This window comes from Bacillus sp. D386, from assembly GCF_006346415.1.
Genome location: NZ_VEMV01000003.1, coordinates 288,356 through 708,228, shown reverse-complemented (window position 1 = coordinate 708,228; position 419,873 = coordinate 288,356). Strand labels below are relative to the sequence as shown.

The 419,873-nt window shown below is 36.9% G+C and carries 363 protein-coding genes, 1 tRNA gene, 8 pseudogenes, 2 riboswitches and 2 other annotated features (1 of these 376 cut by a window edge); of the genes and pseudogenes, 130 read left to right on the top strand and 242 right to left on the bottom strand.

Annotation, left to right across the window (positions count from 1 at the left end):
• The 3 genes from FHY45_RS12095 to FHY45_RS12085 form a co-directional block, all read left to right on the top strand.
• On the top strand, positions 1 to 482 hold a 482-nt coding region (locus FHY45_RS12095), incomplete at its 5' end, for a transposase (protein ID WP_139891995.1).
• Positions 483 to 726: 244 nt separating this feature from the next.
• On the top strand, positions 727 to 1,494 hold the full coding sequence (locus FHY45_RS12090; RefSeq protein WP_139891994.1) for a MerR family transcriptional regulator: 768 nt from the start codon (positions 727 to 729) through the stop codon (positions 1,492 to 1,494).
• Between the two features lie 142 nt (positions 1,495 to 1,636).
• Positions 1,637 to 2,170 (top strand): nucleoside/nucleotide kinase family protein, encoded by a 534-nt coding sequence (locus FHY45_RS12085; RefSeq protein WP_139891993.1) that lies wholly within the window; start codon positions 1,637 to 1,639, stop codon positions 2,168 to 2,170.
• A 394-nt stretch (positions 2,171 to 2,564) separates the two neighbouring features.
• Here the strand turns inward: FHY45_RS12085 and FHY45_RS12080 are convergent, their stop codons facing one another.
• The gene (locus FHY45_RS12080; RefSeq protein WP_139063817.1) at positions 2,565 to 2,735 is read right to left on the bottom strand and encodes a type II toxin-antitoxin system antitoxin; all 171 of its coding nucleotides are present in this window, start codon (positions 2,733 to 2,735) and stop codon (positions 2,565 to 2,567) included.
• A 9-nt stretch (positions 2,736 to 2,744) separates the two neighbouring features.
• Positions 2,745 to 3,590: an SPFH domain-containing protein gene (locus FHY45_RS12075; RefSeq protein ID WP_139891992.1), complete on the bottom strand. Its 846-nt coding sequence runs from the start codon at positions 3,588 to 3,590 to the stop codon at positions 2,745 to 2,747.
• A 222-nt stretch (positions 3,591 to 3,812) separates the two neighbouring features.
• Between FHY45_RS12075 and FHY45_RS12070 the strand changes: the two genes are divergently transcribed.
• Together FHY45_RS12070 and FHY45_RS12065 are read left to right on the top strand one after the other, a co-directional pair.
• Positions 3,813 to 5,558: an ABC transporter ATP-binding protein gene (locus FHY45_RS12070; RefSeq protein ID WP_139891991.1), complete on the top strand. Its 1,746-nt coding sequence runs from the start codon at positions 3,813 to 3,815 to the stop codon at positions 5,556 to 5,558.
• Positions 5,559 to 5,561: 3 nt separating this feature from the next.
• Positions 5,562 to 7,355, top strand: coding sequence for an ABC transporter ATP-binding protein (locus FHY45_RS12065; protein WP_139891990.1), 1,794 nt, complete (start codon positions 5,562 to 5,564; stop codon positions 7,353 to 7,355).
• A 174-nt stretch (positions 7,356 to 7,529) separates the two neighbouring features.
• Here FHY45_RS12065 and FHY45_RS12060 read toward each other — a convergent pair whose 3' ends face one another.
• Complete coding sequence (locus FHY45_RS12060; protein WP_139891989.1) at positions 7,530 to 7,706, bottom strand: aspartyl-phosphate phosphatase Spo0E family protein; 177 nt, start codon at positions 7,704 to 7,706, stop codon at positions 7,530 to 7,532.
• Between the two features lie 233 nt (positions 7,707 to 7,939).
• On the opposite strand from FHY45_RS12060, the gene FHY45_RS12055 reads away from it, so the two are divergent.
• The 7 genes from FHY45_RS12055 to rsgA all read left to right on the top strand — a co-directional run bounded on the left by FHY45_RS12055 (position 7,940) and on the right by rsgA (position 12,906).
• Positions 7,940 to 8,647: a cytochrome c biogenesis CcdA family protein gene (locus FHY45_RS12055; protein ID WP_066103982.1), complete on the top strand. Its 708-nt coding sequence runs from the start codon at positions 7,940 to 7,942 to the stop codon at positions 8,645 to 8,647.
• Positions 8,648 to 8,708: 61 nt separating this feature from the next.
• On the top strand, positions 8,709 to 9,068 hold the full coding sequence (locus FHY45_RS12050; RefSeq protein WP_139891988.1) for a response regulator: 360 nt from the start codon (positions 8,709 to 8,711) through the stop codon (positions 9,066 to 9,068).
• A 54-nt stretch (positions 9,069 to 9,122) separates the two neighbouring features.
• Positions 9,123 to 9,620, top strand: coding sequence for a CcdC family protein (locus FHY45_RS12045; RefSeq protein WP_139891987.1), 498 nt, complete (start codon positions 9,123 to 9,125; stop codon positions 9,618 to 9,620).
• Between the two features lie 541 nt (positions 9,621 to 10,161).
• On the top strand, positions 10,162 to 10,509 hold the full coding sequence (locus tag FHY45_RS12040) for a hypothetical protein (RefSeq protein WP_139891986.1): 348 nt from the start codon (positions 10,162 to 10,164) through the stop codon (positions 10,507 to 10,509).
• A gap of 100 nt (positions 10,510 to 10,609) precedes the next feature.
• Complete coding sequence (locus FHY45_RS12035; protein WP_066103966.1) at positions 10,610 to 11,146, top strand: ATP-binding protein; 537 nt, start codon at positions 10,610 to 10,612, stop codon at positions 11,144 to 11,146.
• Between the two features lie 168 nt (positions 11,147 to 11,314).
• Positions 11,315 to 11,551, top strand: a complete 237-nt coding sequence (locus FHY45_RS12030; RefSeq protein WP_139891985.1) for a DUF3953 domain-containing protein — start codon at positions 11,315 to 11,317, stop codon at positions 11,549 to 11,551.
• 272 nt (positions 11,552 to 11,823) lie between these two features.
• Complete coding sequence (rsgA, locus tag FHY45_RS12025; protein WP_066103963.1) at positions 11,824 to 12,906, top strand: ribosome small subunit-dependent GTPase A; 1,083 nt, start codon at positions 11,824 to 11,826, stop codon at positions 12,904 to 12,906.
• 349 nt (positions 12,907 to 13,255) lie between these two features.
• On the opposite strand, the gene FHY45_RS12020 is transcribed toward rsgA, so the two are convergent.
• The 3 genes from FHY45_RS12020 to FHY45_RS20960 all read right to left on the bottom strand — a co-directional run bounded on the left by FHY45_RS12020 (position 13,256) and on the right by FHY45_RS20960 (position 17,667).
• On the bottom strand, positions 13,256 to 15,868 hold the full coding sequence (locus FHY45_RS12020) for a calcium-translocating P-type ATPase, PMCA-type (protein ID WP_218975785.1): 2,613 nt from the start codon (positions 15,866 to 15,868) through the stop codon (positions 13,256 to 13,258).
• A 526-nt stretch (positions 15,869 to 16,394) separates the two neighbouring features.
• On the bottom strand, positions 16,395 to 17,237 hold the full coding sequence (locus tag FHY45_RS12015) for a manganese catalase (protein ID WP_139891984.1): 843 nt from the start codon (positions 17,235 to 17,237) through the stop codon (positions 16,395 to 16,397).
• A gap of 301 nt (positions 17,238 to 17,538) precedes the next feature.
• Positions 17,539 to 17,667, bottom strand: a complete 129-nt coding sequence (locus FHY45_RS20960; protein WP_257469051.1) for a hypothetical protein — start codon at positions 17,665 to 17,667, stop codon at positions 17,539 to 17,541.
• 468 nt (positions 17,668 to 18,135) lie between these two features.
• Here FHY45_RS20960 and FHY45_RS12010 point away from each other — a divergent pair, with 468 nt between their 5' ends.
• Positions 18,136 to 18,567: a DUF2621 domain-containing protein gene (locus tag FHY45_RS12010; RefSeq protein ID WP_066103960.1), complete on the top strand. Its 432-nt coding sequence runs from the start codon at positions 18,136 to 18,138 to the stop codon at positions 18,565 to 18,567.
• 100 nt (positions 18,568 to 18,667) lie between these two features.
• Here FHY45_RS12010 and FHY45_RS12005 read toward each other — a convergent pair whose 3' ends face one another.
• On the bottom strand, positions 18,668 to 19,237 hold the full coding sequence (locus tag FHY45_RS12005; protein ID WP_066103958.1) for an HD domain-containing protein: 570 nt from the start codon (positions 19,235 to 19,237) through the stop codon (positions 18,668 to 18,670).
• Between the two features lie 241 nt (positions 19,238 to 19,478).
• Between FHY45_RS12005 and FHY45_RS12000 the strand changes: the two genes are divergently transcribed.
• Positions 19,479 to 19,979: an NUDIX domain-containing protein gene (locus tag FHY45_RS12000; protein ID WP_139891983.1), complete on the top strand. Its 501-nt coding sequence runs from the start codon at positions 19,479 to 19,481 to the stop codon at positions 19,977 to 19,979.
• A gap of 76 nt (positions 19,980 to 20,055) precedes the next feature.
• On the opposite strand, the gene FHY45_RS11995 is transcribed toward FHY45_RS12000, so the two are convergent.
• Positions 20,056 to 20,667 carry a hypothetical protein gene (locus FHY45_RS11995; protein WP_066103954.1) on the bottom strand — a complete coding sequence of 204 codons (612 nt, stop codon included), beginning with the start codon at positions 20,665 to 20,667 and terminating at the stop codon, positions 20,056 to 20,058.
• A gap of 420 nt (positions 20,668 to 21,087) precedes the next feature.
• Entirely contained in the window at positions 21,088 to 21,228 is a 141-nt protein-coding gene (locus tag FHY45_RS11990; RefSeq protein WP_139891982.1) for a small acid-soluble spore protein P, read from the bottom strand.
• Between the two features lie 146 nt (positions 21,229 to 21,374).
• On the opposite strand from FHY45_RS11990, the gene FHY45_RS11985 reads away from it, so the two are divergent.
• The 7 genes from FHY45_RS11985 to FHY45_RS11955 all read left to right on the top strand — a co-directional run bounded on the left by FHY45_RS11985 (position 21,375) and on the right by FHY45_RS11955 (position 28,860).
• Positions 21,375 to 21,650, top strand: a complete 276-nt coding sequence (locus FHY45_RS11985; RefSeq protein ID WP_066103951.1) for a hypothetical protein — start codon at positions 21,375 to 21,377, stop codon at positions 21,648 to 21,650.
• A 229-nt stretch (positions 21,651 to 21,879) separates the two neighbouring features.
• Positions 21,880 to 24,609: an aconitate hydratase AcnA gene (gene acnA, locus FHY45_RS11980; protein WP_066103949.1), complete on the top strand. Its 2,730-nt coding sequence runs from the start codon at positions 21,880 to 21,882 to the stop codon at positions 24,607 to 24,609.
• A gap of 177 nt (positions 24,610 to 24,786) precedes the next feature.
• Positions 24,787 to 25,281, top strand: a complete 495-nt coding sequence (locus FHY45_RS11975; RefSeq protein WP_066103947.1) for a TlpA family protein disulfide reductase — start codon at positions 24,787 to 24,789, stop codon at positions 25,279 to 25,281.
• A gap of 126 nt (positions 25,282 to 25,407) precedes the next feature.
• On the top strand, positions 25,408 to 25,539 hold the full coding sequence (locus FHY45_RS11970; RefSeq protein ID WP_077248025.1) for an FbpB family small basic protein: 132 nt from the start codon (positions 25,408 to 25,410) through the stop codon (positions 25,537 to 25,539).
• Between the two features lie 68 nt (positions 25,540 to 25,607).
• Complete coding sequence (locus FHY45_RS11965) at positions 25,608 to 25,751, top strand: acid-soluble spore protein N (protein WP_066103946.1); 144 nt, start codon at positions 25,608 to 25,610, stop codon at positions 25,749 to 25,751.
• A gap of 347 nt (positions 25,752 to 26,098) precedes the next feature.
• Positions 26,099 to 28,405, top strand: a complete 2,307-nt coding sequence (locus tag FHY45_RS11960; RefSeq protein ID WP_139891981.1) for an AAA family ATPase — start codon at positions 26,099 to 26,101, stop codon at positions 28,403 to 28,405.
• A 35-nt stretch (positions 28,406 to 28,440) separates the two neighbouring features.
• Complete coding sequence (locus FHY45_RS11955) at positions 28,441 to 28,860, top strand: acyl-CoA thioesterase (protein ID WP_139891980.1); 420 nt, start codon at positions 28,441 to 28,443, stop codon at positions 28,858 to 28,860.
• A 46-nt stretch (positions 28,861 to 28,906) separates the two neighbouring features.
• On the opposite strand, the gene FHY45_RS11950 is transcribed toward FHY45_RS11955, so the two are convergent.
• The 3 genes from FHY45_RS11950 to plsY all read right to left on the bottom strand — a co-directional run bounded on the left by FHY45_RS11950 (position 28,907) and on the right by plsY (position 31,588).
• Positions 28,907 to 29,197 carry a HesB/YadR/YfhF family protein gene (locus FHY45_RS11950; RefSeq protein WP_139891979.1) on the bottom strand — a complete coding sequence of 97 codons (291 nt, stop codon included), beginning with the start codon at positions 29,195 to 29,197 and terminating at the stop codon, positions 28,907 to 28,909.
• A 334-nt stretch (positions 29,198 to 29,531) separates the two neighbouring features.
• Positions 29,532 to 30,671, bottom strand: a complete 1,140-nt coding sequence (locus tag FHY45_RS11945) for a CapA family protein (RefSeq protein ID WP_066103938.1) — start codon at positions 30,669 to 30,671, stop codon at positions 29,532 to 29,534.
• Positions 30,672 to 30,979: 308 nt separating this feature from the next.
• Positions 30,980 to 31,588 (bottom strand): glycerol-3-phosphate 1-O-acyltransferase PlsY, encoded by a 609-nt coding sequence (gene plsY, locus FHY45_RS11940; RefSeq protein WP_066103936.1) that lies wholly within the window; start codon positions 31,586 to 31,588, stop codon positions 30,980 to 30,982.
• A 171-nt stretch (positions 31,589 to 31,759) separates the two neighbouring features.
• On the opposite strand from plsY, the gene FHY45_RS11935 reads away from it, so the two are divergent.
• The 4 genes from FHY45_RS11935 to FHY45_RS11920 all read left to right on the top strand — a co-directional run bounded on the left by FHY45_RS11935 (position 31,760) and on the right by FHY45_RS11920 (position 37,806).
• Entirely contained in the window at positions 31,760 to 32,170 is a 411-nt protein-coding gene (locus tag FHY45_RS11935) for a CoA-binding protein (protein WP_139891978.1), read from the top strand.
• A 337-nt stretch (positions 32,171 to 32,507) separates the two neighbouring features.
• A complete protein-coding gene (parE, locus tag FHY45_RS11930; RefSeq protein WP_373925479.1) occupies positions 32,508 to 34,475 on the top strand; it encodes a DNA topoisomerase IV subunit B in 1,968 nt (655 codons plus the stop codon).
• On the top strand, positions 34,469 to 36,904 hold the full coding sequence (gene parC / locus FHY45_RS11925; RefSeq protein ID WP_139891977.1) for a DNA topoisomerase IV subunit A: 2,436 nt from the start codon (positions 34,469 to 34,471) through the stop codon (positions 36,902 to 36,904). The genes parE and parC overlap by 7 nt, the downstream gene beginning before the upstream one ends.
• Before the next feature lie 146 nt (positions 36,905 to 37,050).
• Entirely contained in the window at positions 37,051 to 37,806 is a 756-nt protein-coding gene (locus FHY45_RS11920) for a hypothetical protein (RefSeq protein ID WP_139891976.1), read from the top strand.
• 227 nt (positions 37,807 to 38,033) lie between these two features.
• On the opposite strand, the gene FHY45_RS11915 is transcribed toward FHY45_RS11920, so the two are convergent.
• Positions 38,034 to 38,453 (bottom strand): F0F1 ATP synthase subunit C, encoded by a 420-nt coding sequence (locus FHY45_RS11915; RefSeq protein ID WP_139891975.1) that lies wholly within the window; start codon positions 38,451 to 38,453, stop codon positions 38,034 to 38,036.
• A gap of 460 nt (positions 38,454 to 38,913) precedes the next feature.
• Here FHY45_RS11915 and FHY45_RS11910 point away from each other — a divergent pair, with 460 nt between their 5' ends.
• From FHY45_RS11910 to FHY45_RS11895, 4 genes are all read left to right on the top strand, one after another.
• Positions 38,914 to 39,831, top strand: coding sequence for a nucleoside hydrolase (locus FHY45_RS11910; protein WP_139891974.1), 918 nt, complete (start codon positions 38,914 to 38,916; stop codon positions 39,829 to 39,831).
• A gap of 170 nt (positions 39,832 to 40,001) precedes the next feature.
• Positions 40,002 to 40,451 (top strand): staygreen family protein, encoded by a 450-nt coding sequence (locus tag FHY45_RS11905; RefSeq protein ID WP_139891973.1) that lies wholly within the window; start codon positions 40,002 to 40,004, stop codon positions 40,449 to 40,451.
• An 81-nt stretch (positions 40,452 to 40,532) separates the two neighbouring features.
• Positions 40,533 to 41,093, top strand: coding sequence for a YcxB family protein (locus FHY45_RS11900; RefSeq protein WP_139891972.1), 561 nt, complete (start codon positions 40,533 to 40,535; stop codon positions 41,091 to 41,093).
• The gene (locus tag FHY45_RS11895) at positions 41,090 to 41,587 is read left to right on the top strand and encodes a metallophosphoesterase family protein (RefSeq protein ID WP_139891971.1); all 498 of its coding nucleotides are present in this window, start codon (positions 41,090 to 41,092) and stop codon (positions 41,585 to 41,587) included. The genes FHY45_RS11900 and FHY45_RS11895 overlap by 4 nt, the downstream gene beginning before the upstream one ends.
• A gap of 48 nt (positions 41,588 to 41,635) precedes the next feature.
• Here the strand turns inward: FHY45_RS11895 and FHY45_RS11890 are convergent, their stop codons facing one another.
• Positions 41,636 to 42,658, bottom strand: a complete 1,023-nt coding sequence (locus FHY45_RS11890; RefSeq protein WP_066103916.1) for an HAAS signaling domain-containing protein — start codon at positions 42,656 to 42,658, stop codon at positions 41,636 to 41,638.
• A complete protein-coding gene (locus FHY45_RS11885; protein ID WP_139891970.1) occupies positions 42,645 to 42,992 on the bottom strand; it encodes a PadR family transcriptional regulator in 348 nt (115 codons plus the stop codon). Before FHY45_RS11885 ends, FHY45_RS11890 begins: the two co-directional genes overlap by 14 nt.
• A gap of 406 nt (positions 42,993 to 43,398) precedes the next feature.
• On the opposite strand from FHY45_RS11885, the gene FHY45_RS11880 reads away from it, so the two are divergent.
• From FHY45_RS11880 to FHY45_RS11855, 7 genes are all read left to right on the top strand, one after another.
• Complete coding sequence (locus FHY45_RS11880; protein ID WP_066104338.1) at positions 43,399 to 43,950, top strand: site-specific integrase; 552 nt, start codon at positions 43,399 to 43,401, stop codon at positions 43,948 to 43,950.
• 131 nt (positions 43,951 to 44,081) lie between these two features.
• Positions 44,082 to 44,582, top strand: coding sequence for a hypothetical protein (locus FHY45_RS11875; RefSeq protein ID WP_066103913.1), 501 nt, complete (start codon positions 44,082 to 44,084; stop codon positions 44,580 to 44,582).
• A gap of 299 nt (positions 44,583 to 44,881) precedes the next feature.
• A complete protein-coding gene (locus FHY45_RS20580) occupies positions 44,882 to 45,046 on the top strand; it encodes a hypothetical protein (protein ID WP_180349965.1) in 165 nt (54 codons plus the stop codon).
• Between the two features lie 146 nt (positions 45,047 to 45,192).
• Positions 45,193 to 45,471, top strand: coding sequence for an alpha-amylase family glycosyl hydrolase (locus FHY45_RS11870; protein ID WP_148629692.1), 279 nt, complete (start codon positions 45,193 to 45,195; stop codon positions 45,469 to 45,471).
• 442 nt (positions 45,472 to 45,913) lie between these two features.
• A complete protein-coding gene (locus tag FHY45_RS11865) occupies positions 45,914 to 47,227 on the top strand; it encodes a sugar ABC transporter substrate-binding protein (protein WP_139891969.1) in 1,314 nt (437 codons plus the stop codon).
• 265 nt (positions 47,228 to 47,492) lie between these two features.
• Complete coding sequence (locus FHY45_RS11860; RefSeq protein WP_306821552.1) at positions 47,493 to 48,614, top strand: carbohydrate ABC transporter permease; 1,122 nt, start codon at positions 47,493 to 47,495, stop codon at positions 48,612 to 48,614.
• Positions 48,611 to 49,519 carry a sugar ABC transporter permease gene (locus tag FHY45_RS11855; protein ID WP_066103904.1) on the top strand — a complete coding sequence of 303 codons (909 nt, stop codon included), beginning with the start codon at positions 48,611 to 48,613 and terminating at the stop codon, positions 49,517 to 49,519. The genes FHY45_RS11860 and FHY45_RS11855 overlap by 4 nt, the downstream gene beginning before the upstream one ends.
• A 158-nt stretch (positions 49,520 to 49,677) precedes the next feature.
• Here the strand turns inward: FHY45_RS11855 and FHY45_RS11850 are convergent, their stop codons facing one another.
• Positions 49,678 to 50,670 carry an aldo/keto reductase gene (locus FHY45_RS11850; RefSeq protein ID WP_139891967.1) on the bottom strand — a complete coding sequence of 331 codons (993 nt, stop codon included), beginning with the start codon at positions 50,668 to 50,670 and terminating at the stop codon, positions 49,678 to 49,680.
• Between the two features lie 617 nt (positions 50,671 to 51,287).
• Between FHY45_RS11850 and FHY45_RS11845 the strand changes: the two genes are divergently transcribed.
• The 13 genes from FHY45_RS11845 (at position 51,288) to FHY45_RS11795 (ending at position 63,047) form a co-directional block, all read left to right on the top strand.
• Positions 51,288 to 52,148 (top strand): HAD family hydrolase, encoded by an 861-nt coding sequence (locus FHY45_RS11845; RefSeq protein WP_180349964.1) that lies wholly within the window; start codon positions 51,288 to 51,290, stop codon positions 52,146 to 52,148.
• 188 nt (positions 52,149 to 52,336) lie between these two features.
• Positions 52,337 to 53,248 (top strand): N-acetylmuramic acid 6-phosphate etherase, encoded by a 912-nt coding sequence (gene murQ, locus FHY45_RS11840; protein ID WP_139891965.1) that lies wholly within the window; start codon positions 52,337 to 52,339, stop codon positions 53,246 to 53,248.
• Between the two features lie 25 nt (positions 53,249 to 53,273).
• Positions 53,274 to 54,134, top strand: a complete 861-nt coding sequence (locus FHY45_RS11835; protein ID WP_139891964.1) for a MurR/RpiR family transcriptional regulator — start codon at positions 53,274 to 53,276, stop codon at positions 54,132 to 54,134.
• A gap of 22 nt (positions 54,135 to 54,156) precedes the next feature.
• Positions 54,157 to 55,521 (top strand): PTS transporter subunit EIIC, encoded by a 1,365-nt coding sequence (locus FHY45_RS11830; protein ID WP_066103894.1) that lies wholly within the window; start codon positions 54,157 to 54,159, stop codon positions 55,519 to 55,521.
• Entirely contained in the window at positions 55,518 to 56,519 is a 1,002-nt protein-coding gene (locus tag FHY45_RS11825; protein WP_139891963.1) for a MupG family TIM beta-alpha barrel fold protein, read from the top strand. The genes FHY45_RS11830 and FHY45_RS11825 overlap by 4 nt, the downstream gene beginning before the upstream one ends.
• A gap of 181 nt (positions 56,520 to 56,700) precedes the next feature.
• A complete protein-coding gene (locus FHY45_RS11820) occupies positions 56,701 to 56,952 on the top strand; it encodes a GlsB/YeaQ/YmgE family stress response membrane protein (protein WP_139891962.1) in 252 nt (83 codons plus the stop codon).
• Between the two features lie 209 nt (positions 56,953 to 57,161).
• Positions 57,162 to 57,434, top strand: a complete 273-nt coding sequence (locus tag FHY45_RS11815; RefSeq protein WP_139891961.1) for a YhdT family protein — start codon at positions 57,162 to 57,164, stop codon at positions 57,432 to 57,434.
• Complete coding sequence (panF, locus tag FHY45_RS11810) at positions 57,431 to 58,870, top strand: sodium/pantothenate symporter (protein ID WP_139891960.1); 1,440 nt, start codon at positions 57,431 to 57,433, stop codon at positions 58,868 to 58,870. The genes FHY45_RS11815 and panF overlap by 4 nt, the downstream gene beginning before the upstream one ends.
• Positions 58,871 to 59,107: 237 nt before the next feature.
• Positions 59,108 to 59,254, top strand: coding sequence for a hypothetical protein (locus FHY45_RS20575; RefSeq protein WP_175354260.1), 147 nt, complete (start codon positions 59,108 to 59,110; stop codon positions 59,252 to 59,254).
• A 70-nt stretch (positions 59,255 to 59,324) separates the two neighbouring features.
• Positions 59,325 to 59,459, top strand: coding sequence for a DUF6254 family protein (locus FHY45_RS20955; RefSeq protein WP_219847586.1), 135 nt, complete (start codon positions 59,325 to 59,327; stop codon positions 59,457 to 59,459).
• Between the two features lie 109 nt (positions 59,460 to 59,568).
• Positions 59,569 to 60,183 carry a PH domain-containing protein gene (locus FHY45_RS11805; protein WP_066103882.1) on the top strand — a complete coding sequence of 205 codons (615 nt, stop codon included), beginning with the start codon at positions 59,569 to 59,571 and terminating at the stop codon, positions 60,181 to 60,183.
• Positions 60,184 to 60,795: 612 nt separating this feature from the next.
• Entirely contained in the window at positions 60,796 to 61,203 is a 408-nt protein-coding gene (locus FHY45_RS11800; protein ID WP_066103880.1) for a hypothetical protein, read from the top strand.
• A gap of 179 nt (positions 61,204 to 61,382) precedes the next feature.
• Entirely contained in the window at positions 61,383 to 63,047 is a 1,665-nt protein-coding gene (locus FHY45_RS11795) for an FAD-binding dehydrogenase (RefSeq protein WP_139891959.1), read from the top strand.
• A gap of 38 nt (positions 63,048 to 63,085) precedes the next feature.
• Here the strand turns inward: FHY45_RS11795 and FHY45_RS11790 are convergent, their stop codons facing one another.
• Positions 63,086 to 64,852, bottom strand: coding sequence for a glycoside hydrolase family 3 protein (locus FHY45_RS11790; RefSeq protein ID WP_066103876.1), 1,767 nt, complete (start codon positions 64,850 to 64,852; stop codon positions 63,086 to 63,088).
• Between the two features lie 350 nt (positions 64,853 to 65,202).
• Here FHY45_RS11790 and FHY45_RS20570 point away from each other — a divergent pair, with 350 nt between their 5' ends.
• Entirely contained in the window at positions 65,203 to 65,376 is a 174-nt protein-coding gene (locus FHY45_RS20570) for a hypothetical protein (protein ID WP_180349962.1), read from the top strand.
• A 188-nt stretch (positions 65,377 to 65,564) separates the two neighbouring features.
• Here the strand turns inward: FHY45_RS20570 and FHY45_RS11785 are convergent, their stop codons facing one another.
• The gene (locus FHY45_RS11785) at positions 65,565 to 66,062 is read right to left on the bottom strand and encodes a phosphatidylglycerophosphatase A family protein (RefSeq protein ID WP_180349961.1); all 498 of its coding nucleotides are present in this window, start codon (positions 66,060 to 66,062) and stop codon (positions 65,565 to 65,567) included.
• A gap of 109 nt (positions 66,063 to 66,171) precedes the next feature.
• Here FHY45_RS11785 and yutH point away from each other — a divergent pair, with 109 nt between their 5' ends.
• A complete protein-coding gene (gene yutH, locus FHY45_RS11780) occupies positions 66,172 to 67,200 on the top strand; it encodes a spore coat putative kinase YutH (RefSeq protein ID WP_180349960.1) in 1,029 nt (342 codons plus the stop codon).
• 80 nt (positions 67,201 to 67,280) lie between these two features.
• On the opposite strand, the gene FHY45_RS11775 is transcribed toward yutH, so the two are convergent.
• The gene (locus FHY45_RS11775; RefSeq protein ID WP_139891957.1) at positions 67,281 to 68,105 is read right to left on the bottom strand and encodes an STAS domain-containing protein; all 825 of its coding nucleotides are present in this window, start codon (positions 68,103 to 68,105) and stop codon (positions 67,281 to 67,283) included.
• Positions 68,106 to 68,654: 549 nt separating this feature from the next.
• Here FHY45_RS11775 and FHY45_RS11770 point away from each other — a divergent pair.
• Positions 68,655 to 69,362, top strand: coding sequence for an ion channel (locus FHY45_RS11770; RefSeq protein ID WP_257469044.1), 708 nt, complete (start codon positions 68,655 to 68,657; stop codon positions 69,360 to 69,362).
• Positions 69,363 to 69,492: 130 nt separating this feature from the next.
• Here the strand turns inward: FHY45_RS11770 and FHY45_RS11765 are convergent, their stop codons facing one another.
• Together FHY45_RS11765 and FHY45_RS11760 are read right to left on the bottom strand one after the other, a co-directional pair.
• A complete protein-coding gene (locus tag FHY45_RS11765) occupies positions 69,493 to 70,242 on the bottom strand; it encodes an SDR family NAD(P)-dependent oxidoreductase (protein ID WP_139891955.1) in 750 nt (249 codons plus the stop codon).
• Positions 70,243 to 70,603: 361 nt separating this feature from the next.
• Positions 70,604 to 71,158 (bottom strand): hypothetical protein, encoded by a 555-nt coding sequence (locus FHY45_RS11760; protein WP_139891954.1) that lies wholly within the window; start codon positions 71,156 to 71,158, stop codon positions 70,604 to 70,606.
• Positions 71,159 to 71,387: 229 nt separating this feature from the next.
• On the opposite strand from FHY45_RS11760, the gene FHY45_RS11755 reads away from it, so the two are divergent.
• The 11 genes and pseudogenes from FHY45_RS11755 to FHY45_RS11705 all read left to right on the top strand — a co-directional run bounded on the left by FHY45_RS11755 (position 71,388) and on the right by FHY45_RS11705 (position 85,447).
• Positions 71,388 to 71,819: a helix-turn-helix transcriptional regulator gene (locus FHY45_RS11755; protein ID WP_139891953.1), complete on the top strand. Its 432-nt coding sequence runs from the start codon at positions 71,388 to 71,390 to the stop codon at positions 71,817 to 71,819.
• Positions 71,819 to 72,554: pseudogene (locus FHY45_RS11750) on the top strand (ABC transporter ATP-binding protein). The gene FHY45_RS11755 and the pseudogene FHY45_RS11750 overlap by 1 nt, the downstream one beginning before the upstream one ends.
• Positions 72,551 to 73,282 (top strand): ABC transporter permease, encoded by a 732-nt coding sequence (locus FHY45_RS11745; protein WP_139891952.1) that lies wholly within the window; start codon positions 72,551 to 72,553, stop codon positions 73,280 to 73,282. Before FHY45_RS11750 ends, FHY45_RS11745 begins: the two are co-directional and overlap by 4 nt.
• Before the next feature lie 203 nt (positions 73,283 to 73,485).
• Positions 73,486 to 73,734, top strand: a complete 249-nt coding sequence (locus tag FHY45_RS11740) for a hypothetical protein (RefSeq protein ID WP_139891951.1) — start codon at positions 73,486 to 73,488, stop codon at positions 73,732 to 73,734.
• Between the two features lie 412 nt (positions 73,735 to 74,146).
• Positions 74,147 to 75,541: a sensor histidine kinase gene (locus FHY45_RS11735; RefSeq protein ID WP_180349959.1), complete on the top strand. Its 1,395-nt coding sequence runs from the start codon at positions 74,147 to 74,149 to the stop codon at positions 75,539 to 75,541.
• A gap of 176 nt (positions 75,542 to 75,717) precedes the next feature.
• A complete protein-coding gene (locus FHY45_RS11730) occupies positions 75,718 to 76,479 on the top strand; it encodes a sporulation protein (protein WP_066103859.1) in 762 nt (253 codons plus the stop codon).
• A 448-nt stretch (positions 76,480 to 76,927) separates the two neighbouring features.
• Positions 76,928 to 78,580 (top strand): serine hydrolase domain-containing protein, encoded by a 1,653-nt coding sequence (locus FHY45_RS11725; RefSeq protein WP_139891949.1) that lies wholly within the window; start codon positions 76,928 to 76,930, stop codon positions 78,578 to 78,580.
• Between the two features lie 14 nt (positions 78,581 to 78,594).
• Positions 78,595 to 80,679, top strand: coding sequence for a glycoside hydrolase family 3 protein (locus FHY45_RS11720; protein WP_373925478.1), 2,085 nt, complete (start codon positions 78,595 to 78,597; stop codon positions 80,677 to 80,679).
• Positions 80,680 to 80,701: 22 nt separating this feature from the next.
• Positions 80,702 to 81,961: an exo-beta-N-acetylmuramidase NamZ family protein gene (locus FHY45_RS11715; RefSeq protein ID WP_139891948.1), complete on the top strand. Its 1,260-nt coding sequence runs from the start codon at positions 80,702 to 80,704 to the stop codon at positions 81,959 to 81,961.
• Between the two features lie 268 nt (positions 81,962 to 82,229).
• Positions 82,230 to 84,296 (top strand): thioredoxin domain-containing protein, encoded by a 2,067-nt coding sequence (locus tag FHY45_RS11710; protein ID WP_139891947.1) that lies wholly within the window; start codon positions 82,230 to 82,232, stop codon positions 84,294 to 84,296.
• 176 nt (positions 84,297 to 84,472) lie between these two features.
• Positions 84,473 to 85,447, top strand: coding sequence for a Gfo/Idh/MocA family protein (locus tag FHY45_RS11705; RefSeq protein ID WP_139891946.1), 975 nt, complete (start codon positions 84,473 to 84,475; stop codon positions 85,445 to 85,447).
• Between the two features lie 69 nt (positions 85,448 to 85,516).
• Here FHY45_RS11705 and FHY45_RS11700 read toward each other — a convergent pair whose 3' ends face one another.
• Positions 85,517 to 85,720: a hypothetical protein gene (locus tag FHY45_RS11700; RefSeq protein ID WP_139891945.1), complete on the bottom strand. Its 204-nt coding sequence runs from the start codon at positions 85,718 to 85,720 to the stop codon at positions 85,517 to 85,519.
• Positions 85,721 to 86,022: 302 nt separating this feature from the next.
• Between FHY45_RS11700 and FHY45_RS11695 the strand changes: the two genes are divergently transcribed.
• On the top strand, positions 86,023 to 86,982 hold the full coding sequence (locus FHY45_RS11695) for a YsnF/AvaK domain-containing protein (protein WP_139891944.1): 960 nt from the start codon (positions 86,023 to 86,025) through the stop codon (positions 86,980 to 86,982).
• Positions 86,983 to 87,027: 45 nt separating this feature from the next.
• Here FHY45_RS11695 and FHY45_RS11690 read toward each other — a convergent pair whose 3' ends face one another.
• Both FHY45_RS11690 and FHY45_RS11685 read right to left on the bottom strand, forming a co-directional pair.
• Positions 87,028 to 87,459, bottom strand: a complete 432-nt coding sequence (locus FHY45_RS11690) for a MarR family winged helix-turn-helix transcriptional regulator (protein ID WP_139891943.1) — start codon at positions 87,457 to 87,459, stop codon at positions 87,028 to 87,030.
• Between the two features lie 6 nt (positions 87,460 to 87,465).
• Entirely contained in the window at positions 87,466 to 87,948 is a 483-nt protein-coding gene (locus FHY45_RS11685; protein WP_139891942.1) for a glutathione peroxidase, read from the bottom strand.
• A 154-nt stretch (positions 87,949 to 88,102) separates the two neighbouring features.
• Between FHY45_RS11685 and FHY45_RS11680 the strand changes: the two genes are divergently transcribed.
• From FHY45_RS11680 to FHY45_RS11670, 3 genes are all read left to right on the top strand, one after another.
• Positions 88,103 to 88,759: a hypothetical protein gene (locus tag FHY45_RS11680; RefSeq protein WP_139891941.1), complete on the top strand. Its 657-nt coding sequence runs from the start codon at positions 88,103 to 88,105 to the stop codon at positions 88,757 to 88,759.
• Positions 88,760 to 88,780: 21 nt separating this feature from the next.
• The gene (locus FHY45_RS11675; protein WP_066103840.1) at positions 88,781 to 88,972 is read left to right on the top strand and encodes a YkvA family protein; all 192 of its coding nucleotides are present in this window, start codon (positions 88,781 to 88,783) and stop codon (positions 88,970 to 88,972) included.
• 266 nt (positions 88,973 to 89,238) lie between these two features.
• Complete coding sequence (locus tag FHY45_RS11670; RefSeq protein WP_066103838.1) at positions 89,239 to 89,463, top strand: NINE protein; 225 nt, start codon at positions 89,239 to 89,241, stop codon at positions 89,461 to 89,463.
• Between the two features lie 113 nt (positions 89,464 to 89,576).
• Here the strand turns inward: FHY45_RS11670 and FHY45_RS11665 are convergent, their stop codons facing one another.
• From FHY45_RS11665 to FHY45_RS11650, 4 genes are all read right to left on the bottom strand, one after another.
• A complete protein-coding gene (locus FHY45_RS11665; protein WP_066103835.1) occupies positions 89,577 to 90,311 on the bottom strand; it encodes an exonuclease domain-containing protein in 735 nt (244 codons plus the stop codon).
• A complete protein-coding gene (locus FHY45_RS11660) occupies positions 90,298 to 91,290 on the bottom strand; it encodes a DUF294 nucleotidyltransferase-like domain-containing protein (RefSeq protein ID WP_139891940.1) in 993 nt (330 codons plus the stop codon). Before FHY45_RS11660 ends, FHY45_RS11665 begins: the two co-directional genes overlap by 14 nt.
• Positions 91,291 to 91,348: 58 nt before the next feature.
• A complete protein-coding gene (locus FHY45_RS11655; RefSeq protein WP_066103830.1) occupies positions 91,349 to 92,623 on the bottom strand; it encodes an ammonium transporter in 1,275 nt (424 codons plus the stop codon).
• Between the two features lie 146 nt (positions 92,624 to 92,769).
• Positions 92,770 to 93,099, bottom strand: coding sequence for a MerR family transcriptional regulator (locus FHY45_RS11650; RefSeq protein ID WP_066103828.1), 330 nt, complete (start codon positions 93,097 to 93,099; stop codon positions 92,770 to 92,772).
• Positions 93,100 to 93,325: 226 nt separating this feature from the next.
• On the opposite strand from FHY45_RS11650, the gene FHY45_RS11645 reads away from it, so the two are divergent.
• From FHY45_RS11645 to FHY45_RS11625, 6 genes are all read left to right on the top strand, one after another.
• On the top strand, positions 93,326 to 93,628 hold the full coding sequence (locus FHY45_RS11645; protein ID WP_139891939.1) for a MerR family transcriptional regulator: 303 nt from the start codon (positions 93,326 to 93,328) through the stop codon (positions 93,626 to 93,628).
• A gap of 223 nt (positions 93,629 to 93,851) precedes the next feature.
• The gene (locus tag FHY45_RS20950; protein WP_257469042.1) at positions 93,852 to 93,980 is read left to right on the top strand and encodes a hypothetical protein; all 129 of its coding nucleotides are present in this window, start codon (positions 93,852 to 93,854) and stop codon (positions 93,978 to 93,980) included.
• Positions 93,981 to 93,989: 9 nt separating this feature from the next.
• The gene (locus FHY45_RS11640; RefSeq protein ID WP_066103824.1) at positions 93,990 to 94,187 is read left to right on the top strand and encodes a hypothetical protein; all 198 of its coding nucleotides are present in this window, start codon (positions 93,990 to 93,992) and stop codon (positions 94,185 to 94,187) included.
• A gap of 380 nt (positions 94,188 to 94,567) precedes the next feature.
• Positions 94,568 to 95,533 (top strand): hypothetical protein, encoded by a 966-nt coding sequence (locus FHY45_RS11635; RefSeq protein ID WP_139891938.1) that lies wholly within the window; start codon positions 94,568 to 94,570, stop codon positions 95,531 to 95,533.
• The gene (locus tag FHY45_RS11630) at positions 95,511 to 97,469 is read left to right on the top strand and encodes an McrB family protein (protein ID WP_139891937.1); all 1,959 of its coding nucleotides are present in this window, start codon (positions 95,511 to 95,513) and stop codon (positions 97,467 to 97,469) included. Before FHY45_RS11635 ends, FHY45_RS11630 begins: the two co-directional genes overlap by 23 nt.
• Complete coding sequence (locus FHY45_RS11625; RefSeq protein WP_180349958.1) at positions 97,453 to 99,261, top strand: nuclease domain-containing protein; 1,809 nt, start codon at positions 97,453 to 97,455, stop codon at positions 99,259 to 99,261. The genes FHY45_RS11630 and FHY45_RS11625 overlap by 17 nt, the downstream gene beginning before the upstream one ends.
• 223 nt (positions 99,262 to 99,484) lie before the next feature.
• Here the strand turns inward: FHY45_RS11625 and FHY45_RS11620 are convergent, their stop codons facing one another.
• The 3 genes from FHY45_RS11620 to FHY45_RS11610 form a co-directional block, all read right to left on the bottom strand.
• The gene (locus FHY45_RS11620) at positions 99,485 to 99,667 is read right to left on the bottom strand and encodes a hypothetical protein (protein WP_066103818.1); all 183 of its coding nucleotides are present in this window, start codon (positions 99,665 to 99,667) and stop codon (positions 99,485 to 99,487) included.
• Between the two features lie 359 nt (positions 99,668 to 100,026).
• Positions 100,027 to 100,275: a hypothetical protein gene (locus FHY45_RS11615; RefSeq protein ID WP_066103816.1), complete on the bottom strand. Its 249-nt coding sequence runs from the start codon at positions 100,273 to 100,275 to the stop codon at positions 100,027 to 100,029.
• A gap of 116 nt (positions 100,276 to 100,391) precedes the next feature.
• Complete coding sequence (locus tag FHY45_RS11610) at positions 100,392 to 100,778, bottom strand: hypothetical protein (RefSeq protein WP_139891935.1); 387 nt, start codon at positions 100,776 to 100,778, stop codon at positions 100,392 to 100,394.
• Between the two features lie 250 nt (positions 100,779 to 101,028).
• Here FHY45_RS11610 and FHY45_RS20565 point away from each other — a divergent pair, with 250 nt between their 5' ends.
• Together FHY45_RS20565 and FHY45_RS11605 are read left to right on the top strand one after the other, a co-directional pair.
• Positions 101,029 to 101,193 (top strand): hypothetical protein, encoded by a 165-nt coding sequence (locus FHY45_RS20565; protein ID WP_175354257.1) that lies wholly within the window; start codon positions 101,029 to 101,031, stop codon positions 101,191 to 101,193.
• 351 nt (positions 101,194 to 101,544) lie between these two features.
• Entirely contained in the window at positions 101,545 to 102,075 is a 531-nt protein-coding gene (locus FHY45_RS11605) for a hypothetical protein (protein ID WP_139891934.1), read from the top strand.
• Positions 102,076 to 102,775: 700 nt separating this feature from the next.
• On the opposite strand, the gene FHY45_RS11600 is transcribed toward FHY45_RS11605, so the two are convergent.
• The 3 genes from FHY45_RS11600 to FHY45_RS11590 all read right to left on the bottom strand — a co-directional run bounded on the left by FHY45_RS11600 (position 102,776) and on the right by FHY45_RS11590 (position 105,836).
• The gene (locus tag FHY45_RS11600) at positions 102,776 to 103,153 is read right to left on the bottom strand and encodes an rRNA methyltransferase (protein ID WP_139891933.1); all 378 of its coding nucleotides are present in this window, start codon (positions 103,151 to 103,153) and stop codon (positions 102,776 to 102,778) included.
• Between the two features lie 395 nt (positions 103,154 to 103,548).
• A complete protein-coding gene (locus FHY45_RS11595; protein ID WP_139891932.1) occupies positions 103,549 to 104,868 on the bottom strand; it encodes an MFS transporter in 1,320 nt (439 codons plus the stop codon).
• Between the two features lie 284 nt (positions 104,869 to 105,152).
• On the bottom strand, positions 105,153 to 105,836 hold the full coding sequence (locus FHY45_RS11590) for a GntR family transcriptional regulator (protein ID WP_180349957.1): 684 nt from the start codon (positions 105,834 to 105,836) through the stop codon (positions 105,153 to 105,155).
• 325 nt (positions 105,837 to 106,161) lie between these two features.
• On the opposite strand from FHY45_RS11590, the gene mbcS reads away from it, so the two are divergent.
• Positions 106,162 to 107,742 carry an acyl-CoA synthetase MbcS gene (gene mbcS / locus FHY45_RS11585; protein ID WP_139891930.1) on the top strand — a complete coding sequence of 527 codons (1,581 nt, stop codon included), beginning with the start codon at positions 106,162 to 106,164 and terminating at the stop codon, positions 107,740 to 107,742.
• 88 nt (positions 107,743 to 107,830) lie between these two features.
• On the opposite strand, the gene FHY45_RS11580 is transcribed toward mbcS, so the two are convergent.
• The 14 genes and pseudogenes from FHY45_RS11580 to FHY45_RS11520 form a co-directional block, all read right to left on the bottom strand.
• The gene (locus FHY45_RS11580) at positions 107,831 to 108,280 is read right to left on the bottom strand and encodes an OsmC family protein (RefSeq protein ID WP_066103785.1); all 450 of its coding nucleotides are present in this window, start codon (positions 108,278 to 108,280) and stop codon (positions 107,831 to 107,833) included.
• A 95-nt stretch (positions 108,281 to 108,375) separates the two neighbouring features.
• Positions 108,376 to 108,534: a hypothetical protein gene (locus tag FHY45_RS20560; protein WP_175354256.1), complete on the bottom strand. Its 159-nt coding sequence runs from the start codon at positions 108,532 to 108,534 to the stop codon at positions 108,376 to 108,378.
• A gap of 369 nt (positions 108,535 to 108,903) precedes the next feature.
• Positions 108,904 to 109,571, bottom strand: a pseudogene (locus tag FHY45_RS11575) (vWA domain-containing protein).
• Between the two features lie 50 nt (positions 109,572 to 109,621).
• Positions 109,622 to 110,251 (bottom strand): annotated as a pseudogene (locus FHY45_RS11570) (TerD family protein); the annotation flags it as partial.
• A gap of 199 nt (positions 110,252 to 110,450) precedes the next feature.
• The gene (locus tag FHY45_RS11565; RefSeq protein WP_139891928.1) at positions 110,451 to 111,533 is read right to left on the bottom strand and encodes a toxic anion resistance protein; all 1,083 of its coding nucleotides are present in this window, start codon (positions 111,531 to 111,533) and stop codon (positions 110,451 to 110,453) included.
• Positions 111,534 to 111,587: 54 nt separating this feature from the next.
• Entirely contained in the window at positions 111,588 to 113,213 is a 1,626-nt protein-coding gene (locus FHY45_RS11560; RefSeq protein ID WP_066103779.1) for a YceG family protein, read from the bottom strand.
• Between the two features lie 313 nt (positions 113,214 to 113,526).
• Complete coding sequence (locus FHY45_RS11555) at positions 113,527 to 114,315, bottom strand: HAD family hydrolase (protein WP_225983722.1); 789 nt, start codon at positions 114,313 to 114,315, stop codon at positions 113,527 to 113,529.
• A gap of 16 nt (positions 114,316 to 114,331) precedes the next feature.
• Positions 114,332 to 115,441 carry a cysteine protease StiP family protein gene (locus tag FHY45_RS11550; RefSeq protein ID WP_139891926.1) on the bottom strand — a complete coding sequence of 370 codons (1,110 nt, stop codon included), beginning with the start codon at positions 115,439 to 115,441 and terminating at the stop codon, positions 114,332 to 114,334.
• 113 nt (positions 115,442 to 115,554) lie between these two features.
• On the bottom strand, positions 115,555 to 116,943 hold the full coding sequence (locus tag FHY45_RS11545) for a phosphoribosyltransferase family protein (protein WP_139891925.1): 1,389 nt from the start codon (positions 116,941 to 116,943) through the stop codon (positions 115,555 to 115,557).
• Position 116,944: 1 nt separating this feature from the next.
• A complete protein-coding gene (locus FHY45_RS11540; RefSeq protein ID WP_139891924.1) occupies positions 116,945 to 118,153 on the bottom strand; it encodes an HpcH/HpaI aldolase/citrate lyase family protein in 1,209 nt (402 codons plus the stop codon).
• 78 nt (positions 118,154 to 118,231) lie between these two features.
• Entirely contained in the window at positions 118,232 to 118,963 is a 732-nt protein-coding gene (locus tag FHY45_RS11535) for a TerC family protein (protein WP_373925477.1), read from the bottom strand.
• 128 nt (positions 118,964 to 119,091) lie between these two features.
• Positions 119,092 to 119,670: a TerD family protein gene (locus FHY45_RS11530; RefSeq protein WP_066103766.1), complete on the bottom strand. Its 579-nt coding sequence runs from the start codon at positions 119,668 to 119,670 to the stop codon at positions 119,092 to 119,094.
• A 54-nt stretch (positions 119,671 to 119,724) separates the two neighbouring features.
• A complete protein-coding gene (locus FHY45_RS11525; RefSeq protein WP_066103765.1) occupies positions 119,725 to 120,306 on the bottom strand; it encodes a TerD family protein in 582 nt (193 codons plus the stop codon).
• A gap of 33 nt (positions 120,307 to 120,339) precedes the next feature.
• On the bottom strand, positions 120,340 to 120,924 hold the full coding sequence (locus FHY45_RS11520) for a TerD family protein (RefSeq protein ID WP_066103763.1): 585 nt from the start codon (positions 120,922 to 120,924) through the stop codon (positions 120,340 to 120,342).
• A 553-nt stretch (positions 120,925 to 121,477) separates the two neighbouring features.
• Between FHY45_RS11520 and FHY45_RS11515 the strand changes: the two genes are divergently transcribed.
• Positions 121,478 to 121,972 carry a hypothetical protein gene (locus tag FHY45_RS11515; protein WP_139891923.1) on the top strand — a complete coding sequence of 165 codons (495 nt, stop codon included), beginning with the start codon at positions 121,478 to 121,480 and terminating at the stop codon, positions 121,970 to 121,972.
• Positions 121,973 to 122,116: 144 nt separating this feature from the next.
• Here the strand turns inward: FHY45_RS11515 and FHY45_RS11510 are convergent, their stop codons facing one another.
• Positions 122,117 to 123,451: a multi antimicrobial extrusion protein MatE gene (locus tag FHY45_RS11510; protein ID WP_139891922.1), complete on the bottom strand. Its 1,335-nt coding sequence runs from the start codon at positions 123,449 to 123,451 to the stop codon at positions 122,117 to 122,119.
• Positions 123,452 to 123,701: 250 nt separating this feature from the next.
• Here FHY45_RS11510 and FHY45_RS11505 point away from each other — a divergent pair, with 250 nt between their 5' ends.
• The gene (locus tag FHY45_RS11505) at positions 123,702 to 124,835 is read left to right on the top strand and encodes a DUF2515 family protein (RefSeq protein WP_139891921.1); all 1,134 of its coding nucleotides are present in this window, start codon (positions 123,702 to 123,704) and stop codon (positions 124,833 to 124,835) included.
• Positions 124,836 to 124,941: 106 nt separating this feature from the next.
• Here FHY45_RS11505 and FHY45_RS11500 read toward each other — a convergent pair whose 3' ends face one another.
• Complete coding sequence (locus FHY45_RS11500) at positions 124,942 to 126,132, bottom strand: mechanosensitive ion channel family protein (RefSeq protein ID WP_254654698.1); 1,191 nt, start codon at positions 126,130 to 126,132, stop codon at positions 124,942 to 124,944.
• A 210-nt stretch (positions 126,133 to 126,342) separates the two neighbouring features.
• On the opposite strand from FHY45_RS11500, the gene ilvD reads away from it, so the two are divergent.
• Positions 126,343 to 128,022: a dihydroxy-acid dehydratase gene (ilvD, locus tag FHY45_RS11495; RefSeq protein ID WP_180349956.1), complete on the top strand. Its 1,680-nt coding sequence runs from the start codon at positions 126,343 to 126,345 to the stop codon at positions 128,020 to 128,022.
• Positions 128,023 to 128,501: 479 nt separating this feature from the next.
• Here ilvD and FHY45_RS11490 read toward each other — a convergent pair whose 3' ends face one another.
• Positions 128,502 to 129,374 (bottom strand): glycoside hydrolase family 73 protein, encoded by an 873-nt coding sequence (locus FHY45_RS11490; RefSeq protein WP_139891920.1) that lies wholly within the window; start codon positions 129,372 to 129,374, stop codon positions 128,502 to 128,504.
• A gap of 585 nt (positions 129,375 to 129,959) precedes the next feature.
• Here FHY45_RS11490 and FHY45_RS11485 point away from each other — a divergent pair.
• The 4 genes from FHY45_RS11485 to FHY45_RS11470 are packed head-to-tail and all read left to right on the top strand — an operon-like array spanning position 129,960 to position 134,860.
• Complete coding sequence (locus FHY45_RS11485) at positions 129,960 to 131,162, top strand: iron-containing alcohol dehydrogenase (protein ID WP_483861445.1); 1,203 nt, start codon at positions 129,960 to 129,962, stop codon at positions 131,160 to 131,162.
• 11 nt (positions 131,163 to 131,173) lie between these two features.
• On the top strand, positions 131,174 to 132,922 hold the full coding sequence (locus FHY45_RS11480) for a thiamine pyrophosphate-binding protein (RefSeq protein ID WP_139891918.1): 1,749 nt from the start codon (positions 131,174 to 131,176) through the stop codon (positions 132,920 to 132,922).
• A gap of 1 nt (position 132,923) precedes the next feature.
• Positions 132,924 to 133,859, top strand: coding sequence for a bile acid:sodium symporter family protein (locus tag FHY45_RS11475; protein WP_139891917.1), 936 nt, complete (start codon positions 132,924 to 132,926; stop codon positions 133,857 to 133,859).
• Positions 133,856 to 134,860, top strand: a complete 1,005-nt coding sequence (locus tag FHY45_RS11470; protein ID WP_139891916.1) for an SDR family oxidoreductase — start codon at positions 133,856 to 133,858, stop codon at positions 134,858 to 134,860. Before FHY45_RS11475 ends, FHY45_RS11470 begins: the two co-directional genes overlap by 4 nt.
• Positions 134,861 to 135,167: 307 nt before the next feature.
• On the opposite strand, the gene FHY45_RS11465 is transcribed toward FHY45_RS11470, so the two are convergent.
• From FHY45_RS11465 to FHY45_RS11455, 3 genes are all read right to left on the bottom strand, one after another.
• Positions 135,168 to 135,995 (bottom strand): hypothetical protein, encoded by an 828-nt coding sequence (locus tag FHY45_RS11465; RefSeq protein WP_139891915.1) that lies wholly within the window; start codon positions 135,993 to 135,995, stop codon positions 135,168 to 135,170.
• A 184-nt stretch (positions 135,996 to 136,179) separates the two neighbouring features.
• A complete protein-coding gene (locus FHY45_RS11460) occupies positions 136,180 to 136,464 on the bottom strand; it encodes a hypothetical protein (RefSeq protein WP_139891914.1) in 285 nt (94 codons plus the stop codon).
• A 318-nt stretch (positions 136,465 to 136,782) separates the two neighbouring features.
• Positions 136,783 to 137,160, bottom strand: coding sequence for a PH domain-containing protein (locus FHY45_RS11455; RefSeq protein WP_139891913.1), 378 nt, complete (start codon positions 137,158 to 137,160; stop codon positions 136,783 to 136,785).
• Between the two features lie 248 nt (positions 137,161 to 137,408).
• Between FHY45_RS11455 and FHY45_RS11450 the strand changes: the two genes are divergently transcribed.
• The gene (locus FHY45_RS11450) at positions 137,409 to 137,708 is read left to right on the top strand and encodes a TIGR04104 family putative zinc finger protein (protein WP_139891912.1); all 300 of its coding nucleotides are present in this window, start codon (positions 137,409 to 137,411) and stop codon (positions 137,706 to 137,708) included.
• Positions 137,709 to 137,752: 44 nt separating this feature from the next.
• On the opposite strand, the gene FHY45_RS11445 is transcribed toward FHY45_RS11450, so the two are convergent.
• From FHY45_RS11445 to htpG, 17 genes are all read right to left on the bottom strand, one after another.
• Complete coding sequence (locus FHY45_RS11445; protein WP_139891911.1) at positions 137,753 to 142,216, bottom strand: coiled-coil domain-containing protein; 4,464 nt, start codon at positions 142,214 to 142,216, stop codon at positions 137,753 to 137,755.
• A complete protein-coding gene (locus FHY45_RS11440; RefSeq protein WP_139891910.1) occupies positions 142,194 to 142,940 on the bottom strand; it encodes a DUF6063 family protein in 747 nt (248 codons plus the stop codon). Before FHY45_RS11440 ends, FHY45_RS11445 begins: the two co-directional genes overlap by 23 nt.
• Positions 142,933 to 144,453: a hypothetical protein gene (locus FHY45_RS11435; RefSeq protein ID WP_257469040.1), complete on the bottom strand. Its 1,521-nt coding sequence runs from the start codon at positions 144,451 to 144,453 to the stop codon at positions 142,933 to 142,935. Before FHY45_RS11435 ends, FHY45_RS11440 begins: the two co-directional genes overlap by 8 nt.
• Positions 144,444 to 145,517, bottom strand: coding sequence for a Wadjet anti-phage system protein JetD domain-containing protein (locus tag FHY45_RS11430; RefSeq protein ID WP_139891908.1), 1,074 nt, complete (start codon positions 145,515 to 145,517; stop codon positions 144,444 to 144,446). The genes FHY45_RS11435 and FHY45_RS11430 overlap by 10 nt, the downstream gene beginning before the upstream one ends.
• 726 nt (positions 145,518 to 146,243) lie before the next feature.
• Complete coding sequence (locus FHY45_RS11425; protein ID WP_139891907.1) at positions 146,244 to 148,535, bottom strand: glycoside hydrolase family 3 N-terminal domain-containing protein; 2,292 nt, start codon at positions 148,533 to 148,535, stop codon at positions 146,244 to 146,246.
• A 94-nt stretch (positions 148,536 to 148,629) separates the two neighbouring features.
• A complete protein-coding gene (locus FHY45_RS11420) occupies positions 148,630 to 151,749 on the bottom strand; it encodes an alpha-mannosidase (RefSeq protein ID WP_139891906.1) in 3,120 nt (1,039 codons plus the stop codon).
• A gap of 488 nt (positions 151,750 to 152,237) precedes the next feature.
• On the bottom strand, positions 152,238 to 153,743 hold the full coding sequence (locus FHY45_RS11415) for a response regulator transcription factor (RefSeq protein WP_139891905.1): 1,506 nt from the start codon (positions 153,741 to 153,743) through the stop codon (positions 152,238 to 152,240).
• Positions 153,736 to 155,526: a sensor histidine kinase gene (locus tag FHY45_RS11410; RefSeq protein ID WP_139891904.1), complete on the bottom strand. Its 1,791-nt coding sequence runs from the start codon at positions 155,524 to 155,526 to the stop codon at positions 153,736 to 153,738. The genes FHY45_RS11415 and FHY45_RS11410 overlap by 8 nt, the downstream gene beginning before the upstream one ends.
• A 138-nt stretch (positions 155,527 to 155,664) precedes the next feature.
• The gene (locus FHY45_RS11405; protein ID WP_139891903.1) at positions 155,665 to 157,116 is read right to left on the bottom strand and encodes an ABC transporter substrate-binding protein; all 1,452 of its coding nucleotides are present in this window, start codon (positions 157,114 to 157,116) and stop codon (positions 155,665 to 155,667) included.
• 20 nt (positions 157,117 to 157,136) lie between these two features.
• Positions 157,137 to 158,069 (bottom strand): carbohydrate ABC transporter permease, encoded by a 933-nt coding sequence (locus FHY45_RS11400; protein WP_139892019.1) that lies wholly within the window; start codon positions 158,067 to 158,069, stop codon positions 157,137 to 157,139.
• Between the two features lie 94 nt (positions 158,070 to 158,163).
• On the bottom strand, positions 158,164 to 159,093 hold the full coding sequence (locus FHY45_RS11395) for an ABC transporter permease (RefSeq protein WP_066103708.1): 930 nt from the start codon (positions 159,091 to 159,093) through the stop codon (positions 158,164 to 158,166).
• Positions 159,094 to 159,545: 452 nt separating this feature from the next.
• Positions 159,546 to 162,653: an alpha-mannosidase gene (locus FHY45_RS11390; RefSeq protein WP_139891902.1), complete on the bottom strand. Its 3,108-nt coding sequence runs from the start codon at positions 162,651 to 162,653 to the stop codon at positions 159,546 to 159,548.
• 17 nt (positions 162,654 to 162,670) lie between these two features.
• Positions 162,671 to 164,551 carry a family 20 glycosylhydrolase gene (locus FHY45_RS11385; RefSeq protein WP_066103704.1) on the bottom strand — a complete coding sequence of 627 codons (1,881 nt, stop codon included), beginning with the start codon at positions 164,549 to 164,551 and terminating at the stop codon, positions 162,671 to 162,673.
• A gap of 26 nt (positions 164,552 to 164,577) precedes the next feature.
• Positions 164,578 to 165,207, bottom strand: coding sequence for a YesL family protein (locus FHY45_RS11380; protein ID WP_139891901.1), 630 nt, complete (start codon positions 165,205 to 165,207; stop codon positions 164,578 to 164,580).
• 39 nt (positions 165,208 to 165,246) lie between these two features.
• Positions 165,247 to 166,563: a glycoside hydrolase family 125 protein gene (locus tag FHY45_RS11375; RefSeq protein WP_066103700.1), complete on the bottom strand. Its 1,317-nt coding sequence runs from the start codon at positions 166,561 to 166,563 to the stop codon at positions 165,247 to 165,249.
• Positions 166,564 to 166,574: 11 nt separating this feature from the next.
• The gene (locus FHY45_RS11370; RefSeq protein ID WP_139891900.1) at positions 166,575 to 169,274 is read right to left on the bottom strand and encodes an alpha-mannosidase; all 2,700 of its coding nucleotides are present in this window, start codon (positions 169,272 to 169,274) and stop codon (positions 166,575 to 166,577) included.
• Positions 169,275 to 169,797: 523 nt separating this feature from the next.
• Positions 169,798 to 171,678 carry a molecular chaperone HtpG gene (gene htpG, locus FHY45_RS11365; protein WP_066103698.1) on the bottom strand — a complete coding sequence of 627 codons (1,881 nt, stop codon included), beginning with the start codon at positions 171,676 to 171,678 and terminating at the stop codon, positions 169,798 to 169,800.
• Positions 171,679 to 171,933: 255 nt separating this feature from the next.
• Here htpG and FHY45_RS11360 point away from each other — a divergent pair, with 255 nt between their 5' ends.
• Together FHY45_RS11360 and FHY45_RS11355 are read left to right on the top strand one after the other, a co-directional pair.
• Positions 171,934 to 172,116, top strand: a complete 183-nt coding sequence (locus FHY45_RS11360; protein WP_066103696.1) for a hypothetical protein — start codon at positions 171,934 to 171,936, stop codon at positions 172,114 to 172,116.
• A 14-nt stretch (positions 172,117 to 172,130) separates the two neighbouring features.
• Positions 172,131 to 172,379: a spore coat protein gene (locus FHY45_RS11355; protein ID WP_066103694.1), complete on the top strand. Its 249-nt coding sequence runs from the start codon at positions 172,131 to 172,133 to the stop codon at positions 172,377 to 172,379.
• A gap of 225 nt (positions 172,380 to 172,604) precedes the next feature.
• Here the strand turns inward: FHY45_RS11355 and FHY45_RS11350 are convergent, their stop codons facing one another.
• The 4 genes from FHY45_RS11350 to FHY45_RS11335 form a co-directional block, all read right to left on the bottom strand.
• On the bottom strand, positions 172,605 to 172,703 hold the full coding sequence (locus FHY45_RS11350) for an Arm DNA-binding domain-containing protein (protein ID WP_139891899.1): 99 nt from the start codon (positions 172,701 to 172,703) through the stop codon (positions 172,605 to 172,607).
• A gap of 409 nt (positions 172,704 to 173,112) precedes the next feature.
• On the bottom strand, positions 173,113 to 173,601 hold the full coding sequence (locus FHY45_RS11345; RefSeq protein ID WP_139891898.1) for a prolyl-tRNA synthetase associated domain-containing protein: 489 nt from the start codon (positions 173,599 to 173,601) through the stop codon (positions 173,113 to 173,115).
• 311 nt (positions 173,602 to 173,912) lie between these two features.
• Entirely contained in the window at positions 173,913 to 174,332 is a 420-nt protein-coding gene (locus tag FHY45_RS20555; RefSeq protein ID WP_180349955.1) for a hypothetical protein, read from the bottom strand.
• A gap of 208 nt (positions 174,333 to 174,540) precedes the next feature.
• Complete coding sequence (locus tag FHY45_RS11335) at positions 174,541 to 174,987, bottom strand: DUF6376 family protein (RefSeq protein ID WP_139891897.1); 447 nt, start codon at positions 174,985 to 174,987, stop codon at positions 174,541 to 174,543.
• A 1,362-nt stretch (positions 174,988 to 176,349) separates the two neighbouring features.
• Between FHY45_RS11335 and FHY45_RS11330 the strand changes: the two genes are divergently transcribed.
• The gene (locus FHY45_RS11330; protein ID WP_066103684.1) at positions 176,350 to 177,255 is read left to right on the top strand and encodes a sulfurtransferase; all 906 of its coding nucleotides are present in this window, start codon (positions 176,350 to 176,352) and stop codon (positions 177,253 to 177,255) included.
• A 215-nt stretch (positions 177,256 to 177,470) separates the two neighbouring features.
• Positions 177,471 to 178,520 carry an aldo/keto reductase gene (locus tag FHY45_RS11325; protein ID WP_066103682.1) on the top strand — a complete coding sequence of 350 codons (1,050 nt, stop codon included), beginning with the start codon at positions 177,471 to 177,473 and terminating at the stop codon, positions 178,518 to 178,520.
• A gap of 74 nt (positions 178,521 to 178,594) precedes the next feature.
• Here the strand turns inward: FHY45_RS11325 and FHY45_RS11320 are convergent, their stop codons facing one another.
• The 11 genes from FHY45_RS11320 to FHY45_RS11270 all read right to left on the bottom strand — a co-directional run bounded on the left by FHY45_RS11320 (position 178,595) and on the right by FHY45_RS11270 (position 191,374).
• The gene (locus FHY45_RS11320) at positions 178,595 to 179,749 is read right to left on the bottom strand and encodes a thiolase family protein (protein ID WP_066103680.1); all 1,155 of its coding nucleotides are present in this window, start codon (positions 179,747 to 179,749) and stop codon (positions 178,595 to 178,597) included.
• Between the two features lie 54 nt (positions 179,750 to 179,803).
• Complete coding sequence (locus tag FHY45_RS11315; RefSeq protein ID WP_066103678.1) at positions 179,804 to 180,781, bottom strand: NAD(P)H-dependent flavin oxidoreductase; 978 nt, start codon at positions 180,779 to 180,781, stop codon at positions 179,804 to 179,806.
• Positions 180,782 to 181,318: 537 nt separating this feature from the next.
• The gene (locus FHY45_RS11310) at positions 181,319 to 181,774 is read right to left on the bottom strand and encodes a HutP family protein (protein ID WP_066103676.1); all 456 of its coding nucleotides are present in this window, start codon (positions 181,772 to 181,774) and stop codon (positions 181,319 to 181,321) included.
• Between the two features lie 376 nt (positions 181,775 to 182,150).
• Positions 182,151 to 182,531, bottom strand: coding sequence for a helix-turn-helix domain-containing protein (locus tag FHY45_RS11305; protein ID WP_066103674.1), 381 nt, complete (start codon positions 182,529 to 182,531; stop codon positions 182,151 to 182,153).
• Between the two features lie 350 nt (positions 182,532 to 182,881).
• The gene (locus FHY45_RS11300; RefSeq protein WP_225983567.1) at positions 182,882 to 184,630 is read right to left on the bottom strand and encodes a glycoside hydrolase family 3 protein; all 1,749 of its coding nucleotides are present in this window, start codon (positions 184,628 to 184,630) and stop codon (positions 182,882 to 182,884) included.
• 18 nt (positions 184,631 to 184,648) lie between these two features.
• On the bottom strand, positions 184,649 to 185,491 hold the full coding sequence (locus tag FHY45_RS11295; RefSeq protein ID WP_066103672.1) for an HAD family hydrolase: 843 nt from the start codon (positions 185,489 to 185,491) through the stop codon (positions 184,649 to 184,651).
• 76 nt (positions 185,492 to 185,567) lie between these two features.
• Positions 185,568 to 186,614, bottom strand: coding sequence for a mannonate dehydratase (gene uxuA / locus FHY45_RS11290; protein WP_066103670.1), 1,047 nt, complete (start codon positions 186,612 to 186,614; stop codon positions 185,568 to 185,570).
• A gap of 20 nt (positions 186,615 to 186,634) precedes the next feature.
• Positions 186,635 to 188,053, bottom strand: coding sequence for a glucuronate isomerase (uxaC, locus tag FHY45_RS11285; RefSeq protein WP_066103668.1), 1,419 nt, complete (start codon positions 188,051 to 188,053; stop codon positions 186,635 to 186,637).
• A 33-nt stretch (positions 188,054 to 188,086) separates the two neighbouring features.
• The gene (locus FHY45_RS11280; RefSeq protein ID WP_066103666.1) at positions 188,087 to 188,731 is read right to left on the bottom strand and encodes a bifunctional 2-keto-4-hydroxyglutarate aldolase/2-keto-3-deoxy-6-phosphogluconate aldolase; all 645 of its coding nucleotides are present in this window, start codon (positions 188,729 to 188,731) and stop codon (positions 188,087 to 188,089) included.
• An 88-nt stretch (positions 188,732 to 188,819) separates the two neighbouring features.
• Positions 188,820 to 189,680, bottom strand: a complete 861-nt coding sequence (locus FHY45_RS11275; protein ID WP_066103664.1) for an SDR family oxidoreductase — start codon at positions 189,678 to 189,680, stop codon at positions 188,820 to 188,822.
• 284 nt (positions 189,681 to 189,964) lie between these two features.
• Positions 189,965 to 191,374: an MFS transporter gene (locus FHY45_RS11270; protein ID WP_066103662.1), complete on the bottom strand. Its 1,410-nt coding sequence runs from the start codon at positions 191,372 to 191,374 to the stop codon at positions 189,965 to 189,967.
• A gap of 798 nt (positions 191,375 to 192,172) precedes the next feature.
• Between FHY45_RS11270 and FHY45_RS11265 the strand changes: the two genes are divergently transcribed.
• Both FHY45_RS11265 and FHY45_RS11260 read left to right on the top strand, forming a co-directional pair.
• Positions 192,173 to 192,562 (top strand): CidA/LrgA family protein, encoded by a 390-nt coding sequence (locus FHY45_RS11265; protein ID WP_139891896.1) that lies wholly within the window; start codon positions 192,173 to 192,175, stop codon positions 192,560 to 192,562.
• Positions 192,547 to 193,239, top strand: coding sequence for an LrgB family protein (locus FHY45_RS11260; RefSeq protein WP_139891895.1), 693 nt, complete (start codon positions 192,547 to 192,549; stop codon positions 193,237 to 193,239). Before FHY45_RS11265 ends, FHY45_RS11260 begins: the two co-directional genes overlap by 16 nt.
• A gap of 36 nt (positions 193,240 to 193,275) precedes the next feature.
• Here the strand turns inward: FHY45_RS11260 and FHY45_RS11255 are convergent, their stop codons facing one another.
• From FHY45_RS11255 to FHY45_RS11240, 4 genes are all read right to left on the bottom strand, one after another.
• Positions 193,276 to 194,826 carry a hypothetical protein gene (locus FHY45_RS11255; protein WP_139891894.1) on the bottom strand — a complete coding sequence of 517 codons (1,551 nt, stop codon included), beginning with the start codon at positions 194,824 to 194,826 and terminating at the stop codon, positions 193,276 to 193,278.
• Positions 194,827 to 195,050: 224 nt separating this feature from the next.
• Positions 195,051 to 195,866, bottom strand: a complete 816-nt coding sequence (gene proC, locus FHY45_RS11250; RefSeq protein WP_139891893.1) for a pyrroline-5-carboxylate reductase — start codon at positions 195,864 to 195,866, stop codon at positions 195,051 to 195,053.
• Between the two features lie 93 nt (positions 195,867 to 195,959).
• Entirely contained in the window at positions 195,960 to 197,834 is a 1,875-nt protein-coding gene (gene shc / locus FHY45_RS11245) for a squalene--hopene cyclase (RefSeq protein ID WP_139891892.1), read from the bottom strand.
• A 23-nt stretch (positions 197,835 to 197,857) separates the two neighbouring features.
• Complete coding sequence (locus tag FHY45_RS11240) at positions 197,858 to 198,895, bottom strand: threonine synthase (protein WP_139891891.1); 1,038 nt, start codon at positions 198,893 to 198,895, stop codon at positions 197,858 to 197,860.
• A 101-nt stretch (positions 198,896 to 198,996) separates the two neighbouring features.
• Between FHY45_RS11240 and FHY45_RS11235 the strand changes: the two genes are divergently transcribed.
• Together FHY45_RS11235 and FHY45_RS11230 are read left to right on the top strand one after the other, a co-directional pair.
• Positions 198,997 to 199,491 (top strand): hypothetical protein, encoded by a 495-nt coding sequence (locus FHY45_RS11235; protein WP_139891890.1) that lies wholly within the window; start codon positions 198,997 to 198,999, stop codon positions 199,489 to 199,491.
• Between the two features lie 205 nt (positions 199,492 to 199,696).
• Entirely contained in the window at positions 199,697 to 199,933 is a 237-nt protein-coding gene (locus tag FHY45_RS11230) for a hypothetical protein (protein ID WP_139891889.1), read from the top strand.
• A 126-nt stretch (positions 199,934 to 200,059) separates the two neighbouring features.
• On the opposite strand, the gene FHY45_RS11225 is transcribed toward FHY45_RS11230, so the two are convergent.
• On the bottom strand, positions 200,060 to 200,938 hold the full coding sequence (locus FHY45_RS11225) for a GNAT family N-acetyltransferase (RefSeq protein ID WP_139892018.1): 879 nt from the start codon (positions 200,936 to 200,938) through the stop codon (positions 200,060 to 200,062).
• 274 nt (positions 200,939 to 201,212) lie between these two features.
• On the opposite strand from FHY45_RS11225, the gene FHY45_RS11220 reads away from it, so the two are divergent.
• A complete protein-coding gene (locus FHY45_RS11220) occupies positions 201,213 to 201,587 on the top strand; it encodes a hypothetical protein (protein ID WP_139891888.1) in 375 nt (124 codons plus the stop codon).
• A 15-nt stretch (positions 201,588 to 201,602) separates the two neighbouring features.
• Here FHY45_RS11220 and FHY45_RS11215 read toward each other — a convergent pair whose 3' ends face one another.
• The 15 genes from FHY45_RS11215 to FHY45_RS11145 form a co-directional block, all read right to left on the bottom strand.
• Complete coding sequence (locus FHY45_RS11215; protein WP_139891887.1) at positions 201,603 to 203,270, bottom strand: FAD-dependent oxidoreductase; 1,668 nt, start codon at positions 203,268 to 203,270, stop codon at positions 201,603 to 201,605.
• Positions 203,271 to 203,444: 174 nt separating this feature from the next.
• Positions 203,445 to 204,008, bottom strand: a complete 564-nt coding sequence (ahpC, locus tag FHY45_RS11210) for an alkyl hydroperoxide reductase subunit C (protein WP_066103636.1) — start codon at positions 204,006 to 204,008, stop codon at positions 203,445 to 203,447.
• A gap of 498 nt (positions 204,009 to 204,506) precedes the next feature.
• On the bottom strand, positions 204,507 to 204,983 hold the full coding sequence (locus FHY45_RS11205) for a GNAT family N-acetyltransferase (protein ID WP_066103634.1): 477 nt from the start codon (positions 204,981 to 204,983) through the stop codon (positions 204,507 to 204,509).
• A complete protein-coding gene (locus tag FHY45_RS11200) occupies positions 204,980 to 206,482 on the bottom strand; it encodes a M81 family metallopeptidase (protein WP_066104305.1) in 1,503 nt (500 codons plus the stop codon). Before FHY45_RS11200 ends, FHY45_RS11205 begins: the two co-directional genes overlap by 4 nt.
• A gap of 22 nt (positions 206,483 to 206,504) precedes the next feature.
• Positions 206,505 to 207,956, bottom strand: a complete 1,452-nt coding sequence (locus tag FHY45_RS11195) for an aldehyde dehydrogenase family protein (protein WP_066103631.1) — start codon at positions 207,954 to 207,956, stop codon at positions 206,505 to 206,507.
• A gap of 3 nt (positions 207,957 to 207,959) precedes the next feature.
• Positions 207,960 to 209,258, bottom strand: coding sequence for an aminotransferase class III-fold pyridoxal phosphate-dependent enzyme (locus FHY45_RS11190; RefSeq protein WP_066103629.1), 1,299 nt, complete (start codon positions 209,256 to 209,258; stop codon positions 207,960 to 207,962).
• A 3-nt stretch (positions 209,259 to 209,261) separates the two neighbouring features.
• Positions 209,262 to 210,608, bottom strand: coding sequence for an aminotransferase family protein (locus FHY45_RS11185; RefSeq protein WP_066103627.1), 1,347 nt, complete (start codon positions 210,606 to 210,608; stop codon positions 209,262 to 209,264).
• Between the two features lie 85 nt (positions 210,609 to 210,693).
• Positions 210,694 to 211,350, bottom strand: a complete 657-nt coding sequence (locus tag FHY45_RS11180; RefSeq protein ID WP_066103624.1) for a 3-oxoacid CoA-transferase subunit B — start codon at positions 211,348 to 211,350, stop codon at positions 210,694 to 210,696.
• On the bottom strand, positions 211,347 to 212,006 hold the full coding sequence (locus FHY45_RS11175) for a CoA transferase subunit A (RefSeq protein WP_225983570.1): 660 nt from the start codon (positions 212,004 to 212,006) through the stop codon (positions 211,347 to 211,349). Before FHY45_RS11175 ends, FHY45_RS11180 begins: the two co-directional genes overlap by 4 nt.
• 96 nt (positions 212,007 to 212,102) lie before the next feature.
• The gene (locus FHY45_RS11170; RefSeq protein ID WP_066103622.1) at positions 212,103 to 212,372 is read right to left on the bottom strand and encodes a YokU family protein; all 270 of its coding nucleotides are present in this window, start codon (positions 212,370 to 212,372) and stop codon (positions 212,103 to 212,105) included.
• Positions 212,369 to 213,784: a lysine 2,3-aminomutase gene (gene kamA / locus FHY45_RS11165; RefSeq protein ID WP_066103620.1), complete on the bottom strand. Its 1,416-nt coding sequence runs from the start codon at positions 213,782 to 213,784 to the stop codon at positions 212,369 to 212,371. Before kamA ends, FHY45_RS11170 begins: the two co-directional genes overlap by 4 nt.
• A 408-nt stretch (positions 213,785 to 214,192) precedes the next feature.
• Complete coding sequence (locus FHY45_RS11160) at positions 214,193 to 214,837, bottom strand: SDR family oxidoreductase (RefSeq protein ID WP_066104299.1); 645 nt, start codon at positions 214,835 to 214,837, stop codon at positions 214,193 to 214,195.
• A gap of 28 nt (positions 214,838 to 214,865) precedes the next feature.
• A complete protein-coding gene (locus FHY45_RS11155; RefSeq protein ID WP_066103618.1) occupies positions 214,866 to 215,450 on the bottom strand; it encodes an RBBP9/YdeN family alpha/beta hydrolase in 585 nt (194 codons plus the stop codon).
• 144 nt (positions 215,451 to 215,594) lie between these two features.
• Positions 215,595 to 216,167, bottom strand: a complete 573-nt coding sequence (locus FHY45_RS11150) for a nitroreductase family protein (RefSeq protein WP_066103616.1) — start codon at positions 216,165 to 216,167, stop codon at positions 215,595 to 215,597.
• Positions 216,168 to 216,320: 153 nt separating this feature from the next.
• Entirely contained in the window at positions 216,321 to 217,271 is a 951-nt protein-coding gene (locus FHY45_RS11145) for a peptidylprolyl isomerase (protein ID WP_077248015.1), read from the bottom strand.
• A 430-nt stretch (positions 217,272 to 217,701) separates the two neighbouring features.
• Here FHY45_RS11145 and FHY45_RS11140 point away from each other — a divergent pair, with 430 nt between their 5' ends.
• Complete coding sequence (locus FHY45_RS11140) at positions 217,702 to 218,154, top strand: OsmC family protein (protein ID WP_066103613.1); 453 nt, start codon at positions 217,702 to 217,704, stop codon at positions 218,152 to 218,154.
• Positions 218,155 to 218,250: 96 nt separating this feature from the next.
• Here the strand turns inward: FHY45_RS11140 and FHY45_RS11135 are convergent, their stop codons facing one another.
• Genes FHY45_RS11135 through FHY45_RS11125 form a run of 3 tightly spaced genes read right to left on the bottom strand, consistent with a single transcriptional unit; the run spans position 218,251 to position 221,045 of the window.
• Positions 218,251 to 219,801 (bottom strand): flotillin lipid rafts scaffold protein FloT, encoded by a 1,551-nt coding sequence (locus FHY45_RS11135; RefSeq protein ID WP_066103610.1) that lies wholly within the window; start codon positions 219,799 to 219,801, stop codon positions 218,251 to 218,253.
• Between the two features lie 15 nt (positions 219,802 to 219,816).
• Positions 219,817 to 220,350, bottom strand: a complete 534-nt coding sequence (locus FHY45_RS11130; protein ID WP_066103608.1) for an NfeD family protein — start codon at positions 220,348 to 220,350, stop codon at positions 219,817 to 219,819.
• 20 nt (positions 220,351 to 220,370) lie between these two features.
• Positions 220,371 to 221,045, bottom strand: a complete 675-nt coding sequence (locus FHY45_RS11125) for a PspA/IM30 family protein (RefSeq protein ID WP_066103606.1) — start codon at positions 221,043 to 221,045, stop codon at positions 220,371 to 220,373.
• A 230-nt stretch (positions 221,046 to 221,275) separates the two neighbouring features.
• On the opposite strand from FHY45_RS11125, the gene FHY45_RS11120 reads away from it, so the two are divergent.
• Both FHY45_RS11120 and FHY45_RS20550 read left to right on the top strand, forming a co-directional pair.
• Positions 221,276 to 221,605, top strand: coding sequence for a hypothetical protein (locus tag FHY45_RS11120; protein ID WP_066103604.1), 330 nt, complete (start codon positions 221,276 to 221,278; stop codon positions 221,603 to 221,605).
• A complete protein-coding gene (locus FHY45_RS20550; protein WP_175354253.1) occupies positions 221,592 to 221,747 on the top strand; it encodes a hypothetical protein in 156 nt (51 codons plus the stop codon). Before FHY45_RS11120 ends, FHY45_RS20550 begins: the two co-directional genes overlap by 14 nt.
• Before the next feature lie 37 nt (positions 221,748 to 221,784).
• Here the strand turns inward: FHY45_RS20550 and FHY45_RS11115 are convergent, their stop codons facing one another.
• From FHY45_RS11115 to FHY45_RS11105, 3 genes are all read right to left on the bottom strand, one after another.
• Positions 221,785 to 225,282 carry a S8 family peptidase gene (locus FHY45_RS11115; RefSeq protein WP_139891886.1) on the bottom strand — a complete coding sequence of 1,166 codons (3,498 nt, stop codon included), beginning with the start codon at positions 225,280 to 225,282 and terminating at the stop codon, positions 221,785 to 221,787.
• A gap of 296 nt (positions 225,283 to 225,578) precedes the next feature.
• Positions 225,579 to 226,250: a DUF3885 domain-containing protein gene (locus tag FHY45_RS11110; RefSeq protein WP_139891885.1), complete on the bottom strand. Its 672-nt coding sequence runs from the start codon at positions 226,248 to 226,250 to the stop codon at positions 225,579 to 225,581.
• 94 nt (positions 226,251 to 226,344) lie between these two features.
• Entirely contained in the window at positions 226,345 to 227,580 is a 1,236-nt protein-coding gene (locus tag FHY45_RS11105) for a helix-turn-helix domain-containing protein (RefSeq protein ID WP_066103598.1), read from the bottom strand.
• 217 nt (positions 227,581 to 227,797) lie between these two features.
• Between FHY45_RS11105 and FHY45_RS11100 the strand changes: the two genes are divergently transcribed.
• The 3 genes from FHY45_RS11100 (at position 227,798) to FHY45_RS11090 (ending at position 232,849) form a co-directional block, all read left to right on the top strand.
• A complete protein-coding gene (locus tag FHY45_RS11100) occupies positions 227,798 to 230,104 on the top strand; it encodes a glycoside hydrolase family 2 protein (protein ID WP_139891884.1) in 2,307 nt (768 codons plus the stop codon).
• 84 nt (positions 230,105 to 230,188) lie between these two features.
• On the top strand, positions 230,189 to 231,190 hold the full coding sequence (locus FHY45_RS11095; RefSeq protein ID WP_066103594.1) for a sugar kinase: 1,002 nt from the start codon (positions 230,189 to 230,191) through the stop codon (positions 231,188 to 231,190).
• 171 nt (positions 231,191 to 231,361) lie between these two features.
• Complete coding sequence (locus tag FHY45_RS11090; protein WP_139892017.1) at positions 231,362 to 232,849, top strand: potassium/proton antiporter; 1,488 nt, start codon at positions 231,362 to 231,364, stop codon at positions 232,847 to 232,849.
• A 103-nt stretch (positions 232,850 to 232,952) separates the two neighbouring features.
• Here the strand turns inward: FHY45_RS11090 and FHY45_RS11085 are convergent, their stop codons facing one another.
• The 3 genes from FHY45_RS11085 to FHY45_RS11075 form a co-directional block, all read right to left on the bottom strand.
• Entirely contained in the window at positions 232,953 to 235,127 is a 2,175-nt protein-coding gene (locus FHY45_RS11085) for an ATP-dependent Clp protease ATP-binding subunit (protein WP_066103592.1), read from the bottom strand.
• A gap of 214 nt (positions 235,128 to 235,341) precedes the next feature.
• Complete coding sequence (gene ppdK / locus FHY45_RS11080) at positions 235,342 to 238,005, bottom strand: pyruvate, phosphate dikinase (protein ID WP_066103591.1); 2,664 nt, start codon at positions 238,003 to 238,005, stop codon at positions 235,342 to 235,344.
• Complete coding sequence (locus FHY45_RS11075; RefSeq protein ID WP_066103589.1) at positions 238,005 to 238,823, bottom strand: pyruvate, water dikinase regulatory protein; 819 nt, start codon at positions 238,821 to 238,823, stop codon at positions 238,005 to 238,007. The genes ppdK and FHY45_RS11075 overlap by 1 nt, the downstream gene beginning before the upstream one ends.
• A gap of 312 nt (positions 238,824 to 239,135) precedes the next feature.
• Here FHY45_RS11075 and FHY45_RS11070 point away from each other — a divergent pair, with 312 nt between their 5' ends.
• From FHY45_RS11070 to FHY45_RS11060, 3 genes are read left to right on the top strand one after another with little or no spacing between them, the layout of a single operon-like run.
• On the top strand, positions 239,136 to 240,452 hold the full coding sequence (locus FHY45_RS11070) for an alkaline phosphatase family protein (protein WP_066103587.1): 1,317 nt from the start codon (positions 239,136 to 239,138) through the stop codon (positions 240,450 to 240,452).
• A gap of 12 nt (positions 240,453 to 240,464) precedes the next feature.
• A complete protein-coding gene (locus FHY45_RS11065; protein ID WP_066103586.1) occupies positions 240,465 to 241,739 on the top strand; it encodes an MFS transporter in 1,275 nt (424 codons plus the stop codon).
• A 57-nt stretch (positions 241,740 to 241,796) separates the two neighbouring features.
• Entirely contained in the window at positions 241,797 to 242,186 is a 390-nt protein-coding gene (locus tag FHY45_RS11060; RefSeq protein WP_218975784.1) for a DUF3021 family protein, read from the top strand.
• A 153-nt stretch (positions 242,187 to 242,339) separates the two neighbouring features.
• On the opposite strand, the gene FHY45_RS11055 is transcribed toward FHY45_RS11060, so the two are convergent.
• The gene (locus FHY45_RS11055; protein ID WP_139891883.1) at positions 242,340 to 243,095 is read right to left on the bottom strand and encodes an exodeoxyribonuclease III; all 756 of its coding nucleotides are present in this window, start codon (positions 243,093 to 243,095) and stop codon (positions 242,340 to 242,342) included.
• Between the two features lie 118 nt (positions 243,096 to 243,213).
• Between FHY45_RS11055 and FHY45_RS11050 the strand changes: the two genes are divergently transcribed.
• The gene (locus tag FHY45_RS11050) at positions 243,214 to 243,465 is read left to right on the top strand and encodes an alpha/beta-type small acid-soluble spore protein (RefSeq protein ID WP_066103579.1); all 252 of its coding nucleotides are present in this window, start codon (positions 243,214 to 243,216) and stop codon (positions 243,463 to 243,465) included.
• A 461-nt stretch (positions 243,466 to 243,926) separates the two neighbouring features.
• Here FHY45_RS11050 and FHY45_RS11045 read toward each other — a convergent pair whose 3' ends face one another.
• The 7 genes from FHY45_RS11045 to FHY45_RS11015 form a co-directional block, all read right to left on the bottom strand.
• Positions 243,927 to 244,265 carry a PTS sugar transporter subunit IIA gene (locus tag FHY45_RS11045; RefSeq protein ID WP_139892015.1) on the bottom strand — a complete coding sequence of 113 codons (339 nt, stop codon included), beginning with the start codon at positions 244,263 to 244,265 and terminating at the stop codon, positions 243,927 to 243,929.
• A gap of 737 nt (positions 244,266 to 245,002) precedes the next feature.
• A complete protein-coding gene (locus tag FHY45_RS11040; RefSeq protein WP_066103576.1) occupies positions 245,003 to 245,482 on the bottom strand; it encodes an acyl-CoA thioesterase in 480 nt (159 codons plus the stop codon).
• A 101-nt stretch (positions 245,483 to 245,583) separates the two neighbouring features.
• Positions 245,584 to 246,318 (bottom strand): gamma-glutamyl-gamma-aminobutyrate hydrolase family protein, encoded by a 735-nt coding sequence (locus FHY45_RS11035; RefSeq protein ID WP_066103574.1) that lies wholly within the window; start codon positions 246,316 to 246,318, stop codon positions 245,584 to 245,586.
• Between the two features lie 127 nt (positions 246,319 to 246,445).
• Positions 246,446 to 247,312 carry a YitT family protein gene (locus FHY45_RS11030; RefSeq protein WP_066103573.1) on the bottom strand — a complete coding sequence of 289 codons (867 nt, stop codon included), beginning with the start codon at positions 247,310 to 247,312 and terminating at the stop codon, positions 246,446 to 246,448.
• Between the two features lie 30 nt (positions 247,313 to 247,342).
• Positions 247,343 to 247,774: a MarR family winged helix-turn-helix transcriptional regulator gene (locus FHY45_RS11025; protein ID WP_139891882.1), complete on the bottom strand. Its 432-nt coding sequence runs from the start codon at positions 247,772 to 247,774 to the stop codon at positions 247,343 to 247,345.
• Between the two features lie 174 nt (positions 247,775 to 247,948).
• On the bottom strand, positions 247,949 to 249,052 hold the full coding sequence (locus tag FHY45_RS11020) for a branched-chain amino acid aminotransferase (RefSeq protein ID WP_066103569.1): 1,104 nt from the start codon (positions 249,050 to 249,052) through the stop codon (positions 247,949 to 247,951).
• A 133-nt stretch (positions 249,053 to 249,185) separates the two neighbouring features.
• Positions 249,186 to 249,788, bottom strand: coding sequence for a DUF6438 domain-containing protein (locus tag FHY45_RS11015; RefSeq protein ID WP_139891881.1), 603 nt, complete (start codon positions 249,786 to 249,788; stop codon positions 249,186 to 249,188).
• 1,089 nt (positions 249,789 to 250,877) lie between these two features.
• Between FHY45_RS11015 and FHY45_RS11010 the strand changes: the two genes are divergently transcribed.
• Positions 250,878 to 251,030 (top strand): YpzG family protein, encoded by a 153-nt coding sequence (locus FHY45_RS11010; protein ID WP_077248014.1) that lies wholly within the window; start codon positions 250,878 to 250,880, stop codon positions 251,028 to 251,030.
• Between the two features lie 45 nt (positions 251,031 to 251,075).
• On the opposite strand, the gene FHY45_RS11005 is transcribed toward FHY45_RS11010, so the two are convergent.
• The 6 genes from FHY45_RS11005 to FHY45_RS10980 all read right to left on the bottom strand — a co-directional run bounded on the left by FHY45_RS11005 (position 251,076) and on the right by FHY45_RS10980 (position 261,265).
• The gene (locus tag FHY45_RS11005) at positions 251,076 to 252,128 is read right to left on the bottom strand and encodes a ribonucleotide-diphosphate reductase subunit beta (RefSeq protein WP_139891880.1); all 1,053 of its coding nucleotides are present in this window, start codon (positions 252,126 to 252,128) and stop codon (positions 251,076 to 251,078) included.
• 16 nt (positions 252,129 to 252,144) lie between these two features.
• Positions 252,145 to 254,409, bottom strand: coding sequence for a ribonucleoside-diphosphate reductase subunit alpha (locus FHY45_RS11000; protein ID WP_139891879.1), 2,265 nt, complete (start codon positions 254,407 to 254,409; stop codon positions 252,145 to 252,147).
• A gap of 167 nt (positions 254,410 to 254,576) precedes the next feature.
• Positions 254,577 to 254,758, bottom strand: a riboswitch (cobalamin riboswitch).
• 86 nt (positions 254,759 to 254,844) lie between these two features.
• The gene (locus FHY45_RS10995; RefSeq protein WP_066103563.1) at positions 254,845 to 257,085 is read right to left on the bottom strand and encodes a DEAD/DEAH box helicase; all 2,241 of its coding nucleotides are present in this window, start codon (positions 257,083 to 257,085) and stop codon (positions 254,845 to 254,847) included.
• 165 nt (positions 257,086 to 257,250) lie between these two features.
• On the bottom strand, positions 257,251 to 257,706 hold the full coding sequence (locus tag FHY45_RS10990) for a YueI family protein (RefSeq protein ID WP_066103561.1): 456 nt from the start codon (positions 257,704 to 257,706) through the stop codon (positions 257,251 to 257,253).
• Between the two features lie 379 nt (positions 257,707 to 258,085).
• Positions 258,086 to 259,012, bottom strand: a complete 927-nt coding sequence (locus FHY45_RS10985; RefSeq protein WP_066103560.1) for a manganese-dependent inorganic pyrophosphatase — start codon at positions 259,010 to 259,012, stop codon at positions 258,086 to 258,088.
• 90 nt (positions 259,013 to 259,102) lie between these two features.
• Complete coding sequence (locus tag FHY45_RS10980) at positions 259,103 to 261,265, bottom strand: DNA topoisomerase III (protein WP_139892014.1); 2,163 nt, start codon at positions 261,263 to 261,265, stop codon at positions 259,103 to 259,105.
• Between the two features lie 315 nt (positions 261,266 to 261,580).
• Here FHY45_RS10980 and FHY45_RS20545 point away from each other — a divergent pair, with 315 nt between their 5' ends.
• Positions 261,581 to 261,724: a hypothetical protein gene (locus FHY45_RS20545; protein ID WP_175354252.1), complete on the top strand. Its 144-nt coding sequence runs from the start codon at positions 261,581 to 261,583 to the stop codon at positions 261,722 to 261,724.
• Positions 261,725 to 261,802: 78 nt separating this feature from the next.
• On the opposite strand, the gene FHY45_RS10975 is transcribed toward FHY45_RS20545, so the two are convergent.
• Together FHY45_RS10975 and FHY45_RS10970 are read right to left on the bottom strand one after the other, a co-directional pair.
• Positions 261,803 to 262,864 (bottom strand): hemolysin family protein, encoded by a 1,062-nt coding sequence (locus FHY45_RS10975; RefSeq protein WP_066103558.1) that lies wholly within the window; start codon positions 262,862 to 262,864, stop codon positions 261,803 to 261,805.
• A gap of 73 nt (positions 262,865 to 262,937) precedes the next feature.
• Positions 262,938 to 264,245, bottom strand: coding sequence for a hemolysin family protein (locus tag FHY45_RS10970; protein WP_066103556.1), 1,308 nt, complete (start codon positions 264,243 to 264,245; stop codon positions 262,938 to 262,940).
• An 818-nt stretch (positions 264,246 to 265,063) separates the two neighbouring features.
• Between FHY45_RS10970 and FHY45_RS10965 the strand changes: the two genes are divergently transcribed.
• The 5 genes from FHY45_RS10965 to FHY45_RS10945 all read left to right on the top strand — a co-directional run bounded on the left by FHY45_RS10965 (position 265,064) and on the right by FHY45_RS10945 (position 267,883).
• Positions 265,064 to 265,552 (top strand): STAS domain-containing protein, encoded by a 489-nt coding sequence (locus FHY45_RS10965; protein WP_066103554.1) that lies wholly within the window; start codon positions 265,064 to 265,066, stop codon positions 265,550 to 265,552.
• Positions 265,553 to 265,698: 146 nt separating this feature from the next.
• Positions 265,699 to 265,772: transfer RNA gene (locus tag FHY45_RS10960), tRNA-Arg, on the top strand.
• A 374-nt stretch (positions 265,773 to 266,146) separates the two neighbouring features.
• Complete coding sequence (locus FHY45_RS10955; RefSeq protein ID WP_066103552.1) at positions 266,147 to 266,746, top strand: DUF6944 family repetitive protein; 600 nt, start codon at positions 266,147 to 266,149, stop codon at positions 266,744 to 266,746.
• 222 nt (positions 266,747 to 266,968) lie between these two features.
• Positions 266,969 to 267,385, top strand: a complete 417-nt coding sequence (locus tag FHY45_RS10950) for a hypothetical protein (protein ID WP_066103550.1) — start codon at positions 266,969 to 266,971, stop codon at positions 267,383 to 267,385.
• A 6-nt stretch (positions 267,386 to 267,391) separates the two neighbouring features.
• On the top strand, positions 267,392 to 267,883 hold the full coding sequence (locus FHY45_RS10945; RefSeq protein ID WP_066103548.1) for a hypothetical protein: 492 nt from the start codon (positions 267,392 to 267,394) through the stop codon (positions 267,881 to 267,883).
• 539 nt (positions 267,884 to 268,422) lie between these two features.
• Here FHY45_RS10945 and FHY45_RS10940 read toward each other — a convergent pair.
• Together FHY45_RS10940 and FHY45_RS10935 are read right to left on the bottom strand one after the other, a co-directional pair.
• Positions 268,423 to 269,511 (bottom strand): copper resistance D family protein, encoded by a 1,089-nt coding sequence (locus FHY45_RS10940; RefSeq protein WP_139891878.1) that lies wholly within the window; start codon positions 269,509 to 269,511, stop codon positions 268,423 to 268,425.
• 3 nt (positions 269,512 to 269,514) lie between these two features.
• Positions 269,515 to 270,093, bottom strand: a complete 579-nt coding sequence (locus FHY45_RS10935) for a copper resistance CopC family protein (RefSeq protein ID WP_139891877.1) — start codon at positions 270,091 to 270,093, stop codon at positions 269,515 to 269,517.
• 226 nt (positions 270,094 to 270,319) lie between these two features.
• Here FHY45_RS10935 and FHY45_RS10930 point away from each other — a divergent pair, with 226 nt between their 5' ends.
• Positions 270,320 to 270,661 carry a hypothetical protein gene (locus FHY45_RS10930; RefSeq protein WP_066103545.1) on the top strand — a complete coding sequence of 114 codons (342 nt, stop codon included), beginning with the start codon at positions 270,320 to 270,322 and terminating at the stop codon, positions 270,659 to 270,661.
• Positions 270,662 to 270,733: 72 nt separating this feature from the next.
• On the opposite strand, the gene fbp is transcribed toward FHY45_RS10930, so the two are convergent.
• The gene (gene fbp, locus FHY45_RS10925; RefSeq protein WP_066103543.1) at positions 270,734 to 272,662 is read right to left on the bottom strand and encodes a fructose-1,6-bisphosphatase; all 1,929 of its coding nucleotides are present in this window, start codon (positions 272,660 to 272,662) and stop codon (positions 270,734 to 270,736) included.
• 424 nt (positions 272,663 to 273,086) lie between these two features.
• Here fbp and FHY45_RS10920 point away from each other — a divergent pair, with 424 nt between their 5' ends.
• A complete protein-coding gene (locus FHY45_RS10920) occupies positions 273,087 to 273,824 on the top strand; it encodes a cyclase family protein (protein WP_139891876.1) in 738 nt (245 codons plus the stop codon).
• 177 nt (positions 273,825 to 274,001) lie between these two features.
• Here the strand turns inward: FHY45_RS10920 and FHY45_RS10915 are convergent, their stop codons facing one another.
• The 5 genes and pseudogenes from FHY45_RS10915 to FHY45_RS10895 form a co-directional block, all read right to left on the bottom strand.
• Entirely contained in the window at positions 274,002 to 274,256 is a 255-nt protein-coding gene (locus tag FHY45_RS10915; protein ID WP_066103540.1) for a sigma-G-dependent sporulation-specific acid-soluble spore protein CsgA, read from the bottom strand.
• A gap of 163 nt (positions 274,257 to 274,419) precedes the next feature.
• Entirely contained in the window at positions 274,420 to 276,039 is a 1,620-nt protein-coding gene (locus FHY45_RS10910) for a long-chain fatty acid--CoA ligase (RefSeq protein WP_139891875.1), read from the bottom strand.
• An 84-nt stretch (positions 276,040 to 276,123) separates the two neighbouring features.
• Positions 276,124 to 277,265: pseudogene (locus FHY45_RS10905) on the bottom strand (acyl-CoA dehydrogenase family protein).
• A 201-nt stretch (positions 277,266 to 277,466) separates the two neighbouring features.
• Positions 277,467 to 277,757 carry a YxcD family protein gene (locus FHY45_RS10900; protein ID WP_066103535.1) on the bottom strand — a complete coding sequence of 97 codons (291 nt, stop codon included), beginning with the start codon at positions 277,755 to 277,757 and terminating at the stop codon, positions 277,467 to 277,469.
• Positions 277,745 to 278,188, bottom strand: coding sequence for a hypothetical protein (locus FHY45_RS10895; RefSeq protein WP_225983572.1), 444 nt, complete (start codon positions 278,186 to 278,188; stop codon positions 277,745 to 277,747). Before FHY45_RS10895 ends, FHY45_RS10900 begins: the two co-directional genes overlap by 13 nt.
• A gap of 250 nt (positions 278,189 to 278,438) precedes the next feature.
• Between FHY45_RS10895 and FHY45_RS10890 the strand changes: the two genes are divergently transcribed.
• Positions 278,439 to 279,314, top strand: coding sequence for a phosphatase PAP2 family protein (locus FHY45_RS10890; RefSeq protein ID WP_139891874.1), 876 nt, complete (start codon positions 278,439 to 278,441; stop codon positions 279,312 to 279,314).
• A 329-nt stretch (positions 279,315 to 279,643) separates the two neighbouring features.
• On the opposite strand, the gene FHY45_RS10885 is transcribed toward FHY45_RS10890, so the two are convergent.
• Positions 279,644 to 280,432, bottom strand: a complete 789-nt coding sequence (locus tag FHY45_RS10885; RefSeq protein ID WP_066103531.1) for an SDR family oxidoreductase — start codon at positions 280,430 to 280,432, stop codon at positions 279,644 to 279,646.
• 152 nt (positions 280,433 to 280,584) lie between these two features.
• On the opposite strand from FHY45_RS10885, the gene FHY45_RS10880 reads away from it, so the two are divergent.
• Together FHY45_RS10880 and FHY45_RS10875 are read left to right on the top strand one after the other, a co-directional pair.
• Positions 280,585 to 281,508, top strand: coding sequence for an NAD(P)/FAD-dependent oxidoreductase (locus FHY45_RS10880; protein ID WP_139891873.1), 924 nt, complete (start codon positions 280,585 to 280,587; stop codon positions 281,506 to 281,508).
• A gap of 184 nt (positions 281,509 to 281,692) precedes the next feature.
• Complete coding sequence (locus FHY45_RS10875) at positions 281,693 to 282,085, top strand: DUF1648 domain-containing protein (protein WP_066103528.1); 393 nt, start codon at positions 281,693 to 281,695, stop codon at positions 282,083 to 282,085.
• An 82-nt stretch (positions 282,086 to 282,167) separates the two neighbouring features.
• Here FHY45_RS10875 and FHY45_RS10870 read toward each other — a convergent pair whose 3' ends face one another.
• The 36 genes and pseudogenes from FHY45_RS10870 to FHY45_RS21140 all read right to left on the bottom strand — a co-directional run bounded on the left by FHY45_RS10870 (position 282,168) and on the right by FHY45_RS21140 (position 324,733).
• On the bottom strand, positions 282,168 to 283,208 hold the full coding sequence (locus tag FHY45_RS10870) for an aldose epimerase family protein (RefSeq protein WP_139891872.1): 1,041 nt from the start codon (positions 283,206 to 283,208) through the stop codon (positions 282,168 to 282,170).
• A 215-nt stretch (positions 283,209 to 283,423) separates the two neighbouring features.
• On the bottom strand, positions 283,424 to 284,407 hold the full coding sequence (locus tag FHY45_RS10865; protein ID WP_066103523.1) for an aldo/keto reductase: 984 nt from the start codon (positions 284,405 to 284,407) through the stop codon (positions 283,424 to 283,426).
• A gap of 31 nt (positions 284,408 to 284,438) precedes the next feature.
• The gene (gene mmsB / locus FHY45_RS10860) at positions 284,439 to 285,602 is read right to left on the bottom strand and encodes a multiple monosaccharide ABC transporter permease (RefSeq protein WP_066103520.1); all 1,164 of its coding nucleotides are present in this window, start codon (positions 285,600 to 285,602) and stop codon (positions 284,439 to 284,441) included.
• The gene (mmsA, locus tag FHY45_RS10855; RefSeq protein ID WP_066103518.1) at positions 285,599 to 287,134 is read right to left on the bottom strand and encodes a multiple monosaccharide ABC transporter ATP-binding protein; all 1,536 of its coding nucleotides are present in this window, start codon (positions 287,132 to 287,134) and stop codon (positions 285,599 to 285,601) included. Before mmsA ends, mmsB begins: the two co-directional genes overlap by 4 nt.
• Positions 287,135 to 287,214: 80 nt before the next feature.
• Entirely contained in the window at positions 287,215 to 288,294 is a 1,080-nt protein-coding gene (chvE, locus tag FHY45_RS10850; RefSeq protein ID WP_066103515.1) for a multiple monosaccharide ABC transporter substrate-binding protein, read from the bottom strand.
• A 107-nt stretch (positions 288,295 to 288,401) separates the two neighbouring features.
• Entirely contained in the window at positions 288,402 to 289,481 is a 1,080-nt protein-coding gene (gene chvE / locus FHY45_RS10845; protein ID WP_066103512.1) for a multiple monosaccharide ABC transporter substrate-binding protein, read from the bottom strand.
• Between the two features lie 221 nt (positions 289,482 to 289,702).
• Entirely contained in the window at positions 289,703 to 290,770 is a 1,068-nt protein-coding gene (locus FHY45_RS10840; RefSeq protein WP_373925472.1) for a GntR family transcriptional regulator, read from the bottom strand.
• 408 nt (positions 290,771 to 291,178) lie between these two features.
• A pseudogene (locus FHY45_RS10835) lies at positions 291,179 to 291,750 on the bottom strand (nucleotidyltransferase family protein).
• 184 nt (positions 291,751 to 291,934) lie between these two features.
• A complete protein-coding gene (locus FHY45_RS10830; RefSeq protein ID WP_139891871.1) occupies positions 291,935 to 293,107 on the bottom strand; it encodes an acyl-CoA dehydrogenase family protein in 1,173 nt (390 codons plus the stop codon).
• A gap of 46 nt (positions 293,108 to 293,153) precedes the next feature.
• The gene (locus FHY45_RS10825; RefSeq protein ID WP_373925476.1) at positions 293,154 to 294,332 is read right to left on the bottom strand and encodes an acyl-CoA dehydrogenase family protein; all 1,179 of its coding nucleotides are present in this window, start codon (positions 294,330 to 294,332) and stop codon (positions 293,154 to 293,156) included.
• A 36-nt stretch (positions 294,333 to 294,368) separates the two neighbouring features.
• Positions 294,369 to 295,658 (bottom strand): acetyl-CoA hydrolase/transferase family protein, encoded by a 1,290-nt coding sequence (locus tag FHY45_RS10820; protein ID WP_139891870.1) that lies wholly within the window; start codon positions 295,656 to 295,658, stop codon positions 294,369 to 294,371.
• A gap of 3 nt (positions 295,659 to 295,661) precedes the next feature.
• Entirely contained in the window at positions 295,662 to 296,855 is a 1,194-nt protein-coding gene (locus FHY45_RS10815) for a thiolase family protein (RefSeq protein ID WP_139891869.1), read from the bottom strand.
• Positions 296,856 to 296,887: 32 nt separating this feature from the next.
• A complete protein-coding gene (locus tag FHY45_RS10810) occupies positions 296,888 to 298,063 on the bottom strand; it encodes an acyl-CoA dehydrogenase family protein (protein ID WP_139891868.1) in 1,176 nt (391 codons plus the stop codon).
• A gap of 149 nt (positions 298,064 to 298,212) precedes the next feature.
• Positions 298,213 to 298,995 (bottom strand): enoyl-CoA hydratase/isomerase family protein, encoded by a 783-nt coding sequence (locus tag FHY45_RS10805; protein ID WP_139891867.1) that lies wholly within the window; start codon positions 298,993 to 298,995, stop codon positions 298,213 to 298,215.
• Positions 298,996 to 299,042: 47 nt separating this feature from the next.
• Positions 299,043 to 299,825 (bottom strand): enoyl-CoA hydratase/isomerase family protein, encoded by a 783-nt coding sequence (locus FHY45_RS10800; RefSeq protein ID WP_139891866.1) that lies wholly within the window; start codon positions 299,823 to 299,825, stop codon positions 299,043 to 299,045.
• A gap of 22 nt (positions 299,826 to 299,847) precedes the next feature.
• Entirely contained in the window at positions 299,848 to 300,618 is a 771-nt protein-coding gene (locus FHY45_RS10795; RefSeq protein WP_139891865.1) for a 3-hydroxyacyl-CoA dehydrogenase, read from the bottom strand.
• Positions 300,619 to 300,666: 48 nt separating this feature from the next.
• A complete protein-coding gene (locus tag FHY45_RS10790; protein WP_139891864.1) occupies positions 300,667 to 301,818 on the bottom strand; it encodes a thiolase family protein in 1,152 nt (383 codons plus the stop codon).
• 13 nt (positions 301,819 to 301,831) lie between these two features.
• Entirely contained in the window at positions 301,832 to 302,968 is a 1,137-nt protein-coding gene (locus FHY45_RS10785; RefSeq protein ID WP_066103491.1) for an acyl-CoA dehydrogenase family protein, read from the bottom strand.
• A gap of 264 nt (positions 302,969 to 303,232) precedes the next feature.
• Complete coding sequence (locus FHY45_RS10780) at positions 303,233 to 304,321, bottom strand: CaiB/BaiF CoA transferase family protein (protein ID WP_066103489.1); 1,089 nt, start codon at positions 304,319 to 304,321, stop codon at positions 303,233 to 303,235.
• Positions 304,322 to 304,412: 91 nt separating this feature from the next.
• Complete coding sequence (locus FHY45_RS10775; protein ID WP_257469026.1) at positions 304,413 to 306,554, bottom strand: sigma 54-interacting transcriptional regulator; 2,142 nt, start codon at positions 306,552 to 306,554, stop codon at positions 304,413 to 304,415.
• Positions 306,555 to 306,652: 98 nt separating this feature from the next.
• A complete protein-coding gene (locus tag FHY45_RS10770) occupies positions 306,653 to 308,170 on the bottom strand; it encodes a class I adenylate-forming enzyme family protein (protein WP_139891863.1) in 1,518 nt (505 codons plus the stop codon).
• Positions 308,171 to 308,214: 44 nt separating this feature from the next.
• Positions 308,215 to 309,417, bottom strand: a complete 1,203-nt coding sequence (locus FHY45_RS10765) for an iron-containing alcohol dehydrogenase (protein WP_139891862.1) — start codon at positions 309,415 to 309,417, stop codon at positions 308,215 to 308,217.
• Between the two features lie 35 nt (positions 309,418 to 309,452).
• Positions 309,453 to 310,970, bottom strand: coding sequence for an aldehyde dehydrogenase family protein (locus tag FHY45_RS10760; RefSeq protein ID WP_139891861.1), 1,518 nt, complete (start codon positions 310,968 to 310,970; stop codon positions 309,453 to 309,455).
• Between the two features lie 29 nt (positions 310,971 to 310,999).
• Entirely contained in the window at positions 311,000 to 311,872 is an 873-nt protein-coding gene (locus FHY45_RS10755) for a R2-like ligand-binding oxidase (RefSeq protein ID WP_139891860.1), read from the bottom strand.
• 869 nt (positions 311,873 to 312,741) lie between these two features.
• Entirely contained in the window at positions 312,742 to 314,295 is a 1,554-nt protein-coding gene (locus tag FHY45_RS10750; RefSeq protein ID WP_139891859.1) for an acyl-CoA synthetase, read from the bottom strand.
• 642 nt (positions 314,296 to 314,937) lie between these two features.
• The gene (locus FHY45_RS10745; protein WP_066103480.1) at positions 314,938 to 316,083 is read right to left on the bottom strand and encodes a histidine kinase N-terminal domain-containing protein; all 1,146 of its coding nucleotides are present in this window, start codon (positions 316,081 to 316,083) and stop codon (positions 314,938 to 314,940) included.
• Between the two features lie 367 nt (positions 316,084 to 316,450).
• Entirely contained in the window at positions 316,451 to 316,600 is a 150-nt protein-coding gene (locus tag FHY45_RS10740) for a lmo0937 family membrane protein (protein WP_139063809.1), read from the bottom strand.
• Between the two features lie 104 nt (positions 316,601 to 316,704).
• Positions 316,705 to 317,181 carry a dCTP deaminase/dUTPase family protein gene (locus tag FHY45_RS10735; RefSeq protein WP_066103479.1) on the bottom strand — a complete coding sequence of 159 codons (477 nt, stop codon included), beginning with the start codon at positions 317,179 to 317,181 and terminating at the stop codon, positions 316,705 to 316,707.
• A gap of 12 nt (positions 317,182 to 317,193) precedes the next feature.
• Positions 317,194 to 319,503, bottom strand: a complete 2,310-nt coding sequence (locus tag FHY45_RS10730; RefSeq protein WP_139891858.1) for an ATP-dependent DNA helicase — start codon at positions 319,501 to 319,503, stop codon at positions 317,194 to 317,196.
• Positions 319,504 to 319,768: 265 nt separating this feature from the next.
• The gene (locus FHY45_RS10725) at positions 319,769 to 320,185 is read right to left on the bottom strand and encodes a CBS domain-containing protein (protein ID WP_066103476.1); all 417 of its coding nucleotides are present in this window, start codon (positions 320,183 to 320,185) and stop codon (positions 319,769 to 319,771) included.
• 83 nt (positions 320,186 to 320,268) lie between these two features.
• Entirely contained in the window at positions 320,269 to 320,925 is a 657-nt protein-coding gene (locus FHY45_RS10720) for a GTP pyrophosphokinase (protein WP_225983575.1), read from the bottom strand.
• A 172-nt stretch (positions 320,926 to 321,097) separates the two neighbouring features.
• Positions 321,098 to 321,295, bottom strand: a complete 198-nt coding sequence (locus FHY45_RS10715) for a cold-shock protein (protein WP_066103474.1) — start codon at positions 321,293 to 321,295, stop codon at positions 321,098 to 321,100.
• Between the two features lie 81 nt (positions 321,296 to 321,376).
• Positions 321,377 to 321,577 carry a cold-shock protein gene (locus FHY45_RS10710; protein ID WP_066103471.1) on the bottom strand — a complete coding sequence of 67 codons (201 nt, stop codon included), beginning with the start codon at positions 321,575 to 321,577 and terminating at the stop codon, positions 321,377 to 321,379.
• Between the two features lie 220 nt (positions 321,578 to 321,797).
• Positions 321,798 to 322,349 (bottom strand): mismatch-specific DNA-glycosylase, encoded by a 552-nt coding sequence (locus FHY45_RS10705; protein WP_066103469.1) that lies wholly within the window; start codon positions 322,347 to 322,349, stop codon positions 321,798 to 321,800.
• A 175-nt stretch (positions 322,350 to 322,524) separates the two neighbouring features.
• A complete protein-coding gene (locus tag FHY45_RS10700; RefSeq protein ID WP_139891857.1) occupies positions 322,525 to 323,619 on the bottom strand; it encodes an SEC-C metal-binding domain-containing protein in 1,095 nt (364 codons plus the stop codon).
• A 244-nt stretch (positions 323,620 to 323,863) separates the two neighbouring features.
• Positions 323,864 to 324,733: a 3D domain-containing protein gene (locus tag FHY45_RS21140; RefSeq protein WP_306821551.1), complete on the bottom strand. Its 870-nt coding sequence runs from the start codon at positions 324,731 to 324,733 to the stop codon at positions 323,864 to 323,866.
• Positions 324,734 to 325,084: 351 nt separating this feature from the next.
• On the opposite strand from FHY45_RS21140, the gene FHY45_RS10690 reads away from it, so the two are divergent.
• Positions 325,085 to 326,677 carry an ABC-F family ATP-binding cassette domain-containing protein gene (locus FHY45_RS10690; RefSeq protein ID WP_066103460.1) on the top strand — a complete coding sequence of 531 codons (1,593 nt, stop codon included), beginning with the start codon at positions 325,085 to 325,087 and terminating at the stop codon, positions 326,675 to 326,677.
• Between the two features lie 174 nt (positions 326,678 to 326,851).
• On the opposite strand, the gene FHY45_RS10685 is transcribed toward FHY45_RS10690, so the two are convergent.
• The 8 genes from FHY45_RS10685 to helD all read right to left on the bottom strand — a co-directional run bounded on the left by FHY45_RS10685 (position 326,852) and on the right by helD (position 335,548).
• Positions 326,852 to 327,565 (bottom strand): AAA family ATPase, encoded by a 714-nt coding sequence (locus FHY45_RS10685; RefSeq protein ID WP_066103458.1) that lies wholly within the window; start codon positions 327,563 to 327,565, stop codon positions 326,852 to 326,854.
• 395 nt (positions 327,566 to 327,960) lie between these two features.
• On the bottom strand, positions 327,961 to 328,584 hold the full coding sequence (locus tag FHY45_RS10680) for an ECF transporter S component (RefSeq protein WP_066103455.1): 624 nt from the start codon (positions 328,582 to 328,584) through the stop codon (positions 327,961 to 327,963).
• Between the two features lie 524 nt (positions 328,585 to 329,108).
• Complete coding sequence (locus FHY45_RS10675) at positions 329,109 to 329,672, bottom strand: HAD-IA family hydrolase (protein ID WP_066103452.1); 564 nt, start codon at positions 329,670 to 329,672, stop codon at positions 329,109 to 329,111.
• 11 nt (positions 329,673 to 329,683) lie between these two features.
• Positions 329,684 to 330,544, bottom strand: a complete 861-nt coding sequence (locus FHY45_RS10670; RefSeq protein WP_139891856.1) for a CvfB family protein — start codon at positions 330,542 to 330,544, stop codon at positions 329,684 to 329,686.
• Positions 330,545 to 330,591: 47 nt separating this feature from the next.
• Positions 330,592 to 331,497: a DUF1848 domain-containing protein gene (locus FHY45_RS10665; protein WP_139891855.1), complete on the bottom strand. Its 906-nt coding sequence runs from the start codon at positions 331,495 to 331,497 to the stop codon at positions 330,592 to 330,594.
• A gap of 23 nt (positions 331,498 to 331,520) precedes the next feature.
• Positions 331,521 to 332,276 (bottom strand): ABC transporter permease, encoded by a 756-nt coding sequence (locus FHY45_RS10660; protein WP_066103446.1) that lies wholly within the window; start codon positions 332,274 to 332,276, stop codon positions 331,521 to 331,523.
• Positions 332,273 to 333,181 carry an ABC transporter ATP-binding protein gene (locus FHY45_RS10655; RefSeq protein WP_066103443.1) on the bottom strand — a complete coding sequence of 303 codons (909 nt, stop codon included), beginning with the start codon at positions 333,179 to 333,181 and terminating at the stop codon, positions 332,273 to 332,275. Before FHY45_RS10655 ends, FHY45_RS10660 begins: the two co-directional genes overlap by 4 nt.
• Positions 333,182 to 333,307: 126 nt before the next feature.
• Positions 333,308 to 335,548: an RNA polymerase recycling motor HelD gene (gene helD, locus FHY45_RS10650; protein ID WP_257469025.1), complete on the bottom strand. Its 2,241-nt coding sequence runs from the start codon at positions 335,546 to 335,548 to the stop codon at positions 333,308 to 333,310.
• Positions 335,549 to 335,636: 88 nt separating this feature from the next.
• Here helD and FHY45_RS10645 point away from each other — a divergent pair, with 88 nt between their 5' ends.
• On the top strand, positions 335,637 to 335,921 hold the full coding sequence (locus tag FHY45_RS10645) for a hypothetical protein (protein ID WP_139891853.1): 285 nt from the start codon (positions 335,637 to 335,639) through the stop codon (positions 335,919 to 335,921).
• 103 nt (positions 335,922 to 336,024) lie between these two features.
• On the opposite strand, the gene FHY45_RS10640 is transcribed toward FHY45_RS10645, so the two are convergent.
• Positions 336,025 to 337,557, bottom strand: a complete 1,533-nt coding sequence (locus FHY45_RS10640) for a hypothetical protein (protein ID WP_139891852.1) — start codon at positions 337,555 to 337,557, stop codon at positions 336,025 to 336,027.
• A gap of 200 nt (positions 337,558 to 337,757) precedes the next feature.
• On the opposite strand from FHY45_RS10640, the gene FHY45_RS10635 reads away from it, so the two are divergent.
• The 5 genes from FHY45_RS10635 (at position 337,758) to FHY45_RS10615 (ending at position 343,029) form a co-directional block, all read left to right on the top strand.
• Positions 337,758 to 338,327: a biotin transporter BioY gene (locus FHY45_RS10635; RefSeq protein ID WP_139891851.1), complete on the top strand. Its 570-nt coding sequence runs from the start codon at positions 337,758 to 337,760 to the stop codon at positions 338,325 to 338,327.
• A 362-nt stretch (positions 338,328 to 338,689) separates the two neighbouring features.
• Complete coding sequence (locus tag FHY45_RS10630) at positions 338,690 to 339,145, top strand: SMI1/KNR4 family protein (protein WP_180349954.1); 456 nt, start codon at positions 338,690 to 338,692, stop codon at positions 339,143 to 339,145.
• A gap of 29 nt (positions 339,146 to 339,174) precedes the next feature.
• Positions 339,175 to 339,720 (top strand): serpin family protein, encoded by a 546-nt coding sequence (locus tag FHY45_RS10625; protein ID WP_139891849.1) that lies wholly within the window; start codon positions 339,175 to 339,177, stop codon positions 339,718 to 339,720.
• A 544-nt stretch (positions 339,721 to 340,264) separates the two neighbouring features.
• A complete protein-coding gene (locus FHY45_RS10620) occupies positions 340,265 to 341,926 on the top strand; it encodes an FAD-dependent oxidoreductase (protein WP_139891848.1) in 1,662 nt (553 codons plus the stop codon).
• Between the two features lie 392 nt (positions 341,927 to 342,318).
• A complete protein-coding gene (locus FHY45_RS10615) occupies positions 342,319 to 343,029 on the top strand; it encodes a hypothetical protein (protein WP_066103422.1) in 711 nt (236 codons plus the stop codon).
• Positions 343,030 to 343,093: 64 nt separating this feature from the next.
• Here FHY45_RS10615 and FHY45_RS20935 read toward each other — a convergent pair.
• The 4 genes and pseudogenes from FHY45_RS20935 to queF all read right to left on the bottom strand — a co-directional run.
• A pseudogene (locus FHY45_RS20935) lies at positions 343,094 to 343,254 on the bottom strand (IS3 family transposase); the annotation flags it as partial.
• Positions 343,255 to 343,304: 50 nt separating this feature from the next.
• Complete coding sequence (locus FHY45_RS10605; RefSeq protein WP_066104272.1) at positions 343,305 to 343,844, bottom strand: VUT family protein; 540 nt, start codon at positions 343,842 to 343,844, stop codon at positions 343,305 to 343,307.
• Positions 343,844 to 344,515, bottom strand: a complete 672-nt coding sequence (gene queC / locus FHY45_RS10600; RefSeq protein ID WP_066103419.1) for a 7-cyano-7-deazaguanine synthase QueC — start codon at positions 344,513 to 344,515, stop codon at positions 343,844 to 343,846. Before queC ends, FHY45_RS10605 begins: the two co-directional genes overlap by 1 nt.
• 54 nt (positions 344,516 to 344,569) lie before the next feature.
• Complete coding sequence (queF, locus tag FHY45_RS10595) at positions 344,570 to 345,070, bottom strand: preQ(1) synthase (protein WP_066103416.1); 501 nt, start codon at positions 345,068 to 345,070, stop codon at positions 344,570 to 344,572.
• A gap of 125 nt (positions 345,071 to 345,195) precedes the next feature.
• Positions 345,196 to 345,242: riboswitch (PreQ1 riboswitch) on the bottom strand.
• A 354-nt stretch (positions 345,243 to 345,596) separates the two neighbouring features.
• Between queF and FHY45_RS10590 the strand changes: the two genes are divergently transcribed.
• Positions 345,597 to 346,046: a NanQ anomerase/TabA/YiaL family protein gene (locus tag FHY45_RS10590; protein ID WP_066103412.1), complete on the top strand. Its 450-nt coding sequence runs from the start codon at positions 345,597 to 345,599 to the stop codon at positions 346,044 to 346,046.
• A gap of 41 nt (positions 346,047 to 346,087) precedes the next feature.
• Positions 346,088 to 346,402: pseudogene (locus tag FHY45_RS10585) on the top strand (transposase); the annotation flags it as partial.
• Between the two features lie 389 nt (positions 346,403 to 346,791).
• On the opposite strand, the gene FHY45_RS10580 reads toward FHY45_RS10585, so the two are convergent.
• The 3 genes from FHY45_RS10580 to FHY45_RS10570 form a co-directional block, all read right to left on the bottom strand.
• Positions 346,792 to 347,034: a hypothetical protein gene (locus tag FHY45_RS10580; protein WP_066103409.1), complete on the bottom strand. Its 243-nt coding sequence runs from the start codon at positions 347,032 to 347,034 to the stop codon at positions 346,792 to 346,794.
• A gap of 436 nt (positions 347,035 to 347,470) precedes the next feature.
• A complete protein-coding gene (locus FHY45_RS10575; protein WP_180349953.1) occupies positions 347,471 to 347,950 on the bottom strand; it encodes a metal-binding protein in 480 nt (159 codons plus the stop codon).
• A gap of 216 nt (positions 347,951 to 348,166) precedes the next feature.
• Positions 348,167 to 348,751, bottom strand: coding sequence for a TetR/AcrR family transcriptional regulator (locus tag FHY45_RS10570; RefSeq protein WP_139891846.1), 585 nt, complete (start codon positions 348,749 to 348,751; stop codon positions 348,167 to 348,169).
• Positions 348,752 to 348,880: 129 nt separating this feature from the next.
• Between FHY45_RS10570 and FHY45_RS10565 the strand changes: the two genes are divergently transcribed.
• Entirely contained in the window at positions 348,881 to 350,032 is a 1,152-nt protein-coding gene (locus FHY45_RS10565; RefSeq protein WP_139891845.1) for a YhgE/Pip domain-containing protein, read from the top strand.
• A 207-nt stretch (positions 350,033 to 350,239) separates the two neighbouring features.
• Here FHY45_RS10565 and FHY45_RS10560 read toward each other — a convergent pair whose 3' ends face one another.
• The 16 genes and pseudogenes from FHY45_RS10560 to FHY45_RS10480 form a co-directional block, all read right to left on the bottom strand.
• Positions 350,240 to 352,153, bottom strand: coding sequence for an NAD(P)/FAD-dependent oxidoreductase (locus tag FHY45_RS10560; protein WP_139891844.1), 1,914 nt, complete (start codon positions 352,151 to 352,153; stop codon positions 350,240 to 350,242).
• 339 nt (positions 352,154 to 352,492) lie between these two features.
• Positions 352,493 to 354,136: pseudogene (locus FHY45_RS21230) on the bottom strand (family 20 glycosylhydrolase).
• Positions 354,108 to 354,362 carry a hypothetical protein gene (locus tag FHY45_RS10545; RefSeq protein ID WP_139891841.1) on the bottom strand — a complete coding sequence of 85 codons (255 nt, stop codon included), beginning with the start codon at positions 354,360 to 354,362 and terminating at the stop codon, positions 354,108 to 354,110. The pseudogene FHY45_RS21230 and the gene FHY45_RS10545 overlap by 29 nt, the downstream one beginning before the upstream one ends.
• Before the next feature lie 76 nt (positions 354,363 to 354,438).
• Positions 354,439 to 357,603 carry a beta-galactosidase subunit alpha gene (gene ebgA, locus FHY45_RS10540; RefSeq protein ID WP_139891840.1) on the bottom strand — a complete coding sequence of 1,055 codons (3,165 nt, stop codon included), beginning with the start codon at positions 357,601 to 357,603 and terminating at the stop codon, positions 354,439 to 354,441.
• A gap of 269 nt (positions 357,604 to 357,872) precedes the next feature.
• Positions 357,873 to 358,697: a carbohydrate ABC transporter permease gene (locus FHY45_RS10535; RefSeq protein ID WP_066103387.1), complete on the bottom strand. Its 825-nt coding sequence runs from the start codon at positions 358,695 to 358,697 to the stop codon at positions 357,873 to 357,875.
• Positions 358,690 to 359,505, bottom strand: coding sequence for a carbohydrate ABC transporter permease (locus tag FHY45_RS10530; protein WP_077248036.1), 816 nt, complete (start codon positions 359,503 to 359,505; stop codon positions 358,690 to 358,692). The genes FHY45_RS10535 and FHY45_RS10530 overlap by 8 nt, the downstream gene beginning before the upstream one ends.
• A 275-nt stretch (positions 359,506 to 359,780) precedes the next feature.
• Positions 359,781 to 361,073, bottom strand: a complete 1,293-nt coding sequence (locus FHY45_RS10525; protein WP_139891839.1) for an ABC transporter substrate-binding protein — start codon at positions 361,071 to 361,073, stop codon at positions 359,781 to 359,783.
• Between the two features lie 164 nt (positions 361,074 to 361,237).
• Complete coding sequence (locus FHY45_RS10520; protein WP_066103380.1) at positions 361,238 to 363,019, bottom strand: sensor histidine kinase; 1,782 nt, start codon at positions 363,017 to 363,019, stop codon at positions 361,238 to 361,240.
• A 15-nt stretch (positions 363,020 to 363,034) separates the two neighbouring features.
• Positions 363,035 to 364,528, bottom strand: coding sequence for a response regulator (locus FHY45_RS10515; RefSeq protein ID WP_483861446.1), 1,494 nt, complete (start codon positions 364,526 to 364,528; stop codon positions 363,035 to 363,037).
• 836 nt (positions 364,529 to 365,364) lie between these two features.
• Positions 365,365 to 366,672 (bottom strand): D-arabinono-1,4-lactone oxidase, encoded by a 1,308-nt coding sequence (locus FHY45_RS10510; RefSeq protein WP_180349966.1) that lies wholly within the window; start codon positions 366,670 to 366,672, stop codon positions 365,365 to 365,367.
• Positions 366,672 to 367,844: an amino acid deaminase/aldolase gene (locus FHY45_RS10505; RefSeq protein ID WP_066103368.1), complete on the bottom strand. Its 1,173-nt coding sequence runs from the start codon at positions 367,842 to 367,844 to the stop codon at positions 366,672 to 366,674. The genes FHY45_RS10510 and FHY45_RS10505 overlap by 1 nt, the downstream gene beginning before the upstream one ends.
• Positions 367,845 to 368,296: 452 nt before the next feature.
• On the bottom strand, positions 368,297 to 368,914 hold the full coding sequence (locus FHY45_RS10500; protein ID WP_066104266.1) for an NAD(P)-dependent oxidoreductase: 618 nt from the start codon (positions 368,912 to 368,914) through the stop codon (positions 368,297 to 368,299).
• Positions 368,915 to 369,463: 549 nt separating this feature from the next.
• A complete protein-coding gene (locus FHY45_RS10495; RefSeq protein WP_066103365.1) occupies positions 369,464 to 369,784 on the bottom strand; it encodes a PTS sugar transporter subunit IIA in 321 nt (106 codons plus the stop codon).
• A 41-nt stretch (positions 369,785 to 369,825) separates the two neighbouring features.
• A complete protein-coding gene (locus FHY45_RS10490) occupies positions 369,826 to 370,143 on the bottom strand; it encodes a PTS sugar transporter subunit IIB (RefSeq protein ID WP_306821550.1) in 318 nt (105 codons plus the stop codon).
• Between the two features lie 164 nt (positions 370,144 to 370,307).
• On the bottom strand, positions 370,308 to 371,207 hold the full coding sequence (locus tag FHY45_RS10485) for a DUF7916 family protein (protein WP_139891835.1): 900 nt from the start codon (positions 371,205 to 371,207) through the stop codon (positions 370,308 to 370,310).
• Positions 371,208 to 371,437: 230 nt separating this feature from the next.
• Positions 371,438 to 372,697, bottom strand: coding sequence for a PTS sugar transporter subunit IIC (locus tag FHY45_RS10480; RefSeq protein WP_139892009.1), 1,260 nt, complete (start codon positions 372,695 to 372,697; stop codon positions 371,438 to 371,440).
• Positions 372,698 to 373,095: 398 nt separating this feature from the next.
• Here FHY45_RS10480 and FHY45_RS10475 point away from each other — a divergent pair, with 398 nt between their 5' ends.
• Complete coding sequence (locus FHY45_RS10475) at positions 373,096 to 374,298, top strand: ROK family transcriptional regulator (protein WP_139891834.1); 1,203 nt, start codon at positions 373,096 to 373,098, stop codon at positions 374,296 to 374,298.
• Between the two features lie 302 nt (positions 374,299 to 374,600).
• Here FHY45_RS10475 and FHY45_RS10470 read toward each other — a convergent pair whose 3' ends face one another.
• From FHY45_RS10470 to FHY45_RS10415, 12 genes are all read right to left on the bottom strand, one after another.
• Entirely contained in the window at positions 374,601 to 376,031 is a 1,431-nt protein-coding gene (locus FHY45_RS10470) for a glycoside hydrolase family 1 protein (RefSeq protein ID WP_373925471.1), read from the bottom strand.
• A gap of 77 nt (positions 376,032 to 376,108) precedes the next feature.
• Positions 376,109 to 377,020 carry an ROK family protein gene (locus tag FHY45_RS10465; RefSeq protein WP_139891832.1) on the bottom strand — a complete coding sequence of 304 codons (912 nt, stop codon included), beginning with the start codon at positions 377,018 to 377,020 and terminating at the stop codon, positions 376,109 to 376,111.
• A 144-nt stretch (positions 377,021 to 377,164) separates the two neighbouring features.
• Positions 377,165 to 378,169 carry a LacI family DNA-binding transcriptional regulator gene (locus tag FHY45_RS10460; RefSeq protein WP_139891831.1) on the bottom strand — a complete coding sequence of 335 codons (1,005 nt, stop codon included), beginning with the start codon at positions 378,167 to 378,169 and terminating at the stop codon, positions 377,165 to 377,167.
• Positions 378,170 to 378,258: 89 nt separating this feature from the next.
• Positions 378,259 to 379,101: a carbohydrate ABC transporter permease gene (locus FHY45_RS10455; protein WP_139891830.1), complete on the bottom strand. Its 843-nt coding sequence runs from the start codon at positions 379,099 to 379,101 to the stop codon at positions 378,259 to 378,261.
• On the bottom strand, positions 379,098 to 380,057 hold the full coding sequence (locus FHY45_RS10450) for a carbohydrate ABC transporter permease (RefSeq protein WP_257469024.1): 960 nt from the start codon (positions 380,055 to 380,057) through the stop codon (positions 379,098 to 379,100). The genes FHY45_RS10455 and FHY45_RS10450 overlap by 4 nt, the downstream gene beginning before the upstream one ends.
• Before the next feature lie 86 nt (positions 380,058 to 380,143).
• Positions 380,144 to 381,436 carry an ABC transporter substrate-binding protein gene (locus FHY45_RS10445; RefSeq protein WP_139891829.1) on the bottom strand — a complete coding sequence of 431 codons (1,293 nt, stop codon included), beginning with the start codon at positions 381,434 to 381,436 and terminating at the stop codon, positions 380,144 to 380,146.
• A 683-nt stretch (positions 381,437 to 382,119) separates the two neighbouring features.
• Positions 382,120 to 382,539, bottom strand: a complete 420-nt coding sequence (locus FHY45_RS10440) for a hypothetical protein (RefSeq protein WP_180349952.1) — start codon at positions 382,537 to 382,539, stop codon at positions 382,120 to 382,122.
• 17 nt (positions 382,540 to 382,556) lie between these two features.
• The gene (locus FHY45_RS10435; protein WP_066106962.1) at positions 382,557 to 383,393 is read right to left on the bottom strand and encodes a carbohydrate ABC transporter permease; all 837 of its coding nucleotides are present in this window, start codon (positions 383,391 to 383,393) and stop codon (positions 382,557 to 382,559) included.
• Between the two features lie 12 nt (positions 383,394 to 383,405).
• The gene (locus FHY45_RS10430) at positions 383,406 to 384,338 is read right to left on the bottom strand and encodes a carbohydrate ABC transporter permease (RefSeq protein ID WP_077248134.1); all 933 of its coding nucleotides are present in this window, start codon (positions 384,336 to 384,338) and stop codon (positions 383,406 to 383,408) included.
• Between the two features lie 115 nt (positions 384,339 to 384,453).
• Positions 384,454 to 385,713 carry an extracellular solute-binding protein gene (locus FHY45_RS10425; RefSeq protein ID WP_066106965.1) on the bottom strand — a complete coding sequence of 420 codons (1,260 nt, stop codon included), beginning with the start codon at positions 385,711 to 385,713 and terminating at the stop codon, positions 384,454 to 384,456.
• Positions 385,714 to 385,907: 194 nt separating this feature from the next.
• Complete coding sequence (locus FHY45_RS10420; protein ID WP_066106968.1) at positions 385,908 to 387,665, bottom strand: glycoside hydrolase family 2 protein; 1,758 nt, start codon at positions 387,663 to 387,665, stop codon at positions 385,908 to 385,910.
• 228 nt (positions 387,666 to 387,893) lie between these two features.
• Positions 387,894 to 388,955 carry a GntR family transcriptional regulator gene (locus FHY45_RS10415; RefSeq protein ID WP_257469060.1) on the bottom strand — a complete coding sequence of 354 codons (1,062 nt, stop codon included), beginning with the start codon at positions 388,953 to 388,955 and terminating at the stop codon, positions 387,894 to 387,896.
• A gap of 535 nt (positions 388,956 to 389,490) precedes the next feature.
• On the opposite strand from FHY45_RS10415, the gene FHY45_RS10410 reads away from it, so the two are divergent.
• On the top strand, positions 389,491 to 390,195 hold the full coding sequence (locus tag FHY45_RS10410) for a type 1 glutamine amidotransferase domain-containing protein (RefSeq protein WP_066106974.1): 705 nt from the start codon (positions 389,491 to 389,493) through the stop codon (positions 390,193 to 390,195).
• 58 nt (positions 390,196 to 390,253) lie between these two features.
• Here FHY45_RS10410 and trhA read toward each other — a convergent pair whose 3' ends face one another.
• From trhA to sdaAB, 20 genes are all read right to left on the bottom strand, one after another.
• Positions 390,254 to 390,898, bottom strand: a complete 645-nt coding sequence (trhA, locus tag FHY45_RS10405) for a PAQR family membrane homeostasis protein TrhA (RefSeq protein ID WP_066106977.1) — start codon at positions 390,896 to 390,898, stop codon at positions 390,254 to 390,256.
• Positions 390,899 to 390,965: 67 nt separating this feature from the next.
• A complete protein-coding gene (locus FHY45_RS10400) occupies positions 390,966 to 392,426 on the bottom strand; it encodes an NAD(P)H-hydrate dehydratase (protein ID WP_180349951.1) in 1,461 nt (486 codons plus the stop codon).
• Between the two features lie 445 nt (positions 392,427 to 392,871).
• On the bottom strand, positions 392,872 to 393,489 hold the full coding sequence (locus FHY45_RS10395) for a 5'-nucleotidase, lipoprotein e(P4) family (protein WP_066106983.1): 618 nt from the start codon (positions 393,487 to 393,489) through the stop codon (positions 392,872 to 392,874).
• Between the two features lie 564 nt (positions 393,490 to 394,053).
• On the bottom strand, positions 394,054 to 394,539 hold the full coding sequence (locus FHY45_RS10390; RefSeq protein ID WP_066106986.1) for a DinB family protein: 486 nt from the start codon (positions 394,537 to 394,539) through the stop codon (positions 394,054 to 394,056).
• Between the two features lie 122 nt (positions 394,540 to 394,661).
• Complete coding sequence (trpA, locus tag FHY45_RS10385) at positions 394,662 to 395,462, bottom strand: tryptophan synthase subunit alpha (protein ID WP_139891826.1); 801 nt, start codon at positions 395,460 to 395,462, stop codon at positions 394,662 to 394,664.
• Positions 395,455 to 396,654: a tryptophan synthase subunit beta gene (trpB, locus tag FHY45_RS10380; protein WP_066107807.1), complete on the bottom strand. Its 1,200-nt coding sequence runs from the start codon at positions 396,652 to 396,654 to the stop codon at positions 395,455 to 395,457. Before trpB ends, trpA begins: the two co-directional genes overlap by 8 nt.
• Positions 396,655 to 396,659: 5 nt before the next feature.
• A complete protein-coding gene (locus FHY45_RS10375) occupies positions 396,660 to 397,277 on the bottom strand; it encodes a phosphoribosylanthranilate isomerase (RefSeq protein ID WP_066106992.1) in 618 nt (205 codons plus the stop codon).
• Positions 397,274 to 398,065, bottom strand: coding sequence for an indole-3-glycerol phosphate synthase TrpC (trpC, locus tag FHY45_RS10370; RefSeq protein ID WP_066106995.1), 792 nt, complete (start codon positions 398,063 to 398,065; stop codon positions 397,274 to 397,276). Before trpC ends, FHY45_RS10375 begins: the two co-directional genes overlap by 4 nt.
• Positions 398,050 to 399,087: an anthranilate phosphoribosyltransferase gene (trpD, locus tag FHY45_RS10365; RefSeq protein ID WP_066106999.1), complete on the bottom strand. Its 1,038-nt coding sequence runs from the start codon at positions 399,085 to 399,087 to the stop codon at positions 398,050 to 398,052. Before trpD ends, trpC begins: the two co-directional genes overlap by 16 nt.
• A complete protein-coding gene (locus tag FHY45_RS10360; RefSeq protein ID WP_066107002.1) occupies positions 399,080 to 399,673 on the bottom strand; it encodes an anthranilate synthase component II in 594 nt (197 codons plus the stop codon). Before FHY45_RS10360 ends, trpD begins: the two co-directional genes overlap by 8 nt.
• Entirely contained in the window at positions 399,654 to 401,045 is a 1,392-nt protein-coding gene (locus FHY45_RS10355; protein ID WP_175354298.1) for an anthranilate synthase component I family protein, read from the bottom strand. The genes FHY45_RS10360 and FHY45_RS10355 overlap by 20 nt, the downstream gene beginning before the upstream one ends.
• Before the next feature lie 51 nt (positions 401,046 to 401,096).
• Positions 401,097 to 401,332: a binding site (T-box leader), on the bottom strand.
• Positions 401,333 to 401,374: 42 nt separating this feature from the next.
• Positions 401,375 to 401,624 (bottom strand) — a binding site (T-box leader).
• 353 nt (positions 401,625 to 401,977) lie between these two features.
• Positions 401,978 to 403,231, bottom strand: coding sequence for a 2-oxoglutarate dehydrogenase complex dihydrolipoyllysine-residue succinyltransferase (gene odhB, locus FHY45_RS10350; RefSeq protein ID WP_066107005.1), 1,254 nt, complete (start codon positions 403,229 to 403,231; stop codon positions 401,978 to 401,980).
• Positions 403,232 to 403,247: 16 nt separating this feature from the next.
• Positions 403,248 to 406,088: a 2-oxoglutarate dehydrogenase E1 component gene (gene sucA / locus FHY45_RS10345; protein ID WP_066107008.1), complete on the bottom strand. Its 2,841-nt coding sequence runs from the start codon at positions 406,086 to 406,088 to the stop codon at positions 403,248 to 403,250.
• 215 nt (positions 406,089 to 406,303) lie between these two features.
• Entirely contained in the window at positions 406,304 to 407,170 is an 867-nt protein-coding gene (locus FHY45_RS10340; RefSeq protein ID WP_139891825.1) for a GNAT family N-acetyltransferase, read from the bottom strand.
• Positions 407,171 to 407,345: 175 nt separating this feature from the next.
• Complete coding sequence (locus FHY45_RS20925; protein WP_306821553.1) at positions 407,346 to 407,663, bottom strand: ATP-binding protein; 318 nt, start codon at positions 407,661 to 407,663, stop codon at positions 407,346 to 407,348.
• A 6-nt stretch (positions 407,664 to 407,669) separates the two neighbouring features.
• A complete protein-coding gene (locus FHY45_RS10335; protein WP_257469023.1) occupies positions 407,670 to 408,776 on the bottom strand; it encodes a sensor histidine kinase in 1,107 nt (368 codons plus the stop codon).
• Positions 408,773 to 409,996, bottom strand: coding sequence for a beta-ketoacyl-[acyl-carrier-protein] synthase family protein (locus tag FHY45_RS10330; RefSeq protein ID WP_139891824.1), 1,224 nt, complete (start codon positions 409,994 to 409,996; stop codon positions 408,773 to 408,775). Before FHY45_RS10330 ends, FHY45_RS10335 begins: the two co-directional genes overlap by 4 nt.
• Positions 409,997 to 410,574: 578 nt before the next feature.
• Positions 410,575 to 411,894 carry an amino acid permease gene (locus tag FHY45_RS10325; RefSeq protein ID WP_066107018.1) on the bottom strand — a complete coding sequence of 440 codons (1,320 nt, stop codon included), beginning with the start codon at positions 411,892 to 411,894 and terminating at the stop codon, positions 410,575 to 410,577.
• A gap of 228 nt (positions 411,895 to 412,122) precedes the next feature.
• Positions 412,123 to 413,001, bottom strand: coding sequence for an L-serine ammonia-lyase, iron-sulfur-dependent, subunit alpha (gene sdaAA, locus FHY45_RS10320; RefSeq protein WP_139891823.1), 879 nt, complete (start codon positions 412,999 to 413,001; stop codon positions 412,123 to 412,125).
• Between the two features lie 23 nt (positions 413,002 to 413,024).
• The gene (gene sdaAB / locus FHY45_RS10315) at positions 413,025 to 413,723 is read right to left on the bottom strand and encodes an L-serine ammonia-lyase, iron-sulfur-dependent subunit beta (RefSeq protein WP_139891822.1); all 699 of its coding nucleotides are present in this window, start codon (positions 413,721 to 413,723) and stop codon (positions 413,025 to 413,027) included.
• 741 nt (positions 413,724 to 414,464) lie between these two features.
• On the opposite strand from sdaAB, the gene FHY45_RS10310 reads away from it, so the two are divergent.
• From FHY45_RS10310 to FHY45_RS10300, 3 genes are all read left to right on the top strand, one after another.
• Entirely contained in the window at positions 414,465 to 415,142 is a 678-nt protein-coding gene (locus tag FHY45_RS10310; protein ID WP_139891821.1) for a helix-turn-helix transcriptional regulator, read from the top strand.
• A gap of 328 nt (positions 415,143 to 415,470) precedes the next feature.
• Positions 415,471 to 416,241, top strand: a complete 771-nt coding sequence (locus FHY45_RS10305) for an NADPH-dependent oxidoreductase (protein ID WP_139891820.1) — start codon at positions 415,471 to 415,473, stop codon at positions 416,239 to 416,241.
• 289 nt (positions 416,242 to 416,530) lie between these two features.
• Positions 416,531 to 417,751, top strand: coding sequence for a dicarboxylate/amino acid:cation symporter (locus FHY45_RS10300; protein ID WP_139891819.1), 1,221 nt, complete (start codon positions 416,531 to 416,533; stop codon positions 417,749 to 417,751).
• Between the two features lie 410 nt (positions 417,752 to 418,161).
• On the opposite strand, the gene FHY45_RS10295 is transcribed toward FHY45_RS10300, so the two are convergent.
• Both FHY45_RS10295 and FHY45_RS10290 read right to left on the bottom strand, forming a co-directional pair.
• Complete coding sequence (locus tag FHY45_RS10295; protein WP_139891818.1) at positions 418,162 to 419,157, bottom strand: hypothetical protein; 996 nt, start codon at positions 419,155 to 419,157, stop codon at positions 418,162 to 418,164.
• A gap of 188 nt (positions 419,158 to 419,345) precedes the next feature.
• On the bottom strand, positions 419,346 to 419,873 hold the 3' portion of the coding sequence (locus tag FHY45_RS10290; protein WP_066107046.1) for an SDR family NAD(P)-dependent oxidoreductase. 219 nt of this gene lie beyond the right edge of the window; 528 of the gene's 747 nt are visible here — the last part of the coding sequence; its start codon lies beyond the right edge, outside the window; the stop codon is at positions 419,346 to 419,348.

Genomic DNA, 419,873 nt, shown 5'->3' with positions numbered 1-419,873 from the left:
ATCTTAGTATGTATATCGATATTTTATTTCACTACCAAGGACACCTTACGGATTTAGAGAGCCAAATGGTATCCCTGGCAAATGAAATAGAAGAATATAAGATTATCCAATCGATTCCTAGTATCGGTGAAAAGATTGCGGCAACAATCATTTCGGAGATAGGAGAAATTGATCGGTTTAATCACCCTAAAAAGTTAGTGGCCTTCGCTGGAGTAGATCCCAGTGTCTATTCATCTGGTAAGTTTACTGCGAACATAAATCGTATAACCAAACGAGGATCCAGTAGGCTAAGGCATAGTTTGTATTTAGCTGTTTTATGTGGGATAAGAGGCTCTAGAAATAAAAAGCTCAAAGAGTTCTATGATAGAAAACGTTCAGAAGGAAAACCTTCAAAAGTTGCCATTGTAGCTTGTATCAACAAGCTGCTTCACTGGATTTATGCTTTATTGAAAAAGAACGAGAATTTCCTAGATTTAGCTTAGGAAATGATATTTATCCAACATAAGAAAAACCTTCCAAAAAGAAACTGGAGGGTTATTTGGCATACCCAAAAACAGTATAGCATATAAAAAAATGAAATATACAGAGAGATATTGACAACCTATTAGCTGGTTTAGCTGAATAAGAATGTTTTAGGATTTGCATTATAATTATCAAAATTCCTCTTGAACCTCTAGTTACGTGAGGTTTTATCATGAGCTTAAATATTTATGGGGAGGGATGTTGATGAAAGGGAATATAGAATATTCCATTGGTGAATTTTCGGAAAAGACAGGAATACCTATTCGAGCTCTACATTATTATGATGAAATTGGTCTTTTACAGCCAAAGAAGAATCCAACATCAGGTCATCGTATTTACAGACATCAAGATACTTTAACGTTACAAAAACTCTTAAGTTTAAAGTTTCTTGGATATAACTTGGTTAAGATTGCTGGATTATTAGGTGAATCAAGTTTTTCAGATGATTTAAATAAGACTTTAAACCTCCACTTTCGAGCACTAGAAAAAGAAAAAGAACGAATTGAGCGTTCAATGACTGCTGTTAAGAGAGTGATTATGATACTTGAGAAAGAGGGAGAAGTTGATAGTACAGTGTTATTCAGCCTTATCCATAGTACAGAGATGGACAATATGCAATACAAATGGATGGAACGGCATAACTTATCTGATGTAGCGGAAGGAATAGCAAAGAAATCTGAAGAAGAAAAACTAGCCCTAGATCAAACCTTCATTGAGTTAAATAAGCAAGTGAAACAATTATACGGTAAACCTATCGACCATCCTGAAGTGCAAGAAGTGATTAAAATGTATCTTGAAGAGTCTTTTGCGTTTCTTGGTGAAGATTTGGTGCAAAATCTAGCTGATGCTGACGTAGAAGAACTCGATATTCAAGAGTTTGAACAACTCGCACCTTCACCATTCACAGAAAATGAGCAAAAATGGCTTAACCAAGCAATAGAATTTTATATGAAACATGTAGAAATGGAATGAAAATAGGTTTTTACCTGACTACAGTATAATTTCATTAAAGGGTGTTAAACCAAGAAGAATTAATGCCCTTTTCTATTGAATTTCTTATTTTAGAAATGGGCCAGATTAGCGGACGAAGACATTCGAAAAGTCGGAGGATTTTATGAAAAGGAAATTTCCGTTTGTGATTTCAATTGCTGCGGTTTCGGGTGGGGGCAAAACAACAATAACTTCTTACCTAAAAGGACAGTTGCAAAATAGTAAAACAATATCTTTTGATGATTATGATTTTGATGGTCCCGATAACTTTATTGAATGGGTTGATAATGGTTCTAATCCTGATGATTGGGACTTATCACCACTCATTAGAGATATAAAGAAGTTAGTTACTGAACCACTAGATTACATCATTTTAGATTTTCCATTTGCTTATTTACATACTAAAACAAGAGAATTAATTGATTTTGCAGTGTTTATTGATACCCCGCTGGACATTGCAATGGCACGGAGAATAATTCGTGACTTTAAAGATGGTTCTACCGAGGATATTATGCTGGATCTAGATAACTACATTCTTAGAGGAAGGCAGGGGTATCTGGATATGATAAATACAACAAAGCCGAATTCTGACCTAATTGTAGATGGGACATTATCTAAATCTGAGATTGTAAGTATTATCGTTCAAAATATAATGTGAATAGAGTAATTCACAGGACAAAGCAAGAATGAAAATATAATATCTTATTCAAGTAACAGGGATGTTGATTTAAGCAGGATTAATGTCCCTTTATGTTGAACTCATATGGTTGAAATGGGGCAGGTTAGTTCATTAAGAAAGTAAAAATATAGGGGGAGTATTTATTTAAATGAGGTGCAGCACCATTAATGCTCTTTTTAGTTGAATTCCTTAATGTAGAAACGGGGATTTTGACATTGAGCAAACATAGACTGGTGGTTTTTATGTGTGCTCAAAAAGCGTCAATAGGAATGGTATAAGAGTGTTTATTAAATCACCACAATAAAAATAGAACGTTTGTATTATTTTAAACAAACGTTCTAACTATGCTTCTGGCTATCTAATAGTCTCGAATTTATTCTTGTTGTTCTTGATCATCCTTCAATCGGCCTGCTTTTTTTACGGCTTCTTTTAAGAGGATTTCTATTTGAGCATTTACACTGCGAAGTTCATCATCTGCCCATTTTTCAAGTGCGTCATAAAGTTTAGGATCAATTCTTAGCGGATATGCTTTTCTTTTGGCCATCTTAAAAACCTAATGAATGCTTCCTGTATTAATAATTGGCTGCGTTCCCTTTTCTGAAACAATTGCAACCATTAAGTTGTTGACCATTTGTGCTTTCTTGTCTTCATCAAGTTCAACAATATCTTCATCCGCCAATTGGTCGATCGCACTTTTCACCATTCCAATGGCACCATCAACAATTACCTTACGGGCAGCCAGCACAGCCTGGGCCTGTTGTCTTTGTAACATAGCGGAAGCAATCTCAGAAGAATAGGCTAGATGCATGATTCGTGCTTCAAGCACATCCACACCAGCTACCTCTAAACGTTTTTGTAAATCCTCTGCTAAAAAAACAGCAATTTCATCACTATTTCTCCGTAGTGACAGATCGGTTTCTTTGTCAAAGTGATCATAGGCGTATTGGCTTGCGATATGACGAATTCCCGTTTCACTTTGGATTTGTACAAACTCTTTGTAATCCTTCACATCAAAAGTTGCCTTCGCACTATCATTGACACGGTATACCACCACGGCAGCTATTTCAATCGGATTACCTTCTAAATCATTTACCTTTAGGGTATCGCTATTGAAATTGATGACGCGCAGTGAAACGCTGGATTTGATGGTAAAAGGTATTGCCAACCATAGACCTTGCTCGCGTATGACTCCTACATATGTTCCGAAAAATGTTAATACTTTTGCTTCGTTTGGTTGGACAATGGTGATGCCAGACAATAATACGGCAACAGCTATTAATAATACGATTGGAAGTACAGTTGATCCATTTATCAACATATAAGCACTAATGCTGATAATGACCAACCCTGCAAGGACGCCTAAATAACCATTCATTTTAACTGCCTTCTTTTCAACCATCTTAATGCCTCCTATATATCAAAGTGATATCACAATTATATCACTTATTTAGTTAGATAGTTAGCTTTTTATAACAAAATATACCAAATATTCTAATTAAGTTTGTAAAGCAATCCTAAAATACACCTGTATAATTATTCGGAAAGTTTAAAATAATCTTCCTTTGGTTTATTTGATTTGCTAAAATAAGAAGGCCTTATAAAAGAGAAAAGGAGGGCATTTGTGAAGATCTTTGTAAAGCTAAAATGGTTTTTTAAGAAAGAAAAAAAAGCATACATAATTGGCATCATTATGTTATTATTCGTAGCTATTTTGCAGCTGATTCCACCTAGAATTATAGGAATTGTAGTTGATCAGATTAATAATGATTCTCTGACAGGTGCAGGTCTTTCGAAATTGACTGTTATTTTAATTGCTTCGGGCGTTGGTATGTACATATTAAGATATTTTTGGCGAATCAAGATCTTTGGTTCAGCCGTGAAGTTAGCAAGAGAACTTCGTTATCGATTATTTGATCATTTCACGAATATGCCGTCATCCTTTTACCAGCGTAAGCGCACCGGAGATTTGATGGCACATGCGACCAATGACTTAAATGCAATCCAGCAAACCGCAGGAAGCGGTGTCCTATCCTTGGTTGATTCGCTAACGACCGGTGGGTTTGTTGTTCTGGCCATGGCCTTTATTGATTGGCGTTTAACGTTGTTTGCATTGCTTCCTATGCCCGTTATTGCCATCTCAACAAGCTATTATGGGAAGCTATTACATAAAAGATTTAGGGCTGCTCAGGCTGCCTTTTCTGAATTGAATGACAAGACCCAGGAAAGCATAAATGGGATTAAAGTGATCAAGACCTTTGGCCAGGAAAGAGAGGATATTGAATCCTTTCGGTCTTCCTCTAATGATGTAGTGGATAAAAACATATCGGTGGCGCGTATAGATGCCTTGTTTGATCCAACTATCAGTGTAATGGCGGGACTTTCTTATTTTATTTCAATCGCTGTTGGCGCGAAATATGTGATGGAGGGCAGTTTGACGATTGGTGAACTTGTATCTTTTTCGACCTATCTAGGATTATTGATTTGGCCGATGCTCGCTTTTGGATTCTTATTTAATATCGTGCAACGGGGGAACGCATCTTATGATCGAATTACTGAACTCCTAGCTGAAAAAACCGATATTTTTGATAAAACTGGCGCTCTTAACGAACAAGCCAGTGGTGATATAGAATTTGAGATTTCATCCTTTACTTATCCTGATGAAAAGGAACCTGTACTGGAGGATCTCTCATTTACGATAAAAAAAGGGGAAACTCTCGGAATAGTTGGGAAAACTGGTGCAGGTAAAACGACTTTATTAAAATTACTGATTAGGGAATTTGAGACAACAGAAGGGTGCATAAGCATTAAAGGACACGAAGTCCAAAATTATACGTTGAAATCCTTACGAGAAGCAATTGGGTATGTACCACAGGATCCTTTTTTATTTTCAGCAACAGTTGGTGAGAATATCGCCTTTGCTAAACCGAATGCTACCCAAGAAGAAATTAAGGAGGCGGCAATTCTTTCATATATTCATTCTGATATTGAAGGCTTTACGGAAGGATATAATACGGTTGTAGGTGAACGTGGAGTCTCGCTTTCTGGTGGTCAAAAGCAAAGAATCAGTATAGCAAGGGCATTGATGCTTGATCCTGAAATCTTAATTCTGGATGACTCACTATCGGCAGTCGATGCCAAAACAGAGGCAACAATCCTCCAGAATTTAAAGGAAAACAGAGTACACAAAACAACGATTATCACATCCCATCGGTTAAGTGCTATCCAGCATGCCAATCTAATCATTGTTCTGAAGGACGGTAAAATCGTTCAAAAAGGTACGCATAGGGAGTTAATGGACTTGGAAGGCTGGTATAAAGAAATGTACCAACAGCAACAATTAGAAGAATTAGTGGAGCAGGGGGGGTAAGAGATGGATGAACTTAAATCAATAACAGGAAAAGAACAGCGAGCAATTCTCTTCCGTCTCTTGTCCTATGCGAAACCATATAAAAAGAGATTAATAGGAGCATTTTTCTTATTATTTCTTGCGACAGTGGCTGACATCACAGGACCTATTTTAGTGAAGATATTCATTGATGATTATTTAACGCCAATGAATATGCAGTATAAGCCAATAGCTATTTTGGCAATCGGGTATTTGATACTCCTGTTTGCTAAAATGTTTATTACTTATTTTCAAGAGTTTTCGTTCCAGCTTGTCGCTTTAAAAATTATTCAGCAGCTTAGGGTTGATGTTTTCAGTAAAGTACAAAGCCTTGGATTGAGATATTTTGATAAAACACCAGCAGGAGCAATTGTATCCAGGATTACTAATGATACAGAAGCAATTAAGGATATGTTTGTGACTGTGATTGCAGCTTTTATATCCAGTGGATTTTTCGTGATAGGGACGATTATTGCGATGTTTATTTTGAACGTTAGGCTTGCTGTGTTTTGTTTATTCATCCTGCCCATTTTATATTTGCTTATGAGATTTTATCGTAAATTCAGCAGTGTTTATTATCAAGAACTCAGGGAAAGGCTAAGCCAGTTGAACGCCAATTTAAATGAATCTCTCCAGGGGATGTCTATAATTCAGGTGTTTCGCCAGCAGAAACGCTTAAAGGATGAGTTTGAGGAGATTAATCAAAAACATTATGAAGCAGGAATGAGGAATATTAAGATAGATGGGTTATTGCTAAGGCCAGCGATAGATCTAGTATATATATTTGCGATTGTTCTTGTGCTCAGTTACTTTGGGATCAACTCGATGAATTCAGTAGTTGAAATAGGTGTTTTGTATGCGTTTGTAAACTATATTGATCGTTTTTTTGAACCAGTTAACCAAGTGATGCAAAGATTATCCTTATATCAGCAGGCAATTGTGGCTGGATCAAGAGTATTTGCTGTTTTGGATGAAAAAGAGTTAGCCCCCGGGGCAGAGAGCATTCAAACGTATAAAATCGAGCTGGGTGTCGTTGAATTTAAAAATGTTAGTTTTTCTTATGATGGAAAGAGAGATGTACTAAAAAACATCTCCTTTAAAGTCAATGAGGGCGAAACAGTTGCACTTGTTGGACATACGGGTAGTGGAAAAAGTTCTATCATAAATTTGATCATGCGTTTCTATGAATTTAATAGAGGAGATATATTAATTGATGGGAAATCCATCAAAAGTTATTCAAATGAAGAACTGCGGGGGAAGATGGGGCTTGTATTACAGGATGCTTTCTTATTCTATGGGTCTGTTAGAGATAATATCAGTTTGCATGATCAAACAATAACGGACAATGAAATAGAAGAGGCAGCTAAATTTGTTCAGGCGCAATCCTTCATTGAAAAGCTACCTGATAAATATAATCATTTAGTAGTGGAGCGGGGAGCAACATTTTCGAGCGGTCAAAGGCAGTTGATTGGCTTCGCGCGAACAATCGTGAGAGATCCTAAAATTCTTATTCTTGATGAAGCGACTGCCAATATTGATACAGAAACTGAAGAGGCTATTCAAAAAAGCCTGGAAAAAATGAGAAAGGGCAGAACGACAATTGCAATTGCCCACCGTCTTTCCACAATCCAAGATGCTAACCTTATACTTGTTTTGCATCAAGGCCAAATTGTTGAACAGGGAACACATCAGGAACTGCTGGCTAAGCAAGGGCTTTATTATAAAATGTATTTACTTCAAAATGGTATCCGTTCAAGTTTCAACAAAGATGTAAGCTGAAAAAAGACTCTAACTAAATAAATCGCATCCGATTCATCGGATGCGATTTATTGTTCTTCTGAAATATACTTTTGGGTGACTCCTGAAACTGTTTGAACAGTGTTTTAATGGAAAAAGAATGAGTTCTTCTAACTCTATTCTATCCTTATGTGTTTGGGTTTTTCTTACTTTAGCTTAACATGATATTTTTGATCTATTGTATGTTTTTTCAGGTTGATAGTTGTTTAACAGATGATCGAGTTCCTGGCTATATTGAATGGTTGTTTGAGATGATAATCCATTCTGAGAGACGATAGTAACTAGTTCTGCACGCTTGATTTCTATTTTATCTAACAACTCTTGATTATCCATGGTTGCAGATCCTTCCTCGTTTAGTGGATTATGTTTAAATTTACAAGGTTATAACATATTCTTACAGAAAAGAATTGCGGTAAAACTATTATACATAAATTTTACTAAAAATGTAAAATATATTGAAAAATTAAAACTATACTCTTTATCATCTGCTCAGACAGTTACTTTATATGGAGTAATTTGGTACAATGTAAGGTGGAATGAATTAGAAACAGTGGGGGTAATTTCATTTGGGTGATATTAATATATTTTTGGCATTCGGAGCAGGTTTCCTCAGCTTTATATCTCCATGCTGTCTTCCGCTTTATCCGGCCTTTCTTTCTTATATAACAGGAATGTCGGTTGGAGAATTAAAAAATGATAACGCGATGATGCATAAAAGGAGCCTATTACATACTTTCTTTTTCTTAATTGGATTTTCCATTATTTTTATAGCACTGGGATTCAGTGCATCTTATATTGGAACCTTCTTTGAAAACTATGGAGATATTATCCGGCAATTAGGTGCTATTCTTATAGTCTTTTTTGGCTTAATTATAATTGGCTTCTTTCAGCCGAAGTTTCTTATGAAAGAACACCGTTTTGAATTTAAAAATCGTCCGGGTGGTTATATCGGATCAATTTTAATAGGAATTGCCTTTGCAGCAGGATGGACTCCATGTACTGGACCTATTTTAATGGTTGTCATTGGGATGACCGGAACCAACCCGGAATCTGGTATGTTCTACATGTTAGCTTATATTTTAGGATTTGCTATTCCGTTTTTTATTATGTCTTTTTTTATTGGGAAATTAAGCTGGATCAAACGTAACTCGGATAAAGTTATGAAGGCAGGCGGAATGTTAATGATTCTGATGGGAATCGTTTTGTTTTTTGATTGGATGACCAAAATAAGCTCATATTTTATCGCTTTATTCGGAGGATGGAGTGGTTTTTAACTAGTTTTAATCATATTCAGCACAGAGTTATACTTTTATTTTGTAACAGGGGGAACTAAAGATGGCTAATATTCTAATAGTGGATGATGCAAAGTTTATGCGGTTGACGTTGGCAGCTATCCTTAAAAAAGGAAATCATCACATTGTTGGAGAAGCAGAATCAGGTATAGAGGCAATTGATCTATATGAAAAGTATAAGCCTGATTTGGTTACTATGGATGTAACGATGCCATTAATGAGTGGATTAGAGGCGACCAAAGTAATTAAGGGTAAATACCCGGATGCCAAAATTATTATGTGTTCGGCAATGGGTCAGCAAAAGATTGTCAGAGAATCTATAGAAGCGGGTGCAAAAGACTTTATTATAAAACCATTTGAAGAGATAAGGGTAATAGATGCGGTCAAGCGTGTCTTGGATTAACATAAATCGTATTAAACGTTTGAAATTAATGTATGCTAAAAGGAATGATGATATATGATGTTTGCAGTATCTACAATACTTGCAGTGATAATGGGACTTTTTGTTTTTGCAGTAAGGATGAAGGCATCTCAAAAACCGGCTTCTATCAAAAAGATTATATTGCCGCCGTTTTTTATGAGTACCGGTGCACTTATGTATGTATTCCCATATTTTCGGTTAACTGGAATGGAAATACTCGAGGCAATCATACTGGGCATGTTTTTTTCTATATTTTTAATAAAGACATCCAAATTTGAAATTAAAGATAAACAAATATATATGAAACGGTCGAAAGCTTTTGGAATTGTCCTTATAGGACTCATTTTAATCAGAACCATCCTTAAGGTATTTTTAAGTTCATCAATTGATTTAGGTGAAACAGGAGGAATGTTCTGGCTATTGGCTTTTTCAATGATTGTGCCATGGAGAATAGCGATGTATATGCAATATAAGAAGTTTGAGAACATCTTAAATGATACACAGGCAGGTAATAATCCGGTTACTTCCGTATAAATGATAAAAAACGACCTTTGGTCGTTTTTTTAATTTTGGCTGTTTTAACCCGAATCATGTTAATCGGGTTGAATTTGTTTCACAAAATACAACCGTATTTTAAATTGAAGATATTTTTGAGGAAGATCATAAAAATAAAAGGCTGTTTTCGCATAGATTGTTGCTCTTGAATAAAAGGATATAAATATCCAATTTGTGGTACAGTTGAATTAAGGTGGCTTGTTCAACAAACGGGGCAGGTTAGCGGAAGAAGGACTTGAACAAAATATGGCGAATAATTGATATTAGAACATACCAACGACTAAAAGACGATCAACGAATTAGGGATAAAACCAGTAAATAAATTTCAGGGAGAGTAACATGAATTTTAATGAGTCGGTTTTGGATGAACAGCTTGAAATACTAAAAAGCTTTTTATGCCATTTATTCTAGTTTTAGATATTTAAATGAGAAATTTGATAACCTATGTAGATTTGGTTCTCAGGAATTTTGGAAGTATACAATAGATGCACATTACTTTCAGTCAATTAATCTCTGGTGTATGATTTTTGGTACTGACGAAAATGAAATACACTGGAAGAAGCTTGGATTAGATGGTGATTTAAAGCCAATTACTTTGTCTAACATAGAGTTAAGTGAGAAAGATTATAATTTGTACTGGAAGAGTTTGAAGGATTGGCGAAATATGTATTCAGCACATAGAGTACCAGGATTTAAAGAAAAGACACCAGACTTGAAAATAGCCCGAATGGTAGTATTTATAATGAAGACTGGGTTGAAAGGAATATTGATGCAATCAGTTAGCTATTCCTCATTGAAACTATATGAGGAAAACTTTAAAGAAGAATTAAATTTATCAATTAGCACTTTGCTAACAGCGTCAAAATAATACATAGTCTTTAAGCAGGGATAAATATTTTTGGCTATTATAGTTTATTGAACTAAAGGGGCAGAAGAGTTGAAGAAGCCTATGATTAAGGATGGGGAAAATGAAAGAAAAAATACACATATTGGGAGCCTCTGGTTCTGGTACTTCAACGCTAGGTTCTTCATTATCAAAGGTCTTACCTCATACACATCTTGATACTGATGACTACTTTTGGACAACTAAATTTACTAAACAAAGAGAAGTACCTAAAAGAAGAGAAATGCTTGAAAAAGATTTATTACTTAATGAAAACTGGATTCTTTCTGGTGCAGTGTGTGGTTGGGGTGATAACTTTAAAAGTTATTTTGACCTTGTTATATTCTTATGGGTTCCGCAAGATATAAGGCTTGAAAGGTTAAAGCAGAGGGAATATGAGCGTTATGGAAGTCAAATATTAACTGGCGGAAGCAAATATGAACAATCGAAAACTTTTTTAGAGTGGGCTTCTCTTTATGATAGTGCGGGAATGAAAGTTAGAAGTAAAAAATTGCACGAGCATTGGATGGCAGACTTATCTTGTCCAGTATTAAAAATTGAAGGGGATTATTCAGTCAATGAAAGAGTTGATATTGTCTTAGATTATCTAAATACTAATTGAACTAACAGGGGCGTTGATCCAAGAAGGATTAATGTCCTTTTCTGTTGAACTCCTTATGGAAGTAAAGGGACAGGTTAGCTCAAGAAGGAATTGAATAGAATAATAATGTAAATGTGATATGATTAGACAAAAACTTGGGGAAATGACTTGTTGTAAGGGGAGAGAAATATGCTAAAAACATTAAGAATTATTTTATCGATAGGTGTTCTTGCATTAGCGTTTTTTGGTCTAATAACTAAGAACTTTGAGTATATGCCTTATTTAATGATGGTACTAAGTTTTTTAATATTGACTACGGGACTAATTGAGCTTCAAAAAGATAAAAAAGCATTTTGGGGTTATATGTCTATTGGTGTTTCTGGTTTTGTTTTTTATGTTTCAATTCAGGGATTCTTATTGAGTTAACAGGGATATTAGCATAAGAAAAGGCTGTCAAATTGACGGCCTTTTCTTATGCTGCTAACGGGGCAGTTTAGTGGAAGAACATTGTTTAATTTGTGTTGAACATTAGAGTTGGATTGTACTAATATAAAACTTATAAGTAATGAAAGGAGCTGCTGTGTTTATGTATAGCAAGCGAAATGTGGAGATTGTAACAAATAGGGAGGTATGCACAAAATAAACTAATGCATAAAACCTCCCAAAAGTTATTATCTAAACTTTAGGAGGAAATGAAATTGAATAATATTGATATGAAAAATTTAGGACTTACTGAAGAATTCATACAGGAGTCTACAATATATAAAGACCTTTTTATTGGGCGAGTTTCATCACAATCTAAAAATTTATATAAGGTGATTACAGAAAGTGGTGAGGTTGTTGCTGAGATATCCGGTAAGTATCGCTATAATGTAACAGGAATTTCTGAATATCCTGCTGTTGGAGATTTTGTTATGATCGACAGAACAAATAATTCAAAGGGGAACGGAATTATTCATCATATACTTTCACGAAAAAGCGTATTTGGACGTAAAATGGTAGGAACCAAAAAAGATATTCAGATTGTCGCTACAAATATTGATACGGTTTTTATTTGTATGTCACTGAACAATGATTATAATCTGCGTAGACTAGAGCGTTATCTTTCTATCGCTTGGGACAGTGGTGCAAACCCAGTTGTTGTACTTACAAAGTCAGATTTATGTGATGATATAGCATCAAGACTTGATGAAATATATTCTATTGCAATTGGTATAGATGTGATTGTTACAACAAATACTTCTGATGAAGGATGCCAATCTTTAAAAAAGTATCTTTCAAATGGGAAGTCAGTAGCGTTTATAGGTTCATCTGGAGTTGGGAAATCAACCTTAATTAATTGCCTTATCGGCCAAAACTTATTAGATACAAATGAAATAAGGAATGATGATAAAGGCAAACATACTACTACAAGCCGTGAATTAATTATGTTGCAAAATTTAGGTGTTGTTATAGACACTCCTGGTATGAGAGAGCTTGGAATTATAAGTGCAGATTTAACCAAGTCTTTTTCTGATATTGAAGACCTTGCTAATGATTGTAAATTTAATGATTGTACACACCAACATGAGCCAAACTGTGCAGTACAAAAAGCAATGAAAGATGGATTTTTGTCAATTGAAAGGCTAGAAAGCTACTGGAAACTAAAAAAAGAGACTAAGTATCAAGGTTTGAATTCTAAAATGATTGAAAAAGAAAAGGCAAATGAAATGTTTAGTAGCATAGGCGGCATGAAAAATTTCAAGAAATTTAAAGAACAAAATAGAAAGAAAAGAAGATGAAGTTTTATAGCTCTTTGAAGTGAAAAATAGGTAACAGCTCGATGTTGAGCTGTTACCTTATTTTTTGGTAGATAGTATAGTTAAATGAGATTTTATTTATAATATTTGTGAAGGAATGTACTTAAACAAACAGGAGAGTTAGTCCAATAACAAGTACAACCACTTCCTTTTTGGAGGTGGCTATTTTCATAAAAACAAGCGTTAATCAATAGCAACAATACTTACGAAAACAGCCAAGTAAAAATAGCTAGAGGCTATTCTAGTAACACCAAGGGGAAAAGAATCAGAAAAACCGAATGGATTAGCCGAATAAAAAGCACCCAATCGGGTGCTTTTTAACTGCTGGAAATTAGGTTGTCTTAGTTCTTCTGATCAGTTTTTCAATCTCAATTACAATGATTGGAACAAATCCAAGTCCAAGCGCGATCAGATAGTATTCAGAAGGAAGAGGAGTTACCTCGAAAATATAAGCAAGCGGTGGTATAAATACAATCGCAACTATAAGTAAAAGTGAAGCAAGCAGGGCAAGAATCATATATTTATTTTCACGAATATCGGATTGGAAAATAGATTTGGTTGTTCTTACATTTAGAACATGAAAGAGCTGCGAAAGTGATAAAACTAGAAAAGCCATTGTTTGGGCAGCGCCTAATGAGTTCAGATTGACTCCTGCCAGATAAAAGCCGATTAAGGAAAGTACAGCAAACATCAACCCCTGAAGGACAATCCGGTAAAGGAGCCCACCTGCAAAAATTCCTTCTGCTTTTGGCTTCGGTCTCCTCTTCATAATATCTTCTTCAACAGGTTCCATTCCAAGAGCGAGTGCAGGAAGTCCGTCTGTCACTAAGTTCAGCCACAAAAGATGGATGGCAAGGAGCGGTGTTTGTTGCCAAATAATCATGGCAATGAAAACAATAAATATCTCACCCATATTAGTGCCAAGCAGGAATTGAATGGCTTTGCGAATATTATCATAGGTACCGCGACCTTCTTTTACTGCATCGACAATTGTCGCAAAATTATCATCCGTCAAGATCATATCAGATGCTCCTTTCGCGACATCCGTCCCCGTTATACCCATCGCGCAACCGATATCAGCTGCCTTCAAGGCAGGAGCATCATTAACCCCGTCACCTGTCATTGATACGATTGCACCTTTTTGCTGCCAGGCGCGGACAATCCGTATTTTATCTTCCGGTGACACACGTGCATAAACAGAGTACTCATCGATTGAGTCATTTAATGCTTGATCGCTCATTTTTTCAAGTTCTGCACCACTAAGAGACTTTTGTCCGGCATTTAATATACCGAGTTCTTTGGCAATGGCATTTGCTGTTCCAATATGGTCACCTGTGATCATAACCGGGCGGATACCAGCTCTTTTACAAACCTGTACAGCATCCTTAGCTTCTGCACGTGGAGGATCAATCATTCCAAGCAAGCCGACAAAGTGCAAATCATGCTCAATCTCATCGCTATTAGGGTGATCAGGAACACTGTCAAGTTCCTTATAAGCAACAGCGATAACACGCATAGCTTCATCCGTCATTTGGTTGTTAATTCTCTTGGCAGCTTCAAAATCACCAGTTTTACAACGGTTCATCAATACATCAAAAGCACCTTTTGTTAATGCATAAGGTTTTCCTTCTATTACATGGATGGTTGTCATTAGCTTTCTGTCAGAATCAAAAGGAATCTCACCAACACGGGGTGCTGCTTCATGAAGGCTTTCTTTTGTCATTTGATTCTTAAGCGCTGCTGAAAGGATAGCAGTCTCTGTTGGATCGCCTATGTGCTTTTCTTCTCCATCTACGATTTCAACGGTCCCATTTGATGCAAGTGAACCAAGGCGAAGCAAGGATTTAATTGGACCGGAAACATGGTCAGTTATATCTTCTGGTTCACCTTTAACCCAGGCTTTGATGACTGTCATTTTATTCTGTGTAAGTGTACCTGTTTTATCAGAGCAAATAACAGAGGCACTTCCTAAAGTTTCAACTGCTGGAAGCCTGCGTATAATAGCATTTCTTTTGACCATTCGCTGGACGCCGAGTGCTAAAACGACTGTGACAATTGCTGGCAAACCTTCTGGAATAGCAGCGACTGCTAAGGATACTGCAGTCATAAATATCTCTAGTATCGGCATCCCTGAGAAGAATCCGATAGCAAAGATTACAATACTGATGGCAAGCGCCAGCAAGCCGAGGTACTTTCCTAGCTTGCCTAGTTTTTGTTGCAGAGGTGTCTGACCTTGGTCAGCTGATTCAAGCAATTCGGCAATCTTGCCCATTTGTGTATCCATTCCGGTTCCAATTATAATTGCTTTTCCGCGACCATAGGAAACACTGCTGCCTGAAAAAACCATATTCACTCGATCTCCAAGGGGTGCATCCTCATTAACTGTTGCATTCTGATCCTTTTCAACTGGAACGGACTCTCCAGTTAAAGCTGACTCCTCAATTTTCAAGGAAGCTGCATCAACTAATCTTCCATCAGCCGGAATGAAATCACCAGCTTCAAATTCGATTAGATCACCAGGCACAATCTGGCTTGCTTCAATCTCGGTTAATTTTCCATTACGGATGACTTTTGCCCGTGGAGAGGAAAGGTTCTGTAGTGCCTCGAGTGATCTTTCCGCCTTATTCTCCTGAACAACTCCAAGTACAGCATTCAATATAACAATACTTAAAATAACAACTGGTTCAATATATTCCTTTGTATCATGGCCTTTAAGGGCGACGAAAAAGGAAACCGCAGCCGCGATGATTAGAATCAAGACCATGATATCCTTAAATTGTTCAAAAAAACGTTGGACGAGCGACTTCTGTTTCTTTCCTTTTAATTGATTAAGTCCGTATTTCGCTTGGTGTTCCGCTACTTGTGCGTCGCTTAAGCCAAGCTTACTATTTGTCCGATATTCCTTTTCGATATCATCGAGTTTTTTCATATGTGGATTATTCATGAAGAAACCTCCATTCTTTTTCACTAAATATGCCTTTAGCATATCCAAAAGAGAGCGAAGGATTCTTTTAAGATAATAAATTAATAAAGAAAGGTAGACTTACTCAATATCTTCTTTTGATATCATAAAGAATTAATGAAATACAACTATTCACTCGAATTGGACTTGCCGATAGAAGTGAGATAGTTAATGAATAAGCATTGTTTTATTACTTAGATACGATAGGTAAATATTATCGATTAATGGGGGAGGGGGGATGTTTTTTATAGAACATGGAATGAGTGGCTAATGTTCCCCGGAATTTAGATTACTTTACAGTACAGAAATAAAATGCGATTCGATATTCTTTTTAAATGACACATAGAAATGAAAGAATTTTTACGATATTCACCAATAGGGGATGCAATAGTAAAATAAGGACAAGAAGAGCAGGGGAATCAATGGAAAATATCTATGAAAAAAGGACTTCAGAATAACACTTATTCTGAAGTCCTTTTGTATGCTAATCAAAAATATACATTAGCGTTTATAAGATTGATTTATCTGTGTCCATTGGCAATGTGTTATGTGTTTCAAGTGGAGCTGGTTTTAACATTGGTTTTGCGCCTTCTGCAGGTGGAACGACAGCTTCATAGCGGAATTCACCTTGTCCATCCGGAGCTTCACCGCTTGCCCACGTTCCAGTACTGCTTTCTTCGCCTTCAGAGAAATTATATAAAGAGTATGCGATATCTAAGCGTTCTTTTTCACGAGGGAATGTGCTTGGAACAAGTAATCCTTCTTGTTCTTCTAATTCAGCGATTGCTTTTGCCCATAGATTTTGGTGATAAGAATCACGTGCAATAAGAACGGAAAGCAAATCTTTAATTCCTGGATCATCTGTCATTTCATAAATACGGACTGCAGCTAATCGACCTTGTGATTCAGCGTTTAGGTTAGAGCGGAAGTCAGCCAATAAGTTGCCGCTTGCTGTTACATAGCTTCCCATCCAAGGGTTACCAACACTGTCCTGTGGACGAGGATTTAATCCAGAAACAATAGCATGTTGTGGATTCATACCGCTTAGTACAGCAGCGACTGCTGGGTCAGCCATTGCTTTTTCTTGATCTTTAAGTGGTGCGTCATCAAGAAGACGTGCGACCATAGTCGCTAACATTTCAACGTGGCCGATTTCTTCTGTACCGATATCAAGTAAAAGGTCTTTATATTTTTCATTGCCGCGTACGCTCCAGCCTTGGAACAAATATTGCATCATAACGGACATTTCACCATATTGTCCACCAATCAGTTCTTGAATTTTCTTTGCCATCAATGGATCTGGTCTAGTTGGTTTAGCTTCGAATTGAAGTTCTTTTTTATGAAAAAACATATTCATACCTCCGTATATAATAGTATTTTGTGAGCGATTGCTCGTACAATCTATTACATACCCAGCGTTTTTAGGAAGAAACATAGAAATTTTGTAAAATCAGGTAATAGAGGTGTGAAATGCTATGGTAATATTGACATAGAGAATAAGAAATAAATTTTATTTTCAAGTGTATTTTTACATATTTTTTTCTTGGTTGTTGAAAATTTATGGTCTATACATAAAAAATGTCATAATAAGAAAAGAGCACCCAGAATACATGTATTCTGGGTGCTTTAGTTCGATAGGCGATAGCGCCAGATTAATTTTTCATTGCACCGATTGGCGTTAATTGTTCATTAGGCTGTTGCTTGGTTATTGATTCCATCTTCTTTAATTCTTCTCGAAGTAATCGTCTGACTTCCCTGCGTCTGTGTACTTTTTTTCCCATTAAGTAAAGACCTCCTTAAAGTAGTGGAAATGCAACAAACCAATCTGACCCTTAACAAAAATAACCACAATCCCTGATTAGATTAAAGAAATATCTAGATTGAATGATATGAGGAAACTATACAGTATATTCATTACTTCTTTAATACAGTCAGATTGTTATCTTTAGTTATATCAGAGATTGATAATTCTGACAATTAAAAACAATCTCAATTAACAAGGGAAAACAATAGAGAAAAGCCCAAAATCTTTGATATATTTACGTAATACACCCTTTTCCTGCAATTCTTTTTATTTTTCTCCAAAATCCATGTTAGGAATGGAGGTTCCCTTATACGAATTTTGTACAAACAATTTAGTAATTATTAGTCAATTTAGTTGAAGGTTTCCAACTCTTTGTTATAATAATACATGGAAAATGATTGTTAAATTAGGGGATTGTGTATTACTTAACTGGGGTGAATGATTTATGTTAGAAGGATGGTTTTTATGGTTCATCCTGTTTTGGGTTGTCTTTATGATTGGTTTTATGGCCATCGGTGGATTTTTTATGTTTCGAAAGTTCTTAAAAAAACTGCCCAAAGAAGATGGAAAATCAGATATGGACTGGGAAGTTGAATTTGTTAATCAGACAAGGCATCTATGGAATCAGGAAGAAAAAGATTTTCTAGAAGAATTAGTAAGCCCGGTTCCTGAATTATTTCGAGATGTAGCAAGGCATAAAATCGCAGGGAGAATCGGTGAACTTGCACTTAAAGAAAAGGCTAATAAGATAACGATGGATCTTATTATTAAAGGGTATATTCTAGCAACACCAAAACGTGATCACAAATTTCTTCGAAAAAAATTAGAAATTGAAAAAATAGACGTCAGTCCATTTGAAAAATACTTCTCTATTTGACCTCTTCTTTTTATGAAGAGGTTTTCTTTTACGGAAATAGCGTTTGATTGAAAATAGGACCTTAATAGGTCCCCGGGTTATTATGGCTGTGTTTGACAAATTATTTGTTGTTACTATCTTTTATAGAATCAAAAAAGCTATTTACGTCTTTAACGTATTGATGGAAAAACTCCGGAATCTCTTTGTCGTCCAAACCATAAAAGCTATTCATTGCAACCCCTCTGATATACCATTCCTGAGAATCCAGTCCTCTTTTAAAGCAGTTCCAAATTTCACTCCCCAATAATTCATGTCCGGCAGTCATGGATTTTAGGTTATCCCATTTATCAGCAACAATAAGAGCCTTTACTTCAAGAGGCGCTTCTTTAACAAGCTCAAGTGTATGCTGCTTACGTTCTTCCCAGGTTTTTGTTTTGTCCTCTGTATGAGCAGAAACATAATGCGCGATTTTAGGTCCAAACTCCTTTTCAATCTGTTCAATCGTTGTATCTGTGTCCTCCACAGTATCGTGCAGGAATGCTGCAATCACCAATTCTTCACAAAAACCAGCCTCTTCAAGAGTTTTAGCCACCTGCAAAGGGTGTATAATATAGGGTTCATTTGACAGCTTACGTACTTGTCCGGCATGTGCCTCCGTTGCAAATTGTACTGCTTTTTCCTTTAATGTCATTCATTCAGCCACCTTATCTATATATACTGAAATTTCACTATCTTATTATAAATAAATAATTCTGTGCAGCTAGAATATATAAAATATACATATGATTATGGGTATTATATCATATTTAGCTTTGAGGCAGGTCTTATGCGTTTTATTTATGAATATGTATAATAATATATTACACAGAAAGCTAAAATTATATATAATCATACTGTGGATTATTAGAAAGATTTAAAAGGGGTCATAAACCATGGAACTTATCAAGGAAATTTATGATGATGCGTCAGAACAGTATACGGATCATGCATACCGTATTAGAAAGGCATCCAGAGCTGTAGTCATTAACGACCGTGATGAGATTGCTCTTTTATTCGTTACAAATGGAAACTATCATAAATTGCCTGGTGGAGGCATTAAAAGCAATGAAACTATTTATGATGCATTAAAAAGAGAGGTAGAAGAAGAAGTAGGAACCTTAATAGAAGATATTAAGGAACTGGGACTTACTATTGAATACCGTAATAATGAAGAGCTGCTTCAGATATCTTATGGATATATTGCTAAAACTATTGGTGAACTTAAAGACCCGATGTATACCGACGATGAGATTAACGACGGATTTGTATTAAGATGGGTGCCAATCAAAATAGCGATTGAAATATTAAAACAAGACATGCCTTCTAATTATGCAGGACAATTTATTCAGCAAAGAGATCTGGAATTTTTATTAAAAGCTGACGAACTGATTTAAAATAATGTCAGTCACTACTCTAAAAGCTGCACTCCAATTGTTAGAGATTTAATTGCAATTGGAGTGCTTTTTTAGTTTAGTTAAAATAGTTTTCTAAGTCAGCTAAAGAATAGGCATCAGAAACACCTTTTTTGGAATATAAATATTGAATTAGATTTTTATCATCTTCATACAGATCAGCTAGTCCATAATAAATATTCTTTAAATAGGGAAGAGAAGGTGGAGTGATGTTCTTTTCAGCAATAGTTCGATTATCTGTAAAGGTGAAAATCGGATATCCATCCGTCTCACCCAAGTAGAGAATATTACCATACCAAGAATCGTTAAAGGAATAGGTATGAACATTTTTGGCTAATTCAAGATCTATCTCCATTTTATAATTGTCATTCTCCTGCTGTACAATTTGTTTAAACTGTTCGCTAGTAATTAGGTATTTCTTACCGTATGTCCTTGTATTCGTATCTCTATCAGTATTGATAAAAGCGACACCGCCATCCCAACGACCTGAGTATTCAGCGAAGTACATCTCATAAGGAAGAGAAATCGGAGCAATTTTTTCTGGATAAGCAGGATTCGTACACCCACGTTCATTTTTTGTAGAACCCTCTGGTGTCCCTCCGCTTATATAACAACGAAAGCGGCTCTCTAATAAATTGGATCCATAACTTGCGTACCATACATAATCCATTGTCGTATAATACCTCCTCAATAAAATTCTATATAGATATACGTACCACAAAAGGGATTGATTACACATGAACATGCGGGAGGCAGGTTAATTCCTTAGAAAAATCAAACGTATCGTGAGCACGAACAAAAACGGTAAGCTGTGTAACCTTCAGAAAAAGAATTTTAAACAATCAGGGAGAGAAAAGGGAAAGTTAATAATAATATTTTTAGTTAAAAGGCGAAAATTTAAAAATATAGAGGATATTAGTAGTTGTATTAGGTCTGCCAGTAGGAAAGGCCATTAAAGATAATACAAAACCTTATAATCAATGTTTCTGTTGAAAGTCTGAGGATCTTTTCCTGAATACTATCTATGAGCGGAATTAAAATGCGAGAGAAAAAAATTCCTCCCGCAGTCTTTTAAGAAAAGATAATGCTGTTACATATCGTGATGAGAATGATGTTTTTGACGTGTATGCTGCCTGTTTTTCACTTTATGAGAACCGCTTAAGGGTGCCGGTTGGCCAGAATGATTTTTATCTTTAGGGCCTTTTTGGTGATTAGCGTTTTTATTCGACATATTCATCCCTCCTACCTATAGTATGAGAACCTATTAAATGATTATACAGGTATATAATAACGGGTATTTAGAAGCTGATTCACATCATGAATAAGGCAATAAACTTCCGTACATCATAAAAGATATATTGTTAAGGAGGGGTGTACGTGCCTTATCACAAAAATAAAGTTCAAGCGTTTCAATCCGCTCAAAATGGCGTCAGAAGAGCGGTGGATGCACATGAAAATCTTGAATCTATGCAGCATGATCCTCAATTTGGCCATGAAGTGGGACATTTGTGGGAAGAAATTAATGAGGCGTATCAGCAGGTTGAAAATGCTTATGAAGTGGCAAGTGAACATCAAAAGGACCAACTGGATGATTATAGAAATACATTAGACAAAATGGTTTCAGATTTAGACAAATTTGAAAAATATCGATAAGGTACCGGCCAGCTAATATTACTTTGCTGGCCGGCTTTTATTTTATCAGGAAAATAATTACCAATAAGCAGAACTTATGACAGGTAATAAATTACTTATATTTTACTTTATGGAAAGGTTATATTAATATTAAATTGTTAGAATATTAGGATTGAATGAAAAGTGTTTTACTTTTCTACAATTTATTACTATATTCTGTAATATCTTTTACCTAGAGGGGGTAATTTGATTGGGGAAAAATGATGTGTTCGATTCACGGAGATTTTTTGAAATCGACGGTAAACGCTATCATTACTACAATTTGAATGTATTGGAAGAAGCAGGAGTTGGAGAAGTTTCCAAATTGCCTTATTCCATTAAAGTTTTACTGGAGAGCGTTTTGCGTCAACAGGATGGGAGAGCTATTAAAAAGGAACATGTGGAAAACCTTGCTAAATGGGGAACAGAGGAAATGTCAATCGATATTGATGTACCTTTTAAACCTTCCCGTGTAATATTGCAGGATTTCACAGGTGTACCGACTGTAGTCGATTTGGCTTCATTACGTAAAGCCATGGCTGATATCGGAGGAGATCCGGGTAAAATTAACCCTGAAATCCCGGTTGATCTTGTTATCGACCATTCAGTTCAGGTTGATAAATATGGAACTGCAGATGCGTTGCAGATTAATATGGATTTAGAATTTGAAAGAAATGCGGAACGTTACCAATTCCTAAGCTGGGCACAAAAAGCATTTGATAATTACCGTGCGGTTCCACCAGATACAGGGATTGTTCACCAAGTGAACCTTGAGTATTTGGCTAATGTTGTACATTCAGTAGAAATGCCGGATGGCGATTATATGACATTCCCAGATTCTTTAGTGGGAACTGATTCACATACTACCATGATAAATGGTCTGGGTGTATTAGGATGGGGTGTAGGCGGAATTGAAGCGGAAGCTGGAATGCTTGGCCAACCTTCTTATTTCCCAGTACCTGAAGTTATCGGTGTACGGTTTATTAATTCCTTGCCAAACGGAACAATGGCTACAGATTTGGCGTTAAAAGTTACTGAAATACTGCGTAAAAGTGGTGTGGTTAATAAATTTGTAGAATTTTTCGGCCCTGGGATGAGCGCTCTTTCACTTTCAGATCGTGCGACCATCGCAAATATGGCACCGGAATATGGCGCTACTTGCGGTTTCTTCCCAATTGACGAAGAATCTCTTACTTATATGCGTTTGACTGGACGTACAGAAGAGCATATCGCAATTGTTGAGCAATATTGTAAAGAAAACGGTTTGTTCTACTATAAAAACAGTGATGAACCAAGATATACAAAAATTATTGAGATTGACCTTTCAGAAATTGAGGCTAATCTATCCGGTCCAAAACGTCCGCAGGATTTGATTCCTTTATCTAATATGAAATCTGCCTTCAATCAAGCTTTAACAGCTCCGGTTGGAAATGCAGGATTCGGTCTTAGTCAAGATGAAATTAATAAAAAAATCACTGTTCAGCTGAATGATGGCCGTCAGGCGCCGATGAAAACAGGTGATATTGCCATTGCTGCCATTACAAGCTGTACGAATACCTCTAACCCATATGTTATGCTGGGTGCTGGACTAGTTGCTAAGAAGGCTGTGGAATTAGGATTACAGGTTCCACATCACGTAAAAACATCATTAGCTCCGGGATCAAAAGTCGTTACAGGCTATTTGCGTGATTCTGGTCTGGGAACATACCTTGATAAACTTGGTTTCAATGTTGTTGGGTATGGCTGTGCTACATGTATCGGGAACTCCGGTCCATTAATGGAAGAGATTGAAGCAGCTGTTTCTGAATCAGATTTACTTGTTACTTCTGTCTTATCCGGTAACCGTAACTTTGAAGGACGTATTCATCCGTTAGTAAAAGCAAACTATTTGGCATCACCGCCATTGGTTGTCGCATATGCCTTAGCAGGTACAGTGGATATCGATCTTGAGAATGATCCAATTGGAAAAGGTAAAGATGGAAAAGATATTTATTTCAAAGATATCTGGCCATCCAGTGAAGAGGTTAATAAACTTGTACAGGATACCGTAACATCTAATCTCTTCCTTAAAGAGTATGAGCATGTATTCGATGACAATGCAAGATGGAATGAAATCCAAACCAGCAACGAACCTTTATATAATTGGGATTTTGATTCAACTTATATTCAAAACCCACCTTATTTTGTAAATATGGATCCTAACCCAACAGAAGTAAAACCGCTTGACGGACTGCGCGTTGTCGGATTATTTGGAGATTCAGTTACAACAGACCATATATCTCCGGCTGGATCTATCGGCAAAGATACACCAGCAGGTAAATACTTGCGTGAAAAAGGAGTTGCTATCCGTGACTTTAACTCATACGGTTCTCGTCGTGGAAACCATGAAGTTATGATGCGCGGTACTTTCGCTAATATCCGAATCCGTAATCAGATTGCTCCAGGCACTGAAGGTGGATATACAACGTATTGGCCAACTGGTGAAGTGATGTCTATCTATGATGCATGTATGGAATATAAAAAAGATGATACTGGCTTGATCGTATTGGCTGGGAAAGATTACGGAATGGGAAGCTCCCGTGACTGGGCTGCCAAAGGTACCAACCTACTTGGAATTAAAACGGTCATTGCGGAAAGCTTTGAAAGAATTCACCGTTCCAACCTTGTATTAATGGGTGTACTTCCGCTTCAATTCAAAGAAGGCGAAAGCGCTAAAACACTTGGTTTAACTGGAAAAGAGAGAATCTTTGTTCCAGTTAATGAAAATGTTAAACCACGTGACATCATCGAGGTAACTGCAGTTGGAGAGGACGGAACAGAGAAGAAATTTGATGTTTTAGTTCGTTTTGATTCTGATGTGGAAATCGATTATTATCGTCATGGCGGTATCTTACCAATGGTTTTACGAGGAAAATTACAAGAAGCATCATCTACTAAGTAACGATAAAAAACTGACTTCGGTCAGTTTTTTATTTTTGTTTAGAATAACTAATTGTAAATATGAAGATCAGAATTCTGTAAATCTTATCAGGATGAGATTTTCACGCTTTCGTAAAATTGGAAATACTGATACAATTTCAGGTGGGGAATATACTATTTGTGGCTGGGGGAGTTTAGTGTGAAAAAAATCATCGGGTCACTTTTATTGCTGATACTGATTGGAGTAGCATTTTATCAAGTGTTGAATCAGCCTGATACACCTGTCAAGGCTGATGAGGGCAAAGAAGCAGTCGACTTTACATTAAAAGATCCAGATGGAAAGGAAATTACACTATCTGATTATAAGGGGAAAAAGGTGTTGTTAAACTTTTGGGCAACCTGGTGCAATCCGTGTAAAAAAGAGATGCCTGATATGGAAAAAATTAAACAATCTCATCCTGATGTAGTTGTTTTAGCCGTAAATATAGATTCTGATCAGGATATAAAAGGATTTATGAGTGATTTAAAACTTACGTTTCGGACTGTATTGGATGTAGATGGTGAAGTGAACAAAAAATATAAGGTTGTGTCCATTCCAACTTCATTCTTCATTAATGAAGAGGGAGTTATTGATAAAAAGGTTGTAGGGTTAATGGAATATAAACAAATGGAAGAGCATATCGCAAACATGTAAGCAGCCTTGAAGGCTGTTTTTTCATATTTTAAAGACTAATTAGTTATCGTTATTTTCTAAAAATGTTATAAATACAGAAAAAGTAGGCAATGATATTATAAAATAAAGTATGGATGGTGGTTGACGATGAAAAAGCGTAAGCGGATGTCTTTAGCAGATTTAATACTGGAAAATAAAAAACAAATTATAATGGATAAACATGCAATGGAAGTTCTAGAAGATCGAATCGATAAAAGAATGATGGAACGAGCGGAGTAATATCCAATATCTACACCTTATAAGTCATGCGTAAGTAAGCATGATAAGAAAGAAGGGGTGAAGATAAAATGGGAAATCCGAAGAAAAATTCCAAGTCATTTGTACCAAATCACATTGGAACTCAACCTAGAGCTGCCGGTGGAAATAAAGGCAAACAGATGCAAGATACATCTGGAAAGCATCCAGACGTGATTCAAACAAAAGGTGAATAGCTGAATAATTTAATCTCAAATCTGCCTGAATCCTAATGGAGACAGGCAGATTTTTTAGTTGGTTTGCGTCCAGGATATTTCCTTCGCGTTCATTAATGAACTAAAAAAACCATGTTCCAAATCTTCATCGTGAATTTTAAAACCAAACCCAAGTAGTCAAGAAAAATAATCCGTAAAAAGAGGGACAAATGAAGCGGCCATTACGACTAAAAGACAGAACTTCTGAATAAGAGAATGTTTAATTTCAATAGTTGACTGGTAAATCATACATTAAGCTAAAATGATTAATCTGGAACGTGTTGTATGATAGGATGGAGACATCGACTGAAAAAAGGATGAAGCAGTAAATGGAATTATCAATAACCAATTATAAAAATATGATTGATGAGTGGGAGAGAACGTTGACTAAAGAAGGTTCACTCCCCATAAAAACAGAATTACTTGGTGTGCTTCAATTTATATGTAAAAACCAGGGTGAGTGGGGAATATCAGCAGATTTAGAAGGAAAGCTGTTATATTTATTAGCCCTGGAAAGAAGTAAGCAAGAGGAACAAGATGATTTATATTATCTATTATTAGATGAAGCAAACCGATTATTGAATAATCGCTCTGAAATACAACGATTGCTGGAAACTAAGCAGCTCAGTCGGTTTAATGACTTATATACCGGCTTTTCTACTCCTACTTTACGTGAAACGGATAATAGAACGGCAAAACGTAACACGGTAGGGCAGATTATGAATGAAACAAGCAATTACATAAACCGAACAACTGAAGCATTAAAGCAAATCAATCAACTGGCAGAAACCGACTTAATCTTTACTGCTAAAAAATACTTAAATGAAATATTTGACGGTATGCAAAAGGTACTCTCTACGGCAAAAGAGTATGAAGAAACATTAAGTGGGAATTTTCATACCGCAATTGTTTATCAGGAGTTAAAATCCTCGTTAAATCTGCTGAATAGCCATATTCATCAATTTAACGAGTTTATATCACAGCATGAAATTGTTGATGCAAAGGATCATGCCAGTGCCTTAGCAGAGTTGAACGAAATGGTTGGGCTGATTGAAATAAAAAAACGGGTTAACCAGCTTTATCAATTTTTAAAGTATCAAAAACACCGTGAATTAATGGGATTTAATAATACAGGTGATATTAGCCTAAACATGATTTTAACGGGTAATCCGGGAACTGGTAAGACTACCTTGGCCAGATTATTAGGGAAAATCTATTATGAATTAGGGATATTGCCAAAAGAAAAAATTGTAGAGGTTGATCGTTCTAAATTGGTTGGAGCTTATGTTGGACAAACAGAAGAAAACGTTCGTAAAGCTGTGGAAGAGGCAGTAGGAGGCGTCCTTTTTATTGACGAGGCATACAGCTTAAAAAGAGAGGGCCAACAAGGAACAGATTACGGGCAGACAGTGATAGATACGCTTATATCTCTTATGGATAGTGCAGAGTATTCTGGAAGGTTCGCTGTTATTTTAGCAGGATATCCTGAGGAAATGAGACAGTTTCTGGATAGCAATCCTGGTTTGCGCAGTCGTTTCCCGAATTTTAATTATATGGAGTTACCAGACTATTCATTGGATGAAATGATTGAAATTGCGATTCAAACGGCAGAAAAAAATCATTATTTTATCGCTCCTGATGCGATTCCTTCTTTAAAAAAACGAATTGAATATGAGATGGTTGATCAAACTTTCGGTAATGCCAGAACAGTTAAATCAATTGTTATGGATGCAATCTTCCATAAAGGTTCTACAGGTGAACAGCAAGCCAATGAAAGCTTTTTAAATTATCTTCTTCTGCAAGAAGAGGACTTTTCTTCTCAGTTTCCTGTATTCACTGGAAATCCCCAGGCAGAACTAAAGAATCTTGTTGGTTTGGATATGATTAAAGAGGAAATTCATAAACTTTCAGCATTTGTAAAGATACAGCAATCCAGGAGACAGGCTGGAGTAAAAACGGTACCTGTCCAGCTTCATGCGGTTTTTACCGGGAATCCTGGAACTGGTAAAACAACGGTTGCAAAGCTGTACTCGGAAATACTGCGAGATTGTGGACTGTTGAAGAGAGGTCATCTTGTTGTAGCTAGCCGTGCTGATTTTGTAGCTGGCTATGTCGGGCAGACAGCCATTAAAACGAAAAAGAAGGTTCAGGATGCATTGGGCGGTGTATTATTTATTGACGAGGCTTACTCCTTACTAAGCTCTTCCAATTCAGATTATGGAAAAGAAGTTGTGAATACTTTAGTGGATGAGATGACCAAACATAATGAAAACCTTGTCATCATCTTGGCAGGATATCCTGATGAGATGAAGGCGTTGCTGTCCAGTAATCCGGGATTTTCATCCAGGTTCAAAAAGTTCATGCATTTTCCGGATTATAGCACAGAGGAATTGATGCAAATTATTGAAAATTATGCTCGTAAATATCAGTATATACTGGACCAGGCGGCAAAAGATTACTTGGTTGAAAAGTTGAACCTAATTGAGATTGATGGGAACGGACGATTTGCTATTAATTTGGTTGACAATGCGATACAGGTACAGGCGGTTCGATTAATCGAGCAGACGGGAGAGGATCTGGCTGCGGTTGATTACTCTACTCTGACAAAGGCTGATTTTCAAGATGTGTTAGAATAGAAAAAGGACTATTGTAGAATAGGAGTGTAGAAGGAATGTTTGTTTCAAAAAAAGAAATCCAATTATTTTACGCAGATACTGATATGATGGGTGTTATGTATCATGCAAACTATCTTAAATGGTTTGAGCTGGGCAGAGCAGCCCTTATTGAGGAGTTGGGCTATAAATATACTGATATGGAGGAAGCAGGCTATTATGCACCTGTTTACGATATTCATGTAACCTATAAAACACCATTACGATATGGTGATCAGGCCTATGTACATACTTGGGTAGAAGAAAATAATGGAATAAAAACACTGTATGGATATGAAATCCGGAATCAGCATGATCAAATTTGCGCAACTGGAACAACTACGCATATTGTAGTAAAAAAAGATAATTTCAGACCGATTCAGTTTAAAAAAGCATTTCCGGAATGGAATGCAAAATACGAAGAAATCAAACGAAAATAGATAAAGAGAATCCCCTGTGTCAGTGGTACACAGGGGATTTCTGTTCTTATTTGCTATAGGAGAACGTGGGCTCAGCCTTCTGTTCGTCAAAGGTTATATTGAGGTTATTTCCGTCAAAATACCATATATCATCCTCATTAATAAAATAGGTGATTCCATTCTTTAATAAGGTAACAGTGGCTTGTTTTCCTTCCTCTTTGCTGATTCCCAAAGAAAAGCCTGATTGTATAGGGCTATAGCCTCCATAACGGGGAAAGAACCGAAGGCAGTCGCCTTTTTCAAGTTCCAATTCTGCTTTATACCATGCAGCTGATTGCTCATCGATTGTAATTTCCATGTTTGAATCCTCCTGATATGTTTATTGGCAGATAAAGGTGAGCTATCTAACTACTGAATACTACCATTATGACATAATTTTAATAAGATAACGATTGGTAACACTCAGTAAACAAAAGGATGTATCACTAGAGTGGTTTAAACTGTTTCAATTCCCACTTTTTATTCGGTGGAAAATTCATCTCTGATAAAGACTCAGTTGCTGTTAGATTATTATTATAATACTCTATAGCCCTTATCCATCTCTTTTAATCTTTTTCTCTCCTAAACTTGAAAAAGAAAAACTGTCCCAATGCAAATTAAGCAAATTTGGAACAGCTCGTTAGTTTAAATTCTTATTTTATGGATGGATGGCTAAGCATAAAATCAGTCAATTTTTCTTTATCGATCTTTTCCTGTCCAAATACATCTTCACTTCCAAACGTATTTATTCTGTAGTCACGGTCGTTTTGATTAGTTACATAGGTTGGAGAGAAGTTTACGTTAGTTACTTCGGTCTCAGTTCCCTTAGCTGACCATTCTTTACGAACGCTAATGGTAACCATACCGCCAATATCTTTATAGTTATTTTTTTGGGCGGAGATGAAGTTTCCTAATGAATAGACAACTAATGTTTTTTTCTGATTGGATTCTATCCATTCAATTGGTTGGAGGACATGCGGATGATGCCCAATAATAATATCTGCACCTGCATTAGACATTAATTTTGCCATTTTTCTTTGTTCATCAGATGGGTTTCTTTGATATTCCAGTCCCCAATGAGCATTAATGAGTATAAGATCCACTTTATCACGTAAATCCTTGATATCTTGTGAGACTTTTTTACCATCTAAGTAATTGACTAAATAATCTTTTCCATCCGGAATAGGAATCCCATTCGTTCCATATGTGTAAGAGAGAAAGCCGATGTTAATACCATTTACGTTCATGATGCGGTCTTGTTTGGCATCCTCTTCATTCTTATGAATTCCTACGTAAGGCATATCAATTTTATTGTAATACTCGATTGCACGCAGAATACCTTTTTCACCTTTATCGAGGGAATGGTTATTTGCTAAGGTTACGAGGTCTATTCCAACGTCTTTTAAGGTGTCCGATATTTCATAAGGTGAATTAAATGTCGGATACCCCGATAACCCCAAGTCACTTCCGGCTGCAATAGATTCCTGGTTGGCAATCGTAAAATCTGGGTTGCTTAGCATGTCTTTTACAGGTGCGAACATATCTGAGAAATCATAACCAGAACCAGTATCTGCATCTTCATATACCTTATCATGCAAAAGTATATCTCCGATGGCTCCAATTTCAGCAGTAGAATGGTAGTTACGTTCAGATAAGAAAACTTCCCTGTTATGGGTTAAAGCTACGTTTTTTTCTTCATAATTATTGAAAATCTCCTGAGTGTTTAGATATATAAGTATACCTATAGCTGCGGTAATGATTAAAAATGATAGGAGGGCTATTTTTTTCTTCATTCTTCACCTGCTTAGTAAATTTTTCTAAATATGAGTACATATTTTTAATATATTCCTACATGTATATTGACACTTTTTAGATTAAAATGCAAAATAAGGTATTTTTCTGGTTTCATATGACTGATAATTTTATACTAAATTATCCGATCGTTTAATCCTATTAGGTAATCAGTCGATAGAGGTCGAGCTTTGTTGTTTGAATATGAGATGAGGTTTTCGGAGGAGAATATTGCTTTTGTATTCTGTTTAGCAAAAATAAAAAAGACTGTTTTTGGACCACTAATCGTGATTCCAAAAACAGTCTTATATCATCGTTTAAACAAATTAACCTTAGGTTCTGTTTTATTAATAATACGTTTGATATTAGCGCGATGGCGATAGAAGATAAATCCTGCCAGGAAGATAATTAGGATTAACATGGAAGGATCTCCGCTAAACATGGCATAAATAAGTGCCACAACTGCAATCAACATAGAAGATAAGGACACGATTTTAGTTAGGTATAAGAATACAAAAAAGCATGCAACTAGAATCACAAATAAAAGTGGATCGTATCCGAGCAAAATACCTCCGGATGTAGCTACAGCTTTACCGCCTCTGAATCCGGCAAATATAGGGTACATATGGCCGATAACTGCCAATAAGCCGCATATCAACGGAATAGCAATCCAACTTGGCCATTGATCAGCTTGTATATTAAATATGTATGGCAATAAGGTGGCCAAAGTACCTTTTAAGATATCTATAGTTGTAACGATAATTCCGGCTTTTTTCCCAAGTGTCCGGAATGTATTGGTTCCTCCTAAGTTTCCACTGCCATGCTCACGTATATCAGTGTTATAAAAAACTTTTCCTATAATTAAGCCTGAAGGTATTGAACCTAGCAGATAGGCCAATATAAACAAAAAATATAACATATAAACAGTTCCTTTCTTACACTACTGGTTAATATATTTTAACATGTACCTGCAAAAAGAAAATAAAAAAATTATTTTTATTAACTTCCCTATTCTGCGCTGACCGTTTATTCTATAATAGCCTATGGGTATACATAAGGATAAATTTTATTATTGAAAGGGGCTATATTCATGATAGAAAATCCAAGCAGAGATGAAATTGGTCTCCTCTTAAAAAAAGCGAAACGAATAGCTGTCGTCGGTCTTTCTGATAATCCGGAACGGACATCTTACATGGTATCTAAGGCCATGCAGGATAATGGATATGAAATTATCCCGGTCAATCCTACAGTGGATAGTGTTTTGGGTGTAAAGGCGGTTGCGACATTGAAGGATATTGAGGGGCATGTGGATATTGTCAATGTTTTTCGCCGATCTGAATATGTGATGGATCTGGCTAAGGAATTTTTGGAAATCGACGCCGATATATTTTGGACACAGCTGGGAGTTATTGATGAAGAGGCCTTCCAAATACTAAAGGACAAGGATTACACCGTCATTATGGACCGTTGCATAAAAGTGGAGCATGCATTAACTAAATAATAAAAAATGGCCACCAATTGCTCGTAAATAGCTCATTGGTGGTTTTATAATGTTGTAGGTAATAAAAACTAATAGTTGTAAAAACACCGAAGATGATACCATAATTAAGATACAGGGACTTATTTTATTTGTTTTTTACAGGGACTGGAAGCTGGGATGTCTCGTATACATAACCTTTATCTAAACTTTATTTGCGAAACGAAAAATAATCTGTAAAAATAGAGCAATAGAGCTTTAGTGTGCTGTTTATACTATCAAGAACATTTGTTCTTGTTTAAGAATATGTATATAATAGAAGTTGTAACGTAAAGAGAGGGGTACATAAGTGGCAAAAAATATAAAACCTATTGACTATAACGAAGATGCCATCCAGGTACTTGAAGGATTAGAAGCTGTCCGAAAACGACCGGGAATGTATATCGGAAGCACAGACACACGAGGCCTGCATCATCTCGTTTATGAAATCGTTGATAACTCCGTGGACGAAGTATTGGCCGGACATGGGGACGAAATTATTGTAAAAATTCATAAAGATAATAGCATCAGTGTAATGGATAAAGGTAGAGGGATGCCTACTGGAATGCATAAAATGGGTAAACCGACTCCGGAGGTTATTCTAACCATCCTTCATGCAGGAGGAAAATTTGGTCAGGGTGGCTATAAGACGAGCGGTGGTTTACATGGGGTTGGTGCATCGGTCGTAAATGCTTTATCAGAATGGCTTGTTGTTACCATTAAGCGTGATGGTTTTATTTATGAACAGCGTTTTGAAAATGGCGGAAAACCTGTAACGACTTTAGAGAAAATTGGTAAAACCAACCAAACTGGAACAACCATTCATTTTAAACCGGATGAGAGTATTTTCTCTACCATTGTTTACAATCGTGAAACCTTAAGTGAACGCTTACGCGAATCTGCCTTTTTATTAAAAGGTTTAAAAATTGAATTACATGACTTACGTACGGATGAAAAAGATGTTTATTATTATGAGAATGGGATTGAGGCATTTGTTTCTTACCTAAATGAAGAAAAAGATACATTGCATCCTGTTGTAAGCTTTGAGGGGACTCATTCTGATATTGAGGTTGATTTTGCTTTTCAATTTAATGATGGATATTCGGAAAATATTTTATCATTCGTCAATAATGTCAGAACAAAAGATGGCGGAACTCATGAAGTAGGAATGAAAACTGCTGTTACACGTGCCTTTAATGAGTATGCACGTAAATCCGGTTTGCTGAAAGAAAAGGACAAAAACCTGGATGGTTCAGATATCCGCGAAGGATTGGCTGCTATCATTTCTGTAAGAATTCCAGAAGAATTATTACAATTTGAAGGACAGACAAAAAGTAAACTTGGTACCAGTGATGCCCGTTCTGCGGTAGATTCTGTTATATCTGAAAAATTATCTTATTATTTAATGGAAAATGCCGATATTGCGACATCCTTGGTCCGTAAGTCGATTAAAGCGGCTCAGGCCAGAGAAGCAGCCCGAAAAGCAAGAGAAGATGCACGCAGCGGTAAAAAACGCAAGAAATCGGAAGCGTTGCTTTCAGGAAAACTTACACCGGCGCAGTCCCGCAATCCATTGAAGAATGAACTATACCTCGTCGAAGGAGATTCTGCCGGAGGGTCTGCCAAACAAGGGCGTGATCGAAGGTTCCAGGCTGTTTTGCCTTTACGCGGTAAAGTTATTAATACAGAAAAAGCTAAGCTTGAAGATATTTTTAAAAATGAAGAAATAAACACAATTATTCATGCTGTCGGTGGTGGAGTAGGATCCGATTTCTCCATCGAGGATATCAATTATGATAAAGTCGTCATTATGACCGATGCTGATACGGATGGCGCCCATATCCAAGTATTATTGCTTACCTTCTTTTATCGTTATATGAAACCATTAATTGAACATGGTAAAGTATTCATCGCCTTACCTCCTTTATATAAAGTTAGTAAAGGAAGCGGTAAAAGAGAAGTTATAGAATATGCTTGGGATGATGATGAATTAGAAGGTACCATTAAAAAGGTTGGAAAAGGATACATGCTTCAGCGATACAAAGGTCTTGGAGAGATGAACGCAGACCAGCTATGGGAGACGACTATGGATCCAGAACAACGTACCTTGATCCGTGTATGCATTGATGATGCGGCACGGGCAGAGAGACGGATTACCACATTAATGGGTGATAAAGTAGAACCAAGGCGTAAGTGGATTGAAGCCAATGTTGCTTTTGGTTTAGAAGAAGATGGAAATATTTTAGAAAATGAGAACTTAACGGTTGCTGGTGAGGAGGAAGTATTATGACAGCAGAGAAATACCGCGATCTCCCTCTTGAGGATGTGATTGGCGACCGCTTCGGCCGATACAGTAAATATATTATTCAAGACAGGGCATTACCGGACGCACGAGATGGATTAAAGCCGGTTCAACGAAGAATCCTTTATGCCATGCATTCGGATGGTAATACCAATGACAAACCGTATAGAAAGTCAGCCAAGACAGTCGGTCTGGTCATCGGTAACTTCCATCCTCACGGTGACTCATCTGTTTATGAAGCCATGGTCAGAATGAGCCAGGACTGGAAGCTTCGCCGTGAATTAATTCAGATGCATGGGAATAACGGAAGTATTGATGGGGATCCTCCGGCAGCCATGCGTTATACGGAGGCACGTTTATCCTCTATTGCAGGCCAGCTTTTACGAGATATCGAGAAGAAAACAGTCGATTTTGTACCAAACTTTGATGATACAGCTGAAGAGCCGATTGTGCTGCCGGCTAAATTTCCAAATTTGCTTGTAAATGGTTCAACTGGAATCTCAGCTGGTTACGCCACTGAGATTCCGCCACATAATCTTGGAGAGATTGTTGATGCTACCATCATGAGAATCGATAATCCGGATTGTACAGTTGATGAGCTAATGACTGCTGTAAAAGGACCTGATTTCCCTACAGGTGGAATCATTCAAGGGGCAGATGGAATTAAAAAGGCGTACGAAACAGGTAAAGGCAAAATTGTCATTCGAAGTAAAACGGCGATTGAAACTTTACGCGGTGGCAGACAGCAAATTACGATAACTGAGCTTCCCTTTGATGTAAACAAAGCTAATCTTGTTAAAAAAATTGATGAATTGCGCCTTGATCGTAAACTTGAGGGTATCTCTGAAGTAAGAGATGAGACCGACCGTACAGGTTTACGGATTGTCATTGAGTTAAAAAAAGAAGTAGACTCTAATGTTATTCTTCAATATTTATTTAAAAATACAGATTTGCAAATTACATATAATTTCAATATGGTTGCCATTCATAAGAAACGTCCGCAGCTTATGGGCATAAAAGCAATGCTGGATGCCTATATTGATCATCGCCGTGAAGTGATAACAAGGCGCTCTGAATTTGATTTGGCAAAAGCTCGTGATCGTCAGCATATTGTTGAGGGACTTATCAAAATGATTTCCATTCTTGATAAAGTAATCGCAACAATCCGTGCGTCTCTCGATAAAAAAGATGCAAAAGAAAACCTAATAAAGGAATATACATTTACAGAGGCACAAGCAGAAGCGATTGTTTCCCTTCAGCTCTACCGATTAACGAATACGGATATTACGGCATTGGAAAACGAAGCTGAAGAACTACGTAAAAAAATTGAAGAGCTGACAACTATCCTTGGCAGTGACAAGAAGTTAATGTCAGTTATTAAAAAAGAACTAAAAGAAGTTAAAAAGGATTTTTCAGATTCACGTAGATCTCTAATAGAAGCTGAAATTCAAGACATTAAGATTAATCTTGAAGTTCTGATTCCAAGCGAAGATGTTATTGTTACGGTCACAAAAGAAGGGTATATAAAACGGACAAGCTTACGATCTTATACTGCTTCAGGCGGCCAGGATTATGGAATGAAGGAAGGAGATAGGCTCCTTCATAAGCTGGATATGAATACAACCGATACCTTGTTGTTATTTACAGATAAAGGTAGTTATATTTACTGTCCGGTTCACTTACTTCCTGATATCAGATGGAAGGATACTGGTCAGCATATCAGTAATATCGTACCGCTTGATAAGAATCAGAATCTATTAAAGGCTATTCCAGTTTCTGATTTTGAAAAAGGATCGTTTTTATTATTTGTTACGAAAAATGGATTAGTTAAGAAGTCTGAACTTGCACTATATAAGGCAACGAGATACTCAAAACCATTAACAGCTATTAATCTTAAAGGAGATGATCAGGTTGTGGATATCCATCAAACAGATGGAAATCAAAACATCTTCCTGGCTACTTCTATTGGGTATGGATTGATGTTCCCTGAAAGTGAAATTCCAACTGTGGGAGCACGTGCTGCCGGTGTTAAAGGCATAAATCTCAAGGACGATGATTATATAGTTGCAGGTAAAGTTTTTGCTGAAACTGATTCATCTATGATAGCGTTGATCACACAGAGGGGCGCTATTAAGAAAATGAAACGAAGCGAGTTTGAAATGACTTCCCGTGCAAAACGAGGAGTTGTTATGTTGAGAGAGTTGAAGAAAAACCCACATCGAGTAGCAGGAATAGAATTTGTAAACGATGTTGATACTATTGTGATTTTGTCGGAAAAAGGCATGATAGAAGAAGTTGCATCCTTCCAATTACGACCTAGTGATCGCTATTCAAATGGTTCGTTCTTTATGGATGAAGGAGAAAATGGACCAATCGTTGAAACATGGGTTAAGACTCCCGAAATTTCAAATTCATAGCTATAATGAATTTCTATCCAAAAAGCTGTAAACAGGATCATCTGTTTACGGCTTTTTTCTTTGATTTTCATCAGTTATATGCATAATTAAGTTAAATTCCAGGCAATCTATAATGAATAATCCTATACCTGGGAGTTGATGAGTATATGATGAAATGGATTAATCATTTTATAATTTTTTCGATAGTTGGGTGTTTGCTTCTGCCAGTATCCATAGATGCTGCAAAAAAAGATGCAAAGAGCCAGGAAGTTGAACTTGGATCTTATAAAGTGGATGTGACAGGAGACGGGAAGAAGGATCAAGTATATTTATATGGTAATCCTTTTGATCAGGAGACAAAGTATTACAAGGAATTCAAGTTGGTAGTAAAAACAAAAAAGGAAACAAAAAAGGAAACGATTCAAGGAGGGTTTAAGCCTGCCGTTAAGTTTCTCGATCTTAATGACGACAGTACATTGGAAGTTCTGATGGAGATTCCAACAGGGGGTAGCGGAGGAGTTAATGATTATTATGCCTTTTGCATCTATAATAATAAAATTGAACTGATTGAGCTCCCCGAAACATTAAATATCAACGGAGCATTCAAAAATAATTATCAAGCCACTGTAATGGTACCAGAAATGAATAAATCCTACTTAATTGATTTAAAAGATCATAAAAAGAAGTATGATAAACTCGGGGTTTATCGAAAAGGGAAATTAAGTGAACCATCTGAAACATTAGTAAGTGAATACAAATCCTTAAAGGTAAAAGACATTGATAAAGATGGTCATAAGGAATTGATAGGCATTCAGCAAATTTCCGGCGCATCCGTGGTTGATCGAATCGCTGAGGTTCGATCAAGCTGGGTATATAAAGAAGAACAATGGGTGCTAAAGGATGTTCAAGTGGTGCCAAATTAAAACCTTATCCCACGATCTACGATTTCCTTTTGAATTTAATGAGTGAGCGTGTTTAACAGGATTTATGTTTAAATGAAAAAAGTCTCCTAGTCGGTAGGATTACGTATCCTTTTCGACTAAGGAGGCTCTTTTTATTGCGGAAATTGCTGATATACATTAAATTGCCTTTTTATACCGCTGACAACCAGTTTTAGGATATCTTCTGAGAACATCTCCAGCTTGCATATTTATGAATTCATGACAGTAAAACAAGCTACAACAGCTATGGTAGGTATGGCTAATACTAAAGTGACACCCATCATGGTGAGAGTCTTTATTGCTAATTTCAAGTCCCCTGGGGTATTCAAATCATTCGTTATTTCAGAGGATGTACCATAGATGAAGATAATATTAAGAATTGTAACTGCACCTACTATGATAAGGGGTAAAATAACATCAGAAGTTGAAGAGGATAGGTTAATAAAGCCAAAAATGATTAAAATAATGGGAATTGCCTCTACAACAGCTACTTTGATGAACATCTTAGTTTGAATGTTTTCTTTTCTTTCTGGCTCATTGACCAATTCCTTGATTGCTGTTCGAACAGCCCAGCTAATGCCAAATGTTGCGATAACAGCAGCTAAAACAAAATAATAAAGAGCTTCCATCAGTAGTACCACCTCAATCAATTATTTTTAAAATAGTCCTATATTAAAAAATCATTCTATTAATAGAATATCACTATTGGATATATTTGTAATGCGATAATCGTTATAGCGAAACAAAATTATTACCTAGCTATTATTTTATATAATGTATTACAATCTAGATCAAAAGTAATTAAAATAGTATATAGATGTAAATCTAAGTAAAAATAGTCAATGATATCACAGTATATGATTAGAATGAGGGGATTTATTAACTGGAAGATTAACTATTTATTAATGATACATATTCAACTCTACGATAAAAATAGTATGATAAACCACTTTCTCGTTTAATTTCGTGTGATATTTTGAAAAAGAGATTTTTTCGTTTAATAAATATCAGATGGTCAACTCATGGCATTACATGCAGCTATCATCATATTGGGAAAAAGTATACTTCAGGAGCAGAGGAGAGAACATAATGAAATCGGTTATCTTAGACGTAGATACAGGAATAGATGACGCATTGGCTATAGCTTATGCCGTTCATTCACCGGAATTAGATATAATAGGTATCACTGCGTGTTTCGGCAATATTCCTGTTGAAGAAGCAGTAAGAAACTCGCAAATCGTTCTAGAAAAATTGGGTCGTTTTGATATCCCGGTGTATGCCGGTGCGTATGAATCTCTTAGGCGTGGACCGCGAAAAGTATATGCTCGTCATGTACATGGTGAGGATGGTCTTGGAAATGTACTTAATGGAGAGAAGCCCAGTGAAATACCAGAGGTCCATGCAGTTGATTATCTGATTGAGCAGGTGAAAAACAACCCTGGTAAAATTACTTATATCTGTGTAGGACCGCTGACAAATCTTGCGCTTGCCCTCCAAAAAGCGCCTGAGATAACTGCTATGTTTGATGAAATCATCATCATGGGAGGAGCGGTTTTCTGTAAAGGAAATGTAACGCCGCATGCAGAAGCAAATATTCATTGTGATCCTGAAGCAGCTGACCTTGTTTTCCGCTCTAATCTACCGCTTTTCCTTGTAGGACTTGATGTAACCATGCAAACCCTGCTTAAGAAGGAGGAACTAGCAAACTGGCGGAAGAAGGAAGATGAACTCGGTTCCTTTTTGGCAGACATGACAGAGTTTTATATGGACTTTTATAAGAAGGCCACTCCTGGCATCAAAGGTTGTGCCCTGCACGATCCACTGGCTGTTGGAGTAGCAATTGACAAGAGCTTCGTCACACTGAAGACAGAACCCATCTCGGTGGAGCTCGAAGGAGAAAGGGTAGGGGAAACCTGTCCCAGTGGAAACGAAAGGCCGCTTGTTCATGTATGTGTAGAAGTGGACGAAAAACGTTTTGTAGAACATTTTTTAAATAGAATTATTTGATGTTATATAAGTGGGTAAAGAGCTATATGACTGTGAAGGTAAACATCTGGTTTTAACATACCAGTTTACGAGTAAGGAGAAAAATAGCGATCTATTTCATTTGCACCATTTTTAGGCTGATGTCATAGAATAGTAAAAAAAATCTTCTTATTTAAAGGAGTGTTTCAGATATGTCCTTCCAGACAGAACAATTGAGTGTGACCTATATTCCGCCGATAACCCCTTCAGGACCTTTAGAGGGTAGAAAATATACATTGACACATTCTGACTTAACCGGACAGTTGTTTTTAAGCATTGGCTGTGAGATTGATGCACTGAACATCAACTGGGAGATGCGGGATGAAGTTGTAGCTGATTGGCGTATGTTAAACGGACAATTTGTCCTAACAGTTTACATTCATATTAGTAAAGGTGAATTTGATGAACAAAAGGCCCAATCACGTTATGATCATTTTGTAAAGATGATGCCTGTAGCCTTACATGCAATTGTACATGGTGATCAAACGTTATTTGCTTACTATCCATGGTTGCTCGATAGCCCCATTTATGTTCAGTTTTCTTCTATTTATCCGGAATACAATAAGATTGAGTATTATGGGACGGTCCGACATTATCAATGATAATGTCGGCTGTCCTTTTTGTTTGCTGTAATTACCTGTTACAATAAAGTTGAAATGAAATAGAAAATGTGAGGAAGTACAATGCAACTAACATATGATCTTAAACTGACTGATGTAACCAATTTTTATCTCCACATGAACAAACAATCTGAAATAAGCAATCGGAGAATGAGAAATAGACAACTAAGATTATTTTTGATTACTTTATGTATTTCACTAATCCTGCAATGGCTATATTTTCGACCTACTACACCTATTTACTATTTGATCAGCTTATTCATTGCACTCTTACCGGTACTTTTTTATTCATTCTATTTAGAGAGAATAATCAGAAGGAAGTTTAGAAAATTTCATAAAAATAGCAGGGAGCCTAATCTATTTGGTACATACCGCTTATCCATCGGAAAAGGCGGATTAACAGAGATGATTGATGGTGGGTATGAGGTACTCTATGAATGGAAAGATATTAAACAAATTGAAATGCTGAAAAATTATATTTATATTTATACGAATGCCATTCATGCTGTTATTATTCCGGTAAGGGTGTTCGGTACATTAGACGACTGTACCTTTTTTCTGAATGAATTGAAGAGATATATAAAGGAATCAACAAAGCAAAATATCGAGGTGAATCATCGATGAAAATCATTGTGATATCAGATACCCATATGCCCAGAATGGCAAAAGGACTTCCACCGCGTTTAAAGGAAGAATTGAAAACAGCTGATCTTATTTTACATGCTGGTGATTGGCAAACGAAGGATGTATACGATGAACTGCTATCCTATGCACCCGTTGATGGTGTTTGTGGCAATGTCGATGGAAAGGATCTGATTGACCAACTTGGATATCAAAAAATTCTCACATTAGATGGATATCGAATTGGTTTGGTACATGGGCACGGTAAGAAAGGAACTACAGAGGGAAGAGCAATTGAAGCATTTAGCGGAGAGGAACTGGATCTAATTATTTTTGGACATTCTCATATCCCTGTTAATAAAGACATAAATGGGACAATTCTATTTAACCCGGGTTCTCCGACAGATAAAAGACGCCAAACTGAATACTCATTTGGGATTATTCGGATTGAAAAGAGTTTATCGGTTGAGCATGTGTTTTATAAAAATAAGAGATAAGTGTAAAACAAGAAGGATACAGCTTTATCAAGCCTGCATCCCTCTTGTTTACTTTTTCTTTTTTTGCTGATTTTTAGTAGTCTTATAGGCTTTATAAAATGCAAAGCTGCAATCATACACAGATATTAAAATAACAACTGCTAATGTGATGGCTATAATACCTGATGGTAATGTTCCATTTGTAGATTTTTCAAATAATAAATTGAAGCGTTCGATAAAATCGCTATTGTATAAAGTAGTGTCATACAGCATTTTATAAAGGATTGCTATAACAAATGCGCTTTGGACTGTATAAAATATAGCGATATGGTAGGTCCATTTACCCATCATGTATTTCAATCCCGCTAAACTTATTTCTAACACTGCCAAGGCAATTAAAAGGGGGATATACGTTTTCAGAACTTCTTGGTTAAACAAGGAGGCTTGCAAAACAAGCTCGCCATTAACGGTCTCATACCAGCCTAATAGATATTCAGAAAATAATAGAATTAGGATCCATATAATTGTCCAAATGAGTCCAAAGATTGCTTCCCCTTTGGATATTTGATACTTATGCTTTTGAACAGTCCGCCTCTGCAATTGGTCAGTGTTCCATTTTGGCTTTACAAGGGGGATGCTATTTGTTTTATTTGCAATTTTATCTATAAATATAAATGTAATGGTGACCCAGGTAAATACCTGAAATGCTGCCTGGAGGATTCCTATGATAGAATCTGTAAACATGTCAATTAGAAATGATACAACGGAGGAATAACTGGTATAATCCGTAATCCCGCTGACTATATGACCCAATAAAACCAAGCCCGCCATCAAACCAAAAGCTATTAGTAAGACCCGAATATAACTATCATAAAAAATCGGCCCTATAATATATCGGTTATTTCCGCTATAATCGGCAGCAAGAATTCTGGGGTCACCCAAGCTATTCAAAACGTTCTTTACATCATTTTCAGTATAGTTATGTGGCAGCATATCCTCAATATTCCCTTTGAGTTCCAGCGCAATCTCCTCTTTTGACTCTTCTGGTAGCCACTTTGTAACTTCATAAATATATATATCAATTAAACTCATCACATTCATCCTCTCTTAACAATTGTACCATCTGATTAGACGTTTCAGACCATGCTTCCTTTAATTTTTCATAAATCTGTTTGCCATTGTGGCTCAATTGGTAGTATTTTCTCTGTCGATTTCCATTTAACTTCCAATCGCTAACCAGTAAACCTTGCTTTTCTAATCTTCTCAATAAAGGATAAAGTGTGCTGGGATCAATAGTAACATTTTTTTCTTCAAGGGATTGAACGAGTGAGTATCCATATTCGGGTTTTTGTAATTGACTTAAAACTGCCAGAGTAAGTGTACCTCTTCGCAATTCGATAATGAGAGATTGTATGAGTTCATCCAAAACACCTTCACCTCCTAATTCTATAATAGTGTATGGCATACAGTATTGTTAAGCAAATAATATCCAAAAATTGTTACAAGAAGAGTCAAAAAACGACCTTCATAATTGGGTTTTAAGGTCCTCTTTTTTAATTCCTAAGGTGTTTGTATTCTAAACGTTTTTTGTCGAATGTAGGCGATTTATAGCCTTTTTGGGAAATGTGTAGAATTATGATGGATTTTACCATTAATAATTAAAAAATTCCGAATGTAACAAAGGACTTGAATTGATACATTCGAAAACTGATTAAATCAAGGTTTACAGAAGGTGTGGAATTGAAAAAATCTTGTGTTTGAATGGCCTCTTCACGTACAATAAGAGATGGGAAGAAGGGGGACTGGCAAAAGTGGTTACAGCAACAAAACGAATTAAAAATGTACAGCCTATTCGCCGGCTTGATCAAATAGAGGCCATGAAAAAAGCATTATTACGCTATTGCAGTTATCGGGATTATATAATGTTTACAATTGGGATCAATATTGGGCTGAGGATAGGGGACTTATTGCAGCTACGGGTAAAGGATGTATTGGATGGAACGCATATTGTCATTATTGAACAGAAGACGGAAAAAACGAAAAGGTTTCTGATTAATCCGCACTTGCGAAAAGAAATTAAAAAATACGTCAAGAAAGAAAAACTTTCAAAGGACGATTATTTATTTCCAAGCCGTAAAGGAAATGGACCGATTACAAGGGTTCAGGCTTACCGTGTGTTAAATAAAGCAGCCGAAATGGCAGATATTCAGGATGTAGGGACACATACTTTACGTAAGACATTTGGTTATTTACACTACCAAAAATTCAAAGACATTGCATTGCTGCAGCAAATTTTAAACCATTCCAACCAAAAAGATACGATGATTTACATAGGATTGACACAGGATTTAATGGATGAAACTTTAATGGATTTCTACTTTTAACCAATTATTTACGAACCAACCACCTCTAGAATGGTTGGTTTATTTGTACAGTTAAGCCAAACCTGTCATAATTAAAAGGCATAAAATCCCAATAATAGGATGACAAATACTTTTGATAGGCGGGAGAACGAATGACTAAAAAACAAGATAAGAAAAAATCAAAGTGGCTATCTCTTTTAATATTAATAGTAGGTATATTAGCAGCTGGAGTGATTGGTCTTACTGTCTATTATCATTTGAATGATCCATCTAAAGAAGCAATGGATCAATTAAAGAAAAACCCTCCGAAAAATATATCGAATCAAGAAAGTGTGTTAATTGCTGAATATCACGCTAAATACAATGATTTAACAGGCTATGGTAGTATTGAAGAATTAGATATGTCAGAGGCCAAGAGTTTATCAGCCATACTTGAAAAAGATACGAATGAGATCATTAGCCAGGGAATAGAAAATAAAAAGGTATCGGAAGATTTTAAACAAATCCACGCAATTGCCAAGGCGACCAAAAATAAAGCAGACAAAGAACAGATTCGATTAATACATCGTTATTTTCATGATCTAGATATTGCGATTAATCAGTATAATGATACGAAGGATGTATTTGGGGTGACTAAGACTCTCGGTAAGTAAGTCTCGTGATTTAATGTAGATATTGTAATAGACAGAGAAGAAAAGTTTTAATTAAACGCTTAACTTATACAGTAGACATATTAAAGATAATAAGGATAGACAGGCATAGATAATTGCTTGTCTATCCTTTTGTTTACTGACTTCTAACTGCATAAATAAAGTTCCTGATACTCACGCGATGAAAATTTCGTCAAAAAACGTTGTAAATTCTCAACATTCTTAAACTATGGATATACGATATGGTAAAATGAAAAATTGTTAAAAAAATAGTTTTCTGATATCCATGTTTCCTTCATATAATGAATGTGAGCGGGGTTTCTTGGGTATTACGGGAAGAGATGTTTGCCCGCTGTGCCATCATGACGGTTGGGGGAAGACAATGGGGGTGTTTGGCGGAAGTAGACAAATGGGTAGGAGAAAAAGATATCATTTTTCTGCTCGAACGCATGGGGTTATGGAATTGAGGGGATGGGGGGAGGACTGAATATACCGCTTTTGAAGCAGACTCTGCAAATGGTAAAAGGGACTGTAGGATTACCGGGTCGAATGCTTTGCTTTCGAAAAATCATGACCAGCCGAGAAGCTTCAGCACCTGGGTAAATGACGAGTCATGGCGCAGAGAAAGTGCCCAAGCACTCAGCACCTTGTTTTTGGAACCACGTTTATTTATGACGGGCAGGAAATCAGCATGACAAATATCCACTTCGCGACCATTGAGCAGTACAACGGTGTGGGCATGAAAAATTTACACAATATTGAAATATGGCAAGGGCGATTTATACGAGGAGATCATGCAGATCATTGGAAAAATGGAAGAGACAATTCTCGAACATTAGTACAATGGGATGATACTCATCAAGCGGGAATTACAACGAATAAATCTGCTTAGTTTGACATCAATCCCAACTACTCTCATGCTAATGTGTTCAATCAGAAAAAGGATACGCAAAGTATTTTCTCGTACTACAAACAGATGATTCAACTCCGAAAAACCAACCTCTTATTTGTGTTTAGAACTATGACATATTCACCACGTACCACAACTGTGAATTTATACCTATGCCGAACCTTCGGGGACGAGCAGGCGGCGAGTCTGGTCTAATTGGCTCTCCAAGAATGTACCATTGTGATACAGGAAGAACTGAATGTACCCGTTAATGGTTATTTTTGAAAGCGTTTTCTAAAGGTGCCGCTGGATTAACTTTTGTTCGTATGAGGAAATGGTCTATCAGAAACGAAAGTTAAAAAAAGTGTGTATCGCAAAAGCACTTACAGCTTCTGTTTCATTAATTTTATACATGGTACAAAAATTCCCACATAGGAGGTTTCACATGATCAAGAAAAGAATAGTTGGTATATTGGCATCCGCCACCCTATTGGCAGGACTATTGGCAGGATGTTCGGAAGATGAAACGAAAAAAGCAACCACGGAAACAAAACCCAAGGAAACCACAAAAGAAACACTCAAACCTGAAGATGGAGCAACCCTGATTATTTGGGACAACGGAGCGGACGAGGGCGCGTGGGCGACCTATGTCGCAGAGCAATTCACGAAAAAATACAATGTGCCTGTTGAAGTACAAGAAGTGGGACACACAGACGCAGCAGGAAAATTGGAAACTGATGGGCCAGCTGGCTTAGGTGCCGATGTTTTCAACTCCGCCCATGATCATTTAGGAAAATTGGTGAAAGCAGGTTTGGTATATGACAACTATTATGCCGATGACTATCAAGACATGTTCTTGGAAGCAGCGGTAAACGGGACAAGTTTTGTGGATAAAGATGGAAAAAAGAAAATGTTCGGCTATCCCATCTCCATTGAAACATATGCCTTGTACTACAATAAAGACATCGTAAAAGAGGCACCAAAAACATGGGATGACTTGTTCAAAACAGCTAAAGGATTCCAAGCAACGAGCAAAGGAAAAAATCAGAAATATGGTTTTATGATGGAACCAGGTAACTTTTATTACACACATGCTTTCCTATCTGGTTATGGCGGTTATGTATTTGGAAAAGAAGACACCGATCCAACGGATCTTGGTGTCAACAATGAAGGAGCCATCAAATCGGCGGAATTTATGAAAAAAATCAACAAAGAATTGTTACCGATGAAAAAAGAAGACATTACAGGTGATGTGATTTCCTCTTTCTTCAATGAAAGTAAATTAGCCTACCGAATTTCAGGTCCATGGGATGTTAAAAACCATCAAGATGCTGGTGTGAACTTTGGAATCGCTCCACTTCCAACATTGGATAACGGCGAAACGCCAAAATCCTATTCAGGCATCAAAGCGTACTATGTAAACAGTTATTCCAAATATCCCAAAGCAGCAACTCTTTTAGCTCAAATGGCTTCCAGTGAAGAAATGCTCTTAAAAAGATACGAAATGACAGGCCAATTGCCACCAGCGACTTCGCTCCTTGAAAACGAAACCATCAAAAAAGATGAAGTGTCCATGGCTTTCTTGGAACAGGCGAAAAATGCTGTGCCGATGCCAAATATCCCTGAAATGCAAGCTGTATGGGGACCAATGGAAACGGCTTACACATCCATCTGGAATGATGGAACCGACTCGAAAAAAACGTTTGACGCAGCCAAAGAACAAATTGAAGATGCAGTGGCCACTCAGAATAAAAAATAAAGAGTTCATCTATCAAAAGAGCCGATATCCAGGTAGTGAGATATTGGTTCTTTTTTCTAAGAAGTGAAAAGGAGGTTAAAAACAAATGAAAACACATGCCAAGAAAAGCTTGATCTTTTCTTTGCTGTTTATGGGACTTGGGCAATTGTACAATCGACAGTACATCAAAGGGATCTTATTTATCTGTATGGAGCTATACCTTGTAGTGTTTTGGACATTACCGTTTCGAAATGCTATGTGGGGGTTGGCCACATTAGGGGAAACGGTGCAGACCCGTGTGGGATTTGAAATTCAGCAAGGGGATCACAGCATCTTCTTGTTAATCGAAGGTATCATCTTTTTAATTTGTGGCTTGTTCTTTGTATGGATGTATTATTTGAATGTGAAGGATGCTTGGAAAGTCGGACAATGGCGAGATCAAGGGGGAAAAACAAACTCATTCAAAGAAACCCTCCGTGTCTTAATAGATAAAGGATTTCCTTACTTTTTGCTCACACCATCCATTGTATTCACGGCCTTTTTAACCATCTTGCCTTTGATTTTTGGAATTACAATCGCTTTCACAAACTATTCAGGACCGAACCACTTGCCGCCTGCTTCTCTAGTGGACTGGGTGGGATTTCAAACCTTTGTGGACTTATTTAACTTGAAAACCTGGAACCGAACGTTCATCGGCGTCTTCGGATGGACGATTCTTTGGGCAATTTCAGCCACGGTTACCACGTTCTTTGTCGGAATCTTATTTGCAGTTCTCTTGAATTCAAAGGGAATCAAATTTCGGAAATTTTGGAGAAGCATTTATATCTTGCCATGGGCGATTCCTTCGTTCGTCAGCATTTTGATCATGAGGAACCTATTCAACGGGGAATTTGGACCTATTAACCAATATTTAGAAGTCATTGGACTATCCAGTATCCCATGGCTTAGCGACCCGATGTGGGCGAAATTCGCGCTTATCATGGTGAATGTCTGGTTTGGATTTCCGTTCTGGATGGTCTTGATGAGCGGCGTCATGACGAGCATAGATCGTGAATTATATGAGGCGGCGCAGGTGGATGGGGCAAACGGGAAGCAACAGTTCTGGAAAATCACCATGCCGATTGTCATGTTCTCTACCGCCCCCTTACTTATCATGCAGTTTGCTGGGAATTTTAATAACTTTAACCTGATTTATCTCATGACGAATGGAGGACCTGTGAATGTGGATTACAGTTATGCAGGCTCCACAGATATTTTAATCAGCTGGATTTACAAACTGACCCTCGACCAAAGCCAATTTAATATGGCAAGCGTTGTGAGCATCCTGATCTTCATTGTTATTGCCATCATTTCGGTTTGGAACTTCAGACGAACGAAAGCATTCAACGAGGAGGACATGATGTCATGAAACAAAAAACACGTGAACGAATTTCATTCGTGTGGAAACATTTTCTGCTTCTCGTGGTGGCCATCTTCGTGCTTTATCCAGTTGTATGGATTCTCATGGGAAGTTTGAATCCTGGGGATTCCCTATTCAGTGCACAGCTTCTTCCTGGGATGGAATGGGGTCTCTTTTGGGAAGGGGTTCGGAGTTTTGATTTCGCTCAAATTGCCCAGTCCGTAAAAGGAATCCGTTTATCCTTAGATCATTTTGTCTATTTGATTCAGAAAACCGAGTATGTGACATGGTATAAAAACACTTTAAAAATAGCACTATGGAACATGGTCATTTCGACCTTTTTAGTGGTCACAGCTGCCTATGCGTTTAGTCGATTCCGCTTTCCAGGCCGGAAAGAAGGATTGATGGCTATGTTGATTCTGCAAATGTTTCCCGGATTTATGGGTATGATTGCTATTTATATCCTGCTTTTACAAATGGGATTATTGGACAATCACTGGGGACTCATATTGGTTTATGCAGGCGGATCGATTCCGTTTAACGCCTGGCTTGTGAAAGGATACTTCGATTCCATGCCTCGCAGTTTGGAGGAAGCTGCGAAAATTGACGGAGCAGGTCATTTCACTATTTTCTTTAAAGTGATGATGCCATTGAGCGTTCCAATTCTCGTCTTCGTAGCGGTTTCGAACTTCATCGGTCCGTGGATGGACTTTATCTTTGCTCGACTGGTTTTACGATCCAATGAAAATAAAACCTTAGCGATTGGGTTGTTTGAGATGGTGACGGGACGAGGAAACACCGAATTTACGACATTCGCGGCTGGAGCAGTGCTTGTTGCACTGCCTATCACGATTCTCTTTATGGCGTTCCAAAAATACATGGTAGAAGGGTTGAAGGCTGGGGCGAATAAATAAGCCCCAAGCCCCCTTACGATGGCAGGTATTTAGAGAGCAAAAATTGTTCGGCATTTAGTAGAATCACGAAAGAACATGATGCCGTAATATTGGTTGGCCATTGATTATTCAATAAGTTTATTCCGAATTGAATTCAGAAACTAAACGGGTTTGTTCAGTTATGCTAAAGAAATGTTATCAATCTGCTGTAACTCTTCTTCTGTGAATGTGATATTTTTTAAAGCTCCAATGTTATCAAGAATCTGGCTAGGTTTGGAAGCTCCTATGAGAACACTGGTCACAATTCCATCTCGCAAAATCCAGCTTATCGCCATCTCTGCAAGTGTCTGCCCTCGCTCCTCAGCTATCTCATTGAGTTTTTTAATTTGAGTTAATCGGTCTTCGGATAAGGCAGAAGCATTTAAAAATCGTCCATCCGTCTTTATTCTACTGTCGTCCGGAATTCCATGTAAATATCGATTGGTTAACATTCCCTGTTCCAAAGGACTAAACGCAATAATACCTTTTTTTAACTTTTTAGATGTATCTTTCAAATCATTTTGTTCAATTGTTCGATCAAAAATTGAATACCTATTCTGATTTATAATAAATGGGCAATGTAATTCTTGTAAAATTTCAGTCGCCTTTTCTAACGTTTTTCCATCGTAGTTTGAGAGACCTACATATAATGCCTTGCCACTTCTAACGATTTGGGCTAGCGCATTCATCGTTTCTTCCAATGGTGTGTGGGGATCCATTCGATGATGGTAAAAAATATCAACATATTCTAATCCCATTCTCTTTAAGCTTTGGTCGAGGCTTGCAATAAGATATTTTCGGCTTCCCCAGTTTCCATATGGACCATCCCACATATCATATCCTGCTTTAGTACTGATGATAAGTTCATCACGATATGCTGCAAAGTTTTCTTTCATAATAAGTCCTAGATTTTTTTCAGCACTCCCAGGTTCTGGTCCATAGTTATTTGCTAAATCAAAGTGAGTAATTCCATTATCAAAAGCGGTAAAACAGAGTTGTTTCATATTTTCATATGAAGCTGTATCGCCGAAATTGTGCCAGAATCCTAATGAAATAGCTGGTAATTGAAGTCCACTGTCACCACAGTGGAAATATGTCATAGATTTATAACGTTGTCTTGATGCCTGATACATGTTTTCCCTCCTATATTAAATACTCTTACTTTACTCAGCGTAGCCTTCAAGTAGACTTGAAGTCAAGCGTAGTATTTTGTTTTTTAAGAGTAATTTAAATATTCTAAATTTATATGGAGGAAGGGGAGTCTATCCCAGAATGGAAGAATGATCGGGATAAACTATTTGATGTGTAGATGGTATTTTTACTATCTTCTCTATAAATGAATCTCACTGTTTTAGAGGTATTAAAAATCTCCTAATATACTCCTTTGTAAGATAGATTAACATTGTCTGTTCTATGTTACGATTCTGCATTTACCTTTTCTGCTGCTTGATTTTCAGTTTGGATTTTTGCCCAGCCAGTTCCTTTATTAACACAGGAACCTTTTTATTTTGCTATTGTCGGGAATATTCTAATTGTCCTCTGTGATTAGCCATATTTATAATCGGTAATCCAACTATCTAAAAGAGATACAATATGCATTGTTATCTTTGGGAAGAGTTTAACTAGTAGTAATAAACCGGTACATTGGAGTTATCTCCTATTATTAGTGATTGGAAATGCGAATCTTTTGTGTGGTTGCCGGTAAAATATGATAATCTGCAAGTATATAGGGACCTGGGAGGGATACTGGATGGAGTATAAATTATTGGCGGTTGATTTGGATGGAACTTTGTTGAATGCGAAGATGGATATTGACAAAGAAACGATAGAGGCCCTGCATGACTTTAAATCAAGGGGAGGAAAGATAATCATCTGCAGCGGAAGAACGCCTTTAGCGACTAGGTGGATTGCGGAGACTATCCGTATATCAGATCCAATCATTGCCTACAATGGAGCTGTTATACAAGGGCCGGACGGGAAGATTATTCAGCAATCTACCTTTAAAAAAGAAAGTCTGTTGGCCTTTATAGATGCGTGCCAAAGCTATGGGGTATATGGGCATTTGTATGAGGGTGACTGTTTACTAGTTCCAGAGAAAAATAAGTGGAATGAAAAATGGATTGAGAATAATATCCTGCCTTTACAAGGAACCGGTGCAGAAATGGTAGGATGTGAACGATTCCGGGCTCAATGCGAAATCAGGCTGTTTCATTCTTTCGATGAATATGTGAAAGAAAACGAACCTGCCATTCAAAAGCTGGCTGCTTTTCGGAAGGAACAAGGAGACTATGAAGGATTTATGGATCGGCTATTCAACATGGAAAATCATTTTGAAGTGAGCAGCAGCTTCGGTTTCACAAGCCTTGAAATTACTCCACCAAAGACTACTAAGGCTTCTGCTTTGGAATATTTGGCAAAAAGGCTTGGCTTGGATATGTCTGAGGTGGCTGCGATCGGTGACAACTTAAACGATAGACAAATGCTGCTTTCAGCGGGACTTGGCATAGCTATGGGAAATGCGCCGGAGGAAGTTAAGGAAGCAGCTGATGCTGTGACCGAGCCTAATGACCGAATGGGAGTAGCGCATGCAATCAAAAAATATATAATGTAAAAAGGTTTTTTTAGCATATCCTATGTAGTTCTGCATATGAGAATATGCTTCTTTTTTTGGATTAGAATGAAATAAAATTTTAAATATTCAATAAAATTATTGAATATCAATTTCAGTTGGAGTATATTGGAAGTGTTGAGTTACTAGTAAATGGTAATCGCAAAAGGAGCTACCTGGAGGTCTTACTAATGAAAGAAAATCTTAATCTATTAACCACGGAATCACGCAATGATCGAAGTATGCAGATAGACACTTCCAGTCCGATGGAAATTCTGCGAATTATGAATGAGGAAGACCAAAAAGTAGCCGCTGCAGTTCAAGAGGTTTTACCAGATGTTGAAATAGCCGTTCACTTTGCTGTTTCATCTTTCCAAAATGGAGGGCGCCTTATCTATATGGGAGCCGGGACTAGCGGAAGGCTTGGTGTACTCGATGCTGTTGAATGCCCGCCAACATTCAGTACCAAGCCAGAGATGGTACTGGGTATTATCGCCGGCGGAGAAAGCGCATTCATAAAGGCGGTTGAAGGAGCGGAGGATAGGCCGGAGGATGGCGAGAAGGATTTAAAAGACATCACCCTTACTGAGAATGATGCGGTTATCGGTATTGCTGCAAGCGGCCGGACACCATATGTTATTGGTGCACTTCGTTACGCACGGTCGGTAGGAGCCAAAACAGTGGCACTGTCGTGTAATAAACAGGCTAGAATCAGTGAAGAAGCAGATCATGCCATCGAGGTGGTCGTAGGTCCGGAAGTGCTTACGGGATCTACTAGACTGAAATCTGCAACCGCTCACAAAATGATTCTAAACATGATTTCAACCTCTTCAATGGTTTTGCTCGGCAAAGCGTATGAAAACTTAATGATTGATGTCCATGTCAGCAACGAGAAGCTCAAAGAAAGAGCTATCGGCATTATTAGCAAAATCACAGGAGTAAGCTATGAAACAGCGAGACAAACATTAGAGGATGCTGATCATCAAGTAAAGGTCGCCTTAGTCATGCTTAAAAAGGATATTAAGAAAGAAGAAGCGGCTCTGATTCTGGAGCAATCTGGAGGGTATGTCCGAAAAGCCATTGAAGCCGAGCTCTCAGATTGATTTAAACACAAGTAGGTGATGATAAGTGGTTTCCGGAGTATTGAAAATGGTAGTAAACAGGGTAGAACACTTGCCTGCATCTGAACGGAAAATTGCTGAATATATACTGGAAAATCCGTATGAGGTTGTCAATTGTAAAGTCAATGAATTGGCAGAAAAGACGAGTTCAAGCGGGGCAGCGGTCATCAGGCTATGCAAGTCACTGGGGCTGAATGGCTTCCAGGATTTGAAGGTCCGTATTGCAGGTGATCTCGGCAGACCGGAGGAACCGGGATACAGAGACATTGAACGGGATGAAACCGCCGAGATGATCGTCCAAAAGACTTTGAATAATAGTATACAAAGTTTGCGTGATTCCTCTGAAGTAATCAACTACGAAGAACTAAAAAAAGCGGTCGATGTGCTGTTGAAAGCGAAAAATGTCCATTTCTTTGGAATCGGGGCATCATCAATCATCGCCGTGGATGCGCAGCAAAAACTGCTTCGGATCAATAAAAGCGCAACAGCATTTTCGGATGCGCATCTTGTAGCAACATTGATTGCTAACGCCGAGCCGGATGACGTGGTATTCACCATTTCGTTTTCTGGTGAAACAATCGAGGTCATCGAAGTTACAAGACTCGCAAAGGAACAAGGTATCCAAACAATCAGTTTGACTAAATATGGGCCCTCATCGGTTGCAGCATTAGCCGATATTAATTTATATACATCCTATTCGAAGGAAGCTCCGTTCCGGAGTGCGGCCACTTCTTCAAGGTTAGCTCAGCTGTTCATGATTGATATTTTGTTTTTGAGCATGGCGACAGAGCAATATGAAGAAACGGTCAGAGCCATCGATAAGACGAGAGAGGCTATAAGATTTATGAAAGGCAAAACATACAAATAATCAGTTTTTGGGGGGAAAGAAAATGGCTGGTCAAGATTACAAAACTCTGGCTAAAAAAATCTTGGAGCAGTTGGGCGGGGCAAAGAATATTAAAGCCTTTACGAACTGTATGACACGTCTTAGAGTCACACCTTATGATGAATCACTCGTTAACAAAGAAGCCATAAAAAAAATCGATGGAGTTCTCGGCTTTGTTGAAGAAGAAACGCTGCAAATCATTCTGGGTCCTGGACATGTCAATAAGGTCACGGACGAATTCGAGAAGCTGGTCAAGGAATCAGGAGACATCAATCTTAATGAGCGGGCTTCCAGCCTGAAAGGTGAACTTAAAAAGAAAAACAGCACGCCGTTTAAGCTCTTTTTGAGGAAAATTGCCAGTATATTTATTCCTTTGATTCCTGCGTTAGTTGCTTCCGGTTTGGTCAATGGTATTTCTAAGGCTGTCATTCAAGCAGGATGGTTATCGGCTGAATCACAACTTGCAATTATTTTAACAGTTATCGGTGGAGGTTTATTCACCTATTTAGGAATCTTTGTAGGGATCAATACAGCGAAAGAGTTCGGTGGGTCCCCTGCACTTGGCGGGTTAGCCGCTATATTGATTATTAACCCTGCTGCTGCCCAGATTGTCTTGTTCGGGGAAGAATTACTGCCTGGACGCGGTGGTTTAATCGGGGTCATGTTTGCTGCGATATTTATGGCTTTTATTGAGAAGAATGTCCGTAAGTTTGTTCCAGCGTCGCTTGATATTATCGTGACACCGACTATTGCCCTTTTGCTTACAGGTATTATGACGTATCTGGTATTTATGCCTGTCGGGGGATTTGTCTCTGATGTGATTACAGATGGATTGACCGCAGTGCTTGATTTTGGAGGAGCCATTGCAGGATTTGTTCTTGGAGCGACATTCTTGCCGTTGGTCGTGACAGGCCTGCATCAAGGTCTCACACCTATCCATTTGGAATTACTCAATACAATCGGTGACGACCCATTATTACCTATTCTTGCAATGGGTGGCGCAGGTCAGGTTGGCGCTGCGTTCGCTATCTATATGAAAACAAAGAAAACACGCTTGAAAAGAGCGATTGGCGGGGGACTTCCTGCTGGTATTCTTGGAATCGGCGAGCCATTGATCTTCGGAGTTACATTGCCGCTCGGCCGTCCGTTCTTGACCGCATGTTTGGGGGCAGGCGTTGGTGCAGCCTTCCAAGCACATTTCAATATCGCAACGACAGCAATTGGGGTATCCGGTTTGCCGCTTGCATTCCTTGTGAATAACGGTGAGGTACTGCTTTACTTAGTCGGGGTATTAATTGCTTATGTTGCTGGCTTCATCTTTACATACCTGTTTGGGTTTAAAGATGAAATGGCTGGTGAATTTGATTGATCGGAATTTCCTTTTATTTGAATGATCCTCTGGCTGAGGAACGTATTATCCAAGCAGGCCAAATGGGGGTGAAGCGGGGATTTACCTCGCTTCATATCCCGGAGGAAGCAGGTGAGCTTGCAGTACGTGCCAAAAAGCTGCTACATCTGGCTAAAGGACAGGGAATCGATGTATATGCGGATGTTTCATTAAAAACCCCGGGCCATTTGGGAATCGACAGTTTGTATCAATTGAAGGAATTGGGTGTCACCGGGCTAAGACTGGACGATTTCTTTGACCATGGTTTTATTGCTAGTCTGGCAAGGGAATTTAAAATTGCGGTTAATTCAAGTATACTGTTCGAACGTGATATACAGCTGCTGCTGAATAACGGACTCAAAACTGAACAGATAATCGGTTGGCATAACTTTTACCCGCGGAGGGAAACAGGACTAAGTGAATCGTTTTTCCGGGAGCAAAATGCATTGTACAAGCGATATGACATTCCGATCTTTGCTTTTGTACCGGGAGGAGGCGAGAAACGCGGCCCTTTATTTGAAGGACTGCCGACTCTGGAGAAGCATCGATATATATCCCCTTTTATTGCCGCGCTTGAACTATATAAAGATGGAACGGAAGTATTTGTTGGTGATCCGGAGCCTGGAGAAGACTTACTCAAAAGGATGGATGGCTTTGAAAACGGAAAGATTAGCATCCAAACAGAGCAAGGATTCGAAAAATATGGTGAATACCGTTTGCGCCCGGATGCTTCCAGGGACGTTCTTCGTTTTATGGATACAAGGGTTGCGGAATCTGTACCGCCACTGCAAAATGATCTCCGTCCGAAAGGGAGCATAACCATTGATAATGACCTTTACGGACGCTATCGCGGTGAAATGCAGATTACGCTGACAGATTTGCCTGCTGATGAACGGGTCAATGTCGTTGGAAGTGTGGCAGAAAGTGATTTGCTGATTTTGGATCATGTGAAGCCTGGGATGGTCATTGAACTAGTATAGGAATAATGTAAACTCCACCCAATCAATGGGTTGGAGTTTTTTTGTAGGGAGACATGACTCATGAGAATTGCTTTTCCCTTCGACGTATTTATATCGACTAAAAAAGTAGCCTTCTTTCCTGCTAAATAAAGCCATTTAGACCTTACCAGCATATACTGTCCATGAAGGAGGGAGCTAAAAAATGTCCTTTATTGGCATCCTGTTTGTTGGTGGCTTTATTGGTTGGATTGCGGGATTACTTATTCATGAAAACGTTCACAACGGGATGGTGGGGAATTTCCTGGCTGGCATAATTGGTGCGTGGATTGGTACAGGAATTCTCGGTGAAATGGGTCCTGAAACTGGAGGGTTTTATCTATTTCCAGCATTCACAGGTGCTCTTGTCCTTACCCTAATTGTGAGTTTTATTTTAATAAAGACAAGTAAATGGTGAAATTATATAATGTGCCTCCTCAAAATCTGATTTTGAGGCTTCTTTGCGTTATACAGTTTTTTATTAAGCTATCCATTATAAGTTATTCTACCAAATTTTGTACCTTCATTTTAAGAGTATGGCTTGGTTTAATGGTAATGTTGTTTGTTTACGTATTATACAAAAAATAATGGCGGGCAAACTAATGGTGCTATTGCAAGGAGGAAGATATGAAAGATAGACGTTTTAAAGTAGCCCATAGGGAAGCAATCATAGGTGTCGTACTTGTCATTATAAATTTTATCTGGTGGTTTGGATTTGCGTATGGGTTAGGATCAGGTAATCCGAAGGAATATACATACATTTTAGGATTGCCAGCTTGGTTTTTTCTAAGCTGTGTAGTCGGCTTTCTTGTTATGGTGGTCCTTGTTACTCTTATTGTCAAATTTTTATTTGAAGAAGTATCTTTTGATGTGGATGACGAAGAGGAGGAGCAATCATGAAGTGGGAGGTCATTGTTCCTTTATTGATCTTTTTAGTTATTATTTTTTATATAGGATTCTGGGCAAATGGAAAATTAAAATCCTCTGATTCCTTCCTGCAGGAATATTTTCTTGGCGGGAGACAATTAGGCGGTTTTGTGCTTGCAATGACTATGATGGCAACATACGGAAGTGCTTCAAGCTTTATTGGCGGGCCGGGTGTTGCCTATACACGTGGGCTCGGTTGGGTTTTACTATCTATGGCTCAACTGGCAACCGGGTATTTTGTATTAATGGTTTTAGGGAAAAAATTTGCGATTATGGCTCGTAAGTATAAAGCAATCACGATCATTGATTTTCTAAAAGGCAGATATAAAAGTAATACGGTTGTCATTATATCGGCCATTAGCATCATTATATTCCTATTTGCGTCGATGACTGCCCAATGGGTTGGGGGAGCGCGATTGATTGAATCCTTAACAGGGCTTCCATATAAGACAGCACTTTTCATATTCGCCGTTTCAGTTTTAATGTATGTTATTATTGGTGGATTTAGAGCAGTCGCTTTAACAGATACCGTCCAAGGAGTAGTCATGTTAGCCGGAACCGTCATCCTTTTAATCGCCACCATTATTGCTGGCGGAGGAATATCGAACATTATGTCAGACTTAATGGCTGAAAATCCCAACCTAATTACTCCTTTTGGTGCAGAACGAGATTTAACGCCTTTGTATGTCTCATCTTTTTGGATTTTAGTTGGTGTGGGCGTCGTGGGTTTACCGCAAATCAGCATGCGAGCGATGTCCTATAAAAATTCGAAGGGAATGCACATCGCGATTATCACAGGAACAATTGTGGTAGGTGCTGTGATGCTGGGAATGCATTTAATCGGAGTTTTCGCGCGTCCATTGATACCTGGGATAGAAATTGGTGATATGGTCATGCCTGCATTAACTATGGAGGTCTTGCCACCATTTATTGCGGGTATTGTCTTAGCCGCTCCCATGGCTGCTATCATGTCCACAGTTGATTCTCTTTTAATATTAGTAAGCGCAACTATAGTAAAGGATGTATATATCAATTACATAAAAAAGGATGCTACCGAGAAGCAGATTAAAAGAATCAGCTTTTGGATTACAGCGGCAATTGGAATCGCTGTTGTATTGTTTGCGTTAAGTCCACCTGATTTAATTGTATGGTTAAACTTGTTTGCATTTGGAGGCTTGGAGTCGGTGTTTATATGGCCAGTTATTATGGGATTATATTGGTCTGGCGGGAATAAATACGGCGCGGTTTCATCCATGATTGTAGGAATGGGCAGCTTTATGATTATAGATCGATTTTATCCAAATCCTTTCGGGATGCATACGGTCGTACTGCCGATTGTTTTATCGTTTTTTACCTATGTTTTAATGAGTAAACTGACGAATGCAAAACAACAGTTATCTATTCAATAACAAGTAAGATAATCGCACAGTCAAGGGCGGTCTCAATATTTAGATCAATCAAGCAAAGAATGCATAGCTTTATCAGCATTCTTTGCTTTTTCTTTTATCCACGATCAGCTAATTCAAATAACATTGGAAAAGAAAAAGGAGTAGTCGTCCTTGAAAGAAGATAAAACAATAATTCATAGCTGACAGTGCATATTTACTCTTTACTTTCTAATACTAAATGAGAGAAGGAGGGATCGTATGCCGAAAAGAAAGCATGATGCAGCTCAAAAAAGTAAACAGGGGTTTGATTCTAGTAAAACGGATGCTGAATTCTCAAAGGAATTAGGAAGCGCCAGCGCAAATCAAGCTTATAAGAATAAATCTAAAAAGGCAAAGAAAATATAAAATAAAGGAAAATAGGGCGATATGCTTCAATCTTTTGCAATGAGTCCTATTTTAATTTGGAGGTATATATATGTCACATTCAAAAAAAGAAGAAGAAAGACACTGGAAGCAAAGAAAAAATTCACAGCATCCTCATGACGAAGTAAAAAGTTATAAGAAGCTTGGTGAAGAAATAGCAAAAATAACAAAAAAATATGATGAATAATGACATAAAACACATGGACCATCCATGTGTTTTCTTGAGCATTAAATGAATTTTATACTAGTCACTTTTCTGATATAGTAAAAGTATAAACTACAATGGGGTGATATACATGTTAAAGAAAATGGCTTCTGATGCATTGGGTTTGTCTGACGTAGGTGTTATTATTCCGCCGGAAGATTATGACAAAACGGATGCAGACGACTATGTTATGCACGAGGATAATGAGAAGATTTATTTCATTATCAAAACGAAGGCAGACGAATATTGCTTTACAAATCTAGCATTAATTCATGTAGATGGCGAAAATGCTGTCTCATCTAAACGTTTATTAAAACGATACCCATATTCTCAGTATAAGATTTCAAATGTCATGCTTGAAACTGCAGGGCGATTAGATTTGGATACAGAAATAAAGTTTGATGTAGGAAATGTTCATTTTGATATTGACGTCAAGAAAAATCAAATTGAACAATTAAAGGATTTGTATAAAGCATTACTGCGAATTGAGGAAATCACGTATGAAAACTCCATTCAAATGAATTATGCCAAAGAAGGACTCGATCGAGCGGTTCAAACACTCCAACACTCAAGATCTGAGGAAGCATCATTAACAGGCACATATAAAGGGATAACTGAATTTACATTTGAATGGTTAAAATCCTCCTATAATGAATATCATATGAAAGATTTTGGTGCAGTTTTTGAAAAATACATTAATAATTAATTTTGCCTGGATAGAGTGCCAATTTATGAATAAATAACTAAAAAGGGAGTTCTAAAGTCTATTTATTTTAGAGCTCCTTCCTCTTTTACTAATTCTTCTGATACCCTCAATAACTTACTCCAATAGTAGGCTCATAAATAAATGTAAGTTAACATACTAGGGATGATGAATCCTTGAGCCAATGCACTCGCATCTGCTGTCTTCCCATTTTCGCCTCATAAATAGTTTAGTCCACTTACTTATCGAACTTATCGACTTTCGCTTCGATTTGCGGAAGTATACACTGACGTATTTTAATTTCTTCTGCAACCCAGAGGAAAATTCCAATTCCAAATTAACTAATTTCCTCATAAATACACCATAGAATACATAATCGGGTCTATTGGAAATAGAGGTGGTTGTCCTCTTATTTTTCATAAAATCTGAAACTCTTGGGACAATTCAATAATAAGCGAAATAAAATCTTGTTGAGAGCCATATAATCGTATGAACGGCAGGGGGATGAATACTAATTTTATAAGAATGAAGTAAATTGGTACTATGTCGGCAACTATCAGGAGAAACGACGGTGTGGAAGAATACTACTATAACACATAAAGGGGGAGGAAGAGGGTGGCTAAGAAATATAAAGTGATGGTTATCATAGCAGCTGCAGTATTGATATTAGGGATAGCGGCCTTTGCAGGTTATAAATATTACTCAGACGCGGAAAACAAAATAGCTAGGGTTGCCAAGAATAAAGTGGAAGATGCTTCATCAAAGGATGAAACTTTTGAATTTATTGGGCATAGCAAAGTTGAGTACAACAAGGATGAAGATTATTATGTCGTGAGCGGATTCATGGAAGTCAATGATGAATATGAGGCTGGACGCAGAGTGATGTATATAGCAATAGTGGAAGAGAACATGGGGGAATATCAAGCTACAGAAGTGGAACGAACAGATGATGAAGTAAAATATGAATTCGTGGATTATTTCTCCGATTATGAGGAAGAGGATGATGAGGAAGATGATTATTGAACCAGTCTGGTACTAGGCTGGTTTTTTATTTATAAAAAGGGAGGAATATAAAACTGTTGATTTAGGCTCATAATTTTAAGCAAAGTAAATTCTTCTTTTTATATCAGTATACATACCTAAATTATGGAACTATAGATTAATATAAGAGTATAAACGTTTATCAAAAAGGGGGAAATGCATTGGAGTTCGATGCGATCGTTATTGGGGCTGGTTTGGCCGGTTTGGTGGCTACAGCAGAAATTGCAGATGCAGGGAAAAAGGTATTATTGCTAGATCAAGAACCTGAAGCTTCATTAGGCGGACAAGCTTGGTGGTCATTCGGTGGTTTATTTTTAGTGGATTCCCCTGAACAACGTCGTATGGGTATTAAAGATTCTAAGGAATTGGCTTGGCAGGATTGGATGGGTACTGCAGGGTTTGATCGAGATGAGGAGGATTATTGGGGCAAAAAATGGGCAGAAGCGTATATTGACTTTGCTGCTGGAGAAAAACGTGCTTGGCTTCATAAACAAGGAGTTCGTTTTTTTCCTGTAGTTGGTTGGGCTGAAAGAGGAGGTTATTTGGCTGAAGGACATGGTAACTCAGTACCAAGATTTCATATTGTTTGGGGAACAGGTCCAGGTATTGTATCGCCTTTTGAAAAAAGGGTAAGAGAGCATATTAAAAATGGATTAGTTGATTATCGTCCTCGTCACCGTGTAGATGAACTGATGAGCAGTAATGGGATAATTCAGGGGGTGAAGGGTTCCATATTGGCAGCCAGTTCGGCTTTAAGAGGTGAGAAAAGTAACAGGGACGTTATTACTCATTTTGAGTTTTCTGGTAAAGCAGTTCTTGTTTCGAGCGGGGGTATCGGAGCCAACCATGATTTAATTCGCACAAATTGGCCAGAAAGACTGGGGCCGCCTCCAAAGAACATGATTTCAGGGGTCCCGGCACATGTGGATGGCAGAATGCTGGGGATATCAGAAGAGGCAGGTGGGCGTATTGTAAATCGAGATCGTATGTGGCATTACACAGAGGGAATCAAAAACTGGAACTCGGTATGGGAAAACCATGGAATTAGAATTTTGCCAGGTCCGTCCTCTATTTGGCTGAATGCAACAGGCCAGCGCTTCCCGGCCCCCAACTTTCCTGGGTATGATACACTTGGCACCCTGGAGGCTATCCAAAAAACAGGATTTGATTACTCATGGTTTATTTTGACACAAAAAATGATTGAGAAAGAATTTGCGCTATCCGGTTCTGAGCAAAATCCGGATTTAACGAATAAAAGTATCCGCAAGGTCTTAAGCAGAGTACTCCCTGGTCCTCCTGGTCCGGTAAAGGCATTTATGGATCATGGCGAGGATTTTGTCATTGCAGATAACTTAGTGGAACTGGTTAAAGGAATGAATGAATTAACAAAAGATAATCTATTAAATTACGAAGAAATTGAAAGACAAATAAAAGCGAGAGATCGTGAAATGGATCATACATTCACAAAGGATTTGCAAATTACGGCATTAAGGGGAGCGAGAAATTACATAGGTGACAAATTAATCCGAGTCGCCAAACCGCATAAAATACTTGATCCTCAAAATGGACCATTGATTGCTGTTCGTTTAAACATTGTAAGTCGCAAAACTCTAGGCGGGCTACAAACAGATTTATCAGCACGAGTCCTCAATTCTAAGGGTGAGGCAATACCTGGCTTTTATGCAGCTGGTGAGGTTTCTGGATTTGGAGGGGGAGGAGTTCACGGATATCGTTCGCTAGAGGGGACATTTCTTGGAGGCTGTTTATTTACAGGCAGGGTAGCAGGCAGGGCAATCGCTTCCTACTTAAAAGAGAAAAAGGATTAAACCGAGGAAGGTTTAATCCTTTTTTTGCTTTTGACAGATTAAATGTATGTGTCTTTTAATCCGCAGTATGCATCAACTGGGCTGTCACCCTTGAATGGTGATTTACCCATCATTTTTTCTACTAGTACTTCAATTGTTTCTTTATTACCGTCATACGTGTTGATGTATGTTTTCACTTGTGGAACATCCGCTAAGTGGAATGGGTAGTTTACAGAAACAAAGATTGTTGGTACTTCGTGTACATAGAACGGAATATCAGGTGTTCCTTTTAACGCATTCCATGTCATACGTTGAACAACTTCACCCATTTTGATATTAGCGATATTAATGATTAAATCATATTTATCTGTTAATTCTTTAATAGGGCGTTTTGCTGCATATGCGTTCATGATGCTCTTCATTTGTTCTTCTGGTGGCAGGTCCGCGATTTTATCCATTGGAGATTCGTGAATTTCCACTTCAAAGCCTTGCGCTTCAAGCTCTGCTTTCAGAAGATCAATTGGCTTAGGTTTGTTACCGCTAATTAATTTACTGAATGCACCTTCAGCAGTTTTAACATTAACTAGTAATACTCGTTTGTATTTTTCAGGAGTAACAGGCCAAATATCTTGTTTGTCTTTTACCAATGTGATTGCACGATCAGTAACTTCTTTAAATAGCTTAACGTTTTCAGGAAGACCGATTTGTTTAAGCGCTTCTTCTTTCGGCATCATGATTTCCGTTTTTGCTTTTTTGTGAAGACCTAAAGATGCTTTAAGACCAAGGATACGAGTAAGAGCTGCTTCTAAACGCTCTTCTGTAATAATACCGTTTTTGTATCCGTCCATCATGTAGCCGAAATCTTCATCTGGATCGTTGAAGAATAAGAATAAGTCACAACCAGCAGCAATAGCAGTAGGAAGCATTTCGCTGCGTTTCATTGCAGAAGTCATCGCAACCATGTGGCTCGCATCTGTAACAACAACGCCATTGAATTCTAATTTACCACGTAATAAATCTGTGATTAGCTCTTTAGAAAGAGTTGCTGGCAGCAAATCTTCATCTGTAAGGCTAGGGTTGAAGTGCTTGGAATAAGCAGGCATATGGATGTGACCAGCCATGATAGAAGGTAGGCCAGCATCGATTAAGCCTTTGTAAACTTTTCCGAAAGTTTCATCCCACTCATCACAAGATAGGCTGTTAGGCGCGAAGGATAAATGCTGGTCACGCTCATCTACGCCGTCACCAGGGAAGTGTTTAGCAGCAGGTGCAATTCCGCTTTCCTGGATACCTTTCATGTAAGCCAAGCTCATTTCTAAAACTTGATCAGGGTCAGAACCAAAAGTACGGCTAGAGATGATTGGGTTACGCCAGTTCATGTGAATATCTACGATTGGCGCAAAGCTCCAGTTACATCCGATTGCAGACGCTTCTACACCAGAAACTCGGCCCATTTCATATGCCCATTTCGCATCTTTTGTTGCACCGATTTTAACTTCAAGACCAACTTCAGTACCGTCTGTACAAGCTCCATTACCGCCTGCTTCTGTGTTTGCAGCAATTAGCAATGGAATTTTGCTGTTTTCTTGAAGAATTTTATTTTGATCGTAAACTTCTTCAGCTTTACCAGGATTGTAACGTACAGCACCGATATGGTAGTTGTTTAGCATACCTGTTAAATATTCTTCAGTACGGCTAGCTCCCATATTAACGAATAATTGGCCAATCTTTTCTTCAATTGTCATAGAATTAATTGTGTCTGTTACCCATTTAATATCTTCATCAGATAAATGGTATGGTTTTGCTTTTAAATCCACTTTAGTCATCCTATGTAATACTCCCTTACTAAATATTTGAGAAAAATTTCTATCATCATGTAGTATGTACGTTTTTTCCTTTATTTATGTTTAGGCTTTCATAATTAAAGACGAAGGCATCAACCTTCAAATAAATTAGCCATACATTTAAACTACAAAAAAGTAATTTAACTCAACCACTAGTATTCTAGCATACTAGTTTAAGGATTTCTATAGAAAGTTCAATATTTCACAAACTTATTCAGGATTTAAATAATAAAGATTAATATTTAGAAAAGCCATACAATTGTCAAGATACCTATAGGTACAGTGTTTGATAACGGGAATAATGATAATAGAAGAAAAAGGGGGGATAGACGATGATTCTAAGATTTTCAATACTAATCTTACTCGATATCATTTTTGCAATTACCCTTATTGATCAGCAGCTCATATTGGCAGCCCTGATTGCTCTTGCCTTTGTTTATTATACAATAGAGCTTGCAGCTGAAATGGAGTTTGACAATGTGGAATTTGAGTTAGTTCACTTATGATTACCAAAGCGATTAAATGAATTCACAAAGATGTGTATTACACATAATTCATATAAATATCTAAACAGTAGAACGAAAGGGCAGGTATGCTCTTTCGTTCTTACTTGTTAGACTGTTAGGAAATTAACCGACTCGGTTTAATTATCTTATAAAAGAAAAACTCAAAGTATAAATTCAGGATTTTATATTTATTCTACATTCTCTACTCGGTGAGCTAAACGGCTGGAAGCGGCAGCAGCAATCGCCCCAACAATATCATCCAGGAAGGTATGGCATTCACCGGAGGATTTATCATTCAATTTTGCCAGTATGCCTGGTTTCTTTTTATCAATATATCCATAATTGGTAAAACCAATAGAACCATATACATTCACGATGCTAAATGCTAAAATCTCATCAACCCCATATAATCCTTCATCAGTCCGGATTATGGATTGTAAAGGTTCTTCAAGCATCCCTTTTTCGGAAAGCATATCTAGTTGTATGCCAGTTAAAATGGCATTTTGGACTTCGCGTTTTGAGAGTACGCGCTCCACATTTTTAATACACTCATCCAATAGCAGATTATCATGATATTGATGCTGAAGGTATAAAACTAATTCACCAATATCTGTAACTGTCACCCCTCGATCATGCAACCATTTTCTTGCTGTTTGTTCAGTCATATCTACAGGTTTCCCTTTCATACGAAGACACCAACTCCCATGCATATAGTAAGTATAAATCTTGATGTTAACCACATATAACAGTTATCTTGCCCATATACTTATCATAGTAAGCAAGGAATTAGAGGTGATGAACAATATTGTGATGAACAAACAATTATTACACGAACAATATGGAATTACAGTTGATCAAGAAATAAGCAGTGGGGCAATAAACATATATAACGGTGGAGGCAGAGTATTCATGAGCTTTGCCATAAACATGGAAGAGCAAGAGCTCCAGGAACGAAGCAGTTTGGCGTACCATATGCATAACAAAGGGGAGAAGGGAGTATGGCTTCCCCTGTTAAACAAGGAACAAAAGCTATTAACAAAACTGGAAAGTAACGATTATGTGGTTTGTATAAATGAAATGGAAATTCCTCAATCATATGAAGTGGGCAGAGAGCTGGCAATATTTCATTATCGTGGCAGGTCTATTCCGCAACGAATCGTTTTTTGCAGCAGAATCGGAAAATGGAAGGAAATGTGGGAGCAGCGGGTCGATCAGCTTGAACGAGTTTGGAGAGATAAATTGGCAGCAAAGCCACAAAACGATTTTGAAAAACTGTTTATTGACAGCTATCCTTATTACGCAGGCCTTTCGGAAAACGCAATCCAATATTTAGTTGATACTGAAATAGATGAAAACCCGGAGATGGTTGATGCTGGGACCGTTTGTTATGATCGCTTTACTTCAGAAACCTGGGGACCCGGCTCAAATGGCAAATTATTTAGTGAATGGGTTTTTGACCATAGTGCGAGGGATATTGCGGAGTGGATACGCGCTTATTATTTTAAACAGCCAAATACATACCATCAGGGTGTCGAGTCATTTTTGCGCCAATATCAATCAATCACCCCTTTATCAACATTTTCTGCACGGATGTTATTCTCAAGGTTGCTCTTACCGGTTCATTATTTTGAAATTATTGAGCAGTATTATGTAACAAAATCAGAAGGAGAAAAGACTCGTTTGGAGGAAAGATTAGAAAATTTCGTGAAGCACTCTACTATGTATGAAAGAATGCTAAGTGAAATATATGAACTGGCTGGTATACTAAAGGGGAATATCAAAATGGTTGTTCCTGAATGGATCATGAACGGGAGAACTATTTAGTCTATTTTAAGACATTCTTTGAGTGTCTTTTTTGTTTTAAATAAAAATACTCCCGACTGTATGTCCGGGAGAGAAATTTATCATAGGATATCTTTAACAGCCAAATGTAAGCTAGAGTAGCTTTTAGCTGTAAATTTAATTCCGAGGTTTACCATTGTTTGTGCAATTTCTATTCGGATACCGGATAAGCGCGTCTCGATACCGATGAGTCGCAATGCATCAATAACTTTAAATATCTGATGAGCCACCATTGTGTCCGTAATCGGAACTCCTGATAGATCAATAATAATATAACTTAGATCATATTCACTTCCAGCCTGTAATGCTTTTTCCATCAAGTGGCTTGCACGTTGAGTGTCTAATACTCCAATGATTGGAATAATCCCGATATTGGATGTAATCCTAACAACAGGAATAGACAGTTCAAAAGCAGTCCTCTCCGCTAATACGATTCTATTGGAGTATTGTGAAGAATAAGAAATACTAAGCCAGTGTATCGCTTTATCAACAACTGAATCGAATTTAGAAATGATTTCATAGAAAACGTCCAGACTTACTGAATATTTTTTAGCTTGGTCCTTGATGATACCGCCAATTTTATCACGATAAAATCTAACTTCTTCTATTGCATCAGCAAGTGATAAATTTAAGTTTATGAGTAAATCAACGGTTTCCTTTCCCCATTCTTTTAAAACTGCAAAGGTTTCGTTTTGCTCTTGGGCAATTGAAAATCCATATATCTCTATAAGGGTTTTTCGCCAAGTTTTAACCATACTATTGATTTCCTCAGAATATGTATTCGTATCGTCTTTAAATCGTAAATCTGCAAGAGTATCTTCTGAAGAGATTATGTGAGTTGAAACACCTTCTAAAAACACATGTATGCTACTATCAATGCTATGCATATCAACAGCTCCTAATTACTGCGATTTATGACCCATTGTTTTTTTGCAAAGAAAAAAACCCTTTAGAAGGATTAATTTTGAAAATATTTAAGTGCATATCCAATAAGCTAATAACCCTTATACAAAGAATGTATATTATTTTCTCTAACATAACAGTTGGAGAAAAAACTGTAAAGAAATACCTATTTACAAAATGCTTCACATTTAACCAAATTATCTTAAGATTTGCGTAGTTAGAGATAGAGTAACCAGGTATATGGGTAGTAAATAATTGAAATATGTAGGCAAATATTTTAATTGGAATTGCAGAAGCATACGAGAGGAAAGAGGGACACACTAAATAACTTAACTTTGGACAGCATTATATTTAATAATAAAAGGAACAAAATGGAACTGAGTATATGTTAAATAGATGGTTCAATATTATAATAGAGAAAATGGACTATGCATGCATTAACCGAAAAAATCCTGTTCAGAGTAAGAAGAGGTGTTTGAATGATTATCTTACGTAATTTATATTTTAAACTAACACATATGTCTTGATTATTATTGACCACATCAACCATATTTTTAATCGTATTCTGTACAATTATGCTCAGGTTGATTGAACCAGATACGTTTACTACCTATATGGACTCGTTATGGTTCACAATGACGACCATGTTGACGGTTGGATATGGAGACATGTCACCGACTACTATAGAAGGAAGAATATTTACAATCCTATTTTTGTATGTGGTTGGTATTGGTTTATTCGCCACTTTTATCGGAAAAGTTATGGAAAGTTTTACGGTTTACAGAAGACGTAAAGAGGGTGGAGAGCTTATGTATGAAGGAAAGAATCATATTGTTATCATAGATTGGTCACATAAGGCGCAAAACGCAGTTAAGGAAATTTTAGACAAGAATAAAAAGGCGGAAATAGTGGTTATAGATATGCTTGAAAAGCTATCTTATGTAAATGGAAATATCCATTATATAAGAGGAGAGGCCTCGAATGTTGAGGTATTAAAGAAAGCCAATATCCAAAATGCAAAATCTATCTTGATTTTCTCTGATGATCGGATTCAGAATCAAACCTTAACTGACGGAAAGTCATTAATGATTGCATGTGCGGTTGAAAGAATCGCCTCTCATGTCCATACAGTTGTCGAAATTGAAAGAGAAGAGCATGTTGAAAATTTCTCACATATTAATATTGATAAATTTATATTATCCAATGGAACGATTGCCAAGATGGTAGTAGATGCCATGTAAGTGAGATTACAGGCAAGGCATAATGCAGGGATTCATACTCCAGAAACTAGAGCTAGATGTCCGTAAGTCTCACTCCAATAACAAAGAAGCACAGAGTATGATTCTGAGCTTCTTTTATCATTCACCAAGCTTATTTTGTATTTGTAAATCCACCATCTATACGAATAACTTCTCCGTTATTATATTGTGCTTCAGAAGTTAATAAGAATGTAACCAGTTCTGCTACTTCTTCAGGTGTTCCCAATCGTTTTTGCGGAATTCCTTTTGTAGCATTTTCTTTCATAGCTGGATTAGCTTCATAGAAAGCTTTTACCATTGGTGTTTCAGTAGGTCCCGGAGCAATCGCATTTACACGCAATCCATCTTTCGCATATTCTGCAACCAAGCTTTTTGTTAAACCTACAATTCCATGTTTTGTGGCAGAATAGGCGACAACGGAATCTTGACCAATCACACCCGCACTTGAAGCTGTATTCACGATTGAACCTCCACCGTTTTTCAGCATAACCTCAGCAACATAATAAACGCCGTATAAAGCTCCCATTAGGTTAATGCCAACAATTTGATTGATTTCTTCGACCTTAGAATCCAAGAAAAATGAACCGCTTCCTGAAATCCCGGCATTATTAAAAAAGTAATCAATTGTCCCAAAGCGTTCAACCGTTTGAGCCACATAATTCTTCACATCTTCTGCTTTAGAAACATCAGCTTTAATGAATATACAATCTGTCCCTATTTCTTTCACGAGTTTGATTGTTTCATTTCCGCCTTTTTCGTTAATATCAACCGCTACAATGTTAACCCCATCTTTTGCTAGACGAAGTGCAGCTGCTTGTCCTAATCCGCTGCCTGCACCTGTAATAATCGAAACTTTATTCATGTGAAAAACCTTCCGATTTATGTATTAACCTCTTCTTGTCAAAGATAAACAGTAAAAATGTGTAAGCTACATATATTGATAGAATATCAGGAATTGATCTAAAGGTTTTATAAGAAATATTAGGAGGGAACAGGCATTGATACAAAAGTACCTATTGGATTTTAACAATGATTATATGTATTCAACGAATTATCGTTTGATTAATGTCCAATAACACAGGAAAGCTTATATATTTATAATAGACATGTAAAGGTTCAAAAAGAAACGTCAATAAGTTAAATCCAGAACGACCAATGAGCTGCTTTTTTATAGTGAGAATTTTTTAAGAGGATGCCTATCTATTCAATGAATGCAATAAAAACTAGCATTGAAAAATCAATGCTAGTTTTTTGAAATGTAAAATGAGGATAGGTTTCGTATTTGAACTGCTATATTTAAAAGATTCAGCTACTTCCACCATTTCTTCTTTTGTTAGCTTCGCGGCATCTTTGCCGGATTCAGCAACTTGATACTCAAAAATATAATGATAATCGCCATCTGTCCAATGAACTGATGATGCTAAATCATCCTCTATATAAAACACCTCCTGATTATTAATCTTTAACTCCTCATACCCTTGTGGTTTACCATCATATGTTACTTCTTTTGTATGGATCATAAGAATGAATTTTTCTTCATTTGTCCCTGTAAACTGCACATCATGAACAGAAGATTCGGTATGAGTCTGTGGACTTATCTCATAATCTTTGATTTCAACAGGAAATGCAGTTGGTAATTTTGAATCAATCTTTTGTTCCTCTTTTAGTTGTTTTTGAATTTTTGACGGATCATAGGATAAACCAGCAGATGCTTCATTATCGTTGCAGCCAATAAGTAAAAGGCAGATTCCTACTATTACAATTTGAATTTTTTTCATGATTATCCCCACCACCATAAAATATTTTATTGCGATATAAAGACATATATACGACAAGGAATACAAATGTCCTTTTAAAGGGATATTTTAATGAAAACAACGGTGATTGTTTTATTTGGTAAAAGCAATGTTAAATCAGAAATGCTACGAATTCTAACATAGCTGTTACGGATTGTTGGTGGAGGGCATTATAGAAATAATTCATAATAAATATGGAGGTAGGAAAAGTATGATAAGTATGAATCTAAAAAACCTGCGCCTGCATCATAAATTGACACAGGAAGAGGTAGCTTATGAAATCAATGTTTCAAGACAGGTAATCGCAAAGTGGGAAAAGGGCGAATCAACTCCTGACCTTGGACATTGGCAAGCATTAGCCAAATTGTATAAAGTGACGCTGGATGATTTGGTAAATTTTGATGGAGAAGATACGAATTTGATTGTACCACCAAAGGGTAAGTACTTTTTTGGTGTAGCCAAAATAGGTGAGCGTGGTCAAATTGTTATACCCAAAAAGGCGCGTGATGTATTTTATATAAAACCTGGGGACTCTCTTATTATCACGGGTGATGAAGAGAGAGGGCTTGCTATTGTACCCGAGAATATGATGAATGAATTTTTAAATCTGGTAAAGTCTCCGCTTCATAAGGAGGATGAATGATGAGTTATGCAATCTCTATTGATCAATTAACTAAAAAGTATGATGATAAAATTGTAGTTAATCAAGTATCATTTTCAATTAAGCAGGGAGAATTGTTTGGTTTATTAGGTGTGAATGGGGCAGGAAAAACAACGTTGATTAAAATGTTATGCTGCTTAACAAAGCCTACAAGCGGCCATGCGTCTATATTTGGACATGATATTGTAAAAAATCAAGAGCTAGTGAAGAAGATCATAGCGGTATCGCCACAAGAAACTGCCATTGCTCCAAATTTAACAGTTCGAGAAAATTTAGAATTAATGGCGGCTATTCATGGTTATTCTAAATCTGAAGTATATGAAAAAACAGCTAATATGATGAATCATTTCTCTTTAGAACCATATGAAAAGCAAAAAAAGTAAAACCTTATCCGGTGGCTGGCAACGTAAGCTTAGTATTGCGCTTGCACTTATTTCTGATCCAGACATTTTATTTTTAGATGAACCGACATTAGGTTTAGACATATTAGGACGCCGAGAATTATGGTCTATAATTGAAAAATTAAAAGATAGAACAACCATTGTGTTAACAACACATTATTTAGAGGAAGCTGAAGCATTATGTGACCGAATCTGTGTCATGAAAGATGGCCAAGTAAAAGCAATCGGAACAGTCGAAGAACTCACAGGCATGACAAAGACCGATAGATTCGAGGATGCCTTCGTAGAAATTGTTACGAAGGAGGATAAACGATGAAAGCAATCATTTTTGCCAATCGAGTGATGAAGGAAATTGTCAGAGATCCTATTTCATTATTCCTTGGTCTTGCTTTTTCGCTCATTTTACTTGCACTTTTATCAGCGATTAATAGCAGTATCCCTGTGGATTTATTTAATATATCTTCATTAGCACCAGGCATTGCTGTATTCGGCCTTTCCTTTATGGCATTGTTTGCAGCACAAGTATTATCGAAAGATCGTGCAAGCTCTTTTTTGACTAGATTATTTACAACTCCGATGACATCTCGAGACTTTATTTTGGGTTATTCACTGCCATTGTTAGTTATGTCCGTTATACAAATATCCGTTTGCTTTATAGCTGCATTATGTATGGGACTAGATTTTACAGCAACGATTTTTATGGTTATTCTGATATTGGTTCCCATGGAATCAATCTTTATTGGAATTGGGTTAATTAGCGGAGCTCTATTTAGTGAAAAAGCAGCGGTAGGAATATGTGGTGCGCTCCTTACAAATGTATCAGCATGGCTATCGGGCATATGGTTTAATTTAGAGCTAGTAGGTGGATTATTTAAGGATATCGCTTATCTACTGCCGTTTGTTCATGCTGTTGAAGCTGGAAAAGCTGCATTAAGCGGAGTTTATAGAAATATGTTTCCGCATCTATGGTGGGTACTTGGGTATGCTGTTATTATTCTATTTATTTCAATATTTGTTTTTAAAAAGAGAACTCAGGAAGTCTAATTATTAACTTAAAATTATAGATGATTAATCATCTGAAATTGGTGCATGGTCATTAGGCCATGCTTATTTTAGTGAAGTCAGAATTTACCAATCCATCAGATAAGAGGATCATTATTCTTCTAGAATTTAAAGCAGCTTTTTCGCATTATTAATGAAGTATTTTTCCATATATCAATAGAATTAAATTGGAAAGGAGGATATCTATGAACACATACGGCAGATTATCTTTATTAACAGTAGGCATCTGTATAGTCTTATCCTATTTTATAACGGATAATATGGCATATCCTAGATTGTTCTTGTTAATGGCTACCATCTTATCTATAGCAGGAATCGTCTTTGCTATTTTATCTAAAAAAATGGTAAGCATGATTTTTGGTATCCTCCTAAATGCCCTTATCTGGGTTGGCTTTTTCATATTAATATTAGTTGTAGGTATAGGTATAAACTAAAGGACCCTCCTTATTGATAGTGTATCAAATTAATAATTTTTAATAGCAGACCGCTCTATCTATTTATAAAATGATTCTATAGGTAGATATCCTTTTTTTTTTACGTCTTTCCAATCGGAGCGGCGTTTTATTTTTGCTTTCATAATCACATTTTCAACTAATTTTCTAATGAATGATGGTGCTTATACATAACGAAAGGACTGGAATTAAATACATATAAAAAGGCATTATTATTTTGATATAATGAAATCCTCTGTTAATTTAATTGAATAGGCGAAAGGAACACTTAAGATATAAAATGATTAGTTTTAAAAAGAATTTGATAAATAATCAGCGAGTGTTTAAGCAAGTTGCATACTTTTCAATCATATCGCTGGTGTTTATTACCACTATTTTATTTGGTTATAACAGGATGTCGACTCTCTTTAGGAAAGAGGCATCTGAATTATTCCCAACTCATATTTGGCTAGAACATGCTCTATATGAAGATCAGCTTGATACCGAAGAATTAACTGACTTTTTGCAAACTATTCCAAAAGATAACGAGTATATCTATGTTTATAATCAAGATACTCAGTCAAAGGCATTATATTATAAGGACACAACAGTACTTGCCGATGACGTTGAAGGCTTCGATGGTCTTTTATTATTTTTGTTAAACAAACTGTTAATGCATGTCGATTTAGGGGATGTCTATAATGTGTTTATTAAACAAAATTTGGATCTGAAATTACTTAATGAAAGTAATTCTATTTTAATCAACATCGGCCATGAGGTTAATACAGATGCTTTTAAGGGTGAGATCGTTACTTACCGTAATGTTAGTAAAGCTCTCTTGCAGGAGTTCAAAATAGTGACTATTCAATGCTTGCTATTCATCAGTCTATCAGTGCTTTTAATTTTCATTAACTATAAAATTATGAGAAATCTTTACTATACCCCTCTAATAAAAATGAGAGAACATTTTATGAAAATGTCACGATTTCATTTAGAGAGTTTCGTATACAAAAAGCCTGTTATACCAGAAATAGAAAAGACGATTGACGCAGTCAATACGACGATGTTGGAACTGCAGGATGGGATTAAAGAGACCAAATCCTTCCTTGATGAAATGGTTCATGAAATTAAAAATCCAGCCCATAATATTAAGAATGAACTTGAATTGATAGAGGATATGCTACCTGAAGCAGATGAGGAAATGAAACAGAAACTTCAATCCGTTATAAATGAAACGGAAAATATCACTTCCTTATTATCTAGCATAAAAATCATTTATGATATGTATTATTTAGGGGGTTCCCCTCCAGATAGTTGGCTGAATCCAATCGAGAAAATCAAACCTATTTTTGAGGAATATAAGAAAAAATACCCTAATCGAGAATTTCATTTCAAGTATAGTATTAACCCCAATATTCATATATGGATTGACCAAGGTTCAATCGAATTGATGATCAGAAACTTGCTTGATAATGCCATAAAATATTCAAAAGAAGACTCCTCCATCTTTATTGGTATCCGTGAGTATAATCAGACCAAAAAGATCGTTATTGAAGTCATAAATTCTGGTTCGAGTATAGATTATAATAATCTTGGAAAGATTTTTGGAAAGTATTATCGTACAAATTCGGCTAAAGCGCAAACGAGTGGAGCAGGTATTGGACTTTGGCTGATTAATAGTATTGCAGACATCTATAATGCCAACGTACATGTGCAAAGTTCAACAAATACCACAGGATTTGCGATTGCTTTTCAGCATTATAAAATTGTAGAACAAAATAGGGTTGAGGATGAAGCGATCTCTTCGTAGGAGGTCGCTTTTTTTGTTTCTAAATCTTTTATTTTTAAATGGGATGATCAGTAAGTCTATTTATAATTAGATTGCTGTAAAACTCAGGAGTTTTATTCGATATATTAATTACAGAGTGTTATTTTCCGCTTGAAGTATAGTAAAATAGACTTATAAAAAGGAAATGAGGGATTATCATGTTTGATAAACTGCTGTCATCCATAGGTATTGGTGCTGCTAAAGTTGATACGAGGCTTGCGAAAAAAAGTTATATTGTCGGTGAGTCAATCGAAGGTGAGGTTTTTATCAAGGGAGGAAAAAACGAGCAGGATATTGATAACATCTATTTAACATTAATGACTGACTATGTGGTGGAAGTTGATGATAAAAAGGTAAGACGTTCTGTTGCCTTGGACAAAATCTTATTGACTGAGCGCTTCACAATCGCTCCAAATGAAGAAAAAGTGGTGCCCTTTCAGTTGAATGTTCCTTATGAATCACCAGTTACAATGGGAAGTACCCGTGTTTGGATTCAAACCGGCTTGGATATTAAAATGGCAATCGACCCTCAAGATAAAGACTTTTTGGAAATAAAGCCACATCAGCTTGTAAGAGAATTCATTGATGCTGCAGGAAGATTAGGATTCCGCTTACGTCAGGTAGATTGTGAAAAAACTCCTTCGTATTTTAGAAACGGCTTACCGTTTGTTCAGGAATTTGAATTCAAAGCTACATCCGGTGAATTTGCGAGAAAGCTAGATGAACTAGAAGCTGTATTCCAGCTGACAGAAAACGAAGCAAGAGTTTTGCTTCAAATAGACCGAAGAGCAAGAGGTTTTTCAAGCTTCTTAGCTGAATCATTAAATATGGATGAATCGTTTGTTAAATTCACTTTTGATAAGTCGGACATTGGCACGCTAGACCGTACATTGGGAGATTTAATTAGAAAATATTGCTGATCTATGGTTTCGACCAGTCAGATTCAATAAAATTTTACATGTTTTTTACATTGTGATGAAAGAAACTGCTCACTGGCAGTTTCTTTTTTTATATAGAAATCTATTTTTTTATAAAAATAGTTAGCTGAGAAATTAGATATAAGTAAATGAAACTAATGATCTCTTAGTTATGAATATATCCATATAGGTAAACTAAGCAATAAGAATGAGGTGAATATGCAGAAACTTGTCATTTTTTCATGAAATAATTGTTGTTACATTAAGATAGACCTAAGGTTAATAATGGAAGTAAGTACTTATGCCGGATAGAAAAATAAGAAAGATGGATGTATTCTCGAGTGAGAGGAATCTATCTAGATACATCCCCAAAGATCCATCTCCGTAGCCTTCATCAACCTTTCTTTCGTTTTGTTCACTCGCTTTGTGATAAAAAAAGAGGAGGAACGATATGAAAAAAATCACCTCAATTGCATTCAGCACGATGATTACTGTGTCTGCATTTAACACATCCGATGGTCTAATGATGACAAGTGCTAAGGGACATTCCGACAATGCCTCATATTGGGACGAACCAGGTCGAATGCTACCGATACTCCTACCTTCAAATGCCAGAATGACAGGTATGAAGCAGTCTGCACTTGATGACATAGATGTGACAATCGGCCAATACATCGAAAGCGGCTTAATTCCAGGGGCGGTCACCTTTGTGGCACGAAGCGGTCATATTGTTCAAAAAGCTGCATATGGGTATGCGGCTCTCTATCAGGATGATGGCTTCACGGAAATTGAAACACCTCTTAAAATGAAAGCGGATACAATATTTGATATTGCTTCTATAAGTAAGCTTTTTACAACTACTGCGGTCATGATGCTTTATGAGCAAGGAATTTTCCAACTCGATGACCCTGTTGCGTTGCATCTGTCACAATTCGCTGCAAACGCCAAAGAAGACATAACAATCAGACAACTTTTAACCCATACTTCAGGTTTTGCAGCTGGGATGCCTCTTTATATGCAAGAGGGCACTCGAGAAAGCCGCATCCAGTCCGTACTGCAACATGGTTTGATTAACGAGCCTGGGACCACCTATTTATACAGTGATTTGAACATGATAACGCTTGGGGCGCTAGTCGAGAAATGGAGTGGTCTCCGGCAGGACGAGTTTGTTAAGAAAGCCATCACAGAGCCGCTTGGTATGAAGGATACGATGTATAATCCTCCGGCAAAATTAAAGAAACGTATAGCTGCAACCGAATATCAGCCAAAGATAGGGAGAGGGCTTGTCTGGGGCGAGGTTCATGATGAAAATGCGTGGTCGCTTGAAGGTGTGGCTGGTCATGCAGGCGTCTTCTCCACAGCCAAGGATTTAGGGATTCTCGCCCATGCATATTTAAATGATGGTAAATACGGTAAGATACGCATTCTAAAGAAGAAAACGATTGACTTAATTATGAAGAACTATAACACTGCGTTTCCAGGAAATGACCATGGATTAGGCTTTGAGCTTAATCAGGGCTGGTACATGGATTCACTTTCTGACACATTCACCGCCGGCCATACGGGCTACACCGGTACAGCTCTTGTGATGAGTCCATCTAATCAGACTGTTGCTATTGTACTTACAAACCGGGTACATCCATCCCGAAATACACCGTCCATTAATCCAATCAGACGAACATTCGCTAGAGATGTGGGAGACAGCATACCTATAAATGTGAAAAAGGGACAAATGGCTTGGTTCGCGGGCTATGGAGATCAATTAGATAACACACTTTCAGCTCAAGTGAATCTAAAAAGAGATGCTTATTTGAGTTTCGATACCTGGTTCCGGATTGAAGAGGAGAGTGATTATGGATATTTGGAAACGTCGACTGACGGAAAAGCATTTACAAGTATTCAAAGCTTCACAGGAAAAAGCAATGGATGGGAGAAGGAGAATGTCCTCATTCCTGCCGGCACGAAATTTATTCGTTTTTCCTATAAAACGGATGAAAGCGTGAACGGGCGCGGCTGGTATGTTCAAGACGCAAGCATAAAAACAAATGGAAAGAAGGAACGACTGAGATTCGAGAGCAATGGATTTGAACGTAGAACAGATTAAATGGGGAGGTGCTAATATTGAAAAATAGGAAATGGTTCTTGATTATACTTGTGATGAGTGTATTCCTGACGGCCGGATTCAGCAGCCAAACTAAGAAACCAGCTAATCCAAATGATGGTGTGCGAGATATTGTAATCTATCAAAATCTGCATGAGGTTGATAAAACGATTAGTGGCAACAGTGTCAAAATGAAGGCAGTGAACGTCTACCATGATGGTCATTTTACAAAGACAAATAAGGTAAAATGGTCGGTTGCAAATAAACGTATCGCGAAAATCAGTTCTAATGGAACCTTGACGATTACAGGGAAATCAGGAGTGGCAGTCATTCTTGCAACATCGGGAAAAAAGATAGACACAGCCTTTTTGGTGGTGGATAAAAAGGGAAATGCAACATTCCGCTCCATCAAGGATAAACGATATCGGCTTGCTGATTATGCCGTTAGCAAGATGAAGATAGAAGAGAAAATCGGACAAATGCTCATGCCTGATTACCGGAACTGGGATGGCAAGAATGTGACAGAAATGCTGCCGGAGATAGAACAGCAAATTAAGGATTATGACTTAGGTGGAGTTATTCTATTCCGCGAAAATGTCGTAACGACTGAGCAAACCGCCCATCTCGTGGATGCGTATCAGCTCGCCTCCGAGAAATATGGGATGCTCATCTCAATTGATCAAGAGGGTGGAATTGTAACCAGGCTGCAATCTGGAACTGATATGCCCGGCAATATGGCCTTAGGAGCTACACGGTCTGTGACAATCACGAAAGATGTTGCGCGTGCCATTGGCGAGGAGCTCGGTTCGCTTGGCATAAATACAAACTTTGCCCCATCGCTTGATGTCAACAATAATAGTAACAATCCTGTCATTGGTGTCCGTTCCTTCAGTGAAGACCCAAAACTAACCGCTGAACTAGGAACTGCTTATATTGATGGCATGCAGGAAACAGGCACGATTGCAACGGCCAAGCATTTTCCAGGTCATGGCGATACGGCAGTTGATTCCCATGTTGGACTTCCAGAAGTTCCATATGAGATGGAGAGATTAAAGGAAGTGGAACTATACCCGTTTCAGCAAGCGATGAATGCTGGTGTTGATGCCATCATGACCGCGCATATTACCTTTCCGAAGGTAGATGACACGAAAGTGATTTCCAAAAAGACCGGTGAGGAAGTCTCTATACCAGCAACTCTCTCCCACCGCTTTCTGACAGAATTGGTTAGGGAGGAAATGGACTATGATGGATTGATCGTTACAGACGCCATGAACATGGGTGCTATCACCGAGCATTATGGAACTGTCGATGCGGCCATCATGTCTGTTAAGGCAGGTACGGACATTGTACTTATGCCCGTTGGACTAGAGGATGTTCGTAATGGGCTCCTTGATGCAGTAAGAAATCGCGATATTAAAGAAAAGCGAATTGATGCATCCGTAAAACGGATCCTGTCACTGAAAATCAAAAGGGGCATCTTTAAGGAGGAATCACCGGAGCCACTTGACGAAAGAATCGAAAAAGCGCTTGAGACCGTTGGTTCACCAGAGCATAAGGCGATTGAGAAAACAGCTGCAGAGAAATCTATTACCCTCGTCAAAAATAACAATCAGCTCCTGCCTTTAAATGACTTGCAGGAATCCGGAAAGATTGTCGTTATCGGTATGACCTACAACCAAGAATTATATTACGCTATTAAAGAAAAGCATGCCAACACTGAGGAAATTACCCTTCCTTCTAGCTATCAACTGACCGATGCACAGAAGGAGCAGCTTCGTCAGGCGGATTATATTATTATTGGTAGCCATACTTCAAATGTAGCAATGAGGTTACCTGCCCATCCTCAAATGCTGAGAATTAATGATATTATCGACAACTATGATGCACCTTCTATAGCTGTTGCGATTCGTAATCCATATGACATTATGTCCTATCCCCAGGTTGATACTTATATCACTCAATATGGGTTTCGTACCGCAAGCTTTAAAGCAACCGCAGCAGCCATTTTCGGTGAAATAAATCCATCTGGTAAACTCCCTGTCACGATCCCGAACGGGCAAGGGGAAACTTTATATCCATTTGGCCATGGTTTATCCTACTAATTGATAACTAAGGAGGCTTTATATGCAGAAGAGAGGTTTCGCTGTCCTATTCACACTGATTCTGATTTTATCAACGATTTCTTTCGCCCAAGCAGGTCAAAAGGACAAGCATAAAAAGAAGGATTTAGAACTAGGCGTCGACGTTATTCTAAGTGATAAAAAAGAATTGCTGGAAGGTAAAAGGGTCGGTCTCATCACAAATCCGACCGGTGTAGATCAAGAGCTTAACAGCATTGTTGACCGTTTCTATGAGGATGAGGACATCAATCTCACCGCTTTATATGGCCCGGAACATGGAGTTAGAGGAGACGCGCAGGCCGGCAGCTATGTTGATTTCTACATTGATGAAACTACTGGTCTTCCTGTATACAGCCTTTACGGCAAAACCCGTAAACCAACACCGGAAATGTTAAAAGATATTGATGTACTTGTATTTGATATTCAGGATGTAGGCGCACGCTTCTATACGTATATTTACACAATGGCATTAGCGATGGAAGCAGCAAAGGAACAAGGAATCCCATTCATCGTACTTGATCGCCCGAATCCCCTAGGAGGACTGAAGGTGGAAGGACCGATTCTTGAAGCACCCGAATATGCTTCGTTTATCGGGCAATACGAAATCCCACTCAGACATGGGATGACTGTTGGAGAACTCGCGAAACTATTTAACAAGGAATTTGGCATTGGGGCGGATTTAACCGTTGTAAAAATGAAAAATTGGAAGCGTCATATGAATTATGAAGATACAGGACTAGAATGGGTCCTTCCATCCCCAAACATGCCGACACTCGACACAGCTTATGTATACCCGGGTACAGGATTAATTGAAGGCACGAATTTATCCGAAGGGCGCGGAACAACGAAACCTTTTGAATTGCTCGGAGCCCCATTCATAAATGGAACAGAGCTAGCAAAGGAGCTAAACAAGCTAAACTTAAAAGGTGTTCAATTCCGAGCAGCTTCGTTCACGCCGACATTCTCGAAGCATAGTGGAATCCTATCCCATGGTGTTCAGGTTCATATAACAGACTATAATGATTTCGTGCCTCTTGAGGCAGGTCTTCATATCGTTAAGACCATTCATGACATGTATCCGGATGATTTCGAATTCCGCGCAGAGGATAGCAAGGGAATATCTTATTTCGACTTACTTATCGGCAACGGCTGGATTCGCGATGATATCGAAGCAGGTAAATCCGTAAAACAAATCAAGCAGAAATGGGAAAAGGATTTGAAAGACTTCATGAAACTAAGATCTAAATATTTGCTGTATAGATAAAGGAGGGAAGCTTGAAGGCTGAGATGTAGGAGCTTTTGAGCTTCTTTATAAAAGAAGATTAAAGACTATAGAAGAAAACAAGAGGTATCCAAAAAGGATACCTCTTTCATTTATGAAACAATAAAAATCAATAAATAATCCAATTAAGTTTATACTAATAAATGATGTGTATTGTATAAAGAGGATATATTTATATCCATAACGTGTGAAGGTGAAAGATAAAAGTTTCTAAATGAAAAAATCCTGATTTGTAAAGGAGTAATTTTAAATGGGTGCAAAATCTAATCCCAATAGACTAATAAATGAGAAATCACCGTACCTTTTACAGCATGCTTATAATCCTGTTGATTGGTATCCATGGGGACCGGAGGCATTTGAAAAAGCGAAACAGGAGAATAAGCCTGTGTTTGTGAGTATTGGGTACTCTACCTGTCATTGGTGTCATGTGATGGAGAGGGAAAGCTTTGAAGATGAAGAAGTGGCGTCGGTTATAAATGAGCGGTTTATTTCCATAAAGGTAGACCGGGAAGAACGACCTGATTTGGATTCGATTTATATGTCTGTGTGCCAGGTGATGACGGGACAAGGTGGTTGGCCGCTTAATGTGTTTTTAACTCCTGATCAGGTCCCCTTTTATGCAGGAACCTATTTTCCTAAGCATAGCCGGTATGGCCGTCCTGGAATAATAGATGTGATTACTCAGCTATACGATACGTATACCAATGAGCCACATAAAATCGAAATGACAGGTGAGCGGATTAAAGATGCCATTATGCCAACGAAACAGGAGACATCTAGTGAGAAATTAACGATGGCTGCGATCAATGCAGCCGTTCAACAATTTAAGCGGGTATTTGATGAACAGTATGGCGGGTTTGGCTCGGCTCCGAAATTTCCTACACCACATAATTTAATGTTCCTGCTGCGTTACTTCCATATGACGAAGGATCAGGAAGCATTGAATATGGTGCTAAAGACATTAGAAGGGCTATCAAGAGGTGGAATCTATGATCATATCGGATACGGGTTTTCTCGCTATTCCACTGATGAATTATACTTAGTCCCACATTTTGAAAAGATGCTATATGATAATGCCATGCTGTTAATGGCGTATACAGAAGCCTATCAGGTTACCGGAGAAAATAGCCATCAAGTGATATCTGAACAAATCATTGAATATGTTTTACGGGACATGCGACATCCTGATGGCGGATTTTACTCAGCGGAGGATGCAGATTCAGAGGGTGTGGAAGGGAAATTCTATATATGGGACTACTTTGAAATCTTTGATCACCTTGATGAAGACGTAGCAGAATTATATTGCGCTGTTTATGATATAACCCCTGAAGGAAACTTTGAAGGCGAAAATATTCCTAATCTAATTCGTGAACCAATTGACTCATTTGCTGCTCATAATGATTTAGACGCAGGAGAAGTTCGTAAACAATTGGAGGAAGCAAGGAAAGTCTTATTTAATGTTCGCGAGGAGCGGGTTCATCCGCATAAGGATGACAAAATATTGACTGCCTGGAACGGATTAATGATTGCCGCTCTAGCCAAAGCTGGTAGAGTTTACAATCATCAGGAAGAACTGGTTGCAGCAAAAAGTGCTATCCAATTTATTGAACAGAATTTAATCGTGGATGGAAGAGTCATGGTCCGATACAGAGATGGTGAGGTTAAGCAGGAAGGATTTATTGATGACTATGCGTATCTTCTTTGGGCTTACATTGAACTCTATGAAACGACATTTGATTTATCCTATCTCAAAAAAGCAAAAACACTTACGCATCAAATGATTGAATTATTTTGGGACGGGGAAAATGGCGGATTCTATTTCTATGGAGAAGATAATGAGGAATTGCTGATCCGTCCAAAAGACGTATATGATGGAGCGTTGCCATCCGGGAATAGCGTCGCAACCTTGCAAATGCTTAGGCTGGCTCGTTTAACCGGTGAGTTTTCATTGGAGGATAAGGTACAGAAGGTTTTTGACGCATTCGGCGATGATGTGATTCACTATCCAATGGGCCATACCTATATGTTAATGGCGTATATGACAACTCAGATGAAAATGAAGGAAGTCGTTGTATTGGGGAGTAAGGATTCAGAAAATAAAGTTATTTCACATTTACAAAAGGAGTTTCATCCACACTTAACCTATCTGGCAAACGAGGATTCCTCTTTATTTACCGGCGTTTCTGATTTTGCGGCAGGTTATTCCAAGGTCAATGATCAGGCAACCTATTATATATGTGAAAATTTTGTTTGCTACAGACCACTGACCAGTGAAAATGAAGCAATCGAGCTTATAAATGGCGACAAAGAGTCATAAATTTAATAAATAACAGCTGCGTTGGCTATATAAAATATAGGATAAAATAGTACATCATGATTGGTGTGCTATTTTATTTTGGGTCTTTCCACTACTAATTATCTCATCTATGATTCATTTATATTATAATGAATGTAAATATTCTATAAATTAAATAAACGAAATTGAGGGATTCTATGAAAACAATTCAGTGGGGTATTATTGGACTTGGTAACATAGCAGAACGTTTTGCGAAAACGGTGAAAGCAATGGATGGCGTTACTTTAAAAGCAGTCGCCTCCAGGACGAAGGATCACGCGCTCGAATTTGGCCGAAAATACGGGGTTGAAGAAAAATTTTGTTATGGTACATATGATGAGCTAATACAGGATGAACAAATTGATGCTATTTATATCGCTGTTCCACACCCATTTCATAAAGAAAATGCGATTCGTTGTTTAAACCATGGAAAAGCCGTGCTTTGTGAAAAGCCTGTTACAATGAATAAAGAAGAAGTTCAAGAAGTCATCCATGCTGCTAAAGAGAATAAGGTCTTCTTTATGGAAGCGATGAAATCACGCTTTATGCCAATTAATAAAGAAATAAGAAACCTCGTCAAGGAAGGTGTCATTGGAGAGCCTACTTTCATGAGAGCGGAACTCGGTTTTAAAGGGGAATTTGATCCGAAGGGGCGCATATTTAACCGAGAACTTGGCGGAGGAGCATTATTAGATATCGGGATTTATCCTATCTCATATTGCGCTTATTTACTTGGAAATAAACCAAAATCGATTCAAAGCTCATTACAATATGGAGTAACAGATGTAGATGAAAATGGGACTATACAATTAAGCTATGACAATGGATCGTTTGCTCAAATTTACTGTACGATAAGGGCAAATACACGAAAAGATGCAAGTCTATTAGGCACAGACGGCAGTATTTATATACCGTATTTTTCAAATGCCCAGTCCGCAACAATCACCACCCCAAATAAAGAATGGACGATTGAAGAACCTTTCGAATTAACTGGATTTGAATATCAAATCCGTGAAGTAGGCCGATGCCTTCAAGAAGGTGTGCTTGAGAGTCCACAAATGACTTGGAATGATTCTATTGAAGTCATGGATATCGTTGATCAAATATTTGCTAATAATGTTTTAAAAGGATGAGAGGAGAGCCAATTAGGCTCTCTTTTTTTAGAAGATTTATTGGTTACGAGGTGTATGAAAATGAGTAATTTAAGACAAGAAAATGGGTAGAAGGCTCACGATTAAGCCAACCACTAATAAAATTGTCCCAAAAATACGAGATAACAATTCTTCGTCACCTGAAACACCGTTCCACAAAACAAGATTCACTAAGAAGAGGGCTTTATTCCTTAATACTAAAAAACCAATAAACATAATAAAAATACCAATGATTAAGACTGCTAAAGTCTCCACATTCATTCACCTCCGAAATATTCTTCACACTCTTCTTTGTTTATTTTAACATAAATATCCAGTTTACTTTATGAGAATTAAGGATTGAGAACGGGTGTTTATTTGCCCGATTCCCCTAAAAAGACAAAGATAATAAAAAAATTTTAAAAAAATAAAAACGAGAACCTACCATATATGCAAAAAAACACTTGACATAATCAGGGTGTTGATTCTCACTTTATTGTTTATTGATTTCCAGTGTGGGTATATTTTAACTGTGAAGCAAATATTATCCGAACAAAAATTGCTAGGAGGAATATAACATGAATAAAACAGTTTATGGAGTTTACACACAAAGTGCAGAAGTCGTACAGGCTATTAATAGTTTGAAAGCAAAAGGGTATGATAGTTCTGATATTACTGTAGTCGCAGATAATGCAGATAAATTAGATTTGATGGGAAATTACACGATAGATAAAGATGTTAAAACAGTATCAAATGATGAAGATTCCTTTATGGATAAAGTAGCAAAATTCTTTACATTGGATACTAATAATCCAGTTGAAGAGAAAATGAGAACGGACTATGGTTTTACTTCTGAAGAAAGTGCACGCTATGCAGAAGAAGTGAACAACGGAAAAGTTTTAGTTCTTGTTGATCAAGATGCACAGCTTGGAGATACAATTGGCATGGATCGTACTGAAGATGTGAATTCAGGAGCAAATGCTTCTGCCGCTCTTAATACAACTGATCGTTTGGCAAATGATGATACACTAACTGACGAAGAAAGAAGAATTAAACTTCGCGAAGAACGATTAAACGTTGATAAAAATGAAGTGAAAACTGGAGAAGTAATTGTTAATAAAAAAGTAACGGAATCACAAAAAGAAGTTGAAGTACCAGTGGACCATGAAGAAGTTTATATTGAGCGACGTAAAGTAACAGATCGTGATACGACAGATCAATTGGGTGCTATCACTGACAATGAAGAAATTCGTATCCCTGTAACAGAGGAAAAAATAGAAGTGACCAAAAAGCCAGTTGTAACTGATGAGATTGTGATCGGTAAAGAAAAAGTTACAGATACCAAAACCGTTCAAGATACCGTTAAAAAAGAAGATGTTCAGGTTGACAAGGATGGTAATCCATTTGTAAATGATCATAATACAACTACTCGTATGGAGGGTACCTCTGTACAGGATTCTTCGTTAACAGACGAAGATACAGACCGTTTAACTGCAAAGCCATATCAAAAAAATAAGATTGATACTGATAATCTTTAAGAGTAATATAAAAAAAGCTGTCTCATTGAGACAGCTTTTTTTAGCTTAAAGACTTTTTAACTTTGCATTGAGTTTATTTACGTATTCCATCAATGCTTGATACTCCTCGATTTCTAATCCACATTCCTCAATTTTCGACTTAATGGAATCAATGATATTATTTTTTTGCTTATATGCTTTTTCTTGCAGAGAGATCAGCATCATGCGTTCGTCCGTCTTAGACCGTTCTTTTATTAGCCATCCGCTTTGCTGCATCCTTGAAATAATGGGATTTAACGTCCCAGTTCCCATATTCAGCTTTTGCCCAAGCTCTTTCATTGGAACTTGATCTTGCTCCCATAAGCTCAATAAAACTAAGTATTGCGGATACGTTAAGCCAAATGGCTTTAAAACATTAGAATATAGCCTCGTAAATTCATTGGTAGTTTCGTATAAAACAAAGCATAACTGTTTGTTTAATGCAACATCCTTCTCCATAACCTATCACTTTTCCAATTCTTCTTCTATATCTTTTTTAATTTTTTCGGGAGCGGTGGTTGGAGCATAACGCTCGACAACTTGACCTTTTTTATCAATTAAAAATTTAGTGAAATTCCATTTGATTTTTTTGCTAAGGAGACCTTTCTGTTCAGTCGTTAAATACTGAAAAAGCGGGTCAGCATGATCACCATTTACATCGATTTTCGCAAAAATCGGGAATGTAACTCCATAGTTTATTTGGCAAAACTCGGTGGTTTTATTAATATCATCATATTCCTGACTATTAAATTGGTCGCATGGGAATCCTAATACCTCAAAGCCTTGGCTGTTAAATTTTTTATATAACTCCTGAAGTCCTTTAAATTGAGGCGCCAGCCCACATTTACTGGCTGTATTAACGATAAGGAGAGGCTTGCCTTCATATTCTTTTAAAGATTGCAATTTGCCGTTTGTCTTTTTTACTTCAAAATCGTAAACACTTTTCATCGTATTCCTCCCTTTATATCGTGTACGATATAACTATACAATATATGGTAGGGTGAAACAAAATTTAAAGCTATACGTATAAGGTAATAGAAGGAAATAGACAGTGAAAAGTATAGCTGGTAAACTATTATAAACTTAATAGAGGTGAATTATTTTGGGAAAACGATTGGCGTGTATGCATGCACATCATTCAAATATTCATTATATTGACGAGGCATTCTCACCCTATGAGGTAGACCTTATACACTTTGTGGATCCAGGTTTAATGAGTCGTTTAACTCATGATTTATCTTTTCAAAAAGAACAAGCTGGTATGAAAATTGCAGAACAAATAAACTGGATGGAGAGCTGTCAGGTAGATGGAATTCTTCTGACATGTACAAATTATATTGCTCTGTTACAGGAAGAACATGTAACATCCAAACTACCAATATTTAAAATAGACGAGCCTTTTTTCGAAGCAATCTGCGGGGTTACTGAACCACAGACTATATTCTTTTCGAATCCAGGAACTGTAAAGGGAACGATGGACCGACTTCATCAATATGCTGCTATAAAGGGAAAGACATTACCTATTAATGTTCATGTTATAGAAGGTACATTCGATTTAATGATGAAGGGGATGACTGAACAATATAACGAAAAAATAGCGGAATATATTACGTTATATCGTCAAAAATCTCAAGATATCCTATCAGTTGGTCAACTATCTATGTATGATGGTGCTAAACAAACAGGTCTTGAGATTATTAATCCGTTGGATACGCTGGTAAAACCGATCGTCCGTGGACTAGGTTTAAATAAAAGCTAAAATAAAAATGGAGGTAATCCTATGCTGAAAAAATTATCGAAGAAATCAAAATTTGCTATCGCTGCTGCCGGATTATATTTAGTATTACCTACAGACGTGATACCTGACTTTATTATCGGTTTCGGCCAAGTGGATGATTTAGCCGTAGCGGGCTATGTTTTTAAGACAATCTATGAAGATCTTAAAAAATCAAAAAAAGCTATTAATCAGTAACTAAGTTGAGAATATCTGATAAGGAATGTCCCGCAATTCAGTGTTCGTACGAATCAGATGAGGTTTATGAAAACTTACTGATAAGCTAATTAGCATTGAGAACTGGTTGTTTTCAGATGCGTACTGTAAAAGTGGTTACTCCTTCTAGTATTATGTATAATTGTTAAATTTAGCAGGTAGACATAGCTGTTTGCTTCTTTCATAATGATGGGCGAAGGCTATGAATACTTGATATTATACATAATATAGAGAAAGAAGGACTTATTTTGAGAGCACAAAGAAAATCATTTGGAATCGCGTTACTACTATGGTTTCTTCTCGGAAGCATTGGAGCTCATAGAATGTATATACATGAACGTATCCATTATATCTTTTGGTATTGGTTAGCGGTTATGTGTACATTTTCTATCATTCTATGGATTGATCTGTTTAGATTGAAAGGTATGATTGATAGACAGTATTACTACGACCGCGGTAAATATGGGGTTTAAATTTATGTAGTATTTAATGCTAGAGGGGGTTAAGAACCCCCTCTTTGTAGTTTTATTACACTCAATTTATTTTACTTAATAGTCTAAATGGATTATTAAAAGATATATGGCCCTTACCTATATCTGGCTATGTGATTATATATTTCACTAAGGTTTTTAAAACCTGCTTCCTGGGCTTTTGATAGATAATAGCCCCATAAGCGGGCCGTCATGAAGGCATCTCCCAATGCGTGATGTCTATTTTTGATTTCTATCCCGCATCCAGCACATAAGTCTTCTAAGGCATTTGAGCTGCTGACGGGATTAAATAGTTGTGTTAAGAAAGAAGTATCAAGGATTCTATGCTGGAATTTTGTTCGAGTCACGTCCCAAGTGAACTTGTGCATAAAGCTTTGCTCATGCTGAGAATGATGGGCAACCAGACTTTTAGTCGAGACAAATTTAAAGAAATTCATCAGGACATCTGAACTCTCCGGAGCGGCTTGAAGTTCTTTACCTGTAATATTCGTTAGAGAAGTAATTTCAGGAGATAAAGGGATGTCCGTCTTAATCAGTGAATAGAAGCTTTCTTCAGTTAATATCTCACATCCATGCATTTTCACAGCACCTATAGAGATCATCTGATCACCTTTGTCAGGGAAAAATCCTGTTGTTTCGATGTCAAACACAACCACATCAAGCTGATCAAGAGGACAATTTAGATCGTCCTTTTTACGCGCTTCCTTTTCTAGCTGTCGCATAAAAGAGATATTTTGCGGAGTTGCTTGCCCCTGTACACCGGCGAGTACGTTCGAACTGATCTTACCGCTCATTCCTCTGAAAAATTCGATAAAATCATTCATTCCCATTCTGATCACCCTTTGCCGCAAGCATTTTCACATATTCAGTCAGTTGAATCCCATCCTTGATTATGTCCTTAACATTTTTCTTTTCTACTTTCGATAGCTTATTCACAGCCAAGTAATGTCCGGATTCATAGTCTGTATGAATTCCATAGACCAGCCGATATGTTTGTAGTTTGGCAAACTGATTAGCATATTTTTCTCGATTTTGTTTTGGTAGAACAGAATCCGGTACACCTTTAAGCCTATCGATAGTGGTGGTTGCATTTAATTTTTCATTGATTGCGAGAATTCTTCCGGCATTCACATATGGGTATATAGCAGATTCCTTTATATTTAAACAGCCAGAATATGGGCCGTGAGTTTCTAAAAGTAACTGTCCGAATACACCAATCGTTTTTTTTATATGCATTGTATTATCCAGGATACGGATTAATAAATGTTTTTCATCAATTAGTTGATAAGAATACTGTTTTAATTGCCGTATAAACCTTTCCTCGCCCAGAAATGCTCGACTATCCATAAAAGTAAGCAAATAACGGATAGATTCCCATGAAGCATCATCTATCCAATCATTTAATTGTTGCATCCACTGATTGTATGATCTGCACCAGAAAGGATTACTTGCCATCACTTTACCTTCACAAAGGCTATATCCAACTTGCATTAACCCCTCGGATATTTCTTTCCCCAGCGATAAGAAATAATTTCGCACTTCTGGATGATTGTGTTCAAAAATGATCCCATGGTCCTGATCGCTCCAGATACCTTGTTCTTTTCGACCGGCACTTCCCATAACAAAAAAGCAAAAAGGGGAGGGAGGAGACCCAAATATTTGGGTTGTCTTATTAAAAGCTATCGTGATGGTCTGCCTTATAATCTCGTCATGAAGCAAATTCAGTTCATCAGGGCTTAAGGTTATTGAATTAAATTGCTGTTTTCGATAAGCCCATATTTTTGAATAGTCCTGATTTTCGGTTTCCATTCAGACGCTCCTTAATGGAAATGATCCCCTGAACTAAGCACAGTTCAGGGGATACCATTTACATGATAGATTTATCAGTTGTTTCATTTTTAAGTAATTCAGGGTAACCATATGCGCCATGTTCACTCATATCCAATCCCATTATTTCTTCTTCCTCCGTAACACGAAGGCCGCGCATCACTTTTTTCATACCTAATAAAAGAATATAGGATACCAGAAAAGCAAATGCTCCGCATACAACGACACCCAAAGCTTGAACACCTAATTGGCTAAAGCCGCCGCCGTAAAATAAACCAGCTTTTCCGACAGTGGCCAGCTCTTTTGTAGCAAAAAAGCCAGTGGATAAGGTGCCCCATATCCCAGCAGCTCCATGAACGGAAAGAGCATAGATTGGATCATCAATTTTTCGAGCTTCAAAGAAACGGATGCTATAAAATACTAGAATTCCAGCAACAAATCCAATAACTACGGATGCCCAAGCTTCAACGAATGCACAGGATGCCGTAATGGCAACCAGACCGGCTAATGCTCCATTTAACATCATGGACACATCTGCTTTCCCCATGACAATCCAAGAAATAATCATGGCAGCTATCGTTCCAGCAGCCGCGGCAAGATTCGTATTAACTGCAACAAATCCAAAGAATCCTGCATCCACTGCTACCGTACTGCCGGCATTGAAACCGAACCATCCAACCCAAAGCAATAAAACACTTAATGCTGTGTATACTTGGTTATGTCCATATAAGTTATTAGCTGAGCCATCTTTATTAAATTTACCGATACGCGGTTTCAAATGGATCGTAGCTGCCAAAGCTGCCATGGCACCAGTTAAGTGAACAACAGTGGAACCGGCAAAATCTTGTTTACCATGATCAGCTAACCAGCCACCGCCCCAAATCCAGTGAGCGATAGGAGGGTAAACAAGGGCAGAGAATAAAACGGCGAAGAGTACATATACACCCATTTTCGCTCGTTCTGCAAATCCCCCAAAAGCAATAGTTATCGATATTCCGGCAAAGGCTGTTTGGAATAAAAAGAATACGGCTCCAGATAAACCAACACCATCGAGATCATACCCAGAGTAAAAGAAGTCAGATAAACCAATGAATTTACTTAAACCAGCTCCATCCCCAAATATGAATCCAAAGCCTATTGCCCAAAAGACAATAGAAGAAATTCCGAATGTAAGAATCGTTTTACCTGCGATATGTCCAGCATTTTTCATTCGAGTGGATCCAGTCTCTAGCAGGATAAAGCCACCAATCATCAAGATGACTAACACTGCTCCCACCATCACCCAAAGGCTATTCATTAAAAAAATCGTATCCATAATTCCACACCTTCCTAAGTAAGTTTTCCTTTACTGTCTGTATTGTCGCATCATCAGGGATTGGAATTCTACAACCATGTAAGGAAACCTAACGTGGTTTTTATGGAAAGGAGTGGAAGTGTATGTGCAGAAGGAGATAAACCGGTCTAGTTGTATTTTTGAACACCAAATTGAGCATTTAATTGCCCTTGAATCATTTTTTTGTGCGTTTTAGCTGCATCTTCTTTTTTCTTTTCTCTAAGCATTTCTTGCCTGATCTCATAGGTCTGTATGCCGTCTTCAATTTTTTCAGCTATATCCATTAATAATTCTATATCTGTAAAAGAATATTTCCGACTTCCGCCATTGTTTCTAGCAGGAAAAATGAGTTTACGTTCTTCGTAATAACGGATTTGCCTTTCCGATAACCCAGTTAATTCTTTGACAACACCGATTGTTATGACTTTTTTATCTTTATATGAAGTCTCCTGGCTCACCTGCAATCCCCCTAAATATAGTAAAATGTACCTTGATATTATCTCACATAGATAGAATTAAAAATACTGAAAATTCAAAAATCAACATCAAAAAATTCTTGATAATCTATGCAGTTGTAAAAAATATATGTCAGAACATCTCCCAAACACCTTGAGATTAACTGTAAACAAGTAATAATCAACTATATAGCAATTCATATAGCCTTATTTAGGGGGGGAGGGAGCTATGTCATCATATAAGGATAAGAAGGTTATATCTATAGGCATTGTCAGCGAACTAACAGGGATCTCCCAACGGAAAATTCGTTATTACGAGGAACGCGGATTGATTTTTTCCGAAAGATCAATTAAAGGAATTCGCAAATACTCATTTCAAGATGTAGAGACCTTAATGAAGATTGCAGAAAAAATGGAAGAAGGTGTACAAACAGCAGAAATTAGAAACGATATGCAACGCAGAAAAATTCGGGATGAAATGATTAAGGGTCAATTAAATGCTCATTTTCGTTTTAGGAACTCAGATAAATAAATGGTATTCCATATAAACAAAATTCGGGAGTATTTGTCATCATTTTTAAATCAAAGACTACTAGGTATTTGTATATGAAGTGAGAGACTACTCTTAGAACAAACCTTTTTATGCGTGTTTTGTTAATCGCAAACATAAGAATATATTCAGCTATACGAAGTATATAACCGCTGAACTTTGGACACTCTGTTAATATTAGAATATGAATTAACAGAAGAGAGAAATGAAGCGAGTATATCAAATTTCTTTAGGCGACCCAATTGGCAACAGTATGATTATAAACGGCAAATGGTACAAAGACGCAAGGGACGCATTGATAGCGCGGATCTCGTTAATTGCTGCTTATGAATAAGTATATGGTGTGAAAATTGCTTGTGATGATTCAGGAGAACTTCATAGAAGGGTAGATAATGAAAACTCTATATGTATCAACGAAGGTCGAGTTACCGGAGCAAGCATCCCTGTAATGAACGAAGCATATGTTCAGGTAGAGTGGCAAGATGTAACAGATGATTTTCCTACATCTGAACCAAAGTTGCCTGAAAAACCAATAACTTAAGAAGAAAAGTTCATTATTGAAAATCTTAATGACTTTTTCATTCAAATAGATAACGGTGAAATCATCATCAACAGCCACAACTGAAACAAGACAGTAATTAAGTTGACTATTGCTCAATATCCAAGTTAAATCTCATTTTAAAAACCTTCATTACTAAGATGATGGTTTTTTTGTTTTTACACTCCTGATAAACTATAACACTTTTGCAAGGCAGCTCGGTGTTCTTCTATATGTCTTTGCAACTACTCTATATATTTATGAAACCACTTTCTCTGAATTTGAAACCTCCGCATAATAAGGTATCTGAATAGTTTGTTAATATCGAATTTATTAAAAATAACTTTTCTAGTATAATTTAAGTAAGCGGCAGAGTTAGGAGGATGGCGATGTATGAGCTTTTTTTAAAGATAATAGATAAGCTTGATAGCAAACAACTAGAAGACATATTCAGAATTAACAAATTGCGCGTTAAGGGCTTTCGTATTAACGGCCCATCAAGCCCTACCAAGACAAAGACAATGAAAAGGATACTTACTGAAGTATCTGAAGAAAAATTGATAACTTTATTAAAAAAAGCCGCTGAGACATATACAAAAGAAAAAAATAGAGATTATTCTTGGGCTTTAACATCTACCATTGATGAAAAAATGTTAACAGAAAAGATCGAGAATACTAGTATCGGAGAAGTTGCTTTCGCGTTGATTTTCGGGGATAAGGTTAGCTTATTAGAAAAGTATCTAGGAGATTCACAAAATGACAACATAGCATTCAAAAAAACAGAAGAGAAGACTAACGAAGAAGAATCACTAGTCAAAAATCTTCGATCCATTATCACCAAACTAGAAGAAGAGAATAAAAGATTACAAGATATAGCGATGAAGAGAAGAAAAGCTGTTTTAACACAAGAACACGAAAACAAAGGTTTAAAAAAAGATTTAAAATTAGCCAAAAAAGAAAACCAAAGATTAGAGAATGTACTTACGAAATTAAGAGAGGAATTGAGGCAGTTCGAGATAGAAAACGAAGAACTAGGCAAACTGAAGCTCTTGTTTTACGGAAATGACTCTTATAGAAAATGTATAGATTCTAAAGTGACGACTTTAGATTTTTTAAATTATGAATATGCGAGTGGAGGCATCGATGAGATAGAGGACTATAAAAATTATCATAAGTTAGTCGTGCTTTCTTTTACCCTAAACAAAAAAGAAGAAGCGAAATTAATTGCTTCAAAAATCTTTAAATACTTTGGAGAAATAGGAAATGCACTGTTTATTGACTCTCTAGAGAATTTTGACCAGTACATTGGAAGAATGGAGGGTTATTATGACCGAAACCAAATGGTTTGAAACAAAATTCCTTGGCAAACTACAGGACACGGACCATTTCTTATTAACGAAAGAGAATTCAATCATACGCTTTCCAATCAAAGTGATTTCTAATCCACCAGAAAATATAACAGATGATATAACTAAGCGAGTAACCAGTTTTTCAGGGGAGTTAGAAAACTTAGGGTTTACCGACGATAAGGACTTAACACCTGAAGAAAGATATAAGGAATTGACCGATTTTTTAAATGTACATTATCTAATGTTCAAAATTAAGGCTAAGTATAAAGAAAATGACCAAACCTTTTATAACGCATACGACTTAGAGGTTGTTAGAAGGGAATCAAACAACGATCATACGTATTTTCCAATCCCTTTTATTCGAACTAATTCAGGTAAAAAAACAGTAGATGTTATCCAAAAGTTAACGAACAACGAATACGTCCAATCGTACTTTTCACTATCTAAAGAATCCGAGGACTACCCTTCGTTTGTTTTGATAGGTGAGTACAAATCTAGCCTTGTTAAGGAACCATTTTCGGAGCCAAAACTTGATAGGTTATATGCGTTCGGTCCTATTGAAGGGATTGAGTATTCGGAGGAATATCAATTTAAATTTATCACGAATAAAGAGAATACATATTATAGAGAAATCAGTTTAAAGGAACTAGGAGAGTATTACTTATCTAAAGGCAAAGTAATGTTTGTTACAGGCGAAAAGGATAATGAGATTAGAGAATCCTTGATATCAAAAGGACGCAAAGTAAGTCCTCAAAAAGCCAAATCAAAAATCGAGGATATTAATGAACTAGAATTTTTGAAAGTGTTCGAAGAGGTTGCATTGTCAAAAAACCAACTTTATACACCTTTAGATTTGTATAACTTCCATACGGCTATGAAGAACAAAAGCCTTGTGATCTTAGCTGGGTTGAGCGGAACAGGGAAATCACGTATCGTACAGTGCTATCACGAAGCTCTTAATAAATTTGCCAGCAAGGGCAGCGATTATTCAAACGTCAATAAAAGTAAGTTGCTATTCGTTCCTGTAAGACCATTTTGGCAGGACGATACGGATTTATTAGGATACCTAGACAGCTCTCAAGGCATATATAGACCTGGGGAGTCAGGGTTAGTTGATTTCATCATCGAGGCAAACAACAACCCTGATGAATGTTACATCGTTTGTTTAGATGAAATGAACTTAGCAAAGGTGGAGCATTATTTTTCCCAGTTCCTATCCGTATTAGAGAGAGAGCCTGATGATAGACACATTAATTTATATAGCAGTAACTTAAACGGGCGTGTTTATAACCAAAACGTATATCCGTCTGAAATTAAACTTAGTGAAAATCTTTTGTTTGCGGGTACGGTTAACATCGACGAATCTTCATTCCAATTTTCAGATAAGGTGCTTGATAGAGCCAATACGATTTCACTTGGACTATGCCCATACAAAGATGTACGGGAAAAACTTGCAACTGCCCTTAACGAAAAGAAAGAGTCACCTAAAGGGGAAGTTGAGACTGTGGAACCTTTAAGAACCTTCATTAAGCTAAAAAGTATGCAGAAAAACCATAAATACAGTGTATTGACTGCAGAAGAGATTGATATCTTGTGGGAAATCAACCGCTTAATGCAGGAAGCAACAGACCAAATTGGCGTAGGATATAGGATTGTTAACCAAATTGAAGAGTATATAGCGAATATCCCTAACTCTCCGCAATTTCCTAGAAGCAAAGCATTCGATTTGCAACTAACACAAAGGATTTTGCCGAAATTAAGGGGTTCCCAAAAGCAACTCGGAGCGCTGATTGGTAAAATTCAAAACGAAAAATACGAAGAAGGGCATCTTTATAAATTGTTAAACAACAACCGAAGTATTTCTGATTTTGATTCAGCAAAAAGAAAACTAGTCAATTTAGCTAAGGAGCTAGATGAGTATGGGCATACCATTTAACTTGCTCTTTTTTTCGGATAAGAACACTGTAGGAGACTTGGTTATTAGTTTTTCAACTGATTTAGAAGAAGCTTTAAAAAATCTTGAAGAGTATAGTTACTCCTGCACCGAACTGTGCGATTTAAGGGTTAAATTTGAATGCAACCAACCGGACGCTAAGTTATGGATCGAAATAATGGATATGTTGCCCGAAAAGTCATTTAGAGATTCTGAAACCGTGTTTTTTCATCCTTCGCAAGAAATCAGAGGTCTCTACTTAAATTTTGAATCTGATTTCAATACGGATAACCTTAATTTCAGCTGTCTTTTACCTGGTGTGTACAGAATGGTAGTCACTGTTCACGATGAAGAGTATTATGCTTTCTTGAAAGTGACCCCTTCAAGAATCCACGTAGAACAACTAAATTTAATGAGGGGAGAAATCGAAGGAACCTTAGTGGACCTCGCTAAGGAAACAGCAGTTAGAAGAAATTTTGCTGGGTTTGAAAATGATTCAACCAATGAATCTATAACCCGCAAATACGACTTCTTAATTTCAAACTCAGTGGCTTTGATTAACAACATCAATTTAATATTACGAGAGCCTAGATTTAAAATAACCAAAAAATATATGTATAAATCGTTAGGACAGCCAACGCGGAGCGACCTGAAAACGACCCAATTAAAGCAGAGCAGACACACTTCCACCCACAAGGTTCCTAGCTACGATTATATAATTGACTACAATCTTTCGATAAACAGCAATTTAAAGAAGATGTTAGAAGAATTTTTAGACAGCATTTTCTTGGTAGAAAAATATGTGAAGAAGAAAATTGTGTCTTTAAAAAATGACTTGGCATTGCAAAAAAGATATAAATCTCCAACAGATATAATCGATAAAAAATTAGTGATTGAAAAGGAACGATTGGAACAATTTAAGAAGCTAAAAGCCAATGTTATTTTGGCTTTGGATGAAAATTGGTTTGAAAATGTCGATGCACATATGAATAATCAAGAGAAATTAACGCGATTTCCCTATTATCGAACCATATATTCTTTGTATTTGCAATTAAACAAAGGGAGTACGTTTACGATCAACCCTTTCAAACACTACATTTACTATTGGAAAGAAACATCAAAGTTATATGAAATTTGGGGATTTATTAAACTGTTATTAATGCTTAAGAACAACAAATATTTAAATTTCAATGAAATCTCGGGTTGGATATTTGATCATAATGACGATTCGATTTATCCATTCTTAGACCCAAACACGAAAATAACTCTCAGAAATTCTGAGGGCCTCGTATTGAATGTTTGGTACGATTCGTTTATTTCTAAACCACCCGAAAAAGCCGATACATTCGATAACCCACTAATCACTGTGGAAAAGAGCAACAGACCGGACTTTAGGATGGATATTTATGACCAAGGAGTGTTTAAAGGGAGCGTCTTAGCGGATTTCAAATATAGATCTTATGACAAACTGGGCACTCTAGGCGTTTACACTCGTAATCGCGATAATAACCAAGGCTATAAGGTGTATTCTCAACTCGTCAATTATTCAAATGTGAGGTCGTTTTACTACAACACCACCCGTAAAACGAAGTATGCGAATCCAGCCATTAAGAGAGTGTTTGGCATATTTCCACAGAAAGAGAACAAATCTAATTTTTTTGAATCTGATGACGCAACCACAATCATCAGATGTTCTCTTTCACCAGGAGTAGAATTCAAGGATATCGAAAATGAATTTTTGGACATTATTGAAGAAGCTACAGGACGCGAATTGGAGAGAGGAAAGGGAATATAATCACGAAGTATACTATTAAAAAACCACATCTCAGATGGTGTGGTTTTATTCTTTTACTTTTATAAATTAACGCATTTTTGTAAAGCTGCTCGGTGTTCTTCCATATGTCTTTGCAACTTCTCCAATTCCCCTTGGTGCTGCCCCAATTCAACCTCGTGATAGAGTTTTTCTATTCTTGATACATCTTTGGGTAAATTTTAAATCGTTGATGACTTAATGACCCCTACATTGTTTTGGATATCGGGAAACGCACACCCTCACAAACAAAAGCGTGCTCTGTTTCTTCCAGGACTTTATGTATTGTTGTTTTTAATGAACAAATGGTGATTGTTACTTTAACAATTTCTTTGACCCCGTTTAATTGTTCTCTCTTGTATTGAATTAATGTGTGTACGGTTCCCCTCATAGAAATTCCACTTCATTCCTTTAATTTTCATCAGTATACTGCCTCTTTTGGAACTTCCTGATGATTAATCAAAAAACGATACTTAATAAATCGTTTGTAGATTAATTAAAGTAAGAAAGACAAACCTAGCTTCTATTGCGATATAACTAAAATACTGCGAAATTTACTCATAGCTTAAACATTTATCACATGTAAAACCTTTATTTGAACGAATTGAACTAGTTAAAATCGAGGAAGAATTGGAGCGGCTGCAACAGCAAATTTTATCATAAACAAAAAGGGCATAGCGGATTTTCTATGCCCTTATCATATGAATACATCTATGATCTATAACGGATTGTCTTAGTAATAATTATGTTTTATCCTATCTGCTTTTTTTGTTTCGCAGTAATGAACATAATCTCCAATAAAGCAAGGGAGATACCGCGTCTATCCTCAACTGTATAATGCATGGATATATCATGCTGTAATGGGCTATTTTGCACAGTACGTAGAAACTCCTGGCCTCTTGATCCAAAATTATTCTGTAACTCTTCATAGAGCTGATCACGCAATAAATCCAGTTGGATAATCATTTCAGCCAGTTGCCTTTCATTCTCTATTCTCATACTGTATCATCCTTCCACCTTATTAACATAGTTTATTATAAGTGTAGAGGATTCATATAGATCTGTCTTTAATCTTGTTAACCTTTCTAACGCACATTTTTCTTAATATCTGACCGTTATACTTCTTTCACTGAAATAGCCTTGGAGTAAGTGATTAGCTTGCAGCTTTCAAAATCCTCTTCCTTAAGGAAGCCAAGCTTAATAGCAGCATTCATCTTTTCTTCATCTGGGATTTTCACTGTTTTAATTAATTCATTCATATTTAGTTCTTCTAATTTATATACAGTTGGTACAGTACTGTATTTTTCATATTTGCGTATCTGCCTTTGAAGCTTTATACCATTGTCGATTAATTCACCTTTATTATTTGCACCTACATGATGATCAAAATACGTATGAAAAACCTCTTTCAGTTTTTCCATTTCCATTTCAATCTCTTTTTTCTTCTTGTTGAGCTCATTAAATCTCGTAATCATATCAGCAGTGATAAGAGTATTATTCATATGATCCCTCCAAATTAACCTGTTTACTATAGGTTATTTTGGTAGAGAAGAGAATATGTCCTTTGAATAAGAGAGAACTAAAATAAAAAGCTACATCGAAGATAGATCCGAATACTGCAAATTTTTAACTTATTTAATTATAAGTGATTATGTAAAGAGAAGCGGGAGATTAAAGGACATGCTATAAACAAGCATACATAAAGGGTTACCTGGTAAACCTATATGTACATAATATATAGGAGGTACATATATGAATAAGAAAAATAGTAAAGCAGAAATAGTAGGAAAAGAAAAGGAAGAAGTGAATTCAATAGACCCCACGTTACAGGATTCCTCATTTGATATTGAATTAGAATATGAAGTACCACCAGAACAGCCTTATGAAAAGAATCGGATTAATACAGAGCATTTGTGAATGGCCGTCTTTTATTGTTAAGAGACATAGAAAGAGATCACCGGGTTCGGTGAACGGGTAGAAAAAAATAAATAACGGATTAATTAGGGAAACTTCATCTATCATTAATGTTTTATTGAATTTACACATCAACATCAAAAATACGCATACAACTTAACAACACCCCATAGATTTTTACGGTGTTGTTAAAACACGTGCCGATACCTTTCTGCATAAAGCAGTTCCTCTTACACTGATTTGATGCTTGATCAAACCTGGCAGAAAACAGGAAACACCCATATTAAAATGGTAAATAAATACATTTAAAGATATAATCAGATATAGGAAGTTTGCCAAAAGGGAGAGGTTTATGTGAAAAAACGACTGAGTGATGTTTTTGCAACTGTTTTATTTACTTTACTTCTATTAATGTTAGTGGGTTGTACCGAAGAAAAGGAAGCGAAAACACAAGATGAAAATATTCAGACCGTTGAAGCTGTATTACAGAATAGTCTTACAGGTCCAAGTGATGAATTAAAACAAATAGTGGATCAAGAAAGCGAAGAGAAAATTGCAGCTTTACGGCAATATGAAGAAAAGCTATTTAAAGATTATTTTGCAAATGAAACATCATATACGGAATTCGTTAATCGCTACGGTTCAACAGTCATGATAGAACCAATAAAAAATGATTACCAATTGCAAATTAAAAAGATTGACTACGAAAAGGTAGATGAAAAAGATAGCGTGTATGATTTCTCAGTAGAAATACAGCTCCAAAAAGAAGGTTCTGAAAGTTCAAAAGATCAAATCGTGACTGGGCAAGCCAATTTAAATGATGAACATAAAATTGAAGTGATGTTAATCCGTTTAGATGGTTTATATAAATCTATGATGAATTGACCACATGTTATTTGTATTTATAATTTAAGAAAATATAGTTTTATAACACTAGATTAATCTGTCTTTTAAAGTTGTGAATCATACTTTATGGGCAGTTTTTTTATTGTGAAATAGAGAAGATGAATGGGGATTGACACTGCAGATTCCATAAAAACATGAATCTTTTTTTTATCAGCATTGTTATAAACGATACAATTGAATGAAGCGACGAATCCGTACCTGGAATAAGTCTTAACAAAATTATTTTTATCGATCGCTACTAATTTATAGAGTTAATAAATAAATGAGAAGTAAAGTTGCCATAATAACATTATGTAAACTAAAGTAGAAAGCCAGAAGTAAATTTGGCAGCAAGACTATAAAAACCAATCAATTAATTTAACCCTAAATCTACGTACAAGTTAAACATTTATAAGCTTCATAATTCATTTACAAAAGTAAAAATAAAATTCTATAGAGAATCTGTTCAAGATCAAATTATTAAAACAACCAGGGATTATACAGATTAACTTAATGAAAAAATAAAACTATATAATTAAATTAAATAAATGACCGAAATCCATAGTTGAAAATTTTTCTATTTTGTCTCAATTGCTAAAGTAATCTTGATTAATGAGACGCTTGTTTAATTAGTTTTCACAACTTCCTATAATATATATTATGTTCGGGGCGTTGTATTAGAAAGTTAAAAAGAATCCAATCACCCCTTTTCTATCCTGTTTTTATAGTCTTTATCTTTACTCTTATCAATGTCTATTAGATTGACACTATATTCAATCACATCATTAATAAATAGCTTATGCTGCTTAGCAAATTCTTTAACAGCCTCGAGTAATTCCTTGTCATATGTAGTTTTATACTGGACACGATCCTTAGGGCGAGTATCTTTATTAAATGTAATAACACCTTCGGATAACAATTTTTCTAATCCGGTTTCCAATAAATAATTTACATGAGTATCATATTTCTCAGCTAAATCACTTAATTGATCCAGAATTGCTTTACTAATATTAGTTCTAAATTTTACCCGTGAAGTATCAGTAAGCTGTATCAACTTTCCATCGACGTTTTTCCACATAAATATCATTCCTTAAGTAGTCTTTGAGACATTAATTCACGTTTATAAGTCACACAATTTCCATTGCAATTATTATATATAATTTTAGCTAGCTTTGGTATATCATCTTTTCCTTTTACCCATATACGATAGATCTTGGTGCCTTTTGTAGTTGATTGTATAGTAATCTCTGATCTTAAATTCCACTTTTTAAAGACAGACAACAATCCTTCTGCAAAATAAGGAATTGCTTATAGTATAGCTAGATGAATATACTTCTAATTTTTGTAGACATTCAGATAATTTATATTGGTTTTGGATATCATGTATGAAAAAAGATAGCTTCGGTTTTGCTCAGAAGCTATCTTTTAATTTGTTTTGTCTATTTTAATAAATGCTTTTGTTGAACATTTATATTAGAGTATATTACTTTCTTCCTTGACTCCAATGGTTCCATGTTTACTCGGACCGTGGTTTAACGTAATAAGCGTCAGCAAACTAATAATCATAAATCCTGCTATCATCAGCATTCCTTGTTGTAAATTTAAAATCCCCAATATCATTGGACCGATAAAACCACCTAAAGATGATAGGGTGCTTACTAGAGCAATCCCTGCTGGGGCAGTAGATTCGCTGAAAAAATAGGTTAAATAAGCGTAAAATGAACCTGATATGCCATACAAACCTGCTGATGTAACGGAAAGCGTTAAAATCATTAATGGTACGCTAGTTACAAAAGCGCATCCTATCAATCCGATCATGGCAATTGATACACAAGCAGCTAAGTGGTGTTTATATTTGTTGGTCCTATCTGCATTCCATCCGACAAATAAAATTGACGGAATGGCGATTAATGAAGGTATCATTGCTAACCAACCAACTTCCATGTTAGAAGTACCTGCTACTGAAAGATTTTTAATTATGGTTGGTATCCAAAAATTTAAGCCATTTACAGCAACAAATCCTGCTATATTAAAGACTGCTAATTTCCAAACCTTCGAATCCTTTAGCATACCCAAATGTGAGGTTTTATTGTGCGTTGCAGCTACCTTTCTTTCTTTTTCTAACTCATCTTCAAGCCATGTCTTTTCTTCATTTGTCAGCCATTTTGCATCGGTTGGACGATTAGTCAAATAAAACAATACCACTATGCCTAAAACGATTGCAGGCAGTCCTTCGAGAATAAACATCCATCTCCAGCCAGATAATCCTGCCCATGCAATATGATCGATGATCCAAGTAGATAATGGTGCCCCAATTAATGCAGCTAACGGGAGTGCAACAAAAAAAGCAGCTGTTGCTTTTCCACGTTCGCGAACTCGAAACCAATATGTTAAATATAGAATGATCCCCGGAGTAAAACCTGCTTCGGCAACACCGAGTAAAAATCGTAATATATATAGATGTGTAGCGGATTGAACGAAACCGGTTAATACAACGATGATTCCCCAAGTAATCATAATTCGTGAAATCCATAACTTAGCTCCAACCTTATGTAAAATCATATTGCTAGGTACTTCAAACAAGCAGTAACTGATATAAAATATTCCTGATAGAAATCCAAATACTTCTGCTGATAAAGCAAGTTCAGCATTCATTTCTAATGCAGCATACCCCATGTTCACCCTGTCCAGAAAAGCAACAACATATAAAATTAAAATAAATGGTAGTATCCTTCGCATTGTTTTCTTTAACGTGGATTTTTTAATATCTTGTATATTTACACTCTCATCCATGTTTATCTCCTCCTGTTTAATTATAAAGCGCTTTCATTTTATGCGATTAATTTAAATTACTAACATATATGTCTTATCGCATTTGTAATATCCCTCCTTTTATGGTTCATGAAATAGATAACTAGTGTATTAAAGAATAATTGTATACAATTATTGGTAAGCTAATTCTATGCAAATTTTCCTTATGTGTCAACACCGAAGACAGAATTATCAAATAAATATAACTATTAATTCAAAGACTAAAAAATAACCACTATATTTAATATCTATAGTGGTGTGCTTATCTATTCATATTCATTAATATGACTTGTAATCGATTTTAGTGCTGCGGCTAAACTATTATGTATATGTTGCTTCATTAAGCTCTCTGCTTTTGTTGGATTCCGTTCTGCGATTGCTTCAGTTAATCTCTTATGTTCAAAGGCAGCTTCCATACTTCTAGTCATGCTATCCTTCGGCCCAAGTCTACGATAACGCGAGATTTTATCATTCATATTCCTTAATATTTTTACAGCAGTATGATTTCCGCTGATTTTGTATAGCAAGGAATGAATTTCGCTTCCGTAATTAACTACATACTCCCTACGATCGGTTAAAGCTGCTTCGTTCAGCAAATTTGTATATAATTGCAGTTTCTGAATTTCATCCTCATTTACCTTAATCGCTGCCTCTTTTGCTATTAACCCTTCCAGTAATCCTCTGATATTATAAATTTCTTTTGCCTCTTGTATAGAAATCGGTGCTACTTTAAGTCTACCATTAGGCTGTCGAATGATAAGTTCTTCTATCTCTAATCTTTGTAATGCTTCGCGTAATGGTGTTCTGCTAATCCCTAAATCCGAAGCAGTTTTTATTTCATTTATTGGTTGAAGAGGTTTCAATTCACTTAAAATAATTTGTTTTTTAATTTCTTGATAAACAAAATCTTTTGTAGATAATCTGCGATTATCCATTAGAGGTGAGTCCATTATTTCTCCTCCCTTCTGAAAATGCACGACAAAGTATATCTCTACTTTTATACTAAACATATTTATCTGATTGCGCAAAATATAATAGGTATAATTGTATACGATAAAATTTTTATAAATTGAATTAATTCCCTCAATAAAACTTATTATCTTTAATCAAATTGTATTGGTGACCTCTGCTTAATCTCTCCATAAACAAACTCTTATCCACTTTCCTTTACATGTCTAGAAAAAATAGCTAAAATTGTTTTTAATACCTGATACTAAAAGTTGCATATGACAACAGGTATCATATACTTGATTCGTATTTTAGGAGGATTTTTTTATGAAAAGAGAAGAATTAATAGCTCCTCATGTCTATAATTTAACAACTGAAATTGAGCGTTATACCAATGATCCAGAGAAATTGGCTCTAAAGTGGGAGAATCAGGATGGTCTGACTAGATCAATTACATATAAACAATTAGTCGAAGAAGCTAATAAAATAGGAAATGTATTTGCTGAAGCGGGATTACAAATGGGAGATAAAATACTGGTGATTGTTCCCCGTATAATCGAGGCTTATGCCATCTATATGGCAGCATTGAAATCCGGTATTGTACTTATTCCATGTTCAGAAATGCTCCGTGCAAAAGATTTGGCTTTTAGAATCCAGCATGCTGAAGCCCGAGCGGTTGTCTGTTATGAAAAATTCACAGCTGAAATTGATGCGGTGCCTGACTCTGATAAGCTGATTAAATTCAGTGTTGGCGATGTTAAAGATCAATGGATTTCACTAGATGAAAAAGTGAAAACAGCTTCCTCTCAATTTAAAGCTGCCAACACCACCAGGGATGATATTGCTTTGTTATCCTATACTTCCGGCACAACAGGCAATCCAAAGGCAGTTGTACATACTCACGCCTGGGGCTATGCTCATTTGAAAACAGCTGCAAAGAATTGGATGTCTATCAATGAAAATGACCTAGTGTGGGCAACAGCCGCTCCTGGATGGCAAAAATGGGTGTGGAGTCCCTTCCTATCGGTACTTGGAACAGGAGCAACGGGCTTCGTGTATAATGGAAAATTCAATGCTGATACCTTTTTAGCTTTGCTAGATAAATATCGAATTAATGTTTTCTGCTGTACACCTACTGAATATCGGTTAATTGTAAAAAGTGAAAATCTACATAAGTACAAATTACCTTATCTCCATAGCGCAATTTCCGCTGGTGAAGCACTAAATACAGAGGTAATAAATGCTTTTTACAATCAGTTTAATGTAACGATTCGCAATGGTTATGGACAAACCGAGAGTACATTATTAATCGGCCAATTAAAAGATATCCCAAATAAGCCTGGTTCCATGGGTAAAGCTACACCGGGAAATATAGTAGAAATTGTCGATGAAAATGGGCAGCTGTGCCAAGCAGGTGAAGTTGGTAATATAGGTGTTCATCTTAGTACACCTGCTCTGTTTAAAGAATATTATAAAGATCCGGAACGTACACTTTCGCAAAGAAAAGGTGAATACTTTATTACAGGTGACCGAGCTTTAAAAGATGAAGAAGGTTTCTTTTGGTTTGAGGGTAGAAGCGACGATATTATTATTAGCTCTGGATATACAATCGGGCCGTTCGAGGTGGAAGATGCTTTAATTAAGCATCCTGCCGTGAAGGAATGTGCAGTCGTAGGAAGTCCTGATGCGATTAGAGGAAATATTGTTAAAGCCTTTATCGTCCTAACAGACTCTTATAAACACCATTCAGAAAAAGAACTGATTGCAGATCTTCAGAGTTTTGTAAAAACGTTAACCGCTCCATATAAATATCCGAGGAGCATTGAATTTACCGAGGCGCTACCAAAAACGACTTCAGGAAAGATTCGTCATGTACAATTAAGAGAAATGGAACTAAGTAAAGACTAAATATCAAACGACCCGACTTCTAAGTAAGTTGGGTTTTTTGTCTCTATATAAATAAAAACCGTCACTAATACCGCGACGGTGTAAAATTTTATTTTGTTTGTGTGACCTTAACGCCTTTTGATACAACTTTTGTTGGATTGATTAAGGTATCAAGTGCTGGGCAATGTGCTTCTATATAACGGATAAATTCCTCGATTTTTTCTTGAGGCGCATTAGACTCCATATGGACGAAATAACGAATTTCCTCTAAACCAACTTTTGCACCTGGTTTTCCCTTGTAACCGCCCGTATCTAAATCACCTTCAAGCTCGATCACTAAACGATCGTATTGAATTCCCATTTTATCCGCATAACTTTGAGCCATAATGGTTTGACAAGCACCGAGTGATGAAAGAAGGAGTTCTAATGGGTTCATGCCAAGATCTGTTCCTCCTGCTCTTTCCGGTTCATCAATTGTCACCTTATGTCCCCTTGCTTCGACCTCGACCTGTACATTATTAATTAAAGTTGCTTTTGATTTCAGTGTCGTTTTTGCCATCATCAAGCTCCTTTTACACGTAGTATATGAAAATGAATAGCTCTCTCACGTTACTGATCCGTTAAAACGATATGTTTGTAGATTGTGATTTTCTTTTATTTCTTTTTGTGGTGATCCGATTCTTTTCGTATCGTCCCGATTTTCTTATCACTGCGTGTATCCCTGCCATTACGATTTCGAATGGTCCCGGGTGTGAGCTCATATTCTTTTTCAAAATTGCCTAATCTGCAATCGTCACTTGTCTGTTTTGTCAATATAGTTCACCCCTATATAATTGATATCTGATTATATAGGTTAATACCACGAAATATACGATTCTATTCATAGGATCGAATAGACTGCAAAACAAGGTGCGAACATATATTCTTTTTATTAAAAATAGCATTTTGTAAAAATTACAGTCATAATCTCTAATTTTTCGAACTTTTATAAAGAAAATAGCCAATGTTCGTGTTTTTCGCCAACTCGTTGGTGTCCGGTCGGTGGAGCAACCGCACTTAGCTTCTCTAAATACGAATGAAACCATTTCATAAACATATAACGTTTGTGTTTTTGTGTGGTATCATTCAAAAATTATTATAGAGATTAATCCTTGTTAAGGAAATATAGAGCTTTTGAGTATATTATCTCAAGATCCCCTTTTGCTTTGCTTCCTCTAACCATTGTGGAAATTCGTTTAATAATTGATCGAACAATTCTTCATCGGACACATCTTCCAAATTATATAGATGAAAGAAATTTGCATTAACCACAAGTCGGCCTTCCATTGTATCCAGCTTTCTTAACACATCAAAATTAGAATCACCTATACCTACAAACTGCCAGAAAATCGGCATTTTTGAAGAATTTGCAATAATCTTTTTAATACCTGATTTACATCCGCCATCATTAATAAATACTAAAAAGACTGGCTCATCTGCTGGTTCTTCTTTCATATATTTATGTATAACATCTTTCATAACTTGTGGTTCGTCATTTCTTCCAAACTTATGTATGGACTGATTATTTACTATCTTATCATTGACATAATTGACAAAATCCTTTTCTGTAACAACAGGCAGCCTGGAAAATTCATTGTCATAGACCCATACATCCAATGAACCGTTATCATTAAATTGGCTTGCTACAGCCAGGATTCTCTCTACTGTTCCTGGACAACCCCGTCACGGTATAAAGCTCGCATAGAACCTGATATGTCTAACACAACTCCTACTCTGGCTACAACGCCTTGTAATTTCTTCTTCTCTAAAACAACTTTAGCAATATTCTTTTTTAATAAGATCGGCTGCATCCGTAACTCTCCCTTGTTATTTTTTAAATTGCTATCTGTGGTACAATCTTTTATTTTGAACCACTTACCCAGTTCATACCCCAATTAAAAGCACGATCCATATCCTGATGACCCTTAAAGTACTCTACTAGTCTTTCCACCTTGAATGTTTCGTTGTTAACATTTTCTATCATTGCTATTGCACACATATTTTTCCCGTTCAGATGTTCATCTAGTTTTACTTCTACATCGGAACCTCCAGGATACTTAAGAGTTGCGACACCGTCTGCCTGAGACCAATTAGCTACTCCTTGATATATAAATGCATATACTAAAATTCGCTTGATTTCGGTGACTTTATCTCCGTTAATCCGAAGATTTTCTCCGCCTATGGCACTTCCCGTACGGTCATCAGCATCCAATTTTATAAAAGGTCTTGCGTTATAATTGCCAAAAGCATTGCCAAGAGCTTGGACACAGCCTTTTTCTCCATTTTTCATTTCAAATAAACAACCAAGATCAAGGTCGACATTATTAGACTTACCGAATAAAGCAGACATGAATCCACCGGATTTAGGAGCACTTTTTTGATTCCAATTTAGGTTTACGAGCAGTTCTCCGAGTGATTGATTCGTACTTTTTGTTAGATTGATATTTTGTCCTTTTTTCTTTAATTCAATTTTATTTAAGTTAACCATTATATTACACCTTCCTTATTTGTATTTTATTTACATAAATTAATTATATTTTAATTTACAAATTTTAGATAGAAAAAGAATCATATTAAGTCGATATTTCAAATGAATCGATAAAAAAGCTAATATTCACTCGAATTACCAGCCAATTGGTGATATAGAATATAAAAAAAACCCTATCTTCACTATAGATAGGGGTAATCGGTTAGGATTGGGATAGGACGCGTTTCGCATCCTCTCTAATCGTTTCCAAACGTTTTTTATCTTCAATCCGTTGCATGGACTGTTCTTCTTTAACCTTTTTATATTCATCTATTCCTTTAACAATCGTATCCCACATATTTTCAATGGTATCCATTTTAATACTAGAGCTACCGGAACGCTGAGCAATCTCAATGCTTTGATTCATAATATCGCTAGTGACATCCTTTAACATTTGATTCGTGCGATCTTCAAATGCATTCAATGAATCTGAATGTACTTTTTGACGTTTTGCACTGACCGTATTAATAATGCCCATTTTAAAAATCGGAATGGTTGTCACAAAGGCGCTATTTATTTTTGCAACTAAATCATTATTACCGCGTTGCATTGTTTTAATTTGTGGAGCGGCAATAACAGCTACCATACGGGCTTTTTCTAAATCATCAATTTTTCTTTCTAATAATTCTTTGACTGTACGAAGATTTTCCAGCTCCATCCGAGCCATTTGATTGCCTGAATTAACTCGTTGTTCGCACTCGGGGATTAACGTCTGATTTACTTCCTCTAATTTCATTTCAGCAGCTACTACATATTTTTCTAATTCGAAATAATATTCAATATCTTCTTCATATAAGCCTTCGAGGTTTTGATTTGTCCGCTTTAATTCATCCTCAATCATCGCAAATTCTCTATGAATTTTATCAAGCTCTCCACCTAATGTTTGATATTTTTTAAAGAGAGCTTCCGTGGTCACCTTCGCTTTTTTAAATAGTTTTGCGATGAAATTAGGTTCTTTCATGATTTCGTTTTTATCAAATCGTTTCATTAATTTCTCTAATTGAATTAATAATTCACCGGATTCATCAATTTTTGAAAGTGCCATGGTGTTTAATATTCTGTCTGAAAACTGAGAAAGTCGTTCTGCGGGTGCTCTCCCAAGTGATAATAATTCATTTTGATTTCGAAGATCCATATTTTCTACAATTTGAAGAACCTGTGCTTCATTGCGCAGCTGCATTCTAACTTCATTAGCAGACTGTTCTGTCAGATCTGTATTTTGTTTTATCTGTAATTCATTTACCATTAGTAATTTCCCCAATCATTGGAATATTTGTTGATTCAGCCTTATAGATATCAGTCAAAATATTCTTTTAATAATCTTTTTAATGAATGATTTTTCTTCTTGCTGAAAGTCTGGAATTTCTTGTTCAAAAACAATATCTTCTAGCCAATGGGTATCGTAATGAGATGGGTCTACAAAATTTTCTATATCGGTTTGTCCTGCTGGATGGTATAACACAATATCTACGCCAAATTCATTTAAAAACAGCAGCAGTGCTGCATCCTCACGGGTAAATGTACTGTTAGTTCCCATATTGTATAGAACGATTCTGGGCACATCTTGAGAATAATCGAATTGTTGTAATTGTTTCAGAAAATCTTCAGGAATCAAACTCGCTTGTTTAAATAAAAATAATTGCAAATCATATTCTGTTTCATGATTCAGCTTTAGTAATTTAGGATGTTCACAGTACTCTTTAATCGTCCAGGCGATGGCCCTTTGCAGCTCAATCGGCAAATTTCCATATCTCCACCAATTTCCTGCGAGCATTTTTTCGGGTGACAGTGCGCCATCTTTATCTAAGGAATGCTGAAAGTGAAAATGATAATTGGCTTTTGTCTTTGTCGTGAAAGGAAATTCGCGAATGTTTTTCGAGAGTGAAGAATCCTTGAGACCCTTCATTTTAGACCAATAATCCGCTCGATCTCGTGAAACTCCATTGATTTTTGTGAATATGACAGGAATGATTACTCGATCCTTATCAATTTTAAATTGAGGCCTAATCATTGCTTTTTCTTTTGCATATATAAATACATCATCATAGGTCATTCTTAATGTTGTAGATGAAGGCTTGAAATTTCTAAATTGCCAAGGTTTATAAATACCAGACTCATGATCATTTAACATGATTTCAAGCTGTTTGTTGGCTCGATACGCTACAGTTGTTTGCCGCTCTCTTTCTTTCGTAGGGAATGGTTCTAGCTTCCCTTTATTCGTATACACATAGGGTAGTGAAAATTCATTTTCTCGATCAAGATCGCTAAAAAAGTCTGTGCCGGCAGGATGCAAAATTAAAACATCACAACCAAATTCCATGAGCAGTAATAAAAAATATTGCTGACTTAAGGATAGATCTCCATACCAAACGACTTTCGGAAAATCTGAACCTATTTGGAGGTCTTTAGACCATTTTTCCCAATGATTTTTAAGCCACTTAATCATATCGATGATAAATCTGCGGAATTCAGGTGAGAGCAACCCGCTCTTCTGTTTATCTTTAAAATGTTCAACCACTTTAATGATTGATATTTGTACATGCCTGTTAATGGTAGAATCCGTATGCTTAGGTATTAAGTTTTTACCATAAAAAATGGCTATCAATCGTTTAATTGATAATCCTTTATTTTCTGTCCGATGTAAGTTTAAAACATCCTGTATAGTTTGGAAGACCTGATTATCGATTGTTTTATCCAATTCTTCACTTAACACATGTATAAAAGGTTTTTGGTGCATGTCGTATAAGGAGTTATAGTATTCATCTTCGTCGAGCGGAATACCTAATACTCGGAGACTGATTCTTTGAAAACGAAAAGTTGATTCATCTAAATGATAGGATGGTCTTGTACGAATAGAAGAAAGAAATAACTCTAACCATTCTGCTGTAGATTTGTTTAATAAAGGTTCTATTTTTATGTAATTCAATATTTAAACTCCTTTCTCTAAGATGATTCGTACATTAATATTATATATCTATTTTTTTACAGTTGCGCTAAGAGTTTCGGGAAATCTGCTCTTTTTTTACAAAAAATATAACTTTTGCAGATTATTATACACTCGTAATTAGTCCATTTTTCTATAAACTAAAAAATCTATGATATTTTTAGTCAATTACATAGATGTTTTTTAGGAATCGCTATTCAGTTAGAAATAAACTTACTAAAACAATTGAAAGAATGAGCTGGTAACCCAGTGGGATTGTACTTTATACTCTTACTCCCACCGGGTTACAGCTTTTTTACAGGCTCAGGAGATTTTTAATTAAATCCTCTGTGGAAGCTGCTCCTTTACCTTTTAACCAGTTTATTTTTGGATCGTTGGGTTTGACATCGTAAAGCTCTCCGTGCTTTAGACTATATCCTTTATCGGCAATCGCGATCATATCATAATCCATAAGGGAATCCCCGGCAGCAGTGTGAATATCATAGTCCAGCCGCTTTTTTAAATGCTCCACTGCAAAAACTTTATTTAAATTACTTGGCAGTATATAGAGTTTTCTTCCGTGCAAAAATGTTCTCCATCCGATTTTGTTTAATTCATCTTCAAAGGACAGCAGTTCTTGATGTGGTAAGGTATCTTTATTTACATGGTACATATAGAACAAGGAATCGATATAAAACTCACGCTCAACCCAGGAATCATGACGGATCTTTGCGAACGTATTTAGCATGTCATGATGTGGAAGTGAAGTAACAGAGAGATGGTTTTTAATAAAATCGTCCCACTCTGAGTCAGGCTTTCCATCTACTAAAATCGTTCCGCCATTGCTCACAATCGCATATTTAGGTTTTATTTTCTGTTGAAATACTTCAATTCTCTCATATTGATATAGTGCTCTTGTCGTTACTGGTACAAATAGATGTTGTTGATTAAATTGTTGTAAAAGGTCAATAGAAGTTTGAGACATATAGGTAATAACCTGATCATCTTTAAATTCGACTGGTGTTATTTGATTATCGATGGGGTACTTGTCCATCATATTTTTTGAATAAATTAAAGTTCTGTCTAAATCGGATGTAAATAAAATAATAGTAATCCCTTCCTTATACCTCTTTTATAATTCCGCAGCATGTATAGGACATATCCCTGAATTCCTCAACCGGTACATTTCGCTCTTTAGCCAAAAACAAAATATGTGATAAATCATTTGAATGATTAGGATTGATTAGGATTTTCCAGGGTATTCTTCGCAATAAAACACGTGTTGTTTCTCCAACACCTGGTTTGATAAAATGTGTATTGCTAATATTGTAGATGTTTTGAATTCTTTCAATAGAATCCATCCCGAGCCACGTAGGTGTTTTATCTTCTTGACGTAATTGTTCCAAGGATTGTTTCACTTGCTCTTCTACTTTCCCAAAATCCTCGCTAATCGTATCCACATAAAAATTCGATAAATCTGCATCCGCTAATTCTTTATAAAACTTTGCACCATGAAAGTCATCCTTGCTCATGAATTCATAGTTTAATACAGTACGACTTACTAATCCTGATACCGTAGAGTTTAAACAAGCGGATGGGATTAAAAAGTCATCTCTTGTTCCATATATATCTACACAATGCCCTGGATCGGCTAACACGGCTAATGAAGGATCAATATAATTCGAGTGAGTTGAATTATATTTCTCGCATGCTTCAGCTAATTCAAACGTAATAGCTCCTTTTCCTGTCCAGCCGTCTATTACCTGAATGTTCGCATGAGAATGCTGCTCAAAAATATAATCAATAGCTGCCTCATCAATGCCTCTGCCGCGAATGATAGATATAGAATAGTGAGGAACATTGATTTGATATTTATAGGCGTAATAACGTTTAATCAACACTCCAATTGGTGTTCCAGCTCTTGCTAAGCTGACTAAAACTAAGTTATCCATTCCTTTACGTTCAATAATCTGTTCGGCCACTGTTCCAATAGCCACAGCTAGACGCTCTGAATATTTTTTTAATGTATCATGAAATAAATTTATATATTCTTTTGGAGGATGATATTCGACAGGGAGCATTTCCGAATAGTGTATACCGGATTGGATCAAACTTTCTCTTTCTTCCGTTTTGGTTTCAAAAACGTAATCACTAATATCTCTTAATAAAAATATGGCATCATCTTCGTTGTAGCTTCCCATTTGATCCGGTATTAGTTTTCGTTTAAGCATAAAATCCCTCCTGGTTGTATAGTGGAGCAGTATATAACTATAAAAGTATGAAACTATATATGATATCTAACAGTTCTAGTCCAATTAGAAAGAAAATGGTTGATATGAATTCCTTACTGATTCATTTCCGTTAGAGTGATGACAGTAATGAAATTAATTCCGGTTTGTTTTAATGCGGATAGTATGGAATTTAATGACTCATGAGATGAGTTTCTTTCAATAAAAATAAATATCTCGTCATAGCGATTGATTTCAATATTATATAAGTAATTTACGACCCCTTTATTTTCAGGACTATCGAAAGTGAATTTATTATGAATTAGGTAATCACTCTTTTCTAAAGAGTATATTGGACTTCGAGTAGTAGATTGAAAGTAAACATCACTCCCCATGGACGAAGCAATCATCATAGGTATATACATAAATTCCCCGGTACCTATAGCCAAGGTTCTCTTACCTTTGCGATGCTGTTTCAAAATACCGCCTATCTCTTCAAAAATAGGAGAAAAACTTCTTTCTTCTTCTATATCCAGACCAAATCTCCCTGTAGCCTGTGAATAAGGGGAAGCATTTAGAGACTCATCTGTATTGATAGAAGTAAATTGATTAAAGTGATGGTCTTTAAAATAATGATGGATAGGTATATATGAAACGTGTTGCTCAGAAGTTTGATTAGGAGCAGCAAGTTGGTCCTCCAGCTTTAAATCAGGTTGACCATTAATCGAGATTGTTCCATCCATTAAAGACACTGGATGTACGGTAATCCCTAATTCTTTTTCTATTTGTTGATATTGTGCACGATGCTCAGCTGTGCGCCAATCCAAAATCGATATCAATGTAAATACCTTTTTAGATGGATAAACAGAATTGATTTTTCGGATAATATTGATTGCTGTTTTACCCGTTGTTATTTCATCATCCACTAATACAATTTCTTGGTCGTTATCAAAAAAAGCAGGATCGCTTGAATAGACATAATGGCTGCTGGCATGGGAATGTTCTTCTTCAAAATTAATGATTGAAGGGATTTCAGCTATTTTTTCTCTTGTTGTGTGTATGTATTTTGCATGTTTATCAAAGGAACTAAATACCGCATGGCCCAATGCTGTAGCCGTCTCAGCAAAACCAATAATGGTTAGTGGCTTTGGCAGTTTGATCGGATCTTCTTCAACTAAAAGCAAGGCTTCCTCAATGTTTCCACCAGTTTTTATAGCCTCAGCGATTGCCTCTGCACGCATATCTTTCTTGCCGTAGACGACTTCTAAATATCGCAGGGATAATAAATGACCAACCAGTAGAGGTATTTTAGGGTTAACAGCCAGATGTTTGCCTAAAACCGTACTTACAAATAAAAAATTACGCTTTTTATTGATGCGAGTCGCCATTTTAAATAACTGATTTGTTTCGAAATCATATGGATTATGAAAAACTTCGATCCCAACTGTTAAATCATCCAGTATTTGGTGCGTTACTTCTCTTATATTCACTCTGGTTGCTGTCATTTCATTTCACCTCTAGAATTTGTTCATCATGTCCTTGATTTAAAAGTAAACTAGTAAAATCTTGATCAACATTATATACACCGAATACCTTGGCTCGGAGTAGAATTTTTTTCGCCCAATAATAATGAGGTTTCATTTCATTCATTTTGTTTTCATACATGCTTTTTAATACCCCTGCATCCCCTTCGCGGTTCGCTATGATGCTTATGGCATCTAAATATTCTTCATGTGTAATGGTATATAAAGAATGCACTGCTTTAATATGAGTAGGGTGTATAATGGTTTTTCCGTTAATTCCATTTAATTTATCCAGGAGGACTTCGTTAATTAAACCATCTAAATATTCATTGATTAATTCAGTCCGCTTTACTAGACCGGAGCTACCATATCTTCTTTGAAAAGGAGATACACGCAGTGTTGGTTTTAAGATACGGTTATCTTTTGAGAAGAACTCCCAAACTGGCCCGGAAACTACATATTCATCACCCTGTCTGGTAAAGAGATTGATAATATCCGTGATACAATCTCTTATCACCGACACATCATAAATAGTTGTGTCTACTTTTCTTCGTATACCAAATAAACCGGAAAAATCAGTAGCTCCTATCCGGATGTTTAATATATAGCTCTTATATGAGTCCAATAATTCTTTTATTTTTAATAGAGCATCCATTCGGGTTTCTTTATAAATAATTTCAGCTGACTCCAATATAGGCATACCATATAGTAAGCTATTATTTTTATTGATTTCATCCAGGATTGCTAAAAATTCTTTCCCATTTTCATAATTGAATTTTGGAAAAACAAACCCTGTCAGTATGTACAAATAATCGTTAATGAGCTTAGTTATTCGTCTCATTTGGATTGGGTCCCTTACTCTTATAAAAATAAGCGGCAGTTCATCCATGCTTATTTTGTTTTCCTCAAGATGCTCAGATAGTATAGATAGATGTTCCAGCAATTTGTTTTCAGCATCCACAACTATACAATCAGCAACTGAGTCTTCCAAATCAATCACTAATGAAGTAAGCTCTTGATACTTTTTGTTAATGATATCCTTTGCGATATTCGCTTTTATAGCAGGCATATAAAGAGTGGCACCAAGGGCATAAGCAAGTACCTCTTTATCTGTATATTTCGTAAAAGGCTCCGGTTCCATATAAAAAATCTCTTTCATTTTTATGGATGATTCATAGCTGAAATGTTGCATTCTTATGCTCCTTTCATATAAAAATAAAGACTACTGTTTACGAACACAGTAGCCGTCTTTAATTCAAGCCAGATCTTTTTATTTATCTTTAGATGCAGCCATTTCCGTGTTTTTATCAATATTTTTACCTTTATTGATATAATGAATGATAAAAGTTGCGAGAAAAGCGACAATGATAATCGCAAAAAACACATAATGAGATACATGGAAGCCAAAAACACTTGCAAACATTTTTGCTGAGATAATCCCAATAAGTATAAATGCAGTAGTTTCGAGTTCAGGTACGCGTTCAATTAATGTTAAAAATACACCGGCAACTGTACGCATCATTAGGATTCCTAACATACCGCCAACCAAAAGTACCCATACTTGATCAGATATTGCAAATGCAGCTAATATAGAATCCACTGAGAACGCAATATCCATTAATTCTACTGAAACAACCGTGCTCCAGAATATTCCGATTGTACGTGTAAGCCATGAATTTTTATTAAATTGTTTTACGCCGTCTTCGCCATCTCCGGCTTTTGACCGAAAATGCTGGATTACGATCCATGCTAAGTACGCAGCACCTAAAACTTTAATGAACCAAAATTTAACGAGGTATACGCCTATTCCAATAAATAAGAAACGGAAGAAGTAGGCACCGAACATCCCATACATAAGTGCTCTTTTTCGTTGTTTTTCAGGAAGATGCTTTACTAAAACAGCCAGAACAAGGGCATTATCAGCGGACAATAATCCTTCTATGATTACTAAGGACCCAATTAGTCCCCATGCTACAGGATCAGTTAATACTTCCGCCCACATGTCCAAGTCAAAAAATAAAGCATACGTACTTAAGATTTGTTCTAAAATTTCCAAAGTGTTAACCCTCCGTTGTATATCTTAAAAATAATAGGGGAAAGAAATAATTCCCCCTAACTAATCATTTATGCTTAAACGCTTAAGCCATATGCTTTAACCAATGAATGTAACCCGCCTTGATAACCGGAACCAACCGCATTGAATTTCCAATCAAGGTTATGTCTATAAACCTCACAAAATACGACAGCTGTTTCAATACTGAAATCTTCTCCAAGGTCATAACGTAAAACCTCAACGCCCGTATCTTCATTTACTAGACGTACAAAAGCGTTGGTAACTTGTCCAAAATTTTGACGGCGAACTTCCGCATCATGAATCGTTACTGTAATAGCAATTTTGTTCACATCATCGGGGATTTTAGAAAGATCGATTTTGATTTGTTCATCATCGCCTTCCCCTTCTCCCGTTCTGTTATCTCCGGTATGGGTAACGGAACCATCCGTACTTTGAAGATTATTATAAAAAATGAAATCGAAATCGTTACGGCATTTTCCGTGGGCATTTAAGATGAACGCAGAGGCATCCAAGTCAAAATCTTGACCTCCATCAAAGTTTTTTACATCCCATCCTAAACCGATAACAATTTTTTGCAATGTTGGATCGTTTTTAGTCAGGTCAATACGTTGACCTTTACTGAGTTGAATAGCCATGTGCAAAATCACACCTCTCAAATTCGTATATTACTATTTAATAAACGAATAGTATTATCCTATTTGTAATCCATAGTCATTGCAAAGAGCAGCTAAACCGCCTTGGTAACCGGAACCAATCGCACTAAATTTCCATTCTCCTTGATGGCGGTATAATTCGCCTACAACAACGGCAGTTTCAATGCTAAAATCTTCTCCCAAATCATATCTGATCAGTTCTTCATTCGTTTCTTCGTTCACAATTCGAATGAAAGCGTTTGAAACCATACCAAAGTTTTGACTTCTGGAATCAGCATCATGGATGGTTACAGCAAAAGCAACTTTTTGTATACTTTGTGGAATACTTTGGATTGAGATTTTAACCTGTTCATCATCGCCGTCACCTTCTCCAGTTAAGTTATCACCAGAGTGAGTTACGGAACCAGCACCACCTGTTGTATTATTATAGAAAACAAAATCTTCTCCGCCGGATACTTTTCCGCTTTCATTTAAAAGAAATACGGATGCATCAAGGTCAAAATCATGTCCGCCATCATATTTGTTTACGTCCCATCCTAAACCTACTATTACTTTTGTTAAACCAGGATTTGTTTTTGTAAGATCTACTTTTTGTCCTTTTGATAATGAAATTGCCATTTTATTTCCCTCCAGTATTTTAATTAATATTTATTATTGGTATTTGCTGCATATCTCCGATAGACTGCTATCTTTCGTTCCATCACCAATAGCAGCAAATTTCCATTCTGAATTGTGACGATAAATTTCACCTGTAATCAATGTTGTTAAGCCAGCATAATTATCCGACAAATTAAATCGAACTAATTCTTCGCCTGTATCGTGATTCACAACACGTATATAAGCATTCTCAATCATGCCAAAGTCTTGTTTTCTTTGAACACAGTTATAAATGTTTACGACAAAAACTAATTTGTTGTATGTATTTGGAACAGATTTCAAGTTGATTTTAATGGATTCATCATCACCATCGCCATCCCCAGTTAAGTTGTCTCCTGAATGAATAACAGAACTACAAGCACTTTTTTTATTCCCAAAATAAACAAGATCTTTATTACTCTGCAATTTATCTGCAGTCAGCATAATAACTGATGCATCACAGTCTACATCTGCACTTCTGCTAAAAAAGCCGCCTTTTTTCTTTACTGGATCCCAACCTAAACCAACCATAATCGTATTTAGATTTGCATTACCTTTTGTCAGGTCAATTCGTTGTCCTTTTTGTAAGCTTATAGCCATTAACGTTCTCTCCTTCTTTCATTTTGGATTTTCTGTATAGTAGCCATGGGTGAAACAACGAACATTTACATAGTTCAATAAATTTCGTTAGTTAATATTTACTAGTTTATGAATTTATTAACTAGTAAAGCGCTATATATTTACTATAATAACTAAAATTGCCTTACATTTACAACTTTTTATATTAATTTCCATAAGATAGTTTATATTTGTAGAATTTTCAGACGTTTTGTATTATTGCCTATTCCAGTTATAACTCTTTATTCTTCTTTTCCCTGGATATATTTCACTCCCTTTATATTTTTCGTTCACTTGAAATAAAGATTACTAAATGATAAGTACTGTATATCGTCATACAGGCAGTAATATACATTCTCTAAAGGAATAAATGAATATATAGAGAAAAACTACATGATGGGATATTGCCGGTATGATAGACATTAATAACAGGCCATTGAGGGGTCTAAATTAGACAAGAATTACTCATCAACTGAATAATAGTAGTTTATTGATGGTGGAAACAAACAATCTTTCTGAAATGAATAGAGGTTGAATGAAGAGTGTTATAATTGCTTTAGTGATTGTATTAGCTGCAGGATGCAGTAACTCTGCAAATAATAAACAGCCTGAGGTAGGAAGATTACCTTTACATAACATTGAAGAAAGCAACTTCATTAGTATCTGTACCGATACAGCGGCAGATATTGAATCCTCCTCACATGAATCGGAAATGTTGTTAAATCAAATAGACTTCAAAGATACGCAGTGGAAAAATGAACTGCAATCAATAGTGGCTGATCTGTCCTTTGCCACAAACTATTATGCACTCGAAACCACTAAAATGAGTGATGAATTAATCAGCAATTATACAAAAACGATAACCACCTACGAAGAAGGAATTACAACCATCAGAGTAGTCATTGATTTGATTAAACATTGTTTGGAGTCGTTTAATAAGGAAGAGCTATTAAAAACTACCCCTCTGTTGGAGGCAGGCAATGTACAAATTAAACTGGCATTAGAGAAATTAGAACAGGAAGAAAAGTGATAAAAGTACTAATGATTTAGGGGAAATATGTATAACAGATAGGGTGGATACAAAGAATATTTACTCTCCTCACTCTTTCTCATGCTATGAGTCTTTTAGCTGCAAAAAAAAAGAGATTATTCATCTGAATAACCTCCCTTTTACTTACATGGATTCCATTTGAGTAGCTTGCTTATCTATGTCCTTATTATATTTTTGCACCACCATAAAAACGAATACTAAGCCAACCAATTCCCCAAGAGAAGCAGCTATGGCACCCGCTCTTCCATTTAATGAAGGGAACAGGACAACAAATGTCACTAAAATAATTACAACCGTAATCAGATTATAAAGCTGTGGCTTTAACATCGCTCCTGTTTTCTTGTTTAGCATTAAAATGCCCCCTAAGTAATCCACCCAAGGAAAAACAAAGGTTTTTATAATAAAGAATTGCAGCACCTGCAATGTCTCTTTAGCCAATGTACCGGTTGTGCCAAAGATCGTATCCATAAACCAGAAGCCTGCAGGTGTATAGCATAATATAAGCAATAATGTTGTAGGAACTATACTAAAAATCACAATACACTGAAAGACCGCTTTTTTGTTTGTATCATAAAATTGAAGAACGACCTGATGGGTGTACATAAAAAAGCTGATGATCAAATTCGTTACACTGAAGGCAAGAGCAAAAGAAGCGATCCCGAGATTTACATTGTCAATGAAGCTTAAACAAGCATAAATGATAGGTGTTACAAGCGTTTGAAAAGATAAGTAAAAGACCAATGGCGTATAAAACTTTCCAATCTCTCTTTGGGTCAATGGCTGTTCATCATCTTCATCCAGGTTCTCTGTCTTTATTAAACGATGGCCTCTCCAGATACTGATTACACATTCGATTAACATACCGGTTAAGAAAATGATGGCTCCGGCTATACTTGACAGTAAATCCGCATAATGGATGAAATAAAATGCAATTGCAATCATACCAATCAAGCGAATAATCACACCATAGGTCACCCATTTTGTTTCAAGATGATTAATCATAATTCCCTGATATAACGTACGGATGCCTGATAGTAAAATCACAACAGCTAAAACCTTAAAGGTGTTCATTAAAGCTGACATATTCTCAGGTTCAGCATTAAATAAATAAGTGAATATCCATTCTCCAAGCGGTGAAAACGCGACTAACATACAAATAAGCATTAAAGTAACGATGATTTTTATGAAAAAAGAGCAAATAGCCTGGAAGGTCGACTTCCCTTTTGCTAAGGCTGAGCTTGTTTGTCTGAATACTAAAGCCGGTCTTTCCATAATACTAAACAGTGAAAAAGCAATTGCATAGTTGGATATAATGACCTCCGCTGCTTCAGCCCGACTAAGTGTCCCGTTAATAATAACGTGAGATACCGAAGTCAAACTAGCTGACAGAGCCAATGGGATAAAGAATAGCAATATTTTTCCTAATGTATATTCCTCTGATGTCTTTGGTTGTTTCATGTCGTAACCTCACTTCTTTTCAATCAAACATTTTTTCACAAAACTACAGACTGAAATATCTAATATGTTCACTTTCATACGGAAACTGAACAAATTATTGACAAAGTAAAAGCTATTCATGCTGCTTATTAGATTACTCCTCCCAAGCGGCAATCGTCTATCTTAACGCTTTATGCATGTGTATAAACCGAATTTTTAAAGAATAAAATAGAGCACCTTTAATTATTTTTTATTAGAAGGAGATATATTTATGTCCTTTCCCTGGTTTAAAAAGAAAAAAACAGAACTATCCGGAACATTAACTGAAATGAAAAAGATGCTTGATCAAAAAAAGAAAGTAATATACAAAATGACGCATGAAGATGAAATGATTTTAAGAATGATACGTGAAAAAACAAGCTTAGCCAATCAGAATAATATTACCAGGACTAAAGCCTATCTTTCTTTTTATCAAAACCATCCAGAGATCCATTGGTCATTTCTTGCCCATATGGTTTCCAGAAATGCCGGATGGAATATGACTGACTTAAAGGGTACTTGTTTATCAAGATTGCTGGAGAAAAAGGAAGCTGAAACATTCTTTTTGTTTTTAGAACGGGGCAATTGGTTGATTTTTAATGATGCCTATCCTCAATTACTCATGTATGAAGAATCACTTAAATACGGTCGGAATCTCGCCTACTTATTGCCTCATTTATTTGTTTCAGCGTATATGCAAACTGTTTGGACTTACTTTTGGCAATATAAAGATTCAGCTCTTCTAACGGTGGCACTTATCATAAATGAACAAAACCATTTAGAAGAAACACTCATAAAAGAACCCAATATCCATAATCAGGTCCTTGTAAAACTTGAATTTTCTCTACAAGATCATTTATCAATGAATCAAATTTTATTTCCTTATTTGAAAAATAATACGAAGATCAGTTTTGCGGGTAAAACGATCCATCACTTTGAACAGCTCGATAGCCGGATTCAAATTGGAAAGGATTTGTATACGTGTTTATTTAATGATAGAAGTTTGAAGAAAATTGAACAATGGGCATTAAATACGCCGCATACAGGCTCAAGAAAGGATTATTGGCCGCATCTTTTTAATGATATAAATGAAGAATTTCCAGGAAAAAAGTATAAAGTTCGTTTAAGAGAATGCAGGCTGCTATCTGGATCTCCTCACTTTTATAGCCCTTCACTCTCATATGTATGGAAAGATGTATCGCACTCGCCACCTCAATATACAGAATGGTATAAGGATTCAACGATTGTAAAGGAAATGGTTCTGAGTATGAATCAAACTATTGAAAATGTAGAAGTTGATTATTGTAAAACACTGGAGAAATTGGAGATGGCTTGTGTGGCAAAGAATGTATTCCCTCTTTTTTAAATATGGTTAATATCTAAGGTTTTCTAGCACTGTTATAGTGAATACTCTTTATAAAAGAAATATACCACTATGAATCACTTAATTCACAGTGGTATATTAAAATGATTTAATTTGATCTTTCTTTTATTAATGAAAACTCAGGATCAACAGAAACTTTTTGCATAGGCACTGCCAAAGATATTCCCTCTTTTTCTAACAGCTGCATGATACTTAAATTGATTTGATGTTTAATTTGGACATGTTCTTCCCAGGCAGTAGTATTGGTAAAGAAATAAACTAGTATTTTTATATAATGATCTTTAAATTGATCGAAGGCTACGACAATGGTGTCCTGATGAACACCTTGATGTGAGCGCAGCAAATGTTTAATTTCCTCTATTAGATTATCAAGTTGATCTGTCTCCCTTTGGTAGGCGACGTCCAAATGAAAATCGATTTTTCGTTTTCCCATTCGACTCCAGTTCGTGATTGCATCGCTGGCCAGCGTAGCATTAGGTACAGTCACTAACGCCTGGCTGAATGTACGAACCTTTGTACTTCTAAAGTTTATATCCTCCACAGTTCCTTCAACATTAGATGTTAAAATCCAATCACCGATAGAAAAAGGTTTTTCTGTGACGATTACAATTCCGCCAATTAAATTACCAACAGCGTCTTTAGCTGCTAAGGCAAAAGCTAAACCACCCAAACCAAGACCGGCTACCAATCCATTTACGTCATAATCAAATTCTTGACCGATAATACTAATGCTGATGGCTACGATAATCACTCTCATGGCTCTGGATATAAAGGGAATGAGGATCAAATCGATTTTTTGATTCATTTTCTCATTAATATTTAATAAAATACCTTGTGAAGGTGAGGACAAATTAAATAATCCCCAGGTAATCAAAAAGATAATCATCGAACGCAATAATTTTAAGAAAAAAGGATTATGTTGATTGATGAATGGAAAGTACTTTACCCCTATGTACAGACCAATGATAATAAACAGCCAACTGATCGGTTTTTCAAAGCTTTTAAAAACTTGAATAAATAAATCATTTGGCTTATCCTCTCTCAATTTTAATATCAACTGAAAGACATACTTCGTAACTAGCTTCCTAAAAAGGATGAATAGCAAAACAATCCCTAATGCAATCCCAGTGTTAACCCATTTCTCATAGTCTCCTTCATATAAAGTGACCATTAACTTGTAATCTAACAAACGATCAAATCCTTTCTGTCTTGATTGAAGTTCTACTACCAAGTCAGAATTTTTATCCATATTATGAAACGTCATGTAAGTAATACGCATTATTTTACCCTGATTTTCAATAAAATGAAAATAATGTGTCTTCAAACGAAGAGAGTTTCAACAAGTATGAAAGTTACATCAGCAATTTACGATATTTATATAAAAAATATAATTCTTTTCCAATTATGATAGGATATTACTTCATTTAATGTTAAAATGTTGAATAATTCTAAATATACAGATAAATTTACCTAATTGGAGATGATTGTCATGACTGAAATGCGTAGTAATATGATAAAAAAAGGAATAGATCGCGCTCCACATAGAAGCTTACTGAGAGCGGCTGGTGTAAGTGAAGAGGATTTTGGAAAACCATTCATCGCGGTTTGCAATTCCTATATTGACATCGTTCCTGGTCATGTACATCTGCAGGAATTCGGAAAGATTGTAAAGGAAGCAATCCGTGAAGCGGGTGGGGTTCCGTTTGAATTCAATACTATTGGTGTCGATGATGGGATTGCTATGGGCCATATCGGCATGCGTTATTCTTTGCCGAGTCGTGAAATTATTGCGGATTCTATTGAAACAGTCGTATCAGCGCATTGGTTTGATGGAATGGTTTGTATTCCAAACTGTGACAAAATCACACCTGGTATGATGATGGCTGCTCTTCGTGTCAATATCCCAACTATTTTCGTCAGTGGCGGACCAATGAAAGCTGGTAAAGATAAAGATGGCAACTCCCTCTCCCTCACTTCCGTTTTTGAAGGTGTCGGTGCCTATCAATCCGGACAAATTGATGAAGAGCGACTGCAGGAGCTTGAACAGGTCGCCTGTCCAACATGCGGTTCATGTTCCGGAATGTTCACCGCGAACTCAATGAATTGCTTAGCGGAAGGCTTAGGTTTAGCTTTACCTGGTAACGGGACAATCCTTGCCGTTGCAGAGGAAAGAAAGGATTTTGTCAGACAATCAGCCAAACAGCTGATGCAGCTCATTAAAACAGACATTAAACCGCGTGATATCGTGACCATCGATACGATTGATAATGCATTTGCTCTTGACATGGCCATGGGTGGTTCAACGAATACAGTCCTTCATACTCTCGCATTGGCTCATGAAGCTGGATTCGAATACCCGATGGAGCGTATTAATGAGATTGCCAGCCGAGTCCCCCATTTGGCAAAAATAGCGCCGGCATCTGATTATCATATTGAGGATGTACATAATGCCGGTGGTGTCAGTGCTATTATTAATGAGTTGCTGAAAAAGCCGGGTGCTTTAAACGGAGAATGTATAACTGTCTCTGGCCAAACATTGAGAGAAAACGTGCTGGGCTGTGAGATTTTAGATTATGATGTAATTCGTCCTTTAAGCAATCCACATTCAGAACGTGGCGGCTTGGCTGTACTGTTTGGCAATCTTGCACCAAATGGTTCAATTATTAAAGTAGGAGCGGTCGATCCGGAAGTTGGCGGCTATCACAGAGGCCCTGCTATTTGTTTCGATTCTCAGGAGGATGCTTTATCAGGCATCATTACCGGTAAAGTAAAAGAAGGAGATGTAGTCGTCATTCGTTATGAAGGCCCAAAAGGCGGTCCCGGTATGCCGGAAATGCTCGCTCCTACCTCGCAAATTGTTGGGAGAGGATTGGGCGCAAAAGTAGGCTTAATTACAGACGGACGTTTTTCGGGTGCCTCAAGAGGAATCAGCATTGGCCACATATCACCTGAAGCGGCTGAAGGCGGCCCTATTGCCTTTGTTGAAAATGGCGATATCATTGAACTCGATATGAATAAACGTACCATTCAACTGGAAATCTCAGACGAGGAATTTGAACTCCGCAGAGCGAATTGGAAAGGTTTTGAGCCAAAGGTCAAGACCGGCTATCTGGCACGATATTCGAAACTCGTCACTTCCGCCAGTACAGGTGGAGTTATGAAAATCTAATGACTAAGGGATGTAAGCAACTGTTTACATCCCTTTTTACATGTATGTTTATTCAGGTGCATGCTGAAACTGTATTGTTTCATGCAAAGATAAATCAGCTTTATATAAAGTGATATTTCCGGATGGTGGTAAAGAGCTGTATGAATTGTCTTTGAAGTTTTTGTCCAGTGATATTGTCCATTTTGCTTCATCATTTTTAACTAATACAACTGCTAAGGTTCCAAATTGGACAACTTCTTCCCAATTATAATCACTAGAATCCTCTACGCCCCCTTAAACAATTCATCTCCATACGTATTCAAATGATCACTCTCCAATATTTACATTAAATCATTTACTTAAGTCCCTTTTACAGTTACCATTTATTTTAACAAACCTCATTTTCAAAAGGTGGAAATTTATCTATGCAGTTAATCAAAAATCACCTATTAAAAATAAAAAACAAGCGTATGTGCAAAAATAGACACATACGCTTGTTTTTATAATTTATTTGAAGTGACATTGCTATCAATTAGTTGTAATTGATATTGCTTAATAATATCGGTCAACATTTCACTATATATTTTTTCGCCTTTTTCATTCTCAGCCGTACTGTAGCCGGCATCTTCCAATGCTTGAGCCTGTTCCATATAGGTGTTAGCCTCAAAAAGGCCATGCTTTTCATAACGTTGATTTTCTTTAAGAAATGCACCATGATCATCGATTGACTCATCAATCGAATTATAGGCTCTGAAATAACTTTTCGTTTTTTGATTATGAAATTCCGTTGTGTCCATGCTTGCAACAGCCCCATCCCAGTTATGGCCTTTAATGCCAAATAGGTTATTATACTTCTGAGATAGTCCTGATTTCCCCCATTCAGATTCCAGGATAGCCTGCGCAATTGTGATGGAAGGCAATATACCATATTCCTTATAATTATCTACAGCGGCACTTTCAATTTCAGCAATAAATTCATATTGATTGCTTTTATTACCTTTTTTAAATGAATCCAAGTAGGTTATATAGGATTTCACCTGAGATTTCTGTTCATCTGTATATTTTAAAGTATCCATTACTTCTTCAATATTTTTAAGCTTATATTTGTTTCCTTCTTTTTCGATAAACAGATTAGTGGTTTGTTCGATATTATAAGGTTCTACAGTGTCTATATTATATTCAATAGCTGCAATAGCTGCGACGTTTTGCCAGTTGGCCTGGACTTTACCTTTACTTGCGTCATCCACTATTGACTGGATTTCCTTCATTCGATCATTCGTAATAAAAGTCTTTTGCTCAGTCGGGGACATTTTCCAAAGAACAAATATCATAATCGCAATCATTGCGAAGAATACTAACTTTAAAGGTTTCATTTGATTTTCTCCTTTTGACAATTCGACATTTAACCGGAAGAAAGTCAGGATTAGCAGTAGATAACTACTATAAACGTTATCTAGTACGTTATCAAATTATATTGTATCAAATTGAGAAAAACTTTAAATGAAAATTACTTCAATAATATGTAATGTTTGGTAGTTTGTATATTGATATAAATAAGGAACAAAAGTGATTGGTAAAATAGGAAAAGAACCAAAGAAAGATTCATTTTTCCACCAAGGAAAATTTTAAACAAAGCTATTGTTAGCGAAATGCTAATGATATAACTTACTCCTTCGATTATGATATGAAGCAAGTTTTCTGTTTTAAACTTACTGCAGTAATTGTCCCAGTAACAATTAACAATTTTTTTCTCTATTGAATTAAAGGAATATCAATGATATTTACTATGACATAGTTTATTTCATCCTAAAATATTATCTTGTTATCAAAATTAAATAATTTAAATTTTCTGAATTAATATTGCTTTTGAACTTTCAAGTCTTTATAATCTTCCTTAGATATAATAATAGAAACCTATCTTAACGCATTAATGTAAGCGTATACATTAAGCTAAAGGAGTGATCTTTATCGAATCTATTTTAAAACCTGCCATAATCTTGACAGGCGGGTTTAGTGGTATACAGCTTATGGAGACAATTCGAAAGCTGCAAATCAAGAAAGCTTTTATCATGATTTCAGTAAAGCTTTACAAAGATGCGAAAACGCATCTCTTCTCAATGCTTGAAAAAGAAGGGATATCGATTCAGCTCTATATTTGCGACAAAGGTGAACCAACCTTCAGTCAAGTGAGAAAAACCACCCATATAGCTCTCTCAGAAAGCTGTGATGGTGTTGTGGCAATCGGTGGTGGCAGTGTGATTGATCTCGCTAAGGCCGTTTCCGTCTTTGCCATTAATTCAGAGCATACTTTACTTACCATCCAGCAAGAATCCATAATTGAACGTCTTCCCTTGATTGTCATACCAACCACGGCTGGTTCAGGATCAGAAGCAACAAAAGTTATGGTCATTACTGACGATGAAACTGGCATTAAACGTAATCCCTCTCATCCAAGTTTTGTACCGGATGCGGCCATATTAGATTCCTATTGGACCAAGAGATTACATCCGGTCATCTCCGCATATACAGGCTTAGACGCACTTACACATGCAATGGAAGCTTATGTTTCAACAAAAGCAACCGAATTAACAGACTTCTATGCTCTTCAAGCCTTCAAGAAAATCACCAACGCCCTTCCAAACGTTTACATAAAAACAAATAACCAACAAGCCTATGATGATATACTTATCGGCAGTTTATATGCTGGAATAGCATTCTCTAATTCATCAACTAATTTAGCACACGCCACAGGCAGAGCCTTAGGGATAAAATATAAAATTCCCCATGGTTTAAGTGTTGCACTCCTGCATCCATTTGTAATTGACTTCGGAATTGAAGATGCAGAAGACCGTTATGCAGAACTGGCCATTGCTATTGGACACAATCCCAATGAAAGCAAATCCGCCCTGGCAAGAAAAATACTTAAACTGATCTATCAATATAATGAGCAGTTTCAAATTTGGGAGACAGGCAGACCATACATATCAATGGATCAAATGTGTTCCTCACAGATAAAGGAATTAACGGCGCTCACTCTTTGCGGCAATGGTATTGACACAAACCGCAGGATTCCAACTCAAGAGGATATTGAAAAGATTTTCCATCAATTATTTCAAGTATTAAACCCTGATTTGATTCATCAATATAATCGTAATGATTAAGGAGGAATATTATGGCTGAAATGAGTGGCGGCGAAGTCATTGCAAAAATGTTAAGCCTTGAGAATGTTGAAAAATTATTTGGCATTATAGATGGAACTTATTTTGGATTTTATTCAAACTTACAGAACCATGGTATTGAATTGATTTCTCCACGCCATGAGACGAGCGCAGCCCACATGGCTGGAGCCTATGCCAGATTGACTGGTAAGCTTGGAGTTTGCATGGCCAGCAATGGGCCGGGAGTAGCCAATATCCTCCCTGGATTGGTTGTCGAGCAGGCAGAAGGTAACCGGGTACTTGTCATTACCAGTGCTAGGCGGACCGGCATCATGTACCCTGACCGTGGAGGCACCTATCAATGCTTTGATCAGACAGCCGTGATTGGCCAGATTGCGAAATGGAGCGAAGCAGTTCCTTCATTCGATAGGATTCCAGAAATGCTCCGCACCGCCTTAAGAAAATGTTTCGAAGGACGCCCAGGAGTCGTTCATCTTGATATACCGGAAAATATTCTCAATACGAAAGTGAAATGTGACCTTTCATTTTGGAGGGCTAGCCAATACCGTGTAACCCAACCACCTGAACCAAATAAACAACAATTAGATGAAACGGTTGAACTGCTTATATCAGCCAAATTTCCTGTTATTCATGCTGGCAGCGGAGTCATTCATGCACACGCCTTCAATGAGCTTGAGAAGGTTGCGGAATTATTACAATCGATGATTACAACAAGTTGGGCCGGTCGAGGCTCTATTTCAGAGAATAACCGCCTTATGCTACCAATGGTTCATATTGAGGCTAATAACAAGGTTCGCAATGAAGCAGATGTGCTTTTAGTGTTAGGCTCAAGGATAGGAGAAACAGATTGGTGGGGAAAAGCACCTTACTGGAATCCTAACCAAAAGGTAATTCAAGTCGATTTAGATCCTTCTATTCTCGGCGCAAATAAGCCAACTGAGGTCAGCATTCTCTCAGATGTAAAAATCTTTTTAGAAAAATTATATCAACGACTTCTTCCCTTTAAGGATCAATTGAACTACCTCCAGCGCGAAGCATTGCTATCCAAATACCTTGAAGATAAGCAAAAGCACAGGGATAAGCTTAACGAACATCTAAATGATCATGCCACTCCGATGAACTCAGCTCATATTCCTGCTATATGCAGTGAGGTATTTCCAAAAGAATCACCACTTGTTATTGATGGCGGCAATACAGCCATTTGGACAAATTTCTATTATAAGGTTACAGAACCTGGAACAGTCATTTCGACATTTAAATTCGGGATGCTCGGGGCAGGTGTCGGTCAGGCGCTCGGCGCAGCTGCTGCTAAGCCAGATGTACCTGTATGTTGCATCATTGGTGATGGAGCAATGGGCTTTCATCCACAAGAGATTGAAACAGCAGTGCGGAATGGCTTGCATATTATATATATCGTTCTTTGCGACCGTCAATGGGGAATGGTAAAAATTAATCAGCATATAGCCATGAAGCCAATTAAGACCTTAATCAAGAAAACCCTCAGCCCTGAAGAAAGCATTAATACAGACCTGGGCAATATCAATTTTCAACAGTTAGCTGAAAGCATGGGTGCACATGGGGAATATGCAAATAATCCAAATGAATTCCGCGAGGCCCTTGAGCGTTCAATCCGAAGTGGGATTTGTTCGGTTATTCATGCTGATGTAGATCCAGTCAAGCATATGTGGGCACCAGGCTTAAAATATTTTAAAGAAATGCATGCTGAACCAAGGGGTAAATAGCATGAATATCGATGATATCCAATTAAATTTCAACGCAACTTCACTGACAATTATGAATATCTTAATCGGGTTTATCATGTTTGGGGTCGCTTTGGACTTAAAATTAGCAGATTTTAAAGAAAGTATTAAAAAGCCAAAACCCACACTCATTGGACTGTCTTGTCAATTTATCCTGCTTCCGGCCTTTACATATATACTCGTTCTTATCATACAGCCAAGACCAAGTATCGCTCTAGGATTATTTTTGGTAGCTGCTTGTCCGGGCGGCAATTTATCTAACTTCTTGACCTACTTAGCTAAAGGTAATACCCCATTATCCATCAGCATGTCGGCTATTTCAACCGTACTGGCTATTTTTATGACTCCCTTTAACACCTTGCTTTGGGGTTCTCTTTATGGACCAACAGATAGTTTGCTCAAATCCTTTACTATCAGTCCGCAAGACTTGCTAGTGACAATCTTTCTAATGCTCGGGTTACCGCTTGCTATCGGGATGTATATCAATCATAAATATCCGGAAAAAGCCCAGCAAATCAACAAATGGGCGAAAAAAGCTTCTATTGTTTTCTTCCTAGGCTTTGTCATCGTTTCACTGGCAGCAAATTTTAAATATTTTATTGAGTTCATTGGGATGGTTGCGATCATTGTATTTATTCATAATTTACTTGCCATAGTCATTGGTTACACCACTTCCTCGCTGTTAAGGCTTCCGATTGCTGATCGTCGGGCCATCTCGATTGAGGTCGGGATCCAAAACTCAGGACTAGGACTTGTTTTGATCTTTAATTTCTTTGACGGACTAGGTGGTATGGCCATAGTAGCTGCCTGGTGGGCAATCTGGCATATTATATCTGGGCTTACCATTGCTACTTATTGGTCAAAGCGGCCACCTCATAAAGAAACCGTCCAAGAATCAGCCAGGAGTGTGAAAACATGAATGTACTCATAACAGGCGCGGCAGGTTATTTAGGAAGCCTTCTTGTCCAACGACTATCTGTGGCAGAAAAAAACGGGAAACCTATTCACATTATCGCTACTGATATTCAAGAAAAGCCTATATTTTATTCCGACACTACCATAGAATATGTACAGCTCGATATCCGCTCAGAGGATGTACATAAGGTTATGGCCACATATCGTATCGATACGGTCGTCCACCTGGCTTCTATCGTTACACCAGGAAAAAAGAGCAACCGTGAACTGGAATATTCCGTTGATGTTCTCGGTACAGAAAATATTCTAAAGGCTTGCGTCAGCAATGGCGTGAAACGTCTTATCGTCTCCTCAAGCGGTGCTGCATATGGCTATCATCCAGACAATCCTGATTGGATTACAGAAGATGTGCCGATTCGGGGCAACAAGGAGTTTGCATATTCCTATCACAAAAGGTTGGTTGAACAGTTATTAGCTCAATATCGTCAAACTCACCCAGAGCTGGAACAGGTCATCTTCCGAATAGGTACCATCCTTGGCGAGACAGTGAACAACCAAATCACCGCACTCTTCGAAAAGAAAGCATTAATCGGCATCTCTGGATCTGATAGCCCATTCGTCTTTATTTGGGATCATGATGTCGCTTGCTGTCTCGAACGGGCCGTTACAGGTGATGTGACAGGAATCTTTAATATTGCTGGTGATGGTAAGCTAACAATCGATGAACTTGCCTATATATTATACAAGCCAGTCATACGGATCCCTGCATTAGTCGTAAAATGGGCTCTTTATATCTTAAAACGATTATCCCTAACTCAATATGGAGAGGAACAGGTTAACTTCCTTCGCTATCGACCTGTTCTTGATAACACTAAAGTGAAAAACATTTTTGGATATACTCCAACTTATACAACAAGAGAAGTATTTGAATACTATCTGAAGCACAATGCTAAAATGAAAAGTCAACGTCATCAGTACCGAATTGATGAAAAATCCTTCAATTAACGTATTTATTTCATTATAATTCGGTAACCTTAATTGATAATTTACAAATAGGAGCAGATGCCAAAAGTTCCAAGATAAGTCAAGATGATTACATCTTAGTGCTAAGTACTAAACTTAAAGCCAGGTTCGCCAATTGAAATTACTTGTAATTATCTCGACTAAAATGAATATAGGGAACAAGACGTGTATCAGTTCTTAAATAAGGGTGGCCATACGTTTGTTACTAGCCTTTTGGGTTCTATAACTAAAAGGCGTTGTTTTATTTAATAACAGTTTTCCTAAAAAAAAATTTCTCTTCGTGTCCTACTTAAGTTTCAAATAAAGTCCCATTTAACGCTTTTATATATCGCTCAGCAGATTTTTGAACGGCTTGTTTGGCATCCTTCTGAATGATACGATGAAAAGCGTTGTAAATCCGGTCAAAGTTCATTTTGGCTACTTTATCGGCTATGTCCATTACTTTTTTAGCAGGCAAGGGAATCAGATTGGGATAACTATACATAAAACTAACCCATTTACGATCAGCCACCACCTGAATAATATCTCCTGTCAACAAAATTCCTTTATGATGATTTCCTTTATTCCATTCAAGGACAGCGCCACCTTTAAAATGGCCACCTAATCTGTGAAGGATTAATCCTTCAGACAACTTTAAAGATTCTCCTGACCAAAATACAATTTTTTCACTTTTTCTTAATACCCACTCCTGGTCGTCTTCGTGTATATAGATTGGGATATCAAAGGCTTCAGCCCATTCTATCTGACTGGAATAGTAATGAGGATGTGACAATGCAATTGCATGTAAGCCACCCTTTTTTTTAATTTTATCGACGGTTAATTGGTCAATATAAGTAATACAGTCCCATAACAATGTAAAATTATCGCTTTGAACGATGTATGCTGTCTGACCGATACCTACATCTGGTTCTGTTTTCATACTGTACAAATCTTTTTCTTCATACTTTATTTCATTTTTAAATTGTTTTGAAGATACCATCTCTTCCATTGTTGTCCACTGCTGCCCATTACGATTAATATACTGTCTTTCCTCACTGCAAATTAAACATTTCACCGGTGGGTCATTTAAGCAGTCCGTTTGTGTCCCGCAAGTTGTACAAATGTAAAGTGTACTCATTTTTATATCACCATCCCTTTAAATTGGTTCAGTTGTTTATGTGTTAAGTATATTAATTACCAAGAATTTTTACGTCCTGACAAAGGATGATATGATCTACAACTTAAGTCGCAAGTACTCCTGTATTTGTTAGATAAATAAAAGAGACCAGTTTCTATTTAACTGGTCCCCGTTCATTTGTTTCTTATTTAATTAGTGTCTTCTGAGCCCTAAAAAACTCAGTAAATGCAGCATTGATTTCCTTCGTTACTCTGAACTTAGATTTGCATCCAGTACAGCTATAACGGAAACCGCCTTTTTTAACATCCAAAAAGCCTATGAACATAAATATCGGGATTAAATACCAACCCGGCATTGGAATGCAGCACGCAATTAAAATAGCCAAAAACATCATATCTGAGACTGTAATTAGTTTTTTCACTTGATTTCCTTGGCATTTTCCGCATTTTACAATTTGTTGATCATTCATTATAATTCCTCCCTTTCATAATAATGAAAGCGCTTTAATAATTAGAATTAGGCAAAAATATTTAGTTCAGTTTGGTAAAACGTATTCATATCGTTCACAATTTAGACACATATTATAATATTCGTCACAAATTTATAATGTCCTTCATTATTTACAATTTATACAAAAAAAGATTATTTATTAGTATGGTTTTTTATGATTATATGAAGCAAAAAGACTACGGATTGTATTTGTTATGATGGGATTAGGTAAGAGGAACAATAAAAAAGGGAGAGCGTTTTAAAACGCCCTCCCATTATTAATTGATTATTTTTTTATTTATCCACAAACATAATACGCAAGCAATTTTTGAACATCTTCAATGCTATTGCCTTTTTTGAATGTCTTAGTTATCGGCATGTCTGCTCCAGATAACCAAATTTTAAGCTCAGCATCCAAATCAAATGTTCCCGCTGTTTCTGTACTGAAATGAGTGATACTTTTGTAAGGAATGGAATGATACTCGATTTTTTTTCCCGTCATTCCTTGTATGTCTACAAGAATAAGTCTGTTGCCCGTAAAAACAATCATATCCCTGATTAACTTGTAAGCTTGTTGAACTTCTTCACCTGGAAACAATACTTCTTTTAAAGATTTGGATACTTCATCCTTACTTACTGTTGAAGAATTACCCATTAACCCATCCAAAATTCCCATCTATGTATCCTCCTTTATATTTCTGAATACTTAAATTATACCTTACAAATGATTTTATATAAAATGGAATTAAATACTATAATATATTTGTACAAGTGTTCGACAAAAAAGATACAGGTTCTGTATTTATATGAAAGATATGAATTTACAAATAGGATGCTTGGTGGATGTAGTTCCATCTTTATTTCCATACCCCACTCCATTTTTTTATTAGAGATTTAAGGATATTCATTAAAGGAGGAATTACAGTGCCAACTTGTCAAAACTGCGGCAGCAAATGGTCATGGAATGATTCATTTAAAAAATTAGCATCATTCCGCAAAAATATGAAATGTAATGATTGTGGAGCTAATCAATACCAAAGCATGTATTCAAGAAAAATCACATCTATTGTAGTATTATTTCCGCTGATAACAATTCCTATTACGGTACTGTTTAATTTATCTTTAACTTTTGTCATAATCATCGAATTAGTGTTGATGCTTGTTGTTTTATTATCAATGCCTCTTTTTTTACAATTGACTGATAAAGAAGAGCCGTTATGGTAAAAAAGGAGACTGCTTAGAATTTCAGCAGTCTCCTTGTCTTCTATTTAACTTTCTAAAACTTCCTCTTCCTGATAAATTCGATAGGCAGGTACCACTGTATCTGTCACAATCTCTTTACCATTTTCACGGACAAAATCAAGTTTATAATAAGAGTCAAAGCGCTGGCTGATCTCTGTTTTCACCAATTCAGGCGGTGTAACAACGATTAATTGGAATTTCAGTTTTTCTGCCACTGCAAAAATTGGATCAAGGACGTGCGCTGATGCCGCCTGACCAAATGGATTATCACATACTAATGATACCCAGCTGTTATCTGCTTCACTCTTAACCGATAGGAGCATCATCATCATGACCATCCGCGCAGATAATTTTTGGCCGCCGCTTCCGTCTGACTTCGTCTTAGAACCTTGGTTAATGGTTTTCCAGGTTGAGTAATGTTCCTTCTGAGGTCGTCCATACTTGAACGCGTTATCTGTACGCATATTATAAACAAGCAACTCAGGGAAACGATTGCGAAGAGAAACAAATAGTATTTGTTCATCACTGATTAATTGTTTGATTTCAACCTCTAGCGCTTTATTATGGTCATCAATTGTCTCGAATTGCTTCGTGATTTTATCAATTGCCATAACGAAATGCTGCTTTAAAAGTGGCTCCACCTCTTCCGCATTTTTAGGCAATAGATCTTCCTTCAATTGGACCAGCGGGAATGTCCCACGCTCATTTTTGATTTTCATTTTCGCAATCATGGAACGTATAGCATCGGACATACTCATAACCTTCATACTCGCACGACTTGCCCAGAAATCCTGCGCCTTTTCAGCTCGTTCTTTATCACGGTCCAATTGCTCCAAACCGCTTCTTGAAAATCGTTTCATATTCGAAATAATGGTTTCAATATAAGCGTAATGGCGCGTATCCATGTGATCTAATGAGGTCAAAACTTCATTTTTAAAACGAATCTCCCAATCTTTATCCTCAATCGTCAGCTTTAGCTTACGAAGCGATTGTTCAAGCTTGGCATGTTTAACCTGTTTTTCTTCAAGGAAGTTTTGGTGAGCTTCACACCAGGCTAATATACACGATTTTCCTTGATTTTTGATTCTCTCCACGACCTCATCTGTATAAGGTACTGGATTTTCCTTGAGGATTACGGATAATGTTAATTGGTCTCCCTCATATCCATTAATACGTTCGTTTGTCTCTTTCAACTTCTTCTCAGTCTGATCCAATTGTTTTTTGGTTAATTTAGTTCGGTCTTTAATTTCTACCTCTTTAACATCCAGATCCTGATCTTCCCATTTTTCCGGCTCTTGTTCATGCTTGCTTAGCTTTTTCTGTGCTTTTTTCGCTTGTTCATTTGCCAGATTAAGAGAGGTTTCCGCAACGGTTACTTCCTTATCCTGCTTACGCTCCTCTTTATCTGCTTCTTTCGCTTCTTTTTGAGCAGTTTGCTGCAAACCCTCTAATATACTGATAGGTTCATCAGGTACAGGTCTTTCTCTCCAATCTTCATGTTGCTTTGCTAGCTTCTTCTCCAATTTAGACTTCTGAGACATTTCGGCTTCTTTCTGAGCTTTTAATGTAAGTAATTCCTGTGCCTGTTCTTCCTTGGAGCGCTGCAAGAGTTTTAATTCATTCAATTGCCCCATGATCTTATCTAATATATGCAGGGATAAGCTTGGTACTTCATCGTTACCCTCCATTTTTTCCGCAGGTGGAAATGAAGCGGAATGAACAAATTGCACGATTTCCTTAATACTCTGGTCGATTGCCAATTTCCATTCCAAATAGGTTTGATTCCATTGAGCACTTCTATCGTTCAGCTCATCTAAATCCTTGGCAATCTCAGCCTGTTGTGCAATAAGAGTAGCTTTATGCACTTCTTTAGCTTCAAGTAATTGTTTATGTTCTTCATATTTTTCTTTTTCCAGAATAAATGCTTCCAATGCATCTACATGTTTTCCACATTCCTCGATTCTCACTACCTTTTGATTGAGTTGTTCACGTAATTGAGCATGTAATTCTTTTTCTTTATCGAGGATTTGAACAGTTCGTTTTAATTCCGTATCAGCCTTGGATATTTCCTTTTCTTCCTGTTCAATGAATTTGGCAATATCTACACATAGATCTGTATCCGTCATTCTGTTTAATTCGTTATATAAACGGCGAAGAGATCGCTCTGATTTTCCAAGCTCGTCTAAAACATCTTTTTTCTCTTCGATTTTCTTGGAAATTGCTATCTTCCATTTCATAAATTCATTACGGTTTGTGATTAGTTCATGTTCCTCACCGTGCAAAACAACAAAAGAAGATACCGGAGTACCATTCATCTCTTCTCTCAAATATACAGGTACCGGGCTTTTAAATAGCCTTCCCTGTAAAAGATGATGATTGATCTTTTCCCATTGATTCCGGCTTACGACTAACCCAAACGGTAAAAGAGGATAGGACTCCAGATGATGAAGACGTTCATCTTCATCCAATGATTGCAGGTACTGTGTCCCATAGAATACATCTATTCCTGTTTTTTCATCAATCCACTCTTTAAACTCTTTTAGATCCTGATTAGCAATCCAAAAATTCTCATCGTTTAAATAATGGTCTAGCTGACTCTCCCACAGTTCTTTTTTAACCTGTTCACTCTCTTCCTGATTCTGCGTTAATTGACCTTCAATTCCGGCAGCGTATTTGGATAATAGAGCATGGGTCAAGGATGGTGAGACATCATCCAAAACTAATTTCATCCGTTCTAAAATAGAGGATTCTTTTAAATCCTGCTTTTGGTATGCCTCTTTCCAATTATCTCGTTTGGAGTTCAGATGTTTCAGTGACTCACGTAATGTTCCTAAGGAACCAGACAGTTCATTTTGAAACTCCTGTGTTTGTTGATCCTTATCCTGCAGTTGTTTTAACTCTTCCTGAAGCTGAATTAGATTTTGTTTAAAATGACTGATTAATCCAGATAAATCATATGTGATGCGGTCACCAAATTGGGTGGACATATCCTTTGATTTCACTTCAAAAGATTGAAGCTCATCCTGAATGGAAAGAATTTCCGCACTTAATTTAGCAATTTCAATCGTCTTTTGTTTATCATGACTACTTGATTCTTTAATCCGTTTAGTCAGATACTTTTTATAAGCATGGTACTGGTTATTGGATTGGGCAATATCTAGATTGGCCTTTTCCCATTCCGCTGTAACCTCGGCTTTAATTTCTTCCATTCGTTGATTCACTTGTTCTAATCCACTGTTTTGTTCAAGTTTACTCATTTGGTCAGTCAGATTAAGAATCGTATTTTCAAATTCACTCCATTCCTTTAATAACAAGGAGAAAGTGAATTCGTCCCTTATTGCTTGTTTTTCAGCGACAACTTCCTTCAACTGTTCGTGTTTCTCTTTGTTTTTCTGAAGCTGCTCTTCCCATTTACGTACATCCTGATGGGCCTTGGCATACTCCAAATTATCTTTTTCAAAGCGTAGGACAGACAGTTGCTTTGTTAATTGTTCAATCTCTGTTTCTAGTGAGATCAATTCTTCTTTTTCTTGTTTAATGACATGCTCCAAAGCACCGAGGAGCTGCTGGCCTTCCTTCGTACTTGCTTGTACAATTTCTTCATGCTCTACACCAATTCTGACATGATCTTCAAAAGGAACTATATCCTCTAAAAATTCCTTGTGGGCTTGTTCTCTTTTAAGTAAAACCGGCAAATCCTTTGCGATACTGGCCTGGCTTTTAAAGATTTCGATTAGGTCATTCTTTTGAGCTTCAGCTTTATTTAATACCTGGCTGACCGTCGGGATAATTCTCTTTTGAAAAAGGGAATGATCATCCTCCGCCCCTTCGAAATATTTACCAACTCCGCCTTCATCCCTATTAATCTCTTTCATAATGTCCCAATCTTTTCGATTAATGCCATATGTATCAAGAATGCGGTAATGTTTTTTTATGTCTCGATAAACATCGAATCCATTCCATTTAAAATAATCCTTCAGTTCTTCCGGATCAGCAACTTGCCCATTCTCGTATAGAGGAATATGCTCTAATGCTACATCCTCTTTACGATCAAATTCTCTGGCATAAAAAGTGATATTAGGAACAATCTTGGCTTCTCGCTCATCTGAACCCGTTTCCTCATTGAGATCCTCATCCAGCAGTTTCTTTTGCTCAGCAGAGAACATACCACCAGTCACTAAATGGCGCCCGTCAGAACCATCCAGTTCCCATTCGATTAATATGTGGAAAGTATACGGTGCAAATTGTTCCTTTTTATTAAAGAAAAATTGTTGGTAAAAACGATTATTTTGTTTGCCCCATGCTGTACCCGGTTTGAGTACCTGAAAGATGGATTGCAGGAAAACCCCTTTTCCACCACCATTCATCATCGCGATTAATCCGTTTGTTGATGTTTGTTCATTGTGAAAATCAAAGGTTGTGTCCTTATATTGCTTTTGCATCCCGTCATATTTCAGTCCGACGATTCTAATGCGATGGATTTTCGGCATGCTCCTGTTCCTCCGTTCTCATAAGTTCCTTCATTTGTTCATAACGGTCATAATCATGGTAAAGGAATTCAATCCGTTCAAATAACTCCATTTTAGGAACAGCTTTTGGTATATCATCTTTGTCCAAAATCACAATCAGCCCTTCAGTTTCGAGCAGTCTCATAGCGCTCGTAATCAGTCCGATACGCGTGCGCCTGTTCCCTTTCTTTGTACCGAAATCATCCGTTTCTATGACCATATGGACCCATGTAGTCACGATATCCGGCATATCAATGGCTTGTTCCTCGCCAAAGGATGGGTCCTCCTTTAACATTCGATTCCAGTTTGTAATCAGTTCATTAACCTGGCGTTCCAATGCATAATAGGTTATCCCTTCACGCTTTGTCCGAATTCTGGCTGCCTGATTCTTATCCACCATAGCCAAAAAAGCCATTAGGATGACACTCATTAAATTAAAATACTTCTTATTTTCTATTTGTTTATGCTTATCCTTCATATGGGTAAAATTAGTCGCAAAGACTGACCCTGCCGGCTGTACAACTAAATGGATACGTTTAGGCGATTCTATAATATAGGTTCCGGATTCATCTGCTAGTAATAGGACAGTTTGTCTGACTTCCGGCTCATAGTAGGTTTGAAAATGCTCGCTCGTTTCATCAATTACTTTTTCTTTTAATAAAGTAAAGTACACATGCGAAGCTTTTTTTATAATCTCATTATTCATTTATTCTTAGTTCCTCCCGGACACAAATTTTAAATGGTGTCATTTTGGTCCCATACCAATAGATTGGATCTGATCGATGATCAAACTCCGTATAAATATGACGGCCTTCCAATGATAAAAATTGTGGATATTCATTCATTAATCGATGAAGGAGGATTTCACGTTCATCCGTCAATGTTTCCAATTTCCTTGTCGGAGACATGATTTTGAGAGGTTTTTTATCAAACAACATCCATAAATCAATCGTTTCACTTTCTTCAAACCATTGATCCTGTACTTCCATAGGCATATCTGCTAAATCCGCTAATGAAAATTCTCCATATTGCTGTAAATACTCAAATACATATTTCCATGCTTTAATAACAGAGGACCAATCTGTTACTCGCTTGATTAATTCTTCTTCTTCATCCTCATCTTGATTCGTATCTTCTATTTGGAGAGTATGTGCCGATTCCTGTTCCATCCAAATCCAGTCCAATGGGAGAATAAATTCATTTTTGGGTGAAAACAACGGTCCAATAATTTGATCAATCAAATCGAAATCCTTAATTCCCTCTTTCATTAACCAGTTTTCATAAATATGCTCCCGGAATGAAACAAGGCTGTTTTCCCAAAATAGAGAAGGATTTTCTGCTTTTAATTTCATCTCATATGAAATATTTTGAATAACCAGCTTTGCAAACCGGTCATGAAGCTGTCTGGTATGTTCAATTTTTTCATGGAGAAGAATTAATTCTTTTTGAACCAATCCATTTTCTTCCGTACGTTTCGCTTTTTCAATCATAGACGAGATGGTACGGAAATGATTTTTCTCCTCCTCAAATTGTTCTTCAATCTCCCACCTGTTTTCCTCTCTCTGGTGTTCTTGCTCCAGGAGAAGAATTTTCGGGTTGTTCATCATCTCTTTCTGAAAGGAATATTCCTTTGTCATTAAACGATTCACTCTCGAAATGAGGTGATCTAAATTCCGTGTCGCTTTTTTGAAGTTACCATTTTTAATCAGCTGCATACTGTATAGCTGTTCAATCGTAATGGAGAACTCTTCCGCCATTTCCCGACTCATAAAAATCATTTCTTGTGCAACATCAGTTAATTTATAAACGATGGATCCACCCATCTCCAGGTTTGTATACAGTTCATCCATCATCACATAACGAAAGGTTTGAGTATCCCATACCTGTCTCGTTTCATCAAAATATAAGGATTCAAATGGCTTGCTGTATTCTTCCTTCCCCTGAAATAAGAGACCATTCGTAATTCTTTCTATTTGCTTTTCATCAGCCGTCAGCTTCATTTGTTTAATGCTGTCCTCAACCATATGTAAAATGTCGGTTTTTCTACGGCCATCATCATCATTTAATTCACGATAGAACATGGTCAGTAGAACTTGCATTAATATAGTCTGTATATAGGGCTTGAGTTCACCGATTTCCATTCCTTTTCCCAATTCGAACAAAGGATTCAATCGTTTCATCCTTTGAGAAAAGCCTTCCCACGATTCGTTCACATCCATCTCCTCCACGTTTCAATCGTTAAAACCTCTTGCGGAATTCGGTTTTTGGCAGCCCATAATTCATTTAAGCTGTTTTGCTCCTCTTCCGTGAACCAGGAAAAGAATCGTTCCCTGTGTATTTCATTACGTACCTGTCCTGTCTCCGAATTTGCCTGATCCATGCAGTCAAGCAATTTGCGGTAGATTTTTAAAGCAGGCTGAATGGTGCAGTCTTGATATTTATCTATCAATCTCATACAAATGCTGTAGCCCTCTGCATCTAAGTCACCTACATAATAAAATAAATAGGAGGAATCCTTCGGGAAAAGTTTAAAGAAGAAGGAGAAGCTCCTTTCTATCTTTTTACCTTCACCATAAATAATCAGTTCCGGTTCGTAATCTAATATTTCTTCTTCCAGCAATTGAACGCAAGTATGGAAGAATGATAGATTTTCTACTATTAATACTCGTTTAATATCCGCTATCTGAACACCCGGCTTTAACCAAAATACAAACGGTTCTCCAAACTTCATACTTTTTAATTCTTCCATCGAAACGCCAATTCTTTGTAGAAATCCCTTTCCCTCAGGGAATAGATCAGAGTCAGTCAGAAATTTTTCATGCCCGAAAAGCTCAAGGCTCCGCTCTTCCAGCGAAACAATTTGTCTATCCTGACTTGATTTTAGAAACGAATAAAGATTTTTCACCCTGAACCATTCATCTTCCGTTTGCCATTCCGGATGGTTTTCATAATAAGAAAAATCAAATCGATCATTCAGCTTAAGCATCTCAAGACGATCCCATTTAGTGATTTCTTTTTTGATATTAACCCAATAAAATAATGGCAAAGCTGGATGCCGGCCATTTGTTTGTTTATTTAGTATAGGTATAAGAATATTTTCTTCAACGAGTCTTTCGATAACATCGTGAAACAATGTATACCCATCCATATCAAAATAGTCTTCTATATGTATTCTTAATTGGCTTTCCAAGACATTTACATTTAATTTTTTCTTTTGCTGAGGATGCTGTATATCCTCTATAAATTGTCTAACTCTAACTTCAACCTTATTAATAACTGCCACCTTCTTCTTGCTTCAACTTACTTATAGGATTATATCAAAAAATAACCTATTTTCTCTTGGAGAATTTTGTCGATACGTATTATTATACACAAGATTTTCTGCTTTTCGGCTTATAAATAGGAAAAAAAGATGGCTAACATGATAGTAATAAAGTATTTTTAGTCATTGCTGTTACATTTCAAAAAACAAAGAGGATGAGACATAACTTATAAACGATCCTGAAAAGACGAACGAAATCTAATTTATCGACTTTGTTACTTATTAAAGAGTTAAGTTGGAAGAAAAATTCGTTCCATTGCGCGCTTACTCCACTCGCTTTCCGCGGGGAGGAAGGCTTTAGCCTCCTCGGCTGAGCCTGCGGGGTCTCAGCCTTTCCTCTACTTCCCGCAGGAGTCGGTGGCTTCCGCTCCATTCCACTAAGTTTAATAATGATATACAGAAGTAACCAATCTATTGAAAAAAAAATAAAAATCCAAACTATTAGGCGAAATATCTATTAAAATATCACCTAATAGTTCGGATTTATCATTGACTGAAATACTTATGTCCCAGCCTCTTTGTTTACGATCATTTCTATCTACTTGTAATAAAAATAGGTATTTTTTATTCAAAAAGAAGAACTAATAAACACATTACCAAAATAGGTGCTAACCTCTTTAAAATCGTTTTAATAGAAAAGGCTTCCTCTTAATCTCTAAATAAACTGCCCAAAAAATTTAAAAATCATCAGCCGATTTTAAGTGATACTTTTAGGGATTCAACAGGATTGCCAACTTCTAAAACAAAATTTCCCGGCTCTATGGTATACTGCCTTTGATTTCCGTAAATTTGCAATTCTTCTTTTCCAATATCAAAATTTACTTCTTTTGTTTCCCCAGCTTTTATCCAAACCTTTTTAAATCCTTTTAATTCCCGTACTCTTCTTGTAATGCTGGATTCTTTTCCCTTTAAATATAACTGAATAACATCGTATCCATCACTGCCACCACTATTGGTAACATCTACTGAAAGATTAAATATTTGTCCAGCTGAAAGTTTATCTACTGAAATAGCCTGTTCCGAGCATTGTAGATTTTCATAAGTAAAGGTCGTATAAGATAGCCCAAATCCAAATGGGAATAGACTGCTGCCTGCCATATCAAAATAGTCCTTTTTGTAATTCCCATCCTTGTGATTATAAAATACAGGAATTTGCATAGAAGATCTTGGGATGGAAACAGGTAATCTACCGCTTGGATTAACGTGTCCAAACAATATTTCTGCAATTGCCTGTCCACCCATTTGTCCTGGGTACCATGCGCTTAAAATCGCTGGGGCGTTTCCAGCAATCCAAGGGATCGCATGTGGGCGGCCCTGTATCAAAATCGTAATGGTTGGCGTACCTGTCTTCATGATTCGCTGCAACAATTGCAATTGATGACCGCCTAACTCTAAACTAGCTAAGTCTACATTTTCGCCGCAATCCATTTCCTCTTCTCCTGTTATATTAACGACTGCTCCATTTAAATCGAACTGTGCCTTAAAATCCCTTGCGCTCGACCCACCTAGTACCACAATAGCTACATCCGAGCTTTCAGCAAGACTGACGGCTTTCTCGATTCCTTCCGTAGACCGTGAGCGAATGCCACATCCTTTTTCATATACAACTTCTGTCCCCCCTGCAAGCTTTTCGATTCCCTTAAGAACCGTAATAACATGATCTTCTTGTTGGAACGGCGTGTAATCACCCAATTGATTGTAGATTGAATTGGCATTGGGCCCAATTACCGCTATTTTTTTTAAGTTATTCTTTAGCGGGAGAATTCCCTCATTTTTTAATAAAACAATCGACTGCCTTGCTGATTCTAAATTAATTTCCTCTTTTTGTGCAGTAATTCCAGCCCACTTGGTTACAACATAAGGATTTTCGAATAATCCCATTTTAAATTTCAATGTAAGAACTCTTCTAACGGCTTTATTAAGTTGTTCTTCACTAACAAGACCATCTTCAATAACCTTTTCTAAGGTGGTATATACATTATCCCAAAGGCTTATATCTATTCCGCTTTCAAGAGCCAGCGCAGCCGCCTTTTCTCTGCTTTGGGCCAAGTTGACCAAATTGTCTAGAGCGCAGCCATCTGCCATAACAGCACCGTTAAAGCCAAATTCCTCTCGTAAGATTTCATTGAGTAGATAGCCATTTGCATGGCATGGAATCCCATCGATTTCATTATATGCGGCCATACAAGCAAGTGCCCCGGAGTGTATAGCCGCAATCATTGGAGGCAGATGGATCTCCCTTAATTCTCGTTCACCTATAGATGCAGGTGCAGCATTATGGCCACCTGTTCCATTGCCCTGAGCTGCAAAGTGTTTTAATACCGCCACAAGTTTTCCAGCTTGAATAGTTTCACCATTATCTCCCTGCATTCCTTTTACCACTGCTTCTGTTAACCTTGAAGCTAAGTACGGATCTTCACTGAAGCATTCTTCTGAACGTCCCCATCTGGGATCCCGCAAAATATCGAGTGTTGATACAAGCGCCATATGAGCCCCTTTTGCCCGAACTTCCTCTGCTACAGCCGCCATCAAATCTTCGTGTAGATCCGGATTCCATGTCGCTCCTACACCTAAATTAACAGGAGTAATCATACTGTCGAGCCCTTGATGACCATGTGAGCACTCCTCTGATAGCAGAACTGGAATACCTAGCCGTGTGTTTTCTTTAATATATTGCTGTATCATATTCGCAACTTCAGCACTTTCACTTTTGGGAATTCCATTTTCATAATGAATGCCTGACCATGGATCGGATCGAAACAAACCGTAAATAACTCCGATTCCATCCCCAAATCGCACGTGGTTTATAAACTTTTCTGTTAATTCGTACCCTGATTCTGTTTTTCGGTAGGCTTCCCAACCATACATCTTTTGGTTTACCTGACCTACCTTTTCCTTTAGTGTCATTTTTGAAAGTAATGATTCTACCCATATTGATATCATTTCTGTTTCGTTTACTGAATCCATCGCATTATCCATCTTTCACCACCTCCTCTACCCTCATTGCTTGGATTTATATATGCTATACTGCTTAAGATATTTTGCAGGCGATACAAGATGAAAATCTAAGTGATTAGAATGTGACTAAAATCGTTTTTACTTCAAACGGCTTAAGATAGGAGGATAATTTATTTTTTTGAACCGGAACAGCGTCTTGTTTTTCCTCCAATAAGTTCGTTTCATCAGCAGAAAAAACCGACTTTACAAATGTTACTTGTACTTCTTCCCTGCCGCCGCTTGATTCGTACATTCTTAAAATGATCCCCTTACCATCTTCAGAGGGTTTCAATGTATCTAGAATAGCGTGTTTGCTCTTCAAATCGATAAAAGAATGTGAGTTTGGAAGATTTCCACTATGAGAGGAGGCGTTTACACAAACGATAGGGTGATTCAATTCATAACCTCTCTTAACTACTTCCGCTTCTCTCCAATCCCCTTCATGTGGAAGCAGCGAGTAGGTAAATTCGTGATTACCTAAGTCAGCTGTTGGATCTGGCCATTTAGAAGCTCGAAGTAAAGATAGACGAAGGGTATTATGTTTTACGTCATATCCATACTTGCAGTCATTGAGCAGGCTGACACCATACCCCGCTTCAGAAAGATCCGCAAAACGATGACCGCACACTTCAAACTGTGCTCTCTCCCAACTTGTATTCGTGTGATTTGCTCTCTCCACTGATCCAAATGGAATTTCATATGTGGCTTTTTGACAAAGGATATCAACAGGAAAGGCTACTTTTAATAATTTGTGTTGCTCCTGCCAGTTAACTTTTGTATGAAAATCAATTCGACTACTATGATGGTAAAGAATCATTTCTTGTTCAATAATGGAATTTGACAACTGCCATTTAAAACGAATGGAATCCTGTGTCTCGCCTTTTTGAATATCTTTACCTAGCAAAACTATTGAATCAGCAGGCTGGTCATTAAATTTTGGATCAATATCCCAGGCATCCCACACGATTGGCCGGTCATGAAACAACTGAAATTGGTTGGCTAGTGCACAAGGTGCTAAAACCTCACGTTGTGCCTTTTTGTCATACAAGCGGAGCATTTCCCCTTTTTCATTCCATTCCACTAAATAATATTCAGTTTCCCATCGGCTACCTACTTCCTCATTCACTTTTATACTTGGATTATCATAATCCTTTAACCAGATAGTCTTGTAGCCAAGTTGAGGAATGTCAGATACATAAATAGATAATTCCAGTTGGCCATTTTTCAGCTGGCGGATGTCTGACGGCAAAAAGTCACCATCCTTATTAAGCGCTTTCTTACCTGCCAATTCAAATCCCCCGATAATTCTTACCGTTTCTGACCTCGCCCATGACAAACTGTTAAATAGAAGGAATGGGGTTCCTTCACCCAGCGTATTTATTTGCTTTTCTAATACTACAAGAGCATTATTTTTAACATGCTCACCGGCAGTAAAAATTTCCTTGTAATCAGCTTCTGACTTTTCATACACCTCAGGAATTGATGAACCCGGAATAATATCGTGAAATTGGTTAAGAAGAAGTGATTTCCACCCTTTTTCCAATGACGGAGCAGTACCAACGTTTGCAAAGTAAGCTGCCATAGTACTCCAAAATTCTGCTTCTCGAAAAAGAACCTCAGCCTTACGATTCCATTTCTTATTCCGGGCATGTGTTGTGTATGTCCCTCGGTGAAGCTCTAAATACATATCTCCAACCCATGTCGGCAAATTGGGATCTTCTTGTTGAATACCATCAAAGAATTCGTGTGCTGTACTATTCACCACTGCTGGAAGTCCGGGAAGGGAGGTAGAGCGGTTTATATAATCAATCATTTCTTGTGTAACACCTCCACCTCCATCCCCGTGACCATAGAGAAGCATTTGTTTTGGATATAGTTGCTTTTGTTTATAGCTCCTCCAGTGATTATCAATTTCTTTTGGATGGGTATATTCATTCAAACCATGATTTAAATAGGAAAGAATTCTTGTTCCATCAATGCCCTCCCAATGAAATAAATCATATGGGAATGGATTAGTATCATTCCAGTTCATTTTGGTTGTCATAAAGTACTCTAATCCTGCTTTCTTTAACAATTGAGGTAGAGAGGCGCAATATCCAAATGTATCTGGAAGCCACTCAATTCTTGGCTGTTGACCGAATTCATCTTTATAGAACTTCATTCCATATAAGAGTTGACGCACCAATGATTCGCCAGAAGGTATATTTAAATCAGGCTCTACCCACATACCACCGACAATTTCCCAGCGGCCATCGGAGATATGCTTTTTAACCCTCTGATAGATGTCAGGATAATATTCTTTTACAAATGCGTATGCTTGAGGTTGACTTTGAGCATAGGTAAAGTTCGGATTCTCATCTAGTAAAGTACTCATCGTCGAAAAAGTACGACTGCACTTTCGGACAGCCTCCTTCATCGGCCATAACCAAGCTAAATCAATATGGGATTGACCGACCATTAACATCTGTCCCGGTATGCTACCAGGTAAATGTGCCAGATGTTTAATTAGCTTTTCTTCTATTTCTTTTATCCGTAAACTTTCACGTAAAGATTCAGGTTTTTCAAAAAGAACTTGATACTGAACTTCATTTAGAGCTTCGAAGATTTTTCCTCTTATTAAATCATCTTCAGGGAGCAATTTTGCAGTCTCAAAGTAACATGTAACAGTTGTTAAAAGACTTTTTATTGCTGGATTCGGCAATTCCAAGCACCCATTAATCAGATAAAGAGAAGGCGGGTCATATTCCGCAGGTTCATTTTGATGATTTAATTCATCTACTGCCTGAGGAACAGGATTAAATAATTCTATTTTGATATTAATTTTTTCTTTTCCCCTTGCTTTATCATTAAATGGCACATAATTTCTGTTTCGATCAATCCCTTGATAGGGCAAGCCATCGATCGAAACCAAACCCTCATGATGAGTTGGTCGTCCCTTTGCCCCAACTAGAAAATTTAATCCAAATTGTTGCTTTCTCCATTTTTCTGGTATGTATACATCTTTTTCAAGAAACATAGTTGTACCTGAATTGATTAACCAATCACCATTATTAACTAAAGGAGAACTTTCAGATTCTAATACATACTTAATAGGTTCCTCATATATCGCACGTTTCGTACGCCAATCGGAAATGGGTATAGCTTCTAGAAGTTGGTGATCTGCTAGATAACGAATGAATCGTTCTATTCTTTCCATTACATATCCCTCCAGGTACCTATTGAACAAATTAATAGACAAATTGTATGGCAGATGATAGGTCAGTATCATACTTTTCCATCAGGCACCAACAACTCAAATTACAAAAATCAGGCATTCTAAAAAACCTAGTGCTTTATCTTTTATCAGAAACTCTTCTAAATAAATTCTCCTTACCGTGTATCCAGATTTATCCTGTCGATGAATCAGGCTATGAGAGTTCATGGACATTTATTCAAACAATTATCTTAATCTTCATCTTTCTAAATAGGATGTACTGGTATAAATATGTAATCATTTTCATAATTTTAGCAATAATAAATGCCCCTTCCTATTGGGGAAAATATAGATTCATTGGATAAAATAAAGAATACTCAAATAGAAGATGCAATAAAAAAACGTATCAATTTGATACGTTTTTACTGGTAAATTCATGTGATATGAAAGTGGCCTAGCGATTTATCTTCAATTCCCTTCCACCAGATTATTCAAATCTTTCTCCATTCACTAGGTGTTGTCCCTATATTTTTCTTAAATTGTTTATAAAAGTAGGTTGTATCAGAATATCCTACTTTTTTGCCGATTTCCCCAGCGCGATAATGAGTTGTTTTTAATAATTCCTTAGCTTTTTCTAATCGATATCGATTCAGGTATTCAGAAAACACCAAGCCAACTTCTTTTTGGAATAATTGGCCTAAATAAATGGCGTTTATATGAAACTGCTGTCCAAGTGTTTTTAATGACAGACCTTCATGATAATGTGAATGAATATACTGAAGCACATTTTGCACAATCGGACTTCGACTATGAGTATGTTGATGAATGGCTTGGAGTAAATCATGACAGTACTCTTTTAGGATGGTTGTCATATGACTGATTTCAGTACTATAGACAATCCTTTCAACAGCTGCAGTATATTGAGAAAAATCATCGTGCTGTATGGAATAGTGGATATAGCAGATTAAATCAAATGTATATTTTTTTACTACTTGAGGAGAGATTAAATTTGACTGCTGTGTCAAATTTTCAAAGAAATGATCAATCTCCAATAAGAATACGTCTTCCCCATTCATTAGTTTTTTCACGATATTTTCTTTAATTTCTTTTTGTCTCTTTATTTCTTCCTGCCGATCCATTGCATTTTTATTGGAAATAAGAACATTGGGTTCGAAATTTAACTGCAGCAAACTATTTTCCCTTGCATTCGCAAAACTGTCCTCAAATCCATCAAGCGTATTGACTACCTTTCCCATAGATAAATAAAATAGTCCGGTCCCTAACTGTTCTTTATGTAAATGTTCGACTAGATTTTGATTTTGTCTCAATATATCCTCTTCATCATAACCTCCATAGATGATTACGATTTCCTGGAAAGGGCTAAAGAGACAAAGTGCTGAATAATTTTCCTCAATAAAGCTACGAACTTTGTTTAGTATCTCTCCATCTTGGTAATTCTCAATATTTAATATAGAAACATTATAAAGCTTTTCATTAAACTCAATACTGTATAATAACAACCTTTCATGAAAATCGTGCTGATCTATTTCACCAGTTAAATAGTTCCATAACGTATTATCCAACAGAGTTGTCTCATCATGCTGCTGCCTGGTGTTTACGATCGAATTTAACTTTCGGCCTGTATTTTGGATAGTTGTTAATAATTCTTCTTCATCTACTGGTTTTAGCAAATAATTCTCAATGCCTAACAATAATCCTTGTTTAATATACTCAAACTCTTGATAACCTGTTAAAACAATACTCTTAATCTCAGGCTTTATTTTATTTACTTCCTCAACTAAATCCAAGCCAGACATTTCGCCCATTAAAATGTCCGTGATAAGAATGTCAATTGGATGATTAATTAGATAAGCAAGAGCATCCTCCCCGCTTTCGGCAGTATAGGCAATTTCAAATCCATAATCCTCCCAATCTATTATGGCCTTTAGTCCTTTTGTGATAATCGGTTCATCATCTGCTAATAGTATCTTATACATGCTTGATCTCCTGCACAGGAATAGACAACTTAACCGTTGTACCTTGGTCTTTGATGCTAGTCAAGGAAATTCCAAACTGGTCTCCATATTTAAGCTTTAGACGTTGATGAATATTTCTTAATCCGATTGATTTCACACCGTCACCTTCTTCATGATTAATATGTTGAACAATGATGTCTAATTTATCTTCAGACATTCCTTTGCCATTATCTTTCACGATGATATCTATTTTTTCACCTACTTGTTGCGCAAGGATTAATAATTCATTATTAAATTGATTTTTTTTGAAACCATGAGCAAAATAATTTTCAATTATTGGCTGTAATATTAATTTTTGTACCATTGTTTGTTCCACTTCATTTGGAATATTGATATCCACACTTAATTTATCTGGATATTTAAATTGCATCAATTTCAAGTATTGATTAACATATCTGATTTCAGTGTAAAGCGGTACGGTATCTTTAGATTCCAAAGTATAACGAAAAAGCTTAGATAAATGAAAAATCATTTTACTGGATGTTTTAGAACCCTCTACAACTGCAACCATTCGGATGGCCTCAAGTGTGTTAAATAGAAAATGCGGATCTATTTGTGCCTGAAGGGCTTTTAATTCGGCTTGCTGCTGCTTCATATTCAACAGGTAGGATTGTTCAATATACTTATTTAGCTCTGTTAACATCGAATTGATATTGATAGATATCTTCGATAATTCATCTTCTTGCTTTGATATCGGAATTCGTGCATTCAAATCACCATTTTCTACCTTACGAACTATCTTTACGATGTTTTGAATTCGACGGGAATAATTCCTGGTAAAAGAAAAAGTTATTAAAATAGCAGCTAAAATAAGAAAGCAAATAACAACCCACATAGTCCCTCTAATGATCGTCAGCTTTTGCCATCCTTTATCGGGAATAACACTTATGTAAGTAAATTCCCCCATATTAGCAATCGTGTTTATGTGATAGTTTTCTTGCTTCCACTCTATTTTTGTCTCATTTGTTTCTCGTTTTACTTCCCTAATCATATCAATCGGGATACCCTTATTAACCGAATAAATAATTTCTCCATTTCTATCAATAAGAAAGAAAGATACTGGTGCTCCTTCTTGCTTTCTTAACATTTTGTCTAACCATTCTGTTGAGTAATAAAATGATATTTCACCAATTTTTTTCAGTGTTACTGGGTTATTCAGAATGATTTTTTTTGTTATTGTGTTTCTTAACTTTCGTTCTTTTAGCAAACCATCCCTGCTTAAGTTAGGTATTCCCTGAGATAGAGATGGATCTGCATTTGTACCAAGGTCAATTACGCTTTTATTCCAGCGGACATTATTATTGATTAATAGATATTCAATAGATTGAGTCTCATATGAACGTAAACTAATGGCATTTAAATCAATATCCTGACTAAAATAACCGTTAAAATAGATATCAATATTATTAGGAGTAAAAGATTTACTTTTCGAAAATCTATCTAAATGGTACTCCAAGTATTTTCCATAACCATTGTTGAGAGCGAAAGTTATATCATTGATCATATCTCCATTTATATAAAGATCTCTTATAGCTCTATTAATATCTGCATCCTTGGATGAAAAATAATCTTCTACTCTTTCTAATGTCCGTGTATTAATATTAACTTCCTTTTGAATAATAATATTGGAATAATAATTTGAAACCGTAACAAATAAAATGATAACGGTTACAACAATAGTGATAGAGGATATCAAAAACAGTCTATTAAACACATTTTGCGTATAGCGTCCTTTAGATTTCATATTAGAATCCTTTAGTATACAAATTATATATATATATGTTAATCATAACATAAATTAGTAATATTTAGGTTATTAGGTTAAAGAGGAATATAACTAATAAAATCAAGCTGGAATGCACCAGCTTGATTTTTATGTTTATTATTGTTTGCTTTTCCAATCATCATATTGCTTTTGAATTTCTTTTAACACTTTGTCTATTCCGGCCTCTTCTAATTTTTTATTGAATTTAGGCAGATATTCTTCTGGATCCACTGAACCTGTTCCAAGTGCTGGATAAAACTCCTTCGAAATATTCGTTATCGAAGCAAGTTCTGAGCGAACTGGATCACTATTAAAATTGAAACCAAGTGTTGGTGATTTAACGGCCGAAGCATTAAATTCTTCAAATTTCTCCCATTTATCCTTAGGATCTTCTTTGTATAGGTCTAGGATGAAGTGGTTTCCTAAAGAATAGGATGGCATATTATAACTGTCGATACGCGCAGGAAGATCTTCTATTGTTCCATCTTCGTTTTTCTTGTAATGGGTGCCCTCAATTCCTTTATCTACAAGGTTGCGAAGATAGGAATCTGTATTTAGCAAGTTTAGGAATTCCATTGCTTTTTTAGGATTTTTAGATGTAGCCGAAATGGCCTGAATTGAACCAGAAACAGAGTCATTTACAATGGTTGGCGGTTCAGCAGGTGTAGACACAACCTCGTATTTAGCTGAACGGGACCAAAGTAAATCGGCATATGGCTGTGATCCACCCATACGTACAAACCAATTTTCCACATCCATTGGCCATGTGTCTTTACTTGTAGCAGCATCTTCTTTTAGATAGCCAGCTTTATAGTATTTATGCATCGTTTTAAACATATTCATAGCTTCATCTGTATCAAATGGATTAATCACTTGATCTGTTTTCCCTTCAAATGGGAATGCAAAGGGCATTTCACCATTAAAGACATAGTCATAGCGTAAAAATGCTTTAAATGTAGCCATTGGTGTAATAGCAGATTCTTTTTCCTTAATAGTTTTCAGCATTGGCTCTAAATCTTCTACACTTCCAACCTTGGAAATATCGAAGTTGTATTTGTCTACAAGTCGTTTATTAAACGTATAAACCGTTTGTCTTGCTACCTCTTTATTAGCAGGAATACCGTAAATTTTACCATCAATCTTGATACCTTCTAAAAACTGAGGATCAATAACCTCTTTCATCTCTTTTCCTTCATTATTCAACATATCATCAAGAGCCATAAATGCACCCTTTTGAGAATTTTGAACATAATCGGTTCCGTTTGTAAAAATGATGTCAAATTGTTCACCTGAATTGATCATAACTTGCGATTTTTGGGCCCAATCACCCCAATCAATTTGAGTCATTTTCACAGTGGCATTTATTTTCTCCTTTAGGTACTTATTTACCTCATCGAATACTTTATCTGTATCTTTTTGAGGTGTTCCGATGGTGTACCATTTAATTTCATATGGGTCTCCATCTTTTCCGCCGTTTTCCTCATTTGAGCTTTCTTTGCTGGTGCATGCAGATAGGATTGTTCCAATCGATAGAACTAGTGCTAATAGAATCACAAATTTTTTCTTCATACCTCTCTCCTCTTTCTATATTATTCTTTAACGCCGCCAATAGTTAGTCCACTGATGAAGTACTTTTGGAAGAACGGGTATGAAACTGCTATTGGTAACGTGGCGATAACAACCATTGCCATTTTGGCTGACTCTTGTGGAATCGTATCAAATAAACTTTGTTGTATTGAGCCAACATCTAAATTTTGCCTCATAAATTCAAGGTTTGCTTCTATTTTCATTAGTAATGCTTGTAACGGCACTAAATTCGGATTATCTATATACAACAAAGCCGTAAACCAGTCATTCCAATAACCTAATGTGCTAAACAAAGCAATTGTGGCAATACCCGGTAATGACAGTGGAAAGATGATTTGGAAGAAAATCCTCCATTCACTAGCTCCATCAATTCGCGCTGATTCTAATATTGATTCGGAAACTGATTTCAGGAAAAATGTCCTCATTATGATGATATAGAAAGCATTCAATGCAAGCGGTAAAATTAATGCCCAAATTGTATTTTTCAATCCTAAAAACTGAGTAACAATTATATAAGTCGGTACTAGACCGCCGCTGAAAAGCATTGTGAAAAAGGCTAGGAAAGTAAAGAATTTCCGATATTTAAATTGCGGTCTTGAAATAGCGTAAGCATAAAAGGTAATCATTAACACACTTATAATGGTCCCGAGGATAGTAACAAGAATGGTAACGCCATAAGAACGGAATAATCGTTCCTTCATACTCCATAAATAAAGATATGCATCAGTACTCCACTCTTTTGGAAATAGCTGAAATCCATTTCTTACAATACTTTCTTCACTTGTAAAAGAAATTATGATGACATAGATAAATGGAAATACACACATAAATGCTAATATTGCCAGAAACACACTGATAATTATGTTTACGACAGGGGAGATTTGCTGGGGATCACGATACTTTTTCCTTGTCTTATCCCCTCTTAGCTCTCCCATTGATTGTGAAACGACAACCGGTGCTGGATCTTGCTCTAGTTTAGCCATAAAGTTAGCCGCTGGGCGACTCTCCCTCCTTTCCAAAGAAAAAACTTTAAAACAATGCACTTTCCTCATCAATTTTTCTGACTATGTAATTCGTAATCATGACAAGGGTAAAACCTACAACGGACTGATAAAGACCGGCTGCTGTACTCATACCGATATCCCCAAGATTCATAAGACCTCGGTATACGAATGTATCAATAACATTTGTAACCGAATACAATGCTCCGGAATCTCTTGGTACCTGATAGAACAATCCGAAGTCCGAGTTAAAGATCTTTCCGATATTCATAATGGTTAAAATAATCATTAATGGCTTAAGCATTGGTAAAGTAACATGTTTTATTTGCTTCCATTTTGAAGCACCATCAATCATTGCTGCCTCGTAATATGTTCGGTCAATTCCAACTATAGATGCTAAATACACGATACTGCCGTAACCTATACCTTTCCACAAGCTCATAAATACTAGAATAAATGGCCAATATTTTGACTCGCTATACCATGAAATGGGATCAATATTGAACCAACTGAGTACATGATTCATTAGGCCATGATCAGTACTTAAGAAAGTAAAAACAAAATAGCTGCCAATAACCCAGGAAATAAAATGTGGGAAAAGGATAGAAGTTTGATAAATTTTTGATTGCTTTTTATTCACTAGCTCATTAAGCAAAATGGCTATTCCCACAGCAGCAATAAGCCCAACAACAATAAAGATAATATTATATAAGAGAGTATTTCTTGTTATAATCCATGCATCATTTGTACTGAACAAATATTTAAAGTTATCCCAACCTACCCATTCACTATTGATAACGCTTGCAAAAAAACCGTCTGGATGGATTCGAAATTTCTTAAAAGCTAATACTTGTCCAAACATAGGTAAATAGGAGAATACCAATAACCAAATGGTTCCAGGCAGGACCATTAGAAGCCAGACTCGATTTTTATATAGATCACGTGCAAATCTTTTCAAGTGTTTTTACCTCCCTTCAAACTATGTAAGCACTTTCATAACTATATTTTATAGGGAATAGAGCTTAATTTATAGTTGACTAATTTAGGATTAACTGGAAAAAACTTAGAAACAAAATATTTTTAGTACTTTTTATATAACCACAAAGAATAACAAAATCGATTAAAAGATAAATCACTAAAAGACATAAAACAATATCTTCCAGTAATTTTTAAGGCTTAACCTACAACTAGGTTAACGAGGCATAATTTTAAGATAGTAATTTTCATGCTATTTTACTTTTTTTTATTTACTAAACAACTTTTACGTAATTTAAAAAATTTTTAAACAATGTAAGTTTACCTAAAACTTGAAGTTATTGATGTAGTTGCTTAAGCCAAATAGTAAAAGCGAATTGGCTTTATAAATACAAAAATGAACGGAAAGAATGATCAAACCGTTCATTTTTCTGATTATGTTATTCTGATTGTTTTTATTTCATAAGGCCAAATTTCCATCTTAATCGGTGCAGATGATTCTGTACCGATAGGTTCTTCCATTAAATTCGTCTCAATCCATGATGAGTTATCTGTGTGGAAATTCAATGATACCGTACCCCTGCGCCCCTCATATTCATGAATCCGAACGATAATCCCTTTTCCATCGTGAGCAGGCTTAATAGCATCTATCCAAATATGGTCCGAATCAGTTTCTAAGAAAGATTCCTCTCTCGTCCATTTTCCTTCTGTAGATAAAACCGGTGCATTTAAATCCCAAGCTTTTTCCACTGTTTTCGCTATTCTCCAATCTCCTATATGCGGATAAAGAGAATAAGTAAAGGAATGTTGCCCCTGATCAGCTTGAGGATCTGGATGAATTGCCGATTTTAATAAAGTTAAACGCATCACGTTCTCCTTGATGTCATACCCGTATTTTGAATCATTTAGCAAACTGACTCCAAAATCTGGTTCTGATAGGTCGGCCCACTGATGACCGACAGTTTCAAACCTTGCCATATCCCAACTGGTATTCCAATGCGTAGGACGCTTTACATTACCATATTGAATATCATAAGTAGCTTCTGTAGACCGAATATCAACAGAGAACGATGCTTTGAGCAACTTCCTTTTTTCATGCCAATCAACATCAGTTATAAAATCAATCCGTCGATCATTATGATAAAATCTGATTCGTTGAGTAATGGACGAATGATGATACTTCCAAGTAACAAGAAGGCTAAAGAAAAGCTCACCATTTTCCTCCACTTTAAATGTACTAATATCACGAATTTCTTCCATTTTTTCTTGATAGAATAGATCAATATCCCAAGCATCGTGTGCAAGAGGCTTATCTTCAAAGATTTGCAACACATTTCCATTTTGACCATCTGCTAAAATATTACGATTTGTTTCTTTATCGTAAATTTTGATCATCTGACCATACTCATTCCATTCAACTTGGTAGAATGCCGTTTCTAATTTTCTATTATGATAAATAAAATTAGAAGCTGCTGGAATTATTTCATCCGGCTCAAAATTTAAGACAGCTACACCAAAAGAAGGTAGGTTTTTCACTTCAATTAACCACCCATTCTCACTCTTTTGATGGTTTAACTCATGTCCTTCTCTATCTGTCCAAACCCCAGCGTTAAATTGTGCGAATTGAGACACGAATACATTCCTTTTATCCTTACAATGAGTAGCATTAAATAAAATCGCAGACTGTCCCTTCTCTTCAACGTTCTTACTAATAATGTTTGCTTCCACTTGTTGAACAATCTGTAGTGCTTCAGCGTATTCTTCCATCGCATCTTCATATACTTCATGTATCGAGGAACCAGGGATGATATCATGAAATTGATTTCTTAATATAATCTTCCAACCATCCTTAAGTCGGTCAAATCCTAGCCATTCTCCCTTGTCAGATAACCAAGAGGATAGGAATTCTGCCCTTCGGTATAAGAGCTCCAGTTGACGATTCATCTTTTTCATAAATGCTTGGCTAGTATAGGTTCCACGGTGATATTCAAGATATAGTTCGCCGTCCCATTTATGAATATAACCATCGGACTTTTCTACATTTTCGTGCAGTTTTCTAAAAAATTCTCCTGCCCCGGATGTTTTCACATTCGGCATTCCCGGCAGCTGATCGAATCTGCGGCGCATTTCAAGCATATGGCGATTAACGCCACCCCCACCGTCACCGTACCCGTATGATAGTAGAAGATCCTTGGATAAATCCTTATCGCGATAAGCTTCCCAAATCCCTTTTACTGTTTTCGCTGTAATGTAGCCGTTATATGTATAGAACCACGAGTCCGGCTCGTTCCAAGGTTCAGGTGTAGTGATAAAATGAGTTAATATCTCTGACCCATCAATCCCCTTCCAAAAAAATGTATCATGCGGCATACGGTTATACTGATTCCAACTAATCTTAGTGGTCATCATCGTTTTGATCCCAGATTTTTTTAATATCTGCGGCAACGCCCAGCTATAGCCAAACACATCCGGTAACCAGAGATAGTCACAATCGATGCCGAACTCTTCCTTAAAAAAATTCTTCCCATAAAGAATTTGACGGACAAGCGACTCACCACTAGGGATATTACAGTCGGCTTCCAGCCACATCGCTCCTCCTGCTTCCCAATGACCTTCTGCAATTCTCTCTTTTATTTGCTCGTATATTTCAGGATAGTCAGCTTTAATATAATCATAGAGCTGCGGTTGTGTTTGCAAGAAGTGATATTCTGGAAACCGATTCATTAGATTTAGTACCGTTGAAAAGGATCGGGCTGCTTTCTCCCTCGTATTTCTTAACCGCCAAAGCCAGGCAACGTCGATATGTGTATGGCCGACTGCATGTATCGTAATATCTGAATTTTTATCAACTGATCTAAGCGTTTCTTTTATATCGGTCTCCGCTTCATAACATGATTCATAGAATTCAATGCTTCCTGGATCAGTCCAATTAATTCGGAATAAAGCGTCCTGAATCATTTTCTTTAAAAACGAATAATGAGAATCTGCTTCCATGCTTTCTTTTAATACCTCATAAGAAGCTAAAAGGGTATAGTATAAATCATCAATACGAGTATCCAGCCAGCCAATCTTCGCGGTTTGGAGTTTAAATTCATTTTCAACAGGAGGGCCTCCGCCTTCAAAGCCGGACCATAATCGAAAATCTAATCGTATGGATCCTTGCGACGTCTCTTGGTCGAAAAGAACTTCTTCATGATTGGAATCTACTCCTTGTACGGGCTTTCCATTAATAAATAATAAGGACTCAAAACCAGAGTTATTTCCTCCTCCTGTTTTCCCAAAAGAAAATAGTCCGACAATTTGTTTATTATTATATGGGAGGTGGCTATCGACATTAGCATGTATCCACATGTAACGATCTCGTCCCTTCCAATAGTTGCCTAACCTCATTTGATGATGTTCATCGTATTCCAATGGTGGAAAGGCACCAATCCTACCATTGTCACTGCAGGTGTTAAATTGAGGAATATCATAGCAGTCACGGTAACGATACTCCCCTAGTTCTTGAATACGTGCTTCAAACTTTCTTTCGGTTAAAAACATGTTTTCACTCCTATGTTTTAGATTGAGAAATTACCAGCAGTGACAATTCGATGATATATATTCCCACCTACTAATCCATCTACAATCTCCCAAGGTCCATCGTGAAGCAGTCGTTTTTCATCTAATTCATTAATTTGATCAATTCTTCCATCAAGCCACTCATTGAGACGATATTTTATGGTGTCAATTCTTGTAATAACCCCCCCATAGCGGATATCAATAACTTCCCAACCGAATGGTTTATAGGCTGTAAACCAAATATCACGATGTTTTTGACGGAGCAGGTCCACGTTAGTTTGAATCCAATCGAGTTTAGGTAAGAATGAACGGATCTGTTCAACATCCTTTTTGTCATAAAGCTCCTTTAACTGAAGGCCTATTTCCGCCTTCACACTCAACACTCTAGCCAGCTGCCCATAAAAGTCGAATAAATGCTCCCAATCAGGATTATGAAGTTTAGCCTTTTCAATCTCATAAACTAGCTTATTATAATGTTCGCCAAGCCCTAAACCTCGAACATTCTCATCATAGAGACCGATTAAAATATCTTGATACAATAATATCTTCGAAGTCATAGATGTGTTCATATTATTCTCCATGACTCCTGGCGTTTCATCCAAGTGTTTCAAAATCATAAAATCTTCAAAGTGTCCTTGACAGCAAAATGCAAAGCGGTCGCCGACTTGTTCATTCGTTACTACTTGGTGATAGGTATGTTCAGCAAATAATTGAAGGATCGGATAAGCCGTTGAGAAAGGTGTCTCTGCTCCATTATCACCCCAGAGTGTAACAAAGACTTCCTTAACTCCTTCTTTTTTACATGCGGCCATAGCTGCTTCAGTAGTAGCAATTGCTTTTCCGTAATTCGGTGCAATTCCATTCCATGTCCATGCACCGCCAGCGAAAATTGGTAGGCGACCTAGATCTTTATGATGTTGGATATATTCTTCATATACCTCCTGCTCTTTACGATAATAATTCCAATAGACAAGGTCTACATCCGGAATTCCACCTAAAATTTCTTCGCTAATATGACCTTTTTCATCATGGTATTTACTATCCTTGGAGAATAGAGGGAAATACATATCACTCCATATCATTGGTTTATAGCCATACTTTTCGGTAATTGCTACAACCTTTTGTATGTGGCGGTTCATAATTTCAATATGATTCACATAACCGTGGTTTTCCAAATACCTTCCAAGTCCTAACTGGAAAGTTTCATCCATTCCAATATGAATACGTTTCGTATGGAAAGCTTCAGAAACGGCTTTAATACAGTTCTCCAAAAATTCATAGGTCTTCGGCTCATCCACCAATAGGATATCATCGGTATCTCTAAATTCAGAAGCATAGTTCCACTTCAGCGCTTCCCGTAAATGCCCTAATGTTTGGATACATGGAATCATTTCAATTCCAAGTTTATTGGCATAATTATCACATGCTTTTAGCTCTTCAATTGTGTATCGTCCTCGCATATAACCAAAATAAGGATGCTCCTTAACTTCATAAGTGTCCTCTGTGTAAAGCATCAATGTGTTAAGTCCCATAATTGCCATTTTTTGCAGCAGCTTTTCCAATTCAGTAACTGTTGGGACGGCATTCCTTGAGGCATCAAGCATTACACCACTCATTTCAAAATTCGGGTCTTCTGATATATCAAATTCATGGTTTTTCTGATAATTCTCAATCCACAAACCTAAAGCACGAAAAAAATGTACCGGCTGATCATAGCTAATTTCCCCGCTACCGTTTTGATTAGCAACCCTAAGCTGTCCACTTTCATTTTTCACCTGAATGGGATGCCCTTCCGTGGAAAGCTCTATATTTAGATGCTTAGACAGAATCTCTATACCATTTTGTACTGAATTTACATCTCCCTTAATATGCAATTTCAAAATAAACTCCTCCTTAAAGATTGTTTTTAGTAACCTTTATTGCTACTTACTTGACTATCTAAAGCTGTAAATCGGCTAAGACAGATTCTCATCATCCAAAAGGCAGGCGCAACTGCAGACACAAATAGAATAAGACCTGGATACTCATTAATCATATAGCCAATCAGGATAAGGCCAATCAAAATGAGTATAGTAGAAGGCAAGCTGGTCGCTGCAAACAGAAATGACTGTTTAATGTAATCCCTATTTGGTAGTTCATAATGAGCATAGATTGCAAAAAAGTACCCAATCGCTAAAAATAACACGCATACAAGAATGTATAAGAAGATAGAAAGAAAACTAGCCAAAAAGCCTGTCATCACTTGGTCAACTATTCGAATATCAATAAACAGGAAAAGTCCGATGCCATAGAAAATCAAGCCATTTACATTACTTCTTCTCCATTCTTGAAAATAAATCTGCTTAAATGTTTTTAAAACAGGTACATCCGTTTCGTTTCTAATCCATTTTCTTAATATCGTAAATAAAGCCACCGACGCAGGGAAAAATCCGAATATGCCTAATCCAAGGATAGTAAACGCAAACCAACACCAATTGACTAAAATCACTCTCCAAATCCACTCACAAACACCAATGATCCATGGCACTTTTTTCATTGCTTCATCCCCTCAAATGAAAATTCTCCTTCAAGATACTTATTGATTTTTAATCAATTGGTGATAAAGCGGGCTTCCTTTTACCGCTTTCCCCGTTAAACTTAATACAAATTCACTAAACATTGTGTTAGCCCAAGCAAACCAATCTCTTGTAAATTCTTCTGGGCAATCGGCGTTAAAGCCCTCATGCATATACGCCGTTCCGCCATCAGTTGTTTTAAAATAGTCTAGTATCATTTGTTTTTCGCCTTCAACCGTTGTCGTCATTCCTTGAATTGCAAGTGCAATATGCCAGATATAATGATCAGGTGTATGTGGACTTCCGATTCCATTTGCAAATTTCCCTTCATAATAATATGGATTATCCCTACTTAATATAAATTGGCGTGTATTCGCATATACTTGATCTTCATATGGCATGTATCCTAAATAAGGAGCAGCCAGCAGGCTTGGAACATTCGCATCATCCATTAAATTGACCCTGCCCTCACCATCCGTTTCATATACATACATGTCACCGTTAATTGGGTGAGAGAACTTGGCAAAAGTTTCGATTCCTTGTTTTATTTCATTGCGAAGATTCAGACATTCTTTGCTTAATATTGGTAGGTTCAATACTTGATTGCTGATTTCAGCTGCATATTCAAGTACTACCACTGCAAACATATTAGAGGGCACTAAATACCCGTAAGTACAAGCGTCATCACTTGGACGGAAGGCACTCCATGTCATTCCGGTCGGTACAACATGTCCTCCTTTTCCATGACGTATTAATGTGTCGGACTGACGAACTTCTGCACGTTCAAACCGGTATGGTGAATGATTTTCATGATCCTGCTCCGTTCTCCATACATGAAGAATTGTTTTCATAACATCCTGGAACGATTCTTGTAAAAACGCAGTACGTCCTGTAGACTTCCAAAATAGGTAAGCCAGTTGGATTGGATAGCACAAAGAATCAATTTCATATTTTCGTTCCCAAATATGTGGGGTCATCGTTGTTATGTCGGTTTGATAACCTTTGCCGTTGGCACTTTCATTAAAAGCATTAGCATACGGATCATGAAGTATAAAAGAAAACTGTTGGCGAATTACTCCTTCGATTAAATCCGCTAATTCTTCATCTTCTTCTGCTGCCAGTAAATAGGGCCTTACTTGTGCAGCTGAATCGCGGAGCCACATTGCCGGAATATCACCGGTAATTACGAAGGTTTTGCCATCTTCCTGTTTTTTTAAAGTCGTTGTAAACGTATTAACAAAACATTGCTCAAACATTCTTTGTAATTTTGCGTCTTCCGGAAAAAAGTCATTTACATGTTTGATAAGTCTCTGCATTGATTTAGGAATAGTTATCATCAAATCACACCCTATCCTTTTCTTTTAAATCCAAGTGTAATGATTTCTGCATTTCCTGCTTCATATTGATTTTCTGTCAAAGTTGTTGAATCTTCCAAGATATTACTCTTGTACGATTGATAATCTTTGATAGATGCTTTTAGTATCGCATTCTTTTCACCAGGATTAAACCAGCGAATCATGATATCATCACGATCTTCCGCTACTTTCATAGAGGACCATGCTAGTCCCTTGTCTTCAGATTGTACAAATTGATGTATTGGTGGCCTTGTACCTTTATGTATAGTTGGTTGAACAATAACAAGAGGTACTTTAAATTGGTAAGCATCAACAAAAGCTTGTGATTTAATCACATCTTTTTCATGTGACAGTACTTGCCACTCTGCTGTCTGGATTCCTAAGCATTGTGCTTCAGGTGTCGAAAAATATCCCCAGTCTCCGAGCTCAGCTACCGAACGGAGAACAGTAATTGCGATCGTACCGTCTTCTGGCAGGATTTCATATTCTTGAAGACCATGGGTTGCCACGGTTAAGCCCATTTGCTCATCTGCTATACTGCTAAATCGCTGCTGATGGTGACAAAAGCTAGGATTATCCCATTCTTTTTCTGGTTTATTGGGACGAGTAACAATTTCAAATATACTATCTGCTTTGTGAGTTTCTGTCTTTAAACCAGTTGGGAAAAGCACACGGAGACGATGGTCTGTTGCTTGATTATCAATGGTCAGCGTAAAAACCGGACCTTTCATTCCTTTTGCCAGTGTGACAACAGTTCGTAAAGTAATTGTTGTCATTTCATCAGATCTACCTGCCTCCCGTTCTTTATGCCAAACTAATTGGTTCCTTTCTAAGGCTAATCGCTCATCCGCACATGCTGGAATTGATAACGTATGAGTATACTGGAGTACAGTTTTGAGTTTACTTTGTTCCAACCATGAAAATTCGGCTGCTATCCCCTTTGTATTGATGGAGGCATGCCCCTCTGTTTCCTTAAACATATATTCGTTTCCAATATCACCAGTGTCTTCATATATACCAAGATGATGAAATACTTCTTCCGTTAGTTTATTCATTAAATCAAAGCTTCCATCTCCATGAAAATGTAAATGAACATACTCATTTTCCATTTCAAATCTATCATTCTCAGTTTCTCTTGTTTCAGCTAGATGTGCTGGAACCTTTTCTGGTAAAAGGTAGAACGTTTTATAGCCAAATGAAGGAATTCCTTCAGCGAAGAATGATAGCTTAGCCCGTTTAGCAAAAAACGGCTGTCGAAATTGATCGTCTGGTAAATCATATCCAAATTCAATAACAGGTTTTTCAAGGTAATAATCTATTGCCTTTCCTTGATTATCTACGAGTTTATAATAAGGTAATTCTCTTTCCTTAAGATAATTTGGTATTTCTTTAAAATCCATTTGAGAAAAAAATATTTTATCCAGATCGATTTCTTTTATGACTACTTCATTTTTCTCCCAACCGGTTGTATTAATTACAAGGAGTGGGATCCCGCCATCCGGTGTTTCAGATGTATCAATTCTTTCAGCAATCTCAGCAGCAAGTTCCTTAACAAATACATCTCCCATCTGCGAAACTGTTTCAAAACGTGTGACCATTTCACGATGGACTTCATCTACACTGCAGCCACAAATGCTATCATGTGGGTGATTCTTCATCAGTGTTTTCCACATAAAACGGATATATTCTCTCGGGTAATCCCCTCCGGCCAAAAGGTTAATAGCTGCAAGTGGTTCCACGACTTTTTCCAGCAATATTTGACACCTCGTATTCCATTGCTTTAAATAAATACGGCTTGATGCCGTGTTGACAAGGGTAGACCAGCCATCTGTTCGCTGGTTGCGAAGCTCACCTTCAATGATTTGCAGGTTATTGGGAAGTGAGACTTTTAATGCTTGTATATATTCAGCAAAGCTGGAGTGTTTAAATGTATAATCTGGATATAGAGCACCGGCTGTTTCAATTGCTTGCGGTATTGTTTTTTGCAATGGCTGATGGTCGCAGCCGTTCATGAATAATAATTGATTAGTCGAGGCATATTTCTCTGCATCCTGGATTTTTTTATCCCAAAATACCTTTGCTTCTTCCTCATCAACTGGAATTTCATTCCCATTCGAATACCAATTCGCAAAAAGAATACCTAAAACACTAGAACCGTCTGGCGATTTCCAAACAATCTCGGAATAAGGGGATTCAAAGTTTGGTGTATCCGATACTGTATTATTAAAGCCAGTAGGCTTAACACCACGCCCAAATGCTGCTGTATCAATGCCCGCCTGTTTCAGAATTTGAGGTGCCTGTCCATAAATCCCAAATGTATCCGGAAAATAACCAATTTTTGAAGCATGGCCATAGACTTCCGTATCATACAAACCAATCTGTAAGTTCCTGATATTAGCTTCAGAACTGGTTAAGAAAGCATCCTGCAACACGTACCAAGGACCAATATAAAGTTTTTTATCTTCAATCAATTGTTTTACGATTTCAAAATTTTCAGGGTGGACTGCAAAATAGTCCTCTAAAAGGATTGTCTGGCCGTCAAGATGAAACGATTTAAATGTATTACCATCCTTCTTAAATTGCTCAATGATACTATTCATGAGTTTGATAAAGTAAAAACGATGTTTTTCAAAAGGTAAATACCACTCTCTGTCCCAGTGAGAATGAGAAATTATATGGGCAGTCTTATTCATAAAGACTTTTCCTCCTTTGGTGATTTACACTCAACAAGAAAGCGCTGTCATTTTTTTGTAAATAGATTCCTTCAATATCTACAATAAAAAAACCAAGTTCTTCTAGCAATAGAATAGAGGAAAGTCATAAAGTTATTACAGTAGATATTAAATTAGTCCAGTGAATTTGTTATGTAGTTTAACTTTATCTTTTAGATACAATTTCTTTGGATTATTAAAATGCATTATTCATACCTTCCTGTATAAAGAAAATTACAATTATGAAAATGATGGAAATCACCCAAAATGCAAAGGCCTAATCTTCTATAATGAATGGTACAGAGAATATTTATAATGGTTATCTTAACTGCTGTATACGCTCCTTCCTCTACTTGTCCTTCTGTATCATCACATCTACAATGTGCTTATACGAACAAAAATTTATTCTAATATCCTATATATAATAGAGCTGGAAAAGATGCTATATATATAAAAGCATCAGTCTACCCATCTCCTAGGGTAGACTGATGCTTTAAGGTTATGATTAAACCATTACTTTACAAATATTATTTGTAAACTCAACTGGGTCATTGATTGGCAGTCCTTCTATTAATAAGGCCTGGTTATACAATAGCTCAGTATATAAATCCAGCTTGGATTTATCCTGTTCATAAGCTGCTTTTAAAGATTGGAAGACTTCATGATTTGTGTTGATTTCCAATACTTTATCTGCCTTCACATTTTGATTATCAGGCATAGCATTCAAGATTTTTTCCATTTCAATCGTGATTTCTCCATCAGCGGATAAACAAACAGGGTGTGTTTTTAAACGTTTGGAAGCCCGGACATCCTTCACTTTGTTTGTAAGTAATTCCTTCATATAATTGAATATCTCAGTATTTTCTTCTTCTTGTTCATCTGTTTGCTTGTCTGAAGAATTGCGATCAATACCAAGATCTCCGCTGGAGACAGATTTAAATTCTTTCTCTTTATAGTTCATGATCATTTTAACGGCGAACTCATCAATATCTTCAGTGAAGTACAGGATTTCATACCCTTCATCTAGAACAAGCTCTGTTTGAGGAAGCTTTTCTATTCTTTCATAGGAATCACCGGTTGCATAATAAATGTATTTTTGATCCTCTGGCATTCTCGACACATACTCATCAAGAGTCACCAATTTCTTCTCTTTGGAAGAGTAGAACATTAGCAGATCCTGTAAAGCTTCTTTATTTGCTCCAAAATCACTATACACGCCAAATTTAATTTGACGGCCGAAGGATTTGTAGAATGAATCGTATTTCTCACGGTTATTTTTTAATAATGATTGAAGCTCACTCTTAATTTTTTTCGAAATATTTTTTGCAATAAGCTTTAATTGTCGGTCATGCTGCAGCATTTCCCTTGAAATATTCAGTGATAGATCCTCTGAATCGACCATCCCTTTCACAAAGCTGAAATGGTCAGGAAGTAAATCAGCACATTTCTCCATGATCAGAACACCGTTTGAATACAGCTCCAGCCCTTTTTCAAACTCCTTGGAGTAATAATCGAAAGGAATATTCTCAGGGATGTAAAGAATTGCATTATAACGGATTGTTCCGTCTACATTGATATGCAAGTGTTTAAGCGGCTTATCAAAGCCGTAATGCTTTTCATGATAGAAGCTTTCATAATCTTCATCCGTTAATTCACTTTTATTCTTTTTCCAAATCGGAACCATACTATTGATGGTTTGTTCCTCAATAATATTTTCATATTCATCTTCGCTGCCCTCAATTAGGTGCTTCTCTACGGTATCCATTTTGATTGGATAGCGAATGAAATCGGAATATTTCTTGATAATGGATTTTAATTTATATTCATCTAAATATTGATCGAAATCTTCTTCCTCTGAATTTTCTTTAATCGTAAGAATGATTTCAGTACCGATTGTTTCCTTTTCGCATGGAACAATCGTATATCCTTCCGTACCTTCTGATTCCCATTTATACGCGGTATCAGAATCAAGCGCTTTACTGATTACTGTCACTTTATCAGCTACCATAAACGCTGCATAAAAACCAACGCCGAATTGTCCGATAATATCATGGCCATCTTTTGATTCATTTTCACTTTTAAAAGCTAAAGATCCACTTCTAGCTATCGTACCAAGGTTATTTTCAAGTTCTTCTTTGGTCATCCCAATACCAGTATCCAAGATGGATAAGGTTCTATTTTCTTTGTCTGCACTTACTTTTATGTAATAACTTTCTTTATTAAATGTTAAGGACTCATCTGTTAATGCCTTGTAGTAAAGTTTATCAATCGCATCACTGGCATTTGAAATAAGTTCACGCAAAAACACCTCGCGCTGAGAATAAATTGAGTTAATCATCATTTCCAATAATCGTTTGGATTCTGCTTTAAATTGCTGTTTTTCCATTTTCGTCTTTTCCCCTCCATCGTGTTCTGTAAAGAAAGAATATCCGGCAATTAGCACTCATGAATATCGAGTGCTAATTGCTATCTATTTTTAATTATTCACAATTTTAATATGGTGTCAATATTTGTAGGATAACTTGTTCGTGTAAAAGTAAAGTGAAGTGATTCACTGATAAGATCAACAACCTTTTAGAAATGCATATTTTATGTGGTTTTAGCAGATAGTAGGAGTGTATTTTTATTGAGGAGTGATAATATGCCAAACTTAAATGAATTAGAACTTCAGAACCTGCGTCATATGATCGGCTCGCATGGCACCCTAGCCACTAAGCTTGATTATTATGCACAGCAATGTACAGACCCAGAAATCATACAACAGCTACAAAAAGATGCTCAAGACGCAAGAAATCATAAAGAAGACCTAATGAAATTTTTATAAAAGGAGGATTTGTCATGCAGGAAAAAGAAATGATTAATGATTATTTATCAGGATTAAACAGTAGTCTTACAGGTTATGCGTCTATTATTGCACAGACAGAAAATCAGGAATTAAGACAAAAGGTTCAAGATATGAGAAATCAAGATGAACAAAGACAATATCAAGTCTATTTACTGGCTAAGCAAAGAGGCTATTATAAACCAGCACAGCCTGCAACCGAAGATGAAATCATGACCGTCAAGAATGAATTATCGCAGGGATAACAGACAGGTCTTTATTTAACCCTCTTCTTGACAGGGTGGGGGTCGCTGGTTCGAACCCAGTCGGGATCACACTTTACAAGAAGGCTTAAACCTAATGGTATCAAGGGTTTGAGCCTTTTTTCTATTTTTAGTAAAATTAATATTCCATAAACCGATTCGTCTCCTAATAAGAATCTTTGCATGAATATGCCTAAGATTATGAAGTGGCATGGAACCTTCGCCTTTTTAATTAAGCGCTTCACGTTTTGTTTTAAAACCAATTCGATAAATCTGTTTCCTCTTGCCAGTAAGTGTGTCAGCACCGGCATCTATCCAAACGACCATACTTTACCAACTTTTTAACTGTCAATAAAAAAACCTCCATTTTTGTTGATGGAGGTAGGGTTGATATTAGTATGGATTTATGAAATAGAAGCATAGTTTGTACTGTGAAAGTTATCTTTCTCTATAGCTTCATATGCAGGATTGAGGGTTGTCCATTCCCTTCCTAACCGCTTCCATATATTCCTCCGCCTAAATATTATTGTATCGGCGTATGGACTGTACTGTCCAAGTTCAAACTAAATCGATATCTTCTAATTGATCCAACTTCACTATCACTACCGTCTAAACCGTACATTTTTGACTTCAACCTACTAGTCCAAATTTATGTTAATTTTTTATTTAGTGCTTTTGCATTCAAAAACGCACTCGATTATTTAAGTTTAATCATTCACTAAATTGGTTGGTTTTATTAAAGTTCAACAATCGTGTACTCATACCCGATTGTAGCTATAAATTTATACATATCTCCTGTAGACATAAATAGAGTTTTAGTGTTGTCATTAGGGTGGAACGTTATTAATCTTTCTGAGAGCATCTCTTTATCTAAATAGACTTTTATGTCGTGTTCATCATTGTTTAGCAATCCAAAAATAGAAACAAAACCAGGAGATAACCCCATTTTTTTCATTAACCGTTCGGAAGAACCAAAGCTTATCCGTTTTTCATTGAGAATAGTAGCAAGATGATCCATATCAAGACGCTTTGCTCCATCCATTATAACTAAATAAAACGCATTCTTTTTTTTATTGGTGAGAAAGAGCGTTTTAGTGCGCACCCCTTCTTTCCCATCAATATATTTGTCTGCTTCAGCTGTTGTCCAAGCAGGAGGGTGTTCAACTACTTCAAATGGAATATTCATTTTAGTTAAGGTATTATATACAATTTGATATTGTTCCATAAAGAATAGGCCTCCATCATTACAGTTCTGAATATTGTTATTATATTAAAATATTTTATCATAAAAATCCCGAAGTATTTGCCTTCGATAAATCAATCTTGAAAAATCTTATTAATCATTTTAAATAACGATCACTAAGCTAACCAATAGACCATAACAAAAGAAACTGCGATCTGATGTGAACCCAAGAAGTTAGATTGGACTCTATCTGGGGTTTCAGTACAGATCGCAGTTCCTTTAATTTTATCAAAGCTACGCTACTAGTAAATAATTAGAATCTATAACCATTAAGTTTGCTTCGCTTATTTTAGCTACCGATTAATCAGAAATAGAAAAGCTAGTACTACAATTAATAATGCAATAAAAACTGACATCCACCCGATCTTCACCCTTATTAATAAACGGTCAACAGTAAAGAATGAGATGGCAGAAATAAGACCAAAAACTTGTAACATTGATCCGAAAACAACATGAAATAAAAAGGAAGCAATTTCACGAATTACCCCTTTTTTTGAAAGCTTCCTGCTAAACCAGTCACTAAATATGGATGTCATAACCCCGTAGGTAATAACAATCATAAAATTCATATAATATAAATTATAAAATAAATCCCCTTCAAAACCCGCTGGTATTGAAAAGATAAGGGAAAATAGTAAACTACTAACAACGGCCGTTACTATTTTCCTCTTTAAAATAATCGATATTTCCCCTATTTTATCTTGTTTGCTCAAACATAGCACCCCTAAGAAAGATTAGTATTTAATATAAATATTCGATAATCCATCATCTATACCCTTTTTCATTAACGTGCCCCTTTATCTCCATAAGAGGTTTAACAAAAAAACATAAATCCTCCCTGGATCAACGGACTGATAGTAGTACAATAAAAAAATGGCTACAGGATTTATAAATCCTGTAGCGCCTCAGTAGAATATTATTTTATTCGCTTAATTTCTTAATTTGGCTTAACAGATCATTATAAACAGCGATTTCCTCCAATAAACCAATTTCCGAAAGAAATTCTGAACTTAATGTGCTTGCTTCTATATTTTCTAAATACAACTCAATACCACTTGCTAGTTCCATATTATGCTCTACCACTTGATTATGGATATCCTCTAACATAGCCGGTGCTTCAAGTATATTGAATTCTTCTAATTCATTTTGCATTTCTGTTAATAACTCTTCTAATTGAATTTTTGAATTTAAATCGTTTATTGCTGCTTCTGCTACAGTTGGTAATTCATTTGCAAATTGATTTACTTCATCGATGTAATCCGTAGCCTCCGTAACATAATTTAAAGAATTTGACACTTCCTCTATTGTCGAACAACTCGTCAGAAAAATAGTCATTGGGAAAATAAGCATTGATAATAATTTTTTCATTCTTTTTCCTCCATCCATTCCTCAGTATAAACAAACTATATACCCTAATCGACTCATACTGGCCAAGTATATTTCATACCATTATCAGTCATCCAATTTATTAATTTATGGAAGAATCACTCTACTCAATGTAAAAACAACATTTATCTTTAACAAAAGCTCTTTTAAGAATAATAACAAACCTACTGATATCTTCTAGTTTAACACACTAACCGATTACTCCATTTATTCTCGATCCAATCAAAAGCAAACATTCAACTATAACAAAACAATCTATTCCATGATTGTATATTTAATGTTAAAGAATTATTGCCCACACCCTTAACCAAACCAAATAATATACTGTCGTTAGCCTATAAAAAATTGAATTAGGAGTGTATATTAATGGAATATTATGATCGACAAATTCCCGGGCTTCCCAATCTTCCGTTTCCTATTCCAGGATGGCCTGGAACATCAACAGGGTGGCCGAATACCAATACTGGAATGCCCGGCACAGGTGGTTCACCAACTGGGGGCACCCCCCACCTTCACAGAATACGATTAATATGTATCAATATCTTCTACAAAACCCGTCAAAAGGCCAAGAGGTTCTAACATCAGGTACATGGGTTGGTTCAGGAACTGGAACAACTTTTGGGGTGGGCTGTGATAGACGCTGGACTATTATGCTTTTAAATAATGGTCGTTATGTATTAATGTGGGTCCTATCAGCAAGTCCGTTTGGTAATACTACAGGAATCATTTTTCCTGCTTTTACTTTTGCCTCTTTCCCTACATCTAGTATATTAGCTTATAGTTGCTAATTATTAATTATCTAGACATATGTAAATACCACGAATCTCTTAATATGACCGTAAAAAGTCAACTATCTGTCCACCGATACTATAAGTAAATCACTAGCGGTGGATGGATATTTTCTCTCGAAGTATACATACCATCGCAATATAAGATTATCCAAACAACGAATGAACCCTAGAATCGCTTATTATCAAACTACTTAATCAAACCTAAAAACTTTCAGGTACAGAATTCTATTTATCGGACTAGTATTTGTAACGTAATGCATTTTATATGTATTTCTTTAATGATACTTTTACGAAAGATAAATGAAGGAAAGACTCCCTGTTTGACAGCTTATGAGACAATCTCCCGTTGAGATAAGTATGTTACGTATCAATGTTTTAGAAAGGCATCAAATATCAATTTTTCATAAACAGTGTCAAATAATTATAGACTTTCCTGATAGTTATTGGGATCTAAATTAAATTGTCACTGATGTTAGATAAAAAGCTAATTCATAGTATTTACATAGAAATTATTATATATTTAACAGAATAACTTATATAGGAGGAAATATACATGCAAACAATTCCTATTATTGTTTCTACAGAATGGTTATCAAGCCGACTTGATGACCCTAAATTAAGATTAATAGACGTAACTACTCTTATGAAACCCTTAGAAAATGGCAGTATCACACTCTCATCAGGTAAGGAATCATATGAACATGAACATATACCTGGGGCGGTGTATGCAGATTTAATAAATGAACTATCTGATTCCGCTTCTGATTTACCATTCACTGTTCCTGATAGAGATTATTTCATAGAAAAGGTTTCAGAATTAGGAATCGGCGATCAGGATACTTACACTGTAATCTATGACCGAGGAGCGGTTGTTGGGGCTCCATTTTTTGCTCCATATTGGGCATCTCGTTTAAGATGGCAGCTTAAATATGAGGGCTTAGACAATATTGCTATTTTGGATGGAGGTTTGCCAAAATGGATTGAAGAAGGTCGTCCTGTTACTACTGATCAGACATCCTATCCAAAAGCTTCGTTTACAAGCTATAGAAGAGATCATTTATTAGTTACAATGGATGAGGTTTTAAAATCTATAGATGATGATTCGGTTATTCTAATCAACAGTCTCTCTCCAGAGGATTTTCGCGGTGAAACTAACAGTTATCTGAGAAAAGGCCATATACCCGGCAGTGCCAATGTATTCTTCGGATGCCATACTGATTCAACAACAAAAAATGTTCTTTCTGATGAAGAATTGAAGGATAACTTTGCGGATATCGGTGTATTTGATTCCAATAAAAAAGTAATCACCTATTGCGGTGGCGGAATCGCTGCTACCTGGAATGCTTTAATACTAGAAAAATTAGGTGTGCAAAATGTCGCGGTGTATGATGGCTCCATGAATGAATGGGCCTCCAAGCCTGACCTACCATTAGTCACTGGAAGTAAAATGATAGATTAATTGATAATTAGAGAAGATCCTCAAATCATTCGGTTTGGGGGTCTTCTATTATTTATTACAAGGTTGGGGAGTATCGGTGAATTATTGAGTGAATCGGCTGAATTATATAAGAATTCAGCTGGATTATCGGTTAAATTGAAATGTTAGGAAGGATTCTTACTCAAAGATAAAGAAATAAGTACGCAGAAAGATATTCTGAGGATGGGGTTGGGAAGTTGAATAAAGATGAGATTCTAATGAATAATGGTTCTGCAACTTCAAAAGCTACTTCTGCATATTTAGATAGGCATGGAGTTATAAAAAGAGAACTTTCTTGTTTTTCAGTCTCTCCAATCGCCATTGGCACACATTTAGGCAGTATGGATGAAACAGACTCTAGACTTTATCGAACTTCGATTGAATATGGATTGAAAAATGGTATCAATTTTGTAGATACAGCAATTAACTATCGAGGAATGAGATCAGAACGTGACATCGGCTTAGTTTTATCTCGTTTAATTGATAATGGAACAATAAATCGCGAGGAAATAGTGATTTCTACAAAAGCCGGAATTATCCCAGGAGATAATGATGCAGGGCTTGTACCTAAAGATTATTTACAGAAAATACTCCTAGATGCAGCAATAGTTGAAGAAGCCGATTTACATATCGTAGGAAATCAGCGACACGTTTTGGCTCCTTCCTATTATCAGTTCGCAATCGAACAAAGTAAGAAGCATCTCAGAATAAATACCATTGACATCCATTATATACATAATCCCGAACTCTCAATGGTGGTTTTAGGAGAAGAAGCTTTTTATCATCAGCTTGAATCACTTTTTTTATTTTATGAGGAACAAGTATCCAGGGGAAATATTCGTTATTACGGGTTTGCATCCTGGGTTGGATTATTATGTAATCCTAAAGAGAAAGGGTATGTATCATTGGAGAAAGTTATGCAAACTTTAGTAAAAGTTGTTGGAGTAAATCATCATTTCAAATTTCTACAATTCCCCTATAACAAAATCACTCACTATGCCAAAACAAGACGAAATCAACAAGTAAATCAAAAATTTCATACTGTTTTAGATGCCGCGAAGGAATTTGGGTTAACTACAGTGACCAGCGCTCCATTTAACTTAGGTAAATTAATTGATAGAGAATGTACTCCAGACGATTATTTACTCTCCATTTTGGGAGAGCAAAACATTAGCTCAGTAATGGTGGGAATGAAACATCCGAACCATGTGGTTAACAATCTTAGATTAATACAGATAAAACATTAAAAATAAAAATTAGTGAATTGAGTAGAAGGCATAAATCTGATTTATGCCTTCTTTTGTTCCAAATAATCAATGTTTTATTCTATTATTCTTTCAATAATAGTAGCATTCGCCATTCCTGCTCCCTCACAAATGGCCTGTAAACCATACCTACCCTCTATCCGTTCTAATTCATGCATTAATGTAATCATGACGCGAGCGCCACTAGCTCCTAATGGATGACCAAGTGCAATAGCTCCTCCATTAACATTTAATTTTTCTGGGTCAGCTCCAAACTCCTCCATCCAGCATAAAGGAACAGGTGCGAATGCTTCATTTACCTCATATAAATCCATATCATTAATGGTTAAACCGCTCTTTTTTAATACCATTTTAGTAGCCTCAATCGGACCTGTAAGCATTAAGGTTGGGTCAGAGCCTATTACTGTTCTGGAGATAATTTTAAAGCGCGGCTTTAATCCCAATTGGGTCGCTTTCTCTTTTGACATAATAAGAAGCGCTGCAGCACCATCACTCATTTGACTCGCGTTACCCGCATGAATGACTCCGTTTTCTTTGAAGACGGTTGGTAGTTTGGCCAGTTTCTCCATTGAGGATTCACGACGCGGTCCCTCATCCTGAGTGACTATAGTTTTAGTCCCGTCATCATTAACTACTTCTATTGGCATGATTTCTCGTTCAAAACGTCCTTCCTCCTGTGCCCGGATAGCCTTTTGATGACTTCTAATTGAAAATTCATCTAGCTGATTTCGGCTAAATCCCCATTTTTCAGCAATTCTCTCTGCAGATAACCCCTGGTTAATTAATTCATAACGCGAAGACAGTTCTTCACTTGGTTTTGCATGTAACCTATTTGACCCCATTGGCACTCGAGTCATACTTTCAACTCCACCTGCAATTACAATATCCATATCACCGCTTAAAATAGCCTGTGCAGCAAAATGAACCGCCTGTTGACTTGAGCCGCATTGACGATCAATCGTTGTGGCAGGTACATGGATTGGGAAATCGGCCATCAGTACAGCTGATCTTGCAATGTTTATGGCTTGTTCTTCAACCTGAGAAACACAACCAATAATAACATCTTCAACCAGACCACTTGAAATACCAGCTTTCTCGGTAAGTTTACGTAAAACTCCTGCAAGTAAATCATCCGGACGAACTGAACTAAATACTCCCTTTCTTTTCCCGACTGGAGTCCTGACTGCTTCCACAATAACCGCTTCTCTCATTAGAGGTTCCTCCTTTAAAATTCACCTTGAAAATCAAATAACTTTTTTTTAGATTCATAACTTAGTAGCTGCTGTTGAAGGTAATATGTCTAATGCTTTCTCATATTCCTGCTGCAAAGTTTTAATAATAGACTCTATTGGTTGAATATCTTTAATCGACCCTACTCCTTGGCCTGCAGACCAAATATCCTTCCAGGCTTTTGCTTCATTTTGTTGACGAACCACATTCATTTCGCTTTTCCCCGGTAGGTTAGCTGGATCCAAACCAGCTTTTTTGATACTTGGTGTGAGGTAATTTGCATTCACACCACTAAAGGTATTCGTATAAATAATATCGCTGGCATTCGATTCAATTAACATTTCTTTATACCCTTCTTTAGTAACCGCTTCCAAAGAAGCGATAAACCGAGTTCCCATATAAACAAAATCAGCACCCAGCACTTTTGCTGCAAGAATTTCTTGTCCGTTTGATATACAACCTGCCAAAATAATAATTCCATTCCAAAATTGTTTAACTTCAGCTATAAAGGCAAACGGATTCAACGTCCCTCCATGACCACCCGCGCCATTGCAAACAAGAATTAATCCATCTACTCCGGCCTCAGCTGCTTTTTTTGCATGCTTAATGCTTATAACATCAGAAAAAACCAGCCCGCCATATTCATGGACGATTTTAACTTCATTTACCGGTTTTCCAAGTGACGTAATTACGATAGGTGGTTGGTATTTCTTTATTAACGCTAAATCACTTTCATAACGATGATTAGTAGAATGAACAATTAAGTTTACTCCCCAGGGTGCTATTTTTTTGTTTCTATGTTCTTTCTGTAATCTTACATGTCCATCCTTTATTTCTTGAAACCATGCCTCCAATTGTTCCTCAGTTCGTGCATTTAAAGTTGGAAAAGTACCAATAACCCCGGCATTACAGCTTGCAAGTACCATTTCAGGAGTAGAAATAATAAACATTGGTGAAACAATAATCGGCAAAACGGATTGCTCCGCTAATTCTTTGACACTTTCTTTTCTCATTTGTTCTCCACCTCCAATTTTTTTATCATTTTTTGATTTTACAACTACAAATTTCTGTTTTGGAATAAATAGAATCCTGTTGTCTATTTGATTTTTGAGAAAAGATTATGTAGAGTTTTACTAAAATCTTTATATTGGCGGTCTAGTTTGGATGGTGTATAGGATGGTGAAAGTACACCTTAATTTATGATCAATTACATAAAAAGCCCAGATTCAATTCCCTAAACAAGATACACTCTATTTCAAATTAGATAAGTAAAAATCCCCTCCATCCATTTAACTTAATGTGTAATTTTTTCAATTAGAATCTTTATTCATTAGCTACTTAAAATCACTGCATATAATACTTTTTCAACAACAGTTAGATATTCCCTTTAAATTACCGATAAAATGATTGTGTTTCTGTTTTTTTAACCATCCATACACATGGTCCTGCCTTGATCAAACATGTTATTCATAAAAAATATAAAAAGAAGACTTCACTAGGAAAAATTATTCCTGGTGAAGTCTTCTGAATAGGGTGACAGATAGCGCTGACTATAAATGATTAAAACCAAGGCCTAATGTTTCCTGTTCAATCCCTTTTTCCTCTGAATCAGACCGTCCATAAATGCAAACACCAATCCATTCATTGCCCGTGCTTATTTTTTTATTTTTACCTCTTACTATGCCATAGGTTAAATCAACTTTTTTAAGTAAGTCACCTACTTGAATGGTCCCTCTGCCGACTCCTTGTACTGCCTCTAAAATGGTATGATATAACGTATTTCGTTCATTGTAGGATTCCGAATTTATAATTCCCTTTGTTTTTGCACTTGCTTCAATGACAGAGATGACTTTATTCAAGTCGATAGATCCTATACTTCCCACAGTATACCGGCAATTTTCCATGTTTAACTGCTTCTTTATCATTTCTCCCGCTTCATTGTTATGTAAGAGTACCAATAAAGAAGTTAACTTGCCCATCGTGAAATCGTGATCCTGTATGATCATCTTTAGCACCCCCTCAGTAAATAAAGCAATTGCCAAGTGAGAATAAATTGTCCTTAAACCATTTTAATAATCACAACTTAATATTTCGTTTATTAGTGCTTTTTATACTTATAAACAAACGAATTCTTGGAAGCTAACTAAATTGAACATCTTTATCCCATTACTATATATGTATTTTAATTCGAATCGATTTATTTATGTTTTTTTAATAGGAGGGATCTTTTTTCAAATTTTCATTTGCATCCCTTTAAATCATAAATACGTAAACTTAAGGTGTAATTCATTCTATACATGCAAAACAGACCGACTTGCTATGCAAATCAGTCTGCCTGTTGAAACCTAATTTTATTTTGCTATTTATTTAGAATCCTGACCCTTATATTTTCTTAACTGGACCAAAATGATCCTCTAAAGCAACCTGCAGTATGCCGATTGAACGTTCCAGCTCTTTTTTCATTAACTTTCGGTAAATTTCTAATTCTTCTTTCCCTTTATCCGTTAAATAATAAATAAAAACTTCTTGAACATTTTCTTGCGGATCGCCGAGTATTTCGGTTCTTTTTTTTACGAATCCGGCTTTATACAATTCTTTATAGGTTTTATAAATTTCCGTATGGGTTGGCGAATAGCCAAATGGTTTAAATTTTTCTCTTAAATCATTTAACACCATGGAACCATAGTCCCTTGGATGAGAAGCAATCTCCAGTAGATAAAGCTTTAAAAATGCTTTTTGTTTTAATAAGAATCCTCTGTTCATTCCCCTCACCTCTTACATTAGACATCACTTTTAATCTTATATTATCAAATTTTTTCTTTCTTGGTGGGTTTTGTGATTTTTTCTTGGTGGCTGGGTTTTTAGAAAAAAACTATGAAGATTTGGAACATAGTTTGTTTAGTTCTTATTAATAAAAACATATGTTATTTTCTCTCATAAAAAGTAATTTTAAATGTTACCGGAGTTATTATACTTTTAGTGTTAATTCATTGAAGTTTATTATCTTAAAGTTAGAATGAACCATTAAAAAAGCGGACCCGCATGCTTAAAGCATGTAGATCCGCATGTTTTTCGTGGACTGAATATAATTTCAATATATCAATGACCGTATATTATAGTCTTGTATCCCACTTATTACACCAAACGTTTTCATTTGGTGTACCATGGAATTCTGATTCACCCATGATCTTGTCAATAACCGCTTTAATTGTGATTTCAGTATCTTTGTATGCATTAATATAGCATTTTACCATTGGCACATCAGTTAAGTGTGTTGTGAAGTTCAATGATACGAATACGGTTGGAACTTCATGTACATACCAAGGGATCTCGTTTGCCATAGCCGTTTTCCATCTGATACGGTAGTTGTTTTCTGCACCATAACCGATGACATTGGCAAATACAAGAGCTGCATCTACTTCTTCACGATATTTTAATGTTGGGCCTTTAACACGAGTGTCACCTTCGTTAACGGTTACTTCAAAGCCTCTGCTTTCAAGCTCTTTCACAATATAGTTAAGAGTTTTGTCATCGCCTTCATAAATGCCGCCTTTTTCTCCTTCTAAGAAATACAGACGAATACGTTTATGTGTTTCTGGGCGAATTGGCAATTGATCCAATGTGTTTTTAACAAGCGTAATTCCTTTATCTGCAGCTTGTTTAGCACGCTCGATATGATCTTCACAGCCAATTACTTTTAAGTCTTCTTCATTGCGGAAGATGGAACCGTCTTTTTGCGCTTTGTGCAAGCCTAGTGTCGCTTTAAAGCCCAGGATTCTTTCTAATGCATCTTGAAGTCGTTCTTCTGTAATGATTCCATTTTTGTAACCATTTAACATGAAGTTGTAGTCTTCATCAATATCGTTGAAGAACAAGAACATATCACAGCCTGCTGCAATGGATTGCGGTACATATTCTTCACGTCTCATCGCTGCTGTCATACCAAGCATATGAGATGCATCAGTCAAGACTAGACCGTTGAAGCCTAATTTGCCTTTTAGGAGACCATTAATTAATTCTGGCGCTAACGTAGCTGGCAAGATATCACGGTCTTCTAATTCAGGTACTAATGCTTTTTGATATTCTGGCAAAGCAATATGACCGGCCATAATAGAGTGTACACCGTTCTCAATATGATTACGGTATACTTCACCGAAGGATTTTTCCCATTCGTCTACAGATAATTCATTTACGCCCATGACTAAATGCTGGTCGCGTTCTTCTGTTCCATCACCAGGCCAGTGCTTAATGCAAACACCAACATTACTTTCTGTTAACCCTTTAATGTATGAATTTGTGTGCTTGATAACCGGTTCAGCAGTTGTACCGTAAGCACGAGTATTTACGATTGTATTTCTCCAGTTTTTTAGGATATCCACACATGGGTCGAAGTTCCAGTTAACACCAACCGCATGCGCTTCACGACCACTTACATAACCGGCATCAAAGGATAATTGTTCATCACCAGAAGCTTCACACATAGCAGCTGAGGCCACATATGTACCATCGTTTACCGCACCATTACCGCCTGCATCACAGTTCGCTGCTACTAGTAATGGAATTTTGGAATCCTTTTGAAGTTCGTTGATAAGTGCTTGTACTTTATCGGATGTAGCCCCCATATAACGAGCCCCGCCGATATGGTATTTTTCAAGCAGTTCTTTGTTTGTGAATGTATTACCGCTGAATTTATCATCACCAAAGAAGAATAGGTTAATAAATAACTGACCGATCTTCTCTTCTGTAGTCATTCCAGCGATTGTATCTTTAACCCATTTAATATCTTCATCAGATAGATTATATGGCTTTGCTTTTAGATCAACCTTTGGCATTGGGATGTTTTTAGCAATTTTTTGAATCATCTGGACTTCCTCCAAACCTTATTTTAAGTTATCGTTGAATTCCTTAATCAATTGTTCTTGGTATTCTCCTGCAAAGCTGCCGTCTAAGAATTTAGCCAAAGCTTCGTTTTGAAAACGATCCCAAGAGAATTTCTCTTTACCAACAAGAATTGGGTAATAAAGAACGTCATTTACCTCAGCAGCAGATAAATCTCCAGGAGCATCACCGATCATCAATACACGAGTGTTTTCATAACCGAATTTTTTCAATTGCTCTATGCAGTAAGCTTTAGTACCAGCTTCTTGTCCAAGCATGACATCAACATGTACGTTTAGTTCATGTCTTGTCCATTCATCAAGTACAGCTGCACCATTTGCTGATGATACAATCGCTACATCTGCTACATTATTAGCAGCTGCTAAGCCTTCTTTAGCACCTTCAACAGGTTTATCATTTCCAGCCAGTTCTTCCTCAATCGTACGATTAACCGCATGGCTCCACTCTAAAGCTTTCTTTAATTGCTCATCATTTGTTTCAGCAATCGCTCTTTCAAGTGATGGATTGGAAAGTTCATTCGTTGTTTCAGCCCATTTTTTGAAAGAAGTGATATCAGGCATTTCAATGCCTTCTTTTTCTAAAGCTTCGAAAGTAGCGACAACCCCTTTAAAGCGGTTGATTCCTCTTGTTCTTGTGTAAAGGTTGATATCATTCCATACTTTTAGGAAACGATCTTTAATGTGATGAAGCTCCCATACATCTACTGCACGCGGTCCAAATGCTTCTTCGTGTTTTACACCCATCGTATCCATTGCGCAACCATCGGAATCAACGCATACTAAAAAGTCTTTTGTTTTAACAAATTCTTTGATGTTGTCCTTCATTTCTATACTCTCCTTCTATATGAATAAGCCGATACGAATTCTTACTTGGAAGATTCGCATCGACTTATTTTAATCATTAGCGATTATTTTTATTTACTGCTTCCCATAATCCAATTAGGTAAGTAGCACCTAATGCACGATCATATAAACCGTAACCAGGCTTACCAGTTTCGCCCCAGATCATACGACCGTGGTCAGGACGGATTGGTCCTTCATAGTTGAAGTCTTTCATTGCTTTAATCACTTCATACATATCAACAGAACCATACTCAGATGGGTGAGCACTTTCTTCGAATGACATTCCGCCTGTTAATTTAACGTTGCGGGCATGTACAAAGTTTACGCGGTCTTTCTTACCAAAGTAACGAAGCATTTCTGGGAAATCGTTATTTGGGTGAGAACCAAGTGAACCGCTGCACATTGTTAAACCGTTATATGGGCTGTCATATAGGTTAACGAATCTTTCTAGGTTTTCTTTGTTTGTGATGATACGTGGTAATCCAAAGATATCAAATGGCGGATCATCTGGGTGGATTGCCATTTTTACGCCAGCTTCTTCTGCAACTGGAATAATTTCTTTAATGAAATACTCAAGGTTTTCCCAAAGTTTTTCATGATCAACATTTTTGTAGTGATCAAATAATTGTTGCAGGTCTTCTTTTTTATAGCTGGAATCCCAACCTGGTAAAGAAAGTTCACCTGTTAGTGGATCCATTTTCTTAGCTACTTCTTCTTCGAAGATAAGAGCTGTAGAACCATCTGGAAGACGGTATTCTAAATCTGTACGTGTCCAGTCAAAGATTGGCATGAAGTTGTAGCACACAACTGGGATACCAGCTTTACCAAGGTTACGTAAAGTCGTTTTGTAGTTCTCGATATATTTGTCACGAGTTGGCAAACCAATTTTGATATCTTCATGAACCGGTACGCTCTCGATAACAGAGATGTGCATACCAGCATCTTCTACAGTCTTTTTCAATTCTTCGATTTTATCCATCGGCCAAGCTTCACCAACCGGGATATCATAAATAGCTGTTACAATTCCTTTCATACCTGGAATTTGACGGATGTATTCCAAAGGAATACTATCAGTTTTTCCATACCAACGGAATGACATTTCCATAGTAAGTTTCCTCCTAAAAATTATTGAAGATCTATATTAAAATAGTTCTTAGCGTTATTAAAGCAGATGTTTTCAATTAAGTTTTGCAGCAATGCCGGATCATTTGGAATTTCGCCAGATTCTACCCAAGTACCTATTAAGTTACATAGAATGCGGCGGAAGTATTCATGTCTGCTATAAGAGATAAAGCTACGTGAATCTGTCAGCATCCCTACAAAGTGACTTAATAATCCTTGATCAGCTAAAGCTGTCATTTGGCGAATCATGCCTGGTTTAGTGTCATTGAACCACCAACCAGAACCAAATTGGATTTTACCCGCGATTCCTTCTTCGTTTGTTTGGAAGTTTTGAATCGTTGTACCAATCAGTTCGTTATAAACAGGATTCAAATTATACACAATTGTTCTAGGCAGGGAATCCCTGATTTCTAACGCGTCTAGCAGCGCATTTAATGGTGCGGCTACTTCGCCTTGATCACTGATGGAGTCAAAGCCTGCATCAGGTCCTAATCTTTTGAACATTTTTGTGTTGTTATTGCGGATTGCACCAAAGTGAAGCTGCATTGCCCAGCCTCTTTCTGTGTAGGCCTTTGCAAGAGCAATCATGATGGCTGTCTTGAATTTATTTTCATCCTCTAGGCTTACAGCTTTACCGCTACGGCCAGATTGATAAATTCCATCTAATTCGCTTTCATCGAATTCAGCAAATGGAACCTCTGATAGGCCATGGTCAGAAATTCTGCAGCCTTTTTCGTGGAAATATTGAACTCGATCCAATAGAGCCGCAATATAATCCGCATAAGTTGCTAATGATTTGTCAGCAACCTTTTCAAGAGTCTCCACGAATGGAACGAATGTAGCTTTATTGATTTCCAATCCTTTGTCAGGTCGGAATGAAGGAAGAACCTTCACTGGGAAATCAGGCAATTCAGCGATTTGCGCATGATACATAAGATCATCCGTCGGATCATCTGTCGTGCCAATTACTTTTACATTTGAGCGTTTGATGAGTTCGCGAACAGAAAAATCATCTTGCTGCAACAATTCATTACAACGGTTCCAAATGCTTTCCCATGTTTGTTCGTTTAATAATTCTTCAATACCGAAGTAGTTTTTTAACTCAATATGAGTCCAGTGATACAAAGCGTTTCCAACTGTATATGGAACAGTTTTAGCCCAAGCCTCAAACTTCTCCTTCGGATCGGCATCACCAGTAACATACTTTTCAGGAATCCCATGTGCTCTCATTGCTCTCCATTTATAATGGTCACCTTCGAGCCATAGTTCAGTTATATTTTTAAATTTACGATTCTCTGCAATATCCTTTGGGGATAAATGGCAGTGGTAATCATAAATAGGCATATTCTTAGCGTATTCATGATACAACTTCACAGCTGTTTCATTTTGCAATATAAAGTTTTCATGTATAAATGAACTCATCCGCTTTACCCTCCTTTATGTAGCAGGTCTTGATTATTTATTTTGAAGTGTTGCTAAATGGTCCATAAACTCTCTTGCAACTGCTTGGACAGAGCTGTAATCTCCATCTTTCACATTCTTCGTTAAGGCACTTCCGATACCTACTGCAAATGCACCAACTTCGATCCAGTCAGCCAAGTTATCCTTGCTAACACCGCCTGAAGGCATCATTTGAACATGTGGAAGTGGTCCGTGTACATCCTTAATGAAGGATTTGCCAAGAAGGCTTCCAGGGAACATTTTGATAACATCAGAACCGTATGTAACAGCCTCCATTACTTCAGTTACGGATCCGCAACCTGGTAAGTAAGGAACACAATAACGATTACACATTAATGAAATGTTTTTATCAAAGTGTGGACTCACGATATAGCGTGCACCCTTCATAATAGCAAGACGAGCTGTAGCTTCATCTAATACTGTTCCAGCACCAATGATCATGTTGTCATCATTCATGCTTGCAAGTTCAGCAATAACGTCACCTGCATCAGGTGTTGTAAATGTAATTTCTAAAGAACGAATACCGCCTGCATATGCTTGTTTAGCAATTTCAACAGCTTCTTCTTTTGTCTTACCGCGAACAACTGCTACAACATAGCCTTTGCGCATTTCATTTAATACTTCAAATTTTGGTAACATAACATTCACACTCCAGTTTTCGAGTCGATATCAACAAAACAAATAGCGATAGATTAATCGCTATTTGTTTTCAATTTTTTAGCCCTAATTAAACACCAGAATATGCAGAGAACGCACCATCAACTGGGATGATTACGCCATTAACAAAGCTGGATGCTTCATGGCTTGCAAGGTATAACATTGTTCCAACAAGCTCTTCCGCTTCACCAAAACGATCCATCGGTGTATTGCGAAGGATTTTCTCAGAACGCTCAGTGTAAGAGCCATCTTCGTTTTTCAACAATTTTTCATTTTGTGCTGTAACGAAGAATCCTGGAGCAATTGCATTAACACGGATTCCAACTTTAGACATGTGAACCGCTAACCATTGTGTAAAGTTACTTACTGCAGCTTTCGCACCGCTGTAAGCAGGAATTTTTGTTAATGGTGTGTATGCATTCATAGAAGATACATTGATGATTGTTGCACCTTTACGATTTACCATATCACTTGCAAATTCTTGAGAAGGTAATAAAGTACCTAAGAAATTCAAGTTGAATACGAATTGAACTCCTTCTGGATCTAAATCGAAGAAAGTGATTGTATCTTTCAATTGACCATTCAAATCTTCTGGGAATAAATATTCTTTAGTAGTAGTTCCAAGTGGATGGTTACCACCAGCACCGTTGATTAAGATATCGCAAAGTCCTAATTTTTCTTTTACAACTGCGTGTGCAGCTTTTAGGCTTTCTTTATCTAATACGTTTGCTTCAACACCAATCGCAATTCCGCCTTTTTGGCGAACTTCTTCAGCTTTCTTTTCAGCATTTTCTAAAGCGCGGTCAAGAATGGCAACTTTCGCTCCACATGCAGCCAAAGCATCAACAAATGCTCCGCAAAGGATTCCAGCGCCGCCTGTAACAACCGCAACTTTATCTGTTAAATCAACTTTAAAAGGTAAAGTAGTCATTTCGTCATACCTCCATATATTTGCATTGAAATTTTCATAAACACTATGTATACGTGTTATTGCATGCTTGTATACTAGCATACTTGACGAGTTATATCAATAATTTATTTTTCTAAATTTGAACATAACTCATACATTAAATGCCCATTACTTATCATGCTCTACCAGATTCAAAGTATGTACGTAATTCATTAAATACTCTTCCTTTTACATCCTTTTCTTCTTTTTACAAATTCCCCAATAACAAAAAAAGATAGCCCATTTAAGAGCTATCTCTTTACTAATTATTTTTTACGTCTTTCAGCAATATCAATTGCAAGTTGCTCTGTACGTTTCTTGTTTAATGGGTACAAGAACATTAGGATTAAGAAAATAACTGCATAGAACAACGCTGGTGCTAATGTACCAAGTGCATGAATTCCATTTAACGTACCTTCTGTTTGTGTTTCAAGTGCTGCATTGTAACCAACTGCAGCGATCAAGAAACCGCCAAGACCACCAGCAACGGCTTGACCTACTTTACGAGCGAAGGAGTAAACTGAATAAATCGTTGCATCTTCACGTAAACCAGTTAAGAACTCATGATAATCAATAACATCCGTTACAAACGCCCAAATAACAACGTTTAAGAATGCTGTACCAAACATACCAAGTGCTGCAATCCATACAAATGTCATTGCATCAATATCTTTCAGCATGAATAGTACGAAGTAAATGATAGCCGCAAATCCCATACCAATAGAAGCAATTTCTTTTTTACCGAAACGAGCAACTAATGGTTTAACCAACGGCATTGCTATAAATGCTGTAACTGTAGTCATAACACCAACAAGACTTAACGCTGCAGTGCTAGTGAAATAATCTTTAAATAGGTATACGTTTACTGCTCCCATAAGCATGCTGTTTGTCATGAATAATAAAGATGCAGTTAAAATCCAAATAAGTGGTTTGTTTTGACCAATCGCTTTAAGCGTTTTACGAAGATCCATTTTTTCTGCATCATTTGTTTCAGGAACGATACGTTCAGTTGTTAATTTGTAGCAACCGATGTAACAAGAAATTGCCAACACACCAAAGATACAAGCAGCCATAAACATACGATTTGCATCGATTTTGTTATCAACAAAGACAATCATTGGTCCGACTGCATTGATGATCAAGCTCGCAAGCATCATACCAGCTGTTCTGTAAGTAGATAAAGAAGTACGTTCAACTGGATTATCTGTCATAACAGAAGCCATAGATCCGTAAGGAATATTAACTGTACTGTACAAAGTACCCCAAACGATATATGTTACGAACGCCCATGCCAAGTAGAAACCATCACCCATACCAGGAATCGTAACGAACATTAAAACCCCTGAGAAAACTAATGGGAATGACATTCTTAGTACCCATGGTCTAAATTTACCATTTTTAGTTGGTTTTCTAGTGTCAATAAAACGTCCCCAAGTTACGTCTGCTACTGCGTCCCATAAACGAGCAGCCATGAAGAGCGCACCAACTGTCGCTGCATTGATGCCAAAAATATCGGTATAGAATACCATTAAGTAAGCACTTACCAATAAGAAAAAGAAATCGTTTCCAAAGTCACCTAATAGATATCCAATTTTGTCCCTCATGCCGAAAGGACGAACATTAGGAGTAGGGTTTTCTTTTGGTGAGCCTTGTTTTTTCAAAGCTTCTGCACTCATTTAATTACCTCCAAATACTATAATAGTTATAAATGACGAAAATACCGCCAAGCAGGTTCAAACACTTACACTCCATACTTCCATCAATCTTTTGTAAACAGTAAAGGCTTCTTAACTGGTAGTATATACTTACTCCTAAATTTTATTTACATTTCATTTTGCTCATTATTTCACAAAGAAAAGTAAAATAAAATGCAGGAGTTAAAATTGTTCTAAAACTGATTATTAATACTTCGTGTAAAAATAAATTATAATTACTATTGCTCATTATTTCACAAACAAGAGTAAAATAAATGTTTGAAACTTCTTCTTGGTTCAAACTGTGTTTCGTTCATTTACACTAGTATACTAGCATGCGCATGATCAGATTAAAAGACCTTTTTTTAATTTTTTAGGAGGTAAAATAAACCAAACAAGAATCCTCACTAATTTTTCTGTTTCCGTTTTCATAATCAAGACTTTAAACGGTACAAAGCTGAACAGATAATGACTTACGTTTTTCTAGCTTATAAAGGGTCTTATTACTTCTCTCCTCATATGCATATAATCATCCTCTTATCACCGCTTAATCAAATGAGAAATCAATATAGAATGTTTTTGGAAAAGCGAGCAACAAAGCCTCTGATTTGTCCTCATCTAACAGGATTCAAAAAGCTAATAAGATGTACTAGCTAAAGTACAAGTGCAATTTCCATAAAGTGCAAATTGTTTGACTTGTCAGAAGGGAAGCGTAATATCAAATTATCATTTAAATTTGGAGGTGAAGGTTACTTTCACTCTATAGTAGCCAATACGTTCATGAAACATTTAGTCATATGCTCGCAAATCGTTGTTCTTTTTCTTTTTTATTATATCGGCGTATTCATACAAGAGCTGTTTAGCATTCCCATCCCTGCAAGTATCATCGGGTTATTATTACTGTTAGTTTGCTTGAAATTCAAAGTGATTCCAGTTGAATACATTAATCGCGGAGCTGGTTTTTTAATTGGTTTCTTACCTTTGTTATTTGTTCCAATCTGTATCGGTGTTATAAAGTATCCCGAGCTATTCTCCTCTAAAGGTTTCATCATTATGTTTGTCGTATTTATTAGTACAATCTTTACCCTGCTGATATCCGGAGGAACCAGTCAGATACTCGAAAATTCAGTGAACAAACGAAAGGATCAAAATAAATGGGGAAATTACTGATTGCCATTACAATTATTATTATAACTGTCATCATATTTCTTTTATTAAATAAACTCTATATCCGATTTTCCTATCCCTTTCTTTTGCCAATCTTAACAACAACCATTTTAATTGTTTGCATCCTTTCAGTTTTTAATATTTCTTATGATACATACATGATTGGCGGAGAATGGATTAATCAATTACTTGGTCCGGCAGTAGTTGCACTTGCTTTTCCGCTTTATAAACAATGGAGAATGTTAAAAGATCATATATTCGTCATTTTAGGAGGTGTCTTTCTTGGGGTATTGGCAGGAATGGTTAGTGGACTTCTATTTAGTAAGCTGGCTGGTATAGCCGAGGAGACTGCCGTTTCCATATTGCCAAAATCATTAACTACCCCGGTTGCTGTACAGATCTCCGAGGAGTTAGGCGGGGTTCCGGCATTAACAGCTATTTTTGTCATGATAGCAGGTCTAACCGGGGCTATTTTAGGTCCGCTTATTTTAAATTTATTCCACATAACAAATCCCGTTAGTAAAGGCATTGCTTTAGGCAGCGCATCGCATGCAATTGGTACCTCAAAGGCATTTGAATTCGGTGAATTAACCTTTTCCATGAGTTCGATCTCCATGACATTAAGCGCAGTTTTTGGTTCCATTTTAGGACCAATTATCATGAACCTCTTTATTAACTAGGGGTAAAAAAAGTCCGTTTTTGCTGAAACGGACTTTTCATATACTTTGCGCTACCTCTTTAATCCCGTAATTTTCATTCTCAATTTGTTTCACCTTATCGCTGCATTCCTGTAATTGTTGATTCAGTTTGATAAGCTCCTTTTCATATTTACTTTTAATCTTATTCTCCGTTTCAATCATGAAATCAATATCCGTTAATTCCTTCTGTATTTGTTTAATCCCAATTCGATCAGCCCGTTTAAAGTCACTATCCGAATCTAAAATATCTCGGACTAAGCTCTCAAGAAGCTCATCCACTTTTTTCTCTTTACCAAGCTGATCAAGTGTCACTGACATATTCAGCAATTTATTAGTAAATTGTTTGATTAAACTGGTTTCCAATATTTCATTGCTTTTGGATGCAGCTAATTGGTTTAATTTTTTTTGGATGTGAATGTACTCAGTACGATGTTTTTCAAAACTTTGATTTATCGTCAACTCATTTATATCCATAAAAAGGAGTGTTGATTTAAGCTTGTACATTTCGATATTCAATCGTTCCTGAATATGATTTTTTTGATTTGCAAATTCGTTTATCCGCTGCCGGGATTTATGGACAGATGAACTCATTTCGATATGTTTCATTTCTAATAAATCAGAATGATACTCCAATTGACGGTATTCCTCTACCCTTCTTTTCCATTCATTCAGGAATAAAACTGGACTGGACACAGAATTTTCATCGCATAAATACGCTAAAGTTATCTGCATTAGGATAAAAGGCATTAGCCTTTTTTTTATGGCTCGATGCTGATAGTTTATTTGAAGGACTCTGCCTCCAAGGACATAGGGTGTAATAAAATATGGAGAAGTTAATAATTTTGTCGTAGGGGAAATATTTTCTTGATTGATTAATGGGATATTCATTGGAAGCTTTTCATTGTAGTTCATTAAAAGCTTTGTAAACATATCAAAAAATGAAGGAAGACTGATATTTGATACCTGAATAAGTAAAGTGGATAATTCTATTTCTTTAAAAACCTCAATTGACAAATAATTTGCAGGCAATTGTTGAAGAAGGATCCATTTTTCATCCTCTGAGAGCTGAATTATAAATTCATATATAGTGTTTAAAAAATCCTGCTGATCCTCAACTGAAAGATTTTGAAAGCGATATTCCACCTCATAAAATAGCTGTCTGAGCTGATAGTGAATAATGTGATGGATCCTTGTAAACTCAATTTGTTCCGTGTTTTGAAGGAATGATTTTTCCTGATTTATATATATTTGATATACTTTTTCAACAATTTCTTCACATTGATTATCCACATGGAAAGCTTCACTATAATAAACACCTTCTAGTTCAAGTGTTTTATTCATTTCCTGAAACAAACTGACCTGCAATGCCTCATCTGAGAGATGAATATATTCATCGGTTTTTTCAAGAAGGCAGTTTACATAATCAGTGTTATGTTTCCTAGAAATGATTTTGTTAAAATTAAATGGGATTAGTTCTTTTAGATTTAAATTCGTTAATAAACTGTAAATGATTCGTAAATCGGCTCCTTTCAACGAATAGATACTGTTAGATAATAAAGTTCCATCCATATAACTCACTCTCCCGACCTTAACAGATAGAAACATTTTAACATGGAAATAGTTGTTAATATACGTGTGAGTGTAAATCTTTTTCAATTTAATTAAGATTGATAAAAGTGTAATTCATAAAAAGCGGGACAAAGAATGGTTTAACTACACCATGAATAATCACTGCATAAAAAACAGCATCCATATCCCTAAAAGGTAAAATGGATGCTGCATTATTTTCGTTTCTAGTAAACTTCATCATTCATTTTCTTTGATTGTTCAGCACAAACCTCCATCGCTTTAATGACAGAACTTCTGAATCCTTGTGCCTCCAGTTCTGTGATGGCAGCAATCGTTGCACCACCTGGGGAGCAAACTTGATCCTTCAGTTCTGCTGGATGAATCCCTGTTTCCAAAGCGAGTTTTGCCGATCCCATAATGGTTTGTTCAGCCATTCGATAGGCCTTTTTTCGATCTATCCCTAATTTCACAGCTGCATCTGCCATTGCTTCAATTAATACGAAAATATAGGCTGGAGAAGAACCGCATAAAGCAATAAACGCTTCGAAATCATCTTCTTTAAGAATTTCATATTCTCCAAACACACTAAATAACTGGCAGATTTCCTCTAACTCTTCTCCTGTGACATGGTCATTTGGACAAATAGCTGTCATCCCTGCATTCACCAGGACAGGAGTATTAGGCATAGACAATATAAATTTTGATTCTGCTCCAATCCATTCATCCATTTGCTTTATTTTAACTCCGGCAGCAATCGAAATAAGAATCTTCTTATCAGTAACATATTCTCTTATTTCTTTAATAACTTCTTCATATTGGTTTGGATTAACTGCTAAAAAGATTATATCTGAATTTAGGACAACTTCTTTATTATCCAGAGTTGTATGAATCGGCCACTTTTCCGAAATAGCAACTTTTGATTCTTCTGAGCGCACAGATACCAACAATTGATCAGCGAGTTTTTGATTACTGTTAATCAAAGAACCAACCATCGCTTTTCCCATATTTCCACAGCCAATAAAACCTATTCTCTTATTCATGCTTCAACACCTATTCTTCCTCATTTGCCACTATTCTAACATAAAACAAGTAAAAAATAGAAAATTAGGATTAGCGCGCTCATTCCCATGTAGCTATGTATGGTCAGTAATCAGTTTCTTTTCATAATGACCCAGTGCTAACAGAGGAAAAATATAATTATAGCTTTCATAAATGATATAAAAACCACCCCGTAAACCGAGACCTGTTGGATACCTCTTTGCATTAGGATGGTATAACTCTTCATTTATTAAAAAGTTAACCCCTTTCTGAATGGTTGGTGAAGTTGCCCGCTTAACTGCTAAGAGAGCATCCAATGCCCAGGCTGTCTGGGATGGAGTACTGTAGGACAATGGGATATAACGTTCTTTATCTGCACTCATACAGGATTCTCCCCATCCTCCATCTTTCAGCTGGATAGACTCCAGCCATCTGATTGCTTTTTGGATAGAAGGGTGCTCAGGCTTGATTCCGATTGCACATAGTCCAGTCACCGCTGCCCACGTTCCATAAATATAACAAACACCCCATTTTCCATACCAGCTACCATCTGATAATTGTTCTTTCAGAAGCCAGGCAGCTGCTCTTTTAATAAAGGAATGGTCATGTGTTAATCCAGCATAATTACCCATAAATTCTAAAACACGACCTGTCAGGTCTGAGGTAGAATCGTCAATGATGGCATCCTTTGCATTTTCGATTGGTAGATAAGCAAATAAAGAATTATAGGCATCTTTTTCAAAGGCTCCCCATCCTCCATCCTTATTTTGCATGCCCTTCAAATACGAGAAACCTTTTTTCCAAGCAAGATTTGCTTGTTGGTTCAATTTACTTTGCTTTGTTAATGCTCGTAAAACCGCACTTGTATCATCATTATCCGGTATATAATGATTGCTGTCAGAAAATCCCCATCCCCCAGGAATCACATCTGGAGCATGTACTGTCCAATCCCCTCTCGTGCTTTGTTGTTTTTTCAGCAAATACGCATTTGCTCGATCGATAACAGGATGGGTTGCCTTAACCCCCGCTTCTTGTAAGGAATAGCTTAATAAAGCTGTATCCCACACCAGGGAGGGTGAATTTTGCAAATGAAGGCCATAAGGTGTATCCGTTAAATAGCTCTTCATTCCTTCCACCGCCTTAAGAATAATCGCTGAGTTTCGTTTATACCCTAAGGCAAGTAAAGCATAAATCATATAACAGGTAGCCGAACTATAACTATACAGTGTCCCATTCTTCTCAATCCGGTCAATCATTAGCTTTTCTGCAGATTGATAGCCTGCTTTTTGCCAAGAGGATGGAGAAAAATTGAGGGTCTTTAGTTGATTAATCAATTGTTCTGTCTGAAAAAAACGTTCCTCTCTAAACCATCCACCTTCTTGTCCATCAAGGAAACTCTTATCTATCCCCTTGTGTTCATACATAAATCGTTTATTAATGCAGATGGTCATAGGAGTTAAATGCACTCTGGCATAGTTACTGCATTGATACATGTTAAAATGTACATGGGGCGGGAGCATAAAATAACTCATCGGAAATTTAAAAAAGCTTGGATAATTATACATTCCATTGACTGCGAGCATCATTTTAGTCATAAAGTGAGATTTTGATACTCCACCATGCTTAATTATAAATTGTTCAGCTCGCTTCATCTCCTCATCCATCCGAGTAAATTTGCCTGACACAAGCAGGGCTGTATAAGATTGAACGGTGGTAGATAAATTACCATCCTTCTCATCCGGATAGATACTCCAAGACCCATTATCATTTTGAGTGCGCAGCAGCCGTTTCACTAGTTGATGCATTAATTCTTCTTCATCTATTCCTAAGGTCCGTATAAGTAAGATCATAAAACAATCCGTTAATGAAGATCCTTCAAAGTTGAATGTCCATGAACCTGATTGATTTTGTGTTTTTTCCAGCCTTTCTAGCTTGGAGGCTATATACTTCTCAACGTTAGATTTTGTCATAACTATCTTATCACCCCAAAAAACTATTTGGATTTTCCTATCTCGCTAAAATTACTAAGGGGTATCACAATCGATTCATTTTTGATTGAAAAGTCTCGATAATATCTCATGCATCCTGCGTAGGCTGCTGCACTTTGTTCATCTATCTGATAACCTCTCATAAAAAGCGCTTTACTGGCTTGAATGATTTCAGTTTTCGTAATGGTCTGTAAGTGTCCATCTGTCTCTTTAATCATTTTTATCAATTCTTTATATAGGGGTTGAGGGATAGATACCGCTTTACTTTTTACAGGCAGAGAAGTTGATTGAATGTCGACAATGATAAATCTGGGGAGTTTTCCTATTAAATGATGTTCTAAAAGATCCTTAAATCCATAATAAGTACCTACTGCTAACATACTGGTTTCAACCGAGAACGTAACGATATCAGGATGACGGTGTCCCAACTGCTCCCATATCTCATATGCATATGTTTTTGCTCCCTCAATCATATAGGGGTGAAAGTCGGGTAAAATAAAATTATTTGCAGCAGATTCTTGATCAGAAACAAAATCGCTTACTCTGACTCCTTCATTTCTGTGTGCATCCACCAGCTGACAGGCTGTATTTTCAGGTAAAGCTAACTCACAGGCAATTTGAGCATGTTTTGCATATTTAGCAACAGAAAGACTCATACAAGTGGCTTCCGTTATAAGGATGTTTTGTATCTTTTTCTCTAGTAACTTAGTCACTAATAATGCTGAGCATCTATCTATATAAGATTGGCTTGGTAAAGTGTTTTCTAATTTTAAGTAGATGTGCTGATTGTCCGAGTCCAATTTATCGAGCACGGTATTCCCCTCACCTAATGATACCTTCTCCCATGCACGTTTGTTTGCTTGTACTGATACTACTAGATAGTACTTCCACATCGTCTGGTTCTCACCAACAATCCAATTATCCTTAAAAATGCTTTTACTTGTTTTGATTATTAACAGACCGCCGCATGTACAACAATTTTTATCCGTTTCCTCCATGAATAGCTCCTGGCAATCTACACAAATAAATTGAATTTCACTCATTCCTGCTCCTCTCGTTAATCAGTTAATCAACATATTAAGATGGAAAAGTTTGCGTTTTTCATTTATGATGATGGTATTAATAAAAATATGGAGGCGATTAGATGATTGATGTATTTCATGGAACCTCTACTACCAATTATGAAAAAATTCTCGATAAAGGCCTTACACTACGGACCTCTTTCAGTCATGGAAAAAAGCATGGTGATGCTATTTATGCCACGACACGTAAACATTGGGCTAAAAAGTTTGGACCAAACATCATAGAGTTTCGCGTCAATACGGAATACTTCTTATTTATTGAAGATGAGGACTATGCTAAATTATATGATTCATTTACCAATGAATTCGTACAACCTTACGAAACGATAAGTGCATATATATACCATAAACAATTCGATAAAATTCGTAATTTATCTGGAGTTAATAACAGAACAAACATTAAATTATTTATTAGAGATACCGAATTTAAAATAGGCAGCTTGCTTCGCGAAATGCTCACCTCTAACGGCTACAAAGGTATTGTTATCTCATCAGAAGACAGTAAAGGTCCATTTTATGATCTGACAATTTATGACCTTAGCTGTATTAGCATGTAAACCACCTCCTTTTTACTTATTCGAGAAACCTCACCACTATCCTCATGGCGTTTTTTTAAAACTGTTTCCTGCTGAATAATAAGTTTATAGATACTAAATGGTCAAATAAGGTTAATTTCAAGAATATGTATATATTCTGCAAATTAAAGTTGTTATAATATTAACCAGAATACATAAACTTTCGAAAAAGATTGGAGGAGATTTGTTGGCTAAACAGCATTCACTAACTGAATACCTTATTCCAGGCAGTCTGTTAACTGGCCTTGGAATTGGACTATCCATTGGGTCTCCAGGTGTAGGGTGTCTTGTTGGTTTGGGCGGTGGCTTCCTATTAACGTCAATATGCAATATTTTTCTGGATGGACAATCCAAACTATTAGGGATGGAAGAACTCGAACAAAGAATCAGTAAACTTGAAGAGAACGCAAAAAAGAACGGATGAATGGTGAATAGTCGCACCATCTTCGTTCTTTTTTCTTTGTGATTATTTAAGTTTTAACCTTACTTGATTTAAATAATTTCCCCTTATATGATCATGTGATTCTTGTTCAAACAATTGATCATATACCTATTCGAAACTTTCCTTTTTCAACTCTCGGTTATACACTTCGAACAATTTTTCCACTGAAATACCATTGATTTTCATTCCTGTTATCTCACTTTCCGTGATTTCCAGATTACTTAGGTCACAATTCCTAATCTTTGATTCCTGGAGGTCACATCTTACAAAGGATATCGGATTTTTGTCATCTCCAAGATTTGTGTCCATAAATTCGATTCCTGCAAGGGTAACTAATCTCATATTAGAAAAGGATAGGTTTAAATCTGCAAAATAGGAGTGTTTTAAATTTATGTTTTGGAATTTTGACTGACTAAGATTACAGTTACTGAAATGAGTACTTCTCAAGTTACTGTTACTAAAAGAACTCTCTTCTAAGTTGACTTGGTACCATTCTGTATATGCCATATCACAATTTTCATATGGTTTATTTGAAATATCATGATTTTCTACCGAATTATCAGATTTTGTCAAACTCTCTTTCCTCTTTATGTAGCAAAACTCATCTTCCGACTTAAAGATCGTTTTATAGCCCAATTTCTCGTAAAAATGGTGATTATTAAGCTGTCTGCTGGATGTCTCAAGGTCCCATTGTCTTACGCTTGGAAATTTCTCCTCAATTAATTCCATTACTCTGGAACCGATTTTGAGATTCTGAAAATCTGGATCAACGTATATACGGTCTATTCTTCCATATGACTTATCGGTAATCGTCACGATAACTCCACCAACTATAGCCTCTTTATAGATGATTTTGTAATAGGATAATTCTTCGATCATATATTTAGTCATTTCAACTGAAGTATAGCCAGGAGGCTGGATATTGCAATCCACAATCTCTTGATCTATAAGCCATCTTTTTGCTTCTTCATCAAATGTTTTCTTCATTAGTTCTGTTAATTTTTCAGCGTCACAAAAGATTGCTTTTTCAATTGTTAACAAGTTGTAATCTCCTTTTTCAAAATTCGTATGGATAAACTGATGAATAGTTCTAAATTTTGTAACTATCAAGTGAATTCTACCATAATTTACAAGTTGCACGTCATTTATTTAGTTATTTGTTTAAGAATACAAACAATATAAACTGAAGTATTTATAGTCGGGTATAACCATCTCTATATTGCACAAAATGTAAAATAGAATATAACAAGGAGTCTAATATATGCAAAAAATTTTGTATCGTATAATATGGGTATTGATTTTATTAGGCATAAATCTTTGTGCCCTTCCCATTTCGATTTATTCGATCTTCGCAGTTGAAAAAGGGACAAACATTACCACAATGGACTATACTTTGGCAATTACCATTATGGTTATCAGTAATTTCATTACACTCCAGCTCTTCATTGCCATAAAAAAGAATCAAAAACAGAACGCAATTTATGGAATAATCATTGCTGTCACTCAAATAATTGCCTTCATTTTATTCATGCATTTGTATGAGATTGCAGGCATAATCATCTTTTTACTTTCACTCATTGCATCTGTTACCATGATCATAAAAACCTGGAGAAACAAAAACCCAGCCTTGATGTAAGGCTGGGTTAATTGTTTAAGCTTGTTGTAACACTGCTACAATTTCATTAATTTTTTTAGCTCCAAAGACTACTTGTTCATCATTAATAATCATGGCTGGAACACTCATTACTTTATATTTCTTTTTAATATCCTGGAAGTTACTGATATCAATCATTTCTGCTTCGACATTTGGGTTTTCAATTGCAATTCTTTGAGCACCCACAACAACATCTGGGCAGTAGTGGCATGATAAAGATACCATTACCTTAATATTTGCTTTTTTATCGATTGCTTTAATTGACTGTTGGATAGAGGAATCTAATGCTTGTCCAGGACCTGCCAGGTTATAAATGGCCAAGATAAAGGAATTAAGCTCATGTCCTCCCGGTACACCATGGAACTTCACGCCACTGTAATTCCCTTTATGATCAAGCAACGAAACAACCGGGAATTTATCAGCATTGATTTTCGTTTCCATTTCAGTATTTTCGCCTTTTGGATAAACTTCCAGATGAAGTTTATCGCCAAGTTCAGCAACATCGATCAAGAAATCACGTAATTCTACAGATTTAGGCATACTTTCATCCACAATACTTACTAATGTTACATCATTCTCCATTTTGGCAAAAATACCTTTTAGTTGTCCTTTGATGGCATCGCTTAGTAAGCTGCTCTTACCACTTTTAGCTGTTTCTTTTGGTGCAGATTCTTTTTTCTCTGCCGGTTTTTCTTCTTTTGGCTCATCTACAATGCCAAGACGCTCTTTTTCTTCAGCAACATATTTCTGTACGTCTGTTCCGGCAATCGCCCCATCGGCAACAGCTGTAATAACTTGACGTAAAGATTTTGGACGAAGATCTCCAACAGCATATACACCTTTAATATTTGTTCTCATTTCTTCATCTGTAATAATGTAACCACGTTCATCCATTTCTACATGACCTTTAAAGATCTCTGTCTTAGGCTGATATCCCACGAAAACAAATACACCGAATGCGCCATCTTCTTCTTTCGCTGTGTATTCCCATTCTTCCTTCGTTACATTATTAATAAATCGGGCATGCTGAACCATCTCCACCCCTGAAACCTCAAGCAATTCCGTATTAAATTTAACTTCTATATGTTCGTTGGCAAAAACCTTATCTGCGATAGAAGGAGCACAAGTAAACTCAGGTTCACGAGCAATAATGGTAACCTTGCTGGCAAAACGGGTTAAATACATCGCTTCTTCAGCTGCGGCAAATCCTGCTCCAATGACAAACACTTCTAATCCTTCGAAGAATTCACCATCGCATGTTGAACAGTAGGCAACACCACGGCCCGTGAATTCTGCTTCTCCAGGGAATCCAAGTTTACGAGGACCTGCACCTGCTGCAATGATTACAGATCTTGCCTGATACTCGCCATTGATCGTTTTGATTATTTTAACTTCTCCGGATAGGTCAACATCCGTAACATCTGTTTTGGTAAATTTAACACCAAAATCTTCACATTGTTTTTTCATTTCTTCTATTAATAAAGGTCCAGTCGTCTTACGAACACCCGGATAGTTAACAATTTCATTTGTCGTTGCAGCTTGGCCACCCATATTTCCTTTTTCAATAATAAGAGTGTTTAATTTTCCACGTCCGGCATAAATACCCGCTGACAATCCAGCAGGACCTCCGCCAATGATAATTAAATCTAAAATTCCTTTTGTCAAAATACTCACCTAATTTAGTAAACTTTTTAATAAAAAAGGTACTTATCATTTTAAGTACCTCATTTGATCATCTGATAGAAAAAACATTCAAAAACTGGACAAGCAGCTGTCAGTCCTTAAGATAAAATTTGCACTCATCTTCCATTAAGAAAGATAAATGCAAATGATTAATAATTATATTTTACCTACTAGGTCCAGGCTTGGCTCAAGTGTTTCTTCACCAGGAGTCCATTTTGCTGGACATACTTTATCACCGTGTTCTGCAACAAACTGAGCAGCTTGTACTTTACGCACAACTTCTTCAGCATTACGGCCAATACCTAGGTCGTGAATTTCATATGCTTTAATTTCACCCTCAGGATTCACAATGAATGTTCCACGAAGCGCTTGACCAGCTTCTTCAATTAATACTTCAAATTGACGAGAAAGAACATGCGCCGGATCTGCAAGCATAGGATATTTAATTTTGCCGATTGTATCTGTAGCGTCTGCCCATGCTTTATGTACAAAATGAGAGTCCGTAGATACGGAGTACACTTCGCAGTTAATTTCTTTAAGGGCATCATAATTATCTTGCAGGTCAGCTAATTCAGTTGGGCACACAAAAGTGAAATCAGCTGGATAGAAGAAAAAGATTGACCATTTACCTTGAACATCTGAAAGACTTACTTCTTTAAACTCTCCATCATGGTAAGCCTGTACTGTAAAATCCTCTAATTTTTTATTAATAAGTGACATATCGTATATCCTCCTAAACAATATCATCATCTAAGTGATGTTTAATACTATATTATAATAATTATTAAAAAGAAATTTGTCAATTGCTTATTTATAATTATTATCATATTCCTTTAAAATTTTCCGCTCTTTCCATTAGGTAAACTCAATAAAAACTCTCTATATAAACGGTAATCAGGATCAAACATAATTACTGTCGATACAGTAAATTTATCAATCGAATTGTATTTTAATGATAAAACGTGAGGGAAATCACCGAGTTATATTATATAAATATAATTTATTTTGCTTTTTTCTTTCACTTGCTAGTATGCCCAAAAACGTTCATTTTTTTCATCTGTTTATGTTTCAATACAATCTATTTATCAAGGTACTTTTTATCTTCATTTGAAGGTTTTGTTTTATAAAAAGAAGAGCCACACTGGCTGTAATAGTCCCTTTGCAGCCAATAATCATCAACGAAAAAAACGTGTGATTAGTCACACGTCCTGTTGTTGATTATAAAATTTTCTCCATATACAACCGATCCTCACCGTCTCCGAATTCACCATACCTTAATTCATTTACAGTAAAACCGATGTTTTTATATAATTTAACAGCAGCCGTGTTTGCTTCGCTTACAGTTAAACTGACTTTATGAAAACCATCATCCCTCAGAATGCTCAGAACCTCATGTAAAAATTGTGTCCCCAATCCTTTCCCATGCTGATCTGACCGTACATAGTAGCCAAATATATAAGCTTTATCCGGCTGATTATAATCTCTCATACATTCACAAACCGCAACTGGTCGTTCATCCCCCTGTTGTCTATAAAGGATTAGTTTTCCGTATCTCGCCAAAGGAACCAGTGTTTGTTCATCTACCGCTCCCAACCCAGGAAATGCATCCTTTTCGAGCTCCATCATCATGTTCTGCTGTGCAGGCGTTAGGGATTCGGGTATTTCAATGTAATACATCGAATTCGTTTGTGTCATGATTTTTTCCTCTCTTCTACCTTTAGAAATTCTATATTTTTTAAGGGCCATGTTTGTTCCGGGATATTTTTATAGGGTAGCTGTGCGATGTTATTAGTGGCCGCGCCCGGTGCATCAACATAAATGACTTCACTTATCAACGGATCAAAAGCTGCCCTGAAATGATTTTTAGCTTTCAATATCAAATACCTGTACGCACTTGGTTCTATCCCAATATGACGAAAAAGTTCAGGATCATTAGCAGACATAGGTCTTCCAATTAGGAGAATATCTATATTTCCTACTCGAATCCAACAAGCACCCTTAACATCTACTTTCAAATCTTTATTAAATGGTCCACTATTATAAAATACACCATCAGTTAACCTGATAACAGTTGCTTGCACATCAACCGGTAATCCAAACTCAGGATAGATTTTCCCGCCAAGTGACAGTTGGACGGTTCCACCAACTCCCACACTCCTACATATATCAATTGCCTTAGAATCCGTTAATGCTCCAAAAAGCGTTTTCTCTCTATTGTATTCTATACATTCTCTCAAAAGCTTCGTTGTATCTCCACTGCCACCGCTCAACGGATTATCAGAAATATCAGCTAATGCGATTGGTTTATTTTTCTTCATTGCTAACGCAAGCTGAAATGCTTCTTTAACATCAGGCAATTTGACGATAAATTCTTCCCTTAGTTTCCAAAATATTTTGGCCAAGTCACTGGCAGTACGTTCGGCCAACAACTGATTTTTAGCAATTACTATCACACTTGCACCTGCGCTCGGTACATCTGAATATGGAAATCCACCAAATACGGAAATGTTTAAAATACCATCTTCCTCTTCATAACGGTGAGCAAGCTTCATCATTTTTGCCATTGGACCTTCCATTGTCTTCATATTGATTGAGGGAAGCAGCATGGGAATTTTAACACATCTCGCTACATAATCTACACCAAGCGAAAGATGATTCATTAATGCATTCGCGGCATTTACTCCTTGCTCATACATATCAATATGCGGATAGGTTTTAAATCCAAAATGATAGGGTGTAATTCCAACGATGGCCGGACTAATATTGGCATGTAGATCCAGGGTCGTTGCAATCGGGATATCTACCCCAAGTTTTGCTCTAATCTTTAAAAGTAAATATTCTTCTGCATCATTAATTCCCTCAATGACCATTGCTCCATGCAGGGCAATCAATAATCCATCAAGCTTTCCTGCCGCTTCCATTAAACCCATAAGCTCTGTTTCAATTTCTTCGTATGTTTCATAGGTTACCGGACCCGAAGGAACAGCTGCTGCACAAAGAAGGGGGACTATCTCTACCTCTTCAAGTTTCCTCAGAACATCAATAAACCCGCCAACCTCTGTCCTTGTATTTGTATAAACGTCAAAAATTTGGTTCCCTTTAAAATAACCCTCATTCTTAAAATCCTGAATAGTCGTCTTAGTTCTAGAGAAACTATGGGATTCATGATAAAAAAAAGCTATTCCAATCCTCATTTGTTTCACAAGGGAATCCCTCCTATAGATAAGTCATATACACTGATTTCCATTCCGTCATACTATCCAAAGCATGATGGGATACTTCACGATGGCCATTCCCTGAATACTTCATCCCGCCAAACGCAACACCAATTTCAGCATTAGCAGTTCCGTTATTCACATAAACCAATCCACTTTCAATTTCAGCAGCAGCTCGGTTGGCAATAGACAAACTGCTTGTGAAAATGGATGTCGACAGTCCATATTTCGTATCATTATTAACCTCAATCGCCTCTTCATAGCTGTCCACTTCAATAAAGGCAAGAACAGGTCCAAATATTTCTTCTTTAGCAATCGTATGTTCCTTTTTCACATCACTGAAAATAGTTGGTTCAAAAAAACACCCTTCTTCGTTCGCTAATTTCTTTCCTCCACACTCCAATAAGGCTCCTTCTTCTGTAGCTATCCTTACGTATTTCTCAACCACCTTCATTTGCTGCTCATTTACTAAAGGACCTATATCTATATTTTCATTAAGGCCATTACCTATTTTCAATTCCTTCGTTAACTTTACGACCCTTTTCAATAAATCCACTTTAATCGATTGTTCAACAATAACCCGGCTTGTCGCCGTACATTTTTGGCCAGTTGTTCCATATGCACCTTTAACAATACACTCTGCTGCATAATCTAAATTAGCGTCCTGTAGAACAATTGCTGCATTTTTCCCACCTAGCTCAAGGGAAACCCTTTTTAATTGTTTGGCACCTACCTGTGAAAGCAGCAAGCCTACTTCAGTAGAGCCTGTAAAAGAGATCACTTTGACATCTTCATGTTCAGCAAGCTGCATTCCCACCTGACTGCCGCTCCCTGTAATGAGATTTAAAACCCCATTTGGGAGACCAATTTCATGAAAGACTTGCATAAATATACCTGCTGAGAGTGCAACCTCAGAAGCTGGTTTCCACACAATCGTATTCCCACTGATTAAAGCAGCACAAATTTTATAAGCGGCAAGCGCTACCGGAAAATTCCATGGAGTGATACATGCAACTACACCAAGCGGCTCACGATTCATCGTAATCGTTCGATTGTTGTTGCCGGAAGCAATGGTTTCACCATACATTCTGCGACCTTCCCCAGCCATATAGCGGCATGTTTCTATGACGACATTCACTTCCCCGCGTGTTTCCGCCAGAACTTTCCCCATTTCTTTGGTCATAACTTCGGCTAATTGATCTCTTTTTCGTTCAAATAATTCTGCTGCCTTCCATAAAAATACAGCACGTTCCGGCGCGGGTGTTCGTCTCCAGCTTTTAAAGGCAAGGTGAGCATGCTGTACAGCCTGGTCTACCTGGCTTGAAGTTGCGATTGCATACATACCCACCGCTTCATTCGTTGCAGGATTCTTGCTTTCCCGATAATTCTGATTTAAATCGTGAGTCCAATGACCATTCATGTAAAGCAGCTGTTTTGTAAATTCTTTGGACATTTACTAAATACCCTCCTTTACCACGTCTCCAATAACGGTTTCGAGAATGGTTAACCCAGCATCCAATTCTTCTGTTGATATATTTAATGGCAGCATGAGCCTGATGGTTTGCCCGTTAACTCCGCAGTTCATGATTAGTAAATGCTTATCCAGGCATCGTGCTTTGATAAGCGGCACAATGGACTTTTTATAGGATTCATTGAATTCAATGCCAATCATCATACCGATTCCGCGGACTTCTTTTATTGGCTCGTATCCTAGCAAACTATTTTGCAGCCTATTAACAATTTGCTCACCGAGTTCTTTACTCCTCTTTACCAGATTCTCTTCTTCAATCACCTGTATACTTGCTAGGGCAGCTGCACATGAGATTGGGTTGCCTCCAAACGTGGAGCCATGCCCCCCTACAGGCCATTTATTATGTAAATCCCTATTTGCCACAATTGCACCAAGAGGCAGTCCGCCTGATAAAGCCTTTGCTAAAACGAGAATATCTGGAGTTACTCCTGAGTGTTCCGAAGCAAACATCCGCCCAGTTCTGCCAAATCCTGTTTGAACCTCATCAAATATTAATAAAATACCATGCTCATCAGCAATACTCCTTAATTCCTGTAAAAACAATGGAGGTGCGGGATAGTAACCGCCTTCCCCCAAAACCGGTTCAACAAGTATAGCAGCCACTCTCGATGGGTCAATATGTAAATCAAATAACGAACGTAATTGGTTAATACAATAATTTGTCAAATCAGCATTATCGATATTTTTTACTAAACCGGGATATGGATAAGGTGTATGGTAAACCTCTCCTACCAGCGGTTCGTAGTACTTTTTATATTTACTGCTTGATCCTGTTACAGTAGTAGCACCTAACGTACGTCCATGAAAGGACCCATTGAAAGCGATAATTCCCGGGCGGTCAGTAGCCGCACGTGCCAGCTTCAATGCTCCATCAATGGCTTCACCGCCTGAATTTGAGAAGAATACAGTATCTAAATTACCTGGCGTGATTTGTGCCAGCTTTTCAGCCAAGCCGATCACAGTCTCGTAATAGCCATAATTCAAACCAAAATGAACGAGTCGCTCCGCCTGTGTTTTTATAGCGTTAACGATTCTTTCATGAGAATGGCCGAGTGCATTAACTGCTACCCCTGAAACAAAATCAATATACTCTTCTCCATCCTTCGTCCAAAAACGTGCTCCCTTACCTCGATCTATAATTAATTCCGTCACTCTTGTGCTAACTGGAGATATATGTTTTCTCGCTTTCTCTGTTAATTCAGTAACTTTTTCAGAATGACTCATGATTTACTTCCCCCTCGAATACATAAATTGTTGCAGAGCAAGTTCTAATATATTTATGATTGCATCGATTTCTTCCCTGGAGACTGTTAAAGGCGGAGCAATTAACAAATGATCACCTTCATAGCCATTGATTGATCCACTTCCAGGATAAAAGACAGCTCCAATTTGCATGGCAATCCGATTAATCACTTCAGATGTTGAGCTAGAGGGAGGGAATGGGTCTCCTTTCGGACTGGAAGCAAATTCAATGCCTATCAAAAGGCCTTTACCCCTTATATCCCAAATGACAGGGTAACGGTCCTGAAGCAGTTTAAGTTGTTTAATTAAATATTCACCCTGCATAACTACGTTGGGAAGAATTTTATTGTGAGCTAATTTTTTCAGAACTGCCAATCCGGCAGCGACAGAGACCGGATGGCCACTGTATGTATATCCATGCGCAAATTTCCCCTTGCTGTTTTGAATAATCCCTTTAATTAATCGATCGTGAACAATCATACCGCCAAGAGGCGAATAGCCGGCTGATACTCCCTTGCCAAACGTAATAATATCCGGTATGAAATCAAAATGCTCTACAGCAAAATAGGTCCCTGTTCTCCCAAAACCCGTCATCACTTCATCTGCAATCAAAAGAATATTATAATCGTCACATAACTTTCTGACCTCTTTAAAATACGAGTCTGGCGGACTTACACTTCCCAATTGGCTCCCGACGATTGGCTCAGCTATGAAGCAAGAAATTTGTTCCGGACCTATCTCAATAATCAACTTTTCTATATCCTTAATGCATGACCAATTGTGTTGTTGATTGCAATCATCGAGATTTCTTTGGTATGGGCATCGTTTACAATGAGGGGAATAAACATGTTTAAAATCAAGTAGATTTTGAGTGTATACCTGCCTTCTTTTAATATCGCCTCCAGCAGACAAGGATCCTAAAGTATTCCCATGATAAGATTGCCATCTGCCAATCACAATATGTTTTTCCGGATTTCCTGCACCTTTATGATATTGCTTTGCAAGTTTAATAGCACTTTCATTCGCCTCCGAGCCGCCACAGGTGAAATAAACCTTGTTTAATGGAACGGGAGCAATCTCCGCAATTCTCTCTGCCAGAAGATGCAATACCTCGGTTTCAAAACGCATCGAATGTACAAAGGCTGCTTTTTTTGCCTGTTCAGCCATCGCTTCAGCAATTTTCACATCCCCGTGACCTAAATTTGCGGCAACAGCACCGGAGCATGCATCAATATATTGCTTGCCATCCTGATCGTATAAATAAATCCCTTGCCCATGCGTTATGATTGGGTATTTATTCGTAAAATCACGATGAAATACATGGTCAGCCATTTGCGTCTCTCCATTTCATAGAGCTGTTCTATCATTTTTCTACATACAAGATATGCTTAAAAAGCAAGTTCAAGACTTTTTTATGCTACATATCAAAGCCAACAAATTCACTGTTTAATTGAATTCTGAAATCCGCTTCCGTTTTTTCTTTAACAGTTTCCACTGTTATTCCTGGACCAGTTTCCACTAAAATAAGCCCCCTATCATCGACTGCAAATACGGCCAATTCAGTTATAATGAAATCCACTCTGCGCTCAGATGTAAGCGGATAATTAAGATTCTTAACGAGCTTCGGCTTCCCCGCTTTTGTTGTATGTAAGGTTGTTACGATAATTCTTTTAGAGCCCTCTAATAGATCCATCGCTCCTCCTACACCCAAAACCGCTTTTCCTGGAACTGCCCAATTTGCTATCCTGCCCATTTCATCCATTTGCAGAACACCCAAAATCGAGACATCAATATGGCCCCCACGTATCATCGCAAAAGATGATGCACTATCAAAATAAGATGCACCAGTCATGACAGTTACAGGAAGCTTTCCTGCATTCACCAAATTGGGATCTGGTTCATTTAATGGGGTAGGTCCCACCCCAAGAATCCCATTCTCTGTATGTAGAAATACGGATAGATGAGGAGCGATAAAATCTGCCACCAATGTTGGAATCCCAATCCCCAAGTTGACAATATCACCATTTCCAAGGAATCGTGCAGCACGTTTGGCAATCGTCTCTTTTGCACTCACAACGACTCCTCCTTTAACACTAAGTAATCAACATACAAATGAGGTGTGATAATTTCCTCAGGATCGAGTTCTCCCGCTTCTACTATTTCATCAACTTCAGCAATCACGATATTCCCGGCCGTCGCCATAGCAGGATTAAAATTCCGGGCAGACTTTATATAAATTAAATTACCAAGTTTGTCTGCTTTATAGGCCTTAATCAGTGAAAAATCAGCCTTCAAAGAATGTTGCAATATATATTTATTATCATTGAATTTTTTTTCTTCTTTCCCATTTGATAAGTCAGTGCCTACTCCAACGGGTGTATAGAATGCTGGTATTCCAGCTCCACCCGCACGAATCGCTTCTGCCAGTGTGCCCTGCGGCAGAAGTTCAATCTCAAGCTCTCCCCCCAAATAAGCCTCCACTACATCCGGGTTGGATGTGAAATAAGAACCTATCCCCTTTCTTACCTTCTTTTTTTGAACAAGCACTCCAAGTCCCCTGCCTGGCTCACCGAGATTATTGCTGATAATTTCAAGATTATTTATCCCTTTTCGGTCAAGAGCGTGTACCAATGTTATTGGACATCCCACCAATCCAAAGCCCCCAACCATGATACGGGCTCCGCTCTTTAGCAAGGATGCTGCTGCATCAGGTAAAAGTACCGGTTTCAACCTATTCACCTCTGTCCATTTCATTTTAATAAAAACGCCAAAGAATATAGCTTTTCTTTGACGTTGAATAACTGAAATCGCTTACATATATTTTGTCTATTTGAAATAGTTTCGCTTTAATAACCTTGGTACTTTCATCAATTCTTCAAAATGTACAGTGCCTGTTAATTGTTTTGTATTAATGAGCAATAAATGGTCCTCAATCTCCTCAGTCTGTTCATCCGTTAAATATTCCATTTGGCAATTGCCACAATGGATGGCTGGTGTTTCCTTTATTTCTAGTGATTGCGTTCCATCTGGCAGCTCCCAAAATACAGTGGTATTGGTCTCAATTGCCCCATCTTGTTCACACCATTGGCATTTCATACTTTTGAATCCTCTTGATCAGTTTTAGTTGTTTTTGTTTGTTGGGCCTTGAATTTCTTTTCTTTTAGAACGTCCCGTTTATCTCGTTGATCTTTTAGTGACGAATGCTCCGGATTTTGTTGATAGGCGTTTCGCTTGTTGTATCTTTCTAATCCATCCGGAGTAATATTAAACTTTTCATCATCCATAATGGACAAGATACCTGTACTGTTGTAATCTTCATATACATTTGGGTATGTTTGTTTGAAATATTCATCTGCACGACCGGACACATAGTTCTCCGGTTCTGGATATGATGTAATCACACCTTCAAAATTACGTAAGATCACTTTATTTGAACTTTGTGAAATGATGTAGTTCGGCTGAAGCGGTATTTTTCCACCCCCGCCTGGTGCATCAACCACAAAAGTCGGCACAGCATATCCGCTTGTATGACCGCGCAGCCCCTCCATAATTTCTAAGCCTTTACTAATAGGAGCTCTGAAATGTCCAATTCCTTCTGATAAATCACATTGGTAAATATAATAAGGACGAACTCTTATTTTGACTAAATCATGCATTAATTTTCTCATGATTGGGACACTGTCATTAATCCCAGCCAAAATAACCGCCTGATTGCCCACAGGTACTCCCGAATCAATAAGCAGCTCGCAGGCACGCTTTGATTCTTCTGTAATTTCGATCGATGTATTAAAATGTGTATTCAGCCAAACGGGATGGTACTTTTTAAGAATGGTACATAAATCTTTAGTGATTCTTTGCGGAAACACGACCGGGGCTCTAGTTCCAATACGAATAATTTCTACATGAGGAATGGCGCGTAAGTTTTTTAATATATATTCCAGTATACTGTCATTAATGAGAAGGCCATCACCACCAGAGATTAAAACATCCCGGACTGCCGGTGTTTGGCTGATGTAATTGATTGCTTTATCCAACTGCTTCTTCGGAACTCCCATACCAATCTGACCAGAAAACCTTCTTCTTGTGCAATAACGGCAGTACATGGAGCATTGATTTGTTACTAAAAATAAGACACGGTCCGGATAACGGTGAGTTAACCCTGGAACTGGGGAATCTTCATCTTCATGTAAGGGATCCTCTAAATCATACACCGTTTTGTGGAGCTCTTTTCCTATGGGAACGGATTGCATACGGATTGGACAGCGCTCATCATCAGGATCCATTAAAGATGCGTAATAGGGCGTTATATTCAAGGGAATCGTTTTAGTTGAGATCCGTACACCTTCTTCCTCTTCTGGTGTAAGATTAATCACCTTTTTTAAATCATCAAGTGTTTTGATGGTGTGGGTTAACTGCCAAATCCAGTCATTCCACTGATCATCCGCTACATCCTTCCATAACTCGATTTCACTCCAATGGCGTTTAGGTTTGTATAAATTATAGTCCACTATTCTCCCTCCCATGGTACGTATTCCATAACATCTCGGCTATGTGAATGGATAATTATTCGAGCTTTGCTCAGAAAAACCATATCGGTGGCTTTATTGTCATTCGATTGGTAAATTGTACTCCATCTGAATGGTAAGCTCATTCTAAATCATTCAGCTCCTGAGCTGAGCGCTGAAAAGAAGTCTCCTACGGAATGAAGATTAACATTTAATTTTGATTTACAGATACAAAATCTAATATATGAGTGAATGAAAATATGGTGTATTTAACCCAATCTCAACCTATCACCTCTAACCTTACACTGTCAATGACAAAAAATTTTGACAATTTAAGTCGAAAGATTTTCATATTTTTTATGACAAACAAATAAAGCAGTTCAGCTAAAAACTGAACTGCTTCGACAAATTTTATAGTTGGTTAAGAGCTTCCTCAATCGGGGTATCACCTGATATTAGATCAAAAGAACGATTATAGTTTGCCTCATTCGTGAGGCAAGCCAAAATAGTTCGTGCCACATCCTCACGCGGTATCGTTCCAGCCTTTATTGTATCCCCAGTACGGATTTTCCCGTTTCCAGGTTCATTCAGCAATCCACCCGGCCTTATAATCGTATATGTTAATGGGCTGTTTTCCAGAATTCGATCTGCATAATGCTTGGCAACATAATAAGGTTTAATTTCATCGCTCCAGTTTTCGCGGTTGTTAGCCTGAAGGGCACTGACCAAAATAAATCGTTTGATTCCAGCCTTTTCAGCTGATTCCATCATTTTCACTGCACCATCAAGATCAATTAAAAGCGTTTTGTCATGACCTGTGCTTCCTCCTGACCCAGCTGTGAAGCATATCGCATCTGATCCTTCAATTTCCTTCGCCAGATTTTCTACGCTATCTTCTAAATTAGCAAGAACAGTCTGTATACCACTATTTTCAAATGATTTTACCTGCTCTTCTTTTCTGATCATCGCTTTTACATTGTGTTGTCCATCTTCCTTAATGAGGTGAACCAATTGATTGCCAATTTGTCCATTTGCACCAACTACTACTATATTCATAGAAACAATCACCGTCCTATCCATACATTCAGCCTTCATTTACTGCAAAATCATGATTTTGATCCAGACAATAATCAAGAATCCACTGCCATTTTCCAAAACCGGAGTCGATATTGATATGACCTTTATTCACAACCAAAAGTTGTATAATACCCAAGTCTTTATAAAATTGACTGTCTTCAACAGAGCAATAAGAATCGTTTGTGGATTGAATTTGCAGTGTATGATCAATAGACTGTATTAATTCTTTACCCTTAACTGGAAGGGGAAAAAACCTTTGGATGATTTCATGCTTTAAATAGGGAGAGGGCGGTGCCACTAAAATAACACGGTTAACCGATTTTTTTATCTTATGAGCATTTTTGAGAGCAAAATGAAGCCATAGGACACATCCTAAACTGTGAGCAACAACGGTTATATGGTCTGAGGTAATAGTTTGAAAGGTATCTTCCAATTTTTTTATCCACTTATCTTTATAAGGATCATCATATTCAGGAAGGGTCGGATAATAAACTGTTTCACCTGCATCCACCAGCTCATTATACAGCCAGGATTGCCAATGTTCAGGTCCGCTTCCGCCAAGTCCATGTATTATGAGAAAACTTCGGTCCATATTAACCCCTCCTTTTACCGATTTTATTCCATACTAAGTTTATCAGATTAATATATTTTATGTCTACTTTTATAGTAATCAAACTTTTTCCAAAAAATAAACCGGTACAGAGTGAATATCCTCTTTGTACCGGCTTTCGTTAATTTAATTGGTTATCCATGTGGTCACTTCATCAATAGATTTTCTTGAACCTTCTTTAGGATTCATATCTGGATATCCTAAATAGATAAACCCAGTTACAGCACCATCCTCAGAGAGATTAAAAGCCTTACTCATCCGTTTATCATGGCATTGTTTCCCGGTTCTCCATACGGCACCCAGTCCAAGAGCGTGAGCTGCCAGCAGGATATTTTGTGTAGCTGCATGGACAGCAGCGTATTCTTCTTCAATCAGAACCTTTTCATTCTTCACTGGTTCAACGGCAGTCACTATGATAACAGGAGCACGATAGGGATTCTTGCTTACTTTTTCTAATCTTTTTTTACTTTCTTCTGACTCAAGATCATCTAATTCAGATTTCAGGATATCCACTAACACATCACTGAGGATTTTTCTGCCATCCTCTTTCAAAACAAAAAACTTCCATGGTTCTGTACGATGATGACATGGTGCCCATGTTCCCGCTTCAATAATTTTATGTATGAGCTCATCAGGTATCGGCTCATTTTTAACCTTGCCAATACTTCTTCTTCCTTTAATGGCTTCAAATAGTTCCATAAACATTACCTCCCTATCTATTTCTCTCTATATTTTGTAAAATTTAGTTACTACTATACTATATATCCCTATGTTAGAAAGTACAAAAATTTCTTCTTCTCAAACAAAAAAGAGCAAACCAGTAACGGCTTGCTCTTAATCATTTATACATAATTATTCAAATTTATTTTTAATTTTATAATCTTTCTTTAAATCTTCCAACCATGTGCTGTACTCAGAAGATATCTTTTCGCTTAGAGCGGCTTCTTTAGCATCCTCTTTTGATTCTTCATAAGTGGATTCTTTAGCTTCTTTATGGCCTGTAGCTTTAATAATGTGGTAGCCATATTCTGATTTAACCACATCACTTACTTCATCAACTTCTAAAGCGAATGCTGCTTTTTCAAACTCTTCTACCATTTCTCCTTCAGAAATATAGCCGAGCTCTCCACCATTTTCAGCAGATGCTGTATCAGTGGAATTTTCTTTGGCGAGTTCAGCAAAATCCTCGCCGTCTTTGATTTTTTTCAATAATTCCTTTGCTTTGTCTTCGTCTTCAACAAGGATGTGGCTAACTTCAACTTGTTCAGATTGATCATAATTTGCTTTATTCTCTTCATAATAAGCTTTTACTTCATCCTCAGTGATTTCAATATCTTCCTGCATTAACTTTTCGATTTTAATATTTACCGCTATATCCTCTTTTAAATCATCAAGAGTTAAACTGCTAGCTTCAAGTGCTGATTTTAAAGCATCCTCTCCACCATAGCTTTCTATATATGCATCTACTTCTTTATTAATTTCACTATCATTAACTTTTATATTGCGCTCATCTGCTTCCTTTTCAATAACCTTCATCGTAACTAAGCTATCTACAGCAGAAGCTCCATACACATTGGCCATTGTGTCATATAATTCACTTTTAGTAATACGGTCGCCATTGACACTGCCTACTGTTTGAGATTTAGTATAAGCATATGCTCCGCCAGCTATAGCTGCAGTTAATACGGCAGCTGCTGCAATACCAGCAATCCATTTTTTATTTTTACGTTTTTTTGTTTGATCTGTTTTTATTTCAGTAGCTTTCTCTTCTGTATCTGAAGTATTCTTTGTCTCGTTGGTCATAATATAACTCCTATCGAAATAAAATTTATGTTGTCTGTTAACAATACTATAATCATATAATGTGTCAGGAATATGTCAAATATAAAATACCCACTGTCAAATATTGTTTAGTCAATGAAACAATGAATATTATTAGCATTACTATATGTAATATTATCTAATATAGTATATAAAAATATCATAAAGTGAAAATATAACCACTAGTTGAATTTGCACTGTATGTTTTCACTCCCTAAAGGATACTGTTCTACAAAAATAGATCTTCAACCATTAATTTTCTAACATAATAATATGTTCCAACCTTGTCCTAAAGTATGGTTAGACGATTAAAAATAAAAACTCCTTTTCAACTATATTTAAGCACTTTGTGTGAATAAGATTCATTTACGCATTAAAATGAAGATAATAGTAAAATAAAGGGGACTTTATAATGGCAGAGCATCAATTTATTTTAGAGGCTGTTTGGCCTGGATTACGAAACGATATAGGAGAAATACATACTAAAAACCTTCATACTAAAGTTTCGATACCGGAGGAAATGGATGGACCTGGAATCGGAACAAATCCTGATGAAATGTTACTTGGTGCTGCAGCAACCTGTTATATTATTACGCTGGCAGCCATGATGGAACGCAGCTATTTAGAAAAAGAAGGGTTAACCTTACAGTCAGCGGGAATTGTCGATGTAACAAACGGTGTGTTTACCTATAAAAAGATCATTCATCGGCCAACGATTATACTAAAGGACTCTGCAACAAAAGAAGATATCGGACTTGTCCAAAAACTAGCCCAAAAAGCTGAAGCATCCTGCATGGTCAGCCGTGCTCTCAAAGACAATGTAGACATAGAATTAGAAATCACGGTTAAGCGTATTTCTGAATAATGGTTATATACTCTAGAAGATTTTGAGTTTATTCAATCCTAATATCCGTAATAAACAAGAAACAACCTGAGCCCATATGAACTCAGGTTTGTTTATTTAGAGTTGATCTGGAGTACGATCAAGTCCCTTAACAATAGGAATCTCAGTTTTAGCCAACTCTTCTTCAAGGTTTATTCTGGGACTGACGCCTGAATTTTTACCTGCAAAGCTTTCAATTAACTCTTTCATGTCGATACCGGAGGATGCTTTTAATGACTCTTGTAAAGTTGCCATTAAATTCGTCGCATATCCGGTCACTTTATTGGCGCCGCCGCCTGTACCGCCGCTCCCTGTATCAACAATCGTAATTTTATCAATACTGCTCAGCGGTTTAGCCACTTCCCTTGCATATTCCGGAAGCATTTTTAACATCATATCCATAACAGCAGCCTGACCAAATTGCTCGAAGGCTTCTGCGATTTTTTGCTTTGCTTCCGCTTCCGCCAAACCTTTTAAACGAATGATATCCGCTTCGGAAACCCCTTGTGCTCTTTGTGCTTCTGCTTTTGCAAGACCATCTAAACGTACTCTCTCTGCTTCCGCTCTCGCCATTGCTTCGATGCGATATTGATTGGCATCGGCTTCAGTTAATTGCTTTGTTTTTTCCGCAGAAGCTGCTTGTTCAACTGCGTAGCGATCTGCATCCGCCTTTTTCTTCACTTCAGAATCATATTGCTTTTCACGGCGTAAAATTTCTTTTTCTTCTAATTCAATCAGCTTCTGCCGCTCAATGATTTTAATTTGCATCTCTTGTTCCGTAACATCTTGCTTAGAACGTGCAGTCTCCAAATCATATGCCTGATCGGCTTTTGCTTTAGCAATATCCTGTTCACGTCTGAATTCAGCAATTTTCAATTGATTTAATTTTTCTGCCTCTGCGATTTCAGTTGCACGTTCAAGTTCAGCTTTTTGCGCTTCCTTGGATGCTTCAGCCCGTTTGATCCGTGTTTCTTTATCGGCTTCGGCTGTTGCGATATCCGCATCCCTTTTCACCTGAGCTATTCTCGGTTTACCAAGCGATTCCAAATATCCATTTTTATCACGTACATCTTTAATTGTAAATGAAACGATAACCAATCCCATTTTCGCTAAATCCTGTGAGGCAACCCTCTGCACTTCCTGTGAAAATTTTTCACGGTTTTTATAGATTTCCTCAACTGTCATCGAACCAAGAATGGAGCGTAGATGCCCTTCCAGTACTTCTCTTGCTTCCTGTTCACGGTCATCCTTCGTTTTCCCTAAAAATTGTTCAGCAGCCGTTGCAATTTCAGAAATGGTATTACCTATTTTAATAATGGATACACCATCGGCCATTACCGGCACACCCTGTTCGGTATATACTTCCGGTGTTGAAACCTCTAATTTACTCGATAATAAGCTCAACGGCTCAGCTTGCTGGAATACTGGAAGAACGAAGGTCCCTCCTCCGCGTACAATTTTGATTCGATTTCCGGATTCATCAATATGTACATTTTTACTGCCTAAGTAACTGCCCGTGACAATCAATGCTTCATCAGGACCAGCTGTTCTATATTTTGTAACAAAAACTCCTATAAGGGCTAATAAAATAAATACCACTGCACCAACAATACCGTAGATTAATGTCATACTACTCCCACTCTCCTATCCCAGTTCATTTAATTCTTCATGTGGACTGACATGCAGAACACCATTTTGGATATCAATGATTAATACCTTTGTCTCAGATGGTATCGCTTCTTGGTCAAAACTTACGGCCGGCTTTGAAAACGTTCCGCTTTTACTTGTTATTAATACTTCACCATACCCATTAACAGGTACTGATGTTATCACTTTTCCCAACCGTCCCTTTAGTTCATCCTCGGTTATCGTTAAAGATTCATGAGCTGCCGACAAGGGGACTAAAACGAATAGATTAATAATAGAGACAAGTATAAAAGCAATTGCGAAGGAAATAAAAAAAATGGGAAGTGCCCGCAATGAGGTTAAAGAAACAAGCACATACCCTGATCCGCTTGCAATGGTCAAAAAGCTTAGTATAAGGGTTGGGTTTAAAAAGTCAGGGAGGTCTAATCCGGCAAACAGATCATTAAATAATATGAAGAAAAACGTAAGGATACCGGATATAATCAGTGAATATAAGAAAAAATCAGCTAATTCCACCCCTAAAAATTCCATACTAATCAACCCTTTATCAGTTATTTTTCGCTATTCAATGAATCCTTTAATCTTTGTAATTCTGATTCAACTAATTTTTCGGTTTCCATCTTTTTAAACTCATTATCAATTTCAAGATGATTACTTTTAAGCTCTTTACTGACTTCCGCTTCTGCTTCATATTCCATTACTTTTTGTTCCATTCGTTCAAATCCAGCTTTGGCCGAATTTCGACTTTCTGTATGGAAAGAACGATTTACTGAAGCTTGCACTTTAGCAGAAAGCGCTCTTGCCTTTAATGTATCTCTGCGCATCACAAGTTCCTGATAATCAGCTTTCATTTCTCGCAGTCGATTTTGCAAATCCTTGACATTTTGTTTAGCCTGTTCATGCAAATTCTCCAATGAGGCAAGCTCAATCCCGAGCTGAAGTTTGTTTTCTAAAGCTTGTTTTGCAAGCGTCTCTTTACCAGCTTGAATGGCTTCCATTGCCTGAGTATTACGTTTTTCAATCAGTAATTTTAAATCGGTGATTTTTCTGTGGGTTAATTTCTCCTCAGCCATGACCTTTGCAGTTGTCTTCTCTGCTTCTTCAATTTCATGATTCATTTCTCTTAGGTATTGGTCGGCCATTTTAATGGGATCTTCTGCTTTTTCAATGAGTGCATACAATTCTGAACTGACCACCGTCTTCATTCGTTTAAAAAACTCAAACATCTTATCAACCTCCTAGGATAATCTTACCATTTTATACGGTTGAATATCACTGAAAGTTTCAATTATTTTACAATATTATAATAATTCAAAAAATTTTTATTAATGAAATACGATAGTTATTCACACCATGAATAATCTAATCATGCTTTTTGCTCAATCTTTTACTCCGCAATAGCCTTTATAGTAAGCTTAAAAAATAACAACATAGTTATTCTGAAAGGAGATTTTCATTGAATATAGAAAAACCAGAATCAATCGATGCAATTATAAGTGACTTAAATAATGAAATAAGCTACTCTTTAACTACTCTTTCACCGTTTAAAAAAACACCGGAAGAGTTAAAGGCGGCCAGCCAATTGGCTACATTAAGAGATTCAGATATAATGGCTATTTCGTCAATGGCTCGTATATTGATTTCTCAAAGTCAACACCAAACAGATCAAGAAATAGCATCCAAACTAATAAAAGAACTATCCAATTCTCATCCGAATCGTTTCATCAAAAAAATATGCAAAAAGATGGCAAAGCAAAAGTGGGGTGAAAAACATGAGACAGAATGACCTTCATCATTTATGGGAGAAAATTAAGCCAATCACATCAGATCCCATTATCCAAAAACAATTCTGGAGCATTCTTGTCAAACTAATTAAAAACGAACGAAATCTTCAAAACCAACTCCCCATTCAGAAGGAAGAAGTGTAAAAAAGGTTTCCAGAAAACCTGGAAACCTTCTAAGTACCTATTTCTTTTCTTGCACGCGGATTGTGTACGGTGACAGAGAAGCAGAACCTTGAGCATCTTTTAATTTTATATAATAGGTACCTTTTTTAAGACTGATATTTAAAACTTCTGTATCATTTCCAGCATATCGGTCAGAGCCGGCGATTTTTTTGCCATTTTGATAAACCTCAAAGGCTCCATCCAATTCCCTGCCGCCACTTAAAGTGATTTGACCGCTGAAGGCTTTATCCACTTTAAGCTTGTACCAATCTTCATCATTTTTCTTTGTATTAAATGCGTTAAATCGGCCTGTTTTCTCCCATTTTCCCTTCGATTTCTTAAAGCTGATTGGTTTTGATGGTTTATTTTTCTTAATAACAGTCCCGGCATCTTCATCTTTGTGATTCACTTGACTGAGCTTAAACGTATATTGAGTTAAAGAGAATGGTAAATATTCCCCATCACCCATAATCGCGATAAAATACGCTTTACCCTTTTGGAAATAATGTGAGCCATATGCACCTGCAGGATCATAATAGGAATCTATATATTTAATCGTATCTAAATCCGCATCATCTACATTCTTGTTATTATTTTTATCTTCCATTACGGCAATATACGAATAAACATCACCTTTAACTAGTGCAGGGAGTCCTGGTGTGCTTGGTTTATTATTATCCACCGTTAATGCATAGTTACCAGATGCTTTGGCTGTGTATCTAAACAGATCCGTATCCGATAATTTTGCGTAATCTCCTTTAACAGTAGTACCAGGAAGAGTCTTTACGTTTTTCATAGAATCGTTGTTCTCGTATTTATCAGCAGGCTTACCTACCAATCTTGATTCAAAGAAATATTTATCCGTAGAATAGGAATCAGACATCCAATCCATCTCAATCTTCATATAATAGGTTTTTCCAGCTTCAAGTGAGGCATAAAACGTATTAAGCTTTTTGCCGGTAAATGGATCATAATTATCAGCAACTGCTTCTAGTAAACGGATTTCATTTCCGTCTTCACCTTCAGATTCAACGACCTGATAAATGGAGTACGAATGTTTAGCTGTACCTAAATCAAAGGCATGGATTCCTGCTGATGTTACATTGACTTTATACCAATCTTCATCATAGCGTGACTGTAAATAACCCGATTTTTCACTTGTTAATTTATACGGAATGGCCATTTCATTCAGCATTTCAATTACTTCATCGTCGCCTTCTTCTTCCCAATATTCTTCATCATCACCAACATATTCTTCTTCTTCGTCATACTCTTCATCACGATCATAAATGGAATGAATTCCATCCTCGTCCGCTGGCATTTTGACTAGGCTGGCCTTGAAAATATAGGGATCACCGTTTTGTCTGATTGCACCAGTTATCTTGGTAGCCGATGATTCGAATCCTTCTGAAAGGATAAAAAAGTCAAAGAAACTTTCGGAATATCCTTCATATTTGTTAGAAATTTTAATGGTATAGGTTGTTTTAGGCTCAGCAGTGAATACATCCTGTTCACTTTCTCCGATGGTGCCGCTGTTAATTTCCTGTTCAAGAATATTAACATGCGTTGGCTCTTCTTCTGAGTTACCATCCTCTATGTCTCCATCTGCTTCCTTACTCATACCCTCACCTTCAGTAATTTCCTCCTTTTCTTCCAACTCCTCTTCATCTCTAATGTCTGTCAAAGCATAGACAAACATGCTGACGTCTGCACCAGGTGTACCATTTACAGAAAGCTTAATGTTTTCCTCTTTTTCACCCGTTGTAAATTGAAAATAATCATCATCTCCATTTTCGCCAACAAGATGCATTTTTTTACCGGTAGTATCATATGACAATTTTGGTATTATAATCGGGTTTTCTTTACCGGATTCATCTTTTGAAACAGTTACTTTTTTGAATACTAATTCATATTCAGATAATTTGCTTCCGGCCACATCGTAATTTCCGCTAATATCTTTAACACCAACGGTCAAAGTACCATCGTATGGTGCTTTAAAGTAATAACCCTCTGTTTTACCTTCAGTGACATCATCGATTTTTTTCGTGCTTGATTTATCCTTTCCATACATATTCACAAGTATTTGGGAATCAAACACTTTAGATCCCATTAAATTGATTTGATATGTTTCACCTTTTTTTACGGTATGCTTAATCCAGTGCTGTTCCAAAGGTTTCATAAATGTTTTTTTCACCGTATAGCTGCTGCCAACCGTTTTAGCACTTTTCATAATTGTATCCTTATTCCACACGGCAGTAGTTAAGGATGGAATTTTTTTAATATCAAAGCTTAAAGCAGATGATGGGTTGATTAGTCCATATCCATATTTCTTATCGTAGCCCTTCGTACTCAAATCGGTAGCTGTTTTCTTCAAGATGTATTCTACCTGTTCCGGTTTTAATTTAGGATATTTAGATAATAATAAAGAAACCGTACCAGTCACCATTGGAGCTGCCATCGATGTGCCGCTAAATGAAGCAAAAGTCGATTTTTTCTCATAATCATAGATTGGTGCATAAACATTATCCCCAGGTGCTACCAAATCTGTCGATACACCATAGGATGACCAGGATGTCAGTGTTTTGCTTTTATTCACAGCACCGACACTAATGACTCCTTCATATGCAGCCGGGTAACCTTTCATATCAGATCCTTCATTACCAGCCGCAGCAACAATCACAATTCCAGCCGCTTTCGCTTTTTTGATTGCGGCTTCAAGAACCGGTGAACTGAATGGGCCACCTAAGCTTAAATTAATTACCTTCGCTTTCTTTTTAATCGCATATAAAACACCTTCTGCGATATTGTAATCATACGCACCCCATTCTCTATTAAATACATCAATAGATAAAACCGAGGCATTTGGATTTATGCCATATCCGCCAATTCCATTATTCTTCTCAGCTGCAATTATGCCGGCTACATGTGTGCCATGATCCTCCGGCAATGAGGCGTTAACTGGATTATGGACATTATAGCTTGATACAATTTTGTTTTTTAATTCAGGATGATTTTTATCAATTCCCGTATCAATCACAGCCACCAATACTTTATTTTTCCCTGCTTTTTTCTGTGCAGCAGGTAAGTTTAACAGCTTGTTATAATATTGTTGACTGATCTTAGGATCGGTTTTGACAGAAGAAGTTTTATACTTTACGCTCGGCGAAATCGATGTGACCGAATTAGATTTACTTAATTCCGTGTAAGCTTGTTTAGCTGCGGATGCTGTTTTAAATTTTACAACTGAATAACCAAGGTTCCCGCCAGCCTTCATCACTTTCCCCTTATATTTGGTCAGGGTTTTCTTAGATAACGATCCACTATGCTTAATAACCAAGGTGTCTGCCTGAATATATTCGTCATATTTCTTCGTTGTTGGTTTGTAAATTTTTTCGGAACTGCGGATTTCATCTCCCTTTTGGTTTATTGAACTCACCTTTGCCGCAGCAAATACCCCACTTGTACCCGACGTGAGCAGCAATGCGGTAGCGGCTATGACAGCTACTATCTTTTTCATTCTTTCTCCCCTTTTTGTCTTCACTGATTTTTAAATTGAAGACTATTACCATTTCGTTACATTTATGTAAATAACCTGCTGTTAATTATGAAAAAGATTCGACAAAATTCTTTCTCTGCTATTTTGAAATCGGCAAAAAAACTGTTCAGCATTTATGCCAAACAGCCAGTTATAATTTAAGGTGATTTTATTAATTAAACTGGGACCAAGGTAATATGTATATATTGCATCAGAAAAAATAAGCAATACAGCAGAAGTGCAGCATCATAGACGATGACTGCACTTCTTTTAATTTATCAATTGCTTCTCCGGTTCAACGCTCGTTCAATCTTCTGCCGATCCACATCTTCCACCCAATCCTTATGTTGTTCATATAGCGGGCGCAGTCGTTCAGCGTCTATAGCAACAACCTCACACCCACGGTCATCATAGACAAATAAAATAAGGTCTTTAGTGATGTTCACTAAGAAGACATCCGGATAATGAATGGCGTCCCCTCCGAATCTTGGCTTTAGAGGAAAATCTTCGTGAGTTGCTGCTTTTAATAATTCAGTTATGCGTATGTCCTTTGTTTTACACAATAAGGAAAATTGCTGCGTTTCATATTCTTCTTCATCTAACTCAAAAGGATATGGACATGTTCTCACCTGAATATGATTTAAAGAATTTCTATACTTTAGAAAAGGTTCATATACCTTCAACTTTCTCGTATGCTTTACATTAGTTTTATACGTGTACATATTCGTTACAAGGAATACGTCATCATATTGCTCAAATAATTGATTAAAGATCGTATCAAGTTGCTTGTACACTAGCCTAAATCTTTCACAATTTAGTTCACCATTTTTTTTGAACTGATAATTAGTGCCACCGAGCGTAAAGTGGATTCCTATGTCCCATTGATTATATATACTTGGCATTAATTCGATAGATGGAAATTTCTCCTTCAGATAGTCTATTACTTTCAAAGATTGATTCTCTCTTTCTATTATTAAGTGTATGGCCAATCTTACTAATTAAATAGAATTATTAATTCGGGTCTATTATGCCGTAGAAAAAAATTTACTCACCTGTTAATCCGGTTCCTTTTACATATTGAGAAGGTGTCATAGATGTAATCCGTTTAAAAATCCTACTAAAGTAATTTACATCATTAAATCCAACTAGGTAAGCAACATCTGTGATTGACATATTTCCATTTAATAAATATAACTTGGCCGCCTCTATTCTTTTTAAATTGATGAAATCGGTGATACTTTTGCCTGTCTCCATTTTAAATTTTTTTGATAAATGTGATGGGTTCACATGAATAGACTCTGCTATTTCATTAAGCATCAAGGGGCTTTCCAAATTGAAATTAATATATTGCACAGCATTTTTGACAATTGGACTAAACTTTCGTGTTGAGAACTCATTGACGAGTTCACAATATGCATCAAGCATACTCCTCATAAGCTTGTGTAAATATGGAAGATTATCTGCTCTTTCAATCAGAATAGCATATTTTTCTGAAATATCATGTAGATAAACCGGATGAACTCCGCCTTTTTCAGCAGCAATTCTAAATAATGTATTCTGAACAAACGTTAAATTTTTAGTCGATCGAATTGGATTTTCCGGCACCCTATTTTTTAGATGTACATCAGTTAAACCCGTTAATTGGTTTAATGCCCCTTCCTTATCCCCTCTTGCAATGGCATCTATAATTCTTTTTTCTATTTTATAACGGTGTTCAATGATCTTTTCACGATCCTCTTCTTCATGCTGAATAGGTTTTACTGGATTACTTTGTTTATTAATAGTCGGTGTAACCAGCTGTGATGACGAAATATAGTCGTGAGGACACAAATTTACTAATAACTCTCCAATACTTCTTATTTCTTCATCACTTAGGATTGATAAAGTCTCGTAGAAATCTTGATATTGCTTTCTGTCACTAATGGGTAAACTTTGAGAGGAGATAATTTGGCTGATAAATAAATCTGAAGGTAAATCAGACAAAAAAGGGCCAACCATCACTGTGCCTGCATATTGATCATCTTTCCAGATTCCAGCAAAAATACATTCCAATTTAGCCGAATTAATATAATGTAAATATTCATTTTTATTACTTGCCTTTAAAAATTCCGTGATTGATTTATTTTCCTCTTCGTTATTTGCCAATCCACTTGGTATCTGGTGTTTAGCCATTAGGATAATTTTATTTCCATCCAGGTCAAGCAGTTTTACATCCAATTTAACAATTGAACTGACCAGATTACATAGCTGAGCGTATACTTTTATCTGTTCCTGATTCAATCTAAATCATCCTTTAAAATTCACTTTTTTATTTTCATTATACAATGAAAACGCCATCACGAACTAAAAATAATACTAAAAAAACAAAAATTGTACGATATTTTTCTAAAATTAATACCTATAATGAAATTAATTCAGTAAACACTATATATGAAGACAATCTGTTCTTATATCCTGATTGTTTACTGAATTAATTTATAAACAGGGAGTTCAATACATGAGAAAAGTAATTAATCTGAATGACGCATGGAAATTCATTAAAGAAAACGTACAAGATGCAATGAACCAAGTTTATGATGATGCTAATTGGGAGTCCGTAAACGTCCCTCATACGTGGAATGCGATTGATGGCGCAAATGGATTTGATTTTTATAAAGGAGCATGCTGGTACAGAAAAGAATTTACTGTAGATACTATAAATGCCGGCAATAAAGTATATATCGAATTTAATGGAAGCAATAGTGTCACAGACGTTTATGTTAATGGACAACACCTTGGCCAACATCGTGGCGGTTACTCTATTTTCAGATTCGATATTACAGATGTTGTTACTTTCGGAGGTAAAAATACGATTGCCGTAAAAGTCGACAATACAGTTGTTGAAGATGTATATCCTCAAATGGCTGACTTCACTTTCTTTGGCGGAATTTACCGTGATGTTAATTTAGTTATTGCTAGCCATGTTCACTTTGATTTAATGGATCATGGTTCCCAAGGTGTTTATATCGTTCAAGATGAAGTGACGAAGGAACAAGCATCCATTACCCTAAAAACTAGACTTACAAATGATCATGAAGAAGAGAAAAAAGTTCGTTTATGGGCTGATATGCTTGATGCAGAAGGTAAGACAGCTGCTTATGGAGCAAAAGAGATTGTTCTTCCAGCAGGACAAACTACTGTTGTTGAATTGCCAATCAAAATCGAAAACCCAATCCTTTGGAATGGCCGTAAAAATGCCTATATGTATGAAGCTAACCTATCTTTAACAAGCTATAACGATGTAATTGATGAACTTTCCATTCCATTTGGTGTCCGTTACTTTAAAGTGGACCCTGAAAAAGGCTTCTTCTTAAATGGAGAACACCTTCGTCTGAATGGGGTTTCCCGTCACCAGGATCGTAAAGATATGGGCTGGGCAATCACTAAAAAAGAGCACAAAGAAGATATGGAATTTATCAAAGAAGTGGGCGCTACTTCCATTCGTTTGGCTCACTACCAACACGATCAATATTTCTATGATTTATGTGACCGTGAAGGTATGGTTGTTTGGGCCGAGATTCCGTTTATCTCTATCATGTCCAAGACTGAGCTTGAGGGTATAAACGCTAAACAACAAATGGTTGAGTTAATCAGACAAAATTACAACCACCCTTCCATTATGTTCTGGGGTGTTCAAAATGAGATTCAAATTGGCGGTAACAGACCAGAAGTAAGAAAACTTGTTAAAGAACTTAATGAGTTAACGAAAAAAGAAGATCCAACACGTTTAACTACACAGGCCAACGTTATGTTTGTTCCTGATACAGATGAATACAACTATATCACCGACACGATTGGTTACAATAAATATTACGGATGGTATCAAGGTAAGGCAGAAGATTTTGCTGAGTGGATTGATGCTTATCATGCAACGAACCCACAAGTTAGCCTTGGTATCTCTGAGTACGGTGCAGAAGGTATTATCCAGTACCATACAAACGATCCAAAAGTAAAAGATTACACAGAAGAATACCATACTCTATATCATGAAACTGTATGGAATATATTCGCTGACCGCCCATTCCTTTGGTCAACATATGTATGGAATATGTTTGATTTCGGAGCCAACATTCGTGATGAAGGCGGTGTAAAAGGCAGAAATAATAAAGGTTTAATGACTTACGACCGTAAAATTAAAAAAGATGCATTCTATATGTACAAAGCAAATTGGTCTGATGAAAAATTCGTGCATATTACAAGCAAACGATTTGTAGACCGTGCAGACGAAAAAATTACAGTTAAAGTGTATTCTAACTGCGAGGATGTAACGTTAGTAGTAAACGGGACTACCTATACAGCAGAACGTAACCGCGCTGCCTTTACCTTTAATGATGTGGCACTGGAAGACGGCATGAATACTGTAAAGGCAATCGGTACATCCGAAGGAAATACATTCGAAGATACTGCTCACTTCAATAAAGTGGATGAGCCAAATCCAAGCTACCTAGTTCCAGAAAGTGATGCTGGCGGAGTGGTTGCTAACTGGTTTGACATGCCTGATTTAGATGAAGACATGGAAATTGAAGAACTTGTTATCACTGATGATGTATATTCTACTCGCAATACACTCGGTGAGTTATATAAAAATGAAGAAACTAAGAAAGTATTAGAGAAGTATTTAAAAGGATTCAATGAGGATAATCCAATGTTCGGTATGGCAGAAGGTATGTCAATTGATATGCTGGCATCCATGGCGGATGATATATTTACTGAAAAAATGATGTATGCCATTAACAAAGAGTTAATTAAAATTAAAAAAGCTTAATTTAAAAAATGGAAATAGCGATCTGGGTTTATACCCGGTCGCTATCTTTCCTATATTCTTAGTCAAATAAAGAAGGTGCACGTATTGAAATCAATCATGTTATTTGGTGAAATGCTGTTGCGTTTAACACCAACCAATCATCAAATGTTAATTCAGGCAAGCCAGCTGGATATGATGTATGGTGGTTCTGAAGCAAATATTGCTGTCGCTCTCAGTCATTGGGGTGAAAAAACCTCCTATGCTACTTGCTTACCAGATAATAACCTTGGACTTGCCGCTGTCACACAGTTAAGAAAATATGGTGTAAACACTAATCATATCGTCTATAAAGGCAAGAAAATGGGCTTATATTTTGTTGAACAAGGTCATTCCATCAGACCTACAGAAGTCACTTATGATCGCCAAAACTCCGCTTTTGTTGAAGCTTTGCCAAATGATTATGATTTTGAAGCGATGCTTTCCGAAGTTAAATGGCTCCATGTCAGCGGAATTAGTTTAGGTGCAAGTAAAAATGCACGTGAAACGACTATGGAATTGGTCAAGGCGGCAAAACAAAAAGGCATTAAAATCAGCTTTGACTTTAACTATCGTGCAAAATTATGGACATTAGATGAAGCAAGAAAAGCTTACATCGAAATCCTGCCATATATTGATGTTATTATCGGAAGTTACCTGGACGTTCTAACAATCAGACAGGAAAAAAGAGAAGTTAACACATTCGAAGAAAAAATCGCTTTATTAAAAGAGTTTCAAAAAGAGTATCAGTTTGACCAAATTTACACAACTGAAAGAAATATTCTTGGTAACAATGTACAAGAATTACGATGTGCCATTATAACTGAAACAGAGCACTTCACAGCAGGTCCGGTTAAAGTAAATGTTCTTGATCGAATCGGTACGGGCGATTCATTTGTAGCTGGCGTATTATATGGAATCAACAATCAATACAGTCCTCAAGAAATCATTAATTTTGCCCTATCATCATTCGCCTTAAAACATACCATTATCGGCGATTTTCAAATTGCCAGCAAGGCGGATGTTCAACAATTTGATGTTGAAAATGAAAAAGTAGTTATCAAACGCTAATGAAAGCAGGTGCTAAAAAAGCACCTGTTTTTCATTTTCTCCCCTCTTCTGCTCCCTTTCAATAAAAAGCAATTCTCAAAAAACAAGTTTGAAGATTATGCAATTATGGAGATAGGTATATATATTCTATTAACAGCTTATATAGATTTACAGAAAGTGAGTCGATTGTTCATGCCATCTGAAGTACTAACAACTGATTTTTATATTTTAATAGCAGCGATCCTATTAATCCTCGGAATTCTGTCTACCAAATTCTCAGCAAAATTAGGAGTCCCTTCACTCGTCTTTTTTATACTGGTCGGAATGGCCATGGGAAATGATACCTTCGGCGTAATTAATTTTTCGAATGCAGGATTAGCACAAACGATTGGTGTTCTGGCCTTGATTATTATTTTGTTTGAAGGTGGAATACAAACTAAATGGAAATCATTGCGGCCAATTATTCTCCCTTCCCTTTCACTGGCAACCATTGGTGTTTTGATAACCTCTGCAATAGTTACGATAGCAGCTCATTATATTCTTAATGTTGATTGGCTGATAGCTATGTTATTCGGTTCAATTGTTGGATCAACGGATGCAGCAGCAGTATTTGCTGTATTAAAAGGACAAAACATACAAGACCATTCAGGTAAAACATTAGAGGCTGAATCTGGTTCCAATGACCCGATGGCAATCTTTTTAACCGTGTCCTGTATTGAAATGATTACCTCTTCTGAAGTAAATGTAGTTAATCTAATTGGATCTTTTATTGTCCAGATGGGACTTGGTTTACTGCTTGGATGGATATTCGGGAAAATAGCCGTTGCTGTGCTTAATCGGATCAATTTGGAATCAACTGGCCTTTACCCTGTTTTCGCTGTTACATTCGCTTTATTAACATACGGTATTACTGCGAATCTAAACGGAAGTGGATTACTGGCCGTCTATGTAATGGCTATTATCATTGGAAACTCTGAGGTCGCCTATGAAAAAGCTACACAATTCTTTGCCGAAGGATTTGCCTGGATGATGCAAATTTTAATGTTCATTATATTAGGCTTACTTGTTAATCCCGACGATTTATTTTCACTTGAAATTATCTTAAAAGGCTTATTGCTTTCTGTTATTTTAATCCTGATTGCAAGGCCGGCAGCTGTATTCATTTCTACTATTAAAATGAATTTCAATTTTAAAGAGAAAGTATTTTTATCCTGGGCTGGCTTAAAAGGCTCCGTACCAATTGTCCTGGCGACATTTCCCTTACTTGCAAACATTGGAGACAGCCACCTGATTTTTAATGTTGTCTTCTTTGTTGTATTAACAAGTTGTTTAATACAAGGATCCACCATATCCTTCGTGGCTGGCAAACTTGGATTAGCCGAGCCTGCCAGTGAAACCCCTAAGCATTCACTTGAAATTGTCTCACTGGGTAAGGCCAATGCTGAAATGGTGAAATATCAAATGGAACCGGACTCTTTCTTGATTGGGAAAACACTAATTGAAATACCATTCCCTGACCATACATTGGTCAATGCAATCATAAGAGATGACAAATTGGTTACCCCTACCGGTGACACAGTGATCAAAGAAGGCGATTTTCTCTATGTATTGACACCTAAGTTAAAAAAACGCAGCGTAAAACAGTTACTGCGAAAGAAAAATACTGATAATGAAGAATAATAGTAAGATTAGAAGTTAGTATCCTATTTCAAAACTATGATAGCTTAAAGAACAAAATCTCATCAAAAAATGCCTCCTATCTCAAGGATAGGAGGCATTTTTATTAGACAGTCACTACTTTTATTTCGTTTTTGATCACTTCTGCTTTAAATGTTCTCTTGTCTGGGTGATTGAAGACACAATCCGCAATTCCATCCTCAAGTTGTTCCTGAATAACTCGACGTAATGGACGTGCTCCAAAAGCAGGATTATATCCAAGCTCAGCCAGTTTTTCTTTTACTTCATCTGTTATGGTCAGTTTAAATCCTTCATGATCAAGCATTTCATATAGTTCAGCAAGCATAATATCTACAATTTCAAGTAAGTTTTCTTTTGTTAATGATTTAAACTCAATGATGCTATCAAAACGGTTTAAAAATTCAGGCTTGAAGTAGCTGCCAAGAGATTGAAGAATAGATACTTCTTCCTCTACTCCTCCTGCTCCAAAACCAACTTTCTTAACTTTCTCACCGACTCCTGCATTACTTGTCATGATAATCACTGTGTCTTTAAAGTTTACTGTGCGTCCCTGACTGTCTGTTAAACGTCCATCTTCAAGGATTTGCAAGAACATGTGCATCACATCTGGATGAGCTTTTTCAATTTCATCCAAAAGAATGATGCTATATGGTTTACGGCGAACCTTTTCGGTTAATTGTCCGGCTTCTTCATGTCCGACATATCCCGGAGGAGAACCGATTAATTTAGACACACTGTGTTTCTCCATATATTCACTCATATCTAAACGAATCATAGAGTCTTTTGTGCCAAACAATTCTTCTGCCAATGCTTTTGATAGCTCAGTCTTCCCAACTCCAGTCGGACCTACAAATAAGAATGATCCAATTGGGCGATTTTTGGCTTTTAAGCCGGCACGGCTCCGACGAACAGCTTTCGCCACTTTTTGAACGGCCTCATCCTGACCGATTACTTTATTTTTAAGTTCCTCTTGAAGCTTATTCATTCGAACAGCTTCATCCTCTTGTAGCTTACCTACTGGTATACCTGTTTTCTGTTCGATGATTTTCTGGATATCTTCTACAGTTACCTTCGGCTTTTCACCAGTTCCTGTTTTAAGCATATTTTCAAGTTTTTCTTCTTCGTCTCGAAGTTTGGCAGCCTGTTCATAGGCTTCTGTTTTTAATGCCTGTTCTTTTTCTTTGTGAATTTGCGCCAATCTTTCTTTTACTGATTCTTCACCTTGATTTTCAATTGTCAAATTCAATTTAGAACCAGCTTCATCCATTAAGTCAATGGCTTTATCCGGCAAGAAACGATCTTGAATATAGCGGTGTGACAGTTCTACCGCTGCTTCTAATACTTCATCACTAAATTCAACGGAATGGTAGGATTCATATCTTTCTCTTAATCCTTTTAGAATATCTAACGCTTCTGCAGTTGTAGGCTCATTAACCATTACTGGTTGGAAACGTCTTTCAAGTGCCCCATCTTTTTCAATTTGACGATACTCATTTAATGTTGTTGCACCTACTAATTGTAACTCTCCACGCGCAAGCGCTGGTTTCAGAATATTCCCTGCATCCATGGAGCCTTCTGCAGATCCGGCACCTACAAGCTGATGAATTTCGTCAATAAACAGAATCACATTTTTTCTTGTTTGCAATTCTTGAATAAGCTGCTTCATCCGTTCCTCAAATTGCCCACGAATACCAGTATTGGATACTAAGGAAGCAACATCAAGCAGATATACTTCTTTATCCTTTAGTTTTAAGGGAACATTCCCTTCCGCAATTTTAAGCGCAAGTCCTTCAGCAATCGCTGTTTTACCAACCCCTGGTTCACCGATCAGGACTGGATTATTTTTCGTACGTCTGTTCAATATCTCAATTACACGTTTAACCTCTTCTTCACGTCCAATCACTGGATCAATGAGTCCTGCTTTTGCATTATAAGTTAAGTTACGACCGTATTGATCAAGTAATCCTCCACCATTAGGCGGCTGTGTTTGTGTTCTGACCTGTTTATGCTGGTTGTGATTTGTCTGGTCCATTGAGCCAGACATATCTGACATAAATGAATCTCCGTTACCCTGGTTGAAAAATGATTCTAATGTAAATGGCTTAAATGGATGTAAATTCATTCCTCCCATTTGAGCTCCTAATTTATTGCGTTCCTCTTTATAGCATGAAGAACACAAATGATGATTTTCCTGATGTCCATTCACCCTTAATTGCATCTGTACAGTTGCTTGGTTTTGTTGGCATTTTTCGCAAACCATAGATGTATCCTCCTTATAATTCTAAATTTATTTTATCGTTTTACAGTTACTAAACTCATTTGAAAATTGGTCAATTTGACTTTGACTATCTTTGACCTTAATTACATTATACTCTGACCTTTTTTGACTTTCAACTATTTTATACCCCTTTGTTTATTTTTTAATCATAAAAAAAGGAAGCGCCTGATACAGCGCTTCTTAGATAAACAAATAATTAATTAGTCACGGCTTCCTTTATATCATCATATCGCAAAGTTGCCTGTGCAGCTGCCAGCCTTGCCAATGGAACACGATAAGGCGAACAGCTTACATAGTCTAAACCGGCTTTATAACAGAAGTCGATTGATATTTTTTCTCCGCCATGCTCCCCGCATATGCCAGTTTTTAATTCAGGTTTTGTTTGTCTGCCCAATTTCACTCCCATTTCGACCAGCTTACCTACACCATCTTGGTCTAACACTGCAAAAGGGTTTTCAGGCAGGACTTTTTCTTCTATATATGTTTGTAAAAACTTCCCTTCCGCATCATCACGGCTGTATCCAAAAGTTGTTTGGGTTAAATCGTTAGTACCGAATGAGAAGAAGTCTGCCTCTTTGGCAATTTGATCAGCAGTAAGTGCTGCCCTTGGGATTTCAATCATAGTACCAATCGTGTACTGGAACTTTTTGTCCGTTTCTGCCTCTACCTGAATCGCTGTATCCATCACCAATTGTCGCATTTGTTTCAATTCATTCACATGTCCAACAAGCGGAATCATGATCTCAGGCTGAACCGGAATACCGCGCTCCATTAAGTTAGCAATCGCATAGAAAATAGCTTTTGCCTGCATGCCGTATATTTCTGGATGAATCATGCCTAATCGGCAACCGCGATGTCCAAGCATAGGATTAAATTCATCCAATTGACGAACCTTTTTTAACAGTTGCTCTTTTTTCATTAATTCCTTTGAATCAGGATCAGTAATTTGAAGCTTCGTCACTTCGATGATTAATTCTTCTTTATCAGGTAAGAATTCATGTAATGGTGGATCTAATAAGCGAATAGTAACCGGATTTCCCTGCATGGCTTCAAAAATGCCTTCAAAATCCTCTTGCTGCATTGGCAATAAATATTCTAATGCTTTATTTCTTTCCGCAATGGTCTCAGAAAGAATCATTTGTTGGACAAACGGTACACGTTTTGCATCCATGAACATATGCTCTGTTCGACATAGTCCGATTCCGCCAGCCCCAAATTCGAGAGCCTTTCTTGCATCCTCTGGATTGTCGGCATTTGCACGTACCCCTAGTTTTCTAGTTTCATCCGCCCATGATAATAAAGTTAAAAATTCATCCGATAATTCTGGATCAATCATTGGAATCTCTCCAAGCATGATTTCACCTGTAGATCCATCTATCGTAATGGTATCATGATGGTTCACTACTGTATCGCCAACTCTGAATTGCTTTTCTTTTAAATCAATCTTTAATGGCTCACAGCCGCAGATACATGGCTTTCCCATACCTCTCGCTACCACGGCAGCATGGCTTGTCATTCCCCCACGGGTTGTAACAATTGCCTGGGCAGCAACTATTCCATGAATATCATCAGGTGTCGTCTCAGGACGGACAAGAATGACCTTTTGGCCGTCATTGCCCAATCTTTCTGCTTCATTCGCATCAAATACTACTTGGCCTGTAGCAGATCCTGGTGATGCTGGAAGGCCTTTAGCCAGTTGTTTTCGTTCATAAGTGTCATCAATTCGGGAGTGGAGTAGCTGATCCAATTGCTCCGGATCTACTCTTAACAGCGCTGTTTTTTTATCGATGATCCCTTCCTGCACCATTTCTACAGCAATTCTAATGGCTGCCTGTGCAGTACGTTTACCGGATCTCGTTTGAAGAATGTATAATTGTCCACGCTCAACCGTAAATTCTATATCCTGCAAATCCAAATAGTGTTTTTCAAGCTGCTTGCATGTATTTACGAATTGTTCAAAAACATCTGGCATATCATTTTCCAAGGTATGTATAGGCTGTGGTGTCCTGATTCCCGCAACTACATCTTCTCCCTGAGCATTAATTAAATATTCCCCATATAAAACATGCTCTCCGGTGGATGGGTTTCGGGTAAATGCCACTCCTGTTCCGGAATCTTCACCCATATTCCCAAAAACCATGCTTTGAATATTAACTGCTGTTCCTAAATGTCCAGGAATTTTATTTAAACGTCTGTACACTTTTGCACGCTGATTATTCCAAGAATCAAATACCGCTTTAACAGCTAAAAACATTTGCTCACGAGGGTCTTCGGGGAAACTTTGTTTCGTGTGCTTTCTAACAATATTTTTATAACCTTCTATAACTGTTTTCCAATCTTCGGCGGTTAATTCAGGATCATTTTGATACCCTTTTTGTTCACGTATATCTTCCAGCAATTGCTCAAAATAAAATCCATCAACTCCCAAAACCACATCGCTGAACATTTGAATGAAACGACGATAAGAGTCATAAGCAAACCTTGGATTTCCTGTTAACTCTGCCATGCCAACAACCGTTTTATCATTCATACCGAGATTTAAGACAGTATCCATCATACCCGGCATTGAAAAGACGGATCCTGATCTAACAGAAACTAAGAGGGGATCAGTTGGGTCGCCAAGCTTTTTACCAGTGCTCTGTTCAAGATTTTGGAGTGCCTCGAGAATTTGCTCTTCCATCTCTTCAGTAATTTGTTTTTCATTTTCATAATAAGAGTTACAGGCTTCTGTACTGATGGTGAATCCAAATGGTACAGGTAAACCGATATTCGTCATTTCAGCTAAATTAGCTCCTTTACCACCCAATAAATCTTTCATATTACTATTTCCTTCGTTAAAAAGATAAACATATTTAGTCATCATACATAGCTCCTCTCACCTTTTAAAATATCCAAAATAATACTCGCTGTTTCTTCAATAGCTTTATTGGAAACATTAATGATCGGACAGCCGACTCTTTTCATAATTTTCTCGGCATAATCCAATTCCTCTAATATTCGCTCATAACTGGCATAGTTAGACTGAGAGGTTAAACCTAATGATTTTAATCTTTCTTTACGGATTGCATTTAACTGGTCTGGAGTTATAATCAGACCAACACATTTACTCTTTTTAATTTTGAATAACTCATCAGGCGGTGAAACTTCTGGAACTAAAGGCACATTGGCTACCTTGTACCCTTTGTGTGCTAAATACATCGATAATGGAGTTTTTGAAGTCCTTGAGACTCCTATTATCACAATATCTGCATTTAAAAGACCCCTTGCATCTTTACCATCATCGTACTTGACGGCAAATTCAACTGCTTCAACCTTACGAAAATAGTCTTCATCCAATTGTCTGGTTAATCCTGAAAGATGATTGGCTGGCTTATGGAATTTTTCCTCAAATGCATTTAATAATGGAGATAACAGATCAACTGCTACTACATTCGCTTCTTTAGCCCGCAAATCCACATGCTCTTTTAAGGAAGGAATAACAAGGGTGTACGCAATAATGGAGGAGTCCTGTTTTGCTAAATTGATAATTTCATCAATATCTTCTTCACTTTTTACATATGAATTTCTTCTAATATCTACTTGTCCGCCATTAAACTGTGTGGCAACCGCCTTTACGACAAATTCTGCTGTTTCTCCTACCGAATCAGATATAACGTATACAATTTCCCTCTTGTTCATCAGCCAATTCCCTTCTATCCATAAATTAGTTATGTATTCGTAATATATAAGCAATGACTGTTATTTTTCTGTTCATCTCCCTCTCTAAATCAACCTCAATTAATTTTTTCGTTAACTTAATAGTATCACCACTTTTTTAAAATTCAAACTAATATGTTATACTTTTTACCAATTAGTATAACACAATTTACTTCTTGAAAATCATCTATTATATATAAATATATCTCAATTTTATGTATTTTCAAAAAAAAATAAACTATACAATTCATTACACAATAGTAAAATAAAAGATAAAGCGGAAAGGAGGTATCTATGAACGGCCTAACAAAGCGAATAATTGTAATATCTTTTGATTGCTTATCTGCATTGGATTTTCCTAAATTAACTAATTTAACGCACTTCAGGGATATAATTGAGAGAGGATCTTATGCAAACCATGTTCAAACCATCTACCCCTCTTTAACCTATCCTTGTCATACATCCATCATCACAGGTAATTATCCGAAAAGACATGGGATTATCAACAATACGCTTATTCAGCCCGGCCGGAAATCTCCTGATTGGCAATGGTACAGATCTTCTATTAAAGGCACTACTTTATATGATCAGGCAAAAAAGGCCAACCTAACAACCGCTTCCCTTTTATGGCCTGTCACTGGCCGTGCGAACATCGATTACAATTTGCCGGAAATTTTTCCAAACAGACCCTGGCAAACTCAACTGCTTGTCTCACTCTTCAGCGGCAGTCCTCTCTACCAATGGCAGCTGAATAAAAAATTCGGCCATCTGAGGCAGGGACTGAGTCAACCACATTTAGATGACTTTGTGCTGGCCTCTTGCCTTGAAACAATCAAAACGAAGCAGCCACATTTACTTCTTGTTCATTTCACAGATTTGGATTCAAAGCGACATGACCATGGATTTGATTCCAGCGAAGCTAATGAAGCACTGACAAGGCATAATGAACGTCTTGGCCAAATTATTACCACATTGAAAGAAATACAATTATATGAAGAAACAACAGTGATTGTCCTTGGGGATCACAGTGCATTAGATGAAAATAAAGCGATACAAGTAAACACCCTATTTAAACGGGAAAATTTTATACATATTAACAAACAAGGAAAATTGATCAATTGGAAGGCTTATTGTAAATCCTGTGATGGATCAGCATATATTTACGTAAAAGATAAAGAAGATATCGGTACCTACAAGCGAGTTCAGTCATTATTGACTAAATTAATGGAGAACAAAGACAACGGGATTGAACAAATCCTGACTGGTACTGAAGCAGAAAATTTAGGGGCAGACCCAGCTTGTGCCTTCATGCTTGAAGCAAGAAAAGGGTTCTATTTCACGGAATCTTATGAAGGCGATTTCATTAAGCATATAAGCGCAGAAGATGTGAAGCGTGAACCCAAATATACATTGGCCACACATGGATATTCTCCTCAAAAACCAGATTACAGCACCGTATTTATAGCAGCAGGCAAAGGAGTCACAAGCGGACAAATCATTCCAAACATGCACCTTGTCGATATAGGTCCTACATTAGCTGCTATGCTGGGTCTCTCCCTGGGAGAAACAGATGGAAAGGTGATAGAAGCGTTTATCCAGCCAAAAGAATAAAGGAGGTAAGGTATGAGTTCACTAACAAAGCAGGAGAAAAGCTGGGCTTTTTATGACTGGGCAAATTCAGCCTATTCAATTGTAATCGTGACAGCCATCTTTCCTATTTATTTCAAAGCAGCCGCAGATGCAGCGAATATATCGAATGCTACGTCAACTGCTTATTGGGGTTATGCCAATTCTATTGGTACATTATTAATCTCTATTTTGGCACCGCTCTTGGGTACAATTGCAGATTTTAAAGGATTTAAGAAACGTTTCTTTATTTTCTTTTTTTCACTGGGGATACTCTTCACTTTCATGCTAGCAATCGTACCTTTTGATCAATGGATCATTTTATTGATTTGCTACATCATCACTTCCATTGGTTTTGCAGGCGCAAATATTTTTTATGATGCCTTTTTAGTAGATGTGACCGATGATAATAAAATGAGTAAACTCTCTGCTCACGGATATGCATTGGGGTATATAGGAAGTACCATTCCATTTATCATTGGGATTGCCCTCACCCTGCTCGCTCAACAAAAAATCATTCCACTCTCCATTACAGCAGCAATGCAAGCAGCCTTTATAATCACAGCACTATGGTGGGGATTATTTACGATTCCGCTGTTAAGAAATGTACAACAAACATATTATATTGAACGGGTTAGAAACCCAATCAGGATGAGTTTTAAACGCCTGTTTGCTACGTTCCAAAATATCAGAGCCTATCGTCATTTATTTATTTTCCTGATTGCTTATTTTTTTTATATTGATGGTGTGCATACGATTATTACGATGTCGACTGCCTATGGAACTGATTTAGGCTTTAGCTCGACTACCTTGTTAATTGTTTTATTTGTCACGCAAGTCATAGCCGCTCCATTCTCTTTGCTATATGCCAGACTGGCAGCTAAATACAATGAAAAAATCATGATTTTAGTAGGTATAGCAATCTACACATTTATTTGTATCTACGCTTATTTTATTACGTCAGCGCTTGATTTTTGGATATTGGCTATCCTGGTAGGTACGTCACAGGGTGGGATTCAAGCTTTAAGCCGCTCCTATTACGCTAAACTTGTGCCAAAAGAGTCTTCAAATGAATTTTTTGGCTTTTATAATATCTTTGGAAAATTTGCTGCTATTACCGGTCCATTTTTAATGGGAATCACAACGCAAATTACCGGCAATACAAATATTGGTGTGCTTAGTTTAGTGGTCCTATTTATCATTGGCGGGCTCTTCATGCTCCGTGTGCCAAATACTGCCCAGCATGCCCCTACTGTTACGGCAAAATTATAAATATGTTAACAAATATAATCTGTTTATTGGTAAGGTCTACTCTTGTGAATATGATATATGAACGAGGTGAAGACAATAGCTTATGTAACGGCAGGAATGATAAGAGCGTTTATACCTTTTTTAATTTTGACTAGTATATCAATTGTTCTTTATTACGGCTCTGGACCGGTTCATGAGGTAAGAAGTACGTTTATTGTGGGTATATTCAGTGCTCTAGTTGCAGGTTTTTCAGTTATATACAGTATTGATGGCTGGTCGTTGAAGAAGCAGAGTATAATTCACTTTGGTTTTATGCTTTTGACCATTTTTCCATGTCTTATTTTCAGTGGATGGTTTGAAATAAAATCTTTAATGGATATTGCAGCCTTATTGGGTATCTTTTTGATATGGGGAATTACTTTATGGAGTATCTTCTACCTCATTTTTGGTATTCTAATCAAACGGTAAACCATAAAGAGATTTACAGAATGCTTTAACAAACAAAAAGAAACACTTTCTCGAAATGCTGAAAGTGTTTCTTTGTTTTCAAATAATTTTTAGATTAATGCCTTACTTTTGAATATGGACTTCTCTATACGACTAACTAAAAATTACATCGACTCAAATTTTCATTTCCAAAGAAATTGGACAATGGTCACTACCCATAATTGACGTGTGGATTTCTGCTTCGGTAATTAGATTAGCGATTGATTCAGACACAATAAAGTAGTCAATCCGCCACCCAATATTACGTTCGCGGACTTTGCTCATATAAGACCACCAGCTATACACTTCTGTTTTATCAGGATAGAGATAACGGAAGGAATCAACAAAACCGCTAGATAATAAAGCTGTCATCTTACCTCGTTCCTCATCTGTGAAGCCAGAATTCCCTTTATTTGATTTGGGGTTTCGTAAATCTTCGGGTTTATGAGCAACATTTAAATCTCCCGTTAAAATCACTGCTTTCTCTTTATTCAATTCATGTAAGTAAGCATAAAGTAAATCTTCCCAAACCAAACGGTACCCAAGCCTTGCCAGGTCACGCTGTGAATTTGGTGTATACACATTTACAATGAAAAATTGATCAAATTCCAATGTAATGGCTCTGCCTTCCACATCATACTCATCATTCCCAATCCCGTATTTAACGGATAATGGTTTTTGACGAGTAAAAATTGCCGTGCCTGAGTATCCTTTTTTTACAGCGTAATTCCAGTACTGATAATAGCCATCCAGCTCCAGATTAATCTGGCCCTCCTGCAGTTTAGTTTCCTGCAAACAAAATATATCAGCGTTTAATTCTTTAAAAGTATCCAAAAAACCTTTTCCAACGCAAGCTCTTATCCCATTCACATTCCAAGAAACAAATTTCATAACTTCAATTTTCCCCCTGCTAAATATCTCTATCTAATTCATATAAAATTCATTATAACAAATCGAGTAGATAAAATGCGGTTTGGGCACCTTATATTTAAAGGAGACGTGATTAACGATGGCCAAACGCAGAAAGATTTTAGTACCTGAATCCAGGGAACAATTAGATCAGCTGAAAGCAAAAGTGGCGCAAGCCGACCACCCGGACAGAGCAAAATATGAAGTAGCTAAAGATCTTGGCATTCCCCTCAATGAAGGATATAATGGTCGCATTGCTGCAGCAGATGCAGGAAAAATCGGCGGTAAACTAGGTGGAAGCATGGTGAAGGAATTAACCAAATTGGCAAAGGAAAATATATTGAGGCAATAAAAAAAGCCTCTCAGGCTTCAAAAAAAGTTAAGTGAAGAATTATAAAAGCTGAAATTTATAGAGCTACAGAGTTTTTCAACTATTTTGTTAACCCCCGAAGATACAAGTTGATTGCTCGTTAACTCAATTACAGCTAATCCTGTTTTCCAAAATTACCGTTTCACTCTCAAATGATTTAATTTACTTTACTGTACTCAGACGCAACCGGAAGATCGCCAATTGCTATTGGTAAGGCCCTTACTTGTAATAATACAGCTGATTTCAACAACGCTGTCATAGAGTAAACTTCCTGATTGCTCCTTTATTCATTGACAGCTTGTTGTAATGCCTTTCTACCCATCAATTCAATGATAATACAAGCAAACCTTCTTTTTAATTTGGCAACGTTCCTACTCTTTCCAGTTTTTATTTGCCATCTTCAATATCGGTAAACCATAATCCCTTCACAGCCAATTTATTCCTCATACATTTTTATAAATTCTTCTATCAATTCCGGTGTGTAACTCGCTGCTTTCATATAATTCTACAAATTCAGCAGCCATATTCTTAACTGTCAAGGTTTTCATCAGATTATTCTGTGCAAGTAGCATTAAGAATGATACATTCATAACTTCTTCCGTTTCTTTCTGTAATAAACAAACTTGCGTTTGATGAGCCATTAGAATAGCATCTGTTGATTCTTTCAATTTTTGGTGAGCTAGGCTATAATCTCCGTGCTTCGCTGCAGCAATTGCTTCCACCGCACAGCTTCGACCGTCTCCACCATGGAGAATTAACCTGAATTTTTCTACTTCATTCATCATTTTCCCTCCATTTAGATAGATTTGATATTTTATAATATTGCAGTCCTCATCTCTGATTCTCCTGCTTTATCTTATGCTATCCATATTTTCATATCTTTTAATACGTATCAGATTGGAATTTCCAATCAATATTCCATAGTCGAAAAATCATTCATAACGTTGATAAAACAATACCCTTTTTAAAGGCTTACTAACCAGAAATTTCAAATGCAATAAATCTCATAATCATCAGCATTCACAATTAGTATTTTCATATAATATAGTACCTTCGTTTGAGTTATTTATATCTGACGATCCTAAGATTTTTATGATAGGATAATCATCCAATTAATACTGAGAACATCTGATCTTGAGTCTATATCACTCTCTGTAAACCCTGTTCAGTTTCGGAGGTATACACATGGTTAATATGAAATATCTAGAGGAGTCAGATACCATTATTTATTTTTCAGAAATAAAACAGGGAAGGCCTCAGCCCTCCCTGTTATCATCTGTGTTAATCTCTATAATAGTAAACTAGCTCCCTCAGGTTACTGAATTCGGTCTGGATCTATGTATATGTTTTCTCTCTTCTTTGGTAGAAGTAACTCAACTATAGCTATTCATCTCTAGAAATTTCCTTCTAATTTAGGACTATTTCTTTTTAAAAAGCAGGAATAATTGAGGAGTATTAGCCGTTACAAAAATCATCATAAAACCTTGAAAAACATATTTCCAAGGCTTTGGTGACTCCCTTATTTAGATTTCTGCTTTCTCATTTTCCGTTCTTGATACTTCGCTTCAGCACGATTATACAGCTCTTTTTCAAGCTCGGTTTCAGGCAGTACTTTAGGAACTGAAGAGGGCCTTCCATCTTTATCAATCGCAATCATGGTCAAGAATGCCTCAGACGTTAGTCTTCTCTCTCCAGTCATCAGATTCTCTCCTTCAACCCTTACATACACCACCATTGAGGTATTGTGTGACCAAGTAACAAACGCCTCCAAACAGATAGCCTGCCCAGATTTAATAGGAGCATGAAAATCGAACGAATCACTTGAAGCTGTAACCACTGGTTTTCTACAATGACGCATCGCAGCAATTCCTGCAATTTTATCAACATACGCCATTACCTTACCACCAAAAATCGAATTGTACTGATTTGTATCAGCAGGTAAAACTAAATCAGTCAAATAAGCTTTTGAATTACTTGGTACTTTGCCTTCATCCAACATGGCGCTCGACCCCTAACCCAGTATATTCTATTTATCCCAATATACTACACATAGAAAAAGACTGCCAAATGACAGTCTTTTCGTTTAGCTTACTTAATTTCTCATAAAGCGTTTTGCTTACAAACACCAATAAAATGTCTTAACAATTGATCCATGCTGGCATCATGTTTACGCAATTCTTCTGGATGAAATTGTGTTGCCATAATTGAATCATCAATTCCTTCAAACGCTTCTATTAATCCATCTTCAGCCTTCGCGACTGGTTTTAAGCCTTTACCTAACTCTTTTATGCCCTGATGATGAAAACTATTCACATCCATTTTATCCTTTTTGACAATACTATATAGTTGGCTATCCTGTTCTAAAAAAACTGTATGAACTGGCTCAGGCCGCTCTACATTTGATAGATGCTCCAAATCATCAGAATTATCATCTTCTTTATCTTCTTCAACATGCTGGTAGAGACTTCCACCTGCTGCTACATTAATTAAATGTGAACCCCTGCATATTCCAAATAACGGTTTCCCTTGCTTGCGTGCTTCTTCAATGATTTGGAAATGTGATTGATCTAGCCCCTTATGTGTGTCTCCTAAATCCTCACTTGGTGGTTCATTGTAAAATATCGGATTCACATCAATACCACCCGTTAATAAAATCCCATCAACCATCGAAACCCAAATCTTAGCGAGTTCCTCATTACCCAATGGAAAAATCAATGGAATTCCACCTGTTTTTTTTATTGCTTCTGAATAACTTAAAAATACAGTTGTTGTATTGTTTCCTTCTATTTTTAATATATTACTTGTTAACCCAATAATCGGTTTATCATTTTTCATATCTAAATTCCTCCCTTAATCTCTCACTTCTATTCCCATTAAATATTATTTTTACTCTAGAAATATTTGTAATTTATTCAACTAACAAAAATAGCAGCCCAATGATGAGCTGCTATCGTATTAAATATTAGTGTATGTTTTTCTTTTCAAAGTTACCGCCCATAACATCAGAAACGTTCTGAATCGCTATAAAGGCATTTTCATCAATATCATGTACAACATCTTTTAATTTAGCCAATTCCAGACGTGTCATTACGCAATAAACCATTTGCGTATCTTCCTTTAGGTAGCCACCCTTTGCATAAATAAACGTGGTCGATCTTCCAAGGCGATCCTGAATAGCCTCTGAAATTTCTGCATATTCGTTGGAAATAATCGTTACAGATCTAGATTCATTTAAACCTTCTACTACGATATCCATAACCTTAGCGGCCATATAATACGCGAAAATAGAATACATTGCAGAATCCCATTCAAATACGAAACCTGCAGCTATAAAGATGAAAACATTTATGAACATAATGATTTGTCCAACTGGTAATCTTAATTTCTTAGATAATAAAATCGCTATGATTTCTGTACCGTCAAGGGCACCGCCAACACGAATGACAATCCCAACTCCAAGTCCAAGAATCAATCCTCCAAATAACACAGCCAGGATTTTCTCATCTGTAAATGGCTCAATATGATGCAACATTGCTGTACTAACAGAAAGGACAGCAATACCATAAATAGAGGAAATCGCAAAAGTTTTACCAATTTGTTTGTATCCAATATAAAGGAATGGCAAGTTAATAATAAAGATGAATAGTCCCAACTGTAATTTGGTTATATGTGAAAGCATAATGGATATCCCAGTTATTCCACCATCAATGACACTGTTTGGTACCAAGAAGAGTTCCAATGCAACAGCCATCATGACTGCACCAAGTGTAATGAAGAAAAATCTTGTTAGTATTTTTAATATAGATGCTTTTTTATGTGTTTTTGGCAAAACTATTCCTTCTTTCTTTATAAATATTTATTATTTTGATTGATAATCAGTAAATTTTTGAAGAATAGAATTTAATATCTTCAGTTCGTGTTCATCCAGTAAAGCTGCATACTTTTTTAAAATTTCTCGGGAGTTCTCTCTTGCCTTCTGAAGAACTTGAACCCCCTCTTCGGTAAGTGTTACAGCGACAAACCTTCTATCCTTCTCATCTTGAACTCTTGAAACAAATCCATGCTGCACCAGCCTTTCAAGCATGACGGTGATCGCGCTTGGTTTCACATTGAGGATTTTCGCTAAATCTTTAACGTTTGTCACTTTTTCTTTTTCAATTTTATTTAACAAATGAAATTGCGATCCGGTAATCCCCAAATCCTGATGCTGCGTAATCTCCGACATGATTGTTCTAATTGTTGAAATCAATATACTTTCAAATTCTTCTATTTGATTTTCTTTACCATCCATCCTATATTGTCCTCTCTTACATCGAGAATAATTTTAATTTTTTTGCTTAATTATTATACCATATTATAATTAAATAGTTTAACTATCTTATATATACACTTTCCAAATTAATATTAACCAAACAAAAAGGCATAAAAAAAACCGTGGTTACCCACGATTCTCTTTCAAAACTTTTTATTTATATACATGTATCTGGCTTTCTTCTTTGACTTCCTTTATCCAATTGAATGGATCTTCTACTTTTCCATTTTGTATTCCTGTGATGGTATCATATAATTTTTGCGTTAACGTTCCTATTTTCCCTTTGTTGATGGTTAAAATTTCATTATCCCATAATAATTCACCAATTGGCGAAACTACTGCTGCTGTTCCTGTCCCAAAGGCTTCTTCCAATTTCCCATTTTTATTAGCCTCAATAATCTCCTGCATAGAAACTCGACGTTCTGTAACTGGGATGTTCCAATGTTGTAATAGCTGAATAATTGATTGACGAGTCACACCATCCAATACACTGCCGTTTAATGCAGGCGTGACAACCTCACCATTTATTTTAAAGAAGACGTTCATGCTTCCGACTTCTTCGATATACTTTTTCTCAATTCCATCAAGCCAAAGCACCTGTGAACAGCCAAGTGCTTCTGCCAATTCCTGTGCTTTAAGACTGGATGAATAATTACCGCCTGTTTTGGCCATCCCTGTACCGCCCTTTACAGATCGTACGTAATCTTTCTCAACACCAATTCGAACGGGATTGATTCCCTCTTTATAATACGCTCCCACTGGTGACAAAATGATTATGAACTGATAATGCTTGGACGGTGCAACACCCAAATAAGGTTCTGTTGCAATAATAAACGGCCGTACGTATAAAGAAGTACCTTCCCGGTCCGGAATCCATTCACGATCAATATCGATTAGGATTTCCAATGCCTTGATAACAAACGACTCATCTATATGGGGGATGCATAAACGATCATTAGATTTGTTCATCCGTTCAAAATTCTTTTCCGGTCTAAACAGAAAAACCCGATTATCGTGAGTACGATATGCTTTTAGCCCTTCAAAAACCGTTTGTCCATAGTGAAAAGTCATGCAGGAAGGCTCAAGTGTAATAGGTTGATAGGGAATAATCCTCGGATCATGCCACCCACCCAATTCTTCATCATAATCCATAATAAACATATGATCCGTAAAAATTCTTCCGAAGCCAAGTGTTTCAGGATTGGGCTTTTCTTTTTTATAATTGGTTTTTGTGATAGAAATTAGTTGAGTATCCATGTGATGTCCCCTTTAAATTGTCAGAATAATTAATAAAATTAATTGTACTCCTCAAATAGGGAACCTGCAAGTAGCAAACTTAAAATTAATAAAAAAACTCCAATTCATCGACTATTTCTCATAATCAAATGTTTTAGCGCTCCGAGCTCATAATGATATATGGATGTATACGACCTGTACTATCTTTTCCTAACTTATCAATCTGCCAGTTATGATAATTAGCCTCATTCACATTAATCATTTGAAATGCATCAGCTTGATTGGAGCTGGATATTACATATTCCTCATGTGAGTTCGACTTTCTTTTAATATGGAAGAGATAGAGAGGTTGTTTAATTAAATTCTTTAATCCCAATAATTCTTCCATTTTTCTTTCAAAGGCATCCAATTTTTTCAATGTATGCTTACTATTATCACAAGCAGCATCCTCGTCACCCAAATCATGTACCACTGTCTTATGTTCGCCAAATTGATATACCAATCGGGTAACACAAGTCGGGCTATCCGGCACAATTTGTGCAGTAGTATTATAAATGAAGTTTTTGTAATCGAATGATAGCAAGAGATCTTCAATTTTTTTAACTCTTTGCTTAGAAACCGTAAAGTTCTTAACGCCTATATATGAAACATACTTCTCACCCTGCCAACTTACATGCCCTTCACTTGTGATGGTTGCCTGATAAATCGGGGATTTGCCAAGACATGATGTCCGCGAGATGGAAAATTCTTTAAACAACTTTATACTTCCTCCTATTAGTACAAACTGATTCTTTAGAGTGCTAGATATCTATATATTTATCACCGCGCTCACTTTTCAAACATTTTCCAAATTATAATAGGTCTACCATATATACTATGAAAGACCAATACCATTTATAATAAGCCAACTGACACATTAATTAAAGACCAAAAGTATCTATTTAAGGCTGGCTGCTACAAGTATAATATGAGTTAAATTTCCTAAATTAATATAGTTTTAAAAAAATATAACATACCTCTTTAGATGTTAGTTATCATTTTGCGGGAGAGTGTATTTTACATGGTGAAGAAATTGAAAAGAGAACAAGCTGTTCTTTCTTGACAATATCGAGGAATGTTTCTGTATGGATTTCTGCCAATAAATTAAAATCAATCACTAAGCTACTATAACATATCTGTAAAAATTGATGTTTCAGATAAATATGCTAACTTTAATTTTACGAAAATTAGAAACAGCAATCTTTCTTTTGGACAAATTTTATCTGAAAGAAGTGCTGGCTCATAAGCAGAAAACAAACTATAAGAAAGCCCGACTTTTATTCAATAACACATTTACTTATACAGGTTCCGCAATAAGGATAATTCGATGATGTGTTACATCAAAGTACCCATCCGACTGAATAATCTGGTGGATTATATATCATACATCCAATTAATGATCCAACTCAAAACTCGGTACTTTCCAGGGAATGGCTTTTAGATATAAAAGTACCAACATCATAAAACGTTGGATTGGATAGGCTTCTTGACTATAAACAACAGTCATATCATTCTTCCGGACTTCTTTCAGTGCTATTTCATCGTATTTTCCCCTTTAACAGATGATTTTATAAATCATTCTGTCAAAATGGGAGACCGCGGCATAGATTTCTCCGTTATTATTGTTCATATTCCAAATTTCGCATAATTATCCACCATCAATATCCATATTATATATATTTTATCATAATATAGAAAATAATTCGTGAACTTTTCCCGAGATTAAAAGGCACTCATTTTGTATATCCTATACTTGATGTCCTCAAAAGGGACATCAGAACGTATCCTACTGATGGGGTGATAAGCAATGAGTTATCGGAATCATTTAGATCCACACTCTTCTCTTTTTCACCATAACTGGACAAGGCGGAAGCGCTCAAAATCACAGGTTAACGGACATACTGCAATGTCCCAAACCAATATCATTTTGAGGAGCAATGCGAAAGCTCACCGCTGGTAAGGATGCCTTCAAGCAAAAAGACGCCGTAATGGCGTCTTTTTACATTTACAGTTCATCAAATCCATTGGTATCTGTTGTTTTTGTATATTGTCTTGATTTCTGCTCAAAGAAATCCGTCTTGCCTAAATCCACTTCCTGATAGGCAACAATCCATCTTAATGGATTTTTGTTCGGAACCTCTGGAAACGGAGATCTTCCATACCCCAATTGATTGCAACGCTTATTAGCCATAAACTGGATATATTGTTCGAGCTCAGCCATCGTAATTCCCTCGATTTTATTTCCTATAACTTTATAACCCCATTCAATCTCAAGCTCTGCAGCAGTTCGGAAGGTTTCAATCGCAAAATTTTTCAATTCTTCTGTATTTGTTTCAGGATGTTCAGCCACTATTTCTTTAAAAATCTTCTCAAACAGCCCAACATGGATCTGCTCGTCTCGATTTATATAATTAATCATCGTTGAAGTTGCCACCATCTTTTGGTTTCTGGCCAAATTATAAAAGAAAGCAAAGCCTGAGTAAAAGAAGAGCCCTTCTAGGATTACATCATAGATAATCGATTTAAGCAGATTTTCAATTGTTGGGTTTTCTGTGAAATCCCGATAGCCATCAGTAATAAAATCATTTCGTTTACGCAAAATCTCTTCAGTTCTCCAATATTCAAAAACTTCATCTTGCTTGCTTTTCTGGACAATACTTGACAATACATAGGAGTAGGAATGGTTATGAATGACTTCTTGCTGCGCCAGCATAATCATCAATGCATTCAGAGATGAATCGGTCAGATAGTCGGCGACTTTACTGGCATAGTCAGACTGGATACTATCAAGCAATGCCAACAAGCCTATAATTTTTAGAAAGGATTCTTGTTCAATTTCTGAAAGATTTGGAAATTGTTTCGCATCATTCACCATATTAATTTCAAAAGGCGTCCAAAAATTAGATAGCATTACTTTATATTTAGGATATGCCCATGGATAGCGCACATCATCCCAATTTAAAATATTTGAATTTCTGCCATTAATAATACCCGTTGAACTATTCGGTGCTTCCCGATCGACTAATTTACGTTTTTCCACTATTGTTTTTGTATCCATTATATTTCCCCCATCCTTATTGGCAGCTTTCGCATTCTTCTATAACAGCGCTTGAAGTAGAACGTACATAGTATGTTGTTTTTAATCCGGTCTCCCATGCAAGCAGATGCAAGTCTAATAAATCACGTGCTTTAATATCATTACGGACATACAAATTAAACGAGATTCCTTGGTCGATATGTTTTTGACGACGTGCATTTTGGAGAATGCTCCATTTTTGGTCAATTAAATAAACGGATTTATAATACCACATTGTCTCCAGATTCAAGTCAGGTGCAGTCACTGGAATACGGTAATTCTTCTTCTCTTCGGAATATTCCCTTCTGAAAATTGGATCAATTCCGGATGTAGAACCGGCAATAATCGCAGTTGAAGAATTTGGTGCTACGGCCATAAGATAGCCATTTCGAATTCCGGATGTATGCACTCTTTTTTTCAATTGACTCCAAGCATCTGAATCATAGCCTCTTTGGTCAAAAAAGAATCCGCTATCCCAATCAGATCCTTCAAAAAATGGGTAAGCACCTTTTTCACCAGCTAAATCCACACTTGATTTAATCGTTAAATAAGCGATTTTTTCGTATAATCGGTCACAGTATTCAACGGCTTTCTCTGATTCCCAGGCAATGCCCTCAAGCGCTAATAAATGATGCCAGCCAAATGTCCCAAGTCCTATAGCACGATAATTTTTATTCGTTATATTTGCCTGAATGACCGGGATATTATTTAAATCAATGACATTATCAAGCATTCTCACCTGTATCTTAATTAAGCGTTCAAGGACATCTTCCTTTACAGCTTTGGCAAGGGAGATAGACGAAAGATTACATACAACAAAGTCACCCGGTGTTTTTTCAATAATAATTTTCCCATCCTCGGTTCTTTGTTCAATAACTTTGGTAGCACTTTGATTTTGCATAATTTCCGTACATAAATTACTGCAATATATCATTCCTTTATGGCGATTAGCATTAGAGCGGTTGACCGTATCCCGATAAAACATATAAGGTGTTCCTGTTTCAAGCTGAGAAATCATGATCGCCTTAAACACTTCAATGGCAGGTATTTCTTTTTTGGAAAGCTGCGGATGATTGATACATTCAGTATATTTTTGTCTGAATTGGCCATCCCCTGCTTCTTCATCAAAATAATCTTCAAGAGAATATCCCATTACTTTTCTTACTTCATGCGGATCAAATAAATACCAGGTACCCCGCTCCTTGACCATTTCCATAAATAAATCCGGAATGCAAACACCAGTAAATAAATCATGCGTTCGAAAACGTTCATCCCCATTATTTAAACGCGCTTCGAGGAAGGCAAATATATCCTTATGCCAAACATCCAGATAAACTGCAATGGCACCCTGTCTTTGGCCCAGTTGGTCCACACTGACGGCGGTATTATTTAATTGCTTCATCCATGGTATAACTCCTGAGGAAACACCCTTAAATCCTTTAATATCACTGCCTCGCGCTCTAATTTTCCCTAAATAAACACCTATTCCTCCGCCATTTTTAGATAGATTGGCAATATCGGTGTTTGAATCATAGATACCTTGCAAACTATCATCAACAGTATCGATAAAACAACTGGATAATTGGCCATAGCTTTTCCCAGCATTAGCAAGCGTAGGAGTTGCCACCGTCATATATAGATTGGATAAGGCCCAATATGCTTCTCTTATTAATTTGATTCGCTGTTCTTTAGGCTCATTCATCATTAATGTCATGGCAATAATCATAAACCGTTCCTGAGGAAGTTCATATAAGCTTCCATGATGAGATTTGGCTAAATAGCGATCTGCCAGCGTCCGAATGCCAATATACGTAAACAACTGATCTTTTGATGAATCGATGACTGCTTCGAGTTCATTGATTTCGTCTTCCGTATATTCATTTAACAATGCTGGATTATAAATCCCCATATCAGTCAATAGTTCAACAAGCTGATGAAAGCTCCCATATTTGTGTGTTAAATCATATCCCCGGCTTTTTGAAGCTTTATCATATAACTGGTCTAAATAAATAGTTGCCGCCACAAATGTCCAATCAGGCTCATCAGCAGAGATACGCTCTACGGCGCTTAGTACCAGTAAATTCACCAACTCTTTCTTGCTATAGTCAGACTTATACTCAAGTGCTGTCTTGATTTTTTCTAAGTATTCCTCTGCTGAATAAATAGATGTATAGGAACTAACACATTCCTTTATGTATGTTTCTATGCTTTTTAAATTTATGACTTCCAGACTTGCATAGTTTGATTCGTAAGATACTGCCATACTAATTTCCCCCTTATTGTTTGCCGATAAATCGATTAAAAACGTCTGTTCCCTCCACGCAAAAAATCCCATTGCCTAAAAATAAGCAATGGGAAAAGAAATAATAACAAGATTGAACTGTTCAATATTGCTATTTCATCCGTTCCACCCTCATTGCTCCCGATAAAGGCAAACCAGTGAAAAAGGCAGGTCTCCTGACTCATGCTTCGCTTTACTCTAAGTCCTTCCCATAGATTTCTCTACAGTGGTTTACTTATTTCATCAGCATTTACAGTTGCGGGTACAGTTCCGGATTTTAACCGGATTCCCTATTAAGTCGTAATACGACACCTTAAACACGTTAAAATCAATATATAGTATTTTAGATATAAAATGATAACAACATATAGAATTATAAATCTTATATGTGAAAATAGCAACTAAAATTCCGACAATTTATTTAGGCAATTGCTGGAGAAATTGATTGATAAATGCTTCGGATTCCAATCGAATTCCAATGTATGGCGGATGAACACGTTTATTGGCTTCAAGAGGAACCCCCAACCACAATACTTTTTGGTCAAGGATGACAAATGTGAAGCTTGGCCCATTCTGAAGATGGATATCCGGATCCAAATAGGAATGGGAATCTGGAGAATACATCATCAGTCTTGTTCTTGAGTTCCTCGTCTTCACTCTTTGAACAAAATCCGATGATAACACACTGGAATTTGGCAAGGAAAGGATAATGGAAGATTGGGCTTTTTTTAAATCCTGATAGAACCCTTCCAAATTTCTTGCATAAATCCATTGTAATTTTGGATGATGGTTGGCAATCCATTTGCCTATTTGATCCATATTGACCATTTGATTCCGTTTCATTTGATATTGAACGAGCTGATGAAGAGTTTTTGTATGCGAAACTTTTGATTCTATAAACTCCACATCGCTGACATGAATCAGTTTCCCTTTTGTTCTGGTAATTGCAACATTTAACAGCCGTTCACTTTCCCTGCCCGTTAAAAGCATCCCTGCCCGATTTTGCGGATAACTATCTACACTATCAAATACCATTACTTCCCGTTCACTTCCCTGGAAACGATGGACAGTGGCAGCCAATATATCATGCAGGCCGTTCTCTTCCTCATATAGATCTTTAATTAATGTTTCCATCAATTGTGCCTGCGCACGATAAGGGGTTGCATAACCGATTGATTTACTCCCATTGCTGTAGGCTTCATGAATAACCTGAAAGGATAACAATAGATTCATCAAATTCATTCTAGAACCAGAGGAAGTGCCCGTAAAGCAGTGTTCCCCTGTGAAGCTCGTATTTAACAGTACGGAAGCACGATCTACAAAAGGTGTCTTTGAAACGATATCTTTTTTATTTATATGAACACTTGGATGATCGCCAACCAGTGAATTATAAACATATTGGTTCGTAAAAGCGGAGATATCCGGATGCATTCTCCTCTGTTCCTTTAATAAAAACAAATGAGTATGAAGTTTTCCCCCACGTGCAATATCAGCAACACCGGCACGATGGAAGATGTCCTCCTTCAGCCAGCGGTCTACAAGCTCTCCCCTCGAAACCGCAATAGGAGGTAATTGCTTAAAATCCCCACAAATAATACAACGCTTGGCAAGTGCGCCGGCAAAGGCAATTTGCGGGATAAAGGCCATACTGGCTTCATCAATGATAACTAGATCATACTCTTGTTCAAAAATACTCGGGTCCATTGCTGCTTTCGCCAAGGTAGTCCCAACAATGAAGGCATTTTTGACTAAATGAATTTCTTTTTGCCTTATTTTCTCTAAGATTCTGCCCAGTTTTTTTTCAAGGTCAAGAAGCTGCTCCGAGTCACGTACGCTAAAAGACAGAGACAGATCTTTTTTTAGCAGTTTCTTTTCTTCATTAATCGAATCCCTTTCCTTCACTAAATGTCCATCATGACTTTCCAATAATTTAGCCGGCAATATATCCCCATGCATCAGAAGACCCTCACCAGTTTGAGAGCCGTAACGTAAAATATCTCCTTCATGAAAACGATCCGCTCGTTTAACAAATGCCGTAATTTCGGCAAGCAGGACATCCACAGCCTGATTACTGTGAGAGAGAACTAATATACGTTTCTTTTTAAAATATTTATTGGCTGCCGTTCGTGCTAAAGTATACGTTTTTCCTGTACCAGGCGGTCCCCAAACATATGTGACCGGGTTATATTTTGATCTGGCATATAATTCGCGTACCGCGCTTTTACTTGTTTTGTCCGTTCGTTTATCAGGCATGGAAGGCTCCATGATCCGTTTAACCCGACTTCTTTTCCGCTTACTTTTCCTGATATCATCCAGTCTTTCAATCAGCTGATCTAAAAGTTCCCATGGGTCATGATAAATCGTAGCCTCTTCAATCAATTCACCTATTGATTGTTCAAGAGACAGAAGCAAACTATTGCCCTCAGAGGATAGGATTCTGGCATCAAACCGACTCCCGCCCCATTCCAGCTTAGCAATCGTTCCAACAGGTATACGCAAAATACTGGATGACTCAAAATAGTACGTAAAAGAATCACCTGACATAATCTTATTGCCATTCATCAGGTGATAGCGGGTACTTCCATATTTTTTTAAATACTGAATCTCTTCTTCAAGTGCTTCCTGCCATTCTTCAATATACTCTTGTGTTGAATTCATTCTTTGTGCCCCTCAAATCATAAACCTAAATTATCTCTAATTTGATAACTATACCATACAAACTAAAACTAGAATAGTCGATGGCACATACTCACCTAACCGAAACATGCATCCAGACACCGTATTGTTTCTCGTATTAAGGGGTGCACAGTTATGACATTTTGTTTATGATTTTTTTGTAAAGAGTTGCTTAAGTGATTCAAAAAAACCTGTCTTTTTTTCTGTCTCCTCAGTATTAGTTTCTTCCTGTGCCGGTTCTTCTAATGTAATGTTATCGTTATTAATTGCATGATCATAGGCCAATACCAAACCATTAGGTGAATTATAGTCTTTATTGGTCACGATTTTAAATTGAATCCCATGTTCATCTGCTGCTTTAACGAATTTCGATAGATGGGAATAATTAATGTGGCCATTTAAATAAAGCTTAGCGCCCTTATTTTTTTTCAATAGGTCAATAAATCCATGTGGGATTTGTTTTTGAAAAACCTGAGCCTGTGTTAATGCGACAACCACACGTTCACGTAAGCTCCCAAGAAATTCTTTCCGTTCAGCAGGCTTTATTTCTTTAACGCCATGTATCCCTTCCTGTAAGTAATCATCTACTGTTTTCTTATTCATTTTATTTCCTCCTTGAATACTAATTAACATATGTAAATCGTTCTTAACTTGAGCTTATGTATTAGTTTGGTTAAATGCCTTCTCAACGATTCCCTATTCGGAAAACCTGATTATTATCTTTACTATTTTTTGATTGATCTGCCTGCATTATGTATTTTAAAGCTCGCTATTTGTGTACCATTATTGATATGTCCAATCGACACTCTGGATATGAATATATAAAAAGGCACCTGTTAAAAACAGGTGCCTTGTTCGAAAAAATTGAGGCGAGTCACCACACTCCACATAGTGTGTACCATAAGGTATGTGCTCGACTTACACAATTCAGCTCATCGCATATATTAATATAACATCATGCCAGAAATTTTGCAAGTAAAATTTACGATAATGCTTCTGTTAATGCTGGAACTACCTGTTTCTTACGGGAAACAACCCCTTTTAGAACAGCTGTATTATTTACCAATGTTACATGGAAAGCTTTTTCAACAGCTGCAGCTTTATCACCAATAGCAAGGGCAACAGAATCATTTGTTAGGATATCTGTTACAACTAATAGAAATAAATCCAGACCCTTTTCATTAATAGCTGCCTGCATAGCTGCTTCGAGTTCAGCTTGCTTCGCCATTACATCGTTTGTATCAACTGCATTCACTTGTGCAATTTCCACTTTTGATGTGCCCATGGAGAACTCTTTAGCATCCAAAGAAATTAATTCTGCAATAGTTTTCTTGCTTAAATCTGCTCCAGCTTTTAACATTTCCAATCCGTATTCTTCTGCATTAACACCAGCTATTTCAGCCAATTCTTTTGCAGCAGCAACATCTTGCTCCGTGCAAGTTGGAGATTTAAATAATAAAGAATCAGAAATAATAGCGGATAACATTAAGCCAGCTACTTCTTTTTTGATTTGAATTCCGTTTTCTTTGTATAGCTTATTTAAAATGGTTGCTGTACATCCAACCGGCTCAGCACGGTAATACAATGGATCAGCTGTTTCGAAATTTGCAATACGGTGGTGATCAATAACCTCTAATACTCGAACCTGATCGATATCATCCGCACTTTGCTGTCTTTCATTGTGGTCTACAAGAATAACTTCCTGTGTTTCTTCCGCAACCTTCTCAACCAAACGGGGAGCTGCCACTTTAAATGTATCAAGTGCATATTGTGTTTCACCATTAATCGCACCAAGTCGAATCGGTTCTGCTTCAACACCCAACTCTTTTTTTAATTCAGCATAAGCGATTGCTGAACAAATTGTGTCAGTATCTGGATTTTTATGTCCAAAAATCAATACTTTACTCATTTACAAAAACTCCCTTAATATAATATGTACTCCATTTACCAGCGCAAATGGAAACTTCTTCGACCATTATACCTGAATGCACAAAAATTTTTAAGTTTTTGGAGCAATTTCATTTGAAAACAGGAAATTAATTTTACCGTCCTTCCATTCAATCGCCGCGTCAAATGATTTTTCTCCTTTTTTAAACCCTTTTATGACATTGGTTTTCCCATCTTTTAATAATTTCTGCATATTGGTTTGGGAAATCTTTTTTCCAAGGATTTTTTTCGAAAATGTAAATTTACACTGGTTTTGCTTATAATTCGCACATCCATAAAATTCACCCTTATCGACTATATCCCCTTTACACAGCGGACAGGCGCCTACCTTTTTCCCTGTTGTAAACTTAGAAGAGGTACGTTCAATCGTTTCAACCTTTAATCCTGTAAAATCCCAGGTTTCAAAGCCTTTTACAGCATCCTCAATAATCTTCCCCGTTAATTTCTTTGTCTGCTCCATAAATTGAGCAGCTGATGCTTTCCCTTGCCCGATTTCGGCCAAGCGCTGCTCCCATTTAGCTGTCATTTCAGGTGAAGCCAATATCTCGTCGCCTATCGCTCTGATCAACACTTTCGCTTTATCAGTCGCAAATACTTGATTCTTTTTAACATCTATATATTTTCTATCCTTCAGCATCGTAATAATTCCCGCTCTTGTTGCCTCCGTTCCCAGTCCTTCTGATTTCATTAGCACTTTTTCGAGTTCTTCATTATCAAGATGCTTACCGGCCGTTTTCATTAACGTAATTAATTGTCCCTCGGTATATCGTTTAGGCGGTTGCGTTTTTCCTTCTTTTACTTTAACGCTTTTCACTTTACCTTCATCATCTTTTTGGACATTCGGAAGGATGGTATCTTCATCCTTTTCTTGCTGGAAAATAATTTGTCGCCAGCCTTCTCGTATTTGCTGCTTTCCTTTTGAAATGAACTCTGCTCTTCCATCAACTAATGTTATGAGGGTTGTATAGTCAAATATGGCTGATTCATAGTGAGCAGCAATCAAACGACGCACAATTAAATCATAGATATTCCTTTCTTCTCCTGAAAGCTTGGCTGGATTCGTCACCTGTTCAGTAGGAATAATCGCATAGTGATCCGATACTTTCTTTTCATTAACAAACCTAGAGTTATTGATAATGGATTCGTTTGGAACGGGTATGAATGATTTATATTCCTCGAACTGAGCAAGTTTCGATAGGATCTCCGGGAATGTTTCCGCCTCTCCTTTAGTCACGTAGTTTGAATCACTCCGCGGATAAGAGACAATTCCCTTTTGATACAGTTTTTGCGTGATATCCAGCGTTTGTTTTGGTGAGTACTTATACATTTTATTGGCGGTTGCCTGTAAGGCCGATAAATTAAATAATAAGGGCGGCTGGAATTCTTTACGCTCCGTCTTCATTTCTATAATTTTCGCATCTTTATTTTTACAAAAAGCTGCAATATTTTGAGCCATCTCCTGCTTATCCAGTCTGGACTCCTGATCCTTTTCCCATTTTCCTTCATAAGTCTGCCCATTTATATCAAACGTAGCAATGACTTCCCAAAATGGCTTAGATTCAAATTTTTCAATCTCCAATTCCCGTTTCACTATTAAAGCTAGTGTAGGTGTCTGTACTCTTCCTGCAGAGAATACATCATTCATCCCTTTTTGTTTAAGCAGCAAGGAATAGGCTCTTGATGCATTCATGCCAACAAGCCAATCTGCACACGATCTTGTATAGGCTTCATGATAGAGAGGTATGGTTTCCTGGCTGTCACGGAGGCTGTTAAATCCTTCTAATATGGATTTTTTCGTTAAAGAAGAGATCCATAAACGCTTCATCGGTTTACGAACGCCGCTCACCGCAATAATATTGCGTACGATTAATTCACCCTCCCTCCCAGCATCACCTGCATGAATAATTGATTCGACATCTGGTCGCTTCAATAATTGCTTGATAATGTTAAATTGCTTCGTTTTTGATTTTGTTACTTCATATGTAAATTTATCAGGGATTATTGGCAATGTGGCAATAGCCCATCTTTTCCACTCCGGTTTATATTTCTCCGGTGAGGATAATTCGGTTAAATGTCCGATGGCCCATGAATATAATGCCCCTTCCGGAAATACTTCATTAGGAGCAATCTCTAAATACCCGTCCCTTTTTTTGAAAGAGAATGGAGATGCCAGTGTAACTCCTTGATCCGGTTTCTCCGCAATAATCAATGGGATTCCCATTTTCAGGTCAAACTCCTTCTATGAAAATTTGTTCATTACTTTAGCTTAAGAATCTAATTAAAAAAGTCCACTTGCTAATAGTATCATTTTTATTATTTTTTTAAAGATACTTCTATTTTACTACAAGGTTTCTGAAAAGTTTAAACTGGTAATTGATGGATAACTTTAATTGATTAGAGTATATTTAAAAAGCATATATATCTTCGTAACTTATTTACTATTAACTTTTTACCGAAATTTAGGCTATTTTATAGATAAAAGTTTTGAGGACATTACTAATAGATCAGATTAAATAAAGGAGGTATTTGTATGGAGACTGAGCATCTTCCTCAAATAAAGAAGGCATTGCTTAACTCATGGTCTTTAAAATCAAGCTCTAAATGGTCTTCGGACACCAATGACTCTCAGTATAATTACTTAAAACAAGCAGTATTCCACTATTTAAATGCATAAAAAAGAGGCTCCGAAAAGTCTTACAAACGACTCAACGGACAGCCTCCTCCTTCTACATACTATTGAACGAACTTGCCATTAAGTTGCAGGCAGTTCATCTCCATTGTATTCATCTTTAATTTCTCCGACAATTTCTTCTAAAATGTCTTCCATCGTGACCAAGCCGGCTATAGTGCCTTTTTCATCTACAACGATAGCCATGTGCACCCGACTCTGCTGCATTTTTAATAATACATCCTTGATATGAGTAGTTGATTTCAAACGCGGCATATCATGAATAAAATCCTGAATCGGTCTTTCACGCCCTGCTGCTATATTTGTCAGCATTTCTTTTGTGTTAATAAATCCAACCAGAAGATCTTTATCGCTATTTTCCGTAACAGGATAGCGAGTATATTCATAGCGATCAAGCGTTTCAAGAATTTCTTCAAGAGACATTTGCTTATCCAAAGTGACAATTTGATTTCTTGGAATCATAATATCTTTTAAAATACGTTCATCAAATGCAAAAATGTTCTCTAGATAAGCCAGCTCAGTTTGATTTATCTCTCCGCTCTCATAACTTTGAGTGACAATTAGTTTCAATTCTTCTTCCGAATGGACTGTATCATGTCCAGCAGGCTGTACACCAAAGATTCGAAGGATAAATTGCGCAGAACCATTTAATGCATTAATAAAAGGTTTTGTTACTCTTCCGAACCAATATAGCGGCGGCGATAAAAGCAAGGATAATCTTTCTGCAAATTGGATCGCCAATGTTTTAGGAGCAAGTTCACCTATAACAACATGCAAGAACGTGACGATCGTAAGAGCAATTACATAGGACAGGACAGTAGATACTGAATCTGAGATCCCCCATTCATCAAATACGGGATGGAGCATTTTTTCGACTGTTGGTTCCCCCAACGCACCTAATATTAATCCTGTAACCGTAATACCCAACTGACATGCTGACAGGTAATAGTCTAGATTTTCTGCAACTTTTTTGGCAAGAACCGCCTTTTTGTTGCCTTCAGATATCAATTGTTCAATTCTGGACATCCTTACCTTCAAAATGGCAAATTCAGCACCAACAAAGAATGCAGTAAGCCCAATAAATATAGCTACTAAAAATAAATTTAAAGCGATTGATCCGTCCAATTATTTCCCCCAAAAAGGGGGATTCACCTCCAAGAATAGTAAAAAAATTTGTTGTTCCAATATTTTCATTTGATTATTTCTTGACATTTTGAGTAAACAATACTTGTTTAATTTGGTGGTTATCCATTTCCTTTACAGCCCATAGATGCTTACCATGCTCCAATGAGTCTCCATTTTGAACAGTATCAATTTTTTGATATTGAATCCAGCCTCCAACTGTATCTATATCTTCACTGTCCTCAAACTCTAAACCAAACAGTTCCTCCATCTCACTCAAAAGGACTCGTCCATTAATCATATATTGGTTTTCTCCGACTTTACGGATATCGGCCACTTCATCAGCGTCAAACTCATCGCGGATTTCTCCCACAATTTCTTCCAGAACATCTTCCATCGTAAGAATTCCTGAAGTGCCTCCGTATTCATCAATGACTAAAGCCATATGTACCCGTTCCTGTTGCATTTTCAACAGTGCATCCTGTATATGGGTTGCTTCAAGAACATAAGGCAAGTCTCTAACAAATTCTTCAAGTTTACGTTCTCTTTTGGCAGCAATATGAGTCAGCATTTTTTTCACATTTACTACACCGACAATCTTGTCTTTATCCCCATCTTCAACAACCGGATAACGTGTGTAGTTATGTTCATCAATAATACTCACGATTTCGTCATAATTCATATTCAAATCGAGCGTAACCAATTCAGTTCTTGGAACCATAATATCCTTGGCAACACGTTCATCAAATGAAAACACGTTTTCCATGTATTCCAATTCCGTTTGATCAATTTCCCCGCCCTGAAAGCTTTGAGTCATAATAATCTTTAGTTCTTCCTCAGAATATGCCTCTTCATGTCCAGCAGGTTTGACTCCAAATGCACGAAGAATGACTCTCGATGTCCCATTCAAAGCTTTAATGAATGGTGACAGCACTCTGCCAAACCAATATAAAGGCGGCGCAAGCATTAGTGTGAGTTTTTCGGCAAATTGGATCGCAAGCGTTTTTGGTGCCATTTCCCCCACTACAACATGCAAGAAAGTAACCAGTATAAATGCAATCGCATAGGACGATGCTGATGCAACAGCATCAGACACATTAAAAAGATTAAACAAAGGATACAATAGGCCTTCCACCGCTGGTTTACCCAGTGCACCAAGTCCTAAAGTGGTTACGGTAATACCAAGCTGACAGGCAGAAAGATAGTAATCAAGGTCACTTGCTACTTTTTTCGCAAGCACTGCTTTTTTGTTTCCTTCTGAAATTAATTGATCAATACGGGACATCCGAATTTTTACTACCGCAAACTCAGATGCTACAAAGAACCCTGAGGCTCCTATTAGTACTACAAGTAAAACAAGATTGATTATCGTGGTTATGTCCAATTATTTCCCTCTTAAGAGGGATTCACCTCCAAATTATTTTTAAAAATTTTTACTAGTTTCATAGTTTTTTACGTTTTGTTATTAGTTTTGGTTACATCCTTATAATCTCTAAATACTCTTCTGCATGCAAAAGACCAAACCGAGAATGTTATATGCTCTCAAATTGGGTGAAAATATAATTAAAAGTAGAAATTAATCGTTATCCTTCCTTACCATGGTAGGACACGATTCAAGAAGAGTTAAGCGGAAGATCCTTCTCTATTGAAAAACATCTTTAAAAGGAGTCTGTTGCATTGGATTATCATTCTAAGCCTTTCACCTTCTATCAAGTAAGCCTCCTTGAATAATATAGTTAGAAAAAACTATAACATAAAACTAATGATAATATAAAATGAAACCACTTATGAATATAATAAACCTCATCTAAAAGTTCAAAAAACTTTCACATATTTTATTAAAATAACATCCTTTGAGTACTAAACAATCCTAATAAAAAGGCAATAAACCTTTATTTGTTTATAATTTAGATAATCCTATAAAAATATCCATTTCAAAATTATTATTGGGTTTATAGTTTTTTGTATACGTAAATGCAAATATATAACTCTACAGAATCTTTAGCAGTACTCTAAAAATATTTTTATACTGTGTAGATGTAAACTCTAGGTCTAAACAATCCACCCTTATATATAGTATTCTTATCAGTCGGTTTAATTTCGAAGTTTTTTTAAAAATAAAGGATTTACTTGTGTTACTACCGAATTAAACAATAATATACCTGAAGTCAATGTATATATTTTATATAAGCGAGGTTGAAGATGGAGACTAACGAAAAAGAATTACTTCTTAAGCAAATAAATGATTTAACCGAGAAAGTCAGGGAGTTGGAAGCTAAGGACCGTAAAGTTTCAGTCCCGATGATTGCTTCCATCATACCCGACACCTTACTTGTTCCTTTAACTTTTGATGTTTCAGTAGCCTACTTTGATCAGGTTATTCAAATCATATTAAATTATGTAAACAACTCAGAAATCGATTCCATTGTACTTGATTTTTCCGGTTTCGTTCTAAAAGATTGTGATAATTTAGAACTGATGGGTGAGAATATAGGAAACTTAATATCCTCCTTAAAAGTGATGGGAATACAAGTCCTTGTTGTAGGATTATCACCAGAATTTGTAAAAGACTTAGTCTCTTCCCAATTACCTTTTACCAATTCACTACATGCATTCTCAACCTTTAAAACAGCACTGGAATGTTTAATGAAAGAAAAGGGTCTTATTATGGTAAAGGAATCACTGAAATAGATCGAGATTTCAGTGATATGGAATTTAACACCCTATAACATTTTCCGTAATAAACAAAACCATATTTATTAATTTAGAATATTAATTGGTTTATAAAGTTGACCTTTAGTAATAAAATTATTATAATTATAAAGTATCTTACATAAGTCCCAGTAGCTCAGCAGGATAGAGCAACAGTTTCCTAAACTGTAGGTCGGAGGTTCGAATCCTCTCTGGGACGTACGAAAAGCCTTGATTTATCAAGGCTTTTTTTTGTGTGTAAAGTAGCTGTCTAACGTTTGCCGATAATCTGCCGAAAACAATAGATGAGATTATACATTTTGAAATATTTCTAGTGGTGTCCCAATGTCGGTTGGTCGGGCAGCCCCCCAACTTATTACTTTTATGCTTACATATATAAGTAGGTACATTTCCTTCAAATTTCTCGCTATTATAAAAAACAAAGTTCATATTCATCACTTTTATTTACATCCTTCTTGAAGAAATTCTGGAAATAGGACCATGCTGCATGAATTTTTCGTTATTTAATTTAGCAGAACATAAATTTACATATTTGAATACGATGGTGTATGACTAAAACCACAAATTAAGTTGGTGATTCAAATAGAAACCAAAACACAGATTACAACAGGTGCAATGTGGGTAGGCGCGTTTGGCAGAATTGTAACTGCTATTGGGAATACACCTCCTATATCACTCGATAATAAGGCCTCATCTGATATCAATTTAATTGGTTACAATCTTCAGCTTGCGGCTACGACAGTCCTGGTTGACACTGAGAGCGTCCTGACACTAAATAAAGTTGGTAATATAATTCAGGCGGGCGGCTTGTCTGCGGAAGTGGCCGGTTATATCCTTCCATTTAGTGATTCAAATGCACAACAAACCGTATTCAATATAGGAAATGAAGGACAAGCATTGGGCACGGTTTTGTCTTTTATGTATTCATTGGAAAGAATCACTAAACTTGCTAATCTATATAATGCATTCGGAGGTTTGTTACAAACCATTGGGATTAATATGTTAGTAATAGCGGGATTTTTACCATCAACCAGTCTTAAGAGACAGCAATTCAATTCCATAGGCAGCTGGATACAAGCTATTGGTGCTATCATCCAAGCAATCGCTCAAACAATAAGTGAGTCGGATCTTTCCAAATTTCAAACCGTTAATTCAGTTGTATACTATAAATAGATAAAATTGCATTTCTTTATAAATAGAGGCGTTCCAAAAAGTCATGTTGACGATTTATTGGAACTCCTTTTTTATTTGGTGGAATATTACAATTCATATATTAATCATTTGAAAAAAGACATCTGTAATCACAATGGCATCCAGATTATATACTCTTGGAACTTCTTTAATCTTTGGGCATATATTGTTTTAACTTACTTTATAGATCAAAGGGGAAAAGATATGGCAAACACTATAAAACAATATGGGCATGCTCTTCAATTAGCCGGCGGTAACTTAGTCTATATATCAAATAAAATCTATCCACAGTTTGCTGATAATGGTTTAATCATAAACCCAGAACAATACTATATAGATTTAAAAAATGCAGTAAATGTTGCACAGACTAGCGTTCTTTGTTTAGAAAATACAATTCCTCCCTCATTTTTAGTCATTGAACATACTCAACTAGTATCATCCTTCCAAGGGATTCTAAATTGCCTAAACAACGTATTTAACACTGATAGTATGGATCATTTATTTGAATTAAATGAAATAGAACTTGAGAAAGATTTTTCATCATTAAAAAGAATTCAAGAGGATTTAAATCAAACTACATTAAAAGTTATGGAGAAAATCAGGCTACAATCAAGTAGGTGATTAGAGTTGATTAAAAAGGACTCAGAAAATCAATTTATCGAATCTTTGCCTGTTGAATTTGGAGATAAGGTTGATTTATTTGGCCAAATGATTGTCACAATAGGTAACCTTCTTACAGTTCTCGGCATCAGCTTTGAGGCAAGCGAAGTTGAGGGAATTGAAGAAGAAGAGCAATTAGAAAATACGGCAGATTCTTCTCCCCCCCCTGACCAGGCCAATGAATCCAACTTAGGTTTTATCCTTGCATTAATTGGAGCAAGTACTATAACAATTGGTGATTTAGTATCTATTGGCGGTACTTTTCTGGATATAAAACAATCAGAATTAAATGAAAAGAATGAGCAAACATATAGGGAAGAACAAAACAAACAATTTAAAAAAATCGAGAACCAGATTACCCTATTGCAAAATGATGTGAATGCTTTATTTTCGTTAGTTAATTCATTAAAAAATGAAGTTAGTCATATACAAAATTTTTTATATGCTAGATATAATTAAATGTATTTCCACACGTTTCTTTATCTCAATGGGATATATCCTATATCCTCACAATCGAATCAGCTATATACTTATCTTTATAATTTCAGATAGTACCATACAATAAGCTCCACATGTTTTTGAGCATAGTTGTGAGTAAATTGCAATTAATAGTCTGTATGCATATATCCATAAATAATTTTTATATTTCTCATTAATAAAAACGTCCTATAAATGCCTAGGACGTTCCTATTCATTATGCTTCTGCTGACTTTCGTTTCGTAAGAACGAATATAAAATATAGTTGGCAAAGCGATTAAATCTTTTTTGCTTGATGACCACACCCTATGAATACTTTGTAGTTATTCGTTACTCTATTGCTTCACGTTTAATCACCGATTTAATCGCTTTTTCAATTTCAGCGTAGCCCGTACATCGACATATATTCCTTATATAGAAAAAGGCCAATCCATTCATGAATGGCACCCATTTTGTTAAAAATAAACTCATTTTATAATCGCTAACTTAAAACCTACGGAAAAATTTATAATAATTCCCTTTTAACTAACACTCATGATCAAAGCCAAATAGCTTGAAAGGACAAAGAAGATACTAAGCACTAATGTGATCATTGATGAAGCTTTTTTAATAAACGCATAAAATAGCAAGGCTAAAAATAGAAAAGCAATAGTAATAAGTAAGATACTGATTGAATTTACACTCATCTGAACATCCATTCCTGAATAATACTGACCTTGATAAAAGAGTTCGAATAGAAAAGATAATCCTTCATGTTCCAATGTACCTGCACTTGGCGGTGATTGCTGGCTCATTGCAGCAGTTGCCGAAAAAATCAGTAGTGCTACTATACTTTCGGCTTTCACCCAGGGAACTGGATTAAAGGTTTCGTCCTCCCTTAACCTCCGTCGAATGAGTATGCCATTAACGAAAGCGTAGGCAAGCAGCACCATAATAAGAATATGTTTTATCAATAAAAATTGTCCATAATCAACCATCCAAGAATTTGGATATTGCGATAGATCTATAACAAATGTCATAAGGACTATTCCTGAAGCAGCTGTCACTAGGACACAACTAATTGCGATTGGGGTAAACCATCGCAAAAACTGCAGCCAATTCTCTTGATTTTTTGAGAACCAACTTATAACAAATAGAATACCAACCCAGACCGTTACAGCAGTAACATGCACAAAATGAGTTAAAAAACCGATGATCTGTTCCGATGTACTTGCATGACTGGACCAAGCAAGGCCCATAATCAAAAGAATGGTTAAAATACATCCAATCCAAGAGTATTTAGAATCTTCTCTTTGGTGAAATTTAGCAATAAACAGGAGTAAAATTAACATCACAATAGTTGTAAAAATCCATGCCTTGCCAATTTCGAACGTTAATAATACCGTTTGTATTCTCCCCTGCCAGTCTACTCTTTGCTGTAAGTTCAAGATTCGAATGAGTACGGGTGAAAAAGAAAATAATCCAACACCAATGGCAGCTAAGATCATATATTTCTTTCCTACAGATATGCTAGGCCGATGATGGTTTGGAACAATGGATAGAATAAAACTGCCCATTAATATGGAAAGACAAAGATATAGGGCAACTTCGCTAAAAATTACAGAGGACATTGTTTATTTTTTTCTCCTTAATGCAATAAAGGTGATTATAATAGTGACTATTAAAACACCGATAATAATAGGAACGAGATTGGATGATATATCATTTTCTGTTTGATCATTAGCAACATTTTCATTCGAATCCTGTTCATTTAAACCATCTTGATTTCCTTCATGATTTTCTACATTTTTACTCACTTGTTCTTCCTCATCGTTATTAGCTAGTGGAGATTCAGTCTCAGCAATTTTCACCTCGAATGAAAACTCCCCTTCCATTTGATGGCCATCTGCACTAATAATATTCCAATCAACAACATAATTTCCATTTATCAAACTAACAGGAATTGTTCCTGTAATTTCAGTGTCCGTGATCGTAATATTTTCAACTGAAACAGCTTGTTCCTTGGAATCCAATAGTTTAAAAGTACTGCCTTGTTCAATTTTCCCACTAAATATTAATGTTATTTCACGTAACTCTTCTGAAATAACTTCTCCGTCACTAGGTGTAGAACTCTCTAAATGAGAATGCGCAAAAGCATCAGGTACAAAAGAAACCATTAACAGTACTGCGATGATTAGTATAATTTTCTTCAAAACATTTCCCCCTGTTCGTAATTTCTTGAAATCAATTCTAATTATTGCAAAGTTTACATGTATCCCAAATAATAAGATAAGCGTATTCAGACTTATTTGTAAATTATAGATTACAATAGGTTTGATAATTTAAGGAACCCCTCACTATAATATAGGAAATAAAGAAAACAAAGAAGTCATTTACCTTTATTTAGAAGTCACACAATGAACAAGGAGATTATAAACTATGAAATATATTTGCCCCGTATGCGGTCATAAAGGGCTTGATGAACCCGCTTATTATGATTCCAAACAGTTACAAGTGGGTTCTTTTGAAATATGTTCTTGTTGCCGGTTCGAATATGGTGTAGATGATGATGTGGAATTGGAAAGCGGAGAATTTTTACCCGTAAGAGATGTACACAATATCTATCGTACAGTGTGGCTGAATTTAGACGCACATGTCGCCTCACCTTATTACTATCCAACTTACTGCCAAGAGAACGGGAAAGTGAAGCCAGAACATTTAGAAAAGCAATTAAAGAATATAGGTATAAACACATTTGGAAGACCGATACATGAAGTATAAAGTTAACCATATTGATTTTGCTGAAACAAAAAAACAGGAACACTGTTCCTGTTTTTTAAGTACAAGCTGCTATCAATCCATATAGCGATATTCCCTTAAACTATTTAATATTGAAATTTCCTGAATTATTTTCTCTCCAATATTGGTTTCTCTAACCTTTTTCCGTTTTAATTCTTTATCTACCAATCTTTTTATTGATAAAACATCTGTCCCGTTAAGTAAGACATCTTCCTTTGAATTAAAATGCTTATGGGCGACCAATTGCATACCGTAAGAATTATATAGCAATGTATATCCTGCTATGCCTGTAGTTGATTGGTATGCTTTGGAGAAACCTCCATCAATTACGATCATTTTTCCATTTGCCTTAACTGGATTTTCTCCCTCTATTTCTTTAACTGGTGTATGGCCATTTATGATATGACCTGTGTCAGGATCCAGATCAAAATCAGCTAGTATTTTGCGACAAATTTCTTCATTCTCGCGTAAATGATAGTATGGATTCTTTCTTTCTTTATGGGTTGACTTGTCCTTAATAAAGTACCTCTCAAAAGTTGTCATTTCTCTTTTTCCAAAGAGTGACGAATATTCTCCCGTCCATAAATACCAGACCATATCCGTCGCAAGATCACCCGACTCTTCAGGATGTGCAAAAGAATAACGTAAATATTGCTCAAAAACATCAAGTAACTCACGACCTGAATAGGTGTTATTATCGACGGTCATCTTCTCCATATTTCCTTCTTCATCTAAAGGAATACACCCATGTATTAATAGGTTCCCGTTATATTTTAAATAAAGGCTTCCTTTCTTCATAAGGAAATTCATATGTCTCGCGAGCTTTTCTGAATTCTGAACTGAGAATAATAACTTTTCCATAACCTGCTGTTCTTCCTCTAATAACTGTTCAGGCTGTTCGGGATTAACCGTGGCAAAGCAAGTGTTTTCAAGAGGGTAAGTCTCCCCATAAATCGTTATTTCATTTTTATCATAATCAATTTTCTCTAATAAAAGCCTATCTGACATATTAAAGCACGGACGTCTCTTTATTATAGGCATTTCGAGTTTGAATTGAATCATCGCAATTGCTTGATGAATTTTCGTTATTTGTAATTTTTCATGACTAGATAGTTTCTGATCTGAATGTACCTTTGGTCTGAAAGCCGGATTGTCATCATAGTATTTCTCAGCCAGAGTTAACAAAGGCCTCAAATTGATTCCATACACATCTTCAATAATATCGAGATTGTCATACCTTGCACAAATACGAATAATATTAGCAAGACAAACCAATGAACCAGAATAAGCACCTAGCCAAAGTACATCGTGGTTACCCCACTGAATATCAACCGAATGATAATTGATTAGAGTTTCCATGATTTTATCAGGTTCAGGTCCACGGTCATATATATCGCCAACAACATGAAGATGATCGACAACCAATCTCTGAGTTGTATAGGCAAGACCTGTTATGAGTTTATCAGCTTGGCCTAAGGAGATGATTTGCTCAACAATTTCATTATAATATTTTTCCTTATTTGCTTGATTCGTTTTGTACAGCAGTTCTTCGATAATAAATTCAAACTGCTTTGGCAATGCTTTTCTTAATTTCGAACGGGTATATTTGGATGAAGCATGAGAAATAAGTCTCATCATCCGCTCAATAATAACGATATACCATTGATTCAATTCTTCTTTATTATCAAATTGATTTTTAATTAACTTTAATTTCTCTTCAGGATAATAAACTAATGTCGCAAATTCATTAATTTCTTTTTCTAATAAAACATCTTGAAACAAGTCTTTGATTTTTTGTTTTACATTCCCGGAACCGTTTCTCAGTACATGTTGAAAAGCTTGATACTCCCCATGTAAATCACTGACAAAATGTTCTGTCCCCTTCGGTAGGTTAAGGATGGCTTCCAAATTAATAATTTCTGTTACTACTTTTTCTTCACAATCATATTTTTGGACGAGTAAGTCCAGGTATTTTGAATTCAAATATAAGTATCCCCTTTCGATATTTCTATCAATCTAATCGATTGGATCTAATTAATAAAAGGGGAAAGCGAATGCATTTGTAAATTCCCCGAATTAGCGAATATAGTAATTTAATTATAATTTATTTAACCAATAGTTGAATACAGATTTTTTAAATTTCTAATAGTAAAACCGTCACTGGTTTGCAATAATAACTTTGACCGGGATAAGTTTTTTAAGAATGAATAATTCTATTTCACTATTGGTAAAAATCATGCTCAATTCATTAACCATTCTCTTATCTGTAATGATATTAACTATTGCAAAAGTAATAAAAAATATCATACCTGATATTCTTTTTAAAGGGAGAGCTTGTTGCCGTTACACCTCTATGATAAAGTATATAATAATTATTTGAAAATTGAAAATTATGGAGGCTGAGTAGATGGTAAACAATCTGTTGCAGGTACTTAATATCTTGAAATCTAAGGAGTGGGTGGACCTCACTCATACATTTGGACCAGATTCCCCTCATTTCTTTATGTTTGATGACGCACAGATTGATACTTTATTTACTCATGAAGACGGATTCATGGCACAGCGTTATTCGTTCGCTGGTCAATATGGAACCCATATTGATCCTCCCATTCATTTCGTGCCAGACACCCGGTATTTGGACGAATTGGAACTAAAGGAGCTTGTGTTGCCCTTGATTGTGATTGACAAATCAAAAGAGGCGGCGAAGAATCCTGATTTCACACTCACCATCCATGATATTTTAGATTTTGAAACAGAACACGGAACAATTGAGGCAAATACATTTGTGGCTTTGCGCACCGACTGGAGCAAGCGATGGCCAGACAAAGAGGCCTTCTCCAACAAAGATGAGGAAGGCCATAATCATATCCCTGGCTGGGGCTATGAAGCGTTGAAATTTTTGTTTGAAGAACGAAGAATCAAAGCTATTGGCCATGAAACCTTTGACACCGATTCAGCTATTGACTTCCGTAAAAATGGGGAACTTAGAGGCGAATATTATGTACTTTCTCAGGATACGTATCAAATTGAACTCATGAAAAACCTGGACAAGTTGCCTCCTAAAGGAGCTATCATCTTTAATATCGTACCGAAACCTGAAAAAGCGTCAGGCTTCCCAGTACGTTCGTTCTCTATTTTGCCTTGATAGGACAAATATAAAAAAGGAGTTGCTATGCACCTCCTTTCTTCTTGAGCAATTTTTAGTAAATAAATCTTATATAGTGTCTCTGGAATAATTGAATCGTTCTGCCTTCTCCCTGAAACGTATGATGTCAGCAAAGCTTGATTTTGTAATCTTGAAGTCGTGCGAAATAAAAATTCTTCAAACAAACAACAACTCATAAATCTCATTTAAATGCTTGGATCGTTCTTCGTCCTGCTCTTGGTTTGAATAAGCAATGGCATTTTGTAAAACCCTATTTAGGTAGTGACTTTCACCCACTGATAAATCTCTGACAAACTGTTCTCCGCTGTCGTAATTTCCGTCAGAAATCATATTATAAATATGCTTGCCAACTTTGCTGTCCTCCGTATGTGCTGATAAAATTTCCTTCACATATCCTAATGACTGGTTCATAAAGTACACTCCTTAATGAATAGTAGTTATTCCTTTATTCTTTACAGGAGAGAACAAATCATACCAGCATTTACCGATTCATCCTTAGATTTATAAAGCAACCGCAATAAAAAGCCTAAACCATATCCTTGATGGTTTAGACTTCTCCCCTACCTATCCACTATTAGTTATTAGATACTCTCTCTTGAATCATTTCTCTCAATTTAGCCTTTAGAAATTTACCAACGGAGGTTTTCGGGATTTCATCCATAAAGATGATTTCATCTGGAATCCACCATTTTGCAAATTGCGGCTTAAGGAAGCTTTGAATCTCTTCTTCGGTAACCTTTCCATGAAATTCAGGCTTAAGAACTACACACCCGACCGGTCTTTCCTGCCATTCGGGATGCGGTATGGCTACGACACTTGCTTCAAATATCGCCTCATGAGCCATTAAGGCGTTTTCCAGATCAACAGATGAAATCCATTCACCGCCGCTCTTAATTAAATCCTTTGTTCGATCGACCAGCTTGATTGTGCCCTCTTCATCTACAGTTGCTATATCTCCAGTCAACAGCCATCCGTCTTTAAATGCCTCAGCAGTCCGTTCATCACGATAATATTCATCTGCAATCCAGTTGCCCCGTAACATCAGCTCACCCATATCCAATCCGTTCCAGTTCACTTCTCCTTCAGAGCCGACCACTTTCATTTCCAGGCCTGGTACAAGCAAGCCTTGCTTAGCTCTAATATCGAGCAGCTCTTCTTCCGGTAAGTCTAACTGATAGCTTTTCAGACGTGATACAGTTGCCAATGGTGCCGTTTCTGTCATTCCATAAGCATGTAGGAATGGTATTTTATATTTAATTTCAAATTGCTTAATCAATCCTTTTGGTGCAGCCGAGCCACCGCATAAAATAAATTCCAATGTGCTGGTATCATATGTACCTTTTTCAAGCTCCTGCAGGAGACCTAACCAAATTGTCGGCACACCAGCTGTTTTTGTCACACCTTCTGATTGGATAAATTCGGCTAATAATTTAGGATTAAATTGAGGTCCAGGCAGAACCTGAGTTGCTCCAAACCAGGTGGCCGCAAATGGCAATCCCCAGGCATTCACATGAAACATTGGCACAACAGGCATGACCACATCACGTTCAGAAACAGCCGTTGTATCTGCTAGGCCGAGTGCGAAGCTATGCAGCACAATCCCCCGGTGCGAATACAATACACCTTTTGGATTCCCAGTTGTTGCTGATGTATAGCACATTCCTGCTATTTCATTTTCATCTAAATCATTTATAAATGGAGTTTTCGGGTTGCCGACTGCTAGAAGTTCTTCATATGAATATGCGGGTTTAAGACTTGTTGAGGGTATTTCTGTCTGATCCGTCATAATGATATAGGCCTTGACGGTTGTCAGCGCTGGGGCGATTTTTTCTATTAGGGGTACAATATCTTCATCAATCAATAGTACCTTGTCTTCTGCATGATTAATAATATAGGTAATATGTTCTGCGGATAAACGAATATTAATGGTATGGACAACAGCTCCAATGCCAGGTACTGCAAAATATGCTTCGAGATGGCGATGGTGATTCCACGCCAGCGTACCGACTTTATCACCTCTTGATACATTCATTTTCTGGAGTACATCCGCCAGCCTTCTTGCCCTTTCACCGATCTCTTTGTACGTTAATCGCTGCACCTTATCATGAGTCCTTGATACCACTTCTTTCTTCGGAAATACTTTTTCAGCTCTTTCCAGCAAAGAATGTACAGTTAATGGCACGTGCATCATCATTATTACCCCTTCCTCCTATTAATTGAATATAGTACTCTTAAATCTCACCTGACCTTGAGTCCAATGCTAATTCACTTTCCCCCATTAAAGTCCAAGGTTCTTCGCAATGATCGTCTTCATAATTTCATTTGTACCGGCATAAATACTGGCAACCGGGGTATCCCTGAATCGTCTGGCAATCTTGTATTCTTCCATGTAGCCATATCCACCGTGTAGCTGCATGCATTCAACCGAGATGCGTTTAGACATATCTGTTAATTTCCACTTGGCCATTGAGACTTCTGCTACTATATTCTTCCCGGCTATATGATCTGCAATTAATTGATCAAGAAATACTCTTCCCATTTTTATGTCGGATGCGATTTCAGCCAGCTTAAACTTCGTATTTTGAAAATCACTGATTGATTTTCCGAATGCTTTCCTTGACTTAACATAATCGAGCGTCATCTGAAGCATATCCTCAGCAGCAACCTGAGCTGAAATAGCTACGATTAACCGTTCCTGCTGGAGCTTATCCATCATATACATAAAGCTTTCCCTGCTTCTCCCAACAAATTTCCCTTTGGTACGATACAATCCTCAAATAGGAGCTCCGCTGTATCCTGGCAATGCATACCCACTTTTTCTAGTTTACGTCCTCTTGAGAAGCCTTCCATATCTCTTTCGACAACAAGCAGGCTTATTCCTTTATGCTTGGGTATAGCATGTAAATCCGTTTTACAAGCTACAATGATGAGGTCTGCGTGGATTCCGTTCGTAATGAAGGTCTTCTGTCCATTTAAAATATAATGGTCCTCTTTTAATTCTGCGTATGTAGATAAGGAAGCAAGATCAGAGCCTGCACCTGGTTCTGTCATGGCAATAGCTGTGATGATTTCCCCGCTGACACATTTGGGAAGCCATTTCTCCTTTTGTTCTTTCGTACCATAGGCGTTAATATACGGCACAACAATATCATTATGGAGACCAATCCCGATTGTACCGGAACCAAGGCGCTCGAGTTCTTCATTAATGACAACTGATATACCCCAATCCGTTTCCAAGCCGCCATATTGCTCTGGTAAATCCGGGCATAAATATCCCTCTTGACCAAGCTTGGACCAAAATTCCCTTGGAATCAGTTTCTCTTTCTCCCACTGGTCATAGTATGGATACGCCTCTTTTTTTAGAAACTTTCTAAAGGATTTTCTAAATATGTCATGCTCTTCATTTAAATAAGGATGCATCTTTTATTTCCTCCTATATGTATGTAAGCGCTTAAATAATTTCTTATGCTTTTTATATTAGCGACCAATATGTATAAAGTCACGAACATTTTTATAATTTTCTAAAAATACGTAACAGTCCCAGTCAATTGATGAATAGACTGATTATAAGCTAATCATTTTAAATAATAAAAAAAGAGGCCTAAGCCTCTTTTCATACTTTTATTGAACGTAGGCAATAATGCCTTCCTCGTCATCTAATTCAAGTTCAATAGCTGCAGCAAATGGATCCATATTCAGCTCATGCTCAATATAAAAACGCAGTGCTTCAATCATGTTTGCGGTGATTAGAATTTGGGATCTTCCATTAACATGTGCTTCTGCGGAGAACCCATATTTATCGTCATACAATAATTCAATTTCAACTTGTTCAGGATTGACTTGCTTTTTAGCTGCGATATAAACACAAAGTGAATTAATAATCTCATTCTCTGAAATTTTTATTGTCTCCACGTTCCGTCAACCTCTTTTCGTGGACGGTTACTACGTGTAAAGATTTTTTTGATTAAAGCAACAATCAGCAAAATTGCAAGTACATTCAATAATAAACCAAGTACGGATCCCATGGCACCCATATTAGCTAGCAAACCGCCGAATAATAAACCGGCAATACCGCCAAGCATCATACTTTTCATGAATCCACCTTTATTAAATGAATTTGTTTTAGTTGCTTTGGCATTGCTGTTTGTTGTTGATTTTTGCTTATTAACTGTTGAATTGTTTTGGTTGAAATTAGATTGGTTATTATTTGAATTGAACGATTTTTTACCTGAACGGTATGATTTTGCACTAACCTCGTGTGAAGTTCCTACAAACGCATGTTCAGCCACCGGTGCAAATACAAAGGTAACCAACATAAAAGCAGTTAACATTTTCTTTAACAAAGTAATTCCTCCTGTAATTCTAGTAGTCAGGCTTAGTTTCCCATATTTGTATTTACGAATCAAGTTTTAAGAAGTTTCATTGTTTTTCATTTTTCTTCAAAATTTATATAGATTTTTATAAAATTTGTAAGCTTATCATTCAATTCAAATAAAATATGTAAAAATTGGACCCTTTTTACTATTCCTACAATTCAAAACGTTATAATATATACACTATGAATATATTGAATCAGGAAGGGAACGTCTGTATATGTATCAATCTATGTTTACGATTGCTATCACCATCACGATTATGACGGTTTTTTTAGTTATTATCCTATCAAAGCGTAACCCTTTCATCGTATTTAAGATTTTATGGGATAGCCGAAAGAACAAAAAATCATTGATTCATTTTGCATTACTTGGGACTATACTTTTAATCAATAAACTGGAATTGCAAATAGAGAGCAATTTTATTCATATCAGGGACTATTCTCATATTATTCAGCAGTATGAAGGGCAATTACTGGCTAATTTCCAAAACCTATTGTATAATGTTTGGTTAACAGAAATCACAACTTTTTTCTACATCATTATATTTGTCACTTTGATTTCAACATCATTTGTCCTCTATTTCATCCAACAAAACAAGCAATTATTCTATACATTTATTTATGCCGTTGGGCTGAATTATCTTATTGCCATACCCTTTTATCTTTTTTTACCTGTTAATGAGGTATGGTATGTCCATTCTCAGGTACACTTTTTAATCCCGGAAGTTTATCCGGACTTTGAGACTCAATATCGGAATGTATCAGGATTGAATAACTGTTTCCCAAGCCTGCATAACTCGATTTCACTGACTTTATTATTCTTAAGCTATAAGTCGAACAATAAGCCTTTTAAATGGTTTATGACTGGCAGTGTGGGAATAATCATGTTCTCCACTATTTATCTTGGCATACACTGGCTGACAGATATGGCTGCAGGAGTACTTCTTGCTATTACAGCCTTTACGATGGCCAATTTGATCTCTATATTGGTAAGTAAGTCTGCGCGAATGGAAGGGAAAATGACACCCAACCTGCTTTTCATCAAAAATAAAACCGTATCTTCAAAGATTAAATCCGAAAAGCAAGCGAACTAATGTTGAATTATCAACCTAATAGGACTTTAAAGTCTTATTCGAAGAGACACCTAAAATTTCCGCTTCTTTATCAGGAAAAGAAAAATCATAGATTAAATCTTATTAAAAAGGAACCATATAAAAGCGGCATCGTTGTTGACGATGCCGTTCAAAATTATTAATGGTTTTCATATAAAGTTCCAAAGAGATTCATTAGAATAACCACTTGCTATGCTGAATAAATTCAAAAAAATATAAAGCGAATACACAATTATTTATTTCAATAAATCTCCTCATTCAATCTCTATCTTTTACAAATGGACGGGTATTCTTTCAAACTCTAATAGAAATTAAATTCCCTTCACTTTTCCACCATCGACTAATAATACTTGTCCGGTTACATACGTATTGAGCATTGATAACAGAAATACTGCATAGTTAGCAAATTCCTCTGGTTCTCCGTATCGGCCAAGCGGAATTTGCTTTTGTGCATTTTCTTTTACTTCATCTATGGATAACCCTTGACGCTCGGCTGTTTTTTCATCCAAATAGGTTATCCTACCTGTGGATATAACACCAGGTGCAATCGTATTTATTAAGATATGGTCCTGAGCAAATTCAGATGCTAATGTTTTCGTTAAACCGGTAATACCAAGGCGGAATGTATTGGATAACAGCAATCCCTGAATTGGTTCCTTAACAGAAATAGAAGCCATATTAAGAATCCTTCCACCCTGATCTTTCATATAAGGATACACTTCTCGAATCATTCGAACATAGCTTAATAAATTCAATTCAAACGAGTTCTGCCAGTCCTCATCAGATAATTCCATAAATGTCCCTGCCGGCGGTCCTCCTGCATTATTGAGTAGAATATCAATTGTTCCAAACTCTTGCACCGTTTTCCTTACCAAGTCCTTAATTTGTTCAGGCCTTGTAATGTCAACTTCACAATAGACAACCCTGCTTTTTTTGTTTAAAGGGATTAGTTCATTTGCCACTTTTTCTAACTTGTTTGCATGTCTGCCAGTTATCATCACATTTGCGCCCTCTTCCACTAACTTTTGCGCAATAGCTTTTCCTAAACCTTGACTAGATGCAACCACTAACGCGTTTTTTCCTGCTAATTTAAGATCCAATCGTTCAACCTCCATTCTTATTCGGATATCTAATTTTTACATTTCGACCAATTGTTTGTCAAAATACAGTATGAATGGGTATAGAAGGGTATAATATCTTATTTCATCCTGATACTAAGGGATGACGTTAAGCAGGAGGCAATGGTACTACTATGAGAAATTCTTGGGAATGTATTGTTATAGGTGGAGGTATTGCCGGCACTCAGGCGGCAATACAAATGGGCAGAAGCCAAATTAATTGTTTAGTTATTGATTCTAAGGAAGCAGGACGGTCTAATTTATGTAAGGATTATCGAAATATCATCGGATGGCCTGAAGGCGTCAGTGGTGAAGAATTACGAAAAAAAGGACAGCAGCAAGCATCTGAAACAGGAGTTACATTCATCAAATCTGATGTGAAGCAAATATCTAAAAGAGATGATGAATTTTTGGTAACGACTGATAACGAAACGTATCAAACCAAGACTATTTTACTGGCTACAGGCGTTACCGATCGGATACCTGATATCCCCAATATAAGAGAGTGCTTGGGCAGCACCATTTATATATGCACAGATTGTGATGGCTACGAAGCGATGGATAAAAAAATTATTGTGATGGGTGCTGGTGATCCAGGTGCCAATCTTGCAGTATCTTTATTAAATTGGACGGATGTTATAACCTATATCAATCATGAGAAAACACCTGTCTCAGCGGACATTCTATCTAAACTTAACCAACATCATATTACGTACTTAGAAGAGGAAATAGAATCTGTGTCAAAAGAATCAGAGGACTTTTTTACAGGCGTCCATTTAAAAAATGGTGAATCCCTGCAAGCTGATCGAGCTTTTATCGGCTTTGGCGGCAATAAAGTTCATACAGAATTGGCCAGTCAAATTGGTGTTCATATAGAGAATAACAGACATATTAAAGTGGATGCACGAACAAAAGAAACCAATGTTAAAAATGTATGGGCAGCGGGAGATATTGTATCGCACTCCGAACAGGCCACGATTGCCATGGGGGATGCGACACAGGCGGCCATTTGGATCAATAAGCGATTAATGGAATACAAACGAAAAGGATTGTTGTAGACCAGTATATTGGTTATTTTAGAAAGAGAGAGCGGATATTAAACCCCGCTCTCTCTTTGTTTTGTTTATTTAAAGATAATGGTTGCCAAAGTTTTCAGTACTTTGTAGGATTCTCGTATAGTTGCATTACGTTTATTTGGTTATATGGTAAAATTAGGTTATCTATTTTAAAAGGAGGGCGTAAATGGTCAAGCATCCCATCGAAAACAAAAAAACATTATTTGAATTTAGTTTTAATATAGTATCTTTAATCCTACTTATAATCATTTTTGTATACATAATGATTAGATGGTCAGATATACCCAATAGTATTCCTATGACATTCGATTCGAACGGTCATGTTTCACATTGGGGGGAGAAAAAAAGCATTTTAGCTCTTCCGTTCTTCGGATTATTAATTTGGTTTGTATTCAATTTCATTGAAAAGGATCCGCATAATATTAACCTACCTTTGTATCGAAATGACGATAAATCGAAAGAGTTAAAATACAATAGAATTCTCGTAAATGCAATTAAAAATGGCATTGTAATTTGTTTTGTCATAGCTAACTGGAGAATTATCCTATCGGTTTTGTAATAAGCAGAGACACAAAAAGAGGACCCAATCTTAAAGGTCCTCGTCTAATCCATTAAAAGCATCACTCTCTTTAAACATAGCCTTATTTAAAAATATATCTCGTATGCGCTTGATATACATCATCTTTTTTAAGTGTGACCGGAGGGAAATCAGGTTGGTTAATAGCATCTGGGAATCCCTGTGTTTCCAAACATATAGCCATATGATGATGCGGACGGACACCCCTGATTTCATAATCCCCTTCCGATTGATTGCAAGTATAAATAACAACGGCTGGTTGGTCCGTTTCCACTAATAATTTACGTCCACTCTCAGGATCGTATAATTCTATTTCTCTATTAAAATTGGAATCCAAAACGAACGGATGGTCAAAGCCATTGCCTGCTAACTCATTTTGTTTGTAGCCACTATCGACACCTTGAGAAATCGGCTTGCTATTCGTAAAATCAAACGGTGTTCCCTCGACAGGAATTAATCGACCAGTCGGAATAGAATCTTCCTTAAGCTCAATATATCGACTGCTTTCGAGCTGTAATTCGTGATTTTTGATTGTTTTGCTCAAGTCACCACTTAAATTAAAATATGTATGATTCGTTAAATTGATGATCGTATCTTCATCGGTGGTAGCTTTATAGCGAATATCAAGCTGATTGTTTTCATTTACTAAATAAGTCGTTGTAACCTCTACCTTGCCAGGGAATCCTTCTTCTCCTGCTTTACTTGTATAGCTGAATTCAACCCCAACAGCATCCTTTTCTTCTACTACTTTATAATCCCAAAGAACATGGCTAAACCCCTTAACCCCTCCATGCAGGTGGTTATCCCCCTCGTTTTTAGTGATCTGGTAGGACTTCCCGTTAAGAGTGAACTGACTATTTGCGATTCGTCCTGCAATTCTGCCGACAACCGCTCCAAAATAAGGTGAATGATTCTCGTAATCTTCCATACAATCAAACCCCAATACGACATTCTCCATATTTCCCTCACGGTCAGGAGCAATAATATCTGTAATCACACAACCATAATTTATAAAACGAACGGTAAATCCTGATTTATTAGTAATTGAAAATTGCACAACTTCCTGATTCTCAATTTCACCAAATACCTTCTGTTCAATTTGCATGTACTTTCTCTCCTTATCATATAGAGGTGTAACCTAATTTTATATTTTGTATGTATTCCTTCACAACAAACGTGATTGAAAACGCTATTATTAGTCTATTTAAGAAGATATAAATTGTGCAAATAAACAGGCATTAGAAAATATATAAATCTCTAATACCTGCTCCTTTTTTATTGATTATCTATTAATCGTTTCAATCTCCCGTTTAACTGGCATTAATAAGGTCCGCGAATATAATCATGTACTTCATTCATATAAAACGTTTGCAGCCTATCTAACTCTTCTTTTGAAAAGGATTTAGTTTGAATCGCCTTTAAATTTTGGTCAACTTGTTGCGCATTTTTAAAACCAGGTATTGCACATGTAATTTCTTCATGGTCCAGAATCCATCGTAAAGCTGAATTAGCCATGGTACCTCTTCCATCCGCAATCCAGGAAAGCTGATTGCTAAGCTCAACTCCTTTTGAAAACTCAAGTCCTGCAAATGTTTCACCAACATTAAATTTTTCTCCATTTGCATTAAAGCTACGGTGATCATTTTCTTCAAATTTTGTTTGGGTGCTGAATTTTCCTGTTAGCAAACCACTGGCCAGTGGTACGCGGGCTAATATACCAACCCCCTGTTTTTTAGCTGTCGGGAAGAGTTCTTCAAGCGGTTTTTGCCGGAATATATTGAAAATGACCTGTAATGCTCTGACACCTGGAATGGTAAGACAGAATAAACCTTCTTCAACAGTCTCTACGCTCACGCCATAATGGCGAATTTTCCCTTCCTGCTGAAGCTTATCCAGCACAGTAAATACATCCGTATTCTTTAAAATATGTAAGGGCGGACAATGAATTTGATATAGGTCAATCCGTTCGCGGCCAAGCCTTTTGAGACTGCCCTCACAATATGCCCGAATTGCCTCTTCCGAATATGTATCTGGATCATGAATATCACCGGCTCGACAAAATTTCGTAGCAATATGGATCGTATCCTCTTTGCCTTTCGTCGCTTCCCTTAACAGTTCTTCGCTTCTACCACTTCCGTATACATCCGCCGTATCAAAGAAGTTAACTCCATTCTCCATAGCGCGATTTAAACCAAGAAGAGCATCCTGGGTATCAGCCTTTCCCCAATCACCGCCAATTCCCCATGTCCCAAAACTAATCTCACTTACAGATAAATCGGTATTGCCAAGTCTGCGATAATTCACTTTCCAAACACCTCTTTTTGTTAAAATAAACTTACGATGATTTATTTTTATTATACACGTCAAACCCTACAGCTAGCAACAATACCAGTCCTTTAATTGTCTGTTGATAATCCACGCCTAAGCCAATTAACGACATACCATTGTTTAATACACCCATTACCAAACCACCAACGACAGCGCCTATAACAGTCCCTATACCGCCATATGCGGATGCCCCGCCAATAAAGACCGCAGCGATCGCATCCAATTCAAAAGAGTTACCCGCTTTAGGAGTTGCTGCATTCAACCGAGCTGCAAATAATAATCCTGATAAGGCAGATAATACACCCATGTTTACAAATACCCAGAAGGTAAGCCATTTTGTTTTAATACCTGATAATTTTGCTGCTTTTTCATTACCGCCAAGCGCATATAAATGTCGACCAGGGACTGTTTTATTTGTAAAGAATGAGTAAGCAACAATTAATACAACTAAAATCACCAAAATATTAGGAATACCTTCATATGAAGCTAGGAAATAAGCAAATATATTCATTACTGCTACTATAAATACCAGTTTTAAAGCAAATAACCACATTGGAAGTACTTCAAAATTGTAAGACTGTTGTTTTTTACGCTTTCTAAATTCACTCCATAATAGTACGAGAGAGATTAAAACTCCGACAATCATAGTCAGTAAATCTAATTCTCCTGTTTTATTCAGCCCCGGTATAAACCCTGTACTCATTTGGCGGAAGGACTCAGGAAACGGAGCAATGGATTGCCCATTGAGAACAAGCATAGTAAGTCCGCGGAAAATCAGCATCCCTGCGAGTGTAACGATAAATGCTGGGATTTTAAGGAATGCAACCCAAAATCCATGCCAAGCTCCTATTAAAGCTCCTATAATAAGACAAAGAATGACAGATAACCAAACCGGCATGTTCATTTCAATCATAAATATCGCTGACATAGCTCCAACAAAGGCTACAATCGAACCAACGGAAAGATCGATATGCCCCAATATAATGACCAACAACATCCCGATTGCTAAAACAAGAATATAACTATTTTGCAGAATAAGATTTGTAATATTAAGAGGTTTTAGTAATATGCCATCCGTTAATACTTGAAATAGCACCATGATAAAGATCAGAGCCAATACCATTCCATACTGTCTTATATTATTTTTCAATAAACTAGTCAGTGTTTTCACAGCTGTTCCACCCCTGTTCTGGTCATGTATTTCATAATTTTTTCTTGTGAAGCTTCATTCCGATCAAATTCTGCGGTAAATGTGCCCTCACGCATGACATAAATTCTGTCGCATATTCCTAATATCTCAGGCAGTTCTGATGAAATGACCAATACTCCCATTCCTTTGTCGGCCAATTCATTAATAATAGAATAAATTTCATACTTTGCCCCAACGTCAATCCCACGTGTTGGTTCATCCAAAATCAAGATTTCCGGTTCAGCAAAAATCCACTTGCTTAACACGACTTTTTGTTGATTTCCTCCACTTAGATTCATTGCTTTTTGTAAGATACTTGGGCTCTTTATATTCATTTTTTTGCGATATTGCTCTGCTTCAATAATTTCCTGATTATCATTTACAACTAGTTTTTGAGATATTTTACCCAGATTTGCCAATGTGATATTCGTTTTAATATCTTCTTCCAATACAAGTCCATATGATTTACGGTCTTCAGTTACGTAAGCAATGCCATTATCGATTGCTTGTGTAATATTTTTCAGCTTCAGTTCTTTTCCCTTTTTAATTATTTGGCCTGAGATTTTTTTACCATAAGCCTTTCCAAACAAACTCATCGCCAGCTCGGTTCTCCCAGCTCCCATTAATCCGGCTATGCCAATAATTTCACCGCTTTTTATTTGGAAACTTACATCATCAACCACGTTACGATCGGAATTGTTTTCATCCTGAACTGTCCAGTTTTTCACTTCTAATATGGTTTCTCCGATATTTGGTGTGTGTTCAGGATACCGATTCGTTAAGTCACGTCCTACCATCCCCTTAATGATTCGGTCCTCCGTGACACCTTTTTTCATATCAAGAGTTTCGATAGTTTTACCATCACGAAGGATGGTTATCGAATCGGCCACCTTTGCAATCTCATTTAATTTATGAGAGATTATTATGGAGGTCATTCCTTGTTTCTTAAATTCAAGCATTAAATTTAAGAGATTTTCACTATCATTCTCATTTAAAGCTGCAGTTGGTTCATCTAATATAAGTAATTTCACTTTCTTGGATAATGCCTTTGCTATTTCAACTAATTGTTGCTTTCCTACACCCAGTTGATTAACCGGTGTATTCGGTGATTCATTTAACCCAACAATTTTCAGTAAGTCTAATGTTTTTACAATTGTTTCATTAAAATTTATGATTCCATGTTTTGTTTGTTCATTGCCTATAAATATATTTTCAGAGATAGATAGATAAGGGATTAAAGCCAATTCTTGATGGATAATTACAATGCCTAGATTTTCACTTTGCTTAATATTTTTAAATTCACACACTTCTCCATTAAATAAGATATCTCCTGAATAAGTGCCATGTGGGTACACTCCACTCAATACTTTCATTAAAGTAGATTTACCAGCTCCATTTTCTCCGCAAAGGGCGTGGATTTCGCCTTCTTTAATTTTTAAATTCACATGGTCAAGAGCTTTTACCCCAGGGAATGTCTTCGTGATATTTTTCATTTCTAATAAAATTGATGACACGCCATTCACCTCAACTGTATAAATTTAGATGCTGTTTAACCGTTTACATTACAATCAAACAGCATCCGCCATCCATTCTGTTAATTGCTTAGCTCTTCTTCTGTGTAATATCCGCTATCGACTAAAATTTCTTTATAATTTTCTTTATCTACTATTACTGGTTCTAAAAGATAAGATGGTACAACCTTGTTTCCATTGTCATATGTTTCAGTGTCATTTACTTCTGCTTCCTTGCCTTTTAGAACTGCATCTGTCATTTCAACTGCTTTTTTAGCCAATGCTCTCGTATCTTTAAAGATGGAAGAGGTTTGTTCACCGGCAATGATTGATTTTACTGATGCCAAATCAGCATCTTGTCCGGTAATAATCGGTAATGGTTTGCTATCCGATCCATAACCAACCCCTTTTAAAGAAGAAATAATACCAATAGCTAATGCATCATTTGGCGATAAGACTGCATCTACACGATCAGATGAATATTGTGAACTTAGTAAGTTGTCCATACGAGTTTGCGCTGTTGCGCCATCCCAGCGTAAAGTAGCAATTTGCTTCATATCTGTTTGTTTACTTTTAACAACCAATTTCCCAGAATCTATGTATGGTTTTAGAACAGACATTGCACCATCATAGAAAAAGTATGCGTTGTTATCGTCTGGAGATCCGCCAAACAATTCAATATTAAATGGTCCTTTGCCGTCCTTAAGACCAAGCTTTTCTTCAATATAAGAGCCTTGTAAAACACCAACTTTGTAGTTATCAAATGTGGCATAATAACTCACATTATCTGTCCCTTTAATTAAGCGGTCATAGGATATAACCTTAATATCCTGGTCAGCTGCTTTTTGAAGAACTTCTGTCAATGATTCCCCATCAATAGAGGCGACTACTAAAATATCTACTCCTTTAGTAATCATATTTTCAATTTGGGCAATTTGATTTTCAATGACATCTTCGCCATATTGAAGATCTGTTTTGTAGCCTAGCTTTTCAAACTCTTCGACCATATTTTCTCCATCAAATACCCAACGCTCTGATGACTTTGTCGGCATAGCGATTCCAACAAACCCTTTTTCATCACCGCTGGATTTTTCATCGCTGCCACATGCTGCTAAGGTAAGTACCAGTGCAAACATCATCATTGCAGTAACAAATTTTCTCATGTTTTGAACCTCTCCCTTTTGATAAAAATAAAGGTTTCTAATTTATGCTAGCCCCATAAAGCTTGGAATATAGAAACCTTTGAAAAAAACGAGACCCACTATTTCTTTTATTTGCTTAATTCTTCTTCTGTGTAATATCCGCTATCTACTAAAATTTCTTTGTAATTCTCTTTATCAACTGAAACCGGTTCCAATAGATAAGAAGGTACAACCTTATTTCCATTGTCATATGTTTCAGTATCATTTACTTCCGCTTCCTTACCTTTTAGAACTGCATCAGCCATCTCCACTGCTTTTTTAGCTAATGCTCTCGTATCTTTAAAGATGGTTGAGGTTTGCTCACCGGCAATAATAGATTTTACTGATGCCAACTCAGCATCCTGTCCAGTAATTATTGGTAATGGTTTACTTCCAGTTCCATAACCAACCCCTTTAAGAGAAGAAATAATACCGATACTGATTCCATCAAATGGAGATAAAACGGCATCTACACGATCAGTTGAATATTGTGAACTTAGCAAGTTGTCCATACGAGATTGTGCAGTTGCGCCATCCCAACGCAAAGTAGCAATTTGCTTCATATCTGTTTGTTTGCTTTTAACAACCAATTTCCCTGAGTCTATGTATGGCTTTAAGACAGACATTGCACCATCATAGAAAAAGTATGCATTGTTATCATCTGGAGACCCGCCAAACAACTCAATATTAAAAGGTCCTTTGCCGTCCTTAAGTCCTAGCTTGTCTTCAATGTAGGAGGCTTGTAGAACACCAACCTTGAAGTTATCAAATGTGGCATAATAACTCACATTATCTGTCCCTTTGATTAATCGGTCATAGGAAATAACTTTAATATCTTGATCAGCCGCTTTTTGAAGGACTTCTGTTAAAGATTCCCCATCAATAGAGGCAACTACTAAAATGTCTACTTCTTTAGTAATCATGTTTTCAATTTGGGCAATTTGATTTTCAATAACGTCTTCGCCATATTGCAGATCTGTCTTGTAGCCTAACTTTTCAAATTCCTTGACCATATTTTCTCCATCAAATACCCAGCGCTCCGATGACTTTGTTGGCATGGCAATTCCAACAAACCCTTTTTCTTCCCCACTGGATTTTTCATCGCTGCCACATGCCGCTAAGGTAAATACCAGTACAAACATCATCATTGCAGTAACAAACTTCCTCATGTTATTAACCACTCCCTTTTGTAAAATAAGGCTCTCATTCAATTTATTCCCAAAACATTATGAATATAGAAACCTTTCAAAATAATGCATGCGCTTACATTAATATCATACTACTTGTTAGTACAAGTACGCTACATAAATTATTCTCCTTTGCATATTTTTTACAACCATTTGTGAACAAAATAAAAAACCCATTTTGGTGGGTTTTTAAAAAGAAATTCCTATAATTTTCTCGTTGAATTTCGTAATATTAACTCTGGTTTATAACGGATTGAAGGATCTCCATCTACTTTATTTTCAATCAGCTGGATAATTGTTTCTGCAGCTTGTCTACCCATTTCAAATTGTGGATGTCTGATGGTCGTTAATTTCACTTCAGATGCAGTCGCTAAATTTGAGTCATCGAACCCTACAATGGATAGATCATCAGGTACACTAATTCCATATTCCCTAATAACATCAAGAGCAGACAAAGCTATTTCATCGTTATAACAGAAAAGCCCTGTAGGTCTTTGTTCAGAATTTAGAAGACCCATAAATTCTTCATTCAGTACTTTATCTTTTTCTATTGTTGTACAAGGTAGGATCATATTGGGTAAGATGGGGATGCTATACTCCCTATGCGCTTTGATAAATCCCTGCATCCTCTTAACACCTTGCTGGTCATCCGTTTTAAAAATACCAGCAATGCGTCCATGCCCCAATTTAATCAAATGTTCTGTTGCCATATAAGCGCCTAATTCATCATCTACCGTTAATCTATAAGGGTGTAGCTCTGGATAATAAGCATTAATCATTAAATATGGTATTTTTTTCCTCTCTAAATTTAAATAATATTTCAGGTTCGGATTATAATAATTACTTTTAGTCGGTTCTACAATTAAACCGGCAATCCCCCTGTTTGAAATATTCTCCAAACACAACTTTTCTTTATTTAAATCATTATTTGTACTATAAAGGAGCAGAGTATATCCTTTACTGCTTAGATAGGACTCAACTCCATTAATGATGGAGGGGAAGATGTAATTGGATATATATGTAGTCAAAAGAGCAATTGTTTTTTCAGATGGTTGATTTGTGTTCCGGTCAGCACAAAAGGTGCCTGAACCTTGCTCTGTATACAACCAGCCTTCATTTACAAGATCATTAATTGCTTTACGCACTGTATGTCTGCTAACTCCAAATTGCTGAGTTAAACTATATTCAGAACTTATACGCTGATCGGGTATATAATCGCCTTCTTCGATGAGCTTCTTAATCTCCATCTTTACTTGTTCGTATTTTTTCATTATATGAATCACCCCTCACTATGAACAAACGCGAATCATGAATAGTTTACCATAACTTGTAAGTACATGTTAGAGGCGTGAGTCATCCAATTCTTACGATTCTGTAGAGTTTTATAGTTACAGTTTGATTGCCCATTTCAGCTTCCCTGCTAAATAACCTTGAATATACCCCATGTTTATTCTCAAACAGTTCCCTATGTGTACCTGTCTCAATTACTTTTCCATTTTCCATAAAAATAATTCGGTCGGCTGATAGGACAGTGGAAAGTCGATGTAAAATGATCAGGATGGTTTGCGAATTTTACATTTCAAAAAAAAGAGGAGATTAATAAACGGTAAAATATCAAAATGATAGATTTTATAGAGATACTATTAAAAAGAGGGAACGTAAATGAGAGTCTATCATTCTTAATCAGATATATCGCGAACTTCAATTTTATGCCAAATAGACTTCCAATTCTTTTTTGAAATTCGGTCCTTATAAATAACAGCCAGTTCTTTTGACTCACGAAAATGGGGAGTTGGCTTAACCTCTAAATTTATGACATCATCTAATCCATATGGAGCAATAAGGATTAATTTATTCTCATGATCTAACTTTATCCCTAGAGCTGTCGCTGTTTCTGGGAATTTTGATATGGCATCTTGCGAAGAAGTATATGGAGAAAAGTTATTAATCGTATGCATTCTAGCCTCATTTTTCACAGACCAAGGTATATTAGGCATAATACTAATCAATTTATCTCAAATTCTTTTTCCATATCCTCATTAATTATTGATTTATCAAAATAGATAACATCAACATCCGGTGTTTCAGTACGATCTTTAAATCCGTGCAAAGCATCCCAAATCTTTGAACGTATAAATCCTGCACATATCCACCAGTCAGGTAAATTTAATGTGCTTACAGCCTTTATAATCTCCATCATTTTTTCATCGTTTTGAATTAACCTAATAACATCTGCTTCATTCTTTAACATCTTAAAACCACCCACCTTCCACAATCGAACATATATTCCAATTTTAACAAAAAATATAATCAGTATGCCGTAATATTTTATGCTTTTAAAAAAACACCTCAAAGCAAAAAAATAGATTCCACTCATCCGTTGGAATCCTGCCCATTTTTATTTTGATATCCATGCCTGTCTGTCTTAATAAGAATTATGTATACATCATTTGTGAATGATTATAGAAATCTTTCTTTATTTGAGCAGCAATGATATTTTTCTGGATTTCTGAAGTACCTTCATAAATTTTGGTGATTCTTGCATCACGATAAAATCGCTCGATTGGATATCCTTTCATATATCCTAGGCCTCCATGAATCTGAACGGCTTTATCAGCTACTCGATTAAATATTTCTGAACCTAGCAATTTAGACATAGCCGCTTCTTTAACAACATTCTTTCCTTGGTCTACCATCCAGGCAACCTTATAGGTTAATGCACGGAGCGATTCAATGTCCAAGGCCATATCAGCCAAATAGTGCTGGATGATTTGCTGTTCAAAAATCGGCTTTCCGAATTGGTGCCGTTCAAATGCATATTGGACCGATAATTCCAATAATTTTTGACAGGATCCAAGATTCCTAGCGGCCAGACCTACGCGGCCATTAGCTAGAATCTTTAGAGCATTCACATATCCCATTCCTTCTTGCCCCAGAATATGATCTGCCGGAACCTCGCAGTCTTCAAAAAAGATTTCGAAAGAATGAGAGCCTCTCAAGCCCATTTTTTCTTCCTTTTTCCCAATAATCATTCCTTTTGTACCCTTTTCAATCAAAAAGGAAGTAATTCCTTTAGGACCTGCAGCCGGATTGGTCACAGCCATCACGGTAAATAAACCGGCAATTGATGCATTTGTTATATAGTGCTTGGACCCATTTAGAAGATAGCTGTCTCCTTTTCGAACGGCTCTCGTTCTAATCGCAGCAGCATTTGAACCAGCTTCAGGCTCTGTTAAAGCAAATGCACCAATTAATTCTCCAGTTGCCATTTTGGGTAAATATTTTTGCTTCTGTCTATCATTTCCCATCTCAACAACCCCAACAGAGCCAATACCGGTATGTGCTCCAATGATGGTCGTATAGCCATTATGCGTACGGCCAAGCTCCTCATATATGGCACATTTTCCAACCATATCGAGGCCAAGTCCGCCATAGCCTTCCGGAATACTCAAACCAAATAGACCCATGTCCCTGCTTAGCTGCATGATGTCCTCAGGTATATGATCATTTTTCTCGATTAAGTCTGCTTTCGGATCGACCGTTTCATCAATGAAATGTTTGATCATCTTTTTCATTTTTATCGTTTCATCTGATAAGGTAAAGTCCAAACTCGTTCTCTCCCTTCTCTTCTTTTTAATTTGATCTATCCAGCTTTCAAGTGAGTCCCAATTGTTTAGAGATAATGACCTTCATAATTTCATTCGAGCCTGCAAAAATGGATGTGACTGGTATATCTCTATACCGTCTGGCAATTTTGTATTCCTCCATATAGCCATAACCGCCATGAAGCTGCATACATTGGGTGGAGACACGTTTTGCCATCTCTGTCGTCCACCATTTAGCCATACTTACTTCCTTCACAATTTCTTTTCCATCAATATGTTTTTTGATTAAATCATCGACAAAAGTCCGACCAAACTTTATTTCTGTAGCAATTTCGGCCAGCGTAAATTGAGTGTTCTGAAATTGGCTGATTGGCTTTCCAAAGGCATCTCTCTCTTTTACATATTGTATGGTTAATTGAAGCATATCTTCAGCAGCTACGACCGCATTTGTTGCGCATAAGAGCCGTTCCTCCTGAAGATTCATCATCATATAGCGGAAGCCTTTTCCTTCTTCTCCTAATCGATTTGAGACTGGCACTATACAATCTTCAAATATTAGCCCACTCGTATCCTGGCTGTGCATTCCCACCTTATTTAACTTCCTCCCACGCGTAAACCCTGGGGTATCTCGTTCAACTAATATAAGACTGATTCCTTTATGTCTTGGTTCAGCTTTTGGATCCGTTTTACAGGCAACAATTATCAAATCAGAATGGATTCCATTTGTAATAAATGTTTTCTGACCATTTAATATATACTGATTACCTTTACGGATAGCCGTCGTTTGGATGCTTGCCAAATCTGATCCAGCCCCTGGTTCTGTCATTGCAATCGAAGTAATCAGTTCCCCTTTAACGCATTTTTTCAAAAATCTATGCTTTTGTTCCTCATTGCCAAATGTATGTAAATAAGGAACAATGATATTGCTGTGAGTTCCTATGCCCGTCAAACCAGCTCCTATTTTTGCTAATTCTTCACTTAAAATAATAGCAAAGCCAAAATCAGTACCCATTCCGCCATACTCCACACTGACCCACGGGCAAATAAAACCTTGTTCACCCATCTTCTCCCAAAAGGATCGAGGGATCAATCTCTCCTCTTCCCATGTTTCAAAATAGGGAACAGCTTCTTTTTGTAAAAAACTCACGAGTGATTTCCTGAACATTTCATGTTCATCAGTAAAAAATGGCCGTCTTGCCCTTTTTATCTGATCCTGTTTCACCTTGATTGACACCTAAACCCCTCCATGTAAAAAAGATTATTGCTACAACTGTGATGTAAGATTAGCACTTAAACTTTCTCTGAAATTCGGGTGTACGATGTTCAGCATTTGCTGTCTTCGTTCTTTAAGTGATTTGCCAAACAAGGAAGCAATTCCGTACTCTGTCACAATATAATCAATCTCTGATTTTAAGGATGTAACAGAAGATACAGTATTTTTTATTCTCGACCTAGTACCTCCCATTGCAGTCGCTGGAAGGGCAATAATAGCTTTTCCACCTTTTGAAAGTCTGGCCCCACGAATAAAATCCATTTGGCCGCCAACTCCAGCTAATGGATAATTGCCAATTTGCTCAGCATTTATTTGTCCTGTCAAATCGACTTCCAAAGCTGAGTTAATTGAATAGAAATCCGTAATCTTTGAAATTTGTAAGCTATTATGTGTAAAATCTGCTGGGTATAAGCAAATATCCTTATTGAGGTTGGCGAAGCTATATAACTGCTGACTTCCATTTAAAGTGGTACAAACCGTTTTACCAGTCATCACTTCTTTTCTTTCATTAGTAATAACTCCTCGCTTCATCATTTCCATGACACCGTCTGTTATAGTACCGGAATGAACACCCAATCCCTTCTTTTCCTTAAGGGCCAAAAGAACGGCATCTGCAATTCTACCTATCCCAACTTGAATCGTTGCATAATCAGGGATTAATTGTGCAACATTTTTACCGATTGCCTCTTCTATTTTGTTTGGAATTCCAGATGAAATCGTCAATAAACTATCATTTGATTCAACAAAATAATCAATCTCTGATACATGAATTTCTGAATCCCCAAATGTCCTGGGAAGATTGCTATTGACCTGAGCAATGACTTTACCAGCATGTTTACTAAGTGAATGGATAATATCGACTGAGATTCCCAGATTACAATAACCATTTTGATTGGGAGGAGTAACCTGAATCATGGCAAAATCAATTTTATTTGTTTCCACCCATACCGGTAACTCGGATAAATTCAAAGGTATATAATCACCATTTCCTGCATGAAAAACTCCCTTTAATAATGAAGATCCAAGGAATGTCCTGATAAAAAAATGAGGATTCCCCTCCGATTCAGCATACAAGCAGGGACTTCCAACAATACAAGTGTATAAATTTAATAAACAAAACCGTTCCTTTTGCCGAATAAGTTCCTTTACCAGCTGTTGCGGTTCATTACAAAAAGGTGCCAAAAAGACATTGTGAGAGGAGTCTATAAGAGAGATTGCTTTTTCTGCAGTGACGATACGTGAACGGTAAAGATCCAAATCCAACTCTTTCTTCTCTTGCATGGCCTAAACCTGGAGATTCTCAACAATGGAGGATATTCCCAAACCTCCGCCGATGCAAAAGGTGACCAATCCATATTTTTCTCCCCTGCGCTCCATTTCATGAATAAGCTTGGTCATTAAAATACCTCCAGTACCTCCGATTGGATGGCCAAGCGCAATCGCTCCGCCATTTACATTCAATCGCCTCAAATCCAAATCCATTTCTTTAATCACAGCTAAGGTTTGAGCAGCGAATGCTTCGTTTAATTCTATCAGCCCTATATCCTCTAACTTCAATCCGGCTAGCTTCAGTGCTTTTCTCGTAGCTGGTGCAGGACCGATTCCCATAATATCTGGAGAAACACCGGCAACTGCCTGAGCAATGATTTTTGCTTTACATTTATAGCCCTTTTGAATAGCTGTTTCTTCTGCCATTAGCATAACCAACCCCGCGCCATCATTCCGTCCGCTTGAATTCCCTGCCGTTACAGTCCCATTTTTCTTAAAAACAGGTTTAAGCCGCGCCAATTGCTCCATACTCGTTTTTCTTGGATGTTCATCCACTTTAAATATTTCTGTCCCTTTCTTCGTCTTTATCTGATATGGAATGATCTGATCATTAAACAGGCCAGAAGAAATAGCACGTTCAGCCTTTTCTTGACTTAAAAGCGCATATTCATCCTGCTCTTCTCTGGTGATTGAATATTTTTCGGCAAGGTTTTCTGCTGTCATCCCCATGGTTAAATGACCGTATGTCTCGATTGGTTGTGCACGCGGCTGACTTTCCGTATTGGAATCAAGGATTTCCGTATTACCTGTGCCAAACCCATAACGAGCATTACGTAAATAGAATGGTGCCTGACTCATACTTTCAGCACCACCGGCAATTACTATGTCCGATAAACCGCACATGATTTGCTGGACACCATTATGAATAGCCTGCACTCCTGATCCGCATTGGCGATGGACCGTATAACCCGGTGTTTCTATTGCAAGTCCGGCACGCAATAAAGCTAATCTTGCCAGGTTTGGCTGATCTGTGCTTTGTTTCGCCTGACCAATAATGACTTCATCAATCTCATCTTTCTGTACTCCTGTGCGTTCAATCAATCCGTTTATGGTGGCAGAAGCAAGATAATCCACTTCCTCATTTTTTAAAGATCCGCCTATCCTGCCAACCGCCGTCCGAACAGCCTCAACAATCACCGCATTTCTCATACTACATCCTCCCATCAACCTTGAGTATCATACTAGTAAGACTTAGGCAAACCTAAGACATGCTCCGCTACATAAGAAAGAATCATATTGGTTGAAATTGGTGCCACTTGATAAAGGCGTGTTTCTCTGAATTTCCTTTCTACATCATATTCAGCCGCAAAACCAAATCCTCCAAACGTTTGCAGTGCTGTGTTAGCAGCATCCCAAGACGCATCAGCGGCAAGCAATTTTGACATATTCGCCTCAGCCCCACATTTTATACCTAGATCAAATAGCCTTGATGCCTCCTTACGCATTAAGTCCGCTGCCTCTATTTGGATATGTGCCTTCGCCAACGGGAATTGAATTCCTTGATTTTCCCCAATTTGCCGATCAAAAACGACTCTTTCGTTTGCATATTGAGTTGCTTTCTCTATAAACCATCGTCCATCCCCTATACATTCGGCCGCAATTAATATTCGTTCTGCATTCATACCATCTAAAATATAGGAAAAACCTTTTCCTTCTTCACCAATCAAATTTTCGGCTGGTACCTTTAAATTTTCGATAAATAATTCAGTGGTAGAATGGTTCATCATCGTCTGAATGGGACGGATGGTAATACCATTGTTTATTGCTTCCTTCAAATCAACAAGCAGAACAGATAATCCTTCCGTTTTTTTCTTAATTTGACTGACTGGCGTAGTCCTCACTAGCAGCATCATTAAATCAGAATGCTCTGTTCTTGAAATAAAGACTTTCTGACCATTCACGACATAATGATCTCCTCTTCTTTCTGCAAAGGTCCGTAATTTAGTCGTATCGGTTCCTGTCGTTGGTTCTGTGACTCCAAAAGCCTGCAATCGTAATGTACCGTCAGCAATACGAGGTAAATAGTTTGACTTTTGTCGCTGGTTTCCATGCCGGGCTAACGTCCCCATTATGTACATTTGAGCGTGACAGGCACCAGCATTGCCTCCACTTCGATTAATTTCTTCAAGAATAATAGAAGCCTCCGCAATCCCTAATCCGGATCCACCAAACTCCTCTGGGATCAAAGCTGATAGAAAACCATTTCTCGTTATTTCATTTACAAACTCTTCAGGGTATGCATTTTTCATGTCTAGCTCTCTCCAATAAGAGCCGGAGAATCGTTGACATACTCTTCGTACACTGTGACGCAGCTCTTTATTAAATTGGATTGTTTTTTCCAGCGGAACAGATTTCACCAATCTCACCTCCTATCACCTATTGTTTACTTAACACGTCTAACCAAGAGAAAAATTAGAATAAGTGCTCCTGTTTATACAATTTATTAATGTTTGCTTAAAGGTAGCTCACCGGAAACATATTTTAATAATGACAGGCTCTCCTGATTTTACTTACCGATAAACTTAGGCGACCGTTTCTCGACGAATGCTCTTACTCCCTCAAGTCGATCCGAGGTTGATAAACATCGGTTATAGTACTCTTGTTCTATAATTTTTGCTTCATTATTCTTTAATACAAACAAGGAATCTATTGCTGCTTTTGCTTGCTGGACAGCTATAGGGGCATTACGGGCAATACCCACAGCAAATTCGAGTGCTAATTCATATAATTCAGCAGAACTGGTCATCCTGTTCAATAATCCATCCTTTTCCGCTTCTAAAGCCGACACAATCCGTCCTGTACATATCCATTCCTTTGCACGGTGAACCGGTATTCGCTTTGATAGCAATCTCGTTCCGCCACACCCAGGCATAATTCCACGCGTCACTTCTGGCAATCCAAACTGTGCCGTATCTGCCGCAATTAAAAAATCACAATTCAAAACGAGTTCAAATCCTCCAGCCAACGCATACCCATCCACTACCGCGATAACCGGTTGCTTAAGAGATGCTATAGCAGTGAACATTTCCCGAAATAGCTGGTGCTGATTTTTCCACTCTTCCTCATTCAGCTCGTTGCGCTCCTTCAAATCTGCACCGGTACAAAAAGCTTTCTTATTGGACGATGTGATTAAAACCACCCTTGCATCACTTTCAGAAATAATTTGAGTCGCGCCAAGAATTTCTTTAGCCATCTCTGTATCAAAGGCATTAAGCGCTTTAGGTCTGTTTAATCGTATTTCGGCTATATGCCCCTCCACACCGACCCGTTTCCATTCAACATACTTCATACAGATGATTCCCCCAGACTTCTTCCCAATAGCAAACACTTACATGCTTATTGATGAGTAAATACCGGACGGCGTTTTTCAAGGAATGCAGTTACTCCCTCTTTCATATCCTCTGTTGTAAAGATTTCCTGGAACAGGTTTGATTCCAATTCGAGCCCATCCTGTAATTGGCTATCTGTTCCCTCATTAACTGCCTGCTTGATTCTTCGTAAAGCCTGAAGAGAATGCCTGCTGATTTTCCGGGCCAGTTTGCGGGCAGCTTCAATCCCTTCTTCATCTGTAGCAATTTGATTAATGATCCCGAGCTGAAGCGCTTCTTCAGCCGTTATCGAATCGCCTGTAAACATCAGCTCTTTTGCTTTAGCTGAACCGATTAAACGGGGCAGCCTTTGCGTTCCCCCTCCACCTGGAAATAGGCCGAGCTTCACTTCAGGCAAGCCAAGTTGGGCCGTCTCCTTGACAATACGCAGATCACAGACAAGTGCAAGTTCAAATCCACCGCCCAGTGTTATTCCATTTAAATAGGCAATAGTAGGCTTTGGAAAATCGGATATCAATCGAAAAACCTCATTTTTCTTACTGGGCTGTTTTTTGGCTTCCGTGCTTTGGTTGATCATGTTGGGGAACTCCTTAATATCTGCTCCCGCCATAAATGCCCGGTCACCTTCCCCTGTTAAAATAACCGTAACCACTGAATGGTCATCTCTCAGTTCAGTAAAGGCATCACAAAGCTCACTTGCCAGTAGTTCACTCAAAACATTCATCGGTGGATTATTAATGACGACCGTTGCGACATTATTCTCTTTTTCAACACGCAGCAATGAATACATAGCACTGCCTCCTCTTAATCTATTATTTTGGCTGCATACGAATTGCCCCATCCAGGCGAATTGTTTCTCCATTCAGCATTGGATTTTCAATAATACTTTTGACGAGCATGGCATATTCTGAGGGATATCCGAGCCTTGGCGGGAATGGTACCATCGCACCGAGGGCACTCCTGGCCTGCTCTGGTAATCCCCCAAACAAAGGTGTGTCAATCAAGCCCGGAGCAATCGTCATAACACGAACTCCGCTTCTCGCTAAATCTCTTGCCAACGGCAAGGTCATGCCAACAATTCCACCCTTTGAAGCACTATAGGCTGCTTGGCCAATTTGTCCATCAAAAGCTGCTACTGAAGCTGTATTAATGACAACACCTCTTTCCCCTTCTTCATTAGGTTCATTCTTAATCATTTGTTCTGCAGCCAGACGAATTACATTAAATGTCCCAACCAAATTGACCTCAATCACTTTTTTAAATCTGCCAAGATCATGAACTTTATCCTTAGAGACGACTTTTTCACCTACTCCAATTCCTGCACAATTGACGACCGTATTGATTTTCCCAAACGTTTCAACACTTTTCTCAATGGCAGTCCGAATCTCATCCTCACTGGTTACATCCGCTTTTACAAAGATCACATTTTCATGACCGAGTGATTCGGCTAATGCCAACCCTTTATCCTCCGAGCGATCGATAATCGTTACTTTCCCGCCATTTTCCACAATATTCTTGACTGTAGCCTCTCCCAGACCCGAAGCTCCACCTGTTACAACAGCAATTATATTTTGCATCTTCATACAACCAACCTCCATTTTTTAGTTTTCAATCATACCTGTTTGATTGTTCTATTCAATTCGTTTGATAATCGTTGCATTGGCCATACCGGCACCCTCGCAAATAGCCTGTAATCCATATCGTCCACCCGTTCTTTCAAGTTCATGCATTAAAGTAACCATGACCCTTGCCCCACTTGCACCAAGAGGATGACCGAGTGCAATCGCTCCTCCGTTTACATTTAACTTATTCATGCTTGCTTCAAGTTCTTCCTTCCAACAGAGCGGAACTGGTGCAAAGGCTTCATTGACTTCATATAAATCCATATCCTGTATCGTCAGTCCTGCTCTATCAAGTGCCATTCTCGTCGCCTCTATCGGTCCAGTTAACATCAGGGTTGGATCGGATCCTACAATCGTTCGGGCAATTATCGAAAATCTTGGTTTTAAGCCTAATTCCAACGCCTTCTCCTTAGACATGATTAACAGGGCTGCAGCTCCGTCACTCATTTGACTGGCATTCCCAGCGTGTATCACACCATTTTCTCTAAAAACTGTAGGCAAAGTGGCCAGCTTTTCAAGAGACGTTCCCCGACGTGGGCCTTCATCCTGTGTAACTAAAGTCTTTGCTCCCAAATCATCCAATACTTCCACTGGCACGATTTCACGATCAAAGCGCCCCTCATTTTGGGCTTGAATAGCTCTCTGATGACTCAATAGAGAAAATTCATCAAGTTGATTGCGGCTAAAGCCCCATTTCTCAGCAATTCTTTCTGCTGATAGTCCTTGATTGATTAATTCATAACGGGAAGACAGCTGTTCACTAGGCTGTGAATGCTTTCTTGTTGAACCCATCGGCACTCGTGACATACTCTCCACTCCACCCGCTATAACGATATCCATATCTCCACTCAAAATGGCTTGTGCGGCAAAATGAACCGCTTGTTGACTGGAACCGCATTGTCGATCAATCGTCGTGCCAGGTACTTTAATGGGGAAATCAGCCATCAAGGCAGCTGAACGTGCAATATTTAACCCTTGTTCTTCCACTTGGGATACACACCCAATAATGACATCCTCAATCAAATCAGAAGAAACACCTGCCCTGTTTACTACTTCTTTTAAAACGTTTGCGAGCAAATCATCCGGGCGGATGGAGCTCAATACTCCATTACGCTTTCCTACCGGTGTTCTGACTGCTTCAACAATTACGGCCTCCCTCATATAACTCTCCCCCTTATAATCCAATTTTTTTAGCGATTATTTGCTTCATAATTTCATTTGTACCTGCATATATCGAGGTGACCGCTATATCCCGATATCTTCTCGCAATCGCATATTCTTCCATAAAACCGTAACCACCGTGCAATTGCATACATTGGCTGACCAATCTCTTTGCCATATCGGTTATCCACCATTTAGCCATGCTCACCTCGGTGACAATATCCTGACCCTCCATATGCCTCACGATTAAACCGTCGATAAATGTACGGCCTATCTCCACCTCAGTCGCCATTTCAGCAATCTTAAATTGTGTATTTTGAAATTCACTGATTGATTTACCAAAGGCAGTCCGCTGTTTGACATAATCAATCGTGATTTTTAACGATTCCTCGGCTGCTGCTAAGGCCTGAATCGCACACATTAACCGCTCCTGCTGAAGTTTGGCCATCAAATAATAGAAGCCTTTATTTTCTTGTCCTAATAAATTACTAACCGGTACTCTTGCATCCTCGAAAATTAACTCAGTCGTTTCACCCGCAAGCTGACCGATTTTATTCAGCTTTTTACCACGTATAAATCCAGGTGTTTCTTTTTCGACTACAATGAGACTGATTCCTTTATGTCCTGCTTCTGGATTTGTTTTACAGGCTACGATGGTTAAGTCGGACCTGAGCCCATTTGATATAAACGTTTTTTGCCCATTAATAATATAGTGATCCCCATCTCTAACAGCTCTTGTCTGCAAATTCCCTAAATCTGATCCCGTTCCCGGCTCAGTCATTGCAATAGCCGTTGAATATTCACCCGTAATGCACTTTGGAATCCATTTTTGTTTTTGTTCTTCTGTACCGAATTCATATAAATATGGAACAACAATATCATTATGTAAAACACATCCTCCAATTCCGCTTCCGACTCTTTCAAACTCCTCAGCAAGAATGACTGAATAGGCAAAATCTGCATTAAACCCACCATATTTTTCATCTGCCCACGGTACAAGAAACCCTTGGTCTCCCAACTTTTTCCACAAATCTCCAGGTGTGCTTTTCTCCTTCTCCCAATCAAGATAGTAAGGAATCACTTCCTTATCTAGAAATTTCCGAACTGATTCACGAAAAATACGATGCTCTTCCTTTAAATAACCGGTCATATTTGTACTCCCTTTCTATTCATAGTCTTATATCTGTACACCCTATATACATGCAATTATCATGCCAACTTGTTAAATGGGTATTCCGCCAGATTGTGAGATTGGTTGTATGAAATCTGTACACCTTCCCATTCATTAGTGTCTCGTTTCGTCCATTGTCGCTTGCTGTAGCAGGTTGGTTTAAACGGCGCCTAGCAAAATACGCTAATTATCAATCTATAAAGAAAAAACTGCCGGTATTCATACACAGCAGTTTACTAGCGTTTATTTTTGATAGGTTCGATTATGCTGGCCAAGCTTTGGATAGGTACCGATTATTTCATTTGAAAATGCTCCTGATTGAAATCCAGTCACCATATATCGATATGAATCTTTCTCGTGAATTAGATTTCTGTCCTTCATATAGATATGTTCGCTTAGCTCATCGGCTTCAAGGACAGGCGCCATGCAGCAATCCACTTCCATAGAGAAATGAATCCATTCCTCGAATGTTTTACTTGCAAACAATTGAACTATTTCCTGATAAACTTCATTTTGCTTAGTCGGCTTAGAAAATTGAGCATTTATCCATACATCCTGTCTTGTTGCCGCGCAAAAATTTCTCCAAAACTTTGTCTCCAACGCACATAACGTCATATACCTGTGATCTTTGGTTTCATAAATCCCATAACAAATCACATTACCATTTAAAGTAGGGATTCCGTTTTTTCTGCCTGTTGCTGATTCAATAAACACATGGTAATTCATTAATGCAGCAGTCGTGTCCAATAAAGCAATATCTAAATAGCTTCCACTGCCTGATCGTTCTCTTTGAAAGAGGGCACCTAGTATAGCTTCGGTTGCTGAAGTTCCACCGATCAAATCAGCAAATGTAAGTGACGGTTGAATGGGTCTGCCATTCCCATCCTTTAACTGAGCTAATACACCGCTAAGAGCCATGTAATTCAAATCATGGCTGCCTAGTTGGTGCATGGTTCCTTTTTGACCATAGCCGGATAAGGAGCAATAAATAAGCGATGGATGCAGGACTTTTATATCTTCGTATCCAAGCCCTAAGCGAGCCATTACACCAGGACGGTAGCTTTCAATTAAAATGTCTGAATTACGGATCAACTCAATCGCCAATTCTTTGTCCGCTTCGTTTTTCAAATCTAGGGCCAAGCTATTTTTATTTCGGTTCATACACCGGAAAAGATAATTTTCTTTTTGATCATCCTCCAATGGCATACGCGCATGATCTCCAGTTGGAGGCTCTATTTTAATGACTTCTGCTCCTAAATCTGCCAGCCGCAGGGTTGCATAGGGTCCGGGCAAGTTTTGGGTGAAATCAACTACTTTAATTCCCTTAAGCATGTACGCTTCCTCCTTAAATTCACCTAATTCATATCCTGTTAAAATATAGAATTTATCCCATCCATAAAGAATGTCTGATTTTCAAACACCTTCATTTCTGCTGTTTTAAGTGGGAAGATTCAGGCAGTAACCAATCATACTTCTTTAGCTTGTCATACAATACAGATCGGCTGATTCCAAGCAGAAGACAGGCCTTACTTTTATTCCCTCCTGACATTTCCAATGCTTTTTGTATGGCCATCTGCTCCGCTTTCTCTAATAAAGGCTGTGTTTCATCTTCCTCCTCTTCATTCAAGAAAAAATCATAGCCAACTTTCTGCAGAATATATTCTGGAATGTCCTCTAGGCCGACTTTGCCATCCTCTGCAAAAATCATGGCTCTCTCCCAAACATTCCGCAATTCCCGGATATTTCCGGGCCAGTCATACTCCAATATTGCTTTCTCGAACAATGGGTTCCACCCTGTAATACTTGTCCCGTTTTGTTTATTAAATTCTTTAATAAAAGCTTCGCTTAGGAGGAGAATATCCTTTTTTCTCCGCCTTAACGGAGGAATCTCGAAGGATATGACATTCAAGCGGTAAAATAAATCCTCCCTAAATTCCCCTTCAGCAACCATTTTTTCCAAGGGACGATTGGTAGCGGCAATGATTCGGACATTTACACTGATCCGTTCTGTTCCGCCTACTCTGTAAAACTCTCTTTCTTGCAGGACACGAAGCAGCTTGGCCTGAATGGGTAAGGACATATCCCCAATCTCATCGAGAAAAAGTGTGCCACCATTAGCCATATCAAATTTGCCGATCTTCCCTTTATGTTTAGCGCCTGTAAAAGCGCCTTCTTCATATCCAAAAAACTCTGACTCCAATAAATGCTCTGGTATAGCTGCGCAGTTCACCGTAATAAACGGACCCTTTCCAAATGGACTGGCACTATGGATGGCATGGGCAAACAACTCTTTACCTGTTCCGCTTTCCCCAAAAATTAATACCGTGGTCTTTACCTTGGCTGCTTTCATCCCACTCCTCATAAGCTTATCCATTTGCTTATCGTGTGACAGGATTTGATCAAAAGTAAATCTTGATTTCTCAAGCTTGGTAGGATTCAGATTCTTCCTATCATTTATCTCTGCACTTTTGAATAACTCACGGACTTCGTGCAGTTGGCGATAAACGATTTTACCAATGGCACCGATAATTTGCTCATCCTGATAAACGGGTATACGGTGAACGATATAGTCTATTCCTTTAACCTGCATAAACTCACTTACTTCCGCTACACCCGTTTTCATCACATGCGGCAAATGAAGATGTGGTAAAACCGATTCGATTTCCCTCATATCCAATTGCTGTTCATAAAGATCAAACAGCTCAATTAACGAGGGGCTGATAAAAGTAACTTCTTCGTTTTCATTAATCATGACGAGGCCATCATAAGCATTATGGATAACTGATTGCAAAAGGGTTTTCCATTTCTTTTGAAATTTTAATTCTCTTGTTAAATTCTCTAATTCAGATACATTTTGAAAAAGTGTGATATACCCCTGTTTACCATTTTCTAAATCATACTTCGACAGACGTACCATATAATGTTCGGATTGAAAAACCATTGGAAAATGAGCTTCCATTTTCTCGGAAAAGTGATCTAATTGAGGGATATAAATCTCGAGGTTCTCATTGATGAGTGATGAATAAGGGATTCCAATCATCTCAGTGATTTTTTCATTCACAAAGATAATTTGATTTTTTCCATCTGTCATAATGGCTCCCAAATTGGATGTTTGTAAAACTTTTTCAAGCTGTTCTTTTAATAATTTCGTTTCTCTCACGTAATTCATAACCGCATTTGTTTTTGTAAAAATACCTACAGGTGCACCCTGTTTGTTCACAACAATCCCCGTGCCAACCCTGCTTTTTGATATTAACTTTTCCAACAGTTCAGCGTTCACATCCTCCAAAACCGTTCCTACATCTTTTTTGATATACTCACTGATTGTCGTATCTTTTGAAACATCAGACAGAATCATTTGGTACAATGAACTTCTTGTAAATACGCCAATCAGTTTACCTGAACTGTTTGTCACCGGGATTGTATTCCACTTTTGCTTGTACATGATAGATAGCGCTTCCATCAATGTGTTCGTTGGTGATAAACAATGTTCGAGCGGACTCATAATTTCTTTAACGGGCTTTATAGTTTTCTCCCCCTTTAAGATTCTATATACGTTTTCCACAAATACGTGTAAAACTCCTCTAAATATAGGAAGGGAATAAAAATCGGCAAAATCCTTCTCCATAAAGAATCAGGATTTTGCCCCACTGAAATCATTTATTATTTAATAGTATTTTTATCGTAATCTTTTAAAACAGTTTTTAGCATTTTTCCTGTTCCCGATTTCGGTAGTTGGTCAATAAAACAAATATAATCAGGAACCTTATACTCTGCCAGTCTCTCTTTACAATAGGAAACTACCTCTTCTTCCTGTAACTCTGGTTTTTTCTTTGCTACATAGGCCACCGTTTTTTCGCCAAAGACCGGATCAGGCCTGCCAATAACGGAACACTCCAAAATATCAGGGTGCGTGTACAATACTTCCTCTAACTCACGCGGGTAAATATTAAAGCCGCCTCTGATGATCATGTCCTTCTTCCGGTCCACAATAAAATGGTATCCATCTTCATCATAATAGGCCAAATCACCAGTATATAACCATCCATCTTTAATCGTGTTAATCGTATCATCTTCCTTCTTATAGTAGCCCTTCATCATGTTCGGTCCTCTGAAAATAATCTCCCCTACCGCGTGAGACTCTACTTCCTCACCTTCCGGGTCAACAATTTTCAAATCGACGCCAGGAATAGGCACTCCAACAGAATTCAATTTTTTAGCCATATCTCGAGGTGTGGTCATTAGCATAACTGTACTTTCTGTCAGACCATATCCTTCTGATATTTCTACACCAAGTGATTGATTGGTCTTATGGAGGATCTCAGCAGGCAAACTCGCACCACCACAACCAGCTGTCCGAAGATGAGAAAAGTCTAAATCTGAAATGGCTGGATTTTGAAGAAAGAAAGCATACATAGTTGGGACGCCCAAGAATATCGAGATTTGATAGTTTGATATCTTTTCAAGTGTATCAACAGGATGAAAACGTTCCTCTAAATAAATCGTACTTCCGTGGGCAATCGGCGCTAGGAATCCTTGTAATTTGGCATAAGCATGAAAAAGAGGCAATACACAAAGGACCCTGTCTTTTGGCGTTAATTGATTAATGACGGCTGCCGTAATTGTCATCCAATTCAAGTTGGCATGTGTAATCATGGCTCCCTTTGGATTACCGGTTGTCCCGGATGTATAAATGATTTGCGCGACATCCTCCGCATGAACAGGGGCCACCTTGCTGATAGGAGATAGAGACTGCAATTCCTGCCAGTCAGTAAATGGATGATTTTCCTCTTCTCCAAAATAATAGATTTCTTTCATCTGTTTAAAGTCATTCATAGAGTTTTGAATGACAGCGGATGCAGCAACTTCCGTAATTAAATATTCCGATTCCGAATCATTAATAATATAGGTTGTTTCTTTTTCTTTAAAGGTAGGGTTAATGGGTACGACTGTTGCACCAGTTGCTAATATAGCAAAATACGTAATGATATATTCCGGTCGATTGGTCATCATCAACGCTACTTTTGTCTCCTGAGTAATGCCTTTATTTTTTAACCCGGCTGCAACACTGAAAATTTGATCTCTCAGCTCTTGATAAGTCATCACTTGTTCCCGGTAATGAATAGCGGGCTGATTGGGCAAACGCGACACAGTGGACGTTAGCAGTTCAACAATATTCAAAAATTAACTACCTCCTTAAAATATAGAATCTATATTTCCGCCTATTAAACACTTACTTTTGTGCCTAAAACCTCTCGGCAAACCTGCTCAATTACCTCTTCTGGCAAACGATAGGTTTGACCAGAAGGATCATTTTGGACAGCAGATATAAGTTCCGATATATCGGCAGATTCAATGTTATATTCAGAAAAATCATCTGGTAAGTTTACAGCTTTACGAAGTGCTTCAATTTCTTCTATACATTGCTGTAAGCACTCTTCCTCGGTATCGGCAATATTCTCAATGCCAAGCGCCTGAGCAAATTCTTTTATCTTAGGTAAATAGAGAGGAGCTAGGTTTTTCATAACACTCGGCATTAAAACTGCATTAGCCAGACCATGTGGAATTCCATACTTTGCACCCAGGGCATGGGCCATATTATGGATAGGCATTTCGGCAAAAGCTAAGACAAAACTTGTTATAGCCATAGCGCTCGCCTGGAGCATATTGGCGCGCGCTGCAATATTGTTCCCTTCATGTACAGCTGTTTCCAAATTGGCTCGAATTAGTTTAGCAGAATGGAGTGCAAATGCATCTCCCATAGTATTTGAGTTATTGGAAAAATACCCTTCCACAGCATGAGTCAAGGCATCCAATCCAGTAAAAGCAGTAACTTTAGCCGGTAAGCCGACGGTTAACTCAGGATCAAGAATCGCGATATCTGAATTGATAAATGGATGGAGCAAATTACACTTCACTCCTAATTGTTCATTATAAACAACCGAAATACCCGATATTTCGGCGCCTGTTCCAGCTGTTGTCGCAATCGAAATATGAGGTATGCCCATATGCTGAGCCTCTGGCCAAACTTCTATGACATTTCCATTCAAGGCATGTTCAATTTTGTCCACTTTTTTATGAAGACACCATTTGATTGTTTTCGCCGTGTCCATGACCGAACCACCACCGATGGCAATAATAGAGTCTCCATTACATTGTTTAAAATAGTGCAGACCATTATTAATATTGGAAGATTTAGCATCCTGAGTAACATCGTCAAATACTCCCGCCAGCTGTATGCCAGGCACCATTTCAAATAAACGCTGTATTTTTTTCGTCAGTCCAGCCTGGGTTAACCCTTTATCGGAAAATAAAACCGGACGTTTACCACCCAATGACTGAATTAAGTCTGGAATAAGTATATGCGACCCTGCTCCATTCTTAATGATTGATCGATGGATAAATTCATAATACGAAGTAACCTTCATCTTATCTCCCCATTCCTATTAGTTTTAAAAGAATGCTAGAATATCAGCCCTAAAGCTGCCCGTTGTTCATTTTCATTTGTAAGTGCGGTTATGATACTTTTCAGCTCTGTATACTCATTGAAAACCTGACTTCCCAATTCACGTCCAAGCCCGCTTTGTTTATAACCGCCGAATGGGGCATCATTTCTGAATGCGTGCCATTCATTAATCCAAATTGTCCCTGCCCTAAGCTGCGTGGCAATTTCGTTTGCTTTTACGACATCACGTGACCATACTCCTGCTGTTAATCCATAAATCGTATCATTTGCGATTTCAATAGCTTCTTCCACTGTTGAATACTTCATCACACACAGAACTGGTCCAAAGATTTCTTCCCGGGCTATTTTCATATCATTTGTGACATCTGCAAAAATAGTAGGCTCAATAAAATATCCTTGATCAAGTCCCGGTCCTTCTGCTTTTTTACCACCACAAACAAGACGTGCTCCTTCTTCTAAACCGGAGTCTATATAGCCCAAAATTTTATTCATTTGTATTTCTGAAATAACCGGACCCATACCTGTATTTGGATCAAGCGGATGACCCAGTTTAATTTTTGCACTCATTGCAACTAACTGTTCAACGACAGTATCATACATGGATTCATGAACAAGGACACGCGTACTTGCTTCACAAACTTGACCAGCGTGGAAAAATACGCCAAGCAAAATACCTGGTATGGCCACTTCTAAATCAGCATCTGGAAGTACAATTGCAGGTGCCTTCCCGCCAAGCTCGAGCGTAACTTTTTTCACACCTGAAGAGGCTAACTCCATGATTTTCTTTCCTGTTTCAGTTGAACCTGTGAACGCAATCTTCTCCACATCCAGATGTGTCACAAGCGCCTCTCCTACCTCTGAACCTGATCCGGTAATGACATTGAAAACTCCTTTAGGAAGACCTGCTTCGACAGCAATCTCTGCTAATTTCAATGTGCCAAGCGGAGTATCTGATGCTGGCTTAACGATAATGGAATTCCCCATGGCAATTGCAGGTGCAACCTTCCACATTGCCAATACAAGAGGAAAATTAAACGGTGTAATAGCTGCTACGACCCCTAATGGTTCCCGAACTAACTGGGCTCTGTTTGCTCCGAACATTTGCTTTACAGGCAATGCCTCCACAAACTCATATTCAAGAGACATGCTGGCTGTTTGCTGGAGAGAGAGGATAAGCTGCATAATATCTGCCCCGCCAATTTTACGCAGGGTGGCTCCCGTACTGATTCCCTCCAAATAGATTAACTCCTGTGCATAATCCTTGATTTTACCGGCAAAACGCATCATAATTTGCGCTCTCTCTGCTTGTGTTTTCCTTGACCATATACCTGATTCAAAAACTTCTTTTGCATTTAGGACAGCTTTATTCACGTCATCTTTTGTACCTTTAGGGACTTTAGCAATTACTTCGGATGTAGCTGGATTTATGACATCGAACATTTCTCCCGTAGAGCCTGGTGTCCATTCTCCACCAATAAATTGTGCAAATTCCTGAACCTTCACGTCTGTACTCATCCTATATCCTCCCTTTTCTACCTATTTTCTTACTCAAAAATAACTTCAGTTTCATGAATTTCTTCCAGCGTTTTCTCCTGGGCACGTGATAGTACCTCAATCCGAGCACTCAATTGTTTTAGCGCATATTCCATTGCTTTTCCTTCCTCGATACCGAGACTTGTCACTTTTTCCCCATCTTCCCTGGTTGTCAGCTCATAGGCAATTGGAAGCAACTCCTGGAGTCTTACTTGGACACGATCAAATAACTCGGGCTTTTCATGAATCAAGCGCTGAATAAGGAATGTGCCAAATCCAATATGGCGTCCTTCGTCCCTCTTTACATTCCGGATTCCTTCAATAAATCCAGGGAACAAATTCGCTTTTGATAAAGCTTCATAGAAGAACCAATATCCCGTTTCCGCCAATACACCTTCAGCAAAGATATTGTATGTGACCGCAGCATCCAGCATTGCTTCAGGTGACTGATCTACGAGTAATCTATTCATTGTCTTAGGGAGGACATCGTCAAATAATTTCCTGTGCCCGGATGTCAGGAGATGGCTGAGATCCTCAGTCACGCCTATTTCTTCTAAAAATAAACTAAAGAACTCCGCATGCTTAGCTTCTTCAAATAAGAATGTAGATAGGTAAGATTCCTCTTCAAACCATCCTTTTTTGGATACAGCCATAATCATCGGCAGGATATCCTCCGAGACAGCTTCCTCCCCGCCAATAAACTGTGCAAATTGAATCAGAACTTCCTGCTGTTGGTCAGGACTTAGCTTTTTCCAATCCTCTTTATCCTGGCTAAAGTCAATATCAACCGGATTCCATATCCCATGTCTTTTTGCCTTTTGGTATAGCCTATATGGGAGTGAATCCTTTTTAATCATTTGTTTGGTAGTTACATATTCACGCATTCGTATCCCTCCTTTAAGAATAATTAGTTTTATTTTCATGGATACTTTTCGTATGTATTCCCTCCTCCCACCAATAATAAAGCGCTTACATTATGTTGCATCCACTTGGAACAGCCTTCACTTAACTAATTGCAAGTTCCGTGCCAACACACCATCCATGTGAGAATCAGAAAAATAGTATGGCTTTTATGTAGAAATGATTGATTTCCAAACAACCTTTTTTCCTTGCTGTTTGAATATCAATCATAGGCTTTTTGACCTGCAGACGGAACTTCTTTACTTAAACTGTAACTTAAAACCTATACATAATATGTTGTAATTTGTAAGCTAACTAAAAAAAGATAGAATAAATCTATCATCAATTTCCACACTTCTATTCATAGGATTTAATTTTGAAACTATTATTCTTTGGAAACAGTGATACATTACTTCTTTTATTAAGACTTGTTAATTTAGAAAAAACGATTTCCCATTTAAAATCAATCCATATACATAGCTTAAAAGGTACTTTAAGTAAATAATAAAGCGTGGATTAATAGTAATAGAGCGGATTTAATTAATTATTGAGCCGAACTTCAACATAATTGAGCCAAACCACTTTGTAATGATCAAATTAGTGAGAGTATGTGTGAAAAGAAGCCAAATAAGCGCAGATTTTCATTTTTGAGATACTTCTATATTTAAGCCACTATAACGATTATTATTCTACCGTGCCTATTAGTATAGATAATTACCCGATAGACACATATAGTTGATCCTTTTTTCTCCCTTATAAATTAAAATTTAACTAGCAAAGTCGCATAAATAAAGGCAGTGATTAGCCACTAAATATGCCTCTCACTGCCTCATGCTCAAATGACTGACCTTATCTACTTTTCTGTCTCTGAATATCCCTTTCTAAGGACTGTCTTAACAATTTTCCCAGCTGCGTTTCTTGGCAATGAATCTACGAAATGTACCAGCTTAGGCTTTTTATAGGATGCCAAATGATTCTGGCAAAAGAGAATGACTTCTTCCTCTGTCATTGTTTCACCAGACTTCAGAACGATATATGCTTGAACCACTTCTCCCCATTTTTCATCAACTGCACCGACCACAGCACTTTCAACCACTTTGGCATGCCTATTTAAGACTTGTTCGATTTCGGCTGGATAGATATTCTCTCCTCCACTAATAATCATATCTTTTTTACGGTCAACGACATAAATAAACCCTTCATCATCCATCCGAACTAAATCCCCGCTATGAAACCATCCTCCATGGAATGCCTCTCTTGTTGCCTCTGGGTTTTTATAATATTCTTTCATAACGGTTGGTCCACGGTAGACAATTTCACCTACATCCCCGAGCGGAACATCATTCATATGGTCATCAACAACCCGGACTTCTACGTTGACCACCGGCTTACCAACGGATGAATTTTTCCTAATAGAGTCCTCTGGCTGAAGACAGGTGGTAACTGGGCTCATTTCTGTTTGTCCAAAAGGATCGCGCAGTTTCCCATTTGGAAAATATTTTGTTATCTTCTCTTTCAATAATAGAGAACAGGGTGCACTCCCAGCGGCACACCTTTCTAATGATGTTAGATCATAGTCTTCAATCGAAGGGAATTCTACAAGCATATGCCACATGGTCGGTGCTAAAAAGATAAAATTAATTCGCTCTTTCTCGATGGTTTGAAGTACTGCTTCGGGGTTGAATTGTGAATGAATCACGGTAGTTCCATTAATGGGGTATAAAAGAGTTGATAGAGCAGCAATGTGAAATAAGGGAGCAACTAATAATTGCTTAAAATTCGAGCTAAGTCCTGCTGTGACGACTTGGTTCATCCCATTCATGCACATATTTTGATGAGTTAAAACTGCTCCTTTTGGACGCCCAGTTGTACCTGAAGTATAAATAATAAGCGCACCATCATCACCCGATAATGAATTGCATGGGCGATACGTTGAGGAGCGGTCATATATTGTCTCATATGGTATATGGGAAGAGGAAGAATCTCCATTCACGATAACTATACTGTCTACAAGCTGAATTTGTGATCGTATCGACTCAATCACAGGTAAAAAAACGTGATCAACAAATAATATTTTACACTCAGATTGCCCTATGATATATGCTAGCTCATCTTTTGTGAGGCGAAAATTTATTGGAACTCCCAATGCTCCCACCAATGAGGTGGCAAAGAAAACATCAATAAAAGGAAGTCCATTCAAGAGCATAAATCCAACCTTATCCTGATATCCTATTCCATTTTCCTGCAACCAACCCGCTAAGTGGGTTGCTCTTTTCTCTGCCTCACGATAGGTCCGTCTCTCACTGCCAAATATGTATGCCTCTCTCTCATGAGCTGTGTGTGCTGACCTGCGTAGATACTCTCCGATCAACAATGATCTGGATAAATCCAAATTAGATGTCGTCACATAAATCCCTCCATATTTAAACTTTAATTTATTTGAACAAAATCACTTAAATGGTTCAATATGAAATCATCCTCTATGGGGAATTGGCAAGCATCCATTGTATTTTGCCATCACTTACAATAATGCAATTATGATGCCAACCTGTATTTTGGCAATCACACGCTAATGTTCAATTATTCATGTCTTCAAATCACACACATCAATGATTACAGGTGTTTGATAGTCTAACACATTTATCCCCGTCGATTTTGATATCCATGAAAATGGAATCTGATGGAAATATACAAATTTCTCTTCTTCTTTCTTGTCCATTGTGTAAAACGACGTGGATTAATAGAATCTAAATCCGAGCGCCATAATAAGCTTTTATTACTGTTCCTGTGAGAATGCTTGCTCTTGCTCTTTTTCTTTTAAAACATAATTACCCATAAAAAACAGCACCTGCCCATATTGGGTAAGTGCTGCTTAATTTCTATTACATATACAAATAAACAGCGTATTGATCCTGAGTCATTCATACAGCCCTGTCAGCCTCTCCGGACTGCTTTTAGAGGTATTTTTAATTACTAACCGAATAAATGTAAATGACCCATATCAAATTTGAAAAACGAATCCGAACAATAAAGAGCTCTTAAATAGAACTCACTGCGGAGGATTGATAATGATAGAATCGGGCAGATAAATACTGAATTCCGTCCATTCTGGATTGGATGTGCATAATAAGTCTCCATTATAACTATCAATAATTTTTTTGCATACATACAGGCCAATACCCGTACCTAATTCCTTCGTAGTGAAAAATGGCTCAAAGATCGACTCAATAATATCATTTGCAATCATTGGGCCATTATTGGACAAACTTATCACTAATTGATTGTTCTTAATTGTGGATTTTACTTTAATCACACGCTGAGGCGGCTGATTTTTCAAGGCATCAATTGAGTTAACAAACAGATTAAGGGCAACCTGCTTCAATCCATTTCTGCTTGCCTTTATAATTAAATCTTCCGGAACATCGATTTCAACCTTAACATTGGTGTCGATAATGTTCGCATAGCTTAATTGTTTAATCTCTTCAATCAGATCTCTGATTGATATATCCATGATAATCTCTTCATTGAATTCAGCCTTTGATGTGTGCAAAAATTGGCTAATGCGAAAATTTAATTGATTAAGCTCATATTCCATGATATCCAAGTATTTCATATCCGGAAATTCTTTTCTCAAAATCTTATTAAAGCCCATTACAGCAGTAAGCGGATTACGGAATTCATGCACAAAGCTTGATGATATTTGGCCGAGCAGTGCTAATTTATCCTTATGGTTTTCATTGATGAACGTAGTCTTCTGATCAATGACTTGATTTTTTAAGTGTATACAGGTCGAAACCATTTCATAGCTGAATGTGTCAAATTGTCTATTGATATTATTAACTGTACTTTGTAGTACATAAGACGGTATATCCATCTTCAGCACAAAATTCACAAATATTCTGCGCCCCTGATTGATATTATATAAGACATCTCCTATATTAATATCATCCATTCGCTCAACGGCTGTGCTTGCCGCCATTTCCTTAATTTGGCTTTCAGATATTTTCCCGTTTATCGTGTCAATCAATTGCATAAACATAATCTTACGCGGTTGTTTCAAAGATTCTAGATAATCCTCTTTATTCGGCGCCTTAATCGAATCTAAATACTCCTGAAATAAACTCGCCTCTTCTTTAATCAATAAATCCTCAATCAGCTGTTGATATTCACTTTGCTTTAATAAAATTGGCTCCATTCCATTAGACCACCATTTCACTTAGCTTTACATGTATGTTCTATATTCGACAAATACACCTGATATCCTTTACTAACTTTAAAACATCTCCAGATTGAGAATATTGTAATATTCATGTAAAATGATTACTTTCGTGTAATTCCATTTTTTCGCTTAAAATATACTTTTCTTTGCTTTATCGTCTATGTAAAGAGGTAAAAAATAAGGTCAGATGTTTAATGATAATCAAAAAACAACTCGAGTAACGAAACATACTCAATTCTGTCCATCTAAAAAGGACTATATATAGGAAGCAATGTCCTTATATAGTCCTCAATTAATTGGCTGATATAGTTAATGTGATTTCTTTAGTTTTAGATCTGCCTATTCACCTTTGCGAAATTCTGTTTTTAATAATATTATAAACAAGTACTAACGCAGCCACTATTAAGAAAACATGGATAATTGCTCCGCCAATTTTAAATATAAGACCTAATAACCATATAGCCAATAAGATTCCAACTAATGTCCAAAGCATTTGAATCATCTCTCTTCCAATAAGGGTTTCATTTACCTATTTTTACCCATTTGAAAAGATTTAAAACAAAAGCGATTATTAATAACAATTTATTACCGTACCAATCAGCGTTTGGTTGAACCAAATCCACCGGTTCTGCTTGCATGTAGTACTTGATCCTCATCTGCTAATAGATACTGTTTAAAAATACCCTGTGCAATCCTGTCCCCTTTTTTTACAAGAACCGGAGCTTCTCCGCGATTAGTAATGGAAATACCAATATTCCCATCATTTTCAGGGTTTCCATAGTAGGAAGAATCAATAATGCCTGTCCCATTTGATAGAACTAGCCCATATTTCACTCCCAAACTACTTCTGATATGTATCTCCAATAATTCATTTTGCTGCATATAGGCTTTGACGTTAGTCCAAAACAGATGCTTTCCTCCAACATTCAATGTAATGGTTTCGTTTGAAAAAAAATCATATCCTGCTGATCCGGCATCTCCGCGCATTGGGAGCTTGACTTCATCCTCCGTCATTTGAACCTTGATATACGCAGAATTAACAACTTCGAATCCTCTTACTTTTTGCTCTTTCATATAAATCTCCTTTTATGTAACAATATCCTTGTAACTATTAATAATTTTAAACTGACTCCACATTTCAGGAAACAAAGATTGATATTTATCGGTTAAAAATCGATCATCTATTAAAGTAAGCGTACCTGTATCCTGTTCACTGCGAATTAATCGACCTGCAGCCTGCAATACTTTGTTCATCCCCGGATAAACATACGCGTAATCAAATCCATTTTTACTTTTTGAGTGATAATAGTCGCGAATTAAGTTTCTTTCTTCATTTAATTGAGGCAATCCAACTCCAATTATGATAACCCCACTCAATCTATTGCCAACCAGGTCGATTCCTTCAGAAAAGATTCCGCCTAATACTGTAAAGCCAATTACAGGAATATCTAGGTTCTCTTCAAAGGCTGACAGAAAATCTTCTCTTTCCTGCTCACTCATTCCTTGATTTTGTATCAGAATTTTAGAAGGTTCCTCAAATTCCTCCAGTTCGTCCATAACCATTCTTAAAAATTGGTAGGACGGGAAAAACACTAAAAAATTACCTCTGTTTTTTGTAATTGCATGAATGGTTCTGGCAATTTGAACACTAGATACCGAGCGATCATGGAATCTTGTAGAAAGCGGCTGTATTGCTATATCCAACTGATCTGGGGAAAATGGTGAACCGATTTGAATCCGATAATCCCCATCACCACTTCCTAATGCATCCATGTAATAGCCAATTGGCGTCAATGTAGCCGAGAAGAATAGAGTGGAAGCAAATCCCTTCGTCATCTTTTGCAAATTTAAAGCAGGATCCAAACAAAACAGCTTTAAGTATACATTATTGCTTCCCTTTATTACATGCGTCGTATAATGCTCATTATAATACTTAGCTATCCGTAGGAAATTCTGTGATTGAAAAAAGGTTTCTAATAAATCAATTTCATTTGACGTATGATTTTCTCCATACCTGGTTAATTGAGCACCGGCATGAAGTACGAAATCTTCCAGTGCATCCAGCAACTCGTCCGGCTTTTCCGAATAAGCAGCTGATTTCCTTTCGCCCAATTTCTTCCTTTGCTGAATCAATAATGCATTAATTACTTTAGCTGCATTTGATAGCTCTGGATTCAATTGGCCGTACGCCCTTTTTATATCTAGAAATGCTTTCTTTTCCAACTCTGCAGAAAACATTTCCCGGCCGCGTTCCACCAGATTATGCGCTTCATCAACCAGAATTACAGTTCGTTTCTTTTGCTCATCAGATAGTCGTTTCAAGAATACTCGTGGATCAAAAATATAATTATAATCGCAAATCACAATGTCTGCCAGGTATGCTAATTCAATCGAATATTCAAAAGGACATACTCGGTGGCGCTGAGCGTATTCCAGAATTGTTTCTCTATCCATTAACCATTCATTTTCTAAAATATCCAAAACAGCAGCATTAATTCGGTCATAATGCCCCTCCCCATATATACATTGGCCAGAGGTGCAATCAGGACACATTTTATCCTTAGCTGTAAGGGTAACAGTTTTCACTTTTAAACCTTTGCCAATTAAGATGTTTAGTGTATCCTCAGCCACTTGCCTCGTAATTGTTTTGGCTGTTAAATAGAAAAATCGTTCAATCTTATGGTCTATTTCTCCCATCATTTTTATGGATGGAAATATAAAAGAAATGGTCTTTCCAATGCCAGTTGGCGCCAATGCGAATAATTTTTTTCGTTCAGAAATGGTTTTCCAGGCTGCTCCTATGAGCTTTCGCTGTCCCTTTCTAAAATTTCCGAACGGAAATTCAATTTTTGCTGCTGAATTGAGCTTTTCTCTCCGTATCTTTAATTGCAGGATTGCAAATGGTGTAAAGTTTTCGAGTACTTGAGTTAGAAATTGTTCTAATTCTTTAAATGTTAGGGTTTTGCGAAACGAGGCTGTTTGATTAGTCAATATTTGTACGTAAGTCAATTGTATATCAATATGTTTCAGACCTTCATTCAAACAGTATATATAGCCATAACACATTGCCTGAGCCCAGTGTACAGGGTATGTATTTTCATCAATCCCATCAAGAGCTCCAGAGGTTGATTTAATTTCCTCAATGACTGTTCCTTCTCGCCTATGTAAAATACCATCACATCTTCCTTCAATCTCATAAAGAATATCCCCGTATTCCATTATCAGATTAAGAGGTACCTCTTTTTCATCGTTCTCCTCATATTCTGCTTGTCTTCTTTGATGAATTCTTGTCCCCTCAATCATAGAACTGGCCGTGCGAAAACGTCCGTCCAAATCGCCGCCCCGATAAACATATTCAACTAACTGTCTAATGGATATATGATACTCACCTAACATGTACACTCACCCAACCTGCGTCATAGTACCATTATCATACCATATAGGGTACAGATGTTCTTACTTAAATGAAATTGAAAGAACATCATTCATATAAAGTAGGGACTATTGAAATCTCTTTGCTTCACCCTTAATAGTAACTAAAACAGGGTATTCTCAGATTTTGAGAATACCCTGTTTTGTTTGATTGCCTTGTCACATAATCACTTAATATGAATATTTCTAATTTCCGCTTTTATGAAGAATATATATACTCGGCTTTTTCTTAATTTTCTTCTGAAATATCCTGCAAAGCTTCACCGGCTTCGTCATTACCGGTATAGCTTACGGCCAAATCACCTAAGGATACAATTCCAACAAGTTTACCGTTTTCCAGGACAGGCAGACGCCTAATTTGATGTTGAGCCATTAGTGCAGCTGCTTCCTCCTCTGTTGTATCAGGGTTTGCAGTCACAACATTTTGATGCATCACATCTGTTACCCTAGTTGAACCTGGCCGTTTTTCAGCAATTCCGTCCACAACCAGATCGCGGTCCGTAATGATGCCAATCAATGTATTATCCTCACAGACAGGAATGATTCCTACATTATCTTCTTTCATTTTCAAAGCAACCTCATATACATTATCAAGCGGTGTAACATAGTCTACATTTGTGGTCATAATTTCTCTTAACATCGTCATGAGCTATACCTCACTTCCTTTTACCTCTATCTTCCCCTTTTTTACCTTTTTGACACATTTTTTTAATGGAAGAAGGAGGTTAATTAAAGTTTGGTTTCACTCATTAATTTATCAATATCTTTATATATCTGAACTTCTTCATTAATTCTGAGCATTTTATCGTCCAATTCTGCAATCATATCGGCAGACCCTTTTAATTCTTGGAGTAGATGCTCAGGTACATCCTTAGAGAATTTATAATAAATTTTATGTTCCAGGCTCGCCCAAAAGTCCATGGCAATGGTTCTAATTTGTATTTCCACCGGCATCCATTTTTTACAGTTCGAAAAAAACACTGGTATTTCCGTAATCAAATGAAGGCTCCTATACCCGTTTGACTTAGGGTTTTTAATATAATCTTTAATCTCAATAATATGTATATCATCCTGTTTTCCAAGGGCATCTACAATCGCATAAATATCCGTCGTAAACGAACAGGAAATACGAATCCCGGCTATATCACGGACATTCTGCTGTGCATTTTCAACCGTAATATCTAGGTTTTTTCGTTTTAATTTTTTCATAATACTCTGTGGACTTTTCATTCTCGATTTAATATGTTCGATTGGATTGTAATTGTGAATCAATTCAAACTCCTGATTTAATATTTCCAGTTTTGTATTCATTTCACTTAATGCAAACTTATAGCCAATTAAAAATTCTTTCCATTCATTTAATTCTTGTTCATAAGGCAAATTCACAGTTGGGATACCTCTTTTCTGTAGTGTTTACATACCCCTACATACGATTAAGACGAATAAATGGTTTCATTTTGATCTATTGAAAATACTGTTAAATTCACAAAATAAAAAACAAGACAAAAAAAACAGACCACATATTCAATGGTCTGTTTCTGTGAGAAAGCTGGACGGCTTAATCGTTCCGTCTAGGATTATTAATCGCTTGAAGCATTTTAATTCCTTCTGTCATCTCACTACCACATAATGGACACTTAGGTGTTGCTGTAGCTTTGAAATTGTCACGTACCCAACCGTTACAATCATCAGAAGTACATTCCCACACCTTCGTTTCTTCAGGGATTATTTCCTCAACATTTTTTCGATTATACATAACCGGCACACCTTTCTTTTAGAAGTTAATTATGTAGTAAAAGACTATCCATACCTGGGATAGCCTTTATTCGCATACTTCTTAAAGCTTAATTACGTTTTCAGCTTGAGGTCCGCGAGCGCCTTCTGTTACGTCGAACTGTACGCTTTGGCCTTCTTCTAGAGATTTGAAACCTTCGCCTTGAATAGCGGAGAAATGTACGAATACATCATTTTCGCCTTCAACTTCAATGAATCCGAAACCTTTTTCTGCATTAAACCATTTTACTTTACCGTTTTTCATTTTGTTACCTCCAAAAATGTGTGATAAATAAAGATTCACCTATTATAAAAAGTACCGCTCTGTAAAAAAGAGAACACTTTATAATAAGTGAATGTCTATTTACGGTCAATTTTATAAAGATAAACATTATACCTTATAATACGGCACATTTTCAGAAATGTCAATAATCTGCTGAACTTTCTAACCATATCATGCCTCTGTCAGCAGATATTATACCTATTTATTTTTGAGATTTATTCCACTCATATAATTGCCGGAAATAGTCTATTCGTTCTTCTCTCGTATAATGGGCATTTACCCCGCTTGTAGATGGAACAACAAAGATATAGCAGCCTTCCCAATCAGGTGTAGCAAAAAACAAGCCGTCCTGAAGACCTGGTTCTACTTTGCCTTTAAGACGGTTTGTTGCATAGCGGAAGGCAGTAATCCCAATGAAGCATAAACATTTAGGCTTGTATTGAGTGATTAAATTCCTTAGGTCAGCCGCACCCTCTATAAATTCATCTTTTTTCAAATCAGAAGAAGATCTTGTTGCCCTGCCGACAATATCAGTTATTCCGTAACCATAGTCCAAGAGCTTTGCCGTCTCCTCAGGTTTAAACTGATACGGCGTAATGCCACCCAAATACAAACCCTTCCAAAACAAATTCGCTGGATTCGCAAAATGATACCCTTTTAGAGCAGAAATTCTGCCAGGATTAATCCCACAAAATACAATATCCAATCCAGGCTTGATATAGGTTGGCAATGTTAAAGATTCAAAATCCTCCATTCATACCCTCCTCGCTCTATTTTGGATGATTATAACGCATTTAAGAATGATGATAAAGTAATCAACTTATGACTGTTCTTACATCTACTTCTTTGTTAAAAATAAAAAACACGGCATATCCCCCGTAGCAAACGCCACGAGGTACACACCATGTTCACAAGTTACCTGTATGAGATTAAGCTTTACCGCAGCATTTTTTATATTTTTTGCCGCTGCCGCATGGGCAAGGTTCATTTCTGCCTACTTTTGGTTGAGTTTTTAGAACTGGAGCAGAAGCTGCAGGTTTACTAGCAGATGGAGAGGATAATTCAGAAGGTGTGTGACCTTTTAAAATCCATAGTCTTGTATTGTTTACGACAGTAACCATTTTTTCAACCAGTGCATTAATATCTTTTTCTGACTCAAATTCAATTTGTTCTCCAAACCATTTCACCACATCAGGCAAGGATTCTCCGAATTGAACTTTAAAGATAAAACGGTCTGCCAATTCTGCTGCTTCTTCTTGTTTCAAAGAATACGTATCTGATAAATAGTGAATGAATTCAACCATTTGCTCTGTTCTTTCAAATGGCTCGTACCGGTTCACGTTTACCATAGTTTCAGCAGGAATATGGTAGTATTTCAAGCCTACTCTGCTTGCCTGAGCCTGTTTAAATCCATCTAATTCCTTGATAGTATCATGAATAATATATTCATCATCTAGACGGAAATCTCCATAGAAATCTTCCAAATATCGAATGTAATTGTGCAGCCATTCAATATCCACTTCTTCCTGGATATATCCTTCAATCAATTTATGAGCTTTTTCAACCTCTATAAATCCATAATAACGAATTAACCCAAAAAGAATGTTTGTCACTTTTTGATTACGGTTAATGACAGTCATGATTTCTTTTGGATTTAAATTGTAAAATTGTTTCATTACTTCAGTCGGCATTACAACCACTGGTTGATCTTCCACTTTGGAAGGGTGGATATATCCGATACTTGATAAGTAAAATACATTTTCAAGTCCAATTTGTTCGATTGGCATAATCCCGCTTTTTGTCATCATCGCTACAATAGCTGTGTATTGATGAAGATCCATCATTTGAACCTTCTCAGGGACAGAAGCTGGTATTTTCTCAGCCAGTGCTGCTACCAATTCTTTTTTTCTTAATGAACTCATGTTTTTTAAATTTAGATTTCTGCGGATATTCTTTAAAGCATCCATCTTTAATGAATCCAGCAAACTCTCTAAATTATATTCATCTACAGTTGCAGTTGTCATCAGAATTCCTCCATATTGATTCAAAAACTAAAAATATAATAATTCCCCGTCAAAGAATTAAATTTTACTACAAATCACGAAAAAAATAAACTGTCGCTCTATTCCTAAATTTTAAATTCCTTCTATACACTTATGTAATTGACTAAAACATATGGTATTGATACTACCCCTCTTTTACTAGAATAGAAAGGAAAAAGCAATCCAGCGTGCTTGGATTGCTTTTCATGACCAATCAAAAAACCTATCAGTCTTCCAAAATTTTCACATCAACTGTTTTAATACCCCAGTCTTCCGCTTCACTTTGTGATGGAATAAAAACATCAATTTTATTACCTTTAATTGCTCCTCCAATATCTCCGGCAATTGCATGTCCGTACCCTTCCACATAAACTTTTGTGCCCAGTGGAATTACAGATGGGTCAACAGCAATTACTTTTTGATTAGGATTAGCTTTAAGATCTATACCAGTGTATGTGACACCAGTTCCACCTTCACAATCCGCGGTATAGGCTGTTGCCTTAACAGTAATGATTTTCTCATCCTGCTCAGAGTTTTCAGCAGATGTATTTATTTCTTCATCTACTTCTTCAACTTCAGAAGTTACGGCAGTTTCTGTATTTTTATTTACCTCTTCTTCAATTGGTGATTTTACAGATGTTTCTTTTACCTCATCTTTATCTTCAACTGCAGGTGTTTTAATAACCTTATTTTCCTTAGTCTTTTCCGTCTTTACAGCCTTTTCTATCTTAGATAAGTCTGTTCTACGTTCAGTCGATTGCACGTCTTTCGTTTCGACTCGATCTGTTGCATCGGCAGCAGCGTTAGCAGATGATTGTATGTTCATTTCTGTATCTTTAATGCTTGAATTAATAGATTCATATGAAGTATGCTCAAACTCTTTATCATTCTGAATGATTGTAGAGCTTGTCTTTTTTTCAGGCATATCTATAAACATAAAATCAGTCAAATCATCTTTCACTACTTGACTTACTTCAGCTGTTGGCTGCTGATCTATATGTTGAGTTTTATTATTATTTGATGAGGAAACGAAGCCACCTTGTATGACTCCCGCAAGTGATGTTGAGATTAATACTGCAATAATCAATTGATTCATCGGGCTAACCTCCTTTATTTTGACCGAATGAATTTCAGACATTATCCTACCAGCTAACTAAAATAGTTGTTAAGAACAAATAGATGTTAAACCTATTACATATATGTCACTAATATTACGTTAATGTAACAAATTTACAGAAAAGTATATCAGTAAGCGCTTTATCTATTGATTCTGTTAGTACTGGATTTTTTGTCTTTATAGCTATCGAAGAAGCTGTTTTACACAAATTACCATCGTCAAAGTGCTGTTTTCTGACTAAAACACGAGAATGTTAGCACTTCTCTTTCAAAATGTGTACATGTGGTGATATAATTTGCTAGATACCAGCAAACGGAGGAAATGAAATACATGATTACTGTAAATAACGTAGGTCTTCGCTTTGGAGACCGAAAATTGTTCGAAGATGTAAATATTAAATTTACACCTGGAAACTGCTATGGATTAATTGGCGCCAACGGTGCCGGAAAATCTACTTTTCTTAAAATCTTATCAGGTGAGCTAGAGCCTCAATCTGGAACTGTCAGCCTTGGCCCTGGAGAGCGCCTTACAGTCTTAAAGCAAAACCACTTCGAATATGAAGATATTGAAGTGATTCAAGTAGTTATTATGGGACATGCCCGACTTTATGAAGTTATGAAAGAAAAAGATGCTATTTATATGAAGGAAAACTTCTCCGACGAAGATGGTATGAGAGCAGCAGAACTTGAAGGTGAATTTGCTGAACTGAATGGTTGGGAAGCAGAACCTGATGCAGCAATCCTACTTAAAGGGTTAGGGATACCAGAAGAATTACACAACAAAAAGATGGCTGAGCTAGATGGTGGAGAAAAAGTAAAAGTATTGCTTGCACAAGCTTTATTTGGCAAACCGGACGTATTATTACTCGATGAGCCTACCAACCACCTTGATATCAAAGCTATTCAATGGCTTGAAGAATTTTTAATCAACTTTGAGAATACGGTAATTGTTGTATCCCATGACCGTCATTTCTTGAATAAAGTATGTACACATATTGCAGACCTTGATTTCGGAAAAATCCAATTGTATGTCGGAAACTATGATTTCTGGTATGAGTCCAGCCAATTGGCACAAAAATTAACAGCTGAGTCCAATAAGAAAAAGGAAGAAAAGATTAAGGAATTACAAGCATTCGTTGCCCGTTTCAGTGCTAATGCTTCTAAATCTAAACAGGCCACTTCCCGTAAAAAATTATTGGAAAAGATTACGCTCGATGATATTAGACCTTCATCCCGCCGTTATCCATATGTACACTTCACTCCAGAGCGCGAAATTGGTAATGATCTTCTGCGTGTAGAAGGTCTATCCAAAACGATTGATGGAGAAAAGGTACTGAACAATGTTAGCTTTATTATGAATAAAGACGACAAAATCGCTTTAGTTGGTCAAAATGATAATGCCAAAACAGCTCTATTTAAAATCCTAATGGGTGAAATGGAAGCTGATGAAGGAACATTCAAATGGGGAGTTACAACTTCACAATCCTACTTCCCTAAAGACAACTCTGAGTTCTTTGAAGGAAACGAGCAAACTCTAGTGGATTGGCTTCGTCAATTCTCTCCACAGGATGAAAGCGAATCATTCCTTCGTGGTTTCCTCGGAAGAATGCTCTTCTCTGGTGAAGAAGTAATGAAGAAACCGTCTGTTCTTTCCGGTGGCGAAAAAGTTCGTTGTATGCTATCCAAAATGATGCTCAGCGGAGCAAATGTTCTTCTTTTGGATGAACCGACGAACCATCTAGACTTGGAATCCATCACAGCAGTCAATAACGGTATGATTAATTTCAAAGGTGCCATGATCTTCACATCTCATGACCACCAGTTTATCCAAACGATTGCAAACCGTATTATCGAAATTACTCCAGATGGCATCATCGACAAACAAATGACGTATGATGAGTATTTAGAGACAGTTAAAAAGTAATGAATGCAAAAGACTATCAGTGAATTTTAACTGATAGTCTTTTTCTTATAATTTGGATTAGTGCCTTGTTAAATATAAAAAATTACAAAACAGCTTAAATCCTTCTGTATTTCATACTCCATAATTAAAGCCTTAATCTTAATCAAACGACTACATACGGTGTCTTCTGGATGATTAATCTTCTAATATCTCTCGCAAAAACTTGTGTCTATTTTGTAAAAAGTAATTCGTTATTTGATAGTGATCTGTCATTTCATAATCTATCTCTTTAATTGTATCGTTATCAAAACTTAGAATTGTGGCGTTGGGATATCCTAAAAGAATTGGAGAATGTGTAGCGATTATAAATTGACTGTCCCCTGCAGTGACTAAATCATGTAAGATTTTCAAAAATGAAAGTTGTCGCTGGGGTGATAAGGCAGCTTCTGGTTCATCTAATAAATAGATGGCTCTCCCTTTAAATCGGTTTAAAAAGAGGGACAAAAAAGACTCGCCATGAGATTGTTGATGCAAAGAACGTCCGCCATAGGCATTATAAGCTTTTACTTCATCAATATGAGAAGCAAAATTATAAAATGACTCTGCTCTAAGAAAAAAACCGTCTGTGACTTTAGGAAGCCACGAAAGCCTTATATATTCGCCAAGTGCGGATTCTGAAGCATGAACATTATAAGTATTATTCCGCCCTCCACCTGCTGTATTAAACTGACATTTATCAGCAATTGCTTCTAGAAGTGTAGATTTTCCTGAACCGTTTTCCCCAACAAAAAATGTAACATTGATTTTCAAATTCAATTGGTGAAGATTCTTTATTGAAGGAATAGAGAAAGGATACTCATTATAAGAAGGTATGTTTTCATGCTCAAGTTGAATTCTCTTTAAGAACAACACTATCACCTACGATTTCCTTTTTTACTTTTTTTTCGAATAAAACGTCCCTTTAACTGAATGAAAAAGATAATAAACCATGCATAGCATTCGACAATCAAATCGGATCGCTTTATTTAACAATTATATACAAAATATCATTACTTTTCACAATTTAATCCCACGAAAATAGTATAAAGCCGCGTAGTTGGAAAAATTGATTATAGACGACACGTACTGCTTATTTTCCTTGAAATTACTCTATACTTAGTAACTTCTATAACACTTGATAATAAGTTCAATCCAAACAGCAACTATAAAAAACGCCATTTTGAATATTGATATTCAAAATGGCGTTCAAATTAATATGTGAGTTTGACATTTCTTAATTGATATTCAGAAATAGTGACATGAGTTTATCTTCTCGAAATCTTTAATAAAGGCGGAACTACCGCCATCGTTACCATCCCGGCAAGGAGTGCTTCGGCAAGTCCATTTGTAAAAAACACAGTTAAAACAGCTTTATAAATGGCACTTGTACTGCCAGCGTTAATAGCCTCTGCATAGGCATCCTGAAATAGAAAGGTAATAGAACCCATAACCAAGAATGTATGCATAAAAGTGGACACTAAAGCTGTAATAAATAAAGCAGGTTTTTGAAGCGAATTTTTCTTTGTTATAGCATTACGAAATGCTTTAAAAATATAGTAAGGTATAAATCCAATCATTACTCTTGGAACAATGGCAATAAATAACGCCCAAAAACTTCCTTGATCTGTTCCTAATACGGGAATTGCTGGTGAAAAAGCAAATGATAATAATGTCGGAGTAATCGTATTTACAGCAATACTAGTAAATCCAAATACTAATCCCAATAACGCACCTATCTTTGGGCCTAAAATAATAGAGGCAATAATAATTGGAATATGAATTAAGGTTGCTTTAATTACACCTAAATGAATAAAACCAAATGGTGTAAACGCAAATAATAGAATAATAGATAAAAAAATGGCTGTTAAAGTAAAGTCTTTTATTTTCAACTTTCTAACTCCTTCAGTAATCAAATTTCTTTAAATTATCTTTTGATTAGTAAATTAAATTATAAGGATAAATTATTTGGTATGTAAAGATATTTCGCTTTGAGGATTCAAAATTTAATGTAAATCTTAAATATGTGAAAAAACCCTTACAGATACTGAATTACATAATTGTACTCATGGGATGTTCATTTATCGCTATACATCCTAAAGATTGAGAAAATATCCAATGGAAAACTAATCCGCTCTATTTCCTTACTGATTCGCTCAATTATTGCTGAATTCGGCTGAATTCTAGTCAGAATCGGCTCTATTATCACTAAAATTGGCTCTATTATTCTGAATAACGGCTCTATTAATGGCTATTTAACCTCATATCTATTCTTTTCTCCTAATCCAGCAATCTTATTAGTAAAGTATATATGTTAAAAATCTATTTCCAGCAAGGGATTCGTTATAATCTATCCATAAAAAGCAAAACAGGTGGGAAAGAACAATTTGTTCTCTCTCCACCTGTTGAACTTAACTTATCTTTTAACAATCTCAAAAAACGTTTCATAGCTATTAACATAATAATCCGCACCTGGCGTATCATTCTGAAATAAGCAGGTTTTGATTCCAATACTTTTGGCAGGTAAAATATCTAACTCCCTATCCCCAACCGCGAGATCAATACGGTACTTATCGTGCAGGTACTGATAGCTTGCCGGATGAGGTTTTTTTGGATATCCGTCATCAATGGCTACTATTTCTGTGAAATATTGATCCATTCCGTTTGCTTTTAAAATACTCTCGGCACCTTCACGGTATTTATGCGTCATGATTACATTTAAATCCGCTGCCTCCAGCACATTCTTCACTCCCGGAAACGGTTTGAAATCCAAGGGCTTTAACTGCCTTTCAAGTATATGAATATGTTTAATTTGTTCTTCGGTTAGCTTAAGTTCGTTGAACGCATGGCCAAACGACACCTTTAGCAAGGAAAAGATTTCTTCCTCCGAAAGAGGTGTCTCCACTGCACTTTTGACCATTCTCGCATAACCGGGATAGGTATCAAATAAAGTGCCGTCAAAGTCCCAAAGTATATTCATATCCATTCCCCTTATTGTTTCGTTATCTTCGTCCAGCCATCCTCTTGTGTAATTCTGCGATCCTTCATTAGTCGGCCGAGTGCACGTTTAAAAGCTGCTTTACTCATACCAAAACGTTTTTGGATAGACTCCGGATCCGATTTATCCCAATAAGGCATGCTGCCCCCGCGGCTTTCAAGATAAGTAAAGATTGCTTCCGCATCTTCATCAAGGCGTTCATGCGTACGTGGCAGCAACGAGCCGTTTGTACTGCCATCAGGCTTAACTTCAATAATTCTGCCCTTGACCAATTCACCCAGCCTTGGTTCATTCGCACGTTCACTCTCATGAATGAAACAGCGGTACCCTTCTGTTGTTAAAATAAAGGTGCCTACTTTTAATAAACGGTAAGCTCTTCCCTCAAAATCTTTATTTTTTATTGATTCAGGAGCATGCTCGCTTAATTCCTGTACAACGGTTTCAGTAGCAAGACGACCAAACATTCTGCCTCTATTGTCGACTTTTAATGTAACATAAAGCTGGTCTCCTACTTCTGGCCATAGGCTTTTTAATTTTGGTAAATCGTCACTGGAGATCAATAAATCCTTTTGAAGTCCGATATCAAGGAAAACCCCGTGGCTTGGATGAACATCCACGACCGGAACCCAATCATATTCACCTTCAGTAATGGTTGGCAATTTCATGGAGGCTGTCAATCGGCCTTCTTTATCGTTAAATAAGAAAACCTCTATTTCTTGCCCTATTTCAAGATCACCAACGATTTCATGTGTGTGAAGCAAAACATCTTCTTCACCATTAGAAAGAAAGTATCCGAATGAAACCTCTCTTTCCACTGTTAATGTTGCTTTAATACCTGGTTGTAAATAACTCATTAACTCTTCACCGCTTCCTTTATACGATCCTTAAGTATATCATTATTTTACCCGTTTATCAGTAAATAAGGACTAGTTGGATCATGTTTTTGTCTATTTGTCTGCACCAGCTTCGGACTTCTTACCGCATAGCAATATACGCAGCCAAATGGGCATGTATCATATGAACCCATCTCTTCTGCCTCCATGCACCCACATTCAGCCCGTTGGTATTTATCCTTTTTACCGGATAATTGCAGGTTAAATACTTCTTCAATAAAGTTTTTATCAATACACGCGCCATGTTTGATTCCGTGTGTATCCAAGTCAATAATCTCCGAACAAGTCTCTGGTACCATTCCATATTGCTTGCAAACTGAACCAATGGTACGGGTCAATGCATTTAAAGCTGACCGATTGTTAGGGTCAAGCCAGTCATCGAATTGATAGCCCTCCACCTTTTCCAGATTAGCAAGTCTACCTTTTGTCTTCGTATAAAAATCTTGAAAACTAATCACTACACGCGTAGTAAACCCGGATAATTGTTTTGCTATATGAGTAAATCGCTCGATATGATACTCCACATTCGTTTTATTGCTTAACACAATGGGATCGTATCGCCAGATTACTTTCTCCTGCCCGATTAAATCAGATATATACTGGAACTCTTTCATTCTGTTAGATAAACTTGGCATCCCTGGCTCAATCTCTTTTGGATAGTCATTTAGAGTATATTGAAACATTAAACGGTAGCCCATCTCCACCAATTCAGGAATATAGGGATTCATCGGTTTTGGATTCTTTGTCCAAAAACAAATTGCATCCACATCTACCGGCAAAAGTGAAACCTTCTTTGTTTGATGACGATTAAAAGGATTCACCTTCATATAATAGCCTTCTCTGATTCGATTCATAAACCACTCAGAGTAAAACGCAGGTATATCTGTTCTCCTGCTGGCACTAATAATCATCATTCTCACCCTTTCAGGCCTTTACTTTATACTGTTATATCCCTTTTTGCAAAGAAAAACCAAGCAACACCATAAAAGAAAATGAAATGCATGATAAGGATGATGATCGAAAAGCCTGGTGACATTCCAGACAGGATAGGTGTATTACCGAATAAGTATTGGTCCCACTGTGTATTGGCAAAGAGCAAAATCTTGCCAAGGGACAGCTCCAGCAACTCTGCAATTTCCGTTACAAACTTCCCGCCAAGTAACGCAGCTATTCCAAACCCAATTGCAAAGGCACTATTTTTAAATACGACAGATACTGCATATGTAAAGGTTGAAATCAGCATCAATTCCAAAAACGTAATTCCATACGTTAACAATAACTTTTGAAACATAAGCCCATAGCCCGCTCCAAAGCCGTAAATGATTCCTCCAATAAGCCAGGAAAAGATAAATGTAGTGGTTAATAAATATATACCATACAATTGAATCGTAAGCCATTTGGCAAATAAGACCATTGACCTTGTTCTCGGACGGATCAATAACAGTTTAATTGTTCCTGTTTGAAATTCATTAGCCAGTATACTCCCCGCCAAACCAATCGCTAGAAATATCGTGATGATTAGGAAGTTGGATAGCACAGACATAAAGTCAATCACATTTCCGTCTGTTCCTTTAATCAGTTTTGTAAAAAAGAATGGTAATAAACAAATCAACAAAGGCATCACCAGAAAGGAGTATCTGACCATTTTGTTATTTGTCATTTTATAGTGTTCGTTATAAAGTAATGACCTCACGAAATTCCAACCTCCCTCGCTGAAATCGTCTGTAAAAAGGTGTCTTCCAACTGATTTTGGTCATAAGCAAGCTGATACACGCTCACTTTATTCAGAACCAGCATTTCATTAAGCATCGGGATATCCTTTTTCTCAACTGATAAGCGAATAAGATTTCCCTTATATGAAATAACCTCATAATTTGCATCTAATACAGCCAGAGCATGTTGGATATCATCCACCTCAATAATAAGCACATGATGATCCATTTTTACATTTGTGATCTCCAATAATTCACCCGCTTTTATGATGCCAATTCGATCACAAAGCATTTCAACCTCAGATAATAGATGAGTGGAAATGAGAATCGATATATTCTCTTCTTTGGCCAAATAGAGAAGATGATTGCGTAAGTCACGCATTCCTTCTGGATCCAACCCGTTTGTTGGCTCGTCCAAAATCAAAATCTTCGGTTTGTGCAAAATGGCCTGGGCGACTCCTAATCTCTGTTTCATTCCTAACGAATATGTATGTACCTTGTCATCGATTCTTTCTGTCAGGTTGACTAATTCAACAACTTCTTCTATTCTATCAGATGATATATTCGAATATAAATTAGCGTATAATTCTAAATTTTGCCACCCAGTTAAATAATCGTAAAAGGCTGGATTTTCAATAATAGCTCCTACATGTTTGATGGCGTCAACAAAAGACGTTCCTACCTCGTGATTCATGATTCTAATCTGGCCGGCATTTTTCTTCATAAGTCCGCAAATCACTCGAATTAAGGTCGTTTTTCCAGCACCATTGGGTCCAATTAAGCCGAAAATTTCGCCTTCTTCTATTTCAAAGCTGATATTTTTAAGGATATCAGAACCAGCTATTTGTTTGCTGATTGATTTGACTTCTAAAACTGTATTTCTCATTCTCCCTGCCTTACCTCCCTAATCCAATCTACTTATCTATTTTACACTACTTACAACCGCTTACCTATATACGGTAAACGTGTTTTCCAAAACAAATAGAAAAAGGGACATTTTCTCCAACAAATGTTAGAGAATAAATGCCCTCTTCTGTTTCCCCATTAGTATCAGTCGGTGAAGAGCTCTGGTCATTACAACATACAATAGTTTAATATCGATCTCATGGTTATCCGAGTATACTTCATTATATGTGACAGCAAATACAGCATCAAACTCCAATCCCTTCGCTAAGTACGACGGTACAATTACTATTTTATCCTTTGGAATAGATGTCGTTTCTTCAAGTAAATAGAGGTCTAGCTCAGTATGCTGTTTAAGAATGGAATTTACAATCGCTGCATCTTCCTCAGTCTTTGTAATAATCGCGAAAGTATTGAATTTTTCTTCCTTTAACTTCCTTACTTGATTAGACATCTGTTCAGCCCATTCCTCATCAGATGTGATCTCTAAAAATACAGGTGGTTTGCCATGTCGAATGATTGGTTCAACCTCCGGAAATGAAGTGGATAGCCGTTTTAATAATTGATTGGCTTCATTCATAATCTCGACGGTTGTTCGGTAACTCTTTTTCAGCTCTCGATAAATGGCTCTTGGAAAAATGGATTTTCTTACTTCCTGCCAGTCGGTTATTCCCCGGTAAGAATGGATGCTCTGCGCCAAATCACCGACAAGGGTAAACATATCTGTTTCCAAAGCTGTTTTAAGCCCTTGAAGCTGCATAAAGCTATAATCCTGCGCCTCATCAATCACTACATTCTTTGCCTTTTTCTCCGGCTTAACTCCATAAATTTTTGCATATAAATACAGAATAGGGCCCAAGTCCTCAAGCTCATATTTTTTCTTAGAAAAGATATTCTGACTGCTTTCGCAAAGCTCTAACGCCTCTTTTTTACTGAGTTTATGATCTGAGTATTGAACCAGCCTGTCCGGGTCGCTGTATAATTCTTTATAAAGTGTCCATATATCTCTCTTATCAAAATAGCTCATATAATCCTGGACGGCTTTTTTGATTTCCATTTTCAGATCATTGATCCTCGCCTCTTTTTTATCCAAAGCCAGCGAAATGTATTGCTTCCGCTTTTTCTCATCACCCTTCCAGTTTAAGGCCCTGTCAATTCTGACCTCATAATGCTGAACTACTTTTTTCAGCATTTTATCTTTATTCAAACGTACTTGATTTTGAAGGACTTTTTTTAGTTTCTCGATTCGTTTATAAAGCGGCAAATATGTATACTCATTGTATAAAAGATGATTAAACTGTTTTGCTGTATACAATTTAAACTTATCAACCCGAAAGTCTTCATGCACCATTAAACTGGTTTTTATTTCTTCAACATAATGGTCAAGCACCCCTTGAAATAGAGAGGAACCTTTGATGCTTGAGATGTGAACGAATTGTTGATCCTTGAGGATGTCACAAAGCTTAGTATCCTCTGTCAATTTAATTTTCTTCCCCAGCACCTCTTCCACATATCCCTGAAAGGTCATTTGCCTTACTTTCTCAACACCGAGTTCCGGGAGTGCCTCTGAAATATAATCAAGGAATAAAAAGCTTGGTGCTAAAATTAATAATTGCTCAGGCTGGAATACATCTTTATAGTGATACAAAAAATATGAAATACGGTGCAAAGCAATAGTTGTCTTCCCACTTCCTGCAGCTCCCTGCACAATAATAGGTTTATTTAAATCCGCTCGTATGATTTGATTCTGCTCCTCCTGAATCGTTGCAACAATCTCTGTTAATCGATTGGCAGAACTGCCGGCAAGAGACTCCTGCAATAATTCATCCACCGTCGTAACATCGATATCCCGTATGTCAAGCAACTCTCCATCCTCAATGATGAATTGCCTTTTTAGACTAATGGTTCCGTCATAAGTTTCACCTTCTGATGTGTAACTCACTTCTCCCAACCGGCCTTCATAGTATAAATTAGCAATAGGTGAACGCCAATCGATGATCAATTGCTCCTGATTGTCACGTTGGAATAAGGATGTCTTTCCAAAATAAAGCTTCTCCATTCCGCCAGCCTCACGAGAAGTGAAATCAACCCGCGCAAAATATGGTTTAGGTATCGCCTTAATTAAACTTTCCAGTTCGGACCTTGATAGCTGATAGAAGCTTGCACTCGTTAAAAGCTGCGAATACCCCGCACTCTCTACCCAGTCTTCATCTTTAAAAATGTCCTTCATTTTTTCCATAAATTGTTCTTTGTTTGTTTCAGCTGTATCAATGACAACCTGCATGTATTTTTTTATAAATTCGAGCCGTTGTTTCTCCTCTTCAATCTCCTGATTTATACTACTTATCACTCTTTCACCTATCCTTTCTTTATATATTTCAAGAATTCCTGTTTGAAAGACTAAACAAATCACCATACTGCTTATTGGAGGTGGAATCATGTACAGAAATCAAATCGCTTTGGTCTTTTCTGATTTTGGGTTAGATCATCTTTATTTAAAATTTGAAGTGCCGCTTGAAGTTCATGGAATATTGAATGACCCGGAGACGTGTGAAATAATGGAACAATTTTTGTCCGTGTATGACTTTAATTCACAGGAACCTCTCTTATTTGATGAATTTTTCACTCATTTTAAGATATTTAAACGAATAATTACATTCACTAGTGATTTACCCATCCATTATATTGATTTATATAAACCGAGCAGTGAAATCTCTTACTAAATTGATTTTGGGATTTTGCAGGTGACGTTATATTCATACACCCGATACGACAAAATAACCAGACAATCGTTTCATGATTGCCTGGTATTCTTCTTAACGTTATTCACAATAAGTATGGCCCAAATAAACAGGTCATAACTAATAAATTATAGCCTATGTAGTAAAATAATCCAGCAAATAAACCTGTATCTTCCTTCATCACCCAGCGATAGATCATATACGTAACAATACTGATGATTAAAGGCCAAATAATCAAGCTACCATCGAAGTTTAAATATGATGGAGCCGCAAAGAATGACCTTTCTGATAAGACCTCATTCAGCATATAGATCATAGTACCGATATAGAGCAGAATTCCCACCGGCTCTACCCAACTGCGTTCATTCCTTTCGAAAATATCACTCTTGATAAACGACAGGATTCCGTAAAAGACCAATGGAGGAACAACCCATACTAGTCCAAGCACTAGCATAAAAAAGCCGCTGAATATGCCAGAAATAGAATAATATAGAGCGGAGGTATAATCTTCTTTGGTTATTTTTTGTGAAGATTCGATATATCGATCATCATCCGTTGTGCCGTTCAACACATATTCCTTCCCATCAAACGTTTGCCAAGTTATATAATTCTGATCAAGCCATTGAGGTCTGGCAGGTGTGTCTTCCGTATTACTTCTCCTCTCAGCTACCCAGGCTCCTTTTTGCTGCGTGGCATAGTAAACATTATACCCAGAACGCTTTGCAACTCGACTGCCCTCAGCAACAAATAAAATTGCCGGCTTATCATCCTGGTAGGAAATCTGCAAATATCGAGGATTATCTAACTCACTCCCATTCTTCTCATCATAAAAAGTATACTTCTCATTTTTTTCAACTTTTGAAGTAGCTAAATCAAAGCTTAACTCCAACGCTTGATAGGCCCTTTGTCCCTGTGCCATCGAATATTTTTCGATAATAGCTGTAGCTTTTTTGTCTCCGGCATCATAGATGATATTCTCAATTGTTTCCCCGCCAGTTGCTGAATGCTCGAGCAGCTCTTTTAATTTTCCATTATACAATGAATAAAAATGAACCTCGGAATCAGATATTTGAAGTCCTACTAAAAAGGACTTACCATTTTTAGCCTGCAATCCTGTGTAAATAGGTTGATCATATGTATGTATAAGCTTTGTTTGACCTGTACCTGCATTATATTCTTTTAGTTCATTCTGATTCCAAAAGAGAACTCCAGCTTGGGTAGGTGAAAAAGAAGTAATGTCTTGAGCGATTACCTGATCCGTTCCCTCTTGGTTGATGGTTAACTTATCATCATCCATATAAATCAGCTGACCCTCGGACGCCCAAATTGGTTCTGCCGGCGCCACTTCGGCTTGGATAGATTCTTCTTTTAACATGTTGAAATTTTGATCCAATACTTTGTGAGAAACATCTGTCTCATCCGGCATAAAAATGTGTAACTCATCATCTATTTGATAACTGTAATATTCCATTGGATATTTTGATGATGCTTTCAAATTGCTTGATCTTCCCCACCCATCATCAGGCAGAGTTGTTTCCAGTCTTACATTGTACACATAATAAAGCAGCAACATGATAAAACCTGTAATAATTGGTATAATTATAGCCTTCTTACTCAAATGAATCCCCCTTAATCTCTAGATCTTTATACTCATTTAAATAATATCACTATATTAGTTTAATTTGGTAGAATTTTCAATAAATTATAATAGTTTAAATTTTACATTTATTTATTAAACAAATCTTGTTAACTTCCCATAAAATATGTTAACCTATTATTTAAATTGGTTTACTTATTTTTCAGTTGAGGTGACTGTCTATGGCTCATGATAAAACGAAAAAGCTAGTTCTCGCAGCAATGTGTGCATCCATCATCTGTCTGTTAGCCCAAATCACCATTCCTTTGCCTCTCATTCCTATTACAGGACAAACATTAGCCGTTGGGATTGTGGCAACCATCTTGGGATCCAGACACAGTACGATTACAGTATTAGTCTATTTAACACTCGGTCTTATAGGCTTACCTGTATTCTCTCAATTCACAAGCGGATTAGGTATTTTATTTGGACCAACGGGCGGTTACTTAATCGGATTCATTCCGACAGCCTTTCTGATTGGGCTATGGTTAGAAAAAACATCCTATACATACAGTCAAGCTTTTTTCGCAAACCTAATCGGTATGTGTATCACCTTAACCGTTGGATGCGTTTGGTTAAAACTATTTGCAGCACTTACCTGGCAGGAAGCTTTAGTAACAGGTATTTATCCTTTTTTACCAGTCGGCATCATTAAAGCATTCCTAGCCGCATGGTTCGGCATCACTATAAGGCAGCGCTTGAACTCTGCTAAACTATTACCAGCTCAAGCAAAAAGATACTCCTCCCTTTGAATTAGGTGGAGTATCTTTTGCTATATTGGGAAGGTATTATCTGTAAGCCGATATAAAGTATGTTTTTATCAGCTTCTCTATTACTGATTATATTTCTACTAGTTATCATAAAAGCAACTAGATACTCCATAGAAAATATGCAAAACTATATAATTCGTGCTGTAAAACCAAATAAAAGGCACCCTATTTGAGTGCCCACTAGTCAACATTTCCTCTATACTCCTTTCATTTTTTCTTAAAAACAAATTTTATTTAAAGTCACACAAAAGATTATCCATCAACCAATATATGTAAAGGATTAAATGGAACTTTGTAGAATTATATATTGAGCAATAATTTATATGAAATTAGGTGAAGAGATTTTGAAAAGCAGCATATGGGATAAAGATGTAGGTTACAAACCACTACCGGTCACTGATTCAATTATTGAAATGGCCGAAAAAAAGCTGGGTGTTAAACTTCCAGAATCCTACATAAAATTATTAAAAGATCAAAACGGCGGGAGTATCATCTACAATGCTCATCCCGCTCCCAAGCATGAAGTATTTGACGATTTATTCATAGAAGTAGAATACCTCGATGGAATTGGCAAAAATGGAGGAATACTAGATAGTGAAGAATTAATAGAAGAATGGAAAATGCCTAAAGGCCTTGTTTTGTTTAATGGTGATGGTCATTACTGGCTGGCCTTTGATTATCGGCATACTTCTTCAAATCCGCCAATTGTGTACGTAGATAATAATGATGAGATTTCACAAGTAATAACACTCGCTAGAAACTTTGACGATTTTCTAGAAAACTTATATGTAGGGAAATAGAATTACCAGATGACGAAGACTATTCTATTGTGACATATAGTAAGGAAGACTTTGAATCGTTAATCGAACAAGATGATGCTGAAACACTTTCTGAAATTATCCAATTTGATACTATTGATGAGGAAGCAGATTTAGATTGGTATGGCGAAAAGTTATTACAATTGAGCGAACATCCTGATGATGATTTAAGTATCTCTATAGCTAATAAAATTTGGAATGATTATACTTACCAATTTAGTGAAGATACCTTAAAGAAATTCATTGAACTATTTAAAAATGATACAGATTCTGATGTGAGAAGCTATGCTGATATGATTACAGAAAAAATTAATTACTCTATAGAAGATTTAAAGATGGAAATGGTAAGAGAAAATACTGATTATGGTTACAATGTCGTATCCAGCTTTATGTATAAAGACAATAGCTACCATGTTATACAGAAAGATAATAAATGGATATTGGAAAGTCTCACTGGTGCAGATCAGTCATTCGATTCAATAGAACAATTCTTTAAAGAGGCAACATTGGGGGGAATCCCTCTTACCGATGCTTGGGTAGAAGTTAAGATAATATAAGCTTTTTTAAGAAAAGAAAAAATTACAGTGTACTAATTAGAGCACTCTAACCTATAAAAAGATCCTGACCTCTAAAGTTGATCGGGATCTGATTATTTTGGATTATTTCCCTTCACATATCTAGACGATAAAACATATCCAGAGATCCTCCTTTATCTAATCTTCATCAATTCTTATTTATCTACCATTTTGTAATTTTCAAAGTGCCAACTCAATAACAACTATTATTTTCTTTTGAGCATCCATTGGTAAACTAACCTTCCACCCTATTGGAATGGCATTGTTCGTTAAATTATTCTTAAATACCAGGTGTAACATTATATATTTTTCTACAATAAACTCTCGTTTCACTCTCTATGCTTATCTCATTTATTAAGTATGGGTCAATTCAGTCCTTCTACTGATTGATATTTAATAAATATTTCCAAATATTATTGTATAATCTGTTCTAAATACTGTAAAATTTAATTGTCTGAATATTTAACGGTTTCTATTTAGGGGTTTTGTTATTTTGCGCAGATACTACTCAAAGGGGGATTTTTTAATGGGTTGGGATTACGAATATGATGTAGTAGTAGTCGGTTCTGGAGCAACAGGTTTTTCTGCCGCCATTACTGCAAAAAAAGAGGGATTAAGTACACTGCTAATTGAAAAGGAAAAGCATTTTGGAGGAGCTTCTGCTTTATCAGGCGGCGGTGTATGGGTTCCGAATAACAGATATTTAGTTGAGGCTGGTGTAGCCGATAGTTTTGAAGAGGCTAAATTATATTTAGATTCCACTGTAGGTGATTTAGTAAGTGATACAATTAAAGAAACCTATTTGAAAAAAGGGATCGAAATGCTGGATTATATGCATAATTTAAGCCCACATATGAGATTCTCCTATGCAAATAATTACTCTGACTATTACCCGACACATCCGGGTGGAAAAGGGATCGGCCGGTCGATCGAGCCCAAAGTAATTGATTTAAATAAATTAGAAGATTGGAAGAGCAAGCTTCTCCCTCCTGCTATGGATACAAAAGGTTTCGTTATGACAGGACAGGATTTCGTTAAAGTGAATATGATCACCAGGTCCTGGGCAGGAAAAAGAGCTTCTTTAACACTTGGATGGCGATTAATTAAGCATAAATTATTCAAAAAAGATTATGCCGCATTAGGTAGAGCTTTAATAGCTCGATTGGCTCTAACTTACAAAGATTTAAACGGTGAAATTTGGCTTGATTCACCATTTGTTGATTTTATTTACGAAAATGATAAAGTAACAGGCCTAATCGTAAACAAAAACGGTAAACAAGTAACAATCAAAATCAATAAAGGCTTAATTTTTGGATCAGGTGGATTTTCTCGGGATCAAGAAAAGAGAGATAAATATCTTCCAAGTCCACAAGATGTGAGTTGGACAAGCTCACCAAAAGGTCAAACTGGTGATATTATTGAGCCTTTCGCAAAATTGAATGCGAAGTTTGGTTTAATGGACAGAGTTTGGGGTGCACCTACTGTCATTAATCATTTGGGTATGCCATTTTTCTTAGTAGCGGATAGAGGCTTGCCGAATATGATTATCGTTGACCAAGACGGAAATCGATATATTAATGAACCGACTCCATATCATGAATTCGTTGATAAAATGTATGAACATAATGAAAAAACAGACGGTAAAGCCATCACTTCCTGGATTATTTTAGATGCAAGAGCCAAGAAAAGATATATATTTACTGGCCTATTCCCCGGGCAAGATTTCCCTCAAGCATACTATGAGAATGGTGTTGTTTTGAAAGGAAATACAGTCGAAGAATTAGAAAACAAATTAAATATTCCACAAGGAAATTTAGTTAAAACAATGAACAGATTCAATGAATTTGCACGAAACGGAAAAGATTTAGATTTCCATAGAGGAGAAACACCACATGATCGATATTACGGCGATCCTTCTTTGCCAAATCCAAATTTACTTGAAATCAATGAGGCCCCCTACTATGCAATGAAAGTCTACCCAGGGGATATCGGCACTAAAGGCGGGGTAGTTACAGACGAATTAGCAAGGGTTGTCAAAGAAGACGGCACTGTATTTGATAATGTATACGCTTGTGGTAACTGCTCATCATCCATTATGGGGCATTCTTACCCTGGGCCAGGAGCAACATTGGGACCAGGTATGACCTTTGGTTACGTAGCTTCCATGCACTGTAAGGATAAAAAATAAGAGACTTTTTAAACCCAGACAAAAGCATTTGAACAGCTAAAGTTCTTATGCTTTTGTTATTTCTATCAATATCTTTCTTCTTTTATACAAAAGGAAAAATACCTCCATTTTTAAAATGGTTAACCGTACTAAAGACCGTTCCATGGTAATACAGACAAAAAGAACAACCAGATACTTGTTCTTTTTTACTCAGTGCTTCATTCACGTTTTTTAGATTCTTTGGAAATTCATATGCCAGTTCTCAAAAAAATTATTCATGTTGTTCTCCTCCTTCGTTCTTCATTAACGCAACATCTCTAACTGGAAATTATTTGTAAATGGAAATTACAGTAAAATACCTCTCCCTTCCATGCTATAATAAGATCCTAATTTCACCAAAGGAGTGCACAACAGTGATGAAGCGATTTTTCATTATTATGTTTGGAGCGTTGTTGTTGACGGCTTGTTCGAACGCAACAAAAGACACAAACAATGAAACAACTTCTACCACCACTAACGTTCAAGAAAACGATCAGCAGGAAGTCAACTTGGAATTCACCCAAGAAAAATATTATATCGAAACCGGTGATGACACGACCATTTACTACTATGCCGAACTGGAAAATACCAGCAACATCCCAGCAGTGTTGTATTCTTCTGACTTAGCGGCAGAAGACAAAGACGGAAATGTATTAGGTGCCCAAATGGGCGGAAGCAGTTACCCGCACATTGTCAATCCAGGGGAGAAAACCTATATTTCGAATACCCTCTTTATTGAAGAACCTATCAAACAAGAGAACATCGCCAAAGTGTATTGCGTGCCTGAGTATGACAAGGCATCTGAGGAATATGTCGGTGTTAATGTGGAAAACCCTGTATTAAAAGAAGATGAGTACAAAATGTACACAGTAACAGGCAAACTTGTGAATTCGACAGATGAAGAGTTTGATGCATCCTATGCAGCCGTTTTACTAGATGAAAATAACCAAATGGTCGCAGTCTTGTCAGGCTATGCGGACAGCTTGAAAAAAGGCCAACCAAAGCCATTTGAAACGTATGAATATCTGCCAGAAGCGGTAAAAGGAAAAGTCAAAAGTGTAAAAGTGATTTCCTGTAAACATTAAGAAATAAAAGCGGTTCCCTTGTGATCTGATTCAAGAAATTTAGACATATATAATTAGGCTGCTTCAAGACCTGAGTTCTGTATTCAACTGGACTCAGGTCTTTTAATTTCGCCTTCATTTGTTTTTGTGATTGTAATAATGGATATAGTCCGCCATTTCTTTCTCAAAATACTCCAAACTCTTAAATTCCCGGAGAAAAAGAAGCTCGGACTTCAATAAGCCCTTGACCGTATCGGAAAAGCCATTTGATAGTTCTTTTTGTTTATTGTACTTTTTTATACTTTCGCCAGATATTTTTCTTTATAAGACAACCCTTGCCCTAATAGATATGCACCAATCATTTGCATAACCGTTTTCACGATAATCTGACCAATAATTGCAGCTGGTACAGCTGACCAAGGAATATATCCAGCTCCTAATGGGCTTAGTCCTACAATGACGAACACAACTGAATCTAATAAACCACCAACCATTCCACTATAAAAGACACGCCAAGCCATCGGAAGTTTTAAACGTGTATAAATTTCTGTATCTGTTGTTTCTGCGATTAAGAATGATAGCGCAGAGGCTGCGACGATAATTAGAGTATCTCCTAATAAATAAGATGCAGTTGCTGATAATACTAAAGCTAAGAAAATAAAACCATAGGTCCTCTTACGACCAAGTTTATTTTGAACCAAATCACGGAAGATAAAGGTTGCACCAATTAAGAACGATCCCATTGGAATAATGAATATCCAAAATTCTAATGGAGCAAAGCGCGCTGTCAGTACATTTGCCGTTACAATTGATACTAAATAGAATAGAATGCGTATCATATTGATCCTCCTATATGCTGTTTGGTATGTAAATATGTGTGCATTCCTTGCAGACGCAGCTTACAAGCGGGACATTCACCACAGCCGTCCGCTTTAATACCGTGATAACACGTTAAGGTCTTTTCTTTCACAAAATCAAATGCACCTAATTCATCTGCTAAGGACCATGTTTCTGCTTTGTTCAACCACATTAAAGGTGTGTGTATAACAAAGGCTTCTTCCATTGATAAATTGATTGTGACATTAAATGATTTTATAAAAATATCACGACAATCTGGATATCCGCTAAAATCTGTTTCACAAACACCTGTAATAATATGCTTTGCACCAATTTGTCTCGCTAATACACCTGCAAAAGATAAAAATAATAAATTGCGACCCGGTACAAACGTTGATGGCAACTCTCCTTCCGCACCATCCTTCACCTCAATATCAGCGCGTGTTAATGCATTCGGAGCAAGTTGATTAAGTAATGACATATCTAAAATATGATGATGGACGTTTAATTCATTAGCGATTTGTTTTGCACATTCAATTTCTAATGCATGTCGTTGCCCATAATTAAATGTCACAACCTCTACCTCTCCAAAATTTTTCATTGCCCAGAACAAGCATGTCGTACTATCTTGTCCGCCGCTAAACACGACTAATGCTTTTTCTTGCTTCATGATCTTTCCCCCTCCCAAGATAAAAGGATTTTAACGAATTGTGGTAACACTCAGTTAGCGATTATCAATTTTTTCGGGATATAAATCGTGATTCATTAAGCGATGATTTGCGATTTCTTCATATTTCGTACCTGCACGGCCATAGTTACACCAAGGGTCGATTGATATACCCCCGCGTGGAGTAAATTTGCCCCATACCTCGATATAACGAGGATCCAGCAGTTTAATTAAGTCATTCATAATGATATTGACACAGTCTTCGTGGAAGTCTCCATGATTGCGGAAACTAAATAAATATAATTTTAGTGACTTACTTTCTACAATTTTTTTATTTGGAATATACGAAATATACATGGTCGCAAAATCCGGTTGCTGCGTAATTGGGCAAAGACTTGTAAACTCAGGGCAATTAAACTTAACAAAGTAATCACGGTCTGAATGTAAATTATCTACAGACTCTAATACTTCAGGTGCATAATTAAATGCATACTTCACATTTTGATTTCCCAATAACGTTAAATCCTCTAATCCTTCTGTTTGTTGTCGACCAGACATAAATAACCCTCCTTGAATTAGATATCTAATCATTCCAAGGAGGGCCATACTCTTTTTCTATAAAAATAACTACTTAGAAAGTCAAAAAAGCCACGTCCAATATATGGACATGGCGAGAATGACATGTATCCATAGTTTTTTATAGAGGGTATCCGCTATGAACCTCTCCTGAAAATCTTCAGATATTATTTTAATTACATCTTATCATATCACACCCGATAATGGTTATAAAAGGAAAAAAGTTAACAGATGTAAGTTGAATCACGGGTGTTTCATAAAATATGGAGCTGAGCTAAAAATGATAAACACAAGTTAGACGATAAAAGTATTTTGGCAATTTTACACAAATAAATGGCCAGATGACTATTATCTAAAGGTTTGATGGTTTATTAATCAAACTCAATTATTTCTTTCTCCTTCGGTTTTTCATATCATACGAACCAGACTTGTATACAAGTTCTTGTATCGCTATTACTGGTTATGTTACTATTTTATATACTTATATTACGTATCGGAGGAAACATATATGATTATCGATCAGTTATCAAATGCTCCATTATATGATGGAGTGCATCCTAGATTAAAGAAAGCCTTCGCTTTTTTAATGGAAAATGATTTGCAAGCCTTGCCGGTAGGAAAGTATGAAATTGAAAATGACAAGGTCTTCGTAATGATTCAAGAGTATGAAACAAAGCTCATTGAAGACTGTCGCCTGGAAGCTCATTACTCATATACGGATATCCAATACGTCATTAAAGGCGAGGAAAGAATGGTTTATACAAATAAGGAAGATACAGAAGTCGTAGAGGAACAAAAAGAAAATGATGTTATGTTCTTGAATGGCGAGGGTAATCATCTTATCGTGAAAGAAGGATGTTTTGCTGTGTTTATGCCCCAAGATGCTCATATGCCAGGTGTTTGTGTGCAACAACCGCAAACTGTAAAAAAAGCAGTAGTAAAAGTATTGTGTGATTAATGGAAGAGGCAAAATCAATTCATGATTTTGCCTCTCTTAATCTTTGTCGTGATTGCGGAAAGTTTTTCAACGACCTAACTAACACTCCTATATCTGGCACTCGTTATCTTGGAAAGTGGTCTACTTTCTTTCATTTAATAGTTGAGGGTTACACCTTGCCGAAGATTGCCAAAAGACTAAAAATCCATTTGTCTACCGCATTTTACTGGCGACATAAGGTGCTTTTTGCCCTTCGTTCATTGAGATTTCAAACTTTAAAAGGAATTTTCGAAAGCGATGAGACCTTTTTCAAAGAGTCTTTCAAAGGCCGAGAAGTAATTGATAGAAAGGCTAAGAAGCGTGGAGGTAGAGATGAACCAGCCTCAAACATATTTCTACAAGTAGGGGGTGAACAGTTTAGCGGACGGGATCATTTGTCCCACTGCCCCTTACGTTCTACCCTGGCTACTGATAGATTAAATTCAAATGAAAAAAGTTCAACCAGAAAGTTCTGGCTGAACTATATAATACGAACCTGCCCCTTTACTTCAACAAGATATTCAACCACAAAAAAGCATTAATCTTTCTAGGATGAACGCCACTGTTTAATAATTTGGGATCTAACCTGTCCCACTGCTCGGGCAGGAATCGCCCGTCTTTCACTGCCATCCTGTCTTTGTATAATCAACATTGATATATAAAAGATCCTTATTTATAAATTTCTAGCAGCGTCTTTTATAGCCAAATCTCCGAGGAATGAATTTGTTTATTTATTTTTACCGTTTTTTTCGTTGCCGTGTTTAAAGTTCCCTGTAATTTTAGCTAATAAAAGCTGTACTTCCATTATATCTTCTGCTGCATTTAATTTTTCTATAAGTTGCGCAGCCTTCCCATCCTTTACAATTTTGATTTGCTTGCCTTCGTAATAGATGATCACTGTCCCTTTTTTCGTTATTTGGTAATTGAATGGCTCTTCCTTTAATCTGTTGCGTTTATCTATTTCACTCACCATATTACCCCCTAATCGTTCGACAAAATAGCTTACAAGCCATTTTGTATAAATATATTCTCTTTGAGGACATTCTTTCTTGAACTTAATTATAATGCCTTGGTCAAGCTTGATGTCTTTATATATGTCGTTTATTTTCCCGGTGGTATGTAAAACCATTATTATATATATGTCTTTAAAAATAATATAAGTCCTTTTTTCGCTAACCTGCCCCGTTTGTTCAATAAGCTACTATAATCTAACCGTACCATAAAATGGATATAAACCAGCCTTTTTTATAAAGCAACAATCTTTACGAAAACAGCCTATTTTTAAGACGAAGAGTATTTAAAATGGCTTCGATTTGAGAGAACATATTGAAGTTTGACGAACGACAAGCCATCTTGAAATGCTAAAAATCCCTTTTCTCCTAGCAGAAAAGGGATTTGGATTTTGGCTAAAAGACCTTTTTGAAAGTGGTTGAAGCATGGTCGGTCAAAATGTGTGCGGTAGATGAAAGCATATTCCCGACAATAAAGGATAAGAAAGACAACTTATGTTGAATAACGAATTCCTCTAAATGATTGATATAAATTTCATATGGCACATCTGTCAGGATACTCATCGCTCCTGCTCCCAGCATGATCCAAGCCATCACATACAGATATCTGATGATATCTCCAATCACATACCCATGTGTCCAGATGGAGCGATGCTTAAATTTTTGGTAGGGAATCCACATGAACCGTAAGAATCCCCACCTCCGATACGGATTGCTTTTTATATCCAAATCAGGGTTCATCCAATAAGTGCCGAAGAGATATCCTATAATCACGGAAATCCCATGCACATATTGTTGAGAACTGATCAATACGGCCCCAATTCCAATAGCTAAAAATACTAGGTTTATTTTCTTATGCGCTTTTCCGTTTGCCACCCTAATCCTCCGTTTTGTTCTTTTATGACGGTTCTCCTGAACCAGCCATTGTTTTCCATTATAGGGGATAATCAGAGCTGGGAACACATTTTCGCTCAAAACAAGTGTTCGCTCTTCTGTTCGTCGTCGAAAAAACAAAAAAGCCAATAATTTTGGTTTTTTATCTAGGCATGATTCAGAATTGTAGAATGAATTTTCCCAGATTCAAAAGTCGCATTACTTCTTTTGAATAAAAGAAATAATATCAATATATAGAGCTGTCATTTCTTCTGGTGTTTTGTCTAAACCATTTTGAACCCATTGTTCGACTAATCCTAAAAAAGCAGATGTGATAAAAGATAAAAAATATTCCATAGGGGCCTTTAACCTTGCATTAATGCTATCATTTTTCTCTAAATTCAAACGTACTTTTTCTGAAAAGGCATCCCTGAATCTAATATGAAAACCTGCTCTACCATGATCGCTTAAGAAAATTTTTAATATTGGTGCATGCATTTTAATTGAACTAAATAGAGAAGCAGCTATTTGCTCTTGTCCATTTTCAAATGTATGTATGGAAGAGTAGCGAGATTGTAATTCGTCAATATGATTTCCTAAATCTCTAAACAATTGTTGTTCTATTTGATCAAGCAAATCGAATTTATCTTGATAGTGTAAATAAAAAGTTCCTCGATTAATTTGTGCGGTTTTTGTTATATCCCCGATCGTAATTTGTTCAAACGGCTTATTCTCTAAAATTTGCAAAAATGACATTTGAATTAGTTGTTTAGTTTTACGGTTTTTTTCTTCATAAATACTCACAAAAATCCCTCTATTTCTAAAAATGAACAAGCTGTTCACTTTTGTTCATTGCTTCTGTTTATACCTTGATTATAAAATGAATAAATATTACTGAACAATATGTTGTTTATTAAGAAAGGAAGAAATTGATTGAGATTATTTAAAGAAAAATTAGCTTGGGCTGCTCCTATTGCAGTAATTTTAATTATTGCGTTATTCTCATTAAATTTATTTGCTCAAGGTAACCCACAAGTAAGAAATTTACCAGTTGCACTTATAGTAAATGATGAAGGCGTACATGTAGATGCCGTGAAATCGGCAGTTGAACAAATGAGTAAAGGCACTGACGGCGAAGAACCAATGTTAGCTTTTACAAATGAAAAAGAAGAAGATATTGAAGATTTATTTGATGATAAACAGTATTATGCTGCATTAGTCATTCCTGAAGGTTATAATGATACATTGCAAAATGCGCTGACTAACAACTCTCCAGCAACTTTACAGGTATATATTAACCAAGGTTATAACATAACTGGTGCGAACTATGCTAAGACTGCTTTAACTGCTTTAATTACCCAATTAAACAACCAATATTCTTCAAATTTTATTGCGCAAATGGACGGTCAACAAATCGAGGCTAACAAGGCAGCTGTACTTGTGAATCCGATTGTTTCTGAAGAAAAAGTATTCAATGCCGTTACAGCCTCAACTGCAAACGGAAGTGCTCCAACCTTAATGGCAGTTCCTGCTTGGGTAGGTGCGTTAATCGGTGGTTTCATAGTATTTTTAGCTTCTTCAAACATTTTGAAAAAAGAATTATTAACTCGGAAACAAGCGTTACACCTAATGGGAGGTCAAGCATTATTCGGCATAATTATTGCCCTATTCTCTGGTTTTACCGTTGCAACGCTTGGTTTAATCGCTGGTATTAATATGCCTAGCTACTTCTTGGTTGGTTCGTTCGTATCGTTTGCAGCCTTCTGTTTCTTTTTATTAGTCTCCGGAGTAACTGCATGGATCGGTAAACCAGCCATTACCTTATTCATGGTTGTAATGCTGTTAGGTATGGGTGTTTTAATGACACCACAAGAAATGCTTCCTGATTTCTTTGTAAACTTCATTCGCCCTTGGGTTCCTATCCGCTTTGCCTCTGAAGGTTTACGTGAAATTTTCTACTTCGGCAGCGGCTTCTACACTGGCCAATCATTCAACACCATTTTAGGAATTGGTATTGCAGGGTTAGTGATGTATGTTCTATCTATTTTTAAACCAGTGCGTGCAAAAAAAACTAATGCTAAATAAGCTTATTTATAATGATGTGCTCTGACAACATTATAAATATTCGACTTCAGTCATTCCAACTGGATCTGTGCTCTTATATAAATAAAGCTGAATAGAGGCAGGGACATCACTAGATTCAAAATCAAAGCCGGCAGATTTTTACTCCTCGTAAAATTCTGCCGGCTTTTTTGTTCATTCGTAGATTTGTCTCAGCTTTTTATTATAATTCTACAAATTTAAGACCGCATCATATGCTTCGTGTACTGCATCAAGTACTTTTCTAACCTTCACGCTATCACCAACGTTAACAATATTCGTTTTATTTTTTAAAGAGTGATATAGATGATTGTTAGGCGAAAATCCTGCTGCTACCACAACGCTATCACAATCATTCCATTCTTTATTGCCGTTTACCTCAATTTCTACGGCTTGATCTAGTACTTCTGTTACTTTAGCAGATGTTTTAAACGTGATATTTGGGTGCTGCAAAAGCTGGTTTAACATCATTGCATTTTGTATAAATAAAGGTTCAGGTAACATTTTTTCAGCCATTTCGATAATAGTGATCTGCATTCCTTTATTTGCAAGCACAACTGCGGTTTCACAGCCGACTAGCCCGCCGCCAATAACCGATATCTTTTTTCCAAGAAGAGCTTGATTTTGCAGAACGTCTGTTGCTGTGTAAACATGGCTCTTATTCAGTCCCTTGATTGCACTTGGCATTATAGGATTGCCACCGGTAGCATGAACCACCAAATCTGCTTTATAGGATAATATCGCTTCTTCCGTTGCCTCTTTACAATACCTAATCGAGATATTTAACCGGTCAAGTTTTGTCCGATAATAATCGAGAATTTTCATTCCATCCCGCTTAAACGGAGGCATACAGGCATTATGAAAGTTCCCTCCTAGATAGGCTTTTTTCTCCCATATTTCCACATCATGACCTGCTTCTGCAGCAGTTATGGCAGCTTGACAGCCGCCAGGACCAGCACCTATCACTAGAACCCGCTTCGATTCATCTGCTGCTTTCAATTCTTTCAATCCCTCATAGCCCGTAAGAGGATTGACGGCGCAGTTTATGCTCTTACCAGCAGCAACGGTAGCAATACAGCCTTCATTACAATAAATGCAATGTCTGATTTCGTCCGTTCTATTTTCCATCACTTTCTTTGGAAAATTTGGGTCTGCCAAAAACTCTCTTCCAACTCCCGCGATATCAATCCAACCATTTCGAAGTGCAGCTTCAGCCTTTTCAATGTCACCCAGGCGCCCATTTGAAAGAACTGGCAAAGACGTGACAGCCTTAATTTTAGCAGATGAAATCATTTGTGGAACCATATCCTGCTGGTAAATAGGCGGCATTGCTATGTACCAATTATCATGACAGCCAGCGTCAACATGTAATGCATGGACACCCTTGCTTTCTAATAGTTTGGCAATCTCTATTCCTTCTTCAATTCCCCTGTACCCTTCTTCTACTGGCAAGAAATGATCCGGGGTAAATTTAACAAGGAGAGGGAAGTCACTTCCAAGGTCTTCCTTGATGACATCGATTATTTCTGTTAAAAATCTCATCCTGTTTTCAAAGCTTCCGCCATATTCATCCTGGCGGATATTCCATCGTTTGGTCATGAATTTATCTGTCAGGTACCCGCCATAAGCATGGATTTCAATGGCGTCTGCTCCTGCTCTCTTCGCTAATTTTACTGTTCTCGAGATTTCACCTTGTATAAACTTAATTTCATCAATCGTCAATTCTTCAAAGGTTATATTAGCACCGGGATACAATGGTAAAGCTGATGCTGAAGCAGGCTTTAGCCTGCCCTCTCCTATACCACCTAATCCAATTCCGGGCACCACTTGAAGGCAGATTTTACAATCAAATTCATGGGCCCTATCCACTAGCTCTTTAAAGCCTGCAAAACTTTCTTCTGTCAATGTGGATGCAGGGGTATGGCCATCGATAGCTTCTGTTGCAATAACGGTTGTCATCACCATCGATGCTCCGCCCTTTGCTCTGGTAACATAGTAATCTACTGTTCTTGGATCAAAATTTCCGAGTTCTGCTCCCATTGGAACCATAACAAATCTGTTTTTCAGTTCCAAATTTCCGACTTTAATAGGTTCTAATACCAACATTTTGTGGCCACCTCATTAAAAGGGACGAATTCGATCAAAACCATGCCAGAAGCGTCCCCTTGCTTTCATATATTATTAGATAATTTTATGTGATATATTTCACATAAAGAATGATGACTGGATTTTAAAGATAAGTACCATCCATACAATTATTGTAAATTTTTCCATAAATTTAATCAATGTGATTTAAACGCTTTATTTGTACGGTTTGTGAAAAAAACAGCAGTCATACTCTGCGTGACTGCTGTTTACACAGGTTTTAGAACATATTATGATTTCTTATATTGTTTATTCATTTCTATATAACTTTAAATCGGATAAAGATATGCTATATTCCTGCTATAACAGAAGGTGTTGCAATTGTATGCCATAAGTTAGCACTGATAGCGCTGTTTCTTCATCCTTTTCCCGGCCATCAAAATAGAGAATCTCTTGTTCTAATTCTTCCAACTCGTTTATCCTGCCTTTAAGGTAGTCATTGAGCCGGTTAATGGCGGATTGAATCCGCTGCAGCAGGCCGCCCAACCGAAGATCGAATACATCAAGACCGAATATTTTATTCTCTTCCATCCACTACGTTTGATAAGCTTTCATGAATTCCTCTGCTAACTTTTTCATTTCAGGTAAGAAGGTATTACAATAGTCCTCCATAATTTCACGATTTTGATTATGATAGGCTTGCCGAATGTTTATCCCTGCCTCACACTTAATTGCTAATAAACTGCTTAAGGAATACTGTGTCAGAAACAATGCCTGCCAATCGGGATTTCTATTGATACACTTTTTAAAACGATCTGCACAGTTTTGAAAGTGCGAAGCATACTCATTAGGTATCACATGTCTATCAAATAACCCGAATAATACATCTTGATACAATAGATACTTAGCCGGGTTAATTGAATGGTTATTCGGCAATTTATTACCAGGTACCATCATCGTCATATCCAAGCTCATAAAATCAGAGTAATTCCCTCCGACACATGTGGTAAAGCGCTCCTCCAGGCGGCTTGTTTCAGCATTATCCGTATAACAAAGCTCTGCCCAAAGCTGTAAGGTCGGAAGTATGGAATAAATTGATGCTTCCGCGCCGTTATCACCCCAGGCTGTAATAAATACATCTTTAACTCCATTACGAAGGCAGCTTTTATGAGCAATTTCACCTGCATGATGACTAAAATGATTATTTGAGGAAAAGCCAGTCCATTTCCAAGCGCCGCCAGCAAAAATTATGTTGTTACTGAGTTGTTTATGTTTTTTCAACATACCATCATATTTTTCCGACTCAACCGAATAGTAATCCCAATAAACTAATGATATGTCATCTGGGATCATTTCTATAACATCCTCTCGAATTGGGCTTTCGGTATCGTAATACTCTCCCGAACTCGCCAACCGGAAAAACATATCACTCCACATCATCGGCTCATAGCTGTACTTTCTGGCAATTTCCATCAAGCGGCCAAAATGCTTAAGCAACAAAGTCGACCGGTCCCGAAAACCATGTTTATCCAGATACTTGCCAAGCCCGACCATATGGGCCTCATCCATTCCGATATTGATTTTTCTGCTGGAAATATGTTTGGACATAGTCCTGAACATTGCATCAATCAAATCGTACGTTTTCTCTTCATCAATAAGCAGGATATCATCACAATCCACGATATCGGAAAATGTCTCCCATTTTAATGCTGTACCCAAATATGCCAGCGTTTGAATACAGGGAATCAGCTCGATTCCGAAGCTGCTTGCATACAGATCCATACTTTTTAATTGTTCTCCCGAATAACGGCCACGCATATAGCCAAAATACGGATACTCTTTTATCTCATACGTGTCTTCAGTATATAGCTGCACAGAAGAATACCCCATTAAGGCCAAATGTTTGATCAACTTTTGAAAGGTTTCGACTTTTAAAACGGCATTTCTGGAGCAGTCAATTAAGACCCCAAGGGAATTATAAACTGGTTTCTCCGAAGAGCTCATCCTTTTTCATCCCTTCTATCAATAGGCCTAGTGCACGGAAGAATTGGCACGGTTCTTGATAGGCAATCGTTCCACTTTTACCATCATATTGAACGTGAATTCCAGATTCTGAAGATTCCACTAAAATGGTAATCCCATTGTCTGATTGCTTGATGTTTAATAGATTTAAGATTTCCTGAGAAGCTGAATCCAATTGCTCATCCAACCCAATTAATTGTATTTGCATGGCTACCTCCACCTCTATTCAAAATCAGCGAAATCCTAATGAGCGTACGTACTCTCACGGGATTTCGCTGCTTTTTTTAGTTATTGTTTTGAATCAAAACCTTGCTCAGTTCGATTGGCGAAAATTGAAATTTGTTATACGGCCTGAAACGCACTTTAAATTCAAAAGCTTCAGGTCTTAAACGATATTTTTCCAGTACATCTGGACCACAGCTGGAAGAGCCAAGACCGTGTTGTTTATAATCCAAATTAAAGGTAATAAAATCCTGTTTTTTCAAGTCATACGTATGGTTAGCGTTTTCAAAATTTTCAGCAGTATAGTAGTGGGCACTGAAATCTATTTCTGGTTCACCGACCGCTAAAAGACCAAAACCGTTTGTATCTGTTAATGATACCCATTTAACCTGATGCCGGTTTCCATTTTCTTGTGGCCATACATAAGGTGTATACAACCCGTCTACATCACTGGACCATACTCCTACTTTATTGGCCATCCGGCTGTCTGCATAAGCTTCTCCAGGACCCCGGCCGTACCAGCTGACATTCTCCAACGTTTTTGGCAGTGTCATCGTTAATCCAATTCTCGGCATCGTTTCCGGCAGTTCTCCATAAGGTTCACCTTTTACCTTCAGAAAAACATCGCCGCTGCCTAAAATGGTATAGGTGTATGTGGTGTTGATCCCCCAAGCAATTCTTGGCGGCGCAATGCGGACAGCGACATGAATATCCACCCTCTTCTTGTCAGGTGAAACATCATACGACACATCATTGATTCTATGCTGCATCCAGTGCAGACCATATTTTTGCCATACTTCCTTTGAACTTATACCTTTATGAATAGCCAGCTTGTCATTATCTGTCGGTGCCCGCCATACATTCAATTTCGGCCCTGATCCAAAAACCTTCATTCCCTCAACAGTCCATGAATCTATGACGCCAAAGATTTTACTAAAGGCAAATTCAAAATGATCTCCAGATACCGTAATCAACCGGTCACACTCTTTAACCGCTATAGGATAAGAAAACGAGGTATTATTTTCAGTTACTGTCGCTAAAACTGGAAGTTTAAATTGCTCCCATGCTATTTCATGACCTGCTTTAGCCCATAAGGTATCTACAGTCGTCCGGAAATTTACATTTAACCAGTAATCAGTGTGATCCCTTATAATAGTAGGTAGCGTAAACGGTATGGTAATGCACTTTGATTCACCTGCTTGAATACCTTCAACAGATTGCATCCCCTGATCAAGAATTTGATCATCACATATAATAGACCATGATAATTGCAGATGATCTAAAGGAATAAAATCATATCGGTTGGTAATTTCAATTATCCCTTTCTCTAAATCAACTGCTTCTGCCTTAACTGGCTCAATCACCTTCTTGTATTCTATTAACGCAGGTGATGGTGTCCGGTCAGGCCTGATTAGGCCATCAATGACAAAGTTGGAATCATGCGGTGTTTCGCCAAAATCTCCACCATAGGCAAAGTACTCTTCCCCATTATCATTTATCTGTCTAATCCCTTGGTCAATCCATTCCCAGACGAAACCTCCCTGCAATCTTCTATATTTATAGAAGGTTTCCCAATATTCTTTAAATCCTCCAGGTCCATTCCCCATCGCATGAGCATATTCACAAAGAATATGTGGCTTATTCAGGTCGTCTCTCTTCCCTAATTCGTCCATGATCTCGACTGGTGTGTACATAGTTGTGTGGACATCTGAAGCAATTGGATCCCTGGTCGGTATATTTTCGCCTTCTTCCATAATGAAACGGCATTCACCTTCATAGTGAATAGGTCTTGTTGGATCTTTTGCTTTGGACCATTCAGCCATCGCTACGTGATTTCGACCAAATCCTGATTCATTCCCCAGCGACCACATAACAATGGAAGCATGATTCTTATCCCGTTCAACCATCCGTTTCATCCGATCCACGTAGGCCTCTTCCCAAGCTGAGTCATCACTGATTTGATTATAGTTATTTATCTCCTCAAATCCATGGCATTCTAAATCCGCCTCATCGATGACATACAATCCATAAATGTCACATAAATCATAGAAACGTGGATCATTGGGATAATGGGATGTCCTTACCGCATTTATATTGTGAAGTTTCATCAGTTGGATATCCTCAATCATCGAATCCATCGGAACAGCTCGTCCAAGATCAGGATGATGATCGTGGCGATTGACCCCCTTAAACATGACCGCTATCCCATTTACTAGCAAAACTCCATCTTTTACTTCTACTGTTCGGAAACCGACTTTAGTTGGGATGACTTCTATCACATTCCCTTTCTCATCTTTCAGGGTAAGAAGCAGATGATAAAGGTAGGGATTCTCAGCCGACCATTTATTCGGATTGTCAATCGGGATAACAGAAGATATTTTTGCTTCATCCATCACATCAATCGTAATATTTTTTAAATCTCTTATTTCAACTTCTTCATATAAATGGTTTACTAATTTTATTTCAAGCTGATAATTAGTTATCGGATTATTCTTTTGGTTTAATATATAGGTTTCAATTTCTAATTCGCCATTTTCGTAGTTTTCATCGAGAGTTGTTTTGATAAAATAATCTCTGACATGCGCCTTTGGTCTTACAAGCAAATAAACGTCTCTATATATACCGCTGAGCCACCACATATCCTGGTCCTCGATATAACTCGCCTCAGACCATTGATAAACCTGAACAGCTATTACATTTTTTCCTTCATGAACCAACTTGGTAATATCAAATTCACTTGGAAGACGGCTGCCCTGGCTATAGCCAACTTCCTTGCCGTTTACCCAAACATGAAAGGCACTATCCACACCTTCAAATCGTAGGATAATTGCTTGATCTGCCCAATCACTTGGAACGGTAAACTCACGTCTATAAGAGCCTGTTGGATTTTCAGTTGGAACATGAGGCGGGTCTACTGGAAATGGATATTGTACATTTGTATAATGAGGCCTTCCATATCCATGCATCTGCCAGTTTGATGGAACTTGCAGATCATCCCACTGACTAGTATCATATGATTCTTCAATGAATTGCTTCGGTGTCAAAGACGGATTCTCAGCGTAGTGGAATTTCCATACGCCATTTAACACCTTAACCTCCTCAGCTTTTCCTCTGTCGTAAGTCAATGCGGATGACTCACTGGTATAAGGAAAGAAGTAAGCCCTCTCTTGCAAACGATTCACATGAAGAACAGATAAGTTTTCCCAATCGTACGACTCTTTTTTCATAACTCTTCACCCTTCTTTCTACATAATCGAATACTTACTTACTTTTTGATTGCTCTGTATTTTCTCATCATTCATTCGCCATTAAGTTCATCGGCAGTTAGCAAATTAAACGGAAACGAAAAGTTTATTCGTCCAGTAAAAGCGTGAAATCGCTTATAGAAACTGAGTATAATCTCATTAAGTCAGCCATTTTAGAGTTGCATGAATGATGAAGAACAACTTGTTTCTCAGCCTTTTATCCAATTCCTTATTGAATACTCGAAAATCAACTACTTCACTGACCCCATCATGCCGGCAACGAAATGTTTTTGGAGAAGGAAGAATATCAGTGCAGTTGGCAGCGTTGCAATAACAATCGTTGTCATAATCACTCCAAAGTCTGGAGAATATCCTGACCCAAGATTTGATATTAACAACGGCAAGGTATGGTTCTCTGGTGACTGGAGCACTACAAGCGGCCATATGTAATTGTTCCAGCTTGCCATAAAAGTAATAATGGCGGCTGCAGCATATGTTGTTTTCATTGTTGGAATATAAATCCTAAGGAAAACCCCTAGCTCCGATAATCCATCAATTCGGCCAGCCTCAATAATTTCCCTTGGGAACATCTTTGTACTTTGGCGGAAGAAAAATATCAGAAAGGCTGTTACACTTGTTGGTAAAATAACTGCAGCAAGTGTATCAATACCCACCATTGGAGTAGCTTCGGAAATAGTTCCAAACATCCGAAATAACGGAACCATTAAAGCAGCAAAAGGAATCATCATGGAAAGTAATAAGAAATTAAAAACATAGTCCTTCATTTTGCTTCTGAAAATTTCAAATCCATAACCAGCCAAAGAGGCAATCAACAAGGAAAGCACTGTTGTAATAACTGCTATTTTAATAGAATTACTTAATACAGATACAAGATCGGTGGTATTCAGCAAACTTCGAATATTTTCCACCAGATGACTCCCTGGTAATAACCGACCCTTTGTTACATCCACCGACTTATTAGTCGAACTGACTACCATCCATATAAATGGAAAGATGGAAATAACGGAGACTATGCTTAAAAAAGTATAGTTAAAAATACTTTTAAGTTTACTCATTTTTATCACCTGCCATTTTAAATTGAAGGATGGAGAAGAATACAATCATAATCACAATTGCATACGAGACGGTGGCTGCATAACCGAAGTCAGGGGTATATTTAAATGACAGATTATAAATATACTGAGAAATGGTCATCGTTGCATTCCCAGGTCCGCCTTGTGTAATATTCATGACTTCATCAAACAATTGAAGTGTCCCTATTGTTGAGATAATGGACGTAAACAAAATAATTGGTTTTAGTAATGGTATGGTTATTTTAAAAAACTGTTGAAATGAGGATGCCCCGTCAATTTTTGCTGATTCATAAATAGAATAATCAATATTTTGCAGAGCAGATAAGTAGAAGATCATATTATAACCAGTCCATCTCCAAGTGATGGCAATAATAATCGTTATTTTTGCCCAAAAGGGATCAGTCAACCACTGGATTGGTTCAGAGATAAGAGCTAATTTCATTAACATGGTGTTTACAATGCCATCCATAGAAAATAAATATTTAAAAATAACAGAATAGGCAACAAGTGACGTTACACATGGTAAGAATATGGCTGTTCGAAATAATCCCCGATACTTTAATTTCGGATTGTTCAGTAAAACCGATATAAACAAAGCAAAAATAATCATAATCGGGACCTGAATAATGAGATAGATCACCGTATTTTTTACTGTTGTCAAAAAAGTAGGATCCTTAAATAAACGTGCATAATTGTCCAATCCGACAAAGGAAAGATTTGTACCCGTGCCAGATTGTAAAGACATTATAAATGCCTGAATCATTGGATAGAAAGTAAATGTGCAAATCATGATGACTGCCAGTACGACAAAAGACCATCCAATCGTTGCATTTTTCACCCGATGCTTCCGACTGTTTTTTTGGGGTATTACATTCTGGCCGGTTGTGTTCGTATGATAACTTTGTTTGGTTTTAGCCGGGAACAATATACATCAACTCCTTACTAGATTGATAAAAAACTCGGGAAACGCGCCTGTTGATCAAAGTAGCTCCTATTCTTATAGGAGAAGCCGGCAATTTCCCGAGGCTTGAATTTTCATTTGCTAGATTAGCAGAGACCAACCTATTATTTAATTTGCTGTTCTGCTTGTGTTTGTGCGTCATTCAAGACTTTATCAAGTTCTTTTCCTTTTAAGAAATCCTGCATTCCCACTGCTAATATATCTTCAATTACATACGTGTGCGCACCATAGTTTACTTGTGGTATTTCAGCCACCCATTTAGAAAAATCTTCTGTGATTTTCTGACCGTCAAAGAATTCATCTGCTGCTTTATAAGCCTCACCTTCTGCAGCAGGCTTATACGTACCAATTGCACCAATCTCTTTATTTAGATCCTGATAAAAATTAACGTTCGAACCGAAAGTTTTTGCCAACAAATCTGCAGCCTTCTCTTTGCCCGGAATATCAAGAACATACCAAGAGCTTCCGCCAAGGTTAGTAGCATTAACAGAATTTGCATTACCAGATTGTTTAGGGAAAGGAACAATTGCCCACTTACCTTTTTGAGATACTTCCTGCTTTACTGAGGCTGTCATCCAGTTACCTGTTAGAATGGATGCTGTTTCACCGCTATTAAAGGAAGCAAGATATTGACCCCAGTCGGAAACCGGTTTTGATATATCTGCTTCTACAATCTCTTTGTAAGTTTGAAATGCTTCTTTAAGATACTCATTGTCTGCCAAGTTCGGGGTAACGCCATCTTCCTTCAAATACCATGAACCGCTCGTCTGAATCATTTGACGAATAAGACCAAGATCTTTAGGATCCATTGAAATCATAGATTTGCCAGTGGCTTCTTTAACTTTTTTGCCTATTTCTATATATTTGTTCCAGTCTATACCCTGCAAATCTTCAACAGCGTAGCCTGCTTTCTCTAAATAATCTGTTCTTACATAAAATCCAGATACTCCTGAATCAAATGGAATACCATAATGCTTATCTTCTAAACTGGTAGGAGCAAGTTTGTATTCTGCAAAATCTTCCGCTTTATAATATTTTGATAAATCGAAGAATGCATCTGGATACGCTTTAAGAAAGCTTTGCGCACGATAATCCTCAATTAAGACAATATTCGGCATTCCTTTAGTTGTACCGGAGCTTAAGCTGGTATTAAGTTTTTGGACAATGTCTGCTTGTGCATTTTCAATGATTTTTAAACTAAGCTCGGAATTTTCCTTATTATAATAGTCCTTTGCCATATCGATAGCTTTCACGTTGAAATTTGGATCCCAAGTCCATACCGTTAATTCATTGCTACCCTTTTCTGTGTCGGAAGCCTCTTCGTTCGTTTTTGATTCAGAAGAACAAGCTGATAACAAAAGAATACTGGCTAACAATAATGCAAAAATCTTATTCATTGACATCCCCTCCATCTCTAATTGTAAGCGTTATCAATCCTACATGTATTATGTTAGCACCCCTTTGCTACAACTCGATAGGAAGATATTTTCGTAAACTTGTATTATTTTTGCCAATTGAAAGCGTATTCATTTTTGGGAATTTGGAATATCTTTAGATTTTATTACGATTTTTGTTCCATATGAGAAGGAATGATAATCCGTACCTTTGTTCCTTCTCCCTGTTTGCTGGAAATGGTTACTCCATATTCTTCTCCATATATAAGTTGAATACGCTCATGAACATTCCTAACACCGATTCCTGAGAAAAGCTGTCGTTTGTACGTTTGATTAGGAAGATTTTCACCTTGCTCATCCGCTATTCCGTCACCATTATCTACTACTTCACAAATCAGGTTGTTCTCTTCCTGCCAAATAAGGACATGGATAGATCCCCCCGCTTTACGATTGAACCCATGGAAAAATGAATTTTCCATAAAAGGTTGAAGAATTAGCTTAGGCAGATGAAAATCCATACAATCTGGCGAAACCATATAGCTTACATGTATTTTATTTCCATAACGTTTTTGATTAATGAAGACATAGTTTTTCAAATTATCCAGTTCCTGTTTAACAGTAACCGTTTCATTCACATTGCCTATTGTATTTTGAAGTAAGGAAATCAAAGCAGTAATCATAGCTTCCGTATCTTCCTTGCGGTCTTGCTGAACCATAAATTTAATGGAAGCTAATGTATTGTACAAGAAATGTGGATTGATTTGTCGCTGCAGGGCTGCCAGCTCCGCATTCCGTTTCTGTTTTTGCGACAGCATTAACTGCTCAACATATTCATGCAGCTCATCCAGCATGGAATTAAAAGCATTTCCGATTTGCCTCGTTTCATATGTACCTAAAACAGCCACGTTTTGACGAAATTTAGATTTTGGCGCATTTTCAATCTGTCTAACAAGTCTTGATAAAGAATTAGTCAATCTTTTTGATACGAAAAATATACTGACCAGACCTATCAAAACAATCCCTAGCGAGATCAATACAATTTTTCTCTTATCAATTAAATTTCCAAATGTCTTTTCTTTATCAATAATATTAAATAAATACATATCAAAAGAGGGAAGTGCTTCTACAAAAATGACCTGATCCTTCCCTTTAAAACTACCAATCATATAATTATTTGAGTTGTTTTTACTCTCTTTCGCATACCGAAGGAGTTCCACTTCCTTTTGCCCAATAAATTGAGACTGGTTACTGGAAACAATCCTCCCTGATTTATCAATAATGAAAATATCATTCCCAGGGCTAGTATAGTTGGAATAGACCTTTTTGAATTCACTTTCCCTATAAGAAAAATACATGGAGCCATAAACAGTACCGGAAAGTCGATCCATTAACGCTTTTGTAGCTACAACATACCTTCTATCCTCAATACTTCTCGTTTCGCTCTTACGTTCATCATATTGATACAGAAGCCGTTTCGGTTCTTTAAATGTATTGCTTGTTAAGATACTTTCATTAAGCTCCTGATCAGATATCGGCCAGTGGGTACGATTGGTCGTTAAGGTAACCCCATTTTCTCCTTTAACGATGATTTCAAGCTCGTAAGCTTCAATATTCGATTGAATTTGTTTAATATATTCCCCCATCGTATAAAATGAGATCATTTTTTGAGCATTCGTTTGCTCCTCAGTTAGGTTGGTCTTAATTGTGCCGCTTTGTAAAATATTATTTGACGCAATGACAATAGAATAATGAAAAGACTCAAAGCGTTCTTTTATTTCGTTTATTATTTTCGCATTCGTAATACTGAATTTTTCAAAAAAGAATTCCTCCGACATGCGAATTGTTGTCCATGTAATCGTCACAGAAACAAGAATGATAATGGTGAAGGTGATAAGGGAAATCGTAATAAATAAAGTGTGGTGTTTAAATCGCTCGGGTATAAGTCTCATATTTAATCACGTCCCTTATCCTATAAATTGTTTTCTTTTGTATTGACTAGGGGACATCCCCTTTATTTTTTTAAATACTTTGCAAAAATAGCTATGCTCCGAGAAACCGACCATTTCACTTATTTCTGCGATAGTAGCTGTTTCGTTAAGGAGTAGCTTACATGCCTCTTCAATCCGGATTCTATTCAAAGAATCTATAAATCCTTCATGATTATGAGTTGTAAAATAGCTTGAAATATAAGAAGGATTAAAATGAAAATAAGTAGCCACATCGGTTAAGGTAAGCGGCTCTGCATAATGACACTTAATGTAGTCCATAAACTTCTTCATAGTGATATTCTCTGCTCGATTTTCCATTAAGAATATGCATTTATTCGCTTCCTCAATAAAACAATCCAAAAGTTTAATTGTCTCATTTACAGAATGTGCTTCATCAATGAGCTTGAAAAACGAGTACCTGCTTTGTTCAAGCTCTTTGATATCATAATTCATATTGCCAAGGAGGATTGTAATGTTAAATATGATGTTACTGATAAATGATTTATACTCGAAAACATCCACAAAAAAACAATTAGATAATTTTAGGGCATGATTCCTTAAATAGTGAAAAGCCGAATCAAAGTGCTTATTTCTGAACTCTTCTGTAAACCAATCCAGATTGAATTTTTCACTCCTATGTACAGTCTTAGGTAAAGATCGTTCAGTTAGAACTAAGATATCAGGAAAATAAAAGCGATAGTTTAACAGTTTTAGAAGGCTGTTCTTTAAAATTCCTCCTAATTGACCAAAACTTTGGAATCCCTCCGTTAAAGCAAAACCACATGCGACCTGTGAAGCTGCCAATTGATTAGCAACATCCTTAACCCTTGTCATATGATCTTGATTTGTATTCAAAAGAAATACAATGATATGCGGATCATAGTTAAAAGAATAGTAAGAGACCTCGCTTATCTTTTTGTTGAATACGTTTTCAACCTTAGTTTTGACTTGAATTAAAAATTCAGCAGCACCCTTGGATGGGTGTTTTTTTAAGTCCACACCCAATAAACTGTAATGACTGTAAGGAAAAGCTCTAATAATCTGTTTTGAATCAAAATGTACATCATACCCTAAAACTAACCTGTTGATAATTTGATCGATAGATAGACTTACATTCAGTTCCTTTTCCCTTGATTGAAAACCTGGTATTCTTTTAACAGCGGTTTTTAAAACTTTTAATAGACTTTGCGCCTCGAGCTTTGGTTTTAAAATATAATCGACCACTCCACATTGAAAGGCCGAGCGTACATAGTCAAATTCGCCATAACTGCTCAGGATAATGACCTCTATTTGGGGATATTTTTCTTTAACGACTCGTGTTAATTCTTCTCCATTCATGATAGGCATGACGATGTCTGTAATAATGATTTGCGGACTCAAAACTTCTATCATTTCCAATGCTTCCTGACCATTTGAAGCTTCTCCAACGATTTGAAAACCTTCAGACTCCCAATCTAAATAATGCTTAATTCCCTGTCTAATTAGTATTTCATCATCTACAATCAGTATTCTGCAAATCCCATCGTCTTTTATTATAATCTACCTCCAAATGCTGACAACTTTAATCGTTCAATTTATTATTTATAAGCTTTTAAGTAGTAACATTAGTTGTTGCTACCATATCTTCTATGATAATACCTACAGAAATAGCTTAATGAAGCTGTATATTTTATACCTTTTTAAGAACAAAGGAGTAACTTATCCTAGTTAGGACGCTTCAAATAGCTGCCTCTGATGGAATAGAAGTTTCCGTATTATACCTTAAATTATAAATTCTGGTTCTCTGTATGATAAGTCTCTTTTTATTGCTGAAATGCTTTTATTGATTCAAAATTACCTTGAGTGATATCAGCGGCATAATAAAGTTCGACAGGCAGTCTAAAATGTAGTTTTTGTCAATTCATGGAAAAACAAGTCGAAACCACTCGTGAAAAAAAACATTTAAGCAGGTTGTTATTAGGGTCTTAGTGTTTGTCTGATAACATACTTATTTCGACATTTTGGAAAGGCACTCCTTTTTGCATTACAACGGGGACTCTATTGTTCCAAATAAAGTGGAAACTTCCGAGTAATTGAGGAACATACAAGAATAGCAGCAATATAGCAAACGAAACAGCCCGATCCGATAACATCGAATCGGACTCCAGCTTTTTTTCTGTTTGATAGGTGTTGAAGATTTCACTTGATAGGCAACTATACTTAGTAGCGGTAGGGAGCATACCACTGATTCCGTACCCTCCTCTTGCTGAACATCTGGCCGCCATTTCACTTGTAAAGAAGAATTAGATTATAGTAAGGCCATTCTCTTATTCATCAATAATTATCTTTTTAATATAGTCGTTTAGGAAAATTCCTTGCGGGTCAAGTTCATACCTTATGGCTTGAAAATCCGGCAGTTTGGGGTAGCAGGAATATAATTCTTTTTTACCTAGGCTATGCATTTTACCCCAATGTGGTCTTCCTTCATACTTCCGCATAATCGCTTCCATCTCTTGAAAATATTCTTCATATGGCATGCCTTTATACATATGGAAAGCAATATAGGCGGAATCTCTCTGATAAGAAGGACTAAACCAAATGTCGTCTGCCTTGACCGTCCTGCATTCTATCGGAAAATGAACCTTATGCTTCTTTACTTCAATACACTTCCGAATCTCTTGAATGGCCGGCTTAAAGTAATGAAGTGGAATACAATATTCCATTTCCCTGAACTTCACAAGTCTTGGACTAGCAAAAATCTCATAGCTTTTTGCCGTAATGGTTGTTGTTCCTACGGCCTTTGCAGATATTCTACTTATGGTTTGACTGCTCCTTGGTAACACACGACATACCTCTGACAGTACAAAAAATAAATAGTTTTCAAAAATGAGATTTTTTAAGTTATGAAAGAATAAGCCCTTTGGTTTACGATTTGTAATATTCATCGTTTTAACTTGTACACAATCTGAATATGGGAATAGAAAAAATTCAAAGTGACGGTTTTCATGGATATAGCATTCAAGCTGTTGCTCAAAAAGTGGATATTCTTTTCTTTCACTTCTGTATTCATATATAAGTGTTTTAATTATCTTCAGTTTTACTTTTACAATGATTCCAAGAACTCCAAGCGATATGAGACAAGCATTGAAATATTGAGGATTTTGTTCCTCAGAAACGGTAAGAACATCTCCAGATGCTGTAACAATGACGATTTCTACTACTTGGGTTGGAATATTACCAAACTTCAGTCCAGTTCCATGCGTTCCAGTTGAAATAGCACCCGCAATACTTTGGACATTGATGTCGCCTAAATTTTCCTGAGAATATCCTTCTTGTCCAAGCACTTCTCCTAATTGAAATAACCGGGTACCACCCAGGATGGTAACTGTACTGGCTGCCTCATCGAGTTGTTCAATTCCACTAAGTAAATCAAGAGATATGAGCCAATCATCCGTTTTTACTAAACTCGTAAATGAATGCCCAGCTCCTACAACTCTGATTCTTTTCTCTTGTTTCGACGCTTCTTTAACGATTGAAGCAACCTCCTCAATTGAGGATGGATACAGGATTTTTTCCGGGATACTTTCACATGTTTGAGACCAATTTCTCCATCGTTTGCCTTGTATCGTCTTCATTACAGAAAGCATTTCCCTTCCCCCCGATAGGTAAGAAATCGATCAACGATTTGTTGATTAGCAAGACAAATGATTTCATTAAACCGTTCACAAATTTCTCCAGCTTTCGCTGCCCTGAAGATAATGACATCTCCAATTTCCAACGTTTCCTTTTCATAATAAACAGGGGTTTGCACCTCCCCAGCTCCTTCAAATGACAATAATTTACCACCCGGCGGGTAAATAGGCAATGGCACCTTATCCTGACCATGCACTCCAGATGAGACATATCCACCTCCAAGACAAGTATAAATATTTGGAGTTGGTTTTCTAACGACTGGCAATGCGAAATATAAGGCAGGTGTGAAGCGAAAATTTCGGTAATAATCAAACAACAAAGGAGCATAGAAACCTGATCCCGCTGTCAGTTCCGTAACAGCCTCTTCTTTTGATGTAGTTTCAAGACTTCCCGTTCCTCCTCCATTAACAAATACTAATTGTACACCCTCACTCTTAAGAGATTGAACAATCCTCTCCCTTCGCCGTTTGATTTTATCAATTGATTTCTTTTTCATAAAAGCAACAGCCATATTTTTAAGCCTCTGAGATGGCAAATGATCACCTACCCCAGCTATTTGTGCTTCATAACCCATGATTCCCAGAAGCTTTAGCGATGGATATTCCTGTATAATTCGTACTAGCTGAATCACGCCTTCTTCTGTTTTTAATGGGGAACGTCTTACTCCAAAATGGAGATTACCAAATGTGGTGCTCATATCAATATCGATGCATAAATAAAAAAATCCGTTTGCTTCCTTAGTAATCGCATTTAAATGTTTAATCTGTTCAAAGGAATCGACCATACAGGTAATTTGATGACCTTTTCCATTTAGTTCAGCTATTTTGCTAAGAGGTTTGGAATCCCAGCATGGATAACCTATCAGGATATCCTCAATGCCTTGTTCTGCAAGAAAAATAGCTTCATAGGGGCTATAACACATTACTCCTTTATAGACAGGATTGGATTGGAGAATTCTTTTTAAAACTGGAATAGACCGTATCGATTTAGTAGCAATTCTGATCGTTTTTCCATTTGCTTTTTCAGCGATTCTCCTGCAATTTTGATCTAAAGCATCTAAATCCAGCAAAAGGGCTGGATAAGATAACTCCTTTGATAATTCATATAGCACCACTAACACCACCACCTCTCATTCTCATAATAAACGAGGAGCATGATTAAAAATAGAACTTATTCAAAATATTCAGACTTATTATAACAATTACGTTTTCAAGGAAAGATAAACGCATAAAAAGTTTATCTTATATTATAGCGGTAGATGTTTTTTAACGGTGTTACCAATACTTTTTCATGGAGTTAAAAAAGCCATTGATATAGTGAACTCATCAATGGCTTTAGACTTAATATAGGAAGTTTTAATAAACAAACATACCCATCAAAGGGGAGACCCTTATTTACTAGCTACTATACAGACCGCTCTTACTTATAATGCAGTTGCTGTAATGTATCTAGCGGGAATTTTTGAATCTCCCATTAAAGTAATAGTTAATAATATACACAGTACTGAGTAGTTTAAGATTAACACCCTGACCCTCTCAGTTTGTTAAAACGAACGTGTTTTGGAACTCAAGTAGAGATGCCGATTGACGTATGTTCATAACGGCTATCCTTTAATGCTTTTAAGATAAAATGTGCGACGTCAGCACGCGGTATTGATCTTGATTTCTCTGGTACACTTGTTGCAGATTCTCTATACTTTCCTGTAAAGGGATGATTCGTTAGCCCCATCGGTCGAACAATGGTGTAGTTCAATCCATGTGATTGAATATATTCAACTGCAGCCCGATGATCAATTAGAGGATTCTTAAGCATCCTCATGACCAATTTACCACTTAGCCCTGTTAATTCTTTATGGACTCCCGCAGATGCAGTGTAGATAATCCGCTCTACATGTTGCTCCTTCATACCAGTAACAATATTTTTTATCATCTCTTGAAGCTCGGTTGATTTTTTCATCCCTTGATTCGAGCCTAAGCAAGATATAACAGCATCATGACCTGCAATCGCTTCTGTTACTTCCGCTAGATTAAAAGCATTTCCTTGTATAATCTTTAAATTTTCATGGGAAAAGTCTAGCTTGGCCGGAGTACGTACAAACGCCGTCACCTCAAAACCAGCCTCAACTCCTTGACGCACAACAGATTGACCTACACCACCTGTTGCACCAAACACGATAATTTTCATAACAATCCACCACCCTTTCTTATTATCATCCCAACATTCCCAGAATGCCCACTGCACATTTCTTGGACCAATACTTTTATCCATTCCTGAGTCATTCTAAGGAAAACTATGGATTGTTCTCTGTATTAAACATACCTACTTACACTTGATTGACTATTTAATATAATCATATAATTATCTGTTGGTTTTATCAATTTTCACTACTTATAAAAACAATTCTTTATCAGTGACGTTCATTATAGTAGAATAGCTCAAAATGACTAGCGTAAAATCGTATGCTAGGGTATTCAATTAGGGATTCTTTCCATATTTAGTACTCCTTTAATCTACTACGATAATAATCGGACTAGAACATCCAGTGCCAGCCTATTTCCGCACTACTCTAGTGTCCATATCTGGGAACGATGTGATTTAGAAGAAATCTTTTATACAAACTGGGTTTAAAAAAACCGTAACTAAATATAAGCCGAAATACACATAGCCCTTTTTGTGGCTATGTGTATTTCAGCTATTTTAAATGTATGCAAATTTGTAAGCAGTCCACATCTTCTATGCTGTACGCTTATATAGTTCAATCATTTCTGTAACTAGAATTGTAATCGTATCAACACTCATTATCTGGTCTTCCGCATGCATAAATATAAGCGAGAACTCAAGCTTTTCTCCATTTGCCTCTCTTTGGATTAAAGAGGCATGCGTTTTATGACCTTCTACAAAGAAATGTTTTGATTCAGCTAACTTTTCTTCTGCTAATTCATATTTTCCTTCTTTCGCCGCATAAAGCGCTTCCATTACTAAGCTTTTAGCCGCACCTACGTTACTAATAATCTTAAACGCCACAGTATAGTAATCATTTGCTTCTAATGACATAGTATCCCCCTTCTCGCCTTCCATTAACAGCTATCCTTTTATTACTTGTTTTCAATTATTTGCAGTGCTTGATCAAGAACCTTTTCACCATTCATCATTCCATAATATTGCATATTAATTGCTGCTACAGGAATGTTTTTCCCGACTAGTTTTGATTCAATTTGGCTTTGCATATATTTCACTTGAGGTCCTAATAACAATACATCTACATTTTTCTTTTCGAGAGTAAATTCCATTTCTTGTGCTGATTGGGCAAAAATATCAGCTTGAATTCCACGCACTTCTGCTGCCTTTTGCATTTTTGTCACTAATAAACTTGTACTCATTCCTGCTGCACATACTAACATAATAGTTTTCACTGTTAGTTCCTCCTTTGATTTCATTCTTTAGTTTATAGATGTCAGTTAATAAGGATATATAAATATCTGATCACGCAAATTTCTTCCAATGAAAAATAACAAACTATTGCAGGCAAGGCATTGAGCTTATGCCTCTATTGTCTAGTAAACTAAGTATATGAGTCTTACCTATTGATAGAACGAGCAACCATAGAGACAGTATGCCGAATACCACGGATAGCTTTACTCATCGCAAATATATTTTCTACTGGAGCTAGTCCGGCGTACCCTGCGTCACCGATGTGTTGAATATCAACCCCACAAATTTTATTGCGGATAGCAATTTGTTTAACCGTGTCTTCATCAGAACTTTCTTGGCTAGTACCAATAGCCGATAAAACGAGGGCACCATGTTGATGGGCACTTTTTACAATCTTCTTTAGTTCTTCATCATCAAAGCCTGGAACAGTCCCAACTGCCGGAACTAAAATAATATCTGCACCTGCATCAATAAAACCTTTCACCACTTCTGCATCTGCGACTGGTTCATCCACTCCTGCTCCATGCATTTTTCCTGCGATAATTAATCCCGAAAAATGTTCTTTAGCAAGCTGTATCGTTTTTTGGATCTGCTCATTTGTTACACCCGTGCCAGGATTTCCTGTAAAACATACAAAATCAAGTCCTAATTTTTCAATTTCCTGTATGGTTTCTAGATTAGCTTGACGACCTTTTGAAATGATTAATCTTTCTTCTGCCATATTCGCTGAATTGTCCACTGGCTCTAGATTAACACCAATAGGACGGCCGACCAATCGGTGAAGTGCCTCTACGAATGAACCTTCTTCGTTTTCTAATCCTGCAATATGTGGCGAAAGCACATCAACACCATTCAAGAGAATTAAGTCTGCTCCAAACGAGCGGGCAATTTCTGCATTTGTAATATCTTCAATATAAGGTTCACGAACCGCAACATTTTCAGACATAATAACGCGTCCTTCGCATGCTTTAATACTTTGCTTCAACTCTTCTGCAGTCATTTCCAATATTTCTGATGCATTTGCACTGATTAATCGTTTTTTCATTTTTAAAGTCCCCTTCATTGCTTTTTTGAACTAATCCACTAATCCTGATCATTCATACTTTTACACTTCAATCTCTTCATTAATAGTGGTAGCCCAGAGTATGTTTTCATTCTTAATTAATCAAGAATCATTATTTGCATTGGAACTATCATTTGATCCCTATATTTTTTAGTTTCATTGAGAACAAATCAAAAGATAAATTAGTAGTTCAGTAAGTTTATATAGTTAAACTATTCTTGCGATTTGAAACGCTTTTCAACAGCTAAAACGAATGGCAAGTAAAGTAAGATATCCAGTATTATTAAAACAATCTGCAAAATCGCCCCGCTTATATCACCTGTAACTAAAAATCCACTGAATATTGGAGGCATTGTCCAGGAGGCTGCTGCTCTAGTTAACGGTACTAAACCCGAGGCCATTGCTAAATACGTGACCACTACATTTATCATTGGAGCAAGAATAAATGGAATGAACAACATTACATTCAATACTACTGGTATACCAAACATAGTCGGTTCATTAATATTAAATAAACCTGGTACAACGGTAATCGGTGCCAATGCTTTTGTTTGTTTGCTCGTTTTCTTTTTACGTGCTAAATATCCGAGAACTAAAACTAAACCAATCGTAGCTCCGCCCCCGCCAATATAGACGAAGTTATCCATAAAGGGTAGTGTAATAATATTTTGTAATTCTTGACGAGCTTGATAAGCCACACGATTTTCATCTAAGTTGGCAATCCATACAGGCTGCATAACTGAGTTAACTACATTACCTCCATGGATACCAACAAACCAGAATAAACTATTGAGACCTACCACGATGATCGTACCAAAAACATTATTTCCCAATAACCCTAATGGTTTCCCTAAGATGACTTGCGCAATGTCATGTACATTTGGTAAATCAAACGTGCTTAGAATAGAATAAATAATTAACCACATCGTTATAATTACTGCACCCGGAATAATCGCACTGAAGCTTCTAGCTACAGCTGGCGGAACACTTTCCGGAAGTTTAATTTGAATATTACGATTAATGAACCATTGATAAATATAACCATTAAGCAAACCCATAATAATAGCAATAAATAAACCTTTCGCTCCCATATATGCAATTGGCATTCCAGCTCCAGCATCAGAAGAAATAAATGGAGTTGCAATAATAAATGCAGACAATGAGATAATGCCTGAACCGATTCCGTCTACATTAAACTGCCTTGTTAAACTATAAGCAATCCCAAAACTGGCTATTAAACCAATTAACCCAAAACTACTGTCAGTGCCTTTCCATAAAAATTCTGCGATTCCCATCTTACCCAACCATGCTTCCCAACCTGGCACCGGGAAACTAGCTATAATCATAAAAAGTGAGCCAATAATAATTAACGGCATTGCAAACGTAATACCATCTCGTATAGCAATCAGAAATTTATTACTACCTAATTTTCCAGCAATGGGCATCATTTTATTTTCCAACAGTTCATTCATTCTGCTCACTGTTTAATTCCTCCTCAAGGTTCATATCCAAATGAATTACATTTATAGAATGCTTTTAATCTTATAAGTAATCCTTGTATCGTTCTTAGCCTCCTTTGAAAATCAAAATATCTTCCTTTATTTATAAATTATTATCAAAGACTATAAAAATACCTTATTTTTATCATTTAAATAATAATAAAATATAATTAACTATCTTAACACTAATTAATGAAAGCGCTTTTGTCAATCAAGAAATTTCAATTTATTGATAGTATTAGTATTTTTTTACTTCGCACATTTACCTTTCCATATATAAAGGAAGAAAAAGTTTTTTAAAAATTGATTTTAAATAGTAAATTAATTATAATTTATAATTAATTAAGATAAGAATAAGAACGGAGATTATCATGACACTCACAACTAAACAAAGAGAACTGCGTACTAAAATTTTAGATAAAATTTATGTCCATGGTCCTATCTCACGAATAGAGATTTCAAATCATACAGGTATTACCCCTGCTACAGTTAGTGAGATAACTGGATCTTTACTTAAAGAAAACCTAATTTATGAATTAGGAGAAGACTCTTCTGAAAATAATAAATCGGGACGTAAACGGATTCTTTTAGATATTGCCGCACATCACAGTTTTTATATTGGATGTGAATTATCTGAAAAATATTTTTCGTTTTGCCTAAGTGATAATATCGGAAAAATCTATGCTGAGAAGGTAATTAAGTTTAATGCAGGAAATAAAAATGATGCTTTAACAGAAGCTCATTTTATAGAGGAGTTAAATCATTTTATTCATTGTCATCACAGCTATCAGCCAAAGGCCGTCGGAATTGCATTGCCTGGACATTTTAATGATAAAAGTAAGACCATTTACAGCAACAATACACACTGGAAAAACTTTAATCTAGGACTTATACTGGAAAATGTAGAATTACCAATCTACTTTAAAAATAATGTTCATTGTATGGCCAACGCGGAGAGACTATTCAGCAAGAATCATAAAGATGATAATTTCATTTTCTTTCATGTCAGTAGAGGGATGTTCTGTTCTTATATTTATGAGGGACATACTTATGGAGAAAACAAATTTTTGGTAGGCGAAATAGGTCATACGATTGTTCACCCAGACGGAGAACTATGTGAGTGTGGAAAAAGGGGCTGCTTGCAGACATACGCTAGTGAGGCTTGGATTATAAAAAAATCCCGCATACTTTATGAGAGTTCGAATACAACGTTTTTAGGTCAATTAACCCCAGACAAACAAAGCATTACAATTGAAACCATTTTAAGTGCTTATAAAATGGGAGACGAAGGAGTCACCAACATCCTTAATAACGCCATTAAATACCTGTCTATTACAATCAATAATTTACCGATGTTGATTGATACAAATAAAATCATTTTACACGGAGAGCTATTTAACGAACCCGTATTAAACAATCTGCTTAGCCATTATTTAAATCAAAATAACATTCTACTTCCCCTCAGCCATACTTGGGACATTGCATTTAAACAATATTCCGATATAAATGGCGCTCTTGGAGCATGCAGTCTCGCTATCTCCAACTTTTTGTTAAAGGGTAAAATAAAAAGCTAGTAAGGAAAGTTTAGAAATAGATCATACTTAATTAAAGAGGCAGTTCAACACTGCCTCTTTTAGTGGACAAAACTTGCGGATTTATAAAACCTCACTTATTTATGGTACGGTTCACCATGATGAATCTTAAAATGAGTCTTCTGGTTTTGTATAAAAATAATACTGTCCCTAAAATTGAAACAGGTACTTATGGGAAAGTCCCCCTCTTTATCCCAAATAATGAAAGATGAATCTTAGCCTAGCGGATCAGCAATTTTTAAAATATAACCATAAGAAAAAAGCGAAGGTAATCCTCCGCTCCCTTAAATTCCGTTCGATTCAATGACTTGCTTGTACCAATAGAAGCTATCCTTTTTGATACGGCGTAAGTCATGCGTGCCTTCTTCGTGCTGATTAATATAGACGAACCCGTAGCGTTTTTGGAAACCATTCAACCAACTTAGTAAATCTGTGAAAGACCAGACACAATAGCCAATCACTTCGGAACCATCAGAAATGGCGTCTTGAATTGCTTTCACATGAGCCTGAAGGTACTCGATCCGGTAATCATCATGGATTTGGTCATGCTCCTCTACCTTATCAAATGCACCGAGTCCATTTTCACTTATCAATATCGGCAAATCATATCGGTTTGTGATTCGGCGCAGCGCAGTTCTCAGTCCTTGCGGATCAATATCCCAATCCCAATTCGTCCGTTCAAGGTTTGGATTCTTCGTAGTTTTGTATAGTCCTGGAATTCCAGAATCCTTTGATGTGCCTTTGATTCCCGTTGTATTCATTTCACCGGCACTCACCCCGCCTTCTAAAGGATTAACTTCAAAAGTCGAGCTTTGATAATAGTTTAAGCCCATAAAGTCTGGCTTACCTTCTCTTAATAAGAGAAAGTCCTCCTCTTCCACTTCAGGAGCAAGACCTTCTTCAACCAAGTAGTTCCACGCTGCCTTCGGGTATTTTCCCAAAGTATATATATCCATCCACCAATGGCTATTCAGTTCCTCTGCATTCTCAGCAGCCAAAATATCTTCCGGCTTTGAAGATGCTGGGTAAGCTGGACCATAGGCAAAGCTCGGACCAATCTGTCCATCCGGGACATATTGACGGAATGCTTTGATGACACTGGCATTGGCCAGGTTTGCGTGATGATTCACTTGATAAAATAACTTCGTATCCTTTAAACCCGGTGGATGGGACCCTTGGTCATATCCATGGCGAGTAAAAATATTTTGTTCATTTAAGCTCACCCAGTACTTCACACGGTCTCCAAAGCGTTTAAAACATTCCACACTATAATTCGTAAAATCCTCTATGATTCTTCTGGACTCCCATCCGCCATATTCGTCCTGAAGTGCTTGTGGTAAATCCCAATGGTACAAGGTTAAGATAGGCTCAATTTGATATTTGCGCAGCTCACCAATCAAATCATCATAAAAGGCGAGTCCCTGCTCGTTGATCTCACCTCTTCCATTTGGAAAAATACGCGGCCATGATACAGAAAAACGGTACGCCTTTAACCCCATTTCTGCCATTAAACGGACATCTTCCTTATAACGATGATAATGGTCTACTGCAACATCTCCCGTCGTCCCTTTATATGTCTTACCCGGGATACGTACAAATTGATCCCAATTACTAACCCCTTTTCCGTCTATATCCCATGCACCTTCAATTTGATAGGCAGCAGAAGCAGCTCCCCATAAAAAGTCTGCCGGAAACGGTTTTAATGTTTTATACATAATCGTTTTAGTCTCCCTTCCGTCTGAATGTTGCCTTTTTTTATACCATAGTACTTAGACCTTCTCACAATCTAGCTTTAAACCAAAATGGAGTCCTTCTGCCGCTGTAAAAAATGATACAAAGCACCAATTAGATTCGAATCATTTCCAAACTGACATTTTTCAACTTTGACCGTTAATCCATCTGTTTCATATTTCATTTCGTTTAATGTTTCATTAATCTTGTCGATAAATCCTTCGCGATTACTGATAGCGCCGCCAATCAAAATCTTATCCGGATCCAGAATAAATTGTAGATTATATATGCCAACAGCAAGCCGACGCATAAACTTATCAATCTCTTCCTGTACCTCTGTGTCACCCTGTTCAGCAAGCTCAAAGATCATCTTACCGGTAAAAGTATCAGGGTCTCTCTCTTTTCGTTTAGCAACCTGCTTGATCAAGCCTCCTACGGCTGCCAACGTGCTATAGGTTTCTGCTGGTTGTGTTCCCAAATAGCCCTCCATCTTCATATATCCGAATTCTCCAGCAAACCCATTTCTCCCATGCCGAACTTTTTTATCGAGTACGACGGCACCGCCTATACCGGTGCCAATCACTATACAAAGATAATCCTGTACATCCTTTGCTGCACCAATCCAGCCCTCCGCCAAACCAGCACAATTAGCGTCATTCTCCAATTCTACCGGTAAATTTGTCCGTTCCTGAAGGAGTTCTTTTATATTAGGGCCATGGATATAAGGGAGTGCCGTGATCCCCTCTATGATCCCGGTTTCAATATTTACCGCACCAGGCATACTCACCGCCAGACCTTTTATCACATATTTATTTTTAAAATCCTTCACGATCATATCAATTGTATTTATAAATTCAGTAAGACTCTCTTTAGGAGTTGGAAGTGAGGATTTTTCAATAAAACAACCCGTTTCATCCATAAGTGCATATTTAATGGCAGAACCACCAACATCAAGTACCGCATAGTAATTCACTATATAACCTCCAGCAACCCAATTTTTCATACAATTATCATATCCAATATATCTGTGTTTCTTATGGGTTATAAAATAGCTTCATACATCGAAAACATCAGAATTTATCAGCTTCTGTGAACCTCGAAGTCTATGAAACTTTGATCAACAGGATTCTCGGATAATTAACTCGGAATCAATAAATACCGGTTTTAATTGGGATCTATCATTAATTAAATCGTCGAGCATATAGGCGGATAATTTACCGAACTTTTCCTTATCCTGTTTCACCGTTGTTAATTTTGGAGAACTATAACGGCAGGCTGCAATATCATCACAGCCAATTAACCGGATATCATCTGGACAGCTTAAGCCTGCTTCTTTAATAGCTTGCAAAGCTCCGAGGGCCATCATATCTGATGTCGCAAAAATTGCTTCTGGCAGCGTTTTAGATCGCAGGATTTTCTTCATTGCCGCATACCCGCTTTCCTCATGAAAATCACCGTATTGAATCCAGTCCTCACAAATTTCGAGTCCAAATTGATTCAGTGCTTCCAGGAAACCCTTTTTGCGAAAGATCGAAACAGGAGAATCAAATATACCGCCAATAAAACCGATTTTTTTAATAGCATGAAGATACAGATATTCCACCACTTTTCTCGACAAGCCCAAATTATCAGTCATAATATAGCTAGCCTTTGGCCCTTTTAATTCAATATCGATTCCGATACAGGGCAGGCCGGCTAAAGCTAAAGCATAGGTAGATTCCTCCACCTCTTCACCTGCAATAATTAAACAGCCATCCACATTAAAATGCCGGCATCTTGCTAAATAACTTCCATTATCCGACTGAAAATGTTCGTTTGAAAACATTAAAATATCGTATCCCAGTAAACCTATATTCTTTTTAAATGAAGAGATAACCTCATTAAAATAAGGGTGGGTCATATCAACATTAATTCTTCCGGCATAAATCAACCCAATTAGATTTGACTTCTTCGTTGCCAAGGATCTGGCAGAAAAGTTAGGTTCATAACCGCTTTGGTTAATAATATCCATCACTTTTTTTTTCGTTTTTTCACTTATTCCCTCATAATTATTGATTACCTTTGAAACTGTGCCTTGAGATACATTGGCCATTTGTGCAATATCTTTAATCGTTAAATTCATGTTAATCCCTTCTAAATTCGAGTAGTTTGGTTACCCATTTTTAGGTTAATAGGAGTTTCAATAGTTAAGCATAAATTTGGAAGGAATGTTTATTTAACTGAGCCTTCAGTAATACTCGAAATAAACAACCTATTGAAAAATAAGAATACTAGTAATAACGGCACTGTTGCCCAAAATACACCTGACATAATCATTCCAAAGTCCACATTATGTGTATTGCTTAATTGAGCCAATGCTACCTGAATCGTATAGTTTTCCGGATCCCTTAATACGGTAAACTGCCATAGGAACTCACCCCATACTGCCGTAAAGACAATAATACCCAAAGTTGCAAATGCAGGAAGCGTAATCGGCACGATGATACTGCGATAAATTCTAAAGTTAGAACAGCCATCTAATTTTGCTGCTTCGATAAGTTCATCAGGAACCGATTTACTAATATATTGCCTCATAAGAAAGATACCCAAAGGATTTAAAAAGAACAGCACCATTACACCTGGTAAAGTATCAAGCATGCCCGCCTTTGATATAAGGAAATATTGAGGGATTAAACCCAATTGAGGCGGAATAATCATCGTTAGCAAAATCGCGATAAATAGTACATTTTTTCCCCGGAACGTAAACTTAGCAAAGGCAAAACCGGCCAATGAACTAATGAATAGAACAACGATTGTTACAATGGCACAAATGACAAATGAGTTCCACATCGAACCGAAGAAATCAATTTGATTTAATACCTTTTTAAAATTTTCAACTAACATATTCCCCGGTGTAAGTGTGGGAGGAATCGAATTAAAGGCCGAGCTTGGACTAGTCGCCATTACAAACATCCAATAAAACGGGAACAAGGATAATAAGGAGGAGATGCCCAATAAGCCATAAACTAATAGTTTGCTTATGGAAAATTTCCTTACTTTTTTATTTTTAGTCATTGCCCACCCCTCCTTTTTCTTCCAACTCCAGAAGTTACGTATACATTGATTGCTGCAATCACTGAGATTAATACCAGCAAAATAATAGCTGTTGCAGAAGCAGTACCAAAGGATTGCAATCTGAAGGCATCACGATACAGGTACATAACAATCGTCATAGCCTCATCCCTTGTAAAGGCACCTGTTCCCATAAATATAGTAGGCTCAGAAAACAGCTGCAAAGCCCCAACCGTAGAAGTAAAGACCGTAAGTATAATAAATGGTTTTAACAAGGGAATGGTTATATAACGAAATTGTTGGGTTTTATTTGCCCCATCAATCGTGGCAGCTTCATATAGTTCATTGGGAATACTCTGTATTCCTGCCAGGTAAATGATCGTATTATAGCCAACCCATCGCCAAAAGACCATAATGGATATCGCAATTTTCGTTCCCCATTCTGAACTTGCCCAGCTTACTGGATCAAGACCCGCTAAACTTAGAACATAATTGGCTAATGAGGATTCATGATTACTAAACAGCACACTGAAAATCAAGGCTACCGCAACCATTGATGTAATATAAGGCATAAAAATAGTGACTCTGAAGAAGTTTTTAAATCTTAGGAAGGCTAGATTTAACAGATAAGCAAAAATGATTCCAAACACAATTTGCGGAGCCGTGCCCATAATTCCCATAACAATCGTATTATAAACAGCCTTCCAAAATAGAGGGTCTGTTAAAACAACCTTAAAATTATCCAACCCCACTGAGACCATGGGACTGAGACCGTTCCACTTTTGAAATGCTAAATAAATACTGAAAATCATAGGATATAAACCAATAATCGCAAAAATGATAAAGAAAGGAGCAATGTATAAATAAGCGGAATACATATCTTTTTTTGCCTCAGATCTAGCTCGCTTCTTTTTAACTTTGATTTCGTTCATACTAGGATTCGCTTTCACTGGATCCATTTCTACACCTCTTTTCCCATCAAAGATGGGAGCGGCGTTCCCATGAAAATCACGCCGATTCCCACCTTATTAGTAATCTATTGAAATTACCGGTTTAATAAGCCTTTGGAGCGTTTAACAGCGGCTTTCCATTCTTTTTCAGGATCCGTTCCTTTATTTTGAACGTTCTTTAAGCCATTCAGTACTTCTGAATAGATTGGGAAATATTTTTCCCCTTTATAAACAGCCCCACTGATATCTTGTGCTGCTTTAGCAAATACCGGTGCTGTTGCCTGTCCGCCAAAGAAGGCATCTTCGTTTGTTTTGAAAGCGTCCATTTCATATACAGATTGTGCGGAAGGGAAAAGTCCCTTGTCTTGGAAGGATTTCAGTTGATTGTCTGGAGAAACTAACCATGAAGTAAATTTATATGCTTCTTTTGCATTTTTTGTTTCGCTTGGTATGGAGATGAATGAGCCACCCCAGTTTGCCGCAAATTCAGATGGTAATGTCGCAACTCTCCATTTACCGGAAGCTTCTTGCGCATTCCCTTCCATCCAGCCTTTTAACCAGCCAGCACCTAATTCAGCAGCAAATTCACCTTTATTTACAGCATTTGCCCACTCCGGTGACCACATTTCAAATTTACCAACAATACCCATTTCGTTCAATTTCACAGCATAATCATAAGCTTCTTTAACGGCATTACCATCCTCTTCGATCAATAACTCCCCTTTAGAATTAAGGAATGTTGTTTCTGCACCATCCAAGTAAGCTCTGAATGCCATTTCAATACTATCTATGAATACCTTGCCTGTTTTTTCCTTCACTTTCACACCAGCTTCTTCAAAAGCTTTTGGTGAATTAATTAGTGTGGCTACTTCTTCAGGATCTGTTGGAAGACCTGCAGCTTCAAATAAATCTGCACGATAGTACAAGGCTTTCGGTCCAATATCTGTTGGCAGACCAATCAAGAAATCCCCACTATCATTCTCCCCTGTTTTCCATTTCCAATCTAAGTACTGATCTTGAATATCTTTTGCACCAAGATCATACAAGTTTTCAAAGCGATCCTGTGCTGCTTTAAAACGGTCTAATTGGTCAATTTCCAACATCGTGATATCAGGCGCTCCGCTTCCAGCAGATAAAGCGGTGAATAAAGCATCATGATGATCTGCTGTTTCTGCTGCTCTTACTTTAATGGTAACGTTAGGATTTTCCTTCTCATATTCCTTCGCAAGATCCTCATAATTCGTAGCTCCGAATGTCCAGAAATCCAGGGTAACTTTTTCCCCACTTTTACCACCGTTTGAAGAAGTCTTTTCATCATTACATGCTGCCAACGACAGCGCCAGGACCGTTGATAATCCGATTGCAGCCAATTTTTTTAAGCTTTTCAATTGTAAAACCCCCTATAATAATTTGGTCAGACCATCATCCATGGATGATGCATAAAGGTAAATTTTGATTCTGTGCTACCCAGCCCCCTTTACCATATTAATCTTTAAAAAAATGATAATAGCACCACCGTTTAGAAACCGGTTTCCAAAAAGATTAAAATCATGTCATTATCAGAGAACAGAAACCGCTTTCATTAGTGATTATAAATCGATTTTTCTGAAAAATCAACCATTTATTGGGAATATCGCCCAATATTTTGGAAATCGCTTTCGTAATTAATTCTATTAAATAACTTACCAAAGACCCTTTAGGGAGTGGTCTTAACATTTCTCTATATAGGTACCTGTTCTTCCCATTCTGGGTATTCATAAACTGAAACACAATCACCCTTACATCTAATTGTATGCCTCAAAAATAACATAGATGTAAACAGGTTATTTCACAAAAAAAAAAAAAAAAACGACTTACCGCACGGGCAAGCCATTAAAGAATTAATATCTAGATGACAGTCTTATCATTAAAATTTTTATGCTATCAGATTAGATACTTTTTAATACGGTTACCAATCAATTAACTAAATGGGATTTGATCACCTTTTGAAATTACAATTTAGAAGTTATACCCATTCTAAAGAACTAGGACCCTAACTATCCTAACTGAGAGAATCAACTTATTAGATAAATTATTGTTTTTGAAATTGATTGTTTACGATCTTTGATATCGATTTGTTTTTGGCTAATGCTAAAATTCCTGCCGATAAAAACATTAAGGACCCTAACAGATCCATTACTAGATAGGAGGTAACCCCTATTAAGATAAACCAGATAGGCTTTTTAACTTCTAGTTGATTGTCCTTTAATAATTTTGCCATAACAAAATTTACAATCCCTGATATAACAAATAGCATTCCGAAGCTAACCGAGAACATATATAAACTACCAAAAATAGATTGTGCCGCTTCAAGTTTTGCTAGAGTATTATAATCAGAATTTAATCCTTCATTTTTTATATATGAAGCATAAACAAAAATAGTAAGGAGACCTGAAACGATCTGCCATATAGAACCGACCATGACCAATCTTCTCTCTAGCTTTCGATTCACCATTAAACCTCCTTCTATTATCCTTTAACTCCAGATGACAAGGACATTGATTCCATAAAGTATTTTTGTGTAAATAAATAAAGGATAAATGTTGGAATAATGGCAACAAGTGCTCCCGTTAGAGCATGCGCCACATCGAGTTGATACATCCCTTGTAGTAATTGTAATCCCGGGGTGATTGGCATCATTTCAACATCATTAAACACAATGGATGGCCATAAAAAGTCATTCCAGGAGGCAGTAAATGTAAATAACGCTACAACTGTTAATACCGGTTTTATTAGTGGTAAAATCAGCTTAAAAAATATTTGGAAATCGGAAGCTCCATCTACTCTCGCAGATTCATCAAAATCAATAGGAATTCCTTGCATAAACTGTCTTACAAGGAAGATATTAAATACTCCTGCTGCCCCCGGTACAATCGCAGCTAAATAATTATTTACCCAACCTAGTGTGTCCATAATTTTATAAAGCGGAATAAGGTTTACAACAGCTGGAAACATCATCGTTGCCATTAAAAAGATAAAAATGGTATCTCTTCCCTTGAATTTCATTCTTGAGTATCCATATGCAGCTAATGAAACAATTACAAGTACTAATACTGTTTGTGATAGCGATATTATCATTGAGTTCATAAACCATTTTGCAACTGGTGCACTCGTGTTATTAAAAAGTACATCCTGGTAATTACCAATAACCCAATTAATCGGTAGGATTGTAAAAGCATTTGTTTGAATATCTGCCTCACTTTTGAAAGACGTAATGAATGTGTACAAGACAGGGACAATCCATATAAAAGCCATTATCAGTAAAAAGATTAAACCAACAATTTTTGAAATACCTTTTTTACCCAAAACAAGGACCTCCTAATCACGTTGTCTTAAAAAGAAGAATTGAATGGCAGAAACAACCATAATACATAAACCGAGAATTACAGCCATTGCCGCTCCGATACCAGCAATAGAAATTCCAGAACCAAATGCATTTTCTTGTATGTACATTAATAATACGGAAGTTGAGCTAGTTGGCCCACCTTTCGTTAACATAAGTGGTTGTCCATATACATTAAATTGTGCGATTGTTGTAATAACAACTGTATATAATATTTGAGATCTTATACTTGGTAGAGTGATTCTAAAAAAGCTTTGAAACTTATTTGCTCCATCTATTGAGGCTGCCTCATATAAATCTTTTGAAATACCGTTTAAAGCAGCCTGATAAATAATCATATTTGCACCGATTGTCCACCAGACCGTTACAGTAACTAATGCAATCCAGGCATATGGCTGGGTCGCTAACCAGTTTGTTTCAACATTTAGAAAATGATTAACTGGGCCAAAAGAAACACTGAAAAGCATTGAAAAAATAATCATTACGGCAGAAACAGAAAACAAAGTCGGCATGTAAAACAATGCCTGAAAAAATTTCATCCCCTTTGGTTTTGTGTTAAGACCTGCAGCTAAAAGCAAAGGAACAATAATACAAGCAGGAACTGTAAAAAGCACAAACTTGAATGTGTTTCCTAATCCAGTACGTAGTTGATCGTAAAATGTTGAATCTTGATTAAATAATATTTCTTGATAATTAGCAAATCCAACAAATTCCGGCTTTCCGATTAGATCCCAGCTCGTAAATGAAATATAAATACCATATAAAGTGGGAATAAGAAAAAATATCGCAAATATTATTAGATGTGGCCCAATGTATAGAAACGGAGAAAAATTAAAATGTTTTTGTTTCGAATGTTTTTCTATACCTGCTGACATTTTTAATTCTTTATTCACTCCAGGATTGTTCATATATTTAACCCCTATTCTTTAGATATCGAATAGAGAGAGAAATCCTTATATATGGATAAGGATTTCTCTCTAATTGTGAAAGATCGATTTTTATTGTCAATTAATTCCATTATTATTATTTTTTATTAGTTGAAATTTTATCCTCAACTGCTTTTTGAGCATTTTTCAACCCTTTATCGATATCTAATTTCCCATAAATCGCATCGCCAACCAATTTATCGACTTCTTCGACTACAAAACCATTGTACTTATAATCAAAGATTTTAAGAGATTGCTGCATTTCTTGGTTCTCAATTAAGAAAGCCTGAGGCAATTCTTTATATTCAGGATTTTCTAAGGTTTCTAAAGCTGCAGGATTTTGTCCTGCTTTAGCCCATGGAAGTGAATTTTCTCTCACAAAATCTAGGAAATCAACTATCCCCTTTGCCTTTTCGTCTGAACGTTCTTTGCTGTTAAACATGACGAATTGGTGAGAAGACGTCCAGTTTACAATTTTATCAGATGAAAGCTGAGGGAAGTTTGTTAAACCCCAGTTTAATTTCTTAGCATCTTTTATACTATTTTGCATCCAGATACCTTCTGGATAAAAAATAGCTTTACCAGATTTGAATAACTGGCCTGGATCTTCTCCATCCTTGTTAGCAATTTTATCGTCTACAAGACTTTTTAATAATTGTAATGCTTCTTTAGCTTCTGGAGTATCAATAGTAGGAGCTTCACCATCACTAGTTATGTCTCCCCCGAATTGATTGTAAATGGATAAAAAGATCGGACGTGTCCAAGTGATTCCAATGCCAGTAATTTTGTCTTTTTTAGACAATTCTCCTGCTTTTTTCACTTCATCAAAAGTTATAACATTATCATCAAGTGCATTAGGTGCATATTTTTCCAGCAAATCTTTATTATAATACATTACAAAACTATGCACATCTAATGGCACACTATATCTACTATTATTAAGGTTACCAATGTCCCAACCTGCTGTTACATAGTTTTCTGCTTTAATTTCAGGATGATCAGTCAATACATCATCAAACTTTGTTAACATATCATTATCTACAAATTGTTTAATTCTCTCAGCATGAACTACGGTTAAATCAGGAATACCTTTTCCAGAGTTTACTACCGTTGGAATCTTGGTATACATATCATTTTCTACCATTGATACATTCTTAATTTTGAACTTAGGGTTTGTCTTATTATAATCATTCACAATTTGCTTCATATTCTCACCATCTGGCCCTGTGAATGGATTCCAAAAGACAATTTCATTTTTAGATGAACCTTCTGAACCTGAACTAGATGAACTACAACCTGTCAATGCCGTCATAACTAGAAAAAGAATAGACAATGTTAATAGCGATATTTTTCTCATTAGTTTCCCCCCTAATTTTTTCAGAAGATAAAACATGCTCCTAATACTTAAAAGCGAATCAATACCTCCCATCAATTAAATAATGTTTAATGAATAGTTAGTACACATTTTAAATTTCACTATTTTTATCCCTTTAACTGACTTCCTATAAGTTTTCATCAAGGGCGTTGTACATACAGTTATCAATTTGAGTCTTATTTATTGTTTATTGTCTTGATTTTGTTTAAATCTACTTTTGGTTCCCGATTTTCCTTTAGTAAACCGTTCACCTCTTGCTGCACATCGGTAATTTGCGTATAGCAAAAACCACTAATATATGGAGTGTTTTTAATAGCTTGAGTAATAGATTCATAACGATGTAGTAATTCTTCTTCACTATTCACTTGCTTACCATAGCCCCAGCCTTTTTCAGAATCAAAGGCAATACCACCATATTCACTAATAATGATTGGCTGCCCCTTATATTCATATCCTTTTGCCATTGCAAACTTAGAATTATTAAATGCTATCTTGTTATTCACAACTTTTTCTTTGTCTTTATATCGTCCAATAAATTCCTCACCATATTCCACATAATCATGAAGAGTCAGAATATCTGAAACTGTATGCTCCCAACCATCATTTACAATAACAGGTCTCATGCTATCAATCGCTTTTGTAAGATGATAGATACCTTCTGTAAAATTTTGCTGTTTTGCATCTGTAAAAACATTCTTTATACCCCATGATTCATTAAACGGAGTCCAAGTAATAATGGACGGGTGATTATAGTGCTGCTTAACAACTTCAATCCATTCATCTGTAAAATTCTGAATTGCCCCATCAGAAAACTCATAGGTTGCAGCCATTTCAGACCAGACTAGCAGTCCTTTTTTATCAGCCCAGTATAGGAATCGCTGATCTTCGACTTTCATATGCTTTCTAACTCCGTTAAAGCCCATTTCTAATGTTCGGTCAATATCTTCAATGATTGCTTCATCTGAAGGTGGTGTTAAATATGACTCTTCCCAATAACCTTGATCTAATATAAGTTTTTGATAAATTGGTGTATTATTTAACAATACATTCCCATTCTCTATAGACACTTTTCTCATCCCAAAATATGATTTTACATAATCTATTACTTTCTCGTTCTCAAGCAATGTAAATTCAACATCATATAAATTAGGAGATTGTGGACTCCAATGCATTATTCTCCATTTATGAGACTCACAAGCAATATTCATGGTAGTCATAAAATGTGGTCGATATACGCTTTCTTCAAAACGCTTTATTAGCTGACCTTCAAAATAAATGGATGTTCTTAATACTAAGGACTGATCAAGGTCACCTGAAACTTCAAACCCGAATTCAACTGATTCTGTATCTATATCAGGAGTTATTTTGACTGACTGGAGATGCGCTTCATTTAAAAACTCAAGCCATACCGTTTGCCAAATTCCAGTTGTTTGGACATACCAACAATCAAAATTATTATCTAACCACCTTTGTTTTCCTCTTGGTTGAAAGCAGCTTTGACTGTCTTCATTTTTAACCACAATGTTTAATTCATTTTCCTCACTTAAATAATCAGAAACATTAAATGAAAATGCAATTTGTCCACCCTTATTTTCACCAACAAATATTTCATTAACCCATAGCTTTGTTACATAATCTGCTGCTTGGAAATGAAGGATTATGTTTTTATTTTCATATTCTTTAGGTATTATGATTGTTTTTTGATACCAAACATTCGGACAAAATTTTTCCTCTCCAATACCACTGGCTTTTGTTTCATATGTAAAAGGGACGATTATTTTTTTATCAAACTTTGATTCTTTGTACCATTCTTCCTTTTCTCCGATATTCTCTCTATCAAATTTGAAATTCCATTCTCCATTTAAATTCATCCAATCCGCTCTTTCAAACTGAGGACGCGGATATTCAGTTCTTGGTATGTATATTTCTGTCATTTGAATAACTCCTTTATATTTTATCTAAATATTTCAAAAAATGTAAGTGCTTACATTTATATTTTAAATTAAGCTCAATAACATTAATATACTAAATTTAGTATAAAATATACTTTTCTTAAGATAAGTAGACTAAAGCAGAAAAGAACCAACCTACGTCTATAAAGATTACATAGTTTGCTTTCTATTAATTAAACAACATATCATTATTAATCAACCAATACTTGTTTATTTTAATAGAGTATCTAACAGTGCTACATTTTCACATGAATTAAATTGCACAGGAACATAAATCCTTTTTGGATTGTAAGTACCCTTAACTTGTTCTAAAAGAAGGTCAACTGCTTTTTTACTACATTTATCAATATCTTGCTTTATAAATGGAACTCCAGCTATACCAGATGGATCAAAGGTCAACAATACAATTTCTCGACCTAATTCCTTCTTCAAAGAACAGATTGCTAAATGAGTATAAAGAGCTAATTCTGCATTCATTGTAAAAACAGCTGAAATTTCTGGCTTACTTAATAAAAAAATCTTAATTAAGTTTGGGGTTATATTCGGTTGAATATCATTGAATCCTAATAAAAGCCATTGGTTCTTATCAATTTTAATCCCTTTAATTAGAAAAGCGTTTTCAAATCCCTTTGATCTCTCATTAGTTACAGTATTGGTAATGAACGGAGATATGAGCCCAATATTCTTGTGCCCTTCATTTAATAAGTAGGAAATAGCTTCGAACGTACCGACTTCATTTTCGGAGGTTACACTATAAGTTAAAATATTTTCCATATATCTATCAATTAATACAAAAGGATATTTATCCAATGACAGTTTAAGGACAGCCTCATTATATGTTTCTTTTTCTGTAGGAAAGATAATCATCCCGCTTACTTCCATCTCTCTAAACATTTCAATAGCATCCGCTTCAACATATTGGGACTCTCTTGTAATTTTTATAATAAGTTTATAACCATTTTCTGTAACATACCTCTCAATAAAATTAACAAACTCTTGTTCAATCTTCGTTTTCATATTTGGTAGAATAAGTGCGATTAATCCCTTTTGTTTATTCAGTTGATTAATAGAAGAGGTTAAATAACTTTCACAAACAAACGTACCTTTTCCTTTGATTCTTTCTACTATTCCTTCTTCAGCAAGTCCAACAAGCGCATTTTTAGTTGTAATCTGGCTAACATGATATTCTTTCGTCAACTCTTTTTCAGAGGAAACACGATCACCTACCCGGAGCTTACCTGTTTGTATTTGAGCTTTAATTTTATTTTTTATTTGTTGATACAGAGGCTCATTTTTAATCGTAACTCACCCTTTATTCTTTATATACTGATATACTAAGCATACTAACCATTAGTATATTTTACCACCTTTTAGTGGATTATATTAATTCATATATAAAAGATAATCTCAATAGTACATTTGTTTACAGTGTATAAATTAAAAATACAAAAAGAAACAAACTGCGAATAATATCAACAAATATCAATAAGCATAATAAATAAGGATTCTATTATAATTAAGTCTATAAAAGTTCATAAATATATTTTTATCTGCATCTTGATTTTCATAATAAAAACACATTTACCAATGGTATGGTTTACACAATTAAACTTAAACTCTCCTTAAATCCATATCCACTAACTCCAATTTTCAATAAAAATAATAGATTGAAATATCTAATCTATCCTCTCAAATAAAAGTGGTAAAAAACTTCATCGTCCCCTTCCTTTATTTCACAACACCATAATAATAGGTCAATAGAGTCAATTTATGTTAAAATTACACTTTACAGATAGGAGGATTTTTAATGGCGAAAAAGAAAGTATTGGCTGTTGTGACGAGCCATGAATATATGAAAAATAAAAAAGACAAAACGGGTTTATGGTTAAGCGAACTTGTACATTTTTATGATTGTTTAAAATTGGCAGGATATGAGGTTGATATAGTTTCCACAAAAGGAGGAAAAGTACCACTTGATCCGAAAAGCCTTCTCCCTGTCTTGCTGGATAACAGGACAAAGGAATACTATCTGGATCCGTATTTTATTAGTAGATTGGATAAAACCACTTCTATCGATGAAATAACATCTGACGAGTATGGCTGCATCTATTTTGCCGGCGGACATGGAACGATGTGGGACTTCCCTAACCAGTCCAGCATTCAAAAGTTAACCGCTGAAATATATGAAAAAGGCGGTGTCGTTTCGGCTGTTTGCCACGGACCTGCTGCTTTATTGAATGTTGTATTATCAGATGGGACTCATCTCTTGGAAGGAAAAACAGTAACCGGTTATACAAATATGGAAGAAACGATCATGTTTGCATCACATAAAATACCATTCAAGCTTCAAAATGAGTTAACCGCTAAAGCTGGAAAATTCACAAAATCAACCGTTCCTTTCACATCACATGTGGTGGAAAATGAGCGAGTGATTACAGGACAAAATCCACAAAGCGCGCGAGCAGTTGGTGAGAAAACGTTACATTTCTTACAAAATCAAAAAAGATATTAAAAAATGTCGATTCAAACTCCAAACCTTTGTTGGAGTATTGAATCGACATTTTTTTAATTTACATAGGTAATACATACAAAAAGATAGATAAAAAGTGCAGAATAGAAGCAACCAAGACCATCAGATGCCAAATCGCATGGTGATATGGAAACCCTCTCCATACATAAAAGATGCTTCCTACCGTGTATAATAATCCGCCATACACAAGCATCATTAATCCAGTTGGAGGAACTGCCATTTTTAACGGCTCCCATGCTACAACAATTAACCAGCCCATGATGATATAGATTATTGTAGAGAGAATGACAAATTTCCTTAGGAAAATGGCTTTAAAAACAATTCCGGCTATTGCCAACGTCCAGATAATCGCCAATAATGCATATCCTGTTTTCCCTCCAATTGCAATGATTGCATACGGTGTATACGTTCCTGCAATAAATAAATAGATGGAGGTATGATCAAAGAATTCCATAATCACTTTGACTTTGCCCTCAGGAAATGCATGAGTCAGAGTCGAGAATGTAAAAAGCATCAACATCGATATTCCATAGACCAAAACAACTGATAGCCTATCGCCAGCTCCATTCGTTATAGAAAAAACAATCATTAAGATTAGGGCCGCAAAGGATAAAGCTGCTCCTATCCCATGCGTAATCGCATTGACGACTTCTTCTTTCTTGGTGTAAGTATAGACTCGATTCATCAAGAGACTCCTTTCCATGTTTTTATTTGTCTATTCCCGTTTTTTTGCTAAATTAATACCTTTCTACCTATTTTTTAAGATTTAATTGTTTTAAAAGATATGGCCAGACCTCCATAATATCTGTTGCTAGCATTGCGCTAGGTTCACGTTCAATCGCCCAATATTCTGACGATTTCCCATGAAGATAAACCGCATTCGACACGGCTGTTGTATAGTGTGAGAAAGGTTCAGATTGACACAGTAATCCTAAAATAATTCCAAGCAATGTGTCTCCAGAACCGCCTTTTGAAAGACCGCGATTTCCCGTTTGATTGATATAGCCAGTTCCATCTGGAAAAGCGATAACCGTATTTACTCCTTTTAAAATAACTGTTACCTCATGTTCAATAGCAAAATCACGAGCAACCGAAATGCGGTTTTCATTGATCCACCTAGAAGATAATCCTGTAATTCGAGCCATCTCTCCGGGATGAGGTGTCAAAATGACCGGTGCCGGACGCCCTTTTGGATACTCTCTTTTTTGCAGGGCAGCGGCATCTAAAATAAGAGGCAAATCAGGTTGATTCAATAAAAATTGAACTTTATCCTCCAATTGTTCATCCAAATCCAAACCAGGACCGATTGCTGCTGCTTTCATACTGGATAGCTGTTTATTTTCTTTTAATTGTTGAAGCGTGTGATACCAATAGGTTGCTTCTGGAAGTCTCTGACAGACAATTCGCGCTACACTTTTATCGGTTGCGATAGTCAGTTTGCCAATACCGGAACGCATAGCACCGAGACCAGACAGTATTGCACAGCCTGGCATCTCTTCACTGCCTGCTATTAATAAGCCCGTTCCAAACGATCCTTTGTGCGGATTATTTGGTAAAGCAGGCCATGTTTGTTTAACATCTTCCTCTGTCCATACTCTCCAGCCTGATTGCTGTACCAATCCAATATCCAACGATTTGACTGTCCCATAGTATTCAGCCGAAGGCACTAAAAAAGCTGAAGGCTTAACCCCATGTAAGCATAATGTGTAATCTGCTTTAAAGGCAGTCACTACATTACCTCTATCTGCTTCAACACCTGAAGGAATATCAATCGCAATTTTCAGAGCCAATGATTGGTTCCAGTAGGCAAGCACTCGATCCGCATGACTGGAAAACGGCGGTTTAAACCCAATTCCAAAGAGCCCATCTACCAGAACATCATATTCATTTTCAATCGTTTGGGTGTATGGGTATCCACAAGTAATAAAATAAGAAAAATGCTGTTGCGCAACTTTAGACTTTGGCAATCCAAACGGCAAAATAAGCGTCGCCTTATAACCGTGATTCAGCAATAATCTCGCAAGGACAATCGCATCGCCTCCATTATTTCCTTGCCCAGCGATGATTCCAACTTCATCTTCCCTCTGAATTAAACTGGATACTTCTCTGAACAAAGCCTGTCCAGAGTTTTCCATTAAAGCAAAGATGGATAGCCCATCCGCGTCAGCTTTACTGTCGACTTCTCTGATATCATTCGCAAAATAAATATTCATCATCGACCACCTCTCTTCTTATATTTTTAGTATACAACAATAGGAATAGGAAATTTAAACGATATAGTAAGGTAAGGGATCTGATATCTATTGATCAGATATAGGTTTAGGAGAGAGGTAGCATAGGTGTTGAATAGGTGGGGCATAGATGGTCCATAGCCAGGGGATTCCTCCTTTCTCCCACCTTTCCCATACCTTTACGCCACCTTTGACCGGGGATAGGTGTGATATAGGTGGGGTAAAGCTCCGGTATAAGTTTTCGATTTAAAATAAAATAGTCAGCTCCACAATCGGAACTGACATTTGTTTAACCATCAACTTCCAGTAAATAACGTATCTCCTTTTTCCAGTTCCCCTGTATGAAGTTGATAACACTTATACTTATTTCCTGCCTGTTCTTTTATCCAACTTGCTGCATTCGTTCTTGATGATCATAAGTATCAATTTACTTGGAAAAATTAATCAAATTATCACCGAGGTTCAGAATGACGCTATGATTCTTTTCGATTGCTTTCCTTCTTGATTCTGTATTCACTTCATCTGTCAGTAAAATAAGATGTCCTTGATCCGTTTGCGGTAATCCAGCCCTCTTCAGATTCTTTTCAGTAGCCTCATATAAATGTTTTTTCCTGTTTGACACATAAAAGATTTGGATTCCTTTCATATCCGCATATTGAAGGAACTCTGATGCACCAGGCAGAGGTTTGGCATTTGCTTGGTAGACCCATGCATCCCATTCTTTATCATTAAAGGAGCTTTTCTTTTGAGCCAACTTAGCTAAAAAAGGGCGGTTATTCAATACGGTTTCATCTAAATCTAAAATAATGGCTTTATCCTCATCCGTCTTTTGTTGCAGAGCTCGATCGAGTCTATGTTTAGCCACTTTATAACCTTTACTAAATGACGCATCAGTCGTAGATTGTTGGTACCTAAGGACGTGCATTATATTTTCTTCTTGTTGATTCTTATACGGACTAGCTTCTATCCAGTTCATAGGTAAGCTTATCCAAACACTAAATACAGTAATAAGTATACTTCCTTTTCTGATGCCATTCTTTTTCATTCCAATCACCTCTCGAACAGTTTTTCCAAAGACTTTTCATTTCATGAAAAATTTATATTGGAATAGCGAATCTGCTTAAATAAAGTAGGTATTGGATACGAAAAAAAGACCTCATTTGAGATCTTTACTGATTGATTTAGAATTTTCTTTTTCTTATTAAAATACTACTAAACATCCTCAAAGAAACCGCAAAACAGAACATTTTATCAATCGGAATTTACAGAATAAACCTATTTTCCAGAAATTTTTTAATCTTTAATCAGGGTCTTTATTATGAGGAGCCGAATTGTAAAACTATTTATCTCCATTGGTATACATATCTTAGAATTCATAAGAACTAATATTCATAAATATAGGGGTGATATTCTTGTTTAAAAAACCATTTATTTTGTTGATGATCGGTATCATTCTTGTTCTATTTATAGATACGGGTGCAAAGAATTTCTCAGATCTTTTGCTTAATAAATAAACAGAAACATAAAAAAAGCGGGGAATGCGATACCGCCCCTTAAAAGTTAGTTTTACTCTAACTTTTAGGGTATGACAACTTCCCCGCTCTCTTTATTAATATTGATTAGTAGTCTTATGTCGTTCAACTAATTTTTTTAATGATTGAATCTGACCTAGATGCATCGCTTCATGGCTCAGTAAAAAGTGAAACAATTCGCTTTTTGTTTTAATACCAAACTTTGCAAGAGGACCTGTTACCTCTTCTCTCCAGAATTCCTCCGGTAAATCTTTAATTCTCTTTTCCTGAGATTGATAATTGGACTTGATATCATTCAAAGAAGGTGCACTTCTTTGCCAATATTTTGGCGAAGTTCCGCTTCTGAAAAATTCTCCATATAACTCTGAAAGCGGTGAACCGCTGCCAGGATAATCAAACAAGAAGGATTCCGCACTTACCAGTACATGCCCTAATTGCCAGCGAATCGTATTATTAAAACCTTCTGGTTGAAGATCAGCCTCCGCTTCAGATAAATCCTCTAAAATTTCCTGTAGCTTACTTCTGGTCAACTCAAATTGTTTTTGCATACCAGTCGTTTCCATATAATCCCCTCCACTAATTCTTTTTGCCCTTCACAAGATATGGGTTGCTATCCTTTATACCCTATCTTTCCTGAAAAAAAACAGAAGTGAAACGGCTTATTGGACTGATAACATACAAATTGTTAGCTGGTTGTTTGTTTTGCCTTATTTCTAATCAATTCTTTAACAAAGGACTCCAATTCCTTATGGCCCTTTTGATGCAGTAAACTTACAACCTTACTCCCTACAATAATTCCATCACAATAGTCATACAATTGATTGGCCGTCTTTGCATTGGATATTCCAAATCCCGCATAGATTGGACAATCCGTATTCTGCTTAAGTTGTAGGATTTGTTCTTTAAAGGCTTCATCATTCAACTGTGCCTGTTCTCCTGTTGTCCCATTTACCGTTACTGCATAAATAAAACCTTCCGCTCCATCACAAAGCTTTGCCATTCGAGTTGGATTTGCTGTTAAAGGTAAGATTCTGATTAACACAATCCCTTCATTACTGAGCTCTTTCTTAAACATCTGCTCTTCCTCCAGGGGAACATCTGGAATGATACAGGCACTAATGGAGGCTTCTCTGCACTTGGCAGCAAATTTTGAAATCCCAAGGCGTAAAACAGGATTTGCATACGTCATCATTATTAACGGAATTTCAATAATTTCCTCAGTATTCTTTAATTCATTTAATATATCCTCCAAAGTAATATCCTGTTCCAGGGCACGTAAACCTGCTTCCTGAATGCTAGGTCCGTCAGCTACTGGGTCAGAAAATGGAATTCCAATTTCTATGGCGGAAGCCTCTAATCTTTCAAAGTACTTTATAGTCGGAACAAGCTGATCAAGCCCTCCATCACCGCCCATAATATAGGGGATAAACCCTTTTTTTTCACTCTTTTTAGCCTCTGAAAAACAATCTACTAGCTTATTAGGCATGCTCCGCACCTCCAACTACATTCATGACGGTATCCATATCTTTATCTCCTCTCCCAGATAAACAAATCACAATAGACTGATCTTTCCCCATATTAGGTGCCCTTTTGACTGCTTCCGCTATCGCATGCGAGCTTTCGAGCGCAGGTATAATTCCTTCCTTTCTTGTTAACAGCTTAAATGCCTCTAATGCCTCATCATCTCGAATAGATATATATTCAACTCTTCCCTCGTCCTTCAGAAAGCAGTGCTCCGGTCCGACTCCCGGATAATCTAGTCCAGCCGATATAGAATGAGCTTCCTCTATCTGTCCAGCTTTATCCTGCAGGAGATACATGAGTGCGCCATGCAGAATCCCCTTTTCTCCTTTTGAAAGGGATGCTGCATGCTCATTTGTATCTAACCCATGGCCAGCCGCTTCCACGCCTACTAAAGTAACCTGTTCATCCTCTAAAAATTCGTAAAACATCCCCATCGCGTTACTGCCACCGCCGATACAGGCAATAATTTCATCTGGCAATCGATTGTGTAAAGCTAAGAATTGCTCCCTGGTTTCCCGACCTATTACACTCTGGAAATCTCGTACAATTTGCGGGAAAGGATGGGGTCCCATCACAGATCCCAATAAATAATGTGTATCCTCAATATGACCGACCCAGTAACGTAAAGCTTCATTTACGGCATCCTTCAGTGAACAGCTTCCTTGTTGTACAGGCACTACCTTTGCACCCAACAATTCCATTTTCAATACATTCGGTTTTTGCCTCTTCACATCTTTTTCACCCATAAAGATTACTGCTTCCAAACCAAGCAAGGCACAGGCTGAAGCAGTCGCGACTCCATGCTGGCCGGCACCTGTTTCCGCAACAATTCTTGTTTTGCCCATTACTTTGGCAAGCAGGGCCTGACCAAGTGTATTATTAATTTTGTGAGCCCCGGTATGATTTAAATCCTCCCTTTTAAGGTAAATCCGCGCACCACCTAAATGTTCGGTCAAATTTTCCGCATAGTATAACGGAGTCTCTCTTCCTACATAATCCTTCAAAAGTAATTGATATTCAGTAATAAATGACTCTTCCTGCGCAATCGTTTTATAGGCTTCCTCCAATTCGAACAAAGCCGGCATTAATGTTTCCGGTACAAATCTTCCTCCATATTCCCCATATCGGCCAGTTTTATCTGGATATTCTTTTATTTGATTCACTTGATTTCCCCCTCTTTTGCCATTTTTATAAATTCAAAGATTTTTCTCGTATTTTTTCTCCCATTTACCTCAACACCACTGCTCACATCAACCATAAACGGATTTACAACCTCAATCGCAACTCTTACATTTTCAGAATTCAAGCCTCCCGCTAAAATGATAGTAGGATATTTAGCTCCTAGTCCTCTAACCTTTTCCCAATCAAATGCCACTCCGTTTCCACCTCTATATTCCCGTGCTTCAGCATCCAATAAAATATAATCAGCATGCTTAACATCACCAACATCTAAGTCTGCCTGAGCAGGCTTAATTCCTAGCGATTTAATGATCGGCAATCCAACCTCCAAATAGTCTGCCGGCTTTTCTTCTCCATGAAGCTGAATGGCTGTCAATCCACAATATCGTGCCACTTGTTTCACCGTTTCTACCTCTTCATTAACAAAGACACCGACCTTCCAGATTTCACCTTCCAGTTTGGAGATGATTGGTTTGGCCTTCTCAGGAATAATTCTTCGCTTGCTTTCGGCGAACATAAATCCAAGGGCATCCGCACCTGCTTTTTCAGCTGCTAATGCATGCTCGACGGTTTGTATTCCACAGATTTTCACCTTCACCGACTGTACCTTCTTTCAATTTTCTTGATTTCTTTTACAAATTGAGCGGGATCTTGATGCTTCATCAATGCCTCCCCAATTAGGATTGCATCCACGCCTGCATTGGCAACACGTAAACAATCATTAACATTCTTGATTCCACTTTCACTAATGACAATAGTCGACGGATCGTCAATCAATTTGATTAAATTTTCAGTAACAGCTAAATCTGTGTTAAATGTTTGAAGATTTCGATTATTTATGCCAATCAATTGCGGTTTAAGGGACAGAGCTGCCATTAAATCCTCCTCATCATGCACTTCCAGTAAAACTTCCAAATGTAGATGGAGAGCATACTCATACAATGCTTTTAATTTTCCAGGTGATAAAATTCTTACAATCAACAGGACTATACTTGCCCCCGATAAAAAGGCTTGATTAATCTGAGATTCTTCCAATATAAAATCCTTGCATAAGACTGACAGATCTATATGACTGCTTACAACCTGTAAATCTTCAAAGCTTCCATTAAAATATTCTTTATCCGTTAAAACAGATATGCCGTCAGCGCCGCCTTCCTTATATTGATTAGCTACCTCTATTGGGTCGGCCAAAGATTGAATGATTCCTTTTGATGGAGATGACCGTTTAAATTCTGCAATCACACCAAGGGTAGACTGACTTCTGATTCGTTCAGCAAAAGTATCTCTTACCTGCATTCGTTTGATGTCATTTGACAATTCAATTGCGGTTGATTTGCTTAACTCTCTCCTCTTGTGCTCCACGATATTCATTAAATAGGTTGGCATATATCATTGGCCCCTTTCGTTTGAACCGGTCCCCTAACTTCAAGTAATTTCCGATAGACAGCACCTGAATCAATTAATTCAGCCGCATACATGACTCCTTCCTGGATCGTAGAAACTTTCCCTGATACAAATAAACCAATTCCTGCATTTAGAAGGACGGCATCACGACATGGATTCTTTTCCCCACAGAAGATACCAATCATTTTTTTTGCATTTTCAGACGGCTCACCACCGGTCAAACGGCTATTGTCCGATACTTTCAATCCAACGTCATTGGGATGGATGGCTTCTTCTGTTATTAGACCACTCTGAACAAAATATAGCTTGTTTTCGCCAGACAATGAAGCTTCATCCATATTACCCGCTCCATGGATAATGGCAGCCTTTTTTCTCCCAGCCTTCAACAATACTTCTCCATACAGCTTTAATAGTTTTACATCATACACACCAACCATTTGATAGGTTAAATGGACTGGGTTTGTTAAGGGTCCGATTGCATTGAAAATCGTAGGAATACCCAATTGCTTCCGAACTGCAGCGATTCTTTTTAATTTTGGGTGGATATGTCCAGCATTCAAAAATACTAAGTTAGCTTGATGAATAGCTTTCCTAGCTTCTTCCTTTTGATTAATCGTATTAATGCCCAATGCGTTCAGCACATCCATGCTGCCGGATTGACTCGTCATATTTTTGTTTCCGTGCTTCACCATTTTGATTCCGGCACTTGCCAAAACAAATGCTGATGCCGTACTGATATTAAAGCTATTGCTGCGATCGCCTCCGGTACCACAATTATCCATGGCTTCCGGGATAGTTCCTAGCTGATGTGTCGATTCCTTTCGAATCATTTCTGCGATAATATACAGTTCCTTACTCCCGTATCCCTTCAATCCAATAGCCATCAAAAATGCAGCCAATTCCGCTTCAGAAACAGTTGGACTTAACATTTGTTTTGCAGCATCTGTCATTTCTCCCTCTGATAAACTCTTTCCTTTACTTAATTTGAAAAGATACTCATTCATGCAAGACTGCCTCCTTCACAGTACTATTAAGAAAATTAGTAATTATTGTTTTTCCATAGGGCGTTCCTATTGATTCAGGATGGAATTGAACGCCGTATAAGGGATACTGCTTATGACGAATGGCCATAATCTCGTCATCATCCTCTGAAGTTGCTATAATCTTAAACTCATTTGGCAATGTCTCTTCTTTTATAATTAGAGAATGGTATCTCATTGCCTGAAACCCTTGAGGTGTACCCTTAAAAATTTCATCTCCTGTATGGATGATCTTTGATGATTTACCATGTTTGATCTTTCCAGCTCGACTTACCGTAGCACCAAACACCTGGCCAATGGCCTGATGCCCTAGACAAACGCCTAAAATAGGAATATGGCTATAAAAAGCTTTAATCATTTCTTTACATATCCCACTCTCTTCAGGCCGACCAGGTCCGGGTGATAAGACAATTGATGTTGGTGATAAATCTTTTATTTCTTGAATCGTAAGGGCGTTATTTCGTTTAATCAGTACCTCTTCCCCCAGTTCTAATAAAAGCTGATAGAGGTTATACGTAAAGGAATCAAAATTATCGATAAGTAAAATCATTTATCCCATCCTCCTTAAATCCAACTTTATGAAGTGTTTCATACCATTCATTTTCCGGAATGGAATCATAGACAATACCAGCGCCAGCCTGGAAATGAATTTGTTGATCTTTAATTACCATCATTCGGATTGCTAAGGCCAGGTCCAATTCACCACCATAGGAGATAAAACCAACACCGCCGCCGTAAGCCCCTCTTCTTTCCTGTTCAGCCTCTGAGATTAACTGCATCGCTCTTATCTTTGGCGCGCCCGATACGGTTCCAGCCGGCAAACAGGCTTTAATTGCGTCCATTGGATGAATCGCTTCGTTTAATTGGCCTGTAATTTCTGAAACAAGATGGATTACATTTTTAAATGATTCAATCTCCATAAACCGTTTAATATTTAAGCTTTCCGGCTTACAAATCTTCCCCAAATCATTTCTAGCAAGATCCACCAGCATGACATGTTCTGCCTTCTCTTTTTCATCCGCTATTAAACTGGCAATCTGTTCTTCGTCTTCTTGAAGAGTAGAGCCTCTTCGTCTTGTACCAGCTATCGGATTAGAGTGAATAACGCCCTGATCGATCGCAATCAATCGTTCAGGAGAGCAACCCACAATGTGATAGGAGCCAAAATTAATATGAAACTGGAATGTATCAGGATGCTCTTGCTTTAACTTCCCATAATAATCTTCCGGGTCTCCCCTAAATGAACCGGTCCATCGCTGCGACAAGACAGCCTGGAATATATCGCCGTTCCGTATTCTGGATTTTAATTCATTAACCGTATCAATAAATTTCTCCTGATTCGTATTGCTTTTAATTCCGTGAATCAAATACATTTCATTTCCAGAAGCCTGGCTATATGTGGATAGTTTTTCCCGAAAGTACTTCATGTTTTTAGCCAATTCTTCCTCTGATCGTTCACCTTCATAGTCTAAATGGAGGTGGCTGCATTCGGAGAAATCATCACCGCTGTAAATAAAATAATCTGTGTGATAGAGAAAATGAAAATCCGGAATACCAACCGGATTCATTTCCGGCGAATCTATTTCTTCAAAGAGAAAACTGTACGAATAACCGGCAAATCCAATGGAACCTCCTATAAATGGCAGATCAGGATAAAGGGCATCATCGATTGCAAGGGACGCTTTTATAAACTCATGCGGATTATTCACTTTCTTTTTCATTTGACCTTTTTTAAAGAACGTACCATCTATACTCGTCATGATTTCTGCATATAGGTTAAAGGCAACAATTTTTGTCCTGCCACCGCTCGGAGATGGAAATTCAAGCACAGCTTTATAAGACTTAGCAATGTCTTCTATATTTCTAAGTTTGTTCTTTTCCTCGGCTTTCAGTCGTTGCCTGATTATGTTAGGTTTCCTCAATCTAATCCCCCCTGAAAATAAAAAAATCCCCCATAAGCAAATAAATTGCTTATGGAGGACGTATAATCGTGGTGCCACCCCCGTTGGATCTCTTTCAGATACGATGAGGAAGGAATCCATCATTTAATATCCTATCCTTTTAACGGCGGAATCCCGTATTCCCCTACTAATCTTTCAGGGAATCACTCGAAAGCCCATTCACATAAAGCCTGCATACCGGTTCTCACCCACTCCGGCTCTCTGTAGTGCAATGTTTTTATGCTACTCCTCTTTCTTAACGTTTTATTTATTCAATTTTATCCCATACAAAAAGGGCCTCACATCCTTGAAAAAAGGACGAGAGACCCGCGGTACCACCTTAATTGATTGCTGAATTCAGCAATCCACTTTATGACAGACTATGGAAATAACTGTCAGCCTATTTTAACGATTGGCTAAATCGACCAAAGCATACTGAATAACTCACGTTCTGCTCGGCAACTCCGAAGTCCATTCACAAATGAAATCGTACCGATTCCCACCACCCATCGGCTCTCTAAAACTCCTTCAAATGCTACTACTCTTCATCAACGCATTATTATGTTTAAGTTGTTGTTAATATTAAATTAACTCTTTTGAATTGTCAATCTATTCAGTTAAATATAGGTAAAATGATGCATTTTTAGTCAGACAAAGTGAAAAATGACTATATGTTAATGAAAGGGATCATATCTCTCATAGATTTTGTATTAATTTATCTATTAGAAACAAGCAACTTTAAGTATTATTGCGTTTTCCTATCCTCTAATTACAATACAAAGGCTTGATAGAAGGGTGTAGTTTATACGATTTTCAAAAAAAGAGTGCCAATTCAGTAAGAACTGGCACTCTTTAAGTAAATATCATTTGTATGATACAACATTAATTATTAATTTATTTTGTTAGTTAAACAATCATCCCTCAAGCAATAAAGATTCAGGGTCTTCGATTAATTTTTTCACATTCGCTAGGAAGCTAACTGCTTCTGCTCCGTCGACAATACGGTGATCGTAAGATAATGCGATATACATCATTGGGCGAACTTCAATTTTGTCATCCTCAACAGCAATCGGACGCTTTTTAATACCGTGCATTCCAAGAATACCTACTTGTGTTCCATTTAAAATAGGTGTTGACATTAAGGAACCGAAAACACCGCCATTTGTGATAGTAAAGGTTCCACCCTGTAAATCTGATAGGGCCAATTTATTATCACGTGCTTTTTTAGCCAAGCTGCCAATTTCTTTTTCAATTTCAGCAAAGTTCATACGATCCGCATCTCTGACAACAGGGACTACTAAGCCTTCTGGAGCAGATACTGCTACACCGATATCATAGTATTTTTTGATAAGCAGCTCATCACCTTGGATTTCTGCATTTAACAGTGGATACTTCTTAAGTGAACCAACCACGGCTTTTGTAAAGAAGGACATAAACCCTAATTTCACATCATTTTCTTTTTGGAATGCATCCTTACGTTTATTACGAAGGTTCATGATATTCGTCATATCTACTTCGTTAAATGTAGTCAGCATCGCTGTATTGTGTTGAACCTCAACCAAACGTTTCGCGATTGTTTGGCGTCTGCGTGACATTTTCACACGTTCTTCCGGTTTACCAGATACCTGAGCCGGTGCTGATGCTGCTTTTTTAGCTTCCGGTTTTGAAGGCTTAGATGCAGGCGCGCTGGCTTGTGCATGACCATTGTAGGATTCTACATCCTGCTTGCGCACTCTTCCAAGTGGATCTACTGTAGGGATTTCATCCAAATCGATTCCTTTTTCTCTTGCTAATTTACGTGCAGCCGGAGAAGCAACTGTTTTATTTCCTTTTTTCTCTTCTTCTTTTGGTTCAGGAGCAGGTGCTGCTTTTGGCTCTTCTTTTACTTGTTCTTTTGCAACAGGTTCTTGTTTTTCACTCTGTGCAGGCGCTCCATCAGCATCTACCATCGCAATTGCTTCCCCAACAAGAACCGTATCTCCCTCTTCTTTTAATTGCTCTGTCAAAACTCCTTCATAGTCGGAGATGATTTCAACATTTACTTTATCTGTTTCAAGCTCAACGATATATTCACCTTTTTCAACCTTTTCACCCGGTTGTTTAAGCCATTGTGCAATTGTTCCCTCTGTAATTGATTCCGCTAATTCTGGTACTTTTACCTCTGCCATCTCTATATTTCCTCCTCTATTCGCGAGTTAATGCGCTGTTAATAATACGATTTTGTCCTTGTTTATGAATGGTTGGATCTCCCTCTGCAGGACTGGATCGTCTTCTTCTGCCGATGTACTCAACTTTAACCCCTTCTGGTGCTGCTATTCTTAAACGTGGCTCAACGAAATTCCACGCGCCCATATTTTTAGGCTCTTCCTGTACCCATGCAATCTCTTTTAGATTCGGGTAGGATGCAAATAATTCTTGAACCCCTTTAAGTGGGAATGGATAGATTTCTTCAATTCTCACAATATGAAGCCAATCAAGATTTTCTTGAGCTTCAATAGCCTGAGATAAATCAATTGCCATTTTACCTGTACAGCAAACGATTCTTTCCACACTGTCTTTTTTTGTTCCTAAGCCTGGCTGTTCAATAAAGGACTTGAATTCACCGTCACTCAGTTCTTCAGCAGTACTCGCAACAGTCGGATTTCTCAGCAAGCTCTTTGGCGTCATTAATACCAGTGGGCGTACTTCTTCTTTTCCTAAAATAGCTGCTTGTCTTCTTAAAATATGGAAGTATTGAGCTGCTGAACTTAAATTAGCTACAGTCCAGTTATTCTCCGCTGCCAATGATAAATAGCGCTCTAAACGTGCACTGGAGTGTTCCGGTCCCTGGCCTTCATAACCATGAGGCAATAGCATGACTAAGCCAGATTTTTGGCCCCATTTCGCTCTCCCAGCAGCAATAAATTGATCAAATAATACTTGCGCAGTGTTGGCAAAATCACCATATTGGGCTTCCCATAAAACGAGCGTATCCGGGGATTGAACATTGTATCCATATTCAAATCCAATCACAGCTGCTTCGGACAACGGACTGTTATGAACCGCAAAGGAAGCTTTTGCCCCTTCAAGTCCATGTAACGGTGAATAGGTTTCTCCGGTTTCACTGTCATGTAAAACAATGTTTCTATGAGCAAATGTACCGCGCTCGGAATCCTGTCCAGTAAGGCGAACCGGTGTACCATCCTGTAAGATAGTTGCAAATGCTAACGTTTCAGCCAAAGCCCAGTCTACCTTATTTCCTTCTTCCAAAGCATTCTGTCTTCTCATAAGGATTTTATCCAGTTTATTAAATACCTTGAAGTTCTCAGGTCGTTTTAAAAGCTCCGCATTTATTTGCTTTAATACGTCAAGCTCTACTTTTGTATCTACATTCGGAATCCCGGATTCAATAATTTTTGGAACATCAGCTGCTTCAAGCGGAGAATCTTCCTTTTCACCCACTTGATTATAATACTCTTTCAACATATCAAAATGTTCCTGATCCAGACGAGCGACCTCTTCTTCCGTTACAAGTCCTTCATCGACTAGTCTCTTTGCATACACCTCTCTAGGTGTTGGATGCTCATGCACCATCTTGTACATGGCCGGATTGGTTGTCATTGGCTCGTCCATTTCGTTATGGCCATAACGTCTGTATCCAATTAAATCTATTAAAAAGTCTTTTTTGAAATTTTGACGATATAAAATAGCTACATAAGCTGCTGCTAATACAGCCTCTGGATCATCCGCATTGACATGGATAATCGGGATTTCATATCCCTTCGCCAGATCACTTGAGTATCGAGTGGATCGGGAATCCCGGCTTTCTGTTGTAAATCCAATCATATTGTTCGCGATAATATGAACGGTGCCTCCTGTTTGATACCCATTAAGGCGACTTAAATTCAAGGTTTCCGCCACAATTCCCTGACCTGGGAATGCTGCATCTCCATGAATAATAATTGACATACTGGAATTCGAATCCTGTACAGGAAATCCTTTTTGGCTTCTGTCATCCTGTACAGCCCTTGTATATCCATTTACGATGGGATTAACAAATTCCAAGTGACTCGGATTATTTGCTAACGTTATAACCGCTTCTCTTGTATTCTCTTCTTTAATTTTACGATCTGCGCCTAAGTGGTATTTCACATCGCCAGTCCATCCAAATGTAACACCAATGGATCCTTCAGATGGCACCAACTTTTTATCTGGAGCATGCTGAAACTCAGAGAATATTTTTTTGTACGGTTTACCCAGCACATGAGCCAGTACATTCAATCTGCCTCTATGTGCCATTCCGATATTAATAGAATTAGTTCCGCCGCGAACGGATCTTGAAACTAATTCATCAAGAAGTGGAACTAAAGAATCTACACCTTCAATTGAAAATCTCTTCTGTCCAACAAAGGTTTTATGTAAGAATCGCTCAAATCCATCCACTTCAGTTAAGCGCTTCAACAAATTTTTCTTTTTAGCTGCCGAGATTGCAAAACCGGAGGCTGTTTGTTCAACCATTTGTGTAAGCCACTTTTTCTCTTCCATGTCATGGATATGATCGAATTCAAAAGCAATCGTTCTCGTATATAAAACTTTTAAATATTCGATGGCTTCATGGCCATTTTGAATGTTTGCAGGCAAAACATCACTGATTAAGGAAGCTGGCATCGCTTTCAAATCATCAGTCGTTAAATCATATTTACCCAATCCTAAATTAATATCTTTCTTTACCTTACTGTACAATGGATAAATATCAGCGGCCAAATGTCCGTTTATTCGAATATCCTCAGCCAATTTGATAGCCTGCGATACTTTATACATCATTTTTGCTGTGAACTGACCGTCTGAAACTTCCTTACTTTGATTACCCCTTGTTTGTTCGGTTTCCTCTAATCTTGGAGGTCCCCATTCTTCAAATAATCTCACCAAATCCGGATCCACTTGCTCTGGGTCCTGTAAAAAAACTTCGTACATTTCCTGGACGTAACCCAAGTTTGGCCCCTGAAACTCTAGCCAAGGGTTTGTTACAGGTGTATCAAGTTTCATTATGAAATCCCCCTGTTAAACATTGTTTTGCCTTAATCCTGCGACTGAATAATATATAATAATAATGTTATCGAAAGAGTCGGAAGGATAAAACATTTCCGACATTATTCTACCATGTTTTGGTGAATATACCCAAAGGTTTGCACTTAATTTACGAGAAAATCAAAACTTTCTAAAAAATCAGCTATTATGAAATAGCAAAAAAAGAGAATTGATTATATAACCAACTCTCCTTTCTGATTAATTCCAAATTGAATCATGCTGGATTCACATACCCATTCATAGCCAATTTTTTGATAAATTGAATTTAAAGTTGGATTTGATAAATCCGTATATAAACTGCAAAATAAATAGTTTTCAAGAAGTTGTTTCGAAAAAGTGTGAACGGCCGAGCTCGCATACCCCTTCCCTCTCTCTTCATCGGGAGTATAAACCAGCGAGACTACAATTCCATTTTGCGTTGGCCGAGCCCACTTCACCATCGATACCGGTCTGTTCTGATCAATCCATAAATGTAAGGACTTCTCCTTGATATAATCATTTGCCCTTGCCTGACAATCTTCGTAAGTGAGATTATCAACCGTATATTTAGTGAACTTTTTAATCCAATCAGCTACTAAGGGAGCATCTTCATGGCCTGCCATACGTAAATACCCTTTTGTGATTTGAACAGAATTCAGTTTTGTCAGTTTATAGATTCCCTGTTCCACGCCAATAGAGCCCTCAATTCCCGTTACACACTTCCATTCATCAGCAAATAAATGCGCTAATTGCTTTTCGCCTGTTATCCCTGGAAACATGAACCCTTCTTCAACAAATTTATTTACAGCAAAGGAAATAGCTTCTTTTTGGTTTGGATCGCCTGCAATAAGCAGATTATGTGGATGAGTTCGTAAAAAAATCAGGACAGTCTGATCCTTTACCTCCACTGTACACATGAAAAGTTTTATAGTATCTGATGGATTTTGGATCAATTTATTCACCAATCCCAGGATGACATTATGCTTCGCTTCATCCTTTAAAAGGATAAGCTCGATTTTGTCCTTAAAAGGTTTAATCGTGTCATAGAATACGATATTCATTTTGGCTCATCCTCCTTGTCTCTATTATCCTTCTAATCTATATATTTCAAAACAATTTAATTTAAAATCTTGTGAGTTTACATAATATTTTTTTAACTAACTACTATTGTATAACAAAAACAGCAACCCCTATAGAGGATTGCTGCTTAATTTATAGTAGACTGTGTGCTGCAAATTAGTTTATGTCTAATATTCCATTCTGTGGAAGCTCGATTATAAAATGAGTTCCTTCAGGTGAGCTTTTAGAAATTGTAATATTCCCCAAATGCTCTATGATTGTTTTCTTAACAAATGGTAATCCCAATCCCATTCCCCGCTTGTCTATTGAGATAAATGGGTCAAATACACTTTCCCAGTTAGCTGAAGGGATTCCCTTGCCTGTATCAATAAAATGAATAATAATATGTTCATTTTCCAATTCGGTCTTAATCAATATTTTCTTATCATCTCTATCTTCAGGCATAGCCTCCACGCTGTTCTTGATTAAGTTGATAAAGACTTACCCCAAATTGGTTTTATTAATATAGGCATTCAAAGGTACGTAATTGTTAACCAATTCAATATCCACCTGATTTGTACGCAACATTTCAGAAGACATGTTAATGGAATCCAGAATAACCTCTATTAAATTTTCCTTTTTCAGTACTAGATTGGATGACTTCATATAATCCTTATAATTATTGGTCAGTTTACCTAAATGTTCAGATGACTTTTGAATCATATCTAGTGTTTTCTTATCTGACTCTGTTAAGTCATTGCTCAGACTAAGAAGATTTGAAAAACTCTTGATAATTTGATTGGTATTTTTCACTTCATGAATTAAACTTCCCGCTAAATTCCCGGTATAATCCAGCTTTTTTTGTCTTTCCAGCAGTTGATAATGACTATCTTTTAGACTCGTGTTCAGTTTAACAAAGAAATGCACCATAAAAACAGAGAATACGATTACCCCGATGCTGCTTGTTATGGCACCTGTCCCTGGTGAAAGGTTTAAATATCCCGATAAGATTAGCCAAATAGAGGCTAAACAGAAAGCATTTAAGAATTTTCTGAAACTCGTGTTAGATATATTTCTCGAAACTAAATAGACAAGAATTAGAAAGATGATAAAACCAATCATATGTAAAATGAATATCCATCCTAAAGGCCCATACACTGGGTAATAAAAACTGGATGAGAAACTGGTCTTTACGGTTAACCCACTAATCCCTAATTCCGTTAGATTGATTATATACACCACTCCGCTTAAAATAATAAAAAAGATGAGTGACTTCTTATCAAGTAATAACCTCGATACCTTTGCTAACCAAGGAGTATCTGTTAACATTGTTGGCTGATCCTTTATAATCAAATATGCTACATAGAGAACAATCGGCACTCCAAAAGTTGGCCCTAAACGCAGCAATTTAAATAATACAAGAATGGTACTCTCAGAAAGAATATCTGAAAAATAAAGAACCCCAACATCAATTTGCCAAATTGAAACAAAGAGCATGTATAAAACGATACCCATTGTTAATCTTGATTCATTATACATACTTTTTATAACGAATGAAACAACCAAAGGGATCAACCCAATAGTACATATTAATAATCCGATAATCATTTATTTTTGCACTCCATTGCTGTATGATCAGGTCTATATTTTTTAATATAAGCACATGCATTATTCCCGCCATGTCCATGATTGGTAACAGCTACTTCATTGACCTCCTGATAAATCGTTTCGGTAACAATATTCATATCTTCATAGCCTTTTTTAGTTGTTCTTATTGTTGGAGGAATAAAATCATGTTCCACACTTAATAATGAAGATATCACTTGCAAGATACCAATGGCGGCTAGAGGGTTTCCATACATACTTTTTATCGAGCTATATGGTGTTTGATGATTAAATAATTCCCTTGAGCACTTTTCTTCTATCCGATCATTCTGCTGGATCCCAAGTGCCTGGCTGTTGATATAATCTGGATTGCGGCCACTCGTGACATCTTTTAATGCATTAATCATCTGTTCTCCTGATTCATCCGAATCAAATATATAAGACCCATCATTATTCGAGATAATATCAACAATTTCTCCTTTAATATGAGCTCCTCGCTTAATGGCATCATCTTCTCTCTCTAAAACAATCACACCAGAAGCTTCAGAAGCAGCAAACCCTTTACTATCTTCATGAAATGGAACAGCTCCTACATCCATTGCTTGATTCAAAGGTAATATTCTTGTTTTAGAAAAAGCATAAGTCATTAGTTTACCAATCGGACTCTCTGTTCCACCTACTATAGCCACATCTATTTTACCGGCTTTTAAATAGAGCAAAGCCTCTTCAATTGCTTCCAAACTGGAAGTGCAGCCAGTGCTTATTGTTTTTGTCACACCTTTTGCTCCTAAAAAGTAAGCGATAGATGAGGTCATACTGTGATAATTGACATAGTGAGAAAACGTAATAGGCATTTTTCTATAATCATCATTGTTCGCATGTACAACTGCGTCCAGAGAATATTGATCTACGGAGGATCCAAGTGAAGTTCCAAAGAAAACCCCTACTTTTTTACCTGCTAAATCCACCCCTGCTGATTCCAATGCCTCTCGCCCGGCCACGATTCCCAATTTAGAAACTTTGGGTAACCGATTAATTCTCCTATCTTTCTCTAACTCTTCTAATCCATTATGTATTAGACCAACTATATTGGACTCTCCTTTATACCCTTCTCCATCTATTACTTCCAGTGTGTTCACACCATGCTGTAAATTATATAAAAATTCGTCGGTATTCCTTGTATTCGGGGCTATTGTCCCGTAGCCACTAACTACTATTTTCATGTAATTTTCCGCCTTAGTTGAGAATATTTACCTAAAAAAATTATAGCAGATAATATTTCAGAATGACTATAGGAAAAAACTATTAAAAATATATTTAAATAATCTAAATAGTTTAAATAAATCATTAATACTACTTTATAAAATAATCAAAAGCGTATGTTGATACCACATGTCGTTGAGCTTTTAGTTTGGGAGATAAAGTAACTTTAATTTCAGATGTTCACAGTACCTGAAACTCTAGTGAGATTTCGGATTTCTTTCATTAAATAAGATCACAATTGGTGTATAGCAATGCTCGTATTGTGGAATCACATTACCGCCATAATAAAAGAATGCTCTAAAATATCCTTTAATACATATTCTTTATCTGTCAGATTTCCTTGCTAACATCTAGTCAATATTATAGAAAGCAGTTATGAGCTAACCAACTGGGGACAAATTTCGAGTAATAGGAATGGATTGAATATAAAAAAAGCTGCATTCAGGTAAATTCGGAATACAGCTTAATCTTAGCTAAAGTATCAACTACTTATTAACACTTGCAATCCTCTTCTAAAACCTTCATTCATTAAAGTGATTTAGAAGAATACTTTAATACTTGCTAGGATCGTAAGCAAACCTACAACAATGACGAATACGTTGCTCAATTTCCCTCTGTATTTAGCTAGTACTGGTACTTTGCGGATTGCATACATTGGTAATACACATAAGATAGCAGCAACTAGAGGTCCGCTGAGTGTATCAATTAATCCTAGAATACTTGGATTTGTATAAGCAACAAACCAACATGTTAATACCACAAATACTAGAATTGCAGTTTTAATTGTTTTTTCTTTAATACTTTTTCCGCGTGCTTTTCCTGATGCCACAATCATGTCACGCATTACTTCGTAAGCTCCTACATAATGACCAAGGAAGGACTTTGTGATGGCCACGAATGCAATAATAGGCGCTGCAATAGCAATTATTGGTGAACCAAGTTCATTCGCAAGATAAGATAGGATTGATAAATTCTGTTGCTTTGCCATGGCAAGATCACTTGGAGTTAAGCTCAAGACACTGCTCCAAACGAAGAACATGACAACAGAGAATGTCATAATATAACATACTTTTTGTATTTGGGCACATTTCGCGTCAGTCGCATCTTTTCCATAAGTTGCCCGCTGTTTCATTACAAATGACGATACAATAGGAGAATGGTTAAACGAGAATACTATAATTGGTAATATCAACAGTATAATTCCAAAATATCCGGATCCTGATGAAGCAGTAGAAACACTTGCAGAACTAAAAATCGATGTATTCCACTGTGGAATTAAAGATACTGCGATAAATAACAGAGAAGCTATAAATGGATAAACTAGCATGCTCATCACTTTTACAGTTATATCTTGTCCAAAATTTAGTATGACGATAAGACCGAGAATTAATACAAGTGATAAAATGGCTCTTGGCGGCTCGTTCATATGCAATTGATTTACCATAAAACTACTTGCTGTATTTGTAAGTGCAACTGAATACATCAGCACGATCGTATAAATAGAGAAGAAATAAACTATGTTAAAGGCTATACTTGCCTTATTTCCAAAATACTCCCTTATCGTACCGGTAATTCCCTCATCAGCAGAATCTGAAGCAGCTATCATTTTAGCAAGTGCCCTATGCGAGTAGTACATTACCGGAAAGGCTAGTATAGTAATTAACAATAATGATATTAATCCGCCTGATCCTGCATTAATAGGTAAAAAGAGTACACCCGCTCCAATTGCTGTTCCAAAAAGGCTCAAAGCCCAGGTTGTATCTTGTTTATGCCATTTCTTCGCATCTGGAAAATTCTCTTGTATTACTGAATGATCTTCAACTGGTAATTCGAGTTTTTTTGCTGTATTTCCATGCATAATAAGGTTCCTCCTTATATATACCCTAGCTTTCTGCTAAGGCTTATAAATATGGATATTTTTTTAAAATTAAATTACTTATAAGATTCGGACAATAGAGATTATTAAATTACAACGCTAGCACTGAGAAATTTGTTTATCTACCATTCTAGTGTATTTGTTGGCGTTTGCAAAATATTGTATTTGTATAGGTATAAATCCCTTTATTTCTATATTTGTCTTCTCTTCTTACTTTTCTCCAAAAATTTTATGTTTAATGGCAATACCTGTTGGTGTAGCTGCCACTCCTCCTAAACCTGTCTCTCTTAACTCGCGCGGCATTTGTCTACCTATTTTATACATGGCTTCAACTACTTCGTCGGCACTAATGATATTATCTACGCCGGCTAATGCCATGTCCGCTGCAACTAAGGCATTGGCCGTTCCAATAGCGTTTCTCTTTACACAAGGAACCTCTACCAATCCAGCGACTGGATCACATACTAAACCAAGCAAATTTTGAAGGGCAGTTGAGAAGGCTTCCGATGATTGCTGCGGTGTTCCACCGGCAACTTCTACTGCAGCTGCTGCTGCCATTGCCGAGGCACTGCCTACTTCAGCTTGACATCCTCCAAACGCTCCAGCAATACAAGCATTATTGGCTACTATCATTCCAAATAAAGCAGAAGTGAATAGAAAATGCACCATATCTTCGTGACTTAACTGCAACGTATCTTTAATACCGAATAGGACCCCAGGAACTGTTCCACTCGCGCCTGCTGTTGGAGTTGCACAAATCGCCCCTAACGAAGCATTTACTTCATTAACACCAATTGCATGCTGGACCCCAAATACCATCATATCTCCAGAAAGAGTTTTTCCACGTTCGCGATATTTTTTGATTTTAACAGCATCGCCACCAGTTAAACCGGTCGGAGAAAATACCCCGTCTCCCTCAATACTTTTATTTATGGCATTTTCCATAGTGAGTAGATTTTTTTCCATCTTGCTCCAAACTTCATCATAGGTAGATTTAGTTTGTTGGATTTCCTGCTCAATGGCTAATTCATAAATGGGTTTTTGCCTTTTATTAGCTGCATCTACGATTTCTTTTATGGTCATGTACATAAACTTTTCACCTCCCTAGGATATTAAAGAATAATAATAGTAGCTGTATTGCTAAGTTCCTTCAATTTCTGCTGAACATCGTTACGTAACTGAGAGTCCAATGTAAATGCAAAGAGGTGTTTTCCATCTTCTTTTAAACTGGTAAAACTATTAATATCCACATCATTTTCTTTAAGGATCCTGCGTAACCCAAATTCAAGGTCATCTTTTTCAGAAATCGCTAGTATAACTGGTAATGGTCCTTCAAGATTCAATCTAAACCCGTCCATTTCAATCTGTTTGACCTCAATCATACCGCCGCCGACCGAAATTCCCATCGTTCTAATACTTCTATTTTCATCCTCCAAATAGACATCTACAGTATTGGGATGACCGGCAGGACTATCAATCACTTCTTCAATAAAAACAATCTTAATTCCCTTAGATTCTGCTATTTTAATAGCATCAGGCACTCTGCTATCATCAGCGGCAAATCCTAATATACCAGCAACAATGGCAAAATCAGTTCCATGACCTTTATGAGTTTCAGCAAATGATTCATAGTACCGGACCAAAACTTTTTTTGGAAGACCTTGAAATAATTTATTGGCAACTGCTCCAATAGCTAAGGCACCTGCTGTGTGCGAACTCGAGGGCCCTATCATTACCGGACCTATTACATCAAAACAACTTTTATAATTAATAATCTTTTTTTCTTTAACGGGTGCTACATTAATACTCATATAAAATTCCCCCACCCCATTAAATTACTTGATCTTTAAAATTGATCTTGCACTGTAAACTTTCAATAGATGAACATGGCTTGTACCAGTGAGCTTAATAGAGTTTTAACTCCGCTTTAATTGAAAAGGTTTTCATTACTAACCAATAAAATCGAATCGTATTTATCTCGAATACTAACTAACATTGCCATCATTTCTTTTGCAACTTAATGCCTTCAAAACATAATTAACAGCAATTCCTAGTTGTTCCATAAATCCGATTCCAGATACACCACCTTTAGCAAAATTTAGAAAGCATAAGGTTAAAAACGGTACCGCAACTGCTCTAAAAAATCCTTATAAAGTGTTTCAAGCTGACCTTGGAAATCTATTAATTAATTTCCAATAATTTATTACAGTAGTTATTATTTACTACTCGCTCAAAGTATCACATAATTGGTTTAATATGTCAATACGATTTAATAAAAACTTATTTTTGTAAAAATTTATTATTAGAAAGCCTTTACAATCTGCTATAATTATTGGTAGATTATGTTTCAATTGGTTCTATTATCTAAGGGTTGCTTAATAACATTGATAATCCCCAACCTTCCCTAACCACTGAGCAAGCGCATAAATACAGGTGCAAAAATGAAGACTTGCATGTAGGTTTTAACTTACAATGCTTGTAGTTAAATTGGTAACTATTCTTTGATCTCGATGTTCCATTAAAAAGAGTTTCCTAAAAGGAGGAAAACCTAATTGGATAAAGATCTATTTCGACATTATCAAACTATAACGAATTATTTTGGTGAAATTTTAGGACCTAATTATGAATTTGTATTACATATTTTAAATCCTAATGGAGGTTCTCATATCGGTCATATTGTCAATGCTGACTTGAGCGAAAGGTCCTTAAATAGCCCATTGACTAACTATGCAAAAAAGTTAATCAACGATAAGGTTTATTTAGACAATGATTATGTTGTTGGATATGTTGGGGAAGGACCGCGGGGTAAAAAATTTCGTTCATCCACTTTGTTTATAAAAGATCATGAAGGTCAATTACAGGGACTTTTATGTATAAATTTTGATGCAGACGTTTATCGAAAAGTCGCCAAGGATATATTAAGTTTAGCCAATCTAAGCTTTGATATTAAACATATTGAAATGAAAACTGAACAAGAGAAACCTGTAGAAAAGCTTCAAGATAATGTAAGTAATATCATTTATACAGTAATAGATAGAGATATCCTCGAATCTGGAGCCCAATTATCACCTGACCAAAAGAAGCTTGCTATTTCAAAATTAAAAGAGTATGGGATATTTGATATGAAAGGCACAATAAGTGAAGTGGCAGATATAATGGGAATGTCCGAGTCCAGTGTTTATCGTTACCTTCAAATGGTATCACGAAGCAAAAAAGCAGTACCGGTATAATAAAGTGCATGTCAATTAAGCTGGAGAGTCCGAGGAAAGACTAGATATCTCGCAGACTTCCCAGCTTATTCTTCATTCAGTATCCCTCTATACCTCACAAAGTCCTACAGGTTGTCATCCTACAGAAAAATATACATCCCGAAACCTACCAAGAATGCTTGATTTCTTAAAAGAAGTAACTCATTCATTCATCGAAGCTCTGAGGATACCCCATTTAACACAATATAACACTTAGATAACAGTCCGACTGTATGGGTTCTATTATGAACCATATACTTGTTTGTACTATACTAATAAAGAACCCTATACCGAAGGAGGAGACCTCAACATGAACGAAGTAATGCAAACCTTATTATCTCACCGCTCCATCCGATCTTATAAAAACAAACCAGTCGAGGATGTACAACTGGAACAAATCATTAAAGCTGTCCAATCTGCCCCAAGCTGGATAAATGGACAACAGGTTTCCATTATTGCTGTTAAAGATTCTGAAAGGAAAAAGAAGTTTGCAGAGCTATGCGGCGGGCAGAAGCATATTGAAGAGGCCCCTGTATTCCTCGTATTCTGCTCAGACTTTTATAGAGCATATGTATCCAGTAAAATCGAAAAAACACCATTTGCTGTCTCAGAAAATATTGATACATTATTGGTCGGTGCTACAGATGTTGGGATTGCTCTTGAAGCAGCCATTACTGCAGCCGAATCATTAGGCCTTGGTACAGTCTGCATTGGCGGTATACGCAGAAATTTAGATAAAGTCATAAAGGAACTCAACCTTCCTCCATTTGTTTTACCCATTTCAGGTTTATGTATCGGCTATCCTGCAGAGGATCCCGGCTTAAAACCACGCCTGCCAGTTAAAGCGGTCTATCATAGCGAAACCTATCAGCATGATATAAAAGACGAAATCGAATCATATAATCAAACATTTTCAGATTACCTATCAGAACGTTCCCAGGGTACACAGACTGGGACATGGACTAAAGCAGTAGCTAGCTTTTATAGTAAAACCTATTATCAGGGCGTTGATGAAGCAATTAATCAACAAATGCAGATTCCGAAAAAAATAGATGTTAAAGATAAAGGAAGAGAAGCCTAAACGCTCCTCTTCCTTTTTTTCACTTTGTATCTCCCAAATCTCTTGATGATCCCTTCACCTTGCCTTGATTGCTTTAGTAATAAAAATCGATAGAAATATCCTCACATTATTCTAGGACTTAATACTCCTTATTTCACTATAAAGAAGATTAATATGCCCTAAAAGTTATATTAGATGAGTAATTTCAAATTCCGTGGTAAAATATCTATTAATTCTCGGAATTTGGAATATAAGGATAAATATAATAGTTTAGTGTCAGAATTTATGGCTGAGAGCTAGGAGGAATCATATGAACTTAACGAAGAAGATAATCTATGCACTGATACTTGGTGCCCTTGTAGGTCTTTCCCTAAATATTTTCTCCCCATCTTTATTTGAAACATTCAACAAATTTCTTTTCGATCCTTTAGGTACCATCTTTATCAATCTGATTAAATTGTTAGTAGTCCCAATAGTATTGTTTTCTATTATTTTAGGTGTAGCTGGCTTGGGAGATCCAAAAAAGCTCGGATCCATCGGTTTAAAAACCGTTTTCTACTTCCTATGTACTACAGCCATAGCCATTATATTGGCTATCGTTCTTGCTATGGTAATTTCACCTGGAACCAAAGGTGAATTCGATACAGAAAATGCAACTTTTGAGGCTGAAAAAGCTCCTTCAATTGGAGAAACATTCCTAACCATTATTCCAGAAAATCCACTCATGGCCATGGCAGAAGGCAATATGCTACAAATTATTTTCATGGCTGCCTTAATTGGATTTGCGTTAACTGCTTTAGGAAAAAAGACAGAAGGAATTGTCAAGCTGGTTGAGCAAGGAAACGAATTAGTCATGTATCTCGTAACCTGGGTTATGAAATTAGCTCCTTATGGAACGTTTGGTCTTATTGCATCAGCCATTGGAGAACAAGGCTACAGTGCAATGAAAGCGATGGCATTATATATGATTGTCGTTGTACTTGGACTAATCATTCATACTATCCTTGTTTATGGTGGAACCATTCTCTTTTTTGCACGTAAAAGTCCAATATGGTTCTTTAAAGGCTTTGCACCGGCCATGACAGTAGGATTCAGTACATCAAGCAGTAATGCAACTTTACCTCTATCCATGGAAGCCGCACAGGACAATTTAGGTGTTAAAAAAGAAATATCAAGCTTTGTTCAGCCTCTGGGTGCGACAATCAACATGGACGGAACAGCCATTATGCAGGGTGTTGCCACCATCTTTATCGCTCAAGTCTATGGTGTTGATTTATCTTTCACTGCCTTAGTTACAGTAGTGATAACGGCAGTTCTTGCCAGTATCGGCACAGCAGGCGTACCTGGTGTAGGTCTAATTATGCTTGCAATGGTTCTAAGCTCAGTTAATTTACCTGTAGAAGGTATTGGGCTAATCCTTGGAATCGACCGTATTCTTGACATGGCACGAACATCTGTCAATATTACAGGTGATGCAGCTTGTGCTGTCATGATCAACGAACAAGAAAAAAGAAAAGAAAGCGCTGCATAGTCATAAACTCTAGTATTCTATTCTATTTTTATAATCCTTATATCCACTGCATCTTTATTGATAGAGATCTTATCGATAAAGATGCAGTTTTCTTATTATTGTTTTATTTATAATAATAGTTATATTCAATTCAAAAAAGAGCAGGTAAAATCCAAAAACAGGAGATTTATCTGCTCTTTTAGTCAGAGTTTAAGGTCTATAAATTTACTATACATTTAAAAATAAACAACTATAATGGTTGTGTTTGGTAAAGCATTTCCTTTATACCCTTATCAGTTTTAAGCTTTTAGTGTAACTGTGCAGTTTCCTTGCAAATTTTACTCCCTACTTTCACAGTTACAGCAATACAACTGGAATTCATAGTTTACGAACTACTATTAAGAATAATCCATATCCTAAGCTAGGTGGAATTAATCATTAAAAAGTAGGAATCCGCCCATTGGTCCGGTAATTCCAACAATTAATTTAGTTTCCTTATCTACATAAAAAGTGTAGTCATAACCGCCTTCTCCAAATTTAAAGTAGGAATATAAAGTTCTTTTCCCTGAATCCCTCTTACTAGAACTCTCCGGTAATTTATCCAACAAATCATCTTCTGTCATTCCTACAGTTAAACCTTTCACAAAAAATACTTGTGATTCTACTTCTGCACCTTTAATTTTAGTAATGACATCCTCATCTTTTACGCTTAAATGCACCCCAGGATTGTCACTCATAGCACCATCAGCAGTAACATGACATTCAACTAACGGAATTGATTCACTTGTTTCCTCATAAGTAGGATTAACAGGCTCAAGAAATAATTCAAATTCATTTTTGGAAACCTTGATTAGTGGTGAGAACCCAAAACTATCGTCAATCCAAACCTCTTCAATTGATTTATCACTTTCCTGTGTCTTACTTTCCATATAGACAACATTAAATCCAGCATCAATAAAATCCTGAACAATTGTATCTTCCGTCCATATGAAGTCAAAAATTTGGATGGCTTTAGTACCTAAATCAGCATTTAGAATTTCTTTATCTGCCTCATGGAGTGCAATTTTTTCTAAACCGCTCACTTCTTTATTTACTTTTCCGTCTTTTAAGTTAACCTCTAATTCCCCTTGATCAGCCGTATAAGATACATCTGCTACAAGTTTATCTCCATTACTAATATTTTGTTCCTTATTTAACTTTATTTCTATATTCTCTTCAAGTGAAGAAAATAAAAGTTTTCCATCAATACTGAGTAATTTTTCTTCAAAACGAGATGAATCGAAATTAGCATTTGCTGTTGCTTCACCATCATAACCACTTACTTCAATTGTTACATATTCGGTTAAATCAATTTTTTCCTTTGAACTGCAACCCGATATTCCTATGAAAGTAATTAAAATAAATAATAATGCCAAGCCTTTCTTCATTTTAATCTCCACCTTCCGGAATATTAATTTTATATTGATATATTAATAATACCCAGTTTGAATTTACTTAAATATATACACATTTAAATTAAATTATTTTTATATATCAGATTGATACTTAATATACATAAAACAAAACACCCACATTCAATAGTGGGTGTTCATAGTATCTCTTTATGTATGCTTTATTATTGAGCAGTGTATCCTCCGTCTACGACAATTTCCGCTCCTGTCATAAAAGTGTTTTCAATAGCGAATATGATTGCATGTGCAATCTCCTCAGGTTTACCCAAACGTTCAAGTCCTTTTGATAGCGGATGAAGTGATTTTAACATTTCGATTCCTTCTGCTCCTGCAACATCCTCATTTACCATACCTGTAATAACATAGCCAGGATGGACACTATTTACTCGAATGTTAAAAGGAGCAAATTCTAAGGCCATTGATTTTGTCATTAATCTTACTGCACCTTTACTAGCGTTGTAGAAACAAGCACCGGCTGAACCTACTAAGCCAAGAATTGAAGAAACGTTAATAACCGCCCCACCCATGCCTTGTGCAACCATCTGTCGAATCGCTTCACGGCTGCAATAAAATACACCATTTTGATTAACCCCTATGTATTTTTCGTATTCATCAGTTGGAAGATCTAGTGTAGAACCTCCTCCTCCTATACCTGCATTGGCAATCATAATGTCAAGGTGTCCATATTTTTC

Excerpts from the sequence above, each read along its gene's own strand:
- FHY45_RS11465 (WP_139891915.1), bottom strand. The coding sequence starts at position 135,995 with ATGAGTACACTTTACATTTGTACAACTTGCGGGACACAAACGGACTGC.
- trpC (WP_066106995.1), bottom strand. The coding sequence starts at position 398,065 with ATGCCAACCTATTTAATGAATATCGTGGAGCACAAGAGGAGAGAGTTA.
- FHY45_RS11525 (WP_066103765.1), bottom strand. The coding sequence starts at position 120,306 with ATGGCAATTTCATTATCAAAAGGACAAAAAGTAGATCTTACAAAAACA.
- FHY45_RS10675 (WP_066103452.1), bottom strand. The coding sequence starts at position 329,672 with ATGAATATACTTTGGGACTTTGACGGCACTTTATTTGATACCTATCCC.
- FHY45_RS11725 (WP_139891949.1), top strand. The coding sequence starts at position 76,928 with ATGAAAAAAATCACCTCAATTGCATTCAGCACGATGATTACTGTGTCT.
- FHY45_RS10410 (WP_066106974.1), top strand. The coding sequence starts at position 389,491 with ATGGCGAAAAAGAAAGTATTGGCTGTTGTGACGAGCCATGAATATATG.
- chvE (WP_066103515.1), bottom strand. The coding sequence starts at position 288,294 with ATGAGAAAATTTGTTACTGCAATGATGATGTTTGCACTGGTACTTACC.
- FHY45_RS11350 (WP_139891899.1), bottom strand. The coding sequence starts at position 172,703 with ATGGTCGTTTGGATAGATGCCGGTGCTGACACACTTACTGGCAAGAGG.
- FHY45_RS11845 (WP_180349964.1), top strand. The coding sequence starts at position 51,288 with ATGGAGTATAAATTATTGGCGGTTGATTTGGATGGAACTTTGTTGAAT.
- FHY45_RS11685 (WP_139891942.1), bottom strand. The coding sequence starts at position 87,948 with ATGAAAAGTGTTTACGATTTTGAAGTAAAAAAGACAAACGGCAAATTG.
- FHY45_RS11915 (WP_139891975.1), bottom strand. The coding sequence starts at position 38,453 with ATGGAAGCTCTTTATTATTTTGTTTTAGCTGCTGTTATCGCAACATTT.
- FHY45_RS11785 (WP_180349961.1), bottom strand. The coding sequence starts at position 66,062 with ATGAAAGGGAAACCTGTAGATATGACTGAACAAACAGCAAGAAAATGG.
- FHY45_RS11675 (WP_066103840.1), top strand. The coding sequence starts at position 88,781 with ATGCTGAAAAAATTATCGAAGAAATCAAAATTTGCTATCGCTGCTGCC.
- FHY45_RS11970 (WP_077248025.1), top strand. The coding sequence starts at position 25,408 with ATGAAAAAGCGTAAGCGGATGTCTTTAGCAGATTTAATACTGGAAAAT.
- FHY45_RS10335 (WP_257469023.1), bottom strand. The coding sequence starts at position 408,776 with ATGATTATCGGATTATTAATATGTACTATTGGGTTGATCCCTTTGGTT.
- FHY45_RS11740 (WP_139891951.1), top strand. The coding sequence starts at position 73,486 with ATGAACACATACGGCAGATTATCTTTATTAACAGTAGGCATCTGTATA.
- FHY45_RS11950 (WP_139891979.1), bottom strand. The coding sequence starts at position 29,197 with ATGGAAATTACAATCGATGAGCAATCAGCTGCATGGTATAAAGCAGAA.
- FHY45_RS11935 (WP_139891978.1), top strand. The coding sequence starts at position 31,760 with ATGATAGAAAATCCAAGCAGAGATGAAATTGGTCTCCTCTTAAAAAAA.
- FHY45_RS11455 (WP_139891913.1), bottom strand. The coding sequence starts at position 137,160 with ATGGGAATTTTGGATGGGTTAATGGGTAATTCTTCAACAGTAAGTAAG.
- FHY45_RS11920 (WP_139891976.1), top strand. The coding sequence starts at position 37,051 with ATGATGAAATGGATTAATCATTTTATAATTTTTTCGATAGTTGGGTGT.
- FHY45_RS12045 (WP_139891987.1), top strand. The coding sequence starts at position 9,123 with ATGATGTTTGCAGTATCTACAATACTTGCAGTGATAATGGGACTTTTT.
- FHY45_RS11460 (WP_139891914.1), bottom strand. The coding sequence starts at position 136,464 with ATGAATGATCAACAAATTGTAAAATGCGGAAAATGCCAAGGAAATCAA.
- FHY45_RS11735 (WP_180349959.1), top strand. The coding sequence starts at position 74,147 with ATGTCGACTCTCTTTAGGAAAGAGGCATCTGAATTATTCCCAACTCAT.
- ilvD (WP_180349956.1), top strand. The coding sequence starts at position 126,343 with ATGACTGAAATGCGTAGTAATATGATAAAAAAAGGAATAGATCGCGCT.
- FHY45_RS12075 (WP_139891992.1), bottom strand. The coding sequence starts at position 3,590 with ATGGTTGAAAAGAAGGCAGTTAAAATGAATGGTTATTTAGGCGTCCTT.
- FHY45_RS11790 (WP_066103876.1), bottom strand. The coding sequence starts at position 64,852 with ATGACTAAAGTGGATTTAAAAGCAAAACCATACCATTTATCTGATGAA.
- FHY45_RS20550 (WP_175354253.1), top strand. The coding sequence starts at position 221,592 with ATGAGACAGAATGACCTTCATCATTTATGGGAGAAAATTAAGCCAATC.
- FHY45_RS10755 (WP_139891860.1), bottom strand. The coding sequence starts at position 311,872 with ATGCGTGAATATGTAACTACCAAACAAATGATTAAAAAGGATTCACTC.
- FHY45_RS11050 (WP_066103579.1), top strand. The coding sequence starts at position 243,214 with ATGGCCAAACGCAGAAAGATTTTAGTACCTGAATCCAGGGAACAATTA.
- ppdK (WP_066103591.1), bottom strand. The coding sequence starts at position 238,005 with ATGACTAAATATGTTTATCTTTTTAACGAAGGAAATAGTAATATGAAA.
- mbcS (WP_139891930.1), top strand. The coding sequence starts at position 106,162 with ATGAAAAGAGAAGAATTAATAGCTCCTCATGTCTATAATTTAACAACT.
- FHY45_RS11270 (WP_066103662.1), bottom strand. The coding sequence starts at position 191,374 with ATGAGTGCAGAAGCTTTGAAAAAACAAGGCTCACCAAAAGAAAACCCT.
- FHY45_RS10965 (WP_066103554.1), top strand. The coding sequence starts at position 265,064 with ATGGAGACTAACGAAAAAGAATTACTTCTTAAGCAAATAAATGATTTA.
- FHY45_RS10890 (WP_139891874.1), top strand. The coding sequence starts at position 278,439 with ATGTATCAATCTATGTTTACGATTGCTATCACCATCACGATTATGACG.
- FHY45_RS20955 (WP_219847586.1), top strand. The coding sequence starts at position 59,325 with ATGTCACATTCAAAAAAAGAAGAAGAAAGACACTGGAAGCAAAGAAAA.
- FHY45_RS20960 (WP_257469051.1), bottom strand. The coding sequence starts at position 17,667 with ATGGGAAAAAAAGTACACAGACGCAGGGAAGTCAGACGATTACTTCGA.
- FHY45_RS10875 (WP_066103528.1), top strand. The coding sequence starts at position 281,693 with ATGGTCAAGCATCCCATCGAAAACAAAAAAACATTATTTGAATTTAGT.
- FHY45_RS11045 (WP_139892015.1), bottom strand. The coding sequence starts at position 244,265 with ATGAATGAAGTAGAAAAATTCAGGTTAATTCTCCATGGTGGAGACGGT.
- FHY45_RS10295 (WP_139891818.1), bottom strand. The coding sequence starts at position 419,157 with ATGAAGAAAGGCTTGGCATTATTATTTATTTTAATTACTTTCATAGGA.
- FHY45_RS10715 (WP_066103474.1), bottom strand. The coding sequence starts at position 321,295 with ATGTATAATCGAAAAAATGTTGAGGAAATAATCCCTGAAGAAACGAAG.
- FHY45_RS11390 (WP_139891902.1), bottom strand. The coding sequence starts at position 162,653 with ATGTTTTTAACCGAAAGAAAGTTTGAAGCACGTATTCAAGAACTAGGG.
- FHY45_RS11185 (WP_066103627.1), bottom strand. The coding sequence starts at position 210,608 with ATGGCTGACCATGTATTTCATCGTGATTTTACGAATAAATACCCAATC.
- FHY45_RS10880 (WP_139891873.1), top strand. The coding sequence starts at position 280,585 with ATGAGAAATTCTTGGGAATGTATTGTTATAGGTGGAGGTATTGCCGGC.
- FHY45_RS11305 (WP_066103674.1), bottom strand. The coding sequence starts at position 182,531 with ATGAACAGAGGATTCTTATTAAAACAAAAAGCATTTTTAAAGCTTTAT.
- FHY45_RS10620 (WP_139891848.1), top strand. The coding sequence starts at position 340,265 with ATGGGTTGGGATTACGAATATGATGTAGTAGTAGTCGGTTCTGGAGCA.
- FHY45_RS10795 (WP_139891865.1), bottom strand. The coding sequence starts at position 300,618 with ATGAAGATGCAAAATATAATTGCTGTTGTAACAGGTGGAGCTTCGGGT.
- FHY45_RS10745 (WP_066103480.1), bottom strand. The coding sequence starts at position 316,083 with ATGGAGCCAATTTTATTAAAGCAAAGTGAATATCAACAGCTGATTGAG.
- FHY45_RS11190 (WP_066103629.1), bottom strand. The coding sequence starts at position 209,258 with ATGAGTCATTCTGAAAAAGTTACTGAATTAACAGAGAAAGCGAGAAAA.
- FHY45_RS12005 (WP_066103958.1), bottom strand. The coding sequence starts at position 19,237 with ATGACATTAAAGGAAAAAGCAGTACAATTTGCAACGGAGGCACATGCC.
- FHY45_RS12080 (WP_139063817.1), bottom strand. The coding sequence starts at position 2,735 with ATGGCCAAAAGAAAAGCATATCCGCTAAGAATTGATCCTAAACTTTAT.
- trpA (WP_139891826.1), bottom strand. The coding sequence starts at position 395,462 with ATGCCTAATAAGCTAGTAGATTGTTTTTCAGAGGCTAAAAAGAGTGAA.
- FHY45_RS11470 (WP_139891916.1), top strand. The coding sequence starts at position 133,856 with ATGAATGTACTCATAACAGGCGCGGCAGGTTATTTAGGAAGCCTTCTT.
- FHY45_RS11055 (WP_139891883.1), bottom strand. The coding sequence starts at position 243,095 with ATGAAATTTGTTTCTTGGAATGTGAATGGGATAAGAGCTTGCGTTGGA.
- FHY45_RS11420 (WP_139891906.1), bottom strand. The coding sequence starts at position 151,749 with ATGGAAAGAATAGAACGATTCATTCGTTATCTAGCAGATCACCAACTT.
- FHY45_RS11060 (WP_218975784.1), top strand. The coding sequence starts at position 241,797 with ATGAACGAGGTGAAGACAATAGCTTATGTAACGGCAGGAATGATAAGA.
- FHY45_RS11130 (WP_066103608.1), bottom strand. The coding sequence starts at position 220,350 with ATGGAATTTTTAGGGGTGGAATTAGCTGATTTTTTCTTATATTCACTG.
- FHY45_RS10725 (WP_066103476.1), bottom strand. The coding sequence starts at position 320,185 with ATGACGATGTTAAGAGAAATTATGACCACAAATGTAGACTATGTTACA.
- FHY45_RS11480 (WP_139891918.1), top strand. The coding sequence starts at position 131,174 with ATGGCTGAAATGAGTGGCGGCGAAGTCATTGCAAAAATGTTAAGCCTT.
- FHY45_RS10820 (WP_139891870.1), bottom strand. The coding sequence starts at position 295,658 with ATGCAAGAGAAGAAAGAGTTGGATTTGGATCTTTACCGTTCACGTATC.
- FHY45_RS10395 (WP_066106983.1), bottom strand. The coding sequence starts at position 393,489 with ATGAAAAAGAATGGCATCAGAAAAGGAAGTATACTTATTACTGTATTT.
- FHY45_RS11160 (WP_066104299.1), bottom strand. The coding sequence starts at position 214,837 with ATGAATATAGTAGTAGTTGGTGCAAATGGACAAATTGGCAATCAATTG.
- FHY45_RS10645 (WP_139891853.1), top strand. The coding sequence starts at position 335,637 with ATGTACAGAAATCAAATCGCTTTGGTCTTTTCTGATTTTGGGTTAGAT.
- FHY45_RS10470 (WP_373925471.1), bottom strand. The coding sequence starts at position 376,031 with ATGTATAAAACATTAAAACCGTTTCCGGCAGACTTTTTATGGGGAGCT.
- FHY45_RS11415 (WP_139891905.1), bottom strand. The coding sequence starts at position 153,743 with ATGTATAAGATACTATTAGCAGATGATGAACCGATTATCACAAAAGGA.
- FHY45_RS11955 (WP_139891980.1), top strand. The coding sequence starts at position 28,441 with ATGTTTGTTTCAAAAAAAGAAATCCAATTATTTTACGCAGATACTGAT.
- FHY45_RS11505 (WP_139891921.1), top strand. The coding sequence starts at position 123,702 with ATGTCCTTTCCCTGGTTTAAAAAGAAAAAAACAGAACTATCCGGAACA.
- FHY45_RS10815 (WP_139891869.1), bottom strand. The coding sequence starts at position 296,855 with ATGAGAAATGCGGTGATTGTTGAGGCTGTTCGGACGGCGGTTGGCAGG.
- FHY45_RS11400 (WP_139892019.1), bottom strand. The coding sequence starts at position 158,069 with ATGGGAGAGCTAAGAGGGGATAAGACAAGGAAAAAGTATCGTGATCCC.
- FHY45_RS11590 (WP_180349957.1), bottom strand. The coding sequence starts at position 105,836 with ATGGACTCACCTCTAATGGATAATCGCAGATTATCTACAAAAGATTTT.
- FHY45_RS10400 (WP_180349951.1), bottom strand. The coding sequence starts at position 392,426 with ATGAATATTTATTTTGCGAATGATATCAGAGAAGTCGACAGTAAAGCT.
- FHY45_RS10460 (WP_139891831.1), bottom strand. The coding sequence starts at position 378,169 with ATGAATTTAACGATTAAAGATATTGCACAAATGGCCAATGTATCTCAA.
- FHY45_RS10910 (WP_139891875.1), bottom strand. The coding sequence starts at position 276,039 with ATGATGATGCACGTGCCATTAACTGTACATTCTTTGCTGGAAAGAGCT.
- FHY45_RS11205 (WP_066103634.1), bottom strand. The coding sequence starts at position 204,983 with ATGACACAAACGAATTCGATGTATTACATTGAAATACCCGAATCCCTA.
- yutH (WP_180349960.1), top strand. The coding sequence starts at position 66,172 with ATGAACAATATTGTGATGAACAAACAATTATTACACGAACAATATGGA.
- FHY45_RS11690 (WP_139891943.1), bottom strand. The coding sequence starts at position 87,459 with ATGGAGAAGGATGTTGCATTAAACAAACAGTTATGCTTTGTTTTATAC.
- FHY45_RS10360 (WP_066107002.1), bottom strand. The coding sequence starts at position 399,673 with ATGATTTTACTTATCGATAATTTTGATTCCTTTACGTATAACCTCTAT.
- FHY45_RS10655 (WP_066103443.1), bottom strand. The coding sequence starts at position 333,181 with ATGAGAAATACAGTTTTAGAAGTCAAATCAATCAGCAAACAAATAGCT.
- FHY45_RS12050 (WP_139891988.1), top strand. The coding sequence starts at position 8,709 with ATGGCTAATATTCTAATAGTGGATGATGCAAAGTTTATGCGGTTGACG.
- FHY45_RS11755 (WP_139891953.1), top strand. The coding sequence starts at position 71,388 with ATGATAAGTATGAATCTAAAAAACCTGCGCCTGCATCATAAATTGACA.
- FHY45_RS11375 (WP_066103700.1), bottom strand. The coding sequence starts at position 166,563 with ATGATAACTATTCCTAAATCAATGCAGAGACTTATCAAACATGTAAAT.
- FHY45_RS10790 (WP_139891864.1), bottom strand. The coding sequence starts at position 301,818 with ATGAGGGAGGCCGTAATTGTTGAAGCAGTCAGAACACCGGTAGGAAAG.
- FHY45_RS11490 (WP_139891920.1), bottom strand. The coding sequence starts at position 129,374 with ATGAAACCTTTAAAGTTAGTATTCTTCGCAATGATTGCGATTATGATA.
- FHY45_RS11000 (WP_139891879.1), bottom strand. The coding sequence starts at position 254,409 with ATGGCAGTATCTTACGAATCAAACTATGCAAGTCTGGAAGTCATAAAT.
- FHY45_RS11890 (WP_066103916.1), bottom strand. The coding sequence starts at position 42,658 with ATGAGTTTAATTGATATATATATTTATGAAGTTACAAAGTGGCTACCA.
- sdaAB (WP_139891822.1), bottom strand. The coding sequence starts at position 413,723 with ATGAGTATTAATGTAGCACCCGTTAAAGAAAAAAAGATTATTAATTAT.
- FHY45_RS11025 (WP_139891882.1), bottom strand. The coding sequence starts at position 247,774 with ATGGATGGTAAAGAAAATCAAATAGAAGAATTTGAAAGTATATTGATT.
- FHY45_RS11145 (WP_077248015.1), bottom strand. The coding sequence starts at position 217,271 with ATGACCAACGAGACAAAGAATACTTCAGATACAGAAGAGAAAGCTACT.
- queC (WP_066103419.1), bottom strand. The coding sequence starts at position 344,515 with ATGAAGCAAGAAAAAGCATTAGTCGTGTTTAGCGGCGGACAAGATAGT.
- FHY45_RS11200 (WP_066104305.1), bottom strand. The coding sequence starts at position 206,482 with ATGAGGATTGGAATAGCTTTTTTTTATCATGAATCCCATAGTTTCTCT.
- FHY45_RS10690 (WP_066103460.1), top strand. The coding sequence starts at position 325,085 with ATGATTACTGTAAATAACGTAGGTCTTCGCTTTGGAGACCGAAAATTG.
- FHY45_RS10740 (WP_139063809.1), bottom strand. The coding sequence starts at position 316,600 with ATGCTTTGGACATTAGTTGGAATCTTATTGGCTATATGGTTATTAGGT.
- FHY45_RS11335 (WP_139891897.1), bottom strand. The coding sequence starts at position 174,987 with ATGAAAAAATTATTATCAATGCTTATTTTCCCAATGACTATTTTTCTG.
- FHY45_RS11615 (WP_066103816.1), bottom strand. The coding sequence starts at position 100,275 with ATGAGAATAGAGAATGAAAGGCAACTGGCTGAAATGATTATCCAACTG.
- FHY45_RS11865 (WP_139891969.1), top strand. The coding sequence starts at position 45,914 with ATGATCAAGAAAAGAATAGTTGGTATATTGGCATCCGCCACCCTATTG.
- FHY45_RS10730 (WP_139891858.1), bottom strand. The coding sequence starts at position 319,503 with ATGTTAGGTGAGTATCATATATCCATTAGACAGTTAGTTGAATATGTT.
- FHY45_RS10340 (WP_139891825.1), bottom strand. The coding sequence starts at position 407,170 with ATGAATATCGTATTCTATGACACGATTAAACCTTTTAAGGACAAAATC.
- FHY45_RS12065 (WP_139891990.1), top strand. The coding sequence starts at position 5,562 with ATGGATGAACTTAAATCAATAACAGGAAAAGAACAGCGAGCAATTCTC.
- FHY45_RS10495 (WP_066103365.1), bottom strand. The coding sequence starts at position 369,784 with ATGTCATTAGAAGCAAATGATTACTATACTGTGGCGTTTAAGATTATT.
- FHY45_RS10425 (WP_066106965.1), bottom strand. The coding sequence starts at position 385,713 with ATGAGAAAAATATCGCTATTAACATTGTCTATTCTTTTTCTAGTTATG.
- FHY45_RS11645 (WP_139891939.1), top strand. The coding sequence starts at position 93,326 with ATGTCATCATATAAGGATAAGAAGGTTATATCTATAGGCATTGTCAGC.
- FHY45_RS11260 (WP_139891895.1), top strand. The coding sequence starts at position 192,547 with ATGGGGAAATTACTGATTGCCATTACAATTATTATTATAACTGTCATC.
- FHY45_RS11405 (WP_139891903.1), bottom strand. The coding sequence starts at position 157,116 with ATGAAGAAAAAATTTGTGATTCTATTAGCACTAGTTCTATCGATTGGA.
- FHY45_RS11510 (WP_139891922.1), bottom strand. The coding sequence starts at position 123,451 with ATGAAACAACCAAAGACATCAGAGGAATATACATTAGGAAAAATATTG.
- FHY45_RS11815 (WP_139891961.1), top strand. The coding sequence starts at position 57,162 with ATGAAAGATAGACGTTTTAAAGTAGCCCATAGGGAAGCAATCATAGGT.
- FHY45_RS10535 (WP_066103387.1), bottom strand. The coding sequence starts at position 358,697 with ATGAGTAAACTTAAAAGTATTTTTAACTATACTTTTTTAAGCATAGTC.
- FHY45_RS11445 (WP_139891911.1), bottom strand. The coding sequence starts at position 142,216 with ATGCCGAAAATCCATCGCATTAGAATCGTCGGACTGAAATATGACGGG.
- FHY45_RS10390 (WP_066106986.1), bottom strand. The coding sequence starts at position 394,539 with ATGGAAACGACTGGTATGCAAAAACAATTTGAGTTGACCAGAAGTAAG.
- FHY45_RS10780 (WP_066103489.1), bottom strand. The coding sequence starts at position 304,321 with ATGCTTAAGGGAATTAAAGTAGTTGATTTCACCCAAAACTTGCCCGGA.
- sucA (WP_066107008.1), bottom strand. The coding sequence starts at position 406,088 with ATGAAACTTGATACACCTGTAACAAACCCTTGGCTAGAGTTTCAGGGG.
- ebgA (WP_139891840.1), bottom strand. The coding sequence starts at position 357,603 with ATGAAAAAAGAGTCGTACGATTGGGAAAACTTATCTGTTCTTCATGTG.
- trpD (WP_066106999.1), bottom strand. The coding sequence starts at position 399,087 with ATGAATGAGTATCTTTTCAAATTAAGTAAAGGAAAGAGTTTATCAGAG.
- FHY45_RS11565 (WP_139891928.1), bottom strand. The coding sequence starts at position 111,533 with ATGGTAAATGAATTACAGATAAAACAAAATACAGATCTGACAGAACAG.
- chvE (WP_066103512.1), bottom strand. The coding sequence starts at position 289,481 with ATGAGGAAGTTTGTTACTGCAATGATGATGTTTGTACTGGTATTTACC.
- odhB (WP_066107005.1), bottom strand. The coding sequence starts at position 403,231 with ATGGCAGAGGTAAAAGTACCAGAATTAGCGGAATCAATTACAGAGGGA.
- FHY45_RS11550 (WP_139891926.1), bottom strand. The coding sequence starts at position 115,441 with ATGCTTAAACGAAAACTAATACCGGATCAAATGGGAAGCTACAACGAA.
- FHY45_RS11235 (WP_139891890.1), top strand. The coding sequence starts at position 198,997 with ATGATTGATGTATTTCATGGAACCTCTACTACCAATTATGAAAAAATT.
- FHY45_RS11995 (WP_066103954.1), bottom strand. The coding sequence starts at position 20,667 with ATGGATTATGTATGGTACGCAAGTTATGGATCCAATTTATTAGAGAGC.
- FHY45_RS11360 (WP_066103696.1), top strand. The coding sequence starts at position 171,934 with ATGCCAAACTTAAATGAATTAGAACTTCAGAACCTGCGTCATATGATC.
- FHY45_RS10545 (WP_139891841.1), bottom strand. The coding sequence starts at position 354,362 with ATGCAAATACAATTAATTGGGTTGGATGAGCAATTGGATTCAGCTTCT.
- FHY45_RS11630 (WP_139891937.1), top strand. The coding sequence starts at position 95,511 with ATGACCGAAACCAAATGGTTTGAAACAAAATTCCTTGGCAAACTACAG.
- FHY45_RS11775 (WP_139891957.1), bottom strand. The coding sequence starts at position 68,105 with ATGCATAGCATTGATAGTAGCATACATGTGTTTTTAGAAGGTGTTTCA.
- FHY45_RS11220 (WP_139891888.1), top strand. The coding sequence starts at position 201,213 with ATGCAAAAAATTTTGTATCGTATAATATGGGTATTGATTTTATTAGGC.
- FHY45_RS11265 (WP_139891896.1), top strand. The coding sequence starts at position 192,173 with ATGAAACATTTAGTCATATGCTCGCAAATCGTTGTTCTTTTTCTTTTT.
- FHY45_RS12035 (WP_066103966.1), top strand. The coding sequence starts at position 10,610 with ATGAAAGAAAAAATACACATATTGGGAGCCTCTGGTTCTGGTACTTCA.
- FHY45_RS11310 (WP_066103676.1), bottom strand. The coding sequence starts at position 181,774 with ATGATCATACAGGATCACGATTTCACGATGGGCAAGTTAACTTCTTTA.
- FHY45_RS11580 (WP_066103785.1), bottom strand. The coding sequence starts at position 108,280 with ATGGCAAAAACGACACTGAAATCAAAAGCAACTTTAATTAATAATGTA.
- FHY45_RS11425 (WP_139891907.1), bottom strand. The coding sequence starts at position 148,535 with ATGGATAATGCGATGGATTCAGTAAACGAAACAGAAATGATATCAATA.
- FHY45_RS11085 (WP_066103592.1), bottom strand. The coding sequence starts at position 235,127 with ATGGTTTGCGAAAAATGCCAACAAAACCAAGCAACTGTACAGATGCAA.
- FHY45_RS10985 (WP_066103560.1), bottom strand. The coding sequence starts at position 259,012 with ATGAGTAAAGTATTGATTTTTGGACATAAAAATCCAGATACTGACACA.
- FHY45_RS11895 (WP_139891971.1), top strand. The coding sequence starts at position 41,090 with ATGAAAATCATTGTGATATCAGATACCCATATGCCCAGAATGGCAAAA.
- FHY45_RS11610 (WP_139891935.1), bottom strand. The coding sequence starts at position 100,778 with ATGAATAATACTCTTATCACTGCTGATATGATTACGAGATTTAATGAG.
- FHY45_RS11280 (WP_066103666.1), bottom strand. The coding sequence starts at position 188,731 with ATGTTACCAAAATTTGAAGTATTAAATGAAATGCGCAAAGGCTATGTT.
- uxaC (WP_066103668.1), bottom strand. The coding sequence starts at position 188,053 with ATGAGTTCATTTATACATGAAAACTTTATATTGCAAAATGAAACAGCT.
- FHY45_RS11315 (WP_066103678.1), bottom strand. The coding sequence starts at position 180,781 with ATGAGAAAAGAAAGTGTCAAAGAATTAGCGGAGCAATCCGTTTTGCCG.
- FHY45_RS10500 (WP_066104266.1), bottom strand. The coding sequence starts at position 368,914 with ATGAAAATTATCGTGTTTGGTGCAACAGGTGGTGTAGGTCAATCTGTT.
- FHY45_RS11355 (WP_066103694.1), top strand. The coding sequence starts at position 172,131 with ATGCAGGAAAAAGAAATGATTAATGATTATTTATCAGGATTAAACAGT.
- queF (WP_066103416.1), bottom strand. The coding sequence starts at position 345,070 with ATGTCTGGTCGACAACAAACAGAAGGATTAGAGGATTTAACGTTATTG.
- FHY45_RS11875 (WP_066103913.1), top strand. The coding sequence starts at position 44,082 with ATGACTAAAAAACAAGATAAGAAAAAATCAAAGTGGCTATCTCTTTTA.
- FHY45_RS11410 (WP_139891904.1), bottom strand. The coding sequence starts at position 155,526 with ATGAAATCTAAAGGACGCTATACGCAAAATGTGTTTAATAGACTGTTT.
- FHY45_RS10510 (WP_180349966.1), bottom strand. The coding sequence starts at position 366,672 with ATGAAGACGATACAAGGCAAACGATGGAGAAATTGGTCTCAAACATGT.
- FHY45_RS11600 (WP_139891933.1), bottom strand. The coding sequence starts at position 103,153 with ATGTGGAAAAACGTCGATGGAAAGTTGATACAGCTTACTGATACTTCA.
- FHY45_RS10430 (WP_077248134.1), bottom strand. The coding sequence starts at position 384,338 with ATGAACAATCCTGGAGTGAATAAAGAATTAAAAATGTCAGCAGGTATA.
- FHY45_RS11625 (WP_180349958.1), top strand. The coding sequence starts at position 97,453 with ATGGGCATACCATTTAACTTGCTCTTTTTTTCGGATAAGAACACTGTA.
- FHY45_RS11715 (WP_139891948.1), top strand. The coding sequence starts at position 80,702 with ATGCAGAAGAGAGGTTTCGCTGTCCTATTCACACTGATTCTGATTTTA.
- FHY45_RS10940 (WP_139891878.1), bottom strand. The coding sequence starts at position 269,511 with ATGTCCTCTGTAATTTTTAGCGAAGTTGCCCTATATCTTTGTCTTTCC.
- proC (WP_139891893.1), bottom strand. The coding sequence starts at position 195,866 with ATGAATAAGAGAATAGGTTTTATTGGCTGTGGAAATATGGGAAAAGCG.
- FHY45_RS11730 (WP_066103859.1), top strand. The coding sequence starts at position 75,718 with ATGTTTGATAAACTGCTGTCATCCATAGGTATTGGTGCTGCTAAAGTT.
- FHY45_RS11440 (WP_139891910.1), bottom strand. The coding sequence starts at position 142,940 with ATGAATAATGAGATTATAAAAAAAGCTTCGCATGTGTACTTTACTTTA.
- FHY45_RS10930 (WP_066103545.1), top strand. The coding sequence starts at position 270,320 with ATGAAATATATTTGCCCCGTATGCGGTCATAAAGGGCTTGATGAACCC.
- FHY45_RS11300 (WP_225983567.1), bottom strand. The coding sequence starts at position 184,630 with ATGATTCAAAAAATTGCTAAAAACATCCCAATGCCAAAGGTTGATCTA.
- FHY45_RS10760 (WP_139891861.1), bottom strand. The coding sequence starts at position 310,970 with ATGAGTACAGACGTGAAGGTTCAGGAATTTGCACAATTTATTGGTGGA.
- FHY45_RS10920 (WP_139891876.1), top strand. The coding sequence starts at position 273,087 with ATGGTAAACAATCTGTTGCAGGTACTTAATATCTTGAAATCTAAGGAG.
- FHY45_RS12015 (WP_139891984.1), bottom strand. The coding sequence starts at position 17,237 with ATGTTTTTTCATAAAAAAGAACTTCAATTCGAAGCTAAACCAACTAGA.
- FHY45_RS10420 (WP_066106968.1), bottom strand. The coding sequence starts at position 387,665 with ATGACAGAAATATACATACCAAGAACTGAATATCCGCGTCCTCAGTTT.
- FHY45_RS11595 (WP_139891932.1), bottom strand. The coding sequence starts at position 104,868 with ATGGATGAGAGTGTAAATATACAAGATATTAAAAAATCCACGTTAAAG.
- FHY45_RS10710 (WP_066103471.1), bottom strand. The coding sequence starts at position 321,577 with ATGAAAAACGGTAAAGTAAAATGGTTTAATGCAGAAAAAGGTTTCGGA.
- FHY45_RS11125 (WP_066103606.1), bottom strand. The coding sequence starts at position 221,045 with ATGTTTGAGTTTTTTAAACGAATGAAGACGGTGGTCAGTTCAGAATTG.
- FHY45_RS10915 (WP_066103540.1), bottom strand. The coding sequence starts at position 274,256 with ATGAACCAGTCATTAGGATATGTGAAGGAAATTTTATCAGCACATACG.
- FHY45_RS10670 (WP_139891856.1), bottom strand. The coding sequence starts at position 330,544 with ATGAGTTATTTACAACCAGGTATTAAAGCAACATTAACAGTGGAAAGA.
- FHY45_RS11905 (WP_139891973.1), top strand. The coding sequence starts at position 40,002 with ATGTCCTTCCAGACAGAACAATTGAGTGTGACCTATATTCCGCCGATA.
- FHY45_RS20580 (WP_180349965.1), top strand. The coding sequence starts at position 44,882 with ATGAATGTGAGCGGGGTTTCTTGGGTATTACGGGAAGAGATGTTTGCC.
- FHY45_RS11075 (WP_066103589.1), bottom strand. The coding sequence starts at position 238,823 with ATGAACAAGAGGGAAATTGTATACGTTATATCTGATTCGGTAGGAGAA.
- FHY45_RS21140 (WP_306821551.1), bottom strand. The coding sequence starts at position 324,733 with ATGAATCAATTGATTATTGCAGTATTAATCTCAACATCACTTGCGGGA.
- FHY45_RS20950 (WP_257469042.1), top strand. The coding sequence starts at position 93,852 with ATGAAGCGAGTATATCAAATTTCTTTAGGCGACCCAATTGGCAACAGT.
- FHY45_RS11760 (WP_139891954.1), bottom strand. The coding sequence starts at position 71,158 with ATGAAAAAAATTCAAATTGTAATAGTAGGAATCTGCCTTTTACTTATT.
- FHY45_RS10735 (WP_066103479.1), bottom strand. The coding sequence starts at position 317,181 with ATGAAAGAGCAAAAAGTAAGAGGATTCGAAGTTGTTAATTCTGCGTAT.
- FHY45_RS11665 (WP_066103835.1), bottom strand. The coding sequence starts at position 90,311 with ATGGGAATGAATGATTTTATCGAATTTTTCAGAGGAATGAGCGGTAAG.
- FHY45_RS11320 (WP_066103680.1), bottom strand. The coding sequence starts at position 179,749 with ATGAGAGAAGCGGTTATTGTGGAAGCAGTCAGGACTCCAGTCGGGAAA.
- FHY45_RS10455 (WP_139891830.1), bottom strand. The coding sequence starts at position 379,101 with ATGACTAAAAATAAAAAAGTAAGGAAATTTTCCATAAGCAAACTATTA.
- FHY45_RS11540 (WP_139891924.1), bottom strand. The coding sequence starts at position 118,153 with ATGCAACATTTCAGCTATGAATCATCCATAAAAATGAAAGAGATTTTT.
- FHY45_RS10330 (WP_139891824.1), bottom strand. The coding sequence starts at position 409,996 with ATGAAAATAGTAGTTAGTGGCTACGGGACAATAGCCCCGAATACAAGG.
- FHY45_RS20570 (WP_180349962.1), top strand. The coding sequence starts at position 65,203 with ATGATTCTAAGATTTTCAATACTAATCTTACTCGATATCATTTTTGCA.
- FHY45_RS11635 (WP_139891938.1), top strand. The coding sequence starts at position 94,568 with ATGGCGATGTATGAGCTTTTTTTAAAGATAATAGATAAGCTTGATAGC.
- FHY45_RS10705 (WP_066103469.1), bottom strand. The coding sequence starts at position 322,349 with ATGGAGGATTTTGAATCTTTAACATTGCCAACCTATATCAAGCCTGGA.
- htpG (WP_066103698.1), bottom strand. The coding sequence starts at position 171,678 with ATGGAAAAACAGCAATTTAAAGCAGAATCCAAACGATTATTGGAAATG.
- FHY45_RS11805 (WP_066103882.1), top strand. The coding sequence starts at position 59,569 with ATGTTAAAGAAAATGGCTTCTGATGCATTGGGTTTGTCTGACGTAGGT.
- FHY45_RS11945 (WP_066103938.1), bottom strand. The coding sequence starts at position 30,671 with ATGAAGAAAAAAATAGCCCTCCTATCATTTTTAATCATTACCGCAGCT.
- FHY45_RS10530 (WP_077248036.1), bottom strand. The coding sequence starts at position 359,505 with ATGATTTGCACATTTACTTTCTATCCAATGATTCAGGCATTTATAATG.
- FHY45_RS12000 (WP_139891983.1), top strand. The coding sequence starts at position 19,479 with ATGGAACTTATCAAGGAAATTTATGATGATGCGTCAGAACAGTATACG.
- FHY45_RS10635 (WP_139891851.1), top strand. The coding sequence starts at position 337,758 with ATGGCTCATGATAAAACGAAAAAGCTAGTTCTCGCAGCAATGTGTGCA.
- FHY45_RS11010 (WP_077248014.1), top strand. The coding sequence starts at position 250,878 with ATGAGTTATCGGAATCATTTAGATCCACACTCTTCTCTTTTTCACCAT.
- FHY45_RS10480 (WP_139892009.1), bottom strand. The coding sequence starts at position 372,697 with ATGAATGAACTGTTGGAAAATAAAATGATGCCCATTGCTGGAAAATTA.
- FHY45_RS12040 (WP_139891986.1), top strand. The coding sequence starts at position 10,162 with ATGATTTTTGGTACTGACGAAAATGAAATACACTGGAAGAAGCTTGGA.
- FHY45_RS11155 (WP_066103618.1), bottom strand. The coding sequence starts at position 215,450 with ATGGACCGAAGTTTTCTCATAATACATGGACTTGGCGGAAGCGGACCT.
- FHY45_RS11150 (WP_066103616.1), bottom strand. The coding sequence starts at position 216,167 with ATGGAACTATTTGAAGCCATTAAAGGAAGAAGAAGTATTGGCAAGGTT.
- uxuA (WP_066103670.1), bottom strand. The coding sequence starts at position 186,614 with ATGGAAATGTCATTCCGTTGGTATGGAAAAACTGATAGTATTCCTTTG.
- FHY45_RS11255 (WP_139891894.1), bottom strand. The coding sequence starts at position 194,826 with ATGGATGGAACTTTATTATCTAACAGTATCTATTCGTTGAAAGGAGCC.
- FHY45_RS10995 (WP_066103563.1), bottom strand. The coding sequence starts at position 257,085 with ATGAATTCAACACAAGAGTATATTGAAGAATGGCAGGAAGCACTTGAA.
- FHY45_RS10325 (WP_066107018.1), bottom strand. The coding sequence starts at position 411,894 with ATGCATGGAAATACAGCAAAAAAACTCGAATTACCAGTTGAAGATCAT.
- FHY45_RS11040 (WP_066103576.1), bottom strand. The coding sequence starts at position 245,482 with ATGTTGGATGAAGGCAAAGTACCAAGTAATTCAAAAGCTTATTTGACT.
- FHY45_RS11005 (WP_139891880.1), bottom strand. The coding sequence starts at position 252,128 with ATGGATACAAAAACAATAGTGGAAAAACGTAAATTAGTCGATCGGGAA.
- FHY45_RS10870 (WP_139891872.1), bottom strand. The coding sequence starts at position 283,208 with ATGCAAATTGAACAGAAGGTATTTGGTGAAATTGAGAATCAGGAAGTT.
- FHY45_RS11520 (WP_066103763.1), bottom strand. The coding sequence starts at position 120,924 with ATGGCTATAAGCTTACAAAAAGGACAACGAATTGACCTGACAAAAGGT.
- FHY45_RS11870 (WP_148629692.1), top strand. The coding sequence starts at position 45,193 with ATGGCGCAGAGAAAGTGCCCAAGCACTCAGCACCTTGTTTTTGGAACC.
- FHY45_RS11705 (WP_139891946.1), top strand. The coding sequence starts at position 84,473 with ATGAAAACAATTCAGTGGGGTATTATTGGACTTGGTAACATAGCAGAA.
- plsY (WP_066103936.1), bottom strand. The coding sequence starts at position 31,588 with ATGTTATATTTTTTGTTTATATTGGCCTATCTGCTAGGTTCAATACCT.
- FHY45_RS11960 (WP_139891981.1), top strand. The coding sequence starts at position 26,099 with ATGGAATTATCAATAACCAATTATAAAAATATGATTGATGAGTGGGAG.
- FHY45_RS11240 (WP_139891891.1), bottom strand. The coding sequence starts at position 198,895 with ATGAGTGAAATTCAATTTATTTGTGTAGATTGCCAGGAGCTATTCATG.
- FHY45_RS11435 (WP_257469040.1), bottom strand. The coding sequence starts at position 144,453 with ATGGATGTGAACGAATCGTGGGAAGGCTTTTCTCAAAGGATGAAACGA.
- FHY45_RS11345 (WP_139891898.1), bottom strand. The coding sequence starts at position 173,601 with ATGGAACAATATCAAATTGTATATAATACCTTAACTAAAATGAATATT.
- FHY45_RS10785 (WP_066103491.1), bottom strand. The coding sequence starts at position 302,968 with ATGACCGGTTATTTAAAGGAAGAGCATCGTATTTTTCGTGAATCAGTT.
- FHY45_RS11515 (WP_139891923.1), top strand. The coding sequence starts at position 121,478 with ATGAAGAGTGTTATAATTGCTTTAGTGATTGTATTAGCTGCAGGATGC.
- FHY45_RS12020 (WP_218975785.1), bottom strand. The coding sequence starts at position 15,868 with ATGAATAATCCACATATGAAAAAACTCGATGATATCGAAAAGGAATAT.
- FHY45_RS11115 (WP_139891886.1), bottom strand. The coding sequence starts at position 225,282 with ATGAAAAAGATAGTAGCTGTCATAGCCGCTACCGCATTGCTGCTCACG.
- FHY45_RS10700 (WP_139891857.1), bottom strand. The coding sequence starts at position 323,619 with ATGACAACTGCAACTGTAGATGAATATAATTTAGAGAGTTTGCTGGAT.
- FHY45_RS10300 (WP_139891819.1), top strand. The coding sequence starts at position 416,531 with ATGAACTTAACGAAGAAGATAATCTATGCACTGATACTTGGTGCCCTT.
- FHY45_RS10560 (WP_139891844.1), bottom strand. The coding sequence starts at position 352,153 with ATGTTGGTATTAGAACCTATTAAAGTCGGAAATTTGGAACTGAAAAAC.
- FHY45_RS11900 (WP_139891972.1), top strand. The coding sequence starts at position 40,533 with ATGCAACTAACATATGATCTTAAACTGACTGATGTAACCAATTTTTAT.
- FHY45_RS10450 (WP_257469024.1), bottom strand. The coding sequence starts at position 380,057 with ATGGATCCAGTGAAAGCGAATCCTAGTATGAACGAAATCAAAGTTAAA.
- FHY45_RS10590 (WP_066103412.1), top strand. The coding sequence starts at position 345,597 with ATGATTATCGATCAGTTATCAAATGCTCCATTATATGATGGAGTGCAT.
- ahpC (WP_066103636.1), bottom strand. The coding sequence starts at position 204,008 with ATGTCACTTATTAATAAAAAATTAGAGGATTTTACAGTACAGGCTTAC.
- FHY45_RS10990 (WP_066103561.1), bottom strand. The coding sequence starts at position 257,706 with ATGAATAAGAAAACAGTAGATGATTACTTACAGGAAGGGATACATGGC.
- FHY45_RS12060 (WP_139891989.1), bottom strand. The coding sequence starts at position 7,706 with ATGGATAATCAAGAGTTGTTAGATAAAATAGAAATCAAGCGTGCAGAA.
- FHY45_RS11330 (WP_066103684.1), top strand. The coding sequence starts at position 176,350 with ATGCAAACAATTCCTATTATTGTTTCTACAGAATGGTTATCAAGCCGA.
- FHY45_RS11370 (WP_139891900.1), bottom strand. The coding sequence starts at position 169,274 with ATGAATAAGACTGCCCATATAATTTCTCATTCTCACTGGGACAGAGAG.
- FHY45_RS20565 (WP_175354257.1), top strand. The coding sequence starts at position 101,029 with ATGAATAAGAAAAATAGTAAAGCAGAAATAGTAGGAAAAGAAAAGGAA.
- FHY45_RS11765 (WP_139891955.1), bottom strand. The coding sequence starts at position 70,242 with ATGAATAAAGTTTCGATTATTACAGGTGCAGGCAGCGGATTAGGACAA.
- FHY45_RS11620 (WP_066103818.1), bottom strand. The coding sequence starts at position 99,667 with ATGAGGGGAACCGTACACACATTAATTCAATACAAGAGAGAACAATTA.
- FHY45_RS11295 (WP_066103672.1), bottom strand. The coding sequence starts at position 185,491 with ATGAAGGACAACATCAAAGAATTTGTTAAAACAAAAGACTTTTTAGTA.
- FHY45_RS11100 (WP_139891884.1), top strand. The coding sequence starts at position 227,798 with ATGAGAAAAGTAATTAATCTGAATGACGCATGGAAATTCATTAAAGAA.
- FHY45_RS10950 (WP_066103550.1), top strand. The coding sequence starts at position 266,969 with ATGGCAAACACTATAAAACAATATGGGCATGCTCTTCAATTAGCCGGC.
- FHY45_RS11170 (WP_066103622.1), bottom strand. The coding sequence starts at position 212,372 with ATGAAATGCCAATGGTGTGAACAAGATGGGGCAATTGAGACCAATACC.
- FHY45_RS11710 (WP_139891947.1), top strand. The coding sequence starts at position 82,230 with ATGGGTGCAAAATCTAATCCCAATAGACTAATAAATGAGAAATCACCG.
- FHY45_RS10525 (WP_139891839.1), bottom strand. The coding sequence starts at position 361,073 with ATGAATAAGATTTTTGCATTATTGTTAGCCAGTATTCTTTTGTTATCA.
- FHY45_RS11990 (WP_139891982.1), bottom strand. The coding sequence starts at position 21,228 with ATGTCGAATAAAAACGCTAATCACCAAAAAGGCCCTAAAGATAAAAAT.
- FHY45_RS12085 (WP_139891993.1), top strand. The coding sequence starts at position 1,637 with ATGAAAAGGAAATTTCCGTTTGTGATTTCAATTGCTGCGGTTTCGGGT.
- FHY45_RS11830 (WP_066103894.1), top strand. The coding sequence starts at position 54,157 with ATGGCTGGTCAAGATTACAAAACTCTGGCTAAAAAAATCTTGGAGCAG.
- FHY45_RS10485 (WP_139891835.1), bottom strand. The coding sequence starts at position 371,207 with ATGAAAAAACGATTAATCAGTGCAAATGCATCAGAAATATTGGAAATG.
- FHY45_RS10305 (WP_139891820.1), top strand. The coding sequence starts at position 415,471 with ATGAACGAAGTAATGCAAACCTTATTATCTCACCGCTCCATCCGATCT.
- FHY45_RS11850 (WP_139891967.1), bottom strand. The coding sequence starts at position 50,670 with ATGTATCAGGCATCAAGACAACGTTATAAATCTATGACATATTTCCAC.
- FHY45_RS10765 (WP_139891862.1), bottom strand. The coding sequence starts at position 309,417 with ATGAAGGTTACTTCGTATTATGAATTTATCCATCGATCAATCATTAAG.
- shc (WP_139891892.1), bottom strand. The coding sequence starts at position 197,834 with ATGACAAAATCTAACGTTGAGAAGTATATAGCCTCCAAGCTAGAAAGG.
- FHY45_RS11820 (WP_139891962.1), top strand. The coding sequence starts at position 56,701 with ATGTCCTTTATTGGCATCCTGTTTGTTGGTGGCTTTATTGGTTGGATT.
- FHY45_RS11035 (WP_066103574.1), bottom strand. The coding sequence starts at position 246,318 with ATGAAAAATGATAAACCGATTATTGGGTTAACAAGTAATATATTAAAA.
- panF (WP_139891960.1), top strand. The coding sequence starts at position 57,431 with ATGAAGTGGGAGGTCATTGTTCCTTTATTGATCTTTTTAGTTATTATT.
- FHY45_RS11535 (WP_373925477.1), bottom strand. The coding sequence starts at position 118,963 with ATGTGGGCGGAAGTATTAACTGATCCTGTAGCATGGGGACTAATTGGG.
- FHY45_RS11380 (WP_139891901.1), bottom strand. The coding sequence starts at position 165,207 with ATGAAAAAAGTGCCATGGATCATTGGTGTTTGTGAGTGGATTTGGAGA.
- FHY45_RS11020 (WP_066103569.1), bottom strand. The coding sequence starts at position 249,052 with ATGGATACTCAACTAATTTCTATCACAAAAACCAATTATAAAAAAGAA.
- sdaAA (WP_139891823.1), bottom strand. The coding sequence starts at position 413,001 with ATGTACATGACCATAAAAGAAATCGTAGATGCAGCTAATAAAAGGCAA.
- FHY45_RS11655 (WP_066103830.1), bottom strand. The coding sequence starts at position 92,623 with ATGGATACGATTTTTTTAATGAATAGCCTTTGGGTGATGGTGGGAGCA.
- FHY45_RS11195 (WP_066103631.1), bottom strand. The coding sequence starts at position 207,956 with ATGTCCAAAGAATTTACAAAACAGCTGCTTTACATGAATGGTCATTGG.
- FHY45_RS11910 (WP_139891974.1), top strand. The coding sequence starts at position 38,914 with ATGAAATCGGTTATCTTAGACGTAGATACAGGAATAGATGACGCATTG.
- murQ (WP_139891965.1), top strand. The coding sequence starts at position 52,337 with ATGAAAGAAAATCTTAATCTATTAACCACGGAATCACGCAATGATCGA.
- FHY45_RS11135 (WP_066103610.1), bottom strand. The coding sequence starts at position 219,801 with ATGACATTAATCTACGGTATTGTTGGTGCAGTGGTATTTATTTTATTA.
- FHY45_RS11140 (WP_066103613.1), top strand. The coding sequence starts at position 217,702 with ATGGCAGAGCATCAATTTATTTTAGAGGCTGTTTGGCCTGGATTACGA.
- FHY45_RS11695 (WP_139891944.1), top strand. The coding sequence starts at position 86,023 with ATGAATAAAACAGTTTATGGAGTTTACACACAAAGTGCAGAAGTCGTA.
- FHY45_RS12030 (WP_139891985.1), top strand. The coding sequence starts at position 11,315 with ATGCTAAAAACATTAAGAATTATTTTATCGATAGGTGTTCTTGCATTA.
- FHY45_RS11855 (WP_066103904.1), top strand. The coding sequence starts at position 48,611 with ATGAAACAAAAAACACGTGAACGAATTTCATTCGTGTGGAAACATTTT.
- FHY45_RS11545 (WP_139891925.1), bottom strand. The coding sequence starts at position 116,943 with ATGACAGCAACCAGAGTGAATATAAGAGAAGTAACGCACCAAATACTG.
- FHY45_RS11225 (WP_139892018.1), bottom strand. The coding sequence starts at position 200,938 with ATGAAGAAAACATTTGATGAAGAAGCAAAAAGATGGCTTATAGATCAA.
- FHY45_RS20575 (WP_175354260.1), top strand. The coding sequence starts at position 59,108 with ATGCCGAAAAGAAAGCATGATGCAGCTCAAAAAAGTAAACAGGGGTTT.
- trhA (WP_066106977.1), bottom strand. The coding sequence starts at position 390,898 with ATGAATCGAGTCTATACTTACACCAAGAAAGAAGAAGTCGTCAATGCG.
- FHY45_RS11530 (WP_066103766.1), bottom strand. The coding sequence starts at position 119,670 with ATGGCTATTCAACTCAGTAAAGGTCAACGTATTGACCTGACTAAAAAC.
- FHY45_RS12090 (WP_139891994.1), top strand. The coding sequence starts at position 727 with ATGAAAGGGAATATAGAATATTCCATTGGTGAATTTTCGGAAAAGACA.
- FHY45_RS10665 (WP_139891855.1), bottom strand. The coding sequence starts at position 331,497 with ATGATGATTATTAGTGCCAGCAGGAGAACAGATATACCTGCGTTTTAC.
- FHY45_RS11660 (WP_139891940.1), bottom strand. The coding sequence starts at position 91,290 with ATGGAAACCGAAAATCAGGACTATTCAAAAATATGGGCTTATCGAAAA.
- FHY45_RS11090 (WP_139892017.1), top strand. The coding sequence starts at position 231,362 with ATGCCATCTGAAGTACTAACAACTGATTTTTATATTTTAATAGCAGCG.
- FHY45_RS10800 (WP_139891866.1), bottom strand. The coding sequence starts at position 299,825 with ATGTATTCATTGCTGCGTGTTGAAAAAGAGAATAATGTCGCAACGGTC.
- FHY45_RS10475 (WP_139891834.1), top strand. The coding sequence starts at position 373,096 with ATGACACTCACAACTAAACAAAGAGAACTGCGTACTAAAATTTTAGAT.
- FHY45_RS11275 (WP_066103664.1), bottom strand. The coding sequence starts at position 189,680 with ATGACTACTTTACCTTTTAAAGTTGATTTAACAGATAAAGTTGCGGTT.
- FHY45_RS20545 (WP_175354252.1), top strand. The coding sequence starts at position 261,581 with ATGGAGACTGAGCATCTTCCTCAAATAAAGAAGGCATTGCTTAACTCA.
- FHY45_RS10520 (WP_066103380.1), bottom strand. The coding sequence starts at position 363,019 with ATGAGACTTATACCCGAGCGATTTAAACACCACACTTTATTTATTACG.
- FHY45_RS11745 (WP_139891952.1), top strand. The coding sequence starts at position 72,551 with ATGAAAGCAATCATTTTTGCCAATCGAGTGATGAAGGAAATTGTCAGA.
- FHY45_RS11070 (WP_066103587.1), top strand. The coding sequence starts at position 239,136 with ATGAACGGCCTAACAAAGCGAATAATTGTAATATCTTTTGATTGCTTA.
- FHY45_RS10840 (WP_373925472.1), bottom strand. The coding sequence starts at position 290,770 with ATGAAAAAATACGAACAAGTAAAGATGGAGATTAAGAAGCTCATCGAA.
- FHY45_RS11500 (WP_254654698.1), bottom strand. The coding sequence starts at position 126,132 with ATGCGTATTACTTACATGACGTTTCATAATATGGATAAAAATTCTGAC.
- FHY45_RS11065 (WP_066103586.1), top strand. The coding sequence starts at position 240,465 with ATGAGTTCACTAACAAAGCAGGAGAAAAGCTGGGCTTTTTATGACTGG.
- FHY45_RS12010 (WP_066103960.1), top strand. The coding sequence starts at position 18,136 with ATGTTAGAAGGATGGTTTTTATGGTTCATCCTGTTTTGGGTTGTCTTT.
- FHY45_RS11475 (WP_139891917.1), top strand. The coding sequence starts at position 132,924 with ATGAATATCGATGATATCCAATTAAATTTCAACGCAACTTCACTGACA.
- FHY45_RS11965 (WP_066103946.1), top strand. The coding sequence starts at position 25,608 with ATGGGAAATCCGAAGAAAAATTCCAAGTCATTTGTACCAAATCACATT.
- FHY45_RS10805 (WP_139891867.1), bottom strand. The coding sequence starts at position 298,995 with ATGAAGTATGTTGAATGGAAACGGGTCGGTGTGGAGGGGCATATAGCC.